This is a genomic window from Capilliphycus salinus ALCB114379, assembly GCF_047276495.1.
GTDB classification, from domain to species: domain Bacteria; phylum Cyanobacteriota; class Cyanobacteriia; order Cyanobacteriales; family Microcoleaceae; genus Capilliphycus; species Capilliphycus salinus.
In genome coordinates, this window is sequence record NZ_CP178543.1 from 6,327,509 (window position 1) to 6,702,500 (window position 374,992).

The 374,992-nt window shown below is 43.0% G+C and carries 308 protein-coding genes, 1 tRNA gene, 2 other RNA genes, 6 pseudogenes and 1 riboswitch (2 of these 318 cut by a window edge); of the genes and pseudogenes, 177 read left to right on the plus strand and 140 right to left on the minus strand.

The window, feature by feature from the left end:
- The 4 genes from hpsO to glmM all read right to left on the minus strand — a co-directional run.
- On the minus strand, positions 1-980 hold the 5' portion of the coding sequence (gene hpsO, locus ACL6C3_RS25465; protein ID WP_413168413.1) for a hormogonium polysaccharide biosynthesis glycosyltransferase HpsO. The gene continues 199 nt to the left of window position 1, outside the view; 980 of the gene's 1,179 nt are visible here — the first part of the coding sequence; its start codon is at positions 978-980; its stop codon lies off the left edge, out of view.
- Positions 981-1,028: 48 nt separating this feature from the next.
- Complete coding sequence (hpsN, locus tag ACL6C3_RS25470; RefSeq protein ID WP_413162329.1) at positions 1,029-2,027, minus strand: hormogonium polysaccharide biosynthesis glycosyltransferase HpsN; 999 nt, start codon at positions 2,025-2,027, stop codon at positions 1,029-1,031.
- A gap of 297 nt (positions 2,028-2,324) precedes the next feature.
- A complete protein-coding gene (gene hpsL / locus ACL6C3_RS25475; RefSeq protein ID WP_413162331.1) occupies positions 2,325-3,938 on the minus strand; it encodes a hormogonium polysaccharide biosynthesis protein HpsL in 1,614 nt (537 codons plus the stop codon).
- A 296-nt stretch (positions 3,939-4,234) separates the two neighbouring features.
- Positions 4,235-5,704: a phosphoglucosamine mutase gene (gene glmM, locus ACL6C3_RS25480; RefSeq protein ID WP_413162333.1), complete on the minus strand. Its 1,470-nt coding sequence runs from the start codon at positions 5,702-5,704 to the stop codon at positions 4,235-4,237.
- 385 nt (positions 5,705-6,089) lie between these two features.
- Between glmM and ACL6C3_RS25485 the strand changes: the two genes are divergently transcribed.
- The 3 genes from ACL6C3_RS25485 (at position 6,090) to ACL6C3_RS25495 (ending at position 12,113) form a co-directional block, all read left to right on the plus strand.
- Positions 6,090-7,808 (plus strand): hypothetical protein, encoded by a 1,719-nt coding sequence (locus ACL6C3_RS25485; protein WP_413162335.1) that lies wholly within the window; start codon positions 6,090-6,092, stop codon positions 7,806-7,808.
- 123 nt (positions 7,809-7,931) lie between these two features.
- Entirely contained in the window at positions 7,932-9,839 is a 1,908-nt protein-coding gene (locus tag ACL6C3_RS25490; protein ID WP_413162337.1) for a GtrA family protein, read from the plus strand.
- A gap of 21 nt (positions 9,840-9,860) precedes the next feature.
- Entirely contained in the window at positions 9,861-12,113 is a 2,253-nt protein-coding gene (locus ACL6C3_RS25495) for a hypothetical protein (RefSeq protein WP_413162339.1), read from the plus strand.
- Between the two features lie 192 nt (positions 12,114-12,305).
- Here ACL6C3_RS25495 and ACL6C3_RS25500 read toward each other — a convergent pair whose 3' ends face one another.
- Positions 12,306-13,379 (minus strand): glycosyltransferase family 4 protein, encoded by a 1,074-nt coding sequence (locus tag ACL6C3_RS25500; RefSeq protein WP_413162341.1) that lies wholly within the window; start codon positions 13,377-13,379, stop codon positions 12,306-12,308.
- A 196-nt stretch (positions 13,380-13,575) separates the two neighbouring features.
- Complete coding sequence (locus tag ACL6C3_RS25505) at positions 13,576-13,992, minus strand: phosphomannose isomerase type II C-terminal cupin domain (protein WP_413162343.1); 417 nt, start codon at positions 13,990-13,992, stop codon at positions 13,576-13,578.
- Positions 13,993-14,068: 76 nt separating this feature from the next.
- On the opposite strand from ACL6C3_RS25505, the gene ACL6C3_RS25510 reads away from it, so the two are divergent.
- The gene (locus ACL6C3_RS25510) at positions 14,069-14,713 is read left to right on the plus strand and encodes a hypothetical protein (protein ID WP_413162345.1); all 645 of its coding nucleotides are present in this window, start codon (positions 14,069-14,071) and stop codon (positions 14,711-14,713) included.
- On the opposite strand, the pseudogene ACL6C3_RS25515 reads toward ACL6C3_RS25510, so the two are convergent.
- Positions 14,634-15,678, minus strand: a pseudogene (locus ACL6C3_RS25515) (ABC transporter ATP-binding protein). The gene ACL6C3_RS25510 and the pseudogene ACL6C3_RS25515 overlap by 80 nt on opposite strands.
- 21 nt (positions 15,679-15,699) lie before the next feature.
- Positions 15,700-16,674, minus strand: coding sequence for an ABC transporter ATP-binding protein (locus ACL6C3_RS25520; protein ID WP_413162347.1), 975 nt, complete (start codon positions 16,672-16,674; stop codon positions 15,700-15,702).
- A 162-nt stretch (positions 16,675-16,836) separates the two neighbouring features.
- On the opposite strand from ACL6C3_RS25520, the gene ACL6C3_RS25525 reads away from it, so the two are divergent.
- The 3 genes from ACL6C3_RS25525 to ACL6C3_RS25535 all read left to right on the plus strand — a co-directional run bounded on the left by ACL6C3_RS25525 (position 16,837) and on the right by ACL6C3_RS25535 (position 18,794).
- Positions 16,837-17,496, plus strand: a complete 660-nt coding sequence (locus ACL6C3_RS25525) for a class I SAM-dependent methyltransferase (RefSeq protein WP_413162349.1) — start codon at positions 16,837-16,839, stop codon at positions 17,494-17,496.
- Positions 17,497-17,565: 69 nt separating this feature from the next.
- Positions 17,566-18,303, plus strand: a complete 738-nt coding sequence (locus ACL6C3_RS25530) for a M15 family metallopeptidase (RefSeq protein WP_413162351.1) — start codon at positions 17,566-17,568, stop codon at positions 18,301-18,303.
- Positions 18,304-18,308: 5 nt separating this feature from the next.
- Entirely contained in the window at positions 18,309-18,794 is a 486-nt protein-coding gene (locus ACL6C3_RS25535; RefSeq protein WP_413162353.1) for a DM13 domain-containing protein, read from the plus strand.
- A gap of 18 nt (positions 18,795-18,812) precedes the next feature.
- On the opposite strand, the gene ACL6C3_RS25540 is transcribed toward ACL6C3_RS25535, so the two are convergent.
- The gene (locus ACL6C3_RS25540; protein WP_413162355.1) at positions 18,813-19,760 is read right to left on the minus strand and encodes an Rpn family recombination-promoting nuclease/putative transposase; all 948 of its coding nucleotides are present in this window, start codon (positions 19,758-19,760) and stop codon (positions 18,813-18,815) included.
- A gap of 391 nt (positions 19,761-20,151) precedes the next feature.
- On the opposite strand from ACL6C3_RS25540, the gene ACL6C3_RS25545 reads away from it, so the two are divergent.
- Both ACL6C3_RS25545 and ACL6C3_RS25550 read left to right on the plus strand, forming a co-directional pair.
- Positions 20,152-21,870, plus strand: a complete 1,719-nt coding sequence (locus tag ACL6C3_RS25545) for a glycoside hydrolase family 10 protein (RefSeq protein WP_413162357.1) — start codon at positions 20,152-20,154, stop codon at positions 21,868-21,870.
- A 24-nt stretch (positions 21,871-21,894) separates the two neighbouring features.
- Complete coding sequence (locus tag ACL6C3_RS25550) at positions 21,895-22,344, plus strand: GNAT family N-acetyltransferase (RefSeq protein WP_413162359.1); 450 nt, start codon at positions 21,895-21,897, stop codon at positions 22,342-22,344.
- 11 nt (positions 22,345-22,355) lie between these two features.
- Here ACL6C3_RS25550 and ACL6C3_RS25555 read toward each other — a convergent pair whose 3' ends face one another.
- The 4 genes from ACL6C3_RS25555 to ACL6C3_RS25570 all read right to left on the minus strand — a co-directional run bounded on the left by ACL6C3_RS25555 (position 22,356) and on the right by ACL6C3_RS25570 (position 29,470).
- The gene (locus ACL6C3_RS25555; RefSeq protein ID WP_413162361.1) at positions 22,356-24,113 is read right to left on the minus strand and encodes a hypothetical protein; all 1,758 of its coding nucleotides are present in this window, start codon (positions 24,111-24,113) and stop codon (positions 22,356-22,358) included.
- 35 nt (positions 24,114-24,148) lie between these two features.
- Entirely contained in the window at positions 24,149-25,849 is a 1,701-nt protein-coding gene (locus ACL6C3_RS25560; protein WP_413162363.1) for a hypothetical protein, read from the minus strand.
- Positions 25,850-26,056: 207 nt separating this feature from the next.
- Positions 26,057-28,237 (minus strand): transglycosylase SLT domain-containing protein, encoded by a 2,181-nt coding sequence (locus tag ACL6C3_RS25565; protein WP_413162365.1) that lies wholly within the window; start codon positions 28,235-28,237, stop codon positions 26,057-26,059.
- Between the two features lie 141 nt (positions 28,238-28,378).
- On the minus strand, positions 28,379-29,470 hold the full coding sequence (locus ACL6C3_RS25570) for a class I SAM-dependent methyltransferase (RefSeq protein ID WP_413162367.1): 1,092 nt from the start codon (positions 29,468-29,470) through the stop codon (positions 28,379-28,381).
- Positions 29,471-29,597: 127 nt separating this feature from the next.
- Here ACL6C3_RS25570 and ACL6C3_RS25575 point away from each other — a divergent pair, with 127 nt between their 5' ends.
- A complete protein-coding gene (locus tag ACL6C3_RS25575; protein ID WP_413162369.1) occupies positions 29,598-30,686 on the plus strand; it encodes an RNA-guided endonuclease InsQ/TnpB family protein in 1,089 nt (362 codons plus the stop codon).
- Between the two features lie 41 nt (positions 30,687-30,727).
- Here the strand turns inward: ACL6C3_RS25575 and ACL6C3_RS25580 are convergent, their stop codons facing one another.
- Positions 30,728-30,958 carry a hypothetical protein gene (locus ACL6C3_RS25580; RefSeq protein WP_413162371.1) on the minus strand — a complete coding sequence of 77 codons (231 nt, stop codon included), beginning with the start codon at positions 30,956-30,958 and terminating at the stop codon, positions 30,728-30,730.
- Between the two features lie 474 nt (positions 30,959-31,432).
- Here ACL6C3_RS25580 and ACL6C3_RS25585 point away from each other — a divergent pair, with 474 nt between their 5' ends.
- Positions 31,433-32,146, plus strand: coding sequence for a hypothetical protein (locus ACL6C3_RS25585; RefSeq protein WP_413162373.1), 714 nt, complete (start codon positions 31,433-31,435; stop codon positions 32,144-32,146).
- Between the two features lie 43 nt (positions 32,147-32,189).
- On the opposite strand, the gene ACL6C3_RS25590 is transcribed toward ACL6C3_RS25585, so the two are convergent.
- Positions 32,190-33,140: an NAD(P)-dependent alcohol dehydrogenase gene (locus ACL6C3_RS25590; protein ID WP_413162375.1), complete on the minus strand. Its 951-nt coding sequence runs from the start codon at positions 33,138-33,140 to the stop codon at positions 32,190-32,192.
- Between the two features lie 290 nt (positions 33,141-33,430).
- On the opposite strand from ACL6C3_RS25590, the gene ACL6C3_RS25595 reads away from it, so the two are divergent.
- The 4 genes from ACL6C3_RS25595 to ACL6C3_RS25610 all read left to right on the plus strand — a co-directional run bounded on the left by ACL6C3_RS25595 (position 33,431) and on the right by ACL6C3_RS25610 (position 36,363).
- Positions 33,431-34,264 (plus strand): hypothetical protein, encoded by an 834-nt coding sequence (locus ACL6C3_RS25595; RefSeq protein ID WP_413162377.1) that lies wholly within the window; start codon positions 33,431-33,433, stop codon positions 34,262-34,264.
- Between the two features lie 250 nt (positions 34,265-34,514).
- The gene (locus ACL6C3_RS25600; RefSeq protein ID WP_413162379.1) at positions 34,515-34,709 is read left to right on the plus strand and encodes a hypothetical protein; all 195 of its coding nucleotides are present in this window, start codon (positions 34,515-34,517) and stop codon (positions 34,707-34,709) included.
- 172 nt (positions 34,710-34,881) lie between these two features.
- A complete protein-coding gene (locus tag ACL6C3_RS25605; RefSeq protein ID WP_413162380.1) occupies positions 34,882-35,556 on the plus strand; it encodes an SH3 domain-containing protein in 675 nt (224 codons plus the stop codon).
- Between the two features lie 273 nt (positions 35,557-35,829).
- Positions 35,830-36,363, plus strand: coding sequence for a late competence development ComFB family protein (locus tag ACL6C3_RS25610; RefSeq protein ID WP_413162382.1), 534 nt, complete (start codon positions 35,830-35,832; stop codon positions 36,361-36,363).
- An 8-nt stretch (positions 36,364-36,371) separates the two neighbouring features.
- Here the strand turns inward: ACL6C3_RS25610 and psb29 are convergent, their stop codons facing one another.
- A complete protein-coding gene (gene psb29 / locus ACL6C3_RS25615) occupies positions 36,372-37,097 on the minus strand; it encodes a photosystem II biogenesis protein Psp29 (RefSeq protein WP_413162383.1) in 726 nt (241 codons plus the stop codon).
- Positions 37,098-37,341: 244 nt separating this feature from the next.
- Here psb29 and ahcY point away from each other — a divergent pair, with 244 nt between their 5' ends.
- Together ahcY and ACL6C3_RS25625 are read left to right on the plus strand one after the other, a co-directional pair.
- Positions 37,342-38,619: an adenosylhomocysteinase gene (gene ahcY, locus ACL6C3_RS25620; RefSeq protein ID WP_413162384.1), complete on the plus strand. Its 1,278-nt coding sequence runs from the start codon at positions 37,342-37,344 to the stop codon at positions 38,617-38,619.
- A gap of 190 nt (positions 38,620-38,809) precedes the next feature.
- Complete coding sequence (locus ACL6C3_RS25625; protein WP_413162385.1) at positions 38,810-39,427, plus strand: exopolysaccharide biosynthesis protein; 618 nt, start codon at positions 38,810-38,812, stop codon at positions 39,425-39,427.
- A 147-nt stretch (positions 39,428-39,574) separates the two neighbouring features.
- Here ACL6C3_RS25625 and ACL6C3_RS25630 read toward each other — a convergent pair whose 3' ends face one another.
- Both ACL6C3_RS25630 and ACL6C3_RS25635 read right to left on the minus strand, forming a co-directional pair.
- Positions 39,575-40,255, minus strand: a complete 681-nt coding sequence (locus ACL6C3_RS25630; protein ID WP_413162387.1) for a peptidoglycan-binding domain-containing protein — start codon at positions 40,253-40,255, stop codon at positions 39,575-39,577.
- A 178-nt stretch (positions 40,256-40,433) separates the two neighbouring features.
- Complete coding sequence (locus ACL6C3_RS25635) at positions 40,434-41,957, minus strand: carboxypeptidase M32 (protein ID WP_413162389.1); 1,524 nt, start codon at positions 41,955-41,957, stop codon at positions 40,434-40,436.
- Positions 41,958-42,216: 259 nt separating this feature from the next.
- Between ACL6C3_RS25635 and ACL6C3_RS25640 the strand changes: the two genes are divergently transcribed.
- Positions 42,217-42,648, plus strand: a complete 432-nt coding sequence (locus ACL6C3_RS25640) for a hypothetical protein (RefSeq protein WP_413162391.1) — start codon at positions 42,217-42,219, stop codon at positions 42,646-42,648.
- A gap of 458 nt (positions 42,649-43,106) precedes the next feature.
- Here the strand turns inward: ACL6C3_RS25640 and ACL6C3_RS25645 are convergent, their stop codons facing one another.
- A complete protein-coding gene (locus ACL6C3_RS25645) occupies positions 43,107-44,171 on the minus strand; it encodes an SGNH/GDSL hydrolase family protein (protein WP_413162392.1) in 1,065 nt (354 codons plus the stop codon).
- 447 nt (positions 44,172-44,618) lie between these two features.
- Complete coding sequence (lysS, locus tag ACL6C3_RS25650; RefSeq protein ID WP_413162394.1) at positions 44,619-46,193, minus strand: lysine--tRNA ligase; 1,575 nt, start codon at positions 46,191-46,193, stop codon at positions 44,619-44,621.
- 358 nt (positions 46,194-46,551) lie between these two features.
- Here lysS and ACL6C3_RS25655 point away from each other — a divergent pair, with 358 nt between their 5' ends.
- The 6 genes from ACL6C3_RS25655 to ACL6C3_RS25680 all read left to right on the plus strand — a co-directional run bounded on the left by ACL6C3_RS25655 (position 46,552) and on the right by ACL6C3_RS25680 (position 54,893).
- Complete coding sequence (locus tag ACL6C3_RS25655; protein WP_413162395.1) at positions 46,552-47,628, plus strand: Rid family detoxifying hydrolase; 1,077 nt, start codon at positions 46,552-46,554, stop codon at positions 47,626-47,628.
- A 552-nt stretch (positions 47,629-48,180) separates the two neighbouring features.
- A complete protein-coding gene (locus tag ACL6C3_RS25660) occupies positions 48,181-49,572 on the plus strand; it encodes a Rid family detoxifying hydrolase (RefSeq protein ID WP_413162396.1) in 1,392 nt (463 codons plus the stop codon).
- 180 nt (positions 49,573-49,752) lie between these two features.
- Positions 49,753-51,081, plus strand: a complete 1,329-nt coding sequence (locus tag ACL6C3_RS25665; protein ID WP_413162397.1) for a S8 family serine peptidase — start codon at positions 49,753-49,755, stop codon at positions 51,079-51,081.
- Positions 51,082-51,640: 559 nt separating this feature from the next.
- Positions 51,641-52,033 (plus strand): hypothetical protein, encoded by a 393-nt coding sequence (locus ACL6C3_RS25670; protein WP_413162399.1) that lies wholly within the window; start codon positions 51,641-51,643, stop codon positions 52,031-52,033.
- A 99-nt stretch (positions 52,034-52,132) separates the two neighbouring features.
- A complete protein-coding gene (dnaG, locus tag ACL6C3_RS25675; protein WP_413162400.1) occupies positions 52,133-54,109 on the plus strand; it encodes a DNA primase in 1,977 nt (658 codons plus the stop codon).
- A 532-nt stretch (positions 54,110-54,641) separates the two neighbouring features.
- Positions 54,642-54,893 carry a hypothetical protein gene (locus ACL6C3_RS25680; protein ID WP_413162401.1) on the plus strand — a complete coding sequence of 84 codons (252 nt, stop codon included), beginning with the start codon at positions 54,642-54,644 and terminating at the stop codon, positions 54,891-54,893.
- A gap of 208 nt (positions 54,894-55,101) precedes the next feature.
- Here the strand turns inward: ACL6C3_RS25680 and ACL6C3_RS25685 are convergent, their stop codons facing one another.
- The 6 genes from ACL6C3_RS25685 to ACL6C3_RS25710 all read right to left on the minus strand — a co-directional run bounded on the left by ACL6C3_RS25685 (position 55,102) and on the right by ACL6C3_RS25710 (position 65,904).
- The gene (locus ACL6C3_RS25685; protein ID WP_413162403.1) at positions 55,102-59,991 is read right to left on the minus strand and encodes a sugar-binding protein; all 4,890 of its coding nucleotides are present in this window, start codon (positions 59,989-59,991) and stop codon (positions 55,102-55,104) included.
- Between the two features lie 378 nt (positions 59,992-60,369).
- The gene (locus tag ACL6C3_RS25690) at positions 60,370-61,569 is read right to left on the minus strand and encodes a hypothetical protein (protein ID WP_413162405.1); all 1,200 of its coding nucleotides are present in this window, start codon (positions 61,567-61,569) and stop codon (positions 60,370-60,372) included.
- Between the two features lie 173 nt (positions 61,570-61,742).
- Positions 61,743-62,015 carry an HNH endonuclease gene (locus ACL6C3_RS25695; protein WP_413162407.1) on the minus strand — a complete coding sequence of 91 codons (273 nt, stop codon included), beginning with the start codon at positions 62,013-62,015 and terminating at the stop codon, positions 61,743-61,745.
- Between the two features lie 119 nt (positions 62,016-62,134).
- On the minus strand, positions 62,135-62,758 hold the full coding sequence (locus tag ACL6C3_RS25700) for a heme-copper oxidase subunit III (protein ID WP_413162409.1): 624 nt from the start codon (positions 62,756-62,758) through the stop codon (positions 62,135-62,137).
- A 160-nt stretch (positions 62,759-62,918) separates the two neighbouring features.
- Positions 62,919-64,646 carry a cytochrome c oxidase subunit I gene (ctaD, locus tag ACL6C3_RS25705; RefSeq protein WP_413162411.1) on the minus strand — a complete coding sequence of 576 codons (1,728 nt, stop codon included), beginning with the start codon at positions 64,644-64,646 and terminating at the stop codon, positions 62,919-62,921.
- A 283-nt stretch (positions 64,647-64,929) separates the two neighbouring features.
- Positions 64,930-65,904 carry a cytochrome c oxidase subunit II gene (locus ACL6C3_RS25710; RefSeq protein WP_413168415.1) on the minus strand — a complete coding sequence of 325 codons (975 nt, stop codon included), beginning with the start codon at positions 65,902-65,904 and terminating at the stop codon, positions 64,930-64,932.
- A 632-nt stretch (positions 65,905-66,536) separates the two neighbouring features.
- Between ACL6C3_RS25710 and ACL6C3_RS25715 the strand changes: the two genes are divergently transcribed.
- Both ACL6C3_RS25715 and ACL6C3_RS25720 read left to right on the plus strand, forming a co-directional pair.
- Positions 66,537-67,478 (plus strand): COX15/CtaA family protein, encoded by a 942-nt coding sequence (locus ACL6C3_RS25715; protein ID WP_413162412.1) that lies wholly within the window; start codon positions 66,537-66,539, stop codon positions 67,476-67,478.
- A gap of 86 nt (positions 67,479-67,564) precedes the next feature.
- Positions 67,565-68,566, plus strand: coding sequence for a heme o synthase (locus ACL6C3_RS25720; RefSeq protein WP_413162414.1), 1,002 nt, complete (start codon positions 67,565-67,567; stop codon positions 68,564-68,566).
- A 284-nt stretch (positions 68,567-68,850) separates the two neighbouring features.
- Here the strand turns inward: ACL6C3_RS25720 and ACL6C3_RS25725 are convergent, their stop codons facing one another.
- Positions 68,851-69,303: a DNA-binding protein gene (locus ACL6C3_RS25725; protein ID WP_413162416.1), complete on the minus strand. Its 453-nt coding sequence runs from the start codon at positions 69,301-69,303 to the stop codon at positions 68,851-68,853.
- Between the two features lie 450 nt (positions 69,304-69,753).
- On the opposite strand from ACL6C3_RS25725, the gene ACL6C3_RS25730 reads away from it, so the two are divergent.
- On the plus strand, positions 69,754-71,466 hold the full coding sequence (locus tag ACL6C3_RS25730; RefSeq protein WP_413162417.1) for a zinc metalloprotease HtpX: 1,713 nt from the start codon (positions 69,754-69,756) through the stop codon (positions 71,464-71,466).
- A gap of 73 nt (positions 71,467-71,539) precedes the next feature.
- On the opposite strand, the gene ACL6C3_RS25735 is transcribed toward ACL6C3_RS25730, so the two are convergent.
- The 6 genes from ACL6C3_RS25735 to ACL6C3_RS25760 form a co-directional block, all read right to left on the minus strand.
- Complete coding sequence (locus tag ACL6C3_RS25735; protein ID WP_413162419.1) at positions 71,540-72,520, minus strand: glycosyltransferase family 2 protein; 981 nt, start codon at positions 72,518-72,520, stop codon at positions 71,540-71,542.
- A gap of 224 nt (positions 72,521-72,744) precedes the next feature.
- Positions 72,745-73,350 (minus strand): serine O-acetyltransferase, encoded by a 606-nt coding sequence (locus ACL6C3_RS25740; RefSeq protein WP_413162421.1) that lies wholly within the window; start codon positions 73,348-73,350, stop codon positions 72,745-72,747.
- A 320-nt stretch (positions 73,351-73,670) separates the two neighbouring features.
- Positions 73,671-74,714 (minus strand): sulfate/molybdate ABC transporter ATP-binding protein, encoded by a 1,044-nt coding sequence (locus tag ACL6C3_RS25745; protein ID WP_413162422.1) that lies wholly within the window; start codon positions 74,712-74,714, stop codon positions 73,671-73,673.
- An 81-nt stretch (positions 74,715-74,795) separates the two neighbouring features.
- Entirely contained in the window at positions 74,796-75,650 is an 855-nt protein-coding gene (gene cysW / locus ACL6C3_RS25750; RefSeq protein ID WP_413162424.1) for a sulfate ABC transporter permease subunit CysW, read from the minus strand.
- 111 nt (positions 75,651-75,761) lie between these two features.
- A complete protein-coding gene (gene cysT, locus ACL6C3_RS25755) occupies positions 75,762-76,625 on the minus strand; it encodes a sulfate ABC transporter permease subunit CysT (RefSeq protein ID WP_413162425.1) in 864 nt (287 codons plus the stop codon).
- Between the two features lie 220 nt (positions 76,626-76,845).
- Positions 76,846-77,877 carry a sulfate ABC transporter substrate-binding protein gene (locus ACL6C3_RS25760; protein ID WP_413162427.1) on the minus strand — a complete coding sequence of 344 codons (1,032 nt, stop codon included), beginning with the start codon at positions 77,875-77,877 and terminating at the stop codon, positions 76,846-76,848.
- 180 nt (positions 77,878-78,057) lie between these two features.
- Between ACL6C3_RS25760 and ACL6C3_RS25765 the strand changes: the two genes are divergently transcribed.
- Together ACL6C3_RS25765 and ACL6C3_RS25770 are read left to right on the plus strand one after the other, a co-directional pair.
- Complete coding sequence (locus tag ACL6C3_RS25765; protein WP_413162429.1) at positions 78,058-78,843, plus strand: Crp/Fnr family transcriptional regulator; 786 nt, start codon at positions 78,058-78,060, stop codon at positions 78,841-78,843.
- A 245-nt stretch (positions 78,844-79,088) separates the two neighbouring features.
- The gene (locus tag ACL6C3_RS25770; protein WP_413162431.1) at positions 79,089-80,621 is read left to right on the plus strand and encodes a SagB/ThcOx family dehydrogenase; all 1,533 of its coding nucleotides are present in this window, start codon (positions 79,089-79,091) and stop codon (positions 80,619-80,621) included.
- 2 nt (positions 80,622-80,623) lie between these two features.
- Here ACL6C3_RS25770 and ACL6C3_RS25775 read toward each other — a convergent pair whose 3' ends face one another.
- From ACL6C3_RS25775 to ACL6C3_RS25805, 7 genes and pseudogenes are all read right to left on the minus strand, one after another.
- Positions 80,624-81,025: a Fur family transcriptional regulator gene (locus ACL6C3_RS25775; RefSeq protein WP_413162432.1), complete on the minus strand. Its 402-nt coding sequence runs from the start codon at positions 81,023-81,025 to the stop codon at positions 80,624-80,626.
- A gap of 58 nt (positions 81,026-81,083) precedes the next feature.
- Positions 81,084-82,373: a serine--tRNA ligase gene (serS, locus tag ACL6C3_RS25780; RefSeq protein WP_413162434.1), complete on the minus strand. Its 1,290-nt coding sequence runs from the start codon at positions 82,371-82,373 to the stop codon at positions 81,084-81,086.
- Positions 82,374-82,838: 465 nt separating this feature from the next.
- Positions 82,839-83,233, minus strand: a transfer-messenger RNA (tmRNA) gene (gene ssrA / locus ACL6C3_RS25785).
- A 46-nt stretch (positions 83,234-83,279) separates the two neighbouring features.
- Positions 83,280-84,263: a malate dehydrogenase gene (gene mdh / locus ACL6C3_RS25790; protein WP_413162436.1), complete on the minus strand. Its 984-nt coding sequence runs from the start codon at positions 84,261-84,263 to the stop codon at positions 83,280-83,282.
- Positions 84,264-84,361: 98 nt separating this feature from the next.
- The gene (locus tag ACL6C3_RS25795; protein WP_413162438.1) at positions 84,362-84,577 is read right to left on the minus strand and encodes an NAD(P)H-quinone oxidoreductase subunit O; all 216 of its coding nucleotides are present in this window, start codon (positions 84,575-84,577) and stop codon (positions 84,362-84,364) included.
- Between the two features lie 313 nt (positions 84,578-84,890).
- Positions 84,891-86,105 (minus strand): zinc-dependent alcohol dehydrogenase, encoded by a 1,215-nt coding sequence (locus tag ACL6C3_RS25800; protein ID WP_413162440.1) that lies wholly within the window; start codon positions 86,103-86,105, stop codon positions 84,891-84,893.
- 302 nt (positions 86,106-86,407) lie between these two features.
- Positions 86,408-87,805: pseudogene (locus ACL6C3_RS25805) on the minus strand (AAA family ATPase).
- A gap of 219 nt (positions 87,806-88,024) precedes the next feature.
- Between ACL6C3_RS25805 and ACL6C3_RS25810 the strand changes: the two are divergent.
- From ACL6C3_RS25810 to ACL6C3_RS25825, 4 genes are all read left to right on the plus strand, one after another.
- Positions 88,025-88,606: a TIGR00730 family Rossman fold protein gene (locus ACL6C3_RS25810; RefSeq protein ID WP_413162442.1), complete on the plus strand. Its 582-nt coding sequence runs from the start codon at positions 88,025-88,027 to the stop codon at positions 88,604-88,606.
- A gap of 84 nt (positions 88,607-88,690) precedes the next feature.
- Positions 88,691-90,205 (plus strand): carbamoyltransferase C-terminal domain-containing protein, encoded by a 1,515-nt coding sequence (locus ACL6C3_RS25815; RefSeq protein ID WP_413162443.1) that lies wholly within the window; start codon positions 88,691-88,693, stop codon positions 90,203-90,205.
- A gap of 26 nt (positions 90,206-90,231) precedes the next feature.
- Complete coding sequence (locus ACL6C3_RS25820) at positions 90,232-91,368, plus strand: hypothetical protein (RefSeq protein ID WP_413162444.1); 1,137 nt, start codon at positions 90,232-90,234, stop codon at positions 91,366-91,368.
- A gap of 18 nt (positions 91,369-91,386) precedes the next feature.
- Positions 91,387-92,580 (plus strand): glycosyltransferase family 4 protein, encoded by a 1,194-nt coding sequence (locus tag ACL6C3_RS25825; protein WP_413162446.1) that lies wholly within the window; start codon positions 91,387-91,389, stop codon positions 92,578-92,580.
- 21 nt (positions 92,581-92,601) lie between these two features.
- Here ACL6C3_RS25825 and ACL6C3_RS25830 read toward each other — a convergent pair whose 3' ends face one another.
- From ACL6C3_RS25830 to ACL6C3_RS25840, 3 genes are read right to left on the minus strand one after another with little or no spacing between them, the layout of a single operon-like run.
- Positions 92,602-92,823: a hypothetical protein gene (locus tag ACL6C3_RS25830; RefSeq protein WP_413162447.1), complete on the minus strand. Its 222-nt coding sequence runs from the start codon at positions 92,821-92,823 to the stop codon at positions 92,602-92,604.
- 50 nt (positions 92,824-92,873) lie between these two features.
- Complete coding sequence (locus ACL6C3_RS25835) at positions 92,874-93,275, minus strand: type II toxin-antitoxin system VapC family toxin (RefSeq protein WP_413162448.1); 402 nt, start codon at positions 93,273-93,275, stop codon at positions 92,874-92,876.
- Complete coding sequence (locus tag ACL6C3_RS25840) at positions 93,266-93,466, minus strand: hypothetical protein (RefSeq protein WP_413162450.1); 201 nt, start codon at positions 93,464-93,466, stop codon at positions 93,266-93,268. The genes ACL6C3_RS25835 and ACL6C3_RS25840 overlap by 10 nt, the downstream gene beginning before the upstream one ends.
- 339 nt (positions 93,467-93,805) lie before the next feature.
- On the opposite strand from ACL6C3_RS25840, the gene ACL6C3_RS25845 reads away from it, so the two are divergent.
- From ACL6C3_RS25845 to ACL6C3_RS25855, 3 genes are all read left to right on the plus strand, one after another.
- Positions 93,806-94,015 carry a hypothetical protein gene (locus ACL6C3_RS25845; RefSeq protein ID WP_413162451.1) on the plus strand — a complete coding sequence of 70 codons (210 nt, stop codon included), beginning with the start codon at positions 93,806-93,808 and terminating at the stop codon, positions 94,013-94,015.
- A 194-nt stretch (positions 94,016-94,209) separates the two neighbouring features.
- On the plus strand, positions 94,210-94,425 hold the full coding sequence (locus ACL6C3_RS25850) for a hypothetical protein (protein ID WP_413162453.1): 216 nt from the start codon (positions 94,210-94,212) through the stop codon (positions 94,423-94,425).
- Positions 94,422-94,847: a putative toxin-antitoxin system toxin component, PIN family gene (locus ACL6C3_RS25855; protein ID WP_413162455.1), complete on the plus strand. Its 426-nt coding sequence runs from the start codon at positions 94,422-94,424 to the stop codon at positions 94,845-94,847. Before ACL6C3_RS25850 ends, ACL6C3_RS25855 begins: the two co-directional genes overlap by 4 nt.
- A gap of 81 nt (positions 94,848-94,928) precedes the next feature.
- Here ACL6C3_RS25855 and ACL6C3_RS25860 read toward each other — a convergent pair whose 3' ends face one another.
- The 9 genes and pseudogenes from ACL6C3_RS25860 to ACL6C3_RS25900 form a co-directional block, all read right to left on the minus strand.
- The gene (locus tag ACL6C3_RS25860; RefSeq protein ID WP_413162457.1) at positions 94,929-95,825 is read right to left on the minus strand and encodes a DNA-formamidopyrimidine glycosylase; all 897 of its coding nucleotides are present in this window, start codon (positions 95,823-95,825) and stop codon (positions 94,929-94,931) included.
- Between the two features lie 3 nt (positions 95,826-95,828).
- The gene (locus tag ACL6C3_RS25865; RefSeq protein WP_413162459.1) at positions 95,829-96,134 is read right to left on the minus strand and encodes a photosystem I reaction center subunit IV; all 306 of its coding nucleotides are present in this window, start codon (positions 96,132-96,134) and stop codon (positions 95,829-95,831) included.
- Between the two features lie 115 nt (positions 96,135-96,249).
- Complete coding sequence (locus ACL6C3_RS25870) at positions 96,250-96,870, minus strand: DUF6391 domain-containing protein (protein ID WP_413162461.1); 621 nt, start codon at positions 96,868-96,870, stop codon at positions 96,250-96,252.
- Positions 96,871-96,954: 84 nt separating this feature from the next.
- Positions 96,955-97,686, minus strand: coding sequence for an MORN repeat-containing protein (locus ACL6C3_RS25875; RefSeq protein ID WP_413162463.1), 732 nt, complete (start codon positions 97,684-97,686; stop codon positions 96,955-96,957).
- Positions 97,687-97,855: 169 nt separating this feature from the next.
- The gene (locus tag ACL6C3_RS25880; protein WP_413162464.1) at positions 97,856-99,175 is read right to left on the minus strand and encodes a hypothetical protein; all 1,320 of its coding nucleotides are present in this window, start codon (positions 99,173-99,175) and stop codon (positions 97,856-97,858) included.
- Between the two features lie 254 nt (positions 99,176-99,429).
- Positions 99,430-99,834, minus strand: a pseudogene (locus tag ACL6C3_RS25885) (RNA-guided endonuclease InsQ/TnpB family protein); the annotation flags it as partial.
- Between the two features lie 98 nt (positions 99,835-99,932).
- Positions 99,933-100,796, minus strand: coding sequence for a group II intron reverse transcriptase (locus ACL6C3_RS25890; protein ID WP_413162466.1), 864 nt, complete (start codon positions 100,794-100,796; stop codon positions 99,933-99,935).
- A gap of 60 nt (positions 100,797-100,856) precedes the next feature.
- A complete protein-coding gene (locus ACL6C3_RS25895; protein WP_413162467.1) occupies positions 100,857-101,720 on the minus strand; it encodes a reverse transcriptase domain-containing protein in 864 nt (287 codons plus the stop codon).
- Positions 101,721-102,388: 668 nt separating this feature from the next.
- Positions 102,389-103,183 (minus strand): annotated as a pseudogene (locus ACL6C3_RS25900) (RNA-guided endonuclease InsQ/TnpB family protein); the annotation flags it as partial.
- A 220-nt stretch (positions 103,184-103,403) separates the two neighbouring features.
- Here ACL6C3_RS25900 and gpmI point away from each other — a divergent pair.
- From gpmI to ACL6C3_RS25915, 3 genes are read left to right on the plus strand one after another with little or no spacing between them, the layout of a single operon-like run.
- Positions 103,404-105,002: a 2,3-bisphosphoglycerate-independent phosphoglycerate mutase gene (gene gpmI, locus ACL6C3_RS25905; protein WP_413162468.1), complete on the plus strand. Its 1,599-nt coding sequence runs from the start codon at positions 103,404-103,406 to the stop codon at positions 105,000-105,002.
- 54 nt (positions 105,003-105,056) lie between these two features.
- The gene (gene secG / locus ACL6C3_RS25910; protein ID WP_413162470.1) at positions 105,057-105,284 is read left to right on the plus strand and encodes a preprotein translocase subunit SecG; all 228 of its coding nucleotides are present in this window, start codon (positions 105,057-105,059) and stop codon (positions 105,282-105,284) included.
- Between the two features lie 26 nt (positions 105,285-105,310).
- Positions 105,311-106,039, plus strand: coding sequence for a matrixin family metalloprotease (locus tag ACL6C3_RS25915; RefSeq protein ID WP_413162472.1), 729 nt, complete (start codon positions 105,311-105,313; stop codon positions 106,037-106,039).
- Between the two features lie 589 nt (positions 106,040-106,628).
- Here ACL6C3_RS25915 and ppk1 read toward each other — a convergent pair.
- From ppk1 to ACL6C3_RS25930, 3 genes are all read right to left on the minus strand, one after another.
- Positions 106,629-108,782 (minus strand): polyphosphate kinase 1, encoded by a 2,154-nt coding sequence (gene ppk1, locus ACL6C3_RS25920; protein WP_413162473.1) that lies wholly within the window; start codon positions 108,780-108,782, stop codon positions 106,629-106,631.
- 559 nt (positions 108,783-109,341) lie between these two features.
- Positions 109,342-109,953, minus strand: coding sequence for a hypothetical protein (locus ACL6C3_RS25925; RefSeq protein ID WP_413162475.1), 612 nt, complete (start codon positions 109,951-109,953; stop codon positions 109,342-109,344).
- Between the two features lie 51 nt (positions 109,954-110,004).
- Positions 110,005-110,628, minus strand: coding sequence for a TIGR02281 family clan AA aspartic protease (locus ACL6C3_RS25930; RefSeq protein ID WP_413162477.1), 624 nt, complete (start codon positions 110,626-110,628; stop codon positions 110,005-110,007).
- Between the two features lie 262 nt (positions 110,629-110,890).
- On the opposite strand from ACL6C3_RS25930, the gene carA reads away from it, so the two are divergent.
- The 5 genes from carA (at position 110,891) to ACL6C3_RS25955 (ending at position 114,460) form a co-directional block, all read left to right on the plus strand.
- Entirely contained in the window at positions 110,891-112,054 is a 1,164-nt protein-coding gene (gene carA / locus ACL6C3_RS25935) for a glutamine-hydrolyzing carbamoyl-phosphate synthase small subunit (protein WP_413162479.1), read from the plus strand.
- Between the two features lie 90 nt (positions 112,055-112,144).
- Complete coding sequence (locus ACL6C3_RS25940; protein WP_413162480.1) at positions 112,145-112,504, plus strand: STAS domain-containing protein; 360 nt, start codon at positions 112,145-112,147, stop codon at positions 112,502-112,504.
- Between the two features lie 75 nt (positions 112,505-112,579).
- A complete protein-coding gene (locus tag ACL6C3_RS25945; RefSeq protein WP_413162481.1) occupies positions 112,580-112,984 on the plus strand; it encodes a Mini-ribonuclease 3 in 405 nt (134 codons plus the stop codon).
- Between the two features lie 35 nt (positions 112,985-113,019).
- Entirely contained in the window at positions 113,020-113,904 is an 885-nt protein-coding gene (rlmB, locus tag ACL6C3_RS25950) for a 23S rRNA (guanosine(2251)-2'-O)-methyltransferase RlmB (RefSeq protein WP_413162482.1), read from the plus strand.
- Positions 113,905-114,178: 274 nt separating this feature from the next.
- On the plus strand, positions 114,179-114,460 hold the full coding sequence (locus tag ACL6C3_RS25955; protein WP_413162484.1) for a DUF1816 domain-containing protein: 282 nt from the start codon (positions 114,179-114,181) through the stop codon (positions 114,458-114,460).
- Between the two features lie 148 nt (positions 114,461-114,608).
- On the opposite strand, the gene ACL6C3_RS25960 is transcribed toward ACL6C3_RS25955, so the two are convergent.
- On the minus strand, positions 114,609-115,424 hold the full coding sequence (locus ACL6C3_RS25960; RefSeq protein WP_413168416.1) for an alpha/beta fold hydrolase: 816 nt from the start codon (positions 115,422-115,424) through the stop codon (positions 114,609-114,611).
- Between the two features lie 44 nt (positions 115,425-115,468).
- The gene (locus tag ACL6C3_RS25965) at positions 115,469-116,779 is read right to left on the minus strand and encodes a serine hydrolase (protein ID WP_413162485.1); all 1,311 of its coding nucleotides are present in this window, start codon (positions 116,777-116,779) and stop codon (positions 115,469-115,471) included.
- A 145-nt stretch (positions 116,780-116,924) separates the two neighbouring features.
- Between ACL6C3_RS25965 and rnpB the strand changes: the two genes are divergently transcribed.
- The 3 genes from rnpB to ACL6C3_RS25980 all read left to right on the plus strand — a co-directional run bounded on the left by rnpB (position 116,925) and on the right by ACL6C3_RS25980 (position 119,193).
- Positions 116,925-117,342, plus strand: an RNA gene (gene rnpB / locus ACL6C3_RS25970) — RNase P RNA component class A.
- A 41-nt stretch (positions 117,343-117,383) separates the two neighbouring features.
- The gene (rnc, locus tag ACL6C3_RS25975) at positions 117,384-118,112 is read left to right on the plus strand and encodes a ribonuclease III (RefSeq protein ID WP_413162487.1); all 729 of its coding nucleotides are present in this window, start codon (positions 117,384-117,386) and stop codon (positions 118,110-118,112) included.
- 19 nt (positions 118,113-118,131) lie between these two features.
- Entirely contained in the window at positions 118,132-119,193 is a 1,062-nt protein-coding gene (locus ACL6C3_RS25980) for a Gfo/Idh/MocA family protein (RefSeq protein ID WP_413162488.1), read from the plus strand.
- Positions 119,194-119,621: 428 nt separating this feature from the next.
- On the opposite strand, the gene ACL6C3_RS25985 is transcribed toward ACL6C3_RS25980, so the two are convergent.
- Together ACL6C3_RS25985 and ACL6C3_RS25990 are read right to left on the minus strand one after the other, a co-directional pair.
- Positions 119,622-121,601, minus strand: a complete 1,980-nt coding sequence (locus ACL6C3_RS25985) for an ATP-binding protein (RefSeq protein ID WP_413162490.1) — start codon at positions 121,599-121,601, stop codon at positions 119,622-119,624.
- Between the two features lie 72 nt (positions 121,602-121,673).
- On the minus strand, positions 121,674-121,799 hold the full coding sequence (locus ACL6C3_RS25990) for a hypothetical protein (RefSeq protein WP_413162492.1): 126 nt from the start codon (positions 121,797-121,799) through the stop codon (positions 121,674-121,676).
- A gap of 270 nt (positions 121,800-122,069) precedes the next feature.
- On the opposite strand from ACL6C3_RS25990, the gene ACL6C3_RS25995 reads away from it, so the two are divergent.
- Entirely contained in the window at positions 122,070-123,575 is a 1,506-nt protein-coding gene (locus ACL6C3_RS25995; RefSeq protein WP_413162494.1) for a cryptochrome/photolyase family protein, read from the plus strand.
- Positions 123,576-123,772: 197 nt separating this feature from the next.
- On the opposite strand, the gene ACL6C3_RS26000 is transcribed toward ACL6C3_RS25995, so the two are convergent.
- The 3 genes from ACL6C3_RS26000 to psaA all read right to left on the minus strand — a co-directional run bounded on the left by ACL6C3_RS26000 (position 123,773) and on the right by psaA (position 130,526).
- Complete coding sequence (locus tag ACL6C3_RS26000; RefSeq protein WP_413162496.1) at positions 123,773-125,017, minus strand: class I SAM-dependent methyltransferase; 1,245 nt, start codon at positions 125,015-125,017, stop codon at positions 123,773-123,775.
- An 870-nt stretch (positions 125,018-125,887) separates the two neighbouring features.
- Positions 125,888-128,116 (minus strand): photosystem I core protein PsaB, encoded by a 2,229-nt coding sequence (gene psaB, locus ACL6C3_RS26005; protein ID WP_413162497.1) that lies wholly within the window; start codon positions 128,114-128,116, stop codon positions 125,888-125,890.
- 148 nt (positions 128,117-128,264) lie between these two features.
- Positions 128,265-130,526 (minus strand): photosystem I core protein PsaA, encoded by a 2,262-nt coding sequence (psaA, locus tag ACL6C3_RS26010; protein ID WP_413162499.1) that lies wholly within the window; start codon positions 130,524-130,526, stop codon positions 128,265-128,267.
- A 523-nt stretch (positions 130,527-131,049) separates the two neighbouring features.
- Here psaA and ACL6C3_RS26015 point away from each other — a divergent pair.
- From ACL6C3_RS26015 to ACL6C3_RS26045, 7 genes are all read left to right on the plus strand, one after another.
- Positions 131,050-133,191: a hypothetical protein gene (locus ACL6C3_RS26015; protein WP_413162501.1), complete on the plus strand. Its 2,142-nt coding sequence runs from the start codon at positions 131,050-131,052 to the stop codon at positions 133,189-133,191.
- A 77-nt stretch (positions 133,192-133,268) separates the two neighbouring features.
- Positions 133,269-133,757 (plus strand): pentapeptide repeat-containing protein, encoded by a 489-nt coding sequence (locus tag ACL6C3_RS26020; protein WP_413162503.1) that lies wholly within the window; start codon positions 133,269-133,271, stop codon positions 133,755-133,757.
- Between the two features lie 48 nt (positions 133,758-133,805).
- A complete protein-coding gene (locus ACL6C3_RS26025) occupies positions 133,806-134,726 on the plus strand; it encodes an alpha/beta fold hydrolase (protein ID WP_413162505.1) in 921 nt (306 codons plus the stop codon).
- An 802-nt stretch (positions 134,727-135,528) separates the two neighbouring features.
- Positions 135,529-136,251, plus strand: coding sequence for a PEP-CTERM sorting domain-containing protein (locus tag ACL6C3_RS26030; RefSeq protein ID WP_413162507.1), 723 nt, complete (start codon positions 135,529-135,531; stop codon positions 136,249-136,251).
- Between the two features lie 173 nt (positions 136,252-136,424).
- Positions 136,425-137,618 (plus strand): phosphate/phosphite/phosphonate ABC transporter substrate-binding protein, encoded by a 1,194-nt coding sequence (locus ACL6C3_RS26035; RefSeq protein ID WP_413162509.1) that lies wholly within the window; start codon positions 136,425-136,427, stop codon positions 137,616-137,618.
- Between the two features lie 130 nt (positions 137,619-137,748).
- Positions 137,749-138,624, plus strand: a complete 876-nt coding sequence (locus tag ACL6C3_RS26040; protein WP_413162510.1) for a DNA adenine methylase — start codon at positions 137,749-137,751, stop codon at positions 138,622-138,624.
- Positions 138,617-139,927: a type II restriction enzyme gene (locus ACL6C3_RS26045; RefSeq protein WP_413162512.1), complete on the plus strand. Its 1,311-nt coding sequence runs from the start codon at positions 138,617-138,619 to the stop codon at positions 139,925-139,927. Before ACL6C3_RS26040 ends, ACL6C3_RS26045 begins: the two co-directional genes overlap by 8 nt.
- Before the next feature lie 42 nt (positions 139,928-139,969).
- Here the strand turns inward: ACL6C3_RS26045 and ACL6C3_RS26050 are convergent, their stop codons facing one another.
- From ACL6C3_RS26050 to ACL6C3_RS26060, 3 genes are all read right to left on the minus strand, one after another.
- A complete protein-coding gene (locus ACL6C3_RS26050) occupies positions 139,970-140,548 on the minus strand; it encodes a type I restriction endonuclease (RefSeq protein ID WP_413162513.1) in 579 nt (192 codons plus the stop codon).
- Positions 140,549-140,604: 56 nt separating this feature from the next.
- Entirely contained in the window at positions 140,605-142,521 is a 1,917-nt protein-coding gene (gene mnmG, locus ACL6C3_RS26055) for a tRNA uridine-5-carboxymethylaminomethyl(34) synthesis enzyme MnmG (RefSeq protein WP_413162514.1), read from the minus strand.
- 145 nt (positions 142,522-142,666) lie between these two features.
- Positions 142,667-143,848, minus strand: a complete 1,182-nt coding sequence (locus tag ACL6C3_RS26060) for a DNA cytosine methyltransferase (protein WP_413162516.1) — start codon at positions 143,846-143,848, stop codon at positions 142,667-142,669.
- A gap of 207 nt (positions 143,849-144,055) precedes the next feature.
- On the opposite strand from ACL6C3_RS26060, the gene ACL6C3_RS26065 reads away from it, so the two are divergent.
- A complete protein-coding gene (locus tag ACL6C3_RS26065) occupies positions 144,056-144,616 on the plus strand; it encodes a tetratricopeptide repeat protein (protein ID WP_413162517.1) in 561 nt (186 codons plus the stop codon).
- 209 nt (positions 144,617-144,825) lie between these two features.
- On the opposite strand, the gene ACL6C3_RS26070 is transcribed toward ACL6C3_RS26065, so the two are convergent.
- The gene (locus tag ACL6C3_RS26070; RefSeq protein WP_413162519.1) at positions 144,826-147,912 is read right to left on the minus strand and encodes a cadherin domain-containing protein; all 3,087 of its coding nucleotides are present in this window, start codon (positions 147,910-147,912) and stop codon (positions 144,826-144,828) included.
- Positions 147,913-148,200: 288 nt separating this feature from the next.
- Complete coding sequence (locus ACL6C3_RS26075) at positions 148,201-149,043, minus strand: sulfotransferase family protein (protein ID WP_413162520.1); 843 nt, start codon at positions 149,041-149,043, stop codon at positions 148,201-148,203.
- 491 nt (positions 149,044-149,534) lie between these two features.
- Here ACL6C3_RS26075 and ACL6C3_RS26080 point away from each other — a divergent pair, with 491 nt between their 5' ends.
- The 16 genes from ACL6C3_RS26080 (at position 149,535) to ACL6C3_RS26155 (ending at position 169,738) form a co-directional block, all read left to right on the plus strand.
- Entirely contained in the window at positions 149,535-150,122 is a 588-nt protein-coding gene (locus ACL6C3_RS26080; RefSeq protein WP_413162522.1) for a PAP/fibrillin family protein, read from the plus strand.
- Positions 150,123-150,638: 516 nt separating this feature from the next.
- Positions 150,639-151,760 (plus strand): glycosyltransferase, encoded by a 1,122-nt coding sequence (locus ACL6C3_RS26085; protein ID WP_413162524.1) that lies wholly within the window; start codon positions 150,639-150,641, stop codon positions 151,758-151,760.
- A 14-nt stretch (positions 151,761-151,774) separates the two neighbouring features.
- The gene (locus tag ACL6C3_RS26090) at positions 151,775-154,000 is read left to right on the plus strand and encodes a GumC family protein (RefSeq protein ID WP_413162525.1); all 2,226 of its coding nucleotides are present in this window, start codon (positions 151,775-151,777) and stop codon (positions 153,998-154,000) included.
- A 60-nt stretch (positions 154,001-154,060) separates the two neighbouring features.
- Positions 154,061-155,917: a heterocyst formation ABC transporter subunit HepA gene (gene hepA / locus ACL6C3_RS26095; RefSeq protein WP_413162526.1), complete on the plus strand. Its 1,857-nt coding sequence runs from the start codon at positions 154,061-154,063 to the stop codon at positions 155,915-155,917.
- 18 nt (positions 155,918-155,935) lie between these two features.
- Entirely contained in the window at positions 155,936-156,097 is a 162-nt protein-coding gene (locus tag ACL6C3_RS26100) for a hypothetical protein (RefSeq protein ID WP_413162528.1), read from the plus strand.
- Between the two features lie 230 nt (positions 156,098-156,327).
- Positions 156,328-157,284 (plus strand): glycosyltransferase family 2 protein, encoded by a 957-nt coding sequence (locus tag ACL6C3_RS26105; protein ID WP_413162530.1) that lies wholly within the window; start codon positions 156,328-156,330, stop codon positions 157,282-157,284.
- Positions 157,285-157,315: 31 nt separating this feature from the next.
- Complete coding sequence (locus ACL6C3_RS26110; RefSeq protein ID WP_413162531.1) at positions 157,316-158,245, plus strand: glycosyltransferase family 2 protein; 930 nt, start codon at positions 157,316-157,318, stop codon at positions 158,243-158,245.
- Positions 158,246-158,281: 36 nt separating this feature from the next.
- The gene (locus ACL6C3_RS26115) at positions 158,282-159,211 is read left to right on the plus strand and encodes a glycosyltransferase (RefSeq protein WP_413162533.1); all 930 of its coding nucleotides are present in this window, start codon (positions 158,282-158,284) and stop codon (positions 159,209-159,211) included.
- Positions 159,212-159,254: 43 nt separating this feature from the next.
- Entirely contained in the window at positions 159,255-160,436 is a 1,182-nt protein-coding gene (locus ACL6C3_RS26120) for a glycosyltransferase family 4 protein (RefSeq protein WP_413162534.1), read from the plus strand.
- Positions 160,436-161,803 (plus strand): O-antigen ligase domain-containing protein, encoded by a 1,368-nt coding sequence (locus ACL6C3_RS26125; protein WP_413162536.1) that lies wholly within the window; start codon positions 160,436-160,438, stop codon positions 161,801-161,803. The genes ACL6C3_RS26120 and ACL6C3_RS26125 overlap by 1 nt, the downstream gene beginning before the upstream one ends.
- A gap of 174 nt (positions 161,804-161,977) precedes the next feature.
- Entirely contained in the window at positions 161,978-163,189 is a 1,212-nt protein-coding gene (locus ACL6C3_RS26130; RefSeq protein WP_413162537.1) for a hypothetical protein, read from the plus strand.
- 45 nt (positions 163,190-163,234) lie between these two features.
- Positions 163,235-164,197 carry a hypothetical protein gene (locus ACL6C3_RS26135; RefSeq protein WP_413162539.1) on the plus strand — a complete coding sequence of 321 codons (963 nt, stop codon included), beginning with the start codon at positions 163,235-163,237 and terminating at the stop codon, positions 164,195-164,197.
- A 94-nt stretch (positions 164,198-164,291) separates the two neighbouring features.
- Complete coding sequence (locus ACL6C3_RS26140; protein ID WP_413162540.1) at positions 164,292-166,556, plus strand: CRTAC1 family protein; 2,265 nt, start codon at positions 164,292-164,294, stop codon at positions 166,554-166,556.
- Positions 166,557-166,639: 83 nt separating this feature from the next.
- Positions 166,640-167,803: a glycosyltransferase family 4 protein gene (locus tag ACL6C3_RS26145; RefSeq protein WP_413162541.1), complete on the plus strand. Its 1,164-nt coding sequence runs from the start codon at positions 166,640-166,642 to the stop codon at positions 167,801-167,803.
- A gap of 253 nt (positions 167,804-168,056) precedes the next feature.
- Complete coding sequence (locus tag ACL6C3_RS26150) at positions 168,057-169,196, plus strand: glycosyltransferase (protein ID WP_413162543.1); 1,140 nt, start codon at positions 168,057-168,059, stop codon at positions 169,194-169,196.
- Positions 169,197-169,558: 362 nt separating this feature from the next.
- Complete coding sequence (locus ACL6C3_RS26155) at positions 169,559-169,738, plus strand: hypothetical protein (RefSeq protein WP_413162545.1); 180 nt, start codon at positions 169,559-169,561, stop codon at positions 169,736-169,738.
- A gap of 42 nt (positions 169,739-169,780) precedes the next feature.
- Here the strand turns inward: ACL6C3_RS26155 and ACL6C3_RS26160 are convergent, their stop codons facing one another.
- The 6 genes from ACL6C3_RS26160 to ACL6C3_RS26185 form a co-directional block, all read right to left on the minus strand.
- Complete coding sequence (locus ACL6C3_RS26160; RefSeq protein ID WP_413162546.1) at positions 169,781-170,782, minus strand: ParA family protein; 1,002 nt, start codon at positions 170,780-170,782, stop codon at positions 169,781-169,783.
- A complete protein-coding gene (locus tag ACL6C3_RS26165) occupies positions 170,782-171,978 on the minus strand; it encodes an ATP-binding protein (protein ID WP_413162547.1) in 1,197 nt (398 codons plus the stop codon). Before ACL6C3_RS26165 ends, ACL6C3_RS26160 begins: the two co-directional genes overlap by 1 nt.
- Positions 171,979-172,187: 209 nt before the next feature.
- A complete protein-coding gene (locus ACL6C3_RS26170) occupies positions 172,188-173,033 on the minus strand; it encodes an alpha/beta fold hydrolase (RefSeq protein WP_413162548.1) in 846 nt (281 codons plus the stop codon).
- A 101-nt stretch (positions 173,034-173,134) separates the two neighbouring features.
- Entirely contained in the window at positions 173,135-174,004 is an 870-nt protein-coding gene (locus ACL6C3_RS26175) for a chlorophyllase/cutinase-like alpha/beta fold protein (RefSeq protein ID WP_413162549.1), read from the minus strand.
- A gap of 28 nt (positions 174,005-174,032) precedes the next feature.
- Positions 174,033-175,154, minus strand: a complete 1,122-nt coding sequence (locus tag ACL6C3_RS26180; protein ID WP_413162550.1) for an aldo/keto reductase — start codon at positions 175,152-175,154, stop codon at positions 174,033-174,035.
- A gap of 77 nt (positions 175,155-175,231) precedes the next feature.
- Positions 175,232-175,741 carry a bifunctional nuclease family protein gene (locus ACL6C3_RS26185; protein ID WP_413162551.1) on the minus strand — a complete coding sequence of 170 codons (510 nt, stop codon included), beginning with the start codon at positions 175,739-175,741 and terminating at the stop codon, positions 175,232-175,234.
- A gap of 201 nt (positions 175,742-175,942) precedes the next feature.
- On the opposite strand from ACL6C3_RS26185, the gene ribE reads away from it, so the two are divergent.
- The 3 genes from ribE (at position 175,943) to ACL6C3_RS26200 (ending at position 179,547) form a co-directional block, all read left to right on the plus strand.
- Complete coding sequence (gene ribE, locus ACL6C3_RS26190; RefSeq protein WP_413162553.1) at positions 175,943-176,659, plus strand: riboflavin synthase; 717 nt, start codon at positions 175,943-175,945, stop codon at positions 176,657-176,659.
- A 441-nt stretch (positions 176,660-177,100) separates the two neighbouring features.
- Positions 177,101-178,834, plus strand: coding sequence for an NFACT family protein (locus ACL6C3_RS26195; protein WP_413162554.1), 1,734 nt, complete (start codon positions 177,101-177,103; stop codon positions 178,832-178,834).
- A gap of 503 nt (positions 178,835-179,337) precedes the next feature.
- On the plus strand, positions 179,338-179,547 hold the full coding sequence (locus tag ACL6C3_RS26200; protein ID WP_413162556.1) for a hypothetical protein: 210 nt from the start codon (positions 179,338-179,340) through the stop codon (positions 179,545-179,547).
- A 346-nt stretch (positions 179,548-179,893) separates the two neighbouring features.
- On the opposite strand, the pseudogene ilvC reads toward ACL6C3_RS26200, so the two are convergent.
- Positions 179,894-180,890: pseudogene (gene ilvC / locus ACL6C3_RS26205) on the minus strand (ketol-acid reductoisomerase).
- A 180-nt stretch (positions 180,891-181,070) separates the two neighbouring features.
- Here ilvC and ACL6C3_RS26210 point away from each other — a divergent pair.
- From ACL6C3_RS26210 to ACL6C3_RS26280, 15 genes are all read left to right on the plus strand, one after another.
- Entirely contained in the window at positions 181,071-181,460 is a 390-nt protein-coding gene (locus tag ACL6C3_RS26210) for a RidA family protein (protein WP_413162558.1), read from the plus strand.
- Positions 181,461-181,844: 384 nt separating this feature from the next.
- Positions 181,845-182,129 (plus strand): hypothetical protein, encoded by a 285-nt coding sequence (locus tag ACL6C3_RS26215; RefSeq protein WP_413162559.1) that lies wholly within the window; start codon positions 181,845-181,847, stop codon positions 182,127-182,129.
- An 867-nt stretch (positions 182,130-182,996) separates the two neighbouring features.
- On the plus strand, positions 182,997-186,653 hold the full coding sequence (gene smc / locus ACL6C3_RS26220; RefSeq protein WP_413168417.1) for a chromosome segregation protein SMC: 3,657 nt from the start codon (positions 182,997-182,999) through the stop codon (positions 186,651-186,653).
- 138 nt (positions 186,654-186,791) lie between these two features.
- A complete protein-coding gene (locus ACL6C3_RS26225) occupies positions 186,792-187,802 on the plus strand; it encodes a PRC-barrel domain-containing protein (RefSeq protein ID WP_413162561.1) in 1,011 nt (336 codons plus the stop codon).
- Positions 187,803-187,866: 64 nt separating this feature from the next.
- A complete protein-coding gene (locus tag ACL6C3_RS26230; protein WP_413162563.1) occupies positions 187,867-188,334 on the plus strand; it encodes a VOC family protein in 468 nt (155 codons plus the stop codon).
- A 185-nt stretch (positions 188,335-188,519) separates the two neighbouring features.
- A complete protein-coding gene (locus tag ACL6C3_RS26235; protein WP_413162564.1) occupies positions 188,520-189,503 on the plus strand; it encodes an alpha-ketoacid dehydrogenase subunit beta in 984 nt (327 codons plus the stop codon).
- 1,079 nt (positions 189,504-190,582) lie between these two features.
- On the plus strand, positions 190,583-191,971 hold the full coding sequence (secD, locus tag ACL6C3_RS26240; protein WP_413162566.1) for a protein translocase subunit SecD: 1,389 nt from the start codon (positions 190,583-190,585) through the stop codon (positions 191,969-191,971).
- A gap of 66 nt (positions 191,972-192,037) precedes the next feature.
- Positions 192,038-193,030, plus strand: coding sequence for a protein translocase subunit SecF (gene secF, locus ACL6C3_RS26245; RefSeq protein ID WP_413162567.1), 993 nt, complete (start codon positions 192,038-192,040; stop codon positions 193,028-193,030).
- Positions 193,031-193,070: 40 nt separating this feature from the next.
- A complete protein-coding gene (locus ACL6C3_RS26250) occupies positions 193,071-193,472 on the plus strand; it encodes a hypothetical protein (protein ID WP_413162569.1) in 402 nt (133 codons plus the stop codon).
- Positions 193,473-193,632: 160 nt separating this feature from the next.
- The gene (locus tag ACL6C3_RS26255) at positions 193,633-194,577 is read left to right on the plus strand and encodes a lipid kinase (protein ID WP_413162570.1); all 945 of its coding nucleotides are present in this window, start codon (positions 193,633-193,635) and stop codon (positions 194,575-194,577) included.
- Between the two features lie 221 nt (positions 194,578-194,798).
- Positions 194,799-195,023: a hypothetical protein gene (locus ACL6C3_RS26260; protein WP_413162571.1), complete on the plus strand. Its 225-nt coding sequence runs from the start codon at positions 194,799-194,801 to the stop codon at positions 195,021-195,023.
- Between the two features lie 354 nt (positions 195,024-195,377).
- Entirely contained in the window at positions 195,378-196,454 is a 1,077-nt protein-coding gene (locus ACL6C3_RS26265; RefSeq protein ID WP_413162572.1) for an amino acid ABC transporter substrate-binding protein, read from the plus strand.
- 236 nt (positions 196,455-196,690) lie between these two features.
- Positions 196,691-197,857, plus strand: coding sequence for an amino acid ABC transporter permease (locus ACL6C3_RS26270; RefSeq protein ID WP_413162573.1), 1,167 nt, complete (start codon positions 196,691-196,693; stop codon positions 197,855-197,857).
- 77 nt (positions 197,858-197,934) lie between these two features.
- Entirely contained in the window at positions 197,935-199,149 is a 1,215-nt protein-coding gene (locus ACL6C3_RS26275) for an amino acid ABC transporter permease (RefSeq protein WP_413162575.1), read from the plus strand.
- A 422-nt stretch (positions 199,150-199,571) separates the two neighbouring features.
- The gene (locus ACL6C3_RS26280) at positions 199,572-200,360 is read left to right on the plus strand and encodes an exosortase-dependent surface protein XDP2 (protein WP_413162577.1); all 789 of its coding nucleotides are present in this window, start codon (positions 199,572-199,574) and stop codon (positions 200,358-200,360) included.
- 282 nt (positions 200,361-200,642) lie between these two features.
- Here the strand turns inward: ACL6C3_RS26280 and ruvA are convergent, their stop codons facing one another.
- A complete protein-coding gene (gene ruvA, locus ACL6C3_RS26285; RefSeq protein ID WP_413162579.1) occupies positions 200,643-201,278 on the minus strand; it encodes a Holliday junction branch migration protein RuvA in 636 nt (211 codons plus the stop codon).
- 69 nt (positions 201,279-201,347) lie between these two features.
- Between ruvA and ACL6C3_RS26290 the strand changes: the two genes are divergently transcribed.
- From ACL6C3_RS26290 to ACL6C3_RS26300, 3 genes are read left to right on the plus strand one after another with little or no spacing between them, the layout of a single operon-like run.
- Positions 201,348-202,601 carry an MFS transporter gene (locus ACL6C3_RS26290; protein ID WP_413162580.1) on the plus strand — a complete coding sequence of 418 codons (1,254 nt, stop codon included), beginning with the start codon at positions 201,348-201,350 and terminating at the stop codon, positions 202,599-202,601.
- 15 nt (positions 202,602-202,616) lie between these two features.
- A complete protein-coding gene (locus ACL6C3_RS26295) occupies positions 202,617-202,808 on the plus strand; it encodes a hypothetical protein (RefSeq protein WP_413162582.1) in 192 nt (63 codons plus the stop codon).
- Between the two features lie 21 nt (positions 202,809-202,829).
- A complete protein-coding gene (locus tag ACL6C3_RS26300) occupies positions 202,830-203,570 on the plus strand; it encodes an HAD family hydrolase (RefSeq protein WP_413162583.1) in 741 nt (246 codons plus the stop codon).
- 104 nt (positions 203,571-203,674) lie between these two features.
- Here ACL6C3_RS26300 and ACL6C3_RS26305 read toward each other — a convergent pair whose 3' ends face one another.
- Positions 203,675-204,961 (minus strand): NAD(P)/FAD-dependent oxidoreductase, encoded by a 1,287-nt coding sequence (locus tag ACL6C3_RS26305; protein ID WP_413162585.1) that lies wholly within the window; start codon positions 204,959-204,961, stop codon positions 203,675-203,677.
- A gap of 211 nt (positions 204,962-205,172) precedes the next feature.
- Between ACL6C3_RS26305 and ACL6C3_RS26310 the strand changes: the two genes are divergently transcribed.
- Both ACL6C3_RS26310 and ACL6C3_RS26315 read left to right on the plus strand, forming a co-directional pair.
- Positions 205,173-205,853 (plus strand): polysaccharide deacetylase family protein, encoded by a 681-nt coding sequence (locus ACL6C3_RS26310; protein ID WP_413162586.1) that lies wholly within the window; start codon positions 205,173-205,175, stop codon positions 205,851-205,853.
- A gap of 3 nt (positions 205,854-205,856) precedes the next feature.
- Positions 205,857-208,265: a Calx-beta domain-containing protein gene (locus ACL6C3_RS26315; RefSeq protein WP_413162588.1), complete on the plus strand. Its 2,409-nt coding sequence runs from the start codon at positions 205,857-205,859 to the stop codon at positions 208,263-208,265.
- 72 nt (positions 208,266-208,337) lie between these two features.
- On the opposite strand, the gene ACL6C3_RS26320 is transcribed toward ACL6C3_RS26315, so the two are convergent.
- The 3 genes from ACL6C3_RS26320 to ACL6C3_RS26330 form a co-directional block, all read right to left on the minus strand.
- Positions 208,338-208,568, minus strand: coding sequence for a type II toxin-antitoxin system RelE family toxin (locus ACL6C3_RS26320; RefSeq protein WP_413162590.1), 231 nt, complete (start codon positions 208,566-208,568; stop codon positions 208,338-208,340).
- Positions 208,565-208,795, minus strand: a complete 231-nt coding sequence (locus ACL6C3_RS26325; RefSeq protein ID WP_413162592.1) for a hypothetical protein — start codon at positions 208,793-208,795, stop codon at positions 208,565-208,567. The genes ACL6C3_RS26320 and ACL6C3_RS26325 overlap by 4 nt, the downstream gene beginning before the upstream one ends.
- A gap of 155 nt (positions 208,796-208,950) precedes the next feature.
- Positions 208,951-209,127 carry a hypothetical protein gene (locus ACL6C3_RS26330; RefSeq protein ID WP_413162594.1) on the minus strand — a complete coding sequence of 59 codons (177 nt, stop codon included), beginning with the start codon at positions 209,125-209,127 and terminating at the stop codon, positions 208,951-208,953.
- A 290-nt stretch (positions 209,128-209,417) separates the two neighbouring features.
- Here ACL6C3_RS26330 and ACL6C3_RS26335 point away from each other — a divergent pair, with 290 nt between their 5' ends.
- From ACL6C3_RS26335 to ACL6C3_RS26345, 3 genes are all read left to right on the plus strand, one after another.
- Positions 209,418-209,684, plus strand: coding sequence for a type II toxin-antitoxin system HicB family antitoxin (locus ACL6C3_RS26335; protein WP_413162596.1), 267 nt, complete (start codon positions 209,418-209,420; stop codon positions 209,682-209,684).
- Complete coding sequence (locus ACL6C3_RS26340) at positions 209,677-209,895, plus strand: type II toxin-antitoxin system HicA family toxin (RefSeq protein WP_413162597.1); 219 nt, start codon at positions 209,677-209,679, stop codon at positions 209,893-209,895. Before ACL6C3_RS26335 ends, ACL6C3_RS26340 begins: the two co-directional genes overlap by 8 nt.
- Positions 209,896-210,091: 196 nt before the next feature.
- Positions 210,092-211,081: a hypothetical protein gene (locus ACL6C3_RS26345; protein WP_413162599.1), complete on the plus strand. Its 990-nt coding sequence runs from the start codon at positions 210,092-210,094 to the stop codon at positions 211,079-211,081.
- A 314-nt stretch (positions 211,082-211,395) separates the two neighbouring features.
- Here ACL6C3_RS26345 and ACL6C3_RS26350 read toward each other — a convergent pair whose 3' ends face one another.
- A complete protein-coding gene (locus ACL6C3_RS26350) occupies positions 211,396-211,563 on the minus strand; it encodes a metallothionein (RefSeq protein ID WP_413162600.1) in 168 nt (55 codons plus the stop codon).
- A 193-nt stretch (positions 211,564-211,756) separates the two neighbouring features.
- Here ACL6C3_RS26350 and ACL6C3_RS26355 point away from each other — a divergent pair, with 193 nt between their 5' ends.
- The 6 genes from ACL6C3_RS26355 to ACL6C3_RS26380 all read left to right on the plus strand — a co-directional run bounded on the left by ACL6C3_RS26355 (position 211,757) and on the right by ACL6C3_RS26380 (position 217,187).
- Positions 211,757-211,990, plus strand: a complete 234-nt coding sequence (locus ACL6C3_RS26355; RefSeq protein ID WP_413162601.1) for a hypothetical protein — start codon at positions 211,757-211,759, stop codon at positions 211,988-211,990.
- A complete protein-coding gene (gene bioF, locus ACL6C3_RS26360) occupies positions 211,990-213,198 on the plus strand; it encodes an 8-amino-7-oxononanoate synthase (RefSeq protein ID WP_413162603.1) in 1,209 nt (402 codons plus the stop codon). The genes ACL6C3_RS26355 and bioF overlap by 1 nt, the downstream gene beginning before the upstream one ends.
- Positions 213,199-213,270: 72 nt before the next feature.
- Positions 213,271-213,954 (plus strand): SDR family oxidoreductase, encoded by a 684-nt coding sequence (locus tag ACL6C3_RS26365; protein WP_413162605.1) that lies wholly within the window; start codon positions 213,271-213,273, stop codon positions 213,952-213,954.
- A 6-nt stretch (positions 213,955-213,960) separates the two neighbouring features.
- On the plus strand, positions 213,961-215,436 hold the full coding sequence (locus ACL6C3_RS26370) for an S-layer homology domain-containing protein (protein ID WP_413162606.1): 1,476 nt from the start codon (positions 213,961-213,963) through the stop codon (positions 215,434-215,436).
- Positions 215,437-215,964: 528 nt separating this feature from the next.
- Positions 215,965-217,020: a M42 family metallopeptidase gene (locus ACL6C3_RS26375; protein ID WP_413162607.1), complete on the plus strand. Its 1,056-nt coding sequence runs from the start codon at positions 215,965-215,967 to the stop codon at positions 217,018-217,020.
- A 94-nt stretch (positions 217,021-217,114) separates the two neighbouring features.
- Positions 217,115-217,187 (plus strand) — tRNA-Glu (locus ACL6C3_RS26380).
- Between the two features lie 72 nt (positions 217,188-217,259).
- On the opposite strand, the gene ACL6C3_RS26385 is transcribed toward ACL6C3_RS26380, so the two are convergent.
- A complete protein-coding gene (locus ACL6C3_RS26385) occupies positions 217,260-218,189 on the minus strand; it encodes an AEC family transporter (RefSeq protein ID WP_413162608.1) in 930 nt (309 codons plus the stop codon).
- A gap of 290 nt (positions 218,190-218,479) precedes the next feature.
- Between ACL6C3_RS26385 and ACL6C3_RS26390 the strand changes: the two genes are divergently transcribed.
- The 5 genes from ACL6C3_RS26390 to ACL6C3_RS26410 all read left to right on the plus strand — a co-directional run bounded on the left by ACL6C3_RS26390 (position 218,480) and on the right by ACL6C3_RS26410 (position 222,586).
- Positions 218,480-219,745, plus strand: coding sequence for an RNA-guided endonuclease InsQ/TnpB family protein (locus ACL6C3_RS26390; RefSeq protein ID WP_413162610.1), 1,266 nt, complete (start codon positions 218,480-218,482; stop codon positions 219,743-219,745).
- 71 nt (positions 219,746-219,816) lie between these two features.
- Positions 219,817-220,710, plus strand: coding sequence for a D-alanyl-D-alanine carboxypeptidase family protein (locus tag ACL6C3_RS26395; protein ID WP_413162611.1), 894 nt, complete (start codon positions 219,817-219,819; stop codon positions 220,708-220,710).
- Between the two features lie 6 nt (positions 220,711-220,716).
- Positions 220,717-221,406: an ATP-dependent Zn protease gene (locus ACL6C3_RS26400; protein ID WP_413162612.1), complete on the plus strand. Its 690-nt coding sequence runs from the start codon at positions 220,717-220,719 to the stop codon at positions 221,404-221,406.
- Between the two features lie 229 nt (positions 221,407-221,635).
- Entirely contained in the window at positions 221,636-221,998 is a 363-nt protein-coding gene (locus ACL6C3_RS26405; RefSeq protein WP_413168418.1) for a PadR family transcriptional regulator, read from the plus strand.
- A 45-nt stretch (positions 221,999-222,043) separates the two neighbouring features.
- Entirely contained in the window at positions 222,044-222,586 is a 543-nt protein-coding gene (locus tag ACL6C3_RS26410; RefSeq protein WP_413162613.1) for a cofactor assembly of complex C subunit B, read from the plus strand.
- A gap of 244 nt (positions 222,587-222,830) precedes the next feature.
- Here ACL6C3_RS26410 and ACL6C3_RS26415 read toward each other — a convergent pair whose 3' ends face one another.
- Positions 222,831-223,139 carry a DUF3155 domain-containing protein gene (locus ACL6C3_RS26415; RefSeq protein WP_413162615.1) on the minus strand — a complete coding sequence of 103 codons (309 nt, stop codon included), beginning with the start codon at positions 223,137-223,139 and terminating at the stop codon, positions 222,831-222,833.
- Positions 223,140-223,670: 531 nt separating this feature from the next.
- Here ACL6C3_RS26415 and ACL6C3_RS26420 point away from each other — a divergent pair.
- From ACL6C3_RS26420 to ACL6C3_RS26435, 4 genes are all read left to right on the plus strand, one after another.
- The gene (locus ACL6C3_RS26420) at positions 223,671-225,089 is read left to right on the plus strand and encodes a sensor histidine kinase (RefSeq protein WP_413162616.1); all 1,419 of its coding nucleotides are present in this window, start codon (positions 223,671-223,673) and stop codon (positions 225,087-225,089) included.
- A gap of 292 nt (positions 225,090-225,381) precedes the next feature.
- On the plus strand, positions 225,382-225,996 hold the full coding sequence (locus ACL6C3_RS26425; RefSeq protein ID WP_413162617.1) for an SLATT domain-containing protein: 615 nt from the start codon (positions 225,382-225,384) through the stop codon (positions 225,994-225,996).
- Between the two features lie 65 nt (positions 225,997-226,061).
- On the plus strand, positions 226,062-226,712 hold the full coding sequence (locus ACL6C3_RS26430) for a hypothetical protein (RefSeq protein ID WP_413162619.1): 651 nt from the start codon (positions 226,062-226,064) through the stop codon (positions 226,710-226,712).
- A 41-nt stretch (positions 226,713-226,753) separates the two neighbouring features.
- Positions 226,754-228,073, plus strand: coding sequence for a four-carbon acid sugar kinase family protein (locus tag ACL6C3_RS26435; RefSeq protein WP_413162621.1), 1,320 nt, complete (start codon positions 226,754-226,756; stop codon positions 228,071-228,073).
- A gap of 15 nt (positions 228,074-228,088) precedes the next feature.
- Here ACL6C3_RS26435 and ACL6C3_RS26440 read toward each other — a convergent pair whose 3' ends face one another.
- The 3 genes from ACL6C3_RS26440 to ACL6C3_RS26450 form a co-directional block, all read right to left on the minus strand.
- Entirely contained in the window at positions 228,089-229,480 is a 1,392-nt protein-coding gene (locus tag ACL6C3_RS26440; RefSeq protein ID WP_413162622.1) for a WD40 repeat domain-containing protein, read from the minus strand.
- A 207-nt stretch (positions 229,481-229,687) separates the two neighbouring features.
- A complete protein-coding gene (locus ACL6C3_RS26445; RefSeq protein WP_413162623.1) occupies positions 229,688-230,230 on the minus strand; it encodes a ferric reductase-like transmembrane domain-containing protein in 543 nt (180 codons plus the stop codon).
- Between the two features lie 354 nt (positions 230,231-230,584).
- Positions 230,585-230,716, minus strand: coding sequence for a hypothetical protein (locus ACL6C3_RS26450; RefSeq protein WP_413162624.1), 132 nt, complete (start codon positions 230,714-230,716; stop codon positions 230,585-230,587).
- 341 nt (positions 230,717-231,057) lie between these two features.
- Between ACL6C3_RS26450 and minC the strand changes: the two genes are divergently transcribed.
- The 5 genes from minC (at position 231,058) to atpC (ending at position 235,753) form a co-directional block, all read left to right on the plus strand.
- Positions 231,058-231,882, plus strand: a complete 825-nt coding sequence (minC, locus tag ACL6C3_RS26455; protein WP_413162625.1) for a septum site-determining protein MinC — start codon at positions 231,058-231,060, stop codon at positions 231,880-231,882.
- Between the two features lie 353 nt (positions 231,883-232,235).
- Positions 232,236-233,045: a septum site-determining protein MinD gene (gene minD, locus ACL6C3_RS26460; RefSeq protein WP_413162626.1), complete on the plus strand. Its 810-nt coding sequence runs from the start codon at positions 232,236-232,238 to the stop codon at positions 233,043-233,045.
- A 219-nt stretch (positions 233,046-233,264) separates the two neighbouring features.
- Positions 233,265-233,576 carry a cell division topological specificity factor MinE gene (gene minE / locus ACL6C3_RS26465; protein WP_413162628.1) on the plus strand — a complete coding sequence of 104 codons (312 nt, stop codon included), beginning with the start codon at positions 233,265-233,267 and terminating at the stop codon, positions 233,574-233,576.
- 189 nt (positions 233,577-233,765) lie between these two features.
- On the plus strand, positions 233,766-235,214 hold the full coding sequence (gene atpD, locus ACL6C3_RS26470; RefSeq protein WP_413162629.1) for a F0F1 ATP synthase subunit beta: 1,449 nt from the start codon (positions 233,766-233,768) through the stop codon (positions 235,212-235,214).
- A 128-nt stretch (positions 235,215-235,342) separates the two neighbouring features.
- On the plus strand, positions 235,343-235,753 hold the full coding sequence (gene atpC / locus ACL6C3_RS26475; RefSeq protein WP_413162631.1) for an ATP synthase F1 subunit epsilon: 411 nt from the start codon (positions 235,343-235,345) through the stop codon (positions 235,751-235,753).
- A 70-nt stretch (positions 235,754-235,823) separates the two neighbouring features.
- Here the strand turns inward: atpC and ACL6C3_RS26480 are convergent, their stop codons facing one another.
- The 4 genes from ACL6C3_RS26480 to petE form a co-directional block, all read right to left on the minus strand.
- Positions 235,824-236,123, minus strand: coding sequence for a hypothetical protein (locus tag ACL6C3_RS26480; protein ID WP_413162632.1), 300 nt, complete (start codon positions 236,121-236,123; stop codon positions 235,824-235,826).
- A gap of 501 nt (positions 236,124-236,624) precedes the next feature.
- Positions 236,625-237,644: a S66 peptidase family protein gene (locus tag ACL6C3_RS26485; RefSeq protein ID WP_413162633.1), complete on the minus strand. Its 1,020-nt coding sequence runs from the start codon at positions 237,642-237,644 to the stop codon at positions 236,625-236,627.
- Positions 237,645-238,707: 1,063 nt separating this feature from the next.
- Complete coding sequence (locus tag ACL6C3_RS26490; RefSeq protein ID WP_413162635.1) at positions 238,708-239,028, minus strand: 2Fe-2S iron-sulfur cluster-binding protein; 321 nt, start codon at positions 239,026-239,028, stop codon at positions 238,708-238,710.
- Between the two features lie 184 nt (positions 239,029-239,212).
- Complete coding sequence (gene petE, locus ACL6C3_RS26495; protein WP_413162636.1) at positions 239,213-239,623, minus strand: plastocyanin; 411 nt, start codon at positions 239,621-239,623, stop codon at positions 239,213-239,215.
- Between the two features lie 185 nt (positions 239,624-239,808).
- On the opposite strand from petE, the gene ACL6C3_RS26500 reads away from it, so the two are divergent.
- Entirely contained in the window at positions 239,809-240,231 is a 423-nt protein-coding gene (locus ACL6C3_RS26500; RefSeq protein ID WP_413162637.1) for a BlaI/MecI/CopY family transcriptional regulator, read from the plus strand.
- Positions 240,231-241,094 carry a M56 family metallopeptidase gene (locus ACL6C3_RS26505; RefSeq protein ID WP_413162638.1) on the plus strand — a complete coding sequence of 288 codons (864 nt, stop codon included), beginning with the start codon at positions 240,231-240,233 and terminating at the stop codon, positions 241,092-241,094. The genes ACL6C3_RS26500 and ACL6C3_RS26505 overlap by 1 nt, the downstream gene beginning before the upstream one ends.
- A 9-nt stretch (positions 241,095-241,103) precedes the next feature.
- Here ACL6C3_RS26505 and ACL6C3_RS26510 read toward each other — a convergent pair whose 3' ends face one another.
- Complete coding sequence (locus ACL6C3_RS26510) at positions 241,104-241,523, minus strand: ArsR/SmtB family transcription factor (RefSeq protein ID WP_413162639.1); 420 nt, start codon at positions 241,521-241,523, stop codon at positions 241,104-241,106.
- 433 nt (positions 241,524-241,956) lie between these two features.
- On the opposite strand from ACL6C3_RS26510, the gene ACL6C3_RS26515 reads away from it, so the two are divergent.
- Both ACL6C3_RS26515 and ACL6C3_RS26520 read left to right on the plus strand, forming a co-directional pair.
- Positions 241,957-242,262, plus strand: coding sequence for a thiamine pyrophosphate-binding protein (locus tag ACL6C3_RS26515; RefSeq protein WP_413162641.1), 306 nt, complete (start codon positions 241,957-241,959; stop codon positions 242,260-242,262).
- Complete coding sequence (locus tag ACL6C3_RS26520; RefSeq protein ID WP_413162644.1) at positions 242,147-243,634, plus strand: alpha-keto acid decarboxylase family protein; 1,488 nt, start codon at positions 242,147-242,149, stop codon at positions 243,632-243,634. Before ACL6C3_RS26515 ends, ACL6C3_RS26520 begins: the two co-directional genes overlap by 116 nt.
- Before the next feature lie 88 nt (positions 243,635-243,722).
- On the opposite strand, the gene ACL6C3_RS26525 is transcribed toward ACL6C3_RS26520, so the two are convergent.
- From ACL6C3_RS26525 to ACL6C3_RS26545, 5 genes are all read right to left on the minus strand, one after another.
- On the minus strand, positions 243,723-245,795 hold the full coding sequence (locus tag ACL6C3_RS26525) for an EAL domain-containing protein (RefSeq protein ID WP_413162645.1): 2,073 nt from the start codon (positions 245,793-245,795) through the stop codon (positions 243,723-243,725).
- Positions 245,796-245,833: 38 nt separating this feature from the next.
- On the minus strand, positions 245,834-247,276 hold the full coding sequence (locus ACL6C3_RS26530) for a sensor histidine kinase (protein ID WP_413162647.1): 1,443 nt from the start codon (positions 247,274-247,276) through the stop codon (positions 245,834-245,836).
- A 627-nt stretch (positions 247,277-247,903) separates the two neighbouring features.
- Entirely contained in the window at positions 247,904-249,076 is a 1,173-nt protein-coding gene (moeB, locus tag ACL6C3_RS26535; protein WP_413162649.1) for a molybdopterin-synthase adenylyltransferase MoeB, read from the minus strand.
- Between the two features lie 81 nt (positions 249,077-249,157).
- Positions 249,158-249,661, minus strand: a complete 504-nt coding sequence (locus ACL6C3_RS26540; RefSeq protein ID WP_413162650.1) for a Mov34/MPN/PAD-1 family protein — start codon at positions 249,659-249,661, stop codon at positions 249,158-249,160.
- Between the two features lie 46 nt (positions 249,662-249,707).
- Positions 249,708-249,833, minus strand: coding sequence for a hypothetical protein (locus ACL6C3_RS26545; RefSeq protein ID WP_413162652.1), 126 nt, complete (start codon positions 249,831-249,833; stop codon positions 249,708-249,710).
- A gap of 172 nt (positions 249,834-250,005) precedes the next feature.
- On the opposite strand from ACL6C3_RS26545, the gene ACL6C3_RS26550 reads away from it, so the two are divergent.
- From ACL6C3_RS26550 to ACL6C3_RS26565, 4 genes are read left to right on the plus strand one after another with little or no spacing between them, the layout of a single operon-like run.
- The gene (locus tag ACL6C3_RS26550; RefSeq protein WP_413162654.1) at positions 250,006-250,464 is read left to right on the plus strand and encodes an ankyrin repeat domain-containing protein; all 459 of its coding nucleotides are present in this window, start codon (positions 250,006-250,008) and stop codon (positions 250,462-250,464) included.
- Positions 250,451-251,737 carry a SagB/ThcOx family dehydrogenase gene (locus tag ACL6C3_RS26555; RefSeq protein WP_413162656.1) on the plus strand — a complete coding sequence of 429 codons (1,287 nt, stop codon included), beginning with the start codon at positions 250,451-250,453 and terminating at the stop codon, positions 251,735-251,737. The genes ACL6C3_RS26550 and ACL6C3_RS26555 overlap by 14 nt, the downstream gene beginning before the upstream one ends.
- Positions 251,738-251,757: 20 nt before the next feature.
- Positions 251,758-252,027, plus strand: a complete 270-nt coding sequence (locus tag ACL6C3_RS26560; RefSeq protein WP_413162657.1) for a hypothetical protein — start codon at positions 251,758-251,760, stop codon at positions 252,025-252,027.
- 15 nt (positions 252,028-252,042) lie between these two features.
- Positions 252,043-252,369: a hypothetical protein gene (locus tag ACL6C3_RS26565; RefSeq protein WP_413162659.1), complete on the plus strand. Its 327-nt coding sequence runs from the start codon at positions 252,043-252,045 to the stop codon at positions 252,367-252,369.
- A gap of 572 nt (positions 252,370-252,941) precedes the next feature.
- Here ACL6C3_RS26565 and ACL6C3_RS26570 read toward each other — a convergent pair.
- From ACL6C3_RS26570 to ACL6C3_RS26580, 3 genes are read right to left on the minus strand one after another with little or no spacing between them, the layout of a single operon-like run.
- Positions 252,942-253,694, minus strand: coding sequence for a pantothenate kinase (locus ACL6C3_RS26570; RefSeq protein WP_413162661.1), 753 nt, complete (start codon positions 253,692-253,694; stop codon positions 252,942-252,944).
- 18 nt (positions 253,695-253,712) lie between these two features.
- Entirely contained in the window at positions 253,713-255,113 is a 1,401-nt protein-coding gene (locus ACL6C3_RS26575) for a DNA cytosine methyltransferase (protein ID WP_413162662.1), read from the minus strand.
- A 40-nt stretch (positions 255,114-255,153) separates the two neighbouring features.
- Positions 255,154-255,399: a hypothetical protein gene (locus tag ACL6C3_RS26580; protein ID WP_413162664.1), complete on the minus strand. Its 246-nt coding sequence runs from the start codon at positions 255,397-255,399 to the stop codon at positions 255,154-255,156.
- Between the two features lie 101 nt (positions 255,400-255,500).
- Here ACL6C3_RS26580 and ACL6C3_RS26585 point away from each other — a divergent pair, with 101 nt between their 5' ends.
- A complete protein-coding gene (locus tag ACL6C3_RS26585) occupies positions 255,501-258,671 on the plus strand; it encodes an ATP-binding protein (protein ID WP_413162665.1) in 3,171 nt (1,056 codons plus the stop codon).
- A 21-nt stretch (positions 258,672-258,692) separates the two neighbouring features.
- On the opposite strand, the gene ACL6C3_RS26590 is transcribed toward ACL6C3_RS26585, so the two are convergent.
- The 4 genes from ACL6C3_RS26590 to ACL6C3_RS26605 form a co-directional block, all read right to left on the minus strand.
- Entirely contained in the window at positions 258,693-259,553 is an 861-nt protein-coding gene (locus ACL6C3_RS26590) for a Tab2/Atab2 family RNA-binding protein (RefSeq protein ID WP_413162667.1), read from the minus strand.
- Positions 259,554-259,640: 87 nt separating this feature from the next.
- On the minus strand, positions 259,641-259,829 hold the full coding sequence (locus ACL6C3_RS26595) for a hypothetical protein (protein WP_413162669.1): 189 nt from the start codon (positions 259,827-259,829) through the stop codon (positions 259,641-259,643).
- A 43-nt stretch (positions 259,830-259,872) separates the two neighbouring features.
- A complete protein-coding gene (locus tag ACL6C3_RS26600; protein ID WP_413162671.1) occupies positions 259,873-260,496 on the minus strand; it encodes a hypothetical protein in 624 nt (207 codons plus the stop codon).
- Between the two features lie 31 nt (positions 260,497-260,527).
- Positions 260,528-261,301 carry a hypothetical protein gene (locus ACL6C3_RS26605; RefSeq protein ID WP_413162672.1) on the minus strand — a complete coding sequence of 258 codons (774 nt, stop codon included), beginning with the start codon at positions 261,299-261,301 and terminating at the stop codon, positions 260,528-260,530.
- A 235-nt stretch (positions 261,302-261,536) separates the two neighbouring features.
- Here ACL6C3_RS26605 and smpB point away from each other — a divergent pair, with 235 nt between their 5' ends.
- A complete protein-coding gene (smpB, locus tag ACL6C3_RS26610) occupies positions 261,537-262,004 on the plus strand; it encodes an SsrA-binding protein SmpB (protein WP_413162673.1) in 468 nt (155 codons plus the stop codon).
- Positions 262,005-262,145: 141 nt separating this feature from the next.
- A complete protein-coding gene (gene fumC, locus ACL6C3_RS26615) occupies positions 262,146-263,558 on the plus strand; it encodes a class II fumarate hydratase (protein WP_413162675.1) in 1,413 nt (470 codons plus the stop codon).
- On the opposite strand, the gene ACL6C3_RS26620 is transcribed toward fumC, so the two are convergent.
- Together ACL6C3_RS26620 and ACL6C3_RS26625 are read right to left on the minus strand one after the other, a co-directional pair.
- Positions 263,555-263,908, minus strand: coding sequence for a hypothetical protein (locus ACL6C3_RS26620; RefSeq protein ID WP_413162677.1), 354 nt, complete (start codon positions 263,906-263,908; stop codon positions 263,555-263,557). The genes fumC and ACL6C3_RS26620 overlap by 4 nt on opposite strands.
- A gap of 205 nt (positions 263,909-264,113) precedes the next feature.
- Positions 264,114-265,391 (minus strand): HEAT repeat domain-containing protein, encoded by a 1,278-nt coding sequence (locus tag ACL6C3_RS26625; RefSeq protein ID WP_413162679.1) that lies wholly within the window; start codon positions 265,389-265,391, stop codon positions 264,114-264,116.
- 349 nt (positions 265,392-265,740) lie between these two features.
- Between ACL6C3_RS26625 and ACL6C3_RS26630 the strand changes: the two genes are divergently transcribed.
- Genes ACL6C3_RS26630 through ACL6C3_RS26640 form a run of 3 tightly spaced genes read left to right on the plus strand, consistent with a single transcriptional unit; the run spans position 265,741 to position 273,106 of the window.
- On the plus strand, positions 265,741-268,899 hold the full coding sequence (locus tag ACL6C3_RS26630) for a hypothetical protein (protein WP_413162680.1): 3,159 nt from the start codon (positions 265,741-265,743) through the stop codon (positions 268,897-268,899).
- Positions 268,896-272,774: a helicase C-terminal domain-containing protein gene (locus ACL6C3_RS26635; protein WP_413162682.1), complete on the plus strand. Its 3,879-nt coding sequence runs from the start codon at positions 268,896-268,898 to the stop codon at positions 272,772-272,774. The genes ACL6C3_RS26630 and ACL6C3_RS26635 overlap by 4 nt, the downstream gene beginning before the upstream one ends.
- Before the next feature lie 38 nt (positions 272,775-272,812).
- Positions 272,813-273,106: an acylphosphatase gene (locus ACL6C3_RS26640; RefSeq protein ID WP_413168419.1), complete on the plus strand. Its 294-nt coding sequence runs from the start codon at positions 272,813-272,815 to the stop codon at positions 273,104-273,106.
- Between the two features lie 129 nt (positions 273,107-273,235).
- Here the strand turns inward: ACL6C3_RS26640 and ACL6C3_RS26645 are convergent, their stop codons facing one another.
- A complete protein-coding gene (locus ACL6C3_RS26645) occupies positions 273,236-274,402 on the minus strand; it encodes a pyridoxal phosphate-dependent aminotransferase (RefSeq protein ID WP_413162684.1) in 1,167 nt (388 codons plus the stop codon).
- Between the two features lie 540 nt (positions 274,403-274,942).
- On the opposite strand from ACL6C3_RS26645, the gene ACL6C3_RS26650 reads away from it, so the two are divergent.
- Entirely contained in the window at positions 274,943-277,579 is a 2,637-nt protein-coding gene (locus ACL6C3_RS26650; RefSeq protein WP_413162686.1) for a M1 family aminopeptidase, read from the plus strand.
- A gap of 350 nt (positions 277,580-277,929) precedes the next feature.
- Here the strand turns inward: ACL6C3_RS26650 and ACL6C3_RS26655 are convergent, their stop codons facing one another.
- Positions 277,930-278,415, minus strand: a complete 486-nt coding sequence (locus ACL6C3_RS26655; RefSeq protein ID WP_413162688.1) for a DUF3122 domain-containing protein — start codon at positions 278,413-278,415, stop codon at positions 277,930-277,932.
- Between the two features lie 21 nt (positions 278,416-278,436).
- Positions 278,437-279,039 carry a DUF3365 domain-containing protein gene (locus ACL6C3_RS26660; protein ID WP_413162690.1) on the minus strand — a complete coding sequence of 201 codons (603 nt, stop codon included), beginning with the start codon at positions 279,037-279,039 and terminating at the stop codon, positions 278,437-278,439.
- A 95-nt stretch (positions 279,040-279,134) separates the two neighbouring features.
- Between ACL6C3_RS26660 and ACL6C3_RS26665 the strand changes: the two are divergent.
- Positions 279,135-279,389: pseudogene (locus tag ACL6C3_RS26665) on the plus strand (rhodanese-like domain-containing protein); the annotation flags it as partial.
- A 106-nt stretch (positions 279,390-279,495) separates the two neighbouring features.
- Positions 279,496-279,687 carry a DUF2892 domain-containing protein gene (locus ACL6C3_RS26670; protein ID WP_413168420.1) on the plus strand — a complete coding sequence of 64 codons (192 nt, stop codon included), beginning with the start codon at positions 279,496-279,498 and terminating at the stop codon, positions 279,685-279,687.
- Between the two features lie 40 nt (positions 279,688-279,727).
- Here ACL6C3_RS26670 and ACL6C3_RS26675 read toward each other — a convergent pair whose 3' ends face one another.
- The 4 genes from ACL6C3_RS26675 to ACL6C3_RS26690 form a co-directional block, all read right to left on the minus strand.
- On the minus strand, positions 279,728-280,075 hold the full coding sequence (locus ACL6C3_RS26675; RefSeq protein ID WP_413162692.1) for an ArsR/SmtB family transcription factor: 348 nt from the start codon (positions 280,073-280,075) through the stop codon (positions 279,728-279,730).
- Positions 280,076-280,254: 179 nt separating this feature from the next.
- A complete protein-coding gene (locus ACL6C3_RS26680; protein ID WP_413162693.1) occupies positions 280,255-280,458 on the minus strand; it encodes a hypothetical protein in 204 nt (67 codons plus the stop codon).
- Positions 280,459-280,934: 476 nt separating this feature from the next.
- Positions 280,935-281,354: a tetratricopeptide repeat protein gene (locus ACL6C3_RS26685; RefSeq protein ID WP_413162694.1), complete on the minus strand. Its 420-nt coding sequence runs from the start codon at positions 281,352-281,354 to the stop codon at positions 280,935-280,937.
- 188 nt (positions 281,355-281,542) lie between these two features.
- Positions 281,543-281,902, minus strand: a complete 360-nt coding sequence (locus ACL6C3_RS26690; protein WP_413162695.1) for a HesB/IscA family protein — start codon at positions 281,900-281,902, stop codon at positions 281,543-281,545.
- Positions 281,903-282,279: 377 nt separating this feature from the next.
- Here ACL6C3_RS26690 and ACL6C3_RS26695 point away from each other — a divergent pair, with 377 nt between their 5' ends.
- Positions 282,280-283,917, plus strand: a complete 1,638-nt coding sequence (locus tag ACL6C3_RS26695) for a DUF6930 domain-containing protein (protein WP_413162696.1) — start codon at positions 282,280-282,282, stop codon at positions 283,915-283,917.
- Between the two features lie 138 nt (positions 283,918-284,055).
- Here ACL6C3_RS26695 and ACL6C3_RS26700 read toward each other — a convergent pair whose 3' ends face one another.
- Together ACL6C3_RS26700 and ACL6C3_RS26705 are read right to left on the minus strand one after the other, a co-directional pair.
- The gene (locus ACL6C3_RS26700; RefSeq protein WP_413162697.1) at positions 284,056-285,570 is read right to left on the minus strand and encodes a hypothetical protein; all 1,515 of its coding nucleotides are present in this window, start codon (positions 285,568-285,570) and stop codon (positions 284,056-284,058) included.
- Between the two features lie 87 nt (positions 285,571-285,657).
- Positions 285,658-286,056, minus strand: a complete 399-nt coding sequence (locus tag ACL6C3_RS26705) for a hypothetical protein (protein ID WP_413162699.1) — start codon at positions 286,054-286,056, stop codon at positions 285,658-285,660.
- Between the two features lie 210 nt (positions 286,057-286,266).
- On the opposite strand from ACL6C3_RS26705, the gene rppA reads away from it, so the two are divergent.
- The 4 genes from rppA to ACL6C3_RS26725 all read left to right on the plus strand — a co-directional run bounded on the left by rppA (position 286,267) and on the right by ACL6C3_RS26725 (position 290,552).
- The gene (gene rppA / locus ACL6C3_RS26710; protein WP_413162701.1) at positions 286,267-286,959 is read left to right on the plus strand and encodes a two-component system response regulator RppA; all 693 of its coding nucleotides are present in this window, start codon (positions 286,267-286,269) and stop codon (positions 286,957-286,959) included.
- A 125-nt stretch (positions 286,960-287,084) separates the two neighbouring features.
- Positions 287,085-288,344, plus strand: a complete 1,260-nt coding sequence (locus ACL6C3_RS26715; protein WP_413162703.1) for a sensor histidine kinase — start codon at positions 287,085-287,087, stop codon at positions 288,342-288,344.
- Positions 288,345-288,552: 208 nt separating this feature from the next.
- Positions 288,553-290,022: a 9,9'-di-cis-zeta-carotene desaturase gene (zds, locus tag ACL6C3_RS26720; protein ID WP_413168421.1), complete on the plus strand. Its 1,470-nt coding sequence runs from the start codon at positions 288,553-288,555 to the stop codon at positions 290,020-290,022.
- An 83-nt stretch (positions 290,023-290,105) separates the two neighbouring features.
- Positions 290,106-290,552: an SRPBCC family protein gene (locus ACL6C3_RS26725; RefSeq protein WP_413162705.1), complete on the plus strand. Its 447-nt coding sequence runs from the start codon at positions 290,106-290,108 to the stop codon at positions 290,550-290,552.
- Positions 290,553-290,900: 348 nt separating this feature from the next.
- Here the strand turns inward: ACL6C3_RS26725 and ACL6C3_RS26730 are convergent, their stop codons facing one another.
- Positions 290,901-292,607 (minus strand): NAD+ synthase, encoded by a 1,707-nt coding sequence (locus tag ACL6C3_RS26730; RefSeq protein WP_413168422.1) that lies wholly within the window; start codon positions 292,605-292,607, stop codon positions 290,901-290,903.
- 142 nt (positions 292,608-292,749) lie between these two features.
- Entirely contained in the window at positions 292,750-293,073 is a 324-nt protein-coding gene (locus tag ACL6C3_RS26735; RefSeq protein WP_413162707.1) for a hypothetical protein, read from the minus strand.
- 933 nt (positions 293,074-294,006) lie between these two features.
- Between ACL6C3_RS26735 and ACL6C3_RS26740 the strand changes: the two genes are divergently transcribed.
- Positions 294,007-294,984: a HEAT repeat domain-containing protein gene (locus ACL6C3_RS26740; protein ID WP_413162709.1), complete on the plus strand. Its 978-nt coding sequence runs from the start codon at positions 294,007-294,009 to the stop codon at positions 294,982-294,984.
- Between the two features lie 388 nt (positions 294,985-295,372).
- Positions 295,373-296,935: a HEAT repeat domain-containing protein gene (locus ACL6C3_RS26745; protein WP_413162711.1), complete on the plus strand. Its 1,563-nt coding sequence runs from the start codon at positions 295,373-295,375 to the stop codon at positions 296,933-296,935.
- An 84-nt stretch (positions 296,936-297,019) separates the two neighbouring features.
- On the opposite strand, the gene rd is transcribed toward ACL6C3_RS26745, so the two are convergent.
- Positions 297,020-297,181, minus strand: coding sequence for a rubredoxin (gene rd / locus ACL6C3_RS26750; protein WP_413162713.1), 162 nt, complete (start codon positions 297,179-297,181; stop codon positions 297,020-297,022).
- Positions 297,182-297,492: 311 nt separating this feature from the next.
- Complete coding sequence (locus ACL6C3_RS26755; protein ID WP_413162714.1) at positions 297,493-298,929, minus strand: MATE family efflux transporter; 1,437 nt, start codon at positions 298,927-298,929, stop codon at positions 297,493-297,495.
- A gap of 325 nt (positions 298,930-299,254) precedes the next feature.
- On the opposite strand from ACL6C3_RS26755, the gene ACL6C3_RS26760 reads away from it, so the two are divergent.
- Complete coding sequence (locus ACL6C3_RS26760) at positions 299,255-300,100, plus strand: cyanophycinase (RefSeq protein ID WP_413162716.1); 846 nt, start codon at positions 299,255-299,257, stop codon at positions 300,098-300,100.
- A 117-nt stretch (positions 300,101-300,217) separates the two neighbouring features.
- Here the strand turns inward: ACL6C3_RS26760 and ACL6C3_RS26765 are convergent, their stop codons facing one another.
- Positions 300,218-300,916: a manganese catalase family protein gene (locus ACL6C3_RS26765; RefSeq protein WP_413162718.1), complete on the minus strand. Its 699-nt coding sequence runs from the start codon at positions 300,914-300,916 to the stop codon at positions 300,218-300,220.
- Positions 300,917-301,357: 441 nt separating this feature from the next.
- Here ACL6C3_RS26765 and ACL6C3_RS26770 point away from each other — a divergent pair, with 441 nt between their 5' ends.
- The 14 genes from ACL6C3_RS26770 to ACL6C3_RS26835 all read left to right on the plus strand — a co-directional run bounded on the left by ACL6C3_RS26770 (position 301,358) and on the right by ACL6C3_RS26835 (position 318,422).
- A complete protein-coding gene (locus ACL6C3_RS26770) occupies positions 301,358-302,347 on the plus strand; it encodes a DUF389 domain-containing protein (RefSeq protein ID WP_413162720.1) in 990 nt (329 codons plus the stop codon).
- 121 nt (positions 302,348-302,468) lie between these two features.
- Positions 302,469-305,318, plus strand: a complete 2,850-nt coding sequence (locus ACL6C3_RS26775) for a cation-translocating P-type ATPase (protein WP_413162722.1) — start codon at positions 302,469-302,471, stop codon at positions 305,316-305,318.
- A 452-nt stretch (positions 305,319-305,770) separates the two neighbouring features.
- Positions 305,771-307,102, plus strand: a complete 1,332-nt coding sequence (locus tag ACL6C3_RS26780; protein ID WP_413162724.1) for an MFS transporter — start codon at positions 305,771-305,773, stop codon at positions 307,100-307,102.
- Positions 307,103-307,223: 121 nt separating this feature from the next.
- A complete protein-coding gene (locus ACL6C3_RS26785; RefSeq protein WP_413162726.1) occupies positions 307,224-307,412 on the plus strand; it encodes a hypothetical protein in 189 nt (62 codons plus the stop codon).
- Between the two features lie 232 nt (positions 307,413-307,644).
- Positions 307,645-308,064, plus strand: coding sequence for a hypothetical protein (locus ACL6C3_RS26790; RefSeq protein WP_413162728.1), 420 nt, complete (start codon positions 307,645-307,647; stop codon positions 308,062-308,064).
- Between the two features lie 135 nt (positions 308,065-308,199).
- A complete protein-coding gene (locus ACL6C3_RS26795; RefSeq protein ID WP_413162730.1) occupies positions 308,200-308,649 on the plus strand; it encodes a hypothetical protein in 450 nt (149 codons plus the stop codon).
- 27 nt (positions 308,650-308,676) lie between these two features.
- Positions 308,677-310,479: an SLC13 family permease gene (locus ACL6C3_RS26800; RefSeq protein ID WP_413162732.1), complete on the plus strand. Its 1,803-nt coding sequence runs from the start codon at positions 308,677-308,679 to the stop codon at positions 310,477-310,479.
- A gap of 185 nt (positions 310,480-310,664) precedes the next feature.
- Entirely contained in the window at positions 310,665-311,030 is a 366-nt protein-coding gene (locus ACL6C3_RS26805; protein ID WP_413162734.1) for a hypothetical protein, read from the plus strand.
- 148 nt (positions 311,031-311,178) lie between these two features.
- Positions 311,179-311,346, plus strand: a riboswitch (cyclic di-AMP (ydaO/yuaA leader).
- Positions 311,347-311,664: 318 nt separating this feature from the next.
- The gene (locus tag ACL6C3_RS26810) at positions 311,665-313,002 is read left to right on the plus strand and encodes an ArsB/NhaD family transporter (protein WP_413162735.1); all 1,338 of its coding nucleotides are present in this window, start codon (positions 311,665-311,667) and stop codon (positions 313,000-313,002) included.
- A 22-nt stretch (positions 313,003-313,024) separates the two neighbouring features.
- A complete protein-coding gene (locus ACL6C3_RS26815; protein ID WP_413162737.1) occupies positions 313,025-313,660 on the plus strand; it encodes an exopolysaccharide biosynthesis protein in 636 nt (211 codons plus the stop codon).
- Between the two features lie 224 nt (positions 313,661-313,884).
- Positions 313,885-315,966 (plus strand): cation:proton antiporter, encoded by a 2,082-nt coding sequence (locus ACL6C3_RS26820; protein ID WP_413162739.1) that lies wholly within the window; start codon positions 313,885-313,887, stop codon positions 315,964-315,966.
- 279 nt (positions 315,967-316,245) lie between these two features.
- Positions 316,246-316,962, plus strand: a complete 717-nt coding sequence (locus ACL6C3_RS26825; RefSeq protein WP_413168423.1) for a pyridoxine 5'-phosphate synthase — start codon at positions 316,246-316,248, stop codon at positions 316,960-316,962.
- Between the two features lie 62 nt (positions 316,963-317,024).
- The gene (locus ACL6C3_RS26830; RefSeq protein WP_413162740.1) at positions 317,025-317,351 is read left to right on the plus strand and encodes an MgPME-cyclase complex family protein; all 327 of its coding nucleotides are present in this window, start codon (positions 317,025-317,027) and stop codon (positions 317,349-317,351) included.
- 297 nt (positions 317,352-317,648) lie between these two features.
- Positions 317,649-318,422, plus strand: a complete 774-nt coding sequence (locus tag ACL6C3_RS26835) for a hypothetical protein (protein WP_413162742.1) — start codon at positions 317,649-317,651, stop codon at positions 318,420-318,422.
- A 13-nt stretch (positions 318,423-318,435) separates the two neighbouring features.
- Here ACL6C3_RS26835 and ACL6C3_RS26840 read toward each other — a convergent pair whose 3' ends face one another.
- From ACL6C3_RS26840 to ACL6C3_RS26850, 3 genes are all read right to left on the minus strand, one after another.
- A complete protein-coding gene (locus ACL6C3_RS26840; RefSeq protein ID WP_413162744.1) occupies positions 318,436-318,894 on the minus strand; it encodes a divergent PAP2 family protein in 459 nt (152 codons plus the stop codon).
- Between the two features lie 14 nt (positions 318,895-318,908).
- Entirely contained in the window at positions 318,909-319,835 is a 927-nt protein-coding gene (gene crtE, locus ACL6C3_RS26845; RefSeq protein WP_413162746.1) for a geranylgeranyl diphosphate synthase CrtE, read from the minus strand.
- 245 nt (positions 319,836-320,080) lie between these two features.
- The gene (locus ACL6C3_RS26850; RefSeq protein ID WP_413162748.1) at positions 320,081-321,001 is read right to left on the minus strand and encodes an NAD(+) kinase; all 921 of its coding nucleotides are present in this window, start codon (positions 320,999-321,001) and stop codon (positions 320,081-320,083) included.
- 150 nt (positions 321,002-321,151) lie between these two features.
- On the opposite strand from ACL6C3_RS26850, the gene ACL6C3_RS26855 reads away from it, so the two are divergent.
- On the plus strand, positions 321,152-321,826 hold the full coding sequence (locus ACL6C3_RS26855; protein ID WP_413162750.1) for a ComF family protein: 675 nt from the start codon (positions 321,152-321,154) through the stop codon (positions 321,824-321,826).
- Between the two features lie 60 nt (positions 321,827-321,886).
- Here the strand turns inward: ACL6C3_RS26855 and ACL6C3_RS26860 are convergent, their stop codons facing one another.
- The 3 genes from ACL6C3_RS26860 to ACL6C3_RS26870 all read right to left on the minus strand — a co-directional run bounded on the left by ACL6C3_RS26860 (position 321,887) and on the right by ACL6C3_RS26870 (position 324,290).
- A complete protein-coding gene (locus tag ACL6C3_RS26860; protein WP_413162752.1) occupies positions 321,887-322,306 on the minus strand; it encodes a hypothetical protein in 420 nt (139 codons plus the stop codon).
- 319 nt (positions 322,307-322,625) lie between these two features.
- Positions 322,626-323,483: a 2-isopropylmalate synthase gene (locus ACL6C3_RS26865; protein ID WP_413162753.1), complete on the minus strand. Its 858-nt coding sequence runs from the start codon at positions 323,481-323,483 to the stop codon at positions 322,626-322,628.
- Positions 323,484-323,498: 15 nt separating this feature from the next.
- Complete coding sequence (locus tag ACL6C3_RS26870) at positions 323,499-324,290, minus strand: helix-turn-helix domain-containing protein (RefSeq protein ID WP_413162755.1); 792 nt, start codon at positions 324,288-324,290, stop codon at positions 323,499-323,501.
- Positions 324,291-324,416: 126 nt separating this feature from the next.
- Here ACL6C3_RS26870 and ACL6C3_RS26875 point away from each other — a divergent pair, with 126 nt between their 5' ends.
- Positions 324,417-324,926 (plus strand): hypothetical protein, encoded by a 510-nt coding sequence (locus ACL6C3_RS26875; RefSeq protein ID WP_413162757.1) that lies wholly within the window; start codon positions 324,417-324,419, stop codon positions 324,924-324,926.
- A gap of 209 nt (positions 324,927-325,135) precedes the next feature.
- Here the strand turns inward: ACL6C3_RS26875 and ACL6C3_RS26880 are convergent, their stop codons facing one another.
- On the minus strand, positions 325,136-325,621 hold the full coding sequence (locus ACL6C3_RS26880; protein WP_413162759.1) for a hypothetical protein: 486 nt from the start codon (positions 325,619-325,621) through the stop codon (positions 325,136-325,138).
- Between the two features lie 97 nt (positions 325,622-325,718).
- On the opposite strand from ACL6C3_RS26880, the gene aroA reads away from it, so the two are divergent.
- Together aroA and ACL6C3_RS26890 are read left to right on the plus strand one after the other, a co-directional pair.
- Positions 325,719-327,065, plus strand: a complete 1,347-nt coding sequence (gene aroA / locus ACL6C3_RS26885) for a 3-phosphoshikimate 1-carboxyvinyltransferase (protein ID WP_413162761.1) — start codon at positions 325,719-325,721, stop codon at positions 327,063-327,065.
- Positions 327,066-327,265: 200 nt separating this feature from the next.
- The gene (locus ACL6C3_RS26890; protein WP_413162762.1) at positions 327,266-328,075 is read left to right on the plus strand and encodes a tryptophan-rich sensory protein; all 810 of its coding nucleotides are present in this window, start codon (positions 327,266-327,268) and stop codon (positions 328,073-328,075) included.
- A 46-nt stretch (positions 328,076-328,121) separates the two neighbouring features.
- On the opposite strand, the gene ACL6C3_RS26895 is transcribed toward ACL6C3_RS26890, so the two are convergent.
- Positions 328,122-328,886, minus strand: coding sequence for a Uma2 family endonuclease (locus tag ACL6C3_RS26895; RefSeq protein ID WP_413162764.1), 765 nt, complete (start codon positions 328,884-328,886; stop codon positions 328,122-328,124).
- Positions 328,887-329,025: 139 nt separating this feature from the next.
- On the opposite strand from ACL6C3_RS26895, the gene ACL6C3_RS26900 reads away from it, so the two are divergent.
- From ACL6C3_RS26900 to ACL6C3_RS26920, 5 genes are all read left to right on the plus strand, one after another.
- A complete protein-coding gene (locus tag ACL6C3_RS26900) occupies positions 329,026-330,537 on the plus strand; it encodes a thioredoxin-like domain-containing protein (protein ID WP_413162766.1) in 1,512 nt (503 codons plus the stop codon).
- A gap of 155 nt (positions 330,538-330,692) precedes the next feature.
- Complete coding sequence (locus ACL6C3_RS26905) at positions 330,693-331,736, plus strand: BMP family protein (RefSeq protein ID WP_413162768.1); 1,044 nt, start codon at positions 330,693-330,695, stop codon at positions 331,734-331,736.
- 18 nt (positions 331,737-331,754) lie between these two features.
- Positions 331,755-333,248, plus strand: a complete 1,494-nt coding sequence (locus ACL6C3_RS26910) for an ABC transporter ATP-binding protein (protein WP_413162770.1) — start codon at positions 331,755-331,757, stop codon at positions 333,246-333,248.
- Entirely contained in the window at positions 333,232-334,281 is a 1,050-nt protein-coding gene (locus tag ACL6C3_RS26915) for an ABC transporter permease (protein ID WP_413162771.1), read from the plus strand. The genes ACL6C3_RS26910 and ACL6C3_RS26915 overlap by 17 nt, the downstream gene beginning before the upstream one ends.
- Before the next feature lie 18 nt (positions 334,282-334,299).
- Positions 334,300-335,229: an ABC transporter permease gene (locus ACL6C3_RS26920; RefSeq protein WP_413162772.1), complete on the plus strand. Its 930-nt coding sequence runs from the start codon at positions 334,300-334,302 to the stop codon at positions 335,227-335,229.
- On the opposite strand, the gene ACL6C3_RS26925 is transcribed toward ACL6C3_RS26920, so the two are convergent.
- Both ACL6C3_RS26925 and ACL6C3_RS26930 read right to left on the minus strand, forming a co-directional pair.
- On the minus strand, positions 335,210-336,052 hold the full coding sequence (locus tag ACL6C3_RS26925; RefSeq protein ID WP_413162774.1) for a response regulator: 843 nt from the start codon (positions 336,050-336,052) through the stop codon (positions 335,210-335,212). The two genes, ACL6C3_RS26920 and ACL6C3_RS26925, sit on opposite strands and share 20 nt — an antisense overlap.
- A 105-nt stretch (positions 336,053-336,157) precedes the next feature.
- Complete coding sequence (locus ACL6C3_RS26930; RefSeq protein ID WP_413162776.1) at positions 336,158-337,291, minus strand: substrate-binding domain-containing protein; 1,134 nt, start codon at positions 337,289-337,291, stop codon at positions 336,158-336,160.
- A gap of 326 nt (positions 337,292-337,617) precedes the next feature.
- On the opposite strand from ACL6C3_RS26930, the gene ACL6C3_RS26935 reads away from it, so the two are divergent.
- The 3 genes from ACL6C3_RS26935 to ACL6C3_RS26945 are packed head-to-tail and all read left to right on the plus strand — an operon-like array spanning position 337,618 to position 340,740.
- On the plus strand, positions 337,618-338,508 hold the full coding sequence (locus ACL6C3_RS26935; RefSeq protein ID WP_413162778.1) for a type I restriction endonuclease: 891 nt from the start codon (positions 337,618-337,620) through the stop codon (positions 338,506-338,508).
- Positions 338,509-338,524: 16 nt separating this feature from the next.
- Positions 338,525-339,313, plus strand: a complete 789-nt coding sequence (modA, locus tag ACL6C3_RS26940) for a molybdate ABC transporter substrate-binding protein (protein WP_413162780.1) — start codon at positions 338,525-338,527, stop codon at positions 339,311-339,313.
- A 29-nt stretch (positions 339,314-339,342) separates the two neighbouring features.
- A complete protein-coding gene (locus tag ACL6C3_RS26945; protein ID WP_413162782.1) occupies positions 339,343-340,740 on the plus strand; it encodes a molybdopterin-dependent oxidoreductase in 1,398 nt (465 codons plus the stop codon).
- Positions 340,741-340,858: 118 nt separating this feature from the next.
- On the opposite strand, the gene ACL6C3_RS26950 is transcribed toward ACL6C3_RS26945, so the two are convergent.
- From ACL6C3_RS26950 to ACL6C3_RS26960, 3 genes are all read right to left on the minus strand, one after another.
- Positions 340,859-344,230, minus strand: coding sequence for an ATP-binding protein (locus ACL6C3_RS26950; protein ID WP_413162784.1), 3,372 nt, complete (start codon positions 344,228-344,230; stop codon positions 340,859-340,861).
- Entirely contained in the window at positions 344,221-345,648 is a 1,428-nt protein-coding gene (locus ACL6C3_RS26955; RefSeq protein ID WP_413162785.1) for an ABC transporter substrate-binding protein, read from the minus strand. The genes ACL6C3_RS26950 and ACL6C3_RS26955 overlap by 10 nt, the downstream gene beginning before the upstream one ends.
- Positions 345,649-346,207: 559 nt before the next feature.
- On the minus strand, positions 346,208-349,825 hold the full coding sequence (locus tag ACL6C3_RS26960) for an NB-ARC domain-containing protein (protein ID WP_413162786.1): 3,618 nt from the start codon (positions 349,823-349,825) through the stop codon (positions 346,208-346,210).
- A gap of 251 nt (positions 349,826-350,076) precedes the next feature.
- Here ACL6C3_RS26960 and ACL6C3_RS26965 point away from each other — a divergent pair, with 251 nt between their 5' ends.
- The 4 genes from ACL6C3_RS26965 (at position 350,077) to ACL6C3_RS26980 (ending at position 354,203) form a co-directional block, all read left to right on the plus strand.
- The gene (locus ACL6C3_RS26965) at positions 350,077-350,292 is read left to right on the plus strand and encodes a hypothetical protein (protein ID WP_413162787.1); all 216 of its coding nucleotides are present in this window, start codon (positions 350,077-350,079) and stop codon (positions 350,290-350,292) included.
- Positions 350,293-350,424: 132 nt separating this feature from the next.
- On the plus strand, positions 350,425-351,900 hold the full coding sequence (gene glgA, locus ACL6C3_RS26970; RefSeq protein WP_413162789.1) for a glycogen synthase GlgA: 1,476 nt from the start codon (positions 350,425-350,427) through the stop codon (positions 351,898-351,900).
- A 70-nt stretch (positions 351,901-351,970) separates the two neighbouring features.
- Positions 351,971-352,927: an ROK family protein gene (locus tag ACL6C3_RS26975; RefSeq protein WP_413162790.1), complete on the plus strand. Its 957-nt coding sequence runs from the start codon at positions 351,971-351,973 to the stop codon at positions 352,925-352,927.
- Positions 352,928-353,540: 613 nt separating this feature from the next.
- A complete protein-coding gene (locus tag ACL6C3_RS26980; protein ID WP_413162791.1) occupies positions 353,541-354,203 on the plus strand; it encodes an N-acetyltransferase family protein in 663 nt (220 codons plus the stop codon).
- A 47-nt stretch (positions 354,204-354,250) separates the two neighbouring features.
- On the opposite strand, the gene ACL6C3_RS26985 is transcribed toward ACL6C3_RS26980, so the two are convergent.
- The 8 genes from ACL6C3_RS26985 to plsX all read right to left on the minus strand — a co-directional run bounded on the left by ACL6C3_RS26985 (position 354,251) and on the right by plsX (position 362,384).
- Positions 354,251-354,454 carry a hypothetical protein gene (locus tag ACL6C3_RS26985; RefSeq protein ID WP_413162793.1) on the minus strand — a complete coding sequence of 68 codons (204 nt, stop codon included), beginning with the start codon at positions 354,452-354,454 and terminating at the stop codon, positions 354,251-354,253.
- A gap of 405 nt (positions 354,455-354,859) precedes the next feature.
- Positions 354,860-355,768, minus strand: coding sequence for an amino acid ABC transporter substrate-binding protein (locus tag ACL6C3_RS26990; protein ID WP_413162795.1), 909 nt, complete (start codon positions 355,766-355,768; stop codon positions 354,860-354,862).
- A 411-nt stretch (positions 355,769-356,179) separates the two neighbouring features.
- Positions 356,180-357,088, minus strand: a complete 909-nt coding sequence (locus ACL6C3_RS26995; protein ID WP_413162796.1) for a phosphate ABC transporter substrate-binding protein — start codon at positions 357,086-357,088, stop codon at positions 356,180-356,182.
- 34 nt (positions 357,089-357,122) lie between these two features.
- On the minus strand, positions 357,123-357,833 hold the full coding sequence (locus ACL6C3_RS27000; RefSeq protein WP_413162798.1) for a PspA/IM30 family protein: 711 nt from the start codon (positions 357,831-357,833) through the stop codon (positions 357,123-357,125).
- 84 nt (positions 357,834-357,917) lie between these two features.
- On the minus strand, positions 357,918-358,496 hold the full coding sequence (locus tag ACL6C3_RS27005; protein ID WP_413162800.1) for a hypothetical protein: 579 nt from the start codon (positions 358,494-358,496) through the stop codon (positions 357,918-357,920).
- A gap of 590 nt (positions 358,497-359,086) precedes the next feature.
- Complete coding sequence (fabD, locus tag ACL6C3_RS27010; protein ID WP_413162801.1) at positions 359,087-359,974, minus strand: ACP S-malonyltransferase; 888 nt, start codon at positions 359,972-359,974, stop codon at positions 359,087-359,089.
- A 57-nt stretch (positions 359,975-360,031) separates the two neighbouring features.
- Entirely contained in the window at positions 360,032-361,027 is a 996-nt protein-coding gene (locus ACL6C3_RS27015; RefSeq protein WP_413162803.1) for a beta-ketoacyl-ACP synthase 3, read from the minus strand.
- Positions 361,028-361,346: 319 nt separating this feature from the next.
- Positions 361,347-362,384: a phosphate acyltransferase PlsX gene (gene plsX, locus ACL6C3_RS27020; protein WP_413162804.1), complete on the minus strand. Its 1,038-nt coding sequence runs from the start codon at positions 362,382-362,384 to the stop codon at positions 361,347-361,349.
- A 295-nt stretch (positions 362,385-362,679) separates the two neighbouring features.
- On the opposite strand from plsX, the gene ACL6C3_RS27025 reads away from it, so the two are divergent.
- The 4 genes from ACL6C3_RS27025 (at position 362,680) to ACL6C3_RS27040 (ending at position 374,176) form a co-directional block, all read left to right on the plus strand.
- Positions 362,680-363,978: a D-alanyl-D-alanine carboxypeptidase gene (locus ACL6C3_RS27025; RefSeq protein ID WP_413162805.1), complete on the plus strand. Its 1,299-nt coding sequence runs from the start codon at positions 362,680-362,682 to the stop codon at positions 363,976-363,978.
- A gap of 792 nt (positions 363,979-364,770) precedes the next feature.
- Positions 364,771-368,079: a choice-of-anchor I family protein gene (locus ACL6C3_RS27030; RefSeq protein WP_413162806.1), complete on the plus strand. Its 3,309-nt coding sequence runs from the start codon at positions 364,771-364,773 to the stop codon at positions 368,077-368,079.
- A 642-nt stretch (positions 368,080-368,721) separates the two neighbouring features.
- Positions 368,722-372,738, plus strand: coding sequence for a glycerophosphodiester phosphodiesterase family protein (locus tag ACL6C3_RS27035; protein ID WP_413162808.1), 4,017 nt, complete (start codon positions 368,722-368,724; stop codon positions 372,736-372,738).
- A 424-nt stretch (positions 372,739-373,162) separates the two neighbouring features.
- Positions 373,163-374,176, plus strand: a complete 1,014-nt coding sequence (locus ACL6C3_RS27040) for a DnaJ C-terminal domain-containing protein (RefSeq protein ID WP_413162810.1) — start codon at positions 373,163-373,165, stop codon at positions 374,174-374,176.
- Between the two features lie 225 nt (positions 374,177-374,401).
- Here the strand turns inward: ACL6C3_RS27040 and ACL6C3_RS27045 are convergent, their stop codons facing one another.
- Positions 374,402-374,992, minus strand: the 3' portion of a protein-coding gene (locus tag ACL6C3_RS27045; protein WP_413162812.1) for a ribonuclease catalytic domain-containing protein. It continues 1,428 nt past the right edge of the window; only the last 591 of its 2,019 coding nucleotides appear in the window; its start codon lies off the right edge, out of view; it ends in the stop codon at positions 374,402-374,404.

The window sequence follows — 374,992 nt, forward strand, 5'->3', positions numbered from 1 at the left end:
ATAACGTGAGGAATTTCCCCGGAGTCGGAACCAATAACGGGTACTTTACACGCCATTGCTTCGATTAAAACATGGCCGAATTGTTCTTTCCATCCCACTGCTGTTAGGGTTTTAAATTTGTATGTGGTTTCGGAGGGTAAAACTAACACGTTCATGGTGTTAATATAGCGTTGTACTTCGTCGTGGGGAACGCTTTCTACAAAAATCAGTCTATCTTGAATTCCAAATTCTTCAGCTTTTTCTATAATTTGTTGTTTTAATTCTCCCCGCCCCAACAATAACGCTTTCCAGGATAATTCTTTTAAGCTTGCCAAAGCTGCAACTAAGGTTAACAGTCCTTTTTCTTCTACAAACCGCCCCACAAACCCCACTACAAATTCGTCGGGTTTAATGCCCAATTCTGCTTTTAATTCCGGTTGAGGAACAGGTTGAAATAAACTCTCATCGACTCCCAACTGAGGCATAACTTCCATCGCCCCCTGATAACCCCGCTGTCGTAGAATATCCGCCCCGTCTTGATTTCCGACTACAATTCCATCGGTATTTTTGAGGTTATAGGCTTCGATTAAAGAAATGGGAAATTTTAGCGTGTAGGGCAGATTCCACCACGTAAAAAAGACATTTTTAGCGTTTAATCCCAAGAGTTTATTGAAGGTAATAAACTGGGAATAGGTAATCGCTTTTGAACCCTGTTCAACTTGGATAATATTGGGTTTAAACTGTTTTAAAAGCGGAATTAAATCCAACCCAAAGGTGAGTAAACCCTGATTATTTTGACTGAAGTTAGAAACGGGAACAACTTTAAACGATCCTTCATCTAAATATTCGGAGTCAATAATTTTGTTTTGAACGCCTCCCGGTTTCCAACGACGGGGAACCACGAGGGTAACTTCTATTTCCGGGGAAAGATGGGCTAAAGCCCGCCATTTTTCCCGGTTCAAATCGACGATATAAGTATGGCTAGCTACTAGAATTTTCATCATTTAGCCCAGATAAAAATAAGAAATACAGACATCAACATCAAGGCTTTAAGTTTTGGCTAATTCATCCTGTTGGGTGTAAATTTGACCCTGATTCCAAAGGGATTGAATGCGGGTTCCAATGGCTTTAAAAAAGCCTGCGGTGTAAAATCCAAATCGGGTGACAACTTTGAGGGGAGAACCGCTTTTATTGCAGGGCGGATGTCCGAGAACGTGACAGTCAAATAGTTTGGCAAAAAAGCGCAAACATTGACCGAGAGTGAGGTTTTTTAACCCCATAAAAAAGTGATTGTGATAGAAGGTAATTTGATATTGCATGGAACGGGTACTAATATCGTGACAGCCGCCCACTTCTTCGCCCAAATGAACTAAATTCGCTTCGGGATCGTACCAAATAATATAGCCGGTTTTTCGCAGTCGCAAACAAAAATCGGATTCTTCGCGGACCGCACTCCCTTTAAAGCGTTCATCAAAATGTAAACCATGTTTATCGAAAATTTCTCGCCGAAAAGACATATTGCAACCTCGGGCGGAAATCACTTGTTGGGGTTTTATTGTATGAACTAAATCAATATGATACCAAGCAATTCCCGGATCGGATGCTTGGGGGGGTAATTCTTCGATAGTTAAATCTCCGCCAGAATCTCCTAATTTCATCCGATCAAAAACTCGTCCGGCGACGGCGCCAATATTTTTGGGGATGGAAGTTCCGGCATTTATATAATTGTTTGCGTGGGCTTTGAGAAAGTTTTCGGGGAGTTTGACGTCATCATCAATAAACAGAATAATATCCCCGGTTGAACGTCTAACTGCGTAGTTGCGGGCGCCGGGTAAACTCGCCCATTCCAGACGATACCATTGAATTTTATTAGTATTGGCGAGTTCTTCTAATAAGGTTTGAGTTTCGCTTTGATGAGAACGAGTTTGATCGACGACTATGACTTCAAACTGGGGATAGTCCTGTTTGAGAACATCAACTAAGGTTTCCCTCAGGGCTTCCTCACGGTTGTAGGTGGGAATAATCACAGAAATTTTAGGCCAGTCCATAGGTGATTTTAGCGCTAGTCTAAACGGATAATGTGGGGAAAGCGGACTTATTTGTATTGGGAGTTGGTTTACTCATATTTTACCCCCTCGTTCTTGAATACCCAAGTGAATTTCAGTTAAGTTCCGTTACAGCATATGGGAAGATAGGGAGAAAGAAGGCAGAAGGCAGAAGGCAGAAGTCACTGAAAACTGACTACTGTTATCACTGGTGACTGTAAAACTGGTCACTCTCTTACAAACTTTGCTACCGACTATTCCGCCGGGTCGCAAGGAACGCGCTGGTGGCTGGTGACTGAATTAACCTGCTTGTTCTTCTTCTTCTTTGAGTCGTTTTATTTCTTCTTTGTCGATGTCGGGAAGTCGATAAATGACGCCGACAAAATACCAGTAATAAACGGCAACGGGATCGACATCGAGGGGATAATAGTAGGTGTTGTAACTAATGATTAATACGAACACCCAAAAGGATGCGCCAAAACTGCGAATATTTTTTTCTTTGAGAGAACGATAGGTTTTAAAAGTGGTGACAGTGAGGGTTGTGACTAATCCTAAAAAGGCAATTGTTCCGATTGGCCCGAGTTCATAAATGAGTTTGGGATAGTAGGTTTCGATCAGTTTTGTTTCCCCAAAAATTCGGGTGGAATTTGTGGCCCGTCCGAGTCCGTTTCCAAAAATTCCTTCTTGTCGTCCTGTACTATGTTCAAACTGTTCGGCAATAAAGGCGGTTGGGGGTGAAGCTTGCCAACGGGAGACAAAACTATCAATACGTTCTTGAATAATTTGAGGGTTGGCAACGACGGCAATTCCTAAGACTAAACCGAGTCCGGCTGCAATGGGAAGAAAGCGTTTTAAGTTGGCAACTTGACCGGTTAAAACCAGAAGAATTACTGTTACTAAAGGAACCAAAGCGAGGGCAATTCGTTGACCGGAAATGGCGGAATTAACAAACACTAACGCCATCCCCCCCAAGCCGACCATTCGCCACAGGGGAGAAGGATCGCTAAAGGCGGTTGCAAAGGTAAAAAAGGCGTTACCAATGAGGAACCAAGCCCACTGCCAAGGGGCGACAAATGTTCCGGGTAAACGGATCATATTTTGGGATGGACTATAGACTAATGAACCGCCGACTAAACATTTGGCTTCGAGGGTAGCTTTAAATAAATCATCTCCGCTTAAATGGTCTGTTCCTTTACAGCGACCGGAGGTGAGAAACTGATATTGAACAACGCCCAATACACAACAAATAATGGCTAAAACCACGGTCATCCTGGTGAGAAACAGCAAGTCTTTTTTGTCTTTGATTTGATAATAAGCGCAGGTAATTAAGGGGAAATATCCGAGAAAGACTTTCAGTCCGAGAATTCCCATTAAAATGGGTTTGTCGTTGGGATAGGGCGGATCGAGTTGTTGTAAACCGTTGACGAGTAAGAGGGTGATTAAACAAAAACCTAATAAAATGTAGAGGGGGGTTTTAATTGCTTTGTGTACAAGAAAGGGTTGATGTTTACGTTTTAATTGTTGCACGAGGGCAAAGAGGGCGGGAAAATAAAAGCCGTCTTTGGCAAGTTGAAAGAGTGCGTTTCCCCCTCCGATCCAGTAGGTTATTGTTCCCGAAAAAGGCAGATAGATCAAAAACGCCCACAGTCCTTGCATGGGGTATTGATAGGACAGTGCTAAAACTAATATACCGCCACCGCCTGCGATCGCGAGTTTTTCATCTTTGACAAAAAACAAAGCCACGCCAACCAAGACCGCTAACACCCCAACTCCGGAAGCTAGGGAGATAAATTTCTTAATTTCTTTGGCGGTTTTCTGCTGACGAATTTTTAATTCTTTTTTGCTGAGTGTGGGTTTAGAACCGGCTTTTTTTTTCTTGGATTTCTTGCGCTTAGTTTTTGATTTTACAGCCATTTTTTGCTTACCCTAGTCTTAAAAATAGGAGCAATCCTAATAATTTTAATCTGCCCAATTTAGGATTTAATTTTTCACCCTGACTCATATTTTCAGGGGTTTTTAACCTGCAATCTCCGATAGAAAAATCAAGCGTTTATGAATCAAAGTTCGGAGAATTTCTCACCAATCAACCATTATAACAATTGAATTTTCGGACGGTTTTCCGTAAAAAGCAGAAAAACCCGGTAACTCCTACGCGCACCGGGTTTTTGAGATAAAGATGTGAATTTTAAACGAATTTTCAAGTGAGTCTGTTAAACCGCCAAATGTTGCTGAACAACGGAAACCAAGCGGTCAGCCCAGAGGTTAGCCAGTTCGTTGCGGATGGCTTCAACCATGACCCGGATAACAGGTTCGGTACCGGAAGCCCGAACTAAAATCCGCCCCTGGTCGCCCATCGCGGTTTCGGCATCTTGAATGGCATTAACCAGGGGTTCGCACTGTTTCCAGTTGCGACGGCGGTTAACGTCTTCAACGCGAATATTCCGCAAAAGTTGGGGATAGGTTTGGAAACTTTCGTCTACCAAAGTGGAGAGAGTGACGCCCGAGCGCTTGACCAATGCGGCAATGTGCAGCGCCGTTAACAAACCATCTCCCGTGACCCCATAATGATGGCAAAGAATGTGACCGGACTGTTCGCCGCCCAACATGGCGCCGCTGCGTTTCATTTCAGCATGAACGTGTTGGTCGCCCACGGCCGTCCGAATGAGTTGACCGCCTTTTTGTTGCCAAGCCCGTTCAAAACCCAAGTTAGCCATCACGGTGGAAATAATCAAATTTTGGGGAAGTTGTCCGGCTTGGCGGAGAGTTTGGCCCCAGAAATAAAGAATATAGTCGCCATCAACCGCCCGACCCCGACTATCAACGGCTAACACCCGGTCGGCATCCCCATCAAAGGCAAAACCCATATCGGCTTTTGTTTCTAAAACGGCTTGTTGCAGGCGTCCGAGGTGGGTGGAACCGCAATTAACGTTAATCTGATGTCCGTCGGGTTGGTCGTGGAGACAAATCACTTCGGCCCCCATTTGCCGGAACACTTTCGGCGCCAGATGAACCGCAGCCCCCCAAGCCAAATCTAAAACAATTCGCATCCCTTCGAGGTTCAGAGTCGGAAGCAGGGGACGGTGGAGAGATTGGGCGTAGTCTTCGACCAATTCGCAGCGATGGTGGTGTTGTCCGCAGTGTCCTAAACTCGCGGCAAAGTCGGCCCGTCCTCGCAGAGCGGCTTCTATTTGCTGCTGTACGTCTGAGGAGAGTTTTGTGCCGTCGGAACCAAAAAATTTAATTCCATTGTCTTCTGGAGGGTTGTGGCTGGCGGAAATCATCACCCCGCCGAGGGCTTGGGTGGTACTGGTGAGATAGGCAACGCCCGGAGTTGGACAGAGGCCCAAATACCAGACTTCGAGTCCGGCGGCGGTCAGACCGGCTGACAGGGCCATTGCTAACATATTGCCGGAGTTTCTGCTATCCTGACCGAGAAGTACCGGGCCTGGATTATCGGTTTGTTGGCGAAGAACTTGTCCGGCCCAGAAGCCGACTTGCAGGGCTAAAGGGGCGCTCAAGAGTTCCCCGACTCGTCCTCGAATGCCATCGGTGCCAAATAGGGGGGTAGCCGGAAGTTCGGTGATGCTTCCAAAAAAACTAACTGAAGATTGTCTCATAGATTGTGTTGGGTTAGCGGGCGGATGCTGTCCTCCATGAGTTGGGGGGGGTGCTACGACCATAACAGTTCACTCCTCAAGGTACTCACACATTCATTGTGGAGGATACCATGTCCGGAACTGAGATCAACAGTGAATGGATTTTTACCGGGGCAGACCGAGGGCGTTTTCAGTCAAGTTTAGTTGAATTTTTATTCAGATTCGGGTGGTTTGGTAAAGCTTTCTATTATTCTATCTGTAAATGAGGAATTTTCTTCAATTTGTTATTCATCGAGATAAAATGCAACTTTACAGTCAAGGGTGAGATGAGGGAGGAGTCGCTTCACCCCCGAATTTTAGGGTGAGTCCGGCTCGAATACATTGTTAAAGATTCTAGTTCACCCACACCTCAACCGAGTCTCAACCCCAATTGCGAAGAGTTTGATTTGACTTTTGAAGACAGGTAAACATGATGAGTTCTCAACAAAATTTGAAGTCTAGGTTTGCATCGGAAAAACGGTTAATGAGGTTGTCTAACCGGATTTATTCTTTATTGATTCTTGCGGCGATTGTTGGCTGTGGGATTTTGGCTTATGCTTCGGTTTTTGATGATTTTTTTCTCTCGGATGATTTTGTTTTAGTTGCTTTATTTTCTCAGTTGGGGCCTTGGGGGTTGTGGGTTAATCAACAGCACGGTCAATCTTTGTTTTTTCGGCCCGTTTTGAGTTTAATTAGTTTTTTCGATTATCAAGTTTGGGGGGTGAATCCGTTCGGCTATCATTTGACCAATTTTTTCTTTCATTTAATGAATAGTTTGGGGGTGGGGTTGATTGCTTTTTTCTTGGCAAAACGGCTCAAATTTCAGCCGAGTTATCGGCGAATTTTACCCTATCTCGCCGGATTTATTTTTCTGTTGCTTCCCTCTCATACTGAAGTGGTTTCTTGGATTTCCGCTCGCACCGATGGAGTGGCGACGTTTTTTGGTTTATTTTCTTTTGTGTTTTATTTGGCTTACAAGCATTACTATCAACCCCGTTTTTTACTTCTGTCGGGTTTGGTGTTTTTGGCGGCTTTACTCTCGAAAGAATCGGTGGTGACTTATCCGGGTTTAATTATTATTTTTGAACTGTACGAATATTTTATTAAACAAAACAATCGCAATCGTTTGGTGGCTCGTTTTGTCATTGTTTCGCTCTATATCTGGATGTTAATTATTTACTTTTTTAGCCGTTTCTTTAAGTTGGGTGAATTGGTGGGCGGATATGGAGAAGAAGTTCACTTGAGTTTTGATGCGACTCGAATTTTACAAAATCTGGTGATTTATCCGACTCGAACTTTTATTCCTCCCCAATTTGAATTGGATTTTACCTTTTGGTTGATTGCATTTTTGGGTCTGGTTTTATTATTTGTGTTGAGTTTGGCGGTTTGTTGGAAACGTCGCCCCAAGTTTTCGGAAGTTCCGGCTATTTTAGGGTTTTTGATTGCGGCTTTTTATATTCTGGTTTTACCGGCGATTACGGTTTGGGTTTCTGCGGTTGATACTCAAGGAGAACGTTATTTATATTTTGCTTCCGGGTTTGCTTCTATTTTTTTGGCAATCATCCTAATTGTGATTTTACAAAATTTGGCTTTTATTTTAGTTGTTTCCAGTGCGATACTGCTCTATTTTGGTACGTCGGTTTACGATATCAATCAAAATTGGAATACTGCGGCTAAAATCTCTGAAGATATTTTGGTGAGTTTGCAGGAAATACCCAAAAGTCAAGTGATTATTAACAGTTTACCCGATAACTATCACGGCGCCTATATTTATCGAACCGGACTGATTCAAGGTCTGTTTCTGTTTGATGAAAGCAATCAATTTGAGATTGAGTTCAACCGCCAAAAAATTAATCCGGCTTTTGAAAATGTTAAGTTCACAACCGATAATATTCGGATTGTGATGAATCACAGTTTGGTTGAACCGAGCGATAGTATAATCGTAAATAATCCCGAAGCTAGCGTTTATCAATTTCAGCTTTCTCATCCTCAAGCTTCCTTCTACGCTTGGAAGAAAAATGATTTAGAAACCGAAGATTACCAAGTGACAAATTTAGAATCTCATCAATATCAACTGCGGTTTACTGATGTTAGCCGAGCCGAAGATTTGGTGTTTTATTCATCGGGTAAATTAGCAGACAAACTGTAAACCCAATTCTGATAACATTCGCCGACGACAATGAAAACAGAAGACGAACTATCCTGCTGACGGGTTCCTTTCTGGGGTGAATTTATCGGGTTTCGCCACAATTAGAACGAATGAGGTATCATTGTGACAATTTGGCAAAATATTAAGTGTGGTGTGATGGAGCCGATTTACATTTTAGGTGGTGGACCTGCGGGACTTGCAGCCGCGTATATTTTGACGCAGCAAGGTCAGCGAGTTGTCGTGGTTGAACGAGAAACTCAAGTCGGGGGACTAGCGAAAAGCTTTGAATATAAAGGATTTATTCTTGACTACGGACCCCATCGGTTTTATACCAAATTGAGTCCGGTTTTGAAGCTTTGGAATCAGGTTTTAAAAGAGGAACAAGTCACCGTTAACCGCCTGACTCGCATTTATTACGGAGGGAAATATTTCAGTTATCCCCTGAAAGCAAAAGAGGTTTTATTCGCCCTCGGTTTGCTGGAAAATTTCAGAATTATTAGCTCATATTTTGCCGCTCGTTTGTTTCCGAAAAAAAATCCGAATAACTTTGCAGAATGGGTAACAGATAAGTTTGGGCGGCGACTGTTTGAGATTTTCTTTCAAGGATACACCGAGAAACTTTGGGGAATTCCTTGTGAGGAGATTAGTACAGATTGGGCGTCGCAAAGAATTAAAGGTTTATCTCTGATTAAAGCCGCTAGAAATGCACTTTTAGGCAATGATGGCCGAGTTAAAACTTTAATCGACCAATTTCAATTTCCGCGTTTGGGTTCGGGTCAGCTTTATGAAAAAATCGTCGATTATTTGCAAGAAAACCATCAAACGGTTTTACTCAATACCGAAGTGGTTCGAGTTCATCACGATAATTTTCAAGTGACTCACGTTACCCTGAAAAATCGTCAAACTAAAGAAGAAAAAACCGTTCCCTGTGGTCATGTTATTTCTTCAATTCCGCTTACTCATTTAATGCAGCAAATCGAATCCTCTCCCCCTTCTCAAGTTATCAATGCTGCCAAATCTCTCAAATTTCGCAATACAATCTTAGTGTATTTGATAGTAGAATCCGGTAATTTATTCCCCGATAATTGGCTGTATATTAATGACCCGAAAGTTCAGGTCGGGCGAGTCACAAACTTTGCCAATTGGTCGCCGGAGATGCTTCCCAACTCTCAGCAAACCCCCCTTTGTTGTGAATATTGGTGCAATTTTGAAGATGATTTGTGGCAATGTCCGGAAGATGAACTGCGGATAAAAGCTGAAGAAGAACTGCGAAAAATTGGGTTATTAAAACGGGAGAAGGTTGTCGATGGTTTTGTCGTCCGTTTACCCCGAACTTATCCCATTTATGCGGGAAGTTATAAAGAAGCTTTGGGCGAAATTAAAACTTATCTAAAAACCTTTCAAAATCTACAAGCCATTGGTCGCTACGGTGCGTTTAAATACAACAACCAAGACCACAGTTTGTTAATGGGAATTCTCGCCGCTGAGAATGTTCTAACCCAGAATAAACACGACCTTTGGGCGGTGAATAGTGATAGCGAATACGTCGAAGAAGCCAACGCAGAAGCCGCCACAACAGTTGCTAGAAAAACGGGTGTTTCTCGCCGTCGAAAATTGGTTCAAATTCTCCAACAATTTGGCGGTTATCTGTTTACCGGGGGAACCGCAACGGTAGTCGATGTTGTGGTGTTTTCGATGTTAACTCAAGCGGGTTTGTGGTATGTTTATGCTTTGGGGATTAGTTTCTTTTTTGGATTGAGTACCAATTTTTGGCTGAGTCGTCGTTTTGTTTTTGGAATCTATTGGAAGAATTGGTGGATTCAATACGCTGTTTTTGCTTCCGTTGCGTTGAATAGTTTATTGGCGAATTTAGGACTGTTACAACTGTTAATTAATGAAGTCGATTTTCATCCAACTCTCGCTCGTTTAGTCAGTTCCGCTTGTGTGGCGTTGATTAGTTTTACAGGTCATAAACTGTATTCTTTCTCCCAACCAGAATCAACTTCTAAACTCTCAGAAATTGAGTCTTAAACTCCTCTAACTTTAACTGCAATGTTTTACCGAGAAAATACCTCTAAACCTCGTTTAGATTGGGTCGTTTGTATTACCCTAGTCAGTTGGATAATTTTGGTTCCTATTGTGAATCAAATTCGGATTCCGTTGGGAAATAAAACCGAAGTGATTTCCCTGGCTTATCTCGAAAATATTAGCCCCTACACGGACTATTTTAAATATTTGATTCTCTTGTTTGTTCCGCCTCTTTTAGCGGTTCTTAGTTTAAGGATAAACGGGAAAACAATTGAGTCAATTTTTCATGTTATTTTATCCATCGCCAAAGATAGACGGGTTTGGGTTGTCGCCACCACAATACTATTAACGGCTTGGGTTGTTAATGTTCCCTTCGACCAATTTAAAATCCAAGAAACGTTAATTGATTCCTTTCACGAAGGAGAATATTTGGGCTTTTTACCGAATTTTATTCAGTTAGAAAAACCCTTTGTTAATACCGTTTTAATTCACGGTTGGGGAATGGACGTTCTTCCCACTTGGTTGGCGACTCAGTTGATTTTTAATGACAATGGAATTCCTCTCACTCGTTTATTTGCTAATCTTCAAAATCTCATTACCAGTTTGGGATATTTCTGGATTTTTTGGGAACTAACGGGAGCCGCAAAACTCAAAAAATATCGCCTTCCTCTCTTTTTAGCTTCTTGTGTGTTATTCTGTATTTTCGATGGGATATTCTTTAAATTTGATGGGCGACGAGGAACTTTTTTCATGCTTCAGTTGGCTCTTACCCTGCGATTTTTTAGAGTCATATACCTTCAACCCAAACAGGCGAAAATTTTAGGAGTCGTTTTGGGGGCGTCAGTTCCGGCGAGTTTTTTATATGTTTACGATAGGGCGATTTACTTTTTAGCGGTTTATGTTTTTAGTTTGGTTTTGAGCTTATTTTTAGACAGAAAAACCGCTAGAACTTGGATTTTTAGCTCTTTAACAGGTGTCATTCTTTCTTTGATTTTAATCACGGCAATTTTAGGAACTGAACAGGTTTTAGCCATCGGTTCGCAGGTTCTCTACTGGGGAAAATACGGTCGATACATCTCTTTTATTCCCCTACCCCCTCTGGAGATGACGTTCATCTCACAGAACTTTTGGTTATCAATGCTAATTCAAACGTTTGTGTTGGTTTATTTGGTGTTAGATTTAATTACAGACAACCTGAAATTGCGTCCTTTTGTTCAAAGAAATTATTTAGTTTTTGTACTGCTGTCTGCGTCGGTTGTTTATATGCGAATTACGCTTGACCGCAGCGATTTAGGTCACGCTTATCACGGTGCAATTCCAACGTTTTTTTTACTGGCTTATTTGATTTATATTGGCTTTCGAGACTTTTTACAACCCCAGTTAGAACACCTTAAACTCAATCCAATTCACCAAATTCTAATCGTTGTGTTAATTTTCGGTTTAATTCGTTCTGAACCGGGATTTAGTCTCCAAACGGCTACCAATAAAATTGTCAAATTACCCCATCGATTATCCTTTTCTGATGCTGAAATTCTGCAACCGGATTATCTAGAAGCTTTAACGGTAATGAAACCGGAAATCGATCAACAATCTTGCTTTTTTAACCTAACTTCAGAAGGATTATGGTATTATCTCTTTAACAAACCTTCTTGTCCAAAATATAGCTATGTTCTCTATTCTAAACCCCTAGAAGCTCAAAAAGAAGTTGTTCAACAGTTAGAAGAAAAACAGCCAGATATTATCTTACTCACCAATGAAATGTGGTTTCAAAATCCTTGGGATGGCGTGCTAAAATCCGATTCTGCTGCTTTGATTTATCAGAACGTTTTACAACAGTATCGACCTTATAAACAGATTCAATCTCATTGGTTTTGGAAACGAAGTAATCGCCCGTTAACTTTTATTGAAACCAATCCTCAAACCAACTTATTTAATGGATTTGTAGAAGTTCTTCCCCCAGAAGTCATTTACAAAAATGATCAAGTTGAATTAAGAGGATGGGCGGTTTTACCGGAAAAGCAAAAACCCGCAGATGCAGTTTATCTCAGCTACGGCGACGAAAATCAGTTAATAGCAGTCGGAAAAGTTAATCAAAATCGTTCGGATGTGGCTGAAGTTTTATCCGTGTTTGAGTACAGTAACTCCGGTTGGTTTATTCGAGTTCCCACAACAGTTTTACCGTTGGGAAATACCGTGTTAAAAGTTTGGGCGTATGATGCAGAAACCGAAACCTTAACCCAAATTGGTTCAGAAATTCCCGTAGAAGTATCCCGATAATTTTAATAAAACAACCTTTAAAAACCCGTAGGGGCGGGTTCAGAATCAATCTAGATTTCCTAGAAATAACCTCGATAAACCCGCCCCCCTTGCAGATTTTAAATAACAGAAAAACCCGTAGGGGCGGGTTCAGAATCAATCTAGATTTTCCCAGAAATAACCTCGATAAACCCGCCCCCTTGCAGATTTTTACTAGAGATAATATTCAATAATTTGGGCGGTTTTTTTCCCAGTTTTCTCCCATTTAAACGCTTGAGATCTCGTTAATCCTAAATGGCGAAGATGCGATCGCATTTGACTATCATTCGCTAAAGTTTCCATCGCTGCGGTCATTTCATTCACATCCAAAGGATTAATATAAAACGCCGCATCTCCCGCAACTTCCGGTAAAGAAGCAACGTTAGAAGTAATCACCGGAGTCCCGCAAGCCATCGCCTCCAAAACCGGAAAACCAAACCCCTCCCAAAGACTCGGAAAAACCAACGCAATAGCTTGATTAATGATTTTTGTAAACGCTTCTGGCGAGACATAATCTAAGAATTTCACCTGTTGATTTAATCCCAATTCTGCAACTTGTGCTTTTAAATTGGGGGTGTAAGTTTTATCCGTTGGTCCCGCGAACCACAACTCATAATTATCCCGATGGGGTAATTGAGAAAATGCAGTAATTAATCGCGGTAAATTTTTATAAGCATCGTGGCGACCAATATAGAGAAAATAATTGCTCGTCGGTAAATCGAGAAAGTGAAATTTTTCGGGATTATAACCCAATGGAATGGGTGTTATTTTGGTTTCAGGAATGTTAAAAAACTGCACTAAATCTTGAGCGGTTGCTTGGGAATTACAAACAATATGTTCGGCTTGAGATAACACCGTTGGTACATAATGTTTAAAGTAAGCAGTCAGGCGAGAACCCCGTCTCGGAAACCTTAGAGGAATTAAATCATGTGCCATCACAATCGAACGACAAGAAGCATATAACGGGGCTTCAGGAAGTGGCGAAAAGACCAGATTTCCTTTGAGTTTGCGGTAAATAGAAGGAAGTTTAAATTGAGTCCAAACTAAGCGGCGAAAATGCCCTTTTGTTCCCTGAGCGGGTGTCATATTAGGAGGGACAGGATAACAGGAATAATCCGGTTTTGATTCTGCTATTAATAGCGTTGGATTGAGGGGTTTGAGTTGGGGTAAAATCTGACTTGCATAGACAGAAATCCCCGTAGGTTCAGGAATAAGAACAGATAAATTAATCAGCAGTGAATTAGACATTAACCCAATTTTGTTACAATAATTTTATCAATTAAGTTACTTCAGAATAAATTTCAAAAAATTAACTTATAAATAGGGGCAAAAATTGCCCCTAAAACCTTAATTTTACTCATCGACAGAGAAAACTTGAATAGCCAAAATAATGACTTTTGAACAATATATTTAGCCCCTTTTTAGAGCAAATTTTACCGATAAACTACCTCTCGGTTTTTCCGGCATAACCTCCTTCGTCTGGAAAACGAGTAATATCATCTTCTCCTAAATATTCCCCATTTTGTACTTCAATCATTACCAATGGAATCACCCCCGGATTTTCAACTCGGTGGGGAGTATTCATCGGAACATAAGTAGATTGTTTCGGGATAAGAATTGTTTCTTGACCCCCACAAATCACTTTAGCAGTACCCGCAACAACAATCCAATGTTCACTGCGATGATAGTGCATTTGGGTACTAATATGATATCCCGGATTCACAACAATCCGATTAATACGATAGCGATCGCCCTCTTCTAAAACTGTCACCTGACCCCAAGGGGGTGTACGAGTTTGAGGAACGTCTGTTGTCGTCGGCGTCTGGGTTTTAACGGATGTGTCAGTATTATCTTTTGTCATAATGCTAATCGCGAATTAGAAGTGTTACAGCTATTATAAGTTCTAACACTAACAAACATCATGTGTAAATATTCTGATGAAAAAATGGATGGTTTGTCTGTTAGCAACTAGCTCCTTTTTTAGTTTATCCGTTCCGGTGTTCGCTTGGCCAACAATGGAGGAAGTCATTCACCGCCAAATTCTCAAAGCCTGTCAAACTCTTTCTCACGAAGAAGCCTTAAATCAGGTGTTAGCTGAATACGATTCTGAAGCCCAAAAAAATTATCAAATGTGGCGAGAAATTACCGCAGAAGATTGTGCAAACGCAACGATTCCCCCCGTTCCTTCTGGGATTAAAGGTCAATGTTCGAGTGGATTTGCTTCAATTGGAGAAGAAATCGACACTTCAAATTTAACTTGGAGAGAATGTTGGCTAGAAGTAACTGAGAATAAAATTCTGTTTAAAACCCCTGATGATACAACAGCAATGGTCGGAAATCCAACTGCTGAAAATCAGTTTATCATCACCGAACAGCAATACAATTTTCCTGAAGCTATGCGGGATTATTGGGATGAATATGAAGCAACAGGCTACTGTAAAGTCGGCGATGAAAAAACGATTTGTAGTTTACAATTAAATCATGGTCAATGGCTGCAAATTTTTAAACCAGATTTGAATTCGTGTTCTGAGAATTCTCAACTAAATGACAAGCCACAAAATGTCCCCGATCAACCTCTCTAAATTCCGGTTCTTCTAGACGACAGCGTTCAACAACCAGCGGACAACGAGTGTGAAATCGACAGCCAGTCGGGGGATTTATCGGGCCTAGGAATATCATCTTTGAGCAAAATTCGTTCGCGTTTTGCTTCGAGTTCTGGATCGGGAATTGGTATCGCAGAAAGTAAAGCTTGAGTATAAGGATGTAAGGGCTTTTCGTACAGGGAAACTCGATCTGCTAGTTCAACAATTTTCCCCAAATACATCACAGCAATGCGGTTAGAAATATGCCTAACCACACTCAAATCATGGGCGATAAATAGATAAGTTAATCCTAATTTTTGCTGCAAAGATTTCATTAAATTAATCACTTGGGCTTGAATGGAAACATCCAGCGAAGCAATCGGTTCATCAGCAACAATAAAATCGGGGTTAACCGCTAAAGCCCGAGCGATACCAATTCGCTGTCGTTGACCTCCGGAAAATTCATGGGGATAACGGTTAATAAATTGGGGATTTAACCCCACTAATTCTAATAATTCTTGTACGCGATCGCGTATTTTTGGAGTTGATAAATTATGAACAATCAAAGGTTCGGCGATAATTTTCCCCACCGTCATCCGAGGATTTAAACAAGCATAGGGGTCTTGAAAAATCATCTGCATTCGCCTACGCATTCCCCGTAATTCTTCGGGTTTTAATGTGGTTAAATCGGTATTTTCAAAGTAAACTTTTCCTCCCGTTGGACGAACAAGCTGTAAAATCCCCCGTCCGGTTGTACTTTTTCCACAGCCCGATTCTCCGACTAAACTTAAAGTTTCACCCCGTTTAATTTCAAAGGTTAAGCCATCAACCGCTTGAATTGCACCAACCTTTTTTTGAACGATAATTCCTCGGAAAATGGGAAAATGTACCTGTAAATTTTCAATGGTAATTAATGTATTTTGGGGTGAATTAGTTTGAGGTTTATTGAGATCAGTTTGAATCATTTTATCTTCTCGTTAATAAAATTACACTTCAGGCTTTACCCAACAAGCCACTTCATGTCCATTTTCTACGAATTCTAACGGGGGATCTTCTTGAAAACAATGTTCGACAGCAAAACGACATCTGGGTGCAAACGGACACCCTTTTGGATAATCAATTAAATCGGGAGGAACCCCTTCAATTGCGGGTAAATTTTCGGGAATATTTCCCTGCAAACGAGGTAAACTTTCTAATAATCCTATTGTATAAGGATGGCGGGGGTTTTTATACAGTTGATTGATAGAAGCTTGTTCAACAATTTGACCCGCATATAACACTAAAATTCTATCCGCCAATCCCGCTAATAATGCCAAATCATGGGTAATCCAAATCACCGCCATTCCCAGTTCTTTTTTTAACTGTTTAACTAACTCGACAACCTGGGCTTGAACCGTGACATCTAAAGCGGTTGTCGGTTCATCTGCGATTAATAATTTCGGATTACAAGCCAACCCCATCGCAATCATTACCCGTTGACGCATTCCCCCAGAAAATTGATAGGGATAGTTTCTAATTCGGCGTTCGGCGTCGGGAATTCCCACCTGTTTTAAAAGTTGAATTGCTCTCGATTTTGACTCCTGTTTGTTGAGTCCTAGATGAAGTTGAATTGACTCGGTAATTTGTTTTTCTATGGTCAGAACCGGATTGAGAGATGTCATCGGGTCTTGAAAAATAATCGAGATTTTATTTCCCCGAATTTGCCGCAAGTTTTCCGAAGAAAGCGTTAATAAATCTTCCCCTTCAAAAAACACTTTTCCGCCCGTAATTTTGCCAGGAGGTGAGGGAATTAACCGTAAAATTGACAAGACACTAATACTTTTACCCGAACCGGATTCGCCAACAATTCCAACCGTTTCACCGGAATTCACCTGATAGGAAATGCCGTTCACCGCACGGACAATTCCATCGGGGGTAAAAAAGCGAGTTTCTAAGTTCTGAACTTCTAATAAAGGTGACATTAAACTTGCAAATACACTAATAAAAACAATTCACTTTAAGGTATATTTCTTGCTGATTATATCTTTGAGCAGTCCCCTATCGGAATAACTTGCTTTACACTCCGTAATATTTTTTAAAATTTTATTTAAACTATATAGAGTAGTTTATACCATATTGCCACGATGTTGCTACAGGCTCAAGACCGCAAAAAACTCGATGAGACGGATGATTCCCAGTTTTACTCCTATCCTCGCTTTGTGACTCACGTAGATGAGGGGTTTATCGATCGCTTAACAAATCTTTACCGGGAACGTCTCAAACCGAATACTCGCATTCTTGACATGATGAGTAGTTGGGTGTCTCATCTTCCCGAGATGGAATTCGCTCACGTTGAGGGACATGGGATGAATGAAGAAGAATTGAAAAAAAATCCCCAACTTGACCATTATTTTGTGCAGGATTTGAATGAAAATCCCAAATTACCGTTAGATGATTGCGATTTTGATGCGGTTTTAAACTGCGTTTCGGTGCAGTATTTGCAATATCCCGAAGCGATTTTTTATGAGATGTATCGCATTCTAAAACCCGGTGGGATTGCGATTGTTAGCTTTTCTAACCGGATGTTTTATCAAAAAGCAATTACCGCTTGGCGAGACGGAACAGAAGCCAGTCGCGTGGAACTGGTGAAGGGTTATTTTAACTCTGTTAAAGGGCAAAGTTTACCCGGATTTAGTATTCCTGAAGTGATCGCCGAACAGTCTTCTGTTCCCTCGATTTTACAGATGTTAGGCTTGGGAGGTGGCGATCCATTTTATGCGGTGATCGCCTACCGTCAAAACTAAATAAGATTAGATTGGGGAAAAGGAAATTAACCTCCTATTCCCCTTAGTTATTGAGCCAACAATAAAAACATGATCAAACCTTACCAAAAAACACCAATTCAAGATTGTCATCAACCGTTAGTTAAAATTCCCCTCGAAAAATTTGCCGTTGAATCTCCCCATCCCTATCAAAAATTAGGCGCACCTTATCATCTTTCGGGTGTTGATTCTCCCTATTATTTGCGTCAGGAAGTTATCGAACGTTTAATCGCGGCTCAAACTCAATTACAATCTCGTTATCCGGGTTGGAACATCTTAATTTTTGATGCCTATCGTCCCGTTGAAGTGCAACAATTTATGGTAGATTATACCTTTGCAGAAACACTAAAAACGAGACAATTAAAGCCAGATTTAATCACCTCAGAACAACGCCAAGCTATCTTAGAAGAAGTCTATCAATTTTGGGCGCTTCCCAGTCTAGACCCCGCAACACCACCGCCCCACAGTACGGGTGCGGCGATAGATGTCACCTTAGTTAATCACACAGAAAAAATTATTGATATGGGTTCGCCTATTGATGAAATATCCCCCCGTTCCTATCCGAATCATTTTGCTAAAAGTGATCATCCAGATGAACATAAATATCATCAAAATCGCCAAATTTTAGCAGATATAATGATTTCAGCAGGATTTCAACAGCACCAAAATGAATGGTGGCATTTTTCCTATGGCGATCAAATGTGGGCATGGTTGACAAATCAGCAGGAAACTGGTAATAAATATATAGCTAAATACGGGCGATTTTCCTTCGTTTCTTCTAGGAGTTAAATCTAATGAAACGGTATCTATTTTGGGGTGTAAGTTGTTCTTGTTTTTCTTTCTTTTTCGCTAATAGTTGGGCTTTAACCGAACCGTTAACGGTTCAAAAAAATCAGGTTCAGCTTGTGCAAACTTCAGGAAATCTTGTCAGTTCGGGAACGTTTGTTAGCGGTGAACATGAAACCAAAGGAACGGCAAGAATTATTAATGAAAATGGGAAACGCTATCTCGAACTCGGCAACGATTTTTCAACCTTTAATATGGGGCCGGATTTAGTGGTAATTCTACACCGTTCAGAGGATGTTATTGGTTCAACTGAACCGCCAGCTTATGGTTTAAATGAAGGAGATTATGTAATTATCGCCCCGTTGCAAGAATTTAGCGGTACTCAACGCTACGAAATTCCAGATAATATTAACTTGGAAGATTATCCTTCAGCCGGAATTTGGTGTCGTCGGTTTAACGCAACATTTGGGGCGGCACGTTTATCTGGGCGTTAGATTTATTTTTAGATAAATTTAGCGCAAATTTTGAATTTCCTCAATACTAAGTCCCGTCGTTTGACTAATGGTTTCATCATCTAAAACATTCAACAATTGACGGGCAATTTCGATAGCTTTAGCTTTACTTCCTTCTTCTCGACCTTCTTCTCGGCCTTCTGCCAAACCTCTTTCTAGACCTCTTTCTAGACCTTCTGCCAAACCTCTTTCTCGACCTTCTGCTAAACCTCGTTCTAGACCTCTTTCTAATCCTTCTCTTTCTGCTAACAGAATCATTCCCTGTTGATCTTGAATAAATATTTCTTTTTTTTCTTGTTCTTCAAGTTCTTCACGGCTTAAATTGGCTTGGTTGGCAATTTGAAAAGCCCGTTGAATGGCGGGTATATTTTCCATATTTTCCGGCACGGATTCTAACACCATAGCACTCTTTAAGAAATAAATCCACTTATCTGTTAAGCTTTCTAACTGTTCGAGTTCTTTGTTAAACTTCGGGAGTTCAATAAAAATCAAATCAATTTCATTCCCTTTGTATTTGAAATTTTCACTTTCTTCTTTAAAAACAAAACGAGAAATTAACCGTTGGGATTCTTCAAACATGATAAAATCGGTAATGGTTAACGCAATCACAGGTTTTAAAAACCGATAACCTTGTCCGGATTCCAGTTGCAGCGAATAAGTTTTAGCCGCATTGTACAACACTCGCTTTCCAAACGACTCCACATTTAAAACCTGCATTTCGATGATCACAATCGATTCATCATTCAGTTTAGCTTTCACATCGAGATAGGAATCTTTTAAACCTTGAATCCGAGGCGAAAGATAGGGATCAATAATCTCTAAATCTTCGATAACAGGTTCAGCATTGTAAATCAAGGCATTTAAAAAACTAATCAGGATATCTTTGCTTTCTGTTGAACCAAAAATTTTTTTAAAAGCAAAATCGGTTTTAGGATTGATAAATCTCATGGTTCGTTCACCTCAACATAATTTAATTCAAATTATCAATATAATCATTATTCATCTATTCTTAAACAGAAATTTTATCAAATAATCCGACTCCGCGATCTGAATCCGCCTCTGGATAGGGCCGCAGGAGTTGGGCTGAGGGGAGAGAACTTGAACTTTTCAGACAGAAAAGACTTAAAATTTTCTTTACAAACTCTCCCCAATCCTATTATAGAAGCGAATCTGTTGAATTTTTGCGATCGCTCACAGCAAATAAATCCATCAAATTTATCATTTTTCCCTGAATCCTTAAGATGGGTGTCGAAATAACCCACAAGGTTGCGTTATCAGGAACTTATATAAATCGACAACCCAACCGGCTATTTAGAACTTAACGAACACGGTAAAAATCATGGCAGATTTTAGCGATATCAAAGAACATTGGGCAAAAGACTGTATTGAAAAATTAGCCGAAGATGAGATTATTAGCGGTTATGAAGATGGCACATTCAAACCCGATAATTCTGTAACTCGGGCAGAATTTGCCGCCATGTTAAACAAAGCATTTCCCAATCAACCCGAAATCCGACAAGGGATTGAATTTGGAGATGTTGACAAAGATTACTGGGCTTATGAAGTCATTCAAAAAGCCTATCGTACAGGTTTTTTAAGCGGTTATCAGGATAAAACGTTTAAACCCGCACAGAAAATTCCTCGGGTTCAAGCTTTAGTTGCACTCTCTAGCGGACTGAAACTCGATCTGATTCAACCCATTGATTTTACCTTAGAAAAAACCTATCTTGATTCGGATAAAATTCCCGATTATGCTAAACGGACGATCGCGGCTGCAACAGAAAATGGTTTAGTTGTTAATTATCCCGATGTCAACTACCTAAAACCCGAAGAATTTGCCACTCGCGGAGAAATTACAACCTTTTTATCTCAAGCTTTACTGAAAGCGAATGAGGAGTCTTCTGTTCCCGATGATTACTTGGTCAAAGCAGTAGAAATTGATGACCCTACGGGCGAAATTCGGGGCGTTTGGCTGACGAATATTGACAGCGATGTTTTGTTGTCTGCGACCTCAGTTGTAGAAGCCATTGACTCCTTATCCCAGTTGAAATTTAATACCCTTTATCCGGTTGTTTGGAATCGGGGTTATACCCAATTTCCCAGCCAAGTAATGAAGCGTATTATTGACCTCGAACTCGACCCCGCACCGGGACTTGCAGGGCGAGATGTTTTGCAAGAAATCATCACTCAAGCCAAAGCAAAAAGCATGAGTGTTATGCCTTGGTTTGAGTTTGGGTTTATGGTTCCTCAAGATTCCAAACTCTTACAAAGTCGCCCCAATTGGATCACCACCAATCAAGAGGGAATTCCCTTTGTAAAAGAAGACGATAAATTTCGCGTTTGGCTGAATCCGTTTAACCCCCAAGTTCAACAGTTTATTCTGGATTTAGTTGTCGAAGTGGTCACAAAATATGACGTCAATGGCATTCAATTTGACGATCACTTTGGTCTGCCCGTTGAGTTGGGTTATGATGAATTTACCACCCAACTTTACCAGCGAGAAAACGGCGGTCAATTACCTCCAACTGACCCCAACGATCCCGACTGGGTGAAGTGGCGGGCCGATAAAATCACCGACTTTATGATGCGTCTTTTCTGGGTGGTAAAAGATTACAAACCTAACTGTATTATTTCCCTTTCACCCAATCCCAAATCCTACGCCTACGACAAGTATTTACAAGATTGGCCGAGTTGGGAACGCTACGGATTTGTAGAAGAATTAGTGCTGCAAGTTTATCGGAATGATCCTAAAGCCTTTAAAGCGGATTTAGAAGCAGCAGAAGTTCTGGATGCGAAAGTTAATATTCCTGTCGCGATCGGCATTTTAACCGGGCTGAAAAATCAACCCGTTCAGCTTTCAACGGTTAAAGATCAAATCGCTGAAAGTCGTCGCCGGAAATTCGCAGGAGTCTCTTTCTTCTTCTACGAAACTTTGAAGTCTTTAACCGCAACGGAAGAGGGTAAAACGGCTTTTGTCGCCCTATTCCCTGACACCATTGAACGACCCGAAATTATTGCCGCTTCGCTTCCCTCTGTGACCATTCCCGAGTTAAAATAAGATTAGGGTTTTTTTACTCCCTAAATGATCAAAATTCGTCCCTATTTTGAAACAGATTGGGAAGCCGTTTGTCAAGTCCACGATCGCGCACAACCCGGCGAATTTGCCGGGGTTTCTGTTCCTCTGGGCTTGACTCCTTTGGCTCAAAATCCGTATCTGAATAAAATCTTTCATCCTTGTCGCAAATTTGTCGCCTGTGACGGCGATCAAGTCGTTGGTTTTGTGGCTATTTATAAAAATCACATTACCTTACTTTATGTCGATCCGGATTATCAAAATAAAGGCGTTGGAAAACGTTTGTTGAGGTTAGCTTTAAATATTATTGGAAGTCCGGCTTGGACTGTTGTAATTGCGGCTAATCATCGGGCGCGTCACTTTTATGCCAAAGCCGGTTTTCGAGAAAATGGCAAGTTTGAAAGCCAAGTTTCCGGTTCAACTTGCCAGTTTATTCGGTTGGTTCGCTCTCAAATCTAATTGATGCTTAATTATTCCAGTTTTAAAATACAATTGGCATCAACAATAAACCATTCTTCGGCTGTGTAGACCGAGCATTTACTAATCGTTTTGGCTAAAGCGGGAAATTCTCCCGTTTTCAAAAACTGATAAGCCTTTTGTCCTTCGGGAAACTCATTCATCCAGTCATTAAAGGAGAAATATTCGGGAACAAAAGCATAAAGTTCTATCAAAAACAAATCAATTCCATACTTTTGAATAAAAGCTTTGAGTTCATCCAAATCTGGGCTATAATGAGCTTGAATTAAACCGGTTGTTCGCTCGTTCATTTGCTTGTAATAGCCCGTATGGTAAGAAATCATATATTCGCGACCCACTAAAATCGAACGTTGGGCAAAAGTGGGCAGTTGGTTAATCTCTCCCGATACCGACGCCACCAAAACATCTTTCGGTTGCTGCTGAAAGAATTCGTACAGTTCCGGTCGGTCAGCCTGTTCGTATTTGACCAGAGGAAAGAACGGCACGAAACTCGGATAAAACAACAGAGAAATAGTCAAAACTCCAATTAATCCCCCCGCCACAATCTTCTGAACATTTCGGGGAAATAACTCACTTTTTTCCGATGTTTCCTGACGTTTAACTTCAATCCAATTTAACAAAGCATCCAAAATCACCGTAAACGCAACAATCGTTAAAACGGCAATGACAATCCTAAAACTAATTCCGGTATATCGGCTAGGAAGATGCAGTTTAAACAGAAACGCATGAGCCAACAAAAACATCACAACCGAAGAAACGAGCAATTGAAACATTACCCAAATTCCCGGCTTAATTCTATCAACTAAAGGAAACGCGGGACGAAATAGGAATAAAACCGGAAATAACAACGCTAAACATTGAGTTGCGGGAGTAAACAACGACTTGGGAAACATCCCACTGCGTCTACTATTAAACCAAAAATCTAAAAAACTTTCGTGAAAAAAGGGATTTCGTCCGTTCTCAAAAAACTCCAAAGATTGTAACGCTTCCGCCCGACTCATCGCCGGACCAAATTCGAGGGTTTGTAAGGCATAAATCAACATCACCACAAACGAAACCGCCAAACTCACCCAAAATATTTTTAAGTCTTTTGAGTTAGAAGAAAACCGAATTTTTCCGTCTTTAAAACTAAACAAACGCAGAATTAAAATCCCCAATCCCACAAAGACATACTGAGGATAAAACAATCCCGTTAAACCAATAGAAATCGCCACGCCCCAGAGATTACTTCTGATCAAATAATAGATAAACGCTATAAAAATCGGATAAATAAACGCTCTCGGCGTTCCCGATGCCACATCATCTTTTAACCAAATAATCTGATTCATCAACAACGCCCCGACAAAACCCGCCAGAGGAACGGGCAGAATTTCTACACTAATTCCAAACGCAAAAGGCGTGCTAATAATCCCTAAAATAGAAGGCACAATTCGACAAAAAACCAGCGGATGAATCCCCAAAAACGTCGCCACCAAATAAAGAAGCTTGTATCCGTTTGGGGCGACGGCTTGGAAATAATCGGCAATTAAATCATTGGGAAATAACTCGGGATCGAGATATCTTTGCATCCAAAAAATATGCTGGCGAGCATCATCTTGAATTAACCCGGAACCCTCAAAAGCACGATGCAGCGCCATCCCCGCATAAATAACCGCAAATACCATGCTGAGACTAAACCAAAAAATCACTCTCGAACGGGGGGTTTTATCGAGGGGAGACGTTAAAAAAGCGTGTAAACGAGTCATTGACATAGACTTAGATTTGATGAGAGTTTAACGGTTTAAAATTAAGAGTTGAGAATACAGTTAGCATCGAGTATAATATACTCTTGAACTTGCAGGACGGTACAGCGATCGCTTAACGTTGAAAGGATCGGTTTTTGTCCGGCTTTTAGATTTTCTTCGACTTGTTCGGTAACGGTTGGGCTGAGTTTTTTTAGGGCGTCTTCTTGTTGAACAAACTCCAACGTTAGCGCCTTTTCTTCGATCATCCAAAAATCTACTTCATACTCTTGAACAAACTGTTTTACTTCCTCTAAATTAGGGCTGTACTGGGCTTTAATTAATGCTTCTGCTCGCTGTTTCATCGGTGTATAATAGTTTTCGTGATAGGGTAACAAATACTCAGAACCCACTAAAATTGAACGCTGAGAAAAGGCGGGGATATTATTGGCAACCTCTGCTAAAGATGCAATGCGCGTATCCGGAGGTTGAATGGCAAAAAATTCGTACAACAACGGAATTTTCCCAACAACATTATTGGTAATCGGGAAACGACTGGTTAAAGCAGGATAACACAAACAGAAAAATACTAGCACAGCCAAACCGATTTTAAGAAAAATTTTGTGCCGTTTTTCGTTAATTTTCCGGACAATCACATCGAGAAGTAATGTAATGGCAATTCCCCCCGCCACAGCCATGATTATCCTCAAGCTATGCTGGCTATAACGGCTGGGATGGTGCAACCGAAACGCCAAAAGATGAGCCAGTAAAAACAATCCGGTTGACACCAAAAGTAATTCTGGTAAAATAAGAATGGAGCGAGAAATTTTTTTAGTCAAGGGAAATTTTGAGGAATATCTCAATAAAATTGGTAAGAAAATTCCGGCGAAAACTTGGGGCGGAATGGGGGATTTTCTAAACCATTCTTGGGGTAAAAAACCCGAGCGATCGCCCGTCAACCAAAAATCTAACGGTTTATCCGTAAAAAAAGAAGCCCGTCCCCCCGGATAAAATTCCGGTAAATTTTTCGCTTGACTAAGATTGATAACATCTCCCCATTGAGAAGAATTGATCGCGTAAGGAAGTAAAACCAAACCGCCAATTACCAAACCCGTTATTAAAATAGAGTAGTTGGTATTTCGAGTAGAATCTGTGTGTTTGCTTCCCCAAAATAGATGTAAAATGACTACACCCACCGCAATTAAAACCCCTTGGGGATAAAACCCGCCCAATAACGCGATCGCAATACCCACACCGATAACAGATCGCCGCAATAAGAAATATAAAAAAGCGAGAAATAGCGGATAAAAAAACGCCCTCGGCGTCGCCGTAACCAAATCATCTTTTAACCACAGATTTTGATTGAGAAGTAATGCACTCAAAAAACCCGCCATCGCCACCGGGAAAATCTCCCAACACACCCCAAAACAAAAACCCGTTGTAATAACACCCAAAATAGTCGGTAAGATTTGATTTAATAAAAGCGGACTCACCCCTAGCCAAGCAAAAACTTGATAAAATTTAGCATATCCGGGCGGCGCAACCGACTGAAAATAATCGATAATAATATCATTGGGAAACAGTTTGGGATCTAAAAATCTCAACATCCAAACCACGTGCGATCGCGCATCATCTTGGATAATATATTCTTGACCCCACGCTTTGGAAAACGCCCAAACACCACAAGCGATCGCCACAATTAAACTTAAACCCAAGTATAGCCAGACTTGGCGACTCGAAGACTTTTCTAAAGACAAATTTAGCAAGGTTTACCCAGATTTTAATTCAATGGATTTTATTCTATCGGACAGTGTACCGCAGTTTGGCACAAAATAAAACAGATCAAAAACCGATCTGCTTTTAATCCCCATATTAGTAGGTGCATCAGATAGAAAAATTAACGGTTTTCTCCCCTATCTTTTTGTTTGATGCACCCTACAGGTTTTGGGATTTTTTAAAACATAAATAAACCGCTACTTTGCCTTGTAAGAAGCCTTGTGTTGTGCCATCATCGCCGCAATATCGGGATTATAAATTCGTAAATAATTCCAATAATTGCCAAACACAGACTTCACATAACCATAGGTTTCAGGATAGGGAATTTTCTCCGCAAAAGCATCAGGATCTTGAAAACCAAACCGATCTAACCAACCCGAAACCGCATTGGGACCCGCATTATAACTCGCCACCGCCAGCAACGAATTATTGTTGTATTCTCGATGAGTAAAATCGAGATAAAAGGTTCCCAAATTCACATTATCCTCGACATCTTCCAAAGAATAATTCGTGAGTTGAATTTGTTGGGCAACTTCTTCGCCGGTTTCCGGCATCACCTGCATCAAACCCGTCGCCCCAACAACCGATTTAATTGCCGGCATAAACCGAGATTCTTGACGAATTAAAGCCGTTACCAACACCGGATTTAATTGACGTTCTTCCGACCAATTAACAATCGTTTCTAAGTAAGGAAAAGGATACAAAGCCTGCCAATATTCCGGGGTTTTCTTTAACTCCAAATATTTCTTTCGCTCCTCCGGTTCATCCCGCATACTCAAGCTAGAAAGCATCCAAAGCGCATCCAAATTATCGCCCACACCCAGACGCACCAAACCATCAGTATACTGTTCCTCAATAGACGGTTGCATCCGGTTAGCAAATTCAACTTGCCAAAGGTTCCAAGCCTCCCGATGTTTCCCCAGTTGATAAAGTTCTTTTAAAACATCAGAACCCGCAGCCGGAACCGGATGAGTTTCGGGATATTCAACATGAGGATTGAGCGGACGAACGGTGGTAAAATCTCCCACAGGCCAACCCAATTGTACAGCCGCCCGCCAAGCATAATAAGAATCGGGATAACGGGCTAACAAATATTCAAATGCTTTTTTAGCTTCGGCGGAATTACCAATTTGTTGCGCCCATTTTCCGATCCAAAAATTCGCTTCCGGCGCCAACTCACTATCGGGATTTTTAGTAGAAAGTTCTTTTGCCCATTTAGACGCCTCTTTAATGTTTCCCGCCTTGGCATAATCCTGAGCAAGTTTCCACCGCAATTGTGCCGCAGGTTCCGAGTCGCTATGTTGATTTAACAACATTTGTCTCGCTTGAGACGCCGACTGTTTTGATTGCAATTGATCCAGCAATTCCGCCTTATCATAAAGCGCCTCGGCACGATGTAAGGGAAAACCGGCGATCGCTTGATCGAGGTATTTTACCGCATCAGCACGATCGCTCAACCGAGCCAAACGAATTAAGCCAAACCCCGCATCTTCCCCACCCGGATCTTTTTGATCGGGAAACGCTTGGATAAGTTGTTCGTAGGCTTTGCGGGACTCGGGAATCTTCCCATCGAGCCACAACCCTCGGGCATGACGGTAGAGGTTGCGAGGGGTGCGGGTTGCTTTTGCATAAGCCAAAGCGCCCTTACCATAATCCTGTTTTTCCCAATAGCCAAAGGCTAAAGCTTCCCAGTCTTCCGGCGTCAGTTGGCTGGCGTAGTTGAGGCGCAGCTTTTCTAAATAGGTGCCGTAGTCCTGTAAATAAATGCCGTGTCGGGCGATAATTAATAAAAGCGGGAGTTGATTGGGATTTTCTTTCAAACGGGCTTGGGCAATTTCAACGGTACGGGGATGAGCCGGAAATTCTGCGATCGCCCGGTCCCAATATTCGGGGTTTTCCTTCCCCAAAACATACAGCGCCTCGGCGACAACGGGATCTTCGGGATAAGTTTGCAGTAAATTTTCCCAAGTTTGCTTGGCGTTGGCGGTATCGCCCATCAGTTCGTAAGCTTGCGCCCGCTTTAACAAAATATGGCTTCCCAAAAGCGGATAATCTTTTTCGAGTCCTTCTAAAAGGGGAACCGCTTCCGTTGGCTGGTTTTGTTGAAGAAAATCGCTAGCCAGTAAATAACGCGCCCGACTGCGATCGCTTGAGGGGGCTGAAACTTGAGCAATTTCTTTAAGTTCATCTTGGCGATCTTCGGGAGACATCGACGCCAACAAAATAACCATCTCCGTGTCATCAGACTCGGGAATAGACGCCTCGCGAGACGGTAAAAATCTTTGTAACTGCGTGATCGGGAAAAAGATCCCGATCGCCAGGGCGACAGACGCAGCACCGAGCAAGAGGGCGAATTGAGTGATCCGTTGCTTAACCATGATGGAATTTGCTCTGTGGTCAATTTTCAGGGGTTTATCGTGATTTTATGAGAAGTTTGTTGTCAAAACTTGAGGTCAGTTTTTTCAACAGAGATTAATCAAAATTTAATACTTTGAGCGTTTACAATAGTTTGGGCGAGATTAATGGACTCGACACAATATCCATCGTAAAGACATGGGCGGGTTAGGAATGGGAAAAACATCGCGACCCAAAGCCCAATGTTCAAACCAAGGTGTAGGCGGCCATGCTTCGGCACTTAAATGAGTCCGTTCATATTCATACACCGACTCATCCGACAACACCTGTAGAGGCAAACCCTGCATTGCTCCGTTTAACTCCGGGCGAGTCAATAGATAAGACCATTGCACCTGAGACATTTCTCGCACCTTTTCATCGGGTTCATAGCCCTCATCAGCGACAAACGTGCTAAACAGCAGCAACCCTCCCGGTTGAATGGTTTCGCACATCACATTCAGTAAAGTTTGCACTTCTGAGAGGGCGCGAAAATGGGAAATGACTTCGGCTACAACTGCTAATTTATAATATTTTTGCGGAAGTTTCAGAGCCGGGTTCAGAATATTGCTTTGAACCGCCCGCACGGGTAGATTTTCGGCCTTTGCTTCTTTGGCGATAATTTGAGCAAACTCGGGGGTGAGTTCCACCGCATCAACGGGGTGTCCGAGTCGCGCCAAAGGTAAAGTATTGCGCCCTACCCCTGCACCCACATCTAAAATAGGAGCGGTAGCCGCCGATCCCAACTGAGAAGCGATCGCCATTAGTTTAGCATCGGGATGAGAACCAAACAACGGCCCTTCGCGACTGGTGAGCCAGCGCTGATATTTATTTTCGATGGTCAGGATTTCTGTTTTTACCGTTAATCTTAACCCATGAGTCAGTCCGTGCGTCGGGTCTGGCGGTTCGTATTGGAAGACCAAACGAGCATGAGGAGAACTGTTGTATCCTTCTGTCAGTTTCTTTTCAACAAGCTGACGCAACGCTTGTATTTCCTTCGGCGTGAAATTTTGTCCCAGCGCCACCAGCAAGCGGTGAAACTGTTCGACATACTCATCTAAGAGTGCGGGTACACAGGGTAAAACGAGTTGTCCCCTCGCTGATGTGAGTCGCTTTACCTTCAGCATCAGTGCGTTATCTAAAACGGCCGGATCGCTCACCGTTGTCGGCTTGTTGGCTACCACGAGTTCTAAATCCTCAAACGATATCGGAGTTCCCATGATGTTAATGTACATCATTGACCAATAAAAAGCGGGATATGAGCCAAGTCCGTGACTGACGGTTAACCACTCAAATCACAACTATTTAGGTGAATGTTGATAGGCAGACCAATGGTAAAATGATAGCATGAAAGCAAGATACCAGTACCGAATCTATCCAACACTCGAACAGCAAACCCAATTGGCTAAACTCTTTGGTTGCTGTCGGGTTGTCTGGAATGATGCCTTAGCTCACTGTATTGAACTCTACAAGTCTGGGGAAAAGAAACTGAGTAATTCTCAACTCCAGAAGCAGTTCATTACCCAGGCTAAGAAAACAGCTAACAGGGAATGGTTGAAAGAGGTTTCTAACATCCCTTTGCAACAATCTCTTAACGACTTAGAACAGGCTTATCAGAACTTTTTTAAATCGTGCAAGGGCAAGCGAAAGGGCCAGAAAATTAGACCTCCTAAGTTTAAAAAAAGGAACGCTAAACAATCAGCTAGGTTTAGAATTGGTGGATTTAAACTAGATAGAGACAAGATATCTTTAGCCAAGATTGGCAACTTAAAGATTATCTGGTCAAGATCTCTACCTTCTCAACCTTCATCGGTCACTGTTATCAAAGATGCAGCTAACAGATACTTTTTGAGTTTTGTTGTAGAAGTCAATCAACAACTACTTCCCGAATCACCGAGCCGTGTTGGTATTGATTTAGGAGTCAAGACGTTTGCTGTACTAAGTTCTGGACAAAAAATAGACGCTCCTAAACCACTAAAACAGAAAATTAAACGTCTGAGAAAACTCAACAGAAACCTATCTCGAAAGCAGCAAGGTTCCAAGCGTTACGAGAAAGCTAGGGCAAGAAAAGCTAAACTCTATGCCCGAATGAAAGATACTCGCAAAGATTTCCTGCACAAACTCTCAACCCGAATAATCATCGAAAACCAAGTGATCGTTCTGGAGGATTTAAACGTGTCAGGAATGGTTAAAAACCGCAAGCTTTCAAAAGCAATTAGCGATTCTGTTCGTGAATGGACTTGTTTAAACTGTGAAACTACTCACGATAGAGACGGTAATGCCGCCTCAAATATTCTACTCGCCGGAGGACTTTCGGAGAGTCTAAATGGACGTGGAGGAGCGTGTAAGACTTCTGTTAAAGAAGCAGCATCCAAAGAAGCGTCAACCCGCTTAGAGAAACCTGTGCAGTTATCAATCTTTGATATTTTGCAGTAGGCTTCTGCTAGGAATCCTCTCCGTTCACGGAGGGGAGGATGTCAACCGTCATTCGGTGAACTCGTTCCACAACCGGGGTAAATATAGCTTAATATTGCGATCGCAATACCTGCGGTAGGAAGGTTGACCCGAAAACCAACCCCATCCTTACTTTCAACCTCTTCATCCTCCACGAAATCAAAAAAACATTTTTCTTTTTTTTCGGGAAACTCTAAAGCGGGACTCCAGTAAACGAAGCATTTTGAGGCGTTTCGGAGCTTAAGATCAGCCATACCACTTTTCTTTTCTGGGATACTGCGATCATCGCTTACTGAGAGACGACAGCGTGAAAAAAAGATAATTTTTTCTGAAGGGGAAACAAATTACCACCAAACACTATTTGGCAAGGGTTTCGGTTGGTATTCCTCTGACAAGATGGAGGCTGCGATCGCAATAAAAACGGGACAAGCTCACGAAACAATTAGGTTTTCAGGCTGAATGATCGCAAATATGCGCGTCAATGGAGCGACAAAGAAGCGGAATCTGTTTCGAGGTTTTATCGCTCAAACCCTTTACCAAAGCAATTTTAACCCTTATTTTTCGCCCCTTTATGAATTTTTGCGATGTTTTTTTTCCTCCAGTCCCTTGCATTTTTTTTTCGTTTGTGTCAACATACAAAAAGTAGGAGAAAATTACCATCCTTTCTCCTACTCCAAGTTGAAGTATTTACTTTATTTAATGTCCCCCGCAAAGGAGGCGGGTTCACAATGACTAATAATAACGAATTTCCCGAACAAAGTCAAGTTAAGCTATCCTCTCAAAAAATTAGATCGATTTTATCTGATCTCTCTGAAAATTCCCCAATTTCTCTGATAGTTTTGTATAGCGTGAAACTTTTGAATATAGATAAGATTGATGCAACTGAGAAAGACATAGGCAAAATTGCTAAATTAGGAACCTCAGCTACCAACACTCATCTGCGAAAACTATGCGGTATTACGGGAGAATCCGTAAAAGACCCGTTATCCGATCCCATTGTAAATCGTACAGTAAATCAATCATTACGCGCAAAGCCGCATATATATCAGGTCAAAAGCGAGATCGATCTCAAACATATTCAGCGTGCAATGACGAAAGCAAATATCGAATATCAAGATTACGATCAAAGCTTTGAAGACGAATATTTAAAGGAAAAATTAGAAAACCAAGACTTAGATGAAAACTTGCAAGACAAGATGATCAACGCTCAGAAGCATCTTTCTTCTGGACAGGAATTAGTCGTCAAACAACTGCAACATGAAAAGGACCAATTGAAGCAGGACAACGAACGAAAAAATCAAGAGATTGAACTATTAAAGCAGGAGAACGAACGAAAAAATCAAGAGATTGAACTATTAAAGCAGGAGAACGAACGAAAAAATCAAGAGAATGAACTATTATATAGTCGTTTGAAAAAAGAAATACAATTGCAATTAGTTTAGGGATAAATTATTGGGCGCAAGCCGCAGCGCCCCTACGAATTTTTTAATCGCTTTCAACAACACAAACAATCTTACCAACCGCTCGCCCCGTTTCGCTGTAACTGTGGGCTTCAATAATATCAGAAAGTGGAAAAACCCGATCAATAACCGATTGAATTTTACCCGCTTCTATCCAATCTCGCAACGCATCTAAATCTCGACGATTCGGCTGTGCTAACACTAATTTAGCGGATTTACCGGGAAGTAACCAAGTTTGAGCCGAAGCCAGAATATTTTCGGGAGTTGGAAGGGTAGAAATATAAATTCCATCCGGTTTTAACACTTTCTCACAGTTGTAAAAGGTTTGTTTTCCCACCGCATCTAAAATAATGTCGTATTGGGTTCCTTGTTGGGTAAAATCAACTTGAGTGTAGTCAATTACAATATCGGCGCCCAACTGTTTTACCCGTTCTAAATTGGCGCTGCTACAGACTCCCGTGACTTCGGTTTCCATCACTTTTGCTATTTGTACGGCGTAGGTTCCTACCCCTCCAGAAGCGCCGTTTATTAATACTTTTTGTCCGGGTCGAATTTGACCCAAATCAAACAATGATTGTAGCGCTGTTAACCCCGCAATGGGAACCGCTGCTGCTTCTTCGTGCGTCATGGTCGAGGGTTTGGGGGCGGTGATAGAAGCCGGAACCGCAGCATATTGGGCGCAAGCACCCCCAGAAACCGGGTTGAGACTGGTGTAGACTTCATCTCCCGGTTGAAAGCCTGTGACTTTTTCTCCGACTTCTACCACCACTCCAGACAAGTCCGCACCAATTTTTTTCGGAAAATTATAACCGGAGATCAGTTGTAAGCTTCCCTGTCGCATTTTCCAGTCAACGGGGTTTACACTGGTGGCGGAGATTTTAACTAATAGTTCATCCGGTTTAATTTTGGGTCTGTCTATCTCTCGATATTCCAACACGTTGGCTGAACCATATTGATTAAAAATAACCGCTTTCATGTCTAAATCCTCAGTCTGTTTCCTGATGCTTGATTCCTTGTTCATTTAATGTATCGTGTATTTCTCTATTTGTCATCATGGTTTTATTAATTTGATTGGACAGAACTTCAATTCCTAGCAGAGTCCATTTGACCAACTGCGGTCCGGCTCGCACGTCTGGGCTAAACTTGGCGCCTGACTGGGGAATTGATTCTTTTTTCGGTTTACATCTCGATGCTTTTTGAGGTAAAATTTCCGGTCGGATGCGTTGGAGAATTGAAAAATTATAAAGGGTTAATTGCAGTCGGAAAATGACTAAAATTGTTTTTGATACGTCCTACAGGGTGCAACCGGGAGATACGGTTAAAAGTATTGCTGAAAAGGGGTTTAAAGATGGCGATCGCTGGCGGGAAGTTCGCCTAGAAAATGGAACTCATTTTACTTCTCTCGATTCTTCTCAATTGCTAGCAGGTCAACGGGTTTATCTGCCGATTAAAATCGGTGAACGAGTCCATCCACCCTCGGCATACGGACAAGGCGATGATTTTTTATCAACGGATGATTTGATGCCGTTATCGCCGATTTATAGCAACTTTTATCAGGGTTTGATTCGCTTCTCTCCGGCTAGTTTACTTTTAAAACGCCCAATTGTTCAACCGTTGATTGAGCATTTTTTAGAAGGCAAAGGCGGAGTTTATCAGCATGATATCAATGCGCCCTTATCCCGTTTGCTTGAAGATTCACCGCCTTTTAAGTCGGCGTTTAATTCGGTTGTTCGTCAAATACAGCAGCAAATTTCATCTTTTGTTAGCTTGAATGATTTTGATGTCAATAAGCTCAAAATTTCTATTCCGCATTTTGGGTTTAAACCGGGAAAAGCTGATTTAACATTGTTCGCCGCAATTGGCGGAATTCAAGGGGCGGAGTTGTTGCTGAAACGATTTACATTCAACCCAGATTATTCTTACTCTTTTGAGGTGTTTTTTGTGATTTATGATGATTTTGGACTCGGGAAAGATGATCGCTATAGTCCGAGTTTATATGCGGCTTGGAATTTACAGCATCGCGGAGAAGCCAAACCGTTTGTTAATGAAATTATTCTACAGAAAACGATAACCGGAACTTTAAGCGTTTCGGAAAAATAAGACAGCCGCTTTCTTGACAAAATTATTCACAATCAAGACTTGAGTCTGTTGATTAAAAAGCTTTTCCCTAAAAATGACTTGAATAGATAGAGAGAGTTGTGCTATTCTAGAATAAATATTATTGGCAAAGTGTCAAGTTTTGTTAATTTTATTTCAAATAATTATGAAAAATAAGACTCCCAATCATCCGGGGTAAAATAGAATTAAACCCAACCGTTGATTTCAAGTCCATAACCAATTTTTCCAGACAATGTTGAATTTAGAAATAGACCCGGCTCTAACTTTGTTTTTACTATTTTTTCACTGTTTAATGGGTGGAATAGCCGCTTTAATTGCCAAACAAAAAGGTCGCCGTTTTAATCGGTGGTTAATTTTCGGATTAATTGGCGGAACACCCGTATTTTTTACCGCTCTTTGGATTAAACCTTTATCGACTCGGGTTTAACTGAGATCGAACCTCAGTCTCAGAAACCGGATTTCTCTAGGAAAAAACTAGGGAATTTAGCTAAGAACAATAGCCAGAAATCCGGTTTTTTTTAGGTTAATTTAGCCAATCCTAATATCCAGAAATCCGGTTTATCCAAAACCTCATCTATTTTGAAAAGGAGAAAAGATTGATGAGTAAAACAGCAATTGTCAGAACTTCAGGTGATGTTTTAAATGTACGTTCGAGTCCGAATGGTGAGATTATAGATACCCTGGCTAATGGGACAAAAGTAACCGTAACCGGAGAACCGGTGAAAGGGGGAAATTGGAATTGGGTTTCAATTGGCCCAAACCGTTGGGTGGCGATGGAATTTCTCACGTTTTTATCGGTTTCCGAAGAACGTTCGTCAACCCCCAACGGACTCGCGGGGGCGAAAGTGGTGGCGAGTCAAACCTCAGAAAAGATAGCGGGGGGGTTAAAAGTATATGAAACCGAATTAATCGATAGTGAAGGTCGGGTGATTGATAGAATACGCTGTGTATCGGGTCGAGTCGGTTTACAAGATCCGTCCGACGTACCGGGATCTCAAACCCCGATCCCGTTTGGGGTGTATACCTTTGATATTCCGGGTCATGTGGAGTACGCACCGGGAGAGTTTGGGGGGGTGTGGTCGCCCGTGACCCCAACCTTTAAAACCCGGCGAGGGGGGTTTGGGGTACACTACGATCCTTCGACCTTTGAAAACAACTCCCAAACGGGAACAGGAGGCTGTTTAGCAACACCAACCCTCGACGAACGAGAGATAATGACCAATTTTATTGTCAATTACAAACCCATATACTTGATTGTAGAGAAAGGGGATTAACTCTACTGAGAAAAGGAGTTTTCAAGCTATGACGTTCTGTATAGGGAAGAGGGGAGTTAATATGTTATTCTTAGCCAATGTGCTAGAACAGACAGAAAATTTCTCCAATGCCTTTTTGTAGCCCCTCCAAGCTAACGAAAAGCGCCGATCATCAAGAGAACATTTTTTGTTTGACTCCAGGTCGTTGGAGAGGCGTACATAGCCGTTTCTCCAGAGTTAGACAAATCTGTATGTGTAAGTTCATTCCGTTCAGGGATTGAGTGTAAAGGTCTTATGAGTATTGAGAAAATTGTTGAGCAAGCTTTACAAGATGGTTACTTAACGCCTTCTATGGAGGCAGAAGTCGGACGCATTTGCAACACCGCATCCGAATTATCAATCGAGGAGTACATGGCACTCGATCGCCTCATGGGAGCCTTGTTAACGGGTGAAGTGGTTGTTCTACCCCGCAAACAGTTTATCAACGTCATGGAAGAGTTGGTTCTCAGCGAAGCGATCGCCCGGGTGGCCGATATTGAGGATAGCAATGAACAATCGCTCGATGTTGGGGATATTGCTGCATATGCGCTCAACCGACTTCCGCCTCTGTATGCAACAACCGAAGAAGGCGCTCAATATCAGCGTTCTAAAGCCAGAGAAGAACTCTACGATCTCATTTCCAGTCAGGTCAAAGAGGCGATCAATCTGAATTTAGACCGAGTTGCCCAAAACAAAACCGTATTCGCACAGTTGTCCGGTGAAGGCGTCCTGGGTAACATTAGCACCTTGCTCAAAACTTATGCTGAAAATTACGAGCAAGGTCATTAAAGCGGCTTTCAGGAGTCCGTTGAAACCTCCTCGGGTGCAGACTCGGGAGTGGGACGAACGGCCGGTTGAGCAGCACGCTGTTCTCGCCGTTTGCGTTCGGCTTGAGTCATTTCGTCCATAACGGTACGAGCTTGCATCAATTTTTCTAAATTGCTGCGATACAGTTCGAGATCCTTTTGCAATTTGTCCTGAGGTATGTTTAATCCCGAAGCGATTTGAGCCAGAGTTTGATCGGTTGCTTCCTTGTCCTCGATCGCTCCGCGATCAGCCTGTTCGATCAGGGTAAATAAACCAATGGCAAACAGGCGACTGTACTTGTACTTGGGATTGGTGGCAATCCGATGAAAGGAACTCTGCAAGTCGTTATCGCCGCTCTCGTTAGCGGCCTGATTCGCCCAAGAGACAATATCCTTGACCGAGAGGGTTTGAGCCAATTGCTGCAATCGCTCGGCTTCGGCCCGATAGCGCTGGGGATCATCTTGCAAAGCACCAATCAAAGCATTGAACATCGACTCCCGATCGGATGCGGGTAGATATCCTTCCATAAAACGGTCGAAGGCGGTCACGACCCCCAAAGCATAAATCGGATCGTATTGGAAATCCACATTGACCGACAGTAGGTGCATCTCAACCATTAATTCCTCGATCACCCGACGGTAAACCGAGTTGATCGGGCGAGTGTGAATGCTATAAAAAGCGCGTTTAGTATCAGAGACAGTACGGATGTTGTTCACAAGCCATTCTTAAGAGGGACTTAAGATTCTATTGTCTCTCCTGAAGACTCGTTTGCCAAGCGAGATCCCCCTAGCCAATCTGACAAGACTCGGGTTAGTCTGTATTATGGACTGCAAAATAGAAACTGCGGTAACAAAAAGTTAATCCCCGCTCAATGGCTTGGGGAGGCGCAATTTTGAGTCTGACAATTCCTCTTGTCACAGTTCAACGTTAGAAAAATAAATCTTTTCGAGGAAAACTTGCATGACTGCAACAACCGAACGTATTCAGTACGAAATTAAAGATCCCTCTTTGGCAACTCAAGGAAAACAGCGCATTGATTGGGCGGGACGGGAAATGCCCGTTCTGCGATTGATTCAAGAACGCTTTGCTAAAGAAAAACCCTTTGCGGGTATCCGCTTGGTTGCTTGCTGCCATGTCACGACAGAAACGGCTCATCTGGCGATCGCCCTGAAAGCAGGCGGTGCGGATGCGATCTTAATTGCCAGTAACCCCCTGTCCACTCAGGATGATGTTGCTGCTAGCTTGGTCGTCGATCACGGTATCCCCGTTTTTGCGATCAAGGGAGAAGATACAGAAACCTACTTGCGACACGTTGAAACCGCTCTGGATCATCGTCCCAACATTATCATCGATGATGGGAGTGATGTGGTTGCAACTTTGGTGAAAAATCGCCAACATCAACTTTCCGATCTGATTGGGACCACCGAAGAAACCACCACAGGTATTGTTCGTTTGAAGGCAATGCTCAAAGATGGCGTGTTGACCTTCCCGGCGATGAACGTTAACGACGCCGATACCAAACATTTCTTTGATAACCGTTATGGTACGGGTCAGTCTACCCTCGATGGTATCGTTCGGGCGACTAATATTCTGTTGGCGGGCAAAAATATCGTTGTTGCCGGCTATGGCTGGTGCGGTAAAGGCTGCGCCCTTCGCGCTCGCGGCATGGGTGCTAACGTGATTGTGACTGAAGTTGACCCGGTACGCGCGATCGAAGCGGTAATGGATGGTTTCCGGGTGATGCCGATGGAACAAGCAGCCCCCATTGGCGATCTGTTTATCACGGTGACAGGAAACAAACACGTGATTCGCTCCGAACATTTTGATGTGATGAAGGATGGGGCGATGGTTTGTAATTCGGGTCACTTTGATATTGAAATTGATCTCAAGTCCTTAGCCCAAAAAGCGACCGAAGTTAAAGAGGTTCGCAACTTCACCCAACAGTACAAGCTGCAAAATGGTAAGTCTGTGATTGTACTCGGAGAAGGACGACTGATTAATTTGGCCGCTGCTGAGGGTCATCCGAGTGCGGTAATGGATATGAGTTTTGCTAACCAAGCCCTCGCTTGCGAGTATCTGGTGAAGAATAAAGGCAAACTTGAACCCGGTATGTACTCCATTCCCACCGATGTCGATCAGGAAATTGCCCGACTGAAATTGAAGGCAATGGGGATTAACCTCGATACCCTCACCGACGAACAAATTGAGTACACCAACTCTTGGGCGTCCGGTACCTAAAACAGTAACCAGTGACCAGTGACCAGTGAGCAGTCAACAGTGACCAGTCAACAGTAAACGGGAAAAGGGTGCGGTGAATATTAACCGATGAAAACGCTGGTCACTGGTAACAGATAACTGATAACTGTAATCACTGGTGACTGGTGACTGTAAAGACTGGTGACTGAAAACCTTCCCTTTTCCAATACCTGTGTCTAAACTCTCTGTTGAACTGCAACGTTACTTCTTTGATGAAGAACGCTTTCCCCAAGTCACCCTGGCTGATATTCTCGATATCGCTGGCGAACGGGTCTTTGGGTTTTTGTTTGTGATATTGTCTTTACCTTCGGCTTTACCGGTTCCGGCGCCGGGTTATTCGGTTCCCTTTGGGATTTTGTTGTTTCTTTTGGCGGTTCAGCTTCTAGTTGGATCGAAACGACCTTGGTTTCCGCAAGGATGGCTCAACCGTCCCATCGACCTAAAAACCGTGCAGGGTTTTTTAAAAGGCGGAATTCCCTGGTTACAGAAAATTGAGTTAATTTCTCGTCCCCGCTTAAGCTTTGTTTGCACCAGTTTTCCGGGTCGGATTATCATCGGGTTGGCGATCGCGTTGATGGCTATTTCGATGATGATTCCGATTCCGGGAACCAATACTTTACCCGCGATCGGGATTTTTGTCACCGGGTTTGGTTTACTCGATGATGATGGTGCAATTAGTTTGGGGGGATTGGTGCTGTGCGTGATGGGAGCAGCCCTTTCGACGCTAATTTTGATTTTTGGTTACGAAGCGGTAAAAGGCGGAATTAACTTAATTCGTCAGTCATTTTAAGCGATTCGGGGAAGGGCGGCGACGATACCGCCCTAATTTGCCCACAAACACGATGAATCGAGCATCGATGACGCGATCGCTCTCTAGCCCAGTTCACTCTAGAAGTCCAGCGATTCGGGGTAACGCTGATTTCCGACGGTGAACCGATTAACGCCACTCCTGACTCAAGGCGGTCCAAGTTTGTTCGTCAACGACCCCATCGCCTTCTAAACCTTTAGCCTGTTGATAGGCAATCACCGCAGCTTGGGTGCGACTACCAAAGACCCCATCAACAGGACCCGGATCGTAACCTTTGACCTGTAAACGGGTTTGCAGGGTGATCACCTTCGATCCTTTGGTTCCCTTGCTCAACACTTCGACAGGGGGGGCGACCGCTACGGGCTGAGGATTGACTTCGAGAAGCTGCCAGGTTTCCCGATTAACGATTCCATTAACTTCTATTCCTCGGGCTTGCTGGAAGGCTCTAACGGCCTGTTCTGTACGGGGGCCGAATACACTATCAATCCGACCGGGATCAAAACCATGAACTTGTAGGCGCTGTTGTAAGCCTGTCACCTGCGATCCTCGGGTACCGGGTTCCAAAGTATAACGTCGGATCGGTTGAGGAGAAGCTTCATAAAACGGATCGGAAAATAGACCCTCTTGGGGGGGTTGGGAAGGAGAAACAAACTCCGGAGAACGTCGAATGGGAATTTGCAGTTCCTCGCTGAAACTAAAGTCTTTGGTGGGGAGATCGGTTTTGAGGTCAGAGGTGGCCCGAGCGGTGGAATTAAACCCCAAAACGGCTACAATCAGTGAACTGGCTAGGATAGCATTTTTGATAAACATGACGGGTTATCGGTGAACTTTATTGGCAGTTGATCTACAGACGGAATACACTTGATTGAATTTTATCATCTACCTCCGATAGTAAAATCCGGTAAAAGATAGAAGATCTATTCAAGTCTATTTGCAAAATCATCGAGGGGTGTACCGGAAAGGATTTTTAATTACAAAACGTAAAAATCTAGAGTTTGAGATTGTAAATATATCCGTATTTGTTCCGAATGTAATTGAGAAACGGATCGAGACTCAACCCCCGGCCTGTAACCCGTTCCAGGAGTTCCTGGGTCGTAAACTTGCGGCCGTGCTGATAAATGTGATGTTTGAGCCAATCACGCAAGCGCTGAAAGTTTCCGCGTTCGATATCAACCGGAATTTCTGGATCGTTAATGATGGCGGTTTCGTAAAACTGAGCGGCGATCAAGTTCCCCAATGTATAGCCGTGAAACATTCCGCCAATTAAGCCAATATACCAGTGAACATCTTGTAAAACGCCGTTGGTATCGGTTGAGGGAACAAGACCCAAATCTTTTTGATATCGTTCGTTCCAGGCCTTTGGCAAATCCCCCACGCTCAGAGTTCCTTCTAACATTGCCAATTCCAGATCGAAGCGAATCATCACGTGTAGATTGTAGGTGACTTCATCGGCATCGGTGCGAATTAAAGACGGTTGTACTTTGTTGATAGCGCGATAAAATTGTTCGCTAGAAGTTTGTCCTAGCTGACGAATAAATGTACCCTGGAGTTGGGGATAAAACCACTCCCAAAACCCTCGACTGCGACCGACCAAATTTTCCCATAACCGCGACTGACTTTCATGGACGCTAAAAGAAGTTCCCATTGCCAACGGCGTTGCTTCTAAGTCCGGGGAAAGTCCTTGTTCGTACATAGCATGACCCATTTCATGGATACTGCTAAATAAGGCTTGATCGAGGTGATGTTCATAAACTCGGGTGGTAATTCGTACATCCCCAATGGAAAACTTGGAGGCAAAGGGATGTAAAGTTTTGTCTTGACGGCCTCGGTTAAAGTCGTAACCCAAACGAAACAGCACGCCTTTGATAAAGTTGAGTTGTTCTTGTTCGCCATAAAATTGATGCAGACAAGAATCATCAACCTGAGGGGCGGAGGCGATCGCTTGGACGAGGGGAAGAAGCTGTTGTCGCAACTGCTGAAAAATCGGTTTGATCGCGTCCACACTCAGGCCGTAGTCATTGCGCTCAATTAACGGATCGGCGACCTGTTTGCCGCCATAAAAACTGGCCAATTCCCGAGACAGATCTAAAGTTTTCTCTAAATAGGGTTGGACTTTGGCAAAATCATTGGCCGGACGGGCCTCTGACCAGGCTTCATAAGAGGCGGCTTGATGCTGAGATAGCCTTGCCATAAATTCCGATGGAACTCGAATCGCCCGTTGATAGTCTCGGCGTGCAATTGCAATTAAACTCGCGGCGAGAGAATCCTGGGGAAGGGAGGCTTCGTAGGGGCGCAAATCTTCCAGGAGTTGTCCGAGATTGGGATCGGTAAGTTTTTCGTGAGCAATCTGTTTGAGGGTGGCGATTTGACGTCCTCTAGCGGCGGCGCCCCCGGCGGGCATATAGGTGGCCTGATCCCAATGGAGTAGGGCAATCACCGATTCAATATCGTTAATCTCACTCAAACGCTGTTTAAGTTCGATTAATTGAGGTTCCTGGTTCGGCAGTGGCATGATGGCGGTGTTGGTCGGATAGACACTATATCATTTCTAGTGTGCCATTCGTTAATATTAATCCTGACAGGGTTTAAGCAAATCAACTCATTCACTTATGAAGTCTTAATTGTTGACGGATTGATCACTTTTTTTGGGGTCTGGAAACATTGAGGGGCATAGTCTCTGGAGCCACCCCCAATCCGCCAACTTGAGAGTTTATATTCTGGTGTACAATCTGATGGTATTTTCGTGTTCCGAAGTGATTGGTATGTCAACAATGACTTATAACGAGACAGCAAATTCGGTAACAGGTGAAGCAGATGCCAAGGCAAGAACTCGCTTGCTTTTAACATTGTGGGCGTTAGGAGGAATTCAAGCCAAGGTTAAGAAAAGTGAACTCACCAGCAAGGTAAAGCAAAAGCGCCAAGGTAAAAAAGTGGGTATTTATCAGGGGCTTTATGATGAACTCAAAACCGCCGGCGCCATCCGAATAGAAAAGGAAAATCAAGTGCCTATGGTTTCCATGACTGACACCGGAAAACGAATGTTAGTTCAAGCACTTAGAGATCCTGAATTTGAGTTTGAAGGAACGGTTGTCGCCGCCCGATTAGCAAATGCTCTGGTGGAATTGATTCGTCAAATTGATGATACGATTCCTTATCTAAGTTCTGAGGAAACGACGGGAGAAAATGATTCGCCTCCCCAATAATAAACCCAGAAGGCGATCAGATTCATGCCCGAAAATCATACCCGTTCCACTTATGCGGTTTGATTGAGTCCCTTGTCTGAATGGGTAAAACTTGAGTTCTATACTCTAGAATAGTTTGGTTGCTATCAACAACAAAACCGCTTTGAATTCCATAGGTTGGCTTTGGTCGTGTTTTCATCCTACTCATTGGGAATTCAATTCCAGATTTAATCTTTTCCACCGGGAAGGGAGAATAATCTTAAATAAGGGTTGATTCGGTTGATAGAGTTTCGCTTCTCACGCATTTTCCTCTCGTATGAATACCCTCGATTTTTCAAGAAAATCTACCGCTCTTTTGTTTTTATTGACTGGGAAGTTACGACTTCTATAGGTGCGTTAGGTTAACGCACCTTTAAGTTCTCATTACCCGCTCTTAACCCCTTGTGGGAACGCTTCTCCACAGATTGAACAGTCACGCTTCAATTTTTGCGGTGATCAGATGACGCTTGATTAAATAAAAATCCCAAACCCAATACAGTTAACGCTACGACTGATGTGGGTTCTGGTACTTTGGGAAATTGCGATTTTACCGTAGAATAAGCTACATCTGCAATAATTTGATGACCTGCTGTTGTTGGATGCAGTTGATCCCAGAAAAAATATTCATCGGGATTGGGAAGTTCTTCGCAGTTAACTTCCAAACAAGCGGTGACTGCATTAATCCAACTGTCTGTAACATTTGTAAATCCAAATTCGGCGGGATTTTCAGCAATACGGTTTGAGGTGGTGTAAACATCTACTTCAGCAATATTAACACCGATTAAGGATTGATTCAAGTCTTCTACGGCCGAATTTAATAAAAAATTATGGGCCGCAGTTAACTGATTGAAAGGTTCCTGTAAACCGAAATTTGAAGCAAGCGGAGTATTCCCCAAACTCGGTAAATTGAACACCAAGAAATTCCGGGCGCCCACATCATAAAGCGATTGTACCGCATTGGATATATTATTAACCGGTATTGTCGGATCGCTATCTTGACCCAGAAGAAAATTGCGAACATAATCATTTGCACCCGCCCAAATTACATAAAGCGCCTCGGAATTTGCCGATTGATTTTGTGCTAATAAAGGGGCTATAAAAGAATCCAGTTGTTGAGTTAATCCGGGTAGGGGTTCGGAAATATTGCGGAGAATATTAATCGTATTGTCATCGCCCGATGTCGCCCCTCCAAAGGAATAATTAACGCCATCAGCAGACGGAACCGGACTGGTAACACCAGAGGGATTTAATCCTAACTTTGGGGTAAAATATTCGGTCCAAAGGGGGCCGTTAGAAAAGCGTCCTAAAGGCGTTTCGGGAACTTGTCCTTCTGTCAGGTTGTAAAGATTTCCCGGATCGGAAAGACTATCACCAAAAACAAAAATTTGCTCAAAACGAGAATCAAAGCTAGCCGCTTCAACCGGAACAGTTCCCACCGTTCCCAAACCAAATAATGTTAATAAAGAAGTGCTTAAAGCAAGCTGAGTATAGTAGATGCGAGACATAGATGACACTCTGATTGAATTCAAAAATCTTGATGTTATTTAATTTAGCATCCACCTCAGAAAAAATACAGAGGGTAATGTAAAGCTTTCACCGGATCTCTGTAAACTTTCGATAAACTCAAATTTTAGATAAATATTTTTTGTTTTACTCTAATATAAAAGACTGAATTATCTGCTACAAAGACTTCTCGGGTGTCGGGTGTCGGGTCTCGGGTTTGTAGGGGCGGGTTTTCAATTAATCTATCATTTCCCGCAGACAACTAATATAAACCCGCCCCGATGTTGTGTAAAGCCGATGATTTATTACAGTTTACAGTTTACAGTAACCACCTGACCAATTATAAGTGTTCACTCTTGAGAGTTAACTGAAAACTGTAAAAACTGGTCACTGGTTACTGGTCACTGTTTACTGTAATCAACCCATCCTACTATTTTATTAGAAAAAAATCAAGACTCTTTCAAAGTTGATCGCATGGTTGGGAACATAATGACATCCCGAATACTTTGAGTATTCGTTAACAACATGACCAGCCGATCTACACCAATTCCCATCCCGCCACAGGTTGGCATTCCTAATGATAACGCCTGAATAAAATCTTCATCCATCGGGTGCGCTTCTTCATCTCCCGCATTTTTTTGGGCGAGTTGTTCTTCAAACCGTTTGCGCTGATCGACCGGATCATTTAACTCAGAAAATCCGTTAGAATATTCGGTACCGTGAATAAATAATTCAAACCGTTCGACATAACCCGGTTTGGAACGATGGCGCTTGGCTAAAGGACTGACTTCGACGGGAAAATCAATAATAAAAGTCGGTTCCATCAGGGTAGATTCTACTTTTTGATCGAACACCGCATAGAGCAAATATCCCAAGGTTTGAGTGTGCAGTTTTGAGGGGTTTAAACCCAATTTTTCCGCTTCTTTAATGGCTTCTCCCAAGTCCAAGGTATCGAAATCTAAGCCTGTTTTTTCCCGCACCGCTTCCACCATTGTTTGCACTTTCCAATGCTTTCCGGTGAAACTGGGATAAATATCGGTGTAGTCGTATTTCCGCTCTAAGCTAATTTTATCATCGAGATAATCAACTTCGCTGACATCGCCCAAGACATCTTTTGCGATCGCACAGATTAAATCTTCAACCAACGTCATCAAGTCAAAATAATCGGCATAGGCTTGATAGGCTTCTATCGAGGTAAATTCGGGGTTGTGGGTGCTATCAATTCCTTCATTTCTAAACACTCGCCCAACTTCAAATACCCGTTCAAACCCGCCACAAACTGCCCGTTTTAAGAACAATTCTGTGGCAATTCGCAGATACAAATCGATATCCAAAGCGTTGTGATGGGTGATAAACGGACGCGCCGCAGCACCCCCGTAAATCGCTTGTAAAACCGGGGTTTCGATTTCATCAAAGTTCGCATCCCAGAGATAAGTTCGCATACTTCTAAGAATGCGACTGCGAAGTTTAAACGTTGCAAAAGATTCGGGGTTGCTAACTAATCCTAACTCGCGATGACGCCGACAAATTTCGGGATCGTTGACGCCATAATAGGAGTCGGGAAAGGGAATGGTTGCTTTTGAAAGGACATCCAAGCGTTCAACTTGTACGGAAAGTTCGCCCCGGTTTGTGCGACAACCAATTCCTTCGGCGCTGACAAAATCTCCGGTATCTAATAATTTTTTGATTTGATTAAAAGATAATCCACCCGCTTCACCGGTGACGAGTTTTTTCTCGATTTTTAGTTGAATGGTTCCCGACTCATCGGTTAACCCAATGAAGCCAATACTTCCACTATCGCGTTTGAAGGTGATGCGACCACAGACTTTAAGCGGACGGTTTTCGGGGTCTGTTTCGCCGTCTGCGAGTTCGTTTCCGGGTTGGGAGAATAGGTCTTTGATCGCTTCGGTGGTGTGGGTTCGCGCAAAGGACTGACTGGGGTAGGGGTCTATTCCGAGCGATCGCAAGTCGTCTACTTTTCGCGAACGGACTTCGGCTTCGTTGCGGGTTTCATTTTGAGCCATACTTAGAATTTCCTGTAACAGTTCAAATCTAAACTTCTATCATAACTTGTAACCCAACTGTATTTTTTCGGACGGCGATCGCCTGGAATTCTTAATTTTATCTAAAAAAAGTAGGTTGGGTTAAGCGAAAGCGCAACTACAGGATTTCTTAAAAAAAGTAGGTTGGGTTAAGCGATCGCGAACCCAACACCCCATAATTTTTGTAATAATTTATTGTTGGGTTTCGTTTCTCAACCCAACCTACAACAATTTTTATTGATATATTTGGCGGGTATGCTGTTAAATATTCGGGTAAATTTTTAAGGTTTTAAGCGTAACGTTTGGGCTTATAATTTGGTAAGGATTTGGAGAAAATAAGATGGACGCCAAAGAACTGTTAGAGAAATATGCTCAAGGCGAACGGGACTTTCAGGGAGTTGAACTGAAAGGGGTTAATTTGAACGGTGCAAATTTAAGTGAAATTAATTTGAAAGATGCAGACTTGACGGGAGCAAAGTTAGATGGTGTTAATTTAACTTACGCAGTTTTAAAAAATGCAAACCTTTCTGCAAGCGATCTTGATAAGGCAAAATTAATGAATGCTAATTTAGAATCTGCAAACTTGAGTCAAGCATATTTGCGTAACACAGATTTCACTGGAGCTTGTTTAAATGAGGCTAATTTTAGTCAAGCAGATTTTAGTAATCATAAAGTCAACTTTCAAGATGCAGAACTTTATAAAGTAAAACTATATAAAGCCCAATTGCAAAATTGTGACTTAACAAACGTTATTTTTAATAATGCTAATTTCAGCAGGGCAAATCTTGAAAAAGCAAAACTAAGAGAAGCTAGTTTAGAAAAATGTAATTTTAAACACGCTAATCTTAAAGAAGCTGACTTAATTGGAGCTAATGTAGATGGAGCCAGCTTTATTGGTGCTGACTTAACTTATGCTAATCTTTATCGAGCTAATATTGAACAAGCGGAAATTTTAGGTGCAATTATGCCCGATGGAAAGATTTATGAACCGGATAACTATAAAATAATAGTCAGAACGCCAGGAACTCAACAACAAAAAGTAATTCATACAGACAAAGCACCCGAACCGCCAAACTCTCGAAATCAAGCCGTTATTGTGAATGGGATGATATTTGTAGCCGGACAAATTGGCATCGATCCGCGACTAAATAGCATATTACACGAAGAAGATGTCGGCAAACAAACCGAACAAATTATGGCAAATTTAGAGATAATATTAACCGAAGCGGGATCAACTTGGGCGGATGTCGTGAAAACCACAATATTCTTAAAAAATATGAGTGATTTTGCAGCGATGAACGCTATTTATGCTAACTATTTCGATGCTGAAATTGCTCCGATTTGCGCTTGCGTTGCGGTGTCCCAACTTCCCCAAAACGCCCTCGTTCAAATCGAATGTGTGGCGTTGAGTCGTTAGATAAAATGATGTTTTTATGATTCCTCCCTAGCCCTCCTGACCTCTCCCTAACCCTCTCCTACGAGGAGAGGGAACGAGAAGAAAGATTTGAGTTGAAAGAGAAAATAATTAATACTTTTAGATATTTAATAACCTGAAAAATTCCCCCTCGCCTTTTAGGAGAGGGGGTAAGGGGGAGAGGTCAAAATCACCTGAAAAATTCCCCCTCGCCTTTTAGGAGAGGGGGTAAGGGGGAGAGGTCAAAATCACCTGAAAAATTCCCCCTCGCCTTTTAGGAGAGGGGGTAAGGGGGAGAGGTCAAAATCACCTGAAAAATTCCCCCTCGCCTCACCTCCCCACCCGCCCCCAATTCTGGGGGGAAAACAATATTCAAAGTCCCCAAATTTTCGAGGGAAAACAATATTCAAAGTCCCCCATTATTGGGGGATTTAGGGGGCAAGGGGTTTAGGGGGCAAGGGGGAGAGGTCACAAATCTTAATATAAAATAAAAATGTAAGAGTGTTTACAGTTTAGCGGTAAACTAAAGCTTATTGGGTGATGGAGACACCGATAATGTATGCGACCGAACTTTTGGAACGATACACCAAAGGGGAACGAGATTTTGAAGGCGTGGAACTTGTAGGAGCCAGTTTAGATCGCCTAGATTTAAGTGATATCAACTTACAAAATGCCGACCTCACCGATGCCAATTTCAACGAAACCAAGTTGATGCGGGCGAATCTTTCCAATGCTAATTTAACCTCTGCTAATTTGCGGGGAGATTTGCGTCAGGCTATTCTTTCTTATGCCATATTAAATGAAGCAGATTTAGGACGGGCCAAGCTACACGGCGCCAATTTAACCGGGGCAAATTTAACCGGGGCAAATTTAACGGGAGCGAGTTTAAATCACGCCAATTTACAACAAGCAAACTTTCACAATGCCGATTTAGATGCGGCGAATTTAATCAGTGCAAATTTGCAGCAAGCGGATTTAAGTTCGGCGAGTTTGAGTTGGTATGATAAAGTTGTTGCTAATTTAAGTCGAGCCAATTTAACCGAGGCAAATTTATCGGAAGCCAATTTAACTGGTGCAAATTTATTAGAAACAAATTTAACCCGAGCGAACCTACAAAAAGCGAACTTACAAGATGCGAATTTAATTCGGACAATTCTAGTAGAAGCGGATTTATGTTTGGCAGAATTGAGCAACGCTCGACTCAAAGATGCCAATTTAGAAAGAGCAAAACTCCAACAAGCAAACCTGCAAGGCATTAATTTATCAAAATTAAATCTGGCGGGAGTAAATCTTAATCGGGCAAACCTGGAAAATGCACTGCTCAGAGAAACTTGTTTTGAGGGTGCAAACCTAAGAATTGTTAAGCTGAATCGAGCGAATTTGATTCGTGCTAATCTAAGTAGAGCGAGTTTAATTGGAGCGGATTTAACCGATGCGAACCTCTACGGTGCCACCCTAGAAAACGCCGAATTTCTAGGGGCTGTTATGCCCGATGGAGAAATCTATGAAATCGATAAAAACTTAATTCAACGGATGCAAATTCAACCCATGACACGCCAAATTATTCGTACAGATAAAGCCCCCGCCCCCGTCGGTCCCTACAATCAAGCAGTTATTGCCAATGGCACGGTGTTTGTAGCGGGTCAAATTTCGATAGATCCCTCAACAAATCAAATCGTTCATGTCGGAGATGTTGCCAAACAAACCGAACAAATTATGGCGAATTTAGAAGCGGTTTTAACTGCTGCGGGGGCGAGTTGGTCGGATGTGGTAAAAACAACAATTTTTCTGAAAGATATGAATGATTTTGGGGCGGTAAATAGCGTTTATGGGCGGTATTTTGAGACGGAAAATGCACCCGCTCGCGCTTGTGTGGAAGTGTCGCGTTTACCGAAGGATGTGTTAGTCGAAATTGATTGTATTGCGACGTTGAACAATCCTTCATAATTTCCAACAGAAATTCAAAATGTCCTGAACGACTCCCAACCCACCCGTAGAAGCAAAAAAGATCCTCTTTGGATAACGCTTTGTCATTGATGAGTAGGGGCGCTATTGCCATGCGCCTCTAAGAGTATTTTGACCTTTCAAATGTACGAACTTAATTCACAAATTCAGGAGTGAAACCCAATGAATACCCCGAAAATTTCCCCGACTTTTTCCCCCATTTTACGCAATATTGACCCCAACTGTAAACAAGATGCAATTGTTATTTACAGAAGCCAGCGTCCGCCCCAAGAAATTTCCTCTCGCGGCGAACAACGTATTCAAAAAATGGAAGTTCAAAGCCAAGAAAACAGCGATGTTGTTGCTAAAGTGGCGACCTCATATCAAAATGCTACGGGTCAGTCATTAAATGTTTCAAAAGTGGGTTCGGGTGCGTTACCTGTCGCTGCTGTTGAAGTCAGTCAAAATACCCTTCCCGCCCTCGCCGAACAACCGGAAGTTGTTGCAGTCATTCCGAACCAAAAAATCCGACTCATTAAACCCCAAAAAATCGACTATTCCGACTTAATAGCCCAAGAAGAAAAGCAAAAAATGACTTGGGGTTTGCAAGTTTTAGACATTCCTAAAATGTGGGAAACTAGCAAAGGAAAAGGGGTAAAAGTTGCCGTATTAGATACGGGGGTTTATAGCGATCATCCGGCGCTAAAAGGTCGGGTGAAAGACTTTATTATTGTAGACCACCCAAACGGACGAAGAATTACAGCGACACCACACTTTGATGCGGGAGAACATGGTACTCATGTTTGTGGTACCATTGCAGGTGGAAAAACCGATAAAGGCGTCTCAATTGGCGTCGCCCCGGAAGCGGATTTATTGGCGGGTGGTGTTTTAATTGGAAATGCCACCTTACAAACCTTAATTGAAGGCATGGCTTGGGCGATTGAAAAGGGCGCTAATATTATCAATATGTCTCTGGGTTTGACTTATTATGAACCCTTGTTTGCCGAAATTTTTGATATCATTCTCAACCAGTTTGACGTGTTACCTGTTGTCGCCATTGGGAACGAAAATCACGGGAATACCAGTTCACCCGGAAGCGCCTACAATGCGTTTTCAATTGGGGCGTTAGAAAAGTATTCTGATGATGAATTAGGTATTGCCTTTTTTAGTAGTGGGGCGAGTTTAGTTTTCCCTCAAGATTCGCCAAATAAATGGGTAACAAAACCCGATGTTGCAGCGCCCGGAACTCAGGTTTATTCTTGTATTCCTCCGGTTCAACAACCCGATGGAATTTATCAATATACCTACATGGATGGAACTTCAATGGCGACGCCTCACGTGGCTGGTGTTGTGGCGTTATTAATGTCAGCTTGTCCGAAAGCACCTTTGAGTAAAATTGTAGAAGTTCTCAAAGAAACTGCTTATCATCCCGGAGGCGAAGAAATGCGTCCCGATAACCGTTGGGGTTGGGGTCAAATTCAACCGGTAAAAGCGTTAGAAGCGCTGAAATAATCACCAGTGTAGGGGCGGGTTCGGAATAAATTTATCGGTCTTAGAAATAAGATTAATAAACCCGCCCAACCCCAAAAAATTGTTAACCGTAGGGGCGGGTTTTTACAGTCACCAGTCACCCTCCGGGTATCTCCTTCGGAGACGCTTCGCGAACGGCAGTTGCTTCTCGACGGAAACCGCCAAGTCAGCACTGCCTCACCAGTCACCAGTCACCAGTGTAGGGGCGGGTTCGGAATAAATTTCTGTCTCTTAGAAACAACATTAATAAACCCGCCCCGCCTGTTTTTTCCCCGAATAGATGTGTGTTAAAATCAGATAATATGCGTGTAGTTTCGTTGTTCTGGGGGGTGGGGCGGGTTGATCTAAATCTGGGAGTAGTCATCAAGATCTTGGCTGAACCCGCCCCTACAACGCTGATTGATTAATGGGATATAATATAACATTAATAAACCGGATTTTTACAGCCCCCAATGTAGGAGCGGGTTCAAAATTAATTTATCGGTCTTAGAAATAAGATTAATAAACTCGCCCCACCCCTACAGTTTTTTTATTCTATTCTATGATATTTCCTTTCCTTTGGTTGATTCAATTTCCCGAATTACCGAATACAATAACAGGTGAAATTTATGTCCTCAATTCTATGAAAATTAGTTCGGAGTTTGCGGCCCGGTTATCTCGTCGGAAACCAGAGGAAGTAATTAGAGTGATTGTTTTTTTTCAAACCGAGACTCAGGGAACCAAAAAAACTCCCCAGGAAATTCAACAAATTGCCGAAAATAAACTTGATAAAATCCGACCTATTTTGGTAAAATATAATGGAGAACTCATCGGCGAACGTCCGAATGTTTTGGGTTCGATAGCGATAAAAATTACCGTCGCCGGAGTTTACGCCCTCGCGGAGTCGTCCTCGGTGAAAATGATTGTCGAAGATCAAGGGATTTTTCCCCGTTAGTTGTTAAGGTTTCAATATATCTCTCGCCAAAATTGAAGAAATATGCCACAATAAACTTTACTATCTCAGGGCAAAGTTAAGGGTTATTGTCGAGCATCCATGTCAACTCCCCGCATCCATCCCGACACCATAGAAGAAGTCAAGCAGAGGGCGGATATCTACGATATCGTTTCAGAGCGAGTTGTCCTCAAACGTCAGGGGAAAGATTTTGCGGGGTTGTGTCCGTTTCACGAAGAAAAAAGCCCCAGTTTTACGGTGAGTACGAGCAAACAGATGTATTACTGTTTTGGCTGCGGGGCGGGTGGAAATGCGATAAAATTCTTGATGGAATTGGATAAATCTTCGTTTGCGGATGTGGTTTTAGATTTAGCCCGTCGCTATCAAGTTCCGGTGAAAACGGAGTCTCCCGAACAGCGTCAAGAGTTACAAGAAAAGCTGTCTCTGCGCGAACAACTTTATGAGATTTTAGCGATCGCAACGAGTTTTTATCAACACGCTTTAAATCAGTCTCAAGGTGTAGAAGCGTTGGAATATTTAACCGAAAAAAGGCGGTTAAGTACGGAAACAATTCAACAATTTCAACTCGGTTACGCCCCCAAAGGTTGGGAAATGCTTTACGATTATTTGGTCGAACAAAAGCATTTTTCGGTGCATTTAGTCGAACAGGCGGGGTTAATTTTACCTCGCAAAAAAGGGAATGGTTATTATGACCGGTTTCGCGATCGCTTGATGATTCCCATTCACGATATTCAGGGGCGAGTGATTGGGTTTGGCGGGAGAACGTTATCGGATGAACAGCCAAAGTATTTGAATTCTCCCGAGACAGAGTTATTTGATAAAGGCAAAACGTTATTTGGTTTAGACAAGGCAAAAACGGCAATTTCGCAACAGGATAAAGCGGTTGTTGTTGAGGGGTATTTTGATGTGATCGCCCTTCATGCTGCGGGAATTAATAATGTTGTGGCGGCGTTAGGAACGGCTTTGAGTTTGACTCAAGTTCGGCAACTTTTACGTTATACCGAATCCAAACAAATTATCCTGAATTTTGATGCGGATCAAGCGGGTACAAAAGCCGCAGAACGGGCGATAGGAGAAATTGAAACTTTAGCTTATCAGGGAAGGGTACAGCTGCGGATTTTGAATCTTCCAGAAGGCAAAGATGCCGATGAATTTTTATATAGTTCTTCGGCGGAAAATTACCAAAATTTGTTAGAAAATGCGCCGCTATGGATTGACTGGCAAATTAATCAAATGTTAGTCAATCGAGATTTAACCAAAGTGGTAGAAGCGCAAGAAATCGCGCAAAGTATGGTAAAATTGTTGCATAAAATTGAAAGTGAAGTTCAACGCAGTCAATATATTCAATCCTGTGCCGGAATTTTAAGCCAAGGGGAAGCCCGGTTAGTTCCGTTTTTGGTGAAAACCCTACAAAAGCAGCTTCAGAAGTTGCGAAGACGGGATGAGTTTAAAGCCGAAGAATCTTCTAATATTGAACTTCCGGTTTTAACCGAACGAAATTTATTAGAACAAGCCGAGGCGTTACTTTTGCGAATTTATTTGCATTGTTCCGAGTCTCGTCAGGCTGTTCTTGATGCGTTAGAAAGCGGAAATTTACAGTTTAGTTTTTCCCATCATCGCTTGCTGTGGCGACAAATTTTAGAAATAGAAGAAAACTCACCGAATGACATTGAATCAATTGATTTAGTTTCAAAATTACAAGATCATTTGTTAGAGTTTCCAGAAGATCAGCAACAAATCGATCATTTACTTTATTTAGATGATAAAGCAATGGCAAATTTGGGGCGGACGCCGTTGCAAATTCGGGCGGCGATCGCATCAATGGAGTTAGCTTTGTGTCGCAAGCGCCGCAGTTTAGCCTTGCATATGTGGCAAAATACAGATCGGAGTGAAAACCCCGAATTGTGGAAAATGTACCATGAGGAGTTTGTAGGGGCAAATCGACGCATTCAAGAGTTAGAACCCCAGCGCCATACCAATTTTCAAGACTTGGCGACGGTACCCGTCGGAGAAATCGAGAGATCGAGATTAGAAAAAGCTTATCATCAGCAACTTTGAGAAGTGTCACATCGAGAGCGATCGCCAACTCTAGACTCTGTGGTATGATTAACTTAAAAGGAGCAGAAAAACTGCGGTATTCAAGGGTTTATCTCATGTATCTAATTGTAGTATAATGTAATTTATTGGGGTGGAAAATAGGAGTAAAGAACATGATACAGCAATGTATAACGGGAACTATCAAGCGGATCTTTGGTCAATAAAAGAAAGAAACCCAGACCTTTGAGCCAGAATTTTAACGATGCTCCTAACCCTCGAAGTGTTAAACCTATTCTTAAAAATATCTCATATTTTCCTAGACTTCCGGAAGTAAACGGTCCGGTCTTGAAATATTGAGTGAGATTCGATTTTATTCAAATCTCACTGTAATGCTCGGAGAAAAATTCTCGCACTAGACAGAATTTTAAGTCCGCCTTCTACTCCCTTTTTATTTTTCAAAATAAAGTTGATTTGATTCGAGTCGGAGAAATCAGCTTCGGGAGTTAGGAGCGGATATTGAATGAAAACCTAAAATCAAAAAAAGGAGTTTATCATGTCGTACAAAAGCCTATTTTATTTGGGAATTACCACGTTATTAGCGGCGAGTTTGATGCCAACTCTAACCGCGAGAGCAACGACAAATTCAATACAAAATGATTATCGTTTACCATTACACTCAGTTGATTATCATCAACACAGTCGAGTTTATTTGGAAAAAAGTCAATCAATGAATTTAGTTTTTGCCAGTGAAGACACCAAATCCAGTGGAGTCCCCCAAGATTCATCTCGTCCCCCCAGAGGATAGACAGTCCGATCAATTTTTTGCTTCTCAATTTCCCAAAATTTTCCCAAAATTTTCTCGGAGCGGGTTTATATCGGTTGAAAGCGGGAAAATAGAGATTGAACGCAAAACCCACCAGAGTCGGAAGTTACTGATAACTAACAACTGAAAAAACTGGTCACTGTTTACTGGTCAGGTGATAACTGTATAAACCCGCCCTAAAAGTTTTAGATTAATTGGAATCAAACTTTTCACAAACAACCTTATCTTTTTGTTCGACCGTCGGATTGTATTTTAGATAGTTATTAAATTGATTGCAAATCTGTTGAAGCAAATCATCAATATTGTTAAAATTACTTTGATCTAACTTCCAGAAAATCACTCGATTAAGTTGATCCGTTGCGATCAACGTTTGATTATCGGGACTAAAATTCACGGAAAGCATTTGTGCAGAACCCACCCTCAAAGTTGAAATCAAATTGCCATAGCGATCCCACAGTTTAACAGTACCGTCGCCACTAGCAGAAGCGATAATTTCACCATTCGGACTAAAACTAACCTGATAAATTGCGCCCGTGTGTCCGCCAATTGTGGTTCGAGTATTTACCCTTTTCCAATTCTTACCTTGACCCGTCCAAAAATTAAAAGATCGATCCGTTGTCGCCGCTACAATTAGTTTTTCATCCCCATCAATCGGGCTAAAACTGACCGATGAAAATTTACTCCCATCACCGACGAGTTTCTGAACCATTTCACCGTCACGGTTCCAAAGAATAATCGTGTTATCATCACTCGCTGAAGCCAGTAGACCATCGGAACTAAAACTGAGATCGTTGATTCGTTTTTGATGTCCTTTGAGCGTATGTAAAAGTTGACCGTTATTATCCCAAAGTCTAACAATTCTATCTTCACTCGCCGTAGCAATTAAAGTCCCATCGCGGCTAAATTTGACCGTCCAAACGGGAGCATTATGAGGTAAATTTTTAATCACTTCACCCCGAAGATTCCAAAGTTTTACAGTGCGATCGCGACTGGCAGAAGCGATAATTTTTCCATCGGGACTAAAGCTAATATTATTAACAATACCATCATGATCTGTAAAAGTAAATTGCTTTGTTAAATTGTCAGGAAGCTGTTTTTCAATCCGGCGATCAATTTTCCATAAAATGACTTGATTTTTTGCACTGACCGAAGCAATAATTTCACCATCCGGGCTAAAAATTGGGCTGTAAATCTTTTGATTCGGTTGAAAAACTTGGGGAATACCATTGAGATTCCAGATTTTTACAGTGCTATCTCGGCTGGCAGAAACGAGCATTTGACTATCGGGAGTAAAACTGAGGTTATTGACGACATTTCGATGACCTCGAACCGTTGTTTTTAAGATACCTTCCCGGCTCCAAAACATAATTGTACCATTAAAATCGGCGCTGGCGATCCCTTCACCATCCGGGCTATAACTAACACTATAAACCGGATATTTATGTTCTTCTAAACTGTTTAAAAGTTCACCTTGACGATTCCAAAGTTTAACAGTTCCATCCCCACTTGCAGATGCGATAGTTTGACCATCGGGACTAAAAGCAAGACTCCAAATTTTCTGCTGATGGGCTTTAAAGCTGTTAAGACGTTCGCCTTTATCGTTCCAAAAGTTTAACGTTCCATTTTCTTCTGCGGAAACTATCCGTTCACCATCGGGGCTAAAAATAACACTAGAAACCGAGCTTTGATGTCCTTTTAAAGTCGTGATTAACGTTCCCTCAACCGTCCAAAGTTTAACAGTTTGATCGCGACTTGCGGACGCAATTTGCTGACCATCAGGACTAAAGCTAACCCATTGAACCACATTTTCATGTCCGGGAATTGTGCGGATAAAAGTTCCATCTCGTTTCCATAATTTAATGGTTTTATCTTCGCTCGCCGAAGCGATAATTTCACCATCCGGACTAAAAGTAATGTATAAAATTGGCTCTTTATGTCCTTCTATTGTTTGAACCAGTTCACCGGTTAATTTCCAAAGTTTAATTTTTTTATCCTCACCCGCAGAAGCAATGAGTTGACCATCCGGGCTGACACTAACTCCAATTTCACCGCTGAGATTTCCCTCTAATCGATTTCGTTCTTGGAGTAAATTCAAAACCGCCCAAAGTTTATGTAAGGTTTCTTGTTCTAAAGAAGATTCGGTAAAGCTTTCTCTTAAATATTTGGCTCCTCTTAAAATACTTAAAGAAGCTTCGATTTGATTATTATCAATTAAAAAAGCCGTATAGTTAAAATTTGCGGTTTCAATATTTTGATTTCTGAGTTGAGTTTTTTGCTGTCTGACGGTTAAGGTACTGAAAATCACGCTAGCCGAAAGGATAACCATTGCTAAACTTGCACTCAGCGATAGAATTAACTGGTTTTTCTTCCGTTTAATATTCGCTTGGGCTTCTTCGAGTCTTTGCTGAAGAACTTGATTCAGTTTGTCTTCGGCTTCCCGACGTTTTCTTCGTTCGTGTTCGAGTTGAGTGATAATTTCTGCACTGCGTTGTTGACGAATAAAAGAAACTAAATAATCGTGAACCAATTGATAACGTTCAACGGGAATTTCCGGCAACAAACAAACCAAACCCGAGGCGACAAATATTTCTAAAACGGTATCTAAATTGTGGATTTTTTGATCTAAGTAGTGGGCCAATTCTTTGAGTTCTCGCAGCAAATCCAACCGGGTTTTTAAGGGACGAGTGTTGTTTTCATCGGTGAGTAAATACAGCACCAATTCCGCCAATTGTTTATTTTCATAACCACATTCTGTAATAACTTCTTCTAAATATTGTTCCACCAGCTTTCGAGTTGGCCCCTCTCTTTGATATTGTTCTAAGGTGGTAATTTCCATCGCTTGCAGTTGGGCGCCGACGACTTGTAACTCAATGGGACGGACTTCATTTGATTCGTGGGCTAAATCTTTTACTAATTCATTAATTAAAGCCGTTTCTGGTATGATTTGAGTCGTTTCTGTTAAGGTTTTAATCACAGATTTGGCTTCATCTGGCGAAAAATTTCCGATATGATAGAGAATATTTTTATCCAGAACATTGTCATTAATCGCGTCAAAATATTTCAGACGATTTCCTTCGAGCAAATAATGTAAGTAGTCTTGTCTCAAAGAAAGAACAACTTTAATAAAAGGAGTATCCAAACAAAACTTGAGAAATTGATAAAACTGTTTTCTTTGCTCGGGTTCCTTACAAACAAAGAAAAATTCTTCAAATTGATCGAAAATTAGAACGATGAGTAAATTGTGCTTGAGGCTGTTTTGCAGTTCCGTTTGAATTTCATCCAGATTTTGATAACGATTCGGGTCAATTTTAATCGAAGTTAAAGAACTAAACGCTTCGCCTAAAGCATAACTTAAGGTTTGAATCCAATTTGTATAATATCGCTGTAAAACGGGTATAACTCGACGTTCTTCTACGAGAAGATTTTTGAGTTTAGGAATTAATCCTGCTTGAATAATCGAACTTTTTCCAACGCCCGAATGTCCGTGAATTACAATCAATTTTCGGTCGTTGAGGTAAATCCGTTTAATTAATTTTTCCAGATGTTTAACCCGTCCAGATGCGGCAATTTCTGGGTTAATTTTTTGATTTTTTTCGACCGAAGGTAAACCCGGATTTCTAATCGATTGACTGTGAACGAGACGACCCGCTCCAATAAAAGCTCTCAAGCCAAATTGTTGTTGAATCTCCCGCCGTTTTTGCTTGGTTTTAAAGGCTAATAAATATTCGCGACTGTCAAAGTATAGCTCGTGTAATTTATTTAAAATCTCAACATAAAGTTCGGGGTCGTATTCCGGTTTTGCTGTTTTTTGAGCCAGTTGTAAAGTCTGAATTCCCGGATAAATTTCACCCAATTGTTGTTGGGCTTTCCCCAAGCAAAATAAATACCAAGCTTGATGAAAGGACTTTTCCCAAGTTAAATAGGTGTCTTCTTCGTGTAAAATTTTGGTCAATCGTTCTTGGACTTCCTGCTCAAAAATACTCAGGGACTTTTCAGCTAACTTTTTGGCTTTTTTCCAATTTTCTTTTGCTAAAGCCACTTCAGCCAGAAAATGATAACCTCTCGCTTGTCGAAAAGGATGAGAATAAACTTTATGTAAACCCACCGCTTTTTTAGCAACGTCTTCCAGTTCATCCCAATGTTTGAGACGCTCTAAAACTAACCCCAACGCATTAATAAATTTTGAGACTAAATCAAGACGATTCGCCTGTTTAAATTGGTCGAGAGATTGCCGATAATAATTTTTCGCCGTTAAATAGGATTCTTCTCGTCCTGAATGATTTAAAAACCCATAACTGTGCCACCAAAAACCGAGGTAAAATAAAATATAACCCCAACGTTCTAAATTGTCGGTTTGTTCCCACAACGCCAAACTTTTCTCATAATATTTTAGGGCGATATCGGTTGAATTATCGGTAATGCGACCCAATACAAACTCTAAACTAGCCGCCAGTTCAATATCAAGCTGAATCTGACGTTTACAGATATCCTCTTGGGCGAGTTCGAGTTCATTTCGCAGGGGAGAACCTTTTTCTAACTTGAAGCTAGAATCTTCTAAAAAAATACTCGCCCCACTATCTGAAAGGGTCTGAAATACATCATCTGTTGTTTTCTGAATAAACTTCAAAAGTTCTTTTTTACTAATCACAAATTCAACCGTTGTCGCCCAACTGTGAAAATCGGGAACCAGCCGAATCATCATTTGTAACAGCCGGTCATCAATCCAGATAATCAACGGAAATTTAAACTGACTAAACTCCTCTCGGATTTGATTGGTCGCCTTGAGAACTTCTTCAATATTATTAACCGACTCCAAGCCAAAAATCATTAAAGCATTGGGTTTCTTGTCATCCAAACTTTTTTTTATCGTTGTATAAAGCGTTTTTGTTTCTATATCTAAAGTGATTTCTTCAATTTCTAACAAACATTTTTTTCGCAAAGTCCGCATCGCTTTATCGCGCAAAATTCGATAGTTGCAACAGGCAAAAACCAAAGAAAACTCATCCGAAAAATTATTAATAATTCGCAGTAACGTCTTTAAAGATCTCTGATTTTTACCGACCGTTTCATTATTATTCATATTTTCACCTCGATGAATTAATCTATCCTGATACCCGCCCAATATTTATCAATAATAATTATTGTATTAGAGTCAATTTCCCCCGGACAGAAGTCCAAATCCTCCCGTTTAACTTGTTGGGTTAAGATGAGAAAAAGAACAATCCTGATCTTGTTCGCAATCGGTTTATAACTTCTCCAATATACACCCTGAAATTTTCTTCTAACTTCAACCGATTAAGGAGTTTAGAAACAATCAGCAAAAAAGGAGAATCGTCTTTTCTTCCGACAACGATGCTACAAACAAATCTAGCCTTGCCTATCTATTCTAACTTGCGATCAATCCCAACTGCAACTCAACTCATTTGTCAATAGACACACCCGTTAAATTCCTGACTTTTCAAACAACTTCATCAAGTTCCTCAGTCATCACACGCCGCAGAATTTCAGTGACTTCAGCCGCAATTCTCGCATCGAGTAAGACAGATTCCTCATCAAAATTTTCCATATCTTCTATCGGAATAACACCCCGTAACGTCATCGCCACCGATCGCAATTTTGCCGAATTTCCGGTGGCTTTCGGTAAAGGATCGACAAACTGAACCAACGCCATATAAGTCGTTTCAATCGTTTGTCTTAACGAACTTGGCCCGTGACCCAACTTAGACAAAATCACCGGAAAACGAATCACATCTTCCAACCCCAACATCTCCAAACCCACATCAATAAATCTCGCCGTATCTTTACCCAAACCCCGAATAATCGGTTGAAGACTCTCCCAATTAATCCCCGGAAGTTGTAAACTCGGTTCCAAATAATAATGCCAACCAATCATCGAAATAATCCGAGTCAAATCATAAGCCGAAACCAAATTTTCGCCTTTTGGAGTCTCAGAAACCGCCTTCAAGAAAACCTCTTGTTTTTTTAAATCAAACAATTCTGGATTCAAAACCCAGGGATTTTCCCCATAATCCCCTTGAAATTGTAAGTCATAATTTCCGGTAATATTCTGCAACCACTTCTCTAACTTTTCTCGGGTTTCAAACCGTTTCAACATCGCCGACAACGCATTAGAACTGGCAATGTTTTTTTCATAGCTAACAATATCCTCAACAATCGCCTCAAAACCCGCCTTCATCGACTCATCTTCAGGATTTTGAATTTGCCAATTTTCCACCCCCGAATCGGGAAACTTAGAACGAACTTGACCCAAGACATTTAAAGCCGGTATAATCTTAGTAGAACTCCAAAACTGAGCATTTCTCAAGGGATTTTTACCCATCCATAACGTTTGGAATTCTTCCCCACGCCAACGAGCGATACAAAGACAAGCTTCGGTAATTTCTTCGTGCAGAAAGTCCAGTGCATCGAGATGAATGTCGGGAATCTGCCCCAGTTTAGGATAGGCATGAAACATCATAGATTTCTGCTTGAGATAGGTCGGATAATGTTCGATTTCATCTTGATAGGGAGAGTTTTCAATTCCCCGATCCAAAAAGGCTAAACGATTAGAATTCGCGTCTTGATTCAGTTCAGTTTGCAGCAGTTTATTAAAAACTTCGTCCCGGTTTATCGCCTGTTTCAGTAAGTTTTGATTCATGGTAATTTGGGCTTCAGCATCGGGGAAAATGCTGGATACTGTGGGTTGATTCTCTTGGGCAATGATTCAGTCTATACCGTTGCTTTGTACAAATCAATCGCCAGCCGACAAATTGAATAAATCGGCGATCGCGATTTCCCCTATTTCTCTAATATCCTTTGATATTTGCCCTTTCAGGAACGAACTTTAATCCGTTTATGGGGATCTTGCTTTCTCACCCAAGCGAGGAATTTTGCCATTTGCGGTTCACTTCGCAAAGCATCCAAAGAATTCAGTTCGTTAGCCAGACGAGTATTATCAAATAAGGTGTGAACTTGACGGTGACAAGCCGAACAAATATTGACCGTTGGGCCGGGGTCAGCTTTTTTGCGTTTAGTTTTCTGACGAGGAACCAGGTGATGTACCGTCAATTGGGGTAAATCTCGTTCACAGAGTTCGCATCTCATTCGATTTTTGACTCCCAAAGTCGTTTGTAGTCTTGATAATTACAATTTTATTACAAAAATTTGGAAATAAAAAAACCCCATCCGGGGTTAACAAAATTGAAGCAAAACAATCTCAAGATTTAGAGGATGTACAGCAACAGAAATAGCACAATCCAGATCACATCAACAAAGTGCCAGTAAATCTCTGCCGCTTCCGGGCCAAAGTGAGACTCCTTCGTGTAGTGACCCGCTTTGCGACCCCGAAAGAGAACACCCAAAATTAACAGCACCCCGAAAGTCACGTGCATTCCGTGAAACCCAGTTAACACGTAGAAAGAACTGGCGTACACATTGGTCGTCAAGCCAAATTCAAGATTGCTGTATTCAAAAATCTGACCCGCCAGGAACGCAATCCCCATCAGGGCGGTGATAATGTACCATGTTCTCAAACCCGCCTGATCATTTTTCTTGATCGCAGCGGTGCCTTTGTTCATCACAAAGCTACTGGTAATCAGAATCAGGGTATTAATTCCAGGAAGTAAGAGTTCCCGTTCGATGCCCTCCGGGGGCCATACGGGTGATTCGGCCCTAAAAATCAGGTAAGCGGAAAATAATCCCAAGAAGATCATACTCTCACCCACCAGGAAGACAATCACGCCCAGTAGACGCAGATCGGGATGTTCTTCGTGTTCGCTATGGGCGGGGATTTCTTGGGCTTGATAACCCATAGCGGTCTTTGTGTTGTCAACCGTTGAACCTTGCATGAATCTCTATGACAAATTAGGTTACAAATCAAAAATTATCAGGGGGAGAGGTTAGGCGAGAGTCGTTGGTTTGGTTCTGCCAATTTAACGAACTGACAACTAATTGACAACGAATCACCGTCCTAACCCTCATTGATTGTTCTACCCTGAGAGTCACTTATTACTCATCAAAGAAGGAAGAAGACTTGGCTTCAGAGAGGGGAACACCTTCTGGTTTCGTCCGAGCCGTACCATTACCCGACATTTTTAAGCGTTCGCGAATGGCAAGGGTTTTCTTCATTCCGTAGTCGTAGGGGCCGGTTCTCAGAACGGGTGTACCTTCAAAGTTCTCGATAGGAGGAGGAGAAGACGTCATCCATTCGAGAGTCAATCCGTCCCAAGGATTATCGGGAGCTTTCGGCCCCTTGAACCAACTCCAAATCGCATTGATCAAGAAAGGAATGGTCGAAACCGCCAAAACCGCAGTCCCGATGGAGCAGATCATGTTCACATCCGCATATTTCGGGTCATACATGGCAACCCGACGGGGCATTCCCTGCAAGCCCAGATAGTGCATCGGTAAGAAGGTTAAGGTCGTACCGATAAAGGTCAAGACAAAGTGAACAATACCCAGAGGTTCGTTCATCATCCGTCCCACCATTTTCGGATACCAGTGATAAATACCCGAATAGATGGCAAATACCGCCCCGCCAAACAGAACATAGTGGAAGTGAGCTACCACAAAGTAGCTGTCGTGAACGTGAATGTCAAAGGGAACAGAAGCCAACATGATTCCCGCTACACCCGCAATAACGAAGGTAGACAGGAAACCCATTGCAAACAGCATGGCACTGGTGAGGCGCAGTTTACCGCCCCAAATGGTCGCCAACCAGCCAAATACTTTAATTCCGGTGGGAACGGCAATGATCATCGTGGCGATCATAAAGAACATCCGCAACCAGCCCGGAGTTCCGCTGGTGAACATATGGTGCGCCCAAACGATTAAGCCCAAGAAGCTAATCGCCAGACTAGAAAATGCGATCGCATGATAACCAAAAATCGGCTTGCGGGCGTGAACCGGAATTACATCGGAGATCACCCCAAAGAAGGGCAGAACCATGATGTAAACCGCCGGGTGGGAGTAGAACCAGAATAAATGTTGGTAAACCACTGGGTCGCCTCCGCCGGCCGGGTTAAAGAAGTTGGTTCCAGCCAGCAAGTCAAACGACAGCAGCACCAACGCCCCTGCTAGTACAGGGGTGGAGAGTAAGATTAATGCGGAAACCGCGATCATCGCCCAGCACATCAGGGGCATATCGTACAGGCCCATGCTGGGAATCCGCATTTTGAAAATGGTGATCGAGAAATTCAGCCCACCTAAGATCGAAGCGGTTCCGGCGAGGAGAACGCTCATAATCCAGAGTTCTTGGCCGATTTTACCCGATACCAAACTCAAAGGTGGATAAGATGTCCAACCCGCTTGGGGGCCGTGTTCAATAAACAAACTCACCAACAGCAGGATTCCAGAGGGGGGAACCAGCCAGAAGGCGACGGCGTTCAGTTTCGGAAACGCCATATCTTTCGCCCCGATCATCAGGGGAATGAGATAATTGGCAAAACCCGCACCCGCCGGCACAATCCACAGGAAGATCATGATCGTTCCGTGCAGGGTAAACAGGCTGTTGTACATTTCCGGCGTTACAAAGTCCGGATCGGGGGTGGCGAGTTCGGTCCGAACCACTCCCGCCATCACGCCGCCAATGAGGAAAAAGGCGAAGGCGGTGACGAGATATTGAATTCCAATAACTTTGTGATCGGTACTAAAACCGAAGAAGTCTCGCCAGTGTCTTTCCTGATGAGCGTGAGATTCAGGGACATTGGCAGTTACATCTAACTGTGCTTGTGTCATAGCAAAAAAAAAGATGAAAACGGATAGAAAGTGGTTGTAACGGATTACCTCTATAATTCGCTCCGCAGTTATTTCTGCTTCGACGCAATCACTTAATCCGTTTTTTCTCGCAGGTATCTGTTTTGAACAGAACTTGAGAAGTTAACAATTCACAAACCCATCCTAGAGGGGGAATTGAGTGATAATTTCTGGTCGAAATTGGCGAGCAATCTCTGTAGGGTTTGAGGGGTTAGGTGAGGGGAATTAACGCCAAAACCTCACTTCACCTTTGACCTCAAAGTTGTTACTGGGGATGAACTTGCTCGTGAAGTTGGGATAGGAGTTCTTCGGAGACGCCCATTTCTTCACCGTAGGGCGCGAGAAACTCGCTATCTGACATTTCTTCAGGCTTCAACGCTAACGTTTCCGCCAAGTCGGGATTTTGAGCAATGGCATTTTCTTGAACCCAGGCTTGATATTCTTCCGGGGTTTGAACCACAACTTGGGTTCTCATTCCGCCGTGATAGCCCCCGCAGAGTTCGGCGCAGACCACCGCGTAGGTTCCCACTTTTGTGGTTGTGAACCGCAATTCTGTCGTCATACCGGGGATCGCATCTTGTTTCAGACGCAGTTCCGGTATCCAGAAAGCGTGAATCACATCTTGGGCGGTGATGTTGAGTTGTACATCTTGACCGACCGGAACGTGCAGTTCGCCCGCCATTACGCCGCTATCGGCGTAGTTGAATAACCAGGCAAATTGTAGCCCGGACACGTCAACGACAACATCCGCATTTTGGCCGAGTTCATCGGGACGGGCGCCAATTCCCAAAGCAATTTGAGAGCGTTCGGCTTGGGGAATCGGGTCATCTTCTCCCGGTAGAGGCGCGGCGATCGCACTCCCGTGCATTTTAGCGTGGGCTGCCATCGTGTGTTGACCGGACACCATCGGATCGAGTCCGCCCATAGAGTTGTAGATCTCGAAACTGTAGATCCCGACAGCCAACACGGTAAAAGCCGGAATCGCCGTCCAGAGAATTTCCAGCGATAAGTTGCCGTGAATTGGCGGCCCATCTGTGTTATCGCCGGGACGACGGCGAAATCTAAAAAATGAAATGATCAGAACCGCCTGCACCAGCAGGGTTAAGCCAAAAGAAATCGTTAGCATTAGGCTAAATAAGCTATCGACATCTGAGGCTTCTGCTGATGCTGCCACAGGCATCAGACCGTTATTTTGGCCGTACCAGAGGCTGAGGAGCGTGATGACGATCCCAAACAGCATGGTTAAGATTGAACCGGGAATGTTCACTTTGATACCTCCTTCGTTTCGCACTCCCTTGTGGGTTTACTAGAGATCTGCGATGCAATTTTGTCTACCGTGAATGATGATTTTAGATCGGGGTGATGGGGGAATTTGGGAATAAGGACAATACAATCAATGGCAAAATCTGTTCAATTATTTAACCTGAAACCTCTCCCTTATAAGGTATAGCAGATCACCAAGACAAGCTGTCTTATTTACTAATTCTTAGACTTTTCTTTAGGTTTCCGCCTAACCCGAATCACGAGGCAAGGTGATAATACAAACTCCTTGGCTTTTCTGAATTAAAAGTAACATTTTACTTAAAAAATTTTCGGGTTGACTTCATATAACTTAACACATAAATAAAATCCGAAAACTTTGTAAAAGTCTGTCTATCTGCCGATTGTGTCGCTAAGGTAGATCAGTAGAACCGTGAATCAAGACTAGAGATTTTATGATGAGTGATCCGTCGATGGGGTAAAGGGAATAAAGACCAATGGCAAAATCAATCCCTCAACTATAGAGTCCTCTCAGGAGTTTTGTTGTCTACAACACAAGCAATCAGGCTGAACCTCAAACAATCATTGTCAATTCAAGCATAGACAGAATTCATGGCTAATACTGTCCTTCAAAACCCAAGTATTTCTACTCAAATTTCCCCCGGCGATCGCATTCGTCGTCTGGTGTGGAAACTCTGTATCGCCACTTTGATTTTAATGGCGATCGGCAGCGCCACCCGAGTGATGAACGCAGGTCTGGCCTGCCCCGACTGGCCGTTATGTTACGGGACATTAGTCCCCACCGCTCAAATGAACTTACAAGTGTTTCTAGAGTGGTTTCACCGACTCGATGCGGCGATCATCGGTTTCGGGGCGATCGCCCTGAGCGGTTTATCCTGGTGGTACCGGCAAGAATTACCCAAATGGCTGCCTTGGGCGGCGACCTTTGCCTTGGGTTTAATTGTCTTTCAAGGCATTCTCGGCGGTCTAACCGTCACCGAACTTTTACGGTTTGACATCGTGACCGCCCACTTAGGAACCGCCCTATTATTCTTTACCACCCTGCTGATCATCGGCTGTTCCATGATGCCCTACAAAGGCACCGGAAACGTCGGAAAACTGCCTTGGGTCAGCTTAACCGCAGCAATTTTAGTTTATCTTCAAAGTTTAATCGGCGGATTGGTCGCCTCTCAATGGGCATTACACCAATGTTTCGGCGGTTCCCAACTCTGTACCGTGATGAATAGCCACATTGCGGGGGTTGTTCCTCCCACCGTTGCGACGTTAGCCGTCGTCGTTTGGGCTTGGCGAACTTCCGCTTTGCATCCAATGCTACGAAACTTAGCGAACTGGGCTGGTATTTGTGTAATAGCTCAAATTGCTGTGGGAGTGGCAACCTTTCACTTGCACCTCCAAGTTGAACCCCTGACTGTGACTCACCAAGCCATTGCAGCCACATTGCTCGGAATATTAACTGCTTTGACCGTTCTCGCTTTTCGCGATCGCAACAGCCACAAAACCAGCAATACATACACCCCGGTTAGTCATTCCTAAACTTAGCGTGTATACAGGCATTATCGCCGATCCCCACTGGGAATGAACTCACTCCCCATCGCAGAACACTTCACAAGAGTAAATCAATGCAAGAGATTATCACCACCAGCACCACTCGACGCCACGAAAACCTGATACAAGTGGTTCAGAGTTACTATCAACTCACCAAACCCAGAATTATTCTCCTCCTGTTGATCACCACCGCCGCCGGAATGTGGTTGGCGGCCAAAGGAGAAGTTGATCCCCTGTTATTAGCCATAACCCTGGCGAGCGGTACCTTTGCCGCAGGTTCAGCCAACACCATCAACTGCATCTACGATAGCGACATCGACTATATCATGGAACGGACCCGCTGGCGGCCGATTCCCTCCGGACGAGTTAAACCCCGTCACGCTTTATTCTTTGCCATTACCCTGGCGGTTCTTTCCTTCACCTTACTCACGGTGTTTGCCAACCTGTTGGCGGCGGTATTGGCAATGTTGGGTATTGTCTTCTACGTTGGCATCTACACCCACTGGTTAAAGCGGAACAGCGTTCAAAATATTGTCATTGGCGGTGCAGCCGGTGCCATTCCTCCCCTAGTTGGTTGGGCTGCGGTTACGGGAGATTTATCTTGGGCGGCTTGGCTTCTATTTTTGATCATCTTTTTGTGGACTCCCCCCCACTTCTGGGCGTTAGCAATTATGATCCGCGATGAATACAAAGAAGTCGGCGTTCCCATGTTACCTGTTATCGCCGGAGATGAACCCACAGCCAAACAAATCTGGATTTATACGTTAATCTTGATTCCCTTTACCTTAATGTTGGTTTATCCCTTACACACCAGCGGTATGGTTTACGCGGCTTTCGCTTTGGGTTTGGGGGCAATTTTTGTTAAGAAAGCTTGGCAGTTGTTACAATCTCCCGAAGATCAAAAAGTTGCCCGTTCTCTGTTTAAATATTCCATTCTGTACATGATGTTACTCTGCACCGGAATGGTGATTGATAGCTTACCTGTAACCCATCATTTTGTTAGCGCTTTGGGCAATAATTTCCACAGTTGGATGAGTGGCGCTGTTGCCGTTATCTCCTCAGTTTGTCACGGATAACGCTTGAAAAAAGACAACTGAATAATATGATTCTCAGGTAGGCGTATGTCTACCTGTTTGTTTTAAAGAAGGCAAAAATGTTGTAGGGGCGGGTTTTACAGTCACCACCTCACCAGTATCGGTGTAGGGGCGGGTTCTGCATTGATGTTGACGACTACTCCGAGATTGACATAAACCCGCCCCTTTTCAGTCACCACCGAACCCGTCACCACCGAACCCGTCAGAGCGTGTTTTCAGTGGTCAGTTATTGGTAACTTCTGATATCAAGTCCGGTTGAATACCCATCATAAAAGTGTGGGGAGATCAAGAGATTTTGACTTACAGATGACTTTGACTTCGTGTAGGGTTTCAATCCAAACCCTCGCACCACAAGAGAGAGGTTTATCGGGACTATAGACAACACGACATCCTCCCGGTATTTCGACAATATGCCCGTAAGTATTGGTGTTGCGCCTTTTGACGGTAATCACAGGAAGTTGTTGCTGTTGTTTTTGATTTTGCCGAATTCTTTGAGAATTAACGTGAATAATCGTTGTTGCAAGCTTTTTGGGATTGCGCCAACGCGGAGCCGGGCCTCTTGTACCTCGCTCAATCATCGGTTTGCCCTTAAACAGGGGAATTAGCCACATCTTCCCGGTCTTATAGGCACCTTCGACTCGGCCGGCGCTCAGGAGGACTCGCAGTCGAGCGGTGGAGATTTTTAAAATACGGGCTGCTTCTGTAGTACCGACTACCATTGAACTATAAGGGGATCGCAATAGTTTTGAAAACTGTATAACCATATTATAAATGATCTGCGGATCAATGGTCAAGGATCTGCTATTCGGTGGCGCGGAGTAGTGGGGTTCGACCGAAACCTGTTCACGGTCTGCGGTACTGCGAAGGTGTCTGTTATTCGTTGATTATACAACCGGATTTGATATGACTTATGACTTCGCGCCTTCTTACGAATTCTGGCACCGGGGCGGGTTTATATTAGTTATCTGTGGGAAATGATACATCTATTGAGAACCCGCCCCTACAATGTATCAATATATTATTAAATTTTTGCAAATAATTCTTAATCTTTCTAAAGAGTTCGGGTGAGTTTTCTAAAAGCCATGTTATCACAGAATCATTAACCTCCGAATCTGACAATAGAAAGAACAATCATTTCTATAGAATTCGGAGCGAATTGGAGAGTCTATATGGATACTTCAGAACAACCTTTTTCTCAGGGGAAACGCAGTCAAGACTTGGGAGTTAAACTGGCATTTGCCGCCGGAGGAAACCTCATCTGGGCTTCAGCCGTAACCCTAACTTTGCTATTGGGTATGGTATTGGTTTTATCCCTGGCTTTAATTTTTATTCTCGAAAGTCCTAACCCCACACAAGGATTAATTATCGCAGTTGGTATCACCATCGGTTTTAACGTTTTGGCGTTTTTCTTTTCGCCCTATTTAATGGATTTAATCCAAAAATGGCTATACGGAACCCGTTGGGTTTCTTTAGTCGATATTGAGGCCAAAAGTCCCGAAACTGCTGCGGTTATCCAACGAGTTTGTCAAGAAAGAAACCTCAAACAACCCCGTTTGGGTATTATTGATGACCAAAACCCCACCGCTTTTACCTACGGTTCCCTTCCCAACCAAGCCCGTTTAATTGTCAGCGAAGGTTTATTTACCTATCTCGATGATGAGGAAATTGCCACCGTTTACGCCCACGAACTCGGTCATATTGTTCATTGGGATTTTGCGGTGATGACCTTAGCTTCTACCTTGGTACAAATCACCTATTTAATCTATGTTTTCACCATACGTTTACAACGGGGAGGAGACAAGGTAAAAGAGATGGCCGGTACCGTTGCACTGGCGGCTTATGTGTTTTATATTGCCGGTAGTTATATTCTACTCTATTTATCACGAACTCGCGAATATTTTGCCGATCATTTTGCGGCTGAAACCACAGGAAACCCCAACGCTTTATCACGGGCGTTAGTTAAAATCGCTTACGGTATTGTAGAAGAATCTCAAAAAGCAAAAGAACCCAGTCGCTTACTGGAAGGAACTCGGGCTTTAGGAATTTATGATGCAAAAGCCGCCACTTCTAGCGGGACTGCTTATCGAATTTCATCGGATACCAGTAAACTCGGGCGAGTGTTTTTATGGGATATGTTTAATCCCTGGGCTTGGTGGATGGAGTTAAATTCAACTCATCCTTTAACCGGAAAACGGGTTCGCGCTTTGAGTACCTACGCCGAACAATTGGGACTCGCGATAGAGTTTGATATGGGTCGAATTATTGGTGAAGGTCGTCAACTCAGCAAACAACGACTCTACGGGAATTTTATCCTGGATTTATTCCTTTATATGGGCGAACTACTGGGTATTACTGTGGGATTAGTTGCCGGATTTTTGATGTTTAATACGATGCCTTTAATTATTATAGCCGGCCCACTTCTTGGCTTGGGTTTGGGGGTTTTAATCAAGACATTGGTGATGTATCCTAACTTTAAAAATGCCCCGGAAAGCGATGTATTAAGCTTGATGGCTGACCCCTACGCCAGTCCGTTACGCGGAAAACCCGCCCAGTTAAAAGGTCAATTAATTGGTCGGGGTGATGCGGGATATGCGTTTGGTTCCGATTTGAAATTGCAAGACCCGTCGGGGATGATTTATTTGCGTTATAAATCTCGATTTGGCGGTCTGGGAAACTTTCTGTTTGGAATGAAACGGGTGAAAAGTTTAATCGGAATGAAAGTTACAAATGTCGGTTGGTTCAGACGGGGAGTGGCGCCTTGGATGGACTTGGTTCAGTTAACGAGTGAAAGTGGAACTGTGGTTAATAGTTATCACCGTTTCTGGTCTTTTGTTGTTAGTATTATTGCCATTGGGTTGGGCATTTTTATCTTATCAGTTTAGTCTGCTGAACGATTAAAAACCCGGTTTTTATTGAGAAGCCGGGTTTTTGGGATTTACGCCTCAATATTTTTAATTAAGATTGGGTTGTTCTCACATTTTGAAACGAGTAGAAAAATACGCTATTGCGAATAGAATCTAATAGAAAACGGGGCGGGTCGAGAATGGGTTTACGTTCTAGGGTTCGACGCCAACGCCACAGCGTTAAACTGACAATCCAAGCCGCATCTACGCAAGCCGCATACAGCCATCCGTAGTTTTTCACATAATAGCGGTGTCTCGCATCAAACCAATATTGGGGGCGACGTTTTGGGGTAATTTTTGTATCTGTTACCCCCGAACTTTGTCCGACTAAATGAATCACCCGACTTTGGGGTTCGTAGCCGCAATTCCAACCGGCGCGTTTGGCTTGCAAGCAAAAGTCTTCATCTTCATAATATAAGAAATATCCCTCATCTAACAAGCCGATTTGTTCAAAAACTTCGCGCCGTACCATCATACTCGCCCCCGCAACCCAGTCGGTTGTACAAGCAGACTCAGAAACCGGAGGCGCCACCATCCAACGGGATAATATTTTAGTAATTAATCCTAATCGTAAACCGGTTTCAAATTGACTCATCAACGTTTGAAAACGAAAGGCTGAACGTTGGGGAATTCCATCGGGATGTTCTAAGCGACTTCCCACAATTCCCATTTGGGGATGGGTTTGTAAAAAGTCAATTAAAGCTTGCATTGCACCCGGACGAACTTCCGTATCCGGGTTGAGTAACCAAACAAAATCCGGGGGTTCAGAAGATTGTAAAGCCGGACGAATAGCCGCATTATTTCCAAAGGCATATCCACCATTATAATCTAAGGGTAAAAGTGAAGCCCAATTTCCCCAACCTTCTGCTTTAATGGCGTCTTGAATTTGACGAACCGAACCGTCACCCGAACAGTTATCAACGGCGACAACCCGAGTTTGAGGGTGAGATTGAACCTCCCGAATGAGCGACCGCAAACAGTTAATGGTGAGTTGAGGCGTGCGATAATTTAAGATGACAACCAGTATATTCATAGAACAGCTAAAAAACGATGATTCAACAGGATGATGAACGATGAATGATTAATTATGCAGGGGAAGTGAATTCTGGGAGTACAAAAATTTTTGACATCCTTCAGTTTTTCCGGTTTCAGAATTCACCAATTCAGCATTCACCAATTGAGTAGAGACTCTGTACTCCCAGTTGGTCATCCCCTTTAATAATTAACAATCATCCATTCAGCAATTGAGTTCATTATTCAACTTTGCTGGTTTTTCACATCAGCGCCGCTAATAATTTTAGCGGGAATTCCGACAACTGTTGCACCCGTAGGAACATCACAAAGGACAACCGCATTGGCACCAATACAAACATCATCGCCAATGGTGACATTACCCAAAATTTTCGCCCCGGCACCAATATTCACTCGATTTCCTAATTTTGGCGCATCCAAAGGACGCTTTAAATAGCGATTTCCAATTGTTACACCCTGACGAATTACGCAGTCATCCCCAATTTTGCTATAACCGTGAATGACAATCGCGCTTTGATGTTCAATAATAACCCGTCTTCCCAGTTGGGTTGTGTAGGGTAATTCAATCCCGTAAACATTACGAACATGGCGGTATAAAGAGCGATAAACAATGCTCAATGGCGCTCGTAACAGCTTTGATTTAATCTTCATTCTCCACATCCCAAACCTCGCCACAGCGAGCGCTCGAAATCCGGGTCTTGTCCAATCTCCTTCGTGAGCCTTCAAATCTTCGCGAAGTTGTTGCCAAAATCCTAGAGCTTTTGCGGAAATTGAGTCTTCTACTGGAGGAGAACTCAATCGAAAGCTTGAATTGAGTTGAGATTCAATCATAGTCGTGAAACACCTTACTTAACAAAACTCAAGAGTTGAGACTCTTTTGAACTGACGCCATCTACTCTTATCGGTCGTTGTGTTAGACATTAACACACTTGTTTAACTTTTGCTTGCCATTTTTGCAGAAAATTATAATCTTTTAAAGATTAACACTTGCAGTTGCATCTAACCGCTAAATTTTGAGCAAATTTTTACAAATTTTGACAGTAAATGCTTCTGATTAGACCGAAACTCTGTCTTTTGATAGTTGCGATGCCGAACAACTATCAAAAGTTTTTTAATTATTCAAAAGTCAACGGGCGAACCCATCAAACCGCTTAAGCCGAATAAGCGGAAGCCTTATCTAACAAGACTTCGCAGGTATCGCCCCGATAACCCCGTTTGGGTTTAATAAACACCTGCTGACCTTTTTTCAGGTGAAGTTTTGTAAATTTTTCGCGGGATAGATGAACCACAAGCTGATGATGGTCAGCCAAAATTAAATCTACTTGAACTTCCCACCCCAGATGAGTGATGCGTTGAATACGGGCGGGAGTATTTTGTGGGTTTGCCAAAGCAGAAATTTCGATATCGTGAGGACGAATAAACACCGGATGAGGTAACACTTCTGTTGTGTGTTCCGCAACCAAAGAAATATGAGGGGGAACCACGTTGACGGCGCCAATAAAATTCATCACAAACGGAGTCGCCGGACGGTCATAAATATCTGCGGGGGTTCCCACCTGTTCAATTTTGCCGTTATTCATCACCACAATTTCATCCGCAACCGCCATCGCTTCTTCTTGGTCGTGGGTAACGAATACGCTGGTAATATGAACCTCATCGTGCAAATGTCGCAGCCAACTCCGCAACTCCTGACGCACTTTTGCATCCAACGCCCCAAAGGGTTCATCTAATAGTAAAACCTCCGGTTGTACCGCCAACGCCCGGGCTAAAGCCACCCGTTGACGCTGACCCCCAGAGAGTTGGGCGGGATAACGATTTCCTAATCCTTCCAATTGAATTAAAGCCAGCAATTCTTCAACCCGATGTTTAATAAAATTGCGGGATTTTTTGCGAATTTCTAAACCAAAAGCGATATTTTGGCGGACGGTCAGATGCTTAAATAAAGCGTAGTGTTGAAAAACAAACCCAATATTTCGCTGACGCACATCCAGATGGGTTGTATTTTGACCGTTAATAATAATGTTGCCAATATCGGGAGTTTCCAAACCGGCTATCGTTCTTAACAGGGTCGATTTTCCTGAACCGGAAGGCCCCAATAAAGCCACCAACGTTCCCGTTTTGATTTCAAGATTGATATTGTGCAGGGCTTGAAAATCACCGAAATTTTTGCAAACGTGTTCAACGATAATACTCATGGCTTTTACCTCAATTGAAAGAACAACAACAAGACAATTTTCGAGAAAATTTAGAGAGAATTTAGAGAGAGTTTTAGAGTTTTAAGCGCTTAATTTTCGCTCGGTGCGGCGTTCTAAAATTTCCTTCAGCACCAACGTAACTACAGCCAAAAGCGCTAAAATTGCCGATGCACCAAATGCGGCTTCATCTTGATAATTTTTATGGGCTTGTTCGACAAAAGAAGGTAACGTTAATGTGCGACCCGCGATTAAACCGGAAACCACAGAAACCGCCCCAAATTCGCCCATCGCCCTCGCATTTGTTAACAGCACCCCGTAAAGTAATCCCCATTTAATATTCGGAAGGGTAACTCGCCAAAATGTTTGCCAACCATTGGCGCCCAAAGTCTCCGCCGCTTCTTCTTGGTCGCTACCAATTTCTTCTAAAACCGGAAGCACTTCTCTGGCAACAAACGGCAGCGTTACAAATAATGTCGCTATCACCATTCCCGGCAAAGCAAACAAGATTTGAACGTTAAATTGATTCAAAATAGGAGCAAACCAACCCTGATTTCCGTACAGCAAAACAATCATTAATCCGGCGACAACGGGAGAAATTGCAAAGGGCAAATCAATAACACTAATTAACAGCGTTCTCCCCGGAAATTGATGTCTCGCCAATACCCAAGCCGCACAAATTCCAAACACTGTATTTAGCGGAACTGTTATCGCCGCAATAATTAACGTCATTTGTACGGCGTGGATAAATTCTCGGCTGCTAGTTGAGTTGATAAATTTGCCGATTCCCGCATGAAACGCCTCGTAAAACACCGCAACAGCAGGAATAAACAACACCAGCATTAAGTACACCAAAGCAATGCTAATTAATACCGTCTGAATGTTGATTTTCCGGGGAGGAGGAATTCGCGAAAAGTCACTTTTGATAAGGTTTAACATGGTTTTATCTGAATTTGGATAGGATTGAGAATTGATTACGGGTTGGAAAGGGCGGGTTTATGTAAGTTATTGCTGGGAAAACATACATTGATTCGGAACCCGCCCCTACAGTTATGACTGGTGACTGAAATTTCCCCATCGTTGTAAACTATTGATGGTAAATAACATCACCAACGACACCATTAACAATACCGTTCCAATCACAGCCGCCCCCTGATAATCGTACTGTTCCAAGCGTTGAAAAATTAGCACCGGTGCAATTAAATCTCGAAACGGAATCGCCGAAGAAACAATCACAACCGAACCGTATTCGCCCACCGCCCGAGAAAAACCCAAAGCAATTCCCGTTAAAATAGAAGGCATCAAAGGCGGCAACAAAACCCGAATAAAAGTCTGTAAAGATGATGCCCCCAAACTCCAAGCCGCCTGTTCGATTTCCGGTTCCATCTCCTGCAAAACGGGCTGCAAAGTTCGCACCACAAACGGCAAAGAAATAAACAGCATCGCCACAAATACACCCAAGCGAGTAAAAGCAATTTTTATCCCAAACGGCGCGAAAAATTGACCAATCCAACCCTGTTCGCTGTAAAGCGTTGCCAACACCAAACCCGCTACAGATGTCGGCAAAGCAAAGGGTAAATCTATCGTCGCATCAACCAATTTTTTACCCCGAAAATCGTAGCGAACCAACACCCAAGCCACCAACGTTCCCATCAAACCATTCATCAAACCTGCGAGTAAAGCGGTGAGGAAAGTAACGTTATAAGCAGAAACAGCAACCGGGTCAGTTGCAATCCGCCAAAACTCATCAAATCCAATCCCAAAAGACTTATTAATTAACGCCGCAATCGGTAACAACAACAGCAGCACCAAATACAGCCCTGTTATCGCCCAAGGAAAGGAGATTTTCTCGAAATATGGGTAAACAATTCGGGTCAATGAATGCGCCGAAAACAGTTGACTTGAACGAATCATAGCTGTATAATATTCTGATGGAGTAAAGGTCAAATCAAATCAGCACCCAGACCTCAACAAAAAACTCAGTATTCACATTAACTGGTGACTCTCTTACAAACTTTGCTACCGACGGAAACCGCCGGGTCGCAAGTTTGCGCTGGTGACAGGTGTTGCAGTGCGGACTTGGCGGTTTCCGTCGAGAAGCAACTGCCGAACCCGAAGGGTGACTGATAATTGCCTATTCCTTCGATTGAGCAATTTGAGCCTGAACTTTATCAAAAATTGCACCATCGGCGAAAAATTGAGTTTGAACCGCATCCCAACCGCCCAAATCTTTTGCTGTAAATAAATTTTGAATTTTGGGATATTGATCGGCAAATTCCGCTTCTATTTTCGGATCGACCGGACGAAAACCCACTTTTGCAAATTCCCGTTGAGCCTGGGGCGTATACAAATATTGAACAAACGCTTCCGCAACCTCTCGGGTGCCATTTTTATCAACATTTGCATCAACAACCGCCACCGGATTATCAATAGAAATGTTATAATCAGTCGGGACAACATAGGGTTGAGGATCGCCTTTTTGAGCCGCCAAAATCACTTCATTTTCGTAGTTAATTAAAACATCCCCTTGACCCTGTTTGTAAAACACATCGCTCGCCGCCCTCGCGTCTCGGGGAAGGACCGGAACCCGTTGATAGACTCTCTGCACAAAGTCCTGGGCCTGCTGTTCGGTACCGCCGGCTTGGGTAACAACCCCCCACAACGCCATAAAATTCCATCTCGCCCCCCCGGACGTTTTCGGGTTCGCCGTGATCACCGAAACATCATCGCGGGCTAAGTCCGACCAACTTTTAACGTTTATATTGCGATCGCGAGTCACAAACGCCACAACCGACTTGTGAACAACAGAGTCGTTGGGAAGTTCCTGTTCCCAACCCGGTTCGATGAGTCCGGCTTTCTCAATTTTTTGGGTATCGAGGGCGAGCGCCAACGCCACCACATCCGCGTTTAAACCGTCAATAACCGCCCGAGTTTGAGAACCCGAACCCCCATAACTTTGGTCGAAAACAACCTTTTCCCCGGTTTTCGCTTCCCACTGCGCAGCGAACTGGGGAATGATTTTTTCGTAGGCGCTCTGAGTCACAGCATAGGACACAAAAGTAATTTTTTTCTCTTGTTGGGCGTTCGACGAGCAACCGCCAACTACACCGCCGAGGGCGACCAGGGTTAGCACCAACCCCATACCGGATATGCGGTCCCGATTCATAGAAATCTCCTAGAGATGTATTGATTTTGGATTCAGTTCTGCTTTGAGTTGAATCTTGAATTAATCATAACCGTAGTCAAAAAAAAATTCAATACATTTCAAATACAATTTGCTTTAACTTTACACGACGGCTCAAATACGGTTCCATAACAGATAGGACACACACTGAAACCTGCGGCTATGGCAAAAGCAAAGCAGTCAGAACCCAGTCTGGCTGAACGGTTGATCGCTCAGAACTATCTGTTTCGAGAACTGGATGCGGACTGGTTGGCGAACTATCTACCCCCCGACCTGGTAATGGATAAGCTGTACTCGAACCGCCCCGTGTACACCGCTTTTCGTCCCAATACCTCCGGGGATGTGTTGTATCTAATCTTGGAAGGGGGTTTTGTGATCACCCGCAGCACCCCGTTAAACCGCGTCATCTCCATCACCTATCCCGGAGGTTGCTTTGGGATGCGAAACCTACCCTTTAGTTACGGACGGGTGGGACGGGCTTTTCCGAGTTTGGTAGAAGCCTACAAAACCACCGACGTGATCAAACTGCCCCTCGAAGTTCTCCAGGCGGTATATAATGACAGCGAACCGTTACGCGATCGCTACGAACAGCTATTTGAACTGCGAGAAAAATTTCTCTATCATCTCCTCAATTGCAGTTCTTACCCGCCCCAAGCCGTCGCTACGCTTCTGAGGGCGTTAATTTATCAAGAACGAGCCTTGGGAAACCAACCCAACGCCCAAGGGGTTTACAACTTTGACTTACCCGTTGATGTGATATCTCACGCCTGTCAACTCAATCACCGCACCGTCGAGCAAGTGTTGAAGGGAATGCAAAAGGTGAAACTGATCGAACTCCCCAAGTCCGGCGATGAGTCCGGGGATATGATACACGTTCTCGATGCCGAAGGATTAAAAGAAGTCTACGGCGCCACCCGAGACAAAGTTTCTTGGTGGCCACTACGTTAACAGTCAACCCTGTAGGGGCGCATGACAATGCGCCCTCTGTTGCGCCCTCTCTACCTCTCTACGCTTACCCCTTACCCCTTACCCCTTACCCCTTACCCTATTACCTGATCACTGTTCACTGATCACTGTTACCCACGTACCATCGGAAATCGGCCCCGGAGTTTAGACTAGAAAAGAAACCCTTTTAAAATCAGATTATTTCAATTTCCATTTTCCACCCTTAACGTTGCGTTCAGTTGACTCCTATGCCAGAAACTCCAATTTCCATCGCCCAACACTTTCACGAGCGAACTAAATACCACCCCGAAACTATTGCGTCGAAAAGCCAGCAACTCGACTGGGAAAAACAGCCCACTCCCTTTAAAGAGTACAAACTTGGCCAAACCTTCGACCTCAGACCCTATCTCCGCGAAGCTTCAGAACCTTTATCCGACGATCCGAAAATTAAGCAAGCTCAACGTTTATCTCATCTCCTGCTTCACAGCTACGGCTTAACCGCTAAAGCTTCTACAATGGGAGGGTTTCATTATTTCAGAAGTTCGCCCTCTGCGGGGGGGCTTTATCCTGCGGAAGTTTACATCATTTCTCGGGGAAGTCCTTTGTTATCCCCAGGACTTTATAACTATCAACCCCAAACTCACTCGTTATTACAGTTTTGGGAAAATGAAGTTTGGAAAGAGTTGCAAACCGCCTGTTTTTGGCATCCCGCTTTAGAAAATACCCAACTCGCGATCGCCATTACCGCAGTGTTTTATCGTTCGGCTTGGCGCTATCAAGATCGGGCTTATCGCCGAATTTTCCTCGATACCGGTCACTTACTCGGTAATCTTGAATTGGCGAGTAATCTCAATGATTATCGACCTCATTTGATCGGCGGATTTGCCGATGATGCGGTCAATGAGATGATGTATTTAGATTCTAGCCGAGAAGGAGCAATTGCGGTTATTGCTTTGGCAGATTTATTAGAAATTGACCAAAATTTACCGCCTCTAAGAACTGCTTTACCTTCAAAAATTCAAACCGATTATCCCGAACTTTCCGATGGGGAATTGTTAGCTTATCTGCACAATGCAACCAAGTTAGACAAAGATACATCGGGAACTCAAGGATGGAATCCAACCCCACTCGATCCCGATATCGAAGATAAATATAATTTTCCCTTTTGTACAAAAGTTTCAACCGTAACGCCTTCGATAGATTGGGGAAAAAATTGTCACGGATTGGATAAAACTATTCTTAAACGCCGTTCAACTCGCAGTTATAGCGGGGGCGATCTCAAGTTAGAAGAACTTTTGGCGTTATTAGATTTTACCTACCAAAGCGATCACTATATCAATCAAGGTTTAGATGGTTTTCCCGATTATTTTGATTTGGGTTTAATTGAAACCTTTCTCGCCGTTTCTGGCGTTCACGGTTTGGAAGAAGGTTGTTATTATTACGCGCCCCTCGCCCAAGAATTTCGCCAAATTCGCTTTAAAAATTTTCGCCGAGAACTTCATTATCTCTGTCTCGGACAAGAACTCGGACGGGATGCGGGGGTTGTTTTATTCCACACCGCCGACTTGAAAAAAGCGGTTGCAAAATATGGCGATCGCGCTTACCGTTATCTTCATATGGATGCCGGTCATTTGGGTCAACGGTTGAATTTAGCCGCGATTTATTTGCGGTTGGGAGTCAGTGGAATTGGGGGATTTTTTGATGATAAAGTTAACGAAGTCTTGGGAATTCCGACAGACGAAGCTGTCATTTATATTACCACCTTAGGAAGACCCCGATAACCTTAGGATTGTTCTATTTCTTGCAGATGATGACAGCGTTCACACAGTCCAAAAAACTCCAAAGTATGATAATAAATCTTGAAGTTATGAGACTTTTGTAATAAACTTTCAAGATGGTGAACCGGACATTCATTGAGAGGAATGGACTTTCCACACTCAACACAAGTCAGGTGATGTTCGTCTTGTTGAACGCAACTGTAGACGGACTCACCTGTGGGTAAGGTTCTCACCTGAACTAAACCTTCTCGTTTTAAAGCATCCAACGCCCGATAAACGGTAGCCAACCCCATTTTATACTCGGTTTTGCGTAACTCTGCATAAAGTTCTTGAGCGGAAATTGATCGCTTTTGAGTTTTGAGTTGACCTAAGATAACTTCCTGGCTGCGGGTGCGACGAGTATTCATCTGGAGTTTTAATTTGAATTAATGCCTATCTCTAGGCTATCTTAATCTTTAACACACCTCACAGCACCTCCCGTCCCAAATAAGACTGTAACACTTCCGGAATTTTAACCGTTCCGTCGGGTTGCTGATAATTTTCCAGAATAGCCGCCATTGTACGACCGATAGCCAACCCCGAACCGTTCAACGCATGAACAAATTCCGTTTTCTTCTTTTTCTTTCCCGACTTGGTATCTTTAAAGCGAATATTCGCCCGTCGCGGCTGAAAATCTCTCACGTTTGAACAGCTAGAAATCTCCCGATAAGTTTGCGAAGACGGCAACCATACTTCTATATCATAACATTTTGCCGCCGAAAATCCCAAATCTCCCGTACAAAGTTCGATCACCCGATAAGGCAATTTCAACGCCTGTAAAATTCCCTCCGCATCTCGAACTAATTTCTCATGTTCTTCTTCGGATGTCTCGGGATGAACCAATTTAATCAGTTCCACTTTATTAAACTGATGCAGTCGAATTAAACCCCGCGTATCTTTTCCATAACTTCCCGCTTCTCGGCGAAAACAGGGCGTAAAAGAACAGTGATAAATGGGCAATTGTTCCCCGTCTAAAATCTCATCTCTGTAGAAATTAACCACCGGGACTTCCGAAGTCGGAATTAGCCACAAATCATCATCGCTGCACTTAAAACTTTCTTCGGCAAATTTGGGAAGTTGACCCGTTCCTTGCAAAGATGTACTATTAACCAATAAAGGCGGCATCACTTCCACATAACCGTTTGAGGTGTGTGTATCCAGCATAAACTGAATTAACGCCCGTTCCAAAGCCGCACCCGCACCCATTAAGCTAACAAAGCGACTTTGAGCAATTTTAACGCCCCGTTCAAAGTTTAAAATTCCCAGTTTTTCCCCGATTTCCCAGTGCGGTAAAATCTTAGAATTATCCGGCAAATATTCATCACCCCAGCGCCGAACTTCTACATTTTCTTCCTCGCTTTTACCAATCGGTGTAGACTCGCTCGGTAAATTGGGAATAGGAAGCAATAACGCCTCAATTTCTGCTAAAATTTCCTTTTCTTTCGGTTCGAGTTCGCCCAAACTTTCTCGAAGTTTTTGACCTTCCTCTTTTAACGCTTGAATTTCCGCACCTTTCGGATCACTTCCGCCTTTAATCTTCTCACCAACTTGTTTCCCAATTTCATTACTACGGGTTTCCAGTTGAATGCGTTCTTTTTCTAACTCACGTCGCCGTTCATCGAGATCTAAAATCGGTTGAAGATCGTAATCTCCCCGCAATTTTAAACGATCTTGAATGGCCTGTGGATTTTCCCGAATTTGTTTAATGTCTAACACAGCTTTGTTCCCAGAGTTTAACGAATAATTATATTAAATCAGTTAATGTTTGCAACTATTCTTGATTTTTCATCCGTCCACCTGCTACAATTGCTTTAACGATCCCAGACCAGTATCGTGCAGTTATCAGTTTGAGAGCAAAAGATTGATAACCCAACCGTCAACCCATCCGTTTCTTAGAGCGTTAACCTTGATAACCCAACCGTCAACCCATCGGTTTCTTAGCCCGTTAACCTTGAAACCCAACCGTCAACCCATCGGTTTCTTAGCCCGTTAACCTCGATAACCCAACCATCAACCCATCCGTTACTGAAAGCGTTAACCTCGATAACCCAACCGTCAACCCATCCGTTACCATCTTTGCCCCTATAGGATTGTAAAGCGCGATCGCGCTTTTGTCTCAAGTATCACAAAAAAAGATAGCAACCTGTAGCTGCTACCTCTTTTAAAATCTTTGATTTTCGTAAATGGAGCATATGGGAATCGAACCCATGTCCAGAACGAGTATTGGCTCCTTGCTCATTCACAGGCATAGCTCTTCTAACCCTCAGAGCGGGAACCATCTGTGACCCTAGATGGTGAGGGATTCTGGTAAGGTTTTCGCGAGATCGGCGACCAGAAGCACCTCACTAGCACATCCGTTGGGGTTGTATCTATAGCCCTTAACGGAGTCAGACTATAGATGCTCAAAACCTAAGTGAGGTTTTTTTTCCTACGCAGCTACTGCTACGCGAGGACGAGCGAAAGATACAATGTTGTTTGCACTTATTTTTTTAAGCCAGGTATTTACGAGAGGTGACTCACTCTCGACCTGAATCACAAGGGAGTTTTCATCATCCTGTCGAAACCAGTAATGCCCCTTGCATACTTATTATGGTATATAATAATGGATTAACTGTCAAGGGCCTACAACAAAGACAGACTTTTCAAAATGTCATCGGCTTCTCGGATTCCGCGACGAACCGACTCCGCACACTCACTCAGATTATCCCGTTCATCGGGGGTTAAATTCAATTCTAAGATGCGTTCCACGCCGCGACACCCCAACCAACAGGGAACCCCGAGAAAAATGTCTTCTAGCCCATATTCTCCTTGAAGATAAGCCGAAGTAGGCAGCAAGCGACAGCGATTGAGTAAAATCGATTCAACCATCATCCGAATCGAAGAAGCCGGGGCGTAGTAAGACCCTCCAGTTTTCAACAATCCCACAATTTCCGCCCCCCCGTGACGAGTCCGTTTCACTAAGCGTTCTATGGTTTCTGAGGACATTAATTCAGTAATCGGAACCCCATTAACAGTAGAATAGCGGGGCAAAGGCACCATCAAATCCCCGTGACTCCCCAACACCATCGCGTGAACATCGGCCACCGAGACATTTAACTCCATCGCAATAAACGTCTGGAACCTCGCCGAGTCCAACACTCCCGCCATTCCCATAATTCGGTAAGAAGGCAATTGCGTCACCTGCCAAGCGATGTAAGTCATCACATCCAGGGGATTGGTGACAACAATCAATGTAGCATTGGGAGAATGGGCGATCGCTTGTTTAGCAGCAGTGGCGACAATTTTGGCGTTAGTAGTAATTAAATCGCTGCGATCCATTCCCGGTGTTCGCGCACGTCCGGCGGTAATCACCACCACATCCGATCCCGCCGTATCCGCATAATCATTAGTGCCGATAATTTCGCGATCGTGACCTTCCACCGATCCGGCTTGCATCAAATCTAGCGCAATTCCTTGAGGCAAACCCTCAACCACATCGAGAAGCACAACATTCGCCAGATTCGCTTCTGCTATTCTCTGGGCGAGGGTACTGCCAACTTTCCCCGCCCCAATAACCGAAACTCGCGTACTGTGACAAGACGGGGGAAAAAACAAACTCGAATCCATTTTACTCACTTAACGTTTGGGCAGAAAGAACGGAGAATTAGGAAAGGGGAACTTTACGAATACCCCAAACGGTTAGATCCTAATTCCCCAATTCTCTACTACTTGGCATCTTCAAGCTGATCGATCCGTAACCAAATGTTCGGAGTAGGAACCTGACCAAACTTGACTAACGCACAGTCTCCCCGCGTTTCCATCACTTCTCCGTTGGTATCGAAGATGTAAGGGGGAAAGCGGGTGTCGCTGGCGGTTGCTTCAACACTGTTTTCGAGTTTTTCGCGAATGGCGCGTACCATGCTTCCTTTTTTGATTGGCATAGCTGATCCGATCAAGTTTGAATTTGTCTATTGTAGATTTTATGAGGTTCTGAGCCAATCTTTTAACAATCGGGAAAAGTTTAAGGTGAGGTACAAACCAAAAACCCGGTAACTTTCGCGATCGCCGGGTTTTTGACTCTCTACCGCTAAAGTTTGCGATCGCTTTCCCGATTTTATATCATGTCCGGCTAATCAATCATGCCAAACGTAGGGGCGGGTTCTGCCTAAAATCTTTACTACTACTGAGAGATTAAGGTAAACCCGCCCCGCCCCCATAACACGCATTAATCAAGCCGATATCATATTAGGTCGTTCACACTCTCGGTATCAGTTCCACCTTAATCCAACCCGCCTGTCGCTGATCAAACGCTTGGTAAGCCTCAATCGCCGAAGCCATCGGCCCCACCTGGGTTAAAATATTCGTCGGGGTAATCGTACCGTTGCGAACCATTTCCACCAGTCGGGGAATATAGGTGCGGTGGTTGCAGTTGCCCATTTTCATCGTCAGATTTTTATTCATCGCCATGCCGATGGGGAAGAAATGATCGGTTTGGGGATAAACTCCAATAATCGAAAGCGTTCCCGCCTTCGCCAGCGCCTGAACCGCCCAAGTTACCGCCAAAGAGGGAGCGTTACCCGGATGCCAGTTATCGCCTTGGGGATTAGTTTGGGGGGCGATTTGCTGTAGTTCTTGGTCGTACTGTTGGGCTTTCTTTGCAACCGACTCCGCCGCCGGACCGCTTTCGGGACGCTTGGAATCAACCCCAACCGCATCGATCGCCCGATCTACCCCAATTCCGCCCGTTAAACGCTTAATTGCTTCTACCGGATCTTCGGCGTTAAAGTCAATCACCTCCGCACCCTGAGTCCGAGCCATTTCCAACCGTTCGGGAATGTTATCGATCGCGAAAACCCTTCCCGCATTTAAAAGCATGGCGGAGGCGATCGCAAATTGACCCACCGGGCCGCAGCCAAACACCGCCACCGTATCTCCCGGTACGATCTCCGCCAATTCCGCCCCGAAGTATCCCGTCGGAAAGATATCGGAAATTAGAATAGCCTGGTCGTCATCCACCTCCTCGGGAAGCTTCACCAGTCCGGCGTTAGCGTAGGGAATTCGCGCCCATTCCGCCTGCAAACCGTCAAACGGTCCGGTCATCTCCGGCCCCCCAAAAAAAGCGGTTCCGGCTTGCATTCCGTTGGGGTTGGCGTTATCGCACTGGGCCTGGTAGCCGGATCGACAGTAGGAACAGTAACCGCAGGCGATGGTTGAGGGAATGACAACGCGATCGCCGGCTTTGAGGTTGCGAACATCCGAACCGATTTCCTCAATAACCCCAACTCCTTCGTGACCGAGGATCGTCCCCGGCTTCATTCCCGGCATGGTTCCCCGGATCATGTGTAAATCTGTACCGCAGATGGCGCTGGCGGTGAGTTTAACGATGGCGTCATTGGGTTTTAATATTTTGGGTTCGGGTACATTATCGAGGCGAATATCTCCGACTCCGTGAAAAACAACGGCTTTCATTTTAAATACTCCGTTTGAGTGCAGTAAGTTTCAAGTGATGAGTATCGTCGCCAATTTATACAAACCAATCCCAGCATTAAGTTAGATTTGATTTACGCAAGTAAGGCTTTTATTGCGAGTCTCACCCATTCACTCTCGAAGCTTATTACACAAATTGGGTTGAGATTCTCTATCAAAGGAATTACTTTTTGACTCGATCAAGTTGTTTGGGTGTTAGCTGGCGATCGCAGCTTGGTTGTTCGGCTTTAGCCCGTTCTAGCAGTTTGGCTTTTGGGGTTCTATGTTCAATAACTGAAAGTCAATTACTCAGACACAAATTTTTTTACATATTCTTTCATCGCGGGTTGCAGCGTAAAACCCGATGTTTTCTCGTTCAAAGCTTTTTCGATTAAACTCCGTTTTCTCAAAGATTGTATTGCTCTCAAAAAATCGGACTCGGATAACAACTCTGTGGGTTTTTTAGAAATATCAACCCCTGTCTCTTGGTTCGCCAACCACCCCATCACCAATTTTTCCGGCTCGGATAAACGCCGATAATGTTCCTGTAATATTGGTTCTAAGTCTCCCAAAAATAAGGTAGAATAAGATAAAAAATGGGCGACGCTGCCGTTAAATAAATCTTGAATACTGGACGCAATTATATTTAACCATGCGGGATTACCACCATAAAGGTTAATCAGTTCTAACCATCTATCCTTATCCGTTAATTTTTTCACCGTTAACAGTTCGGTTGCTGACTCTCCCAAACCTTGAAGTTGTAGGGTGTAACAGTAGCGGTTTTCGGTTTCTAAGGTAGCAATTTCTCTGGGGATTTCCCAACTCAGCAGGAGGAAACAACTATTGTGGGAAAAACGGGCTATTTCTTTTATGAGTTTACCATAATTAGCGAATTCGGGGATATAATTTCCTACCAATTCACCGGGGGTTAAGGTTTCTTGGAAGTCGTCGAGGATGATTAAACAACGATGCGAACGCAAATAGTCTAAGATAGAACTTCGCGATCGCAAATAGTTCAAAATGGATGGGTTTTGAGTGGGTGGAGGTGGGGCGAGAAACTCAATTAAGTTGGTTTTTAGGGCGTTGAGAGTCGGGAATTTTCGATGACTTCGCCACAAAATGCGATCGAAGTTGTCTTTAATTTGTTCAAGTAGTTCTCTGGCGAGGGTGGTTTTTCCCATACCCGATAACCCGGTTATGGTGACGATGCGGCTATTTTCTGCGAGTATCCATTGTTTGAGGGTGGCGAGTTCGTTGCTGCGGTTGTAGAGGCGATAATATTCCGGGGCGTCGATGAGATCGTGTAGTTTTTCGGGTTCAATGTTGTCCGAGTTCGTGGGGTTTCGCGATCGCTTTTTTACCGTTTCCTCAGAGTAGCAACTTTCTCCAAAAATGTTTATATTACCTTGATTAAAGTTACTTTGTACGAAATTTTTGGAGTTGGAGATATAAAACCGTTCCATCGTAGCGCGGAAGTTTTTTTTATCAACTTTTTCGTCTAATTCTTCCGATATCAGTTTCCAGAGGTTGCCTGCTACTCTTTTGACATTGGCTTCACTACAGTGGTACTCATCTGCAATTTCATTATATTTTTGATTATTCCATACCCCTTCTAATACTGTCCGTTCTAGACTATTTAAGTGTTTTCCTGTTTTTTATAAAACTAATTTGTCAGCCCATATTAGGAGTTTCTGCACGTCCATTTGCAATAAGAATATTATCTTATCACAATTTTACTACCTTTTTCACCTTTTTGCAACTCTTGGCAACTAAATTATACTTAAAACTACTCAAAAAAGATAGATTATAGTTTGTACCAAGTTATACCTTCTATGACTTTACAAATTAATGAAAAGATTTATTCTAGTAAAGAAGAACTTTTTAGCCTGATAGGAATCGCACATTTTAACTAATGAAGACTAATGAAGAGTATTTGTGTCTATTGTGGATCAAACTTTGGCACTCGTGCTAGTTACCTTGAAGCTGCAAAAAATCTATGTATAGAGATAGCACAACGTGAAATAGCCCTTGTTTATGGTGGAGGAAACACAGGCTTAATGGGTGCTGTAGCTGATTTTGCAATTGCTGCTGGTGGAAAAGTAATTGGGGTAATTCCTCAAGCATTGGTAGATAAGGAGGTTGCACACACAGGATTAAGTGATCTGCGGATTGTGGGATCAATGCACGAACGTAAATCACTAATGGCTGATCTTTCTGATGCCTTTATTGCTTTACCTGGAGGATTAGGAACATTAGAGGAATTTTGTGAAGTAGCAACCTGGACTCAACTTGGAGTTCATAAAAAAAACTGTGGACTCTTAAATATTGAAGGTTTTTATGACAGGCTGCTTTGTTTTTTGGATTATGCAACAGAAGAAAAGTTTATTCGCCCGGAACACAGAACAATTTTTATTTCAGAAACTAATCCCCAGAAATTAATTGACAGACTAGAAAAATTTGAGATACCTACACTTCCTAAATGGATCGGAAGAGAGCAGTTATAAAACAGTAATTTAAGTAATTTATTGACTAAAAATTTTAAAAAATAAGTTTTAAACGTCAACATTAACCCAACTCAAATCAAACCTATGTACTACATTTCATTAGCAGAGAACGCCCACGACTCTTGCATCACCGTTGCCAACGAGGAAAAAGTAATTTTACATTTAGAAGTAGAACGTTTTTTTAACTCAAAACGCTACAGGTTTAATAAAAGCTCTACATTATTTTCGTTGATTGCCTTTCTAATTAATGAGTTTGATATGGGTAAGGAGATTCAATTTATTGTTAGCAGGCATAATGGAGAAAAGTTATACCCTGAAGTCATTGAGTACATTTATAGAAATTTCCCTCAAAAACAGATCACGGAAGTACAACATCTCGATTGTCATGCAGCTTTTTGCTACCTTACTAATTTTGATGATGCCTTGGTCTTAGCAATGGATGGTGGTGGAGATTATCGAATTCCATTACATAAAGCTAACTGTTTCGTCTATCATTATGAAAACAAAAAACTAAACTTGCTTGGATCTCCATTCAATCAAGGCTTTGATGGGTTTGATGGTAAGCTGTGGGCTATCGTTGCTTATAAACTATTTAATGATGTCAATGCTGCTGGTAAAGTTATGGGTTTAGCGGCTTATGGTGAGTTTAGAGAAAAATATCAAGAAGTATTTTTAAGTCATAAATTTGCTCACTTAGGATGGGTGTTTGATAAAGATTCTTTAGATAGACTTTGTACTTATTTGGATGTTAAAACTCCAGATGATGCTGCATCTTTAGCTTTCACATTGCAAAAAATGTACACCGAAAATCTAATTAGTGCTATAGGAAACTACAGGCATTACTCAGATAACCTGGTTTTAACAGGAGGATGTGCTTTGAACGTCATTACGAATACTGAGTTGGGTGAATCATTAGGTTACAAAAATGTTTATGTTCCCTCTTGTCCAGGTGATGAGGGACAGTCTTTAGGTGCATTGTTATACTACTTTTGTTCTCAAAATAAAGCAATACCTACGGCAAATCTTCCTTATTTAGGGCGTGGGATTGAAAGTTATTATATTTCAGATTTTATCTACAATAAATTAACTGAATTAATGCTTAAGGGAAAGGTAGTTGCTTGGCATACGGGGCGTTCTGAGACTGGGCCAAGATCGTTAGGACATAGAAGTTTATTAGCAATTCCAACTACAATGGAGCTTAAAACAATTGTTAGTGAAAAAATCAAAAAAAGAGAATGGTTTCGACCAGTAGCGCCAGTTGTGTTAGAAGAATATGCCTCTGAGTGGTTTGATTTCCAATATAGTTCGCCCTATATGTCATTTACGGCAAAAGCTAAACCAAAGACAAAAGAACTTGCTCCTGCTATAGTTCACGCGGACGGCACGAGTCGTATTCAAACTTTATCTCAAGCTAATAATCCTGAATTGTATGAATTAATTTCAAGAATTTATGAAATCAATGGAATTCCTATACTTATGAATACTTCATTAAATTGTGCCGGGTTTCCTATTTGCGATACTGAACAACACAGTCAAAGCTTTTTTGTTTCTACAGATGTTGATATCTTAAATATCAATGGCAAGATTTATATCAAATAATCGTTTTTTTTAGGAGTATAAAATAAATGAAAAAAATACTGATCTATGCAGCCCCCTTTTCTTATGGGCCAACAGGCAAAGCACTGTCTTTAGCAAGTCATTTAAAGGATTATTACGATATTGACTTTGCTGGCTATGATACAAGCTGGGAACTAATCGCTTTAGATAGCATGAGTATATCAAAAAAAAGTCAGCCTATACTACTAGATAATTTAGATGATAAAACACTTTTAAACTATTCTCTAATCATCAGTTGTAGTGATTTAACTTTAGCCTTGAGAGCAAAAAGTTTAAATATCAAATCAGTTATGTTTGATTCGGTTTTTTGGTGGCGCTCTCCGAAGGTAGAAGATATTTGTTTGCTAGATGCTTATATAGTCCAAGATTTTTTAGGAGTCGATCAGGCAATTGATGCACTTGGAAACAAGCCTTATAACCTTCATAAAGTAGGGGCAGTATTTAGAAAAAACATCATTCAAATAGAGAAAGTGCCTGCTCCTACTAATAGAATACTTATAAATTATGGTGGTATTGAATCACCCTATATTCAGGTCCCAAAAAATTCAAAGTACCCTTTCATCATTACAGACATACTATCACCCTTATTCAAGGAAAAGTCAGATTTTGAATTTGTTGTAACTGGCAAGCATCATATAATGAAGGCATTGGCTGACGAATATCATAATTATTATAATGTTCGATTTGAAACGTTAGAGCATAATGCTTTTTTGTCTTGTATCGGGAGTAGTGATTTAGTGATCACAACACCAGGGATTGAAACTTTTTATGAAGCTGTTTATTTTGGCAAATACTCTGTCCTACTCCTACCACATAATTCGACCCAGTATTTACAACTTCTGGCTTTGATAGATGCAGGGATAGAAAGCTCTGTATGTCACTATAATTATTATGGAGAAAACTATACATATAAAAGACATATTGATGAGTCTGAGGAAGTTAAAGCAGTTATTGATGATTTTAATTATCTTTTTTCTTCTCCCCAGTCTTTAAACGAATATAGAGAAAATTTATACAATTTGATTCAAAAAAGATTGACAGAGATAGATATTTATGAAACTAATAAACAGAAATATTTAACAAAAATTGGAACGGATGGTGGTCAATCAACTGTTAAAATTATTGGTCAATTAATTGATATTTAATATCAATGAGTAAATTGTATGAAAATTTTATTTACAATGTATATGCCTTATTTGCCTGCATTAGGTGGTGCTAATAAAACTATACGTTACTTAGCTGAGGAATTGGCGTTACGAAAACACTCAGTAGTAGTTATTGTACCTGCTTTTGGTGAACCTCCAGGTGGGGTCACAGAAGATCAATTTTTCGATGATCAAGAAAAGTTTAATATTTGTTCTACTTTCAATCAAGAAGCATATGTATTTCAACTAAATAATGTTGAAGTTCATGCTGTAGCAGATGTAGCGAGAGTTAGCTTATATTTAACAAGTCAGATAAATAAATTTCAGCCTGACTACATAATGGTTGCTGCCGAGGATATTACACAGGTATTGCTTAAAGTATCCCTAAGTATTAATAAATGTCCTGTGATTTGCATAGCACAGACACCATCCTTATTACCATTTGGTTCTCACTCTTTCTATCCAGATCCTCAAAAAACATCTATTTTCAAACAAGTGGACGCATTGATAGTCAATAGTCAATTTCTTTATGATTACGTTCGTCAGTGGATAGATATTAAAGTAATTCCAGTATACTTACCTGCTTATGGTAACCCACCATTCCCTAACTTAGGAAATTTTGAATCTGGCTTTATTACTTTAGTAAATCCATGTTTATTTAAAGGAATTTCAGTATTTACAGCCCTGGCAGTAAAATTATCCGATTTTGAATTTGCAGCAGTTCCCACATGGGGTACAACTGATCAAGATCGAGTATTACTTGAAGGTATTTCAAATATTTCTCTGCTAGAACCATCTTCAGATTTTAACAAAATTTTATCTAAAACTCGTATATTATTAGTTCCATCGCTTTGGTTAGAAAATATTCCACTGGTTATTGTTGAAGCTATGCTTCGAGGAATACCTGTTATTTCTAGTAATGTAGGAGGAATCAAAGAGATTAATCTAGGAACTGGTTTTATGCTGCCCGTCAAGCCAATTGAACAAGTAACCCGTAGTTTTAACCAAAATAAAACAATTATTCCGCTTGTCCCAGATCAAGAAATTCAACCTTGGTATAACGCTCTTCTTGAACTTCTGTCAAATCGAGAATTATACTACAAGCAGTCTAACTTAGTTAGGAGTGCAGCCAATCAATTTGTTTCTCAAATTAAAATAGAGTATTTTGAAGATATTATTGAAAATTGCGGGTTGGTTCGGAAAGAATGTTAGTATCCAATAAAAAACGTAAACTCATAAAACCACTTCTCGACCCGATGAAGAATCTCGCACGTTCTCAAAAACTTCGGGTTCGATCCATACTCCTTCAGAATCAAGTTCTTGGCGAAAGTAATCCAGACTTTTCCAAAACCCCCCCTCCGTCTCAATTGCAATTATAATTTCTTGACCGTCAGGAATATTGATATCCTCAAAGATTTCGATATTTCTCCCTCGTTTTATCCCTTTAACGCGCATTATATACCCTTCTAATTCTAAACCGGATACTTAACATTTTATCATAGTGGTTATTTTGGAGATGGAATTACCTCAATTAACCCCGTCCAAAAAGCATTATCGTAGGTAATAATAGGGAGGTTTTCCAGTTCCGCTTGAGCCATTAACATTCGGTCAAACGGATCGCGGTGTAAAATAGGCAAGTTTCCGGCTCTGAGAGCATGAGCGGTTGTAATAGTAAGTTCATTAAACTTAGCTCTGTATAGTATATCCTGATAATTATCAATCAGAAACTTAGCTTCAGGAAGTTTGCCAATCCGGTATTTTGTAGCAATTTCCCAAGCCGAAACACTGCTCACTAAAATCTGATGATTGGGGTTGCGAATTATGTCTCGGCATTCTTCGTTAAGTTGGGGGTCATTAAAGAGCCACCAGAGCAGAATATGAGTGTCAAGAAGGTAGCTTATTCCCATTGCTGGAGTTCATCTTCGGGTAGGGGTTCAAAGAATGCGTCTCCTAGTTTTCCTGTCAGGAGTCCCGGAGTACGAGGTTGGGGATTTTCTACATTTAACCCTAAGCGGAAATCGTGAATTAAATTATAAACTTCTGCCAGCCTTTCTTCTGGGATTTCTTGTAGTTCTTGTATAATTTTATCAATTAACATATATCCTCCCTCGTTCAATAATTATCGTTAGTTTTTGAGTGGGTTTTATTGTCTGTTTCTATTAAACCTAAAAATCAATCGCCTAATAATTGAGTAAAGCCACCCACCGACAACCCGCATTATATACCCTTCTAATTGTGAACCGGATAGTTAACATTTTATCATGGTGTCATCCATTCGGGGTTTAAAAGCATTCTTCCCTCTGACTATTAGATACGTCCAGACTACGCAAACGTCCAGGGTATCGGAGGCGATCGCAGATGACGTACCAATGAATTATAATTGAATAGTGTAATTCACTGAATTGATGAAAATCTAACAAAATTGAGGGAATTTTTAATGAAATTAACGGCAACAGAACAAGGATTATTAATCCCTAAAGAAATGTTAGGAAATGCCCAAGATTTTGAGATCGTCCAAGAAGACGAAAAAATTATTATTACGGGCATTAAAAAAACATCTTCAATTTGGGACTTGGGTTCTAATCCCGTTGAATGTGATGTAACAGATGGTGCAGTTAACCATGACAAGTATCTTTCTAACCCATGAAAAATGTTTACTTTTTGGATACTAGCTACATTTCTAAGAAACAGTCAGAGATGATGGTGTTGGATTGAGTTGTGATTCCCCATCCGTCTACTAAATTTGACCGTGCATTCCCTAAAACGTTGCAATGTGCTATAACGGAAACGATATACATTTGGTATAATTAAAGATATTCTTTAGCTAAATCTTAAGAAGCGATGGAAACAATTACCATTCAAGTTGACCCTGAAATTGCCAAAGCTTACCGAGAAGCTGAACCGGAAAAACAGCAAAAAATTGCAACTCTTGTTAATAACTGGCTTAAATCAATCATCCAAGAGAAATCTTTGGAACAAATTATTGAAGAAATGCAAGAACAGGCAAAAACCAATGGATTAACTCAAGATATTTTAGATAAAATACTAGAAGAATGAATAAATTACGAGTTGTTCTTGATACTAACATTCTAGTGAGTAGTATTTTGATTAAATCATCCTTACCCGATATAGCTTTTAAAGCAGCCAGAAAAAACGGTATAATTTTACTGTCTGATGTCACCTCACAAGAATTGCAAGAAGTCTTAACTCGTTCAAAATTTGATCAATATATTTCTCTAGATATTCGTTATCAATTTTTAACTAAGATCAAGCTAGAATCCGAGCAGATTTTCATCTCTGAACTCATCAAAGAATGTAGAGATCCCAAAGACAATAAATTTTTAGAAGTTGCAGTTAATGGAAATGCAACTCATATTATTACAGGAGATAAAGACTTATTAGAATTGCATCCTTTTCGAGGGATTTCTATTTTAACACCCAGACAATTTTTAGAATTGATTGGAGAAGCACAGCCATGAACTTCGTTTTGTTAAAACATTCCGAGCCTCAAAAAAGCCTCTTTAGAAGAAATGGAAGTCGCCATCTCTGAGGGATTCAATTTAAGATTGACAGCGAGGACAATAATGGGCTGATCGCCCCGCCAATTTTAACCGTTCGATGGGCGTTTGACAAACTCGACAGGGTTGACCTCCACGATTATAAACCCAAGCCTGTCCCGCATAATTGCCGTTTACGCCGGAAACATTTAAAAAATTTCTAACCGTTGTTCCACCGGCATCGATAGCGGTTTTTAACACTTTAATCAGTTCAAAATGTAACGTTTCAATTTGTTTGGGCGTTAACTCCGCACAGGGAGTTCTGGGGTCTATTCCGCTTAAAAATAGCGTCTCATCGGCGTAAATATTCCCCACCCCCGCCACCAATTTTTGATCGAGTAACGCCGTTTTAATCGGTCGCTGGCGTCGTTGAAATTGAGTTTTTAAGTATTTTGTCGAAAATTCTTCTGAGAAGGGTTCTGGCCCCAATTGCTGCAAACCGGTGACAATATTTGAGACGGGGATGCTATCGGGAATTCCCCACATTTTGCCGAAGGTGCGCTGATCGACAAAACGGAGTTCTTGTTTATTCGGGAAAAATAACCGGACTCGGGTATGTTTGCTAACGGGTTCATCCTGACTCACCCACAACAGTTGACCCGTCATCCGCAGATGAACCGCTAACCCGCCATTGGGGAAAGTTTGTAAATCGGAAAATTCTGGGTTTTGTAGAGTTTCAGAATTGGGGTTGGGTTGTGTGGAGAATTCTGCTAGTAAATATTTACCCCGTCGATACCAACTGGCGATCGCTTTGTTTGATAATCCGTTAATAAATTCTGTGATAGAAACAGGGTGAGCAATAGTGCGTTTAAGCAACACTTCCCCACCCTGAATAAATTGATTGCGGGACACTAAATTTAGGCCCCGTTTAACTGTTTCAACCTCAGGTAATTCAGGCACAGATTAGTTTTCTGTTCCTTGGTTGGGATCACCTGCGGCACCCGGTTTACCGGCACCCTGACCCGTCGTGCGGGTGCTAGGAGCAACTGGGGTTTGCTTACCGCTAGGTTTGGCTTGACCAGTACCCACTTCTACAACTTCACTTTCGGCGAAGTTGTTGGTGTTGATGCCTGCATAATTTACTTTGTCAAAACGGACAATCACCGGGTATCTGATCCCGCTCTTGTCCACCGAAGCTACAGTACCAACTTCTTGATACCAGTAGGACTCTTTCCGCAAAATACGAACTTTAGAACCACGTTGAACCATCAGCTTATCTTCCTCGTTTCTAAATATGATGAATAAAGCTATGTATTGTTCAGGGTACTACTCGATCTGCCGTCTCAACACAATTGAGTCTTTAAGTTTTATTGCTGGCCGATTTCTATTCGACCCAATGGACTTGCACGAAATGGGCCGAACGTCCCCACAAATCCTGCACGATGGAGATTTCATCCACTTGTAGGTTAAACGGAATGGCAGTGGTCAGGTATCGCTGCGCCCAACTCCCCAGTTCGGGAGCAAGCTGGGTGGCGACACCTGCGGCGACTCCTAACCCTAAAAGTTGTTCGATTGGCCCTTTGGGTAGAGCCAGAGTGATTCCCATCGCCAACCCACCGGTCAGCAGCATTCCGACTGACAGGTTCGTACCGCACCGAGGATGAACCGCCAGATGCCATTCTCCGCCTGTTAAACGTTGCTGGGCAGTTTGAACGGCTTGTCTGAGTCGGGAGGTGTGAACGCGCCCGTAGAGGTAAAATCCTGTGGCTGTTGACATTCCGCCCAGGCGATCTTCAGACCCTGAGATCGCTCCCCCATTAGCCCATTCACTCAAAACCCAAACGGTGGCGTGTTCGAGGGCATGAACTTGTCGGGTGAGCAAGATCTCTTTGACACCCGGAACTAAGTTGAGTTGGCGCAGCAGATCCCGATCTTGGGTAGCACTTGGCGCAAACTCAAAGGGAAATGATGTGGCTGAAGCTGAATGTGAAGTCGCCGTTGTCATAATTTAATATTCTCCATCAAGTCAATTGGTAAGCCCCAGTCAGTCAGAAATCCCCAGCGATCCGGTTGAACGAATTCGGAGGGATTATTTTATTGCCTGACCGTCTCTAAAAGTTCCTGGTGTTCGTCTACCGGCGGTATCAATTAAAGTTCCCGGGCCGTGAGGAATACCTCCCCGAAATTCCCCTTCGTAACGGAGTCCGTTGGGGAAGGTGCAAGTGCCTTTTCCGTCGAGAGCTTCATTGAAAAATTGTCCTTGACAACGGGTACCATCTTCGCGGGTAAAAGTACCCCGGCCAAAGGGCTGTCCGGCAAAGAATTCTCCAGCAAAGCGATCGCCGTTGGTATAAATGAATTCTCCTTGGCCGTCGGGTTGACTGCTGATTTGTCCGCTACCGACATCTTGGACAATTTTGAACTCGCCCACATAGCGATCGCCGTTGGCGAAAATCACTGTACCTTGAGTAATATTGCCGTCTCTAAAGACACCGACAATGCGGGCATCATCTGAAAAAATGAATATCCCTTGACCGTTGGGTAAACCATTGCGAAATTCCCCTTCATAGCGATCGCCATTGGCATAGACATAAACTCCCCGTCCTTCCGGCCTACCGTTAGCAAAATTGCCGATGTAGTTGTCGCCCCCTTCATAATTGCACTTGACAAATCCACTGGGCAGTTGCCCCTGACAAACGGGAGGACTTTCTGTTGGTGATGTTTGTGCGTTTGTGGGAACCGCAGTGAGGATCTCAACTCCCCCCGCCACACTGACAGCGGTTAAAGTCAAAAATCCCAGCTTTTGAACTAAGCGAAACATAGCTTCTAGTGTGGTTGAATTTTCCTATAGTTAATTCTCGACAACTGCGGGTAAGTCTAACTCGTGGCGATCGTCTTGATAGCCTAAATCAGCTTACCCTTTACTCCTAATATCCCCCAGACAACATTCACTCTTAATGTGAGTTTTAATATCTTTATTGTACCCAGTTTTAAGAGGGAGTGAAGCTGTTGAAACCCGGTGAAGAAGGCATCAAATTCAATTCCTCATCGCTTTCGGCCAAAGTACCGACCTCGATCGCCACTTCTACCCCATTCTGCTCAAAAACCACAATTGGCTCGCCACCGACATTAAATTTCACCCGTTTCACCAACACTTGTCCGTTGGCGATCCGCTCTCCGACGCTCACGTAGCGGCTGGTGGGTTCGGTGGGGGCTTTCAAAATTACTCGGGTTTCCTCGCCCACTTGCATCACCCCCGAGACTGAAATCGCTTTGGCAATCTCAATATTAGGCGGAGGAGGCAGGATCGCCAACGGTTCGGCAGGCATGGGCGGAGGAGGGTTGGGATCGCGCCATTGGGGTAAGGGTTCGTTTAGAGGTAACTCCGGTAAGCTCGGCACTTGAGCCACCGTCAGCGGGGGAATTTCCGGGGGAGGCGGAGGGGCCGGAGGGGTCGCAGGGGCCGGAGGGGTCGCAGCGATTCCGGGAGCGCCAGGAACCGGGGCGGGAGTGCCGGGTGTCCCGGTCGGAGTCGCTTCCCCTGTTCGCGCCGGTGGGATTTGCGGTACTGGAGTTATGGGTCTTGTGGCGACGACGGCAGGAGCGCTTCCGGCTTGAGGTGGGACTTCCGCTACCGGGAGTTCCGGTAAAGAAGGCACTTGTCGCGCCCCCAGATTGGGAGGAACTGCTGGTTGAGCTTGATTTCCATTACCTGTCTCCCCCGGAGCGACAGCCACCGTCCATTGAGGCGGGGTTGCGGCAATCGGAACCTCTGGAATCTCCTGTAAGCTTTGCCTGGTGAGATTGAGGGCTTCTATTGAAACTTCTTCTTCTTCTGGACTCCGCTGCACCACCAACGGCGGAAGCACCGCAAACGGATCGCTAACCGACTGATTGGGTACTCCCGCTGGGGCTGCCGCTGTCCCGTTGCCATTCGTGCTTCCTTTGAGTTGAAGCAATCGTTCTTCGGGTTGGGTCGATTGAATCAAACCCGCTTTTGCCGCCGTTTCTTCTTTTTGCTGTTCGACTAAAGGTTCTTCAAATGCTTCTGTTTCCGGTTCTGATGCTGTTTCTTGTTCCCCTGTTCCAACGATTGCTTCCGATCCGGTTTCGGGTTCGGCCGGTCTACTTTCGACAGTCGCCGTTTCTGGAGGAGATTCGCTGATTTCTTCTTCGCCAGAACCACATCCGCCCGTCCAAATTGTCAACAACCCTAATGCCACCACTAACACAACTTTACGCATTGCCCGTCCACCAAACACATTCAATAATAATTCTAACGATAGCCAAAGTCTAACCGATTCAGCCACTCAGTCTATCACTTCCAATTAGATCGAGTTAATCAACTGTTACATTCACAATCTCATCTTGTGACTTTTCGACTGGGGAGAACCTTCCAATTCCATCGGGGGCGATCGCACAGGTTCGCTTCGCCGATTTACTCAGTCTCACTGACTGATAATATTAAGCACAATCTTTGACACTCTCCGCCCTAGAAGTGCGGAGATTCTTTGTTCATAGACCCAACTTGCTCAGACACCGATCGCTCCAATCAAAGTAGAGGTCATCCGTTCACCGCCGATTCTGCGGCGGTGAATCGCGGATGACTCGATTCCCGAGTCGAATCTCCCAAAGCGTTCGGGTCTGTGACCCAAGTTCCCACATGACCTGTGGTACTCAAGGCTAATTTCAGAATATTAATTGCAGCGTTCCAATCCCTGTCTAAAATGAATCCACACTGGCAAACATGGGTTCTCATAGACAAAGACTTCTTCACTACCGCACCACAGTTAGAGCATTCTTGAGATGTATAAGCGGGGTTAACTGCAACCGTTACCCGACCAAATTTAGTGCCAAAATACTCTAACCATTTTCTGAGTTGATACCAACCCGCATCATTAATTGACTTGGCGAGACAATGATTTTTCACTAAGTTTTTAATCCTCAAATCTTCGTAAGCGACTAAATCGATTAAAGTCAGTGAAGAGGTCACCCCCTCCACTGCTCTTCAAAACGGTACGTGAGACTTTCACCTCATACCGCTCCTCAATAAAACGGCTGTTGTCATCAGCACGTCACCAACATATCGTTCTCCCATCGGTAATTCTCTGGGATAATGGAAACTCCCTTAGAGTAGCTTCCATCCGTTCTGGATTTTTCATCATGGCAATGTCGATGGAGCAGTTGATTATTCTTATATTCATTCTTTCCGCCTCGTGACTTAGGAATGATATGGTCAACTTCTATCAGGTCTCCATCTCGGAAAAACAGACCGCAGTGAGCGCATTTCCCTTTCTGCTTTTTGAGCAGCGATGCTGTTGGCTTAGGCATCTCAGGGTGTGTGCCTCGTCTTGAACTCCAATAGATTAAGTCGCCGTCGTAAGGGCTTTTATCCCCCTTGACTTTGACATGACGGACGATTGCTGTCTGTGAATGCTTCATCAGCACCATAGGGTTCGACCCTTCACGAGACGTGGCAAACGTCCAATTATCTCCACCTATGGTTCGGAAGTATTTGGAGCTAATCCATTTCCTTCCTTTATTTTGATGTCGTTTTACCCCCCATTTCCAGAGTTTCCAAGAGGTCAGATACGAGAGTTTCGTAAAGATTCTCTTGCTTACTCCTGTCGAAAAGTAGTTACACCATCCTCGGATGATAGGGTTAAGTTTGCTTATCAAGACAGCTTGGGACTGTCCCTTAAGTTTCTCTATTTCCTCACATATCCTTCGGTAGTGCCTTTCCTGACTTTCTTTACTTGGGGTGACGAGTGTTTTAAAACCGAGTAATCGCCCTTTTGTATCCCTTCCTGATGTATATTTACCCACCTTATATTGGCGGATATTAAAGCCTAGGAAATCAAATCCTGCTTTTTGGTTTTCATAGTTTTCAAGGGTGTGAGCGAGTCTCGTCTTACTTGCTTTGAGTTCCAACCCCATATCTGCCAGCCATATGGATACGACCTTATTACATCTTTGGACAACGGTTATGTCTTAGTGTAGAACCACGAAGTCGTCTGCATAACGAATGACGTTTACAGAATCTTGTTTCTGTGTCCTGCTTCGTTGCCGTCCTCTGAGGTCTTTCATATCGAAGGTATGGGCAATTGCCTTGATTTCGCTTTCTAGACCATGTAGGGCAATGTTAGCCAGTAATGGAGAAAGAACCCCACCTTGAGGTGTACCCTCAGATGTTGGCGAGAACTCCTTACCATCCATAACACCCGCGTTAAGCCACGCTCGAATTTGTTTCCGAAAAGTGGGGAAGGTGTTAAGTTTTTCGAGGAGCCGTTTGTGGTTGATACGGTCGAAACATTTGGAGATATCCGTATCAAGCACGAATTTGGGTTTTTGTTTGATCGCATTGTAGATGGCTTCAATGGCATCATGGGCTGACCGCCCTGGTCTAAACCCGTAGGAATTTGGCTCAAATATAGCTTCCCATTCAGGTTCTAAGGCTAACTTTACTAACGCTTGGAGCGCACGGTCATACATGGTAGGTATTCCTAAAGGTCGTTGCTCCCTATTAGGTTTGGGTATCCAAACCCTTCGGGTAGGTTTAACCTTTGTACCCAGTTTGAGATTGTTTACGAGCTTCATACGTGCTTCTGGGGACAAGGATTTAACCCCATCCACTCCTGCCGTCTTTTTGCCTTGATTGTCCTGAGTTACTCTACGCACCGCTAAAGCCTTAGCCGACCAAGACTTAACTAACAGTTTCTGGAGTCTGCGAACTGTTTTGACATCACCACGTTGAGACGCTCGGTAAATCCGCTTTTGCAACTTATAGACAACACGCTCCAACTTTCGCCAGTTTATGTCGCCCCATTTATACATCGGTTTTGATTCCGTGTTCATAACTTATACATTGCTACTTGTAGCTTTACCTTCCGTTTTACCGTGAGTCCGTCTGCGTATCTCTCCTGTTACGGAGAGCGTTTGCTTCTGACTCAATCTTGCTCCCCTGTTACCTACCTAATGGAAGTAGATGGTTGCGTCTTAGCTGACTACTCAGCCAATCGACCTTGACTGAGAGTAAACGAGGGAGTTACTTCGTTCCCTATGACCTTTGGTTTGTCTCTTTAGGAGGGATACTCTTCACCGAGTTTTGGGGTAGCACTTTAACGATTCGGTCTAAATCCTATCGTCACCTTTACTTTGCCTTTTTAGGTCTCCCAGTGTCACAACCTGATTTCACTGGTTAATGCTTACGATGATTCAGACATATCCTTTGCTTACGCTCTCCGTGAAGACTTGCTCACGGGCTTTGGACACAGGTTGCCCTCCACTTTCCGCTTCTATTCCCGCTTAAGAGATTGATGGCTAGTCGCTACCCTTGGGAATATGCTTTCGACCTCGTGCCTAGGCGATAGGACTTGTGCGTTCTAGGATACTAACACTCACCTATAAGGTCATAGAGTTGTCATCTGAAGGGGATTAAAGTGCGAACTCTACCTTATCGGTTACCCCTCAGAGGCCAGTCATCCCCCTGCTAGGAGCAGGTTTCGACTGAACGAATCGCACTTTGATTGGATTACGCAACGCGCCACTCTCAAGCGCGTGTTCTTCACGTTGCCTACTCCTGTTTGAGGTGTACTCGCCCTAGTCGATTAATGGCTTTTCTTCGGTTGGATGAGCCTTTTTTCTTTCGAGAAACACGACGCTGATGAAATTTTAATCGTTTTTCTTCTATTCGATAAAATCTCGGATTCGGTTCAGCGTGTCCGCTAGAATCGACATAAAACTCAAGAAGTCCTACGTCTAATCCAACCATCTTACCTGTTAGTTCTGTATTCACTTTGTTCTCTGCATTCACCAAGAACTGAACGTAGTAACCATCGGCACGACGCACCAACCTAACCCGTTTTATCTGTTCTAATTGGTAGTAGTTTAAATCCCAGGTCCCTTTAAGTTTAAGTCTGCCAATTCCTTTCTTGTCCGTAAAAGTAATTTGTTTTCGAGTTTCCGAGACCGACCAACCCGAAGTTTTATACTCAACTGAGCGACAATTTTTATTGAAGGTTGGGTATCCCTTTTTTCCCGGAATCGACTTTTTGCAGTTGCTATAGAACCGGGCAATAGCGCTATACGCTCTTTCAACTGCGACGATCATCGCAAGCATGGGAATTCAAGGCTTTAACAAAGGAGAATTCGGCTCTCAATATCGTGTTGTAGCGATATAGCTCTTTTTGTCCTACGCAAGAATTGTCCATCCAAAACCGGATGACCTTGTTGCGGACAAATTGGGCTGTCCTGATCGCTTCATCAATGGCGCTATATTGAGTTGTTTTTCCCTTAGCCTTGAACTCTAGAACTATCATTTGACGTGGAAAAACCTAGATCAAAAACTATACCATAAAAAAGCCGTCCTAGAAGGACGGGGCTTGTATCCCATTGTTTTTGTCATCTATCTAGTTATATATTCCTAATTTTCCCCCGTTAGCTCATTTTTTGTCGCTTTTGTATCAGTATTCAACTGTTTTTTGAGAGCTTCAATGGTATGATGTCCGTGACACCACTTGTAGATAGGATAACAATGCAATGGCATCAGTGTCTGTATCTCCCGTTGTACTCATCATTCTAGACGGCTGGGGCTATCGTGAACAGACGGACGGAAATGCCATAGCGGTAGGGAAAACGCCTGTGATGGATAGTCTGTGGACTGCTTATCCGAGAACATTAATTCGAGCCTCGGGAAAAGCGGTCGGCTTGCCAGAAGGTCAGATGGGAAATTCTGAAGTCGGTCATCTTAATATAGGAGCGGGGCGCGTTGTTCCTCAAGAATTAGTCCGAATTACCGATGCCGTAGAAGACGGGACTCTGCTTGACAATCCCGCACTCGTCAAAGCCTGCCAGGATGTGCGAGAACAAAACGGAAAATTACATTTGGTCGGTTTATGTTCCGATGGCGGGGTTCACTCCCATATTCAGCATTTACTCGGATTATTAGATCTGGCTCAACAAAAAGGCGTTTCTCAAGTTTGTATTCATGCCATCACAGACGGTCGGGATACCAACCCCAAAGATGGCATCAAAGCACTTGGGCTAATACAAGACCATATCGATCAAATCGGTTTGGGTCGCATCGTCACCCTCAGCGGCCGTTACTATGCGATGGATCGCGATAATCGTTGGGATCGCACTCAAAAAGCCTACCTCAATATGACCGTTGATGGCCAAGGAACCGAACTCTCCGCCGTAGAGGTTTTACAGCGTTCCTACGATGATGGCATCACCGATGAGTTTGTCCTTCCCACTCGGTTAGCACCCGGAACCGTTGCACCCGGAGATGGCATCATATTCTTTAATTTCCGTCCCGATCGCGCCCGACAACTCACTCAAGCCTTTGTCGATCCCGATTTTAACGGATTTGAACGACAACAAATTCAACCCCTGACTTTTGCCACCTTTACCCAATACGATTCTAGCTTTCCCGTCTTAGTTGCTTTTCAACCTCAAAACCTCAATAATATTCTCGGAGAAGTCATCGCCGCCCACGGCTTGAAGCAATTCCGCACCGCAGAAACCGAAAAATATGCCCACGTCACCTACTTCTTTAATGGCGGTTTAGAACAACCCTTTGAAGGCGAAGATCGGGAGTTGATCCCTTCCCCGGCGGTCGCCACCTATGACCAAGCCCCAGAAATGTCCGCCGAAGAAGTCACCGAAGTCGCCATAGAAGCCGTCGAAAAAGCCATTTATTCCTTAATCGTCATTAACTACGCCAACCCCGATATGGTCGGTCATACCGGGATAGAAGATGCCGCCGTTAAAGCCATAGAAACCGTTGATGACTGTTTGGGACGTTTGATCGAAACCATCAACAAAGCCGGGGGAACCGCAATTATTATCGCCGATCACGGCAATGCCGAATATATGCGCGACGACCAGGGGAATCCTTGGACCGCTCACACGATCAACCCCGTGCCGTTTATCTTGGTAGAAGGGGAAAAACGCAAAATCCCCGGACACGGTACCGAGGTGAACCTGCGAACCGATGGCTGTTTGGCAGATATCGCCCCCACCATCCTCGAAATTCTCAAACTTCCTCAACCCGAAGACATGACCGGACGTTCCATGATTTTACCCGCCGGTTTTGACGTCAAAGAAAGTCGCACACCCGTTCGGGTCAGAGTGTAGAGAATGCTAAACTATCAGAATCACAATCAATCACACTCATCACCAACTTGAACCATGACCGTTACTGACATCTTACAAGGCATTTGGGCATTATCTGCTTTGGGATTAATCATTTTAGTATTACTGCACAGTCCCAAAGGCGATGGACTCGGTATCGGCGGACAAGCTCAACTGTTTACCAGCAGCAAAAGCGCCGAAACCACACTCAATCGGGTAACATGGATGTTAGCCATTACCTTTATTGGCTTAACGATCATTTTAAGTGCGGGTTGGATCGGTTAAAATGAATCCCATTCAGGGATCAAGCCATGCGATCGTCCCATAAACCGCCAATTTTTCTGGGCTTGGCGATCGCCATCCTCTGTATTGGGTTACTCTTATCTCAGCCCACACCGGCAACAGAAGACATCATTCCCCTCAAACCCCATCCCTTACCCACTTCCCTCGCCCAATGGGAAGATTTAACCCAAAGTGGGGACTACTTCGATCAAATAGAAGCCCTAAAAGTCGGTTATTTGGTTTGGTCGCAGTTGCCCATCAAAGTTTATATCGAACAACCAACCGACGATCAAGGTTTAAGCTGGTTTGGGGAAATTGCCTCCGCAGTCGAAGCGTGGAAAGCTTATTTACCCCTAGAAATTGTTGCAGATTCTAACTTAGCAGACATTCAAATCTTTCGCCGCCGTCCGCCTCTCGAACCCGGAAATTTACGAGCCAGTTCCGCCGAAACTCGTTATCAAGTGTTTGTGCGTCGGCGAGAAGACGGCACGCAGATGTTATCTCATCGGTTTATCATCTGGTTGAGTCCCACTCAAACCGGAAAATACATCTCATCCGCAGCCCGTCACGAATTGGGTCACGCCCTCGGAATTTGGGGTCACAGTCCCACTCAAACCGATGTCATGTATTTTGCTCAAGTTCGAGAACCGCCACCGATTTCTCCCAGAGATATTAATACCTTAAAACGCATTTATTCGCAACCCACCCGTTTGGGTTGGCCTGTAACTTTATCCTCTCAAAACACGCATTTTCCTTAAGTTCTATCATCCGCCCGCCGCGATTTGAAATTGACAATCTCCGGGATTTTCGCTATCCTAGAAAGTGAACCGAAGGGGCTAACTTGCCCCTGCGCTTGATTAAATCATCATATCCCGCGATTTCACCCCGCGATCGCAATCCAGTTAACGGCTTCATTAGCTTTATTAACAAAAATTCTCAAAAAATTCTCCGCCCGCCGCGATTTGAAATTGACAATCTCCGGGATTTCCGCTATCCTAGAAAGTGAACCGAAGGGGCTAACTTGCCCCTGCGCTTGATTAAATCATCATATCCCGCGATTTCACCCCGCGATCGCAATCCAGTTAACGGATTCGTTACCTTTATTAACAAAAATTCTCAAAAAATTCTCCGCCGGCCGCGATTTAAAATTGACAATCTCCGGGATTTTCGCTACAATTGGAGGTGAACCGAAGGGATAAACACGGGCATACGCTTGAATTTTTAATCAACCTCAGTCGATTTTCCCTCAGGAATTCGGGTGAACAGCGAACACCGGACAGGGAAAATTCAGAATAGAGAATTGATGACTTCTTCTGCCCAATCCGGCGCTCTCGTATTCGCTAAAATTCAACTTTTCAAAGCCGTTTCCATCAGAATTTGATGGGCGCTCAACTCCTTATCAGAACACCGACGGCGAACATATTCACCATCCGACTTTAAATCCCAAGCTTGACGATTATCAGAAAGCATAATACCCAAAATCTCTTGTAAATCCTTACCAATTTCAGGATCTTCAATCGGAGCAATCGCCTCTACCCGCCGATCCAAATTGCGAGGCATCCAATCAGCCGAACCGATATAAACCTCCTCCTGACCGCCATTATAAAAATAGAAAATCCGAGAATGTTCGAGGAAACGTCCGACAATACTAATCACCTTAATATTATCGCTAATACCCTCAACACCCGGACGCAAACAACAAATACCCCGAACAATCAAATCAATCGTTACACCGGCGCGAGAGGCTTCATATAAAGTCGAAATAATCCTCTGATCGACCAAAGAATTCATCTTCGCCACAATTCGACCCGTTTCTCCACTGTGAGCGTGTTCGATTTCGCGACGAATAAACGTCAAAAAGCGATCGCGCATATTCACCGGAGCAACCAACAATTTACGATAAGATTGTTGGCGAGAATGTCCCGTCAGAAAATTGAATAAATCCGTAAGATCCGCAGCCAAATCCTCGCGACAACTCAAAAGACCAATATCAGTATAAAGTTTTGCCGTTTTCGGATTATAGTTTCCAGTTCCAATATGAATATAGCGGCGAATTTTCCCTTCTTCTTGACGCACCACCATCACAATTTTAGTATGCGTCTTCAGTCCGACCACCCCATAAACCACATGAACCCCGCTACTTTCAAGTTTGCGCGCCCATTGGATATTATTTTCCTCATCAAAGCGAGCTTTGAGTTCAACTAAAGCCGCAACTTGTTTACCGTTTTCCGCAGCAGAAATCAGAGCATTAACAATCGGAGAATCTCCCGAGGTGCGATAAAGCGTCATTTTAATTGCTAACACATCCGGATCGTGAGCCGCTTGTTCGATAAAGCGTTGCACCGTCGCCGAAAAAGATTGATAGGGATGATGCACAAACACATCTTTGTGGCGAAGCGTCGAAAAAATATCTTTGGCTTCCTCGCCATTTCCACAAGCATCGGTGACATTTTCGCTCTGTTGCAGCCAACGCGGTAACACCGGACTCCAAGGTTGATCTTTTAATTCCGGTAACGGCAGCGACATAAAAGACATCAGATCCTTTAAACCCAGTAGTCCTTCAACCGTGTAAATGTCTTCCGGTTCTAACTCCATCTCCTCATAGAGCATTTCTTTAATTGCGCTTGGCATCGTCGGATTGATTTCCATCCGCACAACCGACCCACCCACGCGACGCTTGCGGAGTTCTTGCTCAATGACTAACAGCAAGTCATCTCCTTCGTCTTCCTGAACCGATAAGTCCGCATCGCGGGTAATCCGGAAAGGGTGATATTCTAAAATATCCATTCCCGGAAACAGAGATTCCAGGTTATGGGCGATCACTTGTTCGAGGGGGACTCCCGTCCACACACTCACTTCTTCCTCTTTCTCGATGCGGAGGGTTTCCGGAAGCGGAATAAACCGGGGGAGTAGTTTCGGGACTTTCACCCGAGCGAGTAAGTCTTCTTTCGTTTCCGGGTTTTTTAGGACAACCGCTAAGTTTAAACTCAGGTTGGAGATGTAAGGGAACGGATGACTGCGGTCAATGGCTAACGGCGTCAAAACCGGAAAAATTTGTTCCTCAAAATAACTTTGTAGGTAGGTTCGCTGTTCTTGGTTGAGATCGATATAATTGAGCAGGTGAACCCCAAATTTAACTAATTCCGGTTTCAGCGTTTTCTCAAAAAATTGGTGTTGCTCAGTCACCATCGGTAGCAGTTTTTGATGAATTTCGTTCAGTTGCTGTTGCGGTGTGCGACCATCTGGGGTTAACTTGTTAACATTGGCTTCTTTTTGGCGCTTTAAACCTGCCACCCGCACCATGAAGAATTCATCCAGGTTGGAGCTATAAATTGCTAAGAATTTTAGACGTTCGATCAACGGAGTCTGAGAGTTGAACGCTTCTGCTAACACTCGACGGTTGAACTCAAGCCAACTTAATTCTCGGTTAAAATAATATTTCGGATCGTTTAAATTAATTTCGTCAGATGCTTTGGTTTTGGTTTTTTCTGTTTTTGCCATTGTCTTAATCGGGGTAGAGGTCGTTAGATCGCAACTCGCATTGCAGGGGTTGAGTGGAGAAAGTCCAGAATTATCCGAATGATCAGCAGTGTAGCACTGGTACGCCAATCGGTCGTTAATAAAATGTTAAACTTTGATTTAGAGGCATAAGTTACAGTTTAGACGAGAACGTTTTTAGCCGTTTTCGCCCGATTTTTTGCCCCGCTCTAAAAAAATAAATTATAATTGGATTGCCAAATCAATTCAAGTCTAGATCAACTCAGACTCTTTGGGTTTGACCATCAGAAGACAATCAATTCCTAGAAAAACTCCGCACCCAATCACCCGCTTGGAATTCTCCAGAAAGACTAATATTCTAACAAGAGAAGTCGCCCAAACGGGCTAGATCTTCGGAACTATCATCCTCAATTTTTAACTATTCTAAACCCAACACCTCACCCCTCACACCTGACATCGGATAGAATTTTATTGAAACTTCTTGAAATCAATTCAATTCCATCCTCTATTCCCCAGGAAATAACTCAATCCTCAATTGGGAATTTATTCCCCGAAAATAGAGTTAGGCTGAACGCTTCATCGCTTCTAATAAAATACTTAACGCCCGATCTTCTTCGGGATTGACTCGACGATCCAGCAACGCAATTCCCACCGCTTTTTCTAACGCGATCGCCGCCACATCCGGTTCGAGTCCTTCCACTAACAAATCTAAAGATTGCGGAATTTTTAACGCCGAACGAATTCCGAGGACTAACTCCGGATCGAGTTCCAGACTTTCTAAAAGAGGTAAAACTCGATCCCAATCCATTTCCGAGTCCGGTTGCTCGACTTGAATCATATAAGCCAGCAAACGCTGTAATTTTACCTGTTGTTTGGCAGGAATTTTATCGTAAGTTAACCCATTACTGGAATCATTGGAGGCAATATTTCCATCATTACCAATATGATCAATAATCTTTTGCCAGTCTGTACCATCGCAACTTTGCGGTTTTTTCACCCGCAAAGCCACCTGAATTTGATCGCAATTACTCTCAAGTTGAATCACCTGCGCTTCTACACCCAGATAACTCAACCATCGCCCAATCATTTGAACTAGAGTTTGACGAGTGCTGGTGGAGTTGGCTAACAGACGAATTTGAGTGCGAACCAATGGACGAACAATTTCTGTAAGCATTCACAGAACCCGAATTCATTGCAAAGCTAATCTCTTAGATAATAGCAACCCTCAACCCCTTTCCCTAAATTCGATCACATCTTCTTTAATAGTCACATCGTAACGGCCAAAGAAATCCTGTCCCAACAGTCCCAGATCTAACGCCGGGGCGATCGCCACCGCAACATTAGACATTTTTGCACCCGCCACATTGATAGACTGAACTAAACCAATATCAAATGCCACATTTCTCTGACTCGGGGTGTCCGCTATTCCCCGTCCTGAGGGAATTACCCCCAACATTTCCGCCATCACCGGGGTGATCGCCGTACCGCTAGCCCCCGTATCTACTAACATCCTAAAAGTTTGATTTTCATTAAAAACCACTTCAATCACCGGTATTCCGCCCTTACGCTCAATAATTTGGGCTTGATAGACTCCCGGTGTGGCACTGGCTGTCGATGTCGGATCAAATTCCGGTTCTGGAAAAACACAGATACTATTCAAACGCACATAGTTTCCCGCTTGATTTTTCAGAAAACAGCCCGGAAGTTCTTGGGCGCTCGTTCCCACGACCTTACTCATAACCAATGCGCTCATCGAAGCGAAAACAGACACCCACCGCAGGGGTTTGATCCGTTTAGCACTTTGAGAAATTTTAGCTTCAGTCCGTTGGGGTGTTAAGTTTTTATTCATAGTACCGACCTCAGTTGTTGTTGAACACTACAAAACTCAAATGATGAAATTCTGAAGAAAGGATAAAGGGGGTGACACGGCGATGGCCGCAAATGTAGTGACAACAGAACAACTCACGCAGCCCGGTAGCTCAACCCCAATTGAGGGTTTGTTTCTATTCTATCAAGACCAGTCAAACCAACAAATAAGCTAAAGAAATACAGCCCAACGGGAGAATGTTTGGGATAATCAACACTGATCGTAGTTAAGGGTCGAAAAGTCCATGTCGCTTGTTTCTGCTCAAAGCGCTCTGCTCGTTCTCGCTGACGGTACCACTTATCGAGGGTGGTCTTTTGGTGCATCGGGAACCGTTGTGGGAGAAGTTGTCTTTAATACCGGGATGACTGGCTATCAGGAAGTCTTGACCGATCCCAGTTATCTCGGCCAAATTGTCACGTTTACTTACCCCGAGTTGGGAAATACCGGAGTTAACCCTGAAGATGAAGAGTCTCAGCGTCCTCAGGTGCGGGGGGCGATCGCTCGCAATATTTGTACCCGTCCGAGTAACTGGCGGGCTACTCAATCTCTGTCCGACTACCTCAAACAGCACAATATTCCCGGAATTTATGGGATTGATACTCGCGCTTTAACCCGCAAAATTCGCACCGTTGGGGCGATGAATGGCGCCATTTCTACCGAAATTCTCGATCCGGCTGAATTGCGATCGCTCGTCGAGCAAGCACCCAGTATGGCCGGGTTAAATTTGGTTAAAGAAGTTACCACCAAGACCATGTATGAATGGTCCGAACCCACCGATCGCGTTTGGGAGTTTAGTCCGTCTTTAGCTTCAGGGGAAGCCGTAGAACCCCGTTATACCGTCGTTGCGATTGATTTTGGCATTAAACGCAATATTTTGCGCCGTTTGGCTAGTTATGGCTGTCGCGTGATTGTGGTTCCCGCCGATACCAGTGCCGAAGAAATTCTTAAGTACAATCCCGATGGGATTTTTCTCTCTAATGGACCTGGAGATCCGGCCGCCGTCACCGAGGGGATTACCACCACTCGCGAATTGCTCAAGTCCAGTAAGCCCGTGTTTGGGATCTGTATGGGACATCAAATTTTGGGCTTGTCTCTCGGTGCGGAAACTTTTAAGCTCAAGTTTGGTCATCGCGGTTTGAACCAGCCCGCCGGCCTGCAACGACAGGTGGAAATTACCAGCCAAAATCACGGGTTTGCCATTAATCCCGATAGTTTGGCCGATGGCGTCGAAATTACTCATTTCAATCTCAACGATCGCACCGTTGCCGGATTGAAACACAAGAATTTGCCCTTTTTCTCCGTACAATATCACCCCGAAGCCAGCCCCGGCCCTCACGACGCCGACTATTTGTTTGAACAGTTTATTCAACAGATGGAACAAGCAAAGAGCCAGTCACCGAGTCGCTGAAAACTCTAGACAATTTGACAAAAAGAAACTATACTGGATCGGCAATGTACGGACTACAGTTAGGAGGATGCCATTCCTGAGCAATTAAACTTGACCGTAAGCCTAAGGGGCAATCGCGATGTTAAAGAGAATTATCAGTTGTTCCGTCTGACCGGCTTACTCGATGCCTTTTCGGAAGCCACTTTCCGCAAGGTGATCAGTAACTGCATAGACGGAGGACCAAAAAACATCGTCTTGGACTTGTCTCAAATCGATTTTGTAGATAGCTCGGGGCTAGGCGCACTGGTAAAGCTTGCCAAGAAGGCTAAAACCGACGGAGGGAGTTTACAAATCGTAACCAACCCTCGTGTCACCCAGACCGTCAAGCTAGTACGCTTGGAAAAGTTTCTCTCCTTACAGGCTTCAGTGGAAGCTGCGGTCGAGAATATAGAGAAAAAATCCTCAGAGTGAACCCATCAAGCTATCTATCCAATACAAGAGACTCAAAAATCGGCCAGCGTGCTGTCTGGCTGATCTTTTATGCAAATGGATCATTCCCCGCTCAAATTTGAACAAGTTCAACAACTGTCTCCGGCTTCTTGGGCTTATCTGGGAGATGCAGTATATGAGTTGTATATCCGTCACTTTTATCTGATCCCTCCAAAGCGATCGCAACTTTATCATCAGCTAGTCGTTTCTCAGGTGAGGGCGGAAAGTCAAGCCCGTCACCTGCGATCGCTCGAACCTCATCTCTCAGCAGCAGAATTGGAAGTGGTTCGTCGGGGAAGAAACGCAGCAGTCAGAGGGCCAAAGCGCATCGATCCTCAAACCTATCAACTCGCAACCAGTCTGGAGACTTTAGTGGGATATCTCTACCTAACCGATCCCGAACGTTTGTCTCAATTGCTCGGCAAATTAGACTTGGAAACAGAGGTCAAATCGACCCAATAGAAAACCTGTGAAAGTTTAGCACGGGAATAAAACAGATGAGTAAAGACTCCCAACGTCCGCAACCCAAGTCCAGGGGACAGCAGAATCGGCCAAAGCTGGAAACCAACAAGCGATCGCCAGCCCCTCAAAATTCCTCAACTCAACCCGGATCGAACCCCGACAAGGGAGACGATCCCGAGATGGACTTGATTTATGGACGCCATACGGTTTTGGCCGCTTTAGAACATCAGCGGGCGCTCAATCGCATTTGGATGATTCCCCAACTGCAATCGGATCATCGCTTTCAAAAAGGCTTGTCTACAGCCAAGGCAAATGGTACGCTAATCGATAGGGTGAGCAATCGGCGTCTCGATCAAATTGCACCGGGAACCAATCACCAAGGTATTGTAGCTCAAGTCTCACCTTATGAGTACAAAGAACTCTCAGAATTAATCGATCTCGCTCAAGCGGCAAGTCCTGAACCGGTAATCGTGATGGCGGAGGGGTTAAGCGATCCCCACAACTTAGGAGCGATTATCCGCACATCAGAAGCAATCGGCGCATCAGGCTTAATTTTACCCCAACGTCGGGCGGTCGGGATTACCTCGACGGTGATGAAAGTAGCCGCAGGAGCATTAGAAACGTTTCCCGTTTCCAGGGTGGTTAATCTCAATCGCGCTCTCGAAGAACTCAAACAGGCAGGATTTTGGATTTACGGTACATCGGCAACTGCTCAACACGCTTTATATACAGTTAAGTTTAGCGGGCCGGTGGTGTTAGTGGTCGGAAGTGAAGGTCAAGGTTTAAGTCGGTTGCTTGAGGAGAGTTGTGATGTTTTAGTTTCAATTCCGTTAGTCGGACAGACCCCAAGCCTGAACGTTTCAGTGGCTACAGGAATGGCACTGTATGAAATTTATCGTCAGCGTCGGTCTGCCGAATAGTCCTCTGGCTTCCCCTTCCCGAAACCGTATCAATAGATTCTTTCTGAGCGCAAAAGATTAAGATAAAGTAACAAAACTCCATATTTCGACAAGGAGGTACATCGAGCCTGGAAATCGGGAGTCTGTTCGAGAAAGCAGGAAGTGTCGCCAGTCCCATCGTTGAAAACAGAAATCCGAGATGGGTCTAAGAAAATTATTAACTTTATCGGATCGGCAACCCGTGCGATCGCCTTGGGAATAACCGTCAAACCTTTGATAAACGGAAACCGCAAACATGAAAGAACTTTTGATTAATCTACTCAATTTCTTTGGGTTAGCGTTTTGGGTCGAAATTATTACCAAAGACCCAAACTGTACCTATTACTTCGGCCCGTTTTTAACCGCCCAAGACGCCCATGATGCTAAAGTCGGTTATGTCGAAGATATCGAAACAGAAGGCGCTCACAGCTACAGCGTTTCGGTGAAACGTTGTAAACCCTCTCGCCTAACTGTAGCCGAAGATCTCGAAAAAACCATCGATCAACAGATTATTCCCGCTTTTAGTCCTCAATCTTAATATAGGCAATCGGGAATCGGCAACAGGCAAGATGTTCTAGGGGCGGGTTCTCACGGGTTTTCAATAGATAGATCGTCTCCGGCTAACTCATATTAACCCGCCCTACTCTCAAATATCATAAAGACAATTTGCTAGAAACAGGTTTAGGCTAGAATACGTGAGTATTCAACCAGTTTTCAATATCATCTCGAACCTGTTGGGGAATTTCCCAAGGAAAAAGATGAGCCGTTTGAGGATAGCAATAAAACTCCGCATTTGGCAAATGTTGAGCGGTGGCTTGACTCGACTGGGCGGTAATATGGCGATCGCGATCACCGGCTAACACCAGACTAGGAGATTGTATCACAGCCAGATCCCCCTGACGATTATATCTTGCTCTGAGGGCTTGACTCAAGGCTTGAGTCGCATAACGAGAAGTTTGCAGGTAGGCGGGTAAAGCTTCGCGGGCGATGTATTTGTACGCCGTCGGAGTATGCTGTTGAATCAGATATCTAAACAGCGATCGCTTTCCAAACGTGTTAATATTCCATTGCCAACCCGGAACCAACCCGTTAATAATTCCCGCCAAACCCGTATAAAAATAGTCAACCCAAGTAATAGGAGGATGGTTTCCTATAGGATAAGCCGCAGTCGCAACTAAAATTAACCCCGTTACCCGTTGGGGAAATTTTAACGCCAATTCCAGGGCGAGAATTCCTCCCAAAGACCATCCTAAAATTAAACACTGATCAATATTAAGCCGATCAAGTAAGTTCTCTAAATCAATTAAATGATCCTGCATTTGAAAAGATTTAGATGCCCGACTTTGACCGTATCCCCGCAAGTCCGGGGCGACAGTTTGGAACCGACCGGATAAAAAATCCGTAAAAACAGACATACATTGACCGGAACCCGGATGACCGTGAAGACAAAGAATCGGAAATCCTTCGCCTTTGATTTTAGTATTTAAGGGTAAAGGTTCCATCATTCCAAGGTTCCAAATAATCGTTAAATTCTGAAAGACGAGATTTAAAGATGACCGTTTTGAATAATATGTTCGGCAATTTTAGAGATAGCTTTTCGGATTTCAAAAATATGACCGGTATTATTATCAATCACCGTAATAATATAGCGCTCTCCATCAATACTAACGGCTAAAGTTGTGCCTAAAACCCGAGAATTTTGACCCGTTTTTTCCCCCAACCATTGAGCTTCCAAATCCTCCAAAGCGGCGTAACCAATCGCCCGGTCGTACTGGCGGTTTAAAGCTTCTATTAAAGCTTCAGCGCCCGGATATTCATAATTATAGGTTTTCACCATCATTTCCGTCAATTCCGCACTGGTCAGGCGGTTGCGTCCGCTTCCGGGACGTCTGGGCATGATCCGATCGCCCATTAATTTGAATTTGACTTTTGTTTCTTTGAAACCCTGTTTTTCCAGCGTTTTATTAATAAAATCTTGACCCAAATAATCGATCAGTTGGTTGGTGGCAATATTGCTACTGTGATCGATCATTTCTCCCATTAAAGTTTTCAGAGGATAGCTCGTTCTCGCCCGAATATTTGACGCATCTTCGGTGAAGTTTCCGCCATCGACATAAACTTCTTTTTCCAGGCTAATATTTTCTTGGGCAAGCTTATCTAAAAGAGCCACCGCAATCGGAACTTTAATCAAACTCGCGGGACTGGCGGGGGGCTGTTCGCCCCGCAGATGAGCGCAATCTCGGCTGAGATTACAAACGCTAATCATTGCAGTTTTTGACAAGTCACTTTCGTCGCGAATCTTTTCTAAAAAGGTCGTTTGAGCCAGTTGGATTTCTTTGGTAACGCTCATTAAGCTGACTTGATACTGTTGGGATTTATCGGAAGCTTGATGAGCAATTAATGAATTTTCCGGTATTTCGTTTAAATTGCCGATCGCCTGTTTCCAAAGTTGCTGACTTTGCTTTTTAATCGCCAAAGAATCCGAAGAATTAGACTCGTCAGTACGAATCGCTTCTGTCGCCAAACGAATCGCCTGTTTCCAGTTATCATTAGCTCTGCGTTCAATTAAAATTTGAACTTCCACATCTTTTAACTGTTTAAACAACTGGCGATCGCGATAAAACGAAGAACTATCAGACAGCACAGAATTTAAAAAACCGGGTTCAGAAGCCTCTTGAACCGGCGTTTCTAATTCCTCAATCAGTTGATCGCGCAGTGTAACTAATTCGTCTAGAGAACGAGCGCCATAAAGATCGTTCGACGATCCAAACATCGGTAAAGATTGAGTTAATCCCACACCCACAGCGATCGCCAAACTACTGGTCAAAGTCGTGGCCCAACGTAACAGTCGCGGCATCTCGTTCTCCTGACACAACCCACACACAACACCGTTATTAAACATCACTTTGTAGGTATCTGTAAACGTGCGGGAGTAACATTCGATCCGATAACGGTTTTCAACCCGGAAGGAAACAACAGTTGTGAGATACTATTGAACTAGAGAGAGTCAGCGATCGGCAGTTGCGGACTCATAACCCGAGTCTGAGGAAAGTCCGGACTCCCAAAAGACTGAACCTGCTGGGTAACGCCCAGTGCGAGCGATCGTGAGGATAGTGCCACAGAAAAATACCGCCTTTTCAGCCAACAAGTACCGTGCAGTACCATGCTACTGATAACTGATAACTGAAAAGGTAAGGGTGCAAAGGTGCGGTAAGAGCGCACCAGCAGCGTTGAGAGGCGTTGGCTCGGTAAACCCCAGGTGGGAGCAAGGACGGAGGAACTATGGTTGGTCTTTTACCGGTTCCAATACATGGAGGTGCCGCTTGAGGTGTTTGGTAACAAACATCCCAGATAGATAACTGCCCTCTTGACTGGAGACAGTGGAGAGAACAGAATCCGGCTTATGTCTGGCTCTCTCTTTTTCGGAAATTCCGAAGTAATGATAGCGTGAGAACATTACCATGAAAATCGGCTATCCAAACCGCCAACGTCAGTTGGAAAAGCTGGTTGAACGTTTGGGACTGTCGGAAAAAGACCCCATTAAATGGCAGTTGTTAGATCTGGCGTTGACCCATCCTTCGATCTCAGCCGAAGCGAACTATGAGCAGTTAGAATTTGTTGGAGATGCGGTGGTCCGGCTGGCCGCTTCTGAGTTTTTGTGGGAAACTTATCCCCAACAACCGGTCGGAGAGTTTAGCGCCATTCGTTCGGTGTTGGTCAGCGATCGCTTTTTGGCCGAAATTGCCGAAAGTTATGGCATTGGTCGATATTTGCTCATTGGCGGAAGTGCGGCACAAGATCGCATGGGTCAGCAGTCCCGTTTGGCGGACTGTTTGGAAGCGATATTAGCGGCTTTTTATTTGAGTACCCAAAATTTACAACTGATTCGCCCCTGGCTGCAACCTCATTTTCAAAACGGCGCCACTCAAATTCTACGCGATCCCGCCCGTCAAAACTACAAAGCCGCATTACAGGAGTGGACGCAAAGTCATTACAAAGTATTACCCGAATATACCGTAAAAGAAAGCGGGCCGATGGGAGATCTTCAGCGGTTCACGGCGCAAGTTTGGTTTCAAGGTCAAGCCGTCGGTCAAGGTCGCGGACGGTCGATCAAAGCCGCAGAACAGGCAGCCGCTCAACAAGCTTATCAGGCTTTGGTGATTTCGCCTGAGAAGAAAAATCAAGATTAATTCAGGATTATTTAAGTTTATGAGAAATCCGATCAAAATGGCGGTGTTTGGGGCGGGTCGTTGGGGAACCCATTTGATCCGCAATTTTTATCACCATCCCCAAGCGCAGGTGGTGGCGATCGCCGATCCTCATTTTCCCCGACTTCAGACCGTTAAAGACCGCTTAAATTTAGATGATACGGTGAAATTGGAGACGGATTGGTTAAAGGTTATTAACGATTATCCCCTAGATGCCGTTGCGATCGCAACTCCCGCCTCTACCCACTACACCCTGATTTCTGAGGCTTTAAGGCGGGGTTATCATGTTTTTGCCGAAAAACCTCTGACGCTCAAACTTTCCGAGTCTCAGAGCCTTTGTAGCTTGGCTAAAGAGCATAATCGTCAACTGTTCATCGACCATACTTATTTGTTTCATCCGGCGGTGAGAACCGGTCAGGGGGTGATTGCCTCTGGACGCTTGGGAGAGTTACGCTACGGGTATGCGACGCGGACTCACCTCGAACCCGTGCGACAGGATGTTGATGCGCTGTGGGATTTGGCAATTCACGATATTGGCATTTTTAACAGTTGGTTGGGAGAAAAACCGGTGAAAGTGCAAGCAACGGGAACGGTTTGGCTACAACCGGAGGGGAGTTTTGATCTCGATAGTCCCGGTTTTCCGATTTCTCATCCGATTTCAGGGTTATCTGATTTGGTGATGGCGACCATTACTTATGAGTCGGGTTTTCAAGCTTTTTTACATTTTTGTTGGTTAAATCCCGATAAACAGCGGCGTTTGGCGGTGGTTGGGAGTCAAGGAACGTTGATTTTTGATGAGTTGTTAAAAGACCAACCGTTAACCTTGCAGCGGGGGTATTTGGAAACCGTTGGGGAAGGGTTTAAAGCCGCAGGGGTTGCATCGGAGAAAATAGAGGTAGAACCGGCCGAACCTTTGGCTAAAGTTTGCGATCGCTTTTTACATTGTGTTCGCGAAAATCAAGTTTGTTCGATTTCTTCCGGGGAAATTGGAACTGATTTGGTTCGGGTTCTTTGTGCTTTGAGTGAATCTCTTGTACAAGGTGGAAAACCGATTCGTTTATAGACCGACTATTTTATAAATTATATCACTTACAGTCACCAGTCACCAATATTGTAGGGGCGGGTTTTTTCAGTCACCAGTCACCAATATTGTAGGGGCGGGTTTTTTCAGTCACCAGTCACTCATTACCAGTCACCAATATTGTAGGGGCGGGTTCCGTAAAAATGGATGTTTTCCCCACAAATAATTATTCTAAACCCGCCCCGGAGTCAAGAGAAGTCGTGAGGTCGCGAAGTCACAAAGTCAGAAGTTATTGATAACTGCTGAACCCGAAGGGTGACTGGTGACTGTAAAGGGGCGGGTTTATTTAACCAATTTCTAGGTCATATAAATCTACTTATAACCAGTCCCTACAAGGTTTTTGGCGGGTTGATTTAACTAATTTTTGGGTCATATAAATCTAATCAGAACCCATCCTACAAATTAAAATGCTATAAATTAGAAAATAACTTAGTCTCCGAGGAAGATAAGGCGACAGGGAGGGTAATTGTTACAGTGGTTCCTTGATTTTCGCCTTTGCTGTAAAGGTCAATAGAACCGCCCATCATATTCATTAAACTTTGAGAAATCGTTAATCCTAAGCCGATTCCGCCAAATTCGCGAGTGGTGGAACCATCAACAACGACAAAGGGTTGAAAGAGTTTATCTTGTTTATCGAGAGCGACACCAATTCCCGTATCTTTGACAAGAATTCTAGCTTGAAATTGCTTTTCGCAGGACTCGTAGGTGATGCGGTCACAGTGTATGATCGGTTCAATTTCAGCAATAACAGTAATGCTACCTTTTTTCGTGAATTTGACAGCATTACTCAAAATATTGAGAAAAACCTGTTTGAGTTTATCGGGGTCAGCCCAAACTTTTATCGAAGGTTTGAGATGAACTTTTAACGATAAACCTTTTTGATGAATTTCTAAGCTTTGAATAGCGATAGCTTCTTGGATGATTTGAACTAAATCAACGGTTTTTTGAGTTAGGGATAATTTTCCTTCTTGAATCAGAGCGATATCTAAAATATCATTAACAATACTGTATAAATGCAGGGCTGATTCATTCGCCATATCTAAATATTCTTGTTCTTCTTCGGGAGTATCGCACAAATCATCTCGCAGAAATTGTAGGGAGTTAATAATACCGTTGAGGGGGGTTCTCAGTTCGTGAGAAATTATCCGCAAAAATTCATCTTTGAGTTGATTGGCAATTTGGGCTTCTTTGGTGGCGAGTTCTAACGCAGAAGCTCTTGATTGTAGCCGTTCAACCATTATACTAATTGCTTGTCCGAGTTGAATAAATTCTCGAATTCTCAAGTTTTGAGGAACCGGTCGGGGTGATTCTCGGCTATTAATTGTTAAGGCGTAATCTCGTAATCGTTCCAGAGGACGGGCTAAATCTCTAGATAAATAAAGGGCTGCAATTATACTCGCTGCAATTAAACTAAAGGTCAAATAAAATAACACCGAGTTGATTTCTTTTAAGCCGGAAAGTGCATCATCCAAACTGGCGACGGCTAAAATCACCCATTGATTACCTTTTTCTTGGGAAATCGGACTGGGAATTGCACCGTATCCGGCCAATAATTCTTTTCCGTCTTGATCGAAAAAGAACAAATGTACAAAATCTGTCTGTCCGGATAATGCGCTATTAATAATATTTCTAAGTCGGGGACCGTCCGCTTCTTGATCGATATTGACTCCCACTCGTTCGGGTTCGGGATGGGCAATAATTCGTCCGGCTTCATCTATAATTACCGTAAAACCCGTTAAGGATTTGGGTCTATCTTTCCAGGATAAGGGTAAATAGGATTCTAAAATCAAGACATATCGTAACTGCTTAAAATCAGAAAAATTGTTGACATACACCGGCGCCATAAAAACAAGCTGAACTCGATTTCGCCAGGGGGGGATATCCGTTGAGTTTTCCGAATTTAAAGCCCGGTTGATTTGAGCCTTAAAGATTCGATTTTGTATATAAACATTGTTCGGACTCAACACTTGATCTGAAGGTTTTTCTGTAGACCATTGGTTGGGAGGAATAGAAGTAATTGCTTCATTTCCACAGCTAGTTGCTTTCATCTCGTTGGTTTGAAGATCAACCAGTTGTAAACAGTTGACTTGGGTGGGAAGTTGTTCTTCTAGCTGTTTGATAAATTGTTGATAATTTTTCGATTCTTCCGATTGTAATATTGTGCTTTGTGTTGCTAAAATAAGATTGGAGCGCAAAGATTTTACCCAGTCGTCGATATCTTGTGCCATCTCGACTGCGCTTTCCGTTAAATTGAGACGAGCAGTTTCCAATAAACCTGACCTAGCCTTTCGATAAGTCACATATTCTCCCGCTAGGAGAACCGGAACACTTAGCAGTAAAATCCGGGACAGAAGCATACGACGAAATGAGGATTGACCGAGTTTAGGCATAGTCCGTTTTGAACTGTTTGAACTGAAAGTGCATGATTGGGGGAGTAGCTTAATCTCAATTAAAGCAGGATATTAGCGATAAAAAGCAGATGTGAATTCAAAAAGTTGATTGGGTAGGCTGGCGCATGAACTAACGCTGCGGTGAGATTGCAAACCCGTTCCGGTAAGATTAGACGTTCTAATTCTATGATAAGTCATATTTTACGTTTCTCTTTACATCGTAACCCTTATTAACCTCGATGGCATCCTCAACAATATATTGCTTGGGATAAAATTCTCAGATTCAGATAGAGTTATCCGTTCAACCAAATATTTAGATAGACCGATTCCCTGGCCAGCAAGTCTATTGTTTTTCTCCCCAATACTGATTTAGATAAAAAAAGAATTTGGCGAGATGGCAATGACAAAATAGAAGGATTTGTTTAAAATTTTATAGAGTCTCATTACCCATTCTAGGAAATCAGTTCAATGACAATCGGTATCTGGATTTTAGGAGATCAGCTTTGGAGTCAACAAGCTGCATTACAAAGTTGTCAGTCTCATCGGGATACGCCGATTATTTTGATTGAATCTCTAGAATTTGTGCGAGTTCGACCTTATCACCGCCAAAAATTAGTATTGGTTTGGTCGGCGATGCGACATTTTGCCGATGAGTTGCGGGATGCGGGTTGGTCTGTTACTTATATTATTACAGCAGAATCGGTAGAAGTTCCCCTGAAAAAATGGATTCAGGACCACAAGATTACTCAATTGCGAGTAATGATTCCCAACGATAAACCGTTTCAAGACTTGATGGCAACGTTGAATTTATCCTGTCCAATTGATTGGCGAGAAAATAACCATTTCCTTTGGAATGAAACGGAGTTTAAGCAATGGTCAAACCGTCGGAAACGTTTGTTGATGGAGGATTTTTATCGGGAAGGTCGTCAACGATTTAATATTTTGATGGAGGGTAAACAACCCCTCGGAAATCGCTGGAATTTTGATTCGGAAAATCGCAAACCTCCCAAAGGAAAGTTAAATCCTCCCCGGCCGCTTTGGTTTGAACCGGATCAAATAACTCGGGCAGTTATTGAGCAAGTTAATCAACTTTCCCTTCCATTGTACGGGAAAATAGAACCGTTTGGTTGGGCGGTTACTCGCCAACAAGCTTTGGAAGTTCTGCACTATTTTATTGAGGAACGTTTGCCGAATTTTGGTTCCTATCAAGATGCGATGGTCACAGGTGAACAAACGTTATGGCACGCTTTACTGTCCCCTTATTTGAATTTGGGTTTATTGCAGCCGTTAGAAGTGATTGAAGCGGCGGAAAAAGCTTACTTCGATAAAAATTTACCCTTAAATTCTGTGGAAGGTTTTATTCGTCAGATTCTCGGTTGGCGAGAATATCTGCACGGAATTTATCGGGTGATGAATCGAGAATATTCTCAACACAATTGGTTCGACCATACTCAACCTTTACCCGAGTTCTTTTGGGATGCCAAAAAAACCGATATCAACTGTTTATCTCAAGTGTTGTCTCAGGTGGAAACAACCGGATATGCTCATCATATTCAACGGTTAATGATTTTGAGTAATTTTGCTTTAATTGCTGGTCTTTCTCCCCAGGAGGTTGAAAACTGGTTTCATGCGGTTTTTATTGATGCCTATGACTGGGTGATGCAAACCAATGTGATCGGGATGGGGTTATTTGCCGACGGTGGAATTCTCGCTTCTAAACCCTATGCGGCTTCGGCGAATTATGTCAACAAAATGAGCGATTATTGTAAATCTTGCGCTTACAACCCCCGGAGTCGCACGGGGGAAAACGCTTGTCCTTTGAATGTCTTTTATTGGAATTTTCTCGACAGGCATCGGGAAAAGTTAAAGTCTCAAGGACGGATGAATTTGGTTCTCGCCCATCTCGATAAAATGTCTGAAAATGAACTCAATATCATTCGTCAACAGGCTGAAAATTGGCTGAGTCGATTTTAAGCGTTTTCAGTTAAGATATTTTTTCAATAGGCTATTTTGGGGTTACGGTTGCTTTTGATATGATCTCCGGTTGATTAATGGATGTTACGAGGTCGGGCGGGTTTATGTAAATCTTTGAGTAGTAGTAAAGATCGTAGGCTGAACCCGCCCCTACGAAACGGATTATTGATTAGTCGGAGATGATATAAAAATCTCTGTTAAAATTCGGGAATGGTTAAACCTTTTAGCTGAATTTGCTTTTCGGTTTCCAAACCTTTACTCTGAATTAATACGCCAAATTTCCCCAAACCCATCGGATCAATTAATGAGTGTAGGGCTTCCCGTATTCTCAAAATTTCCGATAAATTTTTCCCCGAAGTTTGAGAAACGGCCGCAATGCGATCGCCGAGTCCTAATGACATTAAAAATAACGCTTGTTGGGTAAAGCCGATCACTTTTAATCCCGATAATTCCCCCTGTTTTTCTAAAGCGGTAAAATCAACATGGGCGGTTATATCTTGTTTCCCGATATTAATATAAGGATTGTTATGATGGCGGTGTTGATAATAACACTGTAAGGTTCCACCCGAACGAGTTGGGCTATAATAGCGTTCGGCAGTGTAGCCGTAATCAATGGTTAATACAAATCCTTTCTGTAATTTATCAGCAACTGTTGTTATCCAATCTAGCGCATCCAAGTTAATTTCAGTGCGATAACCTTCGGGATAAATATCCGATAATAGGTCAATTTTTACCGTTTCAAAATAGGTTTGAAGTTGGGGGGTTGACAAATTTCCCTCAATTTCGCTAAAATTAGCGTTAATGCTATGATCGCCCCCGGTATGGTTATTTAGCGAAACATTATTTAGCGAAACATAGAGTTCTCGCAGTTGGCGCTCGCGAACAGTAACCAGATGTACGGGTAAGGCGTCTACAAGTTCGTTGGAGAAGAAACAGCCTGTTACCGAAGCGTCAGCAAGGTCATCCCAATCGCACCAACGCACAGAAATAGTAGAACCGATAGTATCGTTGAGTTTCTGCTGTTGTTCGGCTTTAAGGGCGGGTGATTTCTCGATAATAATATAGTCTATCGCCTCAAAGCAACGGGGATACTGTCTCCGAATGTATTGTAGGATATCGGCGGCGAGAATGCCCTGTCCGGCGCCCATTTCAACCAGAGTGAACCGTGAGGGGTATTGTAAAATCTCCCACATCTCGACAAACTGTTCGGCGAGTAATTCCCCGAAGTCCGCACCCAGATGAGGCGCCGTAAAAAAGTCTCCCCCGGCGCCGATGCGAGGGCCGGGAGTGGCATAATATCCCTGTTGAGGATGATAAAGCACCCAGTTCATGTAATCTGCGAAGGATATACGCCCCTCCCGGCTGCGCTTAATTTGTTCGGCGATGAATTCCCGCAGAATTGAATTAGACGGGTCAGCGTTATTGTGAGGTTGAACTGTCATTGATAGTCGAAATTACAGCATTCACCCAAAGTTTAACAGAGGTTACACCAGAGAAATCGGTCTCAGGTTTCCGGTTCGTGTAAGAATTAATAATGATCTACTCAATTGATTTTAAATTAACTCTAAAAATATAAGGAGAAAACGAAAGTATAAACAGTGAATATTCCTCGGACGGGTTTTGAATAGAATTTAACCTCAAACAATAACAGCATCCTAACCTGTTTTCCCAGGGACTTCCTCTTTTGGAAAAATAGACGCAGAGTTGCACTAAAGACAATAATTTAGTTGCATTGCTCTCTCGTAAGCTATTGGAGGAAATATGAGAAGACTTTGTGGATGCTGTTACCGATTTTTGACGAGACAGATGTTAACTTAAACAGCTTTTTTACCTCCTAGTTGAACAGATTGACTTCCTCTTTATTGAATTTGAAATGGAGTTACATTAAACAGTTATTGGGTTTTAATGTATTGCTCCCGTCTCACCATTTGAGGAAATTTCTGCAACTCAGGCCGGTGATGCTGTGTGAAATGACAGACTTGAGATGAAACAGTATTTTGACCTCCTAGTTTCAAAGTAAACTGCGATGATTAGCTTTGTTAGTTTAGTTCAGATGAACCCTTCAAACATCGCTTGTTTATCTGTCAAATGAAGCTTGATTAGCTTCTATTAATAATGTAATTGGTTATTGGTGTGGCTGCAAGTGAAATCAAACAAAGTTTACAACGATAAGTGTAATGACTTTCAATGATATTAACTTAGGTAAATAATATTCATCTATCCACTCACGGTTGAGCGTTCTGGCATTGAAAAATCCCCCGTCAGAAGACGAGGGATTCCGCTTAAATTAAGCAAGTTCAGCTAATGCTAAGTTAACCGAACTTACCCGCAGTCGAGGCAATCAGGAAGGCGGCATAGGTCAGGATATAACCGACCGTGAAGTGAGCCAAACCAATCAAACGACCTTGAACGATGGACATAGCAACGGGCTTATCCTTCCAGCGAACCAGGTTAGCTAGAGGAGTCCGCTCGTGCGCCCAAACCAAGGTTTCGATCAACTCTTGCCAGTAACCGCGCCAAGAGATGAGGAACATGAAACCGGTTGCCCAAACCAGGTGTCCGAAGAGGAACATCCAGGCCCAAACCGACAGGTTGTTCGTTCCGTAGGGGCTGTATCCGTTAATCAATTGAGCGGAGTTCAGCCAGAGGTAATCGCGCAACCATCCCATCAGGTAGGTTGAGGACTCGTTGAACTGAGCCACGTTGCCTTGCCAAATGCCCAGATGCTTCCAGTGCCAGTAGAACGTTACCCAGCCCAGGGTGTTCAGCATCCAGAACATCGCCAGATAGAAGGCATCCCAAGCGGAGATATCGCAAGTACCGCCACGACCGGGGCCGTCACAGGGGAAGGAATAACCGAAGTCCTTCTTATCGGGCATCAGTTTAGAACCGCGAGCATCCAACGCACCTTTAACGAGAATCAAGGTGGTGGTGTGCAGACCCAAAGCGATCGCGTGGTGAACCAGGAAGTCGCCAGGGCCGATGGTTAAGAACAGAGAGTTCTTACCGGAGTTGATGGCATCCAACCAACCGGGCAACCAAACGTTACCGTGATTGGGCCAAGCAGTGGTGGCGATGCTATCGGGGTTGGACAGCAGCACATCCATTGCGTAAACGGCTTTTCCGTGAGCCGCCTGAATGAACTGAGCGAATACAGGTTCAATCAGGATTTGCTTTTCGGGAGTACCGAAGGCAACCACAACGTCGTTATGAACGTAGAGTCCTAAGGTGTGGAAGCCGAGGAACAGAGACACCCAACTCAGGTGAGAGATGATTGCCTCTTTGTGGTCAAGTACCCGAGCGAGTACGTTACCTTTGTTGGCTTCGGCATCGTAGTCGCGAACCCAGAAGATCGCGCCGTGAGCGAAAGCACCAACCATCAGGAAGCCAGCGATGTACTGGTGATGGGTGTACAGTGCAGCTTGAGTGGTGTAGTCCCGCGCCATGAATGCGTAAGGCGGCAGGGCGTACATATGTTGGGCAACCAAAGAGGTGATTACGCCCAAAGCAGCCAACGCCAAGCCTAATTGGAAGTGCAGAGAGTTGTTGATGGTGTCATACAACCCTTGGTGAGGCAGGTTGAACTGACCTTCATTTTTGAACCCGAACAGGGGATCTTTGGAATTGAGCATTTCTTTGATGCTGTGGCCAATTCCAAATTGAGTCCGGTACATATGTCCGGCGATGATGAAAATTACAGCGATCGCCAGATGGTGGTGAGCCATATCCGTCAGCCAAAGAGATTCAGTCTGAGGATGGAATCCACCTAAGAAAGTCAGAATAGCGGTTCCTGCACCTTGGGAAGTCCCGAACACATGGCTGGCGGTATCCGGATTTTGAGCGTAAACGCCCCAGTTTCCGGTGAAGAAGGGAGCCAAACCGGCCGGGTGAGGCAGAGTGGTGAGGAAGTTATCCCAACCGACGTGCTGCCCGCGAGACTCGGGAATGGCAACGTGTACCAGGTGTCCGGTCCAAGCCAAGGAACTGACCCCAAACAGACCCGCCAAGTGGTGGTTCAAACGAGATTCAGCGTTTTTGAACCAGGAGAGGCTGGGGCGATATTTGGGTTGGAGGTGCAGCCAGCCTGCAAACAGGAAGACAGCAGACAGCAACAGCAGGAAGATCGAACCTTGGTAGAGATCTCCATTGGTTCTCATTCCAATGGTGTACCACCAGTGGTAAACACCAGAGTAGGCGATGTTAACGGGGTTAGAAGCGCCCGCTTGGGTAAAAGCATCTACCGCAGGCTGTCCGAATTGGGGGTCCCAAATCGCGTGAGCGATCGGACGGACATTTAAGGGATCTTTAACCCATTGTTCAAAGTTACCTTGCCAGGCGACGTGGAACAGGCTGCCAGAAGTCCAGAGAAAGATGATGGCGATGTGACCGAAGTGGGAAGCAAAAATCTTTTGGTAAAGATTTTCTTCCGTCATCCCATCGTGACTTTCAAAATCATGGGCTGTGGCAATCCCGTACCAAATCCGACGGGTGGTCGGATCTTGAGCCAATCCCTGACTAAATTTGGGGAATTTGGTTGCCATAAGTCCTAACTAAATCGTCTTCTCTTACGAAGTTGCTCCTTGACGGAAACCGTCAAGACCGCACTTCGCGCTCTCTTGCGATGGTCCGCTCAAGGAATTAGAGCTAAGTCGGAGTTTGACTTTACCCTAACCCCTGAGCGGGAGACTCTCATCCGACTGAAATGATGCGAGCCAGGAAGAACGCCCAAGTGGTGACGATTCCTCCAAGAAGGTAGTGGGCAACTCCCACTGCACGACCCTGAATGATACTCAGAGCGCGAGGCTGAATCGATGGAGCGACCTTGAGTTTATTATGCGCCCAAACGATCGATTCGATCAGTTCTTGCCAGTAGCCACGACCGCTGAACAGGAACATTAAGCTGAATGCCCAGACAAAATGCGCTCCTAAGAACAGCAAACCGTAGGCAGACAGGGCAGACCCATAGGAGGTAATCACCTGAGAAGCTTGCGCCCACAGGAAATCACGCAACCATCCATTAATGGTAATGGCACTCTGGGCAAAGTTACCATTGGTTATGTGAGAAATTGTACCGTCTGCTCCGACAGTTCCCCAGACGTCAGACTGCATCTTCCAACTGAAGTGGAAAATCACAATTGACAGGGAATTGTACATCCAGAACAGACCCAGGAATACGTGGTCCCAACCAGAAACCTGGCAAGTACCACCCCGACCCGGACCATCGCAGGGGAAGCGGAAGCCCAATTCACTCTTATCGGGAATTAGACGGGAGTTACGGGCAAACAGTACACCTTTGAGCAGGATCAGAACGGTAACGTGAATGGTAAAGGCGTGGATATGGTGAATCATAAAGTCCGCCGTACCCAATGCGATCGGCATCATTGCCACTTTACCGCCTACTGCAACCACATCACCACCAAAAGCGGGACTAACACTCGCTAAGGCGTTCGGAGCCGTGTTACCGGGCGCCAAGGTATGTAGGTGTTGAACCCACTGTGCAAAGATAGGCTGGAGCTGAATCCCGGTATCTGAGAACATATCTTGAGGACGACCAAAGGCTCGCATTGTATCGTTGTGAACGTACAAGCCAAAGCTATGGAAGCCCAAGAAAATACAAACCCAGTTGAGGTGAGAAATAATCGCGTCGCGGTGACGAATTACCCGATCCAAAACGTTGTTGATGTTCTTCGCCGGATCGTAATCCCGCACCATGAAGATCGCACCATGAGCGCCTGCACCCACAATTAAGAATCCGCCGATCCAAACGTGGTGGGTGAACAGAGATAACTGTGTGGGATAATCTGTTGCAATGTACGGGTAGGGCGGCATCGCGTACATATGATGAGCCACGATGATGCTCAAAGATCCCAACATTGCCAGGTTGATCGCTAGCTGTGCGTGCCAGGAAGTGGTCAGCGTTTCGTAAAGACCTTTATGACCATTACCCCCGATCAGGAGCGGATCTTTATGGGCCTCTAGAATTTCCTTCATACTGTGACCAATACCCCAGTTGGTGCGGTACATATGGCCAGCAATGATGAAGAGTACAGCTAAGGCTAAGTGATGGTGTGCTGTATCTGACAACCACAACCCACCTGTTACCGGATTTAAACCGCCTTTGAACGTTAAGAAGTCTGAGTAGACTCCCCAGTTCAAGGTGAAGAAGGGTCTTAATCCTTCTGCAAAGCTGGGATACAACTCGGTCATTAAATCCCGGTTCAGGATGAACTCATGGGGCAGGGGGATGTCTGCGGGGGCTACCCCAGAATCCAGCAGCTTGTTGATCGGTAAGGACACGTGAATTTGGTGTCCCGCCCAACCTAAGCAGCCCAGACCCAATAAGCCGGCGAGGTGGTGGTTCATCATCGACTCCACATTCTGGAACCATTCCAGTTTGGGAGCGCGTTTGTGATAGTGGAACCAACCGGCAAACAGCATCAAGCCAGCCATGACCAGCCCACCGATCGCGGTGCAGTATAACTGGAATTCGGTGGTGATACCGGATGCCCGCCAAAGTTGAAATAATCCAGAGGTGATCTGAATTCCGTGGAAGCCGCCTCCCACATCTGCATTTAAAATTTCTTGACCGAAGATTGGCCAAACCACCTGAGCGCTGGGTTTGATCCCTGTGGGGTTTGATAACCAAGCTTCATAGTTTGAAAACTTCGCGCCGTGGAAATAAGCACCACTCAGCCAGATAAAAATTACGGCTAAATGACCGAAGTGGGCGCTAAAGATTTTGCGCGAAATATCTTCTAAATCACTGGTATGACTATCGAAGTCGTGAGCGTCGGCGTGCAGGTTCCAAATCCAGGTGGTGGTATTCGGACCTTTTGCTAGGTCACGTCGGAAGTGACCCGGTTTTGCCCATTTTTCAAACGAGGTAGGAACCGGATCTTTATCGACCGTAACCTTCGCCTTCGCCTCCGGCTCTGGAGGACTGATGGTCATTGAGACTCTCCTCTCCCTATGACAAATACTCTACTTGTTGCTGATTATGAAACAAGTTGTACAACTGTTTCAAAATCCGTAGCAAAAGTTAATAGATTACTAACAGTTGCTCGGGGACAACACAACTCCCTTTTACTTTACTACAAGAGTGGAAAATTTGATTTTCACACTCCACCCCGGTTTACAGCTTTGGAAATTTCCGCAAGGCCGCTTGAAGGGGCTGTTGTATCTAAATGATATATCATCTTTACCAATCAGGGGGGAATGGCTTGTTAACAATAATTAAAAGTAGGTATAAGTCCGATTAAATATAGCTTTTAGTCCTGTACTGACCTCAAAACCCACCTCAAATCCACCGAAAACGTTACAAAACTTAAACTTAATGAGAGTAAATTCTTAAAGTAAAAAGATCTTGACAGCGTGAAAAAAACGATCGCTGTTTAGTCAATGATGCTTTTGGGCTATAGTTCCCTATGGAAGCCTTCTATAGAAAATTGGATTTGGGAGTTTTCAGGAGAACTCAATGTTGAACAGGAATTACGGTTGGACAACCCTAAGAAAACGGTTAATATCGGCCATAGCCGCCATCTTGGTCTTAAATCTTCTCGGATGTCAGCAACCCCAATTACCCGAACCCAGTCTACCGAATCTCTCAGCCCCTCAACCGACAACCGAAATGGGGGAAGCCTCGCCTCCGAGGGCGATTCAACTTCTACATCAACCCCTAGACATCTATCAACCTCAAATCACCATCCTCAGTCCTCAACCCGACGAAATCCTCCAGGACAACACCCTCACCGTCCAACTCCAAGTGCAGGACTTACCCCTATTTCAAGATGAAACCCTGGGTTTAGGGCCACATTTACAAGTCCTTCTCGACAATCAACCCCTAGAAAATATCTACACCCTAGACGAACCGCTGGTTTTGTCGGACTTAGAAGCTGGAACCCATACCCTGCGAATCTTTGCGGCTTACCCCTGGGAAGAAAGCTTCAAAAACGACGGCGCCTATGCTCAAACCACCTTTCATATTTTTACAAAAACTCCAGAAAACAACCCCGATCCCAAACTTCCCCTATTAACCTACAACCAACCGAGAGGAACAATCGGCGCCGAACCCGTTTTGTTAGACTTCTACCTGGCGAATGCTCCCCTGCACTTGGTCGCTCTTGAAAATCCAGAAGATGAAATTGTCGATTGGCGAATTCGCGTCACGGTCAACGGTAAAAGCTTTATCATCGATCGCTGGCAACCAATATATATAAAAGGTATAAAACCGGGAAAAAACTGGGTACAACTCGAATACCTCGACGAACTCGGAGAACCCCTGATCAACGTCTACAACAAGACGGCTCGCGTTTTTACCTACGACCCCAACAGCCAAGACACCCTATCAAAACTGGTACGGGGTGAACTCACGTTAGCCGAAGCTCGTCCCATCGTCGATCCCGGTTATGATCTTAAAGTCGTTACTCCACAAGTCGAAGAAACTCCCGAAATAGAAGAAACCGCAGAACCCGCAGAAATTGAAATCGTTCCTCCGGTAGAACAAGAAACTCCCGAAATCGAACAAACCTCTGAACCGACAGAAATTGAAATCGTTACTCCACAAGTCGAAGAAACTCCCGAAATAGAACAAACCGCAGAACCCGCAGAAATTGAAACCGTTCCTCCGGTAGAGGAAGAAACTCCCGAAATAGAAGAAACCGCAGAACCCGCAGAAATTGAAACCGTTCCTCCGGTAGAGGAAGAAACTCCCGAAACTGAAAGTCCCGTAGAACCCGCAGCAGAAACCGAAGACATCGAAGTGATACCCGGCGGATCGGAAATTCCTTCAACCATCGAAGAAACATCGGAAACAGCAGTCGAGGAAGTTTCACCGACAGAAGAAGAACCCTCACCCTCACCCATTCCCGCAACCGGTGGATGGTTTAACCGCATCAAAGGTCAAATTCCGCCGCTTCCGGTATTTGAGAAAAACAATACTCAAACCAGTCCTATAGTTACTCCTTCGGAAACCTCAGAACCGTCCGAAACGGATAATGTATTCAAAGGGATTTTCAGCCGTTTTAAGCAAATTCCTCTATTTCAGCAAAACACTTCCCAACCCTCACCCCAACCCTCACCCGAACCGGTTGAAACCTTACCCGAAATCGTCGATCAGGCTCCGATTCCCGAACCGACTCAACCCACAGAACCCGAAGAATCACCCGAACTGGTTCCCGAGGAGTTAAAGCCATCTTCTGAAATTTCCCCAACACAGCCAACTGTTGAAACGGTAGAACCCGTTATCGAACCCTCACCCGAACCGGAACCCGTTCCCGAAATTATCGAGGAAACTTCTGTGATCGAGTCGGAACCCGTTCCTGAAATTGTTGAGGAAACTTCTGTGATCGAGTCGGAACCCGTTCCCGAAATTGTCGAGGAAACGGACGTTATCGAAGCGGAACCCATACCCGAAATTGTCGAGGAAACGGACGTTATCGAAGCGGAACCCGTTCCCAAAATTGTCGAGGAAACGGACGTTATCGAGTCGGAACCCGTTCCCTCTGAACCGGTAATCATTACCCCAGAAGCGGAACCCGAACCCCTTCCCGAAATTATCGATCAAACTCCCGTTGTTGAACCCGAAGTTGAGTTAGAAGAATCTAACCTAAGACCTTAACCAGGCGGTTAAGTTTGAGCTAACCTAGATCAACGTGGCTTTGTTAAAAGCTGCGTTTTTTGATGGAGTTATTTTAGATGGCCGATACAAGACATCTCGCCATACTCAAACAAGGGGTTGCAGTCTGGAACCAGTGGAGAAAAGAGAACCCCGAAATTCAACCCGATTTTAAAGGTGCTGATTTAAGAGCGGCGATGCTGCGGTTGTCCAGCCTCAAAGGACTGAATTTGAGCCAAGCCGATCTTAGGGATGCCGATCTCAAAGGCGCCGATCTTTGGTTCGGGAACCTCAGGGGTGCAAATCTTAAAGGGGCCGACTTGAGAGGCGCTAACCTTTGGGGGGCGGATCTTTCTCAAACTCAAATCTTTCAAGCCAATTTTCAAGGTGCCATTCTCACCGGGATTTGTATTCTCGACGATCGCATCGATCTTGACAGCCAAACCAATTTTACTAATGTTTTGTGTCGGTTTATCTACCGCCAAGCCAACCAACAACAGCGTTATCCCCTCGATCCTAACGTCAGTTTTGCTCCGGGAGAATTCGCACGCTGGATTCAAACGCTTTAAAATCAAGGAACCTGTTCAAATCCAGTCTCCCTCTAGATACCGCCGGTTATGCAACAAACACCCCCAACGCCGCAGTTTTACACCTTTAAAGGCTATCGTTGTGCTTATGAAGTTCATTCGACCATCGATCCAGAATCTTCACAGCATTTACCTTTACTTTTGATTCATCCCATTGGTGTGGGATTATCTCGTCAGTTTTGGTATCGGTTTTGCGAAGTCTGGCAACAAAAAGGTTATCAAAATCCGATCTATAATCCCGATTTACTGGGGTGTGGTGACAGTGAAATGCCTCATGTGGCTTACCAACCCGAAGATTGGGCCGAACAGTTGAACGAATTTCTGGAAAGGGTCATCAAAAAACCCGTGTTGGTGGTGGTACAGGGGGCGCTTCTCCCGACGGCGATCGCTTTGGTACAGTTGCAGCAACAAAAACAAAATCAGTTAATTAAAGGTTTGGTGTTGTCTGGGCCTCCGGCTTGGCGAATTATGACGGATGCGGGTTCGCCGACTCAACACCGGCTGCTGTGGAATTTGTTTTTTGATGCTCCCATTGGGAGTTTATTCTGGCTTTATGCTCGCCGTCGCCAGTTTGTCGAGTCTTTTTCGGTTCGCCGGCTGTTCGCTGAAGCTGAAGCGGTGGATAAACAGTGGCTCGATGGCTTGGAAGCGGGAGCGACTGACGCCAAGAGTCGATATGCGGTATTTGCGTTTTTGGCGGGGTTTTGGCGAAAAAATTACGGGCCGGCGATGGCGGGGATTGAACAACCGACGTTGGTAGCGATCGGCCAGAAGGCTTCTAGTATTAGCCGCAAAGGGTTTTCAGAAACGCCCGAACAACGTGCTGAAGCTTACGAAAAGGGTTGGCCTGATGCTCGGTCTCGGATTATTCCGGGGCGAAATGTCTTACCTTATGAATCGACAGAAGATTTTCTTGACCTGATTGGAGAGTTTTTAGCCAGTCTCCAGTAAGTTATATCATCTCTGACTCAATCTGAAGTGCTGTAGGGGCGGGTTCATCCCAAATCTTGATGACCCCTCCGAGTTTATATTAAACCCGCCCCGCAACCATAAGACAATTAATTAACCGCAGATCATATTAAAGATATATATAGGGTGCCTTACGCGATCGCGTAGATCCCAAAAAGCGGGTTTCTATTGAGAAACGGGGTTTTTCATCGAACTGCTATCAGTATCAGACATCAGACGCAAGTAAAAAACCTAAATCCGTCCTGGGTTTGGGTTTTGCTTTGTCAAGGGGGTCGGTGGACTACAGGGGGTTGACCCTGCTTGAGAAAGGGCGATCGGTTCAGTATGAACAAGTATAAACGGATATTCACTCCTCAGTCGATTTTCCGAAGTTGATCGCATTTTGATGCTCGAAATTAAAAGTTTTTACGGATTAAAAGAGAAGTGAATTAATTGCATTAATTAATTTCATCCGTGAAAATACTTACGGAAGAAAATTCTTCAATTCATTCTTCAATAAATCTACCGAAAAATAGCGTTTTTTTCAAAAAATTTTTTCAACTAAAAGATCGTTATAAGATGTGATAGAAATCACTGGAATTCCCTTCCTGTAAGAATATTATGTCTTCAGTAGATTAATTTTCGTTTCTGTCTTTATTGTAGCTTGAGTAATGTAAAGCTTTGATGAAATCTCAGAAAAAACATTTTCAAACTAAGAAATAAAAGCTATGATTTAGACAAGAAAAGAAAATTATACACAAATACAAATTACTCAAGTATTTAAGTGTTATCAGGAGTCACACCCATGAAAACTAAATTTTTTGCTTTCCTAACAGGTTTGACCACTCTCACGACTGTGGTTGCTGCAACAGCACCCGCTCAAGCGAATGAAGAAATTGATGCTTTAATGAAAGCTTTTTTCGAGTTTGCACCGACTCAAGACCATAAAGAAATCAATGAGGAAGCAGGACTGAGCGGTATAAAAGAAGTAAATATTGGCGGTGCTTTAAAACTGGGTCAAGATATCGAGAATTTAGAAGCCGTTTTTCTCGGTGAAGTTGCAGGCTATACAACAAATACATTAAGTTTGGGTGACCAAACCTTATGGTCTGATATCAAAGCTTATAACGAACTGTATGATGGCCCCTACAAACTCGGAACCTTTAATTCCAAATACAATGATGGAGTGGGAAGTCTCTTAGACATTGGTTCAACGGTTTCTCTGGGTTCGTTTAAAGCAGGCGATTTGCTGAACTTTGGTGTTTCCAACGAAGATTTTAACTTCAGCATGAGCAGCGCACCTACACAGTTTAAAGGTTATACTCTGGCTGGATTTGAAGATTGGTTGGTTATTGGAATTGAAGATTCAATGGGCAAATTCAGTGATTGGGACTACAACGATACTGTATTTGCGGTTAAAGTCGGTGCTTCTGTCTCCAGTGTTCCCGAACCTTCTACCATTGCGGCTTTGATGGGTGTTTCTGCTGCTTTTGGATTTAGCCGTCGCCAGAAAGCGAAGAAGTCTTAATTTGAGCGAACACACTCCAATCAACATCACGAATAATTTAATTAACCCCCAACTTTATGAATAAAGGCGGGGGTTAATTATTTTGATTGAATGCGATTGCCTTTAAAAGTAGGATAGAATGTGATTGGCTGATTTTGTTCTAGTTTCAAAGAAATATTCTATCGGTAAGTTCGATGTCACGAAAGGATGCCAAAGAAATTTGGAAACTTGTTATCGTTTCGGTTGCAAGTTTCTCACTGTTGGGAGCTTCAGTTCACCTGATTATTCCTAAAGAGTTAATTTCTCAAGTTATACCGGAAAAAACCGTTTCACCCGTTTTACAAACAGATAGCCTAAAAATTGGAATTCTCACCTCATCAAAAAATTATCAGACTTTGATTGAATATTTACAAGAGCAATTGGGAAATCAGTTGGAAATTACCTTAGAGGGTGATGGAAATCTTTCCTATCAAGCGGCTAAAAATAAAATTATTCAAAATCAGTGGGATATCGTTTTTACTCTTTCTCCCATGCTGTCTGTTGCGGCTAAAGATAATGGATATTCGTTTGCAGCCCGGATGTTCCCCGATTTTGAACCTTACTATGAATCCGCTTTATTTGTGAGAAATGATAGTTTTATTCAATCTTTGGCCGATTTAAAACCCACAACAACAATTGCTTTGGGCGACTTTAACTCCGCTTCGAGTTTTTATATGCCGGTTTATGATTTGTATGGTAAAACGTTAAGAGTCAAAGCGGGAAACCGTTCTTCTCAAATTCGAGAAATGGTAAAAACAGGGAAAGTAGATGTGGGTGCAAGTTCTTTTGATTTAGTTAAAGATAATCCGGCTTTTCGGGTGATTCATGTCAGTCGAAAAATTCCCGGTTCCGGCGTTTATTTGTCTCCCAAGTTATCAAACTCCGACCAAACAACTTTGAAAAAAGTATTGTTGGATGCTCCTGCTATAATTAAACAACAAGCAAACTATGATGTGGGTCAAGAACCCGATTATACAATGTTTGTCGGAATTTCACGCCGAGCGGAAGAAGTTTTGTCTTGTGCAGATTTTTCTCAAAATCCAATCAACTTTTTTTGTCCTTCTTCTAATCCCCAAAATTTGACCGCATTTAATGATACCACTATTACGGGTAAAGTGAATGGATTTAGTTATGTTGATAATGATACACTGCATCTGAAATTATCGGGAAAAGATGGTAATTTGTATCGTGTGGTTGTGGCTCGAAAAATTCTCAATCAAGTTAAAAATGCACCCCCGCCACCCGGTTTAATTAATAAAACACTTCAAGTTATTGGAGTTCAACCTGTTGAAGTTAACAGTCGTTTAGAGTTGAAAGTCGAACAGGCCAATCAGTTACAAGTCTTGTAAAAATTATTGTTAATTCAAGAATGATTTTAAAGTTGGATTGATTGATATCATTTAAGTTAATATTGTTTTCTAAGGGTGACATTGACGAAAAAATCCTATATAATTTTAAAGCTGTTACTTCTGAAGAAAAATGTCATCTGCTGAGAAACAATTAGAAAAAAGAGTTTCACCTTCACAAAACAATCCGTTAGTTAGACCGTTTTTAAAGTGGGCGGGAGGAAAGAGACAATTACTTAACGTCTTGAAAGAACATCTTCCCAAAAAATACAAAACCTATTATGAACCTTTTGTGGGTGGGGGTGCTTTTTTATTTGATTTACAACCTAAAAATGCTGTAATTAATGATAGCAACGGTGAACTAATTAACTGTTATCGAATGATTAGAGATTCTGTTGAAGAACTGATAGAAGATTTGGGAAGACATAAAAATCAAGAAGATTACTACTATAAAATGAGGGAATTAGACCGGAAAAGAAGCTGGACTAAGAAAACAGAAGTTGAACGAGCATCAAGAATTATTTACCTAAACAAAACTTGTTATAACGGACTGTTTCGGGTGAATTCTCGCGGACAGTTTAACGTTCCTTTTGGTCGGTACAAAAACCCCAATATTTTAGATGAAGCGGTATTAAGAGCGGTGAGTAACTATCTGAATAAAAATTACGTTGAAATTCTCAATGGTGACTTTAACAAAGCGGTTGAAACGGCTAGAAAAGGAGATTTTATTTATTTTGACCCTCCCTACGACCCAGTTTCGGATACCGCTTCTTTTACGGGTTATGATATTAATGGGTTTAACCGCAGCGAACAGGAACGGTTAAAAAATACTGTTGATGAGTTGGATAAAAGAGGGTGCTATGTGTTGTTGAGTAATGCTTATACGGATTTTATTGTTGATTTGTACAATGATTATAAACCATTTAAAGTTTCTGCAATTCGGGCGATTAATTCTAATGCAAAAAAGCGGGGTAGGGTTGATGAGATTTTGGTAAAAAATTATGAGTAATTCCAGCAAAAAAAACTTAACTAAAAACGATATCGCATGGGAAAAGATATTTGAACAATATCAAGTTCTAGAAAAGATTTATGAACGGGGTAGCTTTGAAATTGACGCCGGAACTATTAATCAATTCCGAGAAAGTCGGTTAATGGCAAAATTTGACCATCACGTTAATTTACCCCGAATTTTTCAAAAAAATTCACTGTCTATCCTTCCTATTTCTCGTTCTCGATATATTTTAGGACATTTTGATGCTTATTTTCGGGTAAATTATCATCCTGAAATCGAACCGATTCCGGTAACATTTCCGAGTGATATTGAAAGCTTGGACTATGAAACTTTATCGTCTGAAAGTTTGGCGATAAATTGTGCTTTTTATGCGGGTATGATTGCGGATATTTTAGACACAAAAACCGATAAAGTTTTTCATACGGTTTCGGGTCGGATGTCTGCGGGGAGTTTTGATTTTTCTATTAACCGTTTATCGAGTAATTCTCCTTATTTGCTGGAGGTTAATAACTCTCAGTGTGAAATAGATGCGGGGTTTGAAACTGAAGAATATTTTCTTATCGTTGAAGCCAAGATGTATGGTGTTGAGGATTTTTTAATCAGACAACTGTATTATCCTTATCGGCTTTGGTCGAGTAAAGTTCATAAAAAAGTGTTGGTTGCTTTGATGACGTTTTCAAATTCAACCAATCAATTCAGCTTCTTTCTGTACGATTTCGATAATTTATCAGATTACAACTCTATCCGGTTAATAAAGCAGAAAAATTATATCATCGGTTCTGAAAAAATCACCAGAGACGATATCTTGGAAGTGTTTAACTCTGTTAAAGTTGTCTGTGAACCGGACGTTACATTTCCGCAAGCGGATGATTTTAACCGCGTGGTAGATTTATTGACGCTACTTTATGAGAATGATTTAACTAAAGATGAAATTACAACTAAGTATCAATTTACAGCCAGACAAACTAACTATTATACTGATGCGGGTAGATACTTGGGTTTGGTCGATAAAATCAAAAATTATGATAGCAAGGAGATTGCTTTTTGTTTAACGGATGAAGGAAGAAGTCTAATGAATAAGAAGCACAAGTTAAAGATTCTTTCTCTGATTAAAATGATTTTGAGATATCCAGTTTTCTACAAAACGTTTGAAATAACGCTTCAAACCGGAGAAATCCCTTCCAAAAATCAAATTATCGAGATTATGTCAAAAATGAATTATTCTGATAAAACCAAAGATAGACGTTCTCAAACGGTTATAAGTTGGATGAAATGGATTTTGAGTAGGTGTTCAGATTAACGATTGACCGATTTTTTTCAATCCCTTAAGAACATCATAAAACTAATTTCCGGGGTTGGAAATTGAAAAGGATTTGGATAAGCTGTATTCGGCTTTATTTTCACAACTCAGTTTGATAAAAACCGCTTCTCGACCGTTAATAATCAATCCAAAAACGGGTTTTTCTAAGTTGGGACTCGCCACCATGTAAACGAGAGTTTGGGGAAGTGCGACCATCACATCCGCTTTGCTTCTTTTGGTTTCAATAACAGCAATCCAAAACTCTCCCAGAAACACCAAAAAATCGATTTTTCCGCGAATACTATCCCCGTTAACTTCGTCATCAATTTGAACTTCTCTTTCCGCAGCAATAGAAAAGGGAGAATTGAAAAATCCGGCGAGGTCAAGCAACGGCGAAACCACAACAATTTGAACAACTTCCTGCAACATTTCCCGTTTGGCGAGATAGAGATACTGCTGTTTTACTCTATCCAAACGCCGTTTTTCTTCGGGAGTAAGTTCGGGTATTTTATCCAACCAAGTTAGAAAAAATCTGTCTTCTTGCAAAAACTCAAGATTAAATCGGGTTTCTACATCATAAAGCGTTAAGTTGGAAGCGGGAATAACTGGGGTTTTGTTCATAGTCTTCTTAAAATTTAGTAGGGTGCGTTAACCGCAGTTAAACACACCCATTTTTGTTATTTCCCCGCCGTTAATGTTTGTTGACGATTTTGGATTTCTAAATAAATCAACAACGCATTAACATCCGCAGGATTTACACCGCCAATTCTAGACGCCTGACCAATCGTTAACGGTTTGACTTTGGTTAACTTTTCCCGAGATTCCATTGACAAGGTTTCAATCGCCATATAGTTAATATCTTCGGGTAATTTTCGGTTGGCGTGGCGGCTAATTTGGTCGATTTGATTTTGTTGGCGTTGCAGATAACCGGAATATTTAACCTCAATTTCTGCACCCTCTTTTTCCACAGAATCGATATCGGAATTTCCCAAATTATACCGTTCCAAATCAACGTAATGAAATCCCGGACGCCGCAACAAATCCGCCAGGGTAATTGAACCTTTAATTTTCTGTTGCGTATCGGAAACAATAGCAACGGCGACTTCATCCCGTTCTTTAATTCGGGTCGAATGCAGGCGCTCTTTTTCGGCGATAATATTCGCCTGTTTCCGTTCAAAAAGTTGCCATCGGCGGTCGTCAATTAAGCCAATTTCTCGACCCAATGGCGTTAACCGTTGGTCGGCATTATCCGAACGCAATAACAGCCGATATTCCGAACGACTCGTTAACATTCGATAGGGTTCGCGCAAATCTTTTGTACACAAATCATCGATTAAAGTGCCGAGATAACTGCCTTCGCGGGGGAAAACAATCATCTCTTGATTTCGCGCAAATCTAACCGCATTAATTCCGGCAACAATTCCCTGGGCCGCCGCTTCTTCGTAACCGGTTGTACCGTTAATTTGACCCGCACAAAATAGCCCTTCAATTTTCTTGGTCATCAGCGTCGGATAACATTGAGTTGCGGGTAAATAATCGTATTCAACCGCATAAGCCGGACGCAACATAATACACTTTTCTAAACCGGGTAAACTCCGCAACATTTCCAATTGTAATCTTTCCGGCAAACCCGTAGAAAATCCTTGAATGTACAATTCGGGAATATTTCGACCTTCCGGTTCGATAAAAATTTGGTGGCTTTCTTTATCGGCAAACCGCACAATTTTATCTTCAATACTCGGACAGTAGCGCGGCCCTTTTGCCTCCACCCAACCGCCATAAACGGGCGATAAGTGCAAATTTTCCCGAATAATTCGATGAGTTTCTGCGGTGGTTCGTGTCAGATAACAGCACATTTGTTCCCGTTCAACCCACACCTCCGGGTCAAAACTAAACCAGCGAACTTCTTCATCTCCCGGCTGCGGTTCTAACTGGCTGTAATTTACCGAACGTTTGTCAACTCGGGCGGGAGTTCCTGTTTTTAACCGTCCGGTTTCAAAGCCTAACTTATTCAGCGTTTCCGTTAAACCAACCGCAGCAAATTCACCCGCACGTCCGGCGGACATCGATTTATTTCCCACCCAAATAACGCCGCCCAAAAACGTTCCGGTTGTCAGAATAACCGCCTTGCATTTAAACGCGACATCAAAATAAGTTTTTACGCCAATAATTTCATCATTTGCACCCAGTACAACGTCCGTAACCATGCCTTCGCGGATGGCAAGATTTTCTTGATTTTCAACAATATTTCGCATCACCGCAGCATATTCCCGCTTGTCGGTTTGGGCGCGTAATGCCCAGACTGCGGGGCCGCGAGAGTTGTTCAACAGGCGCTTTTGCAGATAGGTGCGGTCGGCCATTTTGCCAATTTCGCCCCCCAGCGCGTCCACTTCGTGGGTGAGTTGGGACTTGGCGGGCGCCCCGACGGCGGGGTTGCAGGGTTGCCACGCTATTTTATCGAGGTTTAGGGTCAACATCAGGGTGCGACATCCCAGACGCGCCGAGGCGAGGGCGGCTTCGCAACCGGAATGTCCGCCCCCGACAACTACAATATCAAATTCGTCTTGAAAGTCTACAGCAGATGTTTGAGTCATTGTGAATGTTTGAGTTTGAGAACTTATTTTTTAATTTTAGCGGTTCTAATTAATGTTCAACAGAGAACTGTAAGAAATCCTGTATTTTTAGCGGCTAGTTAAGATTTTTATTAAAAGTTTTAGTTGAAAGTTCTAGTTAAAAGTTCTAGTTGAAAGTTCTAGTTAAAAGTTCTAGTTGTTTTGATGTCTGCTGAGTATATCCGGTTAAAAATTCTTTAATCGTTGTAGCAATTCCCTTTGCAGCCAAGTAGGGAACGCCATTTCCAATCATTTTAAATAGACTACTCAAAGATAATTCCTGGGGAAGCGCATATTCTTTTGGTAAAGATTGAATTGCCAAGGTTTCAGCAACCGAAAGCCTCCGAACTTTGTAGGGATGCAAATGAACTTCGTTGTTTCCATAGCAAGCTGTCGGAGAATAGCGCCAACGGTGCAGCCGTTTGTAGGATTTTTTGGAGTCATCCCCTTCGTCAACCGATAGAATTTTTTTAATTCCCGCCCGGGGTTGAAAGTGATTTTCGGCGTTTGGATGGTTCAGCACGTCATTTTTTCTAAACCAATTCTCTACAGTTAAGTTTTTAGGAATTCCATCGGGACAGGGGAGAACTGAATTTTCTTGAAAGGGGCTAATTTTTGGCCAGGAGTAGTTGAAAATATCCGCTTTTGAGTAACTCATATATTTATCCCAGGGAAAGATTCCTTCGGGTAAAAAATCGGCTTTTTTTATCTTGATACCCAAATCGGTAATTAGATTTTTTCTAAAGCCAATTAAGATAATTCTATCTCTATCTTGAGCAACGCCGTACTCTAAAGCGTTAATTAGTCTTTCTGTCAGCACGTATCCGGCTTTAATCAGCTTGTCTTTCAGAAATTCAAAGAATATTTTATGTTTTTGAGTTCGATAAAGCCCCTTGACGTTTTCAAACAAGAAAAAATCCGGTTTTTGTTGTATAATTAATTCAATGTAAGTGTCGGATAGTTTGCCATTTTCTCCATTTTGACCTCTGTTTTTTCCCCCTACGGAAAAGTCGGGACAGGGAGGCCCCCCGATAAATCCTATCAGGTCTGATTGTTTTCGAGCATCTTGAACGAATTCCCAAAGATTCAATGCTTTTTTTCCTTCGGTTAGTTGAACAATATTAGCATTTTCTCCACTATTGTAGCCATATTCTGGCTCTGGAAGTAGAAGGCATTTTCTAGAATAACGGTAAGCTTTTATAAAAGTTGGATTAATATCGCTGACATAGGCTATTTTAAAGCCGCTTTTTTCAAATCCTAAGTCTAAAAATCCCGCACCCGAAAAGAATGAAAAGATACAACTGTTCATAGATAATTTTAAAAAATTGTTGAATAATTCAAGTTATCATGGGGTGATTTGTGTTGTCAAGATTAGCTGTAAAATACAACAAGTTTATTTGATGTTAAATTTCATTTTGTAATCCCATAATAGGACTTGCCAAGGACTAACTGTTGAGGTATTCTAAGCTGTAGGCTTGATGAATAAAATGCGTTAACCTAACTTAACAATATACCCATGACTCAACAACCTTCACCCAACAATCAAAGCCTGGTAGAAAAGCTTAAACAGTTTTTCAGAAAAATTGAGAGTAAGCAAAATTTAATTTCTGCTTTAGGAGGAATTACAACCCTAATTGGTGCGATCGCCGCTGCAATTATTTTTATTCTGCCGCCAAAACCTCCCACCAATTGTAGCGGTTTCCTGGTTTATATTCCTGCTGATTCTGATACAATAACATACCTAGAAAAAAAGATTGATTGCTACCGCGATCGCATTGCGAATAACCCGAAAGATGCAGTTGCTTATACTAACTTGGGGGAAGCAGAACGTCGTTTGGCGAACATAAAAAATCACAGAATAAACAAGCGTATGAATGAATTGGAAGCCGCCAAAAAGCATCATTTGACTGCACAAAAATTAGATTTTAAATCGAAAGAAGTTAAACAAGGCTTAGATAAAGTGAATCAAGATATAGAACATTTGGATAAATTAAAAGAGGATTCAATATCGAAAAAGTTTCGAGAAACTATCCAGTCTACAACAAATAAAGTAATGACATTCAACCAACAGCAATAGAAATTTTTACCAGTTTGGGGCGCAATTTTGGGGCGCAAGTTTGGGGCGCAAGTTGGGGGCGCAATTTTGGGGCGCAAGTTTGGGGCGCAAGCAAGAGCGCCCCAACGAGATGTGTTTAAGCGGGTTCTAGAAGATTTCTAGGACTACTCAGAAATTGAGATAAACCCGCCCAACACCATAGCAGAATGAATTAACCGGAGATTATATGATTATCCAATTAGAAAATCATCGGAGGTAATTAAATTGCTATCAATGCCTAACAATGTTGCTAATTCGGCTTGACTGTCTGCGAGTTTAATCAGGGTTGAACCGTTGTCTGAGGTAATCTCTAATTGGTCAAAAGTTAAACCTCCAGTCAAGGCAATTTTATCGACACTATCAGCAAAGTCTGTGATAAAATTATCGTCGAAACTGCTGGAAATATAGAAGCGATCGCTACCTTCTCCGCCTATTAGTGTATCATTTCCAGAGGCGCCAACTAACCAATCATTTCCATCCCCTCCAATCAGGCTATCATCTCCGGCGCCGCCATCGAGGGTATCATCTCCAAAATCACCGAAAAGGGTATCCGAACCGTTGTTTCCGTCTAGCAGGTCATTTCCCTGACCTCCGTAGATGAAGTCATCGCCATCATTACCAGAAATCGTATCAATTCCTGAGTTTCCGTAGAGGGTATCATTTCCTTCGTTTCCTTCAACAATATCATTCCCAATATCCCCAAAAACGAGATCATTATCGACACCACCTTTTGCAAAATCGTTATCTTGACCGCTATATAAAGTATCGTTACCTTCAGCGCCTTCTAGGGTATCATTTCCGCTGTTTCCGTAGATAATATCATCGCCATTTTCACCGGTAATAATATCATTATCTTGATCTCCAAACAAGGTATCATTACCATTTCCGGCTTTAATTTGATCGTTATTTCGTCCTCCGTAAATGGCTTCGCTGTTGGCTTGACCTTCGATGTAGTCATTTCCCCGATTTCCAAAGATTTTCAGGGAGGAAGATGTTGCATAAATGTTGTCATCTCCCTCGAAACCAAATAGATTTTCACTCTCAGATGTTGCTTGGAGGTTGTCTGCTTGGGTGCTTGCTTCTAGACTGCGTTCTTTGGGGATAGAGTTGGGTTTTAGACTCGGAAACTCAATGGCGGAAATGAACTCTGTAGGATCATAAGTTGAGGAGATTTCAAAATTTTCTGAACGAGGAATGGCTGTATTTTCGTCTGTTTGGTTATTCGTTTCTGAGGTATTGTTGTTGTTTTCATTCCCAAAATTACCCGAACTAGAGTTAGAATTTCCGGTGGTATTGGTGTTGGTGTTATCTAGAACAACGCCTTCGCTAACTGGATTGTTTGTTTCTCCGTTATTACCGTTATCCTCACCGGAGTTATCAGAATTTGTGTTATCTTCTGATTTTGGATTTTCCTCACCGAAGTTATCAGAATTAACGGTATTTTTATCGCCGGAATTCTCGGGAGTTTCTGCGTTGTCGTTTCCGGGAGTTTGAGGAGTTTTTGTCGGAGGAGTTTCCTCAGTTTGAGGAGTTTCTGTACCCGGAGTTTCCCCAGTTTGAGGAGTTTCTGTACCCAAATTTTCCTCAGTCGGAGGAGTTTCTATTGGAGGATTTGTAGGAGTTTCTGTACTAGGATTTTCCCCAGTTGTAGGAGTTTCTGTCGGAGGAGTTGTAGGAGTTTCTGTACTAGGATTTTCCCCAGTTGTAGGAGTTTCTGTACTAGGATTTTCCTCAGTTTGAGGAGTTTCTATCGGAGGAGTTTCTGTTGGAGGATTTTCCTCAGTTTGAGGAGTTTCCTCAGTTTGAGGATTTTCTGTACCCGGAGTTTCTATCGGAGGAGTTTCTGTTGGAGGATTTTCCTCAGTTTGAGGATTTTCTGTACCCGGAGTTTCTAACGGAGGAGTTTCCTCAGTCGGAGGATTTTCCCCAGTTGGAGGAGTTTCTGTACTAGGAGTTTCTGTACCCGGAGTTTCTGTACCCGGAGTTTCTGTTGGAGGATTTTCCTCAGTTTGAGGAGTTTCTGTCGGAGGAGTTTCCTCAGTCGGAGGATTTTCTGTCGGAGGAGTTTTGGGAGTTGTTTCTTCGATATCAGTTACATTAATTCCGACAGTGATTGTATCGGTTAAACTGTTATCGCTAACTTCAATGGTTAGAGAATATGCAGTCGGTTGAGTTTCAAAATCCAAACTGCTGTTATCAGCAAGGGTAATTTCTCCCGTATTAGAATTTATGCCAAAGATGTTATTTTCACTTCCACTAATAATATTATAGGTGAGAGAATCGCCATCACTATCAGTAGCGGGAACTTGACCAATAACTAATCCATTTTCTGCATTTTCAGGTAACTCAAAAGAATAATCTGTATTGTTGGCTTCTGTAGTAATAGAAATCGATCCTAACTCAATTTCAGCTTGCGCCGATGGAGTATTATCTCCCAAGAAGATAAAATTCGGTAATTCGTAAGGATCAATACGACCTTTAAATGCAGTATAATCCCGCAATGAACCGGATAGAATCGAATTTCCATCAACGGAAAGGGTATAAGTTTCGCCGAGAATTTTTAGGTCATATTCAACCAAATCGGAAGTTGTATCAAATGCAGCGCTTTCAGCTTGGGTAAATAAGGTAAGATCAAAAGTATGAGGTTGATAGGGGTTGGGTTCAGCAGAGGGATCGCTTTGGTTTATACCGTCTTCCTGCGCCCAAATTTTATCATTTTCAAACCCTAATTCAATACCTTTTTTCCCATCACTGCTAATAACAGTAACGCTAAACCCGGCGCGATCACTTTGACCATCTCCGTTTTTATCACTCCCTGTATTATCTTCGGAAACAACTCTCGCCGAAAAATTAAGAGTATATCCGGTGTTGCGGTTAAGGGTAGGAAATGCGGAATTAACCAAAGTATTCGACATCAGGTTATAGTTACCATAGCCTGCGAATAAATCGGAAAATTCTGTTGTATCAAATGTGGTCGAAGTTCCGTTAGCAGTCGGGATAACAAATCCAGGGGGTAGACTCCCAAACGCCAACCACGAACCGTTTGCGGTGGCGGCTGAGTCGTCAGGAATAACGGCTAAATTTTCATAGAGATTTAATGTTTTGATAAAACTTGGGGCTTGATTTTCTGCAACTTCCTCAGTTAATATTATCGTGGTATCTTCAGGAAAGTTGTCATCTTGGGAGAGAATAGAGCTATCTACTGTTGGAGGAATATCTTGAGTTCCGGGTTGAGAATTTTGTAGATCGGAGTCAAGAAAAAGAATTTGGTTGTTCATGGAAACGGTTAGGAGTAGTCATTATTGAACCCGATTCAGTAGATGCGCTTTTTGATTTGAAATCTTAGTTTTACGCCACTATAATTAACCTCAAATTTTATCAAATTTTGTTTTTTTAAATCCGGTCAAACTTGAGAATAATTCACAGTTTAGGAATAATCTTAACCCCAATTTAGACGAGAATAAAAATAAACGAGGAAATTTATTGGAGGTCATCTAGATGCGTTGCTCTCCTTGAATGCTATTTCCCCGTTCTGAAATCAGTTAAGTTCCTGCACTCAAGTGTATTTATTTGGCAGACGTTTTAAAATTGATAACGTTAGCCAAAGTATTGGTCGTATCTGTCCAAAAGGAGAGTTGACTAAATCGATCAAACAAATCTGGAGGTAGGATACTTCGACGAGGTTTAAATTCAACCCGAGAGCGAACAGTATGTAATCCTTCTGTTCTCAATTTGCGGTCAAATTCCGGTTCCTCATATTCGATACTTTCCAGATCGTGATTGAAGGGTTCTTCTCCAAGAAACTGATAAATTAATGACAGAGTTTGCTCAGGAGCGATCGCCAAAAACTCATAATCTACTAACAACAAACGATCGGCTTGTTCGCTATAAAAAGCTTCTTTGAGAGCATTATAAGCAAAGCCGACCAAGCGATTCCCTTGGCTTAACGCTTCTGTGCGACTGTAAACCGTTGAAATTTCGGCTCGATTTCTAAACATTCTAGAAATTTCAAACGCATTTCGCCGAACTAAACGTTCTAAAGAATCCATAACCCAGGCAACATTACGCACGCAGCAAATGACTTTCGCTTCTGGGAATAACTGACAAATCAGGGGTAATTTACTACACCAAAGACGATTGGTATCAAAAATTACTTTGTTTTCAGTGATCTGTTGTTGATAATAAGCAGAAAATATGCTGAGAATCAGATCTCGTCTTTGCTCTGGAGAAATGAACACGGAGAATTCGTTCTCCTCGCTCATCGCATCCAGCATTCGGCTAACTAATCCCCCGACGGGCGATGTCATTCCTGCATGAAAGCGAGGATTTTGCCGCAGTAAAGCAGCCAGCACTGTTGAGCCAGCGCGAGGCAACCCAGATATAAGATGAATGGGGCTAGATAGAGACACAGCGTGTGTATTGACCTCCTAGAGGCTTTCCAAGCAGATATCCGTAATTTGATCCATTTCGATCAGAGTGCTAACCTGGGATGGTCTCAAGTTTGAGAATTCATCTGTATAAGCACTGAGGATCATCATACTAAATAATACTTCGGTTTGGCTCTAGATCAAGGATACCTTAGAAAAAAAACGACATCCAGTCATCCGGTTAAACCTTTACAAACTCTTGACAATTGCTATAATGACTTTACTTAACCTTTAAAATAGAGCGAAATTAATGATTGTTCACTTGTTATTGGGTTGGGAGGGTTCAATTGAACAGATTAGAACTAAAAATTCTAGAAGCCGATCTGCAAATTAAAGGGAAAAGTGGCTAGAGTCTTTTTCTTTGGATCAGACCTGAGATAGATTTCATCAAATTTTCAATTTGCTAGATTGGCTTCGTATATCTAGTCCAATCAAAAAATCTTGGTACACCTTCGACAAAAACTCTTCCTCCAATGATGAAAAAGGCAAGATTGTTAGAATTGATTGCCGGAAAAAATCGGGGATTATTAGCCAATGAGTTAGATCGTCAAGCGATTTTGGCGGCGATCGCTGAACTGGAAGATTATAATCCCAATCCCAGACCTTTAGAAGTCCCCGAACTCTTAGAGGGGAACTGGCAACTTTTGTATACCAGCAGTCAAGAATTGTTAGGAATTGATCGCTTTCCCTTTTACAATTTAGGGAAAACCTACCAATGTATACGGGTCAAAACAGGTAAAATCTATAACATTGCTGAAGTTCTCGGTATTCCTTACTTAGAAGGTTTGGTGAGTGTGGCTGCTCGATTTGAAGCGGTGTCCGAACGAAGAGTCGAAGTAAAATTTAATCGTTTCGTTATTGGTTTGCAGCGTTTTCTCGGTTATCAATCTGCCAATCAATTTATTAATGCGATTGAGTCGGATCAAAAATTTTTAGGAGTAGATTTTAAGATCAACCCCGAGAATCAACAAGGATGGTTAGATATTACTTATTTAGATGAAAATTTGCGAATTGGGAGAGGGAATGAGGGTAGCGTATTTATCTTGACCAAAGTCCCTTAATGGGAAGGGGTAGAGAATAGAAATGGCGATCGCTATCTGGACTTTAACCCATCATCAAAGAGTGAACGAGTCGGGTTAATCAACAGCCCAGACCAACCAGGATGGCTGAGAATAGTCAAGAGTTTAATCCGATCAAGATTGATGCAGTCCAATTAAAGTCTTGAATTTACCGCCCTAATTTTTAGTATCAATGATTACACTTAAAAACCGATAAAATACTGTTGTTTATTCATCAAGTTATGTGATAATATTACGGATAATAGTTCAACGGAAAGGAGGAGGTTAATCATTCCTCAAATCTTTCGATTTTCAATCAATAGGTATGTAGAAAAAAATCGCAATTTTTGAGGTCAATATTCGTTAAAATTTATCGACCAAATTTCCCGTAAAGTCGAAAGGAAAATCGACAATTTTAAAACGGGCAAAAATTTTAAATTTGAGAGATAACTGTTGGCGAATTTAATTCGACAGCTAACTGTTCTAATCAATTGTTTGAATAGAGAAAAGGTGCAGAGGATGAAAATAGCTTTAGTTCACGACTATCTAACTCAAAGGGGAGGAGCAGAACGTGTTTTTGAACTGCTTTGTCATGCCTTTCCCGAAGCAGATATTTTTACTTCATTGTATGAACCCCAAGAAACAATCAACCTCGAAAATCGACTGGTATACACAACAGCACTGCAAAATATACCGGGAGCATCCAAAAACTTTAGACTACTAGCACCCTTTTATTATAGAGCTTTTCGGTCTTTAGACTTGGAAGACTACGACCTAATTATTAGTAGTAGTACCAGCTTTGCTAAAGCCGTGAGAAAGCGACTGGGAGCCAAGCATATTTGTTTTTGCCATAATGTGACTCGTTTTCTGTGGGATACCAATACTTATTTAGAAAAGTATCAAAAGTATCGAGCCTTTTATCCGTTTTTAGAGCAAGTATTCCGGGCGATGAGAAAAGCCGATCATAAATATGCTCAGGAACCGGATGTCTATATTGCCAATTCTACAGAAGTCGGCAATCGGATTCGGAAAATTTATAATAAAAATGCGATTGTAGTGAATTATCCCATCGATACCAGTAAGTTTTTATTTTCTAATTCCAAAGAAGATTATTATTTAGTAGCATCGCGTTTCTTAGGATATAAACGGATTGACATTACAATTAAAGCCTTCAACCAACTGGGATTGCCATTAAAAATCATTGGCAGCGGACCCGAAGAAGAATATTTAAGATCTTTAGCAAAAGAAAATATTGAATTTTTGGGTTTCGTGAGCGATGAACAGCGCCAAGAATTAATGGCAAATGCCCGTGCTGTAGTTGTTTCTGCCTTAGAAGATTATGGTTTAGTTCCAATCGAAGCCAATGCGAGTGGTACACCGGTTATTTCTTATGGTGCGGGGGGAGTATTAGATACTCAAATTCCCGGATATACCGGGTTATTCTTTCAGGAACAAACACCCGAGTCTTTGTGTGAAACCTTAAGAGAATTTCAGAAGATTCAATGGAATTATCTGGCCATTCGAGATCATGCGGTTAGCAAGTTTTCAAAACCCGCATTTTTTAGCAAGCTGGAACCTATCTTTCAACAAGTTTGTGGGCGGAGAATTATAATAGAAATGCCCCAGGTTAAAATTGCATAGGTAGAAAGAAGGTTATGACATCGAGCTTCTCTGAGAACAATTCTGAAGCGGATTTAGGGTACGGCAAATTATTAGAAATTATTCTGCGCCGACGCTTTTGGCTGCTCAGTATATTTGTAACCGTTCTCTCGATTGCAGTAGTAAAAACCAAATGGTACACCGAGCCAACCTATGAAAGTAAAATGCAGCTTTTAGTTCAGCCGAATTTTCCGGCAAAAACCACTTTAGAAGGAGAACAGGAAACCCTATCTTCTGAAGAAGATTATGCCACTCAATTAACACTCATGCGAAGTTCTCAGTTTACAGAAAAAGCAGCCCAGTTACTCCAATCTGAATATCCGTTAATAGAAGCAGAGGACATCGAGAAAAATTTAACCCTATCTCAAGTTGAAGAAGGAGACACTCAAACTCGGATTTTTGCCGCCGTTTATACGGATAACGATCCAGTGAAAACTCAAAAAGTTTTAGAAGCCTTACAAAAACTGTATTTAGACTATAATATCGAACAAGATCGACTGCGTTTAGAGCAGGGTTTATCATTTATTAATGAAGGCTTGCCTACCGCTCAAGAAAAATTAATTCAAGCCGAAGGATCGTTAGAAGAATTTCGCGAACAACAAAACCTTATTGATCCCGAACAGGAAGCCAAAGCAGTCAGTGAGGCGCTGAATACGGTAGAAAAAGATCTACTGGAAACCCGGATTCAATATCAAAGTGCTAAAGTGCTTTATGAAACCTTGCAAGAGCAACTCGAATTGTCTCCCCAAGAGGCCAAAATTACCGCTCGTTTAAGCGAATCTTCTCGTTATCAAGAGTTACTCAATCAACTTCAACAAACAGAGGTCGAACTCGCCCAACAACGGACAATATTTACAGATGCCGATCCCGAAGTTCAAAAGCTACTTGAACAGCGTCAAAGTTTACTGGCATTATTGAGGCAAGAAATCGTCAGAGTTTTAGGAAGAATTCCACCCGAACTCAATATAACGACCGAAAATTTACTGAAAGCCGGACAACTCAGCGGTCTGGATCAAGCCTTAGTTCGTCAACTGGCTGAAACTCAAACGGAGTTAGAAACGTTACAAGCTCGACTCCAAAGTTTGGCGGCGAGTAAAGAGGAACTTCGGGCAGAATTGAATCAATTTCCGAGCAAAATTGCTAACTATAACCGCCTACAACCCGAAGTTGAAATTCAACGAATGACCATCGATAGGCTCTTAGAAAAAAGACAAGAATTGAGCTTAGAAATTACTCGTGGAGGTTTCAATTGGCAAGTTGTAGAACCTCCCCAGTTAGGAAGGCAAATCGCACCCAGTTTGAAAAAGAATTTAGCTTTGGGTGGAGTGGTCGGATTATTCTTAGGGGGAATTGCCGCTTTCTTGCGAGAAAGTATGGATGATACGGTGCATAGCTCGGACGATTTAAAGGAAAAAGTTACGATACCTTTACTGGGAATTGTGCCTAGAATTCCTCATCACCAAGTCAGCGGTTCGATTTTAAATGTATCTTTCTGGAAATCATCCAATCAAGATCCTGTAATTTTACAAACCATTTATTGGCTTCCTTTTCGAGAATCTCTTGACTTGATTTACAAAAATATTCAACTGCTCACTTCTCCAAAAAAGCCGAAATCTCTCTTGGTGACTTCAGCACTCAACGGAGCGGGTAAATCCACTTTAGTTGTAGGATTAGCTTTTAGTGCAGCCCGGTTACATCAAAATGTTTTACTCATAGATGCAAACTTGCGTTCTCCTGGACTGCATGAACAACTCAATCTTCCCAATGAACAAGGATTATCAACCTTCTTGTCGAGCGAAATTTCTATCCCGCGTTTGCATCAAATCTCTGCATTGGGTTTGAGCATCGACGTGTTAACAGGAGGGCCAGTTACTCCCGATCCCGTTAAACTTTTGAGTTCTAATAAAATGAGGCAACTTATGAGAATTTTTGAAAGAAATTACGATCTAATACTATTAGATACTTCTCCGGTTCTTGGAACGGTTGATGTTCTAGAAACGGCATCTTTTTGTGATGGGGTTGTTCTGGTCGAACGGATCGATCAAGTTACTCAGTCCGAACTCAATCAAGCAACAGCAATGTTGAAGAAGTTAAACGTTATCGGAATAGTAGCAAACGGAGCCAGTCAGAGCAAAAACAATCAGATGACTTCTGTAGAAAGAAATGGTAAGCTCTCCAATTCAATGACCCACTCAATTATTAACCTTAGAGATTATAGCTAAACTTTGTTAATAAAAGTTCAGTTTTTTTATCCCGACAATTGAATTGGATACTGTTGAAATATGACTCAAACTCTACAACTCAAAAAAAATTTTAAGCATTGGCTCAAAAGAACGAACATTTGGAAAGATAATTCTGTTATCTTTAAAGAATTTAAAAATTTTCGTCAAACGCTTAGTTTAGCTATATTATTTACCTTCTTTGCGGCTGCCTTTGAAGGATTTGGAGTGGGATTTCTTTTAACATTTCTCCAAAGTTTAACGGAACCTGATGCCGAGCCAATTCGTACAGGGCTTGAATGGTTTGATCTTTGGATACTGGCAGTAAACGCTCCAATGATTGAACGAATTTATCGAATATCTGCCCTAATTTTTCTCACGACATTAGCGCGAACCAGTATGATGTATCTGAGTGAAGTCTACAGTGGATTGTCTCAGAGTTATCTCGGATATTACTTGCGAGTTCGTATATTTGAACAGCTTCAAGGACTCAGCTTAAGCTTTTTCAGCAAAACTCGATCCGGAGAATTAATTAACAGTATTACCTCCGAAATCGGACAATTAATGCAAGCCGTTCAACTTTTCTTTTTTATCTTAGTTAGAGGCTCTGTTTTAACTGTATATATTCTTTCAATGATGCTGCTCTCGTGGCAGTTAACCATTCTTTCACTGATACTGTTTAGCTTACTCACCGTTGGAGTTTCTACTCTTATTAAGCGAGTTAGAGAGATTAGTTTTGAAAAAACAAAAGCCAGAGGCTCCTATACCGCAACCGCCATTGAATTCATTAATGGAATTAATACAGTACAAGCCTCTGCTGCGGAAGACTTCGAGCGTAAACGTTTTTATGAAACCAGTAATAAACTATTAGATACAGAGCGCAAGACTGTTACCTATAGTGCATCAGTAGTTCCGATTTCCGAAGCCGTAGCCACCCTAATTTTAGTGGGAATGCTGCTGTTATCTTTTGCCGTTTTTATTCCAAACAATCAATTACAGGTTTCTTCCTTACTAACCTTTCTATTCATTCTATTTCGCTTAATGCCTATTACTCGTCAGCTTAATAATGCTCGGACAAAGCTGAGTGGATTCCAAGGCTCAATTGATAATATTAAAGAACTCCTGAGAACCGATGACAAAATTTACCTCAAAAATGGGAATCAGCCTTTCTTTAAATTAAACGAAGCGATTGAATTTCAATCGGTTGACTTCGGTTATGATGGAAAGGATTTAGTTTTGCAAGATATTAACTTAAAGATTAAACGAGGAGAAACAACCGCATTAGTCGGTGCATCGGGAGCGGGAAAAACAACCATAGCCAGTCTAATTCCTCGGTTTTATGATGTTACTCAAGGTCAAATTTTAATCGATGGAATAGATCTGCGAGAATTTGATATTTACTCACTCCGTCGAAGAATTTCAGTGGTGAGTCAGGATACATTTATTTTCAACACGACCGTTCGAGATAATATCGCCTATGCTTTAGAAAATGTCGAAGAAGAAGCTATAATACAAGCGGCAAGATTTGCCAATGCTTTAGATTTTATTCAAGAACTCCCCCAGGGATTGGATACAAAATTAGGAGATCGAGGTGTACGATTATCGGGAGGTCAACGACAACGAATTGCGATCGCCCGCGCCATTTTACGCGATCCTGATCTACTAATTTTGGATGAAGCTACCAGTGCTTTAGATTCAGTTTCAGAGCGATTAATTCAAGAATCAATGGAAAAATTAGCCGAAGGTCGAACGGTAATCGCTATTGCTCATCGACTTTCAACCATTGTGCGAGCAGACAAAGTTGTAGTGCTTGAACAAGGAAAAATTGTTGAAGAAGGAGGTTATCAAGAGTTGTTAGAACAGCGAGGAAAACTTTGGAAATATCATCAAATGCAACATAATTTAAGTCAAGCTAGCTAAACAGGATGGAAAATAATCATGCAGAGTCCAGAGGTTAATTATCCGGCAGTTCTTCCAAATTCTATGGGTATTTTCTATTATGTAAAAGGGGAACGCTGGATAAAAGAGGCATTGCAATCGGCTCAAAGTGTAAAGGCTGCCATGTCCAATATTAAAATTGCAATCGTATTAGTTTTTTGAAGATCTTAAGTACAAACATCAGCGTTCTCATTAACAACTCTAACTAAAGCAGGCAAATTGTGCCTTGACAGGCTATGCTTTCTATTACACGATTTGCACTCCTAACTCTCACATAAAATTTTTGCGGAAAAACAAAATCAACAATAAATTTGGGGTCAAACAATTGATAAAAATTACCTCAAAAAGCTAAAGTTCAAAATCAAATTCGTCCAAACTTAACATTAAACTCCATGAATAAAAAAATTGATGTTTCGGTTATTATTCCCACATACAATCGACTTCCAATGCTAAAGGAAGCGCTGGATAGTATATTTTCTCAAGACTATCCGGGAGAGGTAGAAACTATTGTTATTGATGACAATTCTCAGGATGGAACTTCGGAATTTATAGCCAGAGAATATCCCGATATTCATTTAATTAGTCTCAAGCAAAATGGGGGAGCCGCCGCCGCACGAAATCGAGGTTTATCAGTAGCCAAGGGGAGATACATTGCTTTTCTCGATTCCGATGACCTGTGGGAAAAAAATTATCTCCAATCTCAAATCTCAGCTTTAGAAGGTAAAGATAAATGTTTCAGCGTTAGTAATATTGTGGTTTGGAACACCGTAAAAAATAAAAAACAAATTCGAGTTTTGCAGCCCAATTTGCAAAAGTATACTTCACCCCTTCATCATCTGATGGTCGGAAATTTCATTCATATTCCCTCCTGTGCCATTTTTCCTCGTCAAGTGCTGGAAGAGGTGGGTTTATTTGATGAGAGAATTAAGCGGGGCGAAGATGCAGACTTCTATGCTCGGTGTTTAATTGCCAACTATACTCCTATTTTTACAAATCAACCTCTGGCAATTCAACGCAAGCACAATCAAGGACAGTCAACGGATATCAAAAATCAAGAAGAGAGAATCAAAAATAGGTTGTTTATGATTCAAAAAAATTATCCTCTAATTGAAAATAAAGGTTGCTTAAATGTTTCTCAAAATCGGCTCTATGGAGATGTATATAAAAAATATGCTAAATTGTATCTCAAACAAAAGAATATTCGGCAATGGTTGAGATGTTCAAAAAAGCTGGCTGATTATACATCTTGGGGTTGCGCTTTATCTAATATGAAAAACGATCTCCAAGAGAAAATACCAAATAAGTTGACATTCTCAAGAGTGTTAAAAACTTCTCAAAAATCCAATTAGAGCCAACTTGACAATTATCACATTAAACCCCATGAACCCAAAGCTTGATGTTTCAGTAATTATTCCAACTTACAACCGCCTTCCGATGCTAAAGGAAGCTTTACAGAGCGTATTTTCCCAAGATTTTAACGGCAGCATAGAAGTTATTGTTGTTGACGATAATTCTTCCGATGGAACTGCGGAATTCATTACTCAGCAATATGCAGAAGTTCATCTGATTAAACTTGAGAAAAATGTCGGATGTCCTGCGGCTCGAAATCGAGGAATAAAAGTAGCTAGAGGTAAATATATAGCTCCACTGGACTCTGATGATTTCTGGGAAAAAAATTATCTGGAGACTCAGATAAATACTCTGGCTCAAAAAGAAAAAAGTTTTGCTGTCAGTGACTTATTGTTTTGGAATGCAATCAAAAACGCTAAAAAAGTTAGACTTCAAAGACCCGATTTGAATAAATATAACTCCCCTTTACATCATTTATTAGTAGGAAGTTTCATCTATACACCTTCCTCTGTCGTCTTTCCCAAACAACTTTTCTCTGAGATTGGTTATTTTGATGATAAAATAAAATATGGTTCCGATACGGATTTCTACATTCGCAGTTTGCTTGCAGGTTATCAACCGATCTTTACTGAATTTCCTCTGGTCATTCAGCGTAAGCACGGTAAAGAGCAGATGACTAATATTAAAAATCTAAAGAATCGGATTCGAGATCGATTTTTCTATGTTGATAATCTTTATCCTCAAGTAGAAAAACAATTGGATGCGGTTTCTTTAAAACGGATTCACGCCGAAATTTATGCTGACTATGCCAAACAATATTTTAAAAGAAAAAGCTTATTAAATTGGCTCAGATCATCTCTCAATTCAGCCTCTCACTCATCTTTATCCTATGCTTTATCTAATATGGCTAATGATTTGAGAGAAGCCCTCATCAAAAAGAACAAATTACCCGAACAATAATCCTAAAATTAATCCTAATTTTTTAGAGGAGTATCTATGAATAAGTTTGAGGAAGATTTTGTTTCAGTAATTATTCCAGTTTACAACGATACTAAACGTTTAAAACAATGCTTACAAGCTTTAGAAAAACAAACTTATCCGCAAAATAAATATGAAGTCATCGTTGTTGATAATGCTTCCGAAGAAAATGTTAAAGATGTTGTCAGTCAATTCGTTCAGGCTCGGTTAACATTTGAAAATTGTCCGGGTTCCTATGCCGCTCGCAACAAAGGGATTTCAGTTGCTCGGGGAGAAATTCTCGCCTTTACCGATGCCGATTGTATACCGAAAGAGGACTGGATTGAGACAGGTGTGAAACATTTATTATCTCTAGAAAAACCTGGAATAATAGCTGGAAACATCGAAATTTTCTTTAAAAATTCCCAAAATCCAACGGCAGTAGAGCTATATGATAGTATCACGAACTTACAGCAGAAAAAAATTGCAGAAGAAGCACATTTTGCCGCAACAGCTAACTTATTCACCTTTAAAAAGGTCTTTGATCAAGTTGGACTATTTAATCAGCAACTCAAATCTGGAGGAGATTCGGAATGGGGAAAACGAGCATATTCTCTAGGTTATCCAATAGAATACGCTGAAGACTGTTGTGTTGCTCATCCAGCTAGAGACTCTTTGGCTCAACTGTATAAAAAAGTAGCTCGTGTTAGAGGTGGGTTTTATCAACTTGAAAAGCTTAACTCTAATCAAACACAACAATCATTATACAAAGATTTTTTTAAGCTTTTATATAAGTGCAAACCCCCATTAATTTATGCGTATAAAAAAAGTTATTTAGATCGAAGAGTCAAGAATCAATCCCAGAAAATAAAAGTGTTTTTATTGATTATTTTAGTTCATTATAGAGGAGTATATGAAAGACTGAAATTGCTCTGTGGAGAACCTCAAATTCGATCAACTAATAATTGAGTTTTCATGCAATCAAAGTATCTAATGTATTTAATTTAAAAAGATGAAAATACTATTAACAATTCACGAGGTTTTTAATCCTGATTCAGGATCGGCAGGAAGCACTTTTAAACTCGGACAGGAATATCAAAAATTAGGACATGAGGTTCGATACTATTCCTTTGATGATCTTCCTAACTGGCTACCTCGTCCTCTTAAGAGAATAGTCTTTCCTGAATTCGTGGCATCTGAACTGCTCACCTCTTCTCGTAAGCAAGCTATGGATATAGATGTCGTAGATGCTTCTACAGGAGATGCTTGGTTTTGGGGAAAAATTATCAAAAACTTCACAAAAAAACCTCCTTTGTTAGTCACTCGTAGTCATGCTTTACAACATCTTGAACACCTCGATATTTTAGAAAATGTTCGGCAAGGAAAACAAAATTTAAGTTGGAAATATGGACTGTACAGAGGGAGCATTCAACTTTGGGAAGTCGCCGCATCTTTGCGCTGTGCTGATTTGGTTTTTTTGCTCAATCAGGAGGAAAAGAAATACGCTATCGAGCAACTGAATATACCTTCAGAAAAAATTCATATTTTTCCGAACGGAATACCAGAAGAATTTCTTGATCTACCCCTTGAACCCATACCGGAAGGAGAAAATACGAAAATTCGGATTGCTCAAATTAGTACCTATATTCCTCGTAAAGGAATTCACTATAGTGTACCAGCGCTGAACCAAATTTTAGCTCGCTATCCTCAAGTCGAAATGAGTTTTTTCGGTACAGAATGTCTAATGTGTCCTAATGTAGAACAAGTTTATGCCGATTTTGATCCGGGTGTACGCGATCGCGTTAAAGTGATTCCCCGTTATCGCCATGAAACCTTACCTAACCTTTTAAAAGGCTATCATATTAAACTTTTTCCCCCGACTTCCGAAGGATTTGGCAAAGCTTTAATTGAAGCAATGGCTTGTGGTTTAGCGCCCGTTACAACTGCCACTCCCGGGCCTTTAGAGATTGTCAGTGATGGCAATGATAGCATTGTTGTTCCCGCACGTGATACTCAAGCAATTCAGCAAGCTTTAGAGCGATTAATTACGGACAGACCTTATCTAGAAAAACTGCGTCGAAATGCCCATAAAACCGCTCAAAAATATAGCTGGAAAAGTATTGCTGAACGCAGACTATCCCTCTACGATCAAGTTTTACAACATCGAAAACAATTAAAGTCATTAAATTTCTGATGAATAACTCAGCTACACCGCATACTACCGAACTATTTCGCCCAACTTTAGCTTGGTTAGTTCTCTTAGGATTTGTTTTCCTATCAGCTCTATTCATTCTAGCAGGTGTAGGTAAAATTCTTAACTTAGTCTTTCCTGCCGGCTCTTTAGCCGTTGGGGTGTTTCTTTATTTTCGCTATCCCTTTCTTTATCTAAGTTTCATGTGGTGGATGTGGTTTCTTACTCCTCTTGTTAGACGTTTAGCGGATTACAAGAGTAGTTTTACAGATCCCAGTCCTCTTCTACTCGCTCCCTATCTGGTGACAGCAGTTACTCTGGTTAATGTTTGGCAATATTTACCCACTATTTATCGTCGCGGAGGGTTGGCTTTTCTCCTATCTTTTCTGGGTGTATTCTATGGTTTTTTGGTAGGACTTATTTATCGCTCTCCTGTTCGAGTTGGAATTGCACTATTAGAGTGGCTAGCTCCGTTACTCATCAGTTTTCACTTCTTTGTTAATTGGCAAGATTATCCCCATTATCGTAAAATTATTCAGCGAACTTTTCTGTGGGCAGTTTTAGTTCTAGGCGCCTATGGAATTTTTCAGTATCTCGTTGCTCCTGAGTGGGATCGACTGTGGTTAATTAACGCTGATATTAATAGTGCTGGCCGACCTTTTCCATTAGAAATTCGGGTGTGGAGTACAATGAATGCTCCGGCTCCATTTGGAATGGTGATGATGGCAGGTCTACTGTTACTGTTTAATACAACAGGCGTTTTGTATATCCCGGCTTCAGCAATGGGTTATCTTTCATTTTTTCTATCTCGGGTGCGTTCGGCTTGGGGAGGATGGATAATTGGTTTTTTTCTTCTAGCCCTTTCTCTGAAAACACAGTTTAAAATTCGCCTAATTGTAACAGTTGTCATCATCGCTACTTGTGTGATTCCCCTCACCCTGATAGAGCCTTTTTCTGAGCAAATCACTTCTCGCTTTGAAACCCTTTCAAACGTTGAAAATGATGTTAGCGCTCAAGCCAGAGCAGAAACTTATCAAAATCTTCTGGGTTCAGCACTATCAAGTTGGTTTGGAGAAGGTTTAGGAAGCCCTCAGTTTGACAGTGCTATTTTAGCAATGTTATTTAGTTTGGGTTGGTTCGGTACCTGTTTGTACATGAGTGGAATGCTTTTTTTGACTCTGAGTTTATTCCTGGGAAAAGAGTGCCAACTCGATCCATTTTTGGCAACCGCTAGAGCCATCTCTTTGGGAATGCTTGCTCAATTAATTTTAGGAACTTTTATGTTGGGAAGCAGTGGCACTATTTTATGGGGATTTTTAGGGATCGGAATCGCCGGACGAAAATACTATCTTTCTCAAAACTATTCTTGACCCACAAAAAATAATTACTTTATCCCATCGATAAATCCATCTAAAATCCAAGGTAAAATGACTCATTTAATTCTTAAAAATAAACGATTCAAGTATCTGCTGCTTTTGATTTCAGGAGCTTTGATTTTCTGGGGTCTATTTACTCTGTTGTTAAAACCTTCTCATTCAACCTATATGGAAAAAGCGGCAAGTGCGGATTCTTTTATAGACTCTATTGGAGTTGCTGTGCATCTTAATTATACAGATACTGCTTATCATCAAAACTATGAAGATATTATCAAACCCCGATTACAAGAGTTGGGAATTAGACATATTCGAGGAGGATTTTCTTTAAAAAGTAAAACCAGTTTGGAGCGAACTAAAGAGTTAGCTGAATTCGGAATTAAGTCAACCCTTGTTATGGACCCTAGACGCATCGAAAATCCTGAAGAAGCCTTAAAAATTGTCAAGGAAGTCAGGAACGCTGTTGAAGGCGTCGAAGGGCCAAACGAGTGGGATTTGAATTCATCTCTACAGTATCGGGGAAAGAGTTTTCCCCAAGGAGTAAAACAGTTTCAAAAAGAACTATATACAATCTTAAAGACCGATCCAGCTACAACTCAGATTGATATTATTTGTCCCTCTGTAGGACGTCCTTATAATTCCGAACAACTGGGCGAATTGCCCTGTGATTTTGGTAATATGCACAGTTACGCTGGGGGTAAACAACCCACTCGCCAATTAGAGAGTAAATGGATTCCGCAAGCTCAAGTTATTGCCGGGAATCGCTCGATTATTGCTACCGAATGCGGTTATCATAATCTGGTCACAAAGACTGATTTAAACCATCAGCCCGGAGTATCTGAACAAGCTGCCAGTAAATATCTAATTCGGCTATTTTTGGAGTATTTTAATCGGGGGATAAAACGAGCATATACTTATGAACTGATCGATTTAAAACCGGATGTTGAAGCCAAAAAACCCAACTGGAATTATGGTTTGTTGCGAAATGATGGTTCTCGTAAACCCGACTTTATAGCCCTAAAAAATATGATTGCGATACTTCAAGAAACTTCCCAAAAAGTTCCTCAGCCTATTTCACTTCAGACTCTTGAGTATACAATCACCGGAAACACTGAAAATATTCATCATACTCTTTTACAGAAAAAAGATGGTAAACTCTACTTGATTCTGTGGCAAGAAGTTCTCAGTTTCGATCAGGTTACTAAAAAAAATATTGAGATTCAACCTCAAAAATTAACATTAACCCTGAATAAGTCGCTCAAGCAAGCAAAAACCTATCAGCCCCTTGTCTCTATTCAACCAATAGAAACTTACGATCGCCCTCAACTTTTAGAGATAGAAGTTTTCGATCATCCTTTGATTATTGAGTTAATCAATCGTTAAAAATTAAACCCGTCAAAATCTCTTATTGAATGTTTTAAGATTGATATGATTACAATCGCTCCCGACCGCATTAAAAACTGGATTTTTGTCACCGGAATCATTCGCAGTGGCACAACATTTGTCGGAACAATACTCAGTTTACCATTGGAAGTAGACTATATTCACGAGCCATTTAATCCCCAATGTGGACTTCCGGGAATGAATCGCTGGTATCCCTACATCAGAGCGAGTTTAGACACACCAGAAATGCAACAATTCCACGAACTCACAAAAACGATTTTTAGCTATGAGTTCACGCTCCGAAATAAAATTCCTCAAACCGATCCTTGGAGCAAAAGAATTATCAAACAAGCGATTGGAAGTCGGGGGCCTTTTTATCTTCGTTTTGCCAAATTAAATCCCTTCCATACCACAGCAATTATTAAAGATCCCATTGGAAATCTTCTCACCGAATATCTTGATCTTCAGTTTGGAGTAAAACCCGTTATTATCGTCAAACATCCCCTATCGTTTATAGCAAGCCTAAAACGTGTCAACTGGTGGCCCCATTTGGGCGAGATTAACGATCAACCGCACTTAATTGAAGATTACTTTTCAGATGATTTTGACTTTATACAGAAAGAATTCTCCGATCCCGTATTAGCAGCAGCAGCCTATTGGCGGGCAACCTATAAAGTATTGTTTGCACAAGCGAGTAAGTATCAAAACTGGCAACTCATTACCCATGAAGAACTGAGTAAAAATCCAATCTACACTTTTAAAAATCTGTATGAAAAGCTCAATTTACCTTGGTCTAAATCCGTAGAAAATAAAATCATAAAGTTAACTCAGGGAAATCAATCTGCCGAGGCAAGAAAAGGTCAGGTTCAAGATTTTAATAGAAACAGCGCAGACATCTTTAAAGTTCGCCGTCAATCTCTAGCCCCCGAGGAAAAGAAAGCAATTTTTGAAATAACTGAAGATGTGGCATTACAAATTTATAGTCGAGAAAGTTTCGATCTGGATTAGTTGATTTATATAACTTTTTGATTTACAGTATAAAGGCTATAATCCGGGCGCGGATAAACAAAAGCTAAACTAATTTATTAAGCAATACTAAACCATGATTAGCTTTATAGAAACAACCAACTCGGCTGGAATTCAATTTGTCAATGGCATCAGTTTTGGAGCTTCCTGGGGAGATGTGAATCAGGATACCTTACCTGATTTATGGGTCAGTAATCACTTTGATCCAATCAGTCTCTATCTCAACCAGGGGGATGGCACATTTACAGATATCGCTTCAGAGGTGTTTCAAGACAACCTCAAACCTTCGACGGATACTCATAGTGCTGCCTGGGCTGATTTTGATAATGATGGGGACTCAGATTTAATCCAGTTTGTTGGGGCGGGAGAAGGGGTGGGGAGTGAAGCCAATTTTCTGTTTATAAATTCTTTGGTTGAAAGTGGAATTGAGGGACAAACAGAGGGTCTACTCAGCGATCAAGCTGAAGAACAAGGGGTGGACTATCCTTTGTCGCGATCGCGTACACCCTTATGGTTTGATATCGATAATGATGGTAAATTGGACTTGATTACCTCTTCACCCGCTCGTCCTGACGGTCAAGCTCCTCCCACTATTTTTCGGCAAACAGAAACCGGATTTGAAGATGTCGGTGAGACAGTTGAGTTCGAGGTTAACGACAGCGATTTCAGCATGATTGCTGACCTGTTTGGTGATGGTCGTCCGGAACTGTTTACCAGTCGTCGGGGTCGAGTCACGGTATTTGAAATTGGAGAAAACCCACTAGAGGAACCATTTCAGCCGGTTAGCGATCCGATTTTTTCAGGACTGCGGGCAGTAGAAGATATTGCTTTTGCTGATTTTAATAACGATCGGCTTCTCGATATTTATCTTACCCGATCGGGTTTGGGGGGCGTGGGACTAACTCAGTTTAGTGAACGGGGCGTAAAAGCGAGTTTGAACCCCGAAGCAGAAGAAGATGGTTTCCAATTCAACACAGCAGGAAATCTCACCTTTACCTTTCGCTCTGGAGATGTAGATTCGCGGCAAGATATTTACATTGGGTCAACCGGGATGAACCCAGACGGTTTTCAGTTTACCCTGTCTCCCGATGATCCCAACGTCCAGGGTATTTTTTCCCATATTCCGGGCGAGGAAGAAGGAATTTATATCGGCTACGATCTTGAACAACAACGCTGGCAGGTACTCTACTCTCAACCCAATCGGGGACAACTGCGAGTTCGGATTGACGGGGAAGAAGCCATTTCAAATCTGACCGCTTTGGGATTTGATCCAGAACCCGAACCCCTAGACGATATCCTGTTGATCAACACCAGAAACGGGTTTGAGGATCAAAGTCAGGAAGCGGGGCTAGACAGCATTTCGATTGTGGGTAGAAACGTTACCACCGGAGACTTTGACAACGATCAGGATATTGATGTTTACTTGGTCTCGACCAGACCATCAGGCAATATTGCCAATGTGCTATTGGAAAACCAGGGGAATGCCACCTTCGTACCCGTTCCCGATGCGGGAGGAGCCAGTGGAACTGCTCTTGGAATTGGTGACTCCGTAGCAACCGCAGATTACAACCTCGACGGATTCTTAGACTTATTTGTGACCAATGCCCTATTTCCGGGTGTGTTAGCCGATGACGGCCCCGATCAACTGTTCCAAAACGCGGGGAATGATAACTCCTGGCTTTTACTTGACTTGGTGGGAACTCAATCCAATCGAGATGGGATCGGAGCAAGAGTGTTGGTCACGAGCAACGGTGTGACCCAACTTCAAGAGCAAAATGGAGGAATTCATCGTCGTTCCCAGAACCATCAACGTTTACATTTCGGGTTAGGGGATAATCAAACCATTGATGAAATCCTGATTGAGTGGCCCAGTGGCATCGAGCAACGCTTAGAAAATATACCCGCCAACCAGATTCTGCAAGTGACCGAACCCCAACAGCCTCAGCTAAGTCCCCTTGGGGAACCGGATTACGATCCACTCACTGATTCTGGATTATTTCTCTGGCAAGGGGTTGGAAACACTTGGCATTTACGGGCAACCGGAGATGCAGATGGTAATCGTTATCGAGGATCAATTGTCTCCGATCAGGCCGCGATTCAAGTCGAACCGGTGGAACTCGAACCCAATGATACTTTGAACAATACCGACCCCTCTCGAATTGAGTTTGGATTAACTGTTTTGCAGGGATTCCAAGATGGTTTTGATTTTGAATTCCCATCCGGTGCTTCCCTGGTGTTAAATTTGGACAATTCGCGAGATGAAATCACGTCGCTAGTACGAATTGGAGGTGAACAATGGCCTATTAGCCAAGCCTCTGTGGATTTAAGCGCGTGGACGTAATGTAAAATCTACAGCAGGTCAGCCATTGGCCTGCTTACTATGGGAATGAAATTTTTCGAGTTACCATCAATATTAAATCAAATATGAATCCTCCGGTCAATTCTACATCTTCTTCATCGATTTTATGTGTTGGGAATGGTTGGTTTCCCACAATGCCAGGTGGACTAAACCGCTACGTTTATGAACTCACTCATCAACTCGCCGCCCAAGGAGATAACATTGAATTATGCGGCGTTGGACTTCCAACCGTTGAACCCAATTCTTCCCTAAAACTCACTAATTTAGCCGAACCTAATTGTTCACTATTCCAACGACTGTGGTTAACCCGTCAAAACTTCAACAACCGATATTTAACTCAACCGGATGCCATCAACCTGCATTTTTCACTCTATAGTTTACCGCTAATTTCTAACCTACCAAAAGATGTACCTGTAACCTTTACGTTTCATGGTCCTTGGGCATTAGAAAGCCAACGGGAAGGCGCGAAAAAACTGGGAGTTTGGGCTAAATATTGGATGGAACAACAAGTTTATCAACGTTGCGATCGCTTTATTGTTCTGAGTAAGGCTTTCGGCGATATTTTAAATCAAAACTATCACATTCCTTGGAATAAAATCAATATCATTCCTGGCGGAGTCGATACCCAGCGCTTTCAAGGGAATTTATCCCGCAAACCAGCCCGGGAACAGCTTAATTTCCCACAAGATCGCTTGATTTTATTTACCCCTCGCCGCCTCGTTCATCGCATGGGAATTAGCCCCTTATTGCAAGCCTTAGCCAATCTAAAATCGAGTTATCCTGACGTTTGGTTAGCCATAGCAGGTAAAGGAATTTTACGAGAACAATTAGAACAACAAGCCACCGAATTAGAACTCAATAATCATGTTAAATTCCTCGGTTACTTACCCGATGAACAATTACCCATCGCTTACCAAGCTGCCGATTTAACCGTTGTTCCCTCTCAATCTTTAGAAGGATTTGGATTAATATTACTCGAATCTCTCGCCAGTGGAACACCCGTTTTATGTACACCAGTCGGGGGAATGCCGGAAATTTTAGGAAAATTTACCCCAGAATTAATCACAGATTCAATAACAGTAGAAACAATTACATCTAAACTGCAAACTATCCTACAAGGTGAGATTTCTTTACCCTCCCGTGATGCTTGTCGAGACTATGCTACCACTCATTTTAACTGGCTGGATATTGCCCAAAAAGTTCGACAAATCCTTCTGAGTGTGAGATAATCGGGTTGCACATCGATCCAGCTTGTTTGTTTCATCGAGGTAAAAAACCAATAACCTCAGATCGACTAACACTATTTTTTGACTACACCTCTAGAATTCCCAAACATCCCTATTACTGTAAATCATCTTTATCACCCAAACCATTATCAACCCTTTGTAATTCTCTTTCTGAACAACAAAAAGAATGTGTATTCTGGAGAAACCGTTTAAAATATTATTAATCAGATTAGCTGAATTGATCCAGTGAGAGGACATGAAAATTCTATTTTTAGATCAAAGCGGTAAATTAGGCGGTGCTGAACTTTCTTTGGCTGATGTAGCTGATTCCTACCGTGAAAACTGCTTGGTAGGTTTATTTGCAGATGGGGCTTTTCGCCAGTTACTCGAACAAAAAAAAATCCCCGTAAAAATACTCACCAATAAATCTATTAACGTTAAAAAAGATAGCGGAATGTTAAAAAGTTTGGGCAGTTTTACTTCAATTACACCCCTAATTTTAAACGTTGCTAAAATTGCCAAAAAATATGATATGATCTATGCAAATACTCAAAAAGCGTTAGTTGTTGGCGCTTTGGCGAGTTTTATCGGTCGCCGTCCGTTAGTTTACCACTTACGAGATATTCTCAACGCCGATCATTTTAGTAAAACAAATCGCCGGGTTGCAGTTACATTAGCAAACCGTTTTGCATCTTTAGTAATTGCCAATTCTGAAGCGACTCGCACCGCATTTCTGCAATCGGGAGGACGATTAGAAATTACCCAAGTTGTTTACAATGGTTTTCAACCCGAAAACTATCAAGCGGAAACTTCAGAAGTTAATACCATTAAACAACAACTAGAACTAGAAGATAAATTTGTAGTCGGACATTTTAGCCGATTATCGCCCTGGAAAGGACAACATATTTTATTAGAAGCCTTAACCGAATGTCCTGAAAATGTTATCGCTCTTTTAGTCGGAGATGCACTGTTTGGAGAGAAAGAATACGTCGAACAACTCCACAAACAAGTCGATAATTTAGGACTCAAAAACCGAGTCAAATTTTTAGGATTTCGTTCGGATATTGTACCCTTAATGAGCGCCTGTAATTTAGTTGCTCATACCTCCACCTCTCCCGAACCTTTTGGACGGGTTATCATTGAAGCAATGCTGTGTAAAACTCCCATTGTGGCGTCTGCTGCGGGGGGTGTGGTGGAATTAGTTAACCCCGGAAAAACGGGTTGGCTTGTCACCCCCGGAAACTCGGAAGAACTTGCTAACGTGATTAATAGTTGCTATCAAAACCCAGAATTGGCTGCAAATGTGGCGACAGAAGCTTATAAAAAAGCCAATGAAAACTTTCAACTCCAGCAAACCCAACAACAAATTGATCAATTACTTCGGAAGTTATTATAATAAAAAATCAATCTCAATGACGCTCGTATGAGGTACAAACCATAAACCCGGTTTCTGCTAGAAACCGGGTTTCTACCCAATCGGTGTTGTACCTCACAGAACTGAAAACTGCTATATAATAAAAAATTCATCTAAATAATCTCAGCCCCTCTCCTAAAAGGCGAAGGGGAATTTTCAGACAATTTTATTTTTTATACTCTATCATTATTACCTAACCAACCGAACCGCAGTCCAGAGGAATAACTGTCACACAAAAAACGAGATTTGCATAAAATTGTCCGGTTTCCTCTGAGTAAATAGTAGAGTACCGGGGTGATGTGATGAGATTTAAGAGTATTATCAACCTATTATTTGTAACTGGAATGATGAGTTATGGTGTGTTTAGTCAGGTAAATTCTATAAGGAGTTCGCCGACCATTGAAGACGCAATGATTTGTCGATTTTTCAAGCCGCAACCTCCCGTTCAAAACGATGGCGGTTCCCGATTTGCTGAACCCAACACCCCCAAAAATCAAGACAATTTTCCTCACGTTCAAGCTTGAATGTCTGGGGATAGATAAAAGAGTGAAAGCAAGCTCAAAAAATTAACGAATTCCAACGGTATTCTTTACATGGTTATCAATTTCATCGGCTAATTTTTGAAAATCTCCATATGCACTTTGCACGGCTTTAATGTGAGCGCCAATCGCACCATCGGCAGGTTTTAAATGAAACATTGGTTTATGAGCTTCCTGTGCAAGAGGCATCAAGCTTTGATAATGTTTTAATAACGCCAAACAATTGGGATCGTTGGATGGAACTAATTGATAATTTTCAGGCTCATTTAAAACGGCTGTTCGATAAACATTCGGAATTCGTCCAATCCATCGTTGATAAGCCTTTACAGGACGGTCTAAGCGAACTGAATGTTGTAGAATTACATATCCAATCGGTTGCATCTGACCTTGGGGAAGTCGCAAGTCCGGAGCCGGATTTTTCCCCAATCTTTCTTTCCACTCTTCTCGCCAACGTCCTAAAGTCGGGCCGAGATTTTTTAAGCCTTGCAATGAAAATAAATCCGGTGAGAGCGGTACAACTACATAATTTGCTGCGATCAAAGCTGCACGATTAATTGCACCCAAATTCGGCCCCAAATCTGCTAAGATTAGCTCGGCTTGATGAATTTCTGCCGCCTTCTGTACAAGTCTCCAAAAAGCAGAAATAACTCGAAATGAACGCTCTTTGCGATCCATACATCCGGGCCACTCCGAGGAAAGATCATCTTCAAATCCGGACAATAACAAATCTCCAACCAATAATGCTAAATTGTCTTCAATTAATTCAATTTCGGGTGCGTCAATATCACCAATACCGCGAATTAAAGGCTGAACACAACGAAATACGGTGTTTGGCCGATAGTCCCCTTCCCAGATTTCTTCTAATCGATCTTCATCCAGAAAAGCTGCGGTAAGGTTCGCTTGGGGATCTAGATCCGCCGCAACAACTCGCAATCCCATATTTGAATACATCCAAGCTAAATGATAGACAAGAGAAGTCTTGCCTACACCTCCTTTATTATTAAAAAAAGCAATTACAGGAACAGTCATCAGCGTCTCCTAATCATAACTAAAACGTAAGTGTCTTCTACCATAAACTCCGGAAGCGGATTTCCATTTTTTTGAAGTTCTTTGCGTGCGATTTGAATTCCCATGCCAAATCTCTGCACATACCCCAAGTTTTTTAAAGCTTCTGCTAAATTGGGATTGCGGTAATCAGTTACTCCCGGTTGACCAAAGTTTTGACGGTTTACTTGTCCAAAAGGTCCTCCCGGATTTTGAATTTCAATGCGATCGCTAAACCAATTAATTCTTACAGGTGCATAGGTTCCTTCGTAAGTTCTATGTAAAACCGCATTTCTAGCAAGCTGTTGTAAAGCAACTAATGGGTAATCGGGTTGTTTGATCTCTAAAGCTTGGCTCGTAATATCAGAAGCAACAGAGATATGAGCTTGTAGCGTTTCATCTAAGTGTCTCAACAGTTGAGAAATTGATCCGGTAATCTCTTTTTGATCTTTGATCGGATCGGTTAATTCTGTTCCTTCAATCCGCAAAAATTGAATGTAGGCTCCCGGAATGAATTGCCGAGGTTCTATACCGATTACTAAAATTCCTAAATTAGTCGGTTGAAGGGGAGGATCGACACTATTAATAAATCGAACTGATGCAAGTTTCTGCTCGGACGTTCTTTGATTTTCTTCTAAGATACTGAAAGGTATACTGGCGGGTAAGTATTCTTGTTCAAACAGTTTTAAATCCAGATCGTTTAAGCTCGCAGAAGGTAAACTTTGAATATCAAATGGTAAATCTTTAGAACGTCGTTTTTCTGAAAGGCGACGTTCTTCTTCGGCTGTGGCTGTAGCTCGGCGCGGCCCAATTCTGTCACAAACTCGTCCGTTATATCGGACAGGAGGAGCATCGGATGGTTGTACAATCACCACCGCTAATTCACACCCTCCTAGAGTCATTTTTTGAACTGTTATTGTTGGGAAAGGAAGTATATTCCCATCCGATCGCATATCAGAAAGAGTTGTTAAAATTTCATCTGTGATGCTAAGATTAGCACAACTGCCATCATCATTGACTCCAATAAAAAGTATCCCCGGTTTCTGATGGTTTGGGAGATCGTTGGCAAAAGCACAAATCGTTTCCCGAAGTTTTCCTCTGTCTTTTGATACTGAAGCTTTACGCTCTACCCGATCTGATTCTAAATCTTTAAGTAAGCTTTCTAACTCAGAGCTATCCATTGGTTATCGTCTCCCTATCTGTGATCAACTCGAAATTAATTCATTTGGTAAAACATCCCGTTATTCAACAAAGTATAATTTTCAATGACAACCCGATTTAATTATAAGACTTTTTTCTCGATCTTGAAATTTGATCGACTCGTAAAAATAAAATAAAAAAATAAATTGCGAGTCCCTCTCGGGTGAGGAGAGGGATTGAACGTTAAGTTTTAAACGGCTTGTTTTCTCAAGAACAATAACAACGATTCGCCAATTTCTTTCGGCCAATGATCTTGAGGATAATGTCCGGCTTTTTCTAACTTCACCAACTCCGAACCTCTGACCAAATTTGCAAATTCTTCCGCCTGTTCAACACCCAACCAAGGATCGGCGACTCCCCAAATAATTTGAGTCGGATTTTCCCAGGCTTTAAACCCCGTTGAAATTTCCGCCATCGCCTCTTTTAGCTTTAAATTTTTAATCGTCGCCAACAGCGATCGCCCCGAAGCAGAACTTTTTAAAAACGGACTGCGATAAACATCCAAATCTTTATCTTCGATCACGTAACCGCTTCCCCCTTCCAACGTTCGATCCACCAGTAACGGATCTTGCGTCATCATATCCCCAACAAACGGTAAACCCATTTGTTTGATTTTCCAGGGAAGTTTAGCCGTCGGAGAAACGGGCGCATTAATCACAATTAAACGGTCAATTTTATCGGGATTTTTTAACGCATATTGTAAACCAACCGAACCCAAAAAACCCTGTACAACCAGATGAAATTTCTCAAGTTCTAAAGCGTCAATCAACTCCGATAACGCCTTCAAAAACGCATCGGGAGTATAGGAAAAATCCCGTTTATCCGCTTTACAAGAAAACCCCGATCCGATCCAGTCTGGTGCGATCGCCCGATACCCTTTGGCGGCTAATTCTTCCATCAAGACCACCCAACTGTAACTCTGAGAAACCAACCCGTGTAACAGCAAAATGGGAGATTTATCGGTTTTTTCCGGTTTGGCTTCTCGATAAAACCATTCTAACGATCCGATTTTGATTGTATTTTTATCCAAGGTCACTGTTATTGTTAATTTGAATGTAGGGGATATTATACTACTCATCTCCGCCAAAAAACCCACCCGTTCAAAAAAAGCGGGTTTTCTAGTCAAACCCCCGAGAATTATCCCTCACAAACCACCCTGACTTGTTCGTTGGAAAAATTGCGATTATTTGATAAAATATCTAAAGAAGCTTGTTGCTTGAAAACATAAGCCTGTAAAAACAACCCGCTCCACTCCGCAATGATTTTAACCGATTCTGCTTGTTTAACTTGGGGTTGAATCTGTTCTTCCGGCCCATCTTTGGGCTGAGAAACATCAGTTATTCCATAATGATTTATGCCTTGAATTTGAATAAAAGCCTTCGGACTATCGGCTATATTGTTATAAGTTCTTTGAGTCAATTCGGGTAACACAATACTATCCAGTTCACCGGCAATTAAAGCGATGGGAATTCCTGAATTTTGTATCGTCAGCGTTCCCGCTTCTTTTCTCAAAAGATTCGTTCCATAAAAAACCCCTGCAACCAACTCGGGAGGTCTAATATATTTTTTCTGGGAAATCTCCTCAACCGTTTCTGAATAACGAATCGCTTCTAAACCGGTAATTCCCCCGCAAGAATGACCAAATAAAACCAGTTTTTCCCGGTCCAAACGGTCTAGCATTTTATCATTTTCTTGACTGGGGTTACTTTTAAAATAATCTAAAATCGCTTTAATTTGAGTCAATTCTGGGGCGAGATAAGTCCGACCGGGTGGGATATGATTGGGAACAATAACCACAAATCCGGCAGTGGCAATTAATCGCGAAAATAGAGTATAATATAATTTATCAACCTCAAAACCTTGTAAAAACAAAGCCATCGGACAGCTAAAATTAGGATTGGGCAGTTGGGATAAATCGGGATAATAAATATCAGCTTCATCCCCATTGGTTGCAATAACAGTCGGATAACTTTTAACTTGAGTCAGTTCACAGACAGGTTGAAACATATCCCGATCATCTCCTTTTTCTTCCCATTTATTCCCATAGCCGTCGCCCTTCTTTCCCGTGTAAACGTTGGTGAGTATCCCTCAGCAGCGTCGGAATATCCAACTTTTCTGGACAACGGGGTAAACAGTCCCCACAGTCGGTACAGCGGTTTCCCTTGCGACCGGGGAACCAATGACCCGCATTTTCAAACATTCGATACCGATACTTTCCAAACTCCGTCATCTCGTAAGCAACGGCCAAATTTCGCAACCGCAACACTTCCGGGATATTAATCCCCTCGGGACAGGGCAAACACTCGTAACACTGGCTACAGCGTTCATTTCCCAACACCTGTCCCTGAGTCGCCTCCAAACGGTCTAAAACCCCTTTCTCCTCCTCCGTTAACTCCCCATCCCGATCCGCCACCATCAAAGGCCGGGACAACTCCTCCGGGTTCGCCGCCCCCACGCTTAACGTCGTAATCCGGCGATCGCTCAACAAAAAGCGATAATTCAGCATCAGAGGAGAAAAAGGCCGACACAACCGTTCTAAATGGGGGGGAGGGGTATAAAGCTGTCCGCCCTTATCTGCCGGGGAAATAATAAATATCCCCATATCGTTTTGACTGGCTAACTCAATCGCCGCTGCATTGCGCCGAAAAAAATAGTAATAATGCAGGTTGACAAATTCAAACAAATGTGTATTAATAGCAGCGAGAATCACCTCTAGGGGGGCGTGTGTCGAAAAACCAACGTGTCTGACTCGCCCATCCTCAAGAGCCTTCTGCACCCCAGACATACCCGCGATCGCCTGGTCGAGATGTTCCCAGGTATTAATCCCGTGAAGGGCTAAACAATCGAGATAATCGAGATTTAGCCGTTCCAAGGACTGATCAACCCCCCGTTCCATCTCGCTCGGATCGGCAGACGGGGTAAATTTTGATGTGATGTAAAGTTGCGATCGCGAAACCGGCAACCCGGCTAACAATGCAGCACCCAAAAACCGTTCACTCTGCCCATACCCGCTTGCCGTCTCAAAATGATTAATCCCTTTGGATACTGCCTGCTGCACTGTTTTAAACGCAATTTCGGCCGACGCCAGGTATCGCATTGTCCCAAGCGAAAGCACAGAAAGGCGTAGCCCGGTTTGACCAAAGCGCCGATAACGCATTTTAAATTTCAGATGTGAGATAGGGGAAAAAGAGCCAAATTTTTCTTAATCAAACCCTCCGCCACTGTAAACCCCGACTATTGGGCCTCATCTTTTTTGCGAAAATCGGAGCGTTTGATCAGATCTTGCGGACTCAGATTGGAGACAAACTCCCGGAAAGCCCGACGTTCGGCCTCATCCGCCTCGCGATCGACCGGAATTGAAGCATCCGCAACCACTTCCTCCATTACCCAAATTGGGCTATCGGTGCGTAAAGCCAGAGCGATCGCATCGCTTGGACGAGCATCAATTTCCTTTTTGATGTCTCCTTGACGCACAATCAAGACCGCATAAAAGGTATTATCTTGCAGGGAGTGGATCACAATCCGTTCCAAAGTCATTTCCCAAGAATCCATTAAATTCACGAACAGATCGTGAGTCAAAGGTCTAGGGGGTTTATGGTTTTCCAATGCGCCGATTATCGATCGAGCTTGATCCTGACCTATAAAAATAGGTAAGGCCCGCCGCTCTGAAGCATCCCTCAAAAGAACGATAGGACTGCGAGTAGCGGCATCTAGCGCGATTCCGGCGACTTTCATTTCAATCATCGACTCAGCCTCGATAAAATACTTTAGGCAAACGAGTGATCAAACCCGTAGAAAGAACATCCTGCATTCCAGTATGCCTTGAAATTCCCTGAAATCAACAATCGATTTTTGTTTGACCCCTCAAAAGTCAAACTCAGCTTTCGAGTCATACGCGAATTCAGCTTTGTTCACTTAACATTGATCCCCTACTGAAAAAATGCCATGTTCACAGGATTAATTCAAGCCTTAGGGATGATTCGGCCACTAACAGACGAACAGTTCCAAATCTCCTGCGTCTCCGGTCAAACTGATTCAATCTTAGAAGATTTAGCCATTGGTGACAGTGTGGCAGTTAACGGGGTCTGTCTGACAGTTGTTGAAATCGTAGAAGGGGGATTTGTAGCCACAGCCTCTCCAGAAACCCTGCGTCGGACAACATTCGGACAAGATCTCAACGGCTATTTTAACCTCGAAACCTCCCTGCGTGCAGGTAGCAAGTTGGGCGGACACTTCGTAACAGGTCACGTTGATGGGATTGGATGCTTGCAGTCTTCAATTCAAACCGCGAGTTCCTGGGAAATGCAGTTCACCGCCCCCCCAGAAGGCCTAAACCTATGGTATCAACAAATCGCCCCTTATATTGTCCCCAAGGGTAGCATCGCCATCAACGGCATCAGTCTCACCATTTCCAACTGCGATCGCGAAGGAAACTGGTTTGGGGTTGCCGTAATTCCTCACACCTACGACGAAACCAATCTAAAGTACCTCAAACCCGGCAGTTGGGTCAATCTCGAAGCCGACATCCTGGGGAAATATGTTGCCAAATTCCTCAGAAGTACCCCCCACCCCTCCACCTCTCCCCTTTTCGAGGAAATGTCTCCTATTTCTACAATAGAAGAAATTACCCCCGATTTTCTCGCCGAACACGGATTCGGTTAAATCAGTCACCAGTCACCAGTGAGCGTAGGGGCGGGTTCCGCCTAGATCTATCTCTGTTATCAATAACCTCTGTAAACCCGCCCCTTCTGCCCACATCCCCGGAGATGGGGCGGCTTTATGTAACTTATTTCAGGGATAGATACACAATTGCAGAACCCGCCCTTACTGCCGAGAACCCCGAAGATGGGGCGGGTTTATGTAACTTATTTCAGGGATAGATACATCATTGCAGAACCCGCCTCTACAAACCTGACACCCGACACCCATCTGGGGGCGGGTTTATGTAACTTATTTCAGGGATAGATACATCATTGCAGAACCCGCCCCTACAAACCTGACACCCGACACCCATCTACGGGGCGGGTTAATATAAATTGTTGGCTGGGAGATGATAGATCTATTCCGAACCCGCCCCTACACGACTCCTCACACCGCACGATCATGCAACCCGTTGACTACACAACTTTATTGGCCGCCTGTGCTGAACTTCGTCAAGAATGGCTCCCCGCCCGTCTCGAACAAGTTTATCAGCGCGATCGCTTTACAATTTCCCTGCTGTTACGCACCCTCAAACGCAAGGGATGGCTAGACATTTCTTGGCATCCCCAAGCCGCCCGAATGTGCATCGGCGACCCGCCCCCCCGCACACCCGATACTTTTACCTTTAGCGATCAACTGCGACATCAGTTAAATGGTTTGGCCCTGGTTGCGATCGCTTCGGTTTCCCCTTGGGAACGGGTACTCGACTTACAATTTGCCAAACGACCCGGAGACAGTCCGCTGTGGCATCTCTACGTGGAAGTAATGAGCAAATACAGTAACGTTGTATTAACCGGAAAGGATAATCTTATTGTTACTCCGGCTCATCAAGTCAGCAGCCAACAGTCGAGCGTTCGGCCCATCCAAACCGGCCAACCCTACGAACTCCCGCCCACCCTCACCGATCCGATTCCCCGGTTAAATGAACCTCAAGATCAATGGCAACGACGGGTAAGTTTAATTCCCGGTTCCCTCAAGCGCCAACTGTTGAAAAGCTATCGGGGGTTAAGTTCGGCTTTGGTGATCAAAATGGTTCAAGCCGCAGGATTAGATCCAGAATGCACAACCGACAGCCTCACAGACGGCGAATGGAATTGTTTATTTGAATGTTGGTGTGAGTGGTTAAAAGCCTTAGAAACCTCCAACTTTCAACCCCATTTTACCGAAACGGGATATTCTGTTATCGCTTGGAATAACACCCCCGTAGAAACTTCTGTAAAAACCGTACAAGAACTCTTAAACCGTTACTATACCGCAGAATTAAACCAAAATGAATTTAAGCAACTCCGCCATCAAATTATTCAAAAACTCAACAATATTCTCGGTAAATTGCGTCAAAAAGCAGACGGTTTCATCGAACGTCTAAAACAGTCCGACGAAGCCGACAACTATCGCGCCCAAGCCGATTTATTAATGGCTTCCCTGCACGAATGGCAACCGGGAATGAAAACAATAACCCTTTCTGATTTTGAAACCGGAGAACCCGTTAAAATTCCCCTCGACCCCGAAAAAAATGCCGTTCAAAATGCCCAAGCCTATTACAAACGCCATCAAAAATTAAAACGCGCCCGAATAGCCGTAGAACCGCTTTTAGCCGAAGTAAAAGCCGAAATCGATTATCTCGAACAAGTCGAAGCAGCCATCGCCCAAATAGAAGCTTATCAATCTCCAGAAGACTTACAAACTCTCGCTGAAATACGAGACGAACTCACCCAACAAGGTTATTTTAATAAAACCGATTATCAAAATCGTTCAACAACTGAAACCGAATTTTATCGGTATCAAACTCCCAGTGGTTTTGAATTATTAGTCGGACGAAATAACCGTCAAAATGATTTATTGACCTCAAAAGTTGCCGGAGATTATGATTTATGGTTTCATACCCAAGAAATACCCGGAAGTCATGTATTATTACGACTCAACGCAGGAGTTGTCCCCGACGAGACGGATTTGCAGTTTGTAGCGAATTTAACAGCATTTTACAGTCGCGCCCGTCAGAGTGAACAAGTTCCGGTGATTTATACCAAACCCAAACACGTCTACAAACCCAAAGGCGCAAAACCGGGAATGGTCATCTACAAGCATGAAACCGTAATTTGGGGTAATCCTCAACAGTCACCAGTTATTAGGGAATAGGGGATAGGGAATAGGCAAGAGGCAATAGGGAAGGGGGAAGGAGGAAGGGGTAAGGGGGAAGGGGTAAGAGTGTTAACTTCTGACTTCTTTCCTCCCCCATCTCCCCCTGCACCCCATCTTCTGACTTCTGACTTCTGAACTTCTGACTTCTTTGGTCCCGACTTCCGACAAGATGGGTGAAAACACTGTCGGAAAAGTTGGTGTTTTTTGTTACAATCGAGAATTAGGGAGATTTGAGAACTCCAACCCGCAGGTTACACGGGAACGTACCTCCTGGGTTTGTCTCAAATCGAAACAACAACGGTGCTTTTCATTGTAACTCTAGACCAGTTTAGGCTGGTCTTTTTATTTTAATCTTTAGAAATGAATTTGAGGTCAGTCCGGGGACAGAGGCCTAAAGGAACATTTTTCTTTCAAGTAGAGAATTCACCTCAAAGGGATATCTACTGATTACAATATTGCTCAGAGAGACTTTTAGTTAAATTTTTATAAACTCGACTCAGATGAATCCTAAAAAGCTACTCGGTATTTTCTTCCTACTCTTAGTCGCGATATTTATCACCTCGGGCGATCAATACGAATTTCTCCCCCCGTCCGCTAGAGAAGCCAGCGTCAAAAGTCGAGAGTTCATCGTTGGTTTGTGGCCCGACTGGTTAAGACCCAAAGACCGAGATGCCGAACGAGAGAGAGAACTTGAACAATTACAGCAGTAAGGAAGCCAATAAACAGTTTTTACACCTCAGCAGTGTTGTAGGGGCGGGTTCTGCAATGGGCGTATGTGACTGACAAATAAATTGGATAAACCCGCCCCTACAGGATGGGGGAGGGTTTAGTTCAGTTATAGCGGTGTGCGATCGTGTGAGGTACAAGCCAAAAACCCGGTAACTTTTACGCGCACCGGGTTTTTTAGTCTCTACTGTACTTCATTCAACTGAAAACCGCTATATCTGTGGGAAAACAGAGATTTTTACAGAGGCGCGCCCCGACAGGATGGGGGCGGGTTTAGTTCAGTTATCTGTGGGAAAACATAGATTTTTACAGAGGCGCGCCCCTACAGGATTATTTCTTCTTCAGCCAGCTAAACATCGCCCGTAAATCTTTTCCAACTTCCTCGATGGGATGTTCGGCTTCTTTGCGACGCATGGCGGTAAAACCCGGTTTACCCGATTGATTTTCTAAGACAAACTCTCGCGCAAATTGACCCGTTTGAATCTCTTTAAGAATTTTACGCATTTCAGCCCGAGTTTCATCGGTAATAATCCGGGGGGCCGCGAGTATAATCGCCGTATTCTGCCGTATTAGAAATACTATCGCGCATATTCGCCAAACCGCCCTCAACCACCAAGTCAACAATCAGTTTAACTTCGTGTAAACATTCAAAATAAGCCAATTCCGGTTGATAACCCGCCTCAACCAACGTTTCAAAGCCGGATTTGATTAATTCACTCAAACCGCCACACAACACCACCTGTTCGCCAAATAAATCGGTTTCGGTTTCTTCGCGGAAAGTCGTCTGTAAAATTCCGCCACGAGTTCCGCCAATACCTTTAGCATAAGCCATAGCGCGATCGCGAGCTTGACCGGAAGCATCTTGATACACCGCAAACAAACAGGGTACCCCTTGTCCTTCGGTATAGGTGCGGCGAACCAGATGACCGGGGCCTTTGGGCGCGACCATAATCACGTCTACCTCGGGTGGAGGTACAACTTGACCAAAGTGTATATTAAAGCCGTGAGCAAAGGCTAAAATTTTACCCTCGCTTAAATGGGGTTCAATTTCGGTTTTGTAAACGGTTTTCTGCACTTCATCCGGTAACAGGATCATAATCAAGTCCGCCACCTTTGCGGCTTCGTCAACCGAATGAACCGTTAACCCCTCATCTTTGGCTTTGGGGGCGGACTTACTACCCGGATACAGCCCGACGACTACGTTTATACCACTGTCTTTGAGGTTGAGGGCGTGAGCGTGACCTTGGGAACCATAACCAATAATTGCAACTGTTTTATCTGCCAATAAGTCCAGATTGGCATCTGCATCATAGTACATCCGAGCCATAGTGGGTATCTCCTTGCAATACTTGTGAGGGGTGTCGTGCAAAACCTTTATCCTATCACGAGTCAGTCACCCCTTTTGAAAATAAAATTTACACCTTAAACCGTTGAGGGTAATCTATAGGATAAAATTAATCGACTTCAACCCTCAAAAATTTAAGGTTTTCTGTAGCAATTATTAACAATGTTGGAATATATCACCTTACCCGATAATATTTTACCTCCCGTTGCACCCTATTCTCATGCCGTGCGAGCGGGTGATTTCTTGTTTGTTACCGGACAACTTCCCGAAAATCCCAATACGGGAGAAATTACTAAAGGAACCATTGAACAACAAACCCAACAAGTGATGGAAAATTTAAGGTTAGTTCTCGAACACGCCGGAACCGATTTTAATCGCGTTGTCATGTCGCGAATTTTTTTAACTGATTTTCGCGATTATCAAACTGTTAACCAAATTTATGCCTCTTATTTTAACTCGAAACGTTTACCCGGTCGCACCACAGTCGGCGTTCTCGGACTGGCGGGTTGCGGAGATGTCGAGATTGATTTAATTGTATATTGTGGAGATTAATCCGCTTTTCGATTCTGAAGTCCACCCTCCCAAGTAAGAGAAGTAAAAACCAAAAGGAGGAAAGGGATCAGCTACATAGGATACAAATCCGAGGTTAAATTGACAAAAAACAGTTAAGTTCTATAAAGTTATGTAAAGTTAGGTCTGTTTTTCTTTCCCCGAAAAAAAATTTAATTTCCTTGAGTACCTAGAGGAGATTGAATTTAGAGCATTTCAGTCCCTTCGGCCAACAGTTTACAGTATGAAAACTCCTGTTAAGTCTTATTTCAGCTTCACTAATAAACTGGATAACCAGGGTAATTTATGATTCATACTAGAAGAAAGACACGCAATTGATTAATGCAGTGTCTCACTGTTGAATCTATTTTGATAAACTTTGGTGATATGAGACGACCTTCACAATTAACCCGGTTAATTTGGGACTTCTATCGTGAAAATCACGAAGAATTGCAACAACTTCAATCCTTAGCTAGATGCAAAGTCTATCGACGCTGGGGTGTGTTGCATATCCAATGTGTTAATCAAGAAATGGCAAACTTGATGGCATCTTCTCAAAAGATTTTAAGAGAACCGATTTCACAAATGCGCCTTGCTCAAAAAATCAAAATCTCCGTTAAAAACATGACGGTAGCTGTATTTGATGTCAAACCCGATACCATCACTGCTTAACCCACTCGATCTTAGCTCAATTCCTGCAATCTCCAACGGTTGCAGGCTTTAATTAAACGAATACAAGAAGACAAAATACCGTTACTCTTTTTAATTTTAAAAGAATTCTCCTGAACTTCTACATCCAGAACAGAAACATGAATCAGTAGATGCACCCTGATGATGTTCCCTTGGCGAAAGCTAAGGGTTTTTTTTTGCTTTCAAGCTTTCCCAAAAATTTCACAATTTGGGGATAATTCAACTTAAATTGATATCAAAAAAATTCTGAAAAAATTCCGGAAGCCTCTTGATATTACCAGAAGAACGGAACAGGAGTAGATGCACCCCGATCAATTAGCCCTCAGCTTCGTCTGAGGGTTTTTTTTTCAGTTTTCAGTGAACAGTCAACAGTGACCCGTTAACAGCTTTTCCCTAGTTACTCTCCTTGAAAAGAATAAAATCCCAAAAACCCGGTAACTCATAAGAAACCGGGTTTTTAATCCAACTGTGCCTCGAAAAATGGAAAACCGCTATATTTTCCCAGAAATAACCCAAATGAAATTTAATCAAACATCCGGAATACCTTCAACACTCCCAGAAATAAATAGATGAGTAGATGCACCCTGATGGTTATCCCCTAGCTGCGGTTAGGGGGTTTTTTTTGGCACCTTTTTCTAAAAAATATTCTAAATTCTCCGGAAACCCTCCACCCCCTACAGAAACATAACCTAGTAGATGCACCCTGATCAATAATCCTTCGGCTTTCGCTGGAGGATTTTTTTAGTCTTTTGCAGAAGTTCTGGCGATCGCGATGACGAAATGGACAAGTAGTGTGCTACTCTGTTGAAGATAAACACACAGTTAGCCACAGGTACAGTTCAGGCGTACATGGTTCACATCAAGCGCGTAGAACTCACCAATTTCAAATCATTTGGCGGTACGACGGATATTCCGTTGCTACCCGGCTTTACTGTGGTTTCGGGGCCTAACGGTTCGGGAAAGTCAAATATCCTCGATGCGCTACTGTTTGCATTGGGACTATCTTCGTCTAAAGGAATGCGCGCCGAACGTTTACCGGACTTGGTAAATAACAGCCAAAGCCGCAAAACCACCGTTGAAACCCGCGTAACCGTAACCTTTGACCTATCCCAAGATAGCCATTTGTGGTCAGCTATTCGGCGAAATGGGAAGTTCTACGCAGACGAAGAACTCGCAGAATTAGACACCGACGAACCCGCAGAAACCCCTAACGGTTCAGATATCACAGAAGAACCCGAAACGCAAGTATTCACCCCGGAATGGAGTGTTACCCGAAAACTGCGCGTTACCAAACAGGGAACCTACACTTCTACCTACTACATCAACGGAGAAGCCTGTACCCAAACCGAACTGCACGAACAACTGAATAATCTTCGCATCTACCCGGAAGGATATAACGTTGTTCTTCAAGGGGATGTTACCAGTATTATTACCATGAAAGCCCGGGAACGTCGAGAAATTATCGATGAGTTGGCGGGAGTGGCGCAATTTGATCGTAAAATAGCTTTAGCCAAAGAGAAGTTAGATACGGTAAAAGAAAGAGAAGAACGGAGTCGAATTGTTGAACAAGAATTAATCGCCCAACGCGATCGCCTCAACAAAGATCGGGTCAAAGCCGAAAAATATCAAAAATTGCGGGATGAAGTTCAACAAAAAGTGGAATGGGAAGCCGTTCTAAATTATCAAACCCTACAAAAACAAACCTTTAAACTGCGAGAACAAATAGAAGCGGGAGATAGATCTTTAAACGAACTCAATGAAAATCTCCAACAACAAACCAATCAAATCCAAAAAACTACAGCCCAATTAGAACAGTTAAACGCCCGAGTCAAAGCAATGGGCGAACAAGAATTAATTGATTTACAATCAACCTTAGCCACCCAAGAAGCGGAAAATCGACAATTACAACAGCGCCAACGGGAAACCGAAACCGCCATTCAAAACACCCAAAGCCAAATTCAACAAACCCAAGAAGAACGACAAAACTATCAACAAACCCTAGAAACTATCGCCTCTCAGCGAGAAGTAGAAACCCATAATTTACAAGTTCGCACAACCGAACGAGATCAGGTTCAACAAAGCCTCAACCAAACCCGCCAAGCGGCGAGTCAAGTCGCCCAACAAGCGGAAGCATGGATGCAACAACAAACCGATCTTCACCGCAAAATAGAAACCCTACAAAAAAATCTCGATCCCCAACGAACAGAACGGGCTAAACTGACAGAAAGAGTTAATCAACTCCAACGTCAAATAAACGAACAACAGCAATCTTTGGTTTCAACTCAAGACCAGTTAGAGACTGCTGAAACAGAAATCAAAACCGTGACTGAACAGCGAGAAAATGCCCGTCAAACTACAGAAAGTCTCGCTCAAATTGTGGCACAAGCCGAACAAGAATTACAACTGCAACAAGAAACTCAGACGCGACTGTTGCGGGAACAACGGGAAAAACAGCGTCAACTCGATAAACTCGAAGCCCAACAACAAGCCCAACAAGAAGCCACAGGAACCTATGCTACAAAAGTGATTGTACAGTCTGGACTTCCGGGTGTTTGTGGGTTAGTTTGTCAGTTGGGACGAGTTGAACCCGACTATCAATTAGCATTAGAAATAGCTGCGGGTGGACGGTTAGGAAATTTGGTGGTAGAAGATGATGGGGTCGCGGCGGCGGGGATAGAATTATTAAAGCGCCAAAAAGCGGGAAGGATTACCTTTTTACCCCTGAATAAAATTCGCCCGAATAAAGGGGGAATGGGGAATATTTCGACCATGCGATCGCTTGAGGGTTTTGTGGATTTTGCGGTAAATTTGATAGAATGCGATCGCCAGTATGAAAATATTTTTGCCTATGTATTTGGAAATACGATGGTGTTTGATAATGTAAATAATGCTCGCCGTTATATTGGTCAGCACCGCATGGTAACATTAGATGGGGAGTTGTTAGAAACGAGCGGGGCGATGACGGGAGGAAGTCAAAGTTCTCGTTCAACATTGCATTTTGGGACGCTGGATGAAACGAGTTCCGAAAGTCAAATGATTGCAAATTTGCGTCAGCGGTTAGAAGAAATTGAACGGATTTTAGAGCGGTGTATGCGGGCGATATCCGATTTAACGATAGCGGTAAAAGAGCGATCGCAAGGGTTGATAGAAGCCCGTCAAACGTTGAGAGATCATCAACAAAGGGTGGGTTTAATTGAGTCGGAAATTCAAAGTTTAACGGCTCAAAAAGAGAGTTTACAGACCCAATTAAATCAAAATATTCAAGAACTGAATACCGCTCAAAATCGGCTGCAAACCTTAGAAAGAGAGATTCCCATACAAGAGAATCAATTGCAGCGCGATCGCGAAAATTTAGCGCAATTAGAAGAAGCGCACAGCCACAGCGAATGGCAACAATTACAAACCATATTGCGATCGCAAGAAACCGATTTACAAACCCAAGAAACTGCTTTACAACAAGTACAGCAACGGTTAATTGAGTTGGATAGTCAGCAACAGCGCATCGAAGAAAAAATCGAAGAAGGAAAACAGCGAATAGAAGATTATCAAGAACAGCAAGAATTACAAAATCATCAACGGCGAGAAATTAAACAACAATTGACTCGTTTACAAGAACAAATTAGTCAAACTCGCGAGGCGGTGTTGAAAGTAGAAAGTCGTTTGGGAGAAGAAAAACAACAGCGAGACCAAGTAGAAACCCAATTGCGAGAGCAACATTTGGCAAAACAACAGTTAGAATGGCAAATTCAAAAACTACAAGAAACCCAACAGGGGCGACGAGAACAACTAGAGATTAAACAAGAACAGTTAGCGACACAAAAAGCCGAACTGAGCGATCCGTTGCCAGAAATACCCGAAAATTTAGATTTGGCATCCCTACAACGGGAATTAAAAACGCTGCAAAAACAAATGGAAGCGTTAGAACCCGTCAATATGTTAGCCCTAGAAGAATACGAACGAACTCAAGCCCGTTTAGAAGAATTAACTCAAAAATTAAGCACCTTAGAAGGGGAACGAACCGAACTGTTATTAAGAATCGAAAACTTTACCACCCTGCGACAGCGGGCGTTTCAAGAAGCCTTTGATGCGGTCAACGAAAACTTTCAAACCATTTTCGCCGAATTATCCGACGGAGACGGTTATCTGCAAATAGACGATCCAGAAGATCCGTTTAATAGCGGTTTAAACCTGATCGCCCACCCCAAAGGTAAACCAGTACAACGGTTGGCGTCAATGTCCGGGGGAGAAAAATCGTTAACCGCCCTCAGCTTTATATTCTCATTGCAGCGCTATCGGCCCTCGCCATTTTATGCTTTCGATGAAGTGGATATGTTTTTAGACGGGGCAAATGTGGAACGATTAGCTAAAATGATAAAAAGACAGGCACAACAAGCTCAATTTATTGTTGTGAGTTTACGCCGACCCATGATGGAAGCATCAGAGCGGACGATTGGAGTGACCCAAGCACGGGGAGCCTATACACAAGTGTTAGGAATACAGCTATAAAGCTGCCCGTTTTTACAAATCAGTGCATTAAGATCTTGAATTGCATCAAGGTCAGTCAAAAATCAGTCACTCGGGATTACCGCTCGCGGGTTGTGTAGAGTAATATGTATGTTTAATTGCATCTAGATTTGGCCAAGCATGACATTTGAAACTATCCGCCAACGCTCCGAGCTTCTCGGCACTCAAGTGATTACCCGTGATAGAGGCAAGCGACTCGGGATTGTTAGTCAATTGTGGGTAGATGTAGACCAGCGTGAGATTGTAGCGATTGGACTCCGAGACAACTTTTTGGCAGTCGCGGGTTTGCCAAAATATATGTATCTCAGCAGTGTTCGTGAAATCGGCGACGTGATCTTGGTGGATGATGAAAGAGTCCTCGAAGACGATGTAGACGTCGAAGCCTACAGTACCCTGATTAACAGCGAAGTCATCACCGAAACCGGAGAACCGCTAGGACGAGTCCGAGGGTTTAAATTTGACCCACTCAATGGCAAGCTGATTTCGATTATTATTGCTTCGGTTGGTCTTCCCCAAATTCCCGATCAGATTATTAGCACCTACGAACTCTCCGTCGATGAGATTGTCAGTAGTGGGCCTAACCGTTTGATCGTGTTTGAACGGGCCGAAGAAAAACTGCAACAGCTAACCGTCGGAGTCCTCGAACGCATGGGCCTTGGAGAAGCCCCTTGGGAAAAAGAAGAGGAAGGAATGTATTATCCTCCGACCGTTAAACCCGCCAACCAACTCGGGAAAGGAACCCCTCAAACCCAACCTCAGCGAGAATTCCAGCAAACAGCGCCCGTTGTCGAAGAAGTTTGGGAAGACGAACCCGAATGGCAAGAACCGGCCGCACCTCAACCCCTGCGTCAGCCCGAACCCGTTTATGATGACTACGAGGATGATAACTGGTCTGACGTCGAAGCAGAGGAATATGAGCAAGGCTACTCCGAGCGAGAATATGTTCCCGTAGAAGCCCCCTACGAGGAACAACGCTATACCGCCCGTGAGTATGAGTACGAATACGAAGACGATGTAGAATCCGACGCCTGGGCCGATGATGAAACACCCAAGCCCTATCAACCGCCTCGGGTGAACATCCCAGAGAAAAAGAAAATGCCCGAATACGAGGAAGAACCCGGAGGTTACTAAACGTTGTTTAGAATACTAAGTGTTTAGTATTGACCTCCTCACCCGATCTCTATTGAGTTGGCTTATGTCTTCTACTCAAGTCTCATCTGCGCTTACCCTAAAGCCTGGAAGTCTGCGTCGCGTTCATCATATCGCCTTCTATGTCGCGAACTTGCAGGCTTCTCGGCACTTCTACGGTACGATTCTCGGCTTGCACGAACTCACGGGGGATGAAGTTCCCAGCACGTTAAAATCGATGGTCGAAGCGGGTCAGGTGGCGAATTTTGTCACCCCCGATGGCACTGTCATTGACCTATTCGCCCAAAGTGACCTCAAGCCGCCCCATCCTGACCCCAAACAAGCCTTTACCCGGGCTAATCATCTCGCTTTTGATATAGACCCGCAGTTATTTGACCATGCGGTTGAGGTGTTGCATCAACATCAAGTGACCATCGACAGTGGCCCCGTGAGTCGCCCGACCGGACGGGGAATCTATTTTTATGACCCCGATGGCTTTATCATCGAAATTCGCTGCGACCCGCTCCATGATTAAACAATGGGTGGCGGGCGATCGCAGTTTACAGATTTTTGAAGCAGTTGACACCCATCATGCTATGCTATCCTAGCAAGATTATTTAATAAATAAACCAGCCCGGGTGCGATTGTTCTCTCAGTTCGTCTTAACAGCAAAAGGCGTTTCTCAATTGATATCCGGTTAACTTATACAGATCAACTCAGATGGCACCAACCCTTTTTTTCAACGCACTTCGTCAGGCTATTGATGAGGAGATGGCTCGCGACCCCTCCGTATTTGTCTTAGGAGAAGACGTCGGTCACTATGGCGGTTCTTATAAAGTCACCAAAGACCTTTACAAAAAATATGGAGACCTGCGGGTTCTCGATACACCCATCGCCGAAAATAGCTTTACCGGAATGGCGGTCGGGGCGGCAATGACAGGGCTGCGACCGATCATTGAAGGCATGAACATGGGGTTTTTGCTATTGGCGTTTAACCAAATTGCCAACAATGCCGGGATGCTGCGTTATACCTCTGGGGGTAACTTTACCATGCCCTTGGTGATTCGCGGACCGGGCGGGGTCGGACGTCAACTCGGTGCCGAACATTCCCAACGCTTAGAAGCCTATTTTCAGGGGGTTCCGGGTTTAAAAATCGTCGCCTGTTCGACCCCTTACAACGCCAAAGGGTTACTTAAGTCAGCCATTCGCGATAATAACCCCGTTTTATTCTTTGAACACGTTCTCCTCTACAACCTCAAAGACGATTTACCCGAAGAAGAATATCTCGTCCCTCTCAACAAAGCGGAAATGGTTCACACCGGCAAAGATGTGACCATTTTGACCTATTCTCGGATGCGCCATCACGTTATGCAGGCGGTTCCGAAGCTGGTTAAAGAGGGTTACGACCCCGAGGTGATTGATTTAATTTCTCTCAAACCCATCGATTTTGATACCATTGGCGAATCGGTTAGCAAGACGCACCGGGTGATTGTCGTCGAAGAATGTATGAAAACCGGCGGAATTGGCGCGGAATTGGTCGCTTCTATCAACGAACGTTTCTTTGACGAACTCGATGCTCCCGTGTTGCGGTTGTCTTCTCAAGATATTCCTACGCCTTACAATGGTGCGTTAGAACGGTTAACCATCGTACAACCGGAACAAATTATTGAAGCCGTTGAAAAGATGGTCGGAAAACAAATTTAACGTCGCTTTGGTAACAGCAAAAAGTAACCGTCACCCAAGCGACCCGAGAAGGAGAAAAACCCGGTTTCTTGGAGAAACCGGGTTTTTGGGTTGGGAGTGAGACTCAAAGTTGTAGGGTGGGTGAGACTCAAAAATTGATAGCTTTTGCACTCAAGTGATCGGCACTCACCCACCCTACTATATTCCTCAAGGGTGGGTGAGACTCAAAAATTGATAGCTTTTGCACTCAAGTGATCGGCACTCACCCAAGCGACCCGAGAAGTTGTAGGGTGGGTGAGACTCAAAAATTGATAGTTATTGCAATCAAGTGATCGGCACTCACCCAAGCGACCCGAGAAGTTGTAGGGTGGGTGAGACTCAAAAATTGATAGTTATTGCAATCAAGTGATCGGCACTCACCCACCCTACTATATTCCTCAAGGGTGGGTGAGACTCAAAAATTGATAGCTTTTGCACTCAAGTGATCGGCACTCACCCACCCTACTATATTCCTCAAGGGTGGGTGAGACTCAAAAATTGATAGCTTTTGCACTCAAGTGATCGGCACTCACCCACCCTACTATATTCCTCAAGGGTGGGTGAGACTCAAAAATTGATAGTTATTGCAATCAAGTGATCGGCACTCACCCACCCTACTATATTCCTCAAGGGTGGGTGAGACTCAAAAATTGATAGTTATTGCAATCAAGTGATCGGCACTCACCCAAGCGACCCGAGAAGTTGTAGGGTGGGTGAGACTCAAAAATTGATAGTTATTGCAATCAAGTGATCGGCACTCACCCAAGCGACCCGAGAAGTTGTAGGGTGGGTGAGACTCAAAAATTGATAGTTATTGCAATCAAGTGATCGGCACTCACCCACCCTACTATATTCCTGGGCAGTCAGATCGAAGCATCGCTCGGTAAGATAGAAAAAAGAATTCAAACCGTTAAACAGAATCTTTGGTGTACGATCGACCCCAAATTAGTCGATAATAGAAGATTATTAGCGATAAACTTCAATAGATTGGTGTTGAAATCAACGTTTTAGCAGTTGCAACGCCACACCTTGACCACTGACCTGTGATATTTTAAGCGAGTATGCGAAAACAGCGTTCACTCCTCATCGTTATTTTAATTCTAGTTATCACCTCGATTATCGTACTGATTAACGTCCCCCTGCGCTTGGGATTAGATTTGCGAGGCGGATCGCAATTAACCATTGAGCTACAAACCTCACCAGAAGTCCCCACAATTGACGAACGAGTGATCAATGCCGTTCAAAGCGTGATCGAAAACCGGGTGAACGCCTTGGGAGTCTCAGAGTCAGTGGTACAAACCATCGGACAAGATCAAATTTTGGTTCAACTTCCAGGCGTCAGCGACCCCGAACAAGCCGAACGGGTTTTAGGGGGAACCGCACAGCTAGATTTTCGAGAACAACTTCCCGGAACCGACGAGCAACTGTTCGCCGAAAGCCAAGTTAAACAACAGCTAGAACTTCAACTCCAAGAAGCCAAACAACAAGGCGACCAAGCCGAAATCGACAAAATACTCAACTCTCTAGAAAACAACGAACAAGCGATCGCCGGACTGTATCAAGACCCGATCCTGCGGGGTCAAGATCTAAGGGATGCCTTCGCCGAACCCGCCGGAAATGATAACTGGAATATCGCACTACGCTTTTCCAACGAAGGCGGAGAAAAGTTCGCCCAACTCACCAAAAATTTAGCCGGAACCGGACGCACCATCGGGATTTTCCTCGATAATGAATTGCTCAGTTCTCCCACAGTCCCGGTAGACTTTGCCGAAACCGGAATTACAGGCGGAAGTGCCGTGATTACCGGGCGATTTACCGCACAAGAAGCCAACGATTTGGCGGTACAATTGCGAGGCGGCGCTTTACCCGTGCCGGTGGAAATCGTCGAAAACCGCACCGTTGGGGCGACCTTGGGACGGGATAGCATTCAACGCAGTATCTATGCGGGACTGGGCGGATTAATCTTGGTGTTGATTTTCATGGTGGTTTATTATCGCTTACCCGGATTAATTGCCGATATCGCTTTGATTGTATACGCTTTACTGACTTTAGCCATCTTTGACGCCCTCGGCGTCACCCTGACTTTACCCGGAATTGCCGGATTTATTCTCAGTATCGGGATGGCGGTGGATGCCAACGTGTTAATCTTTGAACGCACCCGCGAAGAATTGCGAGCCGGTAAAACCCTTTATCGTTCGGTGGAGTCGGGATTTTATCGCGCCTTCAGCAGTATTTTAGATGGCAACCTGACCACAGGTATTGCTTGTATTGCTCTGTTTTGGTTGGGAACCGGTTTGGTCAAAGGATTTGCGCTGACCTTGGGGATCGGGGTGGCGGTGAGTATGTTTACCGCTGTTACCTGTAGTCGCACCCTAATGTTTACCGCCATTACTTTACCCGAATTCCGCAAGCCGGAACTGTTTTGTCCGAACTTGAAAAAAGCGGTTTAATAATGATTTCTGGGAACTTTCAGAATTGATGATTGCTCATTGAGAATTTGCTACAATCCCCAAACTATGAAATTCAGTGTAATTAAACGGCGATCGCTGTGGTGGACAATTTCAGGAGTGGTGATCCTCTCCGGCTTAATTGCGATGGCGATTTCATGGACTCGCCCCGATATCGGTGCGCCCCTGCGTCCGGGGTTGGACTTTGTGGGGGGAACCAGGCTACAACTCGAACTCGATTGTTCGGTCCCGAACAATTGTGATGGGCCGATTCAACTCGACGAAGTTCGCCAAGTCCTGAATAATCAAGGATTGGGAAATAGTTCGATTCAACTCCTCGATAAAGATCCCCTCCAACAAGATAGACAAATTGTTTCGATCCGCACCAAGAGTTTAAACGTTGAGGAACGGACGCAGTTACAAGAAAGCCTCAGCCAAGCCATTGGTCAGTTTGACCCGCAAAGCATTCAAATTGACACCGTTGGGCCGACTTTGGGCCGTCAGATTTTTATCTCGGGACTGCAAGCGTTATTAGTTTCTTTTGCGGGAATTACGATTTATCTGACGTTTCGGTTTCAGTTTGATTATGCGGTTTTTGCCTTTATCGCCCTGTTTCACGATGTTTTCGTGACGATGGGGGTATTTTCAATTTTGGGTTTGGTTTTGGGTGTCGAAGTTGATAGTCTGTTTCTGGTGGCGCTGTTAACGATTATCGGATTTTCGGTTAACGATACGGTTGTAATTTACGATCGCATTCGAGAAACGATTGTTAAAAATCCCACCGAGACAATTAACGAAATCGTCGATGATGCGGTCAATCAAACCCTAGCCCGTTCAATTAATACCACCCTGACCACAATGTTACCCCTGGTGGGTATTTTTCTGTTCGGGGGGGAAACGCTGAAATATTTGGCTTTGGCTTTGTTGGTGGGCTTTACCGCCGGGTCTTACTCCAGCATTTTTGTTGCGAGTACGATGCTGGCTTGGTGGCGCAATCGTCAACCCACAAATTCGGTTGGGGCTTCCGTAGACCAGTCCCAAGCCGTTGAAGATCAACAATAGCCCAGTCATGCTCTGTAATTTCTGTAGGGGTTAAACATTGATGATCAACCCTGAACCTCAATCGGATGATGCAATCTTTCAAGCTCAAGTGCAGAAGCTGCACGAATTGATCGTTTGGAGTCGATGGTTAACCATTGGCTTACTGTGGATAACGGTTGCTCCCTTGAGTTTGTGGGGATTGCGCTTTGAAATTCGCCTCTGGCTGGATCATTTTACCTGGGCTGCGGTCCGTTATGGATTGGCCGCAAATCGATTATCCGCAGTGGGTTTAGGCTTATGTATTGGAATGCTGGTCGGTGTCTTGGTTTGGCAAAGTCGCAATATTTTGTTTGGGATGTCAACCGAGTACAAACAGCGTTTGGAGGAGCGGGTTTGGCAAATTCGCAAACAGGGTACAACTCATCCTCTGTGGAAATGGGTGGTCAAAGAGTTGAAAAAGTAGAGGCGTCTAGTCTAAAATGCCAAAGCATTGAGCAACTAAAATTCAACTTTGTTCAATCCCTACAAACTTCTAACACTGGCTTGATTTGATTTCTAGTGTTTAATTGCTTGTTTCTGTTTTACCAACGGTCAGTTAACCTCATTATTAATCAAGAAGTTCCATGTCCATTAGACATCGGCAGCCCTACTCCCAAACCGCACTCTTGTTGCTGAATCCCCACGCCCGTCAGGTGAATCCGGACTCTTTATCGAGAGTGGTTGATCAACTGCGAACTTTGGGCTTAGAGATTATTCAAGATTTTCCCCAATCCCCTCAGGATTTTACCGCCCTGATCGAACGTTACCAGGATCGGGTCGATTTGGTGATTGTTGGGGGGGGAGATGGGACGCTCAATGCGGCGATTGATGGATTGGTGAAAACGGGTTTACCTTTGGGGATTTTGCCCTTGGGAACAGCGAATGATTTGGCCCGAACTCTTAATCTTCCTCTGTCGCTCCCGGAGGCTTGTCAGGTGATTGCTCAAGGACATAAACAGTATATCGATTTGGGTTGGGTCAATGGCAAGCATTTCTTTAATGTGGCGAGTTTGGGCTTGAGTGTCAATATTACCCGCAAACTTACCCGAGAAGCCAAGCGCCGTTGGGGAATTTTTGCTTATTTGATTACGGCGACCAAAGCGATTTTAAAGGCGAGTCCTTTTGTGGCCGAAATTCGCTTTGGCAATGAGTGCAAACGGGTGAAAACGTTTCAGATTGCTGTTGGTAATGGTCGCTATTATGGCGGAGGTATGAAAATTCTTCACGATGCGACGATTGATGACCAACGTCTGGATCTTTACAGTTTGGAGATTAAGCGCTGGTGGCAATTTTTTACGGTGATTTTGGCGATTCGCACCGGACGACACCGCCCGGAATTGGGAACTCGGACGCTTTCGGGTTCGGAGTTTGAAGTGTCTACCAGCAAACCTCAGACGATTAATACCGACGGGGAGTTAACGGTTTCGACTCCGGCCCATTTTCGCGTCATTCCCAAGGCGATCGCCGTATTTGCACCCCAACGTCCAGACTCCAATCTTTACACGGGTGCGGAGTTTGTGATGAAGTAGAAAAAATCAACTTTTACAACGCAAGATTAAGAAGTTTGTAGTTCATGTGACGTCTTGTGTGGAGGGGTATCTGATATACCTATATTCAGTTATTGTAAAAATATAAAGAAAACCTAAAATTAATTGGCTCTACCCGTAGTCACTTAAGGACATCGTGGTAGAAGCAACTAAGCTCTAAGGGCGCAAATATCAAAATCGACTGTTCTTGACTAGGAGGTTTTATGAGTCCCACAATGATCCGTCAACTTTGGTCTTTAGTCGAAACGACTCAAGCATCCTTGATTGTTTCCCTCGATGATGCTGATTTAGTCCAATGGTTGCTGAAGCGACTGCAAACCGAATCAACGATTAAATATTGCGATCGAGATGTCGTCAATGATTATCTCAATTCCAGATTAACCTTAATTCGCGATTTGGCCGAATCCCGTTTAGCCGGAGGCCACTAAAACAGTCACCCTTCGGGTTCAGCAGTCGCTCATGGGGGAAACCCCCAAGACCGCGCTGCAACACCTGTCACCAGTTTTTCAGTGACCAGTCACCAGTTTTTTCAGTTGTCAGTTTTCAGTAACTTCTGACTTTTGACGACTGACATCACGACTTCTGACGACTGACTTCTCCGGACTTCCGACTCCCAACTCCCGACTCCTAACTCCCGACTATTGCCTAAGGATAGTAGCAACAGATTTCGATTAATCCGACCAAATTAAGGTAATCTTAAGGAGGTTTGAAGAAACTGAAGTAAACTGGCTCCAGTTCTTCGAGATCCTGTACTGCCCTTTTGAATAAATTGCAATAAAACTATGCGTAAATGGAGTTCTCGACTGCTGGCAACTCTGGTATTGGTTATTCCTCTTGCTGCTTGTGTACAAAGTCCAAGTGATTCAGCAAGTGGAGATAGCCAAGGAGGAGCAACGACAGGAACCACCACGAGCCGCCTAGATACGGTCAAAAGTCGCGGTAAACTCATTTGTGGGGTTGATGGGGGAATTCCTGGATTTAGCTTTGTCGATCAAAACGGTCAATATTCGGGTTTGGATGTTGATATCTGTAAAGCGGTAGCTGCTGCTATATTTAACGATCCCAACGCCGTAGAATACCGAAATCTAGACTCCACCGAACGCTTTGAAGCCCTAAAATCCGGTGAAGTCGATATGCTCTCGCGCAACACCACCTGGACCGTCACTCGCGATACATCGGTCGGGATGGAATTTGCGCCGACCACCTTCTACGACGGTCAGGGGATGATGGTTCGTCAAGATAGCGGTATTACCAGTTTAGAAGATTTTCAAGGGAGAGCGGTTTGTGTGGAAGCCGGAACCACCACCGAACTTAATTTAACCGACAATATGCGCGAAAGAGGGGTCGAGTTTGAAACCAAAACGTTCCAACAAGCTGACCCGGCTTATGCGGCTTACGCCGAAGGCGCTTGCGATGGCATGACCTCCGATAAATCTCAGTTGATCGCTCGCCGCAGTACATTACCCAATCCAGACGATCATATTCTATTGGATGTCACCATGTCAAAAGAACCCCTCGGACCCGTGACAATTAATAATGATTCGACTTGGTTTGATGTGGTCAAATGGACGACTTTCGCTTTAATTGAAGCGGAAGAATTGGGAATTAATCAGGCAAATGTTGACCAGCTTAAAACGAGTGAAGACCCGACAATTCGGCGTTTTTTAGGCGTAGAAGGAGATTTGGGTCAGGGACTCGGCTTAGAGAATGAATTTGCCGCCAATGTAATTAAACAAGTCGGGAATTACGGCGAAATTTACGAGCGCAATTTGGGACAAGCTTCTCAATTTAAACTCGAACGGGGTCAAAATGCCCTCTGGACAGAGGGAGGTTTACTCTATTCCCCGCCTTTCCGTTAATGGGTTTTATCGGTATAATTGATGTTTGATTCGGTATATTTCTCGAATGTCAGTTAAAACTATCAATTCACCGGCGATATTCTCGATTCACAGAACAGCTTGTTTGGGCATAGCTGAGTGACAAATCAAATTATTGTAATTGTGAAATCCTCGTCGCCGTGCCTTTTTATCTATAACTTTAGGCGCGGCTTTTTAATAAAAAACTTGCTCAAAATCGCCCGATTAAACTCAGATCAATGACAACAAATTCAACCTCTAAAATACCGCTTTTGCGAGACGATCGCTTTTGGAAAATTGCCTTCCAAGTGATTATTTTAATCGCGGTTATTTCCCTATTTACACTTCTCGGAACCAATCTAACCCGCAACCTCCAACAAACCGGAGGAACCCTATTTGATTTCGATTTTCTCGACAGTACAGCCGGATTTGGCATCGGTGAAAGTATCATTCCTTATCAACCCACCGACGACTATAGCCGGGTTTTATTGGCGGGTTTATTAAACTCCCTGCGGGTGATGATTTTGGGAATTATCCTCACAACAATTCTCGGTGTACTGGCGGGAGTTGTTTATTTTTCCGATAACTGGTTGCTGCGTCAGATTACCGTTTCTTATGTGGAAGTGGTGCGAAATACACCGCTATTGCTGCAATTGGTTTTTTGGTACGGCTTGTTTTTACAACTTCCAACTATTGAAAATACCGCCAAATTTTTGAATGCAATTTACTTAAATAAACGGGGGGTTTTTCTTCCCTGGCCAAGCGGAAATTTGGTCTGGTTTTGGTTGGGGGTTTTATTGGTGATGGCGATCGCTTCTACTTTCATTTGGCGATCGCGAACAAAAATAATGGTTGAACAAGGAAAATCAGGTCAACCCCAATTAATTGTACTTTGGATTCTCGCAATTTTAGCGGGTTTAATTATTATATTTGCCCTCGGTTGGGAACGTCCCATTCCTTTAGAAAATGGCCGCATGATTGAAGGGGGACTGCGAATGACCATAGAATTTACAACTCTATTGGTGGGTTTGGTGGTCTATACTGGGGCTTATATTGCCGAAATAGTTCGATCGGGAATTCAATCGGTTCCGAAAGGACAGTGGGAAGCGGCGCGATCGCTGGGACTCAAACCCGGTTTGGTGATGCGGTTGGTGGTGTTTCCCCAAGCGTTGCGGGTGATTATTCCGCCTTTAAACAGTCAATATCTCAATTTAGCAAAAAACTCCAGTTTGGCGATCGCGGTGGCTTATCCCGATATTTATAACGTTGCCAATACCACCTTTAACCAAAGCGGACGGGTGGTGGAAGTGATGCTGATTATTATGGCAACTTACCTGAGTATTAACTTAGTAATTTCTGTGACAATGAACGGATTAAATAAAGCCGTTCAACTGCGAGAAAGATAACATTTTTTAATCAAAGTAAACTGAAAATTTGGGTAAATTTTTCTCGAATAAAACTATAGAAATAATCATTTTAACCGATGACAGTCACAACACCGCCTTCAAATTCTGCCGTTCCCGTTCAGTCTTCAAATCCTCGCGAGTGGTTAATCAAAAATCTGTTTAATACCTGGTACAACACCCTTTTAACCTTAGGAATTACAGGTTTATTATTGTGGATGTTTGCCGGTTTTATCACTTGGGCAAGAACCGAAGCCAAATGGGATGTTATTCCGGCGAACCTGTCGTTATTTTTAGTGGGAAGATTTCCCAACGATCAATATTGGCGTTTGTGGATTTTACTGACTCTAATTTGTTTGCTTTCCGGCGTAACTTGGGGATTTTTAGCCCGGAATGTTCCGGTTTTATTTTCTCAAAATACCGTCATCATGATCAGTGTTATTGGTATGATGATGACTGTAGTTCCGGTGGGTATTCCCTACCGAATTCTACTAATTGGGATGGTTTTGCTTGTTGTTGCTGCGGCTTGGGGAGGAAAAAAGCTAGGTAAAACTAAGCCGGATTTAACAAAATGGTTGCCTTTTAGCTGGTTTATTTTGTTAATTTTTGGGGTTTGGTTGATTGGCGGAGGATTGGGTTTAGAGTCGGTTTCGAGTAATTTATGGGGCGGATTGATGCTGACGTTGTTGATGTCAGTTATCAGTATTTTGCTGTGTTTTCCCCTCGGGGTTGTATTGGCTTTGGGGCGTCAAAGTAGTCTGCCGATTATTCGGTTTCTCTCGATTGGTTATATTGAGATTATTCGAGGTTTACCGCTGATTACTATTTTGTTTATGGGTCAAGTTTTAGTTCCTTTATTTTTACCGGAAGGAATGCGTCCTGACCGAATTTTACGGGCAATTGTGGGTTTAACGATGTTTAGTTCCGCTTATTTGGCTGAAAACGTGCGGGGGGGACTGCAAGCAATACCCCGAGGTCAAATTGAAGCGGCGAAGGCGTTGGGTTTAAATACACCGCTAACGTTGGGATTAATTGTTTTACCGCAAGCGTTGAAAATTTCGATTCCTTCAATTGTCGGTCAATTTATTAGTTTATTTCAGGATACAACGTTATTGGCAATTGTGGGATTGGTAGAATTATTAGGAATTAGCCGTTCAATTTTAGCCAATCCGAAATTTTTGGGACGGTATTCGGAAGTTTACATTTTTATTGGGATTTTGTACTGGGTGTTTTGTTATCTAATGTCCCGGGCTAGTCGCAAACTTGAACAGCAACTCAACACCGACAGACATTAAATCCGCCTCCCCCGTTTCTCTTTAAGGGTTTTATCGATAACACCTGAAAAGGATTTGACCGTGTTGGCCTATTGTTTGCGTGCGTATGTCTCCGAGACGTTCACTTTTGTCCGTATTTTCACGTCAATTAAAAATCAAGATTTTTTAGTTTATCCGTGTTTTCACGGAGTCAAACAAATTAACCTGTAAAAAATAATTCCAACTTGCCCTTATTTTCTCAGTGAAACTACGGATAAAAGCAATAGTTTAGCTCTAAGTATTAACTCATAAATATTTTGTAAACTGCCATTTAAAGCCTCGACAAATTAAATTTTTCAGCTTAGGATGATAATCAAGAGAAACTTAAAAAAGCAAGACGCCTGAGCAACTTAAGAGCTTCAGGATTCATCCAGGAAACGCTATCTCACCAATAAGGAATCACAATGAAATCTCAACTGTTTGCTAGTTTTGCGACCGCTCTAGCTCTGACGGGCGTGTTTGTATCCTCTGCTGAAGCTGCGGGGTTTAAATTTACGACAAACTACACCGCAGAGCTAACCGGAGCCAATCAGTCGAAAGGAAATATCTGGCTAAATTCCGTCGAGTTTGACGGACAAACCTTCAGTGATTTTTCGATAGCAAAAGACGTTAAAATCGTCAGCAACGACCTGTGGACTCACGGCAATACTGGAGGCGCCAGTGCAGACAAAGGAGACAAAGCAACTGTCGGTTTAAGACAAGAAAAACTCACCGAAGCAGGAGCCGTTACAGCGCTGGGGAACCTCAACCTTAACAGTATTATCGATACTGAAGATAAGGGTAGCTTTGTGATGGATGTCATGTTGGACAAAGCGGCTGATAATCTTTTCATTTGGGAACGGGGTTTCAACAGTAGAATGGATGTTCAAGCCCTCGATGCTCAGGGGAAATTGATTGGAAACTTAATCAATTTGGACTCAAGCCAGTGGTTTAGTGCGGGATACAGCATTGATACCCTCGAAATTAAAGGTTCTCAAGAAGTGGCTTCTCTCGGTTTAAGTTTGAGAGATTTCGGCTTAAGTGCGAACGACTCTATTTTCGGATATCGTGTAATTAGCAAAGGCGCCGCCTACAACGGTCCCGACTGGAAAATTGTGGGAACTGCTTCTGTTCCCGAACCAACTGCGGTTATCGGTTTAGGTTTGGTTGCGGGTTCGTTGGTTGCGTCTGGCCGCCGCCAAAAAAGCAAATAATCGAAATCAAAAATAATTTCTATCTTGGCGAGAGTGAGTGATAGAACTATTATTTATTATAAAATCAGGGTGGCATATGATGTCCGATTAATTCATCACAATTCTGTAGGGGCGGGTTCCGCAAAAAAGTCTGTCTCACAGCCAGAATTTAGATAAACCCGCCCCATCGACACAACAGAATTTACTAACAAGATATGGTATTAATCGCGACTCAATTCTATTTGAGAAATAAGAACCCGGTTTATTCAATCAACCGGGTTTTTGCTTGGGTGTACTTTATATCTATTTAAACTCCTCAGCCATCCAAGCAATTGCTCTTTTAATCCATTCTTCCGTTGAAGTTTGCGAAGATAACTGTTGTTCTTGACTCAAAACTTCTAAAGCTTGCATCACTTCCGACCCCGTATATCCGAGCGCCAAAAGCGTCATTTCAATTTCTTCTTGAACCTCCATCGTTAAGCCAGACGAGACAACGGTTGTCAGCCCCGCTTCTTCTCGCCATTGAGCAAGTTTTGTTTTTAATTCTAATGCAATGCGTTGGGCGGTTTTGCTTCCCACTCCGGGCGTTTTGGCTAATATTTTAGTATTTTCATTGACAATTGCTTGAACTAATTCGGGCAATTCTAAAGTATTTAACAATGCAATAGCTAACTGAGTACCAATGCCACTTACACTCACTAATTGCCGAAATAAATCCCGTTCTGCTAAACTCGAAAAACCGTATAAAATCATTTGGTCTTCGCGAACTTGCAAATGAGTAAACACCTGTACAAACTCACCAGTAGCGGGTAATTTTGCAATCATTCGGGGTACAATTTGCACTTCATAACCAATATTATTTGTTTCTAGCAAAAGGATGACACGATTGCTACTATTTTTTTGAATCGCCGCAACAGTTCCTTTTAAATAGCCAATCATCCTTTAGCCTCCTTTGACAAAAAATGTTAAAATCAATCACCAGCAATGATATTCTGGGGACTTTAAACAATGGGATGCCTAAATCGAATCATAGCTTGGCTACCCTCACTCAATCCCCAAATTTGGATTCTGGCGTTAGGTCGGTTACTTTCTCACACGGGTACAGGCTTTACATTGTTCTACGCGCCGATATTTTTTGTCAATCAAGTCGGTTTATCGGCGACAGCAGTCGGAATTGGTTTGGGAAGCGCTCAAATTTCTGGCATTTTGGGGCGACTTTTGGGGGGTTCTTTTGCTGATTCTCCGGTTTGGGGTCGGCGTCGGACGCTATTACTTTCGGCTTTAGTTTCGGCTATGGCTTCTTTTATTTTAGCAGGTGCGAACAATTTTTCAACGGTTGTTTTGGGAAATTTATGTTTGGGTTTGGGGATTGGATTATATTGGCCGGCGACCGAAGCGGTTGTCGCGGATTTAACGACAGGAAATAACCGCAATCAAGCCTATGCTTTAACCCGTTTAGCCGATAATATTGGCTTGCAGTTGGGGATTATTTTGGGCGGGGTTGTCATCTCAACGACGGGTGCTTATCGGGCTTTATTTGTGATTGATGCTTGTTCGTTTTTAGTGTTTTTTGGCGTTATTTTTGCAACAATCAAAGAAACCTACAAATCCTCAGAAGACCATTCCCAATCCCAAAATTCAACTCAAAAATGGTTTTTAGCGCTTGGCGATCGCACGCTGCTGATCTTTGTTATAATAAATATCATGTTTACGGTGTATATTTCCCAAGTTCACAGTACCATTCCCCTCTACTTTAATCAATTTGTCAATAACGGGTTTTCTGCGGGAACAATTAGTTATTTATTTGCGGGATATATCGCCCTATCAATCCTCTGTCAGCTTCCGGTTGCGACCTTCCTAAATCGGTTTACCCGTCCCCAGGCGTTAATGATATCTTCTAGCTTTTGGGGAATCGGATTTCTTCTGATTAGTTTAACCGGAATTGTCGCAGAAAATAACCTAATTTTTGCGGGAATTGCACTGGGTGTATTAGCCATCGCAACGGTAAGTTATACCCCGTCAGCATCCTCTCTTGTTGCAGATTTAGCCCCGGATTCGCTGCGGGGAATTTACTTGGCCGTTAACGCCCAATGTTGGGCAATTGGTTATTTAATCGGGCCGCCGTTGGGCGGTTGGGTACTCGATCAAACGCCGGAAATGGTGTATAATTATTGGTTAGGATTGGCGGCAACCATTGGGATTGCTATTGTTATATTACAAATCCTCAATCGCCGGATGAACCATCTAAAAATCAATCGCTAACAGGAGGATAAACCGATGGGAAAACAAGCAAAACTCAGAAAAATCAGACAACAAGCCCAAGAAAACCCGTCAAAAGAATCAACCCAATCTCCCCAAGAAAGCGACCCGAAAAACTTTGTCAAAAATTTTGAACAGCAGGGCTATAAATTATCCGAAAGTCTATCCTCTCCCGAAATTCCCAACAAAGACACCAAACCCCAGATTTAAACCCGTATTTTTTCCAATCCAATGACCTTAAAAGCGTTAATTTTTGATGTAGATGGAACCCTAGCCGAAACGGAACGGGACGGACACCGCATCGCATTTAATCAGGCGTTTACTCAAACCGGACTGATGTGGAATTGGTCGGTGGAATTATACGGAGAACTTTTAGAAGTTTCGGGAGGAAAAGAACGCATTCAGTTTTATTTAGAAAAATACAAACCCGGCTTAGAAACCCCCGATAATTTAGACGAATTTATCGTTAGTTTACACCGTTTAAAAACCCAATATTATCGCGACTTACTCGCCTCCGGCGCTATCCCTTTGCGTCCGGGTATTAAACGTTTAATTGAAGCGGCTAAAACTGCGGGGTTGCGGTTAGCCATTGCGACAACCAGCGCCTTACCCAACGTGATGGCGTTACTCGAAAAAACCCTTAACCCCGACTGGTTTGAAGTTATCGGCGCCGGAGATATTGTCCCCGCAAAAAAACCCGCCCCCGACATCTATTTTTATGTCTTAGAAAAATTAGAATTAACTCCCCAAGACTGTTTGGTATTTGAAGACTCCTATCACGGGTTGCAAGCGGCGACCAAAGCGGGTTTAAAAACCATTGTCACCGTTAACAACTATACCCAAAATCAAGACTTTTCCGATGCGATTTTAGTGGTTAATCATTTGGGCGAAGTCGATAAACCGTTAACCTGTATTTCCGGTAAACTAGAAGGAGTCAATTATCTCGATATTCCCCAACTTCAGACCTTATAAACTTTAAAAAACCCTTATTAAAAAACCCTTATTAAAAAACCCGGTTTCTTCTTAAAAAACCCGGTTTCTTAAAGAAACCGGGTTTTTGGGGGTTTAAGTAAGGTTTAAGGTTTTCCCATCGCCTGACCCGCCAACCACCCCGTTGTCCAGGCGCTTTGAAAATTAAACCCACCCGTCACCCCATCAATATCTAATATCTCACCCGCAAAATAAAGATTGGGACAACAACGGCTTTCCATCGTTTTAAAATTAACTTCCTTTAAACTAACACCCCCGCAGGTGACAAATTCTTCTTTAAATACCCCTTTTCCGTTAATTTTATATTCCCCTTGGGTTAATTCTTGAATGAGTTGATTAATCACTTTATTGGAAACTTCCGCCCACCGTTTTTGTTCGTCAATTCCCACCGCCAGCGTTAACTGTTTCCAAAGTCTGCGGGGAATCATCACCGGACAACTCGCAGAAACAACTCGCTGAGGTAATTGAGATTTAACCGCCAATAATTCCTCCCGCAAAACTTCAGGATTCGACTGGGGTAGCCAATTAATAACTAAGGGGGTTTGATAGCGACAATCTTGTAAAAATCTCGCCCCCCAAGCCGATAATTTCAACACCGCCGGCCCGCTTAAACCCCAATGGGTAATTAACAGCGGCCCCGTTTGTTCGAGTTTCGCTTTGGGTAACTTTATTTTAGCATAATTTACCGAAACTCCCGCCAAATCTGTGAACCTTTCATCGTTAACATTAAAGGTAAAAAGAGAGGGAACCGGAGGGGTAATTTTATGACCCAATTGTTCCGCCCAACGATAACCCGAAGGATTGCTTCCGGTGGCTAATAAGAGTCGGTCAGCCGTTAGGATTTCACCGGATTTTAGAGTTATTTCAAATGGGTTAAAAAACCCGGTTTCTTGTTTATAATTTTTTAAACGGGCTTCAGAAACCGGGTTTTTGGATAAATCGTGATTTTTTTGATGAACTTTAATCTCGGCAACTCTCGCCCCCGTTTTTATTTTAACTCCCGCCTGTTTCGCCGCATCAATTAAACAGTTAACAATGGTTTCTGAATTATCAGTTATCGGGAACATTCGCCCATCTTCTTCTGTTTTTAACGTTACCCCTTTTTGGGTAAACCATTCAACCGTATCTTTGGCTTGAAAGCGACTAAAAGCCCCCCGCAACGCCTTCGCCCCTCGCGGATAATTTTGTACAAATTGGGCGGGTTCAAAACAAGCGTGAGTCACGTTACACCGTCCCCCGCCCGAGATACGAACTTTCGCCAAAGGTTGCTGTCCGGCTTCCAATAAAATAACATTAGTATGGGGGTGAGTATTCGCACAAGCAATCGCCCCAAAAAAACCCGCAGCCCCGCCACCAATGACAACAATTTTCATAGAATTTAATTTCGACAAGAACATCCTGAATTTCTCTATAATTTTAAGTTTACCAAAATATCTCTATTTAAGTCTACCCGCAATAAACCCAATCAAACTTACTTTTTTTCTTCGACAAAGCACTCAATCCTCAAACAAAATGTTATAATCGCTAAAAATTGTTAAACTTGTAAACCGGAAAACAAACCGTTAAACAACAAAATCAAGAAAAATGCAATTTGCACCCTTTTTTCCCGTCTTACATCCTATTTTAAAAACCGCCTTCCCCAACTGTTTATGGACGGGTGATATTAACCAACCCGAAATCGCCCTCACCTTTGACGACGGACCGCATCCGGTATATACTTGCGACCTATTAAAAGTTTTAGACCAATATCAAATTAAAGCCAGCTTTTTTTGGTTGGGATGTTGGGTAAAAAACTATCCTCAAATTGCCAAAGCTATTTACAAACGAGGTCACTGGATATGTTTGCACGGATATTATCATCAAATGTTTCATCAAATGACCGATGAACAACTCAAGCAAGACCTCGAAAAAACCAAACAAGAAATTCTCAAAATTTGCGATATAAACCCCAAAACTTTAATCGATGTTCGTCCGCCCAACGGAGTCTTTACCCCAAAAACCTTAACCCTGTTAAAACAATGGGGATATCGTCCCGTGATGTGGACGGTTGTCCCAGAAGATTGGGCGCGTCCTGGTATTAATTTTGTCACCAACCGCGTCATTCAACAAACAACAAACGGGTCAATAATTGTCTTGCACGACGGCAACGATGGCGGCCAAGATGTCGCCGCTTCAGCCAAAGAAATTATTCCCAAACTATTGGAAAAAGGCTATAAATTTGTTACAATAGAGCAGCTTTGGCAACAACAAAAACTTTCCGTTTAACCGATGGTATTAAGACCCGAAACCGACCCCGAAACCGGAGAATTACGCTTAGTTGGAACCGACTCAGCCGAAAACACCACCTTTTTTCCTGGCGAAGTGGGCGTGTTTACTCAAGGTGTATTTTTTCTAGGTGGAAATGATACGGTTCAAGGTTCATCTGACCCTGAATTAATTCGCGGAAATTTAGATAACGATTTAATTCGGGGCGGAAGTGGAAATGATACCCTTTTGGGCGGTCAAGGTACCGATAACCTCTTGGGAGAAGGCGGAAACGACTTCATTTTTGGCGAAAAAGATAACGATACTTTATTTGGAAATTTAGGCGAAGATACGCTTTTTGGAAACCAAGGAAATGACGAAGCCAATGGCGGAGAAGGAAACGATATCTTCTTTGGCGGCGAGGGAGTTGATACGTTAAACGGTGATAATGGGGATGATTTAATACAAGGCGAAAATGATGGAGATGTTCTCTTGGGAGGACAAGGAAATGATGTCATTTTAGGGGGTTTGGGAGAAGATAGAATTAGCGGAGATGGGGGAGACGATGTTATTCGCGGCGAACAGGATAGCGATTTTTTAGTTGGCGGAGATAACAACGATTTAATATTAGGAGGTCAGGGCGATGACCGGGTTTTAGGAGAAGCCGGAGACGACCGACTTTATGGAGATAAAGGACGAGATACATTAATTGGCGGCGAAGGAAGCGACATCTTTTTTATCGAACCGGGAACAGGCGGAAATACCCCCGAAGACGCCAACTTTATCTTTGACTTTCAACCCGGTATCGATACCATTGCTTTAGTCGGAGATTTCCCTTTTGACAGCCTTAATATTACACAAGACCCCCGAGATTCTAATAACACCCTAATTCAAGCCGCCAACGGGGAATATTTAGCCGTCATTCAACGAATTTCACCCGACAGACTCACCCGTTCAGACTTCTTTATTCCCGGCTTTATTTCCTTGAGTTCCTCACAATTTACCGTTAGTGAAAACGGCACTTCTATCAACCCCATCACCATCACTCGCAACGTCGGAGAAGACGGCGCCGCCAGCGTAATTTTAGTTCCCACACCCGTTGGAATTATCACCCCAGAAGAACTGAATACCGCCCCAATTTCTGTTAACTTTGCTAGCGGCGATACCACCCCAAAAACCATCGAATTAAACATTAATAACGACAATATTGTTGACTATCCGCGACAAATTCAACTCAGCTTAGAAAACCCCACAGGTTCAGCTTCTATCGGCATTCCCGCCCTAGCAACCTTAGAAATATTGGATGACGAACCGAAAATTCAACCCCAACAAACCATCCCCCATCCTATCGGTGAAACCAACGCCAATTTTGGTTTTGCCGTCGAACAAGTAACCACCAATATAATAGTTGGCGCCCCCGGACAAAATAACAGTCAAGGTTCCGCCTATTTATTTGATGCCGTCACCGGACAACCCCTGCAAATTTTTAATCATCCCTTCCCCGAAACCGCCGGAAACGCCCAACTGGGGAGAAGTTTGGCCCCCTTTGGCGGCGATGTCGTCATCGGCGCCCCTCAAGATAGCACCCTTGTCCCCCAAGCCGGCGCCGTTTATCTATTTAGCAGTTCAACCGGAGTCGCCTACCAACGGTTGACCGACCCCACCCCCGAACCCTTTGAAAGCTTTGGCTTTGCGGTCGATAGCATCGGCAACACGATTATTATTGGCGCCCCCACCAGCAACGCCTCGGCCCCCCGTTCCGGTGCCGCCTACCTGTTCGATGGGAATACCGGACAATTGCTACAAACTTTCAATAACCCCGAACCCGAAGCCGACTCCTATTTTGGGGCGTCCGTCGCCGCAGTGGGCGATAAAGTCTTGATAGGCGCCCCCGGAAGTTTAACGGGAGTGGGGGCGACAAAGCCCGGAGTTGCCTATTTATTTGATAGTATTACTGGAGAGTTATTGCAAACTTTTCGCAACCCCAACCCCGGAATTGATGATTTTGGGCGGGGTTTGGCTTGGACGAATATTGGCCGGGATATTTTAATCGGGGCGCCGGGAGACGATAGCCGGGGGACTGATACCGGGGCGGCGTTTTTGTTCGACGGGATAACCGGTACCATGTTGGAAACCTACAGTTATCCGCAACCGCGACCCTTTGACCGTTTCGGAGAAGCTATCGATATCGTCAATACCAGCGTATTTGTTGGCAGTCCTGGCTATGGGTCGTTGGCGTCCGGGGCGGTGTTCCGGCATCAGTTGAGAACCGGAGAACTTCTCGATACTTATATTAACACGATTCCCGACAACGGCGATGAACGGTTGAACTTCGGGGCGTCCGTCGCCGCAGTCGGCAATACTTGGGTCACGGGCGTACCGGGTTATGACGTTGGGGGCGTTGATGTGGGGCGGGTTTATCAGTTTGCGTAGGTTGATTATATTGTATCATCGCAATAGTTTTCCTCATGGAAAATACCGATAAAATTCCCGACGATGCAGAACTCACATCAGTTCTATCCGGTCTTCATTGACCTCAAAACCAATCCGATAGTTGCCAACTCGAATGCGATATCGGTTTTCCGTTCCAACCAATGCTTTAACATTTGGCAACTCTTGAACCGATGTAGATTCTGGTAAAGTTGTGAAGACCAACTCGTAAATAGACGGATAAACCTCTTGTTTTTTGAGTTTCTTTAAGTCTCTCAAAAACAGCGTTCTATACTCAACTTTCAATCATCTTCCTCCGCCAAAAAATCAATCGCTTGGTCGCGGCTAAGAAGAGGAGTTGTTTTCGCTTCATCCATCGCTTTGTTTAAGCAATAGTCCTCAATATTTTCGGTGATTGTTTCGATTGACTCATTATCTTGAGGTAAAATTTTTCTCCACAATTCAATCGGAATAACCACTGCGGTTTGATTGCCATTAGAATCTGTTATGTATTCAAGTTTTGGGCGATTCATTGCTGTTTTTTCTCCTTTCGTTATTCAATGCCCTATTGTATTAGGAAATGATTGGGCTATTGAATCGGCTAGTTCTGGAAACCCTCGATCATCATTATAACTCACCACTGCGAATCTGCTTCAATTAAAAACATGAGTATCAATCAAAACTCTCATCAATCTTCACCCAACCAAAATTCATCGGGTAAAGGATCATTAAAATCATCACCGATCCAAATTTCTCCTTGATGTCGGTTTGGAATGCGGGGTGTGGATGAGTCGGAGACTAAAAGCCTGTCATTTTTAGCAGATTGGATAAAGTTCAAGACTTCTATAAGCAATGGTTCTGGCACTGATGAAAGTTCCCGTATGATAGTTTCCAACAGAGTCATTTCTTTTGGGGAATCACTATGTCTATCATAATACATCAGATTTTAACTCTTGCTATCGTTTTCATACAATAATCTGGTTCAATTATATCCAAACCTTGCGATCGCCAACCCCGTTTTTTCGTTACATTTCGGTGAAGATGCGTTGATTCTCGCAAAAACCCTGTTAATTTGAAATTATGTTATAAGTTAGATAAAATAGTTAAACCTCCCTAATTCTTAGTTAAACTGCCGCAAAAATATCCTCAAAGACCATGAAATTTTATACTGTAGTTTTGAGAAAAAGCCAAGACTATTGGGTTTCATTATCCCTTGAAAACGGCTTGGTCGGACAAGGCGAAACCCCACAAGAAGCCATTGATAAGCTTAAAGAGGCGATCGCATCTTTTGAAGAGGCTTGTCAATCAGAAAATAATGTTTATTCTTCTCCAATCTCCATTCAAGAACTACATGAATTTTTGACACTTGAAGACACCGAACCAGCAACAGAGATTTATGAATTGAGGAAAGTTTATGCCTAAAAACATACCCGCCCTCAAGCCCAAACAACTCATTAAAATTTTAGAACAAGCTGGGTGTCAATTTTATCGAGAGGGAAAAGGAGATCATCGTTTATACATTCGGGAGTTGGAAGCAAGCAAAAGAATTGTGCCGATAGATATGGGGGCTAAAGAAATGTCTCCCGCTTATGTGTTAAGGATTTTTAGACAATTTGGTTTTACTGACGAATAAATTGAACAATTAATACAATAATTAGCTCCCTTTGGAATTGACTCAATGTTTATAATAGCAGTAACTTCTATTTAATCTTGCTTGGATAACTTGAATTTTTAAACGGTAATTTGAATTTTCTATTGCAATTCCCCTGATTTTTGGTAAAGTGGAGCGTTATTGAATAAAATGTTCTCTGAACTCCAATCAACCCAAAATGAAATTAAAGATTGCACTCTGTTCGGCAATAATCACAATTTTCGCCGTCTCACCCGCCCAAGCAGCAGACAACTGCACCTCCTCGCGAGCGTACCTCTACCAACGCTGTCGGCAATCTTTACCCCTCGATAAACCCGAAAAAACCGACACTTCTAATTATACCGAAACCGTTGCCATTGTACCCGACGGGCGCTTTTATCAATACCAAGCCGGACAGGGTATTTATCAAGTTCATTATAACTACACCGGACGCAACTGGACCCACGCCGACGTCGCCCCTATTCGCATTAATACCGACAAACCCATCGCTATTTTACCCATTCAATATACCGCCAACAACCTACAACCCGGAGCGTCAGTTAATGGCGTTGAAATTGGTCAATTTTGGAATACAATTACCGTGCTTGAAATGAAGCAACGGTTGGAAGCGTTGGGTTTTTTTGTATTGACACCAACGATTCAAATGTACGGCGAAAGTCTAGACGGTTTTCAAGCTTTAGAACATTTTATTGCGGGAGTTCATAAGGGGAATTCCCACGTTCAAACGATTATATTAACAGCCGATGCGAACGTTCCCAACGAAGCCAATCCCCGCCCCGGAGCGCAAATGTTAGTAACGGGTTTGCATCCGAGAGATTTGTGGTGGGAATATCGAATTCAATCCCGAATTATGCCCTTTTATCAACAGCAAGGTTTGTACAATATTGGGCCGAGAGTGAGGGGCGGAAAAAGCAACAAAGAAGGTCATTCTCTCGCTTGGCATCCTCTCATTGAACGCGCCGCAGAATATAATCCTAATGTTGCTATTATTGAAGTTGCACAAGCCGTTGAAATTGTTCAAAAAGCCGGTTCTATTCAAGCCGGACAACAGTGGGCCGCCCCTTTATTTGATGCGATTGCTTTTGCAATGGCCGAACACGCTTGTGCTAACGGTGCAAACTTAGAAAATATTTGTCAAAATGGCGTTTTAATCACCAATAACCCGTAGGGGCGGGTTTTTTCAGTCACCAGTCACCAGTCACCAGTCACCAATATTGTAGGGGCGGGTTCCGAATCAATGTTTGTTTTCCCAAAAATAACATTAATAAACCCGCACCGTTTTTCGGTTGAATACCAATAGATATTTTCCAGAAATAACGTTGATAAATCACCCGTCTTTTGGGTGCGGGGCGGGTTTTTAAAAATTGTTTATGGGTGTTCGAGGTGAACTTGAACCCGCCCCTACAATCGTTAATAAATAACCCGTTTGTGGAGGTGGGGCGGGTTTTTTCAGTCACCAGTTACCAAGATTGTAGGGACGGGTTATGAACCGCAGGTGCAACCGGTATGACCGCAGCCGGAACCGTTGGGATGGCCGTTGGCACAGGCTTCTGAACAGTAGGGTTTGCCGTCTTTTTTGATGGCTTTTTCTAAGGAAACAACGCACAGACAAGATTCACAGGCGCATTTCATTTGAGTAACCGCAGTCATGGCTTTTTCTCCGGGTGAGCTTCATTTATTAATTTAACATCTGAACAGGCATTCAGATATAATTTTAACTTTTCTTTATATTTACCCTCGAACTCTGTGAGAATCTAAAAAAAGGCTAGTTCAAACCCCGAGTTTTTAGCGGTAGTGTTAAAGTGAGAAAATCGAGCCACTCACGAGGCGGGAGGGATGAACAATGGGACTTGAACGGAGACTGTTTCGGGGAATGTTTGATGCGACCGAAGTCGTGGAACTTCGACAAACCTGTTTTACTCCCAGTCGCGTCTATCAACCGGGAAAATATATCGCAGGAGAATTACCCGATATTGCCTTTGAAATGGGGTTGGTGGATAAATTGCCTCCCGTTCGAGGTAACAGTGCTGAAATAGGATATCCTGAAGAACTTGATCTAGATACTGAGTCTGAATAATGTCAATTAATGCTTATACTTGGATAGAGCGATCGCTGAAAACCATTCACCGGGCTGACTGGTATCGCAGTGTACAAACGGTTGAAAGTCTGCCCGGACCGACCATAACTTTAGACGGGCGAGAACTGATAAATTTTGCCAGTAACGATTATTTAGGGTTGGCTGGAGAACAGCGATTAATTAATGCCGCAATTGCAGCCACAGAAAAATTTGGAACCGGAACAACTGGTTCTCGTTTGCTTACCGGACACCGCCATTTACACCGAGAATTAGAATTAGCCATCGCCCGCCTCAAACAAACAGAAGATGCCATTGTTTTTAGTTCCGGTTATTTGGCAAATTTGGGAACAATTGCCGCTTTAGTCGGAAGGCGGGATTTAATTTTATCGGATCGATACAATCATTCTAGCCTAAAAAATGGTGCAAAAGTTAGCGGCGCAACAATTCTTGAATATTATCACAATGACACCGAAGAATTGAGACAACTTTTGCAACAGCACCGCCATCAATATCGGAAAAGTTTAATTATTACCGATAGTGTTTTTAGCATGGATGGTGACTTGTGTTCCCTGCCGGAATTATTAGAATTGGCGGCGGAATTTAACTGTATGCTTATCATCGATGAAGCCCACGCCACAGGTATTTTAGGCAAAACTGGGGCGGGTTGTGTCGAATATTTTGGCTGTACCGGACAACCCTTAATTCAGATGGGAACCCTCAGCAAAGCACTGGGAAGTTTGGGGGGATATGTGGCGGGAAGTGCGACTTTAATTGATTATTTGCGAAACCGTTCCCCCAGTTGGATCTATACCACAGGATTAAGCCCTGCTGATACCGCAGCCGCCCTAGAAGCCGTTAAAATTATTCAAAAAGAACCCCAACGTCGGACCCAATTGTGGCACAATATAAATAGACTCAAACAATTATTGCAGGAACAGCCGGGAAAAACGACGAACACAGAAGATTTTATTGAGTCTTGGTCTAGTTTTCATTCTCCGATTTTCTGCGTTCATCTTCCCAATGCAACAACGGCGTTAAATGTCGGACAGCAGTTAAAAGCACAGGGGATTTTTGCCCCCGCTATTCGTCCGCCAACCGTAAGTACCAGTCGAATTCGCATTTCGCTGATGGCAACTCACCAACTCGAACACCTGCAAAAATTGGTTGAGGTCTTGTTCTCGATTTTAACCAAAGAAGAAGTCTGTTGAGTTGATCAAATTGAGTTGATAAAATTGAGTTGATACAATTAAAACGAGAAACTGTAGTTTATCAGGGTAAAAATGGCTAAAACAATCGCAATTACCGGAGTAAGTCGGGGTTTGGGTCGGGCGATGACCGAAGATTTTATCGAGTTGGGACATACCGTTATTGGCTGTGCGCGATCGCAAGCTGCAATTAAAGAACTCAGTCAAAAATATGGCAAACCCCATCATTTTACCGTTGTAGATGTCACCGACGAAAACCAAGTTAAAACCTGGGCGAAGGACTTTTTAAGCCAAGTTTCCGCCCCGGATATTTTGATCAACAATGCCGCTTTACTTAATAATTTAGCCCCGCTTTGGGAAGTTCCCAGCGAAGAATTTTCCCAATTAATTGATGTCAATATCAAAGGCGTCACCAACGTCATCCGCCACGTTTTACCCGCAATGATTGAAAGAAAACAGGGAATTGTGATTAACTTAAGTTCAGGTTGGGGACGTTCAACCTCGCCGCAAGTCGCCCCCTATTGTGCGTCAAAATGGGCGATAGAAGGACTCACCCAAGCTTTGGCCCAAGAGTTACCTCCCGGTTTAGCCGCCATTCCGTTGAGTCCCGGAATTATTCACACGGATATGCTCGAAATTTGCTATGGTGAAGATGCAGCTTCCTACACCCCCTTAAACGTTTGGGTGAAAAAAGCCGTCCCCTATATTTTGAAACTTTCGAGCAAAGAAAATGGTGTTCCGGTCAGCGTTCCGGTATAATAAAAGATGAGCAAATCGACTCGGTTTGCTTTTTCAAAACCCCTGAAAAAATCAACTTTCCTCCTAAACCTCAACGATAAACCCGTGAAACGTTTCGTTCAGATAGCTGGTTTGGCGATCGCGATCGCATCTTTAAACGCCTGTGCCAATTCTTCACTCGAGGAGGCATTTAAACCCGATCCACAACTACAAAATAATTCGCCGTTTGGTCAGTCCAATGCTAGCACGCCCCCCGAAACTGATCAAACATTCGTTGAGCTACCCAAAAATTTTCCCTCGCAAATACCCCTTTATCCTAACGCCCAACTGCGGGATGTTACCGCTTCGGAAAACGACTCAGAAATTGACGTGATCACCCATTGGAAAACCAGCGATCCGATCAACTCAGTCGAAAACTACTATCAACAGCAATTTGAAGCCCAAAATTGGCAAATTGTTGAACGTCCAAACGCCGAGGGAGAAGGTTTATTTGTCGCCCGTCAAGATAACTTACAAGTCACCCTTTCAGTCAAACCCAATTCAATTTCTAACACGGAAACCGACTTTGAAATTCGTTATATTCAAGATAGCGAAAATATTGCTAAAAATTCCGACAGCGACAAATCAATTTCAACCATTCCCCTTCCCCCTCCCCCTCCACCCGTCACGTCCAACGATACACCCACCCCCGACACCAAACCCACAGACTCCCCCACAGTCGCCGTTTCTCCGACTCCAACGGCTTCCCCAACACCCTCACCCTCACCCTCACCCGAAGCGTCTAACTCCTCTCCCGCACTCGATACGGTTCCGCAAGAATTGCGAGAATTTGTCAGTGATGTGTCAAAATTAGGAGTATTGCAGTCTTCACCGGGACGAAGCGCCAACTCCGCCAACCGCGATCAAATTATTGCCAACCCCAACGAAACCATTACCCGAGGCGAGTTTGCGCGATGGTTGGTGAATGCCAATAACAATTTTTATTCTAATACGGCCGCCAAACAAATCCGTTTGGGGGTTTCCTCCGCTCAACCGGTGTTTACCGACGTACCGACAAGCCATCCCTATTTCCCGGAAATACAAGGGTTAGCCGAAGCGGGTTTGATACCGAGTTCGTTATCGGGAGATAGCGCTGCGGTTTCCTTTCGCCCCGACGCCCCCCTCACCCGGGAAGATATGGTTTTGTGGAAAGTTCCCCTCGATACCCGTCAGGCGTTGCCGAAAGCGACTGTTGACGCGGTTCAAGAACGGTGGGGCTTTCAAGACACGAGTAAGATCGATTCTAACGCTTTGCGAGCTATTTTAGCAGATTTTGATAACGGAGACAATGCTAATATTCGTCGGGTGTTCGGGTTTACCACATTATTTCAACCGAAAAAACCCGTGACTCGCGCCGAAGCTGCTTCGAGTTTGTGGTATTTTGGATTTCAAGGTGATGGTATTTCGGCTGAAGAAGTTTTAGCCCAAAATCAAACTCAAGATAGTGGAAATTCTAGCAATTAAGTTGTTATGCTAACCGAATTTTCAGTGGTTATAAATTTGGGATAAATGTTTGATCGACAGAATTAATTAACGGCAAATTCTATCAGATTTGATCATCAGTAATCATTTGGTAGGGGCGGGTTCTGCTAAGATATTTAATACTACTCAAAGATTTACATAAACCCGCCCCACCCCATGACAGAATTAATGAACTGGAGATTATATGATATATAAAGTGTTGGCTTTCGTGACCTCAACCCAACCTACAATGAATTCTATCAGATTTGATCATCAATAATCATTTGGTAGGGGCGGGTTCTGCTAAGATACTTAATACTACTCAAAGATTTACATAAACCCGCCCAACCCGATAACAAAATTCATCAACCGGAAATGATATCATTAATAAAATGTGCGATCGCGCAACAACATTTGATATTCCAAAAACCCGGTTTCTCACAGAAACCGGGTTTTTAACCCCTTTGAAACGGGTTTTTCATCCTATTTTTTGATAAAATGTGCTGAAGCACAACTACAAACAAGTGATGTATGTGGGATTTAGATCGCCTGTTTAATACAGTAGAAGAATTAGTCTTTAATCATTCTCCGAGCGGCGCCGAATGCGAAATCAATCAAACTTTAATCCAACGCTTTCAACAGCTAGGCGTTGAAGTTTTGCGGGATAACGCCGATAATATTATAGCTAAAATACCCGGTCAAAACAGCCAACGGGCGATCGCCATTACCGGACACAAAGACGAAATAGGCGCTATCGTTAAAACCGTCAAAGCCGGCGGAAAAGTCGAAGTGAGAAAATTGGGCGGTTCTTTTCCCTGGATATACGGAGAAGGCGTCGTTGACCTACTCGGAGATCATCAAACCATTCCCGGTATTTTAAGCTTTGGTTCCCGCCACATTTCCCACGAGTCGCCCCAAAAAGTACAGCAAGAAAACAAAGCCTTGCACTGGGAAAATGCTTGGATAGAAACCAAATGCACCCTCGAAGAATTAGAAACAGCAGGAATACGTCCGGGGACTCGGGTTGTTGTGGGAAAACACCGCAAAAAACCGATTAGACTCAAAGACTATATTGGCAGTTACACCCTCGATAATAAAGCCTCCGTTGCCATTTTATTAGCTTTAGCAGAAACCGTCAAAAATCCCCCCTTTGACGTTTATTTAGTCGCCTCCGCCAAAGAAGAAGTCGGCGCCATCGGAGCATTATACTTTACCCAACGCCAACCCTTAGAAGCATTAATCGCCCTAGAAATTTGTCCGCTGGCACGCGAATATCCCGTTGTAGACGGCGAAGCCCCAGTTTTGTTGTCTCAAGACGCCTACGGGATATATGATGAAGGCTTGAATGGAGAACTGCGCCAAGCCGCCAAAACCGCAGACATTCCCCTCCAGTTAACCCTTCTCAGCGGCTTTGGAAGCGATGCGTCCATTGCGATGAAAATGGGCCATGTGGCGAGGGGCGCTTGTTTGGGCTTCCCGACTCAGAACACACACGGCTATGAAATTGCCCACTTGGGTGCAATCCTCAACTGTGTTAAAATCCTAAAAGCTTACTGTGAAGGGAGTTTCGGCGAATTTCCCCATTGAGAAAAAAAATTTTTTCAGCCTCGGGGTTGACAAACCCAAAAAATCTCTCTATATTAGTAAAAGTGAAAGGCGCGAGATGCTGGACACAACACTTGCCCCCATCGTCTAGAGGCCTAGGACACCTCCCTTTCACGGAGGCGACAGGGATTCGAATTCCCTTGGGGGTACTCAAAATCCAGATGATAATTGAGGCTTGGGGTAAAAACACCTCAAGCTTTAGTTTTGATTACCCAATATGATCAACCAAATATCAGCAACCAAAGCGGTAGAGTCACCAACAAAGCCACAGAACCGACAGCGAGAGTCGTAACGGTTAACTCCCGATCTAAATTAAACGCTTCGGCCAACACCAACGTTGCAAAAGCGGGGGGAGTTGCCATTAATAATACCATAATCAGGAGCGGCGAACCGTCAACTCCCAACATTGAGAGTATTGTACCCATAACCAAGGGAACAATCAACATTTTAATCGAAAGACTGACCGAAGCTTGTTTCAAATAACGCCAAGAGGAAAGCTGACTCAACCGCATTCCCATCAAAATTAACGATAAAGCAATCATTCCCCAAGCTATAAATTGTAAAATTTGTTCAACTTGATTGGGTAAAGAAACATCGCGAGATAATAAACTAAACCCCAAACTCCACAACGCCGGATTTTTGAACATAACTATCATCAAAGCCAAAGGATTTTGAGTTTCTAAACCAAACCTCGCCGCCAACAATACACCCAACCCGTAGGCACCAATAGCCGAACCCAAACCATCATAAAAAACCGCCCAACCAAAATATTGAGTTCCCACCAAAGACAAGATAACCGGAAAGCCAATATAACCCGTATTTCCCACCATTGAACTCAAGATAAAACTCCCTTGAGTTGCGCGACTCCAAGAGTTTTCATTAACGGGAGAAAGGCGGCGTTTTCGACTCATCCAAAGCCAAGCCAAACTCGCACCCAATACAATCGCTATCCACGCCACGACGGGGGCTAACCAAATTTCTCCCGATAAATCGGCTTGGCGTAAAAACACAAAAATTCCAATGGGAACCCCAACCCAAAATAAAAATTTTCCAATCCAAACGGGAACGAAAGGCGGTAAAATACGTCTGAGAATCCATCCGAGAAGGACTCCGCCAATTAACCATTGATACAGTTGTAGAAGTTGACCCATTAGATTGACAATAAAAATTAGATTTGATTTAATTTTATCCTAATTTTGTCGAAAAATATTGATTATAAATTTTTGTTCGTGCTTTTAAGTTTAAACTTTTTGAATTTGAGCAAAACCTTTGGAGATCCCAACAGTGGCTATTTTGTGACCAATTAAAATGAACTTTTATGTTTTAAAAGCGGTCATCTCCCTTGTTTTCAATGCCGTTTTGATCAATTGTTAAATCTTAAAAGTAAAATTTATAATAAACAGATCTCTACCCTTTTCTATTTGTGTGGTAAAATCAATGTATGATACTCAATTACACCTACCGACTGTACCCAGACGCAAAGCAAATTGAATCCCTCAATGAGTGGTTAGAGACTTGTCGAGTTTCTTACAATTATGCTTTACGAGAACTCAAAGATTGGATATCTTCGAGAAAGTGTCCAATTGATAGGTGTAGCTTAGAGTCTGAGTATATTATGGCAGCAGACTACCCATTCCCTAGCTACCATTATCAGCAAAATGTACTGCCAAAAGCCAAGAAACAATTTCCAAGGCTCAAATTGGTTCCTTCTCAGGTGTTGCAAACCAACATAAGAAGATTACATGACGCATGGGACTTTTTTCAGAAAAGAGGGTATGGCTTTCCAAGGTTCAAAAAAGTAGGCCAAATGAAGTCTATTCTTTTCCCTCAGTTCAAAAGCAATCCCCTAACAGGGTGGCAAATACAATTACCCAAGTTAGGAAAAGTTCAGATCAACTTGCATCGACCTATCCCAAATGGGTTTATTATCAAGCAAGTTAGGGTAGTTAAAAAGGCTATGGGATGGTTCGCTGTCATTGCCATTGAATCTGATGTCTTAATTCCAGAAACCAGTCCACATGGACATTGTATTGGGTTAGATGTTGGACTTCTCTCATATTGTGCTACAAGTGAGAATTTTGTAGAACCAGGACGCAAATTCTTCAAAACCGAACACCGTCGGCTGAAAGTGCTACAACGTCGGTTATCAAGAAAACAAAGACGTTCTAAGAATTACGAAAAAGCTAGAAAACGGGTAGAGAAACAACATAACCATATTGCGTTCAAGCGCAAAGATTACCAATATAAACTTTGCCATAAATTATGCAACATGGCAGATACCATCTTCGTCGAAGACATTGATTTTCGGATTATGGCTAAAGGCTTTTTAGGTAAACATTCTCTAGATGCTGCTTTTGGGCAGTTCCGAAGTATCCTTAAATCTGTTGGTAAAAAGAGGGGAGTCTTTGTTGGAGAAGTTGATAGCAGAGGGACATCACAAGTCTGTCCTAACTGTCGAACAACCGTCCGAAAAGAACTCAAAGATAGGTATCATGTTTGCCATGAGTGCGGTTATGGTCTTGATATACCCGTTGATAGAGACGTAGCAGCAGCCCAAGAGTTATGCAACAGAGGAATAGAAACGTATCGGGGGACTCCCGAAAAGCAAGAAATTGGCTCTCAAGTCGATCTGTCGGGGAACTTTGTTCTAGATAAGTGGCGTAGGGGAGCAATGCCCAATTGTAAAGTTGGGAAGCCCGCATCGTAATCTTCGATTCGATGACGGGAGAATGTCACAATCGATAAGTGGTGCTTTGACGAAAAGCAGGAGTGAAGCTGTTGAATAACGCAAGTTTGCCCGAAAACACACAACCCGTCTCCGAAATGGTTGTAGAGGATATCCCCGAGGCCATTCGAGATCCTCACGAAACCCAACCCGCAGCCAAAGGTTCGCAACGAAAGTGGCCATTTTGGAAATTATTCGGACTCGGTATCGCCGCCTTTGGTTTGGCCATATTCCTCAATTCTCAATTTGGCCTCCTGCTTCGACAGAAACCAACCCCCGCAGCCCAAGAAACCCCAAGCGTTGTTTCCAGTCAACCGCCATCCTCTCCCAACGCTACAGCCAACCTTGAAAACAACCCTTCAACCCCAACAGCAAATTCCACCGAAGACCCCTCAGAAAACCTACTCGGACATCTCCCCTACGAAGAAGCCTCACCAGACCAACTGCAAAGCATCACGGCAGATGGTAGCATCAAACTGCGTATTGCAGCCGCTCAAGCTTATCTAGAAATGGCAGAAGCCGCCCGTCGGGATAATATACGCTTGGTGCCGATATCGGGATTTCGGACCATTACCGATCAAGAATATCTGTTTTTTGAAGTCAAAGCCCAACGGGGCCAAAATGCCAGCAAACGCGCCGAAGTCAGCGCCCCTCCCGGTTATAGCGAACATCATACCGGTTATGCGATTGATATCGGAGATGCAGATTATCCCGATACCCATTTAGAAGTCACTTTTGAAAAAACAACAGCTTTCCAGTGGCTCTCCGAGAATGCAGCTTTTTACAGTTTTGAGTTATCCTTTCCTCAAGACAATCCTCAAGGGGTGAGTTATGAACCCTGGCACTGGCGTTATGTTGGCGATCGCCATAGTCTAGAAACGTTTTATAAGGCTCAGTCCCTGCCGGAAAATTCGGACGATATCCCCGAAGCCGAGATCGAACCCTAATCTGTTATGAACCAAACCGCGCTTAATTTAATAGCCATCAGCATTTTTACCATCACCATGTCCGCCCTGCTTGGGCCACTTGTTCATTTATCCCCGGTCATTCCCGCAGGTTTGGCTTTTTCCCTGCTGGTTTTGGGGACAATCGATACTTTGGCCCTCAGTGGTCAGGGTTCAACCGTTTTAATCGAAAGTATAGAAGGAATTTCCCCCGAAAAACGCGCGCGCATTGTCCGCCACGAGGCGGGTCACTTTTTGGTGGCCTATTTAATGGAAATTCCCGTCACCGGTTACGCCCTCAACGCTTGGGAAGCCTGGAGACAGGGACAGATGGCCCAGGGCGGCGTGAGGTTTAACGATCGCGAGTTGGGGGGTCAACTGCAAAAAGGACAGCTTTCAGCGCAATTAATTGACCGCTACTGTACGGTTTGGATGGCGGGTATCGCCGCCGAAAACCTGGCCTATGAGAAAGCAGAAGGGGGCTTGGAAGACCGGGGCAAAATTCGGGCGGTGTGGGCGCAACTGAGACGTCCCCCATCGGAAGCCACCCTCAAGGAACGCTGGGCCACCCTACAAGCTCAAACCTTAATCGAACAAAACCAACAAGCCTACGAAGCGTTAGTCGAAGCGATGGAACAACGCATTTCCGTTGAAGAATGCTATCAAATCCTTGAGAAAAGCTTAAAAATTACCGCTTAGAGAAGGCTGGACTGCCCATTTTTTCGTGAAAATTGCCGTGATTTTCTCTCATGTTGAGGAATTACGGTCAATTGATCCTTCAAATGGTGACAGTATTGACTAAATGGTTTTCCCCAGGCGCGATAAATTTATCAACGTGATGCCTAAATTAGCAATCAGTCAGTGGACAACCCTTACCTCTAATGGTCTGGGAAGGGATATTTAACGGGAGAATCCAATGACTATGACTATGACGTTCGATGACATTTATCGCTATTTCCAAAGCCCTCCGCCCATTTATCTCAATAAAGAGTTGGCGGTCTGCTATATCTTATCTGTGGTCTTGAACGGAGATTCCTACGGAACCGAGTTGATTGACCGACTCGAAGAGGAATATTCCATCTACAGACTTTCGGATACGGTGCTTTATAGTGCTTTGAAGTTTCTCGAAGCACAAGGTAGCATTACCGGCTATTGGAAGAAGGTAGAAGGACGGGGACGCCCTCGCAGAATGTACCAGCTTACCTCGGAATTTCGTAACAAAGCTCAAGAGTTGGCTCGTCTTTGGTACGAATATGCTCAAGAGTATGCGGGAGAACGCCAACTTGTGTAAAGTATTCTCAGGAAAACTTCACTCAAGCTGTCTGCATTGCCATCCATGACTGTTCCTGTCTTACCTTCTACCTTCGTGCTAACTGCACTTTTAGCGATCGGTTTGTTTTTCTTTATTAAGGCTTCTGTTAAAGATCGCACTCAACAAGAAAAACTGATTGCTCAACAAGAGGCTGAGTCCTTGTTGACTCAGCTTCAAGCTTACTTTAGTTCTCGCGCTTATCGCGTGGCACATACGAACCCGGCGGAAAACCAAATCACCTATGAAGGGCTTGTTCGTCCGAGTTTGTTTCTGGCAATTTTTTTAACTTTGCTCACCGCTGTGGGATTATTGTGTTTGGCCCTGGTTCTCTCCATGCTCGTTGAAAATAACGGTCAATGGTTTCTCGGGCTGGTGATTCTTTCTCCCTTAACGGGTCTATTTTATTGGCAACGAGCTAGACGCATAGAGCAGGTGTCCCTGAAGCTCGAAGCTGCTATTGACTCCGTTACTCAACCCCAGAGTATTATTACCGTAAGAGGGCATCGAGATGAACTCGCCACCTTAAAACAGTCTCTCGGGTTGAAATCATTGGACTCAACACACTAAGCGTGAGTGGGCTTCGCAGCCAGAGAGAATCATTACACTGGAGGAGACAGAAGTTCTCACTCCTCAAAATTCCGGCTAAATGTAAAATCGGTTCGCTAGAGAGTTATAATAAAATCTTCCTCATCTAGACCCGATCACGATTTGAGCCGACTTCTGCCAAATCAACATCAACTCCGGGAAAGTTGCTGTTACCATATGCTCAAAGTTAGACAAAAAAAAACAATGTTGCCAACAACACCAAAGCCTAAACTCGAGCCGGAGTCGCCGGGGTGCGATCTGCAATATGTTTTAAACTGGGAAACAGAAAATGATTTTCTTCGACATACTGAGCGCCGAACAATCCCTTTTCTGCCCAGAAGTACCGATCTGTGGTATGCTCGTTTCGCTTGACCAAAAGCAACGCCGGAGGAATGATACCCTCAGCATGAATAAACTTGCGGGCAGCTGTTACGGGCTTATCTTCTCCACTAGAAATGCTGTATTGAGGTACACATTCTAGAATTCGACGGCCTTCTTGTCTGCGACGGCTCTTGCGCTTACGTCTTCTAGCCAACTTAACTTACCTCCTGTTTTTTGCAGACTTGTTGTAAATCTAGCTACCAAATCCGGTAGAAGTATATCGATTCTGCTTCAAAATTTCAATATCTTTTAACAGATCGATACAAAAAAACCTTGCAATAAAGCAAAAGCAGTGCTAGTACAACCCATCATAACCCATCCCTCCGGTAGATAGAAAGAGTATCGGGCCATTTTTTCTGGAAAAATTTCGGTCTCAGGTCTTCGGTCTCAGGAGATGGGGGAGATGGGGGAGAAACTGTTTACTGTAAACTCTTATCACTGGTGACTGGTGACTGGTGAGGCAGTGCTGACTTGGCGGAATAGTCGCGAAGCAACGGACGTTCCCGAAGGGTAATGAGTGACTGTAAAACCTATTCCCCATCTTGATAAAATGCACTAAAATGCAAGATAAGCTTGCAAAATTTACCCTGATTGCGGCAAAAATGATTGCTCCCCCACTTTTGACCGACTCAAAAAGCCAAAAGCGGAGATTGCTCATTGAAAAATCAAAAGCTCCTGTTTGCCCATGCCCACCAGTTCCGAGTTTGTTACACTCTGCCAAGCTCAAGTCTCCCTCGTTGCCAGTTTGGGAGCGTCTTTGAGTATTGTCTACTTGGCTGAAGACTGGGTTGATGGTGGCAGCCGAAAATTGATCCCCGTCGCGGCTTATCCCGAGACGAGCAAAGAATGGCAAGAAAGTCAAGCTTTAATGCCCTCAGGTGTAGATGCAAAAGAGAGTTTACTCCCCCGTCCGCGTTTGCTGTCCGGGACTTCCTCAAACCGATCGAACAGTATCCCTCTGGTCGAGATAGAATCAGAGAAAGATTTTTTTGAGGTCCCTTCCTCTAAACCCCCTCCAGAAGAACAACAACCCGTAGAACAGCGTCAATTTGTATTGCCCCTGATGCGTGATGGAGCCATAATGGGGTTTTTAGTCACGAGCCGAGAAGACCGACCTTGGACACCCCAAGAACAGCATCAGATTCAAGCGATCGCCCACACCTTGACTACAGCCTGTATTTTAGATCGACGGTCAGAGTGGTTTCAGCAACAATTTACACAGCAGCAACAATTACAAGCCGAACAACACGACACCCTACACAGTCTCATGCACCAGCTAAAAAGTCCCTTAACAGCGGTGCGAACCTTTGGAAAACTGTTGCTCAAACGCCTGTTACCCGAAGATAAAAACCATAAAATAGCAGACGGCATTGTGCGAGAAACCGATCGCCTCAAAGAACTCCTACAACAAGTCGATCGAACCCTCGCCCTCAACGAAGAACAGATGCGCCTCCCGGCGGCAATAGATCCCAATATCATCCCCAGTCCCGACACGATCGCCCCCTCAGACAGCTATCTCAAAGGAGAAACCTCGGGGAACCCTCGGACAACCACCCAAGCCTTACTCCCGGCTTCACAAGCGATAGCTGCCACTTCCATCAAAGCCGTTGTTGACCCCTTAATTGTTTCGGCCCAAGCGATCGCCGAAGAACGTCACCTACGCACGATCGCCGAAATTCCCCCCCAACTTCCCCTCGTACAAGCCAATTCTAAAGCCTTGCGGGAAGTTTTGAGCAATATCATCGATAATGCCCTAAAATACACCCCAGAACAGGGCTGCATCTACATTCGAGTTCGTCCCCCGATCGATAACAATCAGCCCACCGATCAACTCGCGATCGCCATCAGTGACACCGGGCCAGGTATTCCCCAAGAAGACTTAGAACATTTATTCCAACGGGGATATCGGGGCATTCAAGCCGAGAGTAACATACCCGGAACCGGCTTGGGACTGGCGATCGCCCAAGACTTAATCGCCGAAATGCAGGGAAGAATAGAAGTATTTTCTCCCGTCAACTCCGAGTGGATACCCCCGAACAATTCTTTGTGTTCTCGTCTCGGTCAAGGAACAACTTTTATTGTTTGGTTAAAACTCTGGGGTTGATCCCCCCCTTTTGACCTGGAAGCAGATCTCGTATAATGCAACTCGCACCGTTGGAAAAATCAGTCACCAAATTTACCCAAATTTATCCTGAAATTGACTTTTGAACTGATAATTGATCATTAATCAAGAAAAACTCAGCTTGAAAGCCAATCCGATCGAGGATACAAGAGAACCCATTTTCTAACGAATCAATCCGAAGGATTTTCAAGCGATGTCACGGTCAATTTTAATGGTGAATTATTAATATTGATCCGACAAAATCTCCCAAACTCCAATTCAAAATATACCCTCCATGATGAATACAAACGACCCCACTTTCACCAATCCCGACATCCCCCCAGTCAGCGAACCGACCCCGGTAAATAATAGCCCGATCTCCGATTCTTTAGTGCAGCGAGAAGATATAATGGCAAGGGCAGAAGATCGCCGCAATGTCTGTAGAATCTTAAGCCGAGCGCACGTTTTAGTTTCCATTCGTTGGTCAAATACTCACCTGTATATTGGGATTCCCAGTACCGTGTTTGCGGCTTTAGCGGGAGTACAAGCCATCTCAGAACTCAATCAAAATGGAAGCGACACCGGAAAAATTATTCAAATCATTCTGTCAATTTTAGTCGCCGGACTCGCCCCTTTACTCACCTTTTTAAATCCCAACGAAAGAGCAAATAACAATCTAAACGCTTCGAGAGTTTACGAACAACTTGCCGACCGCTACGATGCCTTTTTGCTAAGATGTCTGGTAGAAAGACGGAGTTTACAACAAGAACTCGATGAATTAGTCGAGTTAAATTTAGCGTATTCAGAAGAAAAGAAACCCCTTCCCCTGACACCCGAATGGGCGTTTCAACAAGCCAAATCTAATCAATTAATCGCCCCCCTAGCCAAAGAACACAAAAGTAAATCTTAGAAAAATCAAAAAGTGAGTTAAAATCAAACTAAGTTAACGCGCGGCCTACTTGTCGATAGTCTTCTATGCGATCGGAACTTCAAGGCTTAGAAATCACCAAAGGAGAATTAAAGCACCTCAGTGGTTTGGCGATGAATCAGGTTTATCGACCAGCAACGGGGCGAAAATTCCTCAAAGAAGGATGTAAAACCTTAATTACATCCATCCTCATCTTAATGAGTTACGGCATTTTAACCGCCGTTTTTGAATACCATCACCCGTTGCTGATTGTGATTCATCTATTCGCCGCGATCGCCGTAATTCTAGACGATCTCTACAAAATTGCCATCAGTATAAGAAATCCCGACTTACTGCAAATCTTTAATGAAGTCGAGCGCTACAATGCCATTGTCGAGAGTTTAATCCTACACGATGAGTTAGAAGAAGCCGGAAATCTCGACGTCAAAATCTATCAGCGAGAACAAGTCTTAGCGGCGCTCAACTTAATTCGATCCGATCTCGTGCGAGCCTTAAAAACCGAAAAAATCCGACGGAAACATCATAAATTTATCGCTGAAAATCAAGAACTCTTAGAAACAGATTTAAACAAATTAATCATACCCTTCAACCGCGACAAAACCACAGAAGGCGGACGATTACTCAACGAGTCCCTACAACTGGCGAGTCGAGTACATCAAAAAGTTAAACAGTTACGACAGAAACACTCAACCCGTTAAATGTTAGGCTGTTGTATAATGTACTCGACCAATCACAGCCGATGCAACCCAAAATTATCGTACTCGATGACGATCCGACCGGATCTCAAACCGTTCACAGTTGCTTACTCCTAACCCAGTGGGATATCGACAGCTTGCGACTCGGACTTCAAGATCAGTCGCCGATATTCTTCATCCTCACCAATACCAGAGCCTTAACCCCAGAACAAGCCGCCACCGTCACTCGGGAAGTCACTCAAAACCTCAAAACAGCGATCGCCGCAGAATCGATCGAAGATTTTCTCGTCGTCAGCCGTTCCGACTCCACCTTACGGGGTCATTATCCCATAGAAACCGATGTGATCGCCGAAGAACTGGGAGGTTTTGACGCTCATTTTCTGGTTCCCGCCTTTTTTGAAGGGGGACGCATCACCCGCAACAGCGTACATTACTTGATCATCGATGGAGTTCCCACCCCGGTCCACGAAACCGAATTTGCCAAAGATTCGGTATTTGGCTACCATCACAGTTACTTACCCGACTACGTGGAAGAAAAAACCAAGGGTAAAATACCCGCCACTGCGGTGGAACGGTTTGTTCTCGATGACATTCGCAACGGAACTCAACACCGCCTGATGCAGCTTTCAGGAAATCAATGTGTCGTCGTCGATGGGGAAACCCAAGCGGACTTAGATCGGTTGGCGTCGGACATTTTAGCCACCGCTAAAAAAGGAAAACGGTTTCTGTTTCGGAGTGCGGCGAGTATCCTCACCTCTCTAGCCGCCCTCGGACCCCAACCTGTCGCCGCCGACGAGATGGCAAAATATACCCGCGAGGGGAAACCGGGAGTGGTGTTGATGGGTTCTCACGTGAAAAAGTCAACCCAACAACTCGAACGCCTCCTCGAAGAACCCAACGTTGTCGCAATAGAAGTCGATGTCTCTCATTTGCTGGAAGATAGTGCGGTTCAACGCCAGGATTTATTAACTGAAATTCTGCAAAAAATTCAGCAAGTCCACAGCGAAGGAAAAACACCGGTTATCTACACCAGCCGTCAAGAAATTACGTTTAAAAGCGTTGAAACTCGGCTAGAATTTGGGGTGGCGGTTTCCGATTTATTGATGGATATTGTCAGAGGTTTGCCGGAAGATATTGGATTTTTAATTAGCAAAGGCGGAATTACGTCCAATGACACTTTAAGTAAAGGATTGGCTTTGAAAACCGCCCGGTTATTGGGTCAAGTTTTAGCCGGATGTTCGATGGTAAAAACCTCAAGTTCTCACCCTCAATTTCCGAATTTACCCGTTGTCTTGTTTCCGGGAAATGTAGGGGATGCAAATGGGTTAGTTACCGTTTATCACCGACTCAGCCAACAAAGTTAAGGGTTTAACGGCAGATTAATTCCATCCGCCAACCGGAGCAACTTCTAGCACCCCAGACGGCATCATTACCACTTCAAATTCTATCAGATCTCGGGGTAAAATATCCCTTTGACGCAACTTTTCTAAAGGGGTTTCGCTCACCCAATCCGAAGCGGCAGCATTCATGGGTTGATAGGATGCAAGTTGTCCGTCGGCAGTCAGTTTAACCCGATAAATTAAAGTTTCGTTAAACGTTACAGACTGCCAATTGCGGTCAATTACATCATACAACATTTGGTTTAACTGCGCTAACGTTTTCGGGTTCGTGATTTCAGATGCAGTCGGTTGGGGTTGTAAATTGACCTCAGGCGATAGGGTACTTGGGCGGGGTGGGAATTTTTCCAATGAAGAAATCTGCCACAATTTCACCGTTTCGTCACTGCTTCCACTGGCTAAAATTTGACTATCTCGACTAAATGCTAGCGACCAAACTGGCTTTTGATGACCTTCCCATTGGTGAATTTGTTGACCGGTTTTCGGATTCCAAAGTCGGATGGTTTTGTCATAACTCCCACTGGCTAACATTTGACTGTCAGGACTAAATGCCAGCGTCCAAACCGCTCTAGAATGTCCGGTCAGGGTATGTTTTAATTGTAGATCATTGAGTTGCCATAATTTAATCGTTTTGTCGGGACTTGCAGTGGCTAAAGTTTCACCATCCGGACTCAATGCAACCGACCAAACCGCTTGAGAATGTGCGGTTAAAGTTTTTAACCGTTTTCCATCGGTTAACGACCAAATTTCCACCGACCCATTTTCACTCCCACTCACTAAAGTTTGATTGTCGGGACTAAAGACAATTGAACGAACCCAATCCGAAGTTTTTAGGGTTAAATGTTCTTTTCCGGTTGACAAATTCCAGAGTTTAATCGTTTGGTCTGCACTCCCACTCGCCAACCATTTTCCATCGGAACTAATCGCCAAAGTTTTGACATCTTCCCCATGACCTTTTAAAGTGCGAATCAGTTCGCCCGTTTCTAGGTTCCAAACTCTGATGCGGTTATCCCAACCCCCACTGACAAGAATCTTGCTATCGGGACTAATTATTAAGGTTTCAATCGCATCTGTATGACCCGAAAGGCGATGAAGAAGTTGACCGGTTTTGAGATGCCAAATTTTGATTTTACCGTCATAACTTGCACTGGTAAGGTATTGATTATCGGTAGAAATCGCCAGTGCATAGACCCAATTTGAATGTCCGAGGAGAGTTATAGAAGCAGGTAAATATAGGGGGTCTTGAGTCTTGGGTTCGGTAAAAATAGAAGGTTGAAACTGGGGCTTTTGCCAACTTAAACCTAGTACAATCGTAATCGTGGAAAGGGTTAGTAGGGTAGAAGATTTCCAATGGTAACGTTGTGACCCTATCATGGGTTTATTCTCCAGGATAAATGGGATTAGCGACGCTCAGAAAAAATCGTGAGTTTTCGCTAAGATTTGAGTGAGTTCACTGAATTCTTACCGTATAAAAATACTTTAGCGGTTGCATAAATGGCGACATCTAGACAGATTTACCAATGATACACCGTGAAAACAACTCGCTAATATTACCGAGTTTATGCTAGAACCGATTAATCATTACTGCGAGAGACTGGCTGGCTTTTTGGTTTTGTTTTTCTCTTGATTTTCTATCCACAAACGAATCAAGAATAACACCGTTGTTCCGGTCATCAGAATCATCGCAATCGGAGTTAAATAAGTCCAATGTCCTGACATGGTATCCCAAACGTGCCAATTCAGTATAAAGATAGTAATATAGGTTAATTGATGTATTTTCTTCCAATTTTTCTTGAGTTTTTTCACACTCCAGTCATTAGAAGTAATAGTGAGAATAGCCAAAATCAGGAACGTGAACATCCCTGTAATGTAAATCCAAGACGTTTTTAAATCAAAAAAGTCTATACTGCGTTGACGAACCAGTAGAAAACCATGACCAACCGCAAAAACAAACGAGATAATTCCGATTGGACGACGCTGTTTGAGGAGAAGTTTAGGAATCCCGGTTTTTCGGGTTTGAGGAAAGACAATTCTTAGAAGAGTTGGTGATAATGTAATCACATAGCTGATCAACGCCAAAATTCCTAAAACATGAGCGAGTGAAGGTGTATCCAAGGTAAACATAATGCTTGCCAATGAATGACTAAATAAGAACTCTATCTATCCCGAAGATTAGCCATAAACTAACCCTAAGTTTAGGGATAAACCTGAACTTTCGGGTAAGTCATATCATATAGCAATATTAGCTGATTTGTAAATCAAAAACTAATCCAGATCGGCATCCAGAATTGGGGGTTTGGGGGCAATATTGTTTAGCAATGATTTCCTATTGCTATATCCGCTTGATTAATGCGTGTTATAGGGAAAGGTTTTTACAGTTTACAGTGAACAGTTTACAGTGAACAGTTTACAGTGAACAGGTTAGAGGTTACAAGCGATTGTTGAAAACACTGATCTAGCAGTTCGCGAGTCGTATATTTACAAACGCACCGAAGGAAGAATAGCCAAAAGCCTGACCAACACTAAAGTCAGCAATGCGATCGTTACCAAAATTAACAGAAATGTTATCATTACCCCCAACGGCATCGATCGCAAAAGGCTGATAGCCATCCCCCAGTAAAAAATAAGAGTTTGTTTTTTTTGTTGATAAGCTGTTACACATTTAAATTACAGGACAGCCAACACCCAACACCCGACACCCGACACCGCCGATCGCTCAATGCAGTTTAAATGCACAACAGCTTACAGCCTAAAATTTCCATTTCTTCTTGGGCAGAAGTTTCTCTAAAAAAAGGTTGTCGCCCGGTCAATTCTGCAAGTGTGATCAGTGGGATGAGACCCGATCGCGCAATGGGTTAACCAATCCTGTTAAAATAATCAAGCCGAAAAAGTCGCGCTTTGAGTGATCGGCTCTTAAACGTCTCAGTGCTAGACACCAATCACGCATGATCATGCAATCTGACACTTCTTCCTCTACGACGGTCAAACCAGAAGACCAACAACCTGCAAAACCGTCCGTCGATCTCAACCAACAAGTCCGGTTTAAAAGTATTGATGGACGGTTATTATTGATATTACCCTCAGAAACTGCCCATCGAGAAGAAAACGACCCCCCCACAGGTAGCCAATGGACAGAACTCTGGCAACAGCTTAAACATCGGATCAACGGCAGCGAACACGCTTGGGAACCCGACACGGAAGTTCATCTGATCGCCGGAAATCGACTCTTAGATGTGCGTCAACTGCAAGAAATAGCCGAAGCCTTAACGACCGCTCAATTACACCTGCGACGGGTGCAAACCTCACGCCGTCAAACCGCAGTGGCGGCGGCGACGGTTGGGTACTGTGTCGATCAAGACTCCGAACGCAATACCCTTAACAAAACCCCCGCAGAGAAGGCAACCTCTCAAGACGATCCCCTGTATTTACAAACGACATTGCGATCGGGTGTGGAGGTAAAACATCCCGGTACAGTTGTCATTGTCGGGGATGTCAATCCCGGAAGTACGGTGATTGCCGAAGGAGATATTATCGTTTGGGGAAGATTGCGGGGTACCGTTCATGCGGGGGCGTCGGGTAATCTCAAAAGTATGATCATGGCTTTGCAGATGGAACCCACCTTAATTCGGATCGGCACCCAAATGGCAAGAGGTCCGGAAAAACCGCCCGCCCAATTTTATCCAGAAATTGCTTATATGACGGCTTCAGGGATTCGGATCAGTAAAGCTTCCGATTTTGGTAAAGTCAAGCTTTGGCAAGTTCGAGGCGATCAATAAACACAAAAAGGGGTTTAAGCTGGCCATTGAAATCACCCGATCGCAAAAGACAGACACCAAACACCAGAGATCAGACACCAGACACCGCGCGCGCGCAGTATTAAATAGACAACAGGCGATCGACTTCAAGAGCAAGGTAAGGTGATGGGTGTAGATATCAGTTTTTCCCGAACAAAACCCGTAGATCAAAATATCTTGGGGGGAACTTGCATTTAAAGAAATTCTCAGGCATCATGCACTGACAAGATCTAATCTGTGAACTGTCTTGAGTGGGGAGACGATCGCCGAGATTGCTGATTGACCGATTATCGTAATATTCGTAAAGTCCCTAACGACCAACACCAAAAACGAGCATGAGTCGCATTATTGTTATAACCTCGGGCAAGGGAGGGGTGGGTAAAACCACCTGTACAGCAAACATAGGCATGGCATTGGCGAAAAAAGGACGTCAGGTCGCCGTGATCGATGCCGATTTTGGCTTGAGAAATCTAGACTTACTGTTAGGTCTAGAAAATCGAATTGTGTACACGGCTTTGGAAGTGCTATCGGGAGAATGCCGTCTCGAACAAGCCTTAGTCAAAGATAAACGACAGCCGAATTTAGTGCTGTTACCGGCCGCTCAAAACCGCATGAAAGATGCGGTGACTCCCGAACAAATGAAAGAATTAGTCGGGATGTTAGAGGCAAAATCCTATGACTATGTTGTGATCGACTGTCCGGCGGGAATTGAACAAGGCTTCCAAAATGCGATCGCCCCCGCCAAAGAAGCGGTGATCGTAACCACCCCCGAAATTTCAGCAGTACGAGATGCCGATCGGGTAATTGGTTTACTCGAAGCCAATAATATCAAACGAATTCGCCTGTTAATTAACCGGATTCGACCTCAAATGGTGCAGTCCAACGATATGATGTCCGTCCAAGATGTCGAAGAAATTCTCGCCATTCCTTTAGTCGGCGTGGTTCCCGACGATGAAGGGGTGATTGTTTCAACCAACAAAGGAGAACCCCTGGTGTTGTCAGAAACGCCCTCCTTGGCGGCCAAAGCCTTTGTCAATATTTCCCGGCGTTTAGAAGGGGAAAAAGTGGAATTTCTCGATTTTAATCCGGCCCCCGAAGGATTCTTGACTCGATTGCGCCGACTGTTGTCGTCTAAAATTTTATAAAAGAGGCAGTTGACTGATTTGTGTTGAAATCGTCGTTGCTCAACACCTTCTCAAATTCAGTCAAACTGGGAAAATCACCCGTTGATTCAACCCAATCAATTCTGAATTTCCACCAGCAGAACGGATCACTGATTACGGCTCTTTGAAATCAACCCGCCCTCTAAGTGCAACAACTGCCGTCCCCACCCGACAAGCGATCCTCACCGAATCGAAAATCCGATGAAACTCAACGAACTCCTGGAACGACTCTTTCCCCGCAGTACCAACAGCCGAGAGGATGTCAAACGACGTCTGAAATTGGTTCTCGCCCACGATCGCGCCGATTTGACCCCCGAGTTAATCGAAGCGATGCGCCAAGAAATCTTAGAGGTGTTGTCTCGCTATGTCGAAATTGACACCGAAGATTCGGAATTTGGTTTAGAAAGCGATCAGCGGGCTACGGCCTTAATTGCGAATTTACCGATTCGACGGGTGAAAAATACCCCCGATGTCAATCAAACCCCTCCGACTTCCTACGATTCACCGGTGTAGATGGGGATCAGATCGGCTGAGGGCTCGCTCAGGCGGTGCTATTGGTGGAATTCCTCAAAGCCGAACCCAAATCTTAAATCGACAATTTCTTGATGTTCCCATCAGTGATACGCTAAAAGATGGTAATTATTTAGATATTAAGCTTCCCGAGAAATCGGATACAGCGATTTGAGGAAATAAACGCTCATCATGGTCACCACCGAACAAAGAACAAACGTAGGTTACATTACCCAAGTTATCGGCCCGGTTGTAGATGTGAAATTTCCGGGGGGCAAAATGCCGGAAATCTACAATGCCCTGACGATTAAGGGTCAGAACGAAGCAGGTCAAGAAGTTTCTGTTACCTGTGAAGTTCAGCAACTTCTTGGTGATAGCCAAGTCCGTACTGTTGCGATGAATAGCACCGATGGTTTGGTACGGGGTATGGAAGTTGTCGATACAGGCTCTTCTATCTCCGTTCCTGTCGGTACTGCAACATTGGGTCGTATTTTTAATGTAGTGGGTGAACCGGTTGATAATCTCGGCCCCGTTAATACCGATACAACTTCCTCGATTCACCGCTCTGCACCGGCTTTTACGGAACTGGAAACCAAACCGGCTGTCTTTGAAACCGGGATCAAGGTTCTCGATCTTCTCGCACCTTACCGTCGCGGCGGCAAAATTGGCTTATTCGGCGGTGCGGGCGTTGGCAAAACCGTCATTATGATGGAATTGGTAAACAACATCGCTAAAGCGCACGGTGGCGTATCCGTGTTTGGTGGTGTGGGTGAACGCACCCGCGAAGGGAATGACCTCTATCAAGAAATGATCGAATCGGGGGTAATTGACCAAGAAGACCGCAGCAAATCTAAAATTGCCCTGGTTTACGGTCAGATGAATGAGCCGCCCGGAGCTAGAATGCGTGTGGGTCTGTCTGCTCTGACGATGGCTGAATATTTCCGGGATGTCAGTAAGCAGGATGTGTTGCTGTTTATTGATAATATCTTCCGGTTTGTACAGGCGGGTTCGGAAGTATCGGCGCTACTGGGTCGGATGCCTTCTGCGGTAGGATATCAGCCGACTTTGGGGACTGATGTGGGTGAACTGCAAGAGCGGATTACTTCGACGAAGGAAGGGTCGATTACTTCGGTTCAGGCGGTTTACGTTCCGGCCGATGACTTGACTGACCCCGCTCCGGCGACAACGTTTGCTCACTTGGATGCGACAACGGTACTGTCTCGGGCTTTGGCGTCTAAAGGGATTTATCCGGCGGTTGACCCGTTAGATTCCACTTCCACGATGTTACAGCCGAGCGTTGTCGGTGAGGAGCATTATCAAACTGCACGGGCGGTACAGGCGACTTTACAGCGTTACAAGGAATTGCAAGATATTATCGCGATTCTCGGTTTGGATGAATTGTCTGAAGAAGACCGTCTGACTGTGGCTCGCGCTCGCAAGATTGAGCGATTCTTGTCTCAACCGTTCTTCGTGGCTGAGGTGTTTACTGGCGCTCCTGGTCAGTATGTTGAGTTGAAAGATACTCTCAAGGGTTTCCAAATGATTCTCTCTGGCGAACTCGACGACTTGCCGGAACAAGCCTTCTACATGGTTGGCGGTATCGATCAAGTGATGGCCAAAGCCGAAAAAATGAAGTCCTAGTCGGATGAACGGCCAATGGGAATCGGAAGTCACCCCGATCGCGATCGCCAGTTGATTTCTGCCCGGAGGCCCAATTCCTCTATTTTCCTGAAATCACCAACTACTTTCTCTCTATTTATACTTGACAAATGACACTTAATGTGCGTGTAATTGCCCCGGATAAAACGGTCTGGGACGATCAAGCTGAAGAAGTGATTCTTCCCAGCACAACGGGTCAATTGGGTGTCCTCAGTGGACACGCACCCATGATGACCGCTCTCGATGTGGGAGTGATGCGAGTTCGTTCCAAGTCGGAATGGGTTCCGATTGCCCTGCTCGGAGGATTCGCGGAAGTTGAAGAAAATGAAGTCACGATTTTAGTCAATGGAGCCGAACGCGGCCAATCTATTGATAAAAATCAGGCTCAGACGGCTTTCACCGAAGCCAAAGCCAACTGGGAAAAAGCAGAAAGCGGCGGTAGCGAGCAAGAGAAAATCAAAGCTAAAAACGCCCTAAAACGAGCGAGAGCGCGGTTTCAAGCCGCAGGCGGTATGGTCTAATCCACCCGCTATAACCGTCGGTGATTAGTCCTAGCGGCGTCGGATAGAGTGCGCTCGGGACTAATCCCTTTTATACTCCGACTTGAGATAACAGCGGTTGAATACTATCCCAGGTTAGTCCTTGCTGAAGATAACGGGGTTCTGCGGGGTTGTAGGGACTGGCCGCCCGGTCAATTTTAAGAATTTTAGCCTGATTCGGAAGGACAGGAACATCGGGGTCAAAAGCAGTCGGACGCATCAAAGAACTGGAAAATCCCTTAAAAATTGCAATTTCATCGGGTTCCCCCTCTATTTCGATGTGAACAATCAAAACCTCTTGAGGGCGTTTTTCGGTGTATTGTTCCAAACGTCGGGCGATGGAATAACTCATTGAATTTGCTAAGGTTGTTAAGGAAGTATTGAATAAAGAAATATTTTAACTCGGTTTCTCTGCGATCGCAGGGGTTAGGTGTTGGGTGTCCGGTGTTGAATAAAACTCAAAACCCGAACCCGCCCTGTTAATCATTTGTAGCAACAATTTCAGTCTTTCAAATAATCAATCAAAAATCCCAACAAAACAGCGAGAACACAGAACGCTCTCGCTTCAAGTTTATATTTACACAGGTTTTTAGAGCTATCATCTGTAACCTAATAATATGATTAGGTTGTGTTTGTTCCCCCTAGCACCGCTAAGATCGTCAACAATTTAACAATTGCGCTCGCAGGATTTGATGAAAATTCATTCAAATGCTGCTGACGATCTTTTTTAGCTCCAAACTGATGTAATTGAGGTTGGTTTTATCAAACCTGATAACAGACTAGCAGCTATTTTAAAAAATATCTTTGTTTTATATCACATCTAATCGTGATCTTTATCACAGATAAAATAAGTTTAAATCACGGCACTTTCTAACATTTTAATCATACCCAATTTTGCATCAATTTCAACCTCAACCCCGAGCGGTACTGTAAACTGATTGCGAATATGACCGATCATCGAACCGTACCAAGCCGGAATTCCCAGAGGTCGAATGTGATCGTTCAACACCTGGGATAAACTGAGAGTAGGCGAATCATCCTCCTCATCGAGACAGCGAGTACACTGACCAAAAATAAAACCCGCCAGTTGCTCTAGTATTCCCGCTAATCGCAAATGAGTTAACATCCGATCGATCCGATATACATCTTCTCCAACATCTTCTACAAATAAAATCGCTTGATTCCAGTCCGGTAAAAAAGCCGATCCCACTAAAGCGCCCATCACGGATAAATTTCCCCCGACCAAACGCCCCCTCGCCTGTCCGGGGGTAATGGTCTCAACTCGGACTTCAACGGGATTTTGAAAAACAATGGCTTCAGCGCCAAATAACAACCGTTTCAAGTAACCGACAGAAAACTCATTCCAGATGGAAGTTCCCAACAACCCATGAAATGTAATTAATTCACTGCGGCTATAAATTCCCAAAAGTAAAGCGGTAATATCGCTATAACCCAAAACAATTTTCGGATGGCGGCGAATCAAATCGTAATCCAAAAGGGGTAAAATCCGACTGCTTCCCCAACCCCCTCCCGTCGCAATTAAAGCTTGAATGGAGTGATCTGCAAAAAAAGTATTAATATCTGCGGCGCGCGCGCGATCGACTCCGGCTAAATACCCATATTGATCTAAAGCGTGAGGCGCGACTTTTACGTTTAATCCCTGTCGGGCTAATTGTAATTGAATAAATTTTAAATGAGACTTTTTAATCGGACTCGCAGGAGTGACCAACCCGACAGTATCTCCAATTTTCAATCGTGGCGGTTTGATAGGGGAAACGGAAGCATTGGCGGTTGTAGGGGAAAATTGGGAAATTTGAGTTAACAATAGAGATTGTCCAAACCCGGTTAAAAATTGGCGACGGTTGATTGACATAGGCTTGATGTTAATTGCGACTCAAGATTTTATTGAAAAGTAGGGTGGGTGAGAAAGGATAACTTATCTGCTGAAATTAGAACGTTTTTGCACTCACCCACCCGAAAGTTATTTTGAGAAAGGATAACTTATCTGCTGAAATTAGAAGGTTTTGGCACTTACCCACCCGAAAGTTATTTTGAGAAAGGATAACTTATCTGCTGAAATTAGAAGGTTTTGGCACTCACCCACCCGAAAGTTATTTTGAGAAAGGATAACGTAATTGCTAACATCAGAACGTTTTTGCACTCACCCACTCTACAGTTATTCTCAAGATTTGATTCAAAAGTAGGGTGGGTGAGACGGGATAACTTATCTGCTGAAATTAGAAGGTTTTGGCACTCACCCACCCTACAATTATTTTAAGGAGTAGGGTGGGTGAGAAAGGATAACTTATCTGCTGAAATTAGAAGGTTTTGGCACTTACCCACCCGAAAGTTATTTTGAGAAAGGATAACGTAATTGCTAACATCAGAACGTTTTGGCACTCACCCACCCGAAAGTTATTCTCAAGATTTTATTGAAAAGTAGGGTGGGTGAGAAAGGATAACTTATCTGCTGAAATTAGAAGGTTTTGGCACTCACCCACCCGAAAGTTATTTTGAGAAAGGATAACGTAATTGCTAACATCAGAACGTTTTGGCACTCACCCACCCGAAAGTTATTCTCAAGATTTGATTCAAAAGTAGGGTGGGTGAGACGGGATAACTTATCTGCTGAAATTAGAAGGTTTTGGCACTTACCCACCCGAAAGTTATTTTGAGAAAGGATAACGTAATTGCTAACATCAGAACGTTTTGGCACTCACCCACCCTACAATTATTTTGAGAAAGGATAACTTCTCTGCTGAAATTAGAACGTTTTTGCACTCACCCACCCGAAAGTTATTCCAGGTGTACAGTTATTTGAAAAACCCGGTTTCTGTGAGAAACCGGGTTTTTGAGGAGTGAAATCAGAACGTTTTTGCACTCACCCACCCGAAAGTTACTTGAGAAACCGGGTTTTTTGAACTTTTCAAAGAATCTTACTTTGATTGACCAAATTGGCGATCGTAAACTTCGTTTTCTTTCTCTGTGAAAACTTTTAAGTCAGATCGAGGATAAGAAACACATAATAAAGCGTATCCTTCGGCTTGAAGTTCAGGACTCAAACCCATACCGTCACTTTGTTCAACCTCACCTTTTTCGAGTTTAGCCGCACAGGTAGTACAGACTCCCGCATTACAGGAATTGGGTAACTCTACTCCTGCGGCTTCTGCGGCTTCTAGAATGAGTTGATTTTCGGCGACTTCTAGAGTCTGAACGTTTCCTTGATGATGAATTTCAACGGTGTAAGTTTTTGACATGGTATCTGACAAATTTCTATTCAATAAATTTCTCCTCCCCCTGTTTGAGAAAGCGGCTTGAACTTCACTACAAAACCTAAGAAACTCTTAAGTCTGGAGGAATAACTTTCTGTCAAGGAGAGGAGAGAATTGCTAACCGTTAAAGCTGCAATAAATGGTTGTAAATTAACGCTAAGTGAGACGATTACTTAACAATCAGGTGTCCAACCATACCCGCACCTCTATGGGGTTCGCAGTAGTAGGTATAGTCACCAGAAGTTGCATCTTCCGGGATAGTAACTGTGTAATTTTCTCCGGGGGAAAACATCAGAGCTTTGTGAGACAGTGTAGTTGCAACGTCTGCACTGGGAGATTGGCCCTTATCAAAAACAGCATTGTGAGGAGCCAGTTTATTGTTAACAAACTTTACGGTATCACCGGGCTGTACCTCTAACTTTGCGGGTACAAATGATAACATTCCGTTATCGGCACCCATTTTAACTTCGTAGGTTGCAGCAGCAGCAGAAGAAGTATTGAAGACGAAGCTGCTCGCCACCAACAAAACAACGGATAAACCTAAAACTACTCGCTTAGAGATTGACAAAATGAAGTTCATATTCTCCTTATAAATTGCTCACTTTATGGAGTTTTTCACACTTCTACTTTAGCATCCTCTGGGAAAAACTTGCTGAGAGGATAGCTAACTTGAAGTGGAACCGATGCTTATTATACCATAGTGACTCAAACTGTATAAGAAAATTTAAAGTTGAAGATGTGTTGTGGAAAATCAAGATTAGCAATATGACACCAAAACCCAATTATCGCCCGGAAAAAATGTCTCTAGGCCCTCTCGAACGAGAGATTTTAAACATTATCTGGGATCTCGGCTGTGCAACGGTTAAACAAGTTCACGAACAGATTCTCGCCGATCCCGATCGAGAATTATCCTCCCCCAGTGTGACGACTGTATTAAATCGTTTGCGCCAAAAAGGTTGGCTGACTTGCGATCGCAGCGGACGGGCTTATCTTTGGAAGCCTCGCATCTCTCGAACCCAAGCGATCGCCATCGAAGCCCAGGAACACCTCAATCAGTTCTTAGCCTTGGGCAACCCGGATATTGTGGCGGCGTTTGCAGACAGTCTCGATTCTGCCACTTTAGATCAACTTGATGCGATCGCGCAACGCTTAAAAGCCCTACGAGAAGCTAAAAACGAGGAGAAATAATGCACTTGATTTTGATCTTACTCTCACTCGCATTTGCTATCATTTGCCAACGGGTTAGTTTTCCCGATTCTGGGACTTGGGCGCAACGTTGGCAGCGATCGCTAATTGGCTTAATTTTACCCCCCTTGATGCTGCTAATGACGGCTGTGGCGGTGATTTGGATGGGGCCTGTGGGACAGATGCTCGGACGGCCGACGGGTTGGCTAGGGTATGGGTTAGCTTGGGGGTTGTGCGGTTGGGCGTTGATATTGGGTTTAATTTTAACGGTTCGGGGATGGATCTCCATTCTACAGGTGCGAAGTTATCGGCAAATTGAAGTCAATCAGATGACGGTTCGACTGTTAGAAAATCCGGTTTTATTTTGCGCTCAAATTGGGTTTTGGCATCCCGAATTAGTGGTGAGTCAAGGACTCCTAAAAACCCTAACTCCAGACCAACAGCAAGCGGTTTTCGTTCACGAACAAGCCCACCATTATTATCGAGATACGTTTTGGTTTTTTGGGTTGGGTTGGTGCCGGCGTTTAACGGCTTGGTTGCCTTATACAGAACCGATTTGGCAAGAATTATTACTGTTACGAGAACTGCGAGCCGATCGCCGAGCTTCCCAACAGATCGATCCGTTACTTTTAGCGGAAACGTTGTTATTAATGGTTCGTCAACCGGTGGCGGTTTCTGAAGAAAACTGTGCGGCATTTAGTTGTACTGCACCGGCGAATCGAATCACGGAACGGATCGAAGCTTTACTGAGCGACGATGATTCCCAAAGTTTCGAGTCCGATCCGCCTATAAATTCCTGGAATTGGAGTCTGCTGGTTTTTGTATTTCTACCGCTGATCACCGTGCCGTTTCATCACCATTGTTAAACAGTTATTTTAATCAGAATCATCGGTTTCATCGAGATGTTCGGCCACAGCTTGATAAAGATCGAGAACATGGCGATCGAGCAGTCGATAATAAACTTTGCGCCCCTGTTTGCGATAACTAACCAATCGTAAAGCCCGCAGCGATCGCAATTGATGAGAAACGGCCGATTCACTCATTTCTAAAATGGCGGCTAAATCACAAACACACTGCTCTCGTTTGGCTAAAACGGACAATAAACGCAGGCGGTTCGCATCTCCCAAAAGGCTGAAAAATTCCGCCATGCGTTGGGCTTTTTCGACACTAAGAGTTTGATTTCTAACCGTCTGGAGATTTTCAGGATCAACGGTATGATGTCGATCGCAAATGGGTGCTTCTCGATTTTTAATCTGGTGGGTTACAGCGTCGTATAAGGCCGAGTCGGTTGACATTATCTATGTGATCAATATTATTGCATCTAATTTTTATTTTAATTGAAATCCAGTCATTCCGTCAGGAAGGATTGCGATCTTCTGAAATTTCCTCAAAGGGAGGGGTGCCAAGGGAGTTAATCATTGATTTTAGCCAAATATTGTTTAATTAAAAATCACTCTATTTTTGACGACTCAAGGGCTGATTGTTTGAGAAAACGAACAAAATCAGATTAACAATAAAACTCTAACTCAATTTCCGAGCATCTATCGGAATTGAAAACCTGCGGGGATTCAAAACCAGGTTTCTATTGATCAACCGGGTTTTTGGGATGTACCTCTAGGGACTCTGGCAGTTTTCACGGCTATATACATACTTTTGTAAATTTAACAACACTTTTTTACAATTTGTTATCATAAACTCATAAACCAGGGTACAGGTTGAGAAAAAAAGATGAGAATTCCAGTAATTGAAAAGCCTGCTGTCGGTTCACGGACAACCACAGTGGGCGAATATCTCGTGAGTCAACTCGAAGCGGTGGGCGTGGGTCACGTTTTCGGGGTTCCGGGGGATTATGTCCTGGACTTGATGGATATGATTGTTGACAGTTCGATGCAGTTGGTCGGAACTTGTAACGAACTCAATGCCGGTTACGCGGGCCGACGCCTACGCCCGTTTAAACGGAGTCAGTGGGCTGTGCGTGACCTACGGCGTGGGGGGATTAAGTGTGGTCAACGCTTTGGCGGGTGCTTACGCTGAAGAAGTTCCGGTAATTGTGATTAGTGGGGCGCCGCGAACTTCCGCCAAAGGAAATCAATTGTTAATGCACCACACGACGGGAGATTACAACCTTCAACTCTCTATTTTAGAAAAAGTTACAGTTGCGGCTGTTACCCTCACCAACGCCGAACAAGCGCCCGCCCAAATTGACCGGACAATTGCGGCTTGTTTGCGTTACAAACGACCGGTTTATATTGAAATTCCGGCGGATATGGTGGCTAAACCTTGCGTTACTCATGTAAGTTTTGAGCGTCCCAATCCTTTGGTGAGCGATATTCAAGCGCTCGAAGAAGCAATTAACGAAGCGGTAGAATGGCTCGAAAACTCAGAACGTCCTATTATTTTAGCAGGAGTTGAGTTACATCGCTACGGTATCCAAAAGAAACTTCAAAAATTAGTTGAAACGACCGGATATCCCATTGCCAGTACCTTGTTAGGAAAGTCGAGTATTTCCGAACTTCATCCCCAATTTATCGGCAATTATGTCGGGGCGTTGAGTCGAGATTATGTGAAAAATCGAGTCGAAAACTCCGATTGTATTTTGTGTTTGGGTGCGATTATGTCCGACACGAATTTGGGCGGTTATACGGCTCAACTCAAAGAAGGTCAGTTAATTAATGCCAATTCTGAAAAAGTTAAAATCAAGCATCATTATTATTATCCAATTGATTTGGCCGATTTCATGGATGGTTTGATTGCCAAACTCTCCCATAAATCCGATGAGAGTTTAGATATTCAACCCGCATCTCAACTCCTGTCGAAATCTTTTCAGGTTCAACCGGAACAAAAAATTACCAACGCTCGATTTTACGAACGGATTAATCATTTTGTTGCCGATAATAGCACGGTGATCGCGGAAACGGGAGATGCAATTATCGCTACAATTGATTTATTAATTCACACCGATACTCGGTTTATCGGACAGGCGTTTTATATGTCGATTGGCTATTCTCTGCCGGCTTGTTTGGGGGCTGCATTGGCTCTACCTCAAAATCGAGTGGTTCTGTTTATTGGGGATGGTTCATTTCAAATGACTTGTCAGGAACTTTCTACGATTATTCGCTTGGGGTTAAATCCGATTATTTTCTTGATTAATAACGATGGTTATACGATTGAACGGATGATCCACGATGGTTCCTATAATGATATTCAACCCTGGAAATATCATCAACTTCCAGAAGTGTTTGGAGAGAGTATCAGTTGTGAGGTGCGAACCGAAGGAGATTTAGAACAAGCTTTAGAATTGGCTTCTAAAAATAGCGATAGCTTGTGTTTTATTGAGGTTCATTTGGATCGATTTGATTGTTGTAAGACGTTGGCGAGGTTGACTCAAGCGGTTCGTCGGAATTAGTTGGATTGACGAATCAATATTTAAACAGATGAGTTTATTTTGAGTTGGGTCAAACAGCGTTAAACCCAACTTTTTTATGAGCGAAGATTTAAAAAAGGGTTTTAATATTTTCCGCAGGTAAGGGGGGAGAAAAGTAATACCCTTGTCCGAGCGGACAGTTTAAATGTTGTAAAGTGTTGAGTTGATCGGGGGTTTCTATTCCTTCGGCGATCGCATAAATATTTAAAGCGTGAGCAAGTACGATCATTGTCCGAACAATTTCAAAGCTTTGGGGTTCTGAGTTCATACTGCGAACGAAGGAAAGATCGATTTTAAGGTTATCGACTGAAAAGCGATGCAGATAGCTTAAAGATGAATATCCGGTCCCAAAATCATCCAAAGATAAACCAATTCCCAGAGATTTGAGTTGAGAAATACTCTCAGCAACGCCCTCGGGATTTTCGAGTAAAGCGGTTTCTGTCATTTCGATTTTCAGATATTGTCTTTCTAAACCGGTATCGTTTAAAATTTTGGTAATTTGTTCGACTAAATTAGCTTGAATAAATTGTCGGGCGGAAAGATTGACACTGAGAACAAAAGGGGGGCGATTTTTTAGGTTTTCGTTCCACCGATAAACTTGCTGACAAGCATCTCGCATGACTTTCCAATCGAGCAAGGTAATTAAGCCGGTTTCTTCAGCAATGGGAATAAAATCACCGGGAGAAACAAGACCCCGTTCGGGATGATTCCAGCGAACTAATGCTTCAAATCCGTTAATTTCACGGTTGCTTAAATTAACAATGGGTTGGTAATAAACCTGAAATTCATTTCGTTCTAGGGCGCGTTGTAAATCGCTTTCTAATTGTTGAATTAATCGCACCCGTTCTCGCATGGTCGCGTTAAAGATTTCATAGCGTCCTCGACCTAAAGTTTTGGCGCGATACATGGCAATATCTGCATCTCGAATTAAATCATCGACTTGATCGTAACCAATAGAACTTAAAACAATACCGATACTCACATTGGTAAAAACTTCATGTTCGTTGATATAAATAGGCTTGATAATTTCATGGCGAATTCGTTGGGCAATTTGACAAATTTCATTCAGATCCCGCAAATTTTCGATTAAAATTGCAAATTCGTCTCCGCCAAATCGGGCTACTTCGTCAACATTTCGGACGGATTGTATTAATTTGTTTGCAATAATCCGCAGGAGTTGATCGCCAACTTGATGACCCAAACTATCATTAATCACTTTAAAGCGATCTAAATCGAGAAAGAAAATAGCAAAATTAAAATCGGGATTAATCAGATATTCCTGGTCAGCTTGATTTAATCTTTGCAGAAAACCATTTCGATTAAGTAAACCGGTTAAGGGGTCGTGAAAAGCTTGATATTTCAGGTTTTCTGTGGCGATTTTTTGATGGGTAATATCTCGAAAAATCAAGACCGAACCTTGACTTTGCTTTTTTGAATCAAAAATCGGTGCAATGCTATCATCAATCGGAATTTCTCGGTTATTTTTAGAGAGCAGTAAAATCGGTTCGGTTAACTTCAAGGTTTGACCTTGTTCTATCGCTTTTAAAATTAAACGTTGTAGAGAATGGCGGCTTTCCTCGTGGATAATATTAAAAATATCTCTAATATCTTTTCCGATTGCTTCCTGACATGACCAACCCGTAAGTTGTTCAGCAACCGGATTCATAAAGTTAATTTTGCCCATTTTATCAGTAGCAATTACACCATCAGCAATGCTATCTAGAATGGTAGATAACCATTGAGACTGATCGCGTAATTGTTGTTCGATTTGATGTTTATAAAGCGCAATTTCAATGGTGGTTTTTAAATCTCGTTCATCAAAGGGTTTAACCAGATATCCATAGGGTTCGGTGAGTTTGGCGCGAGCCAGGGTATTTTCATCGGCATGAGCGGTAACATAAATTACGGGAATATTATAATTATTTTTAATAATTTCTGCGGCTTCTATCCCATCCATTTCCCCGGCTAACCGAATATCCATTAACACCAAATTCGGTTTGATTTCAGCAACTTTTTGAATCGCCAATTCTCCTTGATCTGTAATTTCCGGTATTCGATAACCCATATCTTCTAATGTTGCTTGCAGGTCCCGAGCCACCAATCTTTCATCTTCAACAACTAAAATAATAATTTGTTCATTCATAGTGATTTGGTCGAGCATGATTTTAAATTCAACAAATATTAATCTATTTTTATTTTACCTAATTTAATCTGAAATTCAGTCCCCTTGTTTTGATTGATTGTTAATTTTCCTTGCAGTTGTGCGGTTAAATCTTGAACCAATTGCAGTCCCAAGGTTTTAACGTTATCCAAGTCAAAATCTGAAGGTAAGCCTTGGCCATTATCTCCAATAATTAAGGTTAAATTTTGTTCGTTATCCAATGTGGCTCTAATCCAAATTAGTCCGGGTGTATTGGGTTCAAAAGCATATTTAATTGAATTAGAAACTAATTCACAAATGATTAAACCGCAAGGGGTTAGGGTATCAAAATCTAAAAAAATATTTGGATCGATATCAGTTTCGAGTGAAATCTGAGAAGTATTCACCGTATAAGTTCTCAAAATTGTTTTCGTTAAATCTTTAATATATTCATCGAGTTTAATCCGACGAAAATCATCAGATTGATAGAGTTTTTCATGGATTAACGCCATTGATTTTACTCGATTTTGACTTTCTTTAAATTTGGCTTTAACAACCGGATCTTGAACAAAACGGGATTGCAACCTCAACAAACTACAGATGACTTGTAAGTTATTTTTTACCCGGTGATGAATTTCTTTCAGTAGGGTTTGTTGCTGCTTGAGTTTTTCTGCTTCTTTGCGTTCGCTAATATCGCGCCCGACGGATTGATATTCTATAATTTCACCCGCATCATTAAAAATCGCCCGGTTAATCCACTGCATCCACCGCACTTCCTCTTCAACAATCACTCGATGCTCGACCATTCCCACAGGATTTTCTAAACTCAATGACTGAAGACATCGATCAATTTTTTCTTGATCTTCGGGAAAAATTATGGGTTCGTAGGAATGATTGATTACTTCATCCAAACTCTTTTGAAAATATCGACAGTAGGCTTTATTCACAAAAGTTATATTACCACCATCAGGATTAAAACGAGCAATCAGTTCGGTTTGATCTTCAATAATTGCGCGATAACGTTGCTCACTTTGTCGCAATGCGGCTTCTATTTTGTGACGTTCGGTGATTTCCTGTTGTAAGAGTTGGTTGGCGGCTTCGAGTTGAGTTGGGCTTTTGAGAGCCAAAGCTTTGGGTACAATAGGAACTAATTCTATCGCCGTGTAAAAAGAAACAACTGCCGTAAAAAATTTAATCCAACCCGATACCCAATAGTGGGGATGCCAAAGCGTCCAAATACTAATTAAATGAGTTGTTCCGCAGGAAACAATAAACGCTCCGAACAGCATAAAAATCCCCGGATAGGGTAAATCAACTCGTTTCCGAACAAAGTAGAATAAAATCAGAGGAATCGAATAGTAAGATAATGCTGTTAAAGCATCAGAAGTCAGATGTAATGTGACGAGGTTAGGTTTCCATAAATAGCAATGTCCGTGAGGGATAAAGGCAACGAGGGCTGGAACGAGGGACAGAACTGAGGACATCACTGTTCTCCTGTTTTAATCTTCTGAAGACATCACTATTCTTCTATTGTAATGAAATGGACACTATTTATCTGAGTGATATTATCTTAGTGATAACCTTTAATTGTTCAGGTCTTCAGTTTCAGATAACAATCGTAATATACAGAGCCGTTTTTAACCCGATAAACTGTTACATTCCTCCGGTTGATTGTAGAGAGATCAAACTCTAAATTTAATTACCATAATAATTATTTTTTGACTATCTTTCTTTAGAGAGATTTAGGGCAGTTGTCAGTCACTTTTACAGTGAATAGGTGTCGGGTGTCGGGTGTCGGGGATGGGTAACGGATGGGTTGAGTGTGGGTTTTTTGGGTTAATGATGCTTGGAAACGGATGGGTTATCGGTGGGGAGGTGGGAGAAGTCAGAAGTCAGAAGTCAGAAGTCAGAAGTCAGGAGACAGGAGTAAGCGCGTTCCGTAGTCAGCTTCGCGTACAGAATTGCCTCTTACCCCTTACCCCTTACCCTTTACCCCTTACCCTATTCCCTATTCCCTGTTTACTATTTCTATCAAACAAAAAATAGGATAGGATCAAGTCAAATTTCCCTTGAATTTCCTATCCCTAAATTGTTATAAATGTGAAAATGAATTAATACAGTGGAACGGAAGAATCAACTTCTTGACTCCAAGCTGTAATTCCACCTTTGACATTAATTCCTTCAATTCCCGCTTGTTTGAGAATGCCTAACGCTTTTGCCGATCGCCCACCCATTTTACAATGAGCAATTAAACGATGACCGTTAAGCAATTCTTTCACTTTCTCAACACCAACACCCCGCTCTATATCTGGTAATGGTATTAATACCGCACCCGGAATTTTGGCGATTTCATACTCATTGGGGTTGCGGACATCAACTAATACAAAATCATCCGCCCCACTATCAAGCAGTTGCTTCAATTCCTGAACCGTCATCTCAGGAATTTCCATTTGTTTTTTCGCCTCCTCCGCTTTGGCTTGGGGAATACCGCAAAACTGTTCATAATCGATCAGCTTTTCGATCACGGGTCGAACCGGGTTCGGTCGCAACTTCAACTCACGGAATGTCATATCCAAAGAGTTGTAGAGCAACAACCGACCGCTCAAAGTCTGACCTCTACCCAAAATAATTTTAACCGTTTCTGTTGCCTGAATCACACCAATTAATCCCGGCAAAATTCCCAAAACGCCGCCTTCGGCGCAGGACGGGACCATTCCAGGGGGTGGGGGTTCGGGATAAAGGTCCCGGTAGTTGGGGCCACCTTCGTAGTTAAACACGGTCGCCTGACCTTCAAACCGGAAAATCGAACCGTAGACGTTGGGTTTATTCAACAATACACAGGCGTCATTGACCAGATAGCGGGTCGGAAAGTTATCCGTCCCATCAACTATCACATCGTAGGGTTCGAGAAGTTTGAGGGCATTTTCCGAACTCAGACGGGTGTTGTAGAGGTCAACTTGACAAAGGGGATTAATTTCAAGAATCCGGTTTTTTGCGGACTCAATTTTCGGTTTTCCGACCCAAGAGGTGCCGTGAATGACCTGACGCTGGAGGTTAGAACTATCGACGATATCAAAATCGACTATACCAATGCGTCCGATACCGGCGGCCGCCAGATACAATAACAGAGGCGAACCGAGTCCACCCGTGCCAATACACAGCACGCTGGCCGCTTTGAGGCGTTTCTGCCCTTCTAAGCCGACTTCGGGTAAAATCAGGTGACGCGAATACCGTTCGTATTCTTCTTTATTGAGTTGGATTTGATCCAAATTCGGATTAAGCATGATAATTCCAAGAAGGAAAATAGCCTTCGGTTGTTAGGATATCTTGCATCCCAACATTTTAGGGTGAGCCAAAGATTAATATCATAAACCAACAGGGGACCAATTGAGCGAGGTGCTTATCATTTCTTCAGCTTGAAACTGGTGATTCTCATCTAAGCACCAATTTTGAATATCGCTGGCTTTTCCCTGTTTAACTGATACAATGATATAGGAATATTGCGACCAAGCACAAACGCGATCGAATTCAGAAGGAATCGCCTCATGGTCGGGATGGGAATGATAAATTCCAATAATGTTAAGATTTCTTGAACGTCCGTATTTTTGCGCGGCAATCATAACTTGGGGAGCAATGGTGTAGCGTCGTTCTGGGCTGGTTACGGGTTGCTCTGCGGTTTCGATCTCCTCAAAGGCTGCTGCTGAGTCATCGTTCCAGGCGTTTTCTGTGGGGATCAGTTCCACAACGATTTTATCAGAATTCTCCGCTATTCGCCCCAAGATTAAACCGCAACACTCGCGAGGATAGCAGTTTTCAGCATGGGTGCTGATTTGTTCAAGCTGTTGGTCAGAAATCGTTAACGTAGACAAGGGATTGTAAAGGAAGGATTAAAAGATTTATCGGTATTTTTTTAGATTAGCTTAACACATCCGATGGCGATCGCCTCATCGGTGGCTTGGCTGATGTCGCCGAACATCGGACGCCCCACAGAAAATCGAGATTAAAAGCGATCGCCAATTCACTCTGATGAGAAGATTTCATTAAAAAATTGTAAAAAAAAATAAAAATTTAGAAGATTTGAAAAATCTTTAAATGAATGCAAATTCCCCCGCTTCGTATTAAATGATACTGAAACCGGAAAGGATTTTTTAAATGATTAGAGTTATCGAAAAAAATATAGAAATTCAGGTCATCGAGATCAACTCAAATGTTTATGACTCAGACTCTAACCTTCAGTGAAACAACCACTCATTGGTTGCTGGCAAATGGTTACACTCCCGATCATCTAGATCGCCAGGGTGAAAACGGAGATACTGCGTTGATGAAAGCCACTCGACAGAAGGAATTAACAGTTGTTAAAGAACTGATTAATCGCGGCGCGGATCTGAATTTAACGAATGATGATGGCAACAATGCCTTATGGTACGCTTGTTTTGGAAATGATTATATTTTGCTGGATCTGTTAATCAATTCGGGCGTTAATATTAACAATCAAAATGATAATGGTGCCACTGTATTGATGTATGCCGCTTCAGCCGGAAAAGAAGAAATGGTAAAGCTTCTCTTGAGTTGTGATGCCGATCCCGAACTGAAAAATTTGGATGATTTTAAAGCGATTGACTTTGCCAGTACCATCGAAGTCTTGAGGATTCTTAAGAATGTTAAAAGCTGAGATCCCAGGAAAACGTTATCACCAGCAAACCAAGCATTCCTATTTGTCGGTCTCACTCGATCCCAACTATGTTGATGCGTTGACTCAACCCAGTTGCTATAAATCTTATCCTCAATTCTATCCCCGATTTCCTTTAAACTCGGATAGAAAGGTTGAGAATCTGATTCGCCTCAGCAGTCAAATTACCTTTGAAAAAACCTATAAAAATAATTCGGTTCAGCTTAGAGTCAATCCCTCAGCCGGCGCGTTATATCCGACAGAACTTTATGTACAAATTCGCGGAGTTCAAGGCTTAATTGATGGGATTTATCATGTCGAAGTTGCCCGAAATAGTTTAACGCTGATCTATCAACTGATTGATGATGGAGTCGAAGATTATATTCTCCCAAATTATTGGGTAAAAGGGTTAATTATTCTCGTCAGTTGTGTATATTTTCGTTCAAGCTGGAAGTACAAAGATCGAAGTTTACGCTATTGTTTTTTAGATGCGGGTCATCATTTGGGTGCCGTTGAAGCCGCAGCCTATTTAGAAAATCAATATCTACAGCTTTATTTTGATTTTGATAAACGTTCATTGAATCAAGATTTAGGGTTTGAAAATAAAGAATTTATTACGGGCGCAGCAATTATTGGAGAACTAAAAGAAAAACCCACTCGACGACTGCGATCGCCAATTCCGTTTGTTTGCGGAACCGATTATTTTGAAGCCAATTCTATCGTTGAAGCCGGATATAAAGAAACCCTTTCGCCTTACAGTTTCCATCAAACTTGGAAAAAACCCGAGTTTTATTATGAACCCAAAAAGTTTTTAGAAGTCGTTTTTAAGCGACGATCCGCCCGCAAATTCCAGCAGCAATCTATCACTTACGAAGACTGGATGAGGATTTTAAATGTTCTCGAACAGCCCATCCCATCGGTTAGTTTTGAGGCGATAGAAATCTATGCTGTGGTGCATCGCGTCTTGAACTTAACTCCCGGTATTTATCGGGGAAATCAACTGATAAAAGCCGGAGATTTTAGGGAAAAGACGGGTTATTTGTGCATCAACCAAGCCCTGGGTCGAGAGAGTGCTGTAACGTTGTTTTTTGTCTCAGATTATCAGAACTATCAAACCGCTATTCAATGGGCGGGTTTGATCGGACAAAGACTGTATTTAGTGAGTCACTATCTCAATCTCGGTTGCAGTGGAATTGGTGCTTATTACGACGATGAAACGCAAGCGTTTCTAGAAACGGATAAAGATGTGCTTTATGCGTTGGTTATTGGTCAATAATTAAATGAGGAGAATTTACCATGACTGCACAACGTCAAGAACTTTATTACAATCTCATCGATGAATTAATGAAATGTCCGAACGGTCAAGAACCGGAAGTTTTATCGAACCATGAGGATTTATTAGATCAAGATTTCATCAAAACTGTAATGCAAGTTGCCACTATGATGGCTCATGAAAATAATCAAGATGCTGCCAAGTTTTTAATTCATATCGCTCGCGAACTTTCCAAAGCTTTGGGTTTGTATCCCGAATTGAATAAGCCTGCTACTACAACCAGTGAAACTTAGTTAAAAAGGAGAAAAATGGTTACTCAGTTAGACGCCAAAAAACTCGCTATCAATTTTTTGGGAGAGGACTTAGAACTTGTCGATGAAGAACGAGAATGGTTAAGTATTGTCGATTCCCGTTTAATCGATGAAGGTTGGTATATTGTAGAAGTTGGAGTCGAAGGATTGCCCGATAAATGGGTAATTCAAGTCTATGAAAATGGAGAATGCGACCCCTGCTATACCTTTATATCGCCGATTTTGCCTTCAGAAATTACAACGGATTTAGAAGACATTCCCGAAGGGATTGCGATGGCAATTGAATCAGAACGAGCGGGTCAAATTGTTGAAACCGTGCGATAGATCAATTGGCTTTTTTGCTTCTAATATTATGTCCGGTGAATCGATTATGATTATGTAGGGGCGGGTTTATTACAGTCACTCATTACCAGTCACCAGTGATGTAGGGGCGCGCCGAGCGCAATTATTTATGTTTTCCCAGTCTCAACTGATAGAAACCCGCCCCTCTTACGGTGATGCAGTAGGGCGGGTTTATTTAGGTTATTTGTGGGAAGACATACATCGAGCATCGAACCCGCCCCCAATCGTGTAGGGGCGGGTTTTGAATTGATTTATGTTTTTCCAGTCTCAACTGATATAAACCCGCCCCAATCGTGTAGGGGCGGGTTCTGAATTGATTTATGTTTTTCCAGTCTCAACTGATATAAACCCGCCCCAATCGTGTAGGGGCGGGTTCTGAATTAATGTATGTTTTCCCAGTCTCAACTGATAGAAACCCGCCCCTCTTACGGTGATGCAGTAGGGCGGGTTTATTTAGGTTATTTGTGGGAAGACATACATCGAGGGTGGAACCCGCCCCTACATCACTGGTCACTGTAAACTGTAAACTGTAAACTGTAATAAACCCGCCCCTCTTACAATGCGATCGCCGAAATTCCCCAAAAAATAACCTCGGGAACTAACGTTATTTTAGCATAAATTGACTGAAATTTAGCCTCTAAATAGGTCATTAAAATCTGAGCATCTCCTCCGGTTAACACAATTTGACTCTCGGGAAAATCTTGACACCAAACTTCGATAAAATCTCGAATTCCTGCTAACAACGTGTAAATAATACCACTGTGAATGGCGCCCGGTGTTTCTATCGCCCAACGTTGGGGAAGATGTTGAGGAAAATTCGCCAGGGGTAACGCCGCAGTTTTTTCCGCCAAAGCCGAAAATTGTAGTCCCAAACCGGGTAAAATAGCACCCCCAACCAAACCGCGATCGCGATCGCATCCGGTAAACGTTAACGCCGTACCCGCATCAATAACTAACACAGGAAAACCGAGTTTTGTTCCCGCTCCCAACACCGCTAAAGCCCGATCAATTCCTAAAGTTGAATAGAGATTTTTTAGCGGTAATTGTTCTAAAGAAATGACTTCAACGTTCGGGTGTTGTTGCCAAATTTTTGTTTGTTCGGGAACAACAGAAGCCAATTTTATCGGAACTGAACTTAAAAAAACATCTCGATTTTCCTCAAAAGCAGAATGTTCTGTATCCCAAGTTTTTAGCATTTTTGAAGCCTCAAATTCTGCCCAATGTAACCGGGAATTGCCAATCATTAGCCCGAACCAAACCCGATTTTTATCGTTAAAAATACTTGGCGAATTGTGGGATAAATTCATACTTTACCGCTTCTAAAATTAAACAGCATTTACCTTAAAATTTTTGTCATTCGTTTGATTTAAAATCACCTTTAACAGTTCTTTTGCTAAATGATAAACAACAGGTACGGAGACAGCATTACCAAACTGTTGTTTAGCCGTATTTTCATCTTCCGCCATCACAAACCGATCTGGAAATCCTTGTAATCTAGCATAATCTTCAGCGGATAGGGGTTTAAATTTTCGTTGGCGGTAAATTTCTCGGATAAACGTTTTTTTGTATTCGCGGGGTTCTTGACAGGCGATAGATTTTTGAGCAATAAAGTCTTTAGTTCCCGTTGCGGTTAAAGTAGCAATAACATCGGAATGGGGTAAATAAACTTTAGAAACTCCATTGATTCCCGTTGAGATTTTGGAGTTGACAAAATCATAACCTTTTCCTTCAATATATCTGAGAATTTTTTGGCTAACTAACTTCTCGATTTCTTGAAAGTGTAAATTGGGAATGAGTTCGGCTAAAACCTCTAAACTGAGGGGATTACCATCTTTTGAACCATATTTTTTCTTACGGCGATTTTTGAGGATAACTTGACAAATAAACTTTTCCCGTTCGCTGGTTTTAATCAAATCCCAAGAGTGTATGGTTGTGTGACCATCTCGAATATCTGCAAAGGTAAAAAAGTCATTTAATTCATCATTTTTTTGAAATCGACCTCTAGAAGTGGGAATTTTTCCGTTAAATAAAATCTCGGGAGGAAATTTTTTCTTTTGAATTTCCTGGGGTTTAATTCCTTCTACAAACTGATAAAGTTTCGGTTTTGTACCGATGGGTTGGGGAAATTGAAAGGGTTTATTTCGTTGTAATTCTTCCTGAATTCCCACAATAAAAACTCGATCTCTATCTTGAGATAAACCGAAATCATAAGAGTTGAGGATCTGTGCTTTGACCGTATATCCAGCATTTTGAAAACTCTTTAAAATCAATTCAAAACTTTTTTGATGGCGGGGTTCGGTTAATCCTTTGACATTTTCAAAAATAAATCCTTTGGGTTTATTTTCTTGAATAATACGAATAACATCAAACCAAAGTTTACCTCGGGGATCGTCAAATCCTTTAATTTTACCCGCAATTGACCAGGGTTGACAGGGAACACCCCCGACAATTAAATCGATTTCAAAAGGAAGCCGACTCAAACTTCTAACATCACCCAAGTTGAGTTCATCTTGATTCAAATAACTAATAAAATTTTTCTGATAAACCTTGAGACAACCCCCATCAATTTCGGAGTAACCCAAACACTTCCCTCCCAAGTCTTCGAGAGGAATTCTAAAGCCACCAATTCCCGAAAATAAATCAATGAAGGTAAACTTTTTTTGAATGGAAAGATATTTCAGAGGAACAAATAATTCCGCTTCTCGACCCAAGTAAAATTTCCCCAATTTTAACGATTCTCCATGATAAACTTAAACTTTATAACTCTTATTCATCACCTCTATCGGGAGAACACCAGGAAGCTAATAACTCTATTTTAGCCAACTGCATTAACTGTTCGATTTGGTGAGAATTACATTCATATTGAGCGATCAGTAATTGTTCAGCTTGGTGTTTAGCATCCTCAATAGAGGTACCAAACACAATCACTTCTTCGTCTGCGTGTCCCGTAACCGTATCAACGGGGACGACACAGCTATAAAGGGGTTGATCGTTTCTGGGTTGTTGTACCATTAGCAATATTTCCTCAAGAAATCGTCGATCATTTCCTCGTTATATTACACTATCGCTATACTGCAATTATCAGACTAAAGTAACAAATTTATTTGTCAGATATGTTCACTCCTCAAATTCAATCCCTAAAGTCTCTCATTCGTCAAGGTTTTAGTCAAGTTTCTTTACGAACACTTCTGACGGTTCCGTTTTTATTACAAATGTTAGGAATTGTCGGACTCACCGGGTATCTTTCCTGGCAAAATGGAGAAAAAGCAGTTAATAAACTGGTGAGTAAGTTACAAAATGAAGTTAGCGATCGCATTGAACAAAAGCTGTATTCTTTCCTAGAAACCCCCAAACTGGTGACGGAAATCAATCAAAAAGCGGTTGAATTGGGAGAGTTAGACATACAAAATCGGCTAGAATTACAGCGTCGTCTTTGGCAACAAATCGAGATATTTGAGCGAATTAACTTTATTCAGTTTGGAACCTATCGGGGAAATTATATTGGAATTTATAACAATCCAGAACTTTCTTTAAGCCTAGACATTAAAGACGAAACAACCAACGATTTTCTCTATAGTTACCAATTAGATAATCAAGGAAAGATAGATAAACTGTTAAAATCATCGACAATTCCCTACGATCCGAGAGTTCGTCCTTGGTATGAAGCCGCAATTGAAGCCAATCAACCCATCTGGGCGGATTTATACAATTGGTTTGATGAGCAAGGTTTAAGTTTAACATTTGTGCGTCCAATTCGGAACAATCAAAATCAAATTATTGGCGTGACCGGTGCAGATATCAGCTTTCAAGAGTTTAATGAATTTTTACGTCAACAAAAAATCGGTCAATCCGGACAAATCTTTATTATTGATCGCCAGGGTTATTTAATTGCTTCTTCGACTTTAGAAGCCGTTTTTACAATTGAAAATAATCAAGCAAGTAAAATCAAAGCGGTGAATAGTGGTGACTCTTTAATTACCGCTTCCGTGAAACATTTAGTTGAAAAGTTTGAAGATCTCAACAAAATTAAAGATTCTCAACAGCTTCAGTTTATCAATGAAGGGAAAGAAGAATTTATACAAGTTGTTCCCTTTAAAGATGAGTTTGGTTTGGATTGGTTAATTGTGGTTGTGGTTCCAGAAGCGGATTTTATGGAAGAAATTTATGCCAATACTCGCACAACAATTTTACTCTGTTTGGGTGCTTTAGTCATTGCTATCATTATCGGAATTTTTACCAGTCGTCAACTGACTCGCCCGATTATTCGACTCAGTAAAGCCGCCAAAGGCTTATCGGGTGGAAACTGGAATCAAACCCTAGAAAAGAATCCGGTTAAAGAATTTAATATTTTGGCGATCGCTTTTCATCAGATGAGTCAAGAACTTCAGCAATCTTATCAGCAACTTGAAGAATATTCTCAAAGTTTAGAACAAAAAGTTACCGAACGCACTCAAGAATGTCAACAGTCGGAACAAAAATTTTCAACTGCTTTTCGGAATACACCGAACCCAATTATTATCACCCGGATGAGCGATAGAAGTTATTTTGATGTCAATGAAAGTTTCTGTCGGTTAACCGGCTATACCCACGAAGAAATCTTAGGAAAAACCTCATTAAATCTTAATCTGTGGGTGACTCCAGAAGATTATGAGCAATTTTATAAAACCTTTGAAGCCGAAGGAAAAATTCGCAACTACGAACTCAATTATCGCACGAAATCGGGAGAGATCAGAACCGTGTTATTATCAGCAGATTTGATTGAAATTAACGGCGAACAATATCTTCTTTCTACCAGCAATGATATCACCGATCGCAAACAATTTGAAGCCCAACTCCAAACCCAAAATATCGAGTTAGAAACGGCTCGAAAAAATGCCGACGCAGCCAACCAAGCCAAAAGTATATTTTTAGCAAATATGAGTCACGAACTCAGAACACCTTTGAATGCGATTTTAGGCTTTAGTCAACTGATGTCAAAAAATCCGATTTTTGCGAGTGCGTCTAAAGAATTAGAAATTATTAACCGCAGTGGCGAACATCTTCTCAGTTTAATTAATGATATTCTTGATTTATCTAAAATCGAAGCGGGAAAAATTGTGCTTGAAGAAAAGCCGTTTGACTTATATTTTCTCCTCGATAGCTTAGAAGAAATGCTGAAGATGCGAACCCATTCCAAAGGAATTCAATTAACCTTTGAACGTTCTCAGGTTCCCCAATACATTCAAACCGACGAGAAGAAATTGCGACAAGTTTTAATTAACATCATTGGCAATGCAATTAAATTTACCGAAGAAGGAAGCATTACGCTAAGAATTGATTCTAACGCCGATAGTTCTAAGGCTTTCACTCCCAACACACCCGTACAACTTTTGTTTGAAGTCGAAGATACCGGAGCCGGAATATCGCCGGAAGAAATAGAGCAATTATTTGATGCTTTTGTACAAACGTCCGCCGGACAAAAATCTCAACAAGGGACGGGTTTAGGCTTATCCATTAGCCGAAAATTTATTCAGTTAATGGGGGGCGATATTTCAGTCGAAAGTCAGTTAGAAAAAGGAAGTATTTTCAAATTTAATATTCAAGCAACAACCGTAAAAGCCGAGCAAGTGATCCATCCAAAACCTCAAAATCAAGTGATTGCTCTAGCACCAAATCAGCCCCAATATCGAATTTTAGTGGTTGATGAAATTGTCGAAAATCGTTTATTAGTCAGCCAACTTTTACAACCTTTAGGATTTGCTGTTTTTGAAGCCGAAAATGGTTTAGAAGCAATTACCCAATGGGAAAAATATTCACCCCATTTAATCTGGATGGATATCCGAATGCCTGTGATGGATGGTTATCAAGCCACCCAACACATTAAAGCCACACCCGCAGGAAAAAACACAATTATTATTGCTTTAACAGCGAGCGCTTTATCTCTGGATAAAGAGGCAATATTTGCAGCCGGATGTGATGATATTCTTAATAAACCCTTTCAACCGACAGAACTTTTAGAAAAAATTGCCACACATTTAGGGGTTCGCTACATTTACGAAACGCCTAATAATGGCACTCAGTCATCTGTTTCTGGGGTTGAACTCACACCCGACAGCTTAAATATTATGCCTTTAGAATGGCTCGAACAATTCCATCAAGCCGCCATTCGGGGTGATGACGCTTGGATGAACGATCTCCTCACTCAAATTCCCGAATCTCATGCCGAACTCGCCGCAACTTTAACCACAATAATTGAAGAATTTCGCTTTGATAAAATTACGGCGATCACCGAACAATTAGTCTAAATTCTCAATCTAGAATTATAACTAAAAATCCAGTTCTTTTAATATCCAAAGTCCGGCAAAAGATTCCGAATTTGGATCGGATTGTACCGCCAGAAAATGAACATTTTTCGCTTGGCGTTTGGCTTGTTCAAACTGTTCGGCTTCGGCTTGAGTTGACGCATCAGCTAAACTCGCTAAAACCCAACTGTCATTTTCTCCCGTTTCCAACACCAAACTCGGACGATCGCTTTTATTAAATCGTAAAAAAGCTAATTCTAAACCCGACATCCAAGCCGCCAACGGCGTCGCCCGTGAAGAAAACACAATTAAACCCGGAATTTGCGTATCTTCACTTAAACCCACCATCGGCAAACCAAAAGCTTCACCAAACCCAATATCCCATTCCGGCATATCATTAAAAGCGCTCGCTTCTAAACTGACAAAAGCCCATTTCTCTCCCTGCAAAGCATCCGGTAAACGTTGCGGTGGAGACTCTATAAACTGCACCGAAGGATTACTCGTTTCCTGATAATTTGGTAAGCTTGGATAGTATTTTTCCTCGCGTTCTTCTAACCATTGAAACAACGCATAAGTCCGACGACTCGCCGCAGCAGGAATCGCCAAATCTTTACAAGCTTTAGTAATCATATTCGCCATCGGACGGCGAAAAAAACGAATTCTTTGTGGAGGTTCGGGCGCTTCTTTTATTGCTTCTTGAATAGCCCCCTGTAACCAAATAGAATTCACGTCGGTACTCGGACAAAATTGAGTATATCGAAATAATGAATCGGCGCGATCGCTAATTTCTAAAGGAGTCTGGCAAATTAAAACTTCCCAAACCTTTTTACCTTCTTCATCGCGCAGTGGACGACTATAAAAGTCCAGTTCCCAAATCGTTCCCATTTTGGCTTTGCTTGCTTGCGATCAGACTACCTGAGTCATTATATCGGTCTTCGTTACCCTGCGGGTTTAAGGAAGTTCTCTGGGAATTTACAACGGTTGGGGAATGGGTGCGGGGACGGGTTGGGGGATGGGTGCCGGAACCGGTTGGGGGATAGGTGCCGGCACGGGTTGGGGTGCAGGTGCGGGTGTCGGAATCGGTTGGGGTGGAGGTGCGGGGACGGGTTGGGGTTTTGGGGTTTGAATTGTTTGAATTCTGTTGTGAATTAAATTAATCATGGCACTTAAAATGTAAATGGGGTTATTAACGAAAATAAACGGGTTATTTGGAAGCTAAAAAATTACTCCCGCCTTCAGGTTGATCCTCAAAAACTTGCTCTAACAACCAACTGGGATAAGCATGGGAATGTTCCAGATTAAAACCCGTTTTTTGTGGATAGCTGTCTGTAAATTGGCTGACAATTTGTTCAAAATGAGTTTTTGAGTGCGTTTCTGTTTCTTCCATTTCAAACCCTAAACTCCACCAAAATTTATCGTCATCCAATTTGAGTTGAGTCAGTTCACATTCAACACCTTGATGATGACGTTGAGTGCGTTTTTTTTCAATGGGAACCACAGGTTGATCGCCCGTTCCTAAAGCTTGAATTAAATGAGCAGGAATTGATTCTTGATAACTCCATTTTAACCAACGTTCGATTCGACCTTGCCAAGCTTTGCCAAATGAATTAATTCCCAGTTCACTCTGACGCCATTTTAACTCTAGCTTTCCTTGACGTAATTTTAAATTAAGGCATTCACACCCTGGCGTATAAAAATAGTAATCTTCGCGCTCCTCTGGGGGGCTGGATAGTTCACCGGGACAAGTCTGTGTAAACCATTCTTCAATAGATTTGGGAATTTTACCCGACTCAAACCAACGAACCTCCAGCGTTAGAAGCGTTTCCATTCTTTCAATCTCCGTCTAACAATTCGATGAATTAGTACACAAAAACAGTACCATCTTCTTGAATCCGAATTGTTTTTTCACTACCCGTTAAATTGCCTTCTTCTTGCAGGGTAAACTCGACTTCTCCATCGTCTGCCATCATATCTTGAATGTCAATTAATCCGGCATCTTCCCGCAGGACTGTAATCGTAACAGGTAAAGGCAGATTCAACAATTCTGTTCCGCTTCCTTCGTACAGCAATCGATCATCTGTATGTCCGATTACTTGATAAGTAACCCAAGCATTGGTATCATTATTTAAGGTGACATCAACCGTACTACCATCAACGTTAATGTTTCCCATTGTTCTCAATTGATCGGCAGGCATTGGCGGTTGAATTACACCGACTCGATCGCCACGTTGATAACGGTTAGAATTCCGGTCATAGCGGTTATAATCCCGGTTATAACGATTAGAATCTCGATCATAGCGGTTATAATCCCGGTTATAACGATTAGAATCCGAATCCCCATAACGCTCGTTTTCGTAGACTCCGCTACCGGAATCCATCTCCCAGTTCGCCTCGGTTTCTACTTCTTCTTCGGCTCCGATTTCTCGAGTATATTCATTGTCCGGACATCCGGGCGGAACTCTAACCAAGCTGTTCAAAGGTTCTTGATAAAAGTCATCAAAGCAATAATCGAGATCGGTTTCAGGTTGAGCAGAAGCGACCTTCGGAACCAAGGGTAATCCTAACAGCAAAGTACCGCAAATTGCACCCAATAGTTTGGTATTTTTAAGATTTTGTAATTGTTGGCGAATCATAAATCCTCCTGATCTTCGGTTTTCCCAAAGCGTGTTTTCAATTCTTTTGAATTGAATCTTTTTAAACGCTATACTTATAATATAGAAATATTCGGAGGGTAATTTCATCTCCTGTAAGAGAGAATTGGTTGATCTGAAGCCGATGTTTATCAAACGGAAGTCGTAATTCTCTCGGAGGAAGTGACTCTCTGTCAGTAGATTTGAAAAATTGAGATCAAATTGAGGTGTGATTGATATGAGTAAAAATAATGGTGACGGTCGGAAAATTATTACGGATAACCGTAAAGCCCGCTATCTCTATGAATTATTAGAAACCTACCAAGCCGGAATTGAACTTCAAGGAACAGAAGTTAAATCGATTCGGGCGGGACGGGTGAATATGCAGGATGGTTATGCGTTAGTTCGCAATGGGGAAGCGTGGCTGATCAATGTTCATATTTCACCCTACGAAACCAGCGCCTATTTTAACCACGAACCTCGCCGGACACGCAAATTGTTGTTACATCGCAAAGAAATTAACAAGCTGATCGGTTTAGTTGAACAAAAAGGCTTAACATTAGTCCCGACTAAAATGTACTTTAAAAACGGATTAGTTAAAGTCGAGATTGCCGTCGGACGAGGTAAAAAACTGCACGATAAACGGGAAACCATGAAACAACGAGACGATCAGCGCCAAATGCAACGAGCGCTGAAACAATATTAAAACTTTACGATAGAGACGTTCCCGGTAACGTCTCTACAAGCCGAGATAAATTTCAGATTTTTTTAATCGTTTTTTGAGCGGATTTTATGATAAAAAATAAGACTAGATAGAAATCTGCACGTCTTCGGAGAAATACAAACAATGAACGCAGAAAACGCTACAAAGACAAAGCGAGTCGAACGGGATAGCATGGGAGAAATTGAAGTTCCCGCAACTTCTTACTGGGGGGCGCAAACCCAGCGATCGCTCCGTTATTTTTCCATCGGAAATGATTGTATTCCTGTTGAAGTCATTAATGCCTTTTGCATCCTCAAAAAAGCCGCAGCATTAACCAACAAAGACTTAGGTAAACTTCCCGAAGACAAAGCAAAACTGATCGTACAAGCGGCCGAAGAAATTATCGCCGGAAAATTAGACGGAAACTTTCCCCTGCGGGTTTGGATGACCGGAAGCGGCACCCAATGCAATATGAATGTTAACGAAGTTATTGCCAACCGAGCGATTGAAATCGCCGGGGGAAAAATGGGCAGTAAAACCCCAATTCACCCCAACGATCATGTCAATATGTCGCAATCTTCTAATGATACCTTTCCCACAGCAATGCACATCGCCGCAGCCATTGCCATTCATCAACAGTTAATTCCAAAAGTGCAAAAAATGCGGGAAGCGCTGCAAGCAAAATCCGAAGAATTTGTCGATATTGTTAAAATTGGTCGTACCCATTTACAGGATGCCGTTCCCCTGACTTTAGGACAAGAATTTTCCGGTTATGTCGCCCAACTCGATGCAAACCTAAAGCGAATTGAGAATATTTTACCCGATTTATATGAATTAGCCATTGGCGGCACCGCAGTCGGAACGGGATTAAATGCCGGGAAAGGATTTGCAGAAAAAGTCGCCCAATACATTAGTGAAATCACCAATTTACCCTTTGTTTCTGCCCCGAATAAATTTGCAGCAATGGCCGCCCATGATGCGGTTGTGATGGCGAGTGGAGCCTTAAAAACCCTGGCCTGTTCTTTAATGAAAATTGCCAACGATATTCGTTTTTTAGGGAGCGGTCCTCGCTGTGGTTTGGGAGAATTAATCTTACCGGAAAATGAACCCGGTTCCTCAATTATGCCCGGAAAAGTTAACCCCACCCAATGCGAGGCCATGACGATGGTTGCCGCTCAAGTGATTGGCTACGATACGGCGATTGGAGTGGCGGGGTCTCAAGGACATTTTGAGTTAAATGTCTTTAAACCGATGATGATTTTTAATCTGATTCAATCCATTAATATTCTAGCAGATAGCTGTAATAATTTTACCGATTTTCTGCTGGTCGATTTGCAAGCGAATACCGAAAGAATCAATCAATATCTCGAACAGTCGTTAATGTTAGTCACCGCCTTAAACCCAAAAATTGGCTACGATAAAGCCGCAGAAGTTGCCCATATCGCCCATGAAAAAAATCTAACCTTAAAACAAGCTTGTTTAGAACTCGGTTATATTTCCGCCGAAGAATTCGATCAAATTGTCGATCCTCGGAAGATGGCTTATCCCGATGTTTAGTCCTTTTTAATCAAGGCTATAATCCTGGAAAACCAACGTTTTAGCCTTGCCAAAATTTTTTCAATATTGAGTATCAAGACAGCCGCTAAAATCAAAGCGGCTCCTTGAATGAGTTGTTTTTGAGTTTCCGAGAGTTCAACCTGTTTAAACCAAGTGTCAAAGATGAAATCTAATTTTCCCCCGACAATGGCAATCACACCCCCCACAAACCACAAAGTTAATAAACCAATCAGTAGAAAGAGCATTTCAGAAAAAGCCTCTTCCTTTCTCCCCGTTAAAATTTTAACTAACCAAGGAATTGTTAATAGAAACAACACAACCCAAAACAAAAGAATAACTGAATTAGACATAAATCATGATCAAAACGTTAATTTATAATAGCGTCAATTGGCTTACTTGGTCTGAACTCAAAATCTTGAAAACACTTGACAAGCTCTCAGCATTGGTGGCACAGCAACTCTTTTCTACAGTCTAGGTTAATATCAGAACAGCGAGCCAAACGACTCGCCGCAAGATAACAATAATTAGAGAAAATCGAGATAATTTTTAACCCGCTTATTGTTCTCCAGAATTAGGTTTTTGCAAAGAGAGATTTTGCGGTTTTTCCTTTTGTTTAAGCGGATAAGATTTGAATTTTTCCAAGGCTACAGTTGCGGCTCGCACAACAGCATAATTAGAATCCCGCAAAGCACGTTGTAAAAAGGGAATCACCTTTTCAGATTTAATCTCTCCCAACGCTTTTACAGCATCTTGACGAACTTGAGGATTAGAATCTTGACTCAGTTTGGCTAAGGTGGGAATCGCTTGCTGAATCTCAGTTCTTAAACCATTTGTAGAGGCAATTTTACCCAATGCGATCGCCAACTGTTCGCGAACTCGATCATTTTGGTGTTGAGCATAACCCAACAGTTGCGGTATCGTTGAAAGTAAACCCGAATCTCCCCAATGATTAATCGTTTGAATGATATAAGTATCAATCGCTTCATTCCTCGGTAAATAAGCAGTTTTTTCCGGATCAGACATCACCACAGAAGGCGGATTTTCAACAGTAGAATTCTCCGCCTTCTCCTGCATCGAACGCACTAATTCATCCGTTCCCTGACGAATACTGACTCGATATCCTTGTTCTAAACCTGTAATTGCATTTTGAATTTGACTTTCTTGAGCCGCTTCTAAATTTTGGCGCAATTGTTGGATTTCAGTTTGATGTTGTTGTTCTAAAAAACCCATGCGACTTTGAATTTCCGCTTGGGTCGTTTTGCTCTCTTGATTGAGTTGTTGGAGTTGAGTTTCATACAAGTTCATCGCTTCACCCATACCCCGAACTTGAGCCTTACTCACTTCTAACTGTTGGTTCATTTGTCTGAGTTGGGCTTCATAAGTCTTGAGATCTTGATTCATTTGTTGAACTTGCTGTTCGCTATCCACCAACTGTTGGTTAACTTCTCCCAGTTGCGTTTCATAGTTCTTCAAAGATTCATTCATCTCGTCGAGTTCCACATCTCGAACTTGAATTTGTTCGCCGAGTTGACGTCGTTCACTTGTTAATCTGTCTCGCCAAGATTCCTTCACCTCTTCGAGTTTTTGCTGATAGTAACGTTCGGCTTCTTCGCTTTGTTTTCTCAGTTCGGTTTCATATTCCAGTCGCAGAGATTCTACAGTCTCTTTAATCCGATTTTGATGTTGTCTCTCTAGCTGTTCAACTTGTTGGCGAATTTGGGTTTCATAGGCTCTTTTTTGACTTTTTAACCGTTTATCCCACCACCAAAAACCAACCCCGAAGCCGGCAAAAGCCGCAGCAATTAACATAATCGCTAGGTTGAGAAATTCCATATCTGCCTCCCTGTTGACAATAAGTCATTATAATAATAATCTGGCGTTACTTTTGCATCAATTTATTCAATTAAACCGGTGCAGGCATGGACGTTCCATTGAAACCCCTGACTCTTGGGCAATTTCCCCTCTTTTGCTTTTCTTCTACCAGGGGATTGACAAGCTAGAATCACTGTAATAAAATCAAGCGTTAGATACCATTCTCTTGGGTTGGGTCAACTCAAGCAGAGTGAAGCTGTCTGAACAGGCAGAATAAAGGAGACCCCAAAAAATGACAGATTCAAATGAGGGTGCGTCCCTACAGGCTTCGCAGCAGCAAGCGTAGCTCGATCTTGCACTGTTAGTTAGTTTGCTCGAAAAAGCGATCGCCGTCAATTCCCAAAGTTCAGGACTTTCTGACAATCCTAAACAACGGCCCCTATTTTACTACGATCAAGACAAAAAACGATTGAGAATCTGCACCTCGGGCGTACTGTTGCGGCTATTTTTCCTAAAAGAATTTAAGTCACAAGATAGTAATTTTGTCTTTGTCAAAGATTTCGATCCCCCCGGATATGGCTTTGTGAGTCGCATTGGGGGTCAACTCAGCGAAGGAAACGAACAACGACTTCCCAACGCGGTTGATGAACTGCGAGAGAGCATTTTAGAAGCTTTAAAAAACGCACTTCCCTCCGATGTGAAGTTAGAAGATTTTCTGATTGATAATGTCGAAGAAGAGTTGCAGAAACTAGCGAAACGGGTTAATGGATTTTTTCCGTCGGGAATCAATCAGGCGAATTTAATTCCCCTAGCTTTTGACGAACGCAGCCAAGCCAAAAGCGATCGCGGAGTTGAAGTTGCGAAAATTATTTCCGCAGTAGAACGCATTGATAGCAGTAATTATTTTAAGCGAATGTGCGACGCGATCGCCCACGAACTCGAAACCAATCGAGGTGCAGATGAAGATGAAATTGACGAAGCGATCGCCAGTTTAGAAGCGGAATATAACCGAGTTGAAAGTCAAATTAAACGCTTTATCGAATTTCTTGACGATGAGGCTTTATCGCGGGTTCGTTTAAATATTACGTCTAGAATTATGGAGGCGATCGCGAACAAAGCCAAAGACAGTCAAGACCACAATAAACAAATTTTAGCAGAATATATTCAACGAATCAAGCACTTTGTTGAAATTGTCAAAGATCAAGGATTAACACTCAATCTCACCGCCCATTATGGATCGAGGGCGGAAATCAATTTTCTCGATTATATTAACAGTGCTAGATTCTTCTCTTGTCTGGCTGTTTGGCCGGAATGGAAAACCCAAATTTTTGAAAATAGACAAGCTAACTCAGACTCGACAGATAGTAATATTATTCGCGAAATTAGCTATCGTTTTCGGATCAATGGAAACAATCCAGAGCGAGGAAAATCTGCCTTTATCGCCCGCTTAGAGAAAATCCAAGAAGATTTATTACAACCAGAGAACCTCTCACCCTATCGGCTCAGAAATTGCTTTGCAGAACTCTTTTTTCTGTCCGTTGTTGTTCCCATTGATAACCAAAGTTCAACCTCTGAGGAGGTTGATCAAGAAATGCAAGAACTGGTTGAGAAAATTGAAGAGATCCCCAGAGAGAAAATCGAGCAAGAAATGCAAGCACTGGTCAATCAAATTGAAGAGACCCCCCGAGAAAAAATCGATGATTTTATTCAAAAACTGATTGCTCGTGAGAGTTCAATGAATAAAATTGCAACGGCTTTAATCAGCATTATCAAAAGCAAAGGGGAACAAATTATCTCAGAGGTTTACCGTCAAACCGCCACGCAATTTATTTGTTTAAAAAAGGGAATTGTAGATTGGAATAGACTGGAAGGAGCAGAAGCCGGAACCCCAGATTTATTAGCAAGGTCAACCTCACCAGAACAGGATAAAATCGCTTGGTTACAACAAATCGAAATCGCCGAAAATCCGTCATCGATTGCCAATCTTCTGTTTTCAATTAAAGTAGAGACTGAATTATTAGAACGAAATTTAGTGACCATCAAAGATCAGGAAACATCTGTAAAGATTCAACGGTGTTTACCCGAAAAATTATTACAGGTGATTTTTGTTCCTTGTGAGTACACTAAAAACCAAACTAAAGCGGGCCAATATCAATATTGTCAGAGTGTTAAAAATGCTGTAGGATGGGCTTTACCCAAAGCCATTCAAATAGAATATGAAACTCGAACGTTACAAAAAAGAGATTCAAGAAACACAAACGAACAAGGAAAACAACTACATTCAGCCGCAGTAACCGCCTTTGCAGTTTTAATTTACACTTGTTTGTGGTGTATCATTAAAGAACTCAAAGACACCGAAAACTTATCCTTTACCACCTCAATTCTAAGACTACAACAAAGCCAAGAAAATGATGATAAAAGCGGCGAACAATATATCTATGCTGCGGCTCAAGCCCTGGAGTCCTTGTTGGCTCAAGATAATCCCACACGAATGCAGGGGCTAGTCTTACAAAACCTGACAAAGAACAATGCAAGCTATGTCAAAAAAGGAGTATTCACCGCCTTATTTAGTGCATTTCCCATCGCTATTTCTACTCCAGAAAAACCCGCCGTCTCCAAACTGGGTTTAATTTCTTATAAAAGTCGCCCCTGCGATGAAAGTGCAAAAAATCCGCAAAAAAATGATATAATTTCAAGTCAAAGCTACATCGCCACCGCTATCGAAAAACCCTTCGATGGTTACGAACTCAAAGCCGAACGAACGCAATCTGATATTGTTTCTACAGAAGAAGAACTCCGCGAACAGCGACTCATTAAAGAAGAAGTCGCCTATCTGGAAAAACAAGGCTGCAAACATATTATTTTATTAGGTCACAGTTACCGAAGTCGTCGGATTAACAAAACAGCCGACTATAACACCCCTTTAGCGGATACAAACTTCCTGCAAACACTTTACCAAGATTTCCCCGATTTAACGATTTATACCCTGCTGCGAGATGTCTTTCCAGGAACAAGAATGCGACAACGTTTGACCTCTCAAGAAGCCGCTTTTGAAATTTTACGAGCCAGCGATCACACCTATTTTTCTGAGCAGATTAATGAAATGGGGTTACGCGATATTATTCCGGTTTATAGCTTTGCAACGCTATTTGCGATAGAAACCCGAGACCAACAAAGACCACAATCGGGATTTTGTGTTTATTTTCTGCTTTCCGATTCTCGCCTTAGTAATATTAATTGGACGGAAAAATCACGTCAACATTTAATCAATCCCGAACAAAATTCAAGCGTTCATCCTTGCTTATTAACTGTATTGCGAGGACTGCATTTTATTGAAGCCGAACGGGGTGTACAAAGTCAACAATATATTCCCGTTCTTGACCCTTTTAGTTGGATTTCTCCGAACACCGTTGAAGCCGCAGGAGAAGTCAAAATTTTACACTCTCGTCGCCAAGGAAAAGTATTATTAAGTTATCCAGCGATACTCACTCGAATGGCTCAGGTACTTCGTCGGAGGACCAACCCATGAATAGTAATTTAGAATTAGAACAAACTCAAATTTGGGGGCGAGTTTTTGAAATCGCCGTACAACGCGGTGTCCTCGCTCATTTACTGCATAGTTATTCTTTAAACGAAGAACATCCCCAACTCGAACCTTGGCGAAAAGTTAGTATTAACAAACTCAGTAAACACCTCATTCAAGCTTTTAAAAATACGACAACCTTACCTGTTCACGATAATTCTGTTGAAGAACGGGTTCAGGAATATTTACGTCATTTATTGATTTTAGGGTACGGTTTAGGGTGGACTAGCTTACGAGAATGTCTGAATCATTATAAACCCTCTCGCTCGATGAAATTAGAGGCGTTTTGGTGTCCTTTAACCTTACCCGGAGAAACGGATAATAGAGAGTTGGAACCCAAGAAAACGGCTGAGGAATTTTATCAAGCCTTTAACCTTTTAGATTATATTGATTCGTCTATAGTGACTCAGGGACAGCCAGGAAGAGCCGACTTTTTACTCTGGCTATCTCCAACGGAAGAACAGCTAAAAAAACGTCAACCCCCGGAAGATTTTATTCTCTGTTTTGAGTTTTCTTTTAACGCTCCTTTGGAATTAAAAAACTTTCGTTTGGAAACCTCTCACTGTGAAGAAATAAACCGCTACGCCCGTTATCTGGATGCCCGGGGAAGTTTTTCGCGTATTTGTGCAGAAGTTCAAGGCGATCAACTGCAAGTGAGTTCTAAATTAAAAGAGTATCTTTTTGTGTTTAGTGGGAAAGATAAACCCCTTTATAAATTGTCTCAAGCTGCTTCCTATACGCATAAATTAGTTGAATTACTGCAAAAGAAAAAGCGGTTACAAAACTCTTGTCTGGCTCGATCAATGGCGATAACATCAAACGGGGTAGAAAGTTTATCGGCTCATTTTAATTCGGAGAATAACCCCCAAGTTCAGTTAATGAAATCTTTGGGTGAAGCTTATGAACATCTCATCAAACAGAAAACTCCAGAAAATTTTAACGCTGAAATTAAAGTCGTTTTTAATACACTTTTAAACTCTTTACCGCCAGCTTTAAAAAAGCAAGCAAAAAGATATTTTAAGCAAACTGACAGCTTTGATAAACATTTAAGCATGGATTTTTCAGAGACAGTTGAAGACTTCTTTCAACCCATGCAAACCTTTGACAGACAAGATATTTTAGAAGCGATTGAAGAAACAGAAAAGCTGCAAGCTTACTTTCAAACCTCTCCCCGTTCGGCGATTGAACCCTATTTAACTCAACCCAGTTTAACGCTTAGAGATGCTCATAAATCGGCGATAAAAGCGGGTTTATATTCGGCAATATCTGGGCGATTAAATGTTATCGCTTTGGAAGGAAATCCGGGAATTGGGAAAACTGCTTCGGTTGTCTCTTTTCTGAAAGAACAAAAGGACGGATTTTTATTTTTATATGCGAGTCCTCGCGTGGTAATTAACCAAAATGTTACCCAAGATTTAGCCCAAGAACAGGGTAAAAAAACCGGAATATTAACAGTAACAACTAACTCTTTGCTCATTGGTTCGGCTAAAACATACTACGAGGAAAAAATAGCCCTTCAAGAACAAAAACCGAAAAAGATTGATGGTCTTGTTGTTGTCAATGGAGTTGATCATTTACAACATCCAGTCAAAAGTAGTATTCTTTTTATTAATCCCCAACAAGAAGAAGAGATTAATAATGATCTCGCCAGAAGTCAACGTTATAAAAAATCTCTGAATGAACGGGATGAGCTAGTGAATACGAAAATAAATCCTGGAGTTTTACGAACTCTCGCAACTGGAACTCGTCATTTATTAGAAAAAAATCCCCAAGTTCAACAAGTTGTTTTAACCGTAGCGACGCAAGGTTATCGAAATTTAAGTCAAGGGACGACAATTGAAGCGTTAAGCAACTTATTTCGCAACCGTGTTAATACTCAACCCGGAATTAATGAACGTCTAGAATTTGCCAAACGGGTTCCGACAATTATTGTGATGATAGATGAAGTGGCGGGGGATGGAGCCGGAGCATTATTTGTTAATGAAATCGCAAAATGGTTGCAAGAACAGTTTCTTCTACCTTTTAAAGATTCACCGTTTCGGGTAATTTTAATTATTGCTGATGCGTCTTTAAGTAATGAAATTGTTCTCAAGAATTTTCTAGAAGCGGGTAAGCGGGTTCCCGATAAAGTTTTGATCAGTCCGAGCCGAGGTAAAGAGGCGTTTCGGGTAACGGAAACTGAATTAAAAATTGGGGGAAATAAACACTCTGCCCTACATATTATGACCAACAGTTATCCGGCGACAGAATTAACGATTGATTATAGTATTCGTTTGTCGTTAATTACTCCCGAATTAACTTCTGATGGCAAGCCGCAAAGTATTAAATCAGCCATTCGTCAACAAAGTGAATCCGTTCTTTTGAATAATGCTTGGCAAGAAATAAAAAAAGGGTTAAAAAATAACGCTCAACAAATTATATTTTTTGCTCAAGATAAGGCATTTTTACGCAAACTGAGAGAAATGTTAACCGAGGGAGATAAACGGTTATTTTTAAAAAAAGATGATGTTCAAGTGATAGACCAAAGTGTTTTACCCCGTGAACGCCTGCGGTTAGTTACCGAACCCCAACGGGATAACGTGAAAGTCTTTTTAATGACATCTTCCGGGGCGAGGGGGGTTTCTTTTCCGAAAGCCGATTGGATTATTGCCTCTTTTCCTCGTTTTAGTGTTGAAGCTTCGTTGATGGAAATTGCCCAGTTAATTTATCGGGGGCGGGGACAATATACCCATCCAGAAACGGGTGAAAAATGCTCCGGTGAAAATATTCCTCGGCGGCTCGTTTTGCTGATTAATGACTTTTTTATTCCCAGTGAAACCGTCGATCAAGAGCGTCAATGGTTGCGTCAATCCAGCGATTTATTAACGTTATTATTAATGCTGCGTTCGACCATTTTGACTCGAATAAAAGGGGATGCAGGACTGCGAAAACAACGGTTGGCTTTTGTTCCCGTTGGTCGCATTGGCGATGAGGAGTTAATTCAGTTAATCTCTGATGATATTCAACAGTTTTTGCAAGAAGCTAATGTTTTTGTTAACGATAGTAGCTATCCTTCTGAATTCAAGGGACTGGTGAAAAAGGGTCAACAATTCGTAGAAGACTTGTTTAAAGATTTTAGATTATCAGGACGAACGACTAAAAAAGATCGGGTTTCCTACGCCAATTATCCGACCCTTGAAGCATTGGTTAAAACCGTTTCTCGTCCCTCAAGTCCCCTTTTACCGAAAGTCAATGACACAACCAAGATTCCTGATTATCTCACTTGTTTGGGGGCGTTTTGGTGGGAAGATTGGGGCGATCGCCAAATTCAAGAAAAATACAGTTTCTCCGAGTCTCAAGCCAAAATTCGCGAAGCGAGAAAGCAATTAATGGGGATATTAAATCAAATAGCTGAGTGTCAAAAAATCCCGAGAAAACTGCGTGACCCCGCTCGCGATATCCATAAAATTTTACTTCGTGAAAATAACGCAGAATGGCGAGAATATTCTATAATAGAAGAGATTAAATCCAACGATGTGATGATTGCCTTACCCCTGGATTATCCCCAATTTTGGAAACCCCCTTTCAATAGCGATGGGGTTGAAAGAAAACAGGAATTCGTTGACCCGCAAACCTGGCGAAATGCTTTGGGACGGACATTAACCCCGCAAGGGTCTGTAATACCTATAATTGCCAAATACCAGGATTTTCCTTGGGCTGCGGTGGCTAGCCGACATTCGATTTCTTCGTTAGAATTAGCGTTTAATAACCGCTATTTTATGGCGTCTTCGGAGTTGAATTTGCTCAACACCATTTTATTAGAAGACCCGGAAGAAAGCTGATTCATTGATTACAATAAATCTCGATTATTATGTCATTTATGCCCAATTCATCACCATCATCAACTCAGCGGGTTCGCGTTTTGATTTCGGGACGAGTCCAAGGGGTTGGCTTTCGCTACTCCACTCGCGAAGCGGCGATACAACGCAACGTTAACGGTTGGGTGAAAAATTTGCCGGATGGTCGCGTCGAAGCGGTGTTAGAAGGCTCCCAAACCGATGTAGAATCAATGATTGAATGGTGTCATCAGGGGCCGCCAGGGGCAGTTGTCAAAGAGGTGAGTGTCGCAGAAGAATCCCCCGAAGGTCTACAAAATTTTGAGATTTCCCGTTAGGAAAGAGGGAACAGGGGACAAGGGTTAGGGGTTAGGGGTTAGGGGTTAGGGGTTAGGGTTCGTCAACCAACACCCAATCCCTAAAACCCAATCCCCAACACCCGACACCCGACACCCGACACCTATTTCTTAAAGATGGGTTTCCACGAATTCTTTTAAGCGTTTCATACCCGTTTCTATTGTTGCTAAATCGGTCGCGTAAGATAACCGAATATGATCGTCATTTCCGAAGGCAATTCCGGGAACTGCGGCGATTTGTTTGTCTTCTAATAAAGCATTACAAAAATCCACCGAATTAATTCCCAATTTGCTAATATTCAGATACATATAAAATGCCCCGTCAGGTTTAATACAACTAATTCCCGGAATGTGACTCAGCATTTCATACATAACCTCTCGCCGTTTTGCAAATGCCAACCGCATTTCTTCGACGCATTCTTGAGAATTTTCTAAGGCTGCAATTGCCCCGTATTGGGCGAACGTACAAACATTTGAAGTGCTGTGACCTTGAATCCGAGTTAAACTTTTAATGGCTTGAGTTTCCCCCGCCAAATAGCCCAATCTCCAGCCGGTCATCGCGTAGGCTTTGGCAAAACCGCTACTAATAAAAGTATACTTATAACTCTCGGGATGGGCGGCCGCGATGCTCAAATGTTTGGCATCATCATAAATAATTTTACAATAAATTTCATCGGCCACCACATAAATTCCCGCCTCGACAATCACTTCGGCTAACGCTCGAATTTCCTCGGGAGAATACACCATTCCCGTTGGATTTGAAGGAGAATTGAGAATAAAAAGTTTCGTCTTAGAAGTGATCGACTGACGCAAAAGTTCGGGAGTAATTTTATATCCCGTATCCCCATAAGTCTGAACAATCACGGGATTTCCTTCGGCTAGTTTCACCATTTCGGGATAACTCACCCAATAGGGCGCCGGAATAATCACCTCATCCCCCGTTTCTATCATTGCCATCATCAAATTGTACAGCGATTGTTTGCCGCCATTGGTGACAATAATATTCTCGGCCTGATAAGATAAACCCGTCTGTTCGCTGAGGGATTTGGCGATTAACTGTCTCAGCTTCTGTTCCCCGGCCGCAGGGCCATAACGGGTTTTTCCCTCATCCAGTGCTTCTTTAGCCGCAGCTATAATGTGTTTGGGCGTGTCGAAGTCAGGTTCTCCCACACTAAAATTAAGCACATCAATTCCCTCAGCCTTCATTGCTTTGGCTTTGGCTGAGATTGCTAACGTCAGGGACGGTGTAACCTGCTCGACTCGTGCTGCCAGCTTCATCCTTTGTGAACCTTGATTTGAGCTTTTGCTTTAAAGTTTAAATTTTAAGCGGGGTTCGGTTGAGTTGCAACCTAATTATCAAATATCGTTGACATTTTTTTACTACGAAATAACAGTTTTGTCAAGTTTTTTAAGTTTAAATTTTCTGAAAGTCTACTCAGACCCGACCGAATTCGTTATTTTTACCCGATTTCAACCCTTGAGAACATCCGAAACTCCAGATTTTCTTGACTTAGAAAAAATCCTTGGGCTTCGGCGTTCCTGCGGGGCAAATTTTCCCAAAAGATCGGTAAACTTTTAGCCGGCAATTCTCCAATAAGCGCTCTAAACTTTTCTAGCCTTCTTCAAACTTCCTGGGAAAAAAAATCCGAAAAAAACGGTGGGTTGTTATTGCCTTTCCCCATCAAAAACCTCTAAAAGAGTTAACCCGCTCCAAATTCAACAACCCCTGACAGCATTAACGGCAACATATCATCTATAATAGAGCCACAAACACAGCATTTTGTTTGTTTTTTTTTACTGTAGCTTCAGAGTTACTAAATGTTGCACTCCTATTTTGATACCGAGACCGACAACCAAAAATCCTTCGAGTTACCAGGCGCTCGTCCGCACTACAACCCCGACCGTCCCGGACAAGTTGAACACATCTTTCTCGACTTAGTGTTAGATATTCCTAACAAACGCTTTCACGGGAATTGTACCATTAGTTTAAAACCCGTGCAAAGTGGAATTGAAACACTGAGGCTGGATGCGGTTAACTTAGAAATTGAGGCGGTAAAAATTGATGGAGTCGATCAATCCTTCGACTATGATGGCGAACAACTCCAGGTTTATCTCAGCCCTGCGACGGAAGCTGACAAATTAATCAAGTTGGCGATCGCCTACCACGTTGACGAACCTCAGCGAGGACTCTATTTTATCAGTCCGAACCCTTTTTACCCCGATAAACCCACACAAGTTTGGACGCAAGGGGAAGACGAAGACTCGCGTTTTTGGTTTCCTTGTTTCGACTATCCCGGACAACTGGCGACATCAGAAATTCGGGTAGAAGTTCCCCAACCTTTTATCGCCATTTCCAACGGCGAACTTCTCAGTCGTGAAACTCAAGGCGACAAAATCACTTATCATTGGTTACAAAAACAAGTTCATCCCACCTATTTAATGACCTTAGCGGTGGGAGAATTTGCCGAAATCGAAGACCAATGGAATAACATTCCCGTTGTTTATTACGTCGAAAAAAATCGGGAAGCCGATGCTCGTCGCAGCATGGGAAAAACCCCCGAAATGATCGAATTTTTCTCTCAAACTTTTGGGTACGCTTATCCCTATCCAAAATATGCTCAAGTTTGTGTGGATGATTTCATCTTTGGCGGGATGGAAAACACCTCAACAACCTTGTTAACAGACCGCTGTTTACTCGATGAAAAAGCAGCAATTGATAACCGCAATACCGAAAGTTTAGTCGCTCACGAACTCGCTCACCAATGGTTTGGTGATTTGGTCGTAATCGAACATTGGTCCCATGCTTGGATCAAAGAAGGAATGGCGACCTATTCAGAAGTCTTGTGGACTGATAAAGAATACGGAAAAGAAGAAGCCGCCTACTATCGACTCAGCCAACAACGCAACTATTTATCAGAAGATCGTTCTCGGTATCGTCGCCCAATTGTCACCCATATTTATCGAGAAGCGATCGAACTCTACGACCGTCATCTGTACGAAAAAGGCGCCTGTGTTTATCACATGATCCGCACAGAATTGGGCGAGGAACTGTTTACAAAAGCCATTCATACTTTTGTACAAAATAACGCTCACAAAACGGTAGAAACCGTTGATTTACTGCGGGCGATTCAACAATCAACAGGGCGGAATTTGCTGTTTTTATTTGATCAATATGTATATCGGGGTGGTCATCCAGATTATAAGGTGTCTTATAGTTGGGATGGCGAAAATCAACTGGCTAAAATTACCGTTAAACAAAAACAAGCAAAAAACAGCGAAAAAGCCAGCGAAAACAACTTATTTGACTTGAAAATACCCATCGCCTTCGCCTACTTCTCCCAATCTTCAGAGCAACCCGAACCGCAGTTTCAAACCTTTACCGTTCGCATCCATGAAGCCGAACAAAGCTTCTATTTTCCCCTAACACAAAAACCAAAATTCATCAGTTTTGATGCGGGAAATAATACCCTCAAAACCGTCAGTTTAGAATATCCCGTCGCCGAACTCAAAGCCCAATTGCAACACGATCCCGATCCCCTTTCCCGGATTTTTGCAGCGGAATCTTTGGCGAGAAAAGGCGGATTAGAAGTCGTTAAAACCCTCTCAAAAGCCCTCAAAGACGAACCCTTTTGGGCGGTACGGGTTGAAGTCGCCAAACAATTAAATAAAATTAAACTCGATCAAGCCTTTGCGGGGTTAATTGTTGGCTTAGAAGACTCTCAACCAAGAGTGCGTCGGGCGGTTGTTAACAGTTTAGCTAAAATCAAAACACCCGACAGTTATCAAGCGGTAAAATCCATTGTTGAAAACGGAGACGCGAGTTACTACGTTGAAGCTTCAGCCATTACCGCTATCGGGGAAATGGTATCAGGAAATCCCGATGAAGCACTCACCGAAGAAAACGGAATCAAACTGTTAGAATCGGTATTGGAAGAAAAAATCGGTTGGAATGAAGTCTTACGTTCGGCGGCGATTTCCGGTTTGAGTCGCATGAAAACTTCAGAACCCGCCCTCAATTTAATCTTAAAATATACCGCTCCGACGGTTCCTCAAGCCTTGCGTTTGGCTGCAATTCGAGCCTTGGGAACGATTTCATCCGGTCAAAACAACATCAATCTTGAACGCATTTTACAGCGCTTAGAAGAAATCTCCAAAGAAGATTTTTTCCTCACTCAAGTTTCTGTTGTTGTCGCCTTAGAACAGATGGAAACCCCGAAAGCCATTGCAGTTTTAAATGATTTAGCCGATCAAACTCTTGATGGACGAGTCCGACGAAAAGCGGAAGAAGCCGTTCAAAAAGTCCAGAAAAATATCGGTTCGGACAAAGCGCTAAAACAACTGCGGGAAGAACTCGATAAGGTGAAAAGAGATAACCAAGAATTGAGGAGTCGCTTAGAAACTTTAGAAGCCAAAACTCAGACCAATTCCAAAGCAAAATCAAACGGCAAAAATTAGCAAAGCGGGGCGGGTTTACATAAGTTATTTCTGAGCAACATAGCTTGAGTCGGAACCCGCCCCTACAGTTAACAATTCTTTCGGAGTGGGGCGGGTTTTTACAGTTTACAGTTTACAGTGAACAGTGTACAGGTTACAGGTTACAAGCGATTGCTGAAAACACTGATAATTGATAACTGAAAAAACTGATAATTGATAACTGTAAAAACTGGTGACTGGTGACAGGTGTTGCAGCGAGGGCTTGCGCGGGTTTCCCCCATGAGCGCGTTCCTTGCGGCCCCGGCGGTTTCCGCCGAGAGCGAAGTTCGCTCATAGAGCGACTGCTGAACCCGAAGGGTGACTGGTGACTGTTAAATGCTTTGCCATTCTAAAATAACAGCGGGGGGAACTTTAAGCGTTCGCTCTTTTTCTAAGGGTAATTTTAATTCGATTAAATGATTGCTTGACAATTGAGATAAAATCGGCTTAAAATCATACTGACCAACATTAGGAGCCGGAGATTTTTCTGCAAACACATCATCCGCCTGTAAAGTCCGGTCAGCATCCTTAATTTTTAAGGGTTGAACGTGAGTAAATATGACTTCACCCGGAAACCCAACCAAACGCAAATTAATCTCGGCCAATTCGCCGGATTTTACCCGTTTAAACAGGATAACTTGCCAGGAATCTCCCGTATTATCCCGCAAACTATGGCGAGATTGATAAAGAACTTGTTCCGGGGTTTCTTGTTGTTTTCTGATTTCAGCTTGGGCGGGTCGAGAGTAACTCAAGTTGAGCGTTAAGAACAGAATCAAGATTAAAAATACCGATAAAATTCGTTGTCGTTTTTCTCGCATTTGGATTCACCTCCAGGGCGTTTAATTATTAGTTTGTAATGCCGCTTCTAAATCAGCAATAAATACGGAATACATCCCCCGTAAATCTCCGACTTGGAAATCAAAAGCTAAATCTTGAGGGTATTTGCTTTGAACAAACTCAGGACGAGAATTTTTAGAACCATGACAAGCCAGACAACTCGCTTCAACGGAAATTCGGCGATAATAGCGGGTTCCTTCGGTTCCGTTGACGGTTTCGCGATCCCAAAATCCGATCAATTCTGGATCTTGTTCAAATTTCGCCAGTGCGATCCGATCGCGCAAATTGTGGGGTGCATGAGCCGGATTTCGGTATTTTTTGGCAATTTGTTGGACTTGCCAACCCTTTTCTTCACTAAGCTGTTTGGCTCGCATTCCGACGGGTTTACAGACTTGTTTAAAGGTTTCTCCTGTCGGTTCTTCCGTCCCACCTTCTAGGGTGGAAGCCAAACCGGATCTGATCTGGTCGAGAAGTTCGATTTCTTGAACGGCTTGGGCCAATTCACCGGGGTTCGTTTCCGCCCACGCCTGGGTCGGATGGCTTACCAATAACGCAACGATGGCTACAAGTCCGATAAACAAACGATAACAGGTCTTTTTGATCACGGCTATTTCTGTAATGATCTTTAATTAACTGTATAGTAATATAGTGAATAAAGCAACTCGATAAATACATATCAACTCCCAGAGGACCAGAGATGATGACCAATAGCACAACAACCCTCCAACCCGAAGCCGTAGACGCCGCCATTCTCAAGCAATGGCTTGACCAACAGGATGTAACATTAGTGGACGTCCGCGAACCGGTCGAATATGCAACCGAACATATTGGGGGGTCAATTTTAGTCCCGTTATCGAAATTTAACCCCGGTCAAATTCCCAACACGGGAAAAAAGGTGGTCGTCTACTGTCAAAGGGGTTCTCGTTCAATTCAAGCGGCGCAGCAGTTACTTACAAGCGGTTGGGACGTGGAAAATTTAGCCAGTTTGCAGGGGGGACTGGAGGCTTGGAAAGCCGGGGGTTATGAAACAAAAATTAACAAAAAAGCGCCCCTCAGGCCTGATGCGTCAGGTGCAAATTGTGGCGGGTTCGTTGGTGTTGACCGGAACTTTACTCGGTGCGTTGGTTTCGCCTTGGTTTTTACTGTTGAGTGGTTTTGTGGGTGCGGGGTTAACCTTTGCGGGAATTACCAATACTTGTGCTTTGGCGTTGTTATTGGCGAAATTACCATTCAATCAACAGATCAAATTTTAATCCGATCTTAATCCTCGCAACAGTTGCGATCGCGCGCGCGTTAACTCGAATGCAGGGTTTTGAGTTGTTGAATTTCTTCAGCTTGCTGTTGAATGCGATGACTTAAGCGATCGCAAACCAGTTCACACAGTTCAAAAATTAAGGGGTCATTGATTTCGTAGTAAACACTGACCCCAACGGGTTGACGGGACAAAATCCCCGCTTGCGTGAGAATTTTGAGATGTTTGGAGAGGTTGGCTTGTCCTAAACCTGTGGCTTCGGAAATCTCGCTGACATTCATCGCTCCGGATCTCAAACAGTTTAAGATTTGCAGGCGACTGACTTCAGAAAGGAGTTTAAAGTATTCAGCGACAGGTATTAATGCGCTCGAAGAAGAAGGATTCTGCACTGGGGAAAACGGGATTTAACAATTTAACTCACTTAATACTATGTTACACCTTTTCGGCACTGCCGATCTCATCGGGTTTCGCAAAAAAAATAGCTGTACCTGATTTCAGTACAGCTATCCCAACCCAGTCTCTTTTGAAAGAAATCTCTTTTAATCAGTGTTTATCAGTGAAGTGTTATTTAACTTTCTGATTCTTCTGAATCATCATCTGAGTCTGATTCTAAGTTATCGGGATCAACATAGTAGCAAACGGCATCATCCAAACAAATCAGCGCCCAACCCGAATCGTCAATACTTTTTAACTGGTAAGCGGCTTGCTGTACAAAGAAACCTTTGTGATTGCGGGTTTCTGCTTTAACGTGAACTTGATTATCGATAGTCATAGCTCTCACAACTCCTTGCTTTATCAAAAATTACTGTCAACCGTGAATCTAGATTGTTAATGACTGAAGTTCCCAAATCTTATCATTGGTTGGCTAAATTTTGGATAAATTTATGTTATTCTTTGTAACAGACTATAAACAAATCGAGATCTTCTTTAAACATTAAAACCGATCTCAACCGCCACGAACTCTAGGTTAGAATGCTTATCGATTCACATCAACATCATCCTAAAATTTATTTTACTCCTTGTAGGGGCGGGTTTTTACAGTTTCCAGTTTACAGTTTCCAGTTTACAGTTTCCAGTTTACGGTTTACAGTCAACAGTGAAGAGTGAACAGGTTACAACCGATTGCTGAAAACAGGCTCGAATTGATAACGGTAAAAACGGGGAACTGCATAAGTGATAACTGTAAACTGTAATCAGGCGCACCCCTACAGCGAGGCAAGAAAAGGTAAAAATACTTACTCAAAATCTTCAGGTTTCCAGCAACCATTTTTGAACCCTAGCCAGACTTTTCCAGTTAGGTTTTCGAGATAAACCCTCATCAAAATTTTTCTTGACTTCATCGAGCCATTCTGAGTCCGCCATAATCATTTGTTGAGCCGTTTCTACATGAGGACGAACGCCTTTTTTATCGAGATCGAGCATCGCCACCGCCAAATTAATTCTTGCTTGAGGATCGTGGGGATTGAGTTTAACCGCAGACTTCGCCGCTTTATAAGCAGATGAGGGTTTATTCGTCAGTAAATACAACCAAGCCAGACTCGTCCAAGCATTACTATTTTTCGGAGCGCGATCGCAAACCTCTTGAAAAATCGGAATCAAAGCTTGAGGATCTTCACCAGCTTGATAACGTTCAAAACCTTCTTTAAACAATTCTTCAGGAGTTTTCATCGGACTAACCAACCACAATCTCTAAACAGTAATAATTTCAGCACAACGAGAGAACGATAGGCTCTCAGCAAGCATCAAGCTGATGTGATGTTTGCCAATTACCTATCGTTACCCAAGCTGTGCAGTTCACGGAAGTTGCAAACAAAAGTTTACAATTGGGAATTTTAACAGAGGTTTTTCAAAGGGTTCTAGGTCGCAAAGGACTTCCCACAGCCACAAGTTTGAGCAGCATTAGGATTAGTAAACTGGAATCCTCCACCAATTAAAGCCTCGCTGTAGTCAAGCACTAAACCATAAATGTAGAGAAGACTCTTGGGATCGCAAACCACTTTGAAACCTTCTTCATAATCAAAGATGCGATCGTCTTCTCGAATAGTGCTGACATCTACCAAGTCCATCAGGTAAGACATACCCGAACATCCTCCCTGACGGACACCGACGCGCAAACAGAGATCTTGTCCTTGCTTTTCTCGAAGCAGGAGAACTTGCTTGATCGCAGAATCGGTCATTTGAATTCCTTGAGCTTGAGACTGAGCGGCTTGTGTCATGGATTGGCTCGACTCCTTAATCTACAGTATTTGGTCGTGTGAATGGGGTCATTCTTCTCTATCTTGTTGTATTTTACCAATTGTGATCGCTCTCAACCCAAAACTCGCTGATTCCCGGAGCCTGCGATCGCACTTGATGGCACTTTTCCCACGCAGTAGCACGATCGCGCTCTCCCCGAAAAGCTCGAAGTGATGTTAAAGTTATGTAACTCCAGGTAATCAGGCTCACTCAATCGCAGCGAAACAAATTGTAGTTTCTAGCAATCTCGGTCGTTGATAGCCTAAGCTTAAAATAAACGTTAAAAGCGTGACTTAGTGGAACCTTCCTCATGGGGAAGTCCCCAATCTTCGTATTGCCAACCGGAAAATTATATTAGATGGCACGTCTCAATCGCTCAACCCTACGTCGGCTACAAAGCTTACCCCAAATTCCCAGTGTTTGGGAAGGCGATCGCCGTTCGGTGTCACCAGAATCGAGTTCTAAACTCGAAGGAGAGGACTCAGCCAGCAGCGAATGTATTATTTGGGTCGATGGCTCTCAAGGAATGGTACGAGCGATGGATATGGTTGCTTCCGACTTGGGGCCAGAAGCCACCGTCCGTACCTTGCTACGAGCCATCGAACACCCCCAAAGCCCAACTCCTGCGGCTCGTCCTCAAAAAATCGTCGTTAAAGATCGCGAAATCCAATTTTTCCTGCGGGGGGTTCTCCAAGATCTCGACATCACCATTGAATATGTCCCCGACTTACCCCTGATTGATGAAATCTTTCGCGGACTCCAAGAAGTCGCCGAAAACCGTCCCCCTCAGTTACCCCCTCAGTACGCTTCTGCACTCCAAGAAAAAGCCTACGCCATTTGGGAAGATGCACCCTGGGAAAAACTGGGCGAACACCAAATTTTATCGATCGAACTCAACGAATTTGACGTCAACACCCTCTACATTTCCACCCTCGGGAAATTGGGGATGGACTACGGGGTGTTGATGTATCGCTCTTTGGACTCGTTAAAACAGTTTCGCGAGCGTGTGGTGCAACATAACCCCGCGTTGAACCTCGAAGAAGCCTTCCTGACTCAAGACTGTCTATTCGTCACCTACGAGTCGAACAGCGATTTTGAAGACGAAGATGATGTTCATCTCGGCGCCAAACCCATTTCTGAAATCGAGCCGAGTTTTGGGAATTTACACCCCTTAGAAGGCTTGCGTTCGATTCTCTACGAGGAAGAAGCCGCCACCGTTTTAGTGGCTCTAGAAGCCTTGCATCGCTTTCTGCGAGACGAACGGCAAAAATTCAAGCCTCACAAGTTTCCGGCCCTTTCTCGTCGCTATCGTATCCGCTTTCCCCAACCCGATGCCGAGAAAAAGCAAATCATGGTAACGGTGGCAACCCTTCCCGAAGTGGCCACCGAACTGTTAGAAATGGCAGCTACAGCCGAAAATGAGGATGAAGATGACTTAGATGTAGAAGAAACGCAGGTTCTGCTTGAAGGTCTGGTGCCGCCCAAGTCTTTGTTGAGTTTGGGTGTGATGCCTTGGGACACAGCAGAATATTTGCGAAACCACATCAAGTTTTATCAAGATGCCGAAGTCGATATTCCTGAAGATGGCGACGGTTTACCGGTGATTTTAATTCAAACTTCTAAACCGAAAGCTCAAACTTTGATCCAAAGCATACAAGAAGCCGGAGGACTCACCGGAATTTGTTTTAATCCGGGCGAAGATCCCATCGCCGGCTGTAATTACGATTTGGGGATTTTGAGGACCGAAGATGGCGATCTGCACCTGTTGGGTGAATTTTTGGAAGATGACCCCACCCACCAAGAAGCCCGTCAAAAATGGGACGCACGCTGTCAAAAGACTCAGGGGTGGTGTGGGTTAATTATTGCGATGGGATTAACCGGGGCCTCGCGGGGTCAGCCCGGGTTGAAGGATATGATGGCATTGTTAGAAGTGCGATCGCTTTCTCCCGAGGAGTTGGGACTCGAGCCGTTGCAATTGGTCCCGACTTCGTTCTAGTTGTGAAATCAACCCTCTGGACCTCTCCCCCAACCCCTCTCCTGCAAAGAGAGGGGGGATTAAGATCACCTCTCCCCCAACCCCTCTCCTGCAAAGAGAGGGGGGATTGATATCTAGCTTCTACATCAAGAATTGATATTAGTCATCATCCCAACGATCATCATCATCCCAGTCATCATCCCAACGATCATCATCATCCCAACGATCATCATCGTAATTTACACCGGGTCCACCAACTCCAGTTGGAATTACGGACGAACCATCTGCGCGAGTAATGGAGAACGCATCGAAATCTTCATCATCGAGTACACCGGAAACATTGACAACTTCGCCGGGAACTAATTGTAAAAATTGTGAATCGGGTAAATCGGCATCAACTAATAGCGGACTGCCATTAATATCGAGGAAAAATTCATCATTATCGACTAAATTAATTACCGTTCCGGTAACAGTTGAACCGGGAACTGTTGGAGGAACAACCGCAGGATCGCTCATAGGAACTGTTGGAGGAACAACCCCATTCGGAATTACGGGCGAACCATCTGCACGAGTTATCGAAAACGCATCGAAATCTTCATCATCGAGTACACCCGCAACATTCACCACTTCGCCGGGAACTAATTGTAAAAATTGTGAATCGGGTAAATTGGCATCAACTAATAACTGACTGCCGTTAATATCGAGGAAAAATTCATCATTATCGACTAAATTAATCACCGTTCCCGTAACAGTTGAACCCGGAACATTCGGAGGAACATTCGGAGGAACGTTCGGAGGAACATTCGGAGGAACAACCGGAGGAACAACCGGAGGAACATTCGCAGTCGGAATCACCGGCGAACCATCAACCCGAGTTACTGAAAAAGTATCGAAGTCTTGATCATCCAATACACCCGCAACATTGACAACTTCACCGGGAACTAACGGTAAAAATTCCGAATCGGGTAAATTGGCATCAACTAATAATGGACTGCCATTAATATCGAGCATAAACGCATCATTATCAACCAAATTAATTACCGTTCCTGTCACCGTTGTAGGCACCATTGGAGGAACACCTACAGGAGCAGGCGGAGGAGCAACCGCAGTCGGAATTACGGGCGAACCATCAACCCGAGTTACTGAAAAAGTATCGAAGTCTTGATCATCCAATACACCCGCAACATTGACAACTTCACCGGGAACTAACGGTAAAAATTCCGAATCCGGTAAATTGGCATCAACTAATAGCGGACTGCCATTAATATCAAGCAGAAACGCATCATTATCGACTAAATTAATTACTGTTCCGGTAACAGTTGTAGGCACCATTGGAGGAATATCCAATTGAGGAGCGGGAGGATTTCCAGTCAAAGGATCGGCGGGAACTTCTGGGGGAAGTACGGGTTGATTTCCGCCCAAAACGACAGAACCATCGGGGCGAGTAATGGAGGGGCTATCAATTTCTAAACCGTCAAATTCCCCCACAAAAACGTTAACGGTTTCCCCGATCATTAAACCCAATTGATCGGCGTCTATTGGGTTGGGATCGACAATGGTAGTACCGCCCGACCAATTTAAAGTAAAATCGTCTCCATCATCTACAAAACCCCCCACAACTCCGGTAACAGTTGCTCCAGGAAATAAACCTGCTAAGGGATTAGGTTCAATCATTTCTTGTCCTGCCTTTCTGAACTCGATGATATTACTTTAAAAAATAAAAATGACAGGAAGATGACAGGGGGTTGAACTCAGAAAAAATTAATCGTAAATTTGATAACGAACCAAAGTCCGAAGCTGTGCGGGAGAGAGGTTCAGGGTTTGAGAAAGTTCCCTTTCCACATCCGCAACCTCTATCACCGGAAACTCGAATTCTAACTCTTTTAAGGTGGGACTATCGGTATCAATATCGACTTTGGTATAACCTCTTTGTTCGTAAATTTTAGCCTCAATAGAAATCAGTTGTCCTTTCACCACCAGTTCAACTTCCGGTAAGGTTTCCCCTTCCACAGATATCCGCTCAATTTGGGGGGCTTCACCCAACACGACTGCGGTTGTCCAACCCGTTCCCACCCAGAAGATTAAACCAATTAACGGTAAGGGAAACCAAAATTCTAAACCCACCGCATAGGCTATTTTTCGCCAATCTCTCCATTTCATAATCATCTCTGAAATTTTTGTGCTACTTTTAATTATTATGCACTTTTTCCGTCCAGTTTTGACAATAGATTTTGCAAGGCTCAACAGGTGTTTCTCTAAGATTATCTACCAAGATAAATTGATATTTATCGGGGGCCTATTGAGGACAAAAGACAATTTTTTCTTTTCGGTCAATTGTCTGATAAACTAGAGTAACGAGATAAACAACTGATGAGAATCCTATTAGTTGAAGACGATCTAGAACAATTAGAACCCATCCGCACCGCCCTTTCCCAAGCCGGACATATTGTGGATGGAGTCGAAACGGGATACACCGCCCAATGGTTAATGGGCGAAACCGATTATGATCTGCTGATTTTAGATTGGATGTTGCCCGCTGTTTCCGGAGTAGAACTCTGTCGCACCTATCGAAGTATGGGGAAAACAGCACCCGTTTTGCTCCTAACCGCTAAAGATACCACTGCTGACAAAGTAATTGGGTTGGATAGCGGGGCGGATGATTACCTCGTTAAACCGATAGATTTGCTCGAACTTCTCGCCCGAATTCGGGCTTTGGGGAGACGTTCTCCTCATTGGTTAGGAGACCGTTTAAAATTGGGGGATTTAGAACTAGATTTAACCCGTTTGTGCGTCCAAAGAGAAGAAAAAGAGGTTCAACTTTCGGTGAGAGAATCGCAACTTTTAGAATATTTTCTCCGCCATCCCAACCAAGTTTTAAGCCGAGATCAAATCGAACAATCTTTATGGGAATGGGATAACCCACCCGAAAGCAATGCAGTCAGTACCCTCGTCAGACGTTTAAGACAGCGTTTAGGACAGGTGGATGCAGCCAACTGGATAGAAACGGTTTACGGTTTAGGATATCGAATTAGTCAGCCCAATGTTTATACCAATCCTTTATGAAGCCGCACTAATTGATCCCCCCTCACCCCCCTTTTTAAGGGGGGATCGACGGGGGGATAGGCCTGACAGCACGCTACGCGAAGGTCAAAAGTTGCATGATTAGAAAAAAATGGTATTAATCAAAAATGTTTAGTCAAAGTCGTCGGAATTTAGCCCGTTGGTTTACTTGGTCAATGGGGGGTATTTTAATTATATTTGCCCATTTTATTTATTATATCGAAACTCGCCACCAACTGCGATCGCTGGATAGCGCGTTATATGATCGAACCAACGCCCTCGCTTCAACGGTTGAATTTAACACCCGCCAAGCCCAACCCAAACTAGAATTTGAAAACCTATTAATGCTGGGGAATAATTCCGGCTTGGGCAATGAATTAAAATACGTTCGCTGGTACAATCGACAAGGAAAACTGGTTCAGTTTGTTGGTGAAACACCCACCGAAACTATCCGCCTCAATTCCGGCTTTAAAAGCTTAACCATCAATCAAAATATTCAAGTTAGAGAATTAACCCTCGCTATCGTACACAATCAAATACTGATCGGCTATTTGCAAGTCGGAACCTCCCTAGAACCGTTAGAAAATACAACAAAAACATTACGTCTATTGTTAAGTATTGGCGTGCCGATCACGTTGGGAGTTATCGGTTTAACCGGTTGGTTACTGGGCGGAATGGCAATGCAACCCATTCGTCAATCTTACGAAGCCCAAAGCCGATTTACCGCCGATGCTTCCCACGAATTACGCGCCCCTTTAGCCGCCATTCTCAGCAACGCCCAAGTTGGTTTACTCGCCCCAACTTGCGATGAAATTCCCCGCCAACGCCTAGAAAAAATCGTCAATTTAACCAAATCCATGACGGTTTTAATCGGTCATTTGTTGCTATTAGCCCGTCACGAAGGTAAACTCAATCCCGAGTTCTTACAAACCGTTAATCTGACTAAACTTTTGACCGATTTAGCCCCCAATTATCAAGATTTAGCCAAAGAAAAAGATTTGAATTTTTATACTAAACTTCCCGGGCGCCCCATTTTAATTCGCGCCGAACCCGAGTTACTGCGTCAAGCCATTGAAAATCTTCTCAATAATGCTATTAAATATACAAATTCTGGGGGAACAATCGGCCTAAAATTAATCTACGAATCCCGTTGGGTAATGATTGCGGTAACGGACACCGGAATCGGTATTCCGCCCGAAGATTTACCCCATATTTTCGATCGCTTTTATCGGGTCGATCAAGTCCGAACCCGCAAAACTGGCGGCTTTGGCCTGGGGTTGGCGATCGTTAAACAAATTATCGAAGCCCATCAGGGTTACGTGCGGGCCACCAGTACCCTTGGAGTGGGTTCCACCTTCACCGTTGAACTTCCCCGCCTCGACAGTTGAAAAGAGGGCGGGTTCCGCCCAGATATATGTTTTCCCACAGACAAGTCATATAAACCCGCCCCGGTCTGTGGTGCCGATGTTGTGACAGAAAAACCCGGTTTCGTAGAAGTTACCGGGTTTTTGAGGCCGATAGAACCCGCCCCTACAGTGTTTAGATTGCCGTTTTTTGTTACAATCTGTGAAGACAATTAGGTTATGGATAGGCAGAATGCGGGTTGCGATCGCTGGAGCAGGTTTAGCAGGTATGGCAACGGCCGTCGATCTCGTCGAGGCTGGACACCAAGTCGAAATTTTTGAATCTCGTCCTTTTGTGGGCGGAAAAGTTGGCAGTTGGGTCGATCCCGACGGCAATCATATCGAGATGGGATTACACGTCTTTTTTGGCTGTTATTACCATCTATTTGATTTAATGAAAAAGGTGGGAGCCATTGAAAATCTCCGGTTAAAAGAACACACCCACACCTTTATTAATCGGGGGGGAATGACCGGAAGTTTGGATTTTCGCTTCATTACGGGCGCCCCATTTAACGGACTGAAAGCCTTTTTTACCACCTCTCAACTTTCGGCTTATGATAAGTTGAAAAATGCCCTCGCTTTGGGTACGAGTCCTCTCGTTCGCGGACTGGTAGACTTTGACGGGGCGATGAAAACAATTCGAGAATTAGATCGGATTAGTTTTGCCGATTGGTTCCGCAGTCATGGCGGTTCAGAAGGCAGTTTAAAACGGATGTGGAACCCGATCGCCTACGCACTGGGTTTTATCGATACCGAAAATATTTCCGCCCGGTGTATGCTGACCATTTTTCAATTTTTTGCGGCAAAAACTGAGGCTTCGGTGTTGCGAATGTTGGAAGGTTCGCCCCACGAATATCTGCACAAACCGATTATTAATTATCTCGAAGAACGGGGCGCGAAAATCTACACCCGACGCCGGGTTAAAGAGATTCAATACGAACAAATAGACGGCAAAACCTATGTAACGGGTTTGGTTGTTGCTTCTGGTGACACCGAAGAAACCATCAAAGCCGATGTTTATGTTTGTGCTTGTGATGTTCCTGGAGTTCAGAAAATCTTGCCGCAAGATTGGCGGAAATGGTCGGAATTTGATAATATTTATAAACTCGATACTGTGCCGGTGGCGACTGTACAATTGCGGTTTGATGGTTGGGTAACGGAACTCAACGATCCGCAGCAACGCAAACAGTTAGAACGGGCGGCGGGGATTGATAATTTGTTGTATACTGCCGATGCGGATTTCTCCTGTTTTGCCGATTTAGCTTTAGCGAGTCCGGGGGATTATTACCGTCAGGGCGAAGGTTCGCTGTTGCAATTGGTGTTAACGCCGGGAGATCCGTTTATCAAGCAAAGCAACGAAGAAATTGCCCAACACGTTCTTAAACAGGTGCATGATTTATTCCCCTCTTCGAGAGAGTTAAATATGACCTGGTATAGTGTGGTTAAATTGGCACAATCTCTCTATCGGGAAGCGCCGGGAATGGATGTATATCGTCCGGCACAAAAAACGCCTGTCGCTAACTTTTTCTTGGCGGGAAGTTACACCCTACAGGATTATATTGATAGCATGGAAGGCGCGACGATTTCCGGTCATCAAGCCGCACAAGCGATTTTAAATAATACCGCTAACGTGATGAAACCCTCGGCGGTAACAACGGCTTAAACTGAAAATATAGAGGGAAAGTTTTAGAGTTAAAAGCTTTAACTTTCCTTCTCCAAAATCTACTCTATACACTCTCAAACAAGATGTCAGACTGGTTAGAACATAGCGTTCAAATAGAAGTTCCAATTCCGATAGAATTAGCCTGGAGTCTTTGGTCGGATTTGGAACAAATGCCCCGTTGGATGAAGTGGATTGATTCGGTTACAGTTCTAGAAGATAATCCAGAATTATCCCGTTGGAAATTGGCAGCAGGTCAGTTTCAATTTAGTTGGTTGTCTCGGATTTTGAAAGAGGTTCCCCATCAGATTATTCAATGGGAATCTGTGGATGGTTTACCGAATCAGGGGGCAATTCGGTTTTATGATCGTCACGGGAGTAGTATTGTTAAGTTAACCTTTTCTTATGCAATTCCCGGTATTTTGGGTAAATTAATGGATAATTTATTTTTGGGACGAGTCGTGGAATCAACGATTAAAGAAGATTTAGAACGGTTTCGGGACTACGCCCTAACCGTTCACGGCAAATCTTAAAAATACCCTAAAATTTCGCTCAATTTCCGCAGCGAGAAAGCGATCGTTTCCTTAACTGAAAAGACGTTCCAAACAGGATAACGGAACAACAATCGGCCAAAAAAATGTCGCTTCTAACAAAATCAACCAAGAAATCCCGTGATTTTTAGGAGTAGATCGATCACGTAGAAATGCACTCAGACTAACCACAAACGTAGTTACAGCCCCTAGAATATAAAAAGATTGCAGCATAGTTATCAACAGATGCAAGGTTGAATCAAGTTTGTAACCTTGTCTGTTCTAGCACAGAGTTCTGTAGATAACAAGAACAAATTATACTTTTCAACCACAGGGGTTAAATTTTTAAGATTAAATTCCACTGGTCGCTTTGGCAATGGGCATCCGCCACCCCGTCCCAAAAGCGCGATCGCTAATTTTTAATCCTGGAGGTGCTTGGCGTCGTTTAAATTCTGCCCGCATGACTAATTTTACCACTTGTTGAACAATCTCAGAATCATGTCCGGCTAGAATAATTTGTTGAACCGATTCGTGCTTTTCAATTAACCGATGCAAAATATCATCTAAAATCTCGTAAGGGGGAAGGGAATCTTGATCGACTTGACCGGGTTTGAGTTCGGCGCTGGCAGGTTTTGTTAATATATTATTGGGGATAATTTCTTGTTGATGGTGTTGATTGAACCACCGACAAATCGAATAAACTCGCGTTTTTGGTACATCCGCAATTACCGCTAATCCACCGTTCATATCGCCATACAACGTACAATATCCCACCGCCATTTCGGATTTATTTCCCGTCGAAAGTAACAGATGACCAAACTTGTTAGAAATTCCCATTAATAATGTTCCCCGAATTCGGGATTGAATATTTTCTTCGGCGACTCCGAATTCTGTTCCTGAAAACACGGGTTCTAAGGCGATATCAAAGGCTTTCATCGCCTCAGCAATGGCTAAAGTTTCCGTATTAATTCCCAAATTTTCCGCCAATTCTAAGGCATCTTTAACCGAATGATCGGAACTGTAGGGAGAGGGCATTAACACCCCCAAAACGTTCTCTTTACCCACCGCTTCCGCTGCGATCGCCGCCACCAACGAAGAATCAATTCCTCCGCTTAACCCCAATACCACTTTAGAAAAACCGCATTTTCGCACATAATCCCGCACGCCCAAAACCAACGCCAACCAAATTTCTTCATCCTCACTTTCAGGATATAAAGCTTTAGAATGTTCGGTCGAGTTAACCGTTGATGTTATTAAATCTTGCTTGGCAAAATTATATTCAACCACCGCAAAATCAGCCTTAAATCCAGCCAAACCCCGGATTAATTCCCCCGTTTTATTAAAAACCAAACTAAACCCATCAAAAATTAAATCATCATTTCCCCCAACTTGATTCGCATAAATAATCGGGGTAGAATAACGTTTGGCACTGTATCCGACCATCGCTTGACGGAGTTTTTGTTTGCTGGCTTGGTAGGGAGAAGCGGACAAATTTACCACCAAATCAACCTCTTTCTCCGCCAAAGCTTTCATCGGATTACAAGCATAGTTTTGTTTGCCCCAAAATTCCTCGTCATTCCATAAATCCTCACAAATTGTTACCCCAACTTTTAAAGATGAGGTAGCATTAGATAAGGTGAAATATTCGCTCTGTTTTCCGCCTTGAAAATAACGATCTTCGTCAAAGACATCGTAAGTCGGCAGCAAACGCTTCTGAAAAAACTGCTGAATTTTCCCCTGATGAATTAAGGCGGCGCTATTAAATAACGGCTTTTCACCCTGTTTTTCAAACTCGGGATTGGGTTCTACCGTTCCCACCAAAACCGCAAGTTCTGGGGGTAATTTTTCGGCTAAAATTTGCAGTTGGGCGATCGCCGCCTCGATAAAACTGGGGCGGATCAGCAAGTCTCTAGGCGGATAACCCACCAAAGCCAATTCTGTGGTTAAAAGAAGATGACAACCCGCTTCCGTGGCTTGTTGGGCGACGTCGAGAATGCGTTGGGCGTTTCCGGTAATATCGCCGACGGTGGGATTGAGTTGTGCGATCGCAATTTTCATCATCAATTTCTGAGGTAGCTTTTTACTCAAGTTTACTACTACTCAGAAATTATTTCTCGATGGAATCGGTAGAGAGGAAATGATTTGGATTTCAAAAGGTGAGGCGTGAACGATTGATCGCCGACATCTTCACGACTACATATTAATTGGTGCCGTAAGGATCGCGACAAAATTCATATGTGACCTCAAAATTTTCTCCTCGCTCGTTCGCTTCCTCTCTGAGAAGTTCGATATGATCTTGACGTTGATCTTTAGCCGCTAAACGAGTGGTTCCAGCCGAAACAGCTTCTTGAGTTTCACCCCCAATTTCATATTCATAATGACAAACATACTGAGTTTTTGTTCTTTGAGCATAGGAGGGTAAAACCGTAGCTTCTTCTTCGGGTCGGTTGACTTCTGCTAAGGCGGGCGCAGTCAAACCGAGGGCGATAAAACTAAGGGTAATACCACTGAGAAACCTATTCATAATAGTCTCCTTAAATGAAAAATTTGTGCTTTTATTACTATCTATCTTAGATAAGTTTAAAGAAAGGTTAATCCTTCCGACGGTAGAACATTCTCATTTTGATGGGATTAATTTCCTCAGAGCGTTCAAAAGCAGTCTCATCCAAAATATCCAGCAGATGTATTTCTATTGGCTGATAATCGCTGAGATCGAAACTAAATCTAACTGAAGCTAAACATTCATCAAGTCTATTTTGATATGATATCCGGTTAATTAATGCGTGTTATGGGGCGGGGCGGGTTTATGTCAATCTCGGAGTAGTCGTAAACATCAATGCAGAACCCGCCCCTACATTTAAGATTATTAATTAGTCGGACATGATAGAAGTTATTGATGGGAAAACATCAATTAATTCACCAGGCGCACCCCAGTATCGGTGTAGGGGCGGGTTCTCAATAGATGTATCATTTATCACAGATAACTAATGTAAACCCGCCCCGGTGTCCGGTGTCCGGTGTCGGTGTGGGGGGGGTTTATGTAATATGATATCCGGTTAATTAATGCGTGTTATGGGGCGGGGCGGGTTTATGTCAATCTCGGAGTAGTCGTAAACATCAATGCAGAACCCGCCCCTACATTTAAGATTATTAATTAGTCGGACATGATATGAGAAAAATAAAAACCCGTTTTTGCGTAGGATGACAGTCCTCGGGGCGATTATTGGAGGGATTAACCCGAATCGACTCATAAATTCTTTCTGAAGCAATAGGCGATCGTCGGTTGAAACCGATTAAAATTTAGTAAGATATTGACGGAGTTTTTTTAGCGGTGAGTCGCTCAATTAACGAGGGATTTTAAACCCTTATTGTAACTTAATCAACTTAATCCTGATCAAACAGCAAATATACTATTCGTAAAACTAAACTTTTGTACTCTATTCTGCGAGGTAATTTAATGACAGTTGGTATTCAAAAAAAATTTAACTTTGTATTAATCCTGTTGGGCTTTTCGTTTCCCCTGCTTTCCGCGAGTCCCGCCAACGCACAAACCTGTACAGAAGCAGAAATTCAAGCCAATATCGAACAATTTGAAGAAGTTAACCGACTTTACGATCCTCCCTATGGAAACGTTCTCCGATGCGGAAAAAATGCGGTTCAACCTTTAATTGTTACGGTATTAGACCAAAACAGTAGCAGCAAAGTTCGCCGCATTGCTGCCTTTGCTTTGACCACCATTAAAGACAGTTCGCCCGAAACCATTAACGCTTTAATTCAAGTTGTTCAAGATCGACAGGAAGATGCAGATGTTCGCCGAAATGTTGCCTTTACTTTGGGTAAAATTGGGGAAAATTCACCGGAAGTAATAAAAGCGTTAATTGGGGAAGTTGAAGACAAACAAAATCCTGTGGGCGTTCGCAGTATGGCGGCTTTTGCATTAAGAGAAATGGGTCAGGGTTCGCCCGAAGATATTGAAGCATTGGTAAAAATTTTAGAGAATAAACAGGAAAATCCAGAAGTTCGGGTTTATGTGACGGGTGCGTTGAGGGAAATGGCGAAAAATTCACCAGAAGCGGTTGCCGTTTTTATTGACGTCCTCGAAGATCAACAGGATGATGTAGAAATTCGCAGCCATGCGGCGACGGCGTTAACAGAAATGGGTCACAGTTCATCAGAAATTGTTGACGTTTTGGTTAATGTGGTGAAAAATCCACAGGGAAATTTAGAACTTCGTAGCTATGTAGTTACTCTTTTAGAGGCGATTAGTTTTAATTTAATTGTAGAAGAAGATCAGATGCCCCCACAACAATTTAAGCAATTAATTCAAGCGCTACAGCCCGTCTTAGATATTCAAGATGAGGAGTTATTATTACCGACACGGCTAAAAGATAATCTCTACACTTTGCAGTCGAGAATACAAAGAAAGAAAATATAATTTCAGTCGTCTAAGCCGAAATGAATTTCCGGGATGAAAGTCATATGATGTCCGGTTGATTAATGCGTGTGAGGGGGTGGGACGGGTTTATGTAAATCTCTTAGTAGTCGCTAAAGATATTGTATAAACAGCCCCGACGCTATTTTTTAGCAAGGGATTAAAACGTCTTTTTATAACCCAATAAACTTGACCCCCGCGAAACAGCGAGTATACTGGAAACACGACTTCACACTCCAAAGCTGTTTTCTCAGGAAATTCTATAGCTGTGGATATCAAGAAAAACATCAACTTTTTTGCATTCATCCTGTTAAGCTGTTTGTTCCCGTTGCTTTCTGCAAGTCCCGGCTGGACTCAAACCTGTACAGAGACAGAGATTAGGGCGAATCTTTTGAAATTGAAAGGTTTGCCGCCTGACCCTTCACACCCTTCAAATCAGAACATTCTCCAATGTGAAAAAGATGCGATTCAACCTCTAATTTCTATTGTTCAAAATAAACAGGATGATTCAGAGGTTCGTAGAAATGCAGCTACAGCTTTGGGTCAAATTGGAGAAGGTTCACCCGAAGTTGTCCAGGCTTTGCTAGCAGTCCTCAACGATAAACAGGATAATTCAGAGGTTCGCGGTAATGCAGCTTATGCTTTGGGTCAAATTGGGGAAGGTTCACCCGAAGTTGTCCAGGCTTTGCTGGAAGTCTTCAAAGACAAACAGGATGATTGGGAGGTTCGTGATAATGCAGCTTCTGCTTTGGGTCAAATTGGAGAAGGTAAACCCGAAGTAATCAAGGCTTTGCTGGATGTCTTCAACGATAAACAGAATGATAAATACGTTCGCAACATTGCAGCTTATGCTTTGGGTCAAATTGGAGAAGGTTCACCCGAAGTTGTCAAAGTTTTGCTTGGGGTTGTTGGGGATAAACAGGATGATTCAGAGGTTCGCTTTAATGCAGCTTATGCTTTGGGTCAAATTGGGGAAGATTCACCCGAAGTGGTCAAGGCTTTGGTTGGGGTGGTTGGGGATAAACAGGATGATGCGGAGGTTCGCGACTATGCAGCTTCGTCTTTGACACTAATATACTTCTACCTTTATAAGGAGGCAGATAACCTCTCTATCCAAGAATTAGAACAATGGATTGAACTATACAAACCTGTTTTAGCAGTTGAGGATATCGATGAAATAAGGCGTAGTAACCTGAGACAAAATATTAATAATCTAGAGAAGAAGTTGCAACAGAAGAAAGAGTCTCAGATTCTCCAAATAATTGGGTTGGCTATCTTGCTTCATGTTTTATTCTGGACGGGTTTAATTTTCCTCTATCCCAAATCCCCGCAAGTGCGAGCGACTTTTTTCTGGAATCCGAAAGTTAGAAAGATTATTGGGTTGTGGTACGTTGGTTTGGCGTTAACTTGGGTGCCGTTTCTACGTGAGAGGTTGTTTGAACCGTTTCGAGAATCGCTCCTTTCTGATGCGGATTTAGAAAACTTTAACCCTCAAACTTATTTGGCAAAATCTCCAGTTCAACACGAAGCTTCGGGGGAGATTCAACCGTTAAATAAGGCTATTCCTGAAATTAACGGTCAAATTCTTTTAGTTGGAGAATCGGGTTTAGGAAAATCGATGTTTTTACGTCATTTGGTGCAGTCTTCCGAAGGAATTGTTGTTTATCTTCCTGCATATAAATGTGATGGTGGCGTAATAGCGGCGATTCAAGAGAAACTAGATGATTATGTCAAACAAGATCCAAATTTTCTGCAAAGTTTGATTTATCATCGTGCAATTGATATTTGTATTGATGGACTCAACGAAGTGACGCCGGACACCAAAGCAAATCTTATCAAATTTGTGGAGTCGAATTTCAAGACAAATATTATTATGACCACTCAACCCAACTGGACTCCGCTTTCAACAGCAATGTTCAAAATTTATACCCTTCAACCCCTCACCAATGAATAAGTTAAACAGTTTATCCTTGATCGCAGCATTATCATAAAAACCCAGTTTCTCAGAGAAAGCGGGTTTTTGAAGTATCTATAAACATTAATTCATGGGTTTAAAATCGTCTTTCCCCACCCCACAAACCGGACAAACCCAATCCTCGGGAATATCATCAAATGCTGTTCCGGGTTCTACTCCTCCATCGGGATCGCCTTTTTCGGGATCGTAAACATAACCGCATACTGTACACTTATATTTTTTCACGATTTAGTTAGTCTCCAGTGTTTTCCTCTAGAATAAAATATTAACAAAAACTCCTGTTTTCCTCATCTTTCTAAGGGAATAAGTAAACTCACAAAAATCAATAAAGAAGATGATGTCCGGTTGATTAATTCTATTTTGAGGTGGGGCGGGTTTATCTCAATCTCGGAGTAGTAGTAAAGATATTGTAGAACCCGCCCCTACGAATTATTATTGATTAGTCGGATATGATATAACCCGTTGGTTGTTTTGCTTGAGGGCGCTCATCCCAACAACGGTTTTTTATTGAATGATACTTCTTCCCGACTTAATTTTTATCGGGGAGTTTTATCTTTAATGTCTGAAAGATTAACGGTGGGTTTTTCTGAGGGTAAAATAGCCGGAGGTTCGGATGGTTCATCTACTTTCAAACTGCAAGAACGACGAGTCCAAATAATTGCGGTTATACCTACAATCAGATTGGAGATACAGGCGGCTGCAAAAATCCCGTTTAAGCCAAATAACCAACTCCCCAAATAGGCTAAAGGTACATATAAAACTACCATTCGAGATAACGTTAACATAACAGCCGGAAAGGGTTTTCCGAGACCGTTAAAGGCAGCACAAGCCACCAAGAAAATACCATAGGTTCCGTAACTAATCGGTACAATTGATAAATAACGGGTGGCGGTTTTCAGAACTTGGGAGTTCGTATCAAATAAAGTGACAATTTGGGCGGAAGTTGCTGCTAATACAGCCGCGAGTAAAACCCCGAAGCCGATACAAAATAAATAGGAAAAATGCAAAGACCGATGAACCCGTCCGTAGAGTTTAGCACCCCAGTTTTGACCAACAAACGGCCCGATTGTTGCCGAAAGTGCCATAAATGCAATTAAAGCAAAAGATTCAACCCGAGAAGAAATCCCAAATCCGGCAACAGCTTCGGGACTATAACTGGCTAATAAACTGGTAATAATTCCAATGGAAATTGGGGTGATCATATTAGTCGAAGCCGCAGGTAAACCGACATATAAAATCTCTTTCCAGCAGTCCCAACAATTTCTCAGACCCGTTAGACTCCAGAGAATCATCCGTTCTCGAAAATGGAGTATAATTAAAGAGGCAATTAACGTTAGAGAACGGGCGATAACTGTGGCTAGCGCCCCCCCTTTTAAGCCCAAACTGGGAACGAACGCCCAACCAAAAATCAACACGGGATCTAAGGCAATATTCACGATAGCCGCAAAGGTCATAATTAGACTGGGGATTTTGGTATCTCCTGCGGCACGAATTGCGCTATTTCCCACCATTGGAACGACTAAAAAAATCATGCCGGGATACCAAATTTGCATATAATCCCGAATATAAGGCATGACTTCGGGTCCGGCGCCCAACAGTTTAAATAAAGGGTCAATTGTTGCCAGTCCGATGAGAATAAAAACACCGACAATTAACAGAGATAATGTTAAACTGTTGGTGGTTAATCGTTGCACGCGATCGCGATCGCCTTCACCAATAGCGCGAGAAATGACCGAAGACGCGCCGGTTCCCAGTCCCAACGCCAAACTTCCCATGACCATAACAACCGGGAAAGTAAAACTCATCGCCGCGAGTTGGGTGGTTCCCAATTGACCGACAAAATAGGTATCGGCTAAATTAAAAGCAATCACCGAAAAAACGCCCCAAACCATCGGTAAAGTCAGGGCGAGAAGTTTGAGTCCGACAGAACCTTCTGTGAGGTTATATTTGCGAGTAGGGGTAGATTTGGACATAAACTCTAATCTAAATAAAACTGATTTGGGCGCGATAAATCCACCTGGGTCTGTTTGTTAATATAACTGCGATCGCCAGTATTTCGCATTCAAACTCAGTTAACGCCCCTCGGAAACTTTTAAAACTTTTCGGAAGACAGATGACAAACGTGAGAATTTGTGCATTTTGAACTGGAGAGTTAAAAGTTATAATGTTATTGAAATTCATCCCGATCAATCAGTAGAAATACTGTCTTAATTTCTATCTTTCGGGAGTGAAATAAACCGGATCATTTGTGCTTAAATTATAGATTATGCCTCATCAGGGCAGAATAGGAGATTGGTTATGACATCGAATCAACATCAAGGACAGTTAGTGATTATTGGAGGCGCAGAAGACAGAGAAGGGGAGTGTAAAGTCTTACGAGAGTTTGTGCGCTGTGCCGGTGGAATTGATGCCAAAATAGTGGTGATGACGGTGGCCACTGAGTTACCCCGAGACGTGGGAGATGACTACATTCGAGTGTTTGAACGTTTGGGGATTAAAAATGTTCGGATTATTGATACAATTGCCCGAGAAGATGCAGAAACTTCGACGGCATTAGAGGCAATTAACAACGCTACAGGAGTCTTTTTTACGGGAGGAGATCAAGCCCGAATTACAGAAATTCTCAAAGATACCGCTTTGCATGAAGTCTTATTAAAAAGATACAGCGAAGGGTTAGTTGTGGGTGGCACCAGTGCGGGTGCGAGTATGATGTCTGAGAACATGATTTTAGAAGGAGAAGGACAGACCCATCCTCGAATTGAAATTGTGGAAATGGAAGCAGGAATGAGCTTTTTTCCCGAGGCTGTTATTGACCAACATTTTGCTCAACGGGGACGTTTAGGACGCTTGCTGACTGCGGTGGCGAGACATCCCGATTTAATTGGAATAGGGATTGATGAAAACACCGCTATTGTGGTGCGAGATCATCATTTTGAAGTGGTGGGAGATGGCAGTTGTACCGTTGTAGACTTGAGTGAAATCAGCCATAATAATATCGGAGAACTGTTAAGAGATGAAGGTTTGGCTTTGTGTGGAATCAAGCTTCATATTCTGCCCGAAGGATATAAATTTGACCTAAAAAACCGTCAGCTTTTAACTAATAACCAAGCCGTTAATACACCCGAAATGGCAGTGGCGAGTTAAACCCTCAACTGAGAATTTGATGTCACCTGTCTAATCCCCCCTAGCCCCCCTTTCAAAGGGGGGAACGAAGGGGGATAAAAGAGGTGAATTTAGGTTAAAAAGCCGGAGAATGCCAAATTATTGTTGTTGCATTTTCTCTTTCATCGGGTCAGCAATGTAGCGGAAATTCTCATCGGAATTCCAAGGCCCGCGCTGATCTTCTCCGTTGGTTGATAAATTGTAGTAAATATCAACAGTTTCATCCGGTTGAACATTTCCGAAGAACGGATCGGTGAGTTTACCCATCGAATCTAATGCTTTCATAAACATTTTCGTATGGGAAATCTCCCGAGTCAACAGGTGAACTAAAGTTTCTTTGGTTTGGTGGTCGGGTGCAATTTTAATTAAATCTTCGTAGGTTTGACGCGCACCGGCTTCGGCTGCAATATCCGCCCTTAAGTCGCGGACAACATCCCCGCCTTCGTTTAAATAAGCGGCTGTCCAAGCCTGTCCTTGAGAGTCGAGAAAATGAGGTCCTTTACCGCGTACCGCAAATAATGTACTCTTAAAGGCTTCAGTTTGATCGACATTTCGAGTATGATTTTCAATTAGCCGACCAATCATTTCTAGATGGCTAAACTCCTCAACAGCGATATCTTGCAACATATCGCGAATGCCTTTATCATCGGTGTGAAAAGACTGCACCCAATATTGTAAAGCCGCAGATAATTCACCCGTCGCGCCGCCAAACTGTTCTAAGAGAAGTTGGGCGTAACGGGGGTTAGGTTCGTCAATTTTAACATCTTTGGCAATGACTTCTTTTTTATGAAAAAACATTCAGTGTTCTCCTGTATTTAACAATCTCTAGCAGAAAATGATTTCTGGAAAGCAAAAAAATTCTTGGTTTATTTTTGCTATATCTCTATGTTAGAAATAAAGCGACCAAATCACCTTGATCTCAAGGTAGACTCTGATCAAATTAAAAATCTATCGAACTATTCCGATGGCAATAAATTTAATCCGATCCTCAGTTTATTGAACGTCTCAAAATCTACAGCCTTTAAAAACTTTGGTCAAAATATCCTTTCCGAATTTTGCGGTTAAAATTCTATCAAAAGATAGATGAAAAATCCGAAATCCAGAAATTGTAAGCATTTTGAAACCCGATCTCAACTTGAAATTGAACCGCTGTCAATCTTGTCAATTCCTCAAATTCCGTCTAGAATAAATTTAATTTTTTGTGTGTCCACTAAACCACCCAGTGCCGAATAATCTTCTATGTTCAAAACCTATAAACTGATTAAAGATTTTGGTTCGGGATCGGTTCCCCTCCTAAAATTAAGAGATTCTTTGCTCACCGATGCAAAATTCACCCAAAATTACCTAGTTTTAACGATTAGTTCCTGTTTAATTGCCACACTGGGTTTGCTGATTAACAGTGCAGCCGTCATCATTGGAGCGATGATTATCGCCCCGTTAATGTTACCCTTAAGAGGGATGTCTTTTGCCACTTTAGAAGGGGACTTAAAACTTCTCCGGTTAAGCTTTGCCTCCATTACTGTGGGAACATTAATGTCGGTAATGTGTTCCGGTTTAGTAGGTCTAATTATTCGCATTCCCGAATTTGGCTCGGAAATTTTATCGAGAACCCAACCCACCTTAATCGATCTCTTAATTGCAGTGGTCGCCGGTGGCGTGAGTGGGTATGCAAAAATTCGCCCTCAAATTGGAGATGCCATCCCCGGAACAGCAATTGCAGTCGCATTAATGCCGCCCATTTGTGTTGTCGGAATTGCCATTTCTCAAGGACAATGGGAAGCTGCTTTTGGGGCGAGTTTGCTCTATGTTACCAACTTAATTGGCATTAATCTTGCCTGTTTGGGAGTCTACGTTTTAGCCGGATATGCGCGAAGTAGCGAACTCGCCCGCACCATTTCTTGGAGTATTTCTATCTTATTAATTGCCCTGTTAGCCCTGCCGCTTGGAATTAGTTTTGTTCAACTCGTAAACCACGCCCAAGTCAATAACTCAATCCGAGAAATCTTAGTCACCCGTTCGTTAATAGACAGACCCGATGTTGAAGTTGATAAAGTCAGCATTAATTGGAGAAAAAAACCGCCAGAAGTGATGGTAATTGCCCGAACAAAAAATCCAATTACCCCCGACGACGTTGCCCTGGTCGAGCAACTTCTTAAAAAAGAGTTAGCCCTATCTTTAAAAGTAATTTTTGATGTCACACCCGCCCAACTGATAGAATCAAATCGGTGAGAATCGACTATAATTATTAGGTAAAACGAGAAAAATGACTCGCTCTGTCGGCAAAAAAAAACGATTCAACCTAGTCATTTATCCCTAAATTCCGACTTCAGCACCTATCGGTTAACCCCTCATGGCATCGACACAACCTTCCCCACCATCTGGCCACTCTACAAACGATCCTGCAACACCTTGGCACACTCAAAGCATTGAGTCCGCCTTGCAGTTAATAAATGTTGACCCCAAACGGGGGTTAAACTCCGCCCAAGTCGCGGAAAAACAACAAAAATACGGCCCCAACGAAATCGAAACCACCGAGGGACGCCGACCCTTAGAGATTTTGTGGGATCAGTTTACCAACATCATGTTAGTCATGCTGATCGCCGTTGCCATTGTTTCCGGCATTCTCGACCTTCGCAACGACAACTTCCCTAAAGATGCGATCGCCATTTTTGCCATTGTCATTCTCAACGGCTTACTCGGTTATTTTCAAGAAAGTCGCGCCGAAAAAGCATTAGCCGCCCTCAAAACCCTATCCTCTCCCAAAGTCCGCGTCTTGCGGGACGGCCAAATGAGCGAAGTCGAGTCCCCCCAACTGGTACCGGGTGATATGATCTTCCTCGAAGCCGGCGTGCAAGTCCCCGCAGACGGACGCCTGATCGAAGCCCAAAACCTGCAAGTCCGAGAAGCCACCCTCACCGGAGAAGCCGCCGCCGTCACCAAACACGCCGAAACCGAACTCGGCGAAGATACAGCCCTCGGCGATCGCGTGAATTTAGTCTTTCAAGGGACCGAAGTTGTGCAGGGACGGGGGACGGTGTTAGTGACCGAAACCGGAATGAAGACGCAACTGGGACAAATTGCCTCGATGTTGCAGTCCGTCGAAACCGAACCCACCCCCCTACAGCAGCGGATGTCGCAACTGGGAAACGTTTTGGTCACGGGTTCGCTGCTGTTGGTGGCGCTGGTCGTCGTTGGCGGTATCATTCGCACCGGCTTTGAATACTTTGAACACTTACTCGAAGTTTCCCTGAGTATGGCGGTGGCGGTGGTTCCCGAAGGTTTACCCGCCGTTGTTACTGTTACGTTGGCAATTGGTACCCAGCGGATGGTGCGCCGCAACGCCCTTATTCGCAAGCTTCCGGCCGTTGAAACCCTCGGTTCGGTGACAACCATTTGTTCCGACAAAACCGGGACCCTGACTCAAAATAAAATGGTTGTGCAGTGGGTGCGAACCCTGAATAATGCCTATTTGGTGACGGGGGAAGGTTACGCGCCTTGGGGTGAGTTTCAACCGCTGCATGAGTTCTCAGAAAACGAGGAAAACCCCGAAGAAAAACCCAAATTAACCCCCCAACACCAACAAGAATTACAACCGTTGTGTGTAGCCTGTGTGTTGTGTAACGACGCCCAACTGCAACATCAAAACGATAACTGGAGTATATTAGGTGATCCGACAGAAGGGGCGTTATTGGCGTTGGGCGGAAAAGCGGGTATTTCCAAAGACACTTGGGATAAACAAATGCCTCGCATTGGTGAAATTCCCTTTTCTTCTGAACGCAAGCGGATGAGCGTGATCTGTCAGGATAAAGACAGACAATTGAGAACCGAGAACTCTCAGCTTCAGATGTTTACTAAAGGTTCGCCCGAACTGATTTTACAACGCTGCGATCGCGTTCAAAGTGGCAGTCAAAGTATTACCTTACAACCGGAACACCGCCAGCAAATTTTAGCGCAAAATGACCTCTTAGCCGCCGAAGGGTTGCGAGTTTTGGGTTTAGCTTATAAACCCTTAGCAGAATATACAGAACCCTCAGAAACCGCAGACGAAGACACCACCGAAAACGAACTAATTTGGTTGGGTTTGGTGGGAATGTTAGACGCCCCTCGCCCGGAAGTTAAAGACGCCGTTAAACGCTGTCGGGATGCCGGAATTAGGCCTGTAATGATTACCGGAGATCACCAGTTAACCGCCGCTTCAATTGCCCATCAGTTGGGGATTTCCCCCTCAGGGGAACGGGTGTTAACGGGCCAGCAGTTGCAACACCTCAGCCAAGGTGAACTGGAACAAGAAGTTAAACAGGTGAGTGTGTATGCGAGGGTGGCGCCGGAACATAAGCTGAGAATCGTCCAGGCGTTGCAGAAACAGGGCGAATTTGTGGCGATGACGGGGGACGGCGTTAACGATGCACCGGCCCTCAAACAGGCGGATATTGGCATTGCAATGGGGATTACTGGAACTGATGTGAGTAAAGAAGCCAGCGATATGATCTTGCTGGATGATAACTTTGCCACCATTGTCGCCGCAACCGAAGAAGGGCGGGTGGTTTATAGCAATATTCGCCGTTTTGTGAAGTATATTTTGGGGAGTAATATCGGGGAAGTGTTGACCATCGCCGCAGCGCCGTTAATTGGTTTGGGAGAAGTGCCGTTAACGCCGTTGCAAATATTATGGATGAATTTGGTCACGGACGGTTTACCCGCTTTGGCGTTAGCCCTCGAACCCGCCGAACCCGGAGTGATGAAGCGTCCCCCCTACAGTCCCCGCGAGAGTATTTTCGCCAGGGGGTTGGGAATTTATATGGTGCGAATTGGGTTAATTTTCTCGATTCTCACAATTATACTCATGGTGTGGGCCTATGATGCGGCGCAAACGGGAGGCGATGCGGGGCGCTGGAAAACGATGGTGTTTACAACTTTGTGTTTGGCTCAGATGGGTCACGCTTTGGCGGTGCGATCAACCAATCGTCTGACGATACAACTCAATCCGTTATCGAATCCCTACTTACTGGCTGCGGTGAGCGTAACCACTATTTTACAACTGATGCTGATTTATGTCGCCCCGTTGCGAAACTTTTTCGGCACCCATTGGTTAAGCGGGACGGAGTTGGCTATTTGTATCGGGTTTAGTAGTTTGATGTTTGTTTGGATAGAAATGGAAAAATTAGTCAAGCGCTGGTGGGTAAACCGACAACAAAGCTGACAGCAACAGGGAAAAATTCCGTTTGTGTTCGATGTTTTGACAAATCACCTCTAATCTGTAAACTGGTGACTGAAAAGGGACGGGTTTATGTCAGTTATTTCTCGGTAACATAGATTAACACAGAACCCCCCCCTACAACACTGGTCACTGGTGACTGGTCAGGTGTAAACTGTAAACCGTAAACTAACAACTGGTTACTAATAACTGGTCACTGTTCACTGTTTTCATTGGTGACTGGTGAGGCAGTGCTGACTTGGCGGAATAGTCGAGAAGCGCTTGCCTTGCGGCCCGGCGGTTTCCGTCGAGAGCGCGAACTCGCGACTTGGCGGTTTCCGTCGAGAGCGAAGTTCGCAAGAGAGCAAAGTTTGCAATCTTAGCAACTGCCGTTCGCGCAGCGTCTCCGAAGGAGATACCCGCATATGGTGACTGGTAATGAGTGACTGTAAACCCTGGTGTCTAGAATTACAATTTCCTCTTTCGCCCCCCGATGGTTTTTTGCGCTGGTTCCCTATCGAATTAGCGAAGGTTTGTTGATTAATTTATTGCCGTTATTTGTGGTACAAGTTGCGGGGGGAACCGTCACCGATGTCGGAAAAGTTAACTCTTTGGTGGCTTTGGCGGGGGTAATTGGGTTTAGTTTTTGGGGAAATCTTTCGGATAAAGTTAAACGCCGTCGCCCTTTTTTAATGATTGGAATTGCCGGGTTTTGTTTGTGTTTATTTGGACTCAGTTGGGGGGATAATGTTAATCAAGTTTTGAAAGCTTGTACCTTGGGCGGGTTTTCGATGGCTGCGGTGATTCCTTCCGCGACGGCTTTGGTGATGGATACCGTACCGGAAGAACGGATAGGTCACTATTTTGGGCGATTTTATTTAATCGGCGGTTGGAGTTTTATTATTGCCTTAATTGTGGGCGGAGTTTGGCTGAGTTTATCCCCGGAAATTGTGGGAACAACAGAAGCCATGAGAAGTTTATTTACTTTGGCTGCAATGGCAACAATTTTGAGTTTAATTTTATGTTTGATGTGGATTAAAGAACCTTCCCGCCAACAAATTCATACCCAACGGGAGTATACACCCGATTTACTCGGTCGTTTATCGGTCGGATTAATTGAACGGCGGGTTTTGTTTTATCCGGCTAGAAGTATTTATTTTATCACCCGCCCGCAATTTTTTAAGCAGGTCGTTCAAAACTTAAAAACTACCCTGAGTTTGTACTATGCTTGTTCGGCTTTATTATTTCTTTCTATCCAAATCGTTTATATCCCCTTTCCTCTGTTTTTAACCAATATTTTGGGCGCGACAAACGACCAAGTTTTATGGATTACGTTGGCTCGTTCTTTGGTAGAAACCTATTTTTATCTTCGGGTTGGTCAGTTAGTTCAAAGCGGAAATAGTATTCGTTTACAAGCAATAGCGGCTGCGGTGAGAATTGGCATCTTTGTTATATTAACCCTATTGGCTTTATTTCATCCCAGTCCATATAGTTTGGCGATTATTACCTTGACTCACCTGTTAACCGGGTTAACTTGGGCGGTGATAGGAGTATCGGGGACAACATCTGTAGCCCGACTTTCTCCCCGAGGTCAAGAAGGGGGCGCCATCGGGATTTATAATTCTGTAATTGGCTGTTCTACGATTTTTGGATCGTTGCTGAGTGTGTTTTTAGTGGCGACTCAGGGCTATGTGGTTTGTTTTGCAGTGGGTACGGTGTTGATGAGTTTAACCACAGTCTGTTTGTGGGGGTTGGGAAGCGTCACACCCCAAGTCAGCCGACAGCAGTAAACCGAATTTGATCAAAGATCTACCAAAATCTTTTAATTGATGTATAATCATCGGTTAAGGATAAATACCTTGCCCAATATACCCTGAAGGAGACGGTAACGGCGAAGATGATCAAGAGTCAATGACAACAAGCAAATTCTTCTGTAAAAAGTTCGGTACTTCACGACACGTAAGCGCAAAAGCTTGGTATCGTCTTCACTTATCGTTTGTTGCTGAAAATTTCAGCTTGAGTAACGAAGCGTTTGAGATTTTCCACCAAGTCGATAGCGAATGGTTTGAAGCAACTTTGATGTTAAGCTTGTTAGAATAGAGGGAATAAATATCAGACTGCAAAGGGAATCAATTCGGCTCAAACCGACCCTAGATTTCCGATACTGTCCTCAGCCTAACATCAGGTCACACGATAATTTTTGACCCCATTGAAATTACTCCTCACGATAGCTTGACATTCTGTTAAAACTTGCCTTATCCTAAGGCGAGCTTAATTTGTCCCAAGCCTTAAAATTCATCTGTTCAACTGACGACCCTTATAAGGAGAAAACATGAAACGAGTTTCCTTTCTCTTCGTTCTTTTAGCGACTGTTTCTTTCGGAACCCTCACCGCTTGTCAACAAACGGACCCCAATCCCGAAACCCCCGCAGAAATTGAAACCCCCGCAGAAACCCCCGCAGAAACCCCCGCAACTCCCGAACCCGAAGCCACAACTACTCCTCAGTCTTCTGTTGAGACTCCCGAAGAACAAGCGGTTGAAACTCCATCCGACGATGCGGGTGTCTCCGCAACTCCGGTTGTATCTCCCGAGGGTGAAACTTCAGAAGTATCTCAACCTGTTCTAATTGAAGAAGAAAATACTCTGATTGAAGACAGTGCTAGCGATATGGGTGAAGTTGAGTCTGGTATGGAACAAGAGTCCTTATCCACTGAAGAAATTGAACCCGCAGTAGAAGAACCTGCACAGTAATTTCCAATTCCGTTTCAGTCTATCAAATCACAGGGAAAACTTCCTTAGAAATCAGCTTCTAACAGAAGTTTTGGTGCATCATAAAACTCAAGAATCCCCTGCTTTTTGCGGGGGATTCTCCATAGGGAAAATCCGATGAGTACAACTCAGTCAAAACCCACTTTCAATCTCGCTCAAACCTTAAACCGTAAAGAATGGGTAGAAGCCATTCTGTTATTTTCCATCTCAACCGGAATCAGTTGGTATCTGGATATGATTCCGCTACCCATGACACCTTTAATACTGGGAATAGGTTTGATAATCGCCGGAATTAGCATCGGCTTCTATAGCCTAGAAATGGTTTTAGTTGCCTGGAGTATTTTAACCTTACTGGGTGTAGTTTTTATGGCTTCAATTGCGGTTTTTGTACCGCTAACCTCGCTGAAAGTTATCGCCATTGCCATGATTACCCTTCTCGTCGGTGCCACGAGTGGAAGCGTCATGTTTTGGTTGATTCAAAGAAGACTATTTCTCAGTTTAGGTCGAAATAAAGCAGTTCTTGTTGCCAGCTTGATGATTGCTTTGGGCCTACTTTTTCCCTACTAAATTTATCTCTTTCTCCTTGAAAGTTTTATGGAAATCACCTTGACTCTGAGTCTGTTAGTTGTCGCCTTAATTGCCTTTATCTTTGAGTGGCTTCCGGTCGATATTACGGCAATTTGTGTGACAATTGTTTTAATGGTTTTGGGGTTGGTAACGCCAGAAGAAGGAATTGCGGGTTTTGGCAACTCGGCAACAATTACCGTGATGGCAATGTTTATTTTGAGTGCGGGAATTACTCGCACCGGCGTTGTACAAGTTGCCCGAGATTTATTAACAAAATGGGGAGGAAATAACCTCACTCAGCAAATTGTGGTGATGGGAATTATTGTCGGCCCGATTAGTGGGTTTATTAATAATACCGCAGTTGTGGCGATTTTTCTCCCCATTATTGAAGATTGGTGCAAAAGACAGCGAATTTCGGTTTCAAAGCTGTTAATGCCCCTTTCTTTTGTGACCATTTTAGGGGGGATGATTACCCTAATTGGAACTTCCACCAATATTCTAGCCAGCGGCGTTTCTAAAAAGCTCGGATATGGTGAGTTTAGTATCTTTCAGTTTACCCAACTGGGAATTTTAACCTTTATCATCGGGTTAATTTATCTGGCTTTTATCGCGCCAAAACTTATCCCGAACCGCAAAGGGCTAACCGATGAATTTATCGGTCAAGATTATGACATCAAGGAGTATTTCAGCGAATTAATTATTACTCCCCGTTCGAGTCTGGTCGGACAAACGCTCAACCGCAGTGAAATTCAACGCAAGTTTGACCTAGACGTTCTCGAAATTCTTCAAAATGGGGTGCGTTTTTCTCAACCATTAGGCGATAAAGTTTTAGGAATTGGCGATATTTTAGTGGTGCGGAGTAGCAAAGATGATTTGCTCAAAATTCGGGAAGAACGGGGGTTAAGTTTGTTACCCGATGTTCAGTTTAAAGCAGACGAAATTGAATCGATTTTAACCTCAGAAGAAGAAAAGATTGGCGAAGTTTTAATCCTTTCCAACTCCCGTCTAATTGGGACAACGCTCAAAGATTTACGCTTCCGACAACGCTACAACGCGACCGTTTTAGCCATCCGTCGTGGTGCGGAATTATTGCGAGGTCGTTTGGGTCGGATTCCCTTACGTTTTGGTGATTTGTTGTTAGTTCAAGGCCCGAAACAGAGTTTTATTGGTTTACAAACAACCCGAGAACTTCTCGTTTTAGAACAACAAAATGTGGAAAGCCTTCGCACCGATAAAGCCTTAATTGCGGTATTAATTACCGTTGGGGTGATTGGGGTTGCGGCTTTTGACCTGTTACCCATTTTAGTTACCGCTTTAATTGGGGTGGTTTTAATGATTATTACCGGTTGTCTCAAACCGGGGGAAATTTACGGCGCCGTCCGTTGGGATGTGATTTTTTTATTGGCCGGTTTGATTCCTTTAGGAACAGCAATGGATAAATCCGGCGCCACCGAATTACTCGCCAATTTTATTGTCGGTTTGGGGGGAAATCTTTCGGGGTATTGGATATTAACCTTTTTCTTTGTTGCGACTTCTTTACTCACCGAAATTCTTTCTAATAATGCTTCGGTGGTGTTAATGATTCCCATCGCCGTACAAGTGGCTAACAGTTTAAATCTCAATCCTTTAGCCTTTATGTTTGCGGTAACATTTGCCGCTTCTAACAGCTTTATGACTCCCATTGGCTACCAAACCAATACGATGGTTTATGGGCCTGGAGGATACAAGTTTTTGGACTTTATGCGCGTCGGCGGCCCCCTCAATTTATTAATGGCAATTGTCACGCCTTTATTAATTGTCTGGCTGTACGGTTTACAACCGGTTAACTAATTTATCCCCCGATTGATTAGACAGAGAAGGAAGATTTTAGATCTTCTTTCTCTCAGAAGATAGAGAAAAATTTATCAAGCCTTTGAAAGATTACTCCTAAAGCAAGATGAGAATCTAGCCCCCAATTGAGTACAGTAAAAAAAGATTCAATTTTTGTAGATATTGATAACAGGAGATTTAAAATAGTGCATAGCGATATTAGAACCGAACAACAAAAAAATTCCGATATTCAACAACCGATGAACCCCGAGGAAGTTGATCCCAAACAAAGAGAGGAACACAAAGCCGAATTACAAGAAAAGGGGAATAAACTAACCGGAAACCCCGGCGATCGCATTGATGATTCTATGTCGATCGAAGAAAAAGCAAAACAAGTCGCCGTTGATGCGCCCGATCCCACAGGCGATCATATCGTCGTTCCCACTTATTTTATCGTAGAAGGTGAAGACGGCGAAAAAGAAGCGCTACACCACGTTAAAGACGCCGAAGAAATTTCTGATGTGGTTCGTCAAGCGCGAATGGATGAAGACGGAAATCGCAAATGGTGGTAAGCTTGATAACTTGAGCAATTTTTACCCCATTCTTAGATAATACAAAATCCCCGGTTTTTCGCGAAACTGGGGATTTTATCGATTAATCTTAATTAATTGTATAGAGTTCTTCCCTTTTGCAAACAAATGTGTTAAGCTACTCCCAGAAAGAGCAAGTCAGCCTAATCTATCGTCATTTTCGAGGCAGTGATGCTGAGAAAGATGAAGAACGGGGGAACCGATTTTTGGGGCGTATCTCTGACTCCCGACGAGTCGAGAAGGATATCTCTCAATCCTAGCCCGTCAGCTAACTCCGTCGGCATTGAGGGAAGACTGAAGAATCGACATAATTTTATGGCAATGTCTTGATTCTCTCGGTTGAAACCATTGGTACTGCTCGCTTCTGTGTACCTATCTGTTTAATTGAGGCATTGTGAACCGTAAATTTTTAATGTGTTGGGTAGAAATTCTCTAAAACCCAATTCAAATTCCATAATTTCAGTCCGTTGGGTGAGCGAGATTAAATTGTTCTCAAACCCAACTTAAACCGTTAAGATTTCTCTGATATCCAATCTTGGTTATCCCCAGAGAAGTCTAAATTTTTCAAGGCGAATAAACCCCTTGAAACCCCATCCATTCTTACAGGGTTACTGCTATGAATACTGTTAACTCGTTGATCGCAGCCACAACGTTTATTTGCGTTATCTTCTTTATTACCACCGATTTTTTGCACCTGACTATCGCGGCTTTTCTGGGTGCATTAATCTTGATTTTCGTGCATATAATGACCTTAAACGAAGCCGTTAACTACATCGGTCAAAGTTTCCCCACACTCGCCTTATTTTTCGGAGTAATGGTATTAGTTCGCGCCTTTGAACCGACGAACATTTTCGCCTATTTAGCCACAAAAATGGTGATGTTATCCAAAGGCGAAGGAAAAAGATTACTCCTCGGAATTGTTGCGATAACCACTCCCATTTGCGCCCTTCTCCCCAACGCCACAACGGTAATGTTACTCGCCCCTCTCATCCCACCCATTGCCACAAAAATCGGTATAGACTTCGTTCCCTTACTGATTTTAATGGTTTTTGTGGCCAACAGTTCGGGATTATTAACCCTCGTTGGAGATCCGGCGACATTCATTGTCGGAGATGCGATTAACCTCAGTTTTACCGATTACTTATTCCGCCTCAGTCTTGGCGGTGCGATTGCCGTTTTTAGTATCGTTCTTTTGTTACCAGTTTTATTTCCAAAAATCTGGAATCGCAAATTTCAAAACCTCGAAAAACTTCCCCAACCCCAAATTAATCATCCGAGAACCTTAGCCATTGGAGGTTTAATATTTGCTTTTGTGATTACCTTTTTTATCATTGGAGAATCCTTACCCCTTCCCGTTTCTCCGGCTTCTGTCGCGTTACTCGGTGCGGCTTTGGCGTTGCTTTTAGCCCATCACAGCCACATTGATTCTATTAATAATATTCTCCGGGATCTCGACTGGAGTACATTATTATTTTTCATGTCTACATTTGTATTAATTGGAGGGCTGGAAAAAACCGGAGTGATTAACAGTTTGTCAATCGTTTTAGCCGCCTTAATTGGTCAAAATATTGCTTTGGGTTCAATTATTTTACTCTTTTTTGTCGGCTTGGTTTCCAGTGTGGTTCCAAATATTCCCCTAGTTGTGGCAATGGTTCCCCTCCTCAAACAATACTTAGTAAACGTCGGTTTGGTGGGCGCAGAAATTCTCACTCCCGGCTTTGAAGGACAATTACCCATAGAAGTTTTACCCCTATTTTATGCCATGATGTACGGTGCAACTTTAGGCGGAAACGGGACCTTACTCGGCGCTTCATCTAACATTGTCGCGGCGGGAATTTCCGAACAAAACGGGCGCAATATTTCGTTTAAACGGTTCCTAAAATATGGATTACCTGTCATGGGAGTTCAGCTTGTGACCGCAGCCATATATGTGGGAATTGTATTCTTAATCTAAATTCAACTTAGACTAGATTTGTATGCACCTGAAATTTTCTAAAGATCTAGAATCTTTACTCGAACGCTTGACAAGTAAACCTCTAACTCTGAAGGAGATTTTACAAGAAACTTCTGAGCGAGGATTGAGTTTAATGATTGGCTTAACTGTATTGCCTTTCCTGTTTCCAATGCCTCCTGGACTTTCAAGTATTTTGGGCTTAGGATGTTTTTTGTTATCGTTGCAAATGGCTTGCGGACGATCTCAGCCTTGGCTACCCAAAAAAGTTGCTGATTTCTATTTCCCAGAATCAGTGAGTCGGCATATCCTAAATAATCTACAGAAAGTAACTCGCTTCCTCGAAAAAATTGCTCGACCTCGAATGAAAAGAGTTGCTCAAAATCCTTCCATGTGGAGAGTCAATGGATTTTCTATAGCATGGCTGTCAATTTTACTGGCTTTACCCATTCCCTTTACGAATTCTTTTCCGGCGGTGGCGATTTTAATCTTGGTGGTGGCTATGCTAGAAGTTGATGGGTTCCTGATGTGTATAGGGTACGTTTTAACTGCATTCAATACTGTATTTTTCGGCGGAATTATTTATGCAGTTTTATTCACTCCTAGCTGGATTATAAATTTGGCTCCTTCTTGGAGTTTCTTTCACCAGTTTTTTCCTTGAATTTTATCAAATAGCTAGCAGTAACAATATTCTCGTTTGGCAGAATTTGAGCATTTCTGAGGTAACTTAAAATCAGGTTCCTAGTAGGTTGGTACATGAATTACAGTTCAATGCTTAAAAAATTCAGAAAATCGTTCAAGTTGAACTTGATTTTTTGTCAGACTAACTAGAGTTGTTGATTTCCCGAAAAATAGGTTATCGTTAGTATTTATTTTGATCAATGGATGCCAATTATGCAACTACTCCATTGGCTACCGGATAGCCCCATTGTCACCTTTACGATTTTACTGCTGGTTTCCCTGACGTTACCGCCCTGGTTTGAACGTTTACGCCTTCCCGGTTTAGTCGGATTATTATTAGCAGGTGTCGTTTTAGGTGAACATGGTTTGGGGGTGTTAAACTCCCAGTCAGAAACCATGAAACTGCTGTCAGACATCGGGAAAATTTACCTGATGTTTGTGGCGGGTTTAGAAATTGATCTCGCCCAGTTTAAAAGCAAAAAAGATCGGGCGATAGGCTTTGGAATTTCTACCTTTATTTTTCCCATGTTGGCGGGAATTGCCATAGGGCTTTGGTTTAATATGGGGTGGAATGCGGCGATTTTAATTGGTTCTTTATTGGCTTCTCATACGTTATTAGCCTATCCCATTGTTCAACGTTTAGGATTAATTGATACTGAACCAATCATTATCAGTGTTGGCGCAACAATTTTTACCAGTATTAGTGCTTTATTAGTTTTAGCCATTTGTGTTTCGGTACAAGCCGGAGAATTTTCACTGTTTAGTTTGAGTTGGCAATTGGGAACCTTAGCGATTTATTCGGCTATCGTTTTATTTGGGTTTGATTGGGCAGGAAAAGCCTATTTTAAACGAAATGGAAGCGAAGAAGGCAATCAATTTTTGTTTGTTTTATTGGCGGTATTTTTGGCATCTGTCGGCGCACAAATTATTAATGTCGATCAAATTGTTGGGGCATTTTTAGCGGGTTTAGCTGTTAACGACGCGGTGGGAAATAGCCTGGTCAAAGAAAAAGTGGAATTTGTCGGCAGTGTTTTGTTTATTCCCTTTTTCTTTATTGCGATGGGTCTGTTACTGAATATTCCCGTTTTTCTTGAGACTTTAACTACCAATTTTACCTTGCCCGTAGCGATTGTTTTAGGATTAATTATCAGCAAATTTGTTGCGGCTTGGGCGATGAAATTACTCTACGGTTACAGCCGAGACGAAACGCTGTTAATTTGGTCGCTTTCTATCCCGCAAGTTGCAACAACGTTAGCGGCCGCTTTAGTGGGTTTTAACGTCGGTTTACTCAGCGAAGCCGTTTTTAACAGTATTATTGTTTTAATGCTGGCTACTTCGATTCTCGGGCCGCTCCTGACTCAACAATATGCACCCCGTTTACTTCCCCTAAAAGCCAAACCGCCCCTCAATCCGAATCAAGCTTTAATTTGGTGGGAAAATCGTCAACAAGAGGCCGAAGAAACTCCCCCTTTTACCGTTGTTGTTCCGCTAGCTAACCCCGATACTCAACGCTATTTGATGGAAATGGCGGCTTTAATTGCCCGTCACGAAGGTGGTTCAATTGTGTCTTTAGCCATCGCCACTCACGCCCAAGTTCACATGGATGAACCGGAATTACAAAGCGCTTTACAACAGAGTCGTTTTTTATTAAAACGTTCGGTGAAAGTCGGTCAACAATTTAACGTGAAAACCGATCCAGTTTTAAGAATTGATAGCGATGTTGCCACCGGAATTATTCGCACCGCTTGCGAACAAGATGCCAGTTTAATTGTTATGGGTTGGAGCGAAACCGGAAGTATACGGGCGCGACTTTTTGGGACGGTTATTGATAGTGTATTTTGGTCGTCTCATTGTCCGGTGGCGGTGATGCGACTGTTGCAAGAACCTGTAAATATTCGCCGGATTTTAGTATTAGTTAAAAGTATTGCACCCCGAACCATTAGAACCATTCGTTTTGCTCAACTTTTAGCCGATACCAACCAAGCATCGGTAACATTATTACAAGTTTGTCCCGCTCAAACTCCTGACGCTCAAATCACCATTTTAGAAACCCAACTGGCCGAAGTTCTCCGCAGCGAAGGCCCCCAAATTAATGCTCAAATTGTCGTCAAACCGGCTAACGATGTCGTCGGCGCCATTTTAGACCAAGCCAGAGGCTTCGATCTGGTAATATTGCGATCGCAGCGTAGGCGAACCGCAGGCGGTTTAGCGGTTAGCAGCGTCACCCATGACGTCATGGAAAACCTACAATGTTCGGTGGTCATGTTCGGCGAACCGCAAACCTAACAACAGTCACTCATTACCCTCCGGGAACGTCCGTTGCTTCGCGACTATTCCGCCAAGTCAGCACTGCAACACCTGTCACCAGCGCGTTCCTTGCGACCCGGCGGAATAGTCGGTAGCAAAGTTTGTAAGAGAGTCACCAGTTATTAGGTTACAGGTTACAGGGTACAGTCTTTACCCTTGCCTATTGCCTGTTGCCTGTTGCCTATTCCCTATTCCCTCTAAACACCGATCACTGTAAACTGATAAAACGGGAACATTCAACGCGAGGTCATGTTAAAGTTGCCCACTCTAGGTGTTAATATCGACCATATCGCCACGCTGCGCCAAGCCCGTCGCACGGTAGAACCCGATCCGGTGGCGGCGGCGGCGATCGCAGAATTGGCGGGTGCCGATGGGATAACCGTGCATTTGCGCGAAGATCGCCGTCATATTCAAGATCGAGATGTGCGTCTGTTGCGCGAAACGGTGCGAACTCATCTTAATCTGGAAATGGCACCAACCGATGAAATGGTGGCGATCGCATTGGAGATCAAACCGGATTATGTTACTCTGGTTCCTGAACGACGGGAAGAAGTCACCACCGAAGGCGGACTCGATATTGTCGGTCAACTCGAACGGATGACAGCAGTTGTCGGTCAGTTGCAAGATGCCGGCATTCCTGTCAGTCTGTTTATTGATGCCAACCCCGCTCAAATTGAAGCTTCCGCACAGACCAAAGCTGTGTTTGTGGAACTGCACACGGGTTGTTATGCTGAGGCCAAAGGTGAGCAACAGGACAAAGAACTGGAGTTATTGATCAAAGGAAGCAAACTCGCTCAAGATGCAGGACTGCGGGTGAATGCGGGTCACGGGTTGACCTATTGGAATGTTTATCCCGTTGCTTGTATTGAGGGAATGGAAGAACTCAACATTGGTCATACTATTATCAGTCGGGCGGTGTTGGTGGGTTTGGATCGGGCGGTGAGGGAAATGAAACAAGCCATGTTCGCCCCCTAAACTTTCTGTGACTGATTACCCGTTTTTTCAACCACAAATTCTTGAATTTTTGACAACGAACCATGCAAACTTACTACTATCTTTTGGCGAGTAAACATTTTCTGATTGAAGAAGAACCTTTTGAAGAAGTTCTCAAGGAACGCACCCGCTACTATCAAGAACAGGAAAAAGAAATTGACTTTTGGTTAGTGACTCAACCTGCTTTTTTAGAAGCCCCAGAATTGGCGGAAGTTAAGGCTAAATGTCCCCAACCTGCGGCGGCGGTAATTTCAACTAACGAACAATTTATTACTTGGTTGAAGTTGCGTTTAGAATTTGTCGTCACCGGACAATTTCAAGCGCCGAGTGCGAGTATTCCCGATCCGTTGGCGTCTTTGGCTGTCGCCTAATTTTAGACGTTTAAAATCAAGAGTTGGGAAGTTCTGGAGTTCTAAAAATTGCCCTATCTTCTGAACTTCCCGAGTGAAAAACTTTTCAATTTTTGTGGGAATTTTTGAACGATAATTCGGATGGGTTTCTACAGCAATCTCCGTCGGATTTTTCAACTCTATAAAAATAGATAAAAAGTCTGAACTTATTTTTTATTTTGCCTTTTGTTATATGATAACTTGCTTTTTAGTGTAAGATTTTAGAGAAAACTCAAATCATATTGCTAGATTTTCTTCTAACAGTTGAGATCGAAAACTATGGTTCAAAAAATAGGTGTGAAGGAAGGGTTGAGACTGAGTGCGATCGCGGTTTTATTGACAATTAGCCTCAGTCCAAAAGTTGTTAGGGCGCAGTCAGCTTGCGAACCTCCCGAAGCCGGAGAATATCTGTTATTAATTGTCAGCGAAACATCCAACGACCAGGACTTAGCCCGTCGCACGTTACCGAGTGACGTTGAAAGTGAGGTTTGTCGCTACGTTGACGATCTGGTGACGCGAGTGGGGGGGTTTGAAGATCAACTCATTGCCGAAGATTGGGCCGATTATATTCAGACGAATTCCGGTTTAGAAGCCTATGTGGTTCAACCCGATACCGTTTCCCAACGTCCTCCCGCTCGTGGAATGGTGAACCGACGAGGCGCCTCGGAGTTAGAGACAGAACCCCGTTCACAGGCTCAACCTCAATCTCAACCTCGCCCCCGAACCCAACCGAGAACCCAACCGAGAACCCAACCGAGAACCCAACGCCCTCGCGCCGAAGAAGCAGCTTTTAACCCAAGAAGACTCGGTTCAGGATATGCGGTATTAGTCGATTATCTCAATCAACCGGAATTAGCCGCCCAAGTCGAAGAAATCACCGGATCGCAAGTGGGTTTAGCGTCCTACGGTCAGCGTCCCTATTTACTGGTGACTCAAACCAACGATTTACAAACCGCGACTTCTACCTTGCAAAATTTAAGTAATCGCGGTTTTTTCTCATTAATCGTCGAGAGTCGCCGCGTCATGCTGATCAGCCCGAATGTTCAGCCTTAACTAAATTCATAATTCACGGATAAGCCAATTCAGCGATCCAAGAGATAACAATACCCAAAGTTAAACCGACAATCACCTGAAAAGGGGTGTGACCAAGTAACTCCTTGAGGCGATCTTCGTTAAACTGAGGATGCTCTTGAAATAACTCATCAACAATTTGATTTAAAATTCGAGCCTGTTGACCTGCGGCTTGACGAACGCCGGTGGCATCGTACATGACAATAAAAGCAAACACCACAGCGATCGCAAATTCGGGACTTTCCCAACCGATGGTTTGTCCGACACTGGTCGCGAGGGCGGAAACAAAAGCCGAATGGGAACTGGGCATTCCCCCCGTCGTCACCAACGCCCGAAAATTGACTTTCCCAAATCGAATTAACTCAATTGCCAACTTCGCCGTTTGAGCAAACAGACAAGCAAACAGGGAAACCACCAGGACTTGGTTTTGAAAAATATGGCCAAAGTCTTGCATGGAAAGAGACACCTCTAGTTACTGCGACGGGTAATAAATTGGGCGATCGCCACTAAGGGAGTCGCCGCCTCTCCAAAGGGAGCAAGTTCAGCGATCGCCTGTTCGATCAATTGGTTGGCCCGACGTCTGGATTCTTCCAACCCCCAAAGACTGGGATAAGTTGCTTTTTGAGCGGTCAAATCTTTTCCGGCCGTTTTCCCCAACTCCTCTTGAGTCGCAGTAATATCGAGAATATCATCAACGATCTGAAACGCCAAACCTATTTTCTGAGCGTAGCGGGAAAGTCGTTGACGGTTCTCGGTTGAAGCGCCAGCTAAAATAGCGCCACAAACGACACAAGCTTCTAACAACGCTCCGGTTTTGTGGGTATGAATAAAAGTAAGCTGTTCTTCAGTAATATCGGTTTTCCCTTCCGAGTCGATATCAACCACTTGACCGCCCACCAGTCCGGCGGCACCGACAGCCCGACCCAAATGAGCAATCACGTCTAAAACCTGTTGAGGGGGTACATTTCGGGTTTGAGAGGCGATCAATTCAAAGGCATAGCTTAACAACCCATCCCCGGCTAAAATGGCAATGTCTTCGCCATAAACCTTGTGATTGGTCAGTTTACCCCGACGATAATCATCATTATCCATTGCGGGAAGATCATCATGGATCAGCGACATGGTATGGATCATCTCCAACGCACAGGCGGTTGGCATTGCCATTTCCCTTGTTCCTCCGGCCAACTCACAAGTCGCCAGACACAAGATCGGACGGAGACGCTTTCCTCCGGCTAGCAGTGAATACCGCATCGCCTCATAAATTTTTTCGGGATAGATCACGGCGATCGAGCGATCTAAAGCCTGTTCTACCTGGGCTTTGCCTTCGGCTAGATAGGTTGACAGGTCAAACGTCGATTTACTTGGGGGTGATGGGGTTTCTCCAGTCAATACCATAACGCTGTTTTCCGTACTGGTGATCTTTCGTCAATCTCATTGTACGGGTCTGGTGACACTTTTCAGTTAACAGTTATCAGTGATCAGTTATCAGTCTTTACTCTTGACTGTTGACTGTTGACTGGTCACTGTTGACTGGTCACTGTTGACTGTTTCCCATCTCCCCACCGATAACCCATCCGTTTCCAAGCATCATTAACCCAAAAAACCCACCGATAACCCATCCGTTACCCATAGCCACCTTCCTAATTTCGATGGTCGTTAATATAACGAATACGGGCGCCGGCCCACTGCAATTTTTCTTGTAGGGTTTGGTAAAAGGAGTAGTTTTCGCGCAAAATAATAAATCGAGTTTGACAAGTCGCCATCCGCACATCAACCCGCTGTCCGGGTCGGACTGATGTCGCCAATACCCCATCGGTCCAGAGTTTGGTTTCATGTTCGGGATCGGCTAACGGCCACACGCTGACCACCGACCTGGGCGGGAGAACGATCGGACGACTCGACAAACTTAACGGACAAATGGGAGTGACGGTGAGCGCTTCCATTCCGGGGTGCATAATCGGCCCGTTGGCTGAAGCATTGTAACAGGTTGAACCTGTCGGCGTCGAGACAATTAAACCATCCCCTTGATACTGATCGACGACTTCCCCATCGACTTCCATCTCTAAAATTGATGTGGGCATTCGATAGGGAGAAGCGGGTTTAATACACATTTCATTGAGGGCAAGATAGCGATCGCCAACGGGGGTAAGATTGCTACGATGACCTTCGTAGACGGCCGCTTGCAGCATCATCCGCTGTTCCATTGCGTAGCGATCTTCAAACATCCGTTCAACGACTTGTTCTGTATTGCGAACATCTTCAAAGGACTCGGTTAAAAATCCCAAATGTCCGCCCACATTCGCCGCTAAAATTGGAATTCCCTCCGGCGCCAAATGACGGGCTGCGGCCAGGGCTGTTCCGTCTCCGCCCAAAACTACAGCCAAGTTAATCGGACGGCTAACCGATGCTAAAAATACGGGATATGGATTATCTTGAGGTCCACTCGGCCCAATTAATACCTGACAGCCTCGCTTCTCAAACTCGGTTGCAAATTGTTCACCCCATTGCTTGCTTAAGGGATCTCTAGCTTTGTGGGCGATGATCACCTGTTTAATTTCCACCGTCTTTCCTCGATGATGATCTTCTTTATACTGTTATTATCCCGTATTTTTGTCGGCAGTTTCACACGGGTTCTGCATTTGTTATCTTAACACTAAGCTGTTCTTCGGTTGCCGATTATTTTTGTTAATTTTCTTATTTTTTTTTAAGCAATGCTGCGAAATTTCTTCAAATCTTTTCTTAATCTTTTTTTGAAGCCCAATTGTCCCCTCTGCGATCGGCCCAGTGATACCCAACTCTGTCCCTATTGTCAAAGACAGATTTTCCGCTGTCAATTTCCCCCCGAAAAAAAATTTTCAAAGGAGGTTCCTCTGTATGTTTGGGGACAGTATAAAGGGACGTTAAAACAGGCGATTGTTGCGATGAAATATAACAATCATCCCGAAATTGCCGAACCGTTGGGCTATTGGTTGGCTGAGGGGTGGTTAAATTCTTCTGACAATATTAATCATAAACGCCCGGTTGTTGTTCCGATTCCCATGTTTCCTGATAAACAAAAAAAACGGGGTTTTAATCAAGCTGAACTTTTGGCCCGCAGTTTTTGTCGGGCGACGGGTTTACCGTTGAAGTCTCAAGGTTTGGAACGAATACGCGATACTAAAGCTCAGTTTAGTCTTTCGCTTCAACAACGGCAAGACAATTTAAAAGATGCGTTTCGTTTGGGGGGGGATTTACGCCAATCTAATGTTAATTCTGTTTTAATTGTAGATGATATTTACACCACCGGCGCGACGGTTAAGGCGGCAATTGCAGCGTTGAAGCGGCATAAAATAGCGGTTGTAGGGGTCATTGCGATCGCCACGACCAAATCTTTATCGGATAAGTAAGGGGCTGAAGCCCCTTCTGTAACGGTGATTCGGGGGAATTTATCTCATTACTTTCGGGGCTTAATCAAGGCAAGTAAGGCTAAGGTGCTGACAGGCTTCTTCCCAGGATTGACCGAGATAACTTTCTCGCTGAATCACATAATCTATACAGTGATATCCCGTCAGAGGATAGCCTTGATTTTTGGCTTTTTCTTGACTGGTTTTTAGCCAATTCTTCCAATTAAAACTCTGTTCATAAATATTGCGAATTGCAGCTTTTCCGCTGGAATTTTTCTCGTTAATCAGACAAAGTTTAATTTGATTGCCAATTTGTTTGATTTGTACGATTCTTTGATGTGCGGGATAACTCGGGAGAGAAGAAACTGAATTTACAACCTCCAGTTGCACATTGGGGGTTGAATGTGCTAAAGAATTTCGAGTTTTCACGGCAACCTCTGGTAAGTTCAATGTTGCTAATTGTTGAGTTTTCGGTGGTGTCATAGGTCGTTTCCCTGATGCTGATAGAAATTCCCCAGATCAAGATGTTTGTTCTCGATAATGGGTAATAGCTATTATGGCATCGAGTTTTCGTTTCAACCACTCTCTCCCGATGATGTCAGGAAAATCTGACAAAAGGAGTCATCCAGGGGGAAATGCCGTTAAGCTTTAACTGACAGACGCTTTCGGGTTAAACCTATTTCGCCATCTTTCCAAAGTCGCAGACAACGATAAGATAAATCTATGAATGTTGTCAGAAATTTTAATCAATATTTTCAACAGAATTATGAATTATGAATTATAAATAGTGAAACCTAAATAATTAATTGGGTTTACAGCGCAATATTTGCGGCCCTGCGGTTTGTTTAACGAGTTCAGAAATTGTTGAGATTAAATGGGGATTGATTGTGGTATAATAGTTTTGAGAAGATTGAATTTTCTCTACAATTTCTGCTAAGTTTGCATTTCCTTTTCTGGCTCCCAAACCGTTAACAGCGCATTCAATTTGACTCACGCCCAACTCCAACCCAACGAGGGAATTTTCTACAGCTTTTCCTAAATCATCGTGACAGTGAACCGAAACGGTTACTTGTTTAAGTTGAGGAAGATTTTGATAGAGGTTTTGGAGTAATTGAAAAAAATATTCTCCCGAAGCCACGCCCAAACTATCGGGAATAGTGATAATTTTCGCCCCGCTTTCGATAGCCGTTTTAACCGCTTTAGCCAAAAAGTTAATCTCGCTGCGAGTCGCATCAAACGCAGTCCACTGAACACAATCACAATAATTTTTTGCTAGGGAAATCGATAGATTAATTTTTGACAAAACCGAGTTGTTATCCAAGGTTTTTGAAGATGAATTGAGATGAACAAGAGTATAGAGATTGATGCAAGTTTTCTCGGCTTTTTCTAACGCTTTTGCAGCCTGTTGAATTTCCGTTTCCTGAGAACCGGCTAACGCACAAATTGTAGAATGTTTAACAACCTGAGAAACGGCTATAATTTCCTCAATATCTTTTGCATATTGTCCCGGATATCCAACCTCAATCGTATTAACTCCCATTTCCTCAAGTTGTCGAGCAATTTTCACTTTATCTTGTAAAGTAAAGCGAACGCCCGGGGTAAGTTCTCCGTCTCTTAGGGTCGTATCAAAAATCAGAATAGGAGAATGATGAATCATCATGTTTTAATCCGTAAATTAATTGACTTGACGATTTTTATAGTTGGTTTTAACCGTGTTTTGATTCAAAAATGGATTGCCTTGAGATTGAATATTTTTTTGATAAACCGGATAAAAACGCTTGGTTTGATTGGAAAATTTCCAAGTAATATTATCGGGATCTTTTTGACAACACCAGTCGGTAAACTGGGGTTTTGTCTTCCATTTGCTTAAGGTACTCGGATGAACGTTTAACCGCTTTGCGAGTTCCAATTGGTTGAGATTTTCGGGAATTTCGGCTTGAATAGAAGGGGGAATGGGAAATAATGAAACTTCGTTCTTTTTTGTCGGTTCGGGTTGGGGTTTTTCGGGAGGTTGAGAAGCAATGGGGGTGGAGTTAACAGTCTGATTTTGTAAGAACTGAATTTCCTCGAATTCCGAACTTGAAATTACAGCTTGAGCGGTAGAAAAGTAATAAACAATTCCGCCTTGATCTGTAACTTCAAAGTGAGCGGAAAATTCCGTTGCTTTTCGATCTAAATATTCTCGCACATCCTCAGCTTGAACTTGAGAATTCATCGCCAAATCTAAGGGAGTAATCCAACCGTCATTTTCTTGAACTAAGCGATAAAAAACCTGATTGAGATGGGTTAATTTATCAAGCTGTTTTTTCTGATAACGTTTCCAAAAACGCCAAGCCCCGAGTCCTCCAACTAAAAGTAATAAAAGGGGGATGGTATCTTTCATTACGAGCAATCCTAGCGCAATTGCAATCCCAAAGGCAACATATCCGCCCTCGTCCTTTTTCGGTTCTGGTGTAATTTGAGACATGGTTTTCTTTTAGCTAATACTTGCTGACCTGCCCATAATTTGACATACTAGCGATACAGAACTCAAGCGGTAATTCAGGAATTATCAGTAACTAACTCTCAATTCGGGTTGTGTGAGGTAGCTTAAATGGATTTTCAGTTTAGACGAGTGGTGAGGTTGCTAACGTTAGCGACCCTGGTCACAAGTTTGACAGGTTGTGCGGGAAGTCGCCAGGTTCAATGTCGCAAGCTGATGGAGGTGGTTGATCAGGGAAACTTGGCGATCGCTGTTCCGAATAACCAAGATAATAGCGCGACAACTCTCAGGTTAGCACAAGAACTGAATATTGTTGCCGATCAAATGGAGAAACTGTATCTAACCAATGGTCGGTTAAAGAGAATTCGGTCGGGTTTTACGGAGGTTTTTCGTGAATTTGCGGTGGTTATTAACGAGATGGGTCTAGCATTAGAAGCGGGAGAAAAAACACCGATTAATGTTGAAGGTCGCGCCGAATTAGTAAAAGCAATTGACAAGGTTAATGAAATTAGTCAACGGACAACTCCCATTAGTGAAAAAGCAGATTCTCTGATGGCGGAAATGACAAAACATTGTCCTCCCGAATCTTTACAACCCGAAGAACCCAACGCTTCACAGTGATCAATTGAAAAAACCCGGTAACTTTATCGAAACCGGGTTTTTAGCCTGTACGCCCGGGTCATGTCGGGGCGGGTTCGGTCTAAATCTACATTTTCCCACAAATAACTGATATAAACCCGCCCGGGTCATGTCGGGGCGGGTTTATGCAGGTTATTGATAAGAGACATACATTTAGGCTGAACCCGCCCCTACAGAAATTTTGCCTTCTTTTAATGATGAATTTCTAAACTAAGAACATAACGACCGAGTTGTAATTTTTCTGACCAAAGTTCGTATTCTAAACGCAAATATTCGGGCAAAGGAGAGCCGCCTAATTCTAAATTGCGGGTAAAATTCCGCAGTCTAAATTGACGGGGAACCGTTTCCGATTCCGTTTGTAAATAATAGCGACTAATCCCATACATTCCCTTTTGCCACAAATGACGATAGCTGTATTTCGTGTTACCTTGCATGGTCATCACCGCCCGATAGGGGGAAACTTCCAGCCACAGCAGACGGGGTTTTTGGGGTGTCGGGGGGAATGGGGACGGGGTGTCCGGTGGTTGCCAGTCTAAAATTTCCGGTTCGTGTAACAACAGGTGAAACTGATCATTATCTCTAGGATAAAAGGTCGCTGCTGTTTCAACGAGCGATCGCACGGGTAAGTCCACCGAAACCACAGACAGGCTTACGGGTTTGCGAGAATGTGTTAACATATGCCTTATCATTAACTATAAATCCCCAGTCTGAAATTGTGATTTAGCACAAAGAAAGCGTTAGGATGACTAGGGAAATCCTTCCTCTCCTTATCCTATGCTAACTGGGATTATTGAAACAAAAACTTCAGAAAGTCAACAGAGTCTAAGCGTTGACCCGCCTACATCGGGTTTATCTTTGCACGGTACTATCGAAATACCCGGAGATAAGTCAATCTCCCACCGGGCGTTAATGTTGGGCGCCCTGGCGACGGGAACCACAACCATTGAAGGGTTGCTTTTGGGGGCCGATCCTCGCAGTACCGCCGGCTGTTTCTCCCAGATGGGGGCGCAAATTTCCGAGTTGAACGAACAACGGGTTGAAGTTCAGGGCATTGGTTTGGGCCAGTTGCACGAACCGACTCAAGTTTTGGATGCGGGAAACTCGGGAACGACGCTGCGGTTGATGATGGGAATTCTGGCTTCTCATCGGGATCGCTTTTTTACGGTGACGGGCGATCATTCTTTGGTACGGCGTCCGATGGATCGGGTGGTCAAACCGTTACTACAAATGGGGGCGATGATTTGGGGGCGACAGGGCGGATCTTTCGCGCCGCTCGCCATTCAAGGTCAACGCCTCAAACCTATTCATTATAACTCGCCGATCGCCTCGGCGCAAGTCAAATCCTGTGTGCTGTTGGCGGGTTTGATGGCCGAAGGCGAAACAACGGTAACGGAACCGGCGTTATCGCGAGATCACAGCGAACGGATGTTACGGGCGTTTGGGGCGACGGTCAAGGTTGATCCGGAAACCCACAGCGCGACGGTCGTAGGCCCTGCGAAATTACAAGGTCAACCGGTTGTGGTGCCGGGGGATATTAGTTCGGCGGCGTTTTGGCTGGTGGCAGGGGCGATTGTTCCGGGTTCGGAGTTGTTAATTAAAAATGTGGGAGTGAACCCAACTCGGACCGGAATTTTAGACGCTTTAGAAATGATGGAAGCGGATATTCAACTCGAAAATAAACGGGAAGTCGCCGGAGAACCGGTCGCCGATTTGCGGGTAAAATACAGTCAATTAAAAGCCTGTACTTTGGAAGGTTCTTTAATTCCCCGTTTAATTGATGAAATTCCAATTTTGGCCGTTGCTGCAACTTCTGCAAAAGGAACAACAATTATTCGAGATGCGGAAGAATTGCGGGTAAAAGAAAGCGATCGCATTCAGGTAATGGCGGCCGAATTAAACCGCATGGGCGCGAAAGTTAGCGAGTTACCCGACGGGATGGAAATTGTTGGCGGTACGGCTTTAAATGGGGCCGAAGTTGATAGTTATACCGATCATCGGATTGCCATGAGTTTGGCGATTGCCGCCTTAAAAGCCAGTGGAAAAACGACCATTGGAAGGGCGGAAGCGGCTTCGATTTCCTATCCTCAGTTTACCACAACTTTACAACAAATTTGCGGGTAATTTTGACTTGAAAGGCTACAAATTCATTTATTCCGCTTAAGTTTTTTATCTACCCCAAGTTCTTTCTCTACCCTAACCCCCCATTTATCCCCCCGAGCAAGCCATTTATCCCCCCGAGCAAGCCATTTATCCCCCCGAGCAAGCCTTAAAAAGGGGGGAATGAAAAAGGGGATATCAACCTGTAAGTATGAGGAATCCAAATGACTTCTAATTCTCCCTCTTCTAATCAACATAATTTCAGACAATGGCTCACTTTAATTGCGATTTTTGTGGCGTTTGCGGTGAATGTCTTGTCAAATTTTTTCCCCCTGAATGGGTTGACAATTGGAGAAATCTCTAATGTACTCTTTGGCGAGGTGAAAATTATTCCCGCCAACTACGCTTTTGCCATTTGGGGATTGATTTATTTGGGATTATTTAGCTTGGGAATTTATCAATTTCTTCCCGCCCAACGAGATAATCCCCGCTTGCAAGATATGGGATATTTTTTGGTGATGGCTTGTGTCGCTCAAATTATTTGGGTGTGGGTGTTTTTATCTCGACTGTTTCTTCCTTCTTTAATTGCAATGGTGGGAATTTTGTTGGCTTTAATTGCGGGTTATTTGGCCCTAAATATTGGTAAAGAAAAAGTTCCAAAATGGGAAAGATGGTGTGTTAACGCTCCGATGAGTATTTATTTGGCTTGGATTAGCGTGGCGACTATTGTTAATGTGGCGATTTTTTTGGAAAGTATAGATTGGAATGGTTGGGGAATTTCACCAGAAATTTGGACTGCAATTTTATTAATTATAGCAGGAATTATCGCTGTTTTGATGAGAATAAATTATCAAGAAACGGCTTTTCCTCTGGTGTTTTTGTGGGCGATTATTGCCATTATCGTCAGACAATTTAACGAATCTTTAATTGTGTTAACGGCGTTGGGTGTTTGTTTGGCGATTTCGTTGGTGGGTATAGGTTCAACGGTTTCTCATCATTCCCAAGTCGCCGAGTCTAGTGTTGAGAAAAGATGATTGAGAGTTTTCAATCACCTTCTTTGCTGACTCGCGAGTTGATATTCTAAGGATTTTCTAACTGTTCGGGATTGATTCCTTGTTCTCGCAATTGTTGAATTAAAGCTTGATAGCGTTGTTGTTCTTGTTGTAATTGAGTTAGGGCTTCTTCTGCTCGCTGACGCTCTTGTTCGGCACGTTGGTATTCTTCTTCTGCTCGTTGACGCTCTTGTTCGGCACGTTGGTATTCTTGTTCTGCACGTTCATCGAGTTCGACAGAAGTGAGAAACTTTCGCCCATCAGGACGATAAATTTCTAGGTTATTTTCTGTCAGTTCAAAACGAATTTGTAAGCGAGGACTTACCCAGCCGTTAATCTGTTCAATTTCTTCTAAATGTTCGTTGACCCGCAAAGAACCTATCAATTCAACCCTTTGAGGCTCATAAATGTAATATTCTTCTACACCATATTGTTGATAAAAAAACAATTTTCTAATCATCTCTTGAGGGCGATTTCCGGGCGAGAGAATTTCAAACACCACTTGAGGTGTAATATTATTTTCTTTCCATTGTTGATAGGAACCTCGCTCTCCTTTGGGTCTTCCAAACGCAACTAAAACATCGGGTGCTTGACGAATTTTCGGATTTCCTTCAACCGGATACCACAACAAATCACCCGCTACAAAGATATTTTCATCTTGATAAAACAAGATTTCTAGATTTTCTTTAATCGTAACAATCCATTGAAATTGTAGGGTATTATCCGCCATCGGTTGACCATCGCTATCCGGGTAAATAATATCGGTTTGAGTTTCCGGTATTTGTTGTACCATTGCTTTTACCTCAATCCATTACTTGAGAGAATAATTTATAATCCCATTTTTAGACTATGATTATGATAACATTAGTTAACCCAGTCGTCGGGCAGGACTTTGTAAAATTAACCCTCAATGCTGTTATTATCACCTTCTCATGCCTAATATTCACGCGCCGGAACTTCCCCAAAATTTCCCTTGGTTAAATACAGAACATCCGTTATCGCTGAAGTCTCTGCGGGGACGGGTAGTTTTGTTAGATTTTTGGACGTATTGCTGTATTAATTGTTTGCATATTTTGCCGGATTTAAAATATTTTGAACAAAAATATCGGGAGAGTTTAACCGTAATTGGTGTACATTCTGCCAAATTTGATAATGAAAAAGAAGTCGAAAATATCCGTCAAGCGATTCTGCGATATGACATTGAACATCCGGTTTTAGTCGATAACGGTTTTGAAGTTTGGCAACAGTACGCCGTTAACGCTTGGCCGACTTTAGTCTTAATTGACCCCAAAGGTTATTATGTGGGAAGTGCAGCAGGGGAAGGAAATCGCGAGATAATTGATGAGATTTTGAGCCAATTAATTGAGGAACATCGCCAACAGGGAACGATTAATTTTGAGGAAATTACTCTCAGTTTAGAAAAGCAAAAACAACCTTTAATAACCCCTTTGGCTTTTCCGGGGAAAGTGTTGGCTGATGGGGCGGAAAATAGTTTATTTATTGCCGATTCCGGACACAATCGAATTGTTATCGGAACAACAGAAGGGGAGATATTAGAAATCATTGGAAGCGGAAAAGCGGGGTTAACAGACGGTTCGTTTCAACAGGCGCAATTTTTCGCACCGCAGGGAATGGCGTTGGATACAAACCAACAAATTCTTTATGTCGCCGATACGGAAAATCACGCGATAAGAAAGATAGATTTACAGCAAAAAACCGTTACAACCATTGCGGGAACCGGAGAACAAAGCCATTTTATTTATCCTCACGGCGGTACGGCGTTGGAAACTCAATTAAACTCGCCTTGGGATTTAGAAAAAGTTGGGGATAAACTTTATATTGCGATGGCGGGTTGTCATCAAATTTGGGTGATGAATTTGGAAACAAATCAAGTTCAAACCTATGCGGGTTTTGGTGCGGAATCTTGTGTGGATGGGGAATTATTAGAAGCGGCTTTTTCTCAACCCAGTGGGATAACCACGAATGGGATAGAATTATTTATCGCAGATAGCGAAATTAGTTCAATTCGAGGCGTGGGTTTGGGAGAAAATACGGGGGAAAATACGGGGGAAAATACAACAGTAAGAACCGTTTGCGGGAGCGGAGATTTATTTGGGTTTGCAGATGTAGACGGAGAGGGTTTTGACGTGCGGTTGCAGCACTGTTTGGGGGTGGAATTTGCTCAAAATTATCTCTGGGTTGCGGATACTTACAACCACAAAATTAAGCGGGTTGATGTGAAAACGGGAACCTGCGAAACGGTGTTGGGAAATGACGGGAGTTTTTCCGAACCTTCGGGGTTAAGTGCGGTGGGTTCTTTATTGTATGTTGCGGATACAAATAACCATCAAATTCGACAAATTGATTTAGAAAAACTAACCGTTAAAACCCTAAATTTTCCGGGGTTATGTGCGCCGGATGTTTGTATTCCCAAACTCAATTAATCTTATCGGATAGAAAAGAGAGGATTTGAAAAATAGTCCTCTCTCCGGTTCGGTTTTCCAAGATAAAATATTGAAATGTTCAAACCGAACTTGACAGGGGTAAATAATCATGGTAAAAACTTAAAAATAAATGAATTTTTTAAAATAAACCAACAGTGAAATACAATCGACGCCAATTTATTGGCTATAGTTTAAGCGCGTTAACCGTCAGTCTGTTGTTAAAAGCTTGCGGGGGTTCTTCAGATTCTCCAACCACAGAATCCGACGCCAAAGTATTTAAAATGGCGATTGTTTTACCGGGTTCAATTACCGATGGCGGTTGGAATCAATCCGGCTACGAAGGCGTGAATAAATCGGCCGAAAATCTCAACGCGGAGATGGCGTATTTAGAACAAGTTGAACCCGCAAACCAAGCCGAAGCATTATCGGGTTTCGCCCGACAAGGTTACAATTTGGTGATTGCTCACGGCGGACAATTTGACGCCGCAATTGAACAGGTTTCGGGTCAATTTCCCGAGACGTTTTTTTTAGCGGTTAACGGGAATATTGCGGGAGAAAATTACGCTTCGGTGACGACAAACTATTTACAACTGGCTTATTTGGCGGGTGCAACTGCGGCTTTAATGACTCAAAATAACAAAGTTGCTTTTATCACCGGGTTATCGTTTAAATCCACAGACGCACAAGCAAAAGCGTTTGAACTCGGCGCCAGGTCAATTAATCCCAATATTGAAACCGTCAACAGTTTTACGGGCGATTTTAACGATATTGCCAAAGCAAAAGAAGCGACATTAGCCCTAATTTCAACCGGAGTCGATGTCATTTATCACAATTTGGATAATTCTTCTCCTGCGGTGTTAGAAACGGCTGAGGAAAAAGGAATTTATGCGATTGGAAATGTCAGCAATCAGTTAGAAATAGCACCCGAAGCGGTTCTGACAAGTACCCTTCAAGACATCGGAGGTGCAATTGGTTATGTTGCCAATTTAGTCCATGAAAATCGGGTTGAACCCGAAAAATATATGTTGGGGTTGGAACATCCCGAAATTGTTCAACTCGGAAAATTTAACCCAATTATTCCGGACATGGTTAAAGAAAAAGTTAATCGGATTGAACAGTCAATGTTAAGCGGGGATTTAACGTTTCAAGATTGCGTCGATGGGGGAGAAGAAACGGTTTGTCTGCAAGAAACGATTTAATGATTGAATGATTGCGCCATGACAGCGTTAAGATTAGAAAATATTAGCAAATCCTTCGGCAACTTTTTAGCCAACCATAATATTAACCTGGAAATTCAACCCGGTTCTATTCACGGAATTCTGGGGGAAAATGGGGCGGGTAAAAGCACGTTAATGAAGATAATCTCGGGAGTCTATCAACCCGATATCGGTGAAATTTACGTGCAGAATAAACCCCTAAAAACCATTTCGCCCCAAACGGCTATCCGTCACGGAATTGGGATGATTCATCAACATTTTATGCTGATTCCCGAACTTTCCGTTACCGAAAATATTATTCTGGGAAGTCGCAGTCAGTTTCATCTCAACTTAGAAAAAAAAGCATCCGAAATCACCCAAATGGGGAAAGCCTACGGTTTGGAAGTTCCCGCAACTGCAAAAGTCAAAGATTTACCCATCGGAACTCAACAGCGGGTGGAAATTCTCAAAGCGCTTTATCGCCAAGCCAGTATTTTAATTTTAGACGAACCAACAGCCGTTTTAACACCATCGGAGGTGAAATCTTTATTTCAAATCTTACGCCAACTCGCAGAAAATCACCACACCATTCTATTTATTAGTCATAAACTTAACGAGGTAATGGAAATTTGCGATACCGTTACCGTACTCCGAAAAGGAGAAGTTATCGCCACGACAAAAACCCAAGATACAACGCCCAAAGCACTCGCCGAAATGATGGTGGGTCGGGAGGTAAATTTCACCCCGAAAAAAACCGTTAAAACTCCCGAAAATAAACCCAAAAATAAAGTGATTTTAGATGTTGAGAACTTACAAGTAAAAAACGACTTGGGGATATTAACCGTTAAAGGCGTTTCATTTGAACTGCATCGGGGCGAGATTTTAGGGGTAGCGGGAGTTGATGGAAACGGACAGCGAGAGTTAGCCGATAGTCTTGTCGGTTTGCGAGAAATTTTCGGGGGAAATATTCGGTTCAATCACCCCGAAAACCAACCTTTAACCGTCGGATACATTCCCGAAGACCGCCAAACAACGGGATTAATTCTTAACTTTAGTCTCGCCCGAAATCTCATCTTAAAACTGTTTCGGTTTTTGCCTTTTTGTCGGTACGGCTTTCTACAAAACAAAACCGTTAATCGTAACGGGGAAGATGCAATTAAAAAGTTTGATATCAGAACCCAAAATCCTCAACTTCCCGTTAAATTTCTATCCGGTGGAAACCAACAAAAGATTATTTTAGCTCGCGAATTCTCTCAAAATCCGACATTAATTGTCGCAATGCAACCAACTAGAGGGTTAGATATCGGGGCGACGGAATTTGTAAAACAGTGTTTGCTCGAACAAAAAGAACGGGGCGCCGCTATTTTATATATTTCTACCGAATTAGAAGAAATTTTGGCGGTGAGCGACCGAATTGCAGTTATTTTTAACGGTCAATTTGTTGAGATTTTAGACGCTTCCGATGCTACAGTAGAACAGGTTGGTTATTTGATGAGCAATGGCATCCGAAACTAAACTCATAAAAATAAATCGCGGATTTTGGCTCATTATTCCGCCCATTTTAGCGGTATTTTTTGCCCTGTTAGTTGGGGCGGTTTTAATCGCCATTGCGGGAACAAATCCCCTAACCGCTTATCTTGCTTTATTTCAAGAATCTTTAACCACAAAATACGGATTTGGGAATACTCTCACCAAAACAACGCCCCTATTATTAACAGGTTTGGGCGTGTTGGTCGCCCTGCGGGGAGGCTTGTTTAATTTGGGGGGAGAAGGTCAAATTTATCTGGGCGGTTTGGGAAGTGTTTTAATAGGACTTTATGTGCAGAATTTGCCGGGTTTTATTCATCTTCCTTTAGCGTTAATTGCGGGGTTTCTATTCGGCGGATTTTGGGCTTTTATTGCGGCTTACCTAAAGGTTTTTCGCGGCGTTAACGAAGTTCTTTCTACTTTATTGCTAAACTATATCGCCCAAAATTTGATTAGCTATCTTGTTAGCAATCCCCTGAAAGCCCCCGCAGCGCCCAGCCCTTTTAGTCCTTTGATTCAAGAGTCCGCTCGTTTGCCGATTATATTACCCCAAACTCAAGCTCACGCCGGGATTTTTTTGGGTTTATTGATGGCTGGAATTTTGGCGATTTTATTTTATTTGACCGCCTGGGGTTATCAAATTGATGCGGTCGGACAAAATCCCAAAGCCGCCCGTTATGGGGGAATTTCCGTTAATTTTACTCTAATTTTCGTGATGATTTTATCGGGAGGTTTGGCCGGACTTGCGGGAAGTTCGGAGGTTTTGGGGTTAAAATATCGCCTGTTTGAAAACTTTTCTCCTGGCTACGGTTTCGATGCGGTGGCGATTGCTTTATTGAGTCGGGGGAGTCCGTTGGCGGTGATATTAATATCGCTATTTTTTGGAACGCTTCGTAGCGGGGCGAACGTCATTCAACAAACTGCGGGAGTTCCCATTACTGTTGTTTATGCAATTCAAGGATTAGTGTTACTTTTTCTCGCAATTAGTTTGGCAATCGATAAAAAAACACAGCAGGTTTAAATTAAAACTCACATCTTTATGATATCAGAAAACCTCTCTTTTATAACCGATTATTTTTCATCGAGTATCAGCCTAGCAATTCCCCTCGCCTTTGCCGCTTTGGGCGGACTTTTTGCCGAACGTTCGGGGGTGATTAATATCGGTTTGGAAGGACTTTTATTAACGGGCGCTTTTGTGGGGGCGGCGAGTTCAGTTTTAACCGAAAATCTGGCAATCTCTATTTTAATTGCGGTTGTAATTGGCGGGTGCGTTGGCGGAGTTCACGCTTATCTTTGTGTCAGTTTAAACGTCAATCAAATTGTCTCGGGTTTGGCGATAAATTTGGCGGCTTCGGGATTAACGGCTTACGGGGCGAGACTGTTATTTAATACCGGAACCGTCGCGCTTCCCAAACTTCCCAAACTCGAAATATTCGGTTTAAAATCTATTCCCGTTTTGGGCGTAATTTTTCAGCAAGATATTTTGTGCTATTTGCTTTTAATATTAATTGGACTCAGCACCTATATTATCTTTAAGACTCACTGGGGATTAACGTTGAGGGCGGTGGGCGAGTCTGCCGTTGCTGCGGATGCGACGGGAATTTCGGTGGTGAAAGTTCGTTATATTTGTGTGATTTTGAGCGGAATTTTGGCGAGTTTGGGAGGCGTTTATTTAGCTTTAGTTCACGTCGGATTTTTTACGGAAGGAATGAGTGCGGGAAAGGGTTTTATTGCCATTGCTGCGATTATTTTTGGTCGTTGGCATCCGGTTTATACGAGTTTAGCCTGTTTTTTGTTTGGGACAACAGAAGCGTTACAACTGAGAATTCAAGCGTTTAATTTGGATATTCCCTATCAGTTTTTGGTGATGCTTCCCTATTTAATTGCCCTGTTTGCTTTGGTCGGAATTGCGGGAAAATCAACCCCACCCGCTGCACTCGGAAAAGCATTTAACTCTCAACATCGTTAATTTTTTTATCGTTTTCTTCGGCTAAAATAACGCTTCCTTCATAGCAACAAACCTTTCCTTGTTCATCTCGAACCGCCCAAATATTTTCAGAAATCCAGATTAAATGATTATCAACCCGTTTCACCTGAGACTTAAAATCAACGACTGAACCTTCTTTTTCTAAATGATTCATTAACTCCCGCCAACGCTTTTGATTCACATAACGTTTATCATCTAAATTGAGAAAATCGTTAATCATTTCATCGGCGGATTGATAACCGTAGAGACGAACTAAAGCCGGATTAACCGTTTGATAAAATCCATCGGGTGTCATCTGAAATATTCCCGCATTTCCCGAGTTAAATAAACGCTGATATTGAGTTTGTAAGGTTTGAGACTGTTGTTGAATTTCCGAGAGTTGTTGCTGGAGAAAACGAATTTTCAGTTGTGTTTCTACCCGGGCAACCACTTCTTCAAATTGAAACGGTTTGGTAATATAATCGACTCCCCCAACTGTAAACGCTTTCACCTTATCTAAAACCTCATCTAACGCACTAATAAAAATCACCGGAATTTCTGCGGTTTCTTTTTGAGTTTTGAGTTGTTGACAAACTTCATAACCGTTCATTTGCGGCATATTAATATCCAGTAAAATCAAATCGGGAGGAGCCGCTTGAGCCGCTGTTAAAGCCATTTGACCATTTAAAACTTTCCGAACATTATATCCCTGTTCGCTCAACATATTGGAGAGCAAACGCAAGCTATCAATCGTATCATCAACAACCAGAATTTTAGCGGTAGAATTATCAAAAGAACGGGTATTCATTGCAATAAGGCGACGCATTGACGCAAGAACAGATTGATGTTAAAATAAAATCAATCCTAAACTAGAAAACAGCTTGGCTGTCATCATAGCAGAATTCGCGCTTAGATTGGCTCGAATTTATGATTATTCAATAGTAGCGACAACTTCTCCTGTTTGAGAAGTATCGTAACCTCCAAGCGCCGTTAATTGGGAATGTAAACGGGGATGTCCGAGAGTATTTAGGAGTTGTTGAACCGGAGTTTCAGCTAAATAATCTTTAAGAACAACTAAATCATATCGAGATTTATGCAAAGGAATAAAAGTCAGTCCAAACGCTTTAGCAACCGCTTGGGTACTCACACCCGCATCGACATTTCCACTCGCCACCGCCCTGGCGACAGCAACATGACTATTCACCACAGAATTAAACCCTTTCACCGCCTGAAAAGGAATCTCGGCTTTTTGCAACAAATACTCTAATAATTGACGACTTCCCGAACCGATTTCTCGATTAACAATCGTAATATTAGCGTCAACTAAATCCACAACACTTCTCAAATTTTTCGGATTATTTGCTTGAACCAGTAACCCTTCTTCCCAAACTCCCAAATTAATCAATACCGCCCTTTTATTCATCACCGCTTCTCGAACAAAACTAACATTATAAGAATCGGTTTCTGGGCTGTACAAGTGCATTCCCGCGATGTGAACTTCACCCCGACACAGGCGTTCTAGCGCATCCATACTATTAGCAAAACTCCAATAAACCCGCAGATTAGGATACCAATATTCAGCCACTCGCGCCCACAAAGATAACACCGGAGTACAACCCGCCACCGCCACCGTTTGATTAATTCTTTCCGGTTGCGTCCACAATTTCACCTGTACCGGAGCGCGTTCAGTTTGTCCCCAACCCTCGCCATCTGCGGGAATCATCTCGGTGCGAAAGGCGTCCTCACCCAACAGGGGATAAGCCATCAATTTTCCCCCAACTCGCGCCAACGTGAACCGAACATCCTGGTCTGCGGGAATAGTCTGGGCAGGTGTAGCTTCGACTCGCAGACAATCTTCTTCCAACCAAAACAAATCCTCCACCTGACACCCAAGCGCCTTTGCCAACCGCAGCGCTATCGTCGCAGAGGGGGCATACTGTCCGGACTCAACGCCGCTAATGGTTTGGCGAGAAACCCCCACCACTTTCGCTAAGTCTTGCTGGCTCAAACCCAAGCGCGTGCGAATTTGTTTGAGGCTATTGCGTAGTTCGTTGTCCTGCTTCATATACAGCCTAAACTCAAACCCTATCCCTAACTTTCACCAGTCTACTGGTATCGTCGCGGTTCAAGCGGTAAAAATTGTATCTTTTACTACGCAAGTATTTTTTACATTGTGCTTAAATACTTGCATAATGTCAGATGCCTCTTAGATATCAGGACAAATCCCACGAAAATTTGCGGGTTAATGTCTTGGTACTAAAGATTAGCGATAAGTAGCAGAGTCAACTGGCTGTTAAGTTGATTGTTAAGTACCGTTTTTTTTACCTCTTGACAGCCAGTTTTCTTTTTATTACTAATTCAACGTTCAACAAAATTTTTGAGAAAAAAATTATGCTGATTTGGTTTGAAGTTCTGGGTTATACAGTTTTATCAGAGCGAGAAAATTCATCGACAATATTAACAGAACGCGAAAATCAGGTGATTCTGCGCGAGCGTCTAGAACAATCCCTCAAAAAAATTAATCCTCATGTTTCTGAACTCGCCCTGCAAAAAGCCATACAAAAATTACAATTTTATGACGGCAAAAACAACAATAATGCTACCCTGCAAGACTATCTAACTCAAGGCGTAGATGTGTCTTACTATTTTAACGATAAATTTGTTTTTGAAAAGGTGCAGATTGTTGATTACACTCATCCCCTGAATAATGATTGGTTAGCCGTTCATCAGTTTAGCCTAACGGTAGACCACTGGCATTATTCACCGGAAATCGTGATTTTTATCAATGGTTTACCTCTGGTCATCATTGAAGTTTGTAAAATTTTAGAAAATCGGGCAATTGAAAGCTTTTATAATAATATTTTCATCTACAAAGAGAAAACAAAAAAACTGTTTGACTATGCCCAAATTTTGGTAATCTCTCAGGGAAATGAGGTGAGATTTGGTCATGTGAATCAATCTCTGCAAGAATTTAAAGTGTGGTCAGAAGTTGAAATACAGCAGGGTTTCTCCGATTGGAAAAATACCATTGCAGGATTTATTCAAGACTACTTTGATAAACGATATTTTCTGCACATACTGAAAGCCAAAATTCAAGCAAAACCTGTGGATAGACAAGCTTTAAATCAACTGATTGAGAATGAACAGTCTTCAGATCGCTTTTCCGAACAATATCCGATCAAACAATTAAATTTTTTGAAAAAGCGTCAACGTAAAAAACGAATTATAACTGCGATGAAATTAAATAATTTATTAAAACCAACCCAATCAAAAAAGTTTTAATAAACGATAACGAAAGATGATAAGGAGAGAGTTTTTAATTGATTTAATTGGTTTAGTTGCTGCCTTTATTTTATTCGTTTCCACTGTTAATGTTGGTTCAGCCCAACCCAATCAAACCACATTAACCGTAGCAGCAGGTGCGGGTTTAAAAGCAACAATGGAAGCCATTCAACAAGTGTATAGCCAAACTCAACCCAACGTTAAAATCATCTATATTTTTGCCGCATCTGGCGCATTAAGACAACAAATTGAACAGGGCGCACCCGTTGATGTGTTTATCTCCGCTTCCTCAAAATTTATGGATGAATTGCAATCGAAAGGATTACTTCTTAATGAGACTCGTCGCAATTTATTAACCAATCAAGTCGCGTTAATTGTTCCACAAAATATGACCGGAATTTATAGCTTTCAAGACTTAACCAAAAACACCGTTAAAAAGATTGCCATAGGCGAACCCAGAGTCGCACCCGTTGGCAAATCAGCCGAAGAAGTTTTGACCTATTTTAACCTGTTTGAACAACTTAAAACCCAAATAATTTATGCCAAAGACGCCTTACAAATTGTCAACTATGTCGCCACCGGAAATGTTGATGCGGGAATTGTCCATGATACAACCGCAAAACAATCGAATCAAGTCAAAATTGTTGCAATTGCACCCCCAGAATCTCACGAACCTTTAGTTTATCCAGTGGCGGTAATTAAAGACAGTAAAAATGTTACAGATGCCCGAGAGTTTGTGAACTTTTTATCCGGTAGCCAAGCCAAATCTATCTTTGAACAACATGGCTATCAACTAGCCCGTTAAACCTTTATTTTTTGTGTGAGGAGTAAAACATGGAATTGTTAGTTAATGCTTTAAATATTGGCAGTCCGAGTCCAGATGGAAAAACCTATTTACTTACGGAAAACCCCGATATTTTTTATCTAACGCCGGGATTTTTGAATAGTTATCCGGGTGGAATTTCTGGATTAAGTGACCCCGATTTAATTGTTGGAAGTGTCAGCAATGAACGAATTTTAGGTGATATTGGTTCGGATACTTTAATGGGCGGAGAAGGCGATGATAGCTTAATTGCAGGGAAAAATTATGACCTTTTATATGGCAATCAAGGCGATGATATTCTAGGGGGAGAACAGGGACAAGATACCCTCTATGGCGGTCAAGGAAATGACGTTATACAAGGTCAAGAAGCGGATGATTATTTAAGTGGAGATTTGGGGATTGATACTTTAGTGGGAGGCGAAGGAGCCGATGTATTTATCCTGCGGCAAAGTACGGGTGTTACAGAGTTAGCAGAAGCGGATATTATCGCCGATTTTGAAGCCGTTGATCGCATTGGATTGGCTGAAGGATTAAGTTTAACGAACCTGAATTTAGAAACAAATGGTGAGGATACAATCATCCGAGATACTATTTCTAATACCATTTTAGCTCGGGTTGTTGGAGTCTCAACTGAAGCTTTAACGGGGCGATTTCTTGATTTAACCCCTCCCGAAATTATTGTGGATTTAGAGAACGATACCGGAATTGGAACCGAAGATAATTTTAGTGCCGATCCAACCCTTATTGGTCGGGTGAATAATGCCAGTGAAATTGTCAATTTCCGAGCCAGTTTTAGCGATACAATGACCTCTAACTTTGTCGATATTTCCGCAGAGTTAGAACCGGACGGAAGTTTTCGTCTGACTCCCGAAAATTTAGCCGAAATCAACGGTGAAACTTTACCCGATGGTTTGTATACTTTGCGTTTATTTGCTAGCGATGAATTTGGCAATACAACGACCGAAGAATTTGACTTTACATTTGCCGTTGAAACGCTCTTTTTTATCAGTGGTGAAATTCCTCAAACTGAAGGTTTTAGTGCAGGAGATTTGGCTCAACTTCCCCGTTTGACGATTGAAACAAGCGATCGCGGAACACCTGCTATCTACGAAGGTGTACCTTTAATTGAAGTTTTACGAGAAGCAGAAGTACCTCTTGGCGATCAATTACGGGGCGACAATATGACGTTATATTTAGTTGTAGAAGCTGCCGATGGTTATCAGGTTGTGTATAGTTTAACCGAACTTGATCCTACTTTTGGAAACCGTACAATTTTGTTAGCAGATACCCGTGATGGTCAACCTTTAAGCGGAGATGAAGGGCCTTTGCGTTTAGTCATTCCGGGCGATCAGCGTCAAGCTCGTTGGATTCGACAAATTACTCAAATGAAGTTATTAACTGCCAGTTAGATAACAGAAATTATAACAATAAAGGGCGGATTTATTGTCTGGATTAAAACCCGGTTTATATTGATAGACCGGGCTTTTTTGATTTTCCAAGTAAATATTTTTACTTTCCAAAAATCCCCTATTTTAAAGCTTCTTGAGAAATCTCAATAATTTTTTCAAACCGAAGATTATTAATAAAATCGGCTAAAGTTTGACGAATTAAAGCCGCATCATTGGGAATTTTATCGAGTAATTCTAAAATTTGTGAATCATCGGCTTCTGTGGCGGCTTGATGGAGTTTAATTATCCATTCTTTTGACATTAATTTTAACGTTTCTGGCGTTAGCAACTCTGGAGAAATAGAATCCTGAGATGAAGAATATTCTTCAGCTTCAGCATAGAGATAACGAACCCCTAAATAAGTAGCCATTTTCTCGAAAATCACCGCTTCTTGAAACGGTTTACGCACATAATCATCGCATCCAGCCGACAAAACCAGAGAGCGTTTTTCTTCAAAAGCGCTCGCCGTTAATGCAATAATTACAGTCGCCTGACCCCTGGCTGTTCCTTTAATATACCGTGTTGCTTCATAGCCATCCATCACAGGCATTCGCATATCCATCCAAATTAAATGAGGTTGCCAATTTTCCCAAATTTTAATTCCTTCTTCACCATTTTCTGCCATTTTAACTTGAAAACCAATCGGTTCAATTAACCGACGCAACAGTTGACGATTTTCCCATTTATCCTCAACAATTAAAATTCGATATTTTAGCTGTTCGGGAGCAATTCCAATCACTTGTTTATCGGCATTTTTTAGCGGAAGTGAACCTGTATGACTCACTTTTAACGGGATTTCAAACTTAAAAATAGTCCCTTGATTGACAACACTATCAACTCCAATTTCACCCCCCATTAACTGCACAAATTGACGGGTAATTGCCAAACCCAAACCCGTTCCTTGTTGAGAATGTCGTCCGGCTTCTGTTTGAACGAACGCTTCAAATAAACTCTCAAGTTCTTCGGGAAAAATTCCAGGCCCCGTATCTTCGACTTCAAATTTTAGACGAATAAGTTTAGATTGTTCGGACAAAATAGTAGCCAAATCAACTTGATTTAACCGCAAGATAACCTCGCCTTGCCGAGTAAATTTAATCGCATTTCCAAGTAAATTAATTAAAATCTGGCGTAATTTGCTTTCATCCCCATAGACACATTCGGGCAGATTTGAGTCAATTTTAAAGGATAATTTTAAGCCCTTTGAATTGGCTTTCAGTCGCAACATTTCTTCTAAACTTTTGAGAAGATGATCGAGATTAAAACGATTTTCTTGTAGGCTCAATTTTCCCGACTCTATTTTCGCCATTGACAACACATCGTTAATTAAAGAAAGTAAATGTTCGCCACTGCGGTTGATAATTTCCAGTGTATCTTGATGCTGAATTAACGCCATTTCGGGATGTTGTTTCACATCTCGATTCATAATTTGAGTAAAGCCTAAAATTGCATTTAAAGGTGTTCTTAATTCGTGGCTCATATTGGCTAAAAATTCGCTTTTGGCTTGGTTGGCTCGTTCGGCTAATTCTTTGGCGCATTGGGTTTCTTCTTCGGCTAATTTTCGTTCTAATTCTGCACCCGCTCTCGCCGCAAAAATCTTTAAAATAAGCTGTCTGGTGACATCATCTGTCATCGGTTCCACATCAAAGACTGCAACGTGACCAATGCGATCGCCCGCACTATTACACAGCGCAAAACCCATATAACTTTCGACATTAAATTGAACTAAATAGGGATCTTCTGGAAATTGTACTTTGATATTTTCGGGATAAAATCGACATTCTCCCGCCGATAAAACCTCGCAAGGAGTGCCGGCTAAATCATATTCAAAATTATCACTAAAGCCGTCCCCTTGCCAAAACGCTAAAGTTCGCACCCGTTGCTTTGAACCCGGCACATATTCCGCCACTAACGCATAACGAACCTGCATAATTTGGGCTAAATAAGTAACTAATGAATGAAAGAATTCTCGTCCGGTTGCGGAAGCCGTACCTTCAACAATTAACTTTAAAGCTTCTTCTCGTTGTTTGCGTTCGGTAATATCTCTGGCTACCACTAATACCGCATCCTCAGAAATCGGTGAAATAATCGAATCAAACCAGAAAAGTTGACCGTTGAGCATCAAATCATATTCAAAATTAATGGTTTCTTGACAGAACAAAGCGGTTTGAATATATTGTAGAAAAAAGTTCGCTTTTTCCGGTTCAAAAATCTGAGCGACCGTTTTTCCTAAGATTTCTTCTGTGGGTTTGTAGAGTAAAGATTGATTGTTTGTCGGGGCAATTTTCAGATAACGTCCTTCTCCATCCAAGACAAAAATTAACTCTTGCATCGCGACAAATAAGGCTCGTAATTCCGCTTCTGAGGCGGCGTGAGCGGCTTCCGCCATAATGCGATCGCGAATTTCTTGTTGTAAAGCCTGAGTTTTTTCTTCCAGTTTATGACTATAATTTTCTAACTGTTGACGCGACAAACTTAACTGACGAGATAAACCGTAAACACCTACCATTAACACCGCCACAGATACCGATCCAACTAATACAATACTTCCGGCGAGTTGTCGTGCAGGTGCAAAGGCTTCCTGCTGTTGCATTTCAACTAATAATGCTAGGTCTTGATCGTTGAGCCAACGGTAAACCCCAATCACCGGAACGCCATTATAATTATTATAAAGCCCGTAACTGCTGACTCCTTTCATCGCCTCATCAATCCCGTGACTGCTCACATTTTCATCGACCATCTTTTTACCGCTTTCCGCTTTAGAAATAAAGGTATTTTGAGTCAGCAACGAACCCACTAAATAGGTTTCTCCGCTTTTCCCTAAACCCGTTTGTTCGCGAACAATATTATCAATACGGGTCAGGTTTAGATGGGTTAAAATAGCACCCTGACGCACTCCAGATTCATCCCGCAAGGGTGCGGCTAAAGTCACAGCAGGTTTACCGGTTAACGGCGAAACATAAAAAATTGGGGCGAAACTATCTCCGGGTTCAACTTCTTCAATATAGGTAACATTAGCGAGAACTTCGTAGTCTTCCTCTCGCTGTTTATCCGTTGAAATTAAAATGCGATTACTGGTATCAATAATAAAAACTTCTCTTAAATTCGGTTTAAGTTTGATAATATTCTGCACATATTCCGAGATAATTTGTTTCGCCGCTTGATACTCAACCGTTGTTGAATCTTGTTCGAGAATAATTTTAAGATTAGCTTGAATATCAGGAAATTGAGTAATTAGTAGAAAATCCCGTTGTTGGTCTTCAAACCAACGGGTAATTTCTTCTTCTTTCAGAGTGGCTGAAACTTGCAAACGGTAAAATGCGGCATTTTTTAAAGCCTCTCTCGCCCTAATAAATGTTACCCCTCCGACTATCCCTAATGTTGCTAGGGACAAGAGTAAAAACGAACAGGCGACTTTAACGGTTAGATGTTTTTTTCCAAACTTTATTCCCATGATTCAAAAATAGTTTTAATTTCTGCGATCGCTTCGTCTGTAACTTTTTCTGGCGGTTGACCTTCAACTAATATTTTATCCAAAGCTTGACCCCAAATATTGCTCTGATAAACTAAACTATAAGCCGGATTCACAACAGAACTATAAGGAATAGTCTGACTTTCGGTTAAAATTTCAACCGCTTTCGATAAATGAGGATCGGAAGGATTGCTCCAAAACGGATCGTCCCAAAGCGGTTTGTGAACGGGTAAATTTCGACCTCCTGAAGTTTTCAAATACTCGTTAATCACCTCCGGTTGCACAAAATATTTCAAAAATTCTTTCGCCATTTCCTGTTTATTTGACTTCTCAAAAATCACCGCTTGTTTAACACTAATAAAATAACGCATCGGTTCACCACTGGGTTTTTTGGGAAATTCCATCGTTCTCAGTTGGTTCTGATAAACCTCTGCATCTTGACGAACTGCAATCGGAATTGAAAGCGTAACATTGGGGGTCATTATCGCCATGCGATTGAGAATATAACGATTATTATCCGGGTTCAACCAAGTGATAGTATCTGGCGGAACATAACCCGCTTTATATTGTTCGGTTAACCAAGTCAAACAGTTAATAATTCCTTGGCGAACTTCAGGGCGCTCCACTTGCAATTGACCTTGTATATTAATGATTTCCACATCATAGGCTTCTAAAATATGTTCGACTAATTGATAAGTATCTCCCGCCCGAGAGGATAAAGCGAAAGCCATTGCATAGACTTTTTCATCGTTATTATCAGGTAAATTATCCTGAACTTTTCGCCAAAACTTCCAAAATTTATCCCAATCTTTGGGAATATCGGCCTCGGTGTAACCCGCTTGTTCAATTAAGGGTTGCCAGTAAGAAATATAAATATTCGATTGAGAAATCGGGACGCCATAATAACTATGTTTTTGTTTAAGATTATTGTATAAATAAACCGTTTTTAAAGAAGTTTCAAAATACAGATGTTGAATGGGTTCTATCACATCAGAAACATCAACTAACTGTCCTTCCCAAGCTAACTTGGGGTTTAAAACTCTTTCGGCTGCATTACTCATCAAAATATCGGGAGGATTCCCCGCTTGAATTGCTCTTTGAGTTTTATGGGGAAGTTGATCGGTGGTATAAAATGAAAGTTCTACTTTTTTTCCGGTTTGTTTTTCCCAATTTTGAATCAGATTTTGCAAGGCTTCATCTTCTTCGAGGGTAAACCCTTTATCCCACCAAATTGTTAACGCTGTTGTTTCGGTTGTAGACTCAGAAATTAGCGGGGGTTCGGATTCGGTTGTACAACCCGTGAACAGAGGAAAACCCGTTAAAAGGATAAAAAATCCTCGATAAATCAATTGCTTTCTTTTGGCTTCAAATCGATTGAATTTTTCCCTCAGATGAAGCATAGATTTTTAACTCTCCCCGCTTTGATCGCCTTTGAAAACATTTGAATTTATCATAACATTTTAGCTTATTTTTCCAGGGGTTTAAAATTCACCCGAGTCTGTCTATCCTTAAACCTCATATGATGTCCGGTTGATTAATTTTCTTAGGGTTGGGGGGCGGGTTTAATTTTATTTCGGAGTGGTCGTCAAGACCTTCGGGTGAACCCGCCCCTACGAAGCGGATTATTGATAAGTTGGATATGAGATCACCACGTCTTAAAGATATCAGAGATTTCCTGAGATTATCAGACATTTTGCAATTTTTTGACATTTTAGACAAGCTGAAATCAGTATCAACCCCTTGCATAGAGTCCATTTGAAATCAACCTGAGATTAATAATTTTCTAACTCCTGAGATTTTCTGTAATGACAAACTTGGGTAACTTTTGTACAGTAGTAAATGAAGGTGGATGACGCATCAACCCCGTTCAAATTCCTGAATCAATCTTGAGTTTGGTCGATAGTGTACCATCGAAAAGGAGCGGGGTTGGTGATTTTTTTACAAGATTATTTAATCGGATTAAGTGATCGCACCTAACAGTTTTAAATTGGCGATTGTTGCTTCGGTTAACCCCGTAACATCGCCGAGGTTCATTCCTTCATAAATTCTCGGAGTTTTCAACGTTTTTAGAGTCGTTTGATCGGCTAAATTCCATAATAATATTGTATCTCCATTACTCCCACTGGCTATAATTTGTTCATCCAAGCTATAATAAAACGCCCAAATTAAATCAATATTTCCCGGAAAACTTTGCAAACATTCAGCCGTTTTTACATCCCAAAGTTTCGCCGTTTTATCCGCACTTCCGCTAATAAGTTTTTGACCATCCCGACTAAACACAAGCGACCAAATTAACTTAGCATGACCCGCCAACGTTTTCAGACATTCCCCCGTTTTAACATCCCATAATTTCACCGTCCGATCTTCGCTTCCACTCGCCAAAAACCGACCATCAGGACTAAACGCCAAAGACCAGACCCAACCCCGATGTTCACTGAAAGTTTGTAAACATTCCCCCGTTTTAATATCCCATAATTTCACCGTTTGGTCAGCACTTCCACTCGCCAAAACTTCCCCATTTGGACTAAAAACAACCGTCAAAATGCGATCGCGATGTTCACTCAAACTTTGCAGACATTTCCCCGTTTTCACCTCCCATAACTTAACCGTTTTATCTGCACTTCCACTCGCCAAAACTTCCCCATTTGGACTGAAACAAACCGACCAAATTGTATCCGTATGTCCGGCTAAAGATTTAATTCCGCGACCCGACAACCTATCCCATAAGCAAATGATTTGATCTTCGCCAGCGCTGGCTAATATTTCACCCTTCAAACTAAACCCAACCGTGCGAACTAATTTAGAATGTTTTCGGAGAATTTTCAAGCATTCACCCGTCTGAGTTTTCCACAACCTAACAACACCATCACCACTTCCACTGGCTAAAAATTCACCCGTTTGACTAAACGCCAAACACCAATAAGACCCCACAGAGTCCGCATATCCTCGCCAAGTTCGCAAACGTTCCCGAGTTTCTAAATTCCAAATTTGTATCATTTCATTATCACAAGCCGCCAACATTTGACCATTTGGACTAAACGCAATTGACCAAATTTGACTCGTATATTCCCCCAAAACTGCAACACATTTCCCCGTTTTTACATCCCAAAGTCGCAAGATTTGACCATCACTTCCGCCTAAAATTTCACCATCTCGACTAAACGCCACCGACCAGACTAACGTTAAATCATCTTGCAAGGTTTGATAACAGTTTCCGGTTTCCACATTCCAAAGTTTAATCGTTTTTTCTTCGCAACTGGCTAAAGTTTGACCATCTCGACTAAACGCCACCGAAGAAATAACCCCTTGATGTCCTTCTAAAACCCGCAAACATTCGCCGCTTTTAATATCCCACAACCGCAAGGATAAATCTTCACTTCCACTCGCCAATAAACCCTCGGGAGATAAACACAAAGTCATCACCGCTTCTGTATGTCCGTGCAGGGTTTTACAGGAATTATTGCCGTGATTTTCTCCTATTTTATCCCCTATTTTATCTCCTATTTTATCCCAAACTTTAATCGTGCGATCGCTACTACAACTCACTAAAATCTTACCATCGGAGGAGAAAGCCAAACCTCGAACCCAATCCCTATGACCCGTAAGCGTATGTTCGATTTCTCCGGTTTTAATATTCCAAAGTTTAATCGTCGGAGAGTCAAAACTCGCACTCGCCAGTTGAGTATTCTCGGGATGAAAAGCCAACGTCCAAACCGAACTTTCATGTCCTTTTATCTTTAAAAATAACTGACCGGTTTCGACCATCCACAAACAAATTTCTCCGTCGGCGTGACCCGTAGCTAATATCCGGTTATCCTGACTCCAAGCCAAACTATAAACCGTTCCAAAGCTTTTCGTAAAAACCGATTTAGATAAATTCGATTCGGACAAGTTAACCCCGTTTAAATTCCGGCTTCTAAAATCAACTTGCCAAAGGCTTAAATTCGACAAATTACTATTACTGATATCGACTTGCAGGTCAAATAACAAATTAACCAAATTTCCGGCTAAATAATTAATTTCAGACCCGGATTTTTGCTGCAAACTCGACAGAATATTCATCAAAACCGTTTGGGTGCTATCAATATTTCCAAACAAATTTAACAATTCCCGACTCAGCGGTTCGAGAATTAAGCTAATTTGAGTTTGTCGAACATAATCCCTCGCCGTTGCTTTCAATAAAGGATAACGTCTCAACAACTCGATAGAATCCAGATGAGAATTTAATTCAGTCATGCGAGTCATTTCTGCGGTCATTTGACTCAACATTTGATCGATAACATATTCCATCACCACCGGCTGTTGGGTGTAACGTCCGGCTTGTTTTTCAATCAAACTTCGCCAACTCAGCGATTCTAACGCCTCCAACAATTCCATTCGCGAAACCACCGGAATAATATCTTCTGCAAGTTCAGCAATAGTTGTCCATTCTCGATTGATCGCCAACCAAAACATCACCATTTTTTCTAAACTTGAAAGCCGCTCAAATTGTTGGTCTAAAAGGCGACGAATATTATTAAAAATAACCGTATCTTGTTCTAAAAACTGCCCAATTTCTCCGGCAAATAAATCTTGAATCGAAGTCGCAACAATTTTCAACGCCAAAGGATTGTAACTATAACGGCGCAAAAGTTGGTGTTTTTGGTCGCTCGTTCCTGACAGTCCAACCAACCCAATTAAAGCCTCTGCCGTTTCCCGACATCCCCCTAACTGAAGACTTCTAACCGCCAACTGTTCCCCTTCTAACGCCGCAATTTCACCGGGTTTTTCTCGACTGGTGATCAGCAAACAACTTTGATGGGCCGTTTGACCAATAGCTGTTAGAAATTCGCCGTAATCTTCATAACCCGAACGATATTGACCCGCCCGACTTCCGGAAGATAAAATCGTTTCAACATTATCTAAAATTAACAAACAACGAGCCGACCGCAACCAATATAACAAGCGATCAAGTTTCGCTTCAATATCTTGTTTATCTGATAGAAAAGAAACCCAGTCTCCTAACAGCGTGGTTAACGGGGGAGCATTTCGCAAACTTCGCCAAATTACATAATTCCATTCTCCCTGAGTTTCCCTCGCCAATTTCACCGCCAGAGACGTTTTTCCAATTCCCCCCATTCCCAAAACCGCAACCAAATGACAGCCATCAATAAGAACCCATTGTTTGAGGGTATTAAGTTCGTTTGTCCGTCCATAAAATAGGTTAACATCGACCGCATCTCCCCAGTCACAATGATTTTCAATAGAAGCAACGGTCGCGGGAGAAACGGGAGAAGCAACGGAAACGGGTTCGGGAATATCTAGTTGTTGATGTCGGAAATGATAACGTTCGAGAGCGGCTTGAAAATTCGTTTTACTGACATTTTCCCCCAAAGCTTGACTGAGCAATTTCCACAATTTCGGGCCAACATCACGGGTAAGATAACTCACCGAATACCCTGAAGCGTTGGCGATTTGTTCATAGGTTTGTTTTTGACAAGTCCCCTGAAGAATTGCCGTTTCTACATCGGTGAGATATCGGCCAAAATGAGCATAAACTGCGGCGTTGGCGATTTGAATTGCTGGCGTCAAGTCCATTGGGTTTGCAAGTCCACTAGCCTTAAGCTGAGTTTACCTGAGATTATCAGAGTTGAGCAGAGATTCAATTAGATTATAGGTTAACTTTAGTATTCCTCTCGCGTGTCGCCCAAGAAACTCTAGCAAGATTGCATTTCGCCTCTATCCCCTGTATAGCGCTACGCGCAAGTCGTGAGGTCAGGAGTCGTGAGGTCAGAAGTCGGGAGGTCAGAAGTCGGGAGAAACTGTTTACTGTAAACTGTAATAACTCTATGCACGAACTTCGCTCTATGCACGAACTTCGCTCTATGCACGAACTTCGCTCTATGCACGAACTTCGCTCTATGCACGAACTTCGCTCTATGCACGAACTTCGCTCTCGACGGAAGCCGCCAAGTCGCAAGGAACGCGCTCTCGACGGAAGCCGCCAAGTCGCAAGGAACGCGCTCTCGACGGAAGCCGCCAAGTCGCAAGGAACGCGCTGGTGACTGGTGACTGGTGACTGGTGACTGTTCTCTGTCCTTAGCGCCATATATTCGTGGTTTGTCGGATAATAATGTATACTTTTGTGAAAATTGTCAATTCAGTTCACCGATCAAGCCAGTAAGTGAGGACTAGAAATGTACATCGTACAGATTGCCTCTGAATGCGCTCCCGTAATCAAAGCCGGAGGCTTGGGCGATGTGGTTTACGGACTCAGCCGCGAGTTAGAAATACGGGGCCATAGCGTAGAAATTATTCTACCGAAATATGATTGTATGCGGTACGACCACATCTGGGGATTGCACGAAGCCTATCGAGATTTATCAGTACCCTGGTATGGTGCCGCAATTCTTTGTGATGTTTATTGCGGTTGGGTACACGGACGATTATGTTTCTTTATTGAACCTCGTTCGGGCGATCAATTCTTCAACCGAGGCTGTTATTATGGTTGCGATGATGATAATATGCGGTTTGCCTTTTTTAGTAAAGCCGCTTTAGAATTTTTATTACGCACCAATAAACGCCCCGACATCATTCATTGCCACGACTGGCAAACCGGTTTAATTCCCGTGATGCTCTTTGAAATTTATAAATATCATGGCCTAGAGTATCAACGAGTTTGCTACACCATTCATAATTTTAAACACCAAGGAATTGGCGGGGTTGATGTTCTTTGGGCGACGGGACTCAATAACGAAGCCTATTATTTTGATTACAGTCGTCTGAGAGACAATTTTAATCCCTTCGCGCTTAATTTTATGAAGGGCGGTATTGTTTACTCCAATTTTGTTACCACTGTTTCACCCCATCACGCTTGGGAAGCCCATCTGGGCGACTGTGGTTATGGTTTAGGTCATACCTTACACGAACACCAACACAAGTTTACCGGTGTTCTCAACGGCATTGATTATAATGTTTGGAATCCCGAAATAGATGACTATATTCCGTTTAATTATAGTCCCGACGATTTCCAGACCAAAATTAAGAATAAAAAAGCCTTACGAGAAAAACTCTGGCTGCGCCATGTCAACCAACCGGTTATCGCTTATATCGGACGCCTAGACCAACAAAAAGGCGTTCATCTGGTCCACCATGCCATTTATTACGCCCTACAGCGAGAGGCGCAATTTGTACTACTCGGTTCGGCAACTGAACGGGGAATAAATGATTGGTTCTGGCATGAAAAACATTACCTCGATCATAACCCCGATTGTCATCTAGAAATCGGCTTTAACGAAGAACTTTCTCACCTAATTTATGCCGGTGCCGATATGATTATTGTCCCCAGTAATTACGAACCCTGCGGACTCACTCAAATGATCGGCATGAGATACGGAACCGTGCCAATTGTTCGCGGCGTCGGCGGGTTAGTCAGTACCGTTTTTGATCGGGATTATGACAACCATCAACCCGAAGAAAAACGCAACGGTTATGTTTTTTATCAAACCGATAATCAAGCCTTAGAATCGGCAATGGATCGGGCAATTGGTTTGTGGCATTATTACCCCAAAGAGTTCCGCCAACTCGCCTTACAAGGCATGGAATCTGATTATTCTTGGAACTATCCCGGTAAAGATTATGTCGGTATCTACGAACATATTCGCCATAGATAAAGATAGAAAATTTGGCAATTTCAGCGTTAAAAACTGATGATGTTATCGCTCAATTCGGGGGTTAGGAAAAATGAATCATAAAATCCTCGCCCTCGACTTTGGGGGTACAAAATTGGCCGCAGCCACTCTCATTCCCGGCGAACAAAAATGGCACCAGACTCGCCGTCAACTTTCGGGAAATTCTCCCACTGCGGCCACCGATATGGAAATTATGCGATCGCTAATTCGGGAGTTATTGGGCGATGAAAAACCCCTGGCAATTGGCGTCAGTTTTGGCGGGCCGGTTGATGCCAAAACCGGAATTGTTCGCCTCTCCCACCATGTTTCAGGATGGGAAAATACACCCTTACAGGAGATTTTAGAAGCCGAATATAACGCCCCGGTTAGAGTTGATAATGATGCCAATGTTGCCGCTTTGGGTGAATACAAATTCGGCGCCGGACAAGGCTGTGAAAGCTTATTTTATATCACCATTAGTACCGGAGTTGGAGGCGGTTGGATACTCGATGGCCGTCCTTGGCAGGGTTCCCAGGGAATGGCCGGAGAAATTGGTCATACCGTCGTTAAACCCGATGGACCGTTGTGTTTGTGTGGAAAACGGGGTTGTGTCGAAAGATTGGCGTCCGGGCCATATATCGCCCAACAAGTCCGTCAAAGCTTACATGAACAACCCGAAAAAGGGGAAATTATTCGCAATTTAGTTAATCATCAACTCGATAATATTACCGCTGAAATTGTCAGTCAAGCCGCAAACACCGGCGATGAACTCTGCCAAAACGCGATAAAATTAGCAGGATGGGCGATCGGCGTCGGTATTGGGAATGCGGCAAATTTTATCAATCCCCAACGGTTTATCTTGGGCGGTGGCGTCACCAAAGCCGGGGATTTATTTTGGCACCAAGTCCGACAAATTTCTCGCCAAACCGCCTTACCTGAAATTGATTTTGAAATATTTCCCGCCCAGTTAGGCGATGAAGCCCCCCTGTGGGGCGCCGTAGCCTTAGCAGAAACCAGCCTTTTACAGTAAACAGTGACCGGGGGACTGGGGGAGAGGGGACGGGGAGTCGGGTTTGTAGGGGCGGGTTCGAGTTAACCTTGAATTCCTAGCCAACAAGTATTATAAACCCGCCCCGTCACCTTTAATTGCCTGCAAACTTTCTATTTCTTCATAGCTGCCTTCTTCCTTCTTCTTCAAAAATTAACCGATACAAAACTTAATTAATTGTGATAATTCAAAGGAATTATAAACTTAATTATACAATTAACGAACTTATTCCGGATATTGTAATTTTGTCTAGAAAAATAATAGGAATTCCGCATTTGTACGCTTGTAGCGACCCGAATTGATCGCTTAATATGGAAATAGACAGATCGGCGCCGAGTCGAGGCAAAACCAGTAAAAGGAGAAACCATGCTGCTGTCACACGTATCCATCAAGAGTTCATCTTCGAGCAAAAAGAAAAAAGCGGAAGCAGTCAGGAAGCTAGAACCTTATATTTGCCCTCAATCTGAGGAAAAACCCCCATCTCAAGAATCTAGCCCATCCTCTGAGAAAGAATGAATTGACTAACTAGCGATCGCTGATTTACTCTTGCTTAATCGGATCAGAGGTGTACTACTGTTAAGCAAGTTTAGCATGAATGACGCCAACCTACAAGTTTAATTTTAGACCCGCCATCCCTGAAGATTGGGAAGCGATTATTGACATTCATAACTCTCTTGTTACCCGAGATAAGAATGTCTTAAATTATCATGGTTTTTTGTTGGCTAAAACCACAGAAAAAGAGATTCAAGACAACATCGACAAGCAGACTCAATATTTTGTCGCTGTCGAACAATACTTAGAAAAAAACCCGGTTTTTAAACACCAAATCAAGCCGACTCCGAGTCACCAACAAAAAACCGGGTTCCCCAATCAAAATACTACTAATTTTACTAATAACATTCGGGGATTTTTAGCCCTATCAAAACCAAAAATTACCCCTGAATTTTTAAACCAAATTATTTGGAAAGATGATTCTTACCGAAATCAAATTCTCGGCGAGAGACATCTTTATATAAAAATTATCGCCACTCACCCCAACCACAGAGGTAAAGGTGTTGCTCAATTTATGTATAAGTCGCTCTATGAAACCTTTCCCAATTCCTTTTTATCCGCCTTTATCGTTAACAAACCCATCTCAAACCATCGTTCAATTATCTTCCATGAAAAGCAAGGGTTTTATCCCGTCGGAACCCTCAAACTTGAATCTTTTTTAGATTTTAAAAATTATGAAAGTCTTTTGATGGTCAAACAAATCTAATCACATCCCATCAATAAATAACTCTAATAAACCCGCCCCGAAGATTTTTATTTGTAGGGGCGGGTTCCGTCAAGAATTATCCAACCCAAAAATAACTGTAATAAACCCGCCCAATTAACAATTAATTTGGGCGAAGTGGGGCGGGTTCCGTCAAGAATTATCCAACCCAAAAATAACTGTAATAAACCCGCCCAATTAACAATTAATTTGGGCGAAGTGGGGCGGGTTCCGTCAAGAATTATCCAACCCAAAAATAACTGTAATAAACCCGCCCAATTAACAATTAATTTGGGCGAAGTGGGGCGGGTTTAGATAATTTGTTGCTGGGTATCCAAGATTTAAAAGAACCCGCCCCTACGGGGTTTTTATTTGTTTATAGATAGCTGTAATTCAGACCCAATTAACAATTAATTTGGGCGAAGGTGGGGCGGGTTTAGATAATTTGTTGCTGGGTATCCAAGATTTAAAAGAACCCGCCCCTACGGGGTTTTTATTTGTTTATAGATAGCTGTAATTCAGACCCAATTAACAATTAATTTGGGCGAAGGTGGGGCGGGTTTAGATAATTTGTTGCTGGGTATCCAAGATTTAAAATAACCCGCCCCTACGGGGTTTTTATCTGTTAAAACTAGATTTGTTAAAACGAGATCTAGAGTTTACCAAAGCGCTCGTCTGGGCTGTGTGGGTTCTGTACTCGAACGATTTGCGGTATCATCAGAAAAACGTTGATAGGGAAAACGTCCCGTCTCCGAATTAAACCATTTATTCCATAATTCTTCCGTATTTTCTGAACTGGTAATCGTAGAATTGATCAGTTTACCCCATTCTAAATTATTCTGGGGAAAAATACAACCGTAATTTTCAAAAGTCAACGGTTCTTGAGGAATCAAACGATAGAGTTGAATATCTTCCCCTTGCTTCCAAATTTCTCCAATCAGTAAAATACCATCGCTGGCGATCGCATCAATTTCATTATTTTTCAGACGTCGCAAACCTTCAGTTCGACTTCCTAAAATTTGCCAATCAGCTTCAGGATAAATCGGTTTAAAATCAGTATCGGTTGTTGTTCCTTGAATAAAAGCGATAGAAACTGGATTGGTTGTCACCATTTCCAATTCTTCTTCTGTGATCCGAGTTGGATCTAAACGTTCCGCATCTTCTTCTTGAACTAATAACTGTATTCCGGTGGTAAAAAACGGGATAGAAAATTCAACCGTTTGTTCACGTTCAACCGTAATACTATCCGCCCCGCAGACCAAATCAACCGTACCATTTTCGACCGAACTAAACCGATTTTCAATGGTCACGGGTTTAAACTGAATTTGAATCGGTTTATTTAATTCTTGTTCCAGACGACGGTGAATTAACTGCATTAACTCCACAGAATACCCCTCAAAGTTATTGCTATCGTTAGAATAACTAAAGGGAATGGCATCTTCACGCACACCCACCGTTAAAACCCCCGTCCGGTTCACCTTTTCTAACACCGTTTCAGCAACGCTTGGAAGCTGAAGTCCAACGGTAAACAGAAGGCTGAATAAGGAAATTGTAATTTTAGTGTTCATATCGCCAAATTAATCAAAAAATTTAAAATTAAGAATACAGCAATTCGTTGACCGTGAACAGTTATCTGTTACCCCTTTTTTCAGTAGGGGCGGGTTCCACATTGATGTATGTTACTCACAAATAACATTGCTAAACCCGCCCCCCTTATTGTTTATTGTTGTCAGATCCGGTGTCAGGGCGCGTTGATCTCGGCTATTTGTCAGCAGACTTAAATAAAGGTAAAGGCGGAACCTGATGGAGCGGGTTTATTTAACTTATTTCTAGGAAACATAGATTTTCGCGGAACCTGATGGGGCGGGTTTATTTAACTTATTTCTAGGAAACATAGATTTTCGCGGAACCTGATGGGGCGGGTTTATTTAACTTATTTCTAGGAAACATAGATTTTCGCGGAACCCGCCCCTACAAGGCTAATTTTCCTCAAAAATAACCTGTTGTCCAGCCGGTGAAGTTGCATAACCTAAAATCGCTTGTACCTCCGGACTCGCAGGTTCTTTATAAACATAATACAACTGTCGCTGATAAGGATAACTTAAAGAACCCGGTTGTACGCCTTCTACGGGAACAGTTCGCACCGTTTGTTGATTAACAACTTGAGTAAATGTCGCGTATCCAATCCCATATTCACCCAATTGTCTCAACATTCCTGTCGTTTCATCTCGGGGTAAAGTGGTAATATTCGGCGTGGTGCCAAAAGTTCGACCTTGTAAAATCATCTCTTGAAAGGCTTGATGAGTGCCGCTAACCGGGGGACGGTTCAGGACTTGAATGGTCGCATTTGGTCCTCCAACTTCCGACCAATTGGTGATTTGTCCGGTGAAAATACTGTAAACTTGACTATCAGTTAGTCCGCCTTGATAAGGGTTATTAATTCCGACAACAATTGCAATTTGATCGGAGGCGATGGGTAAAGCTTTTAACCCCTGTTTTTCTTCTTGAGGAGTCAGCGATCGCGAAATTCCTGCAATATCGGCTTCCCCGTTCAAAACCGCTTTAATTCCATTATTTGTACCGTTAGCAACCGTTTCAACGGTAGCGTTTGAAAATTGACGCTCAAACCCTTGTTTGAGATTTTGGGTAATCGTTACCATACTGGTTGAACCGTCAATTTTAATCTCAGTATTGGGAGGAACCGACGCCGGAGAGGGAAAAAATTCCGCATCGGGTGGCGGAGGAGGGGGAACCGTTGCTTGAGGATTTGACGTGATATTTCCAGGTTCAGAAACCGGTTTTTTCAGGAAAAACCAATAACCGCAACCGAGTAAAATCAGAAAGATTAAAATATAAACAATGGGAGGCGGGCCGCTGCGTTTTGCCATAACCAATGTCTCCTTGATTAATGTTCTTTACGATCTAATCAGACAGTTGATGAGATTTTCTGAAAGTTTCCAAACGACGTGAAACTTCTTCTTCTGTCGCCAGACGTTCGATATCTGCGCCAAGCTTTTCTTCGGCGTTCATGGTGAGTTCTGCGAGCGCTTGTTGTTCGAGATGACGCTGTTCAACTGTGTTTTTTATTTCCTCAAATTGCGATCGCGCCGAATTAATATTTAACTCATCATTGACTTTAGCAACCAATTCTAACGCCTGATTAATTTCTTGCATATCTTTTAGGTTTGCTAAATCCGTTTGACAAGCTTCGAGTTTCATTCGTTCTTGATGCAAGCGTTGTTGAGAGAGGTTAACATAGTCTTCGGCTCGTTTGACTTGTTCGGCGAACTGGGGTAACATTTTCTCAATTTGAATGGCTTTAGATAGCGCTAAACGTGCCTCGGGTTCATTTCGATTTCGTTCGGCTTGTAGTGCAATTTGTTCTAATTTTTCAATTTCTTTGAGTTTCGCCTGATATGTTTGTTTGGCACGTTGATAAACAGAGGTTTGAGTTGAAACCGCTTTTTCGAGTTTTTTAACCGACTCTTGCATTAACTGTAAGGACTGTTCCGCAGCTTCTAAGGAAACTTCGGGTTCCGGGGACTGATTGGGTATTCCCCACAACCAATTCCAAACGGCTATCGTGGCTTTTCCGCCTGTTTCTCCCATTAACCAATAGATAAACTTTTTCATCGGGGAATATCGTTAGGCTTGGATTTATTTCTAGTTTAATCCCAAATCACCGATCTGGGGTAAAATTAAAGTTAATACAAATCCTCAGGAGGATTGTTCGCGAATCATGGCTAAGACCAAAGCATAAATAATCATATAAAAAAGCGAAATAAACAAACAAATCGGCACCAGTAACAAGATTAACCAAGGCACCACACTCGCCCCAGAAAAGGCTTCTCCCATATCAACACCCAAAACCATACAAGGATTAGCATTGCCTTCATTTAGCACACAATTTCCCTGGTTAGCGAGATAATTCACTAAAAGAATACCGAGTACACTGGGAACAATCGGGATAAACCAAATACAAAATAAAGATAAAAAAAATTGTTGGCGACCGCGTAACGTTAGATGAATAAAAATAACAATAATGGCAATGGCGATAAAAGCCGGCACAATTCCCTGGGGCGACATCATCAACGGAAAATGCCAAGTGATTTGAATTAATTTCTCGATGATCATCCCAAGATTTAATCCAAAAGCCAAACATTGAGAAGATTCTTCGCCGACCAAAACACAACCTTGACTTTGGGCAAATAGAACTAAAAAACTGGCGGTGATAATGGGTAAAATAAAGCTATTAATAATCAAAAACAAACTCATTTTACTCCATTTATTATTCATCGTTTCTCATCCCAATTTACTATTTTTATCCTGTTCTTTTGTCGGGGCGATCTTGAAGAACACCCGCAACGTTCGGGTACGAACCCCCACAAAAAAACAAGCCTCCTTAATTTTAGCCTTTGGAAACAGAGGTAGGGTGCATCAAATCTCATATGAAATCGAAAAAATAATGCTACAGCAATCTTGGGGCGGGTTTATATAGGTGGTTTCTGGGAAATCTAAATTTGTTCGGAAGCCGCCCCTACAGTATTCCCCATCAATCATAGTCACGCAAACATTTAAGTATTTCATCTCACCCATTTTTTTTGAGGAATCATCCACAAAAACCCGTTTGATGCACCCTACTGTTATTATCATGTTTTTTGGCTGCAAATAAAATCGGTAGGGCGCATCACATTCGAGAGATTATTCTAAGTAATCAGATCATGTCCGACTCATCAATAATCCCAAGTGTAGGGGCGGGTTTAGCCAAGATATTGACTACTACTGCGAGATTAAGATAAACCCGCCCCATCCCATAACAGAATTCATCAACCGGACATAATATCACCAACAACAACCCGTTTGATGCACCCCAGTCTGAGAAACGATCAAATAGAGGTCGAAACTTGAGGAATACTGCTAATATTTTCTAAAGCAATATCAGCACAAGTCCGCTTCACCAAACCCGTTAAAACCTTACCGGGGCCGATTTCAATCACCCGTTCAATTCCCTGTTTTGAAAGCTGTAAACAGGTTTCTCGCCAGCGTACAGAACCGGTCATTTGTTGAATCAAACGTTGTTTTAATACCTGCGGGTCAGTCGTCGGAGTCGGATCAACATTTGATAAAACCGGAAATTTAGCTTCAGAAAACTCAACCGACGCCAAAATCTCTTCAAATTCTTTCGCCGCATCCGCCATCATCGGAGAATGAAACGCCCCGGAAACATTCAGTTTAACCACCCGTTTCGCCTTAACATTGGCAATGATACTATCAACCGCTTCGGGAGTTCCTGAAATCACCACCTGGGCGTCACTATTATCATTAGCCAGAACCACATTTTCAGTGTGTTGAACTTGCTGTTCAAGTTGAGTGCGATCGAAGCCAATAAACGCCGCCATTTGCCCTCCGGCGGCATTATTCATCAATTGGGAACGACGTTTAACCAAAGTCAATCCGGTGGCAAAATCAAACACTTCAGCCGCGTATAATGCCACATATTCACCCAAACTGTGACCCGCAACAACATCGGGAGAAAGACCCTGTTTTTTCATCTGTTGGACGAGGAGACTTTCAACCCCATACAAACAAGGTTGAGTGTAAAGCGTACAAGAAAGTTTATCCTCTTCCGATTGACACAAATCCGGAACAGACCAACCGAGTATTTTTTCAGCCATTTCTAACTGCGGTTGTGCTTCGGGTAAATCAAATAAATCAGCGCCCATACCAACCGCTTGAGATCCTTGGCCGGGAAAAACCCATGCTATTTTTGTCATTTTTAAACTGTTAATTGTTCTAAGAAAAAAGTGGTAAAATGATAAAAGATCAACGGGCTAAATTCCCCATTGAAAAATTGCGGCTCCCCAAGTTAATCCCGCACCAAAACCGGAAGCGGCAATCACATCGCCCGGTTGAATTTTGCCCGATCGCACCGCTTCATCGAGAGCAATCGGAATAGAAGCGGCCGAAGTATTGCCATAATTGGCAAGATTACTAATCACCCGATCGGAGGGAATATTGAGGCGTTGGGCGACAGCATCCATAATTCGCTGGTTGGCTTGATGGAGAATCAGCCAATTAACGCGATCGACCGTTAAATCGGCTCGAAATAAAGCTTTTTCGATCACTTCGGGAACCTTTCTGACCGCAAAGCGATAAACTTCCTGGCCATTCATAGTAATCGGTTGATAAGTCCCTTGACTGACGGTAACACCTTCAATCAACGTATGAGGTTGGGCTTGAAACGCCAAATTCAGACAACCATTTTGAGTCCCGTCGCTGCGGAGTTCAAACCCCAAAAGGCGATCGGATTCAGACGCTTGCAAGACCACCGCCCCCGCACCATCGCCAAATAAAACACAAGTGCGGCGATCGGACCAGTCCACCCAACGGGAGAGAATATCGCCCCCGATCAGCAGAACCGTTTTATAGGCCCCTGTACGGATAAATTGAGCGGCAGTGACCAAACCAAAGATAAACCCCGAACAAGCGGCCGTCAAATCAAAAGCCACCGCTTGAGTCGCGCCCAGTTGGGCTTGAATCAGACTGGCCGTCCCAAATAAATCATCCGGGGTCGAGGTCGCCAGTATAATCAAATCGATCTCAGAGGGGTCAACTTGTGCCATCGCGATCGCCTGTTTTGAAGCCGCCGCCGCCAGAGAACACAAACTCGTCGTGTGAGGATCGGCGACTCGGCGGTCGCGAATCCCGGTGCGAGAAGCGATCCATTCGTCGGACGTGTCAACGATCTGTGAAAGTCCGTGATTATCCAGAGAAACCGATGGAGTGGCCGAGCCACTGCCAATCATTGCAATACCTATATTCGTCATGTATCCTTGCTCAGAAGAAGTCAGAAGTTAGAACCCGAAGGGAGTCCCTATTGCTGGAAAATTCAATGATTTGTATGAATTGATGGTAAATGGGTTCATCAATTTAGCCTCACCGATCGTTTGCCATCAATTTTCTTCCGGTTGTTGATTTCAACCTGCTCGTTACGAGATTACAGACCGAAAAATGGTCTTGTGGTTAACAATCGCATCTTATCAGTCTTGTGTACCCCCGCTTTCAGAGAGAGTGAGGATGAATCGGGGACTCCATCGGGTGTCAGATCGGCGGGAAGTTCAGAGAAACTCCCCTCGTCGATGGCAACTACTGACCGCTTGCAGCTTTTTGATGAGATTTTTCGTACTGAGATTGAATCCGTTCAAGTACACGGTTGTTAATCGCATCTCTGGCCGAACGAATCGCATTACAAATCGTCGGCGCCTTGGATGAACCGTGACCAATAATGCACACTCCGGCCACCCCTAACAGCAGTCCGCCCCCATGTTCGACATGATCGACCCGTTGTTTAAATCGTTTCAAACTCGGTTTAAGCAATGCGGTTCCCAGTTGAGCGCGCAGGCCCGCTGAGAGTTCCTCTTTGAGTAGATGTAATACAATCTCACCGACACCCTCGGCAAATTTTAACAGAACATTACCGACGAAGCCATCACAAACAATCACATCATACTGACCCGAGAGGACATCCCGACCTTCTGCATTTCCGGCAAAACTAATTTGGGTGTTTTCTTGCAGCATTTGGTAAGTGCGAACCGCCAGATCGTTACCTTTGCTGGCTTCCTCGCCAATATTGAGCAAACCCACCCGAGGATCGTCAACCCCGAGAACGTATTTACTATAAATTGACCCCATCACCGCAAATTGTTCGAGAAATTTGGGACGACAATCAACATTCGCCCCCACATCGAGAACCAATACCGGCGAAGTCGGGTCTAAAGTTGGCAGAACCGCCCCAATTGCCGGCCGATCGATCCCCGGTAGCCGGCCGACCCGCAGTAGTGCCGCAGCCATAGCCGCCCCCGAGTGACCCGCCGAGACCACCGCATCTGCTCTTTTTTCTTTGAGCAAATTCATTGCTACATTAATAGAAGCTTTGGGCTTGCGTTTGAGAGCGCCCAACGGCTCTTCGTGCATTTCAATCGCTCCTTCGGAGGAGACGATTTCCGGTGGAGAGGATAGAGTTGGGTGATGCTTTAGACAAGCTTCCAGTTGCTGTGGATCTCCGACAAGCAACACTTCAACACCCAATTTTTCCTGTGCCATTAATGCTCCTGCTACAACTTCTGCGGGAGCATAATCCCCACCCATAGCGTCAATTGCAATCCGTGCGCGAGTTGAACCCATTGACCAATCTTATTGAAACCTTAAAAATTCTACCAAACAGTTATCGCGGTTTATAGCGCGATCCCTTTTTCGGGGGACGGGTTAACCGTGAACAGTTACCCGTTGTTTGAGTTAACAGTTGTCAGTGACCCGTTACCCGTTAAGAGTTATGAGTTTTTTCACTGTAACCTGTAACCAGTACCCTGTAACCTATAACCTGTAACCTGTAACCTGTAACCTGTAATCTGTAACCTGTAATCTGTAACCTGTAACCTGTTGACTTGCCACTGAATATCTAAAAAAAGAGGAATAAACAATGTTAGATGTGTTTAGCTCGGGAGTCCTATCAGCATGGTTGGAAATGGCAGGCGTAGACCCCATTGAGTTGAATGCTGCCACCCATCAAGTTTGGCAAGGCGGACTCTCTAAGTTAATCTTACTCGATCAACCTGACCCGATTGCCAGCGATCTGGTTCAACAGTATCTAAACCGACTCGCCGCCCGGGGATTATCCGATCAAGTCCAAGGGGTTTGGATTCAAGCAGGCCCCATTTCTTTGGCCAATAATGTCGGGACTACACCGCTTCCTGCGGCTTCCATTACAAAAGTTGCCACCACTCTCGCCGCTTTAGAACAATGGACGCCCGATTATCAATTTGAAACCTTGATCGCCACCACCGGCCCGGTTGAAAATGGTGTGGTTCGAGGTGATTTAATTGTTGTTGGCAGTGGCGATCCGTTTTTTGTTTGGGAAGAAGGTTTTGCTTTGGGGAATACTCTCAACCAAATGGGGATTACTCAGGTGATGGGAAATTTGGTGATTTCTGGCGATTTCTCCATGAATTATGAGTCTAACCCGATTCCAGCCGGTGAGTTTCTCAAACAGGCTTTAGATTCTCGCCTTTGGCCGGATGAAGCGATCGCTCAATATGAAGACCGAATGCCCCCCGGAACTCCTAGACCGGTTGTCGCGATCGCCGGAACCGTTCAACCTCAGTATAGTGCCGTTCAAGCGACTCCTTTAGTTCGCCATAAATCTTTACCCCTGGCGGAAATTCTCAAACAAATGAATATTTATAGTAATAATTTGATGTCGGAAATGTTGGCTCAAAGTGTGGGAGGACCAACGGTTGTTCGCGAAAAAGCTGCCTTGGCTGCGGGGGTTCCTGTGGAGGAAATTTCAATTATTAATGGTTCGGGATTGGGGCATGAAAATCAAATTTCTCCGAGAGCGGCCGTGAGAATGTTTATCGCACTCCAACAAAAATTAGAGGGGACAAATTTAAACGTTGCTGATTTATTTCCCGTTTCTGGACGGGATTTAGGTACGCTCGAATTTCGCAATATTCCCCTTCATTCTCCGGTGAAAACGGGCAGTTTATTTGATGTGAGCGCTTTGGCCGGAGCCATTCCCACCAAGGATCGGGGTGTGGTTTGGTTTGCGATTATTAACCGAGGAACCGGTTTGGATGATTTACGCGATCATCAAGATTGGTTGCTTCAACAATTAGTTAGTCAATGGGGAACTCCCCCAACGTTACCGACGGGTATTTCTCCTCATATTGATGGCAGAAAACCTTACCTCGGAGATATGAGCCGCAATGAAATTCTTTGATTTGATTTGACTTTCTTATAAAAAGTTTTGAGGTGGCTTAAGCCGCCTTTTTTTTAGATAAGGCAAAAGGCAAAAGGGGAAAGGGGCAGTTTACAGTTTACAGTTACCAGTTACCCTTACGGGTTCGGCAGTTGCTCCTTGATGGAAACCACCAAGACCGCACTGCCTCACCAGTTACCAGTTACCAGTGTTTTCAGTTGTCAGTTTTCAGTAACTCCTGAACTCCTGAACTTCTGACTTTTGACTTTTGACTTCTAACTTCTTTCCTCCCCACCTCCCCTGTTACTGCTGTAGATTTAAAATTTCTTAAGAATTAATCAATAAATTTTTTAATATTTTATTCGGGTTGAATCCTTGACCTGCTGCACCTCGCCCCCAAGCTTTAATCCCAATCTAATTTAACTGAAATGGCCCTTTAAAAATAGCATTGTTCTATAAAACCTGTGTAAAGCTTTTGTAAAAAAAATGCACCCAATCCGGATTGATAACCCTCTGTTAACCTTAACGCCTTAAAGTCTTGATGTGGTTATAAAGAACGCTGTTTAACTGTTCTAATACTACTGATTTTTTCCAGAGGTTTATCACTCTGTTTTCCCACCCTAGATAAGGCAAGAAAACAAGAGGTTACAGTAGAATATTGCTGATATAAAAAAATCTGATTATCTGGCGATCTAAAAAAATAGCTCGTTGTTAATCAGCATAATTTACCGCGAAAATTGGACAGTAAAGCATCAACAGTAATCAGTAATCAATTGTGTCTAAAAATTTACTTTTATCCAACTAAAGGAAGCTATGACTACCAATAAACTAACCGTTTTAGGAACTTACGAAACCAATACTTTTGACGAAGGAGGGGCAACAATTCCAGCCTTTGACCCAGAGACAAACCGCGTATTTGTGGTTAATAATGCCAGCAACGTTATCGATATTCTCGACATTTCTAACCCCACAAACCCCAATAAAATTGGTGAACTCGACATTTCAAACTTTGGAAACACTCCCACCGGTGTAGCCGTTCAAAATGGTATTGTTGCGGTAGCGGTTCGATCCGAAAGTAACCTTGAACCCGGTCAAGCCGTTTTTTTTGATACCGAAGGAAATGTTTTAAACTCTGTTGAAGTGGGGGTTTTACCCGACTCGATCGCCTTTTCTCCCGACGGAACAAAAGTAATTACAGCAAACGAAGGGGAACTCAGCGAAGACGGCGACGCCGAAGGAACAATTAGTGTTATTAATATTGCCAACGGCATCGAAAATTTAACCCTTTCTACGGCCGATTTTACCGCTTTTAACGGTCAAGAAGAAGAACTTCGCAGTCGGGGCGTCCGTATTTTAGCCGGAAAAATGGCATCCGAAGACCTCGAACCCGAGGCGATCGCCATTTCTCCTGATAGTAAAACCGCCTTTATTACCCTGCAAGAAAATAATACCGTTGCAGTGGTTAATTTGGAAACCGCTACAGTTACAGAACTGCAACCTCTAGGTTTAAAAGACTGGAGTCAAGGCTTACCCGAAGTTACCCAATATCGATGGAATTTAAGTGAAGAAATCCTGGGAACCACACCCGCCGGACAAGAAATTTTGTTGGGGGGAATGTCGGGTTTATTTTTTGAAAAACAAGAAGGGGATACTTTACATTTTATCGCAACTCCCGATCGCGGCCCCAACGGAGAACCCACCGATGTTGATGGCGACGGTACGCGAGAACGTCCCTTTGCATTACCCGACTATCAACCCCGTTTAGTTCGTTTTAGTGTCGATCAATCGACCGGCGAAATTAACATTAATGAACAAATTTTCTTAACTCGGGAAGTTGATGGGGAACAGGTTCCTTTGACCGGACTTCCTAACGTACAAGCCGGAGAACGTGGCACCGCATACACCGACGAAGAACCCGTTGATTTACTCGGGAACCCCTTAGAAAATGATCCCTTTGGTGCCGATATGGAATCGATTGTTGTCGCCCCAGACGGCACATTTTGGATGTCTGACGAATACCGTCCGGCCATTTATCATTTTAACGAAAATGGGGAATTAATTGATCGGTTTATACCCGAAGGAACCGCAGAAGCAGCTAACGTTGAAGAAGGAACTTTTGGAACAGAAACTTTACCTCCGGTTTACGCCCAACGTCGCACAAATCGCGGCTTTGAAGGGATGGCATTGGATACCGATCAAGGTAAACTTTATGCTTGGATTCAAAGCCCAATTGATAATCCCGATGTGGGTAACGATGCCAATTCTCGCAGTTCTCAAGTTTTAAGAATTTTAGAATTTGACCCCGCTTCTGGAGAGTCAACCGGAGAATATATTTACTTCCTAGAGGGTTCCCCCGGAGTCGATAAAATTGGCGATGCGGTTTACACAGGAAACGGTAAATTTCTGGTGGTTGAACGGGATGATGGCATCGACGCAACGGCCGAAAAGTTTGTGTTTGAAGTTGACCTAGCCGGGGCGACAAATATCTTGGGAACTGAACTTTCCCAAGCCACCGATGAGAATGCTTTAGAAGGAAAAACCGCAGATGATTTGGTTGAATTGGGCGTACAAGCGGTTACAAAAACTAAAGTCTTGAATTTGCCTTCTTTGGGTTATGTTGCCGGAGATAAAACCGAAGGATTGGCACTTTTGCCGAACGGTTCTTTGGCAGTTATTAACGATAACGACTTTGGCTTATTACCCGAAGAAATTCCCGTTGATGGTTCTGTTCCGTTTAATCCCAGTCCCACCCAAACGGTGTTGGGAATTGTTGATTTTAGCGGGTTCAATCAACTCGATGCTAGCGACAGAGACGGGGAAATAAATCTACAAAACTGGCCGACTTTGGGACTCTATCAGCCCGATGAAATCAAAGCCTTTGAAGTTGACGGTCAGACCTATTATATTACCGCCAATGAAGGCGACGAACGAGAAGAAAATGTTCGAGTTGAGGATGTTATTCTTGACCCCGTTGCCTTTCCGAATGCGGAAGAATTGCAGCAAGAAGAAAATTTGGGACGTTTGAGTATTTCTGGAATTGATGGGGATATTGATGGCGATGGCGACTTCGACCAACTCATTTCTTTTGGCGCCCGTTCCTTCACTATTTTTGATAGCAACGGCAATATTGTTTCGGATACCGGCGGAGAATTTGAAGAAATTACAGCCCAACAATTCCCCGAATTTTTCAACTCCGATAACACCGAAAATAACTTCGATAACCGCAGCGATAACCGAGGCCCAGAACCCGAAGGAAATACCATCGGAGAAGTCAACGGACGCCTCTATTCTTTCACCGGATTGGAACGAATTGGCGGTATTATGGTTTATGATATTACCGACCCAACACATCCCGAATTTGTTCAATATATCAATAACCGCGACTTTAGCGGCGACCCCGAAGCGGGAACCGCAGGAGATTTAGGACCGGAAGGTTTAACGTTTATTTCCGCAGAAGATAGCCCCACCGGACGCCCGCTTTTAGTAGTCGGAAATGAAGTCAGTGGAAGTACCACCGTTTATGATTTTGGGTCGGATGCAGTTATGGGAAGTTCTGGGAATGAAACCTTACTCGGAACTGATAATAATGACCTAATTTTTGCTGAACCTGGTGATGATGTAGTTGCCGGTTTGTTGGGCGATGATATTATTGACGGCGGCGAGGGCGATGATGTTTTGAGAGGTGATTTAAACAGTCGTTCTCCGGGGGGAAAAGTTGGCGGAAATGACACCATTAATGGCGGTTTGGGTGATGACCGTATTGGCGGAAAAGGTGGAAATGATGCCCTATTTGGAGAGGAAGGCGACGATGATATTTGGGGCGATGATGGCGATGACTTGCTGCGGGGCGGCTTAGGAAATGATACCTTAACGGGCGATGATTTTTCGGGCGGTCAAGGCGCCGATACGTTTGTTTTAGCCGTTGGAGAAGGAACCGATACAATTGCCGATTTTGAAGTCGGTATCGATGTCATTGGTTTAACGGAAGGCTTGAGTTTTGAACAGTTAACGTTAGAAACTCAAGGACGAAATACTTTGATTAATTTCGGCGAGGATACGTTAGCAATTCTGCGAAATGTTGAGGTTTCTAGTCTAACCTCGTCTGATTTTAGTTTGGTTTAACTCTTTGTAGGATGGGTCAGATATTTAATTAAACTAACCCCAAAATAAAGCTTTCAGTCTGACCCATCACACCCGTAGGATGGGTCAGATAGTTAATTGAAAAACCCCCAAATAAACCTTTCAGTCTGACCCATCAAACTTGTAAAATGGGTCAGATATTTAATTGAACTCACCCCAAAATAAACCTTTTAGTCTGACTCATCAAGCCTATAGGATGGGTCAGATAGTTAATTCCCATGAGATACAAGCCAAAAACCCGGTTTCTTTAACAACACAGATAGCCGATTTTCCGAGAACCGAAGAATAAACCAGGTTTTTTAGTCTCTACTCTCAATAACTATTAATTAAAAAAAATATTGATTTCAAAACTCAATCCTAAGATTATTATTTCAACTTTAACTATATTTAATTTGAATATAATCCCATCTTAAACTTCAAATGATACCTTGATTCACTGGGTCTGAAAAAGTAATTTTTCGATCAAATTACAGACTCAACTTTTTTTTTACCCGATCCCGATCAACAGAATAGGAACGGAAATATCAATCCGTTTCAATGATCGAAGTAAAAAAAATTAGTAAATCTGGGTGCAGTACCAAACGATTTAATCAATTGATCAAAACTTAGCATCTACCCCAAATTATGGAAAACATCAAACTCGTTGGTTTTGCATCACTTCCGGCTGATACTTTTGCAGAAGGGCCGCCTGCGGGTGCAGATAATGGCAACGGCGAACCCATTTCTGGAAATGGAAGAACAGGCCCCTTTGACGGCCAACCCATTCAAGGGTTTAGCGGCGTACAATTTGCCCCCGGAAGCGACGGAAATACCTTCTGGTTTCTGTCAGATAACGGTTTTGGAAATATCAGCAATAGTTCCGATTATTTACTGCGTCTCTATCAAGTCGATCCGAATTTTGTGGGAACAGAAAACGGCGATGGTAGCGTAGACGTTCAGGGTTTTGTACAACTCTCCGACCCGAATAATTTAATCCCGTTTGAGATTATCAACGAAGGAACAGAAGAACGTTTTTTAACCGGATCGGACTTTGATATTGAGTCAATTGTCGTCGAAGGGGATAGCCTTTGGATCGGCGATGAATTCGGCCCCTATCTGTTAGAATTTAACTTGGATGGAGAACTCCAACAAGCGCCCATTTCTACCCCAAATATTCCCACCCTCAACACGTTAAACGGACAAGAACCCCTTGTTATCGGACATCGGGGTGCCAGTGGAGAACGTCCCGAACATACTTTAGAAGCCTATAAATTGGCAATTGAACAGGGTGCAGATTTTATTGAACCGGACTTAGTTTCGACAAAAGATGGCGTATTAGTTGCCCGTCACGAAAACGAAATTTCTGGTACAACTGACGTCGCAGAACGTCCCGAATTTGCTGATCGCTTTACTACAAAAATAATCGATGGTCGGGAAATTAGCGGTTGGTTTACCGAAGATTTTACCCTAGAAGAACTCAAAACCCTCAACGCAAAAGAACGCATTCCCGAACTGCGAAATACTGCCTTTGATGATGATGGTTTAAAAGTTCCCACGTTGGCGGAAATTATCGACTTAGTTAAACAAGTTGAAGCCGAAACCGGGAAACAAATTGGCATCTATCCCGAAACCAAACATCCCACCTATTTCGACAGCATTGAACTTTCCCTCGAAGAACCGTTAATTGAGACATTAGTTGAGAACGAATTCACCGATCCCAACCGGATTTTTATTCAGTCTTTTGAAGTCGGAAACCTTCAAGAACTGCACAATACAATCATGCCGGAAGCCGGGGTTGATCTTCCCTTAGTGCAGTTAATTGGTGGCGGTGGTGCGCCCTATGATTTCATTGAAAATGGCGATTCCCGCACCTATACTGATTTAATTACCCCCGAAGGTTTGGCGGAAATTGCAACTTATGCGGATGGAATTGGACCTTCTAAACGGCGAATTCTTCCAGTAGAAACTGTTGATAATGATGGCAATGGCGAACCCGACGATATCGACGGAGACGGACAAATTACCGACGCCGATCGCGTACTCGGTGAAACCACTTCTTTAATTGATGACGCCCACGATGCGGGTTTGTTAGTTCATCCCTACACTTTACGCAATGAAAGCGTATTTTTAGCCTCCGATTATAATGGAAATCCCGAGGTAGAATATGAACAATTAATTCAACTCGGCGCCGATGGTTTCTTTACCGATTTTCCGTTAACAGGCGATCGAGTTCGCGATCAAATTGTTGCAGAAGAAGTTCGGGCGCCGCAAAATCCTGACTTACAATTTAACAGTTTATCGGGTGAACCGCCTTTAGTGATCGCCCACCGGGGCGCCAGCGGAGATCGTCCCGAACACACGTTAGAAGCCTACGAACGGGCGATCGCGCAGGGTGCGGACTTTATTGAACCTGACTTGGTTCCGACCAAAGACGGCGTGTTAATTGCGCGTCACGAAAACGCTTTGGCAACCGTTGAACTCGATGAGAATGGTAACATTGTTTTCGATGAAAATGGCGATCCGATTGTCACTTTGGAAACCACAAACGTTGCTGATTTAGAACAATTTGCCGATCGCTTAACGGTCAAAGAAATTGATGGCGATCTCTATGGCGGTTGGTTCTCCGAAGATTTTACGTTGGCAGAAATCAAGGAATTAAAAGCGCGAGAACCCATTCCCGGTATTCGCCCCCAAAATACCGAATTTAACGATCAATTTGAGATTCCCACCCTGTCGGAAGTGATCGACTTGGTAAAACAAATTGAAGCGGAAACCGGGAAAACTATCGGCATTTATCCCGAAACCAAGCACCCGACGTTCTTTGAAAAAGAGGGAACTTTTCTCGATGGAACGCCCATCAATATCGACACCTCCGAAATTCTGGTCGATACGTTAGTTGAAAACGAATTTACCGATCCGGATCGGATTTTTATTCAGTCTTTTGAGATTGAAAACCTCATCGAACTGCAAAACGAATTTTTACCGGAAGCGGGAATTGATTTGCCGTTAGTTCAGCTTTTGGGAGACTTTACCGAATCCCAAGGAAGCTTCTCTTTCCCCTACGATGTTGTCTACAACTTTGGGGAAGGAAACGCCAACGCAACCCCCGAAGTTTATGCCGATTTCCCCATAGAATTTTCCGCAGCAACCGATTACGGCGAGTTAGCAAATCCCGAAGTTATTGACTACATCGGTTCGGCTTACGCGGAAGGTTTGGGACCCTGGAAAAATAGCTTCATTTTGCGGGAAAGAATTGATGAACCCGTCGATGGAAATGGCGACGGCAACGCTCAAATCACCTCCCAATTAACCGGGGAAATTATCCCGTTAGTAGACTGGGCGCACGATGCGGGAATGCAGGTTCATCCCTACACGTTGCGAATAGAAGAAAACTACTTAACGTTAAACCCGGACGGTACTCCCCAAACCTTAGAAGATGAAGTTCGTCAACTGACAGAAATTGGTGTTGATGGGTTCTTTATTGATAACCCGGTTGTCGGACGAATTGTGGTCGATAAACTGATTGAATTGCCGAATTTAAGCACCTCTCGGGGATTTGAAGGGATGGCGTACAGTCCCGATTTAACCACATTATATCCCCTGTTAGAAGGGGCGGTTGTGGGCGACCAGGATAACGCTTTACGCATCTACGAATTTGATATTGCTTCCAATTCTTACACGGATTTGGTTGGGTTCTATCCGACTGATGTTCCGGGTCATGCTATTGGTGATTTTACCCCAATTAACGACACCGAATTTTTGGTGATTGAACGGGATGGCGGTCAGGGAGAATCGGCGGAATTTAAGAAGATTTTCAAGGTCGATATTTCTCAAGTCGATGAAAACGGCTTTGTTCAGAAAGAAGAACTCGTCGATCTGTTGAATATTGCTGACCCCGATGACTTAAATAATGATGGTGAAACCACATTTACTTTCCCGTTTGTCACCATCGAAGATGTGTTGGTTCTTGATGAAAATACGATTCTGGTTGCTAACGACAATAACTATCCTTTCTCCCTCGGTCGGGGTCCGGATATTGACAACAATGAAATCATCAAACTCGAACTTGATGAACCGCTAAACCTCGATCCGCGTTTGGGCGTTCCGGTTGCTGAAGCTGAACCGACTGATGGTAATGATGTCCTGATGGGTTCGGCTGAGAGTGAGATCATTGCGGGTCTTCTCGGTAATGATGACATTAGCGGAGGTGACGGCGATGATATTCTTCGAGGCGATTTAAACAGCCGTTCTCCGGGCGGAAATATAGGCGGAAATGACACCATCTCCGGCGGTTTGGGTAACGATCAAATTGGCGGAAAAGGTGGAAATGATTCCTTATTTGGTGACGAAGGTGATGATTTAATTTGGGGCGATGATGGCGATGATATTCTTCGCGGAGGCTTAGGAAATGACACCTTAACGGGTGATGATTTCTCAGGCGGTGAAGGTGCCGATACATTCGTTTTAGCTGCGAATGAAGGAACCGATACTATTGTTGATTTTGAAGTTGGAATTGATGTCATTGGTTTAGCCAATTTAACCTTTGCTGATATCAGTTTAACCTCCGAAAATGGCAATAGTTTGATTACATTTGGGGATGAAATATTAGCAACGATAGAAGGTGTTGAGATGCTTTCTGAATCGGATTTCTCGGTTCTTTAACGCGATAATTTAACCCTATCTAAATTCATGCAATCAGGGAGTTAAGACAAATAATTCCCTGATTTTTTATTGTTGACTGATGGGAAATTGGGATACTCTGAGAAAATAACTTTTTACACTATCACTTTGAATGCCGATCAGAGGTACGGATATTGCGATCGCCATTTCAGCAAGAACCGAACCCTGAGCGGTCTTAAGCTTTGATAGGTTAGACGGGTAAGAGTACAGGTAGCAAATTCTCCGGCTTAGTTGTATCATTTTCCTCACCTCTGTAGAGACATAGTGTTCATATTCATCTGGGTCGCACAGTTACAAGTCTTGATGATCAGGGAGGGTAGGTTGGAGATGACAAAATACTGAACATGACTCGATTTAATGTTTCTGTGGAATAATCAACGAGATAGTATTCAGAGGAAGGTAGTGAATGGCAGCGACAGACTATAAAGACTATTATGCAATTTTGGGTTTAAGTAAAACGGCGAGCGCCGACGAGATTAAGAAAGCGTACCGGAAATTAGCGCGTAAATATCACCCCGATCTCAACCCCGGTGATAAAGCGGCGGAAACCCGTTTTAAAGAAATCAATGAAGCCTATGAGGTGTTGTCCGATCCGCAAAACCGCAAAAAATACGATCAGTTTGGTCAATATTGGAATCAAGCCGGGGGGTCGGCGGGATGGCCTCCCGGTGGCGGAACGACGGTAGATTTTAATAACTTAGATTTTAGCCAATTTAGTAGTTTTGATGAGTTTATCAATACTTTATTGGGTCGAACGGGAACGAGAACTCGTCCGGGTGGAACCGGAAGTCGCAGCTATTCCTATCGTACCGGAACCGGGAGAACAACGGGGTTTGGTGGCGGTTATGAGGATTTTTCTTCGGGTTACAATAGGAGTACCTCTAAAGGTTCTTCTCTCGATCAAGAAGCGACGATTTCTTTAAGTTTGAGTGAGGCGTTTCGAGGGGTTAAAAAGCAAGTTGGCGGGGGTGAAGTTTCAATTCCTGCGGGTGTGAAGTCGGGAAGTAAAATTAGAGTTCGGGGTCAAGGTCAACTCGATCCCTACACGCAGCAACGGGGGGATTTGTACTTGAAAGTTGAGATTTTACCCCACTCGTTTTTTCAGTTTGATGGTGATAATTTGATCTGTGAAGTTCCGGTGACGCCGGATGAATTGGTGTTGGGTGGAGCCATTGAAGTTCCGACTCCCGATGGTTTGGTGACGATGAATATTCCGGCCGGTATTCGTTCGGGACAAACGCTAAGATTGCGGGGTAAAGGTTGGATTAAACCTAAAGGTGGCGGACGCACGGATCAATTCGTTAAACTGGTGGTTGTTCCGCCTAAAGATCTCAGTTCGATCGAGCGGGAATATTATGAGAAAATTAGAGCCAATCGGAGTTTTGATCCCCGTAGTGATTTACAGCAAATCAAGCTATAAATTGATATGGTATCTGACTAATCAATAATCATTCTGTAGGGGCGGGTTCGGCAATATCTTTACTACTACTCAAAGATTTAGATAAACCCGCCCCTCCCCCATAACAGGCATTAATCAACCGGATATCATAAGATTTAAAATTGATAGCAACTGAGGGAAAAGAAAGCGTCTAAAACTTTTCCCCAGTCAGTTGATTTCAACTAAAAATTAGATCATTTTAGTGACTTATGAAAATGCAGGTTCAGTTGCTTGATCGGTGATTTCTTGAAATTGAATAATATCTTGTCTGGGGTCTACATGAGCCACCTTAACCGTAAAACGTTCTCCGAGTTCAGCGTTACGATTTAATCGCATGGGTAATTCGACAGCCAGTTCTTCGAGGAGAACCAGTCCTAAATTGCTGTCTTCCCGCAGCCAACGCAATAAAATTGCTTGCCAGGTTTGATCGAGGTGACGGCGAAGAAACTCCAAACTCCAGTAACGATTGGTTTCCCGTTCGACTTTCGAGGCTTCCTTGACAGCAGGCCCCAAGCTCATCACCATCTCTTGCATTTGATCGGCGGAAAAGGGAGGGTTTTCCCCTCGTAAATGAGCTTTAATTTGAAAATGGGCGAGTAAATCACTGTAGCGACGAATGGGAGAAGTGACTTGAGTATAGGTTTCTAAGGCTAAACTGGCATGGCGAGCCGGTGTTAAGCTAACTTCACTGCGGGGCATATAGCGGCGCATCGCACAAGAGCGAACCGCCCCGGCAGGAAGTTGTAAGAGTTCTTCGGCAGGAGGTAACTCCGGTTGCGGTTGACTGCGATAAGGTAG

Excerpts from the sequence above, each read along its gene's own strand:
- ACL6C3_RS25575 (WP_413162369.1), top strand. The coding sequence starts at position 29,598 with ATGAAAGCAAGATACCAGTACCGAATCTATCCAACACTCGAACAGCAA.
- ACL6C3_RS26125 (WP_413162536.1), top strand. The coding sequence starts at position 160,436 with ATGAATAACTCAGCTACACCGCATACTACCGAACTATTTCGCCCAACT.
- plsX (WP_413162804.1), bottom strand. The coding sequence starts at position 362,384 with ATGGGTTCAACTCGCGCACGGATTGCAATTGACGCTATGGGTGGGGAT.
- ACL6C3_RS26350 (WP_413162600.1), bottom strand. The coding sequence starts at position 211,563 with ATGACTGCGGTTACTCAAATGAAATGCGCCTGTGAATCTTGTCTGTGC.
- ACL6C3_RS26085 (WP_413162524.1), top strand. The coding sequence starts at position 150,639 with ATGAAAATAGCTTTAGTTCACGACTATCTAACTCAAAGGGGAGGAGCA.
- modA (WP_413162780.1), top strand. The coding sequence starts at position 338,525 with ATGATAAGGAGAGAGTTTTTAATTGATTTAATTGGTTTAGTTGCTGCC.
- ACL6C3_RS26275 (WP_413162575.1), top strand. The coding sequence starts at position 197,935 with ATGACAGTCACAACACCGCCTTCAAATTCTGCCGTTCCCGTTCAGTCT.
- psaA (WP_413162499.1), bottom strand. The coding sequence starts at position 130,526 with ATGACCATCAGTCCTCCAGAGCCGGAGGCGAAGGCGAAGGTTACGGTC.
- ACL6C3_RS26450 (WP_413162624.1), bottom strand. The coding sequence starts at position 230,716 with ATGGCTATCAGCCTTTTGCGATCGATGCCGTTGGGGGTAATGATAACA.
- minD (WP_413162626.1), top strand. The coding sequence starts at position 232,236 with ATGAGTCGCATTATTGTTATAACCTCGGGCAAGGGAGGGGTGGGTAAA.
- crtE (WP_413162746.1), bottom strand. The coding sequence starts at position 319,835 with ATGGTATTGACTGGAGAAACCCCATCACCCCCAAGTAAATCGACGTTT.
- ACL6C3_RS26585 (WP_413162665.1), top strand. The coding sequence starts at position 255,501 with ATGTTCACTCCTCAAATTCAATCCCTAAAGTCTCTCATTCGTCAAGGT.
- ACL6C3_RS25840 (WP_413162450.1), bottom strand. The coding sequence starts at position 93,466 with ATGTTAATTGATAAAATTATACAAGAACTACAAGAAATCCCAGAAGAA.
- cysT (WP_413162425.1), bottom strand. The coding sequence starts at position 76,625 with ATGATTCGTTCAAGTCAACTGTTTTCGGCGCATTCATTGACCCGAATT.
- secF (WP_413162567.1), top strand. The coding sequence starts at position 192,038 with ATGAAATTCAGTGTAATTAAACGGCGATCGCTGTGGTGGACAATTTCA.
- ACL6C3_RS26185 (WP_413162551.1), bottom strand. The coding sequence starts at position 175,741 with ATGATTGAAATGAAAGTCGCCGGAATCGCGCTAGATGCCGCTACTCGC.
- ACL6C3_RS26875 (WP_413162757.1), top strand. The coding sequence starts at position 324,417 with ATGGATTTTCAGTTTAGACGAGTGGTGAGGTTGCTAACGTTAGCGACC.
- ACL6C3_RS26740 (WP_413162709.1), top strand. The coding sequence starts at position 294,007 with ATGACAGTTGGTATTCAAAAAAAATTTAACTTTGTATTAATCCTGTTG.
- ACL6C3_RS25770 (WP_413162431.1), top strand. The coding sequence starts at position 79,089 with ATGCCAGAAACTCCAATTTCCATCGCCCAACACTTTCACGAGCGAACT.
- ACL6C3_RS26255 (WP_413162570.1), top strand. The coding sequence starts at position 193,633 with ATGTCCATTAGACATCGGCAGCCCTACTCCCAAACCGCACTCTTGTTG.
- ACL6C3_RS25550 (WP_413162359.1), top strand. The coding sequence starts at position 21,895 with ATGATCAAAATTCGTCCCTATTTTGAAACAGATTGGGAAGCCGTTTGT.
- ACL6C3_RS25510 (WP_413162345.1), top strand. The coding sequence starts at position 14,069 with ATGAAAAAATGGATGGTTTGTCTGTTAGCAACTAGCTCCTTTTTTAGT.
- ACL6C3_RS26195 (WP_413162554.1), top strand. The coding sequence starts at position 177,101 with ATGCAACCCGTTGACTACACAACTTTATTGGCCGCCTGTGCTGAACTT.
- ACL6C3_RS25965 (WP_413162485.1), bottom strand. The coding sequence starts at position 116,779 with ATGCCGCGACTGTTACGTTGGGCCACGACTTTGACCAGTAGTTTGGCG.
- ACL6C3_RS26015 (WP_413162501.1), top strand. The coding sequence starts at position 131,050 with ATGTTGAACAGGAATTACGGTTGGACAACCCTAAGAAAACGGTTAATA.
- ACL6C3_RS26530 (WP_413162647.1), bottom strand. The coding sequence starts at position 247,276 with ATGTCCTCAGTTCTGTCCCTCGTTCCAGCCCTCGTTGCCTTTATCCCT.
- ACL6C3_RS26895 (WP_413162764.1), bottom strand. The coding sequence starts at position 328,886 with ATGGTACAACAAATACCGGAAACTCAAACCGATATTATTTACCCGGAT.
- ACL6C3_RS25730 (WP_413162417.1), top strand. The coding sequence starts at position 69,754 with ATGGATACTTCAGAACAACCTTTTTCTCAGGGGAAACGCAGTCAAGAC.
- ACL6C3_RS26430 (WP_413162619.1), top strand. The coding sequence starts at position 226,062 with ATGCGATCGGAACTTCAAGGCTTAGAAATCACCAAAGGAGAATTAAAG.
- ACL6C3_RS26365 (WP_413162605.1), top strand. The coding sequence starts at position 213,271 with ATGGCTAAAACAATCGCAATTACCGGAGTAAGTCGGGGTTTGGGTCGG.
- ACL6C3_RS26165 (WP_413162547.1), bottom strand. The coding sequence starts at position 171,978 with ATGGATAGCTCTGAGTTAGAAAGCTTACTTAAAGATTTAGAATCAGAT.
- ACL6C3_RS26760 (WP_413162716.1), top strand. The coding sequence starts at position 299,255 with ATGACATCGAATCAACATCAAGGACAGTTAGTGATTATTGGAGGCGCA.
- ACL6C3_RS25595 (WP_413162377.1), top strand. The coding sequence starts at position 33,431 with ATGACTAAAATTGTTTTTGATACGTCCTACAGGGTGCAACCGGGAGAT.
- ACL6C3_RS25995 (WP_413162494.1), top strand. The coding sequence starts at position 122,070 with ATGACAATCGGTATCTGGATTTTAGGAGATCAGCTTTGGAGTCAACAA.
- mdh (WP_413162436.1), bottom strand. The coding sequence starts at position 84,263 with ATGGATTCGAGTTTGTTTTTTCCCCCGTCTTGTCACAGTACGCGAGTT.
- ACL6C3_RS26370 (WP_413162606.1), top strand. The coding sequence starts at position 213,961 with ATGAGCAAATCGACTCGGTTTGCTTTTTCAAAACCCCTGAAAAAATCA.
- ACL6C3_RS25545 (WP_413162357.1), top strand. The coding sequence starts at position 20,152 with ATGGCAGATTTTAGCGATATCAAAGAACATTGGGCAAAAGACTGTATT.
- ACL6C3_RS26080 (WP_413162522.1), top strand. The coding sequence starts at position 149,535 with ATGATGAAAAAGGCAAGATTGTTAGAATTGATTGCCGGAAAAAATCGG.
- ACL6C3_RS25555 (WP_413162361.1), bottom strand. The coding sequence starts at position 24,113 with ATGTCAATGACTCGTTTACACGCTTTTTTAACGTCTCCCCTCGATAAA.
- ACL6C3_RS26270 (WP_413162573.1), top strand. The coding sequence starts at position 196,691 with ATGACAACAAATTCAACCTCTAAAATACCGCTTTTGCGAGACGATCGC.
- ACL6C3_RS26700 (WP_413162697.1), bottom strand. The coding sequence starts at position 285,570 with ATGATTGAACCTAATCCCTTAGCAGGTTTATTTCCTGGAGCAACTGTT.
- ACL6C3_RS25745 (WP_413162422.1), bottom strand. The coding sequence starts at position 74,714 with ATGAGTATTATCGTTGAACACGTTTGCAAAAATTTCGGTGATTTTCAA.
- rnc (WP_413162487.1), top strand. The coding sequence starts at position 117,384 with ATGAAAATCGGCTATCCAAACCGCCAACGTCAGTTGGAAAAGCTGGTT.
- ribE (WP_413162553.1), top strand. The coding sequence starts at position 175,943 with ATGTTCACAGGATTAATTCAAGCCTTAGGGATGATTCGGCCACTAACA.
- rlmB (WP_413162482.1), top strand. The coding sequence starts at position 113,020 with ATGAGTAAAGACTCCCAACGTCCGCAACCCAAGTCCAGGGGACAGCAG.
- ACL6C3_RS26730 (WP_413168422.1), bottom strand. The coding sequence starts at position 292,607 with ATGAAAATTGCGATCGCACAACTCAATCCCACCGTCGGCGATATTACC.
- ACL6C3_RS26930 (WP_413162776.1), bottom strand. The coding sequence starts at position 337,291 with ATGAAGCAGGACAACGAACTACGCAATAGCCTCAAACAAATTCGCACG.
- minC (WP_413162625.1), top strand. The coding sequence starts at position 231,058 with ATGCAATCTGACACTTCTTCCTCTACGACGGTCAAACCAGAAGACCAA.
- ACL6C3_RS26290 (WP_413162580.1), top strand. The coding sequence starts at position 201,348 with ATGGGATGCCTAAATCGAATCATAGCTTGGCTACCCTCACTCAATCCC.
- ACL6C3_RS25565 (WP_413162365.1), bottom strand. The coding sequence starts at position 28,237 with ATGGTTAAGCAACGGATCACTCAATTCGCCCTCTTGCTCGGTGCTGCG.
- smpB (WP_413162673.1), top strand. The coding sequence starts at position 261,537 with ATGAGTAAAAATAATGGTGACGGTCGGAAAATTATTACGGATAACCGT.
- ACL6C3_RS25500 (WP_413162341.1), bottom strand. The coding sequence starts at position 13,379 with ATGTCTAATTCACTGCTGATTAATTTATCTGTTCTTATTCCTGAACCT.
- ACL6C3_RS25665 (WP_413162397.1), top strand. The coding sequence starts at position 49,753 with ATGAATACCCCGAAAATTTCCCCGACTTTTTCCCCCATTTTACGCAAT.
- ACL6C3_RS26335 (WP_413162596.1), top strand. The coding sequence starts at position 209,418 with ATGAAATTTTATACTGTAGTTTTGAGAAAAAGCCAAGACTATTGGGTT.
- ACL6C3_RS25495 (WP_413162339.1), top strand. The coding sequence starts at position 9,861 with ATGTTTTACCGAGAAAATACCTCTAAACCTCGTTTAGATTGGGTCGTT.
- ACL6C3_RS26625 (WP_413162679.1), bottom strand. The coding sequence starts at position 265,391 with ATGGAATTTCTCAACCTAGCGATTATGTTAATTGCTGCGGCTTTTGCC.
- ACL6C3_RS26810 (WP_413162735.1), top strand. The coding sequence starts at position 311,665 with ATGAATACTGTTAACTCGTTGATCGCAGCCACAACGTTTATTTGCGTT.
- ACL6C3_RS25710 (WP_413168415.1), bottom strand. The coding sequence starts at position 65,904 with ATGCTGTTTGGGATCGTCATCACGCTCCTCAGCCTCTGGTACGGCCAA.
- mnmG (WP_413162514.1), bottom strand. The coding sequence starts at position 142,521 with ATGACTCAAACATCTGCTGTAGACTTTCAAGACGAATTTGATATTGTA.
- ACL6C3_RS25630 (WP_413162387.1), bottom strand. The coding sequence starts at position 40,255 with ATGTTTATCAAAAATGCTATCCTAGCCAGTTCACTGATTGTAGCCGTT.
- ACL6C3_RS25765 (WP_413162429.1), top strand. The coding sequence starts at position 78,058 with ATGGCAAAAGCAAAGCAGTCAGAACCCAGTCTGGCTGAACGGTTGATC.
- psaB (WP_413162497.1), bottom strand. The coding sequence starts at position 128,116 with ATGGCAACCAAATTCCCCAAATTTAGTCAGGGATTGGCTCAAGATCCG.
- ACL6C3_RS26235 (WP_413162564.1), top strand. The coding sequence starts at position 188,520 with ATGGCACCAACCCTTTTTTTCAACGCACTTCGTCAGGCTATTGATGAG.
- ACL6C3_RS25720 (WP_413162414.1), top strand. The coding sequence starts at position 67,565 with ATGCAAGAGATTATCACCACCAGCACCACTCGACGCCACGAAAACCTG.
- ACL6C3_RS26690 (WP_413162695.1), bottom strand. The coding sequence starts at position 281,902 with ATGACACAAGCCGCTCAGTCTCAAGCTCAAGGAATTCAAATGACCGAT.
- ACL6C3_RS26900 (WP_413162766.1), top strand. The coding sequence starts at position 329,026 with ATGCCTAATATTCACGCGCCGGAACTTCCCCAAAATTTCCCTTGGTTA.
- ahcY (WP_413162384.1), top strand. The coding sequence starts at position 37,342 with ATGACTGCAACAACCGAACGTATTCAGTACGAAATTAAAGATCCCTCT.
- ACL6C3_RS26030 (WP_413162507.1), top strand. The coding sequence starts at position 135,529 with ATGAAAACTAAATTTTTTGCTTTCCTAACAGGTTTGACCACTCTCACG.
- ACL6C3_RS27040 (WP_413162810.1), top strand. The coding sequence starts at position 373,163 with ATGGCAGCGACAGACTATAAAGACTATTATGCAATTTTGGGTTTAAGT.
- ACL6C3_RS25985 (WP_413162490.1), bottom strand. The coding sequence starts at position 121,601 with ATGCCTAAACTCGGTCAATCCTCATTTCGTCGTATGCTTCTGTCCCGG.
- ACL6C3_RS26515 (WP_413162641.1), top strand. The coding sequence starts at position 241,957 with ATGAGAATTCCAGTAATTGAAAAGCCTGCTGTCGGTTCACGGACAACC.
- ACL6C3_RS26545 (WP_413162652.1), bottom strand. The coding sequence starts at position 249,833 with ATGAAATCTTCTCATCAGAGTGAATTGGCGATCGCTTTTAATCTCGAT.
- ACL6C3_RS25850 (WP_413162453.1), top strand. The coding sequence starts at position 94,210 with ATGGAAACAATTACCATTCAAGTTGACCCTGAAATTGCCAAAGCTTAC.
- ACL6C3_RS26210 (WP_413162558.1), top strand. The coding sequence starts at position 181,071 with ATGTTGGAATATATCACCTTACCCGATAATATTTTACCTCCCGTTGCA.
- ACL6C3_RS26440 (WP_413162622.1), bottom strand. The coding sequence starts at position 229,480 with ATGATAGGGTCACAACGTTACCATTGGAAATCTTCTACCCTACTAACC.
- ACL6C3_RS25835 (WP_413162448.1), bottom strand. The coding sequence starts at position 93,275 with ATGGGAATAAGCTACCTTCTTGACACTCATATTCTGCTCTGGTGGCTC.
- ACL6C3_RS26090 (WP_413162525.1), top strand. The coding sequence starts at position 151,775 with ATGACATCGAGCTTCTCTGAGAACAATTCTGAAGCGGATTTAGGGTAC.
- ACL6C3_RS25645 (WP_413162392.1), bottom strand. The coding sequence starts at position 44,171 with ATGTCTCGCATCTACTATACTCAGCTTGCTTTAAGCACTTCTTTATTA.
- ACL6C3_RS26040 (WP_413162510.1), top strand. The coding sequence starts at position 137,749 with ATGTCATCTGCTGAGAAACAATTAGAAAAAAGAGTTTCACCTTCACAA.
- ACL6C3_RS26115 (WP_413162533.1), top strand. The coding sequence starts at position 158,282 with ATGAATAAGTTTGAGGAAGATTTTGTTTCAGTAATTATTCCAGTTTAC.
- ACL6C3_RS26560 (WP_413162657.1), top strand. The coding sequence starts at position 251,758 with ATGACTGCACAACGTCAAGAACTTTATTACAATCTCATCGATGAATTA.
- ACL6C3_RS26145 (WP_413162541.1), top strand. The coding sequence starts at position 166,640 with ATGAATCCTCCGGTCAATTCTACATCTTCTTCATCGATTTTATGTGTT.
- ACL6C3_RS26375 (WP_413162607.1), top strand. The coding sequence starts at position 215,965 with ATGTGGGATTTAGATCGCCTGTTTAATACAGTAGAAGAATTAGTCTTT.
- ctaD (WP_413162411.1), bottom strand. The coding sequence starts at position 64,646 with ATGACACAAGCACAGTTAGATGTAACTGCCAATGTCCCTGAATCTCAC.
- aroA (WP_413162761.1), top strand. The coding sequence starts at position 325,719 with ATGCTAACTGGGATTATTGAAACAAAAACTTCAGAAAGTCAACAGAGT.
- ACL6C3_RS27030 (WP_413162806.1), top strand. The coding sequence starts at position 364,771 with ATGACTACCAATAAACTAACCGTTTTAGGAACTTACGAAACCAATACT.
- ACL6C3_RS25845 (WP_413162451.1), top strand. The coding sequence starts at position 93,806 with ATGAAATTAACGGCAACAGAACAAGGATTATTAATCCCTAAAGAAATG.
- ACL6C3_RS26605 (WP_413162672.1), bottom strand. The coding sequence starts at position 261,301 with ATGATTCGCCAACAATTACAAAATCTTAAAAATACCAAACTATTGGGT.
- fumC (WP_413162675.1), top strand. The coding sequence starts at position 262,146 with ATGAACGCAGAAAACGCTACAAAGACAAAGCGAGTCGAACGGGATAGC.
- ACL6C3_RS25670 (WP_413162399.1), top strand. The coding sequence starts at position 51,641 with ATGATATTTCCTTTCCTTTGGTTGATTCAATTTCCCGAATTACCGAAT.
- ACL6C3_RS26250 (WP_413162569.1), top strand. The coding sequence starts at position 193,071 with ATGATCAACCCTGAACCTCAATCGGATGATGCAATCTTTCAAGCTCAA.
- ACL6C3_RS27005 (WP_413162800.1), bottom strand. The coding sequence starts at position 358,496 with ATGAATAATAAATGGAGTAAAATGAGTTTGTTTTTGATTATTAATAGC.
- ACL6C3_RS26520 (WP_413162644.1), top strand. The coding sequence starts at position 242,147 with ATGCCGGTTACGCGGGCCGACGCCTACGCCCGTTTAAACGGAGTCAGT.
- ACL6C3_RS26310 (WP_413162586.1), top strand. The coding sequence starts at position 205,173 with ATGCAATTTGCACCCTTTTTTCCCGTCTTACATCCTATTTTAAAAACC.
- ACL6C3_RS26445 (WP_413162623.1), bottom strand. The coding sequence starts at position 230,230 with ATGTTTACCTTGGATACACCTTCACTCGCTCATGTTTTAGGAATTTTG.
- ACL6C3_RS26410 (WP_413162613.1), top strand. The coding sequence starts at position 222,044 with ATGACTGTTCCTGTCTTACCTTCTACCTTCGTGCTAACTGCACTTTTA.
- ACL6C3_RS26480 (WP_413162632.1), bottom strand. The coding sequence starts at position 236,123 with ATGAGTTATTCCATCGCCCGACGTTTGGAACAATACACCGAAAAACGC.
- ACL6C3_RS26110 (WP_413162531.1), top strand. The coding sequence starts at position 157,316 with ATGAACCCAAAGCTTGATGTTTCAGTAATTATTCCAACTTACAACCGC.
- ACL6C3_RS26680 (WP_413162693.1), bottom strand. The coding sequence starts at position 280,458 with ATGACTATCGATAATCAAGTTCACGTTAAAGCAGAAACCCGCAATCAC.
- ACL6C3_RS26035 (WP_413162509.1), top strand. The coding sequence starts at position 136,425 with ATGTCACGAAAGGATGCCAAAGAAATTTGGAAACTTGTTATCGTTTCG.
- atpC (WP_413162631.1), top strand. The coding sequence starts at position 235,343 with ATGACACTTAATGTGCGTGTAATTGCCCCGGATAAAACGGTCTGGGAC.
- ACL6C3_RS25690 (WP_413162405.1), bottom strand. The coding sequence starts at position 61,569 with ATGAATCAAAACTTACTGAAACAGGCGATAAACCGGGACGAAGTTTTT.
- secG (WP_413162470.1), top strand. The coding sequence starts at position 105,057 with ATGACCGTTACTGACATCTTACAAGGCATTTGGGCATTATCTGCTTTG.
- ACL6C3_RS25570 (WP_413162367.1), bottom strand. The coding sequence starts at position 29,470 with ATGGGAACTCCGATATCGTTTGAGGATTTAGAACTCGTGGTAGCCAAC.
- ACL6C3_RS25865 (WP_413162459.1), bottom strand. The coding sequence starts at position 96,134 with ATGGTTCAACGTGGTTCTAAAGTTCGTATTTTGCGGAAAGAGTCCTAC.
- ACL6C3_RS26420 (WP_413162616.1), top strand. The coding sequence starts at position 223,671 with ATGCCCACCAGTTCCGAGTTTGTTACACTCTGCCAAGCTCAAGTCTCC.
- dnaG (WP_413162400.1), top strand. The coding sequence starts at position 52,133 with ATGTCAACTCCCCGCATCCATCCCGACACCATAGAAGAAGTCAAGCAG.
- ACL6C3_RS26175 (WP_413162549.1), bottom strand. The coding sequence starts at position 174,004 with ATGTTTCAACCTGTCTGTGAACTGACTCAAGTTAAAAGTTATCCGACT.
- ACL6C3_RS26050 (WP_413162513.1), bottom strand. The coding sequence starts at position 140,548 with ATGAACAAAACCCCAGTTATTCCCGCTTCCAACTTAACGCTTTATGAT.
- ACL6C3_RS26735 (WP_413162707.1), bottom strand. The coding sequence starts at position 293,073 with ATGAATAGGTTTCTCAGTGGTATTACCCTTAGTTTTATCGCCCTCGGT.
- ACL6C3_RS26070 (WP_413162519.1), bottom strand. The coding sequence starts at position 147,912 with ATGAACAACCAAATTCTTTTTCTTGACTCCGATCTACAAAATTCTCAA.
- ppk1 (WP_413162473.1), bottom strand. The coding sequence starts at position 108,782 with ATGGCAAAAACAGAAAAAACCAAAACCAAAGCATCTGACGAAATTAAT.
- ACL6C3_RS26100 (WP_413162528.1), top strand. The coding sequence starts at position 155,936 with ATGCAGAGTCCAGAGGTTAATTATCCGGCAGTTCTTCCAAATTCTATG.
- secD (WP_413162566.1), top strand. The coding sequence starts at position 190,583 with ATGCGAAAACAGCGTTCACTCCTCATCGTTATTTTAATTCTAGTTATC.
- ACL6C3_RS26800 (WP_413162732.1), top strand. The coding sequence starts at position 308,677 with ATGGAAATCACCTTGACTCTGAGTCTGTTAGTTGTCGCCTTAATTGCC.
- ACL6C3_RS26590 (WP_413162667.1), bottom strand. The coding sequence starts at position 259,553 with ATGGGAACGATTTGGGAACTGGACTTTTATAGTCGTCCACTGCGCGAT.
- ACL6C3_RS26385 (WP_413162608.1), bottom strand. The coding sequence starts at position 218,189 with ATGGGTCAACTTCTACAACTGTATCAATGGTTAATTGGCGGAGTCCTT.
- ACL6C3_RS26405 (WP_413168418.1), top strand. The coding sequence starts at position 221,636 with ATGACGTTCGATGACATTTATCGCTATTTCCAAAGCCCTCCGCCCATT.
- ACL6C3_RS26150 (WP_413162543.1), top strand. The coding sequence starts at position 168,057 with ATGAAAATTCTATTTTTAGATCAAAGCGGTAAATTAGGCGGTGCTGAA.
- ACL6C3_RS26140 (WP_413162540.1), top strand. The coding sequence starts at position 164,292 with ATGATTAGCTTTATAGAAACAACCAACTCGGCTGGAATTCAATTTGTC.
- ACL6C3_RS26555 (WP_413162656.1), top strand. The coding sequence starts at position 250,451 with ATGTTAAAAGCTGAGATCCCAGGAAAACGTTATCACCAGCAAACCAAG.
- ACL6C3_RS26715 (WP_413162703.1), top strand. The coding sequence starts at position 287,085 with ATGTTTAGTCAAAGTCGTCGGAATTTAGCCCGTTGGTTTACTTGGTCA.
- gpmI (WP_413162468.1), top strand. The coding sequence starts at position 103,404 with ATGGCATCAGTGTCTGTATCTCCCGTTGTACTCATCATTCTAGACGGC.
- ACL6C3_RS26300 (WP_413162583.1), top strand. The coding sequence starts at position 202,830 with ATGACCTTAAAAGCGTTAATTTTTGATGTAGATGGAACCCTAGCCGAA.
- ACL6C3_RS25955 (WP_413162484.1), top strand. The coding sequence starts at position 114,179 with ATGAAAGAACTTTTGATTAATCTACTCAATTTCTTTGGGTTAGCGTTT.
- ACL6C3_RS26770 (WP_413162720.1), top strand. The coding sequence starts at position 301,358 with ATGTTCAAAACCTATAAACTGATTAAAGATTTTGGTTCGGGATCGGTT.
- ACL6C3_RS25605 (WP_413162380.1), top strand. The coding sequence starts at position 34,882 with ATGAGTAAAACAGCAATTGTCAGAACTTCAGGTGATGTTTTAAATGTA.
- ACL6C3_RS26180 (WP_413162550.1), bottom strand. The coding sequence starts at position 175,154 with ATGCGTTATCGGCGCTTTGGTCAAACCGGGCTACGCCTTTCTGTGCTT.
- ACL6C3_RS25875 (WP_413162463.1), bottom strand. The coding sequence starts at position 97,686 with ATGTTTCGCTTAGTTCAAAAGCTGGGATTTTTGACTTTAACCGCTGTC.
- ACL6C3_RS26695 (WP_413162696.1), top strand. The coding sequence starts at position 282,280 with ATGGCACGTCTCAATCGCTCAACCCTACGTCGGCTACAAAGCTTACCC.
- ACL6C3_RS25815 (WP_413162443.1), top strand. The coding sequence starts at position 88,691 with ATGTACTACATTTCATTAGCAGAGAACGCCCACGACTCTTGCATCACC.
- ACL6C3_RS25585 (WP_413162373.1), top strand. The coding sequence starts at position 31,433 with ATGACTAATAATAACGAATTTCCCGAACAAAGTCAAGTTAAGCTATCC.
- ACL6C3_RS26965 (WP_413162787.1), top strand. The coding sequence starts at position 350,077 with ATGCACGAACTTCGCTCTATGCACGAACTTCGCTCTATGCACGAACTT.
- ACL6C3_RS26835 (WP_413162742.1), top strand. The coding sequence starts at position 317,649 with ATGGTTCAAAAAATAGGTGTGAAGGAAGGGTTGAGACTGAGTGCGATC.
- ACL6C3_RS25725 (WP_413162416.1), bottom strand. The coding sequence starts at position 69,303 with ATGGTAGTCGGTACTACAGAAGCAGCCCGTATTTTAAAAATCTCCACC.
- ACL6C3_RS26045 (WP_413162512.1), top strand. The coding sequence starts at position 138,617 with ATGAGTAATTCCAGCAAAAAAAACTTAACTAAAAACGATATCGCATGG.
- ACL6C3_RS26390 (WP_413162610.1), top strand. The coding sequence starts at position 218,480 with ATGATACTCAATTACACCTACCGACTGTACCCAGACGCAAAGCAAATT.
- ACL6C3_RS26400 (WP_413162612.1), top strand. The coding sequence starts at position 220,717 with ATGAACCAAACCGCGCTTAATTTAATAGCCATCAGCATTTTTACCATC.
- ACL6C3_RS25760 (WP_413162427.1), bottom strand. The coding sequence starts at position 77,877 with ATGAATCGGGACCGCATATCCGGTATGGGGTTGGTGCTAACCCTGGTC.
- moeB (WP_413162649.1), bottom strand. The coding sequence starts at position 249,076 with ATGCTTAATCCGAATTTGGATCAAATCCAACTCAATAAAGAAGAATAC.
- ACL6C3_RS25830 (WP_413162447.1), bottom strand. The coding sequence starts at position 92,823 with ATGCGCGTTAAAGGGATAAAACGAGGGAGAAATATCGAAATCTTTGAG.
- ACL6C3_RS27000 (WP_413162798.1), bottom strand. The coding sequence starts at position 357,833 with ATGAAAAAGTTTATCTATTGGTTAATGGGAGAAACAGGCGGAAAAGCC.
- ACL6C3_RS25960 (WP_413168416.1), bottom strand. The coding sequence starts at position 115,424 with ATGGAACCTTTACCCTTAAATACTAAAATCAAAGGCGAAGGATTTCCG.
- ACL6C3_RS25945 (WP_413162481.1), top strand. The coding sequence starts at position 112,580 with ATGGATCATTCCCCGCTCAAATTTGAACAAGTTCAACAACTGTCTCCG.
- carA (WP_413162479.1), top strand. The coding sequence starts at position 110,891 with ATGTCGCTTGTTTCTGCTCAAAGCGCTCTGCTCGTTCTCGCTGACGGT.
- glmM (WP_413162333.1), bottom strand. The coding sequence starts at position 5,704 with ATGGTCGTAGCACCCCCCCCAACTCATGGAGGACAGCATCCGCCCGCT.
- ACL6C3_RS25540 (WP_413162355.1), bottom strand. The coding sequence starts at position 19,760 with ATGAGATTTATCAATCCTAAAACCGATTTTGCTTTTAAAAAAATTTTT.
- ACL6C3_RS26600 (WP_413162671.1), bottom strand. The coding sequence starts at position 260,496 with ATGGAAACGCTTCTAACGCTGGAGGTTCGTTGGTTTGAGTCGGGTAAA.
- ACL6C3_RS26345 (WP_413162599.1), top strand. The coding sequence starts at position 210,092 with ATGAAATTAAAGATTGCACTCTGTTCGGCAATAATCACAATTTTCGCC.
- ACL6C3_RS26060 (WP_413162516.1), bottom strand. The coding sequence starts at position 143,848 with ATGAACAGTTGTATCTTTTCATTCTTTTCGGGTGCGGGATTTTTAGAC.
- ACL6C3_RS26340 (WP_413162597.1), top strand. The coding sequence starts at position 209,677 with ATGCCTAAAAACATACCCGCCCTCAAGCCCAAACAACTCATTAAAATT.
- ACL6C3_RS26325 (WP_413162592.1), bottom strand. The coding sequence starts at position 208,795 with ATGAATCGCCCAAAACTTGAATACATAACAGATTCTAATGGCAATCAA.
- ACL6C3_RS26490 (WP_413162635.1), bottom strand. The coding sequence starts at position 239,028 with ATGTCAAAAACTTACACCGTTGAAATTCATCATCAAGGAAACGTTCAG.
- ACL6C3_RS26925 (WP_413162774.1), bottom strand. The coding sequence starts at position 336,052 with ATGCGTCGCCTTATTGCAATGAATACCCGTTCTTTTGATAATTCTACC.
- smc (WP_413168417.1), top strand. The coding sequence starts at position 182,997 with ATGGTTCACATCAAGCGCGTAGAACTCACCAATTTCAAATCATTTGGC.
- ACL6C3_RS25700 (WP_413162409.1), bottom strand. The coding sequence starts at position 62,758 with ATGCAAGGTTCAACGGTTGACAACACAAAGACCGCTATGGGTTATCAA.
- ACL6C3_RS26230 (WP_413162563.1), top strand. The coding sequence starts at position 187,867 with ATGTCTTCTACTCAAGTCTCATCTGCGCTTACCCTAAAGCCTGGAAGT.
- ACL6C3_RS26295 (WP_413162582.1), top strand. The coding sequence starts at position 202,617 with ATGGGAAAACAAGCAAAACTCAGAAAAATCAGACAACAAGCCCAAGAA.
- ACL6C3_RS26550 (WP_413162654.1), top strand. The coding sequence starts at position 250,006 with ATGACTCAGACTCTAACCTTCAGTGAAACAACCACTCATTGGTTGCTG.
- ACL6C3_RS26880 (WP_413162759.1), bottom strand. The coding sequence starts at position 325,621 with ATGTTAACACATTCTCGCAAACCCGTAAGCCTGTCTGTGGTTTCGGTG.
- ACL6C3_RS26155 (WP_413162545.1), top strand. The coding sequence starts at position 169,559 with ATGATGAGTTATGGTGTGTTTAGTCAGGTAAATTCTATAAGGAGTTCG.
- ACL6C3_RS25855 (WP_413162455.1), top strand. The coding sequence starts at position 94,422 with ATGAATAAATTACGAGTTGTTCTTGATACTAACATTCTAGTGAGTAGT.
- ACL6C3_RS26200 (WP_413162556.1), top strand. The coding sequence starts at position 179,338 with ATGAATCCTAAAAAGCTACTCGGTATTTTCTTCCTACTCTTAGTCGCG.
- ACL6C3_RS26950 (WP_413162784.1), bottom strand. The coding sequence starts at position 344,230 with ATGGGAATAAAGTTTGGAAAAAAACATCTAACCGTTAAAGTCGCCTGT.
- ACL6C3_RS26025 (WP_413162505.1), top strand. The coding sequence starts at position 133,806 with ATGCAACAAACACCCCCAACGCCGCAGTTTTACACCTTTAAAGGCTAT.
- ACL6C3_RS26500 (WP_413162637.1), top strand. The coding sequence starts at position 239,809 with ATGACACCAAAACCCAATTATCGCCCGGAAAAAATGTCTCTAGGCCCT.
- ACL6C3_RS27035 (WP_413162808.1), top strand. The coding sequence starts at position 368,722 with ATGGAAAACATCAAACTCGTTGGTTTTGCATCACTTCCGGCTGATACT.
- ACL6C3_RS26725 (WP_413162705.1), top strand. The coding sequence starts at position 290,106 with ATGTCAGACTGGTTAGAACATAGCGTTCAAATAGAAGTTCCAATTCCG.
- fabD (WP_413162801.1), bottom strand. The coding sequence starts at position 359,974 with ATGACAAAAATAGCATGGGTTTTTCCCGGCCAAGGATCTCAAGCGGTT.
- bioF (WP_413162603.1), top strand. The coding sequence starts at position 211,990 with ATGTCAATTAATGCTTATACTTGGATAGAGCGATCGCTGAAAACCATT.
- ACL6C3_RS26510 (WP_413162639.1), bottom strand. The coding sequence starts at position 241,523 with ATGTCAACCGACTCGGCCTTATACGACGCTGTAACCCACCAGATTAAA.
- ACL6C3_RS26425 (WP_413162617.1), top strand. The coding sequence starts at position 225,382 with ATGATGAATACAAACGACCCCACTTTCACCAATCCCGACATCCCCCCA.
- ACL6C3_RS26065 (WP_413162517.1), top strand. The coding sequence starts at position 144,056 with ATGACTCAACAACCTTCACCCAACAATCAAAGCCTGGTAGAAAAGCTT.
- ACL6C3_RS26525 (WP_413162645.1), bottom strand. The coding sequence starts at position 245,795 with ATGAATGAACAAATTATTATTTTAGTTGTTGAAGATGAAAGATTGGTG.
- minE (WP_413162628.1), top strand. The coding sequence starts at position 233,265 with ATGAAACTCAACGAACTCCTGGAACGACTCTTTCCCCGCAGTACCAAC.
- hpsN (WP_413162329.1), bottom strand. The coding sequence starts at position 2,027 with ATGGACTGGCCTAAAATTTCTGTGATTATTCCCACCTACAACCGTGAG.
- ACL6C3_RS25735 (WP_413162419.1), bottom strand. The coding sequence starts at position 72,520 with ATGAATATACTGGTTGTCATCTTAAATTATCGCACGCCTCAACTCACC.
- ACL6C3_RS26910 (WP_413162770.1), top strand. The coding sequence starts at position 331,755 with ATGACAGCGTTAAGATTAGAAAATATTAGCAAATCCTTCGGCAACTTT.
- ACL6C3_RS25990 (WP_413162492.1), bottom strand. The coding sequence starts at position 121,799 with ATGACTTATCATAGAATTAGAACGTCTAATCTTACCGGAACGGGTTTG.
- ACL6C3_RS26705 (WP_413162699.1), bottom strand. The coding sequence starts at position 286,056 with ATGAAATGGAGAGATTGGCGAAAAATAGCCTATGCGGTGGGTTTAGAA.
- ACL6C3_RS26790 (WP_413162728.1), top strand. The coding sequence starts at position 307,645 with ATGAAACGAGTTTCCTTTCTCTTCGTTCTTTTAGCGACTGTTTCTTTC.
- ACL6C3_RS25980 (WP_413162488.1), top strand. The coding sequence starts at position 118,132 with ATGAGAAATCCGATCAAAATGGCGGTGTTTGGGGCGGGTCGTTGGGGA.
- ACL6C3_RS26215 (WP_413162559.1), top strand. The coding sequence starts at position 181,845 with ATGAGACGACCTTCACAATTAACCCGGTTAATTTGGGACTTCTATCGT.
- ACL6C3_RS26945 (WP_413162782.1), top strand. The coding sequence starts at position 339,343 with ATGGAATTGTTAGTTAATGCTTTAAATATTGGCAGTCCGAGTCCAGAT.
- ACL6C3_RS25590 (WP_413162375.1), bottom strand. The coding sequence starts at position 33,140 with ATGAAAGCGGTTATTTTTAATCAATATGGTTCAGCCAACGTGTTGGAA.
- ACL6C3_RS26975 (WP_413162790.1), top strand. The coding sequence starts at position 351,971 with ATGAATCATAAAATCCTCGCCCTCGACTTTGGGGGTACAAAATTGGCC.
- ACL6C3_RS26580 (WP_413162664.1), bottom strand. The coding sequence starts at position 255,399 with ATGGTACAACAACCCAGAAACGATCAACCCCTTTATAGCTGTGTCGTC.
- ACL6C3_RS26795 (WP_413162730.1), top strand. The coding sequence starts at position 308,200 with ATGAGTACAACTCAGTCAAAACCCACTTTCAATCTCGCTCAAACCTTA.
- ACL6C3_RS26995 (WP_413162796.1), bottom strand. The coding sequence starts at position 357,088 with ATGGCAAAACGCAGCGGCCCGCCTCCCATTGTTTATATTTTAATCTTT.
- ACL6C3_RS26980 (WP_413162791.1), top strand. The coding sequence starts at position 353,541 with ATGACGCCAACCTACAAGTTTAATTTTAGACCCGCCATCCCTGAAGAT.
- ACL6C3_RS25660 (WP_413162396.1), top strand. The coding sequence starts at position 48,181 with ATGTATGCGACCGAACTTTTGGAACGATACACCAAAGGGGAACGAGAT.
- ACL6C3_RS26915 (WP_413162771.1), top strand. The coding sequence starts at position 333,232 with ATGGCATCCGAAACTAAACTCATAAAAATAAATCGCGGATTTTGGCTC.
- ACL6C3_RS27025 (WP_413162805.1), top strand. The coding sequence starts at position 362,680 with ATGTTAGATGTGTTTAGCTCGGGAGTCCTATCAGCATGGTTGGAAATG.
- ACL6C3_RS25680 (WP_413162401.1), top strand. The coding sequence starts at position 54,642 with ATGTCGTACAAAAGCCTATTTTATTTGGGAATTACCACGTTATTAGCG.
- ACL6C3_RS26670 (WP_413168420.1), top strand. The coding sequence starts at position 279,496 with ATGCGTCAGGTGCAAATTGTGGCGGGTTCGTTGGTGTTGACCGGAACT.
- cysW (WP_413162424.1), bottom strand. The coding sequence starts at position 75,650 with ATGTTAAACCTTATCAAAAGTGACTTTTCGCGAATTCCTCCTCCCCGG.
- ACL6C3_RS26640 (WP_413168419.1), top strand. The coding sequence starts at position 272,813 with ATGCCCAATTCATCACCATCATCAACTCAGCGGGTTCGCGTTTTGATT.
- ACL6C3_RS25925 (WP_413162475.1), bottom strand. The coding sequence starts at position 109,953 with ATGCTTACAGAAATTGTTCGTCCATTGGTTCGCACTCAAATTCGTCTG.
- ACL6C3_RS26855 (WP_413162750.1), top strand. The coding sequence starts at position 321,152 with ATGCTGCGAAATTTCTTCAAATCTTTTCTTAATCTTTTTTTGAAGCCC.
- ruvA (WP_413162579.1), bottom strand. The coding sequence starts at position 201,278 with ATGATTGGCTATTTAAAAGGAACTGTTGCGGCGATTCAAAAAAATAGT.
- ACL6C3_RS25600 (WP_413162379.1), top strand. The coding sequence starts at position 34,515 with ATGTTGAATTTAGAAATAGACCCGGCTCTAACTTTGTTTTTACTATTT.
- ACL6C3_RS26595 (WP_413162669.1), bottom strand. The coding sequence starts at position 259,829 with ATGATTAATTTAATTCACAACAGAATTCAAACAATTCAAACCCCAAAA.
- ACL6C3_RS26120 (WP_413162534.1), top strand. The coding sequence starts at position 159,255 with ATGAAAATACTATTAACAATTCACGAGGTTTTTAATCCTGATTCAGGA.
- ACL6C3_RS26020 (WP_413162503.1), top strand. The coding sequence starts at position 133,269 with ATGGCCGATACAAGACATCTCGCCATACTCAAACAAGGGGTTGCAGTC.
- ACL6C3_RS26765 (WP_413162718.1), bottom strand. The coding sequence starts at position 300,916 with ATGTTTTTTCATAAAAAAGAAGTCATTGCCAAAGATGTTAAAATTGAC.
- ACL6C3_RS25505 (WP_413162343.1), bottom strand. The coding sequence starts at position 13,992 with ATGACAAAAGATAATACTGACACATCCGTTAAAACCCAGACGCCGACG.
- ACL6C3_RS26920 (WP_413162772.1), top strand. The coding sequence starts at position 334,300 with ATGATATCAGAAAACCTCTCTTTTATAACCGATTATTTTTCATCGAGT.
- ACL6C3_RS25800 (WP_413162440.1), bottom strand. The coding sequence starts at position 86,105 with ATGAAAGCCGTTGTTTTTCACGGAGTCGGAGATATTCGCCTCGATAAT.
- ACL6C3_RS26485 (WP_413162633.1), bottom strand. The coding sequence starts at position 237,644 with ATGTCAATCAACCGTCGCCAATTTTTAACCGGGTTTGGACAATCTCTA.
- ACL6C3_RS25610 (WP_413162382.1), top strand. The coding sequence starts at position 35,830 with ATGAGTATTGAGAAAATTGTTGAGCAAGCTTTACAAGATGGTTACTTA.
- petE (WP_413162636.1), bottom strand. The coding sequence starts at position 239,623 with ATGAACTTCATTTTGTCAATCTCTAAGCGAGTAGTTTTAGGTTTATCC.
- ACL6C3_RS26000 (WP_413162496.1), bottom strand. The coding sequence starts at position 125,017 with ATGACAGTTCAACCTCACAATAACGCTGACCCGTCTAATTCAATTCTG.
- ACL6C3_RS26355 (WP_413162601.1), top strand. The coding sequence starts at position 211,757 with ATGGGACTTGAACGGAGACTGTTTCGGGGAATGTTTGATGCGACCGAA.
- ACL6C3_RS27015 (WP_413162803.1), bottom strand. The coding sequence starts at position 361,027 with ATGACGAATATAGGTATTGCAATGATTGGCAGTGGCTCGGCCACTCCA.
- rppA (WP_413162701.1), top strand. The coding sequence starts at position 286,267 with ATGAGAATCCTATTAGTTGAAGACGATCTAGAACAATTAGAACCCATC.
- ACL6C3_RS25715 (WP_413162412.1), top strand. The coding sequence starts at position 66,537 with ATGGCTAATACTGTCCTTCAAAACCCAAGTATTTCTACTCAAATTTCC.
- ACL6C3_RS25740 (WP_413162421.1), bottom strand. The coding sequence starts at position 73,350 with ATGATTGAATCTCAACTCAATTCAAGCTTTCGATTGAGTTCTCCTCCA.
- ACL6C3_RS26890 (WP_413162762.1), top strand. The coding sequence starts at position 327,266 with ATGACTTCTAATTCTCCCTCTTCTAATCAACATAATTTCAGACAATGG.
- ACL6C3_RS26960 (WP_413162786.1), bottom strand. The coding sequence starts at position 349,825 with ATGGACTTGACGCCAGCAATTCAAATCGCCAACGCCGCAGTTTATGCT.
- ACL6C3_RS26870 (WP_413162755.1), bottom strand. The coding sequence starts at position 324,290 with ATGTCTCAAATTACACCAGAACCGAAAAAGGACGAGGGCGGATATGTT.
- ACL6C3_RS25895 (WP_413162467.1), bottom strand. The coding sequence starts at position 101,720 with ATGAACACGGAATCAAAACCGATGTATAAATGGGGCGACATAAACTGG.
- ACL6C3_RS26280 (WP_413162577.1), top strand. The coding sequence starts at position 199,572 with ATGAAATCTCAACTGTTTGCTAGTTTTGCGACCGCTCTAGCTCTGACG.
- ACL6C3_RS26260 (WP_413162571.1), top strand. The coding sequence starts at position 194,799 with ATGAGTCCCACAATGATCCGTCAACTTTGGTCTTTAGTCGAAACGACT.
- ACL6C3_RS26225 (WP_413162561.1), top strand. The coding sequence starts at position 186,792 with ATGACATTTGAAACTATCCGCCAACGCTCCGAGCTTCTCGGCACTCAA.
- ACL6C3_RS26565 (WP_413162659.1), top strand. The coding sequence starts at position 252,043 with ATGGTTACTCAGTTAGACGCCAAAAAACTCGCTATCAATTTTTTGGGA.
- ACL6C3_RS26990 (WP_413162795.1), bottom strand. The coding sequence starts at position 355,768 with ATGAACACTAAAATTACAATTTCCTTATTCAGCCTTCTGTTTACCGTT.
- ACL6C3_RS25915 (WP_413162472.1), top strand. The coding sequence starts at position 105,311 with ATGCGATCGTCCCATAAACCGCCAATTTTTCTGGGCTTGGCGATCGCC.
- ACL6C3_RS26435 (WP_413162621.1), top strand. The coding sequence starts at position 226,754 with ATGCAACCCAAAATTATCGTACTCGATGACGATCCGACCGGATCTCAA.
- atpD (WP_413162629.1), top strand. The coding sequence starts at position 233,766 with ATGGTCACCACCGAACAAAGAACAAACGTAGGTTACATTACCCAAGTT.
- ACL6C3_RS26830 (WP_413162740.1), top strand. The coding sequence starts at position 317,025 with ATGCAAACTTACTACTATCTTTTGGCGAGTAAACATTTTCTGATTGAA.
- ACL6C3_RS25535 (WP_413162353.1), top strand. The coding sequence starts at position 18,309 with ATGAAACGGTATCTATTTTGGGGTGTAAGTTGTTCTTGTTTTTCTTTC.
- ACL6C3_RS25580 (WP_413162371.1), bottom strand. The coding sequence starts at position 30,958 with ATGGCTGATCTTAAGCTCCGAAACGCCTCAAAATGCTTCGTTTACTGG.
- hpsL (WP_413162331.1), bottom strand. The coding sequence starts at position 3,938 with ATGGCTGTAAAATCAAAAACTAAGCGCAAGAAATCCAAGAAAAAAAAA.
- lysS (WP_413162394.1), bottom strand. The coding sequence starts at position 46,193 with ATGGCTCAAAATGAAACCCGCAACGAAGCCGAAGTCCGTTCGCGAAAA.
- ACL6C3_RS26315 (WP_413162588.1), top strand. The coding sequence starts at position 205,857 with ATGGTATTAAGACCCGAAACCGACCCCGAAACCGGAGAATTACGCTTA.
- ACL6C3_RS25695 (WP_413162407.1), bottom strand. The coding sequence starts at position 62,015 with ATGAGATGCGAACTCTGTGAACGAGATTTACCCCAATTGACGGTACAT.
- ACL6C3_RS26755 (WP_413162714.1), bottom strand. The coding sequence starts at position 298,929 with ATGTCCAAATCTACCCCTACTCGCAAATATAACCTCACAGAAGGTTCT.
- ACL6C3_RS26775 (WP_413162722.1), top strand. The coding sequence starts at position 302,469 with ATGGCATCGACACAACCTTCCCCACCATCTGGCCACTCTACAAACGAT.
- ACL6C3_RS26840 (WP_413162744.1), bottom strand. The coding sequence starts at position 318,894 with ATGCAAGACTTTGGCCATATTTTTCAAAACCAAGTCCTGGTGGTTTCC.
- ACL6C3_RS26650 (WP_413162686.1), top strand. The coding sequence starts at position 274,943 with ATGTTGCACTCCTATTTTGATACCGAGACCGACAACCAAAAATCCTTC.
- ACL6C3_RS26105 (WP_413162530.1), top strand. The coding sequence starts at position 156,328 with ATGAATAAAAAAATTGATGTTTCGGTTATTATTCCCACATACAATCGA.
- ACL6C3_RS26265 (WP_413162572.1), top strand. The coding sequence starts at position 195,378 with ATGCGTAAATGGAGTTCTCGACTGCTGGCAACTCTGGTATTGGTTATT.
- ACL6C3_RS26135 (WP_413162539.1), top strand. The coding sequence starts at position 163,235 with ATGATTACAATCGCTCCCGACCGCATTAAAAACTGGATTTTTGTCACC.
- hepA (WP_413162526.1), top strand. The coding sequence starts at position 154,061 with ATGACTCAAACTCTACAACTCAAAAAAAATTTTAAGCATTGGCTCAAA.
- ACL6C3_RS26955 (WP_413162785.1), bottom strand. The coding sequence starts at position 345,648 with ATGCTTCATCTGAGGGAAAAATTCAATCGATTTGAAGCCAAAAGAAAG.
- ACL6C3_RS26935 (WP_413162778.1), top strand. The coding sequence starts at position 337,618 with ATGCTGATTTGGTTTGAAGTTCTGGGTTATACAGTTTTATCAGAGCGA.
- ACL6C3_RS25870 (WP_413162461.1), bottom strand. The coding sequence starts at position 96,870 with ATGACAACGGCGACTTCACATTCAGCTTCAGCCACATCATTTCCCTTT.
- ACL6C3_RS25640 (WP_413162391.1), top strand. The coding sequence starts at position 42,217 with ATGACTTATAACGAGACAGCAAATTCGGTAACAGGTGAAGCAGATGCC.
- ACL6C3_RS26130 (WP_413162537.1), top strand. The coding sequence starts at position 161,978 with ATGGAAAAAGCGGCAAGTGCGGATTCTTTTATAGACTCTATTGGAGTT.
- ACL6C3_RS25485 (WP_413162335.1), top strand. The coding sequence starts at position 6,090 with ATGATGAGTTCTCAACAAAATTTGAAGTCTAGGTTTGCATCGGAAAAA.
- ACL6C3_RS25820 (WP_413162444.1), top strand. The coding sequence starts at position 90,232 with ATGAAAAAAATACTGATCTATGCAGCCCCCTTTTCTTATGGGCCAACA.
- ACL6C3_RS25520 (WP_413162347.1), bottom strand. The coding sequence starts at position 16,674 with ATGTCACCTTTATTAGAAGTTCAGAACTTAGAAACTCGCTTTTTTACC.
- zds (WP_413168421.1), top strand. The coding sequence starts at position 288,553 with ATGCGGGTTGCGATCGCTGGAGCAGGTTTAGCAGGTATGGCAACGGCC.
- ACL6C3_RS25930 (WP_413162477.1), bottom strand. The coding sequence starts at position 110,628 with ATGAATAAAAACTTAACACCCCAACGGACTGAAGCTAAAATTTCTCAA.
- ACL6C3_RS26820 (WP_413162739.1), top strand. The coding sequence starts at position 313,885 with ATGCCAATTATGCAACTACTCCATTGGCTACCGGATAGCCCCATTGTC.
- ACL6C3_RS26570 (WP_413162661.1), bottom strand. The coding sequence starts at position 253,694 with ATGAATTTATCCCACAATTCGCCAAGTATTTTTAACGATAAAAATCGG.
- ACL6C3_RS26505 (WP_413162638.1), top strand. The coding sequence starts at position 240,231 with ATGCACTTGATTTTGATCTTACTCTCACTCGCATTTGCTATCATTTGC.
- ACL6C3_RS25810 (WP_413162442.1), top strand. The coding sequence starts at position 88,025 with ATGAAGAGTATTTGTGTCTATTGTGGATCAAACTTTGGCACTCGTGCT.
- ACL6C3_RS26305 (WP_413162585.1), bottom strand. The coding sequence starts at position 204,961 with ATGAAAATTGTTGTCATTGGTGGCGGGGCTGCGGGTTTTTTTGGGGCG.
- ACL6C3_RS26685 (WP_413162694.1), bottom strand. The coding sequence starts at position 281,354 with ATGAAAACTCCTGAAGAATTGTTTAAAGAAGGTTTTGAACGTTATCAA.
- ACL6C3_RS25635 (WP_413162389.1), bottom strand. The coding sequence starts at position 41,957 with ATGCCACTGCCGAACCAGGAACCTCAATTAATCGAACTTAAACAGCGT.
- glgA (WP_413162789.1), top strand. The coding sequence starts at position 350,425 with ATGTACATCGTACAGATTGCCTCTGAATGCGCTCCCGTAATCAAAGCC.
- ACL6C3_RS26635 (WP_413162682.1), top strand. The coding sequence starts at position 268,896 with ATGAATAGTAATTTAGAATTAGAACAAACTCAAATTTGGGGGCGAGTT.
- ACL6C3_RS26655 (WP_413162688.1), bottom strand. The coding sequence starts at position 278,415 with ATGCGAGAAAAACGACAACGAATTTTATCGGTATTTTTAATCTTGATT.
- ACL6C3_RS26160 (WP_413162546.1), bottom strand. The coding sequence starts at position 170,782 with ATGACTGTTCCTGTAATTGCTTTTTTTAATAATAAAGGAGGTGTAGGC.
- ACL6C3_RS25655 (WP_413162395.1), top strand. The coding sequence starts at position 46,552 with ATGGACGCCAAAGAACTGTTAGAGAAATATGCTCAAGGCGAACGGGAC.
- ACL6C3_RS25530 (WP_413162351.1), top strand. The coding sequence starts at position 17,566 with ATGATCAAACCTTACCAAAAAACACCAATTCAAGATTGTCATCAACCG.
- ACL6C3_RS25685 (WP_413162403.1), bottom strand. The coding sequence starts at position 59,991 with ATGAATAATAATGAAACGGTCGGTAAAAATCAGAGATCTTTAAAGACG.
- ACL6C3_RS25525 (WP_413162349.1), top strand. The coding sequence starts at position 16,837 with ATGTTGCTACAGGCTCAAGACCGCAAAAAACTCGATGAGACGGATGAT.
- ACL6C3_RS26815 (WP_413162737.1), top strand. The coding sequence starts at position 313,025 with ATGCACCTGAAATTTTCTAAAGATCTAGAATCTTTACTCGAACGCTTG.
- ACL6C3_RS26645 (WP_413162684.1), bottom strand. The coding sequence starts at position 274,402 with ATGAAGCTGGCAGCACGAGTCGAGCAGGTTACACCGTCCCTGACGTTA.
- ACL6C3_RS25775 (WP_413162432.1), bottom strand. The coding sequence starts at position 81,025 with ATGAATACTCGTCGCACCCGCAGCCAGGAAGTTATCTTAGGTCAACTC.
- ACL6C3_RS25795 (WP_413162438.1), bottom strand. The coding sequence starts at position 84,577 with ATGCCAATCAAAAAAGGAAGCATGGTACGCGCCATTCGCGAAAAACTC.
- ACL6C3_RS26785 (WP_413162726.1), top strand. The coding sequence starts at position 307,224 with ATGACAACAAGCAAATTCTTCTGTAAAAAGTTCGGTACTTCACGACAC.
- ACL6C3_RS26620 (WP_413162677.1), bottom strand. The coding sequence starts at position 263,908 with ATGTCTAATTCAGTTATTCTTTTGTTTTGGGTTGTGTTGTTTCTATTA.
- ACL6C3_RS25825 (WP_413162446.1), top strand. The coding sequence starts at position 91,387 with ATGAAAATTTTATTTACAATGTATATGCCTTATTTGCCTGCATTAGGT.
- ACL6C3_RS26860 (WP_413162752.1), bottom strand. The coding sequence starts at position 322,306 with ATGACACCACCGAAAACTCAACAATTAGCAACATTGAACTTACCAGAG.
- ACL6C3_RS26865 (WP_413162753.1), bottom strand. The coding sequence starts at position 323,483 with ATGATGATTCATCATTCTCCTATTCTGATTTTTGATACGACCCTAAGA.